The organism is Roseobacter sinensis (genome assembly GCF_025755255.1).
GTDB lineage: Bacteria > Pseudomonadota > Alphaproteobacteria > Rhodobacterales > Rhodobacteraceae > Roseobacter > Roseobacter sinensis.
The window spans coordinates 55,039-506,695 of record NZ_JALIEB010000001.1 but is presented as its reverse complement, the minus strand read 5'-3'; the positions used below and the strand labels follow the sequence as shown (position 1 = coordinate 506,695).

General features: G+C 63.1%; 443 protein-coding genes, 1 tRNA gene and 4 pseudogenes (2 of these 448 running past the window's edge). 237 read left to right on the top strand and 211 right to left on the bottom strand.

The annotated features are described in order from the left end of the window. Together MUB52_RS02525 and MUB52_RS02520 are read right to left on the bottom strand one after the other, a co-directional pair. Window positions 1–1,115 carry the 5' portion of an IlvD/Edd family dehydratase gene (locus MUB52_RS02525; protein ID WP_263842608.1) on the bottom strand. 697 nt of this gene lie to the left of the window's left edge, so the window shows 1,115 of its 1,812 coding nt (coding positions 1–1,115); its start codon is at window positions 1,113–1,115; its stop codon lies off the left edge, out of view. Next, window positions 1,112–1,873 carry an SDR family oxidoreductase gene (locus MUB52_RS02520; protein WP_263842607.1) on the bottom strand — a complete coding sequence of 254 codons (762 nt, stop codon included), beginning with the start codon at window positions 1,871–1,873 and terminating at the stop codon, window positions 1,112–1,114. Before MUB52_RS02520 ends, MUB52_RS02525 begins: the two co-directional genes overlap by 4 nt. Before the next feature lie 198 nt (window positions 1,874–2,071). On the opposite strand from MUB52_RS02520, the gene MUB52_RS02515 reads away from it, so the two are divergent. Then, the gene (locus MUB52_RS02515; protein ID WP_263842606.1) at window positions 2,072–2,959 is read left to right on the top strand and encodes an NAD(P)-dependent oxidoreductase; all 888 of its coding nucleotides are present in this window, start codon (window positions 2,072–2,074) and stop codon (window positions 2,957–2,959) included. Beyond that, complete coding sequence (gene denD, locus MUB52_RS02510; protein WP_263842605.1) at window positions 2,956–3,930, top strand: D-erythronate dehydrogenase; 975 nt, start codon at window positions 2,956–2,958, stop codon at window positions 3,928–3,930. The genes MUB52_RS02515 and denD overlap by 4 nt, the downstream gene beginning before the upstream one ends. On the opposite strand, the gene MUB52_RS02505 is transcribed toward denD, so the two are convergent. Next, on the bottom strand, window positions 3,903–4,583 hold the full coding sequence (locus tag MUB52_RS02505) for a GntR family transcriptional regulator (protein WP_263842604.1): 681 nt from the start codon (window positions 4,581–4,583) through the stop codon (window positions 3,903–3,905). The genes denD and MUB52_RS02505 overlap by 28 nt on opposite strands. Window positions 4,584–4,773: 190 nt before the next feature. Between MUB52_RS02505 and MUB52_RS02500 the strand changes: the two genes are divergently transcribed. The 8 genes from MUB52_RS02500 to MUB52_RS02465 all read left to right on the top strand — a co-directional run bounded on the left by MUB52_RS02500 (window position 4,774) and on the right by MUB52_RS02465 (window position 13,886). Then, window positions 4,774–5,796, top strand: coding sequence for a TRAP transporter substrate-binding protein (locus MUB52_RS02500; RefSeq protein WP_263842603.1), 1,023 nt, complete (start codon window positions 4,774–4,776; stop codon window positions 5,794–5,796). Window positions 5,797–5,890: 94 nt separating this feature from the next. After that, window positions 5,891–6,796, top strand: a complete 906-nt coding sequence (locus MUB52_RS02495) for a TRAP transporter small permease subunit (protein ID WP_263842602.1) — start codon at window positions 5,891–5,893, stop codon at window positions 6,794–6,796. Then, window positions 6,796–8,421: a TRAP transporter large permease gene (locus tag MUB52_RS02490; protein WP_263842601.1), complete on the top strand. Its 1,626-nt coding sequence runs from the start codon at window positions 6,796–6,798 to the stop codon at window positions 8,419–8,421. The genes MUB52_RS02495 and MUB52_RS02490 overlap by 1 nt, the downstream gene beginning before the upstream one ends. Before the next feature lie 126 nt (window positions 8,422–8,547). Then, complete coding sequence (locus MUB52_RS02485; protein ID WP_263842600.1) at window positions 8,548–10,059, top strand: UxaA family hydrolase; 1,512 nt, start codon at window positions 8,548–8,550, stop codon at window positions 10,057–10,059. Continuing rightward, window positions 10,056–11,057: a Gfo/Idh/MocA family protein gene (locus MUB52_RS02480; RefSeq protein WP_263842599.1), complete on the top strand. Its 1,002-nt coding sequence runs from the start codon at window positions 10,056–10,058 to the stop codon at window positions 11,055–11,057. Before MUB52_RS02485 ends, MUB52_RS02480 begins: the two co-directional genes overlap by 4 nt. A 12-nt stretch (window positions 11,058–11,069) precedes the next feature. Then, window positions 11,070–11,957, top strand: coding sequence for an NAD(P)-dependent oxidoreductase (locus tag MUB52_RS02475; RefSeq protein ID WP_263842598.1), 888 nt, complete (start codon window positions 11,070–11,072; stop codon window positions 11,955–11,957). A 1-nt stretch (window position 11,958) separates the two neighbouring features. Next, window positions 11,959–12,840 (top strand): DMT family transporter, encoded by an 882-nt coding sequence (locus tag MUB52_RS02470; protein WP_263842597.1) that lies wholly within the window; start codon window positions 11,959–11,961, stop codon window positions 12,838–12,840. After that, entirely contained in the window at window positions 12,837–13,886 is a 1,050-nt protein-coding gene (locus MUB52_RS02465; RefSeq protein WP_263842596.1) for a sugar kinase, read from the top strand. The genes MUB52_RS02470 and MUB52_RS02465 overlap by 4 nt, the downstream gene beginning before the upstream one ends. Here the strand turns inward: MUB52_RS02465 and MUB52_RS02460 are convergent. Together MUB52_RS02460 and uxaC are read right to left on the bottom strand one after the other, a co-directional pair. Next, the gene (locus MUB52_RS02460) at window positions 13,873–15,084 is read right to left on the bottom strand and encodes a mannitol dehydrogenase family protein (RefSeq protein ID WP_263842595.1); all 1,212 of its coding nucleotides are present in this window, start codon (window positions 15,082–15,084) and stop codon (window positions 13,873–13,875) included. The two genes, MUB52_RS02465 and MUB52_RS02460, sit on opposite strands and share 14 nt — an antisense overlap. After that, entirely contained in the window at window positions 15,081–16,442 is a 1,362-nt protein-coding gene (gene uxaC / locus MUB52_RS02455) for a glucuronate isomerase (protein WP_263842594.1), read from the bottom strand. The genes MUB52_RS02460 and uxaC overlap by 4 nt, the downstream gene beginning before the upstream one ends. Window positions 16,443–16,509: 67 nt before the next feature. Between uxaC and MUB52_RS02450 the strand changes: the two genes are divergently transcribed. The 4 genes from MUB52_RS02450 to uxuA are packed head-to-tail and all read left to right on the top strand — an operon-like array spanning window position 16,510 to window position 20,769. Beyond that, a complete protein-coding gene (locus MUB52_RS02450; RefSeq protein ID WP_263842593.1) occupies window positions 16,510–17,544 on the top strand; it encodes a Gfo/Idh/MocA family protein in 1,035 nt (344 codons plus the stop codon). Beyond that, the gene (locus tag MUB52_RS02445) at window positions 17,541–18,545 is read left to right on the top strand and encodes a Gfo/Idh/MocA family protein (protein WP_263842592.1); all 1,005 of its coding nucleotides are present in this window, start codon (window positions 17,541–17,543) and stop codon (window positions 18,543–18,545) included. Before MUB52_RS02450 ends, MUB52_RS02445 begins: the two co-directional genes overlap by 4 nt. Further along, window positions 18,542–19,594, top strand: a complete 1,053-nt coding sequence (locus tag MUB52_RS02440) for a Gfo/Idh/MocA family protein (RefSeq protein ID WP_263842591.1) — start codon at window positions 18,542–18,544, stop codon at window positions 19,592–19,594. The genes MUB52_RS02445 and MUB52_RS02440 overlap by 4 nt, the downstream gene beginning before the upstream one ends. Continuing rightward, window positions 19,591–20,769, top strand: coding sequence for a mannonate dehydratase (gene uxuA, locus MUB52_RS02435; protein WP_263842590.1), 1,179 nt, complete (start codon window positions 19,591–19,593; stop codon window positions 20,767–20,769). Before MUB52_RS02440 ends, uxuA begins: the two co-directional genes overlap by 4 nt. Window positions 20,770–20,910: 141 nt before the next feature. Here uxuA and MUB52_RS02430 read toward each other — a convergent pair whose 3' ends face one another. The 7 genes from MUB52_RS02430 to puuE form a co-directional block, all read right to left on the bottom strand. After that, window positions 20,911–22,146, bottom strand: coding sequence for a DNA recombination protein RmuC (locus tag MUB52_RS02430; RefSeq protein WP_263842589.1), 1,236 nt, complete (start codon window positions 22,144–22,146; stop codon window positions 20,911–20,913). Further along, window positions 22,143–23,960: a DNA mismatch repair endonuclease MutL gene (gene mutL, locus MUB52_RS02425; protein WP_263842588.1), complete on the bottom strand. Its 1,818-nt coding sequence runs from the start codon at window positions 23,958–23,960 to the stop codon at window positions 22,143–22,145. Before mutL ends, MUB52_RS02430 begins: the two co-directional genes overlap by 4 nt. Before the next feature lie 133 nt (window positions 23,961–24,093). After that, window positions 24,094–25,317: a urate hydroxylase PuuD gene (locus MUB52_RS02420; RefSeq protein ID WP_263842587.1), complete on the bottom strand. Its 1,224-nt coding sequence runs from the start codon at window positions 25,315–25,317 to the stop codon at window positions 24,094–24,096. Window positions 25,318–25,406: 89 nt separating this feature from the next. Continuing rightward, window positions 25,407–26,726 carry a uracil-xanthine permease family protein gene (locus MUB52_RS02415; protein WP_263842586.1) on the bottom strand — a complete coding sequence of 440 codons (1,320 nt, stop codon included), beginning with the start codon at window positions 26,724–26,726 and terminating at the stop codon, window positions 25,407–25,409. Window positions 26,727–26,773: 47 nt separating this feature from the next. Continuing rightward, complete coding sequence (locus MUB52_RS02410) at window positions 26,774–27,262, bottom strand: ureidoglycolate lyase (protein ID WP_263842585.1); 489 nt, start codon at window positions 27,260–27,262, stop codon at window positions 26,774–26,776. Next, window positions 27,259–28,068: a bifunctional allantoicase/(S)-ureidoglycine aminohydrolase gene (locus tag MUB52_RS02405; RefSeq protein WP_263842584.1), complete on the bottom strand. Its 810-nt coding sequence runs from the start codon at window positions 28,066–28,068 to the stop codon at window positions 27,259–27,261. The genes MUB52_RS02410 and MUB52_RS02405 overlap by 4 nt, the downstream gene beginning before the upstream one ends. Further along, the gene (puuE, locus tag MUB52_RS02400) at window positions 28,065–29,480 is read right to left on the bottom strand and encodes an allantoinase PuuE (RefSeq protein WP_263842583.1); all 1,416 of its coding nucleotides are present in this window, start codon (window positions 29,478–29,480) and stop codon (window positions 28,065–28,067) included. Before puuE ends, MUB52_RS02405 begins: the two co-directional genes overlap by 4 nt. A gap of 106 nt (window positions 29,481–29,586) precedes the next feature. Between puuE and uraH the strand changes: the two genes are divergently transcribed. From uraH to MUB52_RS02385, 3 genes are all read left to right on the top strand, one after another. Continuing rightward, window positions 29,587–29,946: a hydroxyisourate hydrolase gene (gene uraH / locus MUB52_RS02395; RefSeq protein WP_263842582.1), complete on the top strand. Its 360-nt coding sequence runs from the start codon at window positions 29,587–29,589 to the stop codon at window positions 29,944–29,946. Between the two features lie 82 nt (window positions 29,947–30,028). Then, window positions 30,029–31,033, top strand: a complete 1,005-nt coding sequence (gene deoC / locus MUB52_RS02390; protein ID WP_263842581.1) for a deoxyribose-phosphate aldolase — start codon at window positions 30,029–30,031, stop codon at window positions 31,031–31,033. 42 nt (window positions 31,034–31,075) lie between these two features. Next, window positions 31,076–33,418 (top strand): aldehyde dehydrogenase family protein, encoded by a 2,343-nt coding sequence (locus MUB52_RS02385; protein ID WP_263842580.1) that lies wholly within the window; start codon window positions 31,076–31,078, stop codon window positions 33,416–33,418. Between the two features lie 189 nt (window positions 33,419–33,607). Here the strand turns inward: MUB52_RS02385 and MUB52_RS02380 are convergent, their stop codons facing one another. From MUB52_RS02380 to MUB52_RS02350, 7 genes are all read right to left on the bottom strand, one after another. Then, the gene (locus tag MUB52_RS02380; protein ID WP_263842579.1) at window positions 33,608–34,927 is read right to left on the bottom strand and encodes a M16 family metallopeptidase; all 1,320 of its coding nucleotides are present in this window, start codon (window positions 34,925–34,927) and stop codon (window positions 33,608–33,610) included. After that, window positions 34,924–36,258 carry a M16 family metallopeptidase gene (locus MUB52_RS02375; RefSeq protein ID WP_263842578.1) on the bottom strand — a complete coding sequence of 445 codons (1,335 nt, stop codon included), beginning with the start codon at window positions 36,256–36,258 and terminating at the stop codon, window positions 34,924–34,926. The genes MUB52_RS02380 and MUB52_RS02375 overlap by 4 nt, the downstream gene beginning before the upstream one ends. Before the next feature lie 109 nt (window positions 36,259–36,367). Further along, window positions 36,368–36,865, bottom strand: a complete 498-nt coding sequence (locus tag MUB52_RS02370; protein WP_263842577.1) for a DUF3035 domain-containing protein — start codon at window positions 36,863–36,865, stop codon at window positions 36,368–36,370. A 50-nt stretch (window positions 36,866–36,915) separates the two neighbouring features. Next, window positions 36,916–37,401 carry a signal peptidase II gene (lspA, locus tag MUB52_RS02365; protein WP_263842576.1) on the bottom strand — a complete coding sequence of 162 codons (486 nt, stop codon included), beginning with the start codon at window positions 37,399–37,401 and terminating at the stop codon, window positions 36,916–36,918. Window positions 37,402–37,409: 8 nt separating this feature from the next. After that, window positions 37,410–38,996 (bottom strand): bifunctional phosphoribosylaminoimidazolecarboxamide formyltransferase/IMP cyclohydrolase, encoded by a 1,587-nt coding sequence (purH, locus tag MUB52_RS02360; protein WP_263842575.1) that lies wholly within the window; start codon window positions 38,994–38,996, stop codon window positions 37,410–37,412. A gap of 13 nt (window positions 38,997–39,009) precedes the next feature. Continuing rightward, a complete protein-coding gene (locus tag MUB52_RS02355; RefSeq protein ID WP_263842574.1) occupies window positions 39,010–40,761 on the bottom strand; it encodes a heparinase II/III family protein in 1,752 nt (583 codons plus the stop codon). A gap of 90 nt (window positions 40,762–40,851) precedes the next feature. After that, window positions 40,852–42,123, bottom strand: coding sequence for an RsmB/NOP family class I SAM-dependent RNA methyltransferase (locus tag MUB52_RS02350; RefSeq protein ID WP_263842573.1), 1,272 nt, complete (start codon window positions 42,121–42,123; stop codon window positions 40,852–40,854). Between the two features lie 82 nt (window positions 42,124–42,205). On the opposite strand from MUB52_RS02350, the gene MUB52_RS02345 reads away from it, so the two are divergent. Then, window positions 42,206–42,400: a DUF1674 domain-containing protein gene (locus tag MUB52_RS02345; protein WP_263842572.1), complete on the top strand. Its 195-nt coding sequence runs from the start codon at window positions 42,206–42,208 to the stop codon at window positions 42,398–42,400. Window positions 42,401–42,471: 71 nt separating this feature from the next. On the opposite strand, the gene MUB52_RS02340 is transcribed toward MUB52_RS02345, so the two are convergent. Both MUB52_RS02340 and dapB read right to left on the bottom strand, forming a co-directional pair. Continuing rightward, a complete protein-coding gene (locus tag MUB52_RS02340; RefSeq protein ID WP_263842571.1) occupies window positions 42,472–42,828 on the bottom strand; it encodes a dihydrodipicolinate reductase in 357 nt (118 codons plus the stop codon). Between the two features lie 85 nt (window positions 42,829–42,913). Further along, complete coding sequence (gene dapB / locus MUB52_RS02335; RefSeq protein ID WP_263842570.1) at window positions 42,914–43,729, bottom strand: 4-hydroxy-tetrahydrodipicolinate reductase; 816 nt, start codon at window positions 43,727–43,729, stop codon at window positions 42,914–42,916. A gap of 88 nt (window positions 43,730–43,817) precedes the next feature. Between dapB and rbfA the strand changes: the two genes are divergently transcribed. The 13 genes from rbfA to MUB52_RS02270 all read left to right on the top strand — a co-directional run bounded on the left by rbfA (window position 43,818) and on the right by MUB52_RS02270 (window position 54,490). After that, entirely contained in the window at window positions 43,818–44,240 is a 423-nt protein-coding gene (gene rbfA / locus MUB52_RS02330) for a 30S ribosome-binding factor RbfA (protein ID WP_263842569.1), read from the top strand. After that, window positions 44,237–44,977, top strand: coding sequence for a phosphodiester glycosidase family protein (locus MUB52_RS02325; RefSeq protein ID WP_263842568.1), 741 nt, complete (start codon window positions 44,237–44,239; stop codon window positions 44,975–44,977). Before rbfA ends, MUB52_RS02325 begins: the two co-directional genes overlap by 4 nt. Window positions 44,978–45,085: 108 nt before the next feature. Beyond that, window positions 45,086–45,997: a tRNA pseudouridine(55) synthase TruB gene (gene truB, locus MUB52_RS02320; protein ID WP_263842567.1), complete on the top strand. Its 912-nt coding sequence runs from the start codon at window positions 45,086–45,088 to the stop codon at window positions 45,995–45,997. Between the two features lie 188 nt (window positions 45,998–46,185). After that, a complete protein-coding gene (locus MUB52_RS02315; RefSeq protein WP_263842566.1) occupies window positions 46,186–46,674 on the top strand; it encodes a hypothetical protein in 489 nt (162 codons plus the stop codon). A 91-nt stretch (window positions 46,675–46,765) separates the two neighbouring features. Then, window positions 46,766–47,287 (top strand): DUF1643 domain-containing protein, encoded by a 522-nt coding sequence (locus MUB52_RS02310; protein WP_263842565.1) that lies wholly within the window; start codon window positions 46,766–46,768, stop codon window positions 47,285–47,287. Between the two features lie 103 nt (window positions 47,288–47,390). Beyond that, window positions 47,391–48,050, top strand: coding sequence for a hypothetical protein (locus MUB52_RS02305; protein WP_263842564.1), 660 nt, complete (start codon window positions 47,391–47,393; stop codon window positions 48,048–48,050). A 161-nt stretch (window positions 48,051–48,211) separates the two neighbouring features. Continuing rightward, a complete protein-coding gene (gene rpsO / locus MUB52_RS02300; protein WP_263842563.1) occupies window positions 48,212–48,481 on the top strand; it encodes a 30S ribosomal protein S15 in 270 nt (89 codons plus the stop codon). A gap of 158 nt (window positions 48,482–48,639) precedes the next feature. Further along, window positions 48,640–49,230, top strand: coding sequence for a LysE family translocator (locus tag MUB52_RS02295; protein ID WP_263842562.1), 591 nt, complete (start codon window positions 48,640–48,642; stop codon window positions 49,228–49,230). 73 nt (window positions 49,231–49,303) lie between these two features. Then, complete coding sequence (locus MUB52_RS02290; protein WP_263842561.1) at window positions 49,304–49,732, top strand: potassium channel family protein; 429 nt, start codon at window positions 49,304–49,306, stop codon at window positions 49,730–49,732. Window positions 49,733–49,959: 227 nt separating this feature from the next. Then, on the top strand, window positions 49,960–50,478 hold the full coding sequence (locus MUB52_RS02285) for an ASCH domain-containing protein (RefSeq protein WP_263842560.1): 519 nt from the start codon (window positions 49,960–49,962) through the stop codon (window positions 50,476–50,478). A gap of 166 nt (window positions 50,479–50,644) precedes the next feature. Further along, a complete protein-coding gene (gene pnp, locus MUB52_RS02280) occupies window positions 50,645–52,783 on the top strand; it encodes a polyribonucleotide nucleotidyltransferase (protein WP_263842559.1) in 2,139 nt (712 codons plus the stop codon). Window positions 52,784–52,930: 147 nt separating this feature from the next. After that, complete coding sequence (locus MUB52_RS02275) at window positions 52,931–53,929, top strand: SGNH/GDSL hydrolase family protein (RefSeq protein ID WP_263842558.1); 999 nt, start codon at window positions 52,931–52,933, stop codon at window positions 53,927–53,929. A 102-nt stretch (window positions 53,930–54,031) separates the two neighbouring features. Then, a complete protein-coding gene (locus MUB52_RS02270) occupies window positions 54,032–54,490 on the top strand; it encodes an Lrp/AsnC family transcriptional regulator (RefSeq protein WP_263842557.1) in 459 nt (152 codons plus the stop codon). Between the two features lie 107 nt (window positions 54,491–54,597). Here the strand turns inward: MUB52_RS02270 and MUB52_RS02265 are convergent, their stop codons facing one another. After that, entirely contained in the window at window positions 54,598–55,251 is a 654-nt protein-coding gene (locus tag MUB52_RS02265; RefSeq protein WP_263842556.1) for a peroxiredoxin, read from the bottom strand. 138 nt (window positions 55,252–55,389) lie between these two features. Between MUB52_RS02265 and MUB52_RS02260 the strand changes: the two genes are divergently transcribed. Beyond that, window positions 55,390–56,817: an aldehyde dehydrogenase family protein gene (locus MUB52_RS02260; RefSeq protein WP_263842555.1), complete on the top strand. Its 1,428-nt coding sequence runs from the start codon at window positions 55,390–55,392 to the stop codon at window positions 56,815–56,817. A 138-nt stretch (window positions 56,818–56,955) separates the two neighbouring features. Next, window positions 56,956–58,866 (top strand): putative bifunctional diguanylate cyclase/phosphodiesterase, encoded by a 1,911-nt coding sequence (locus tag MUB52_RS02255; protein ID WP_263842554.1) that lies wholly within the window; start codon window positions 56,956–56,958, stop codon window positions 58,864–58,866. 110 nt (window positions 58,867–58,976) lie between these two features. Here MUB52_RS02255 and MUB52_RS02250 read toward each other — a convergent pair whose 3' ends face one another. The 11 genes and pseudogenes from MUB52_RS02250 to MUB52_RS02200 all read right to left on the bottom strand — a co-directional run bounded on the left by MUB52_RS02250 (window position 58,977) and on the right by MUB52_RS02200 (window position 70,026). Next, window positions 58,977–59,402 carry an SRPBCC family protein gene (locus MUB52_RS02250; protein WP_263842553.1) on the bottom strand — a complete coding sequence of 142 codons (426 nt, stop codon included), beginning with the start codon at window positions 59,400–59,402 and terminating at the stop codon, window positions 58,977–58,979. Then, complete coding sequence (locus MUB52_RS02245; protein ID WP_263842552.1) at window positions 59,399–59,716, bottom strand: metalloregulator ArsR/SmtB family transcription factor; 318 nt, start codon at window positions 59,714–59,716, stop codon at window positions 59,399–59,401. The genes MUB52_RS02250 and MUB52_RS02245 overlap by 4 nt, the downstream gene beginning before the upstream one ends. Before the next feature lie 242 nt (window positions 59,717–59,958). Further along, window positions 59,959–60,606, bottom strand: coding sequence for a pseudouridine synthase (locus tag MUB52_RS02240; RefSeq protein ID WP_263842551.1), 648 nt, complete (start codon window positions 60,604–60,606; stop codon window positions 59,959–59,961). Between the two features lie 236 nt (window positions 60,607–60,842). Beyond that, complete coding sequence (locus MUB52_RS02235; protein WP_263842550.1) at window positions 60,843–63,287, bottom strand: GcvT family protein; 2,445 nt, start codon at window positions 63,285–63,287, stop codon at window positions 60,843–60,845. 13 nt (window positions 63,288–63,300) lie between these two features. Then, entirely contained in the window at window positions 63,301–64,191 is an 891-nt protein-coding gene (locus MUB52_RS02230) for a homocysteine S-methyltransferase family protein (protein WP_263842549.1), read from the bottom strand. After that, window positions 64,188–66,641, bottom strand: coding sequence for a GcvT family protein (locus MUB52_RS02225; RefSeq protein WP_263842548.1), 2,454 nt, complete (start codon window positions 66,639–66,641; stop codon window positions 64,188–64,190). Before MUB52_RS02225 ends, MUB52_RS02230 begins: the two co-directional genes overlap by 4 nt. Before the next feature lie 2 nt (window positions 66,642–66,643). After that, window positions 66,644–67,018 carry a GFA family protein gene (locus MUB52_RS02220; RefSeq protein WP_263842547.1) on the bottom strand — a complete coding sequence of 125 codons (375 nt, stop codon included), beginning with the start codon at window positions 67,016–67,018 and terminating at the stop codon, window positions 66,644–66,646. Between the two features lies 1 nt (window position 67,019). Then, window positions 67,020–67,641 (bottom strand): annotated as a pseudogene (locus MUB52_RS02215) (LysE family translocator). Beyond that, window positions 67,641–68,213: a helix-turn-helix domain-containing protein gene (locus tag MUB52_RS02210; RefSeq protein ID WP_263842546.1), complete on the bottom strand. Its 573-nt coding sequence runs from the start codon at window positions 68,211–68,213 to the stop codon at window positions 67,641–67,643. The pseudogene MUB52_RS02215 and the gene MUB52_RS02210 overlap by 1 nt, the downstream one beginning before the upstream one ends. A 188-nt stretch (window positions 68,214–68,401) precedes the next feature. Next, the gene (locus tag MUB52_RS02205; RefSeq protein ID WP_263842545.1) at window positions 68,402–68,857 is read right to left on the bottom strand and encodes a GAF domain-containing protein; all 456 of its coding nucleotides are present in this window, start codon (window positions 68,855–68,857) and stop codon (window positions 68,402–68,404) included. Next, on the bottom strand, window positions 68,854–70,026 hold the full coding sequence (locus tag MUB52_RS02200) for a thiolase family protein (RefSeq protein WP_263842544.1): 1,173 nt from the start codon (window positions 70,024–70,026) through the stop codon (window positions 68,854–68,856). Before MUB52_RS02200 ends, MUB52_RS02205 begins: the two co-directional genes overlap by 4 nt. A 79-nt stretch (window positions 70,027–70,105) precedes the next feature. Here MUB52_RS02200 and MUB52_RS02195 point away from each other — a divergent pair, with 79 nt between their 5' ends. From MUB52_RS02195 to MUB52_RS02185, 3 genes are all read left to right on the top strand, one after another. Beyond that, window positions 70,106–70,444 carry an STAS domain-containing protein gene (locus MUB52_RS02195; protein WP_263842543.1) on the top strand — a complete coding sequence of 113 codons (339 nt, stop codon included), beginning with the start codon at window positions 70,106–70,108 and terminating at the stop codon, window positions 70,442–70,444. Window positions 70,445–70,475: 31 nt separating this feature from the next. After that, window positions 70,476–70,934, top strand: a complete 459-nt coding sequence (locus tag MUB52_RS02190; protein ID WP_263842542.1) for an ATP-binding protein — start codon at window positions 70,476–70,478, stop codon at window positions 70,932–70,934. A 251-nt stretch (window positions 70,935–71,185) separates the two neighbouring features. Beyond that, window positions 71,186–72,760 (top strand): gamma-glutamyltransferase family protein, encoded by a 1,575-nt coding sequence (locus tag MUB52_RS02185; RefSeq protein WP_263842541.1) that lies wholly within the window; start codon window positions 71,186–71,188, stop codon window positions 72,758–72,760. 39 nt (window positions 72,761–72,799) lie between these two features. Here the strand turns inward: MUB52_RS02185 and hspQ are convergent, their stop codons facing one another. Beyond that, on the bottom strand, window positions 72,800–73,126 hold the full coding sequence (gene hspQ / locus MUB52_RS02180) for a heat shock protein HspQ (protein ID WP_263842540.1): 327 nt from the start codon (window positions 73,124–73,126) through the stop codon (window positions 72,800–72,802). Window positions 73,127–73,375: 249 nt separating this feature from the next. Here hspQ and MUB52_RS02175 point away from each other — a divergent pair, with 249 nt between their 5' ends. Further along, a complete protein-coding gene (locus MUB52_RS02175; protein WP_263842539.1) occupies window positions 73,376–73,960 on the top strand; it encodes a transglycosylase SLT domain-containing protein in 585 nt (194 codons plus the stop codon). A 5-nt stretch (window positions 73,961–73,965) separates the two neighbouring features. Here MUB52_RS02175 and MUB52_RS02170 read toward each other — a convergent pair whose 3' ends face one another. From MUB52_RS02170 to MUB52_RS02155, 4 genes are all read right to left on the bottom strand, one after another. After that, window positions 73,966–74,571 carry a LolA family protein gene (locus MUB52_RS02170; protein WP_263842538.1) on the bottom strand — a complete coding sequence of 202 codons (606 nt, stop codon included), beginning with the start codon at window positions 74,569–74,571 and terminating at the stop codon, window positions 73,966–73,968. Between the two features lie 118 nt (window positions 74,572–74,689). Next, complete coding sequence (locus MUB52_RS02165; protein WP_263842537.1) at window positions 74,690–77,494, bottom strand: DNA translocase FtsK; 2,805 nt, start codon at window positions 77,492–77,494, stop codon at window positions 74,690–74,692. Between the two features lie 18 nt (window positions 77,495–77,512). Next, entirely contained in the window at window positions 77,513–78,694 is a 1,182-nt protein-coding gene (locus tag MUB52_RS02160; RefSeq protein WP_263842674.1) for an aminotransferase class I/II-fold pyridoxal phosphate-dependent enzyme, read from the bottom strand. A gap of 108 nt (window positions 78,695–78,802) precedes the next feature. Further along, window positions 78,803–80,131: an amidase gene (locus MUB52_RS02155; protein ID WP_263842536.1), complete on the bottom strand. Its 1,329-nt coding sequence runs from the start codon at window positions 80,129–80,131 to the stop codon at window positions 78,803–78,805. Window positions 80,132–80,214: 83 nt separating this feature from the next. On the opposite strand from MUB52_RS02155, the gene MUB52_RS02150 reads away from it, so the two are divergent. Beyond that, on the top strand, window positions 80,215–81,441 hold the full coding sequence (locus tag MUB52_RS02150; protein ID WP_263842535.1) for an FAD-dependent monooxygenase: 1,227 nt from the start codon (window positions 80,215–80,217) through the stop codon (window positions 81,439–81,441). Window positions 81,442–81,581: 140 nt separating this feature from the next. Here the strand turns inward: MUB52_RS02150 and MUB52_RS02145 are convergent, their stop codons facing one another. The 5 genes from MUB52_RS02145 to MUB52_RS02125 form a co-directional block, all read right to left on the bottom strand. Continuing rightward, on the bottom strand, window positions 81,582–81,767 hold the full coding sequence (locus MUB52_RS02145; protein ID WP_263842534.1) for a Trm112 family protein: 186 nt from the start codon (window positions 81,765–81,767) through the stop codon (window positions 81,582–81,584). Then, window positions 81,764–82,408 (bottom strand): LON peptidase substrate-binding domain-containing protein, encoded by a 645-nt coding sequence (locus tag MUB52_RS02140; RefSeq protein WP_263842533.1) that lies wholly within the window; start codon window positions 82,406–82,408, stop codon window positions 81,764–81,766. The genes MUB52_RS02145 and MUB52_RS02140 overlap by 4 nt, the downstream gene beginning before the upstream one ends. A 27-nt stretch (window positions 82,409–82,435) precedes the next feature. Further along, complete coding sequence (locus MUB52_RS02135) at window positions 82,436–83,350, bottom strand: thioredoxin family protein (RefSeq protein ID WP_263842532.1); 915 nt, start codon at window positions 83,348–83,350, stop codon at window positions 82,436–82,438. A gap of 55 nt (window positions 83,351–83,405) precedes the next feature. Next, window positions 83,406–84,194, bottom strand: coding sequence for an exodeoxyribonuclease III (locus MUB52_RS02130; protein WP_263842531.1), 789 nt, complete (start codon window positions 84,192–84,194; stop codon window positions 83,406–83,408). Window positions 84,195–84,443: 249 nt separating this feature from the next. Continuing rightward, the gene (locus MUB52_RS02125) at window positions 84,444–85,130 is read right to left on the bottom strand and encodes a response regulator transcription factor (protein WP_263842530.1); all 687 of its coding nucleotides are present in this window, start codon (window positions 85,128–85,130) and stop codon (window positions 84,444–84,446) included. A gap of 161 nt (window positions 85,131–85,291) precedes the next feature. On the opposite strand from MUB52_RS02125, the gene ribA reads away from it, so the two are divergent. Next, complete coding sequence (gene ribA / locus MUB52_RS02120) at window positions 85,292–86,380, top strand: GTP cyclohydrolase II (protein WP_263842529.1); 1,089 nt, start codon at window positions 85,292–85,294, stop codon at window positions 86,378–86,380. Then, a complete protein-coding gene (locus tag MUB52_RS02115; RefSeq protein ID WP_263842528.1) occupies window positions 86,377–86,886 on the top strand; it encodes a L,D-transpeptidase family protein in 510 nt (169 codons plus the stop codon). Before ribA ends, MUB52_RS02115 begins: the two co-directional genes overlap by 4 nt. Window positions 86,887–86,891: 5 nt before the next feature. Here MUB52_RS02115 and MUB52_RS02110 read toward each other — a convergent pair whose 3' ends face one another. Next, window positions 86,892–87,545 (bottom strand): YggS family pyridoxal phosphate-dependent enzyme, encoded by a 654-nt coding sequence (locus MUB52_RS02110; RefSeq protein ID WP_263842527.1) that lies wholly within the window; start codon window positions 87,543–87,545, stop codon window positions 86,892–86,894. 105 nt (window positions 87,546–87,650) lie between these two features. After that, window positions 87,651–88,616, bottom strand: coding sequence for a porin (locus MUB52_RS02105; protein WP_263842526.1), 966 nt, complete (start codon window positions 88,614–88,616; stop codon window positions 87,651–87,653). 283 nt (window positions 88,617–88,899) lie between these two features. On the opposite strand from MUB52_RS02105, the gene MUB52_RS02100 reads away from it, so the two are divergent. The 4 genes from MUB52_RS02100 (at window position 88,900) to holA (ending at window position 93,501) form a co-directional block, all read left to right on the top strand. Next, entirely contained in the window at window positions 88,900–89,397 is a 498-nt protein-coding gene (locus MUB52_RS02100) for a DUF3576 domain-containing protein (protein ID WP_263842525.1), read from the top strand. 87 nt (window positions 89,398–89,484) lie between these two features. Next, window positions 89,485–92,037, top strand: coding sequence for a leucine--tRNA ligase (leuS, locus tag MUB52_RS02095; protein ID WP_263842524.1), 2,553 nt, complete (start codon window positions 89,485–89,487; stop codon window positions 92,035–92,037). Next, complete coding sequence (gene lptE, locus MUB52_RS02090) at window positions 92,024–92,500, top strand: LPS assembly lipoprotein LptE (protein WP_263842523.1); 477 nt, start codon at window positions 92,024–92,026, stop codon at window positions 92,498–92,500. Before leuS ends, lptE begins: the two co-directional genes overlap by 14 nt. Then, a complete protein-coding gene (gene holA, locus MUB52_RS02085) occupies window positions 92,500–93,501 on the top strand; it encodes a DNA polymerase III subunit delta (protein ID WP_263842522.1) in 1,002 nt (333 codons plus the stop codon). The genes lptE and holA overlap by 1 nt, the downstream gene beginning before the upstream one ends. Window positions 93,502–93,504: 3 nt before the next feature. Here the strand turns inward: holA and MUB52_RS02080 are convergent, their stop codons facing one another. Further along, window positions 93,505–93,930: a GFA family protein gene (locus tag MUB52_RS02080; RefSeq protein ID WP_263842521.1), complete on the bottom strand. Its 426-nt coding sequence runs from the start codon at window positions 93,928–93,930 to the stop codon at window positions 93,505–93,507. Between the two features lie 138 nt (window positions 93,931–94,068). On the opposite strand from MUB52_RS02080, the gene MUB52_RS02075 reads away from it, so the two are divergent. Next, window positions 94,069–94,653, top strand: a complete 585-nt coding sequence (locus MUB52_RS02075) for a glutathione S-transferase family protein (RefSeq protein WP_263842520.1) — start codon at window positions 94,069–94,071, stop codon at window positions 94,651–94,653. Here the strand turns inward: MUB52_RS02075 and MUB52_RS02070 are convergent. Both MUB52_RS02070 and MUB52_RS02065 read right to left on the bottom strand, forming a co-directional pair. After that, on the bottom strand, window positions 94,632–95,816 hold the full coding sequence (locus tag MUB52_RS02070; protein ID WP_263842519.1) for a TIGR03862 family flavoprotein: 1,185 nt from the start codon (window positions 95,814–95,816) through the stop codon (window positions 94,632–94,634). The genes MUB52_RS02075 and MUB52_RS02070 overlap by 22 nt on opposite strands. After that, the gene (locus MUB52_RS02065; protein ID WP_263842518.1) at window positions 95,813–97,147 is read right to left on the bottom strand and encodes a mechanosensitive ion channel family protein; all 1,335 of its coding nucleotides are present in this window, start codon (window positions 97,145–97,147) and stop codon (window positions 95,813–95,815) included. The genes MUB52_RS02070 and MUB52_RS02065 overlap by 4 nt, the downstream gene beginning before the upstream one ends. 73 nt (window positions 97,148–97,220) lie before the next feature. Here MUB52_RS02065 and MUB52_RS02060 point away from each other — a divergent pair, with 73 nt between their 5' ends. Next, the gene (locus tag MUB52_RS02060; RefSeq protein ID WP_263842517.1) at window positions 97,221–97,514 is read left to right on the top strand and encodes an HNH endonuclease; all 294 of its coding nucleotides are present in this window, start codon (window positions 97,221–97,223) and stop codon (window positions 97,512–97,514) included. Here the strand turns inward: MUB52_RS02060 and MUB52_RS02055 are convergent. Both MUB52_RS02055 and MUB52_RS02050 read right to left on the bottom strand, forming a co-directional pair. Then, the gene (locus tag MUB52_RS02055; RefSeq protein ID WP_263842516.1) at window positions 97,482–98,126 is read right to left on the bottom strand and encodes an enoyl-CoA hydratase/isomerase family protein; all 645 of its coding nucleotides are present in this window, start codon (window positions 98,124–98,126) and stop codon (window positions 97,482–97,484) included. The genes MUB52_RS02060 and MUB52_RS02055 overlap by 33 nt on opposite strands. Continuing rightward, window positions 98,123–98,872 (bottom strand): SDR family oxidoreductase, encoded by a 750-nt coding sequence (locus tag MUB52_RS02050; protein ID WP_263842515.1) that lies wholly within the window; start codon window positions 98,870–98,872, stop codon window positions 98,123–98,125. Before MUB52_RS02050 ends, MUB52_RS02055 begins: the two co-directional genes overlap by 4 nt. A gap of 231 nt (window positions 98,873–99,103) precedes the next feature. Here MUB52_RS02050 and MUB52_RS02045 point away from each other — a divergent pair, with 231 nt between their 5' ends. The 6 genes from MUB52_RS02045 to lpxK all read left to right on the top strand — a co-directional run bounded on the left by MUB52_RS02045 (window position 99,104) and on the right by lpxK (window position 105,400). Next, entirely contained in the window at window positions 99,104–100,627 is a 1,524-nt protein-coding gene (locus tag MUB52_RS02045) for a DUF2125 domain-containing protein (RefSeq protein WP_263842514.1), read from the top strand. A 121-nt stretch (window positions 100,628–100,748) separates the two neighbouring features. Then, a complete protein-coding gene (locus tag MUB52_RS02040) occupies window positions 100,749–102,095 on the top strand; it encodes a TldD/PmbA family protein (RefSeq protein WP_263842513.1) in 1,347 nt (448 codons plus the stop codon). Then, a complete protein-coding gene (locus MUB52_RS02035; protein ID WP_263842512.1) occupies window positions 102,082–102,867 on the top strand; it encodes an inositol monophosphatase family protein in 786 nt (261 codons plus the stop codon). Before MUB52_RS02040 ends, MUB52_RS02035 begins: the two co-directional genes overlap by 14 nt. A gap of 57 nt (window positions 102,868–102,924) precedes the next feature. Further along, window positions 102,925–103,167 carry a DUF4170 domain-containing protein gene (locus MUB52_RS02030; protein ID WP_263842511.1) on the top strand — a complete coding sequence of 81 codons (243 nt, stop codon included), beginning with the start codon at window positions 102,925–102,927 and terminating at the stop codon, window positions 103,165–103,167. 6 nt (window positions 103,168–103,173) lie between these two features. After that, the gene (locus MUB52_RS02025) at window positions 103,174–104,421 is read left to right on the top strand and encodes a 3-deoxy-D-manno-octulosonic acid transferase (protein WP_263842510.1); all 1,248 of its coding nucleotides are present in this window, start codon (window positions 103,174–103,176) and stop codon (window positions 104,419–104,421) included. Next, window positions 104,408–105,400 carry a tetraacyldisaccharide 4'-kinase gene (gene lpxK, locus MUB52_RS02020; protein ID WP_263842509.1) on the top strand — a complete coding sequence of 331 codons (993 nt, stop codon included), beginning with the start codon at window positions 104,408–104,410 and terminating at the stop codon, window positions 105,398–105,400. Before MUB52_RS02025 ends, lpxK begins: the two co-directional genes overlap by 14 nt. Window positions 105,401–105,581: 181 nt before the next feature. Here lpxK and MUB52_RS02015 read toward each other — a convergent pair whose 3' ends face one another. Both MUB52_RS02015 and MUB52_RS02010 read right to left on the bottom strand, forming a co-directional pair. After that, window positions 105,582–106,259 (bottom strand): DsbA family protein, encoded by a 678-nt coding sequence (locus MUB52_RS02015; RefSeq protein WP_263842508.1) that lies wholly within the window; start codon window positions 106,257–106,259, stop codon window positions 105,582–105,584. Window positions 106,260–106,272: 13 nt separating this feature from the next. Next, entirely contained in the window at window positions 106,273–106,782 is a 510-nt protein-coding gene (locus MUB52_RS02010; RefSeq protein ID WP_263842507.1) for a DUF721 domain-containing protein, read from the bottom strand. An 84-nt stretch (window positions 106,783–106,866) separates the two neighbouring features. Between MUB52_RS02010 and mutY the strand changes: the two genes are divergently transcribed. The 3 genes from mutY (at window position 106,867) to MUB52_RS01995 (ending at window position 109,674) form a co-directional block, all read left to right on the top strand. Further along, window positions 106,867–107,943: an A/G-specific adenine glycosylase gene (mutY, locus tag MUB52_RS02005; RefSeq protein WP_263842506.1), complete on the top strand. Its 1,077-nt coding sequence runs from the start codon at window positions 106,867–106,869 to the stop codon at window positions 107,941–107,943. An 87-nt stretch (window positions 107,944–108,030) separates the two neighbouring features. Then, window positions 108,031–109,179, top strand: a complete 1,149-nt coding sequence (locus MUB52_RS02000; RefSeq protein ID WP_263842505.1) for an alkane 1-monooxygenase — start codon at window positions 108,031–108,033, stop codon at window positions 109,177–109,179. Between the two features lie 96 nt (window positions 109,180–109,275). Next, entirely contained in the window at window positions 109,276–109,674 is a 399-nt protein-coding gene (locus MUB52_RS01995) for a response regulator (RefSeq protein WP_263842504.1), read from the top strand. Between the two features lie 40 nt (window positions 109,675–109,714). Here the strand turns inward: MUB52_RS01995 and MUB52_RS01990 are convergent, their stop codons facing one another. The 5 genes from MUB52_RS01990 to MUB52_RS01970 form a co-directional block, all read right to left on the bottom strand. Continuing rightward, a complete protein-coding gene (locus tag MUB52_RS01990) occupies window positions 109,715–110,467 on the bottom strand; it encodes an SDR family NAD(P)-dependent oxidoreductase (protein ID WP_263842503.1) in 753 nt (250 codons plus the stop codon). Between the two features lie 43 nt (window positions 110,468–110,510). Continuing rightward, window positions 110,511–111,071 carry a TetR/AcrR family transcriptional regulator gene (locus MUB52_RS01985; protein WP_263842502.1) on the bottom strand — a complete coding sequence of 187 codons (561 nt, stop codon included), beginning with the start codon at window positions 111,069–111,071 and terminating at the stop codon, window positions 110,511–110,513. A 139-nt stretch (window positions 111,072–111,210) separates the two neighbouring features. After that, the gene (locus MUB52_RS01980) at window positions 111,211–112,305 is read right to left on the bottom strand and encodes a site-specific DNA-methyltransferase (RefSeq protein ID WP_263842501.1); all 1,095 of its coding nucleotides are present in this window, start codon (window positions 112,303–112,305) and stop codon (window positions 111,211–111,213) included. 90 nt (window positions 112,306–112,395) lie between these two features. Beyond that, window positions 112,396–113,025 carry a ribonuclease HII gene (locus tag MUB52_RS01975; protein ID WP_263842500.1) on the bottom strand — a complete coding sequence of 210 codons (630 nt, stop codon included), beginning with the start codon at window positions 113,023–113,025 and terminating at the stop codon, window positions 112,396–112,398. A 203-nt stretch (window positions 113,026–113,228) separates the two neighbouring features. Further along, a complete protein-coding gene (locus MUB52_RS01970; protein ID WP_263842499.1) occupies window positions 113,229–113,705 on the bottom strand; it encodes a hypothetical protein in 477 nt (158 codons plus the stop codon). A 188-nt stretch (window positions 113,706–113,893) separates the two neighbouring features. Here MUB52_RS01970 and MUB52_RS01965 point away from each other — a divergent pair, with 188 nt between their 5' ends. The 5 genes from MUB52_RS01965 to MUB52_RS01945 all read left to right on the top strand — a co-directional run bounded on the left by MUB52_RS01965 (window position 113,894) and on the right by MUB52_RS01945 (window position 117,413). Continuing rightward, the gene (locus tag MUB52_RS01965; protein ID WP_263842498.1) at window positions 113,894–114,181 is read left to right on the top strand and encodes a hypothetical protein; all 288 of its coding nucleotides are present in this window, start codon (window positions 113,894–113,896) and stop codon (window positions 114,179–114,181) included. A 1-nt stretch (window position 114,182) separates the two neighbouring features. Continuing rightward, entirely contained in the window at window positions 114,183–114,857 is a 675-nt protein-coding gene (locus tag MUB52_RS01960) for a winged helix-turn-helix domain-containing protein (protein ID WP_404818174.1), read from the top strand. A gap of 39 nt (window positions 114,858–114,896) precedes the next feature. Further along, entirely contained in the window at window positions 114,897–115,520 is a 624-nt protein-coding gene (gene bluB / locus MUB52_RS01955; protein ID WP_263842496.1) for a 5,6-dimethylbenzimidazole synthase, read from the top strand. Between the two features lie 25 nt (window positions 115,521–115,545). Then, window positions 115,546–116,322, top strand: coding sequence for an HpcH/HpaI aldolase family protein (locus MUB52_RS01950; RefSeq protein ID WP_263842495.1), 777 nt, complete (start codon window positions 115,546–115,548; stop codon window positions 116,320–116,322). A gap of 68 nt (window positions 116,323–116,390) precedes the next feature. Next, window positions 116,391–117,413, top strand: a complete 1,023-nt coding sequence (locus MUB52_RS01945) for an aspartate-semialdehyde dehydrogenase (RefSeq protein WP_263842494.1) — start codon at window positions 116,391–116,393, stop codon at window positions 117,411–117,413. A gap of 156 nt (window positions 117,414–117,569) precedes the next feature. Here MUB52_RS01945 and MUB52_RS01940 read toward each other — a convergent pair whose 3' ends face one another. From MUB52_RS01940 to MUB52_RS01920, 5 genes are all read right to left on the bottom strand, one after another. After that, complete coding sequence (locus MUB52_RS01940; RefSeq protein WP_263842493.1) at window positions 117,570–118,325, bottom strand: isocitrate lyase/PEP mutase family protein; 756 nt, start codon at window positions 118,323–118,325, stop codon at window positions 117,570–117,572. Beyond that, complete coding sequence (locus MUB52_RS01935; RefSeq protein WP_263842492.1) at window positions 118,312–119,397, bottom strand: bifunctional transcriptional activator/DNA repair enzyme AdaA; 1,086 nt, start codon at window positions 119,395–119,397, stop codon at window positions 118,312–118,314. The genes MUB52_RS01940 and MUB52_RS01935 overlap by 14 nt, the downstream gene beginning before the upstream one ends. 383 nt (window positions 119,398–119,780) lie before the next feature. Further along, window positions 119,781–120,695: a YghX family hydrolase gene (yghX, locus tag MUB52_RS01930; RefSeq protein WP_263842491.1), complete on the bottom strand. Its 915-nt coding sequence runs from the start codon at window positions 120,693–120,695 to the stop codon at window positions 119,781–119,783. A 73-nt stretch (window positions 120,696–120,768) separates the two neighbouring features. After that, window positions 120,769–121,458, bottom strand: a complete 690-nt coding sequence (locus tag MUB52_RS01925; protein ID WP_263842490.1) for a PEBP family protein — start codon at window positions 121,456–121,458, stop codon at window positions 120,769–120,771. Beyond that, complete coding sequence (locus tag MUB52_RS01920; RefSeq protein WP_263842489.1) at window positions 121,455–121,976, bottom strand: RICIN domain-containing protein; 522 nt, start codon at window positions 121,974–121,976, stop codon at window positions 121,455–121,457. The genes MUB52_RS01925 and MUB52_RS01920 overlap by 4 nt, the downstream gene beginning before the upstream one ends. 315 nt (window positions 121,977–122,291) lie before the next feature. Here MUB52_RS01920 and MUB52_RS01915 point away from each other — a divergent pair, with 315 nt between their 5' ends. The 14 genes and pseudogenes from MUB52_RS01915 (at window position 122,292) to MUB52_RS01855 (ending at window position 131,400) form a co-directional block, all read left to right on the top strand. Next, the gene (locus tag MUB52_RS01915; RefSeq protein WP_263842488.1) at window positions 122,292–122,777 is read left to right on the top strand and encodes a MarR family winged helix-turn-helix transcriptional regulator; all 486 of its coding nucleotides are present in this window, start codon (window positions 122,292–122,294) and stop codon (window positions 122,775–122,777) included. 275 nt (window positions 122,778–123,052) lie between these two features. Beyond that, complete coding sequence (locus MUB52_RS01910) at window positions 123,053–124,027, top strand: LysR family transcriptional regulator (RefSeq protein ID WP_263842487.1); 975 nt, start codon at window positions 123,053–123,055, stop codon at window positions 124,025–124,027. Between the two features lie 107 nt (window positions 124,028–124,134). Then, entirely contained in the window at window positions 124,135–126,570 is a 2,436-nt protein-coding gene (locus tag MUB52_RS01905) for a GcvT family protein (RefSeq protein WP_263842486.1), read from the top strand. A gap of 314 nt (window positions 126,571–126,884) precedes the next feature. Further along, window positions 126,885–127,487, top strand: coding sequence for an FAD-dependent oxidoreductase (locus tag MUB52_RS01900; protein ID WP_263842485.1), 603 nt, complete (start codon window positions 126,885–126,887; stop codon window positions 127,485–127,487). Window positions 127,488–127,498: 11 nt separating this feature from the next. After that, window positions 127,499–127,642, top strand: coding sequence for a hypothetical protein (locus MUB52_RS01895; protein ID WP_263842484.1), 144 nt, complete (start codon window positions 127,499–127,501; stop codon window positions 127,640–127,642). Continuing rightward, window positions 127,609–127,992, top strand: coding sequence for an NAD(P)/FAD-dependent oxidoreductase (locus MUB52_RS01890; RefSeq protein ID WP_263842483.1), 384 nt, complete (start codon window positions 127,609–127,611; stop codon window positions 127,990–127,992). Before MUB52_RS01895 ends, MUB52_RS01890 begins: the two co-directional genes overlap by 34 nt. A 21-nt stretch (window positions 127,993–128,013) precedes the next feature. Continuing rightward, window positions 128,014–128,289 carry a DUF5368 domain-containing protein gene (locus MUB52_RS01885; RefSeq protein ID WP_263842482.1) on the top strand — a complete coding sequence of 92 codons (276 nt, stop codon included), beginning with the start codon at window positions 128,014–128,016 and terminating at the stop codon, window positions 128,287–128,289. Further along, window positions 128,187–128,645: a DUF5368 family protein gene (locus MUB52_RS24050; RefSeq protein ID WP_404818173.1), complete on the top strand. Its 459-nt coding sequence runs from the start codon at window positions 128,187–128,189 to the stop codon at window positions 128,643–128,645. Before MUB52_RS01885 ends, MUB52_RS24050 begins: the two co-directional genes overlap by 103 nt. Beyond that, window positions 128,563–128,988, top strand: coding sequence for a hypothetical protein (locus MUB52_RS01880; protein ID WP_318527400.1), 426 nt, complete (start codon window positions 128,563–128,565; stop codon window positions 128,986–128,988). The genes MUB52_RS24050 and MUB52_RS01880 overlap by 83 nt, the downstream gene beginning before the upstream one ends. A 156-nt stretch (window positions 128,989–129,144) precedes the next feature. After that, window positions 129,145–130,017, top strand: coding sequence for a sulfurtransferase (locus MUB52_RS01875; protein WP_263842481.1), 873 nt, complete (start codon window positions 129,145–129,147; stop codon window positions 130,015–130,017). A gap of 277 nt (window positions 130,018–130,294) precedes the next feature. Continuing rightward, window positions 130,295–130,576: pseudogene (locus MUB52_RS24185) on the top strand (redoxin domain-containing protein); the annotation flags it as partial. 18 nt (window positions 130,577–130,594) lie between these two features. Beyond that, entirely contained in the window at window positions 130,595–130,819 is a 225-nt protein-coding gene (locus tag MUB52_RS24180) for a hypothetical protein (RefSeq protein WP_318527401.1), read from the top strand. An 18-nt stretch (window positions 130,820–130,837) separates the two neighbouring features. Continuing rightward, window positions 130,838–131,170, top strand: a pseudogene (locus MUB52_RS01860) (cytochrome ubiquinol oxidase subunit I); the annotation flags it as partial. A 38-nt stretch (window positions 131,171–131,208) separates the two neighbouring features. Continuing rightward, window positions 131,209–131,400, top strand: coding sequence for a hypothetical protein (locus MUB52_RS01855; RefSeq protein ID WP_263842480.1), 192 nt, complete (start codon window positions 131,209–131,211; stop codon window positions 131,398–131,400). 128 nt (window positions 131,401–131,528) lie between these two features. Here the strand turns inward: MUB52_RS01855 and MUB52_RS01850 are convergent, their stop codons facing one another. From MUB52_RS01850 to MUB52_RS01830, 5 genes are all read right to left on the bottom strand, one after another. Continuing rightward, window positions 131,529–132,167: an outer membrane protein gene (locus MUB52_RS01850; RefSeq protein WP_263842479.1), complete on the bottom strand. Its 639-nt coding sequence runs from the start codon at window positions 132,165–132,167 to the stop codon at window positions 131,529–131,531. Window positions 132,168–132,450: 283 nt separating this feature from the next. Further along, window positions 132,451–132,861 (bottom strand): hypothetical protein, encoded by a 411-nt coding sequence (locus tag MUB52_RS01845; RefSeq protein ID WP_263842478.1) that lies wholly within the window; start codon window positions 132,859–132,861, stop codon window positions 132,451–132,453. Between the two features lie 36 nt (window positions 132,862–132,897). Further along, on the bottom strand, window positions 132,898–133,209 hold the full coding sequence (locus MUB52_RS01840) for a P-II family nitrogen regulator (protein WP_263842477.1): 312 nt from the start codon (window positions 133,207–133,209) through the stop codon (window positions 132,898–132,900). A gap of 3 nt (window positions 133,210–133,212) precedes the next feature. Then, a complete protein-coding gene (locus MUB52_RS01835) occupies window positions 133,213–134,190 on the bottom strand; it encodes a sodium-dependent bicarbonate transport family permease (RefSeq protein ID WP_263842476.1) in 978 nt (325 codons plus the stop codon). 34 nt (window positions 134,191–134,224) lie between these two features. Further along, a complete protein-coding gene (locus MUB52_RS01830) occupies window positions 134,225–134,875 on the bottom strand; it encodes a carbonic anhydrase (protein ID WP_263842475.1) in 651 nt (216 codons plus the stop codon). A 144-nt stretch (window positions 134,876–135,019) separates the two neighbouring features. Here MUB52_RS01830 and MUB52_RS01825 point away from each other — a divergent pair, with 144 nt between their 5' ends. The 3 genes from MUB52_RS01825 to MUB52_RS01815 all read left to right on the top strand — a co-directional run bounded on the left by MUB52_RS01825 (window position 135,020) and on the right by MUB52_RS01815 (window position 137,643). After that, the gene (locus MUB52_RS01825; RefSeq protein WP_263842474.1) at window positions 135,020–135,400 is read left to right on the top strand and encodes a hypothetical protein; all 381 of its coding nucleotides are present in this window, start codon (window positions 135,020–135,022) and stop codon (window positions 135,398–135,400) included. A gap of 63 nt (window positions 135,401–135,463) precedes the next feature. Beyond that, window positions 135,464–136,849 (top strand): leucyl aminopeptidase family protein, encoded by a 1,386-nt coding sequence (locus MUB52_RS01820; RefSeq protein WP_263842473.1) that lies wholly within the window; start codon window positions 135,464–135,466, stop codon window positions 136,847–136,849. Further along, complete coding sequence (locus tag MUB52_RS01815; RefSeq protein WP_263842472.1) at window positions 136,846–137,643, top strand: C40 family peptidase; 798 nt, start codon at window positions 136,846–136,848, stop codon at window positions 137,641–137,643. Before MUB52_RS01820 ends, MUB52_RS01815 begins: the two co-directional genes overlap by 4 nt. Window positions 137,644–137,719: 76 nt before the next feature. On the opposite strand, the gene MUB52_RS01810 is transcribed toward MUB52_RS01815, so the two are convergent. Together MUB52_RS01810 and MUB52_RS01805 are read right to left on the bottom strand one after the other, a co-directional pair. After that, window positions 137,720–138,067 (bottom strand): DUF2794 domain-containing protein, encoded by a 348-nt coding sequence (locus MUB52_RS01810; RefSeq protein WP_263842471.1) that lies wholly within the window; start codon window positions 138,065–138,067, stop codon window positions 137,720–137,722. Window positions 138,068–138,163: 96 nt separating this feature from the next. Beyond that, window positions 138,164–138,781: a TetR/AcrR family transcriptional regulator gene (locus tag MUB52_RS01805; RefSeq protein WP_263842470.1), complete on the bottom strand. Its 618-nt coding sequence runs from the start codon at window positions 138,779–138,781 to the stop codon at window positions 138,164–138,166. Window positions 138,782–138,920: 139 nt separating this feature from the next. On the opposite strand from MUB52_RS01805, the gene mbfA reads away from it, so the two are divergent. The 7 genes from mbfA (at window position 138,921) to MUB52_RS01770 (ending at window position 144,684) form a co-directional block, all read left to right on the top strand. Beyond that, a complete protein-coding gene (gene mbfA, locus MUB52_RS01800; protein WP_263842469.1) occupies window positions 138,921–139,895 on the top strand; it encodes an iron exporter MbfA in 975 nt (324 codons plus the stop codon). Window positions 139,896–139,931: 36 nt separating this feature from the next. Then, window positions 139,932–140,861 (top strand): AEC family transporter, encoded by a 930-nt coding sequence (locus MUB52_RS01795; RefSeq protein WP_263842468.1) that lies wholly within the window; start codon window positions 139,932–139,934, stop codon window positions 140,859–140,861. A gap of 64 nt (window positions 140,862–140,925) precedes the next feature. Then, window positions 140,926–141,756 (top strand): S-formylglutathione hydrolase, encoded by an 831-nt coding sequence (gene fghA / locus MUB52_RS01790; RefSeq protein WP_263842467.1) that lies wholly within the window; start codon window positions 140,926–140,928, stop codon window positions 141,754–141,756. Further along, a complete protein-coding gene (locus MUB52_RS01785) occupies window positions 141,753–142,208 on the top strand; it encodes a YaiI/YqxD family protein (RefSeq protein ID WP_263842466.1) in 456 nt (151 codons plus the stop codon). Before fghA ends, MUB52_RS01785 begins: the two co-directional genes overlap by 4 nt. Before the next feature lie 27 nt (window positions 142,209–142,235). Beyond that, on the top strand, window positions 142,236–142,856 hold the full coding sequence (locus MUB52_RS01780) for an HAD family hydrolase (RefSeq protein ID WP_263842465.1): 621 nt from the start codon (window positions 142,236–142,238) through the stop codon (window positions 142,854–142,856). After that, window positions 142,853–143,770 (top strand): ornithine cyclodeaminase family protein, encoded by a 918-nt coding sequence (locus tag MUB52_RS01775; protein WP_263842464.1) that lies wholly within the window; start codon window positions 142,853–142,855, stop codon window positions 143,768–143,770. The genes MUB52_RS01780 and MUB52_RS01775 overlap by 4 nt, the downstream gene beginning before the upstream one ends. After that, complete coding sequence (locus tag MUB52_RS01770) at window positions 143,752–144,684, top strand: alpha/beta fold hydrolase (protein ID WP_263842463.1); 933 nt, start codon at window positions 143,752–143,754, stop codon at window positions 144,682–144,684. The genes MUB52_RS01775 and MUB52_RS01770 overlap by 19 nt, the downstream gene beginning before the upstream one ends. On the opposite strand, the gene MUB52_RS01765 is transcribed toward MUB52_RS01770, so the two are convergent. Then, complete coding sequence (locus MUB52_RS01765; protein ID WP_263842462.1) at window positions 144,681–145,922, bottom strand: MFS transporter; 1,242 nt, start codon at window positions 145,920–145,922, stop codon at window positions 144,681–144,683. The genes MUB52_RS01770 and MUB52_RS01765 overlap by 4 nt on opposite strands. 132 nt (window positions 145,923–146,054) lie before the next feature. Here MUB52_RS01765 and zapE point away from each other — a divergent pair, with 132 nt between their 5' ends. The 7 genes from zapE to MUB52_RS01730 all read left to right on the top strand — a co-directional run bounded on the left by zapE (window position 146,055) and on the right by MUB52_RS01730 (window position 153,373). Beyond that, window positions 146,055–147,113, top strand: a complete 1,059-nt coding sequence (gene zapE, locus MUB52_RS01760; protein ID WP_263842461.1) for a cell division protein ZapE — start codon at window positions 146,055–146,057, stop codon at window positions 147,111–147,113. A gap of 296 nt (window positions 147,114–147,409) precedes the next feature. Then, on the top strand, window positions 147,410–148,471 hold the full coding sequence (locus MUB52_RS01755) for an ABC transporter ATP-binding protein (RefSeq protein WP_263842460.1): 1,062 nt from the start codon (window positions 147,410–147,412) through the stop codon (window positions 148,469–148,471). A gap of 1 nt (window position 148,472) precedes the next feature. Next, window positions 148,473–149,372 (top strand): ABC transporter permease, encoded by a 900-nt coding sequence (locus MUB52_RS01750; RefSeq protein ID WP_263842459.1) that lies wholly within the window; start codon window positions 148,473–148,475, stop codon window positions 149,370–149,372. After that, complete coding sequence (locus MUB52_RS01745) at window positions 149,365–150,168, top strand: ABC transporter permease (protein ID WP_263842458.1); 804 nt, start codon at window positions 149,365–149,367, stop codon at window positions 150,166–150,168. The genes MUB52_RS01750 and MUB52_RS01745 overlap by 8 nt, the downstream gene beginning before the upstream one ends. Window positions 150,169–150,203: 35 nt before the next feature. After that, window positions 150,204–151,229, top strand: a complete 1,026-nt coding sequence (locus tag MUB52_RS01740; RefSeq protein WP_263842457.1) for an extracellular solute-binding protein — start codon at window positions 150,204–150,206, stop codon at window positions 151,227–151,229. A gap of 61 nt (window positions 151,230–151,290) precedes the next feature. Further along, complete coding sequence (locus tag MUB52_RS01735) at window positions 151,291–152,331, top strand: histone deacetylase family protein (protein ID WP_263842456.1); 1,041 nt, start codon at window positions 151,291–151,293, stop codon at window positions 152,329–152,331. A gap of 79 nt (window positions 152,332–152,410) precedes the next feature. Next, window positions 152,411–153,373, top strand: coding sequence for an adenosine deaminase (locus tag MUB52_RS01730; protein ID WP_263842455.1), 963 nt, complete (start codon window positions 152,411–152,413; stop codon window positions 153,371–153,373). A gap of 77 nt (window positions 153,374–153,450) precedes the next feature. Here the strand turns inward: MUB52_RS01730 and MUB52_RS01725 are convergent, their stop codons facing one another. Next, the gene (locus MUB52_RS01725) at window positions 153,451–154,353 is read right to left on the bottom strand and encodes a LysR family transcriptional regulator (protein ID WP_263842454.1); all 903 of its coding nucleotides are present in this window, start codon (window positions 154,351–154,353) and stop codon (window positions 153,451–153,453) included. A 102-nt stretch (window positions 154,354–154,455) separates the two neighbouring features. Between MUB52_RS01725 and MUB52_RS01720 the strand changes: the two genes are divergently transcribed. Both MUB52_RS01720 and MUB52_RS01715 read left to right on the top strand, forming a co-directional pair. After that, window positions 154,456–155,163, top strand: a complete 708-nt coding sequence (locus tag MUB52_RS01720; protein ID WP_263842453.1) for a type 1 glutamine amidotransferase domain-containing protein — start codon at window positions 154,456–154,458, stop codon at window positions 155,161–155,163. Window positions 155,164–155,177: 14 nt separating this feature from the next. Continuing rightward, window positions 155,178–155,879 carry an SDR family oxidoreductase gene (locus MUB52_RS01715; protein WP_263842452.1) on the top strand — a complete coding sequence of 234 codons (702 nt, stop codon included), beginning with the start codon at window positions 155,178–155,180 and terminating at the stop codon, window positions 155,877–155,879. A gap of 58 nt (window positions 155,880–155,937) precedes the next feature. Here MUB52_RS01715 and MUB52_RS01710 read toward each other — a convergent pair whose 3' ends face one another. The 4 genes from MUB52_RS01710 to MUB52_RS01695 are packed head-to-tail and all read right to left on the bottom strand — an operon-like array spanning window position 155,938 to window position 162,215. Next, window positions 155,938–157,212 (bottom strand): bifunctional folylpolyglutamate synthase/dihydrofolate synthase, encoded by a 1,275-nt coding sequence (locus MUB52_RS01710; protein WP_263842451.1) that lies wholly within the window; start codon window positions 157,210–157,212, stop codon window positions 155,938–155,940. Next, window positions 157,209–158,156 (bottom strand): acetyl-CoA carboxylase, carboxyltransferase subunit beta, encoded by a 948-nt coding sequence (gene accD / locus MUB52_RS01705; protein ID WP_263842450.1) that lies wholly within the window; start codon window positions 158,154–158,156, stop codon window positions 157,209–157,211. The genes MUB52_RS01710 and accD overlap by 4 nt, the downstream gene beginning before the upstream one ends. A 56-nt stretch (window positions 158,157–158,212) precedes the next feature. Continuing rightward, window positions 158,213–159,112: a CPBP family intramembrane glutamic endopeptidase gene (locus MUB52_RS01700; RefSeq protein ID WP_263842449.1), complete on the bottom strand. Its 900-nt coding sequence runs from the start codon at window positions 159,110–159,112 to the stop codon at window positions 158,213–158,215. Between the two features lie 13 nt (window positions 159,113–159,125). Further along, window positions 159,126–162,215 carry an ABC transporter transmembrane domain-containing protein gene (locus tag MUB52_RS01695; RefSeq protein ID WP_263842448.1) on the bottom strand — a complete coding sequence of 1,030 codons (3,090 nt, stop codon included), beginning with the start codon at window positions 162,213–162,215 and terminating at the stop codon, window positions 159,126–159,128. 207 nt (window positions 162,216–162,422) lie between these two features. On the opposite strand from MUB52_RS01695, the gene ilvD reads away from it, so the two are divergent. Then, a complete protein-coding gene (gene ilvD, locus MUB52_RS01690) occupies window positions 162,423–164,186 on the top strand; it encodes a dihydroxy-acid dehydratase (RefSeq protein ID WP_263842447.1) in 1,764 nt (587 codons plus the stop codon). A gap of 94 nt (window positions 164,187–164,280) precedes the next feature. Beyond that, window positions 164,281–164,940, top strand: a complete 660-nt coding sequence (locus tag MUB52_RS01685; protein ID WP_263842446.1) for a DUF6478 family protein — start codon at window positions 164,281–164,283, stop codon at window positions 164,938–164,940. A gap of 72 nt (window positions 164,941–165,012) precedes the next feature. Here the strand turns inward: MUB52_RS01685 and MUB52_RS01680 are convergent, their stop codons facing one another. The 4 genes from MUB52_RS01680 to MUB52_RS01665 form a co-directional block, all read right to left on the bottom strand. Further along, entirely contained in the window at window positions 165,013–166,353 is a 1,341-nt protein-coding gene (locus MUB52_RS01680; RefSeq protein WP_263842445.1) for a S41 family peptidase, read from the bottom strand. A gap of 6 nt (window positions 166,354–166,359) precedes the next feature. After that, entirely contained in the window at window positions 166,360–167,490 is a 1,131-nt protein-coding gene (locus tag MUB52_RS01675; protein WP_263842444.1) for a murein hydrolase activator EnvC family protein, read from the bottom strand. Beyond that, a complete protein-coding gene (gene gpmI, locus MUB52_RS01670; RefSeq protein ID WP_263842443.1) occupies window positions 167,487–169,004 on the bottom strand; it encodes a 2,3-bisphosphoglycerate-independent phosphoglycerate mutase in 1,518 nt (505 codons plus the stop codon). The genes MUB52_RS01675 and gpmI overlap by 4 nt, the downstream gene beginning before the upstream one ends. A gap of 84 nt (window positions 169,005–169,088) precedes the next feature. Then, window positions 169,089–169,499 (bottom strand): hypothetical protein, encoded by a 411-nt coding sequence (locus MUB52_RS01665; protein ID WP_263842442.1) that lies wholly within the window; start codon window positions 169,497–169,499, stop codon window positions 169,089–169,091. 264 nt (window positions 169,500–169,763) lie between these two features. Here MUB52_RS01665 and MUB52_RS01660 point away from each other — a divergent pair, with 264 nt between their 5' ends. Further along, on the top strand, window positions 169,764–169,940 hold the full coding sequence (locus MUB52_RS01660; RefSeq protein ID WP_263842441.1) for a zinc-finger domain-containing protein: 177 nt from the start codon (window positions 169,764–169,766) through the stop codon (window positions 169,938–169,940). Between the two features lie 19 nt (window positions 169,941–169,959). Here the strand turns inward: MUB52_RS01660 and MUB52_RS01655 are convergent, their stop codons facing one another. After that, a complete protein-coding gene (locus tag MUB52_RS01655) occupies window positions 169,960–170,436 on the bottom strand; it encodes a hypothetical protein (protein WP_263842440.1) in 477 nt (158 codons plus the stop codon). A 39-nt stretch (window positions 170,437–170,475) separates the two neighbouring features. Here MUB52_RS01655 and polA point away from each other — a divergent pair, with 39 nt between their 5' ends. Then, on the top strand, window positions 170,476–173,277 hold the full coding sequence (polA, locus tag MUB52_RS01650) for a DNA polymerase I (protein WP_263842439.1): 2,802 nt from the start codon (window positions 170,476–170,478) through the stop codon (window positions 173,275–173,277). Here polA and MUB52_RS01645 read toward each other — a convergent pair. The 3 genes from MUB52_RS01645 to MUB52_RS01635 form a co-directional block, all read right to left on the bottom strand. Then, window positions 173,274–173,516 (bottom strand): DUF2798 domain-containing protein, encoded by a 243-nt coding sequence (locus tag MUB52_RS01645; RefSeq protein WP_263842438.1) that lies wholly within the window; start codon window positions 173,514–173,516, stop codon window positions 173,274–173,276. The genes polA and MUB52_RS01645 overlap by 4 nt on opposite strands. 79 nt (window positions 173,517–173,595) lie before the next feature. Beyond that, window positions 173,596–174,339, bottom strand: coding sequence for a TIM barrel protein (locus MUB52_RS01640; protein WP_263842437.1), 744 nt, complete (start codon window positions 174,337–174,339; stop codon window positions 173,596–173,598). 74 nt (window positions 174,340–174,413) lie between these two features. Then, window positions 174,414–174,989, bottom strand: a complete 576-nt coding sequence (locus MUB52_RS01635) for a DUF1285 domain-containing protein (protein WP_263842436.1) — start codon at window positions 174,987–174,989, stop codon at window positions 174,414–174,416. 67 nt (window positions 174,990–175,056) lie between these two features. Here MUB52_RS01635 and MUB52_RS01630 point away from each other — a divergent pair, with 67 nt between their 5' ends. The 5 genes from MUB52_RS01630 (at window position 175,057) to MUB52_RS01610 (ending at window position 184,177) form a co-directional block, all read left to right on the top strand. Next, the gene (locus MUB52_RS01630) at window positions 175,057–176,064 is read left to right on the top strand and encodes an AAA family ATPase (RefSeq protein ID WP_263842435.1); all 1,008 of its coding nucleotides are present in this window, start codon (window positions 175,057–175,059) and stop codon (window positions 176,062–176,064) included. A 41-nt stretch (window positions 176,065–176,105) separates the two neighbouring features. Beyond that, window positions 176,106–176,966 carry a DUF58 domain-containing protein gene (locus tag MUB52_RS01625; RefSeq protein WP_404818172.1) on the top strand — a complete coding sequence of 287 codons (861 nt, stop codon included), beginning with the start codon at window positions 176,106–176,108 and terminating at the stop codon, window positions 176,964–176,966. Next, window positions 176,963–179,740, top strand: coding sequence for a DUF4159 domain-containing protein (locus MUB52_RS01620; protein ID WP_263842433.1), 2,778 nt, complete (start codon window positions 176,963–176,965; stop codon window positions 179,738–179,740). Before MUB52_RS01625 ends, MUB52_RS01620 begins: the two co-directional genes overlap by 4 nt. Then, entirely contained in the window at window positions 179,737–181,779 is a 2,043-nt protein-coding gene (locus MUB52_RS01615) for a hypothetical protein (RefSeq protein ID WP_263842432.1), read from the top strand. Before MUB52_RS01620 ends, MUB52_RS01615 begins: the two co-directional genes overlap by 4 nt. A gap of 109 nt (window positions 181,780–181,888) precedes the next feature. Further along, entirely contained in the window at window positions 181,889–184,177 is a 2,289-nt protein-coding gene (locus MUB52_RS01610; RefSeq protein ID WP_263842431.1) for a response regulator, read from the top strand. On the opposite strand, the gene yaaA is transcribed toward MUB52_RS01610, so the two are convergent. The 3 genes from yaaA to MUB52_RS01595 form a co-directional block, all read right to left on the bottom strand. After that, window positions 184,162–184,941, bottom strand: a complete 780-nt coding sequence (yaaA, locus tag MUB52_RS01605; protein WP_263842430.1) for a peroxide stress protein YaaA — start codon at window positions 184,939–184,941, stop codon at window positions 184,162–184,164. The two genes, MUB52_RS01610 and yaaA, sit on opposite strands and share 16 nt — an antisense overlap. Window positions 184,942–184,980: 39 nt before the next feature. Continuing rightward, on the bottom strand, window positions 184,981–187,020 hold the full coding sequence (recQ, locus tag MUB52_RS01600; protein ID WP_263842429.1) for a DNA helicase RecQ: 2,040 nt from the start codon (window positions 187,018–187,020) through the stop codon (window positions 184,981–184,983). Between the two features lie 112 nt (window positions 187,021–187,132). Beyond that, window positions 187,133–187,420, bottom strand: a complete 288-nt coding sequence (locus MUB52_RS01595) for a YggT family protein (protein WP_263842428.1) — start codon at window positions 187,418–187,420, stop codon at window positions 187,133–187,135. A 154-nt stretch (window positions 187,421–187,574) separates the two neighbouring features. Between MUB52_RS01595 and MUB52_RS01590 the strand changes: the two genes are divergently transcribed. The 25 genes from MUB52_RS01590 (at window position 187,575) to MUB52_RS01470 (ending at window position 209,432) form a co-directional block, all read left to right on the top strand. After that, on the top strand, window positions 187,575–188,906 hold the full coding sequence (locus MUB52_RS01590) for an MFS transporter (RefSeq protein WP_263842427.1): 1,332 nt from the start codon (window positions 187,575–187,577) through the stop codon (window positions 188,904–188,906). Further along, on the top strand, window positions 188,903–189,832 hold the full coding sequence (mepA, locus tag MUB52_RS01585; protein WP_263842426.1) for a penicillin-insensitive murein endopeptidase: 930 nt from the start codon (window positions 188,903–188,905) through the stop codon (window positions 189,830–189,832). Before MUB52_RS01590 ends, mepA begins: the two co-directional genes overlap by 4 nt. Further along, window positions 189,811–190,728 (top strand): esterase-like activity of phytase family protein, encoded by a 918-nt coding sequence (locus MUB52_RS01580; RefSeq protein ID WP_263842425.1) that lies wholly within the window; start codon window positions 189,811–189,813, stop codon window positions 190,726–190,728. Before mepA ends, MUB52_RS01580 begins: the two co-directional genes overlap by 22 nt. A 90-nt stretch (window positions 190,729–190,818) precedes the next feature. Then, on the top strand, window positions 190,819–191,439 hold the full coding sequence (locus MUB52_RS01575) for a queuosine precursor transporter (protein WP_263842424.1): 621 nt from the start codon (window positions 190,819–190,821) through the stop codon (window positions 191,437–191,439). A 336-nt stretch (window positions 191,440–191,775) separates the two neighbouring features. Then, entirely contained in the window at window positions 191,776–192,198 is a 423-nt protein-coding gene (gene arfB, locus MUB52_RS01570; RefSeq protein ID WP_263842423.1) for an alternative ribosome rescue aminoacyl-tRNA hydrolase ArfB, read from the top strand. A 275-nt stretch (window positions 192,199–192,473) separates the two neighbouring features. Further along, complete coding sequence (locus MUB52_RS01565; protein WP_263842422.1) at window positions 192,474–193,793, top strand: ABC transporter substrate-binding protein; 1,320 nt, start codon at window positions 192,474–192,476, stop codon at window positions 193,791–193,793. A 178-nt stretch (window positions 193,794–193,971) separates the two neighbouring features. Continuing rightward, on the top strand, window positions 193,972–194,919 hold the full coding sequence (locus MUB52_RS01560; protein WP_263842421.1) for a carbohydrate ABC transporter permease: 948 nt from the start codon (window positions 193,972–193,974) through the stop codon (window positions 194,917–194,919). Next, window positions 194,919–195,101, top strand: coding sequence for a hypothetical protein (locus tag MUB52_RS01555; RefSeq protein ID WP_263842420.1), 183 nt, complete (start codon window positions 194,919–194,921; stop codon window positions 195,099–195,101). Before MUB52_RS01560 ends, MUB52_RS01555 begins: the two co-directional genes overlap by 1 nt. Then, window positions 195,098–196,036, top strand: coding sequence for a carbohydrate ABC transporter permease (locus MUB52_RS01550; protein WP_263842419.1), 939 nt, complete (start codon window positions 195,098–195,100; stop codon window positions 196,034–196,036). The genes MUB52_RS01555 and MUB52_RS01550 overlap by 4 nt, the downstream gene beginning before the upstream one ends. Further along, window positions 196,033–196,227: a hypothetical protein gene (locus MUB52_RS01545; RefSeq protein ID WP_263842418.1), complete on the top strand. Its 195-nt coding sequence runs from the start codon at window positions 196,033–196,035 to the stop codon at window positions 196,225–196,227. Before MUB52_RS01550 ends, MUB52_RS01545 begins: the two co-directional genes overlap by 4 nt. After that, on the top strand, window positions 196,227–196,598 hold the full coding sequence (locus tag MUB52_RS01540) for a bleomycin resistance protein (RefSeq protein ID WP_263842417.1): 372 nt from the start codon (window positions 196,227–196,229) through the stop codon (window positions 196,596–196,598). Before MUB52_RS01545 ends, MUB52_RS01540 begins: the two co-directional genes overlap by 1 nt. After that, on the top strand, window positions 196,591–197,688 hold the full coding sequence (locus MUB52_RS01535) for an ABC transporter ATP-binding protein (protein ID WP_263842416.1): 1,098 nt from the start codon (window positions 196,591–196,593) through the stop codon (window positions 197,686–197,688). The genes MUB52_RS01540 and MUB52_RS01535 overlap by 8 nt, the downstream gene beginning before the upstream one ends. Next, window positions 197,681–198,676 carry an ABC transporter ATP-binding protein gene (locus MUB52_RS01530; RefSeq protein ID WP_263842415.1) on the top strand — a complete coding sequence of 332 codons (996 nt, stop codon included), beginning with the start codon at window positions 197,681–197,683 and terminating at the stop codon, window positions 198,674–198,676. The genes MUB52_RS01535 and MUB52_RS01530 overlap by 8 nt, the downstream gene beginning before the upstream one ends. 14 nt (window positions 198,677–198,690) lie before the next feature. Then, window positions 198,691–200,322, top strand: coding sequence for a dihydroxyacetone kinase subunit DhaK (locus MUB52_RS01525; RefSeq protein ID WP_263842414.1), 1,632 nt, complete (start codon window positions 198,691–198,693; stop codon window positions 200,320–200,322). A gap of 9 nt (window positions 200,323–200,331) precedes the next feature. Further along, window positions 200,332–201,396 carry a LacI family DNA-binding transcriptional regulator gene (locus MUB52_RS01520; RefSeq protein WP_263842413.1) on the top strand — a complete coding sequence of 355 codons (1,065 nt, stop codon included), beginning with the start codon at window positions 200,332–200,334 and terminating at the stop codon, window positions 201,394–201,396. Between the two features lie 66 nt (window positions 201,397–201,462). Next, window positions 201,463–202,515, top strand: coding sequence for a sugar phosphate isomerase/epimerase family protein (locus MUB52_RS01515; RefSeq protein WP_263842412.1), 1,053 nt, complete (start codon window positions 201,463–201,465; stop codon window positions 202,513–202,515). Window positions 202,516–202,517: 2 nt separating this feature from the next. Continuing rightward, window positions 202,518–203,651 (top strand): Gfo/Idh/MocA family protein, encoded by a 1,134-nt coding sequence (locus tag MUB52_RS01510; protein ID WP_263842411.1) that lies wholly within the window; start codon window positions 202,518–202,520, stop codon window positions 203,649–203,651. Between the two features lie 239 nt (window positions 203,652–203,890). Continuing rightward, on the top strand, window positions 203,891–204,574 hold the full coding sequence (locus MUB52_RS01505) for a PAS domain-containing protein (RefSeq protein WP_318527399.1): 684 nt from the start codon (window positions 203,891–203,893) through the stop codon (window positions 204,572–204,574). Window positions 204,575–204,659: 85 nt separating this feature from the next. Then, on the top strand, window positions 204,660–205,274 hold the full coding sequence (locus tag MUB52_RS01500) for a ribonuclease D (protein ID WP_263842410.1): 615 nt from the start codon (window positions 204,660–204,662) through the stop codon (window positions 205,272–205,274). Beyond that, window positions 205,271–206,236, top strand: coding sequence for a KpsF/GutQ family sugar-phosphate isomerase (locus tag MUB52_RS01495; protein WP_263842409.1), 966 nt, complete (start codon window positions 205,271–205,273; stop codon window positions 206,234–206,236). Before MUB52_RS01500 ends, MUB52_RS01495 begins: the two co-directional genes overlap by 4 nt. A 6-nt stretch (window positions 206,237–206,242) precedes the next feature. Beyond that, window positions 206,243–206,851 (top strand): LPS export ABC transporter periplasmic protein LptC, encoded by a 609-nt coding sequence (lptC, locus tag MUB52_RS01490; RefSeq protein WP_263842408.1) that lies wholly within the window; start codon window positions 206,243–206,245, stop codon window positions 206,849–206,851. Between the two features lie 3 nt (window positions 206,852–206,854). After that, a complete protein-coding gene (locus tag MUB52_RS01485; RefSeq protein ID WP_263842407.1) occupies window positions 206,855–207,346 on the top strand; it encodes an LptA/OstA family protein in 492 nt (163 codons plus the stop codon). Continuing rightward, window positions 207,346–208,104 (top strand): LPS export ABC transporter ATP-binding protein, encoded by a 759-nt coding sequence (lptB, locus tag MUB52_RS01480; RefSeq protein ID WP_263842406.1) that lies wholly within the window; start codon window positions 207,346–207,348, stop codon window positions 208,102–208,104. The genes MUB52_RS01485 and lptB overlap by 1 nt, the downstream gene beginning before the upstream one ends. A gap of 252 nt (window positions 208,105–208,356) precedes the next feature. Then, window positions 208,357–208,923, top strand: a complete 567-nt coding sequence (hpf, locus tag MUB52_RS01475; RefSeq protein ID WP_263842405.1) for a ribosome hibernation-promoting factor, HPF/YfiA family — start codon at window positions 208,357–208,359, stop codon at window positions 208,921–208,923. Between the two features lie 44 nt (window positions 208,924–208,967). Then, window positions 208,968–209,432, top strand: a complete 465-nt coding sequence (locus MUB52_RS01470) for a PTS sugar transporter subunit IIA (protein WP_263842404.1) — start codon at window positions 208,968–208,970, stop codon at window positions 209,430–209,432. Window positions 209,433–209,556: 124 nt separating this feature from the next. Here MUB52_RS01470 and MUB52_RS01465 read toward each other — a convergent pair whose 3' ends face one another. The 6 genes from MUB52_RS01465 to cysQ all read right to left on the bottom strand — a co-directional run bounded on the left by MUB52_RS01465 (window position 209,557) and on the right by cysQ (window position 216,352). After that, on the bottom strand, window positions 209,557–211,257 hold the full coding sequence (locus tag MUB52_RS01465) for a beta-1,6-N-acetylglucosaminyltransferase (RefSeq protein ID WP_263842403.1): 1,701 nt from the start codon (window positions 211,255–211,257) through the stop codon (window positions 209,557–209,559). Further along, on the bottom strand, window positions 211,254–212,240 hold the full coding sequence (locus tag MUB52_RS01460) for a glycosyltransferase family 2 protein (RefSeq protein ID WP_263842402.1): 987 nt from the start codon (window positions 212,238–212,240) through the stop codon (window positions 211,254–211,256). The genes MUB52_RS01465 and MUB52_RS01460 overlap by 4 nt, the downstream gene beginning before the upstream one ends. A 205-nt stretch (window positions 212,241–212,445) precedes the next feature. Next, on the bottom strand, window positions 212,446–213,462 hold the full coding sequence (locus tag MUB52_RS01455; RefSeq protein ID WP_263842401.1) for a glycosyltransferase family 2 protein: 1,017 nt from the start codon (window positions 213,460–213,462) through the stop codon (window positions 212,446–212,448). 139 nt (window positions 213,463–213,601) lie between these two features. Next, entirely contained in the window at window positions 213,602–214,495 is an 894-nt protein-coding gene (gene galU / locus MUB52_RS01450; protein WP_263842400.1) for a UTP--glucose-1-phosphate uridylyltransferase GalU, read from the bottom strand. Window positions 214,496–214,748: 253 nt separating this feature from the next. Continuing rightward, complete coding sequence (locus MUB52_RS01445) at window positions 214,749–215,549, bottom strand: 3-deoxy-manno-octulosonate cytidylyltransferase (RefSeq protein ID WP_263842399.1); 801 nt, start codon at window positions 215,547–215,549, stop codon at window positions 214,749–214,751. Next, complete coding sequence (gene cysQ / locus MUB52_RS01440; RefSeq protein ID WP_263842398.1) at window positions 215,549–216,352, bottom strand: 3'(2'),5'-bisphosphate nucleotidase CysQ; 804 nt, start codon at window positions 216,350–216,352, stop codon at window positions 215,549–215,551. Before cysQ ends, MUB52_RS01445 begins: the two co-directional genes overlap by 1 nt. A gap of 111 nt (window positions 216,353–216,463) precedes the next feature. Between cysQ and MUB52_RS01435 the strand changes: the two genes are divergently transcribed. Beyond that, window positions 216,464–217,288, top strand: a complete 825-nt coding sequence (locus MUB52_RS01435) for an ABC transporter permease (protein WP_263842397.1) — start codon at window positions 216,464–216,466, stop codon at window positions 217,286–217,288. Window positions 217,289–217,551: 263 nt separating this feature from the next. On the opposite strand, the gene MUB52_RS01430 is transcribed toward MUB52_RS01435, so the two are convergent. From MUB52_RS01430 to MUB52_RS01400, 7 genes are all read right to left on the bottom strand, one after another. After that, window positions 217,552–218,286 carry an anti-sigma factor gene (locus tag MUB52_RS01430; RefSeq protein WP_263842396.1) on the bottom strand — a complete coding sequence of 245 codons (735 nt, stop codon included), beginning with the start codon at window positions 218,284–218,286 and terminating at the stop codon, window positions 217,552–217,554. Beyond that, a complete protein-coding gene (locus MUB52_RS01425) occupies window positions 218,267–218,758 on the bottom strand; it encodes an RNA polymerase sigma factor (protein ID WP_263842395.1) in 492 nt (163 codons plus the stop codon). Before MUB52_RS01425 ends, MUB52_RS01430 begins: the two co-directional genes overlap by 20 nt. A 64-nt stretch (window positions 218,759–218,822) precedes the next feature. Further along, window positions 218,823–219,182, bottom strand: coding sequence for a c-type cytochrome (locus tag MUB52_RS01420; protein ID WP_263842394.1), 360 nt, complete (start codon window positions 219,180–219,182; stop codon window positions 218,823–218,825). 55 nt (window positions 219,183–219,237) lie between these two features. Then, window positions 219,238–220,353 carry a PQQ-dependent sugar dehydrogenase gene (locus tag MUB52_RS01415; RefSeq protein ID WP_263842393.1) on the bottom strand — a complete coding sequence of 372 codons (1,116 nt, stop codon included), beginning with the start codon at window positions 220,351–220,353 and terminating at the stop codon, window positions 219,238–219,240. Window positions 220,354–220,709: 356 nt separating this feature from the next. Further along, window positions 220,710–221,945: an MFS transporter gene (locus MUB52_RS01410; RefSeq protein WP_263842392.1), complete on the bottom strand. Its 1,236-nt coding sequence runs from the start codon at window positions 221,943–221,945 to the stop codon at window positions 220,710–220,712. Between the two features lie 1,265 nt (window positions 221,946–223,210). Beyond that, complete coding sequence (locus tag MUB52_RS01405; protein WP_263842391.1) at window positions 223,211–224,092, bottom strand: bile acid:sodium symporter family protein; 882 nt, start codon at window positions 224,090–224,092, stop codon at window positions 223,211–223,213. Between the two features lie 4 nt (window positions 224,093–224,096). After that, window positions 224,097–225,818 carry an AMP-binding protein gene (locus tag MUB52_RS01400; RefSeq protein WP_263842390.1) on the bottom strand — a complete coding sequence of 574 codons (1,722 nt, stop codon included), beginning with the start codon at window positions 225,816–225,818 and terminating at the stop codon, window positions 224,097–224,099. A gap of 835 nt (window positions 225,819–226,653) precedes the next feature. Here MUB52_RS01400 and MUB52_RS24040 point away from each other — a divergent pair. The 3 genes and pseudogenes from MUB52_RS24040 (at window position 226,654) to MUB52_RS01385 (ending at window position 228,871) form a co-directional block, all read left to right on the top strand. After that, entirely contained in the window at window positions 226,654–226,974 is a 321-nt protein-coding gene (locus MUB52_RS24040; RefSeq protein ID WP_404818171.1) for an ATP-binding cassette domain-containing protein, read from the top strand. Between the two features lie 15 nt (window positions 226,975–226,989). Further along, a pseudogene (locus tag MUB52_RS01390) lies at window positions 226,990–227,839 on the top strand (ABC transporter substrate-binding protein). 6 nt (window positions 227,840–227,845) lie between these two features. Beyond that, on the top strand, window positions 227,846–228,871 hold the full coding sequence (locus MUB52_RS01385) for a FecCD family ABC transporter permease (RefSeq protein WP_404818165.1): 1,026 nt from the start codon (window positions 227,846–227,848) through the stop codon (window positions 228,869–228,871). Here the strand turns inward: MUB52_RS01385 and MUB52_RS01380 are convergent. From MUB52_RS01380 to MUB52_RS01360, 5 genes are all read right to left on the bottom strand, one after another. Beyond that, window positions 228,868–229,776: a hypothetical protein gene (locus MUB52_RS01380; RefSeq protein WP_263842388.1), complete on the bottom strand. Its 909-nt coding sequence runs from the start codon at window positions 229,774–229,776 to the stop codon at window positions 228,868–228,870. The genes MUB52_RS01385 and MUB52_RS01380 overlap by 4 nt on opposite strands. Then, a complete protein-coding gene (locus tag MUB52_RS01375; protein WP_263842387.1) occupies window positions 229,773–230,180 on the bottom strand; it encodes a hypothetical protein in 408 nt (135 codons plus the stop codon). The genes MUB52_RS01380 and MUB52_RS01375 overlap by 4 nt, the downstream gene beginning before the upstream one ends. A gap of 38 nt (window positions 230,181–230,218) precedes the next feature. Beyond that, window positions 230,219–231,172, bottom strand: a complete 954-nt coding sequence (locus tag MUB52_RS01370; protein ID WP_263842386.1) for a haloalkane dehalogenase — start codon at window positions 231,170–231,172, stop codon at window positions 230,219–230,221. A 110-nt stretch (window positions 231,173–231,282) separates the two neighbouring features. Continuing rightward, entirely contained in the window at window positions 231,283–231,900 is a 618-nt protein-coding gene (locus MUB52_RS01365) for a TetR/AcrR family transcriptional regulator (protein ID WP_263842385.1), read from the bottom strand. A 232-nt stretch (window positions 231,901–232,132) separates the two neighbouring features. After that, window positions 232,133–232,735: an alpha-ketoglutarate-dependent dioxygenase AlkB family protein gene (locus MUB52_RS01360; RefSeq protein WP_263842384.1), complete on the bottom strand. Its 603-nt coding sequence runs from the start codon at window positions 232,733–232,735 to the stop codon at window positions 232,133–232,135. 211 nt (window positions 232,736–232,946) lie between these two features. Here MUB52_RS01360 and dnaK point away from each other — a divergent pair, with 211 nt between their 5' ends. The 3 genes from dnaK to radC all read left to right on the top strand — a co-directional run bounded on the left by dnaK (window position 232,947) and on the right by radC (window position 237,157). Next, window positions 232,947–234,857, top strand: a complete 1,911-nt coding sequence (dnaK, locus tag MUB52_RS01355) for a molecular chaperone DnaK (RefSeq protein WP_263842383.1) — start codon at window positions 232,947–232,949, stop codon at window positions 234,855–234,857. Window positions 234,858–234,933: 76 nt separating this feature from the next. Next, entirely contained in the window at window positions 234,934–236,085 is a 1,152-nt protein-coding gene (dnaJ, locus tag MUB52_RS01350; RefSeq protein WP_263842382.1) for a molecular chaperone DnaJ, read from the top strand. A gap of 310 nt (window positions 236,086–236,395) precedes the next feature. After that, the gene (gene radC, locus MUB52_RS01345) at window positions 236,396–237,157 is read left to right on the top strand and encodes a RadC family protein (protein ID WP_263842381.1); all 762 of its coding nucleotides are present in this window, start codon (window positions 236,396–236,398) and stop codon (window positions 237,155–237,157) included. 3 nt (window positions 237,158–237,160) lie between these two features. Here radC and MUB52_RS01340 read toward each other — a convergent pair whose 3' ends face one another. Next, the gene (locus MUB52_RS01340; RefSeq protein WP_263842380.1) at window positions 237,161–238,720 is read right to left on the bottom strand and encodes a phosphate ABC transporter substrate-binding/OmpA family protein; all 1,560 of its coding nucleotides are present in this window, start codon (window positions 238,718–238,720) and stop codon (window positions 237,161–237,163) included. Between the two features lie 123 nt (window positions 238,721–238,843). Next, the gene (gene secA, locus MUB52_RS01335; protein WP_263842379.1) at window positions 238,844–241,552 is read right to left on the bottom strand and encodes a preprotein translocase subunit SecA; all 2,709 of its coding nucleotides are present in this window, start codon (window positions 241,550–241,552) and stop codon (window positions 238,844–238,846) included. Between the two features lie 172 nt (window positions 241,553–241,724). Between secA and MUB52_RS01330 the strand changes: the two genes are divergently transcribed. From MUB52_RS01330 to MUB52_RS01315, 4 genes are all read left to right on the top strand, one after another. Beyond that, the gene (locus tag MUB52_RS01330) at window positions 241,725–242,588 is read left to right on the top strand and encodes a peptidylprolyl isomerase (RefSeq protein WP_263842378.1); all 864 of its coding nucleotides are present in this window, start codon (window positions 241,725–241,727) and stop codon (window positions 242,586–242,588) included. 6 nt (window positions 242,589–242,594) lie between these two features. Beyond that, window positions 242,595–243,821: a bifunctional glutamate N-acetyltransferase/amino-acid acetyltransferase ArgJ gene (argJ, locus tag MUB52_RS01325; RefSeq protein WP_263842377.1), complete on the top strand. Its 1,227-nt coding sequence runs from the start codon at window positions 242,595–242,597 to the stop codon at window positions 243,819–243,821. A 4-nt stretch (window positions 243,822–243,825) separates the two neighbouring features. After that, a complete protein-coding gene (locus MUB52_RS01320) occupies window positions 243,826–244,224 on the top strand; it encodes a (deoxy)nucleoside triphosphate pyrophosphohydrolase (RefSeq protein WP_263842376.1) in 399 nt (132 codons plus the stop codon). 130 nt (window positions 244,225–244,354) lie between these two features. Further along, entirely contained in the window at window positions 244,355–244,489 is a 135-nt protein-coding gene (locus MUB52_RS01315; protein WP_263842375.1) for a hypothetical protein, read from the top strand. A gap of 75 nt (window positions 244,490–244,564) precedes the next feature. On the opposite strand, the gene infB is transcribed toward MUB52_RS01315, so the two are convergent. The 6 genes from infB to pip form a co-directional block, all read right to left on the bottom strand. Continuing rightward, window positions 244,565–247,039, bottom strand: coding sequence for a translation initiation factor IF-2 (gene infB, locus MUB52_RS01310; protein ID WP_263842374.1), 2,475 nt, complete (start codon window positions 247,037–247,039; stop codon window positions 244,565–244,567). A 9-nt stretch (window positions 247,040–247,048) separates the two neighbouring features. After that, window positions 247,049–247,669, bottom strand: a complete 621-nt coding sequence (locus tag MUB52_RS01305; RefSeq protein ID WP_263842670.1) for an RNA-binding protein — start codon at window positions 247,667–247,669, stop codon at window positions 247,049–247,051. A 22-nt stretch (window positions 247,670–247,691) separates the two neighbouring features. Next, a complete protein-coding gene (gene nusA, locus MUB52_RS01300; protein WP_263842373.1) occupies window positions 247,692–249,311 on the bottom strand; it encodes a transcription termination factor NusA in 1,620 nt (539 codons plus the stop codon). Beyond that, the gene (gene rimP, locus MUB52_RS01295) at window positions 249,312–249,890 is read right to left on the bottom strand and encodes a ribosome maturation factor RimP (protein ID WP_263842372.1); all 579 of its coding nucleotides are present in this window, start codon (window positions 249,888–249,890) and stop codon (window positions 249,312–249,314) included. A 133-nt stretch (window positions 249,891–250,023) separates the two neighbouring features. Continuing rightward, a complete protein-coding gene (locus tag MUB52_RS01290) occupies window positions 250,024–250,911 on the bottom strand; it encodes an ABC transporter substrate-binding protein (protein ID WP_263842371.1) in 888 nt (295 codons plus the stop codon). A 5-nt stretch (window positions 250,912–250,916) separates the two neighbouring features. Next, complete coding sequence (pip, locus tag MUB52_RS01285) at window positions 250,917–251,888, bottom strand: prolyl aminopeptidase (protein WP_263842370.1); 972 nt, start codon at window positions 251,886–251,888, stop codon at window positions 250,917–250,919. 48 nt (window positions 251,889–251,936) lie between these two features. Here pip and ubiG point away from each other — a divergent pair, with 48 nt between their 5' ends. Further along, a complete protein-coding gene (ubiG, locus tag MUB52_RS01280; protein WP_263842369.1) occupies window positions 251,937–252,683 on the top strand; it encodes a bifunctional 2-polyprenyl-6-hydroxyphenol methylase/3-demethylubiquinol 3-O-methyltransferase UbiG in 747 nt (248 codons plus the stop codon). A gap of 141 nt (window positions 252,684–252,824) precedes the next feature. Here the strand turns inward: ubiG and MUB52_RS01275 are convergent, their stop codons facing one another. Genes MUB52_RS01275 through MUB52_RS01260 form a run of 4 tightly spaced genes read right to left on the bottom strand, consistent with a single transcriptional unit; the run spans window position 252,825 to window position 255,123 of the window. After that, a complete protein-coding gene (locus tag MUB52_RS01275) occupies window positions 252,825–253,268 on the bottom strand; it encodes a MarR family winged helix-turn-helix transcriptional regulator (RefSeq protein ID WP_263842368.1) in 444 nt (147 codons plus the stop codon). After that, window positions 253,268–254,098, bottom strand: coding sequence for a carbon-nitrogen hydrolase family protein (locus MUB52_RS01270; RefSeq protein WP_263842367.1), 831 nt, complete (start codon window positions 254,096–254,098; stop codon window positions 253,268–253,270). The genes MUB52_RS01275 and MUB52_RS01270 overlap by 1 nt, the downstream gene beginning before the upstream one ends. Then, the gene (gene grxC, locus MUB52_RS01265) at window positions 254,098–254,355 is read right to left on the bottom strand and encodes a glutaredoxin 3 (protein ID WP_263842366.1); all 258 of its coding nucleotides are present in this window, start codon (window positions 254,353–254,355) and stop codon (window positions 254,098–254,100) included. Before grxC ends, MUB52_RS01270 begins: the two co-directional genes overlap by 1 nt. Before the next feature lie 36 nt (window positions 254,356–254,391). After that, entirely contained in the window at window positions 254,392–255,123 is a 732-nt protein-coding gene (locus MUB52_RS01260) for a ComF family protein (protein ID WP_263842669.1), read from the bottom strand. Window positions 255,124–255,138: 15 nt separating this feature from the next. Here MUB52_RS01260 and MUB52_RS01255 point away from each other — a divergent pair, with 15 nt between their 5' ends. Both MUB52_RS01255 and hemH read left to right on the top strand, forming a co-directional pair. Next, window positions 255,139–255,951 (top strand): methyltransferase domain-containing protein, encoded by an 813-nt coding sequence (locus MUB52_RS01255; protein ID WP_263842365.1) that lies wholly within the window; start codon window positions 255,139–255,141, stop codon window positions 255,949–255,951. Between the two features lie 55 nt (window positions 255,952–256,006). Next, complete coding sequence (gene hemH / locus MUB52_RS01250; protein WP_263842364.1) at window positions 256,007–257,077, top strand: ferrochelatase; 1,071 nt, start codon at window positions 256,007–256,009, stop codon at window positions 257,075–257,077. A gap of 118 nt (window positions 257,078–257,195) precedes the next feature. Here hemH and MUB52_RS01245 read toward each other — a convergent pair whose 3' ends face one another. Together MUB52_RS01245 and MUB52_RS01240 are read right to left on the bottom strand one after the other, a co-directional pair. Further along, the gene (locus MUB52_RS01245) at window positions 257,196–257,372 is read right to left on the bottom strand and encodes a hypothetical protein (protein WP_263842363.1); all 177 of its coding nucleotides are present in this window, start codon (window positions 257,370–257,372) and stop codon (window positions 257,196–257,198) included. Window positions 257,373–257,512: 140 nt separating this feature from the next. Then, window positions 257,513–258,124, bottom strand: coding sequence for a L,D-transpeptidase (locus MUB52_RS01240; protein ID WP_263842362.1), 612 nt, complete (start codon window positions 258,122–258,124; stop codon window positions 257,513–257,515). 167 nt (window positions 258,125–258,291) lie between these two features. Between MUB52_RS01240 and MUB52_RS01235 the strand changes: the two genes are divergently transcribed. Then, window positions 258,292–258,819: a CAP domain-containing protein gene (locus tag MUB52_RS01235; protein ID WP_263842361.1), complete on the top strand. Its 528-nt coding sequence runs from the start codon at window positions 258,292–258,294 to the stop codon at window positions 258,817–258,819. A gap of 3 nt (window positions 258,820–258,822) precedes the next feature. Here MUB52_RS01235 and MUB52_RS01230 read toward each other — a convergent pair whose 3' ends face one another. The 8 genes from MUB52_RS01230 to hslO form a co-directional block, all read right to left on the bottom strand. Further along, on the bottom strand, window positions 258,823–259,323 hold the full coding sequence (locus MUB52_RS01230; RefSeq protein ID WP_263842360.1) for a L,D-transpeptidase family protein: 501 nt from the start codon (window positions 259,321–259,323) through the stop codon (window positions 258,823–258,825). 85 nt (window positions 259,324–259,408) lie between these two features. After that, window positions 259,409–260,188, bottom strand: a complete 780-nt coding sequence (locus MUB52_RS01225) for an ion transporter (RefSeq protein WP_263842359.1) — start codon at window positions 260,186–260,188, stop codon at window positions 259,409–259,411. 17 nt (window positions 260,189–260,205) lie between these two features. Beyond that, window positions 260,206–261,435, bottom strand: coding sequence for a class I SAM-dependent RNA methyltransferase (locus tag MUB52_RS01220; protein ID WP_263842358.1), 1,230 nt, complete (start codon window positions 261,433–261,435; stop codon window positions 260,206–260,208). Window positions 261,436–261,474: 39 nt separating this feature from the next. Beyond that, a complete protein-coding gene (locus MUB52_RS01215) occupies window positions 261,475–263,307 on the bottom strand; it encodes an ABC transporter ATP-binding protein (protein ID WP_263842357.1) in 1,833 nt (610 codons plus the stop codon). After that, window positions 263,304–265,148, bottom strand: coding sequence for an ABC transporter ATP-binding protein (locus tag MUB52_RS01210; RefSeq protein WP_263842356.1), 1,845 nt, complete (start codon window positions 265,146–265,148; stop codon window positions 263,304–263,306). Before MUB52_RS01210 ends, MUB52_RS01215 begins: the two co-directional genes overlap by 4 nt. Window positions 265,149–265,313: 165 nt before the next feature. Next, window positions 265,314–266,471 (bottom strand): CCA tRNA nucleotidyltransferase, encoded by a 1,158-nt coding sequence (locus MUB52_RS01205; protein ID WP_263842355.1) that lies wholly within the window; start codon window positions 266,469–266,471, stop codon window positions 265,314–265,316. Continuing rightward, window positions 266,468–267,064, bottom strand: coding sequence for a CoA pyrophosphatase (locus MUB52_RS01200; RefSeq protein WP_263842354.1), 597 nt, complete (start codon window positions 267,062–267,064; stop codon window positions 266,468–266,470). Before MUB52_RS01200 ends, MUB52_RS01205 begins: the two co-directional genes overlap by 4 nt. Beyond that, window positions 267,054–268,043: an Hsp33 family molecular chaperone HslO gene (hslO, locus tag MUB52_RS01195; protein ID WP_263842353.1), complete on the bottom strand. Its 990-nt coding sequence runs from the start codon at window positions 268,041–268,043 to the stop codon at window positions 267,054–267,056. The genes MUB52_RS01200 and hslO overlap by 11 nt, the downstream gene beginning before the upstream one ends. Window positions 268,044–268,124: 81 nt before the next feature. Between hslO and MUB52_RS01190 the strand changes: the two genes are divergently transcribed. Continuing rightward, window positions 268,125–268,562 (top strand): NUDIX hydrolase, encoded by a 438-nt coding sequence (locus MUB52_RS01190; RefSeq protein WP_263842352.1) that lies wholly within the window; start codon window positions 268,125–268,127, stop codon window positions 268,560–268,562. Here the strand turns inward: MUB52_RS01190 and MUB52_RS01185 are convergent. Beyond that, window positions 268,550–269,830 (bottom strand): PP2C family protein-serine/threonine phosphatase, encoded by a 1,281-nt coding sequence (locus MUB52_RS01185; RefSeq protein ID WP_263842351.1) that lies wholly within the window; start codon window positions 269,828–269,830, stop codon window positions 268,550–268,552. The two genes, MUB52_RS01190 and MUB52_RS01185, sit on opposite strands and share 13 nt — an antisense overlap. Before the next feature lie 152 nt (window positions 269,831–269,982). On the opposite strand from MUB52_RS01185, the gene MUB52_RS01180 reads away from it, so the two are divergent. Then, window positions 269,983–270,315: an Hpt domain-containing protein gene (locus MUB52_RS01180; protein WP_263842350.1), complete on the top strand. Its 333-nt coding sequence runs from the start codon at window positions 269,983–269,985 to the stop codon at window positions 270,313–270,315. Window positions 270,316–270,391: 76 nt separating this feature from the next. On the opposite strand, the gene ilvA is transcribed toward MUB52_RS01180, so the two are convergent. Beyond that, entirely contained in the window at window positions 270,392–271,627 is a 1,236-nt protein-coding gene (gene ilvA, locus MUB52_RS01175; RefSeq protein WP_404818161.1) for a threonine ammonia-lyase IlvA, read from the bottom strand. A gap of 132 nt (window positions 271,628–271,759) precedes the next feature. Between ilvA and MUB52_RS01170 the strand changes: the two genes are divergently transcribed. Continuing rightward, window positions 271,760–272,977, top strand: a complete 1,218-nt coding sequence (locus MUB52_RS01170; protein ID WP_263842348.1) for an argininosuccinate synthase — start codon at window positions 271,760–271,762, stop codon at window positions 272,975–272,977. A 4-nt stretch (window positions 272,978–272,981) separates the two neighbouring features. Here MUB52_RS01170 and MUB52_RS01165 read toward each other — a convergent pair whose 3' ends face one another. Next, a complete protein-coding gene (locus MUB52_RS01165; protein ID WP_263842347.1) occupies window positions 272,982–273,677 on the bottom strand; it encodes a sulfotransferase in 696 nt (231 codons plus the stop codon). 184 nt (window positions 273,678–273,861) lie between these two features. Here MUB52_RS01165 and msrA point away from each other — a divergent pair, with 184 nt between their 5' ends. Then, window positions 273,862–274,524 carry a peptide-methionine (S)-S-oxide reductase MsrA gene (gene msrA / locus MUB52_RS01160; RefSeq protein WP_263842346.1) on the top strand — a complete coding sequence of 221 codons (663 nt, stop codon included), beginning with the start codon at window positions 273,862–273,864 and terminating at the stop codon, window positions 274,522–274,524. Here the strand turns inward: msrA and MUB52_RS01155 are convergent, their stop codons facing one another. Continuing rightward, a complete protein-coding gene (locus MUB52_RS01155) occupies window positions 274,525–276,780 on the bottom strand; it encodes an NADP-dependent malic enzyme (RefSeq protein WP_263842345.1) in 2,256 nt (751 codons plus the stop codon). It lies immediately after the preceding gene. A gap of 135 nt (window positions 276,781–276,915) precedes the next feature. On the opposite strand from MUB52_RS01155, the gene mutS reads away from it, so the two are divergent. After that, the gene (gene mutS, locus MUB52_RS01150) at window positions 276,916–279,552 is read left to right on the top strand and encodes a DNA mismatch repair protein MutS (RefSeq protein ID WP_263842344.1); all 2,637 of its coding nucleotides are present in this window, start codon (window positions 276,916–276,918) and stop codon (window positions 279,550–279,552) included. A gap of 52 nt (window positions 279,553–279,604) precedes the next feature. On the opposite strand, the gene MUB52_RS01145 is transcribed toward mutS, so the two are convergent. Beyond that, entirely contained in the window at window positions 279,605–280,168 is a 564-nt protein-coding gene (locus MUB52_RS01145; RefSeq protein WP_263842343.1) for a nucleotide exchange factor GrpE, read from the bottom strand. Window positions 280,169–280,177: 9 nt separating this feature from the next. Continuing rightward, the gene (hrcA, locus tag MUB52_RS01140; RefSeq protein WP_263842342.1) at window positions 280,178–281,242 is read right to left on the bottom strand and encodes a heat-inducible transcriptional repressor HrcA; all 1,065 of its coding nucleotides are present in this window, start codon (window positions 281,240–281,242) and stop codon (window positions 280,178–280,180) included. Window positions 281,243–281,355: 113 nt separating this feature from the next. On the opposite strand from hrcA, the gene rph reads away from it, so the two are divergent. The 3 genes from rph to hemW are packed head-to-tail and all read left to right on the top strand — an operon-like array spanning window position 281,356 to window position 283,827. Continuing rightward, complete coding sequence (rph, locus tag MUB52_RS01135) at window positions 281,356–282,069, top strand: ribonuclease PH (RefSeq protein WP_263842341.1); 714 nt, start codon at window positions 281,356–281,358, stop codon at window positions 282,067–282,069. Then, complete coding sequence (gene rdgB / locus MUB52_RS01130; RefSeq protein ID WP_263842340.1) at window positions 282,066–282,677, top strand: RdgB/HAM1 family non-canonical purine NTP pyrophosphatase; 612 nt, start codon at window positions 282,066–282,068, stop codon at window positions 282,675–282,677. The genes rph and rdgB overlap by 4 nt, the downstream gene beginning before the upstream one ends. Next, window positions 282,670–283,827: a radical SAM family heme chaperone HemW gene (gene hemW, locus MUB52_RS01125; protein ID WP_263842339.1), complete on the top strand. Its 1,158-nt coding sequence runs from the start codon at window positions 282,670–282,672 to the stop codon at window positions 283,825–283,827. Before rdgB ends, hemW begins: the two co-directional genes overlap by 8 nt. Here hemW and MUB52_RS01120 read toward each other — a convergent pair. The 7 genes from MUB52_RS01120 to hemJ form a co-directional block, all read right to left on the bottom strand. Beyond that, window positions 283,824–284,720: a ParB/RepB/Spo0J family partition protein gene (locus MUB52_RS01120; RefSeq protein WP_263842338.1), complete on the bottom strand. Its 897-nt coding sequence runs from the start codon at window positions 284,718–284,720 to the stop codon at window positions 283,824–283,826. The two genes, hemW and MUB52_RS01120, sit on opposite strands and share 4 nt — an antisense overlap. Window positions 284,721–284,730: 10 nt before the next feature. Continuing rightward, entirely contained in the window at window positions 284,731–285,540 is an 810-nt protein-coding gene (locus MUB52_RS01115) for a ParA family protein (protein ID WP_263842337.1), read from the bottom strand. Continuing rightward, the gene (gene rsmG, locus MUB52_RS01110; protein WP_263842336.1) at window positions 285,533–286,138 is read right to left on the bottom strand and encodes a 16S rRNA (guanine(527)-N(7))-methyltransferase RsmG; all 606 of its coding nucleotides are present in this window, start codon (window positions 286,136–286,138) and stop codon (window positions 285,533–285,535) included. Before rsmG ends, MUB52_RS01115 begins: the two co-directional genes overlap by 8 nt. After that, a complete protein-coding gene (gene mnmG, locus MUB52_RS01105) occupies window positions 286,135–288,045 on the bottom strand; it encodes a tRNA uridine-5-carboxymethylaminomethyl(34) synthesis enzyme MnmG (RefSeq protein ID WP_263842668.1) in 1,911 nt (636 codons plus the stop codon). Before mnmG ends, rsmG begins: the two co-directional genes overlap by 4 nt. Further along, window positions 288,011–289,297 carry a tRNA uridine-5-carboxymethylaminomethyl(34) synthesis GTPase MnmE gene (gene mnmE, locus MUB52_RS01100; protein ID WP_263842335.1) on the bottom strand — a complete coding sequence of 429 codons (1,287 nt, stop codon included), beginning with the start codon at window positions 289,295–289,297 and terminating at the stop codon, window positions 288,011–288,013. Before mnmE ends, mnmG begins: the two co-directional genes overlap by 35 nt. A gap of 29 nt (window positions 289,298–289,326) precedes the next feature. Further along, window positions 289,327–290,634 (bottom strand): transcription termination factor Rho, encoded by a 1,308-nt coding sequence (gene rho / locus MUB52_RS01095; RefSeq protein WP_263842334.1) that lies wholly within the window; start codon window positions 290,632–290,634, stop codon window positions 289,327–289,329. Between the two features lie 125 nt (window positions 290,635–290,759). Continuing rightward, a complete protein-coding gene (gene hemJ, locus MUB52_RS01090; RefSeq protein WP_263842333.1) occupies window positions 290,760–291,209 on the bottom strand; it encodes a protoporphyrinogen oxidase HemJ in 450 nt (149 codons plus the stop codon). 404 nt (window positions 291,210–291,613) lie between these two features. Here hemJ and MUB52_RS01085 point away from each other — a divergent pair, with 404 nt between their 5' ends. Genes MUB52_RS01085 through dnaQ form a run of 4 tightly spaced genes read left to right on the top strand, consistent with a single transcriptional unit; the run spans window position 291,614 to window position 294,327 of the window. Continuing rightward, on the top strand, window positions 291,614–292,213 hold the full coding sequence (locus MUB52_RS01085) for a Maf family protein (RefSeq protein WP_263842332.1): 600 nt from the start codon (window positions 291,614–291,616) through the stop codon (window positions 292,211–292,213). 11 nt (window positions 292,214–292,224) lie between these two features. Then, complete coding sequence (locus MUB52_RS01080) at window positions 292,225–293,058, top strand: shikimate dehydrogenase (RefSeq protein WP_263842667.1); 834 nt, start codon at window positions 292,225–292,227, stop codon at window positions 293,056–293,058. Beyond that, window positions 293,058–293,648, top strand: a complete 591-nt coding sequence (gene coaE, locus MUB52_RS01075; RefSeq protein ID WP_404818160.1) for a dephospho-CoA kinase — start codon at window positions 293,058–293,060, stop codon at window positions 293,646–293,648. Before MUB52_RS01080 ends, coaE begins: the two co-directional genes overlap by 1 nt. Next, a complete protein-coding gene (gene dnaQ, locus MUB52_RS01070) occupies window positions 293,641–294,327 on the top strand; it encodes a DNA polymerase III subunit epsilon (RefSeq protein WP_263842331.1) in 687 nt (228 codons plus the stop codon). The genes coaE and dnaQ overlap by 8 nt, the downstream gene beginning before the upstream one ends. Window positions 294,328–294,330: 3 nt before the next feature. Here dnaQ and secB read toward each other — a convergent pair whose 3' ends face one another. Together secB and MUB52_RS01060 are read right to left on the bottom strand one after the other, a co-directional pair. Then, window positions 294,331–294,810 carry a protein-export chaperone SecB gene (secB, locus tag MUB52_RS01065; RefSeq protein WP_263842330.1) on the bottom strand — a complete coding sequence of 160 codons (480 nt, stop codon included), beginning with the start codon at window positions 294,808–294,810 and terminating at the stop codon, window positions 294,331–294,333. A gap of 59 nt (window positions 294,811–294,869) precedes the next feature. After that, complete coding sequence (locus MUB52_RS01060) at window positions 294,870–295,346, bottom strand: FxsA family protein (RefSeq protein ID WP_263842329.1); 477 nt, start codon at window positions 295,344–295,346, stop codon at window positions 294,870–294,872. Window positions 295,347–295,451: 105 nt separating this feature from the next. Here MUB52_RS01060 and MUB52_RS01055 point away from each other — a divergent pair, with 105 nt between their 5' ends. Genes MUB52_RS01055 through MUB52_RS01045 form a run of 3 tightly spaced genes read left to right on the top strand, consistent with a single transcriptional unit; the run spans window position 295,452 to window position 297,738 of the window. Next, on the top strand, window positions 295,452–296,111 hold the full coding sequence (locus MUB52_RS01055; protein WP_263842328.1) for a Tim44/TimA family putative adaptor protein: 660 nt from the start codon (window positions 295,452–295,454) through the stop codon (window positions 296,109–296,111). Window positions 296,112–296,152: 41 nt separating this feature from the next. Continuing rightward, window positions 296,153–297,145, top strand: coding sequence for a murein transglycosylase A (mltA, locus tag MUB52_RS01050; protein WP_263842665.1), 993 nt, complete (start codon window positions 296,153–296,155; stop codon window positions 297,143–297,145). After that, complete coding sequence (locus MUB52_RS01045) at window positions 297,142–297,738, top strand: Smr/MutS family protein (RefSeq protein WP_263842327.1); 597 nt, start codon at window positions 297,142–297,144, stop codon at window positions 297,736–297,738. The genes mltA and MUB52_RS01045 overlap by 4 nt, the downstream gene beginning before the upstream one ends. Here MUB52_RS01045 and MUB52_RS01040 read toward each other — a convergent pair. The 12 genes from MUB52_RS01040 to regB form a co-directional block, all read right to left on the bottom strand. After that, a complete protein-coding gene (locus MUB52_RS01040) occupies window positions 297,722–298,948 on the bottom strand; it encodes an MFS transporter (RefSeq protein WP_263842326.1) in 1,227 nt (408 codons plus the stop codon). The two genes, MUB52_RS01045 and MUB52_RS01040, sit on opposite strands and share 17 nt — an antisense overlap. A 38-nt stretch (window positions 298,949–298,986) precedes the next feature. After that, a complete protein-coding gene (hslU, locus tag MUB52_RS01035) occupies window positions 298,987–300,291 on the bottom strand; it encodes an ATP-dependent protease ATPase subunit HslU (RefSeq protein ID WP_263842325.1) in 1,305 nt (434 codons plus the stop codon). Between the two features lie 3 nt (window positions 300,292–300,294). Beyond that, window positions 300,295–301,371, bottom strand: a complete 1,077-nt coding sequence (locus tag MUB52_RS01030; RefSeq protein ID WP_263842324.1) for a DUF2339 domain-containing protein — start codon at window positions 301,369–301,371, stop codon at window positions 300,295–300,297. Continuing rightward, window positions 301,368–301,925 (bottom strand): ATP-dependent protease subunit HslV, encoded by a 558-nt coding sequence (hslV, locus tag MUB52_RS01025; protein ID WP_263842323.1) that lies wholly within the window; start codon window positions 301,923–301,925, stop codon window positions 301,368–301,370. The genes MUB52_RS01030 and hslV overlap by 4 nt, the downstream gene beginning before the upstream one ends. A gap of 237 nt (window positions 301,926–302,162) precedes the next feature. After that, on the bottom strand, window positions 302,163–302,483 hold the full coding sequence (trxA, locus tag MUB52_RS01020) for a thioredoxin (protein ID WP_263842322.1): 321 nt from the start codon (window positions 302,481–302,483) through the stop codon (window positions 302,163–302,165). A gap of 36 nt (window positions 302,484–302,519) precedes the next feature. Beyond that, window positions 302,520–305,900, bottom strand: coding sequence for a double-strand break repair helicase AddA (gene addA, locus MUB52_RS01015; RefSeq protein ID WP_263842321.1), 3,381 nt, complete (start codon window positions 305,898–305,900; stop codon window positions 302,520–302,522). Then, window positions 305,897–308,854 (bottom strand): double-strand break repair protein AddB, encoded by a 2,958-nt coding sequence (gene addB, locus MUB52_RS01010; protein ID WP_263842320.1) that lies wholly within the window; start codon window positions 308,852–308,854, stop codon window positions 305,897–305,899. Before addB ends, addA begins: the two co-directional genes overlap by 4 nt. Then, window positions 308,847–309,539, bottom strand: coding sequence for a nucleotidyltransferase family protein (locus MUB52_RS01005; RefSeq protein ID WP_263842319.1), 693 nt, complete (start codon window positions 309,537–309,539; stop codon window positions 308,847–308,849). Before MUB52_RS01005 ends, addB begins: the two co-directional genes overlap by 8 nt. Beyond that, window positions 309,515–310,537 carry an aminoglycoside phosphotransferase family protein gene (locus MUB52_RS01000; protein ID WP_263842318.1) on the bottom strand — a complete coding sequence of 341 codons (1,023 nt, stop codon included), beginning with the start codon at window positions 310,535–310,537 and terminating at the stop codon, window positions 309,515–309,517. Before MUB52_RS01000 ends, MUB52_RS01005 begins: the two co-directional genes overlap by 25 nt. Then, a complete protein-coding gene (gene tsaE / locus MUB52_RS00995) occupies window positions 310,534–310,989 on the bottom strand; it encodes a tRNA (adenosine(37)-N6)-threonylcarbamoyltransferase complex ATPase subunit type 1 TsaE (RefSeq protein WP_263842317.1) in 456 nt (151 codons plus the stop codon). Before tsaE ends, MUB52_RS01000 begins: the two co-directional genes overlap by 4 nt. 62 nt (window positions 310,990–311,051) lie before the next feature. Further along, complete coding sequence (locus MUB52_RS00990; RefSeq protein WP_263842316.1) at window positions 311,052–312,602, bottom strand: PAS-domain containing protein; 1,551 nt, start codon at window positions 312,600–312,602, stop codon at window positions 311,052–311,054. Between the two features lie 83 nt (window positions 312,603–312,685). Further along, window positions 312,686–314,074, bottom strand: a complete 1,389-nt coding sequence (gene regB, locus MUB52_RS00985; RefSeq protein WP_263842315.1) for a sensor histidine kinase RegB — start codon at window positions 314,072–314,074, stop codon at window positions 312,686–312,688. Window positions 314,075–314,169: 95 nt separating this feature from the next. On the opposite strand from regB, the gene MUB52_RS00980 reads away from it, so the two are divergent. Beyond that, window positions 314,170–314,787, top strand: a complete 618-nt coding sequence (locus MUB52_RS00980) for an SCO family protein (protein ID WP_263842314.1) — start codon at window positions 314,170–314,172, stop codon at window positions 314,785–314,787. 85 nt (window positions 314,788–314,872) lie between these two features. Further along, window positions 314,873–315,427, top strand: a complete 555-nt coding sequence (locus MUB52_RS00975) for an ActR/PrrA/RegA family redox response regulator transcription factor (RefSeq protein ID WP_263842313.1) — start codon at window positions 314,873–314,875, stop codon at window positions 315,425–315,427. 95 nt (window positions 315,428–315,522) lie between these two features. Here the strand turns inward: MUB52_RS00975 and MUB52_RS00970 are convergent, their stop codons facing one another. The 3 genes from MUB52_RS00970 to MUB52_RS00960 form a co-directional block, all read right to left on the bottom strand. Then, a complete protein-coding gene (locus MUB52_RS00970; protein WP_263842312.1) occupies window positions 315,523–316,008 on the bottom strand; it encodes a GNAT family N-acetyltransferase in 486 nt (161 codons plus the stop codon). Further along, window positions 316,005–316,610, bottom strand: a complete 606-nt coding sequence (locus tag MUB52_RS00965) for an HD family hydrolase (RefSeq protein ID WP_263842664.1) — start codon at window positions 316,608–316,610, stop codon at window positions 316,005–316,007. The genes MUB52_RS00970 and MUB52_RS00965 overlap by 4 nt, the downstream gene beginning before the upstream one ends. A 97-nt stretch (window positions 316,611–316,707) precedes the next feature. Further along, on the bottom strand, window positions 316,708–317,352 hold the full coding sequence (locus MUB52_RS00960) for a hypothetical protein (RefSeq protein WP_263842311.1): 645 nt from the start codon (window positions 317,350–317,352) through the stop codon (window positions 316,708–316,710). Between the two features lie 179 nt (window positions 317,353–317,531). On the opposite strand from MUB52_RS00960, the gene ahcY reads away from it, so the two are divergent. From ahcY to MUB52_RS00945, 3 genes are all read left to right on the top strand, one after another. Then, complete coding sequence (ahcY, locus tag MUB52_RS00955; RefSeq protein ID WP_263842310.1) at window positions 317,532–318,920, top strand: adenosylhomocysteinase; 1,389 nt, start codon at window positions 317,532–317,534, stop codon at window positions 318,918–318,920. A 164-nt stretch (window positions 318,921–319,084) separates the two neighbouring features. Then, window positions 319,085–319,708 (top strand): PRC-barrel domain-containing protein, encoded by a 624-nt coding sequence (locus MUB52_RS00950; protein WP_263842309.1) that lies wholly within the window; start codon window positions 319,085–319,087, stop codon window positions 319,706–319,708. Between the two features lie 213 nt (window positions 319,709–319,921). Further along, window positions 319,922–320,263: a DUF2853 family protein gene (locus MUB52_RS00945; protein WP_263842308.1), complete on the top strand. Its 342-nt coding sequence runs from the start codon at window positions 319,922–319,924 to the stop codon at window positions 320,261–320,263. A 248-nt stretch (window positions 320,264–320,511) separates the two neighbouring features. On the opposite strand, the gene MUB52_RS00940 is transcribed toward MUB52_RS00945, so the two are convergent. From MUB52_RS00940 to tsaD, 5 genes are read right to left on the bottom strand one after another with little or no spacing between them, the layout of a single operon-like run. Continuing rightward, on the bottom strand, window positions 320,512–320,907 hold the full coding sequence (locus MUB52_RS00940) for a DUF1761 domain-containing protein (RefSeq protein ID WP_263842307.1): 396 nt from the start codon (window positions 320,905–320,907) through the stop codon (window positions 320,512–320,514). 50 nt (window positions 320,908–320,957) lie between these two features. Next, window positions 320,958–321,377 (bottom strand): EVE domain-containing protein, encoded by a 420-nt coding sequence (locus MUB52_RS00935; RefSeq protein ID WP_263842306.1) that lies wholly within the window; start codon window positions 321,375–321,377, stop codon window positions 320,958–320,960. Continuing rightward, a complete protein-coding gene (locus MUB52_RS00930) occupies window positions 321,377–321,649 on the bottom strand; it encodes a YciI family protein (RefSeq protein ID WP_263842305.1) in 273 nt (90 codons plus the stop codon). The genes MUB52_RS00935 and MUB52_RS00930 overlap by 1 nt, the downstream gene beginning before the upstream one ends. Beyond that, window positions 321,650–322,612, bottom strand: a complete 963-nt coding sequence (locus MUB52_RS00925) for an NAD(P)H-dependent glycerol-3-phosphate dehydrogenase (protein WP_263842304.1) — start codon at window positions 322,610–322,612, stop codon at window positions 321,650–321,652. Then, the gene (gene tsaD / locus MUB52_RS00920) at window positions 322,609–323,706 is read right to left on the bottom strand and encodes a tRNA (adenosine(37)-N6)-threonylcarbamoyltransferase complex transferase subunit TsaD (protein WP_263842303.1); all 1,098 of its coding nucleotides are present in this window, start codon (window positions 323,704–323,706) and stop codon (window positions 322,609–322,611) included. The genes MUB52_RS00925 and tsaD overlap by 4 nt, the downstream gene beginning before the upstream one ends. A gap of 73 nt (window positions 323,707–323,779) precedes the next feature. On the opposite strand from tsaD, the gene MUB52_RS00915 reads away from it, so the two are divergent. The 6 genes from MUB52_RS00915 to MUB52_RS00890 all read left to right on the top strand — a co-directional run bounded on the left by MUB52_RS00915 (window position 323,780) and on the right by MUB52_RS00890 (window position 330,662). Further along, the gene (locus tag MUB52_RS00915; protein WP_263842302.1) at window positions 323,780–324,490 is read left to right on the top strand and encodes a uroporphyrinogen-III synthase; all 711 of its coding nucleotides are present in this window, start codon (window positions 323,780–323,782) and stop codon (window positions 324,488–324,490) included. A 67-nt stretch (window positions 324,491–324,557) separates the two neighbouring features. Beyond that, window positions 324,558–325,946, top strand: a complete 1,389-nt coding sequence (locus MUB52_RS00910) for a COG4223 family protein (RefSeq protein WP_263842301.1) — start codon at window positions 324,558–324,560, stop codon at window positions 325,944–325,946. 13 nt (window positions 325,947–325,959) lie between these two features. After that, entirely contained in the window at window positions 325,960–327,465 is a 1,506-nt protein-coding gene (locus MUB52_RS00905) for a heme biosynthesis protein HemY (RefSeq protein ID WP_263842300.1), read from the top strand. Window positions 327,466–327,551: 86 nt separating this feature from the next. After that, the gene (locus MUB52_RS00900; RefSeq protein ID WP_263842299.1) at window positions 327,552–329,807 is read left to right on the top strand and encodes a heavy metal translocating P-type ATPase; all 2,256 of its coding nucleotides are present in this window, start codon (window positions 327,552–327,554) and stop codon (window positions 329,805–329,807) included. After that, a complete protein-coding gene (gene cueR, locus MUB52_RS00895) occupies window positions 329,804–330,202 on the top strand; it encodes a Cu(I)-responsive transcriptional regulator (protein ID WP_263842298.1) in 399 nt (132 codons plus the stop codon). The genes MUB52_RS00900 and cueR overlap by 4 nt, the downstream gene beginning before the upstream one ends. Window positions 330,203–330,239: 37 nt before the next feature. Further along, entirely contained in the window at window positions 330,240–330,662 is a 423-nt protein-coding gene (locus tag MUB52_RS00890; RefSeq protein WP_263842297.1) for an acyl-CoA thioesterase, read from the top strand. A gap of 275 nt (window positions 330,663–330,937) precedes the next feature. Here MUB52_RS00890 and MUB52_RS00885 read toward each other — a convergent pair whose 3' ends face one another. Continuing rightward, on the bottom strand, window positions 330,938–331,771 hold the full coding sequence (locus MUB52_RS00885) for a helix-turn-helix domain-containing protein (RefSeq protein ID WP_263842296.1): 834 nt from the start codon (window positions 331,769–331,771) through the stop codon (window positions 330,938–330,940). 146 nt (window positions 331,772–331,917) lie between these two features. On the opposite strand from MUB52_RS00885, the gene MUB52_RS00880 reads away from it, so the two are divergent. Further along, window positions 331,918–332,859, top strand: a complete 942-nt coding sequence (locus tag MUB52_RS00880) for a fatty acid desaturase (RefSeq protein WP_263842295.1) — start codon at window positions 331,918–331,920, stop codon at window positions 332,857–332,859. 66 nt (window positions 332,860–332,925) lie between these two features. Next, window positions 332,926–333,729 (top strand): enoyl-CoA hydratase, encoded by an 804-nt coding sequence (locus MUB52_RS00875; RefSeq protein WP_263842294.1) that lies wholly within the window; start codon window positions 332,926–332,928, stop codon window positions 333,727–333,729. Between the two features lie 225 nt (window positions 333,730–333,954). Here MUB52_RS00875 and gyrB read toward each other — a convergent pair whose 3' ends face one another. The 9 genes from gyrB to mutM form a co-directional block, all read right to left on the bottom strand. Then, the gene (gene gyrB / locus MUB52_RS00870; protein ID WP_263842293.1) at window positions 333,955–336,369 is read right to left on the bottom strand and encodes a DNA topoisomerase (ATP-hydrolyzing) subunit B; all 2,415 of its coding nucleotides are present in this window, start codon (window positions 336,367–336,369) and stop codon (window positions 333,955–333,957) included. Window positions 336,370–336,447: 78 nt separating this feature from the next. After that, a complete protein-coding gene (locus MUB52_RS00865) occupies window positions 336,448–337,068 on the bottom strand; it encodes a LysE family translocator (RefSeq protein WP_263842292.1) in 621 nt (206 codons plus the stop codon). Further along, window positions 337,065–338,168, bottom strand: a complete 1,104-nt coding sequence (gene recF / locus MUB52_RS00860) for a DNA replication/repair protein RecF (protein ID WP_263842291.1) — start codon at window positions 338,166–338,168, stop codon at window positions 337,065–337,067. The genes MUB52_RS00865 and recF overlap by 4 nt, the downstream gene beginning before the upstream one ends. Window positions 338,169–338,219: 51 nt before the next feature. Next, the gene (gene dnaN / locus MUB52_RS00855) at window positions 338,220–339,338 is read right to left on the bottom strand and encodes a DNA polymerase III subunit beta (protein WP_263842290.1); all 1,119 of its coding nucleotides are present in this window, start codon (window positions 339,336–339,338) and stop codon (window positions 338,220–338,222) included. Between the two features lie 142 nt (window positions 339,339–339,480). Next, window positions 339,481–340,848, bottom strand: a complete 1,368-nt coding sequence (gene dnaA / locus MUB52_RS00850; protein ID WP_263842289.1) for a chromosomal replication initiator protein DnaA — start codon at window positions 340,846–340,848, stop codon at window positions 339,481–339,483. 547 nt (window positions 340,849–341,395) lie between these two features. Next, entirely contained in the window at window positions 341,396–341,659 is a 264-nt protein-coding gene (rpsT, locus tag MUB52_RS00845) for a 30S ribosomal protein S20 (protein ID WP_263842288.1), read from the bottom strand. A 191-nt stretch (window positions 341,660–341,850) separates the two neighbouring features. Further along, window positions 341,851–342,444 carry a histidine phosphatase family protein gene (locus MUB52_RS00840; RefSeq protein ID WP_263842287.1) on the bottom strand — a complete coding sequence of 198 codons (594 nt, stop codon included), beginning with the start codon at window positions 342,442–342,444 and terminating at the stop codon, window positions 341,851–341,853. Window positions 342,445–342,505: 61 nt separating this feature from the next. Continuing rightward, window positions 342,506–343,282: an enoyl-CoA hydratase gene (locus MUB52_RS00835; protein WP_263842286.1), complete on the bottom strand. Its 777-nt coding sequence runs from the start codon at window positions 343,280–343,282 to the stop codon at window positions 342,506–342,508. Between the two features lie 63 nt (window positions 343,283–343,345). Continuing rightward, window positions 343,346–344,197: a bifunctional DNA-formamidopyrimidine glycosylase/DNA-(apurinic or apyrimidinic site) lyase gene (gene mutM, locus MUB52_RS00830; protein WP_263842285.1), complete on the bottom strand. Its 852-nt coding sequence runs from the start codon at window positions 344,195–344,197 to the stop codon at window positions 343,346–343,348. Between the two features lie 87 nt (window positions 344,198–344,284). Here mutM and ubiE point away from each other — a divergent pair, with 87 nt between their 5' ends. From ubiE to MUB52_RS00815, 3 genes are all read left to right on the top strand, one after another. Then, on the top strand, window positions 344,285–345,037 hold the full coding sequence (gene ubiE / locus MUB52_RS00825) for a bifunctional demethylmenaquinone methyltransferase/2-methoxy-6-polyprenyl-1,4-benzoquinol methylase UbiE (protein ID WP_263842284.1): 753 nt from the start codon (window positions 344,285–344,287) through the stop codon (window positions 345,035–345,037). A gap of 98 nt (window positions 345,038–345,135) precedes the next feature. Beyond that, window positions 345,136–346,683, top strand: a complete 1,548-nt coding sequence (gene ubiB, locus MUB52_RS00820; protein ID WP_263842283.1) for a 2-polyprenylphenol 6-hydroxylase — start codon at window positions 345,136–345,138, stop codon at window positions 346,681–346,683. Window positions 346,684–346,986: 303 nt separating this feature from the next. After that, window positions 346,987–347,922, top strand: a complete 936-nt coding sequence (locus MUB52_RS00815) for an IS110 family RNA-guided transposase (RefSeq protein WP_263842282.1) — start codon at window positions 346,987–346,989, stop codon at window positions 347,920–347,922. Window positions 347,923–348,064: 142 nt separating this feature from the next. On the opposite strand, the gene MUB52_RS00810 is transcribed toward MUB52_RS00815, so the two are convergent. Further along, window positions 348,065–349,243, bottom strand: a complete 1,179-nt coding sequence (locus MUB52_RS00810; protein ID WP_263842280.1) for an acetyl-CoA C-acyltransferase family protein — start codon at window positions 349,241–349,243, stop codon at window positions 348,065–348,067. 194 nt (window positions 349,244–349,437) lie between these two features. Here MUB52_RS00810 and MUB52_RS00805 point away from each other — a divergent pair, with 194 nt between their 5' ends. The 3 genes from MUB52_RS00805 to tdh all read left to right on the top strand — a co-directional run bounded on the left by MUB52_RS00805 (window position 349,438) and on the right by tdh (window position 352,337). Beyond that, window positions 349,438–350,001 carry a helix-turn-helix domain-containing protein gene (locus MUB52_RS00805; RefSeq protein ID WP_263842663.1) on the top strand — a complete coding sequence of 188 codons (564 nt, stop codon included), beginning with the start codon at window positions 349,438–349,440 and terminating at the stop codon, window positions 349,999–350,001. Window positions 350,002–350,109: 108 nt separating this feature from the next. Further along, window positions 350,110–351,297, top strand: a complete 1,188-nt coding sequence (locus tag MUB52_RS00800; protein ID WP_263842279.1) for a glycine C-acetyltransferase — start codon at window positions 350,110–350,112, stop codon at window positions 351,295–351,297. An 8-nt stretch (window positions 351,298–351,305) separates the two neighbouring features. Continuing rightward, on the top strand, window positions 351,306–352,337 hold the full coding sequence (tdh, locus tag MUB52_RS00795) for an L-threonine 3-dehydrogenase (protein WP_263842662.1): 1,032 nt from the start codon (window positions 351,306–351,308) through the stop codon (window positions 352,335–352,337). Here tdh and MUB52_RS00790 read toward each other — a convergent pair. The 3 genes from MUB52_RS00790 to MUB52_RS00780 form a co-directional block, all read right to left on the bottom strand. Further along, complete coding sequence (locus tag MUB52_RS00790) at window positions 352,334–353,095, bottom strand: metallophosphoesterase family protein (protein ID WP_263842278.1); 762 nt, start codon at window positions 353,093–353,095, stop codon at window positions 352,334–352,336. The genes tdh and MUB52_RS00790 overlap by 4 nt on opposite strands. Window positions 353,096–353,155: 60 nt before the next feature. Beyond that, window positions 353,156–354,751 (bottom strand): phosphoglycerate dehydrogenase, encoded by a 1,596-nt coding sequence (serA, locus tag MUB52_RS00785; RefSeq protein ID WP_263842277.1) that lies wholly within the window; start codon window positions 354,749–354,751, stop codon window positions 353,156–353,158. Window positions 354,752–354,843: 92 nt separating this feature from the next. Continuing rightward, a complete protein-coding gene (locus tag MUB52_RS00780) occupies window positions 354,844–356,037 on the bottom strand; it encodes a phosphoserine transaminase (protein WP_263842276.1) in 1,194 nt (397 codons plus the stop codon). Window positions 356,038–356,195: 158 nt separating this feature from the next. On the opposite strand from MUB52_RS00780, the gene serB reads away from it, so the two are divergent. Then, on the top strand, window positions 356,196–357,074 hold the full coding sequence (serB, locus tag MUB52_RS00775) for a phosphoserine phosphatase SerB (protein WP_263842275.1): 879 nt from the start codon (window positions 356,196–356,198) through the stop codon (window positions 357,072–357,074). 61 nt (window positions 357,075–357,135) lie between these two features. Further along, a complete protein-coding gene (locus MUB52_RS00770) occupies window positions 357,136–357,450 on the top strand; it encodes a YciI family protein (RefSeq protein WP_263842274.1) in 315 nt (104 codons plus the stop codon). Here MUB52_RS00770 and MUB52_RS00765 read toward each other — a convergent pair whose 3' ends face one another. Next, window positions 357,451–358,431, bottom strand: a complete 981-nt coding sequence (locus tag MUB52_RS00765) for an asparaginase (protein WP_263842273.1) — start codon at window positions 358,429–358,431, stop codon at window positions 357,451–357,453. It lies immediately after the preceding gene. 177 nt (window positions 358,432–358,608) lie between these two features. Between MUB52_RS00765 and MUB52_RS00760 the strand changes: the two genes are divergently transcribed. The 3 genes from MUB52_RS00760 to MUB52_RS00750 all read left to right on the top strand — a co-directional run bounded on the left by MUB52_RS00760 (window position 358,609) and on the right by MUB52_RS00750 (window position 361,147). Continuing rightward, complete coding sequence (locus tag MUB52_RS00760; protein WP_263842272.1) at window positions 358,609–359,142, top strand: invasion associated locus B family protein; 534 nt, start codon at window positions 358,609–358,611, stop codon at window positions 359,140–359,142. Window positions 359,143–359,225: 83 nt separating this feature from the next. Continuing rightward, the gene (rlmN, locus tag MUB52_RS00755; protein WP_263842271.1) at window positions 359,226–360,410 is read left to right on the top strand and encodes a 23S rRNA (adenine(2503)-C(2))-methyltransferase RlmN; all 1,185 of its coding nucleotides are present in this window, start codon (window positions 359,226–359,228) and stop codon (window positions 360,408–360,410) included. Continuing rightward, complete coding sequence (locus MUB52_RS00750) at window positions 360,410–361,147, top strand: DsbA family protein (protein ID WP_263842270.1); 738 nt, start codon at window positions 360,410–360,412, stop codon at window positions 361,145–361,147. Before rlmN ends, MUB52_RS00750 begins: the two co-directional genes overlap by 1 nt. Before the next feature lie 33 nt (window positions 361,148–361,180). Here MUB52_RS00750 and MUB52_RS00745 read toward each other — a convergent pair whose 3' ends face one another. The 3 genes from MUB52_RS00745 to MUB52_RS00735 form a co-directional block, all read right to left on the bottom strand. Next, window positions 361,181–361,522 (bottom strand): hypothetical protein, encoded by a 342-nt coding sequence (locus tag MUB52_RS00745; protein ID WP_263842269.1) that lies wholly within the window; start codon window positions 361,520–361,522, stop codon window positions 361,181–361,183. A 1-nt stretch (window position 361,523) separates the two neighbouring features. Beyond that, window positions 361,524–361,880, bottom strand: coding sequence for a DUF883 family protein (locus MUB52_RS00740; RefSeq protein ID WP_263842268.1), 357 nt, complete (start codon window positions 361,878–361,880; stop codon window positions 361,524–361,526). Between the two features lie 140 nt (window positions 361,881–362,020). Next, window positions 362,021–362,917 carry a LysR substrate-binding domain-containing protein gene (locus tag MUB52_RS00735; RefSeq protein WP_263842267.1) on the bottom strand — a complete coding sequence of 299 codons (897 nt, stop codon included), beginning with the start codon at window positions 362,915–362,917 and terminating at the stop codon, window positions 362,021–362,023. A 315-nt stretch (window positions 362,918–363,232) separates the two neighbouring features. Here MUB52_RS00735 and MUB52_RS00730 point away from each other — a divergent pair, with 315 nt between their 5' ends. Then, window positions 363,233–363,628, top strand: coding sequence for a nuclear transport factor 2 family protein (locus tag MUB52_RS00730; protein ID WP_263842266.1), 396 nt, complete (start codon window positions 363,233–363,235; stop codon window positions 363,626–363,628). Between the two features lie 46 nt (window positions 363,629–363,674). On the opposite strand, the gene MUB52_RS00725 is transcribed toward MUB52_RS00730, so the two are convergent. From MUB52_RS00725 to MUB52_RS00695, 7 genes are read right to left on the bottom strand one after another with little or no spacing between them, the layout of a single operon-like run. Further along, on the bottom strand, window positions 363,675–364,112 hold the full coding sequence (locus tag MUB52_RS00725; RefSeq protein WP_404818156.1) for a RidA family protein: 438 nt from the start codon (window positions 364,110–364,112) through the stop codon (window positions 363,675–363,677). A gap of 12 nt (window positions 364,113–364,124) precedes the next feature. Next, window positions 364,125–365,744 carry an AMP-binding protein gene (locus tag MUB52_RS00720; RefSeq protein WP_263842265.1) on the bottom strand — a complete coding sequence of 540 codons (1,620 nt, stop codon included), beginning with the start codon at window positions 365,742–365,744 and terminating at the stop codon, window positions 364,125–364,127. Between the two features lie 3 nt (window positions 365,745–365,747). Next, window positions 365,748–366,911, bottom strand: a complete 1,164-nt coding sequence (locus MUB52_RS00715) for an acyl-CoA dehydrogenase family protein (protein ID WP_263842264.1) — start codon at window positions 366,909–366,911, stop codon at window positions 365,748–365,750. Further along, window positions 366,911–367,708 carry an enoyl-CoA hydratase family protein gene (locus tag MUB52_RS00710; RefSeq protein ID WP_263842263.1) on the bottom strand — a complete coding sequence of 266 codons (798 nt, stop codon included), beginning with the start codon at window positions 367,706–367,708 and terminating at the stop codon, window positions 366,911–366,913. Before MUB52_RS00710 ends, MUB52_RS00715 begins: the two co-directional genes overlap by 1 nt. Beyond that, window positions 367,701–368,180: a MarR family winged helix-turn-helix transcriptional regulator gene (locus MUB52_RS00705; protein WP_263842262.1), complete on the bottom strand. Its 480-nt coding sequence runs from the start codon at window positions 368,178–368,180 to the stop codon at window positions 367,701–367,703. Before MUB52_RS00705 ends, MUB52_RS00710 begins: the two co-directional genes overlap by 8 nt. Continuing rightward, window positions 368,177–368,896, bottom strand: a complete 720-nt coding sequence (locus MUB52_RS00700) for an SDR family NAD(P)-dependent oxidoreductase (RefSeq protein WP_263842261.1) — start codon at window positions 368,894–368,896, stop codon at window positions 368,177–368,179. The genes MUB52_RS00705 and MUB52_RS00700 overlap by 4 nt, the downstream gene beginning before the upstream one ends. Continuing rightward, complete coding sequence (locus MUB52_RS00695; protein ID WP_263842260.1) at window positions 368,893–371,184, bottom strand: bifunctional salicylyl-CoA 5-hydroxylase/oxidoreductase; 2,292 nt, start codon at window positions 371,182–371,184, stop codon at window positions 368,893–368,895. Before MUB52_RS00695 ends, MUB52_RS00700 begins: the two co-directional genes overlap by 4 nt. 132 nt (window positions 371,185–371,316) lie before the next feature. Between MUB52_RS00695 and MUB52_RS00690 the strand changes: the two genes are divergently transcribed. The 4 genes from MUB52_RS00690 to MUB52_RS00675 all read left to right on the top strand — a co-directional run bounded on the left by MUB52_RS00690 (window position 371,317) and on the right by MUB52_RS00675 (window position 376,657). Then, window positions 371,317–372,150, top strand: a complete 834-nt coding sequence (locus tag MUB52_RS00690; protein ID WP_263842259.1) for a tryptophan 2,3-dioxygenase — start codon at window positions 371,317–371,319, stop codon at window positions 372,148–372,150. Continuing rightward, a complete protein-coding gene (gene kynU / locus MUB52_RS00685; RefSeq protein WP_263842258.1) occupies window positions 372,150–373,337 on the top strand; it encodes a kynureninase in 1,188 nt (395 codons plus the stop codon). The genes MUB52_RS00690 and kynU overlap by 1 nt, the downstream gene beginning before the upstream one ends. Before the next feature lie 282 nt (window positions 373,338–373,619). Continuing rightward, window positions 373,620–375,356: a type I secretion system permease/ATPase gene (locus tag MUB52_RS00680; protein ID WP_263842257.1), complete on the top strand. Its 1,737-nt coding sequence runs from the start codon at window positions 373,620–373,622 to the stop codon at window positions 375,354–375,356. Further along, on the top strand, window positions 375,353–376,657 hold the full coding sequence (locus tag MUB52_RS00675; RefSeq protein ID WP_263842256.1) for an HlyD family type I secretion periplasmic adaptor subunit: 1,305 nt from the start codon (window positions 375,353–375,355) through the stop codon (window positions 376,655–376,657). Before MUB52_RS00680 ends, MUB52_RS00675 begins: the two co-directional genes overlap by 4 nt. Before the next feature lie 14 nt (window positions 376,658–376,671). On the opposite strand, the gene MUB52_RS00670 is transcribed toward MUB52_RS00675, so the two are convergent. Beyond that, on the bottom strand, window positions 376,672–377,514 hold the full coding sequence (locus MUB52_RS00670) for an LOG family protein (RefSeq protein ID WP_263842255.1): 843 nt from the start codon (window positions 377,512–377,514) through the stop codon (window positions 376,672–376,674). 141 nt (window positions 377,515–377,655) lie between these two features. Between MUB52_RS00670 and dapD the strand changes: the two genes are divergently transcribed. From dapD to rnr, 6 genes are all read left to right on the top strand, one after another. Continuing rightward, window positions 377,656–378,483: a 2,3,4,5-tetrahydropyridine-2,6-dicarboxylate N-succinyltransferase gene (gene dapD / locus MUB52_RS00665; protein ID WP_263842254.1), complete on the top strand. Its 828-nt coding sequence runs from the start codon at window positions 377,656–377,658 to the stop codon at window positions 378,481–378,483. A 99-nt stretch (window positions 378,484–378,582) separates the two neighbouring features. After that, window positions 378,583–379,494 carry a hypothetical protein gene (locus MUB52_RS00660; protein ID WP_263842253.1) on the top strand — a complete coding sequence of 304 codons (912 nt, stop codon included), beginning with the start codon at window positions 378,583–378,585 and terminating at the stop codon, window positions 379,492–379,494. Between the two features lie 10 nt (window positions 379,495–379,504). Continuing rightward, a complete protein-coding gene (locus MUB52_RS00655) occupies window positions 379,505–379,858 on the top strand; it encodes a hypothetical protein (protein WP_263842252.1) in 354 nt (117 codons plus the stop codon). 142 nt (window positions 379,859–380,000) lie between these two features. After that, complete coding sequence (gene dapE / locus MUB52_RS00650) at window positions 380,001–381,146, top strand: succinyl-diaminopimelate desuccinylase (RefSeq protein ID WP_263842251.1); 1,146 nt, start codon at window positions 380,001–380,003, stop codon at window positions 381,144–381,146. Next, window positions 381,143–381,742, top strand: coding sequence for a TIGR04282 family arsenosugar biosynthesis glycosyltransferase (locus MUB52_RS00645; RefSeq protein WP_263842250.1), 600 nt, complete (start codon window positions 381,143–381,145; stop codon window positions 381,740–381,742). The genes dapE and MUB52_RS00645 overlap by 4 nt, the downstream gene beginning before the upstream one ends. 6 nt (window positions 381,743–381,748) lie before the next feature. Continuing rightward, the gene (rnr, locus tag MUB52_RS00640) at window positions 381,749–384,004 is read left to right on the top strand and encodes a ribonuclease R (RefSeq protein WP_263842249.1); all 2,256 of its coding nucleotides are present in this window, start codon (window positions 381,749–381,751) and stop codon (window positions 384,002–384,004) included. A 99-nt stretch (window positions 384,005–384,103) separates the two neighbouring features. Here rnr and MUB52_RS00635 read toward each other — a convergent pair whose 3' ends face one another. After that, entirely contained in the window at window positions 384,104–384,796 is a 693-nt protein-coding gene (locus MUB52_RS00635) for a glutathione S-transferase family protein (RefSeq protein ID WP_263842248.1), read from the bottom strand. Window positions 384,797–384,875: 79 nt separating this feature from the next. Between MUB52_RS00635 and MUB52_RS00630 the strand changes: the two genes are divergently transcribed. Together MUB52_RS00630 and MUB52_RS00625 are read left to right on the top strand one after the other, a co-directional pair. Further along, complete coding sequence (locus MUB52_RS00630; RefSeq protein ID WP_263842247.1) at window positions 384,876–385,595, top strand: helix-turn-helix transcriptional regulator; 720 nt, start codon at window positions 384,876–384,878, stop codon at window positions 385,593–385,595. Between the two features lie 70 nt (window positions 385,596–385,665). Beyond that, the gene (locus MUB52_RS00625) at window positions 385,666–387,006 is read left to right on the top strand and encodes a lytic murein transglycosylase (RefSeq protein WP_404818155.1); all 1,341 of its coding nucleotides are present in this window, start codon (window positions 385,666–385,668) and stop codon (window positions 387,004–387,006) included. 78 nt (window positions 387,007–387,084) lie between these two features. Here the strand turns inward: MUB52_RS00625 and MUB52_RS00620 are convergent, their stop codons facing one another. The 7 genes from MUB52_RS00620 to MUB52_RS00590 all read right to left on the bottom strand — a co-directional run bounded on the left by MUB52_RS00620 (window position 387,085) and on the right by MUB52_RS00590 (window position 394,989). Then, window positions 387,085–388,263 (bottom strand): ABC transporter permease, encoded by a 1,179-nt coding sequence (locus MUB52_RS00620; RefSeq protein ID WP_263842245.1) that lies wholly within the window; start codon window positions 388,261–388,263, stop codon window positions 387,085–387,087. Between the two features lie 3 nt (window positions 388,264–388,266). Next, complete coding sequence (locus tag MUB52_RS00615) at window positions 388,267–389,907, bottom strand: ABC transporter permease (protein ID WP_263842244.1); 1,641 nt, start codon at window positions 389,905–389,907, stop codon at window positions 388,267–388,269. Next, window positions 389,908–390,195: a DUF1330 domain-containing protein gene (locus MUB52_RS00610; protein WP_263842243.1), complete on the bottom strand. Its 288-nt coding sequence runs from the start codon at window positions 390,193–390,195 to the stop codon at window positions 389,908–389,910. A 72-nt stretch (window positions 390,196–390,267) separates the two neighbouring features. Next, window positions 390,268–391,380 carry an extracellular solute-binding protein gene (locus MUB52_RS00605; RefSeq protein ID WP_263842242.1) on the bottom strand — a complete coding sequence of 371 codons (1,113 nt, stop codon included), beginning with the start codon at window positions 391,378–391,380 and terminating at the stop codon, window positions 390,268–390,270. A gap of 118 nt (window positions 391,381–391,498) precedes the next feature. Further along, entirely contained in the window at window positions 391,499–392,599 is a 1,101-nt protein-coding gene (locus MUB52_RS00600) for an ABC transporter ATP-binding protein (RefSeq protein ID WP_263842241.1), read from the bottom strand. Between the two features lie 218 nt (window positions 392,600–392,817). Beyond that, a complete protein-coding gene (locus MUB52_RS00595; RefSeq protein WP_263842240.1) occupies window positions 392,818–394,215 on the bottom strand; it encodes an aspartate aminotransferase family protein in 1,398 nt (465 codons plus the stop codon). Window positions 394,216–394,284: 69 nt separating this feature from the next. Beyond that, on the bottom strand, window positions 394,285–394,989 hold the full coding sequence (locus MUB52_RS00590) for a GntR family transcriptional regulator (RefSeq protein ID WP_263842239.1): 705 nt from the start codon (window positions 394,987–394,989) through the stop codon (window positions 394,285–394,287). Between the two features lie 154 nt (window positions 394,990–395,143). Here MUB52_RS00590 and MUB52_RS00585 point away from each other — a divergent pair, with 154 nt between their 5' ends. The 5 genes from MUB52_RS00585 to MUB52_RS00565 all read left to right on the top strand — a co-directional run bounded on the left by MUB52_RS00585 (window position 395,144) and on the right by MUB52_RS00565 (window position 400,481). Further along, window positions 395,144–396,226 (top strand): polyamine ABC transporter substrate-binding protein, encoded by a 1,083-nt coding sequence (locus tag MUB52_RS00585; RefSeq protein ID WP_263842238.1) that lies wholly within the window; start codon window positions 395,144–395,146, stop codon window positions 396,224–396,226. An 80-nt stretch (window positions 396,227–396,306) separates the two neighbouring features. Beyond that, the gene (locus tag MUB52_RS00580) at window positions 396,307–397,434 is read left to right on the top strand and encodes an ABC transporter ATP-binding protein (RefSeq protein WP_263842237.1); all 1,128 of its coding nucleotides are present in this window, start codon (window positions 396,307–396,309) and stop codon (window positions 397,432–397,434) included. 31 nt (window positions 397,435–397,465) lie between these two features. Continuing rightward, window positions 397,466–398,341: an ABC transporter permease subunit gene (locus MUB52_RS00575; RefSeq protein WP_263842236.1), complete on the top strand. Its 876-nt coding sequence runs from the start codon at window positions 397,466–397,468 to the stop codon at window positions 398,339–398,341. After that, a complete protein-coding gene (locus MUB52_RS00570; protein WP_263842235.1) occupies window positions 398,338–399,156 on the top strand; it encodes an ABC transporter permease in 819 nt (272 codons plus the stop codon). Before MUB52_RS00575 ends, MUB52_RS00570 begins: the two co-directional genes overlap by 4 nt. Then, window positions 399,153–400,481 carry an NAD(P)/FAD-dependent oxidoreductase gene (locus MUB52_RS00565; RefSeq protein ID WP_263842234.1) on the top strand — a complete coding sequence of 443 codons (1,329 nt, stop codon included), beginning with the start codon at window positions 399,153–399,155 and terminating at the stop codon, window positions 400,479–400,481. The genes MUB52_RS00570 and MUB52_RS00565 overlap by 4 nt, the downstream gene beginning before the upstream one ends. A 3-nt stretch (window positions 400,482–400,484) precedes the next feature. Here MUB52_RS00565 and MUB52_RS00560 read toward each other — a convergent pair whose 3' ends face one another. Beyond that, window positions 400,485–401,150: a flagellar hook capping FlgD N-terminal domain-containing protein gene (locus MUB52_RS00560; RefSeq protein WP_263842233.1), complete on the bottom strand. Its 666-nt coding sequence runs from the start codon at window positions 401,148–401,150 to the stop codon at window positions 400,485–400,487. 11 nt (window positions 401,151–401,161) lie between these two features. Next, window positions 401,162–402,496, bottom strand: a complete 1,335-nt coding sequence (fliK, locus tag MUB52_RS00555) for a flagellar hook-length control protein FliK (protein ID WP_263842232.1) — start codon at window positions 402,494–402,496, stop codon at window positions 401,162–401,164. Window positions 402,497–402,610: 114 nt separating this feature from the next. Here fliK and MUB52_RS00550 point away from each other — a divergent pair, with 114 nt between their 5' ends. From MUB52_RS00550 to MUB52_RS00525, 6 genes are all read left to right on the top strand, one after another. Next, entirely contained in the window at window positions 402,611–402,907 is a 297-nt protein-coding gene (locus MUB52_RS00550) for a rod-binding protein (RefSeq protein ID WP_404818170.1), read from the top strand. Continuing rightward, window positions 402,897–403,256: a flagellar protein FlgN gene (locus tag MUB52_RS00545; RefSeq protein ID WP_263842231.1), complete on the top strand. Its 360-nt coding sequence runs from the start codon at window positions 402,897–402,899 to the stop codon at window positions 403,254–403,256. Before MUB52_RS00550 ends, MUB52_RS00545 begins: the two co-directional genes overlap by 11 nt. 209 nt (window positions 403,257–403,465) lie before the next feature. Continuing rightward, complete coding sequence (locus MUB52_RS00540) at window positions 403,466–404,794, top strand: flagellin (protein ID WP_263842230.1); 1,329 nt, start codon at window positions 403,466–403,468, stop codon at window positions 404,792–404,794. 69 nt (window positions 404,795–404,863) lie between these two features. Continuing rightward, a complete protein-coding gene (gene flaF, locus MUB52_RS00535) occupies window positions 404,864–405,235 on the top strand; it encodes a flagellar biosynthesis regulator FlaF (protein ID WP_263842229.1) in 372 nt (123 codons plus the stop codon). Beyond that, entirely contained in the window at window positions 405,232–405,636 is a 405-nt protein-coding gene (gene flbT / locus MUB52_RS00530) for a flagellar biosynthesis repressor FlbT (protein ID WP_263842228.1), read from the top strand. Before flaF ends, flbT begins: the two co-directional genes overlap by 4 nt. Continuing rightward, complete coding sequence (locus MUB52_RS00525; protein WP_263842227.1) at window positions 405,636–406,934, top strand: DUF1217 domain-containing protein; 1,299 nt, start codon at window positions 405,636–405,638, stop codon at window positions 406,932–406,934. The genes flbT and MUB52_RS00525 overlap by 1 nt, the downstream gene beginning before the upstream one ends. Before the next feature lie 8 nt (window positions 406,935–406,942). On the opposite strand, the gene MUB52_RS00520 is transcribed toward MUB52_RS00525, so the two are convergent. Continuing rightward, window positions 406,943–408,319: a FliI/YscN family ATPase gene (locus MUB52_RS00520; RefSeq protein ID WP_263842659.1), complete on the bottom strand. Its 1,377-nt coding sequence runs from the start codon at window positions 408,317–408,319 to the stop codon at window positions 406,943–406,945. Between the two features lie 81 nt (window positions 408,320–408,400). Between MUB52_RS00520 and MUB52_RS00515 the strand changes: the two genes are divergently transcribed. Genes MUB52_RS00515 through MUB52_RS00475 form a run of 9 tightly spaced genes read left to right on the top strand, consistent with a single transcriptional unit; the run spans window position 408,401 to window position 413,066 of the window. Further along, window positions 408,401–408,799 (top strand): FlgB family protein, encoded by a 399-nt coding sequence (locus MUB52_RS00515; RefSeq protein WP_263842226.1) that lies wholly within the window; start codon window positions 408,401–408,403, stop codon window positions 408,797–408,799. Between the two features lie 13 nt (window positions 408,800–408,812). Next, complete coding sequence (flgC, locus tag MUB52_RS00510; RefSeq protein WP_263842225.1) at window positions 408,813–409,205, top strand: flagellar basal body rod protein FlgC; 393 nt, start codon at window positions 408,813–408,815, stop codon at window positions 409,203–409,205. Window positions 409,206–409,254: 49 nt separating this feature from the next. Continuing rightward, entirely contained in the window at window positions 409,255–409,581 is a 327-nt protein-coding gene (fliE, locus tag MUB52_RS00505; RefSeq protein ID WP_263842224.1) for a flagellar hook-basal body complex protein FliE, read from the top strand. Between the two features lies 1 nt (window position 409,582). Then, window positions 409,583–409,852 carry a flagellar biosynthetic protein FliQ gene (locus MUB52_RS00500; protein WP_263842223.1) on the top strand — a complete coding sequence of 90 codons (270 nt, stop codon included), beginning with the start codon at window positions 409,583–409,585 and terminating at the stop codon, window positions 409,850–409,852. A 1-nt stretch (window position 409,853) separates the two neighbouring features. After that, the gene (locus MUB52_RS00495) at window positions 409,854–410,567 is read left to right on the top strand and encodes a flagellar hook-basal body complex protein (protein ID WP_263842222.1); all 714 of its coding nucleotides are present in this window, start codon (window positions 409,854–409,856) and stop codon (window positions 410,565–410,567) included. 24 nt (window positions 410,568–410,591) lie between these two features. Then, the gene (flgG, locus tag MUB52_RS00490) at window positions 410,592–411,377 is read left to right on the top strand and encodes a flagellar basal-body rod protein FlgG (protein WP_263842221.1); all 786 of its coding nucleotides are present in this window, start codon (window positions 410,592–410,594) and stop codon (window positions 411,375–411,377) included. Beyond that, entirely contained in the window at window positions 411,374–411,796 is a 423-nt protein-coding gene (gene flgA, locus MUB52_RS00485; protein WP_263842220.1) for a flagellar basal body P-ring formation chaperone FlgA, read from the top strand. The genes flgG and flgA overlap by 4 nt, the downstream gene beginning before the upstream one ends. Before the next feature lie 9 nt (window positions 411,797–411,805). After that, entirely contained in the window at window positions 411,806–412,537 is a 732-nt protein-coding gene (gene flgH / locus MUB52_RS00480) for a flagellar basal body L-ring protein FlgH (protein WP_263842219.1), read from the top strand. Window positions 412,538–412,547: 10 nt separating this feature from the next. Beyond that, complete coding sequence (locus tag MUB52_RS00475; protein ID WP_263842218.1) at window positions 412,548–413,066, top strand: flagellar basal body-associated protein FliL; 519 nt, start codon at window positions 412,548–412,550, stop codon at window positions 413,064–413,066. A gap of 716 nt (window positions 413,067–413,782) precedes the next feature. On the opposite strand, the gene fliP is transcribed toward MUB52_RS00475, so the two are convergent. The 4 genes from fliP to fliF are packed head-to-tail and all read right to left on the bottom strand — an operon-like array spanning window position 413,783 to window position 417,034. Continuing rightward, on the bottom strand, window positions 413,783–414,520 hold the full coding sequence (fliP, locus tag MUB52_RS00470; RefSeq protein ID WP_263842217.1) for a flagellar type III secretion system pore protein FliP: 738 nt from the start codon (window positions 414,518–414,520) through the stop codon (window positions 413,783–413,785). 6 nt (window positions 414,521–414,526) lie between these two features. Then, window positions 414,527–414,820 carry a FliM/FliN family flagellar motor C-terminal domain-containing protein gene (locus MUB52_RS00465; RefSeq protein WP_263842216.1) on the bottom strand — a complete coding sequence of 98 codons (294 nt, stop codon included), beginning with the start codon at window positions 414,818–414,820 and terminating at the stop codon, window positions 414,527–414,529. Beyond that, window positions 414,813–415,412 carry a FliH/SctL family protein gene (locus MUB52_RS00460; protein WP_263842215.1) on the bottom strand — a complete coding sequence of 200 codons (600 nt, stop codon included), beginning with the start codon at window positions 415,410–415,412 and terminating at the stop codon, window positions 414,813–414,815. The genes MUB52_RS00465 and MUB52_RS00460 overlap by 8 nt, the downstream gene beginning before the upstream one ends. Then, window positions 415,412–417,034 carry a flagellar basal-body MS-ring/collar protein FliF gene (gene fliF, locus MUB52_RS00455; protein WP_263842214.1) on the bottom strand — a complete coding sequence of 541 codons (1,623 nt, stop codon included), beginning with the start codon at window positions 417,032–417,034 and terminating at the stop codon, window positions 415,412–415,414. Before fliF ends, MUB52_RS00460 begins: the two co-directional genes overlap by 1 nt. Before the next feature lie 122 nt (window positions 417,035–417,156). Between fliF and MUB52_RS00450 the strand changes: the two genes are divergently transcribed. The 10 genes from MUB52_RS00450 to MUB52_RS00405 all read left to right on the top strand — a co-directional run bounded on the left by MUB52_RS00450 (window position 417,157) and on the right by MUB52_RS00405 (window position 427,014). After that, window positions 417,157–417,642, top strand: coding sequence for a flagellar basal body-associated FliL family protein (locus MUB52_RS00450; protein WP_263842213.1), 486 nt, complete (start codon window positions 417,157–417,159; stop codon window positions 417,640–417,642). A gap of 10 nt (window positions 417,643–417,652) precedes the next feature. Continuing rightward, window positions 417,653–418,042, top strand: a complete 390-nt coding sequence (locus tag MUB52_RS00445; protein ID WP_263842212.1) for a hypothetical protein — start codon at window positions 417,653–417,655, stop codon at window positions 418,040–418,042. After that, window positions 418,039–418,647, top strand: coding sequence for a MotE family protein (locus MUB52_RS00440; protein ID WP_404818154.1), 609 nt, complete (start codon window positions 418,039–418,041; stop codon window positions 418,645–418,647). Before MUB52_RS00445 ends, MUB52_RS00440 begins: the two co-directional genes overlap by 4 nt. Before the next feature lie 64 nt (window positions 418,648–418,711). Continuing rightward, complete coding sequence (gene motA / locus MUB52_RS00435) at window positions 418,712–419,581, top strand: flagellar motor stator protein MotA (protein WP_263842211.1); 870 nt, start codon at window positions 418,712–418,714, stop codon at window positions 419,579–419,581. Further along, a complete protein-coding gene (locus tag MUB52_RS00430; RefSeq protein ID WP_263842210.1) occupies window positions 419,578–421,836 on the top strand; it encodes a tetratricopeptide repeat protein in 2,259 nt (752 codons plus the stop codon). Before motA ends, MUB52_RS00430 begins: the two co-directional genes overlap by 4 nt. A gap of 106 nt (window positions 421,837–421,942) precedes the next feature. Next, entirely contained in the window at window positions 421,943–422,656 is a 714-nt protein-coding gene (locus MUB52_RS00425) for a transglycosylase SLT domain-containing protein (protein ID WP_263842209.1), read from the top strand. A gap of 62 nt (window positions 422,657–422,718) precedes the next feature. Beyond that, window positions 422,719–424,743 (top strand): flagellar biosynthesis protein FlhA, encoded by a 2,025-nt coding sequence (gene flhA, locus MUB52_RS00420; RefSeq protein ID WP_404818153.1) that lies wholly within the window; start codon window positions 422,719–422,721, stop codon window positions 424,741–424,743. Next, a complete protein-coding gene (locus tag MUB52_RS00415; protein ID WP_263842207.1) occupies window positions 424,740–425,510 on the top strand; it encodes a flagellar biosynthetic protein FliR in 771 nt (256 codons plus the stop codon). Before flhA ends, MUB52_RS00415 begins: the two co-directional genes overlap by 4 nt. After that, complete coding sequence (flhB, locus tag MUB52_RS00410; RefSeq protein WP_263842206.1) at window positions 425,507–426,592, top strand: flagellar type III secretion system protein FlhB; 1,086 nt, start codon at window positions 425,507–425,509, stop codon at window positions 426,590–426,592. The genes MUB52_RS00415 and flhB overlap by 4 nt, the downstream gene beginning before the upstream one ends. Then, window positions 426,592–427,014, top strand: a complete 423-nt coding sequence (locus MUB52_RS00405) for a hypothetical protein (RefSeq protein WP_263842205.1) — start codon at window positions 426,592–426,594, stop codon at window positions 427,012–427,014. The genes flhB and MUB52_RS00405 overlap by 1 nt, the downstream gene beginning before the upstream one ends. A gap of 953 nt (window positions 427,015–427,967) precedes the next feature. Here MUB52_RS00405 and MUB52_RS00400 read toward each other — a convergent pair. The 5 genes from MUB52_RS00400 to MUB52_RS00380 all read right to left on the bottom strand — a co-directional run bounded on the left by MUB52_RS00400 (window position 427,968) and on the right by MUB52_RS00380 (window position 433,835). Beyond that, window positions 427,968–429,071 (bottom strand): flagellar basal body P-ring protein FlgI, encoded by a 1,104-nt coding sequence (locus MUB52_RS00400; RefSeq protein ID WP_263842204.1) that lies wholly within the window; start codon window positions 429,069–429,071, stop codon window positions 427,968–427,970. Then, window positions 429,068–430,072 (bottom strand): flagellin, encoded by a 1,005-nt coding sequence (locus MUB52_RS00395; RefSeq protein WP_263842203.1) that lies wholly within the window; start codon window positions 430,070–430,072, stop codon window positions 429,068–429,070. The genes MUB52_RS00400 and MUB52_RS00395 overlap by 4 nt, the downstream gene beginning before the upstream one ends. 3 nt (window positions 430,073–430,075) lie before the next feature. Continuing rightward, on the bottom strand, window positions 430,076–431,521 hold the full coding sequence (flgK, locus tag MUB52_RS00390) for a flagellar hook-associated protein FlgK (protein WP_263842202.1): 1,446 nt from the start codon (window positions 431,519–431,521) through the stop codon (window positions 430,076–430,078). A gap of 42 nt (window positions 431,522–431,563) precedes the next feature. Further along, entirely contained in the window at window positions 431,564–432,901 is a 1,338-nt protein-coding gene (locus MUB52_RS00385) for a flagellar hook protein FlgE (RefSeq protein ID WP_263842201.1), read from the bottom strand. A gap of 100 nt (window positions 432,902–433,001) precedes the next feature. Beyond that, a complete protein-coding gene (locus tag MUB52_RS00380) occupies window positions 433,002–433,835 on the bottom strand; it encodes a flagellar motor protein MotB (RefSeq protein WP_263842200.1) in 834 nt (277 codons plus the stop codon). A gap of 133 nt (window positions 433,836–433,968) precedes the next feature. On the opposite strand from MUB52_RS00380, the gene MUB52_RS00375 reads away from it, so the two are divergent. After that, on the top strand, window positions 433,969–435,186 hold the full coding sequence (locus MUB52_RS00375) for an MFS transporter (RefSeq protein WP_263842199.1): 1,218 nt from the start codon (window positions 433,969–433,971) through the stop codon (window positions 435,184–435,186). Here the strand turns inward: MUB52_RS00375 and trhO are convergent. After that, a complete protein-coding gene (gene trhO, locus MUB52_RS00370) occupies window positions 435,183–436,079 on the bottom strand; it encodes an oxygen-dependent tRNA uridine(34) hydroxylase TrhO (RefSeq protein WP_263842198.1) in 897 nt (298 codons plus the stop codon). The two genes, MUB52_RS00375 and trhO, sit on opposite strands and share 4 nt — an antisense overlap. A 135-nt stretch (window positions 436,080–436,214) precedes the next feature. On the opposite strand from trhO, the gene pncA reads away from it, so the two are divergent. The 3 genes from pncA (at window position 436,215) to MUB52_RS00355 (ending at window position 438,905) form a co-directional block, all read left to right on the top strand. Then, entirely contained in the window at window positions 436,215–436,823 is a 609-nt protein-coding gene (pncA, locus tag MUB52_RS00365; protein WP_263842197.1) for a bifunctional nicotinamidase/pyrazinamidase, read from the top strand. Next, a complete protein-coding gene (gene pncB, locus MUB52_RS00360; RefSeq protein ID WP_263842196.1) occupies window positions 436,816–438,108 on the top strand; it encodes a nicotinate phosphoribosyltransferase in 1,293 nt (430 codons plus the stop codon). The genes pncA and pncB overlap by 8 nt, the downstream gene beginning before the upstream one ends. Window positions 438,109–438,212: 104 nt before the next feature. Further along, window positions 438,213–438,905, top strand: a complete 693-nt coding sequence (locus MUB52_RS00355; protein WP_263842195.1) for a DNA alkylation repair protein — start codon at window positions 438,213–438,215, stop codon at window positions 438,903–438,905. 39 nt (window positions 438,906–438,944) lie between these two features. Here MUB52_RS00355 and MUB52_RS00350 read toward each other — a convergent pair whose 3' ends face one another. Both MUB52_RS00350 and MUB52_RS00345 read right to left on the bottom strand, forming a co-directional pair. Further along, window positions 438,945–439,424 carry a hypothetical protein gene (locus MUB52_RS00350; protein WP_263842194.1) on the bottom strand — a complete coding sequence of 160 codons (480 nt, stop codon included), beginning with the start codon at window positions 439,422–439,424 and terminating at the stop codon, window positions 438,945–438,947. A gap of 447 nt (window positions 439,425–439,871) precedes the next feature. Beyond that, window positions 439,872–439,957 (bottom strand) — tRNA-Leu (locus MUB52_RS00345). A gap of 176 nt (window positions 439,958–440,133) precedes the next feature. On the opposite strand from MUB52_RS00345, the gene MUB52_RS00340 reads away from it, so the two are divergent. Next, complete coding sequence (locus tag MUB52_RS00340; protein ID WP_263842193.1) at window positions 440,134–441,117, top strand: complex I NDUFA9 subunit family protein; 984 nt, start codon at window positions 440,134–440,136, stop codon at window positions 441,115–441,117. Here the strand turns inward: MUB52_RS00340 and MUB52_RS00335 are convergent. Continuing rightward, on the bottom strand, window positions 441,114–441,917 hold the full coding sequence (locus MUB52_RS00335) for an undecaprenyl-diphosphate phosphatase (protein WP_263842192.1): 804 nt from the start codon (window positions 441,915–441,917) through the stop codon (window positions 441,114–441,116). The genes MUB52_RS00340 and MUB52_RS00335 overlap by 4 nt on opposite strands. 223 nt (window positions 441,918–442,140) lie before the next feature. Here MUB52_RS00335 and MUB52_RS00330 point away from each other — a divergent pair, with 223 nt between their 5' ends. The 8 genes from MUB52_RS00330 to queG form a co-directional block, all read left to right on the top strand. Then, a complete protein-coding gene (locus MUB52_RS00330; RefSeq protein ID WP_263842191.1) occupies window positions 442,141–443,574 on the top strand; it encodes an NAD(P)-dependent oxidoreductase in 1,434 nt (477 codons plus the stop codon). A 100-nt stretch (window positions 443,575–443,674) separates the two neighbouring features. Continuing rightward, entirely contained in the window at window positions 443,675–444,220 is a 546-nt protein-coding gene (locus MUB52_RS00325) for a hypothetical protein (RefSeq protein WP_263842190.1), read from the top strand. Beyond that, window positions 444,213–444,635 carry a GFA family protein gene (locus MUB52_RS00320; protein ID WP_263842189.1) on the top strand — a complete coding sequence of 141 codons (423 nt, stop codon included), beginning with the start codon at window positions 444,213–444,215 and terminating at the stop codon, window positions 444,633–444,635. Before MUB52_RS00325 ends, MUB52_RS00320 begins: the two co-directional genes overlap by 8 nt. Beyond that, window positions 444,632–445,111: a GFA family protein gene (locus MUB52_RS00315; RefSeq protein WP_263842188.1), complete on the top strand. Its 480-nt coding sequence runs from the start codon at window positions 444,632–444,634 to the stop codon at window positions 445,109–445,111. Before MUB52_RS00320 ends, MUB52_RS00315 begins: the two co-directional genes overlap by 4 nt. Then, entirely contained in the window at window positions 445,111–449,643 is a 4,533-nt protein-coding gene (gene gltB, locus MUB52_RS00310; protein WP_263842187.1) for a glutamate synthase large subunit, read from the top strand. The genes MUB52_RS00315 and gltB overlap by 1 nt, the downstream gene beginning before the upstream one ends. A 51-nt stretch (window positions 449,644–449,694) precedes the next feature. Beyond that, the gene (gene mtgA, locus MUB52_RS00305; protein WP_263842186.1) at window positions 449,695–450,423 is read left to right on the top strand and encodes a monofunctional biosynthetic peptidoglycan transglycosylase; all 729 of its coding nucleotides are present in this window, start codon (window positions 449,695–449,697) and stop codon (window positions 450,421–450,423) included. A gap of 55 nt (window positions 450,424–450,478) precedes the next feature. Continuing rightward, the gene (gene fzlA / locus MUB52_RS00300) at window positions 450,479–451,144 is read left to right on the top strand and encodes an FtsZ-binding protein FzlA (protein ID WP_263842185.1); all 666 of its coding nucleotides are present in this window, start codon (window positions 450,479–450,481) and stop codon (window positions 451,142–451,144) included. A gap of 40 nt (window positions 451,145–451,184) precedes the next feature. Beyond that, window positions 451,185–451,657, top strand: partial view of a tRNA epoxyqueuosine(34) reductase QueG gene (queG, locus tag MUB52_RS00295; RefSeq protein ID WP_263842184.1) — the 5' portion only. Its footprint extends 583 nt past the window's final position; 473 of the gene's 1,056 nt are visible here — the first part of the coding sequence; its start codon is at window positions 451,185–451,187; its stop codon lies off the right edge, out of view.

Here is a 451,657-nt window from a genome sequence, read left to right as displayed (position 1 = left end):
TCCGCGCTGCGCAGATCTCCACAGTTCTCGAACATGGTCTTGCCATTGGCAGTGATCACCTCCGGATGCGGCAAGAGCCCGCCCGCGATCAGCTCACCCACCACCGCAGGCACCCCGCCCGCGTGGCAGTAGTCCTCACCCAGATACTCGCCCGCCGGCTGCAGGTTCACCAGCAGCGGGACGTGATGCCCGATGCTCTGCCAATCGTTGTTTTCGAGCGGCACACCCAGATGCCGCGCAATCCCGTTCAGATGGATCGGCGCATTGGTTGATCCCCCAATCGCCGAGTTGATCACGATGGCATTCTCGAAGGCCTCGCGCGTCATGATGTCGGAGGGGCGCAGGTCCTCCCAGACCATCTCGACGATCCGCCGGCCGGTCTCATAGCTGATCTGCCCGCGTTCGCGATAGGGCGCGGGGATCGCCGCAGAGCCCGGCAGCTGCATGCCCAGCGCCTCGGCCAACGAATTCATCGTCGTGGCCGTCCCCATTGTGTTGCAATAGCCAACCGACGGCGCCGAGGACGCCACAAGCTCCATGAAGCCTTCATCGTCGATCTCGCCTGCCGCGTGCATCTCGCGCGCCTTCCAGACGATTGTGCCCGAGCCCGTCCGCTCGCCCCGGAACCAACCGTTCAGCATCGGCCCCACGCTCAGCGCAATCGCCGGAATGTTCACGGTTGCGGCGGCCATCAACAGCGCGGGCGTGGTCTTGTCGCAGCCGATGGTCAGCACCACGCCGTCGAGCGGATAGCCATAAAGCGTCTCGACCAGGGACAGATACGCCAGGTTCCGGTCCAGCATTGCGGTGGGCCGCTTGCCCGTCTCCTGGATCGGATGCACCGGCACCTCGATGCAGGTCCCCCCGGCGGCGATGATCCCGTCGCGCACCCGCTTCGCAAGCTCCAGATGGTGTCGGTTGCACGGGCTGAGGTCACTGCCAGTCTGCGCAATCCCGATGATCGGCTTGCCCGCCTGTAGCTCCTGACGCGTCAGCCCGTAATTGAGATACCGCTCCAGATAGAGCGCCGTCATCTCCGGGTTGTCCGGGTTCATGAACCACTTACGCGACCGCAGGTCTTCGATGCCGATTTTCTTTGTCCCAGACTCTGTCATTGCCCCGACCAGCCTCCGTCAATGATATGGGGGTGCCCCGTTGTGAATGCGCTCTCGTCGCTGGCGAGGTATACCACAAGGGCCGCGATTTCCTCCGCCGTGGCCACGCGCCCCATTGGCTGGCGGGCAACGAACTGTTCCATCGCCTTGTCCTTGCTGCCAAGCTGCTCACCCAGCGCATCGACCCGATCATGCCAGCTCGGGCTCTCCACCGTGCCGGGGCAGATCGCGTTGCAGCGGATGCCCTTGGCCACGTAATCCACAGCCACCGATTTCGTCAGCCCGATCACCGCCGCCTTCGTCGTGCCATAGATAAAGCGGTTCGGCGCACCAATCACCGAAGAACACGCCGACGACATGTTGATGATCGACCCGCCCCCGCGCTCCAGCATCCCCGGCAGCGCCGCGCGGATCGTCCGCAGCATCGAGCGCACGTTGAGATCGAAGGCGAAGTCCCAGTCGTCGTCCGTGGCATCGAGCACAGTCCCGTGGTGAACGAAGCCCGCGCAGTTGAACAAAACGTCCGGCTGGGCGCGCGAAATCCCGGCAGATACACTCTCATCACTACGCACATCAAGTTCGAAAATTTCGATATTTTCGTGATTCGCCTCCCGAATCGTGGAAAGCGCCTCCATGTTGATGTCCGTCGCGAAGACCTCCGCCCCCTCTGCCGCCATCGCCAAAGCACTCGCGCGGCCAATACCCTGACCGGCCGCCGTCACCAGCGCGCGCTTACCTTCAAGCCGTTGCCCCGACATGATATTCTCTCCCCCGTTGCGCCTGCTGCCGACCCTCCACACCGGGTGCTCCACCCATGGCCGCGACACAATTCTTGCAGTCTTCATCAAAAAACCACCGGACGGGCTGGTCCAATGGCTCGTTTTCGTTAGCGTATGACAAGCGCGCCAGTTTGGCTACCGCTTTGCAAAAGGGATCGAGGGGGGACATCCAGCATCATGAGCACATCGCGAAAAATCACGCTGATCGGAACCGGGCTGATGGGTGTGCCCATGAGCCGCAACCTGCTCAAGGCCGGGCACGATCTGACGGTCTGGAATCGGACCCTCGCCCGCGCCGAACCGCTGGCCCGGGACGGCGCCAGGGTGGCCCCCGACGCCATGACCGCGATCCGGGGGGCGGAGTTCGTCATCACCATGCTCTCTGATGGCTTCGCCTCCGGCGCGGTGATCGAAGAGGCGCTCGCCGCGAAAGCACTCAGCCTGGATGCTGTCTGGATCGACATGTCGAGCGCCAAGCCCGAACACGCCCGCGCCCAGGCCAAACTGCTGGAAAGCCTCGGCCACGGGCATCTCGACGCGCCCGTCTCCGGCGGGACCAAGGGCGCCGAGGCCGCAAGCCTCGCCATCATGGTCGGCGGCAAGCCCGACATCTTCGACGCCGCCCGCAGTGTCTTCGAAGCCATGGGCCGCCCGGTGCATGTGGGCCCCTCTGGCGCGGGGCAACTCTCGAAACTCGCCAACCAGACCATCGTCGCCGTGACCATAAGCGCCGTTGCCGAGGCGATGCTGCTCGCCGAACAGGGCGGTGCGGATCCTGCCGCCGTCCGCGCAGCCCTCAAAGGCGGCTTTGCCGACAGCGTGATCCTGCAACAGCACGGGCAACGCATGACGGACGGTAACTTCGAGCCCGGCGGACTGACGAAATTCCAGGTCAAGGACCTCAACAACACGCTGGAGGAGGCGGCGAGCCTTAACCTCACCCTGCCCGCGACCGAGAGCGTCCGCGACCGATTCCAGCATTTCATCGACGCAATGGACGGTGGCGAGAAAGACCACTCCGGCCTTTACCTCGAACTGAAAGCGCGCAACGGGCTGCTCGCATGACCAAGGTTCTCATCATCGGCGGTGGCGGCATGGTCGGTCAGAAGCTGCTCTCCCGCCTGCTGGCCGAGGGGCTGCCGGGGCACGAGACGCTCGAGATCACGCTTTTCGACATCGGCTTTCCGACGAGCTGCCCGGAGGAGCCTGCGCGGATCGCCGGCAACCTGACCGATCCGGCGAAGATCGCGCAGCTGGCCGGGCTCCGCGCCGATCTGATCTACCACCTCGCCGCCATCGTCTCCGGCGAGTCGGAAACGGATTTCGACAAGGGCTGGGCCACCAACATGATGGCCATGTGGCATCTGCTGGAAGCGTTGCGCAGCGAGCATGACGCGAGCGGGGGAACTTACGTGCCGCGCGTGGTCTTCACCTCCTCCATTGCGGTCTTCGGTGCGCCCTACCCGGACAAGATCGGCGACGAATTCCTGTGTTCGCCGCAGACCAGCTATGGCGCGCAAAAGGCCATCTCCGAGCTGATGCTGCAGGACTTCAGCCGCAAGGGGTTCATGGACGGCATGTCGCTCCGCCTGCCCACGATCTGCGTGCGCCCCGGCAAGGCAAACCTCGCCGCCTCGTCGTTTTTTTCCGGCATCATCCGCGAACCGCTGAACGGGCAGGAGGCGGTGCTGCCGGTGCCCGACACAGTGCGGCACTGGCACGCCTCACCGAAATCGGCCGCCGGGTTCCTGATCCATGCCGCGACGCTCGACACCGCGCGGCTGGAAGGCCGCCGCGCGCTCAGCCTGCCGGGGCTCAGCTGCACCGTGGCCGAGCAGATCGAGGCGCTGCGCCGCGCCGCCGGGCAAAAGGCGGTCGACCTGATCAAACCGCAACCCGACGCGGCGATCATGACAATTGTCGCCGGCTGGCCGCGCGACTTCGACCCGGCCCGCGCCACAGCGCTCGGCTTCAAGGCGGAAACCAGCTTCGACGAGATCGTGCAGACCTATATCGCCGAGGATCTTTCGGGCTGAGCCTTGCGCGGCAGCGGCCGCGTCAGATTACGCGCCAGATGGTCGTTCACGCAGACGCGCATCAGGTCTTCGTTGCGCTGCAAAGCCGCATCCAGAATCGCCTGATGCTCGCGAATATTCTCCGGAAAATAGCCGTAATTCGTCTCGGCGGAGACGAGTTGCTGGCGAAACTGTTCGTAAATTACCGCGTGCGTACGCTTCAGAAGTCCCGATCCGCACGCGTCGATCAGCGTCTCGTGAAACTCCTGCTCGGCGCGGCTCCAGAGCCCCAACAGGGGAATCAGATCGCCGGAGGAGCGCACCCGCGTTTCGATGTGGGACAACTTATGGTGGGCCGCGGTCAGCCGCGACTCCCACTCCACACCCCCCATGCGGATCGACAGGCAGGCGCCCTCCGTCTCCAGCAGAATCCGCATGTGCGTCAGCTCATGCTGCCGCTCAACCGATTGAACAGGCGCACGAAATCCGCGCTGCTCCTGAAATTCGACCAACCCGACGGTGGAGAGCCTAAACAACACCTCGCGCACCGTGCTGGCCGAACAATTGTAATCTTGGCGTAGCTTTTCCGCGCGCAGTTTGGTACCATACCCGAACTCGCCGGTGATCAGCCGGTGACGCATATCGTCGAAGATGTCGGCATCCTGCGCGGCCATATTGCCCCTCCCAATACAACCTCAGCGTTACGCGCAAAATTTCGAAAATCAAAGAAAATATCGAAATTCGGGAAAAATAAAATATTTTCTTGCTTGGCGGACCTCCCTCAGCCTAACGTTTCTTCAGCGTAAGGAAGACCGGGCTTCACTGCCCCGACCACATTGTGCGCTCAACGTCTGGGAGGACAACATGAAACTCATCAAAAAGGCGGCGACCGTTGCCGCCGTGGCAGCGTTGGCTGCGTCGACTGCGTTCACCGCATCGGCCCAAACCACCAAGCTGCGCATTCAAACACATTACGCCCCTGAAACCGTCTCCGGCAAGCTGGCCGCGCAATACATGCAGGACATTCAGGACATGTCGAACGGCGAGATCGAGGTGGAGATGTTCTACTCCTCCTCCGTCGTGAAGTCGGTCGAGACCTTCGATGCGGCCGCCACCGGCATTCTCGACTGCGACATGACCGGCGGCGGCTATCAGACCGGCAAGAACTCCGCCTTCCAGTTCGTGGGCGACATCATGGGCGGCTATGACACGCCGTATCAACAGCTGAGCTGGCTGTATTTCGGCGGCGGCAAGGAAGCCGCAGCGCCACTTTACAACAAATACGGCATGGAGCTGATCGGCTGGTGGGTCTACGGGCAGGAAAGCTTTGCCTCCTCCAAGCCCATCGCGAAAGTGGAAGACTTCAAGGACTGGAAGTTCCGCTCGCCCCCCGGCATGCAAACCATCATCTTCGAAAAGCTGGGCGCCTCGCCCATCGTGATGGACTTCACCGAAATCTTCACAGCGCTTGAAACCGGCATCATCGACGGCGCGGACGCCTCTGGTCTGGCCAACAACGTGGGTCTGGGTCTCTATGATATCGTCAAGCACGCGAACTTCCCCGGCTTCCACTCGATGCCGTCCGATCACCTCGCCTGCAACAAGGCCGTCTTCGACGCGATGCCCGCGCATCACCAGAAGATCATGAAGGTGGCGATGGAAGCGCTGGCGCTGCGCACGGCGCTGACCTTCGAGAAGGCAAACGCCGAAGCGGCCGCACAGTTGCGCGAGCAGGGCGTGACCCTGTCGCAGTGGTCCACCGAGGAGCTGAACAAGTTCCGCGCGGCGGCACAATCCGCCTGGGCCGAGTTCGCGGATACGCCGGAGGCCAAGGCGCTGGTGGAATCGCACCTCGCCTACCTCGATCAGCTGGGCCTCAAACAGTAAGCCGACCCGACACGAGACCCCGCCCGCACCGGGCGGGGTCTTTTTTCTGGCCCGGGGCGCCACCGATACCGTTCCGCAGGGGTGAGGGAGTGACATGCAGGAAAAATCCGGCGGCCTGATCGAATGGCTGGTCCCTATGGCCTTCATCGCCTGTGCAGGCTGGGTGACCTGGCACATGCCCGCCTTCACCCTCACCTGGGCAAAGCCCGAGGATCCCTCGCAATACGACAAGCTCTCGGCGCTCTTTGCGCGCGCCGATATCACACCTGGCCTGGGGGGGCTGTTCGGCGGCTATGCCGATATCGTCGACTGGGCGGCGCTTCTGCTGATCCCGGTGCTGGCCTATATCGGCATGCGCACCGTGCGCCGCGCAGCCATGGAGTTCGAGAGCTGGCGCGCCATCGACCGTCTCGCCGTTTTCATCGGGCGGGTGACCATGATGCTGGTGGTCGTGCTCTGCTCCGTAATGATCTACGAGGTGATCCTGCGCTATGTCTTCGAACGCCCGACCCTCTGGGCCAACGAACTGTCGCTCTGGCTGGCGGGCTTCGTCTTCCTCTGCGCCGGGCTCTACGCCATGCAACAGCGCAGCCATATTCGCATTTTCCTGCTCTACGACATGCTGCCCCGCGCGCTGCAGCGCACCTGCGACTGTATCTCCACGGCGATGATCGTGATCTTCGCCTTCTTCCTCTTCTACGGCGGCTATGGCGAAGCCTTCGACAAGTTCTACCGCTGGGAGACCTTCGGCACCGTCTTCGACCCGCCCATCCCCGCGACGCTCAAGCCCATGGTGCTGATCGTGGTGGCGCTTGTGGCGGTGCAGGCGATCATCAACCTCATCTCCGACTGGAACGCCGAGCCGGTCATCCACACCGCCGCCGACGACATCGACCAGGACGAGCTCGAAAAGATCAAGGCCGCCGTCGGCAGCGACGGCACCGCCGGGCTCGATGTGACCCGCGGCGCGATCCAATCCAATAAGTACAGGGCCGACTGATGGACATCGGAACGATCTCACTGGTCCTCATGCTGGGCCTGATCCTGCTGCTCGCCATCGGCATGCCGCTGGGTTTTGCCTCCGCCATTCTCGCCGTGGGCGTGCTGGTCATGAAGTTCGAACCACAACTTCTCACCGCCCCCTGGACCTTCGGCGAGGGTATCCTCACGGGCCGACCGGGCTCGGGCCCGCTCAATATCCTCGCGCAACGAATATACGGGCTCTTAACGGACTACGTCCTCATATCCATTCCGCTGTTCATCTTCATGGCGGCGCTGCTGGAACGCTCAGGCATCGCCAAGGACATGTATTCCTCGCTGAACGTCTGGCTGAACCGGACCCGCGGCGGCATCGCCATCGTCACCTCCATCATGGCGGTGATCATGGCGGCGATGTCCGGCATCATCGGCGGTGAGGTGGTGCTCCTCGGCCTCATTGCCCTGCCGCAGATGCTGCGCCTCGGCTATAACCAGAACCTCGCCATCGGCACCATCTGTGCGAGCGGTTCACTCGGCACAATGATCCCGCCTTCGATCGTGCTGATCATCTACGGGCTGATCACCGAGACCTCGATCAAGGCCCTTTTCACCGCCTCCTTCCTGCCGGGCTTCATGCTGGCGAGCTTCATCATCATCTACATCATCATCCGCACCCAGCTGCGCCCCGAAGACGCGCCGCTGCCCGAACCGGTCGAGGGCGAGCCCTACGGTCTGGAAAAAGCAAAGCTCTTCGGTGCCTTCCTCTGCGTGCTGCTTGCGGGCTTTGCCACGGCGCTGTTCCTGCGCGCGCTCTTCTTCGAGCTCAGTGGCCAGAACGCCGCCAACACCGGCGAGGCCTTCGCCTATGGCACCGCAGACTGGTTGCCGTGGTTCGGCGGTATGGTGGTCTTTGCCTTTGTCATGATGTTCGGCGTGCTGGGCCGGGCCCGCACGGCGCTTGGATGGAAACTGGGCAAAGGCCTTGTCGCGCCCATCGTCGTGATCGGCGTCGTCATGGGTTCGATCTACGGCGGTATCACTGGCATCACCGAGGCCGCCGGCATGGGCGCGCTCGCGGTGCTGATCATCGCGATCTTCCGCGGCGAGGCCAGTTTCGAGCTGGTGTGGGACAGCCTGATGCGCACGCTGAAATCCACCGGCACGATCATCTGGGTGACCATCGGCGCCACGGCACTGGCAGGCGCCTACACCATCGCGGGCGGGCCGACGTATGTGGCCGACTTCATCGTCGGCTCCGAGCTGCCGACCATGGGCATCATCCTGATGATGATGCTGATCCTCCTCTTCATGGGCGCCTTCATGGATTGGGTCGGGATCGTGCTGCTGATCATCCCGGTCTTCCTGCCCATCGTGCAGCGCCTGCCCATCGAGGAAATCGGCCTGCTGGGCGAATTGAACCCGCGCCACGTGGCGATCTGGTTCGGTGTGGTCTTCTGTATGAACATGCAGGTGAGCTTCCTGTCGCCGCCCTTTGGGCCTGCCGCCTTCTACCTGAAATCCGTGGCGCCGCCGCACATCAGCCTCACTGACATCTTCAAGGGCTTCCTGCCCTTCATCGGCATCCAGCTCTGCGCGCTTTCCGTGCTGCTGATCTGGCCGCCCATCGTCTCCCTGCTGCTCCCATGACCCGGCTGGGGCGCCAGGCCCCCGCCCCTTCACCCGTCCAGAAATACTCAAATCCCGCGCCCAGCACCCGACCCCAACGCCGCCCCGCTCTTGTGACCGCCCTCCCCCTGTGCCACCGTTTCGGACATGCCTGACACCATCCGCCTCGATCCCTCCGACAACGTCGTGACCGCCACCCGCGCGCTCGAAGCGGGCGTGGCGGTTGAGGCCGTCACCACCCAAAGCCTCATCCCGTCCGGCCACAAGATCGCGACGCAAGCGATCCGAAAGGGCGAGGCCATCCGCAAATACGCGCAGGTGATCGGCTATGCCGCCGAAGACATCGCCCCCGGCACTCATGTGCACACGCAAAACGTCGAGTTCCGCAACACCGACGCCGACTACGAGTTCTCGACTGACCTGCGCCCGATCACCCCGGTACCCGAGGCCGAACGCGACACCTTCCTGGGCTACCGCCGCGCAAACGGGCAGGTGGGCACGCGCAACTACGTGGCCATCGTCACCTCGGTGAATTGCTCGGCCACCGCCGCGCGCATGATCGCCGCGCATTTCACGCCGGAGGTCCTCAGCCACTACCCCAACGTCGACGGCGTCGCGGCCTTTGTGCATGGGACGGGGTGCGGCATGGCCGGTGACGGCGACGGTTTCGAGGCGCTGCAGCGGGTGATGTGGGGCTATGCCCGCCACCCCAACCACGCCGCCGTGCTGATGGTGGGCCTGGGCTGCGAGATGAACCAGATCGATTGGCTGCTTGACGCCTACGGTCTGAAACAGGGGCCCACGTTCCAGGTGATGAACATCCAGACCGTCGCAGGTCTGCGCAAAACGATCGAGCTTGGCATCCAGAAGATCGACGCGATGCTGCCCATCGCCAATGAGGCCACGCGCACCCCATGCCCCGCCTCCGAGCTGAAAGTCGCCCTGCAATGCGGCGGCTCCGACGCCTGGTCCGGCATCACCGCCAACCCGGCCTTGGGCTACGCCTGCGACCTGCTCGCCGCCCAAGGCGGCACCGGCGTGTTGGCCGAAACGCCCGAGATCTACGGCGCGGAACACCTGCTCACCCGCCGCGCCATTAACCAAGCCACCGGCGACAAGCTCGTGGGTCTCATCAAGTGGTGGGAAGATTACACCGCCCGCAACAAAGGTTCGATGGACAACAACCCAAGCCCCGGCAACAAGGCGGGCGGGCTGACCACCATCCTCGAAAAATCCCTCGGCGCGGCGGCCAAAGGCGGCACCTCCCCCCTCATGGGTGTCTACAAATACGCCGAACCGGTCACGGCGCGCGGCTTCACCTTCATGGACAGCCCCGGCTACGACCCCGCCTCGGTTACGGGCCAGATCGCAGGCGGCTGCAATCTCGTCTGCTTCACCACCGGGCGCGGCTCCGCCTTCGGCTCCAAGCCGGCGCCCACCATCAAGGTCGCCACCAACTCCGCCATGGCCAAGCGCATGCACGAGGATATGGACATCAACGCCGGCACCATCCTGACCCAAGGCACGACGGTCGAGGAAAAAGGCCGCGAGATCTACGACATGTTCCTGCGCGTGGCCTCCGGCGAAGCCACGAAATCCGAAGCCCAGGGCCTCGGCGATTATGAATTCGTCCCCTGGCAGATCGGGGCAGTGATGTGACCCGCATCCTCGTGGTCGGCGGCGGGCTCATCGGCATCCGCCATCTGGAGGCCGTCGCCGCACACCCCCGTTGCAGCCTCGTGGGCCTCGTCGACCCGAACCCGGAGATCACCGCCGATTGCCCCCGCTTTGCCGATATGGCGGAGGTCCGGGACCCGGTGGATGCGGTGATCCTCGCGACACCCACGCATCTGCATGGCGAGCACGGCCGCTATGCCGCCTGGCGTGGCTGGCCCATGCTGATCGAAAAGCCGGTGACGGAAGACCTCGCCCAGGCCCGCAGCCTGCGCAAAGCGATCCACGCCGCCAATGTCGGCTCGCTCGTCGGCCACCACCGGCGCTACCACGCATCCGTGCAACAGCTGAAATCGCTCATCGCCAATGGCGCGATCGGCCGGCCCGTCACCGCCAGCCTCATCTGGGCCATGCGCAAGCCCGATGCCTATTTCAAAGACAACTGGCGCAGCGCGCACGGCAGCCCAGTGCTGATCAACCTCGTGCATGACATCGACCTTTTGCGCTTCACCCTGGGCGAGATCACCGGCACCGCCGCCCTGCGCGGACGCGGCCTGCGCGACGAGACCCGCGTCGAAAGCGGCGCCGTGGCCCTCAGCTTCGAGAGCGGTGCCACGGGCACCATCAGCTTTGCCGACACGACGCCCTCCCCCTGGGGCTTCGAGGCCGCCACCGGCGAGAACCCCAACATCGGCACCACCCATCAGGACATGCTCTGGGTCACCGGCACGCGCGGTGCGATCAGTTTTCCATCGATGACCCTTTGGTCCGGGCAGGACTGGTCCCGCCCCGCCGACCCCGTGCCCTGCACCAAGGCAGAAAACACGCGAACCCCGCTCGACGCCCAGCTCGACCACTTCTTGGACGTGATCAACGGAGCCGACCCGCTCATCGACGTGGCGGACGCCACGCGGACGCTCGACATCGCCCTGCAGATCGAAGACCAACTGCAGCGCACCCCAGCCCTCATCCCACACCCATAAAGGAGACCTGAGATGGCACAGCAGACAATCGGATTTATCGGGCTCGGCCTCATGGGCTCCGCCATGGTCGACCGGCTGATCGACAAGGGTTATGCAATGACAATCACAGCCAACCGCTCGCGCCCGCGCATCGACGCCGCCGTCGCACGCGGCGCCACCGAGGTCGCCACCGCCCGCGATGTGGCCGCCGCGAGCGACATCGTGATGCTCTGCATGGACACCAGCGACAGCGTGGAAAGCCGGATGCGCGGCGCAGACGGCGTGATCGCGGGGCTGAAAGAGGGCGCGGTGGTCATCGACTTCGGCACCTCGCTGCCCGGCAGCACCCGCGCGCTCGGAGACGAGGTCGCCGCCGCAGGCGGCACTTACCTCGACGCGCCTCTGGGCCGCACGCCCACCCACGCCAAGGATGGCTTGCTGAACATCATGGCCGCGGGGGACAAGACGGCTTTCGACAAAGTGAAACCCGTGCTCGATGACCTTGGTGAAAACGTCTTCCACCTCGGTGCGCTCGGCTCCGGCCATACCATCAAGCTGATCAACAATTTCTTCGGCATGACCGTCGCCAATGCCATGGCCGAGGCCTTCGCAATGGCTGATGTGGCGGGCATCGACCGCCAGCAGCTCTACGATGTGATGTCCGCGGGGCCGCTGCACTCCGGCATGATGGATTTCGTCTCGGGCTACGGGCTCAAGGGCGACCCGAACCAGCTCGCCTTCGCGATCAAGAACGCTGCAAAGGACGTGGGCTACTACGCCCGCATGGCCGAGCAGGCGGGCGTGGACAGCCTCATGTCCAAATGCGCTCTGGGGGCCTTGCGCGAGGCGACCGAAACGGGCCACGGCGAGAATATGGTCAGCCAGATGATCGACTTCTACGCGCAGAAAATGAAACCCTGACATGGCGGTCGCCGCCGGACTGATCGAGGATCGCCCGCGCTTCGGCATCCTGCTCATGCTCGGCGCGTGGCTGCTCTTTTCCATCGTGGACACCAGCGCCAAATGGCTGGCGCTGGTAGGCTTTGCAGCGTTCCAGCTCGCCTTCATGCGCTACTTCGGCCATTTCGTGATCTCCGTCGCGGTGATCGCCCGCGGCGGGCTCACCCGCGACCGGCTGCACACCGGGCATCCGGGTCAGGTCATCACCCGCGCGCTGTTGTTGATCACCGCCACCGTGTCGAATTTCTACGCCCTGAATTTCCTGCCGCTCACAGTGATCTCGGCCATCATGTTCTCCAGCCCGGTGATCGTCTGTTTTCTCTCACAGCATTTCCTGAACGAGCAGATCGGCCCCTGGCGCTGGTTCGCGATCCTGATGGGGTTCGCCGGGGTTCTGGTCGTCATCCGCCCCTTCGGCGCCGAGTTCCACTGGGCCATGCTGCTGGCGCTCTTCAACGCTTTCAGCCTCGCGCTCTATTCCATCATGACGCGCAGGCTGGCGGGCGTGGTCGCCACCGAGACGATGCAGGTTTACCTGGGCGCGCTCGGCACCGCGATCCTCCTGCCGCTCGCGATCTGGAGCTGGCAGTGGCCCGCGAACCCGCTGCAGTGGGCGCTGCTCATCGGCCTCGGCGTCTTCGGCTGGGGCGGGCACCAGCTGCTCACCAACGCACATCGCTTCGGCTCGGCCAACACGCTGATGCCCTACACCTACTCCTTCATGATCTACCTCACGATCCTGAGCTACCTGGTCTTCGACCACCTGCCCGATCTCGGCACAGTTCTCGGTGCGCTGATCATTGTGGTCTCGGGCCTCATCATCTGGAAAAGGGAACAGCGATGACCCTCCGCGTGGCCTGCATCGGCGAAGCCATGATCGAACTCTCCATGCAAGGCGACACGGCCAAGGTCGGGGTGGCAGGCGACACGCTGAACACCGCAATTTATCTGAAGCGCTGCGCAACGGAGACAGAACATCGGTTCAAAAATCTGGCGCATACCGCAGAGATGTCTCGCCCGGTGAGCACCGCCGGGCAGCGCCCGTCCGCTTCCCGTCAAACCGAAGGTTTGCCTGCGGCAAAACGCGGGCGGACGCAGCCCTCAGCGCAAGGTACAAACGTTGGGGGCGAGCCGCCCGGCGCTCTCCAAGTCGACTATGTCACCTGCCTCGGCGATGATCCCTTTTCGGGCCAGATCCGCGACTTCATCGCCGCGCAAGGCATCGGCACCGGCGCCATCCGCACGATCCCCGGCAAATCCCCCGGCCTCTACGCGATCACCACAACCGAAGACGGCGAGCGCTCCTTCACCTACTGGCGCAGCGCCGCCGCCGCGCGGGACCTTTTCCAGGTCGGGTGCGGCTTCGACTTCTCCGTGCTGGAGCCCTACGACGTCCTCTACCTCTCCGGCATCTCGATGGCGATCCTGTCGCAGCCCGTACGCCTTGCCCTGATCGACTGGCTGAAGGACGCGCCGCAGACGCTGGTCTATGACAGCAACTACCGCCCCCGGCTCTGGGAAGACCAAGCCACCGCGCAGGATATCACCCGCGCTCTCTGGGCCCGCGCCGACATCGCCCTGCCCTCCGTCGACGATGAAATGGCGCTCTTCAATGAAACCGAGGCACAAGTCGTCGCTCGCGTGCAGGCCTACGCCGGCATCGGCGCGCTGAAACGGGGGGCCGCCGGGCCGCTCTCGCTGGGTGAGCCGGTCGATCAGACCTATCCGCCTGCGGCAACGGTCGTCGACACCACCGCCGCCGGAGACAGCTTCAACGGCGGCTACCTTGCTGCGTTGCTCACCGGCCAGTCGCAGGCCGAGGCCCTCATGGCGGGCCACGCCTGTGCCGCCCGTGTCGTCCAACACCGGGGCGCGATCATTCCAGAATAGAGCGCGCGAGGTCCTCTGCCCCGATCAGCGAGAGCAGCTGTGCCTCGGTCCCGCCCGCGTCCACGATCTGCACAATCGCTTCGGCCTTCGGATCCTCCGGCGGGCGGCCCGCGGCAACCTCAGCCCGGCAGAACGCAAGCCACGCGCGGATGCCGGCCGCCAAAGCGGGCGCCTCGCCAAGCAACGCGCGCAGGCTGTCGACCATGCGATAAGGCAGCTTCTGGGTGCCATCCATCGCGATCTGGCGCAGGCTGTGGTTGATGTGCGGGTTATCGAACCGCGCCACCAGCGCATCCGCGTAGGACGGCGCGATCTTTTGCATGTCGGGCGAGAGGGTTCGCGCCACTTCATCCATCAGCGCCCGCGCCTGCGCGCGCAACGCGGGATCGGCCATCGCCTCATGCACATATGTGTGCCCCGCTAGTGTTCCTGCATAGGCCAACATCGAATGCGCCCCGTTCAGCATCCGCAGTTTGCGCATCTCATGCGGCGCCACCTCATCCGTGAACACCACATCCGGCCAGTCGGGCCGCGGCCCGGCAAAGTGATCCTCGATCACCCACTCCCGGAAAGGCTCGGTCGGGACCACCATCGCATCTCCCGTCTCCGCCCGCAGCGCATCGGTTGTGGCGGGTGTGATCCGATCGACCATGCAGTTGGGAAAGCGCGCCTGCACCTGGCCCATGTCCAGCCGGGCCTCGGCTGAAAAGGTCACCACCGCAGCCTTCAGCACGTCGCCGTTGTTCGCCCTGTTGTCGCAGCTCAGCACAGTCACAGGTGTTTGACGGGCCGCCAGCCCATGCGCGAGGAAGCCGATCACCGTGCGCGGCCCCACAGCCGCGAGATCCTGGGCGATCAGGGGGTCGTCCAGATCGAGCGTGTTCTCCGACGTCAGGTGATAGCCCTTCTCGGTCACAGTGACAGAGATGATATGCACATCCGGATCGGCGATCTGCGCCAGCACTGCGCCCGGCGCCTCCGGGGCCACCAGCACCTCATCCAATACATCGATCTGCTTGATACCTTGGCCCTGCACCGCGAGCCCGTAGCTATAGCCTTGCGCGCGCAGCCCGTCGCGCACCTTGCCCGACCGCAGGCTCACACCGGTGATGCGCCAGCCGCCTGCATCCTGCGTGTAATCCGCCAGATGCGCCCGCGCGAAGTTGCCTACGCCAATATGGAGGATGCGCGGTGTCACGCGCCGAGCCTGTAGGCATCGCGCGCCAGATCGACCGCAAGAAGCGGTGCTACAATCTCCGCGTCTCGCATGTCGAAGAAACCGCGGCCCACCTGCGCCTCCAAGTGCAGTGCCACCCCGCGCCGCCACAGATCGTGTCGCGCGGGAATCGACAGGAACGCGCGCGTGTCATCGTTGAACCCGGCCAGGTTCCAGTAGCCTGCCGTCTCGACAACCTGATCGAAGTATCGCGCGATGCCGGCCGCGCTGTCGTGAAACCACCAGGGCGGCCCGATCCGCAGGCACGGCCAGTGCCCCGCCATGGGCGCAAGCTCGCGCGCGTAGGTGGTCTCGTCGAGGGTGAAGAGGATTAGTCCGAAACCGGGCGCATTGCCCACCCGGTTCAACAAAGCGTCGAGCCCGCGCACCCAATCGACGGCGATGGGGATGTCCGCCCCCTTGTCGCGCCCGAAGCGTGCGAAGACATCGGCATTCGTATTGCGCCGGCTGCCACCGTGGATCTGCATGACCAGCCCGTCTTCGACGGACATCTGCGCCATCTCGATCAGCATATGCCCGTAGAAGGCGCGGCCCTCCCCCTCCGCGGCCTCCCCGCACCGCAGCTTCTGATAGAGCGCCTCCGGGTCGTCGAGCCAGACCGTCTCGATCACCTCGATCGCATGGTCGGTCGCCGTGGCGCCACGCGCCTTGAAGAAGCCCCGCCGCGCCCGCAGGGCGGCCAGATAACCCGCGAATGTCGCGACATCCTCGCCGGTCGACCGACCGAGTTCATCGATGTTACTCAGAAAACTCTCGTGCGACGGGTCCAGCACCGCGTCGGGCCGGAAGGTGGGGATCACGCGGCCGGGCCAGTCGCTCTCTGACACCGCGGCGTGATGGGCGAGATCGTCGAGCGCCGCGTCGGTTGTCGCCAAGACCTCGATCCCGAAGCGGTCAAAGAGCGCTCGGGGCCGAAAGCCAGGCTCTGCCAGCCGCGCGGCAATCTGGTCGTAAACCGCATCGGCCGTCTCCGCCGACAGCGGCGTTTCGATCCCCAGCGTCTGCCTGAGCACATAGGCCATCCAGAACCGCGAGGGCGTACCCAGAAACAGGTGCCAGTTCTGCGCGAAAAGCCGAAAGACGGCGCGCGGATCCGCCCCGCGCCCGGGCTCCGGCACGCCCAGTGCCTCCAGCGAGACACCCTGGGAATAGAGCATTCGGAAGACGTAGTGATCCGGCACCACGAGCAGGGCCGCCGGATCCGGGAAGGGCGCGTCCTCGGCGAACCAGCGCGGCTCGCAATGCCCGTGCGGCGAGACAATTGGCAAGTCGCGGATCGCCTCATAGAGCGCGCCTGCTGTGCCGGTCAGCTGATGCATGCATCCCCCATCTTTGGCATGGCCTTCCCCCGCCATTGGTGCAACTCTGCCCGAAACGGGAGGGGATATGAAGACGGTATTGATCGGCCTGGGTATGGTGGCAGACACGCATCTGGCCGCCATCCGCGACGCGGCGGGGATCGAGCTCGCCGCGGTCATGGGTCGAGATCCCGCGCGGGCTGCGGCTTTTTCTGCGAAAGCCGCGGCTGAGCTTGGGTATCCGGTGCCGGTGTGCCGCGCCATCAAGGAGATTGCGGCGGATGAGACCATCGACTTCGCTGTCATCGCCACGCCGCCAGATGCGCGACACGACCTGGTCGAGGTGCTGAGTGCGGCGGGCAAACCGATCCTGATGGAAAAGCCCATCGAACGCACGCTTGCCGCTGCGGAAGCCATCGTGAGGCGGTGCGAGACGGCTCGCGTCCCGCTCGGCCTCGTCTTGCAGCACCGGGCGCGCGCAGCGTCCCAGAAGCTGAAACAGCTTCTGGACGGGCGCGCGTTTGGCCAGGTCGCAACCGTCGAGATCCGGGTCCCCTGGTGGCGCGACCAAGCGTACTACGATGCACCCGGACGCGGGACCTATGCCCGTGACGGCGGGGGCGTGATGATCAACCAGGCGATCCATACGCTCGATCTCGCGCTGTGGCTGCTGGGTCCGATGCAGACAGTGCAGGCGATGATGCGCACCACGCCGCTGCATGCGCTGGAGGCCGAAGACTGGGCGGGCGCGCTCTTTTCGCTGGAGAGCGGCGCCTGCGGGTGCCTTGTGGCCACCACCGCCGCTTATCCAGGTGAGGCCGAGAGCATTTCAATCCAGGGCAGCGAGGCCGCAGCACGCCTCGCCTCGGGCGTGCTGACGGTCACCCATCTGGACGGACGGGTTGAGAGTTTCGGCGCGGAAGCCAGCACCGGCGGCGGCGCAGACCCGATGGCCTTCACCCATGCCTGGCACCAGAGCGTTCTGGAGGATTTCGCCGCCTGCCTGTCGACTGGCGCAGAGCCCCTTGCCTCGGGGCGCAGTGCGCTCGAGGCGCACCGCGTCATCGATGCGATGGAGCGCGCGAGCGGCAACGGCCAAACCACGGAGATCCCCCGCCCATGAGCCCGCCCTTCATCGCCCTTGGTCTCGATCACCGCCATATCTACGGCATGACCGAAAACATGCTGCGGACCGGGTCACGCTGTCTGGGTTACTGGACCGAGGGCGCGCCTCAGACGCTTGCCGGTTTCACCAGGCGCTTCCCGGATCTGCACCGCTTTGCCACACTCGACGAGGCGCTCGGCGCAGGTGCTGCGCTCGCACTCATCTCCGCCGTCCCTGCCGACCGGGCCGATCTGGCCGTCCGCGCCATGCGCAAAGGTATGGACGTGATGACCGACAAGCCCGGCTGCACGACCTTCGACCAGCTTGAGCAGATCAAGGCCTGCGTCGCGGAGACGGGGCGGATCTGGTCGATCAATTTCTCAGAGCGCTTCGAGGTGCCGGCGGTGACGCGCGCCACAGAGCTGGTTGAGCAGGGCGCGATTGGCCGGGTCGTGCATACGGCGGGCCTCGGCCCGCACCGGCTCAACCGCGCCACCCGGCCGGCCTGGTTCTTCGAGCGCGAGCGCTACGGCGGCATCCTGACCGACATTGCCTCACACCAGATCGACCAGTTCCTGCATTTCACCGGATCAAGCACAGCCGAGGTGACCCACGCCATGGTCGCCAACCATGCCAACCCCAAGGACCCAGGCTTGCAGGACTTCGGCGAGATCGGACTGCGGAGCGCACAGGCGTCCGGCACAATCCGCGTGGATTGGTATACGCCCGACGCCCTACCCACCTGGGGCGACGGGCGGCTTACGATCCTGGGAACCGAGGGCTACATCGAGCTGCGCAAATACGTCGATGTGGGCGGCGCCGAGAGCACCGATCACCTGATCCTCGTCAACGGCAAGACCTGCCAGAAAGTCGACGCGCGCGATGCCGGTCTGCCTTATTTCCGGCGCCTTTCCGATGACATCGCCCACCGAACGGAAACCGCGATGACGCAAGAGCACTGCTTCACGGTGATGGAGCTGGCGCTCACCGCGCAGGCCCGTGCAGAGGCCGCCACATGACACGGATTGCGATCCTCGGCGCGGGGATCGGGGCGGAGCATCTCACCGCCTACCGCCGACTTGCAAGCCACTTCACCGTCGCGATGATCGTCGATCGGGACGAGGCGCGTGCAGAGACGTTGCGTGCAGACGACAGCTTCGCTGTCTCCGCCAATGTTGCCACGGCGTTGGAGGACCCGGCGATCGACCTCATCGACATCTGCCTGCCGCCGCATCTGCATGTGCCGGTGACGCTGCAGGCCTTGGCTGCGGGCAAACATGTGATCTGCGAAAAGCCGCTCGCCACCTCGCTGGCCGATGTTGAGCGGATCAGGGAGGCCGCCAAAACCGCGCAGCGCACTGTCTACCCGGTCTTTCAATACCGGTGGGGTCCGTCCCTGGCGCAACTGCGAGCGCTGATCGAGGCGGGGCTTGTGGGCCGACCCCAGATGGCCGCAATCGAAACCCATTGGTCGCGCGGTGCGGATTACTACGCAGTGCCCTGGCGCGGCACCTGGGCGGGCGAGCAGGGCGGCGCGGTGCTGGGTCATGCCATCCACAATCACGATCTGCTGACGCATCTCATGGGGCCGGTCGCGGCGCTTTCGGCTGCGACGACGACGCGGGTAAATCCGATCGAGACGGAGGACTGCGCGGCGATCACCTTCGAGATGGCGGGCGGCGCGCTTGCGACCAGCAGCATTACCTTGGGTGCCGCCGGCGATGAGACCCGGCTGCGCTTCGTGTTCGAGCATCTCACCGCCACCTCCGGGACCACGCCCTACGCTCCGGGAGCCGACCCCTGGACCTTCACCGCAAGAGACCCTGCGCGGCAGTCGGACATCGATGCGGCGCTGGCCAAAACGCCCGCCGAGCCACCCGGCTTCGACGGATTTCTGACCGCGGTGGCGGACGATCTGGCGGGCCGGCCGAGTGCTGCGGTCACGCTGGACGACGGAGCCGCCTCGGTGGCGCTTGTCACCGCGATCTACCACGCTGCGCGCACCGGCACCCGGGTGACACTCCCAATCACCCCCGATCACCCGCTTTACGGAGGATGGCAACCATGAAGCAATGCTGGCGCTGGTTTGGGCCGCAGGACACCGTGGCCCTGCAGGATCTGCACATGGTCGGGGTCGAAGGCATCGTCACTGCCCTGCACCATATCGCCCCCGGAACAGCCTGGCCGGACGCAGAAATCGCCAAGCGGCAGGACATGCTGGCACAGGCGGGGTTCGCTTGGGATGTGGTCGAAAGCCTGCCCGTCTCGGAGGCCATCAAGACGCAATCGCCCGACGCCGCCGCGCATATCGCCGCCTACAAGGAAAGCCTCGCGGCCCTCGCCCGGCGCGGCGTCGAGACCATCTGCTACAATTTCATGCCGATCCTCGACTGGACGCGCACGACCCTGCGCGCACCGCAGCCGCATGGCGGAACCGCGATGCAGTTCAACCTTCAGGACTTCAGCGTTTTCGATCTGCATATCCTCGCACGGCAAGGCGCCGCCGAGGATTATTCCGAAGACCAGCGCACAGCGGCCGCCGCGCAGTTTGCCGGCATGTCCGATGCGGAGCGCAAGGCACTGCAGGACAACATTGTTGCCGGCTTGCCGGGGGCCAACGATACTTGGACGGTCGAGGATGTGCGTGCCCAACTGCGAAGCTATGCGCGGATCACACCGGAGAGGTTGCGCCAGAACCTCATAGACTTTCTTGCAGAGGTCGTGCCGCTGGCCGAACGGCTTGGCCTGCGCCTGTGTTGCCATCCGGATGATCCCCCTTTCGGTCTGCTCGGCCTGCCGCGCGTGATGTCGACGACGGGGGACTACGCAACGGTGCTCGATGCGGTGGCGAGCCCCTCCAATGGCGCCACACTCTGCACCGGCTCACTCGGCGTGCGCGCCGATTTCGATGCCCCGGAGTTCGTGCGAAGGCTGGGCGACCGCATCCACTTCGCGCATCTGCGGAACACCAAACGGCTGAGCGCGGATCCAGAGCGCCCCGATTTCTTCGAAGCGGCACATCTGGAAGGAGATACGGATATGGTCGGCACGATCCGTGCGCTGATGGCGGAGGAGCGACGGCGGATGGCAGAAGGCCGGCGCGACTGGCAGATTCCGATGCGCCCCGACCACGGGCAGGAACTGCTCAACGACCGGCAGGCGAAGAGCATGCCCGGCTACCCCCTGATAGGACGGATGCGCGGTTTGGCGGAGTTGCGCGGGATCATGGCAGCCCTCGGCTGACGCGAGGTGCGGCGCTACGGGACCGAGCGCCCTTCCCCCATCGAAGAGGGCGGGCGCTGCCCGGCTTTGCCGGGCGGCACCAGATCGACGCTGTTTGCGGATAGCCCTGGCGTGGCTTCCGGTTGTGCGGAAGAAGAAGCCTCAGGGCTTGGGGCGGCTCAGTGTGACGGCGGCTTCTTCCTCGGGCGACAGCTCCGCAAAATCGAAGCTATCCAGCCGGGCCGCCCTCTTCCCTGCCCGCTCGGCGGCAGTTCCAATGCCGTCGAGATCGGCCCGCGCCTGCGCGAAGTGAGTGTCAAGCTTGCCGACCCGCTCCACCACCAGCTCCACGTCCCGGTGCAGCTGCCGCAGCGTCTTGCGGATGGCCCCCGCCTGCTCACGCATCCGCGCATCCTTCAGGATCGCGCGCATGGTGTTCAGCGTCGCCATGCAGGTGGTCGGGCTGACGATCCAGACCCGTGCGTCAAAGCCCTTGCGCACGAGATCGGGGAAGTTTGCGTGCAGTTCGGCATAAACCGCCTCGGACGGCAGAAACATGAGCGCACCATCGGCCGTTTCGCCGTCGATGATGTATTTCTCCGCAATATCGGTGATGTGCTTGGTTACCGCCGTCTTCATCTTCGCCACCGCCTCTTTCAAGGCCTGGTCGGTCTCTGCGACCCGCAGGGCCTCATAGGCCTCCAACGGGAACTTGCTATCAATTACAATGGATCCCGGCGGATTGGGCAGGTGAATGAGGCAGTCAGCGCGCTTGCCATTGCTCAAGGTCGGCTGCCAAGCGTAGCTGTCTGCGGGCAGCGCTTTCGAGAGGATGTCGCGCAGCTGGATCTCGCCGAAGGCACCCCGCGTTTGCTTGTTGCTGAGGATGTCCTGCAGGCTCAGCACATCGCCGGACAGCTTGGTGATATTGTCCTGCGCCTTGTCGATTGCCGCCAACCGCTCCTGCAGCTGCGTGAGGCTCGTGGTGGTCTGTTTCGACGAGCCGTGCAGCGTCTCTTTCATGCGTTCCTGCATCTCGGCCAGCGACCGGGCCGAGCGCAGCGCGTTGTCGGCCAGCCGGTCTTGCATCTGTTGCTGAACGGTGGCGAGGCGCGCCTCGACCGTCTGGATGACCTGCGCCTGCGCCGTCGCCTGGGTGTCCGAAACTGTCTGTAGACCGCCGCGCAGCTGCTCCTGCCCGGCGCCGAGTTGCTGGACATGTTGCCCCAAAGCGCCGATCTGCTGGGCCAGGGGTGCTGCCAGCGCGGCACTGCGTCCCGCCGCACGGACAGCCATGATCAGGAGCAGAAGCATGAGCAGGATCACCGCCCCACCCAACAGCGCCGCGATCACCACCGGATCGCTCAAAACGTAGGTTTGTCCCGCAATTTCAATCATGTGCGCCCAAACAACCGTTCGATATCACTGAGCTTGAGCTCGACATAGGTCGGCCGCCCGTGGTTGCATTGGCCCGAATGCGGCGTCGCCTCCATCTCGCGCAGAAGCGCGTTCATCTCCTCGGCCCGCATCCGCCGGCCGGAGCGGACAGATCCATGACAGGCGACCCGGCTGAGGATCGCCTCGACACGCGCCTGAACGGTGTTCGAACTGTCCCCATCCGCCAGCTCATCCAGGATGTCGAGAACGAGTGCGCGCGCGTCCACAGCGCCCAGAATGGCCGGGGTTTCACGCACTGCGATGGCGCCAGCACCGAATGGTTCAACGATTAAACCAAACCTCTCAAGGTCCTCGGCCGCGTCCAGCAACCGGGCGCAGTCCCCCTCGGAGAGCTCCACCACTTCGGGGATCAGCAGGGCCTGACGTGCGACACCGGTTTCGGCCATCTGCCGTTTGAGCTTCTCATAGACCAGTCGCTCATGTGCCGCGTGCTGGTCGACGATCACCATGCCCGCCGCCGTCTGCGCAATGATGTAATTCTCGTGCAGCTGCCCCCGCGCGGCACCCAACGGCTGATCGGCATCGGACGCCTCTGCCGGGACCTCAGCCATTGGCTCATCGACCCGCGCCCAGACCGGTGCTGTTTCGGCAAATCCGGGCGAGGCTGGCCGCACTTGCGGTCTGTCCATCTGGTAGATCCGCGCGCCGGTGGGCTCGGGCGTCATCGCGCCCAGCGTGGCATCGGCGACCGTGGTCGAGGCGCGATGCCCGGCCTGCGCCAGGGCGTGGCGCAGCGCCGAGACGATGAGCCCGCGTGCGATGCCCGGGTCGCGGAAGCGCACCTCGGATTTGGCCGGGTGCACGTTCACATCGACGAGCTTGGGGTCACAATCGATGAAGAGCGCTGCTGCGGCATGCCGATCACGGCTGAGAAAGTCGAAGTACGCCGCTCGTAGCGCGCCGATAAGCAGCTTGTCCCGGACCGGCCGCCCGTTCACAAAGAGGTACTGGGCCACAGCAGAGCCGCGCGAATAGGTGGGCAGGGCGGCGAAACCGGTCAGATGCAGGCCCTCGCGTTCAGCGTCTATGGCCAGGGCATTCTCGGCGAAGTCCCGGCCCAGAACCCGCGCCAACCGCCCGTGCAGGGCCCCAAAGAGATCGCCGTGCTCCGCCTCGACCCGGAAGACCTCTCGGCCCTCACCGTCGCCCGACACATCGCGGAGGACAAACTGCACGAAGGGCTCGGCCATGGCGAGCCGCCTGACCACGTCGGCGATCGCCTGGCTTTCGGCCCGGTCGGTCCGCAGGAACTTGAGCCGTGCAGGCGTGGCATAGAAGAGATCGCGCAGTGTGACGGTGGTGCCGGTGTTGAGTGCGGCCGGCTTCGGCGCGCACAGCTGGCCGCCCGAGACGGACAGCTCCGCACCTGCAGCGCCTTCAGTGCGGCTTGCGATGGTCAGACGCCCGACAGCCCCGAGCGAGGGCAAGGCCTCGCCGCGAAACCCGAAGGTGTGGATGTCGAGCAGGTCAGATCCGTCTATCTTGGAGGTCGCATGTCGCGACAGCGCCAGCGGCAGCTCTGCTTCGGTCATGCCGCAGCCGTCGTCTTGAACCCGGATCAAGGTCTTGCCGCCATCGGCGTAATCAATGGCGATCCGACGCGCTCCGGCATCGAGTGCGTTTTCCACCAACTCCTTGACTGCAGAGGCCGGGCGTTCAACGACCTCGCCTGCTGCGATCCGGTTGATCGCAGCCTCGTCAAGCTGCCGAATGACGGGGCGTTCACCGCCTATATTGGGGTTGAGAAAGGCCATACCCCAAGGTGTAGCATGTCTCGCGCCGATTCTGAAACCAGATTTCGACGACGCGGTGGCCTGAAAGCCCACCGCACCTGCCGGTCCCGACGGTCGTTTTGGCAGGTAGGGTGGGCTTTCAGGCCACCCTTGGTCACCCGCCCGTGGCTGCGCGGTACCAAGCGACGATACGGGCGCGCTCGTCCTCCTCCATGTAAGAAAGATTGGCGGGCGGCATGGCGTGGCTGATGCCGGATTGCAGGTAGATGGATTGGGCCTGACGGGCGATCTGGTGTTCGGTTTCGAGCCGCACGCCCTTGGGCGGCCAGAGCAAACCCTCCCAGACCGGCTCGTCCGCGTGGCACATCGAGCAGCGTCCCAGCACGATGTCTTGTACCTCGTCGAAACCGGGCGCTTGCGCAAAGCGAAGGGCCGCACCCTCTGCGGTCTCGGGCTCATGCGCGCGGAACATCGGCGCGGTCGACAACCACATGATGCCGATGAAGATCAGCGTGGTCGCCGCCCAGGTCCAATGCGGATGGCCTTGGCGCGCGTGCATGGAATTGAAATAGTGCCGGATCGTGACCCCCATCAGGAAGACGAGGCTGGCGATCAGCCACGTATACTCCGTCGCGAAGGCCAGCGGATAGTGGTTGCTCAGCATCAGGAAGATCACCGGCAGCGTCAGGTAGTTGTTGTGGGTGCTGCGTTGCTTGGCGATCTTGCCGTACTTCGCATCCGGCGTGCGACCCGCGATCAGATCGTCCACCACGATCTTCTGGTTCGGGATGATGATCATGAAGACATTGGCGCTCATGATCGTGGCGGTGAAGGCACCCAGATGCAGCATCGCGGCGCGGCCGGAAAACACCGAGGCGTAGAAGTAGGACATGGCCATGAGAACAACGAAGAGCGCGAGCATGAGCACCGTCTGATCCGCCTCGACGAAGACCCGGCAGAGCGTATTGTAGACGACCCAGCCGAACGCCAACGAGGCGAGCGAGAGGCCGATGGCCTGCCATGCCGCGAGGTCTGCGACGGCGGGATCTATCAGGTAGAACTCCGCACCCAGATAGTAGACCAGCACGAGCAGGATGAACCCGCTGATCCAGGTCCAATAGCTCTGCCATTTGTGCCAGATCAGCCCGTCGGGCATGTTCTCGGGCGCCACGAGGTACTTTTGGATGTGGTAGAACCCGCCACCGTGCACCTGCCATTCTTCACCATCGGCGCCACTGGCGAGGGTGCGGTCGCGATGCAGGCCCAGATCCAGCGCGATGAAGTAGAAGGACGACCCGATCCAGGCGATGGCCGTGATCACATGCAGCCAACGTACCGCGAACTCGATCCAGGCGGCCATGGCGGCGAGGTCGTACATGGGTTGGGTCCTTTGCTGTCACGCCTGCGCTTGCTTGTCCCGAGGGCGCCTCCGGCGGGAGTATTTGCCGACGGGTGAAGGGCGCGCCGCTAGATCTCCTCGGGCAGCACGAGGTTCAGAACGATGGCCACAAGCGCCGTGGGCGCGACTGCGGACGTGGCCAGCGTCTTCACCACGCCCGGCAGATACTGCACTGCGGTGGGCACGAGGTTCAACCCCAGACCGGCGGCAAGTGAGACGGCGATGATCACCATGTTGCGGCGGTTCATCTCGACCTCGCTCAGCACGTTGAGGCCGGCGGCGACGACCATGCCGAACATGACGATCACGCCGCCGCCCAGCACCGGCAGTGGCATGGAGGCGATGACGGCGCCGATCTTGGGCAGCAGCCCGCAGACGATCAGGATCAGCGCGCCGATGGTGACCACATGGCGGCTCATGATGCCGGTCATGCCGACGATGCCGACGTTCTGGCTGAAGGAGGTGTTGGGCAGCCCGCCGAAGACGCCCGCGACTGCGGTGCCGAGGCCATCCGCGTAGGTGGCCCCGGAGATTTCGGCATCGGTCGCTTCGCGGCCCGCGCCGGCCTTGGTGGTGGCGGAGGCGTCGCCGACCGTCTCGATGGCTGACACAATCGAGACGAGCGTCACCGCGATCACCGCGCCCAGCGAGAATTCGAACCCGTAGGGCAGCGGGGTGATCGTCGTGATCCAGCTGGCATTCGCCACGGCGCTGAAGTTCACCATGCCCAGAACCAGCGCAAGCAGGTAACCGACAATCAGCCCGACGAGAATGGCTGCATTCGACAAGGTGCCCTTTGTGAAGAACTTGAGCACAAGCGCCACGATGACGACGCTGAGGGCCACCGACCAGTGCATCAGCGAGCCAAAGCTTTCCGCCTCCATCTGGAAAGTGGCCGCGCCGCCCGCGGCGTATTTGATCGCCACGGGGATCAGATAGAGGCCGATCGCGAGGATCACGAGGCCTGTCACCAGCGGCGGGAAGAGCCAGCGCAGGTGTTTGATGAAGGCGCCCAGCACGAAATGCACGCAGCCGCCGATGATACAGGCGCTGAGTGCCACGTTCAGCCCTTGGGTGGCCGCGACACCAGCGAGCACGCCCACAAAGGCGAAGCTGGTGCCCTGCATGATCGGCAGCCGCGCGCCGATAGGTCCGACCCCTACCGTCTGGAACAGGGTCGCCACACCCGCGAACAGCATTGCCATCTGGATGAGATAGACCTGCTCGGGCCCGCCAAAGGCCAGCCCTGCGGCCCCCGCCACGATGATCGAGGGCGTCACGTTGGAGGCGAACATCGCCAGCACGTGCTGCAGCCCGAGCGGCACGGCCTGCGCCAGCGGGGGTGTCGTGTCGGGGTCGCGGTAGATGCCTGCGCTGATGTCTGTCATGTGGGGTCCCTGTCGCTGATCCACCGTTCTGAGACGGCCTTTCGCGGTTATGGAACCACCAGATATGGCGGATCAAGCAAAACCTCCCGCAGATTGGGCGTTTCGCCAATTCGATCGATCACTGCAAAAATTCCGGGCGCCGCGAGCGGCGTCAGGACCCCGTGCCAGGTGCCGCGATGCAGGTTGATACCCTGGTACGGGGCGGTCAAAAAGGCCAGAGGACCCCCCGGCTCTCCCCTCTCGTCGGGGGCGACAGTGACGAGGAAGGGCTCCGGGGTCATCGGGATGAACGCCTGGCTGCCCTCGGGGTGCTGCTCCAGCAGATCGAGCGTGTAAGGCAGGCTTCGCGGCTCGGCGTTGAACAGGCTGAGACCGGCGCGGCCTGCGGGCCCGAAGTCCAACCGCGCCCTGTCATGAAACCGCCCGCAAAGCCCCGCGTTGATCATCCGATCCGGCGCACCCGCGCAGTCCAGCACGTCACCGAAGGGCGCGAAGGCCTCGGCCGTCAGCGGCGCGCATCGAACCTCTCGGCTCACAGCGGCATATGACGGTTCACGTCCTTGTAGAGCAGATAGCGAAAGGGCTCGGTGCCCGTCGCGATGCAGGCCTGCGGACAGAACGCGCGCATCCAGATGAAGTCGCCCGGCCCGACGCTCACCCAATCGGTGTTGAGCAGATACTCCGCCGTGCCCTGCAGCACATAGAGCCCATGTTCCATCACATGGGTCTCGGCGAAGGGAATGCGCGCGCCGGGCTCGAAATTGACGATATTCACGTGGAAATCATAGCTGAGATCGAACGGATCGAAGAACCGCTGCGTCGCCCAGGTGCCGTTGCAGCCGGGCATGGACGCCTTCTCGACCTCGCTTTCATGCGTGATCAGCGCGTCGGGTACCTTCAGACCCGGCGACGGCCGGAACCGCTTGCGGATCCAGTGGAACTGGCAGGGGTCTTCGTGGATATTGTACATCGTCCAGACCGCACTCGGCGGCAGGTAGACATAGCTGCCGGGGATCAGATCGAAGGTGTCATGCCCCAGCGTGAGCCGCGCTTGCCCCTTGGCGAGAAAGATCACCGCCTGGGCGTCCCTGTCGGGTTCCGGCTCGGCGCTGCCGCCCTCTTCATCGAGCTCGACCGCATAGTAGGAAAACGTCTCGGCAAAGCCGCTCAAGGGCCGCGCCAGGACCCAGACGCGGGCATTCTGCCAGCCGGGCAGGAAGCTCGTGACGATGTCACGCTGCGTGACGGCAGGGATGACCGCATAGGCTTGCGTGAAGATCGCCGTGCTTTCCGGGTTCTGCGACTGGTCCGGCAGGCCGCCCGGCGGGAAGGCGTAGCTCACAGCAGCGCCTCCAGCCGAAGCTCGGCGATGCGCTCGACCTGGCGGCAGGCCTCGTCGAACTCAGCGTCGGTCTCGTGATCAAGCCGCCTCTCGAAGGCGCGCAGGATGCCCGCCTTGTCGTGATCCTTGACCGCAATGATGAAGGGAAAGCCGTGTTTCTTGGTGTATGCGGTGTTCAGCTTCTCGAAGGCCTTCCGCTCTTTGTCGGTCAGCGCGTCGAGACCGGCGCTCGCCTGCTCCTCGGTGCTTTCGGCGGTCAGGCGTTTCGCGGCGGCCAGCTTGCCCGCGAGGTCCGGGTGGGCACGCAATACCGCCATGCGCTCGTCGACACTGGCACTGCGGAACATCCGGGCGAGCGCCGAATGCAGGCCCACCGCCGTGTCATGCGCCGCGCCAAGCTCCAGATCGTAAGCGCGTTCTGCGATCCACTCGGAATGCTCGAAGATGCCTCCGAACCTCTCCAGAAAATCCACCTTCTTCATCGCCGAAGGCCGCGCCGGGCCGCGCGCGGGCGGGTGTGCCTTGCGCCAATGCTCGGCGATCTCGATCCGGCGGGGGCACCAGACGCCCTCGAAGCCTTGGATATGCTCGATGAAGCGCTTGAGCGCCTGCGCCCGTCCGGGCCGGCCCACCAGGCGGCAGTGCAGGCCCACCGACATCATCTTGGCCGCGCCCGCCGCTCCTTCGGCATAAAGCGCATCGAAGGTGTCACGCAGGTAGGCGAAGAACTGATCGCCCGAGTTGAACCCCTGCGGTGTGGCAAAGCGCATGTCGTTGCAGTCGAGCGTATAGGGGATGATCAGCTGATTGCGCCGCCCGATCCTGGCCCAATAGGGCAGATCGTCGTCGTAGGCATCGGAGATGTATTCGAACTGCCCCGTCTTGGCGGCGAGCGCCACCGTGTTCTCCGAACAGCGTCCGGTGTACCAACCGCGCGGGCTCTCGCCGGTGACCTCGCCATGCAGGCGGATCGCCTCCATCATGTCGGCCATCTCATCCGCTTCGGAATGGTCCTTGTAGTCGATCCACTTCAGCCCATGGCTGGCGATCTCCCAGCCCGCGTCCTGCATCGCGCGCACCTGCTCCGGAGCCCGCGCCAGCGCCGAGGCCACACCGTACACGGTCACCGGGATGCCCGTGCCCGTAAACAGCCGGTGCAACCGCCAGAACCCGGCCCGCGCGCCATAGTCGTAGATCGATTCCATGTTCCAGTGCCGCTGCCCCGGCCAGGGCTGCGCGCCTACGATCTCGGAGAGGAAGGCCTCGGAGGCCGCGTCCCCGTGCAACAGGCAATTCTCACCGCCCTCCTCGTAGTTCAGCACGAATTGCACGGCGATGCGCGCCCCGCCCGGCCACGCCGCATCCGGTGGGGTTGATCCGTAGCCTGAAAAGTCGCGGGGGTAGCGGTTCACGAAGGGTCTCCTTGCTGGACCGCGCCATTGAATACCGAGTTGCGGGCGCGTTGCAATTCGTATCTGGGGCGGGCAGGCTGCGCACAATAGGGTCAAGGAGAGACGGATGCCGCAAGGATATCTGACCACACACGTGCTGGACACCGCACGCGGCTGCCCGGCGGCCGGGGTCGTAATCACGCTCTACCGGATCACCCAGAATGGCCCCTTGAAGCTTGCAGAGACCGTGACGAATGCGGACGGGCGCACGGATGCACCGATCCTCGACAAGGCAAGGTTCGAGACCGGAACCTACGAGCTGGTCTTCGAGGCAGGCCCCTATCTGACGGCGAGCGGCGTCGCCCCGGAGCACCCGAGGTTCCTCGACAGCATCCCGATCCGCTTCGGCATCTCGGAGCCCGACAGCCACTACCACGTGCCGCTGCTGCTGTCGCCTTTTGGGTATTCGACATATCGCGGCAGCTGAGGCTGCTCACGTCACAGCGGTCGTCTTGCCAAGGGGCGCGCCCCATGCGATTTTGCACGCCTGACCGACCCGGAGGATCGCGATGCTCAGCCCCGCCGACCAGACCGCCACAGCCACGGCCAGCCATCAGCTGCCGCAGGTGACCGAACCGCGCAATCCTGGCATGGCGCTGGATATGGACTGGGTGCGCGCGGTGCAGGCGAACACTTCTGCCATCGAACGGCGCGCCGCCACGCTGCCCGCCCGCCGCTCGGTCAAGAAGACACATCAGGCGGCGTGGTTGTTGCGTGCTGTCACTTGTATCGATCTGACCACGCTGTCGGGAGACGACACCGAGAACCGGGTACGGCGCCTCTGCGCCAAGGCCCGCCAGCCGGTGGCGCAAAGCCTGCTCGACGCGCTTGAGATGGGGCCGATCACCACCGGTGCGGTCTGCGTCTACCACGAGATGATCCCAGCGGCTGTGCGCGCGCTGGAAGGCTCAGGCATCCCGGTCGCCGCCGTCAGCACGGGCTTTCCGGCGGGGCTGTCGCCGCTGCATCTGCGCATCGCCGAGATCGAAGAGAGCGTGGCGGCGGGGGCTGCGGAGATCGACATCGTGATCTCGCGCCGCCATGTTCTCTCGGGCAACTGGCAGGCACTCTACGACGAGATGCGCGCCTTCCGCGCCGCCTGCGGCGAGGCGCATGTAAAGGCGATCCTCGCGACGGGAGAGTTGGGGTCTTTGCGCAATGTGGCCCGCGCCTCGCTGATCTGCATGATGGCGGGCGCCGATTTCATCAAGACCTCCACTGGCAAAGAGAGCGTGAACGCCACGCTGCCCGTGTCGCTGGTGATGATCCGCTCGATCCGGGACTTTTACGCGCGCACGGGCTATCGCGTCGGCTACAAACCCGCGGGCGGCATTTCGAAAGCGAAGGACGCGATCACCTATCTTGCGCTGATGAAGGAAGAGCTCGGCGACCGCTGGCTGCAACCGGATCTCTTCCGCTTTGGCGCCTCGTCGCTGCTCAACGACATCGAGCGGCAGCTGGAGCATCACGTGACGGGCCGCTATTCCGCGAGCTATCGCCACCCGACGAGCTGACGGCATGCGTCAGGATTTGAGTATTTTTGGAAGGGTGAAGGCATGAATGTGAAAGACGTCTTCGAGACCATGGCGTACGGCCCGGCACCGGAGAGTGCAGCCGAAGCGCTGGCCTGGATTGCCGAGCGGGGCGGTACGTTCGGCCACTTTATTGACGGGGTCTTCACCAAGCCCGGCAAGGGTTTCGAGAGCCGCAATCCGGCGACCGGTGAGCTGCTGGCAAAGCTGACACAAGCGCGCCAGGCGGACGTCGATGCCGCAGTCAAAGCCGCCCGTACCGCGCAGGGCGGATGGGCGCGCCTGGGCGGTGCGGGTCGAGCGCGCACCCTTTATGCCCTGGCCCGCCTGCTACAGAAGCATAGTCGGCTGTTTGCGGTGCTGGAGAGCCTCGACAACGGCAAGCCGATTCGCGAGAGCCGCGACATCGACGTGCCTTTGGCGCAGCGGCATTTCTATTTCCACGCGGGCATGGCGCAGCTGATGGAGGACGAACTGCCCGACCGCGCGCCGCTGGGCGTCTGTGGACAGGTGATCCCCTGGAACTTCCCGCTGCTGATGCTCGCCTGGAAGATCGCGCCGGCCTTGGCCATGGGCAACACGGTGGTGCTGAAACCGGCCGAGTACACCTCGCTGACAGCTCTGCTCTTTGCCGAGATCTGCCAGCAGGCGGGTCTGCCCAAGGGGGTTGTGAACATCGTCACGGGCGATGGGGCGGTGGGCGAGATGGTCGTGGCGGCGGAGGTCGACAAGGTGGCCTTCACCGGCTCCACCGCCGTCGGCCGCCGCATCCGCGACGCCACGGCGGGCTCCGGCAAGGTGCTGACGCTCGAACTGGGCGGCAAGTCGCCCTACATCGTCTTTGACGACGCCGATCTCGATTCGGCGGTCGAGGGTCTGGTCGATGCGATCTGGTTCAATCAGGGCCAGGTCTGCTGCGCGGGCTCGCGCCTTCTGGTGCATGAGCCGGTGGCCGAGCTTTTCTACGCCAAGCTGCGTGCTCGCATGGACAAGCTGCGCGTGGGCGACCCGCTGGACAAGAGCATCGACATCGGCGCCATTGTCGATCCGGTACAACTCAAGACGATCACGGATCTTGTCGCGGCGAACACCGCGGGCGAAACTCATGTGGCCACCACCGATCTGCCTGCGATGGGGTCGTTCTACCCGCCTACGCTGATCACCGGCCTTAACCCGGCGGACACACTGATGCAGGAGGAGATCTTCGGCCCCGTGCTCGTCTCCACCACCTTCCGCACACCAGAAGAGGCGGTGGCGCTCGCCAACAACAGCCGCTATGGCCTCGCCGCGACGGTGTGGAGCGAGAATATCAATCTCGCGCTCGACATCGCGCCGAAGCTGGCGACCGGCATAGTTTGGGTGAACGGCACCAACCTGATGGACGCCGCCGCGGGCTTCGGCGGCGTGCGCGAGAGCGGCTTCGGCCGCGAAGGCGGCTGGGAGGGGCTGGCCGCCTACACCCGTCCGAAAGGCACAGCCAAACCACTCAAAGAGATCGCCGCATTTGCCGGTGCGGGCGCACCGACAGACCCCATCGACCGTACCGCAAAGCTCTACATCGGCGGCAAGCAAGCCCGCCCGGACAGCGGCTATTCCGCACCGGTCTGGGGCAAATCCGGCGCGCTGCTGGGCCATGTGTCGCTCGCCAACCGCAAGGACTTGCGCAATGCCGTCGAGGCCGCGCAGGCCGCCAAAGGCTGGTCGAAGACCACCGGCCACCTGCGTGCGCAAATCCTCTATTACATCGGCGAAAACCTCGCCGCCCGCGCCGCGGAGTTTGCTGGGCGCCTCGATGCCATGCAGGGCGGCAAGCATGGCGCCAAGGAGGTCGAGGCCGCAATCAACCGCCTCTTCACCTACGCCGCCTGGGCTGACAAATACGACGGGCAGGTGCATGGCGTCCCGATCCGCGGGGTGGCGTTGGCGATGAAAGAGCCCGTGGGCGTGATCGGGGCCATCTGCCCGAACCAGGCCCCGCTGGTCGGCCTCATGTCCTGCATGGCGCCGGCGATCGCGATGGGGAACCGCGTGATCCTGAGCGCGTCCGAACCCTTCCCGCTCGCCGCGACGGACTTCATTCAAGTCCTCGAGACCTCCGACGTGCCGGCAGGCGTCGTGAATATCCTCACCGGTTCCCACAGCGAGATCGCTTCGCATATGGCCGGGCATATGGACATCGACGCGGTCTGGTGCTTTGGAGCCGCTCCCCTCTCCGGCGAGGTTGAAAGGGCAAGCGCCTCAAACCTCAAGCGCACCTGGGTCAACAACGGACAAGCGCGTGACTGGATGGGTGCGGCCGGACAGGGCCATGAGTTCCTCCGCGCTGCAACGGAAGTAAAGAACATCTGGGTGCCCTACGGAGAGTGACGCGGGCATCCCGCGCCGACACTCGGCCCGCCCGAGGGCCGAGGACATGGCGTGGCGCGTCAGCGCCTCCTTTCAAGAAGGCCGCCTTAAGCAGTTCGCCACAAACTTGGAATCACCTGTCGCTACCTGATTTCAATGAAATCAACGCAAGAGGTGATACATCTTGTCTCAGGCCAAAGGCGAAACGCTCTAGTTGCCAGCGGTCGTCTCGAGCCCCAGGGGCTGGCCCACGACCACAAAATGTAGCCCCTCCGGATCGAGCAGGTCCCCGGCCACCCGTCTGACATCCGCCAGCGTAACCGCTTCGACTCGCTCGTTGCGCGTGGCGATGTAATCGATGGGCAGGCCCAGCATCTGCATTCCCACCATAATCCGCGCAATCGGCCCGTTGCCGTCGAACCGCAAGGGGTAGGCGCCGGTCATGTAGGTCTTGGCATCATCGAGCTCCTCTTGGGTGATGCCCTCTGCCGCGGCCTTGGCCCATTCCTCCCGAATGACCGCGATGGCCTCCGCGATCCGGTCATTGGCAGAGCGCACCGACCCCAGATAGACCTCACCGAAGTCTTTTGGCGCGAGATAGGAGTAGACACCATAGGTCAGTCCGCGCTTCTCGCGCACCTCGCTCATCAGGCGGCTCTCGAAGCCGCCACCGCCGAGTACCTGGTTCAACACGATGGCGGTAAAGTAGTCGGGGTGATCCTGCGCCAGACCGGGCTGGCCAAACAGGGCAACCGATTGCGGCGTGTCAAAGGGCACGACCGTCATCCCGCCCGGAATGGCCACCTCCACGCGGTCCGGCATCGGTGCGCCCTCGGCCGGCAGATCCGCCAGAAGCTCATCCATAAGCGTCGAAAGCTGCTCCGGCGTGATGTCGCCGACCGCGCTGATGTAGATCCGGTCTCGTGCCAGTACCGCGCGATGAGCGGCCAGCAGATCGTCGCGCGTCAACGCAGCCACGCTCTCTTCGGTTCCGTTAAGCGACGAGGCGTACGGATGATCTCCAAAGGCGATGCGGTCGAAGGTGCGCGCAGCGATGCTGTCAGGGTCTTTCGCATCGGCGCGGATCCCTGTCAGCACCTGCCCGCGCACGCGTTCGATGGCATCCGGATCGAAGCGTGGCTCCAACAGGGCGGCCCGCAACAGCGCCATCGACTCCGCCTTGTTCTCCGTGAGGAACCGCGCGGAGACCGAGAGCGCGTCGTCGCTCACATCGAAGCCGAAGCCAGTCGCCAGCGCTTCGGTCTCGCGCGCAAAGCCGCGCGCGTCCAAATCGCCTGCCCCGTCGTCCAGAAGCGCGGTCATCAGGTTGATCGCCCCGCGCTTGCCGGGCGCGTCGAGCGAGGCACCGCCGCGAAAGCGGATTTCGAGCGCGACAAAGGGAATGGCATGGTCTTCGACCAGCCAGGCGGTCAGCCCCCGGTCGGAGGTGACCTCCTGTATCTCCACTTCGGCCCGCACCGACAGCGGCAGGCTCAGCAGTACGACGACGGTCAGGACAAAGCGGATCATTGGATCGCCTCCTCGCGCATCAGCCACCCCGTGACCGACGCGCGCCGGTCGAGCACATCGCGGGCGGCCTGCAGGATGTCCTCCTCCGTCACCGCGTCGAGGATCTCCGGCCAGGCTTGTACGTCCTCCACCGTCAGGCCGGAGGCCAGCGCCTGCCCGTACCGATTGGCGATGCGGTCGACGTCGTCGCGCGCATAGATCTGATCGGCGCGGATTTGCAGCTTGATCCGCTCAAGCTGCGCCAGATCGACACCATCGGTCATGAACTGCGCCAAAGCCGCGTCCAGCGCATCTTCAGCCTCCTGCAAGCTTACATCGGGGCGCGGCACCACAACCAGATCGAAGGTCGTGTCATCCAGCGACACACCACGGTAAAACGCGGCGGAATAGGTCGCGATCTGGCTGTCGAACTGGAGCGCATCCGCGAGGTAGGAGGTTGTGCCGCCTCCGAGGATCTCGGCCAGGAACGTCAGCGCCGCCGCCGCCTCCTGCGCGCCCGGGTCGCGTTCGGGTGCGAGATAGGATCGCCGCACATAGGGCTGCGCCACGCGTGCATCGCGATAGATCAGCCGCCGCTCGGCCGTTTGCGGCGGCTCCTCGGTCCGGATCCGCGCGGGCAGGTCCGGATTGGCGGGGATCACGCCATAGTATTGCTCCGCCAAGCGGCGTACCTCCTCCGGCGTCACATCACCGGACACAACGAGGATGGCGTTATTGGGAGCGTAGTATGTCTCATAAAACCCCAGCGCATCATCCATATCCAGCGTCTGCATCTCATGCATCCAGCCTATGATCGGCGCGCCATACCGATGATTGAGGTATTGGGCCGCGGCCACCTGTTCGCCAAAGAGCGCGCTCGGATTGCTCTCGGTGCGCTGGTTGCGCTCTTCGATGATCACCTGACGCTCGGTTTCGATGTCGTTTTCGGTGAGGCGAATGTTGCGCATCCGGTCCGCTTCCATCCGCATCATGATCTCCAGCCGGTCCGCCGCGACCCGCTGGAAATAGGCGGTGTAGTCATAAGAGGTAAAGGCGTTGTCGCGCCCGCCATTGCGCGCCACGGTAGCCGAGAGTTCGCCCGACTCCAGAGTATCGGTCGCCTTGAATAGCAGGTGCTCAAGGAAATGCGCCACACCGGACGAGCCCTTGGGCTCGTCGGCAGAGCCCGCGCGGTACCAGACCATATGCTGCACAACCGGCGCGCGGTGATCTTCCACCACGACAACCTGCATGCCGTTGTCCAGCAGGAAGGTGCTCACCGCCTCGTCACTGGCGGGAGCAAGGCCGGGCAAAAGCGCAAGACATGCAGCGAACACGGGGAGACGGAGCATTGGATATCCTTCGGACGGGGGGCACACTGATCTCGGCAAGAGATACGCCCCGCGCCCGCCGGTTCAAGTCATGCTGTCACGAATGTGAGGTTGCGCCGCGGCGCCAAGCTCAGTTTGGCGGGAAGCTGGGCGTGCGCGCGCCGGCTCGACGCCATTGCTCTGCGGCAGCCGCGGCGTCGAGGCGCTCGCGCTGATAGGCTTGCAGATATCGATCCTCGCGGAAGAGGCGGAACTGTGTGAATCGTGCCTGACGCTTGCGGAACCTTTCATCGGCCTCGGCGAGATCCTCGCGGATGTTCGGCGTCACGCCAAAGCGGCTCGCCGCGGTGACAAGGGCGCCGTCCGAAGCCGGGATGCCCGCGCCGCTCGACGGGCGCCCGCCAAGCGCCACCACGGCGTCGACCAGCGGATCGTTGTCCGTCAGGTTGCCCTGCCCGGGCGTCGGCGCCGGCAGCGCGGTCAGATCATCCGGGGTCTGCAAGGGCGCGCGCGGCTCGATGATGAACTCGTCAGGCCCGCGGCTGTTGGACCGCAGATCGCGCAGCCCCGTGTTGGCGCAGGCGCCGACACAAGCGGTGATCAGAATGAGGGCCACGATACGGCGCATGAAGGTCTCCTTGTGCACACCCCGTTGATACGCCAGCCCGGGAGGGAATGTCACTGGCCTTTTTTGGCCTTCTCCTTGGGGTCCGGCGCCAAAAAGATCAGCAGGATCGCGCCGCCAAAGATGAACACATCCGCGATGTTGAAGACAAAGGGGTTGTTGATCCCGCAGCAGGACATGTTCAGGAAGTCGAGCACGTACCCATAGATCAGCCGGTCGAGAACATTGGCCAGCGCACCACCTATGAGCAGCCCCGCGCCGACGTGTGGCCAGAGGCCGAGGTCATGCCGACGCACCCAGATCAGCACGGCGATGCAGATCACGACAGCCAGCCCGATCAGCACCCATCGGCTCGCATCGGGCGCATCGCTGAAGAGCCCGAAGTTGATGCCGCGGTTCTCGCCATAGCGGAAGTTGAGCACCGGCGGCAGCACATCCACCGCGCGAATACGCCACAGCTCCATCTGGTGAATCACAAGATACTTGCTCAGCTGGTCGATCAGAAAGGCCGCCAGAGCAGACCAGGCCAATGTACGCATGAGTCCCCCTAGTGCCGGAAGTGGCGCATGGAGGTGAAGACCATCGCCAGCCCCGCCTCATCCGCGGCGGCGATCACCTCGTCATCGCGCATCGAACCACCCGGTTGAATGAGCGCTGTCGCCCCCGCCTCGGCAGCTGTGACGAGCCCGTCGGCAAAGGGGAAGAAGGCATCCGACGCCACAACGGAGCCTTGGGTCAATGGTGCAGCCAGCCCCATCGCTTCCGCCATATCCTGCGCCTTGCGCGCGGCGATCCGCGTGCTGTCGACCCGGCTCATCTGGCCCGCGCCCACGCCGACGGTGGCACCGTCCTTTACATAGATGATCGCGTTGGATTTCACGTGTTTGGCAACGGTCCAGGCGAAGAGCAGATCGGCCAGCTCCTGCGCCGTCGGCGCGCGTTTCGTGACGACCTTCAGATCATCCGCGCCGACATGCCCGACGTCCTTGTCCTGCACCAAGTAACCGCCCGAAACCTGCCGCACCGCCAGCCCCGCCGCGCGTGGGTCGGCCAGCCCGCCCGTGGTGAGCAGCCGCAGGTTCTTCTTCTGGCCAAAAATATCCATGGCCCCGGCGTCGGCCCCGGGCGCAATCACCACCTCGGTGAAGATCCCGGTGATCTCTTGCGCCGTCGCCGCGTCGAGCGGCTGGTTCAGCGCGATGATCCCCCCGAAAGCCGAGGTCCGGTCGCAATCGAAGGCCCGCACATAGGCCTCTTTCAGCGTCGCCCCGCGCGCGACACCGCAGGGGTTCGCATGTTTGATGATCGCGCAGGCCGGGCCATCCGAGGGGTCAAATTCGCTCACAAGCTCGAACGCCGCGTCGGTGTCGTTGATGTTGTTGTAGCTCAGCGCCTTGCCCTGGTGCTGGGTCGCCGTTGCAACCCCGGCCCCGCCGGAGCCATCGACATAGAAGGCCGCCTGCTGATGCGGGTTCTCGCCGTACCGCAGGCTCTGCGCCAGCCTACCGCCGAAGGTCCGCCGCCGGGGCGTCTCGCCCACCTCAGCCGCCATCCATGTGCTGACGGCCGTATCGTAGGCCGCTGTCCGTGCGTAGGCCGTCTGCGCCAGCCGCTGGCGCAGCGCATAGCGCGTCTGGCCGCCATTCGCGTCCAACTCCGCCACGACCGCGTCGTAGTCCTCGACATCCACCACCACCGTCACGAACCCATGGTTCTTCGCCGCTGAGCGGATCATCGCGGGCCCGCCGATGTCGATATTCTCGATCACTTCGGCGTATTCGGCGCCCTTCGCCACCGTCTCCTCGAACGGGTAGAGGTTCACCACCACCAGATCGATGGGCCCGATGCCGTGGGTCTCCATCGCCGCCACGTGGTCGTCGTTGTCGCGCAATGCCAGTAAGCCGCCGTGCACCACCGGGTGCAGCGTCTTCACGCGCCCGTCCATCATCTCCGGAAAGCCCGTGACCTCCGCCACATCGCGCACCTCCAGCCCCGCGTCGCGCAGGGCCTTGGCCGTGCCGCCGGTCGACAGCAGCTCGACCCCCTTCGCGGCCAGCGCGCGTCCAAACGCCACCAGTCCGGTCTTGTCGGATACGGAAAGCAGCGCGCGGCGCAGCGGGGCAAGATCGGTCATCGGCAGGGGTCCTTCAGGGCTCGTCAGTCAGGTTGGCCGTGTCCTGGCTGAGATCCCGCACCCCAATGGCAGTTTCCTGCGCCTTGGCGAGAGACCAGCGGACACGGGTGGCGTATGACATAGCCCGGCCCGAAAGCACAATCTGATTTGAACTCCGCGGCTTCAGCCGCCCGCTTTCCAGATAGACGGACGGTTGCAGCGCAAGTGTCTGCGCCCCATCGTGCCGGAAGACCCAGATCTCGCCGCTCTTCAGCGCCATGGACACCGCCGCTCCGCCCAGATCAAGCGTCGCATCGACCTCGGGGTGCAGATGAAAGCGAATGTCGAAGGCGATGCCTTGCAGCCCGGTGGCATCGAGCGCCAGATCAAAGCGTTTCTTCTCGGCATCGGTCAGGGCGAGCAACATATCCTCGCCTGCCATCCCGCGCCCGTCGAAGGTCATCTCGAGGGTGCGGGCATGGATCAGCCCGTGGGTGCCCGAGAACCCGTCGTGCCCGCCCTGAAACCGCAGCCCGTCGCTCACATGGCCGATCTCGATCGGCACCTTGATTGGCCCCTCGATCAGCTCCTCGCGCCCGGTACCCCGCTCCGCCTCTCCCAGGCGTGCGCTGGAATAGCCATCAAGCGAGAGCGTCGAATGCGACGGCGTCGCCCGACCCGCCCGCCGCCAATCCGGTCCGAAGGACCGCCCAGAGCCGCAATTGACCACCAGCGGACGCCGCCCCGAGGTCAGCTCCAGCGCCAGCGTCGAGGCATGGGCATTGTAGGAGGCGCGGCCCGTGGGCGGTTTGCTCGCGTCGACGATGACGCTCGTGCGCCCCGCCGAGAGCCGGGCAAAGCCCATGGACAGCCCGTCCGGCTGCCGGGTCTTGGCCTTGGCCTGTGCCAGCGCATGATCAAGCCAGCCTTCTGGGCCCCGGCCGCCGCCGTGGAACCGCGCCAACCCGCCATCGGCATGGCGTAGGGTCCGCAGCGTCGGTGCGATCCGCTCGATCGCCTCCAAATGCGCATCGCTCGCCGCCTGCCCCGCATCCGACAAGGCCGCCGCGGCCCAGGTCAGCAGTGTGAAGACATCAAGCAACTCTTCGGGGTTGCGCGTCGGCAACCCTCCTTGTGCGTCGATCTGGCTGCGGCATTCGCGCGCCAGCGCCTTCACGGCGGGTGCGGCCATCGCGTCCATACCCTCGAGCGCGAGGCTGGCGTAGATCAATCCGGTGAGGGCCTCGAAGCGTGGCAGACCGCTCGCTGCCCCCTGCCAGCGCCGCGCGAGGAAATGAGTCTGTCGGTTCAGCGAACGGTAGAACGCATCGCTGTCTGGCGCATCATTGCCCTGCAACATGAAAAGCGCATGGTTGATCCAGCGAATGAGCCGCCGCCCGGTTAGATCCGGCGTCCAGCCCGGACCGCGCCCGCGGCCGTAGCGATCCATCCAGCTCCAGACCCAACGCTGTGCTGCCGCGCGCGCCGCGTGGTCCCCCACCGCGGCGAGGTCGTCGAGCCAGGCGAACCCATGGATCTCCTGTTCATACTCCGCATTCGGCGCCGGCAGATCCCAAAGATCGGTGTCCGGGTGCTCAAGCAGATGCCCTGCAAAGAGGAAATTGCCAGCCAGCAGCTGCCGCCCCCGGGCAAAGCTGCCAATGGTGCGCGGCTCCGGCGCCGAGACAAAGCCGACGGCCCGCGCCCGCATCCGTCCTGCCCGCGCGGCGTGCCAACGGTTCAGGAACTGCGCTTTGCGGGCTGCAAAACTTCGGGCTTCGGACATCTGGCTACCTGCCTGTCGGACGCTCTGACGGCGCTTCGCCGCAGTCTACCCCGAGTGGTGAATCAAGTCATCGACTATCTTCGCGCCAGCTCAGCCGGATTTGCGCAAGCAGGCGATATAGAATCCGTCCATCCCACCCAGATCGGGCCAATAGTCGGGCCGCAGCCGGAGACCACCCTCTGCGCTGCGCCACTCGGCCGCGACGCCCGGCTGCTCCCTCGCGCCGGGAACCACCTGCATATCGCTGTGCCGGGCCAGTGCCTCCTCCACCTGCACTTCGCCCTCGTCCGGCAGCAGTGAGCAGGTGCAAAACACCATCCGCCCGCCGGGCTTCAGCACCGACCAGGCATGGTCGATCAGCTCCGCCTGCAAAGCGATCAGCGCGCCGAATTCGGAACCGTCCTTGGCATAGGGCAAATCCGGATGCCGCCGGATCGTGCCCGTGGCGGAACAGGGCGCATCCAGCAGGATTGCGTCGTAGGCCCCTTGATGGCGTCGCGCATCCTCGATCACCAGCCGTGCCTGCAAGCCGGTCCGGGCGAGGTTCTCCGACAGCCGGGCCATGCGCGGCTCCGAAGCGTCCACTGCGGTCACGTCGGCACCGGCGGCGGCCAACTGCATCGTCTTGCCGCCCGGAGCCGCACAGAGGTCCAGCACCTGTTCACCCGGTCGCGGCGCAAGCATGCGCACCGGCAGCGCGGCAGCGGCATCTTGCACCCACCAGTCTCCGGACGCATAGCCGGGCATCGTCGACACCTGGCCAGCATCCCGAACCCGAACGGAGCCAGTCGGCAGCAGCACACCGCCTGTCATCTCGGCAACTGCGGCGGCATCCGTCTTCGCAGTCAAGTCCAGCGGAGCCCCGGCAAACTGCGCGGCCTCGATCGCCGCGATGGCCTCTGCACCCCAGGCCTCGCTCAGCGGGCGACGCAGCCACTTCGGCAATCTCGGGACGCGCAGCATCGCCCAGCGCGCTGGTCCTTCATCAGCAATCTTGCGCAAAACCGCATTGGTCAGCCCCTTCAGATGACCGAACCGCTTGTGCCGGGCGACCAACTCGACCATCGCGTTCACCACACCGTGCGCCGCCGCCTCCTGACAGAGCTCGACCGTGCCGACCCGCAGTGCATTGCGCACGGTCAGGGGGGGATACTTCTTCAGATGCCGCTGCAAGAGCCGGTCGGCCCGCTCAAGCCCTCGCAATGTATCCATTGCCAGCCGCTGCGCCCGCGCGCGGTCCTCAGCGGCCAGCCGGTCGAGCGCCCCGGCGCCGACAAGCTCCGACATCAGCCGCCCCTCACCCAGGATCTGATCAAGCAGGTAGACTGCGCTTCTCCGCGCGGGAACGCCGGTGTCGGACATCGAGAGAGGCTCCATTCAGTGCTGGCGGGTTGTCTGCGTCAATCTCCGGCGTATATCAAGCGCTGAGCGACGAGAGACCCGCATGACAGACGACACCACACCCGAACAGCCCGCACGCAAGCTACCCCCTGCCGCCGAACGCGCACTTGCGGAGGCCGAAGAGCGGCGGCGCAACGCCAAGGATCTGGAGCTGCCGACCGAGCTTGGCGGGCGGGACGGGCCAGAACCTGTCCGCTACGGAGATTGGGAAAAGAAGGGGCTCGCCATCGATTTCTGAGCACCGTCGGCGCCACCCGCACATCGAGAATGGCGTACGCGCGCAGCGCGTTCCTTTGGATCAGGGTCCGACTATCTCAGCCGGAACTCCGCCGAGTCGCCCGTTCCGCGGTCCGAGGTGAAGATGATGCGGTTCTCATGCGCCCGCACTTCCTGACAGTTGTATCCCAGAGGGTCGCCATCCCAAAACAGATCACGGCAGAAGTAGCCCTCTTGCCAGGTCCAGCTTCCTGTGACCGGCCAAGCCGCACCCATGCCCGAGATCTGCCCTTCGCTCGACACTTCAAGCCGGACGAAGGGACGCCGCAGTTCCTTGCCCTGGATCAGCGAGATGAACTCGTCCTGGCTGTCGACTTTGGCAAATTCAGCCGCGGCAGAGCTCGCCATCATCACCGCGGCAGCGGTCATCACACGCATCACAATCCGCATCGATCCAAGCTCCCGTTTGATGCTATAAAAAATTATACGCAGCATCGCGGAGTTTGGTTTTCTCAAACCGTGACCAACCGGCGAATTATTGCTCAGAGAGCCCGAGAACATCGAGCATGTCATAAGCGCCTGGCGCCTTGCCACGGGTCCAAAGGGCCGCTTTCAGGGCACCGCGAGCGAAAACCGACCTGTCGGAGGCCACGTGGCGCAGAATGATCCGCTCGCCTGCCGCGGCAAACATGACGTCATGCTCACCCACGATGTCGCCGCCCCGGATCGCCGTGAAGCCGATCCGGCCCGGCTCGCGGGCGCCGGTGATCCCGTCGCGCGCCCGGTCAGACATCTCGGCCAGTGTCACACCTCGGCCTTCGGCAGCGGCCTCGCCCAGCATCAGCGCGGTGCCCGAGGGCGCGTCGACCTTCTGATTGTGATGTGCCTCGATGATCTCGATGTCGTAATCCGCATCGAGCGCGGCCGCGACGCGTTTGGTCAATTGCACCAGCAGGTTCACACCCAAGCTCATGTTGCCCGCCCGGACGATCACGGTCTGCCGCGCGGGGCTGTCGAGCTGCGCAATCTCCTCGGCCGTCATGCCCGTGGTGCCGATCACATGCGCGACGCGCGCCTTGGCCGCGGCCCTTGCAAAGCGGAGGGTGGCCGCAGGAGCCGTGAAATCAATCACCGCGTCGGCATCCGCAAATACCGCTAAATCGTCGCTGACGATCACACCGCTGTCGGCGCCCCCCATGGCCGCGCCGAGATCGCGCCCGATCCAGTCATGGCCGCTCCGCTCGAGCGCACCGGTCAGCACCGCGCGGTCCGAGCCAGCAATGGTCTCGACCAGCATGCGGCCCATCCGGCCCGACACACCCGTCACCACAAGTCTCATCTGCTCGCCCATCCCGCTCTCCCTCGCGCAAACTCCGGGCCTCTGCTTATCGCGCCACCCCGCGCTTGGCAAAGCCTCTGCGACCGCTTAGATGGGGCGCATGGGCAAGAACAAGTTTCACGATGGGCCGGGGCCCTCGCAGCGGCAACTCCGCGTGGGCGAGCTCATTCGCCGCGCGCTTTCGGATGTTCTGGCACGCGGCGATGTGCATGACCCCGATCTGAATCGGATGTCGATCACCGTGGGTGAAGTGCGCACCTCGCCCGATCTCAAGATCGCCACCGCCTATGTCTTGCCCTTGGGCGGGCGCGGCCAGGACGAGGTGATCGCACTGCTGGCACGGAACAAGGGCGAGCTGCGGCGAATCATTTCCAAGAAGCTCGCTCTGAAGTTTGCGCCGGACCTGCGCTTTCAGCTGGATGACACGTTCGATCGGATGGACGAAACCCGCGAAATGCTGGGCCGCGAAGAGGTGCGCCGGGATACGCAGAAAACCGACGCGGAGGAGCGCGGAGCCGAATGATCCGCACGGGCGTCATCGCGGCCGGGCTGGCGCTGCTGGCGCAGAGCGCGACGGCTGTCGACTGCCGGACCGAGCCCTTCGAGGGTGCGCGCTACACAATCTGTGAAGTCGATGCGGCCACCGAGACATTGGAGCTGTTCCTCTACGGCGAGGATGGTGCACCGCTGGGCCAGTTCTCCAACATCAACCGCGCGCTGGCCTCCAAAAACCTGCAGCTCGTCTTTGCGATGAATGCCGGCATGTATCACGACAACCGCGCACCCGTGGGCCATTATGTGGAGGACGGGCGTGAGGTCATGCGGGTGATCGAAAGCGCAGGGCCCGGCAACTTCGGGCTTTTGCCCAACGGTGTCTTCTGCCTGCGCGAGGGGCGCGCCGATGTGTTCGAGACCTCGGCTTTTGTCGCCAGCGCCCCGGACTGCGAGGATGCCACGCAGTCCGGCCCGATGCTTGTGATCGACGGCGCGCTGCATCCGCGGTTTCTCGAAGACGGCACCTCGAAGTTCATCCGCAACGGGGTGGGCACCTCCGACGACGGGCGGCGCGTGGTCTTCGCGATCTCGGATGAACCGGTGAATTTTTACGATTTCGGGCGGCTCTTCCGCGATCATCTGGCATTGCCCAACGCGCTCTACTTCGATGGCAAGATCTCGCGGCTCTATGCGCCAGCCTTGGGGCGCAGCGATTTCGGGTTCAGCCTCGGCCCTATCGTCGGGGTGGTGGCACCGTCGGAGTAGAGGTTCATGCCTCCGGCGGGGATATTTTCAGCCAGAAGAAGGCAGCGCCCTCTGGCCGTCCGCCTGTGAAGCCGCTATGAGGAGCGTTCTCACATCACGCGAGGCATCATGGGGCGCAGACGTCAAGGCAGAGACATCTCCGGTTGGCTGGTGGTGGACAAGCCCGCGGGGCTGACCTCGACCGCCGTGGTGAACAAGGTCCGCTGGGCGCTGAATGCCAAGAAGGCGGGGCACGCGGGCACGCTCGACCCGGAGGCCACCGGCGTTCTGGCCGTCGCTCTGGGCGAGGCGACCAAGACCGTGCCTTACGTGACCGACGCGCTGAAGGCCTATGAGTTTACCGTGCGGCTGGGTCAGGCCACCAATACCGACGATGCCGAGGGTGAGGTGATCGCCGAAAGCGCCCTGCGCCCCAGCGAAGAGGAGATCAAGGCAGCACTCAGCGACTTTGTCGGTGACATCGAGCAGGTGCCGCCACAGTTCTCCGCCGTCAAGATCGACGGCGCGCGGGCCTACAAGCGCGCCCGTGACGGCGAGACGATGGAGATCGCGGCCCGGCCGCTATATGTCGAGAGCCATTTGCTTATCGACATGCCGGACGCCGACCATGTCACGCTGGAGCTGATCTGCGGCAAGGGCGGCTATGTGCGCGCCATCGCGCGGGATCTGGGCCAGGCGCTTGGCTGTTACGGTCATGTCCGCGACTTGCGCCGGATCTGGTCGGGTCCCTTCGATGCGGAAGAGGGGCTCAGCCTCGAACAGATCGACGAGATGGCCCGCACCCCCGCGCTGGACGACCACCTGCGCCCGGTCGAGATGGCGCTTGCCGATCTGCCCGAGGTGAAGGCGACCGCCGAGGGGGCTGCACGGCTGCGCAACGGCAATCCCGGCATGGTCTTGGCCAGCGATGTGGACTACGGCGAAGAGGCCTGGGCCTCCTTTGAGGGCCGTGCCGTGGCTATCGGGCGCTACAAATCGGGCGAGCTGCACCCGAGTCGCGTCTTGAACATTCGGAACTAACCAGTCCCGAATATTACAAACGGTTGTAATTCTCGCGCGGATGTCAGCGAAAACGTCGGGTTATTACAAAGAATGTTACGAAAATCGTTTCGACGATAAGCCTTGTGTGAGGCCCCTGCACAGGCCCGCCCAGGCTTGTCATATTCGGGTCAGACGACACAAACCGACCCAACCCGGAGACACTCGACATGACACGCACGATCTTCACCGTCCTGACCGCCGGCGCCTTCGCCACCATCGCCTTTGATACTTTCGGCCAGGCGCTCAGCCCGCTCTTTGGCTATGCCAAACTTGCACCCGTCGGACTCGCCGGTGCGACACTCAAATCTGTTTTTGGTGCAGCGCCCTCCGGTGCCGCCTACCTGCTTCACACCGTGACCGGCCTTCTGTTCTACGTGATCGGCTACTATGCGATCGCGCGTCCCGTGCAGCGCGCTGTGCTGCCGCAGCTGCACTGGGGCATCACCGCTGTGGTCTACGGTGTCGCCCTCTGGGCCTTCGCGCTTTATGGCATGGCGCACCTCGTGGCGGGCATGAAGCCCTTTCTCGGCTTTACCGGCATCACCTGGGTCGCGCTCTGGGGGCATGTGGTCTACGCCGTTGTCGCCGCGGCGACGCTGGAACTGCGCGGCGAGGTCATGGAGTTGCCGCTGAAGCGCGCTGCCGCAATGGGCTGATATCGCAAGGATAATCCAACCAAGGCCGCCGACCCGGGCGGCCTTTTTCGATGCCCCTTGCCCAAGTCGTGATCGACTGGCAAGACACGTCATGCACACCCGAACCCATCATGCGGACGGCATCTTCTCCACCGCCCTCTACTCCGACTGCGGCTGCTATCGTTACAGTCTCACCCGCGTCTGGGATGGTACAAGGCCGCGGGTCAACTTCGTGATGCTGAACCCATCGACCGCCGACGAGCGGCGCAACGACCCCACGGTCGAACGCTGCGAACGCCGTGCCCGGCAGCTGGGCTTCGGAGCCTTCGAGGTCACGAATATCTTCGCCTGGCGCGAGACCGATCCGCGGGCCCTGCGCAAAGCCGCCGATCCCGTCGGGCCGGAGAACGACGCGATCCTGGTTGAGGCGGCGAAACGGGCAGACCAGGTGATCGCGGCCTGGGGCGTGCACGGGGTCCATCTGGCGCGTGGCGCCGCTGTCGCCGAGCTTCTGTCCGGGGCGGACTGCGTCCTGCACCACCTGGGCACATCCAAGGCCGGCCACCCGCGCCATCCGCTCTACCTGCCATATGCGCAGGCGCCCGAGCGCTGGGATTTGCCGGTTGAGCGTTAACATATTGGTTAGAAATTGGCCCTAAGCCGCTTTTTGGGGCGCGTCTATCCGGCACCTTGTCGGAAGGCGCGGTTCGGTAAGAGGTGAACGAGGTCGGGATCACATGCTCTGGTTGGCAGGTTTGGTAGGTATGGCCGGTGTCGGGGCCGCGGCGTTTGTCGGCGTCAAGCCGGACACGGTGGACGAAGAGAGCGGCGTGCCGGAGGATGAAAACATCCACTTGGGATCGGGCGATCTCCTGCTCGATCAGATCAGGGAGCACAGCACCGAGGACGGGCTTTTGCAGTCTGGCACCAACGTCGACGTCAACGCAGCACCGATTGCGCCGACCGGGCCGGGGTGGGGTGACGCTGTTTTGAACGAGGTGATGGCCGACATTGAGAGCGCTGCAGAACACCAGCCAGAGATGGCGCCCTTCGTCACCGGCACTGACCTGCTTGATACACCGGAGGCGCAGATGGACGATGCTGCGGCACCACTCGATCAGCTGCTCAGCGATTGGATTGCCGAACGCGTGGGCGCCGACATCCTCGACTACGAGGCCGACAACGACAGCCTGATGGTCGTCTGGGACGACACCGACCCAATGACGGCAGAGCCGCATGTGGACGTCCTGTCCGATCCGGAACACCCGGACGTCATGTATGTCTCCATGAACGGCGAGACCGTGGCGGAGGTCTATGGCGACAGCGGCCTGAGCGTCGCGGATCTGACCCTGATACCGCTCAGCTCGGCCATGGCGGTGGGCCTCGAAGCAGCCTGAGCGCGCGGCGCGGTCAATTCAACGATTGCTATTTTGTGATCGGGCGCTTATACGCCCGCAGTCCCACGCAGAATCTCTCTCGCGCGGGTTACTCCATGGGCCTGCGCTGGACGACATCCCGGCCTGTGCCTTGACCGCAACTTTTGATACAGGAGCCCCCGATGTCGATCACTGCAGAAGAAAAAGCCCGCGTCATGAAGGACTTCGCAACCAAGGACGGCGACACCGGCTCGCCGGAAGTTCAGGTTGCCATCTTGTCGTCGCGCATCGCGACGCTGACCGAGCACTTCAAGACCCACAAGAAAGACAACCATGGCCGCCGTGGTCTGCTGAAGATGGTGGCCACGCGCCGCAAGCTTCTCGACTACGTCAAAGGCAAGGATGAGGCGCGCTACCAGGACCTGATCAAACGCCTCGGCCTCCGGAGATAACTCCGGAAACACATCGCAAGGCGATCTACTCCGCGTGCGGATATGTCGGCGTGCTCTGCATGCCAACGGTCCATCACCCGGTTCAGTTCGAGAACAAACCGCGCCTCATCCGGCGCGGTTTTTCTTTACCCCCGGCCCCGGCTGCATAGAGTGCGCTCATGCTCACCTTCGCCGCCGCCGTCTTCTTCCTGATCATCACCCCCGGGCCCGGCGTACTGTCGACGGCGGGGGTGGGGGCCGCCTTCGGCGCTCGGGCCGGCAGCCGCTATGTTTTGGGCCTTTTCATCGGCACCAACCTCGTCTCACTCGCCGTGGTCTCGGGCGTGACGGCGGCCATTCTCGCCGATGATCGTCTGCGCACCCTGCTCTTCTTCGCTTCGGTCGCCTATCTGGCGTATCTCGCGCTGCGCATCGCGCTGGCGGGCAGCAAGGTCGCCTTCATCGAACGCGCCAAGCCACCCGGCGTCGGCGGAGGGATCCTGTTGCAAGCGATCAACCCGAAAGCCTATGCGGTCAACACCGCACTCTTCAGCGGCTTTGGCTTCTGGCCACAAAGCTTCGCCGTCGAGATCGCCCTCAAGTTTCTGATCGTGAACGCCATTTGGATCCCGATCCACTTCGCGTGGCTGTGGCTCGGCATCACCTTGCAGCGCATGAACCTGCCGCACCACATCCAGCGCACGATCAATATCGCCATGGCGGCCTCGATGATGGCGGTGGTTCTGCTTGCGGCGCTGTCACAAGCGTGACGCGCGTTGGACATCGTCTGCCGCTCCGCGTACACCCCTGAAAATCTGCGAAACGGCCCTTTGGTGGAAAGATATGCCCGTCCTTCTCCAGATCGTCTTCGGCAGCGCGCTGCTGCTGGTCTGTGCCATGCTGCACATTCTGGTGATCGGCCGCATGGTCCGCCACCTGCGGCACCACGATCACTTCGACGCCAGCCGCAGCACGCGGCATCAGATGATCGTGACTGGCGCGCTGTTTCTGGTGCTTTTGGGCTCGCACACCGTCCAGATCTATATCTCGGCCTTTACGCTCTGGATCTCAGGCGCGCTGCCGGGATACGAGGCGCCGATCTATTACTCGCTGGTGACCTACACGACCGTGGGGTACGGCGATGTGGTGCTTGATCCCGAACACCGGATCATGGGGGCGATGATCTCGGTGACGGGCATTCTGATGTTCGGCATGACAACCGCTGTCGTGGTGGGCCTCTTCACCCGCATCCTGGGCGAAAAGGATCTCTGACAGCCAAGGGACGATCCCAGAGCGTGGAGGGCGTTTGGAACGGCCGCGCGGTTTCCGACATCTCAAAAAGGCGTTGACCTCCTGTTCATTTCAAACGTCGAAATCGCCCTCCGGGGGGAGGTCGGGCGATGCCCGGCCGGTCAGCCGGGCGGGACGTGACAAGGCGGTGCGCACAAATCAAAACGAGATGCGATGGCGCGCGCCACATCCCGACCTACCTCCGCCCCATGCATGATCTCCCCCGCCTCGCCCTCTCGGTCCGCCAGCCCTCGGCCTGGGCCATCATCCATGGGCCGAAGATCATCGAGAATCGCAGCCTCGGCGCGATCCGCGCGGGTGACATGGCCCCCGGCCCCATCTGCATCCATGCCGCCACCGGCATGAAGGAGGACGAGTACCGCTACCTGCACTGGCGCTTTGCCCAGCACGGCACCACCTGCCCACGCCCCGAGGCGCTGATCCGCGGCGCCATCATCGGCACTGTGGACGTCGTCGAGATCATAACGACAAGCGACAGTCCCTGGTTCGGCGGCGAGGCCGGTCTTCTGCTGGAGAACCCCCAGCCCATCGAGCCGATCCCCGCCAGCGGCGCGCTGGGGTATTTCGAATGGGCCCCGGGCGGGGAGATCGCCGCACCCAAACCCTGGATGCTGCGCTTTGGTCGCGGTGCCGACAGCGCGACGGGCGATCTCTTCCCGGAGGCTCCACCGGCCTACAAAACCCCGCCGAAAAAGCCTTGGAGCTAGGGCTTACCGTCGCGGAATGCGTCTCTTTCCAACGCCCGCAATCTCGTGTACGTACGCGCAATCTGAAAGCCGGCGCCCGGACCTCAGCGCCTGACAAAGAAGATACCGAGGTCAGGGGGAATTCGCCCCCTATGCAATGGCCAATGGGCCAACTTGAGGAACCTAGATGTTCAACGAAACGAAAAAATCGATGCAGTGGGGCGAGGAAACGCTCACACTGGAAACCGGAAAAGTGGCCCGTCAGGCGGATGGGTCGGTGATTGCGACGCTGGGCGAGACCAGCGTGATGGCGAACGTCACCTTCGCAAAGAAAGCCAAGGAAGGTCAGGACTTCTTTCCCCTGACCGTGCACTACCAAGAGAAATACTACGCCGCCGGCAAGGTGCCGGGCGGCTTTTTCAAGCGCGAGGCGCGCCCAACCGAGAAAGAGACGCTGACCGCGCGTCTGATCGACCGTCCGATCCGTCCGCTCTTCGTGCCGGGCTTCAAGAACGAAGTGCTGGTGATGTGCACCGTGCTCTCCCACGATCTGGTCAATGACCCCGACATCGTGGCGATGATCGCGGCATCTGCGGCGCTGACCATCTCGGGCGCGCCCTTCATGGGCCCGATCGCCGGTGCGCGCGTCGGCTTCGAGGATGGCGAATACGTGTTGAACCCCACCGTGGACGACATGCAGGACCTGCGCCTGAACCCCGAGCAGCGGCTTGATCTGGTGGTCGCTGGCACCAAGGACGCGGTGATGATGGTGGAATCGGAAGCCTACGAGCTGACCGAAGCCGAGATGCTGGGCGCCGTCACCTTCGCGCATGAACAGATCCAGCCGGTGATCGATCTGATCATCGCCCTGGCGGAAGACGCGGCGAAAGAACCCTTCGACTTCAGCCCGCCGGATTACAGCGACCTCTACGCGGCGGTGAAATCCGCGGGCGAAGAGCAGATGCGCGCGGCCTTTGCGATCACCGACAAACAGGAGCGGACCACGGCCGTGGCCGCCGCCCGCGAGGCCATCGTCGCAGCGCTGACCGAGGAGCAGGCCGAAGACCCGAACTTGGGCTCCGCGCTGAAAAAGCTCGAAGCCTCGATCCTGCGCGGCGATGTGGTGAAGACCGGCAAACGGATCGACGGGCGGAAGACGGACGAGATCCGCGACATCGTCTGTGAAACCGGCCTCTTGCCACGCACCCATGGCTCGGCGCTCTTCACCCGCGGCGAAACACAAGGCCTCGTGATCACCACGCTCGGCACCGGTGACGATGAGCAGTTCATCGACGCGCTGCATGGCAACTTCAAATCCAACTTCCTGCTGCACTACAACTTCCCGCCCTATTCGGTCGGCGAAGCAGGCCGCGTGGGCCCTCCGGGACGGCGCGAAATCGGCCACGGCAAGCTCGCCTGGCGCGCGCTGCAAGCGGTGCTGCCAGCGGCGACGGACTTCCCTTACACAATCCGCGTGGTCTCTGAGATCACCGAATCCAACGGCTCCTCCTCCATGGCATCGGTCTGTGGCGGGTCGCTGTCGATGATGGACGCGGGCGTGCCGCTGAAATCGGCCGTTGCCGGTGTTGCCATGGGTCTGATCCTCGAAGAGGACGGCTCCTACGCGATTCTCAGCGATATCCTTGGGGATGAGGACCACCTGGGCGATATGGACTTCAAGGTCGCAGGCACCGAGAACGGCATCACCTCGCTGCAGATGGACATCAAGGTCGCCGGCATCACGCCGGAAATCATGGAGAAGGCCCTCGCGCAGGCCAAGGACGGCCGGATGCACATCCTCGGCGAGATGAACAAGGCCATCACCGGGGCTGCGGACTTCTCCGTGCACGCCCCACGCATCGAGACCATGCAGATCCCGACCGACAAGATCCGCGAAGTCATCGGCTCCGGCGGCAAGGTCATCCGTGAGATCGTGGAAGTCTCCGGCGCGAAGGTGGACATCAACGACGAAGGCACCATCAAGATCGCCTCGCCCAACGGCGAAGCCATCAAGAAGGCCTACGACATGATCCACTCCATCGTGGCCGAGCCCGAGGAGGGCCAGATCTACACCGGGACAGTCGTGAAGATCGTCGACTTCGGCGCCTTCGTGAACTTCTTCGGCAAGCGCGACGGCCTCGTGCACGTCAGCCAGATCGAGAACCGCCGCCTGAACCATCCCAGCGACGTGCTGAAGGAAGGTCAGGAAGTGAAAGTGAAGCTTCTGGGCTTTGACGATCGCGGCAAGGTGCGCCTGTCGATGAAGGTCGTAGACCAGGAGACCGGCGAAGAACTCAAGAAAGAGGCGGCGCCCGCAGAGGAATAACTCTGCTGGTCAACGCAAGATCGGGCCCTGGCGGAAACGCTGGGGCCTTTTTCTTGACGCAGCGTCGTGTGCGCCCTTGCGCAAGGTAAGGCTAGGCGTGTCACAAAACGGTGTTACCCTTCCCGCCAGAGGCTTGGGAGGGCTTTCATGAGACATCATATTCTTTCGCTGGGATTGGCCCTCGGGCTCACGACGGTCGCGCAGGCCAGCACATTCGATGTGGATTTCACAAGCTATTACGCCTTTGGCGACAGTCTGACCGACGACGGCAAGGCCGGTACGCTGCCGGCGCCCAGCCTGGACGGCCGCTTTTCCAACGGGCCGGTCTATGCCGAATACATTGCCGATCTTTTTGAACAATCTGGCCTGCCCAACTTCAATTTCGCATTGGGTGGCGCAACGGCCGGAGATGTGAACGACAACGACGCCATCACGCCACCCGCAGCCTCTGCCGCCTTCGGCACCTTCGCCCGACAGGCCAGCACCCTGCAGTCCAGCGGTGCGGCCCTACTCTCGGGCGACACCCCGCTTGTCACGGCGCTCTTCGGCGCAAACGACTTCTTCCAACGCGGCGATGAGCCGGGGTTTGACCCGATCGCGCTGGCGGGCAAGGTCGTCGACACGGTCAAAGACATTTCGACCGTGGACAACTTCGACAATTTTATTGTCTTCAACCTGCCGGACCTCAGCCGCATCCCGGGATCCGCCGGTCTCACCGATCTCGAACGGACCCTGCTCAGCGGAGGCGTTCAGCTTTTCAATGCGACACTGGAGGCCGAGCTCGCCTTCCATGCGACCTTCGAGGATACGAGCTTCAACTACGAAGTCTTCGATCTCTTCACGCAGTTCGACACCCTGCTCGGGCAAGCCGATGCGCTCGGCCTGCGACTGGATGCGGTCTGCACGCCCAGCCTTGCCAACCCGGCCGACCCGAACATCTGCCCGACCCCTGCGTCGGCAGATCAGTTTTTCTTCGTCGATGGCGTGCATCCCAGCGCGCTGCCGCACGAACTGATTGCTCAGGGGGCCATCGCGCAAACCGACGGGCTGCCAGGACTCACACCGGTACCGCTGCCGGCCGGATTACCGCTCCTGCTGGCCGGTCTTGGCGTCTTTGGGGTCATTGCGCGTCGGCGCCAAGCTTAAATCCGCGCATCGACGCTGATCGAGACTCCCTGCTTCGCGTCGGGGGTTCTTTTGTTCAAGAATGGTTCTATGCTTGGGAGATATCTCGGCAATGGAGCCAGAATGAAGCTTTCGCCCACAGATCAGCGACTTTTGCGGGAAATTCAACGCGATGCGAGCCTCTCACTGGCCCAGCTGGCGGAGCGCTGCGGCATGGCGCAAAGCACCGTCTGGCGGCGCATGCAGGACTTCGAGCGCGCGGGGCTGATTATCGCACGTGTGGCGCTGCTCGATCCCTCGAAAGTCGACTGCAAGCTCTGCGTTCTGGCCGCGATCACCTTGCGCGATCACGCGGAAAAGACGGTGGCGGGGTTTGCGCAGCTGATCGAGGGCCATCCCGAGATCGTGGAGTGCTATGCCACCTCGGGCAGCGCCGACTACCAGTTGAAGATCCGCGTTGCAGATGTGGAAGCCTATGAAAGCTTTATGACCCACACGCTGCTGCGCAACGAGATCGTGCGCGGTGTGCATTCGAGCTTCGTTCTGAAAGAGCTCAAGTCGACCACCGAACTTCCGATTTGAAGGCCGCTTCGAAGCGCTCTCGCAATGTGCTTTTTTTGAACGCCGCGCTTAGATGTCCCGCCCGGCCGACCGGCCGGGCAAAGAAAAGAGGCTGGAGCCCAGTAAACCTACTCCGGCGCTTTCGTCGTCCGCAGATAGGGCAGCACGGTCGTGAACTCGCCGAACTTCGCCTTCGCGTCCTCATCCGAGACCGTCGCCGGGATGATAACATCGTCGCCTACGTTCCAGTTGGCAGGCGTCGCCACCCCTTTGCCGACGCTGGTCTGCAAGCCGTCGAGCGCCCGCAGCACCTCGGCGAAGTTGCGCCCGACGGTCATCGGATAGGTCATGCTCAGCTTCAGCTGCTTGTCCGGCCCGATGATGAAGACCGAGCGCACGGTCGCGCTGTCGGCTGGTGTGCGTCCGTCGGGCAGGTACGCTTCGGCCGGCAGCATGTCGAAGGCCTTTGACACCTCCAGCCCGTCATCCGCGATGATCGGAAAGCCCGCCTTGGCGCCGCCGACTTTCTCGATGTCTTCCTTCCACTTCTTGTGGTCCTCCACACCGTCGACGGAGACGCCGATCACTTTGGTGCCACGCTTTTCCCACTCGTCGGCAAGCTGCGCGACCGCGCCGAACTCCGTGGTGCAAACAGGGGTAAAATCCTTGGGGTGCGAGAAGAGGATCGCCCAGCTGTCGCCGATCCAGTCATGCAACTGAAGGGTGCCATGGTCGGTTTCGACGGTCAGGTTCGGTATGGTGTCGTTGATGCGCAAGCCCATGGTGTCCTCCGGTGCAATGCTCTTGATGACTCGTGGCGTTAACTTAATCACATCACAGGCGGGTTTCATCCCCTCTCTTGCAGCCCCATGTTGCGGGTGACAGAGTGCCGCCAACCTTAGACTCGAAGGACCATCACCATGCTGGAAAAGCGCGATTTTTACATAAACGGTCAATGGGTTGCACCGAGTGCGCCCAATGACTTCGCTGTCATCGACCCCTCCACCGAAGAGCAATGCGCGGTGATCTCGCTCGGCGGGCAGGCCGACACCGATGCTGCCGTGGCTGCGGCCCGCATCGCCTTCGACAGCTGGTCTCAGACCACCAAGGACGAGCGCACTGCCCTGCTGAAAAAGCTGCTCGAGATCTACAATGCCCGCGCCGAAGAGATGGCGCAGGCCATGTCGATGGAGATGGGCGCGCCCATCGATCTCGCCCGCGCGCAGCAGGTCGGTGCGGGCAGCTGGCATCTTGAGGGCTTCCTCAAGGCCTTCGACGATTTCAGTTTCGAGCGGGACTTCACAGCCACCGAGAAAACCCTGCTCGAGCCTGTTGGCGTCTGCGCCCTGATCACGCCTTGGAACTGGCCGATGAACCAGATCGTGCTCAAGGCGGTTCCGGCGATGGCCACCGGCTGCACCATGGTGCTCAAACCCTCTGAAATCGCGCCTCTTTCCGGCCTGCTCTTTGCGGAATTCGTGCATGACGCAGGGGTGCCGCCCGGCGTTTTCAATCTGGTGAACGGCGACGGCGCGGGCGTGGGGAGCCAGCTCTCCGCGCATCCCGACGTCGACATGGTGAGCTTTACCGGATCGACCCGCGCCGGGATTGCCATCTCGAAGGCGGCCGCAGACACCCTGAAACGCGTCAGCCTCGAGCTTGGCGGCAAGGGGGCGAACATCATCTTCGAGGACGCCCACCCCAAAGCCGCCAAGCAGGGCGCCATCCGCTGCTTCCGCAACACCGGCCAGTCCTGCAACGCGCCGACGCGGATGCTGGTGCACAGCTCGCGCTATGACGAAGCGGTCGAGATGGCGGCCGAGACCGCAAACGCGACGCGCGTGGGTCCGGCATCGGATGAGGGCAAGCATATCGGCCCGCTCGTCTCCAAGGCGCAATACGACAAGGTGCAGGCGCTGATCGAAACAGGCATGTCCGAGGCGCGGCTTGTTGCCGGTGGCCTGGGCCGTCCAGATGGGCTGAACCGCGGCTACTACGCCAAACCCACGGTCTTTGCTGATGTCACCAACGACATGACCATCGCCCGCGAGGAAATTTTTGGCCCCGTGCTCTCGATCATCCGCTTCGAGACGGAGGAGGAGGCCATCGCCATCGCCAATGACACGCCCTACGGCCTCACAAACTACGTCCAGACCGAGGATGACGAACGCCGCCGCCGGGTGGCACGCCGCCTGCGCTCGGGCATGGTCGAGACCAACGGTCAGGGCTTCGCGCAAGGCTCGCCCTTCGGCGGCTACAAGCAATCCGGCAACGGGCGAGAAGGCGGGGCCTACGGGCTGGAGGAATTCCTGGAGGTCAAGGCCGTCTCGGGCTGGGCTGCGGAGTAGCACATTCGCCGACAAAGCCATCTTTGCCAATCATTTACCCATTTCACCACGCATCCCTGCGACACACTGTCCGCAGGGATGTTTACGAGATCGCAACGGCTGTGTGTCACAGGTTTGCCGTTTCCGGGAGACCAGTTCATGGTGCGTTTTCTCGCTGCCGCCGTTGTCGGTACAGCCGTCCTCGTTTGGACCTTGATCGACGTGCTGGCTGTCGCCAGTGTCCAGCAGGCGGTGAGCCGCGACGCCGTCAACAAGGCGCTCCACTGGGGTGGATACATGTCTGCCCGTGTGCCGGATCTGCAGCGGCTCATAGCAACGGGCGTTCCCACCGACGAACAGATGAACGCGATCCGGCAGATACGCCAAGTGGGAGATGTCTTCCGGTTCAAGCTCTTCGATGCGCAAGGCCGGCTGGTTCTGATTTCGGACGAAAGCTTCATTTCGGATCCCAAGGGTATCGCCACGGAGTTCGATCCAGAACCGCGGCAGGTCGTCGACACCCGCATCGCCATGGTCGACGTCTATGATGGAACCGAAAAACCGGATCGGCCCGATCTCTATGCTGAAGCCTATGTTCCGCTGATCGACGAGGAGGGAAGCGTATACGGTGTGGTCGAGGTTTACGTCGATGAGACGATGACCCGTCAGTACTTTACCGACAGCTTCCAGTCCTTTGGTGTGATCGTCTCGATGCTCAGCGCGATCCTGTTTCTGGTGCCGGCCGCCGGCTATGGTATGCAGCGGTCGCTGACCCAACGCTCCCGGTCTGAAGCAGAGTATCTCGCGAAATTCGATGCGCTGACCGGGCTGCTCAACCGGGCGGAGTTTACGCCCCGCGCCAAGGCAATGATTGTCGAGAAAGAGTTGAGCGCGCTGCTGTTTCTGGATGCAGATAAATTCAAGTCGATCAACGACACGCACGGTCATGCGGTCGGCGACAGCTATCTCGAACAGATTGGCCGGAACCTCACGGCGGCCACCGAACCGACCGATCTGATCGCACGCTTCGGTGGAGATGAATTCGTCGTGGCCCTTCGTGCCACCGACACGGAGACGGTTGTCAGGCGAGTCCGCAAGATTCTCACCCTTTGCTCCGAACCGCTTCAGATCGACAACCGCACGCTCGCAAGCTCGGTCAGTATCGGTGTATCACTGCCGGAACCTGGCACCGATCTGGACGAAGCCCTGGCGCAGGCCGATGCGGCGCTCTATCACGCGAAATCCGCCGGGCGGAACCAATATGCGCTCTATGACGATGACATGGGCAGGGTCATTCGCCGCCGAAACCTGATCGAGCGCCGCCTCAAAGGCGCCAGCAAACGGAACGAATTCACGCTCGAATATCAGCCTCTGGTCAGCGGAGAGGATCTTGAGCTGGTCGGTTACGAAGCCTTGATGCGGCTGCGGCTGCGGGACGGCACCCCGATCTCGCCGGGCGAGTTCATCCCAATTGCCGAAGAGATCGGGTTGATCGATGACATCGGCGCTTGGGTGCTGCAAGAAGCGACGCGGACAGTCGCGGATCTGCCCGGCACGCCCAAGGTCGCGATCAATCTGTCCGTGGCGCAGTTCCGCAGCGGGCGGTTGCCCGAGTTGGTCGCAGACGCGCTGTCGGCATCGGGTCTTCCGGCAGACCGGCTCGAGCTCGAGATCACGGAGTCACTTCTGCTGGACGATGACACCACCATCGGATTTCAGATCGACGCGCTGCAGGACATGGGCGTGTGGATCGCCATGGATGACTTCGGAACCGGTTTCTCAAGCCTTGGCTACCTGTGGAAATACGGCTTCGACCGAATCAAGATCGACCGGTCGTTCGTGGCGGGCCTGTCCGACAATCCGGAGCGGTCGTTGGAAATCATCGAGACCGTGATCATGCTCGGACGCCGGCTGGGGATAGAGGTGACCGCAGAAGGCGTCGAAACCAAGGCGCAGTGCGAGATGCTCTCAAAGCTCGGTTGCGACGTTCTGCAGGGGTTCCTCTTCGGAGCGCCGGCGCCGATCGCCGACCCAACGGAGAGCCCGGACGGCGAAGCGACAAGCGCCTGAAGAGGAAGATCATAACCAGGAGAGAGCTACGCACGGGGAGTGATTTGCTGCCGAGCGGCCCGAGCCCCGAAGACTTTGGCGCGCGCCGGCCGCTCGCTTTCCGGTTTCAACTATGCAGGAACCGCGTCGTGCAGCGCTTCGCGCATCTGACCGAAGTGCTCGTCCCAACCTTTGTCCAGTGATAGCACCAGGCCGAACCCATCGACCGTGGCCGGTAGACCGGAGTGCTCCAGCGACAGTTGCGTACCGCCCGCCACCTCTGTCAGGGTCCACTTCACGATGCTCACCGCATCCCCCATGGGTTTCACCGTGAACGTATGCTCCAGATACTCAGGCGGACGTGCCACTTTCACCTCGCCCCAAATCAACAGATCGCCGCTGGTCGCTCCGTAGAGTTCCAGCTTTTGCCCTTCGGCCAGCGTCTGTTTTGGGGCGTGGAACCACTTGGCGAGATGCTCGGGTTCGGTCAGGAACGCCCAGACCTCCGCACGGGAGGCTTTCAAAAAGATCGTCTTGCGCAGGATGGGGCTGGTCATGTCTTGTCCTTTTCAATTTCGGATTTGAGTTTGGCGAGGCGGTCGTCCCAGAACATGTCGAAGTACTTCAGCCAGTCCATCACGGGTCCGATGCCGGTGGGGTTGAGCGTGTTGAGGCGCGCTCGCCCGCGGGTGCGGGTGGTGATCAGCCCACCGTCGCTCAGCACTGTGAGGTGCTTCTTGACGGCGGCGCGGGTCATCTCGAAGTTCTCGGCGACCTCAGCGATGGTGAGATCGCGATCGCGCAGCATCACGAGGATGTCGCGTCGGGTCGGATCCGCAAGCGCGCGGAAAGCGGATTGAACGGGGGGCATGGGCGCTCCTGAACGTGATACCATTTGGTATCCCTTTTATGATACCGAATAGTATCATGTCAAGCGCCCTGACCTTGGCGTGCAAATAAAGCGTTTCGCCTTCGAACTGAGACAGGGTTTGTCACCTATTGAGTCGATTTCACGCAACTCAGGCAGCGGTAGGTGATGCAAGCTTAAGGTGAATTGCCTCGGGCATCGTCAACAGGCGTCAGCCATACGGCAGACGGCCCACGGCGATCAGGTCAGAACGGTGCCTTGCTCCGGATCTTCATGGACCGGCCGCCCTGCGGATGCTTGAACCGCAGTTCCTCGCTGTGCAGCATCAGCCGGGGGAAGTCGCGGGCGAGCCCGCTCGCGTAAAACGCATCACCCAAGATCGGGTGCCCGAGAGCCATCATGTGCACCCTCAACTGATGGCTGCGCCCGGTCCGCGGCATAAGCCTCATCCGCGCCGTCTCGCCCTCGTCCTTCAGCACTCGCCAGTCGGTCTGCGCGGGCTTGCCGGTCTCGTGATCCACCTTCTGCCGCGGGCGGTTCGGCCAGTCGACGATCAGCGGCAGATCGATGGTGCCGGTCTTTCTCATCGGCACACCCCAGACCCGTGCGACGTAAGTCTTCTGCGTCATGCGTTTTTCGAACTGCAACCCCAGATGCCGCTGCGCATGTGGGGTAAGCGCAAAGATCATCACACCCGATGTGTCACGGTCGAGCCGGTGCACGAGCAACGCATCGGGGAAGGCGGCCTGGACCCGGCACAGCAGACAGTCGGCCAGCTCCGGGCCTTTGCCGGGCACCGAAAGAAGACCAGCCGGCTTGTCGACCAGCAGCACTTCGGCATCCTCATGCAGAATGGCCAGCGGGTCCTGAGGCGGGGCGTAGATGTCGCTCATGCCGCCTGCTCGCAGATGGGGCACAAATGTTCAAGCCCAGCCACCCGGGGCGAAGGCAGCGACCTCGGGCCTTTCGGCGTCTTGTCGAGACAAGTGCATCGCTTTTCGTGTTCGAGCTCCGGGCGGGAGACAGCAAAAAACGATGTAGTTCAAAGTCGAAATGCAAAAGCCCGCAGGACCTGCCAGCACTACGATCAGAGCAGGCAGGTGCGGTGGGCTTTCAGGCCGTCGCGGGGTCAGGCTTTCACGCGTTCGGACTTGGGGTCGTACATCGGCTTCAGCGACACTTCGGCCTTCACACGCGTGCCGGCGACGTCGATGTGGTACTCCGACGCCAGCACCTCCGCGGCTGTCTCGCCCGCACAGGGCACGTAACCGAGGCCCATTGCTGCCCCCAGACTGTGCCCATAGGCCCCGGAGGCAAGATAGCCCACGATCTCCCCATTCCGCAGGATTGGCTCATGGTGATAGAGCAGCGGCTCCGCCTCGGTCAGCTTGAACTGCAGCAGACGGGTCTTGAGACCTTCTTCCTTCTTGCGCAGCACCGCGTCACGGCCGATGAAGTCGGGCTTGTCGGTCTTCACTGCAAAGCCCAGACCCGCTTCCAGCACGTGATCCTCGCAGGTGATATCATGCCCGAAGTGACGGAAGCCCTTCTCCATCCGGCAGCTGTCCATCATATGCATTCCGCAGAGCTTGAGGTTCAGCTCCGCGCCCGCCTCGATCAGCGTTTCGCAGACATGCGCGGCCATGTCGGAGGAGATATAGACCTCCCAGCCGAGCTCGCCCACATAGGTCACCCGGTGGACCCGCGCCAGCCCCATGCCGATCTCGATCTCCTGCGCGGTGCCGAAAGGATTGACTTCATTGGAAAAATCATTGGGCGAGACCAGGTTCAGCAGCTCGCGCGAATTCGGCCCCATCACCGCCAACACCGCCTCGCCCGCAGTCACATCGGTGATGACCACGTTGAAGTCGCCCACATGGCGGCGCATCCAGGTCTCATCGGCGAGCCGTGTCGCGGCCGGGGTAACCACCAGATAGGCAGTGTCGGACAGGCGCGTCACGGTCACATCCGCCTCGATCCCGCCACGTCGGTTCAGGAACTGGGTGTAGACGATCTTGCCCACCGGCACGTCGTACTGCCCGCCACCCACGTAGTTCATGAAGGCGGTCGCGTCCTTGCCCTCCACCCGGATCTTGCCGAAGGAGGACATGTCATACATGCCCACATTGTTGCGGATCGCCGTGTGCTCTTCGGCCACGTTATCAAAGAAGTTCTGACGCTTCCAGCTGTACTCATACTCCGGCGTCTGCGTCGGTTTGGCGATCCAGTTGGGCCTCTCCCACCCCGCAAATTCCCCCATCACCGCGCCGCGGTCGAGGAACTGCCAATAGACCGGCGAGCGGCGGATCTTGCGCGCGGTTTCCTTCTGCCGGAACGGGAAATGGTCCTGATAGAGCAGGCCCAGCGTCTCGGTCGAGCGTTCAAAGAGGTAGGTCCTGTTGCCCTGGAACGGCTGCATGCGGCTGATGTCCACATCGCCCAGATCGAAGGGTTTGTCGCCATCCTGCATCCACTGCGCCAACGCCATACCCGCGCCGCCCGCAGACTGGATGCCAATGGAGTTGAACCCGGCCGCGACCCAGAAGTTGTCCAACTCGGGCGCCAGACCGAGGTGGTAGGCGTCATCCGGCGTGAAGCTCTCGGGCCCGTTGAAGAAGGTATGGATGCCCGCTTCCGCCAGCATCGGCAGGCGCTCGACGGCCGCTTCCAGAATGGGCTCGAAGTGGTCGAAATCCTCAGGCAGCTGGTCGAACTCGAAGTCCGCCGGAATGCCCTCCATCCCCCAGGGCTTGGCGTTGGGCTCAAACGCGCCCAGCAGCATTTTGCCTGCGTCTTCCTTGTAATAGGCACATTCATCCGGCACCCGCAGCACCGGCAGCTGCGTCAGCCCCGCGATGGCCTCGGTCACGATGTAGAAGTGCTCGCACGCATGAAGCGGCACGTTCACGCCCGCCATGCGACCCACCTCATGGGCCCACATGCCGCCGCAGTTCACGACCATATCGGCGGTGATATGGCCGCTCTCGCCACCTTGCTCCCAGTCGACACCGGTGACCCGCTTACCCTCACGCGCGATCCGTGTGGCCCGCGTGCGTTCCAGGATCTGCGCACCGCGCTGCCGCGCGCCCTTGGCCAAGGCCAGCGCAATGTTCGCGGGATCGCCCTGTCCGTCCTTGTCGAGATAGACCGCCCCGGTCACACCCTTGATGTTGAGATGCTCATAGCGCTCCTTGACCTGCGACGGCGAGATTTCCTCAACCTCCACACCGAAAGCCCGCGCCATCGCCGCCTGGCGGTAGATCTCTTCGCGACGCTCCTCGGTCAGCGCGACGGTGATCGATCCGCAACGCTTGAAGCCGGTGGCGACGCCGGTTTCCTCTTCGAGGCTGCCGTAAAGCTCCTGGCTGTACTTTGCAAGCTTGGTCATATTCGCCGTCGCACGCAGCTGCGCGATCAGCCCGGCGGCGTGCCAGGTGGTGCCGGAGGTCAGCTGCTTGCGCTCCAGCAGCACCACATCTGTCCACCCCAGTTTCGTCAGGTGATACGCGACGGAGCAGCCGATCACCCCTCCCCCAATGATGACAACGCGCGCGTGAGACGGTGGCAGAGCCATGAGCAGTGTTCCTTTAAACGATGGTATGACCGACGGCCCGCAGCCGTCTTGCAATTTCAGCGATATGCGCGGGGCTGACCTCACAGCAGCCGCCGACGATGGTGGCCCCAAGGCCGACCCATTGCAGGACGTATCCCGCGTAAGCGCGCGGCCCCATGTCGCGCCGCGCCGTCAGGGCCTCGACCGTGGGCTTGGCCTTGAGGAAATCTTCGGTGATCTGCTCAAACGCATTGGCATAGCCGCCGAAGGGTTTGCCCAGCGGAGCAATGATCGGCAGCGCCTCGGTCACGGCTTCAGGGGCCGCGCAGTTGATCAGCACCGCATCCGCCCCGGCGGCCACCTCCAGCGCATCGGCGAGCGGTTCACCTGACCGAAGTTGCGTGCCATCGGTGTCAGACACGGTCAGCGAGAGCCAGACCGGCAGATCGGTCGTCCGCGCGCCTGCCAGCGCGTCGCGCGCATGGGCGACGGAGGCGCAGGTCTCCAGGATCAGCAGGTCACACTCCGGCGCCAGCAGCCCGGCGACCTCGGCGAAGAGCGGCACGGCCACCTCCGGCTCGGGATGCAGATCCGGGCGATAACTGGCTCGGAGCGGGCCGATCCCTCCCGCGATCCGGCCCGCCCCATGTGCCGCGCGTGCGGCCTTGGCCTCTGCAAGTGCTGTCGCGTGCAGGGCCTCGAAACGCCCTTCCAAGGCTGTGTCTTCCAGACGGTCGCGATGGATCGCGTAGGTATTGGTCGTGGCAATCGTGGCACCTGCGGCAAAGAAATCCGCGTGCACGCCTTGGACCATGCCGGGGTGTTCCGCCATAACCTGCGTCGACCACAAGGGCGTCGGCCGATCCCCTGCGCGGTGGATCAGTTCCTGCCCCATGCCTCCGTCCAGAAGCGTGATCTGTGTCACGCACGGATCCTTTCGTTCTGAGGATCCCAGAGCGGCTGGTCGATCTGCACGATCGCCTTGCAGCGCTTGCCATAGATCTCGACCTCGACTTCGGTGCCCGGCTCCGTCAGATCCTTGCGCAGCATGCCAAGTGCTATGGATTTGTTGACGCGATACCCCCAGTCACCAGAGGTGGTCTCGCCGACGACTTCGTTCCCGACAAAAAGCGGCGACATATAGGGCGCGTCTTGGTCGCCCGCGTCGACCACAAGTGTAACGAACTGCTTCTTCACGCCCTGCTGTTTTTCATTCAGCAGTGCGGCCTTGCCGATGAAATCCTGAGGCTTGTCGAAGCGGATGAAGCGCTCCATCCCGCCTTCGAGCAGGGAGTAATCGGTCGAAAGATCGCCCTTCCAGCTCCGATACCCCTTCTCGATCCGCATGGAGTTGAGCGCATACATACCAAAGGGCGCCGCCCCCGCATCGCGGATGGCCTCGTAGACAGGTGCACTGTCGTCAAAGGCGGAATGCACCTCCCAGCCGAGTTCGCCCGCAAAGGACACCCGGAAGAGCTTCACCGGCTTGCCCGCGACGGTCGCCTCCTGAATGGAGAGCCAGCCCAGCGCGAGATCCGCATCCTCGGTCAGCCCCGACAGCAGGTCGCGCGACTTGGGCCCGGTGAGCAGCAGCGTGCTCCAGTTGCGGGTGATGTCGGTCAGCTTGATGTCGCTGTTCGCGGGCAGCCGGCTTTTGAGGAACTCCATGTCATGCCACTGCGCGACCGCGGCCGTCATCAGCCAGAAGTCATCCTCGCCCCAACGGATGATGGTCACCTCGGTCACGATCTTGCCGCGGCTGTCGGTGAAGTATCCCAGGTTCATGCGGCCGGCCTTGGGCAGCGCACCCGCAACCTGGCCGCGCAGCCACTCGGCAGCCCCTTCGCCCGAGAGCGTGTAGCGGGAGAAGCCCGGCATATCGAGCACGCCGACACCGTCCCGCACCGCCTCGACTTCTTCTTTGACGCGCACCGCCCAGGGGCCGTTGCGGTCCCAGGTGAGGGTCGCTTCTTCTGAGGTGTCATCGCCGTCTTTGGCGAACCAGTTCGCCCGCTCCCAGCCGTTGTAGGCGCCCATCTGCGCGCCGTCGGCCAGCAGACGCGCGTGGTTGGGCGACAGCTTCTTGTCGCGCCCGGCGGGCCATTCGTGATGCGGGTAGTGCATCGCGTATTCGTGGCCATAGGTCTCCAGCGCCTTCGCGAGGCAATAGTCGTGGTCCGCGTAATCGGTGTAGCGCCGCGGATCGACGGCCCACATGTCGAGCTCGGTCTCGCCATGCATGATCCACTCGGACAGAACCTTGCCCGCGCCGCCGCCCTGCGCGATCCCGAAGGTGAAGCTGTGCCCCTCAAAGGCGTTCTTCACCCCCGGCATCGGCCCGATCATCGGCAACCCGTCGGGGGCGTATGGGATGGGGCCATTGATGTTGCGACCCACTCCGGCAGTGCCCAGCGCCGGCACCCGCTCCATCGCATCCTCGATGTAGAACTCCAGCCGCTCCAGATCGTCCGGGTAAAGCTGGAAGGAGAAGTCCTCCGGCATCGGATCGTCCGGCGTGACCCAATGCGCCTTGCAGTTGCGCTCATAGGGCCCGAGGTTCAGCCCGTTCTTGTCCTGCCGCAGGTAATAGCTGATGTCCACGTCGCGGATCATCGGCATCTTGTGGCCCTTCTCCTTGGTCCACGCGGCCAGCTCCGGGATCTCATCGGTCAGGAAGTACTGGTGGCTCATCACCACCATCGGCACCGTGCGCCCGCCAAACGGCTTGAACATCTCGCCCACGCGCTGCGCGTAGTATCCGGCGCAGTTGGCCACATATTCACAGCGGATCTCGCCCTTCTCGGTCTTCACGATCCACTCGTCTCCATCGCGGTCGATGCCGATGACCGGGCAGAAGCGTTCGATCCGCCCGCCCGCGTCGCGCGCGCCCTTGGCCAGCGCCTGCGTCAGCTGTGCCGGGTCGATGTCGCCATCGAGCGGATCCCAAAGCCCCCCGGCCAGATCGTGCGTTTCCATGAACGGGTTAAACTCTTTCAGCTCCTCCGGCGTGCAGATGTCCATCTGCAGCCCCTGATAGCGGCCCATGGAGGCGACCTTCTCGAACTCCATCATCCGGTCTTTGGAATGCGCCAGCCGCAGCGCCCCGGTGACGTGGTAGTTCATCGGATAGTCCACATCTTCCGCCAGCGTGCGGTACATGGACAGCGAATAGCGCTGCATGTTCATCACCGCCCAACTGCCGGCAAAGTTCGGGCAGTTGCCCGCCGCGTGCCAGGTCGATCCGGCGGTCAGCTCGTTCTTCTCCAGCAGCACGCAATCGGTCCAGCCCGCCTTGGCGAGGTGATAGAGCGTCGAGGTGCCGACCACCCCGCCGCCGATGATGACCACGCGGGCCGTTGTTGGAAAATCTGCCATGATTAGGTCTCCCTTTGCGGCTCATCCGCCGCGATGCTGTAGTAGTCGCCCTTTGCGGCGGTATGGATATGGCCGCGCAGTCGCAGCCCCGTCGGCCCGTCGATCGAGCCGGTCGAAAAACAGATGAAATCGTCGTCGTCGTGGCTCCAAAACAGAGCCGAGCCGCAGGTCGGGCAGAACCCACGCTTGGCTTTCTCGGACGACTGGAACCAGCGCACGTCGCCTGTGATCTCAAGCGTGCCGTCTTCCACGTAAGACGACGCCCAGACATGCCCCGACTGCTTGCGGCATTGCGTGCAGTGACAGGCGGCAGGCGCGCCAATCGTGCCCCTGGCCGTGTAGGTGACCGCGCCGCAGAGACAGCTGCCCTTGATCATGTCAGGCCCTCCCCGGTGTGGCGGAGGTGCCCAGAAGCACGCCGTAGACGACGAAACACGCCGCCAGCACGCGCCGCACCCAGGTGTTGAACATCGCGCCGAGCGCTGCGCGGCCCAGCCCTGCGCCCAGCAGCGTGAACCCCGTGTAGCTCAACGGCCGTGATGGTGAGTGCCGTGGGCACGATCACCACCATCTGCTCCCAGATCGGCACATCGAGCTGGACGAATTGCGAGAACGCCGCGAGGTAGCCGGCGACGCTCTTGGGGTTAATCGTCGCCACCGCCAGCGCGTGCAGATAGACGGATCTTGCTGGCCGGTCGCCAATGACGACGGGCCGCTTCGCCAGGATCCAGGCGCGCACGCCGAGGTAAATCAAGAAGCCTGCGCCTACTAGTTTGGCGATGAAGAAGCCGGTTGGTGAGGCTGCGATCAGCGCCGTGATTCCCAGCGCCGACAGCACCAGAAAGAGCGTCGCCTGCGTCAGGATCGCCAGCACGCCCACCATCGCGCGCGGAAGGCTGAGGTGCATCCCGTTGGTGATACAGTTGACCGCGTTCGGCCCCGGCGTGGTCACGAAGAGCACCCAGAACAGCGCGAATATGGTCCAGGCCTCGAAACTCATCAGTACACCGGCGGCGCGATGACCCAGATGGCCACGGCGGGTTTGTCGTAAGGATTGGACCAGCGAAACGCCTCTCCGCGGATGCGGAAGCTGTCGCCTGGGGTGATCGTGTGGGTGGTGCCGCCGATCTCCAGATCGAGCCGGCCCGAAACCAGATAGCCCACCTCTTGCGTCGGGCGTGTTACGGGTTCGGTGATCCGGCTGTTCGGCTCAAAGGTCGAATGCACCATCTCAAAGTCATCGGTCAGATCCGGCGACAGCAGTTCCTCCACCAAGCCGGCCACGGTGTTGCCGATCTTGCGCCGCGCGGCTTTGCGCACCACGTAGCCCGCTTCGTGAGCGGGAGCCGCCGCGTGACGAAAGAGTATCGAGACAGAAACGTCCAGCGCCTCGGCGATGTGCCGCAGATCGGTGATCGACGGCTCGGATTTGTCCCGCTCCACCTGGCTCAGCCACCCGACGGATCGGCCAAGCGTCTCCGCCATGTCACTCAGCGTGAGCCCCCGCGCCTTTCGCAGCGCGCGTAGGTCGGCACCGAGCGTATCCGGATGTGTTGGCAGGTCGTGGCGCATCTGTTTCGTGAAAAAAATTCGTATTTCTTCACGTTAACGATTCCTGTGAAAAAATCCAGAGTATTTTCACGTGATCGGCTGCGGTCGGCGACCCGCCGCGCGCTCTACCATAATGCCAGGCACCAACGCCCCGGTGTCGTCAGATTTGCACTGAAAATAGGGACAATCGGGCGGTTCGCGGGCCTGCGCTAAAGACGCCCGAACACAGAGGCCAGAATCCCGCTCAACGCCTGAGCATCCGTCTCCCGGAAGGCATCCGTCTGATCGCTGTCGATGTCAAAGACGGCGATGACCTCGCCTGATCCGTTCCGCACCGGCAGCACCAGCTCTGAGCGGGTTGAGCTGGCACAGGCAATGTGGCCCTCGAAAGCCTCTACATCGGGGACCAACTGCACCTCACCGGTGCGCGCGGCGGCCCCGCAGACCCCGCGCGAGAACGGGATGACAAGGCACCCGTGCCCGCCCTGATAGGGCCCGATCTTCAGAAGCTGCGGCTCGGTCACGCGGTAGAAGCCGGTCCAGTCGAAGCGGTCGTCCGCGTGATGCACCTCGCAAGCCACGGTGGCCATCAGCGCGATGCCATCCGTCTCACCCTCGGTCAGCGCCTGAATTGTCTTTTGCAGGTGGTCGTAATCCGCCGTCATGCCCGTTCGATCGCGATGGCCGTGCCTTCGCCACCGCCGATGCAGATCGCGGCGACACCGCGTTTGAGGCCGCGCTTTTCCAAGGCGTTCAGAAGGGTCACCATGATTCGGGCGCCCGAGGCACCGATCGGATGACCCAGCGCGCAGGCACCGCCGTTCACGTTGACGATCTCGTGATCGAGACCCATTTCGCGCATGAACGCGAGGGGAACGACGGCGAAGGCCTCGTTCACCTCCCAGAGATCGACGCTAGAAAGCTCCCAGCCGATTCGGTCGAGCAGCTTTTGCGCCGCCGGCACCGGCGCCGTGGTGAAGAGCCCCGGCGCTTGCGCGTGGCTTGCATGGCCAACGATCCGTGCCCGAATCCTGAGGTTTTGCGCCTCGGCGGCGGCCTCTGATGCCAGCACCAGCGCGGCGGCGCCATCCGAAATCGACGAGGCGTTCGCGGCCGTAACCGTGCCGCCGTCGCGAAAGGCGGGCTTCAGATGGGGGATCTTGTCCGGCCGTGCCGACCCCGGCTGCTCATCCGCAGAGACGGTTGCACGGCCCTTCCGCGACTGGACTTCAACGGGTGCGACCTCACCCTCGAAGGCACCGGTCTTCTGGGCCTCGAGCGCGCGCGACAAGGAGGCAAGAGCATAGGTGTCCTGAGTATCGCGGGTAAACTGGTAGGTCTCGGCGCAATCCTCGGCAAAGGTGCCCATGAGACGCCCCTTGTCATAGGCATCTTCCAAACCGTCGAGAAACATGTGGTCGATCACCTGCCCGTGGCCGATCCGCGCCCCCGACCGCATCTTGGGCAAGAGGTAAGGCGCGTTCGTCATGCTTTCCATGCCGCCGGCGACCATCACATCTGTCTGCCTCAGTGCGATTTGGTCAAACGCGATCATCGCCGCTTTCATACCGGAGCCGCACATCTTGTTGAGCGTCGTCGCCGGCACGTTGTTCTGAAGACCTGCCTTGAAACCCGCCTGCCGCGCAGGCGCCTGCCCCTGTCCGGCAGGGAGGACGCACCCCATCACCAGCTCCTGAATATCAGGCGATCCCGCATCCTCGATCGCCGCCTTGATCGCCACACCGCCGAGATCCGATGCGTCGAGCGCGGCAAAGTCCCCTTGAAAGCCGCCCATGGGCGTCCGCGCCGCCCCTGCGATCACGACATTTTGCATCATCTCATCCTTTCGATGCCTAACAGATTCGTAAGACTTGCAGATTAGAGAAACCAAGAAAGACTAGTGAGGCCATTTAATGCAACTCTCAGCCAAAACAGAAGAGCAGTTGCGCATCGTTTCGGTGCTAGGAAGCCGAATCGATGCCGCGGTTGCGCTCGAATTCAAAGACGCCATGCGGATCCAGACCGAAGATGGGCCGGACACGGTGGTGCTTGATCTGAGCGAGGTGCAGTTCATCGACTCCAGTGGGCTTGGGGCCATCGTCGCCTCGATGAAAACGCTGGGTGCCAACCGCAAGATGGCGTTGGCCGGGCTGACGCCGACCGTCGAGCGGGTCTTCCAACTCACCCGGATGGACTCGGTCTTCAGCGTGTTTTCCACACTCGACAGCGCGCTCGCGGAACTTCGCCACTAGCCTGACAACTTCGCTCGAAAAGGCCGGACTGATGCCGATCTTGCCCCCCTTCACCGTTTCCATCCCCAGCAGCGAGATGGCCGTGCGCGATGCGCTCAAGCAGGTGCTGGCCGCGCTCGGGCCGCTTGAGCTCGGAACGGAAGAGGCGGGAACGGTTGAACTGGTGCTGGCCGAGGTGCTCAACAACGTGGTCGAGCACGCCTATCCTGATCCCGACACCGCGGGACCAATCTCGATTGCCTGCGCGCATCGGATCGACGGGCTGCATCTGCAAATCGTCGATCAAGGCGAGGCCATGCCGGATGGCACCACGCCTTTGGGTCAGCCGGTCTCGCTCGATGTCGACTTCGAGGACCTGCCGGAGGGTGGGTTCGGGTGGTTTCTCATCCGCGATCTCGCAAAGGATGTGCTCTACGAACGGGTGGGATCCAAAAACCAGCTGTCCATGCGGTTGGCCGTCGCCCTGCAACCTGGAGAGACGCGTCACTGATGCGATAACCCGGGCCTTAATTCCTCCGCATTCTTCCCTCAAAGCGCCCCGTTGCAATCATATTGCCGCCTTGATCGTTTTGCATACAGAGAGGGTAGCTGCATATAGCTTCCCTCGGCGCCGTGCGTAATAGCCCCCACCCAGTGCGCGGCGTCGAGGACTTTACCCTCCCACATCTGATCGACACCGCGCCATGGACATCGGCGCGCGCATGGCTAGGTTGCTTCGGAACCGACTGTCGAGGATCACCCATGCGCGATTTCCATTTCCCCGGGCGTTCGCCCGTATTGGCCACCAACGGCATGTGTGCCACCTCGCACCCGCTGGGGGCCAAGACTGCCATCGACATCCTCGAGCGTGGCGGCAATGCGATGGATGCAGCCATCGCCGGCGCGCTGGTTCTTGGGATTTGCGAGCCGCAAATGACCGGTATCGGCGGCGATTGCTTCGTCCTCTGGCAGCAGGGTGACGGTGACGTGCAGGCGCTCAACGGGTCCGGGCGCGCGCCCGCCGCGCTCGACGCCGCCGACCTGCGCGCAACCGGCGCGCGCACTGTGGACATTCAAAGCCCGCACTCCGTGACCATACCGGGCGCCATTGATGCGTTCTGCCACCTGTCGCAGACGGTTGGGCGGCTGGGGCTCGACACCCTGCTCGCGCCAGCCATCGCGGCGGCGGAACAGGGCGTGCCGGTCGCCCCGCGCGCGGCTTTCGACTGGGGCACCGATGCGGACGTGCTGCAGGGTGCCGGGCGCGACTACTATCTGATCGACGGCAAGGTGCCCCGGGTGGGGCAGCTCTTTCGCGCGCCGCAGCAGGCGGAGGTTCTGCGCCGCGTCGCCAAATCCGGCCGCGACGGGTTCTACGCCGGTGAGGTGGCCGAAGACATGGTGCAGACGCTGGCCGCCCTTGGCGGTCGTCACACGCTGGCCGACTTTGCCGAGGCCGCCTGCACGCCGACAACACCGATCGTGGGGACGTACAAGGATGTTGAGATCGTCGAACATCCGCCCAACGGGCATGGGGCGACGGCGCTTCTGATGCTCAACATCCTTGCCGAGTTCGACATCGCCGGCATGGATCCGCTCGGCACGGCGCGCACCCATATCGAGGCTGAGGCGGCCAAGCTCGCCTACGACGCCCGCAATCGTTTTCTCGCTGATGCGGACTACACGACCCGGCTCGACCACATGCTCAGCTTGGACACAGCAAAAGCGCTCGCGAATCTGATCGACCCGAAACGTGCCATGCCGGATGCGACGCAAATTTCGGAAAACATTCACAAGGACACGATCTATATCACCACCGTTGACCGCGACGGCATGTCCGTCTCGCTCATTTACTCGATCTTCAACGGCTTCGGCTCCGGGATCGCATCCGAGAAATTCGGCATCCTGCTTCAAAACCGCGGGTCGGGCTTCACGCTGGAGGAAGGTCACCCGAATGAACTGAAGGGCGGCAAACGCCCGATGCACACCATCATTCCGGGCATGCTGCGCCGCAATGGGACGGTGGTGATGCCGTTCGGCGTGATGGGCGGGGCGTACCAGCCCAACGGACACGCGCGCGTTGTCTCGAATGTCGAAGATTTCGGAATGGACCCGCAGGCTGCCATCGACTTGCCGCGGGCCTTCTCCGACCGCGGTGACATGAAGGTCGAGCGGGGGTATTCGGACAATGTCCGGCAAGAGCTTGCGGACATGGGCCACGACGTCAGCATCCCCGAGACGCCGATCGGCGGCGCACAGGCGATCCTGATCCGCGAAGATGGTGTGCTGGAAGGCGCCAGCGACCCCCGCAAGGACGGCTGCGCGCTCGGCTATTGACCGGCAGATGGGATGCGCGTCTGGCCGCCCCTCTTCAGCTCAATTCAGCTGGAAGTGAAGCGGGTAGGTGCCGTCCTGGAACGGCCCGAAGAGATCGGGAATATCCGGGTGATCCACGGGTTCGCCGGAATAATCCGCGATCAGGTTCTGCTCGGAGACATAGGCCACATAGTAGCTCTGCTCATTCTCCGCCAGAAGATGATAGTAGGGCTGCTCCTTCGCGGGACGGCTGTCTTCGGGGATCGCCTCGTACCATTCCTCGGTATTGGCAAACTCCGGATCAACGTCAAAGATCACCCCGCGAAAGGGGTGCTTCTTGTGTCGGACAACCTGTCCGAGGTGGTATTTCGCACGCGTACTTAACATCACAAACAAGCCCCTTACCGATCGAGCCTAAACGGTTCAAGTGCGATTTGTCCAATCACAGCATGCGAATCTTGCGAAACAGTTTGTGATGCTACCGCTGACAGTCTCGGCGACGGCCCGCTGATCGTGCCGTTCGGCAAGAAGTGACTAAAAACATGGCGTTCCGGGTCAAGACACGTAAAACGTGATTCCCCAAGCGGTCATTTTCAGCTAAGCTGTGGAAAAACATATAAGAGAAGCGAGAGGCAGATGAGCAGAACTCTTCGCGCTTTGGCACTGGTTGTTTTGGTGGCCTCCTGCGGGGGCGGCCAGGGCACGGCACCGCGGCATCTGGATGACGCGTGCAGAATCGCCGACGAGCGCCCCGAATATCTCAAGGCATTCCAGCGCACCGAGCGGAAATGGGGCGTTCCGGTGCATGTCCAGATGGCGACCATGCATCAGGAAAGCAAGTTCATTTCCAACGCGCGCACACCCTACCGCTACGCGCTTGGCGTGATTCCCATGGGGCGCGTCTCCAGTGCCTATGGCTATGCACAGGCGCTCGATGGCACGTGGGATGACTACAAGAAGTCCACCGGCAAGCGATTTGCCCGCCGCGACCGGATCCGCGACGCCTCGGACTTCATGGGGTGGTACATGGTCACCAGCCGCTCGAAAAACGGAATTCCGCTCACGGACGCGCGCAACCAGTACCTCGCCTATCATGAAGGCCACACCGGCTATGCCCGCGGCAGCTACAATCGCAAGTCCTGGTTGCTGGATGTGGCCAACAAGGTCGACGCCCGCGCCGATGTCTACCAGGCACAACTCGCCACCTGCGGTCTGCGCTGAACCGCTCAGCGTTCCTGTTCACGCAGCGCGACACCCGGATCAAAGAGGGTGTTGCGCAGGCTCACGCCCGTCTCGAACGCCCCCAGGACCACGGTGGTCTGACCGCCATTGGCATCGTTGATCACCCATTGCCGCAGTTGCACCGGGTTGTCGGTAAAGCTCATCTGGATGGTGCCGTATTCGGCGTTGTTCGGGTCCTGCGCCGTCACGATCGTCGCCGTTCCGTCATAGTCATGCCCGATCACCATTCGCGCCTGGCCCAGGTTGACCTGGCGCGCCAGGATGAGCGACAGCGGCGTGCGGCTGAGCGGATAGGTCTCGGGCGGCTGGTTTGACTTCTTGTCAATAATCACGACCGCATTGGCGCTGGCCAGCACCAGCGCCTGTTCCGGCGGATCATATTCGAACCGCATCTTCCCAGGGCGGCTGATGTAGAGCGTGCCCGTGCTGATCGACCCGTCATCGTTGATCTGAGTGAAGGCACCTTGCGCCGTCTTCAGACTGTTCAGATAGGCGGAGATCTCATTGAGCGGCAGCTTCTCGGCCACAGCCGAGCCCGCCGCCGCGATACTCATCAAAAAGGCCGCAATGGCCGGGACCAGACGTGTCATCAAGGGCTCCTCGCGCATCCGATGTCCCCTCCGACATAGGTCGGCAGGGGATGATATGCGATAGCAGCGGTCCTGCGCCGCCGCAATTCGCTGTGAGTTCGGAGGTAACGCGCGAGGCTCAGCCTTGTTCCGGCACCAGAATCTCGCGCTTGCCCACGTGGTTGGCCGCCGAGACCAGACCCTGCTCTTCCATCTGCTCCACAAGGCGCGCGGCCTTGTTGTAGCCGATGGCGAGTTTGCGCTGGATGTAGCTGGTCGAGCACTTGCGATCCTTGATCACAACCTGCACCGCCTGGTCATAAAGCGCATCTTCGCCGTCGGTGTTGCCGCCCAGACCCAGCACAAGGTCGATGTCGCTCTCCTTGTCCTCGGACGGCCCTTCGACCACGCCCGACACATAATCCGGCTCGCCGTAGGCTTTCAGGTGGTTCACGATCTCCTCGACCTCCTCATCCGACACGAAGGGCCCGTGGCAGCGGGTGATCTTCGCGCCCCCGGCCATGTAGAGCATGTCGCCCATGCCCAGAAGCTGCTCGGCCCCCATCTCGCCCAAGATGGTGCGGCTGTCGATCTTCGAGGTCACCTGGAAGGAGATCCGCGTGGGGAAATTCGCCTTGATCGTGCCGGTGATCACGTCGACCGACGGGCGCTGCGTCGCCATGATCAGGTGGATGCCGCTCGCCCGCGCCATCTGCGCCAGGCGCTGGATGCAGGCCTCGATCTCCTTGCCCGCCACCATCATCAGGTCGGCCATTTCATCGACGATCACGACGATGTAGGGCAGGGCCTCGGGCGTGTTCTCTTCGGTCTCGAAGACGGGCTCCCCCGTCTCATCGTCAAAGCCGGTCTGGACCGTGCGCGTGAACATCTCGCCCTTGTCCAGCGCCTCGCGCACCCGGCCGTTGAAGCCTTCGATGTTGCGCACACCCATCTTGGACATCTTGCGATAGCGCTCTTCCATCTCGCCTACGACCCATTTCAGCGCCACCACCGCCTTCTTCGGATCGGTCACCACGGGGCTCAGCAGGTGCGGAATACCGTCATAGACGCTCAGTTCCAGCATCTTGGGGTCGATCATGATCATCCGGCATTCTTCCGGCGTCAGCTTGTAAAGCAGGCTGAGGATCATGGTGTTGATCGCAACGGACTTGCCCGAGCCGGTTGTCCCCGCGATCAGAAGGTGGGGCATCTTGGCGAGGTTGGCGACCACCGGGTCACCACCGATGTCCTTGCCCAAAGCCAGTGGCAGGCGCATGTTGCTGTCGCCGAAATCACGGGCCGAGAGAATCTCGCGCAGCACGACTTTCTCTCGGCTGTCGTTGGGCAGTTCGATCCCGATCACGGAGCGCCCCGGCACGGTCGAGACCCGCGCCGAAAGTGCGGCCATGGAGCGTGCGATGTCATCGGCCAGACCAATCACCCGGCTCGCCTTGAGGCCCGGCGCCGGTTCCAGCTCGTACATGGTCACAACGGGCCCGGGACGCACGGCAACGATTTCGCCCTTCACGCCGTAGTCATCGAGCACCGATTCCAGCATGCGGGCGTTCTCTTCCAGTGCCTCGTCGCTGAGCTGCAACCGCGGCACGTTGATCGGGTTTTCCAGAAGGCTCAAGGGGGGCAGCTCAAAACCCGGATGGGTGTCCTCGAACGACAGCTTGGGCTGCGCCTCGGCCTGCGCGCGGGTCGAGGGCTGGACCGGCTTGCGCGCGGGCTGTTGCACCACCCGGCGCGGTTCTGGCGCGGCGGGCAATTCCACGAGGGGGTCGACCGCCTGCGGCTCCCCGTAGTCCATCTCGTCGGGCGCCGGTGGGATCGCGGGCGCCTGCCCCGCCGTAAGTGGAGGCTCGGCCCGCGCGCCGCTTGTTTCGAGCAGCAAGGCGTCCGGCCCACGGCCCCGGCCACGGGTCAGCGGTGCCGTCACCGGCGTCTGGACCGCCTTGCTGGTGCGGGCGCGCGACTTGATGACATCCGCGATACGCGCCTTGATCCGGTCCTCCCCAGGCACATCGTCCACATCCGCAGCCATCTCGGCCTCAACGAGTTCGGGTTCGGGCATGGCCTCGGGGCGCTTGATCAGCCCCGGCATGCGCGAGAAGATGCCGACCCGCGGCTCGGCGCGCAGCTCCTGGAACGCGGGTGCGCCATCTGCGGGCGCCACCTCGGTGTGAACGGCCTCTTCCGCGATCGCCGCAGCCCGGGCCTCGCGCGCCTCGGCGCGGCGTTCCGCATGCCGTGCCGAGATCGACTGTGCCGTGGCCAGGGCCCCGCTCGCCCCTCGCCCGAGCAGCGCCATCAGCCCCGCGTAGAGCATGACGATGCCAACCAGAAGAAAGCGGGCGACGCGGATCAGCTCCGGCTTGGTGAAGCCCGTCACAAAGGCGCCAAAGGCCAGGATCCCCAACGCCATCAACACTGACATCAGCTTGACCGTGAAGGTCGAGCCGATGGGCAGAAGCGTCAGCATGAAGCCCATGACCGTATCACCGAAGAGGCCGCCCAAACCAAAGCTGTGGGTGTCGAGCCAATTGCCATCCGGCGAGAGTGTGGCCGCGTAAATAGAACCCAGCGCAATCGCGATGGGCGCAAAGATCAGCCGCCCGATCGCCCGCTCCGAGCCCTGATGCAGCGCAAACCGCAGCCCCCAGGCCACCAGCACCAGGCCCATGCCCCAGGCGCCCCAGCCCACGATCATGAAGAGCGGTGCGGCCAGCGAGGCACCGGGGCGCCCCATCCAGTTCTGCACTGGCGCATCGGTAGAGACCATCCAGTTCGGATCGTCCGGCGTGTAGGAGGCGATCATCGCGCAAGCCATGCACCCCAGCGTGATCAGGACCAGCCCCAGCAGTTCCTTTCCCCGTTTCTCGACCGCTTCCGCCATGGAGCTGTCAAGGAGTGGGTCGCGCCCGCGTGTCTGATATGCCATGCTCTGATCCCTCGTTATCTACGACCGGTAGAGGCAGTCGCGGATCAGTTCGATCCCGCGCTCCGTCTCCGCCTTTGGGGCCACCATCGCGGCCCTGATGTATCCTTGCCCCGGGTTGCTGCCGTCCCAATCCTGCGCGAGATAGCCGCCCGGCAGCACCCGCACGCCGGTTTCGCGCCAGAGCTTCACCGCGGCTGCCTCGTCATTCTCCACCGGCAGCCACAGGAAAAACCCGGCTTCGGGGCTCGCATAGCCCGGCACATTGCCAAGAATGCGATCCGCCAGCTCGTATTTCTCGACGTAAAGCGCGCGGTTCTCTTCCACATGCGCCTCGTCATTCCAGACGGCCGCAGCGGCGGCCTGCAAGGGCTGCGGCAGCGGCGTGCCTGCGAAATTCCGCAGCTGCTGGATCTCGCGCATGTTCTCTGCACCGCTCGCCACGAAGCCCGAACGCAGGCCTGGCAGGTTAGAGCGTTTCGACAGCGAGTGGAAAATCACCACGCGGTTGAGGTCCGCCCCCTGCTCATGTGCCACTTGCAGAGCGCCAACGGGCGGGCTGTCCCGGTAGATCTCGGAATAGCACTCATCCGCGAAGATCTTGAAATCATACTGCTCGGCCAGCGCGATCAGCTCCTGCCAGTATTCCCGCGAGGCCACGGCCCCCTGCGGGTTCGCGGGTGAACAGATGTAGACCGCCGTGGTGCGGTTCAGCACGTCCTTGGAAACGCTGGAAAAATCAGGCAGGTGGCCGTTTTCCCGCGTTGCCGGCACCATGATCGGGTCGGCATCGACCGAAAGGGCTGCAATCATATAGACCTGATAGAAGGGGTTCGGCATCAGGATCGCCGGGCGTTTGCCGCCCTTGGCCTCCGGGCAGAGCGCCATGACCGCGTTGTAGAGCCCCTCGCGCGTGCCGTTCAGCGTCATGACGTTGCGGTCCGGGTCCAGCGGCACGCCATAGCGGCGCTGCACGAAGCCAGCGATCGCCGCACGCAACTCGGGTGTGCCATCGTTCGGCGGGTAATTGTTGAATCCGCCCGCGTTCTCGGAAATCACGTCCATAACCCAGGCAGGAAAGGCGTGTTTGGGCTCGCCAATGGTCATGTGAATGGTCGGCCCGCCGCCCTCATGGACGTCGAGCAACGCGCGCAAGCGCGGCCACGCATGTGCCGGAAGGTTCGAAAACCGCTCAGGATACACCATCAAACTGCCTCAGATCGGGATCATGTACGCCCCGTTTGCCTCAACCTACCCAAGCGCACCGGCTGCGTCCAGAAAAACGCGCAGTTTTGTGCTGGTTTGTGGCTTTTAGGCCAAGGCGGTCTCGGCTGCCACGCCAAGCCGCAAAAGAGCCTCTTCGCTGTTTGGCGGCACCATCATCATGACCCCAGAGCTGGGCACACCCGTGGGCAGTGTCAGCGCGCAAAGCCCCATCAGATTGCCGATCCGCGTGTTGCGCAGGGTCAGCAGGTTTTCCCGCACATAGTAATCGTGATCCGTGTTCAGACGCGCCAGCTTGGGCGGCAGGATCGCCGCGGTCGGCAGCAGGACGGCGTCATAGGCGCAGGTCGCCCGATCATAGGCAGCTCGCGCGGCGTCGAGGGCTGCCCAGGCCGCGACGTAGTCGGGCCCGGAATAGGTCTTCCCCAGCCTGAAGCGGTCGAGAATCTCTTGGAACATGGCGTCCGGGTTGGCCTCGATCACATCACGCCAGAGACCGTAAGCCTCTGACGTATAGAGACAACTTGCCTGCTCCATCGCCGTTTGGATCTCGGGCACCTCGATGTGCTCGACCGATGCGCCGGCGGTGGTGAATTTCAGAAGCGCTGTCTGGAACGCCTCCATCGGATCTTCGCGCAGATCGTCAAGCGCGACGGTCTTGAGCACCGCAAAGCGCCGCCCCTGAAGGGTTGCCCCGGTCAAATCAGGCGGCTGACGCCCCTCCAGCGCGGCCATCAGAAGGGCGGCATCCTCGACAGAGCGGCAGAGCGGGCCGACGGTATCGAACTTCAGCGCCAGCGGCACCACACCTTCGAGACTCAGGCGCCCGGAGGTGGTCTTGAGCCCCACGAGATCGTTCCATACGGACGGAACACGCACCGATCCCCCGGTATCGGAGCCAATGCCCGCCGCCGCGAGCCCAAAGGCCACCGAGGCCGCGGCCCCCGACGATGACCCGCCCGGCACCGCGTCGGGATCGTTCACGCAGGGCGGCGTACCGGTGTTCGGATTGTAGCCAAGCCCGGAGAAGGCAAGCTCGGACATATGGGTTTTGCCCAGACAGACGAGCCCCGCAGCCGTCGCATTGGCCAGCACCCGCGCGTCCGCCACCGGCACGCGGCCCTCCAACAGCTTGGAACCCGCCTCGGTGGGAATTCCGGCGGTGTCGAAGAGGTCCTTCCAGCTGATAGGCACGCCATCGAGCAGGGACAACCGTTGGCCGGAGGCCGCACGGGCGCCGGCGGCGGCGGCTTCGGCCAGTGCACGCTCTGGCGTCACACGCGCGTAGATGTCGTCTTTCAGGGCGTGGCCTTCGATGGCGTCGAGATAGGCCCGGGTCAGCGCGACCGGCTCGATCTCGCCCGCGGCGATCCCCCGTCCGAGATCCGCCGCCGTCATCTCCAGCCATCCTTGCATGTTCTGCTCCTGCTCTGCCCCGCGCGACGGTAGCGACGCAAGCGCGCATGGACAATCCCCCGCCCCGCACCCTATTGAGACCTATGAACTTCGACAGCTACATCATCATCGTCGGCGGAGGCTTGAATGGCCCGGCCCTCGCGCTTGCGCTCGCCAGCGCCGGGCAGAGCGTCACACTGATTGACGCGCTGCCGCTCAAGACCCGCAAGAGTGCCGGCTTTGACGGCCGCTCCTATGCGATGGCGCTGACATCCACGCGTCTTTTCAAGGCCTTGGGCCTTTGGGATACCCTCGAGGAGGTGGCGCAGCCGATCCTCGAGATCAAGGTCACCGATGGGCGCGCGGGGGACGGACCGTCACCCTTCTTCATGCACTTCGATCATGCGGAGATCGAAGAAGGCCCGATGGGTCACATGGTCGAAGATCGGCACCTGCGGCCCGCGCTTCTCGATGCGGTCAAGGCGCAAAAGGCGATCCGCCAGATCAACGGGGACGAGGTCGTGGCCCAGACGGTCGAGGCGACCGGCGTGCGCGTTGAACTGGCCTCGGGCAAGATGGTCAGCGCGCGGCTTCTGATCGGCTGTGACGGGCGCGGCTCGGGCACCGCCGAACGCGCCGGGATCGGACGAACCGGTTGGGGATACGGCCAAACGGCACTGGTCTGTGCCGTGAAACATGCGCTGCCCCACCATGGGGTTGCGCATCAGTTCTTCATGCCGCCCGGGCCGCTGGCGATCCTGCCGCTCACCGGTGACCGCTCGTCCATCGTCTGGAGCGAGACCGACGAGACCGCCCGGGCCATCAACGCCCTGCCAGAGGCCGAGTATCTGGATGTGCTCCGCCCCCGCTTCGGCAGCTTCCTGGGAGAGATCTCGCTGGCCGGAGCGCGGTTCACCTATCCGCTGTCTCTGTCGCTCGCCAATGCGCTGATCGCGCCGCGGGTGGCGCTGGTGGGCGATGCGGCACACGGCATACACCCGATTGCAGGCCAAGGGCTGAATGCCGGCATCCGCGACATCGCGGCCCTTGCGGATGTGATTTGTGACGCCGCGCGTCGGGGCGAAGACGTTGGTGCGGCATCGGTGCTCGGCAGGTACCAACAGTGGCGACGGTTCGACAATGCGAGCCTGGCGCTTGCCACAGATACTTTCAACCGGCTGTTTTCAAACGACAGTTCCGTCGTGCGCGGCCTGCGCGATCTGGGCATGGGGCTGGTCTCAAGCATCCCCGCGCTGCGACGCGGCTTCATCCGCGAGGCCGCCGGGCTGACCGGGGATCTCCCCCGACTTCTGCAAGGCAAGCCGCTCTGACGCGTCCGGTTTCGACTGGCCCGACACCGGACGCGTTCTAGAGCGTTTCGCCTTTGACCCGAGACAGGATATGTCACCTATTGCGGTGATTTCATTGAAATCAGACAGCGATAGGTGGTTCAAGTTCAAGGCGAATTGCTTTAGTCGAGCACCCGCGCCTCATCGACCAGCATGACCGGAATGCCGTTGCGGATTGGATAGGCGAGATTGGCGGTGGTGGAGATCAGTTCCTGCCGCTCCGCGTCGTATTTCAAGGTGGTCTGGCTGCGCGGACAGATGAGCGCCTCCAGCATCCGGCGGTCGAACCCGGTGGTGTTTTCCGTCATTGAATCATCTCGGTCTCGCTGCCGCCCCTCAGCTGATATTCAATCAGCGTGATCAGCGTCTCGCGGCGCGTCGGCAGGGATGGTGCTTCGAGCAGCGCCTGTTTGTCCTCGGGGTCGAAATCCAGCATCATCGACAGGGAGTTGATCAGCAGCTCGTCGTCAGCTTCCTTCAGCGTATCCCAATCCGCCGAGAGCTGCCGGGCATCGAAATAGCGGCCCAGCAGCGTCATGAACTCGGACCTGTTAAAGCCCGTGTCCTGCTCTTCCGGGCCCAGATCGCGGTCAAAGCCGTCCCACTTCACATCGCAGCGGCGATAGGGCGTGAACCCCTGAATTTCCTGGACAACCCGGAACCGCGAGATCCCCCCAAGCGTGATCAGGTATCGCCCGTCTTCCGTTTCGGAGAACTGCATGATCCGGCCCGCACAACCGATAGAGTGCAGCCCGCTTCCGCTTCGCCCGGGCACTTCATTGGGCTGGATCATTCCGATCAGCCGGGTGGAGGTCTTGAGCGCGTCTTCGAGCATCTGCAGGTAGCGCGGCTCGAAAATATGTAGCGGCAGCCGTGCCCGCGGCAGGAGCAAAGCGCCGGGAAGCGGAAAAATCGCAATTGTATCGGGAAGCTCTGCTGCCTTTACCATGAGGGAGCACCTAGCCCGCGGGCAGCCTCAGGCAAATATCATCGAACTCAGCTTACGGCGCCCGTTCAAAACCACGGGATCGTTCGGTTTCAGCGCCTCGAAGATCGTGAAGAGCTGGGTTTTGGCAGCGCCCTCGTTCCACTCGCGGTCCCGGCGAAAGAGCTCCAGAAGCTCCGCCACAGCGGCTTCCACATCACCGGCCGCGTGCAGCGCCAGCGCCAGGTCGAACCGCGCCTGGTGATCGTCCGGGCGCGCGTCGACGGCCGCCCGGAGCTCGTCGAGCGGGCCGGCGTCCTCGGCCTGACGCGCCAGTTCAAGTTGCGCATGGGCCGCCTCCAGCTCGGGTGCCGAAGAGATGTCCGCCGGCGCGCCGTTCAGGATCGCCTCGGCCTGATCGAGCTGGCCCATCACGATATGCGCGCGCACCATACCGGCGTAAGCGCCCGCATGGTTCGGATCTTCCGCGAGGATCGCTGCAAAGGTTTGTGCCGCATCCGCCGCCGCACCTTCCGCCAACATCTCATCCGCAGCGGCCACCGCCTCGTCGAGGCTCTCGCCCGGTGCTTCCCCGCCCGCGGCCTTCACCACCCGATCGATGAAGGCCTTGATCTCGGATTGCGGCACGGCGCCCTGAAACCCGTCGATCGGCTGACCCTTGAAGAAGGCATAGACGGTCGGGATGGACTGGATCTGCAGCTGCCCCGCGATCATCTGCGCTTCGTCCACGTTGACCTTGACCATCTTGACGGCGCCCTTGGCAGCGCGCACGGCATCTTCCAGCTGCGGGCCAAGGGTCTTGCACGGCCCACACCATGGCGCCCAGAAGTCGACAATGACCGGTACCGTGCGGGATGTCTCCACCACGTCCGCCATGAAGGTCGCTTCCGTCGAATCCTTGATCAGATCCGCATCTGCCGGGGCGGTGTTCAGGTTCAGGTCCATCGTCTTTTGTCCTTCCGGGTTGCGTCACGGGTTATATGGGAGACGCTGCGCCAATTCAAAGGTCAAAACTGGCGAAGACGGGGGCGTGATCGCTCGGTTTCTCCCAACCGCGGGCCGCGCGCATGATCCGGCTGGAATGCGCAGCAGCAGCGATGTCCGGGCTCGCCCAGACATGGTCGAGCCGCCGCCCCTTGTCCGCGGCATCCCAGTCACGGGCGCGGTAGGACCACCAGCTGTAGAGCCGGCCCTCGGGAATGTCGCCCCGGGTGACATCGACCCAGCCCCCGGCCTCCTGTGTCTGGCCCAGATGATCAACCTCGATGGGCGTGTGGCTGACCACCTTCAAGAGCTTCTTGTGATCCCAGACATCATCCTCGCGCGGGGCGATGTTGAGATCGCCCACGAGGATCGATTTCTCCGGCCGATTGTCGCGAAACCAGTCGCGCATCTCGGTGAGGTAATCGAGCTTCTGGCCAAACTTCTCGTTCACGTCGCGATCCGGAACATCGCCGCCTGCAGGGACATAGAAGTTGTGCACGGTCACGCCGTTTTCGAGCTGTCCCGCAATATGCCGCGCGTGCCCCAGCGCTGCGAAGTCATGCGAGCCAACCTCCTGCATCGGCAACTTCGACAGGATCGCAACCCCGTTGTAGCCCTTCTGTCCGCGCGCGACGACGTACCCGTAGCCTGCGGCCGCGAAGGTCTCGAGCGGCATCTTGTCGACCGGGCTCTTGCATTCCTGCAAACACAGCACGTCCGGGCCTTCTTCCGACATCAGCTTGAGAACCAGATCGGACCGGAGCCGCACCGAATTGATGTTCCAGGTCGCCAGAGTAAAGGTCATATGCACGCTCCCACCAGATGTGGCGGCACCCTAGCCTGTCGCCACCGGCTCCGCCATGCCGAAACAGGCGCATTTCGCCCGCGGCGCGCGCTGGTCGCAGGACAAAAAAAGACCGGGCACAGGGCCCGGCCAAGTCCAACAGGGAGGTTGCATGTCATTACCCGGACATGCACGGGATTCCTGAAGAGGCGTGAATGACCAACGCCTGTTTATATATAATCGTAAAATGGTTAACAAAAAGCCAACGCCTTACGCCATGAGACGATATCCGCCTGATTCGGTCACAAGAAGCCGGGCATTCGAGGGATCGGGTTCGATTTTCTGACGCAGCCGGTAGATATGGGTCTCCAGCGTGTGGGTGGTCACGCCCGCATTGTAGCCCCAGACCTCGTGCAACAGAACGTCCCGCGGCACCACCCCATCGGTCGAGCGATAAAGGAACTTCAGAATGTTCGTCTCTTTTTCGGTCAGACGGACCTTTTTGTCGTCCTCCGTCACGAGCATCTTCATCGACGGCTTGAACGTATAGTGCCCAAGCTGGAAGACCGCATCTTCAGACTGTTCGTGCTGCCGCAACTGCGCGCGGATCCGCGCCAGCAGCACCGGGAACTTGAACGGCTTGCTGACATAGTCGTTCGCACCGGCGTCGAGCCCGAGGATCGTATCGGCATCGCTGTCATGCCCGGTCAGCATCAGGATCGGGCTCTTGACCCCCTGTTTGCGCATCAGGCGACAGAGTTCACGGCCATCGGTATCCGGAAGGCCAACGTCGAGGATAACCAGATCGTAGAGCGCCTCTTTGGCGCGCACCATCGCATCGGCACCGTTGGCGGCCTCGAATACGTCAAAGTCTTCGGTCATGATCAGCTGCTCGCTCAGCGCCTCGCGCAGATCGTCATCGTCATCGACCAGCAAAATCTTCTTCAGTTGCGGCATGTGGTCTCTCCCTTAGGTGCCCAAGACATGTGTCCTGGCAGGCGGTCTCGCAAGTTTGCGGCAAATGCTCTCACGCGCTCGTGTTACAGGCCCCGTGAAATGTTTCAATTCCGTTCGAATTGGCGTAGATCAGCCGCCGAAACATCAGGCATTGTAACATCATGAGCATCGGCCCCGACATCACGGAACAGCTCGCGCGGGCGCGCGCCGACCTTCGCATGGGTGTTCCGGTCATCCTCGATGGGGAGGATGCCGTGCTGATCTTGGCCGCCGAAACGCTGAATGCCGAACGGCTTGCAGCCGTGCACCAGATGCCGGGGGATAGCGTCATAGCGATCACCGCGCGGCGGGCCGAGACGCTGAAAGCCCGGGCCTATGACGGCGATCTCGCGCGCGTTCAGCTGCCTGCAGATGCCACGCTGGACTGGGTGCGCGGCATCGCGGACCCGGCCGGTGATCTGATGACGCCGATGAAGGGCCCGCTCGCTTGCGCACGCGGCGGCAGCGCGGATGCACATCGCGCAGCCCTTCAACTGGCAAAATCCGCGCGGTTGCTTCCGGCGGCTCTGGTGACATCGCTCGACGACCCCGAGGGGTTCGCCCGGGCCAACGGGCTGACCCGGATCGCACGCGCCGACGCTGAGGCGCATCTCGCGGAACGCAGCCCACTGCACCGGGTGGTGAGTGCGCGCCTGCCGCTGGAAGTGTCAGAAGCGGGTCGGCTGCATGTGTTCCGGCCGGAAGATGGGGGCGAGGAGCATTACGCCATTGAAATCGGCCGCCCGGATCGCGCCCAGCCGGTTCTGGCACGGCTGCATTCCGCCTGTTTTACGGGCGATCTCATGGGTTCGCTGAAATGCGACTGTGGCCCGCAACTGCGGGCGGCCCTGGCGCAGATGGGTGCGGCGGGCCAAGGCGTGCTGCTCTATCTCAACCAAGAGGGCCGCGGGATCGGCCTGGCCAACAAAATGCGCGCCTATGCGTTGCAGGATCAGGGGTTCGACACGGTCGAGGCCAATCATCGCCTGGGCTTCGAAGATGATGAGCGTGACTTTCGTCTCGGCTCCGACATTCTGACCGCCTTGGGGTTTTCGAGTGTGCGGCTGCTGACGAACAATCCGCGCAAGGTCGAGATGATGCAGGCCAGCGGGATCCGGGTGGCAGAGCGCGTGGCCCTCGCCGTGGGCGAGAACAGGCACAACGCCGCCTATCTGGCAACGAAAGCCGCGAAATCGGGCCATCTTCTGTGAGACCGGACGATCTGGTCCTGACCCCACGCGGGCTGCGGTTTCAGGGGCGTCTTTATCCGTGCACCATCGGAAAGACAGGTTGTACCGCGCGCAAACGCGAAGGCGATGGGGCAACACCGATCGGTGTGCACCGGATCGTCGGCATGCTGTACCGGCCCGACCGGATGGCCCGGCCGGCAGATTGGGCGCTGCCCATCGGACCGCGCGATCTGTGGTCTGACGATGTCGAGGCGGAGGACTACAATATGATGGTCCGGGCGCCCTATGCCGCCAGTCATGAGCGACTGCGGCGGGCCGATCCCCTCTACGATCTGATCCTGCTGACCGATTGGAACTGGCCCTATGCGGTCAAGCGGCGCGGATCGGCGATCTTCATCCACCAGTACCGTCGGGCCGGGTTTCCGACCGAAGGCTGCATCGCGCTCGCCCGTGCAAATCTGCGCAAGATTGCAGCCAGGATCACGTTTGAAACGCGCCTCATCGTTCCTGAGGCTTGCGCCCGGTAATCGCGCTATCCCGGTGTCCGCTCCCCGAAGATCGCCGAGCCGACGCGGACATGCGTGGCGCCCAGAGCGATCGCCTTCTCGAAATCCGCACTCATGCCCATGCTCAGCCCATCCAGACCGTTGCGCCTCGCGATCTTTGCCAGAAGTGCGAAATGCAGCGAGGCTTCCTCATCGACAGGCGGGATGCACATGAGCCCGCAAATGGGCAGATCGAGCGCCTTGCAGTCGCTGACAAAGGCATCCGCCTCCGACGGCAGAACACCCGCCTTCTGCGGCTCCTCGCCGGTATTGACCTGAACGAAGAGGTCCGGGCAGCCGCCCGTCTCCTGCGCAAGGCGCGCAAACGTCTTGGCGAGTTTGGGCCGGTCCAGTGAGTGGATCGCCTGGAAGAGCTCGAACGCCTGTCGCGCCTTGTTCGTCTGAAGCGGTCCGATCAGATGCAGGTCGATCCCATCGAAGCGGGCCCGAAAGTCGGGCCACTTGCTGGCGGCCTCCTGGACACGGTTCTCACCGAAACACCTATGACCTTCGGTCAGGACGGCGTTGATGCGGGCGTTGGGCTGGACCTTCGAGACCGCGATCAGCTTGATCGCATCGCTATCGCGACCCGATGCACGCGCCGCCTGGGCAACCCTGTCCGAAATCTCCTGCAATCCCATGTCTCGCCCCGCGTTGGTCGTCCGGCCACAAGATAACAGCCCGGCGCAAAAGAAAAGGGGCAGACCCACGGCCTGCCCCCAAACTTGTCAGATGTTCAGATCGACTTAGAAGTCGAAGCGAACACCCAGGTCGGCAATGGTGTTGCCGTCTTCGTTCGAGCCGACCATACCGTCGAGGCGCACACCGCCGCCGAGCGAGTGGCGGAAGCCGATGCCGTAGGAGGTATCGTTGCCGTCGGCGCCGCCGTCAGAGACGGATGCCAGGATGTTCGTTGCCGCGCCAACCGGGATGGAGGCAGATGCACCGAACACGGCGTCGTCGTCACCTTCGAAGTCGGAGATCAGGAACGAAACATCTGCGATACCGATCGTGCCGGACAGGGTTGCGACAATCCAGTCCTGCTCAGGCGAGTCGCCGATCGCGGCTGCTTCGAACTCGCCATAGACGATGCCGAAGGTCCACGCGCTGAAGGTGTAGGACGCGCCGATTTCAAAGGAATCGCCGGCCGAAGCGGTGTCGGTTGTCGCACCGAGGTTGTCCTGATGGTCGTCTGTGTACGACGCCATGACTGCGAAGTCACCCATTTCGTACTTGACGTTGATGCCGTTGGCACCGGCGCCGGTGCTGTCGAACGCGGGCAGGGACACACCGGAGTTGGCGTACTGGCCGGTCTGACCAACGAGGCCCGGCTCGAAGCCGAAGTAGTCGACAACTTCTGCCGCGTCTGTCACGCCGGAGATGTTACCGACGCGAACGCGCAGGCCGCCGGAGGACACCTGGAACCGTGCGCCCGAGAATGTACCTGCGTCAACGGAGTTGTCTGCGTTCTCGTTGGCTTCAACACGGATCCGTGCAGCGAAGCGAACGCCGCCGTCGGTTTCTGTCGACGAGTCGATGTTCAGACGGTAGCGGCTCTCAATCCGAGTTTCCTCTTCGGTACCACCCGCACGATCTTCTTCGTAGAGGATACCGAACCGGCCGTAACCGTTGAAGTTAAAGTTTGCTGTGTCAGCTGCTACGACACCGGCTGTTCCGACCAGCGCTGTTGTAGCGATGAGAAGTTTTTTCATGAACTTGTCCTCGGTTTCATTCGTTGTCCAATGGGAGAATCCCTTTTGAACCTGCGCTGTTCTTCGCTCCTAAAGCCCCCCTTTTGCAAGAACTTGGACGAGGGCGGGACGAGAGCCGGGAAAAATGGTGCAGCTTTGCCACACTCCAAGGCGGCGCCCAATCTGGCCGGGAATCCATGGGGGCAAAGACCGCCGATCCAAAGGGGCAATTGACGATAACGCCCTTGTCCCTCCTCACCCTGTTGGATTAACGTGCAGCACGAAGTGAGCAGCGGACAGCGTTATGACACAGACCAGTTTTTTCAGGCTTCTTGCCACCCTCAGCATCGCCGTCGCGCTGTCTGCCTGTAGCCAGGGTGACAGCTCTGGTGGCAACCCCCGTCCGTTTGACGACCCCGATGTCGACAGCGACATCGCCCGGGTCTCAGATGGCCGTGGTGCCGAGACAATCTGGGATGCCTTCGGCCGTCGCAATGTCGAGACCAACGTTGCCGTCAACAAGTACATCTGGAGCGCCTCGCTCGAAGTGCTGAACTTTCTGCCTGTGCAGTCGGTTGACCCCTTTACCGGTGTGATCATTACGGGCTTCGGCCGGCCCCCGGGCGGCGGTCGGTCGTACCGGGCGACCGTCTTGATCAACGACCCGGCGCTTGACGCGCGCTCGCTCAACGTTTCGCTGCAAACACAAGGCGGCCCGGCGAGCGCGGCCACCGTGCGTGCCGTCGAAGACGCGATCCTAAGCCGGGCCCGTCAGCTGCGTATCGCCGATAACAGGCTCTAAAGTCAGAACTTTTCAGACCCAAGGATACCAGCGCCGGGCCCCGTAGACAAAACGGCTCCCGGCGCTCTTACGTGAGAAGGACGCATCATGACGCGTTACACACCCGCCGAGATCGAGGCCCGCTGGCAAGCGGCCTGGGCGCGCGACGAGATCTTCAAGGCCGTGCGCTCCGCTGACAAACCGAAATACTATGTGCTTGAGATGTTCCCCTACCCCTCGGGTCGCATCCACATGGGGCATGTGCGCAACTACACCATGGGCGACGTGATCGCGCGCTACAAGCTCGCAACGGGCCACAATGTGCTGCACCCGATGGGCTGGGACGCCTTCGGCATGCCGGCCGAGAATGCGGCGATGGCCATTGGTGGCCATCCGAAGGACTGGACCTATGGCAACATCGAGGACATGCGCGACCAGATGAAGCCCTTGGGCCTCTCCATCGACTGGTCCCGCGAGTTCGCCACCTGCGACCCGGAGTATTACGGCCAGCAGCAGGCGCTGTTCCTCGACTTCCTCGAAGCGGGGCTCGTCTATCGCAAGAATGCCCAGGTGAACTGGGACCCGGTCGATATGACCGTGCTCGCCAACGAGCAGGTGATCGACGGCAAGGGCTGGCGCTCGGGTGCCGAGGTGGAGCGGCGCGAGCTCACGCAATGGTTCTTCAAGATCAGCGATATGGCAGGCGAATTGAAAGACGCGCTGGAAGGCTTGGAGAACTGGCCCGCCAAGGTGCGGCTGATGCAGGAGAACTGGATCGGCGAGAGCCGCGGCATCGAGATCCCTTTTGAACGCACCGATGGCGGAGGCACGATCCTCTGCTACTCGACCCGGCCCGACACCATGCGCGGTGCCTCCTTCATAGCCGTCTCGCCGGACCACCCGGTCTCCAAGGCGCTGGAAGGCAGCAACCCGGAGCTCACTGCCTTCATCGAAGACTGCCGCAAGATGGATACGACCGAAGCGGCCATGGAGAAGGCCGAGAAGAAGGGCATCGACACAGGCTTGCGGGTGAAACACCCGGTCTATGAGAGCGTCGAGTTGCCCGTGTGGATCGGCAACTTCGTTCTCATGGACTATGGCACGGGCGCCGTTTTCGGCTGCCCGGCCCATGACCAGCGGGATCTGGATTTCGCCCGCAAATACGATCTGCCGGTGCGGAATGCGTTCTACATGCCGGGGGGTGAGACCGAGGTGGGGACCGAGGCGCTTGTCCCCGCGAAAACCGAAAAGGTCGTCTACATCGACCATTTCGCGGGGCTTGGTGAGACAACAAGCCAAGACGGCATCGACGCAACCATCGATTACTTCGAGGCCAACGACCTTGGCAAAGGTCAAACCAAATACCGCCTGCGGGACTGGGGCCTCAGCCGCCAGCGGTATTGGGGCTGCCCGATCCCGGTGGTGCATTGCGATGACTGCGGCGTGGTGCCGGAGAAGAAAGAGAACCTGCCCATCGAGCTGCCCTATGACGTGAGCTTCGATGTACCGGGCAACCCGCTCGACCGGCACCCGACCTGGCGCGACACCGCCTGCCCCACCTGCGGCAAGCCCGCCAAACGCGAGACCGACACGATGGACACCTTTGTCGATTCATCGTGGTACTTCGCCCGCTTCACCGCCCCGGATGCCGAGACGCCCACCTCGATGGAGGACGCTGCCTATTGGATGAACGTCGATCAATATATCGGCGGCATCGAGCATGCGATCCTGCACCTGCTCTATTCGCGGTTCTTCGCACGGGCCATGCGGATCACCGGGCATTTGCCGCAAGGCACCGAAGAGCCCTTCGATGCGCTTTTCACCCAAGGCATGGTGACGCATGAGATCTACATGACCCGTGACGAGAGAGGACGGCCCGTCTATCACCTTCCGGACGACATTCACTGGACCGAGTCCGGCGCCCGGCTCGGCGCCGACGGTCCGATGGTCGAGGTCGTGCCTTCGGCGAAGATGTCGAAGTCGAAGAAAAACGTGGTGGACCCGGTCAATATCATCTCGGCCTACGGGGCCGACACCGCACGCTGGTTCGTGCTGAGCGACAGCCCACCCGAGCGCGACGTGGAGTGGACCGCCGCCGGAGCCGAGGCCGCCTTCAAGCATCTGACCCGGGTCTGGAATCTCTGCGACCGCATCGGCGCGATGGGCAAGGATGCGAAAGGCGAAGGCGACGAGGATCTGCTGCGTGCCATGCACAGCTGCATCCACGATGTGACCATGGGCATCGAGAGCTTTGGCTTCAACGCCGCCATCGCCAAGCTCTATGCCTTCACCGCCACCTTGCAGAAATCCAAGGCGAGCCATGCCGCGCAGCGCGAGGCAGTCATGACCCTGGCGCAACTCATGTCGCCGATGACACCGCATCTGGCCGAGGATATCTGGGCGCATCAGGGCGGCCAGGGGCTGATCGCCACGGCCCCCTGGCCCAAGGCGGATCAGGCGATGCTGGTCTCCGACACCGTCACCCTGCCCGTTCAGGTCAACGGCAAACGCCGCGCGGAAATCACCGTGCCCACCGACCTACCGAAAGAAGAGGTTGAAAAGGCGGCCCTCGCAGATCAGGCTGTGATCCGAACGCTGGACGGCGCAAGCCCCAAGAAGATCATCGTTGTACCCGGACGGATCGTGAATGTCGTTGTTTGACCGCCGATCGCTGTTGATGCTGCCGCTGGCGCTTGCCGCCTGCGGCTTCACGCCGGTCTATGCGCCGGGCGGCAGCGCGACGAAGCTGCAAAACAACGTCACTGTCTCCGAGCCCGACACGCGCAACGGCTTCCTCGTGACCCAGCGGATCGAGGAGCGACTCGGGCGCGCGGCCGATCCCACCTATCGGCTCGCGCTGAGTGTGAGCTCCAGCCAGCAAAGCCTTGCGGTGGACCGCGAAGGCAACATCACGCGCTACAACATCCTCGGACGCGCGGACTATTCCCTTGTCGAAGCGAATACCGGCCGGGTCATCACCTCTGGTCAGGTGGACAACTTCACCGGGTATTCGGCAGCGGGCACGACCGTTGCCACGCTTGCGGCCGAGCGCGATGCGGAGCGGCGGCTGATGGTCCTTCTCGCCGATCAGATCGTCACCCGCGTCCTTGTCGCCGACCTCTGATGAAGCTCTCGACCCGCGACGCCAACGCGTACTTCGCAAAGCCGGATGAAACCAAGGCCGGCCTTCTGATCTACGGCGCTGACGGCATGCGCGTGGCGCTCAAACGCCAGCAGATGCTCTCGGCGCTTCTGGGCGAGAGCGCCGAGGAGGAGATGCGCCTCAGCCGGATGAGTGGGACCGATATCCGCAAGGATCCCGCGCTGCTGATGGATGCGGTCAAGGCGGTTGGGTTCTTCCCCGGCCCGCGCGCCGTCTTCGTCGAGGAGGTAAACGATACGGCGGCACCCGCAGTGCTCGCCGCATTGGAAGACTGGCGGCCGGGAGATGCACAGATCGTGGTGACCGCAGGCGCGCTCAAACCCACGTCGAAAATCCGCAAGGCCTTCGAGGCGCACCCGCAGGCCTATGCCGCCGCGATCTATGACAATCCGCCCACGCGCGACGAGATCGAGGGTACTCTGCGCGATGCTGGGCTAACCGACATCCCGCCGGACGCCATGGCGGCGCTGACCGATCTGGCGCAGCTCATCGACCCGGGCGACTTTCGCCAGACCATCGAAAAGCTCGCGCTTTACAAGATGGGCGACGCGGCACCGGTCTCGCTAGCGGATATCACGGCCTGCGCCCCCACGTCGACCGAAGCGGATGTGGATGACATCCTGATGGTCGTCGCCGAAGCGCGCCCGCAGGAGATCGGACCGGTGATGCAGAAGCTGGCCGCACAGGGCGCCACGCCGGTGGGGCTCTGCATCGGCGCGATGCGCCATTTCCGCGCCCTGCACCGCGCGGCCAGCGACACGTCGGGGCGGCCCGCGATCTTCGGCCCGAACCGCGACCGCATGATCGCACAGTCGCGTCAATGGGGTGCTGCCAAGCTGGAGACGGCCATCACACTCCTGACCGACACCGATCTTCAGCTCCGCTCGGCGGGTCAGAATGCGCCGGGCATGGCGCTGGTCGAACGTGCCTTCATCCGTTTGGCCATGCTGGGCGGGCGCTAAGCCTCACTCGGGCGCAAACAGCGCCATCACCTCGTCCGTGGTCATCTGATGCGTCTTCTCCGCAAAGCTGTAGCCCTTCGGCTTGTTGTCGATGAAGAGCTCGCCCGTCATTTTCGCGTCACCCAGATCGTCCACTGTACCCGCGCCGAAATGGTAGGTCCCCGCGTGCGGGCCTGGCGCGGTCACGCGGTAGTACAGGCTGCTGCCGCAGGTCTTGCAGAACGCCCGCTCCGCCCATTCCGATGAGGCATAGGTTGTCAGATTGTCCGCGCCTTTGATCTCGACCGCATCCGGCTTGGCCTCGAGACCGATGTAGATGCCCCCGCTCCACTTGCGGCACATGTTGCAGTGGCACGCGCCGATCTCTGCCGGTTCGTCTTTCAGGGTGTAGGTCACGGCGCCGCAGAGGCACCCTCCGGTCTTGGACATCTCATCACTCCACTTGTTTGAACTCTGGTCGTGTTCATTGGTCGCACAGGCCCCTGACAGTTTATGGCAACAGTTGTCAGCATCTGTCTCGCGTGGAAGTGTAGACCGAGGCCATTTCTTCTGGGGAGACTTTCGAACATGTACAAGGTCATCGGTGCCACCAAGTCGCGTGCCCTCCGTGTGTTGTGGATGCTGGAGGAATTGGGCCAGCCGTATGAGCACATCAACGCCGGCGCGCGCAGCCCCGAGGCCTTGGCCTACAACCCGCTTGGCAAGATCCCCGCGCTGGTCGACGGGGACGCGGTGCTGACCGATTCGGTTGCGATCATGACCTATCTGGCTGACAAGCACGGCAGGCTCACGGCACCTGCGGGCAGCGTGGCCCGGGCGCATCAGGACGCGCTGACCTTCTGGCTGATCGACGAATTCGACGCGATTCTCTGGGCGGCGGCCAAGCACAGCTTTGCCCTGCCCGAAGAGCGGCGCGTGCCCGCCGTGAAAGACGCGCTCAAATTCGAATTCGAGCGCTCGGCGGCGATCCTCTCAGACCGGCTCGACGGCCCGTTCCTGATGGGGGACGAGATCACAGTGCCGGATATTCTCGCCTGCCACTGCCTGAACTGGGCGATTGGTGCCAGATTTCCGCGCACGGACGACAAGCTCTTTCACTACGGCAAGGCCCTGCGCGACCGGCCGGCGTTTCAAGCCGCCTCGGCGGCATAGGCGGCCGCGCCGCGCCCGGCCCAGCGCCCGGTGGCGAGGCACGCGGTGATGAGATAGCCGCCCGTGGGCGCTTCCCAATCGATCATCTCCCCCGCGCAGAAGACGCCCGGCACCTGTTTCAGCATCAGACCGGGTGTGAGCGCGTCGAAGCGCACACCGCCTGCGACGGAAATCGCCTGGTCCATCGGGCGCAGGCCCTGATGCTCCAGCCGCAGGTGCTTCAGCACCCGCGCCAGTGCCTCGGGGTCCTGCGGGAGGGGGCGGGCCATCTCCTGCGCAAGCGCGAGCTTCACCGGATCGAGCCGCAGCGCTTTGCGCAGGTGGGTGGAGAGGCTTGCCTTGCCGCGCGGCCGGGAGAGTCGGGCCGCGACCGTGCTCTGATCCAGGTCCGGCAGAAAATCGACCGACAGGCGGTGCTGCAGGCGGACAGCACGGCTGACCTCGTAAATACCACCTCCCTCGATCCCGGTCTCGCTGATCACGGCTTCGCCGCGCGAAGACATCGGACCGGCTTTGAACCGCACGCCTTTCAGCGCATGACCAAGATGTTTGCCCATGTGATCGGACCAGCCGATCTGCAACCCGACGTTGGCAGGTTCAAAACGGCTGAGCGCCACGCCGCGGGTGGCGAGATGTCCGGTCCAAGCGCCGTCCGAACCAAGCCGGGCCCAGCTTGCGCCGCCCAGCGCCAGAACGGTGACGTCCGCGACAATCGCTTCGCGCCCCTGCGGCCCGTCGAAGACGGTCATGCCACCCTCCCAGCCCTGCCAGCCCATGTTGGTGCGAAACGCCACACCTGCCGAGCCCAGCCGCTGTAACCACGCACGCAGCAGCGGCGAGGCTTTCATTGCGCGCGGGAAGACCCGGCCCGTCGAACCGGTGAAGATCTCCTGTCCCAGACCCCGCGCCCAGTCCTGCACGGCCTGTGCGTCGAAGCTCTCGAGGATTGGACGCAAGGGACGTGCCGCTTCGAAGTAGCGCGGCAGCATCGCCTCAAACGGTTCATCCTTGGCCAGGTTGAGACCCGACTTTCCCGCCATGAGAAACTTGCGCGCAACTGATGGTTTGGCCTCGCAGACCATCACTGCATGGCCGGCGCGGGCCAGTTCTTCGGCGGCCATCAACCCTGCGGGTCCGGCCCCGATCACCAGCGCGTGGCTCACCCAGAGACCTGTGGTGCGTCGCCTTTGAACTCCACCACCCTGTGCGGATAGGGGATTTCGATGTCGTTGTCCTTCAGCGCGTTCCAGATCAGGAAGAGCACGTCCGAGGTGTATTTGTTCGGCCCGTCGTCGAGCCCGTTCACCCAGAACTCCACGGCGAAGTCGATGCCGCTGTCACCGAAGCCGCGCAGCTCGCAATCGGGCGGATAGGGCGCGTCGAGCACATCCGGATGCGTCGCCACCGCCGCTTCGATGATTGGCGGCACGCGGTTGATGTCGGTGTCGTAGCTGACGGAGAACGGCGCCTCATAGCGGTTGGCCGAGCCGCTGTCGGAATAATTCACCACGCGTGTCGTGATGAAATCCTCGTTCGGCACCACGATCCATCGGCCATCGAACGTCTCGAGAATCGCGGCGCGCGCGGTCATCTTCACGATCTGGCCTGCTTCGCCGCCGTCAAGCTCCACATAATCGCCCACCGTCGCCTGCCCTTCGATCAGCAGGATCACACCGGAGATGAAGTTCGACGCGATCTTCTGCAGCCCGAAGCCGAGGCCAACACCGATCGCCCCACCGATCACAGCCAGAGCGCTGAGGTTGATGCCCATGATGTTCAGCAGCAGCAGGAAAGCGACTGCGAAAATGGTGAACTCGATGGCCTTCGCCGTGAGCTGCCGCAACGAAGGCCGCATGTCCTGCTGCGCCTCGATGAACTGCGAAGTCTGGCGCGTGGACCAGCCGCCCAGCCAGAAGAGCACGCCTCCCGCGATCACCCCGCGCACCAGCGACATCACCGAAAAGGAGATGTTGCCCAGCGTCACGGTCATCTCGTTCAGCTGCGCCACCAGCGGGTCGAGCAGCCCCACGGTGTAGAGCGCGGCGATGGGCAGCAGCAGATAGCGTCCGAGCAACTTCAGGAACGGGTCAGCGATGATCTCTCGCACCAGCGTGCGTATGGCGAGGAACAGAAAGAGCCGCTTGCCAAAGGCGATCACCGCGCCGCTGTCGAAGAGCGAGCGCACGACGCTCTCACCAATGGCCGTGAAGACATAGGCCAGCAGCGGCAGGAGCAGCGGCAAGCCGAGCAGCAGCGCCTGCCGCGCCTGCGACAGCAAAGTCTCGGACCCGTCAGGCGGGGTCAGCACGCGGGTCAGAACGCCGCGCAGCCGCCGTGCGACCAGCAGCGCAAGCAGATACGCCACGATCAGCAACGCAAACTGCGACCATGCCTCGGGGCTCAGGACCCAGGACCGGGCAAGATCCAGGACCATGACCGCATACTCCGCCGCCTGTTGCACGATCTCCGGCTGTGCGGCGAGGTCGAAGTCCACTCGAATGCCCCCTTTTCATCCCCCAAGTGACACCTAAAGTCTTGCCCGTCACCGTCTGCCGGAGCAAGCCCAGATGTCCGATCCGATCTGCCCGCTCTGCACGCGTCCGATCCCTCCGGACGTCAAGCAGAGCCTGCACCACCTGATCCCGAAGCTGAAAGGCGGCAAGGGCGGGCCGACGGTGCTGCTGCATCACATCTGTCACCGCGAGATTCACGCCACGCTGACCGAGGCAGAGCTGGCGCGGGACTTCTCGACCATCGAGGCGTTGCGCGATCATCCGCGATTGCAGAAATTCATTTCCTGGGTTCGGAAACGCCCGCCCGGGTTCCTGTCAAAAGTGCCCGGCGGGCGGCGAAAGCGATAGGGACGCGTGGCACATATCCTTGATCTGGCGCGCCAGCTCGCGCTCGGCCGCCACAGTGTCGGCGGCCAGCGCCCGCGCCTGGGCCAGCAGGTCCTCGGGCGGCACGATCCGGTCGATCAGCCCGAAGCGCAGCGCTTCCTCGGCGTCGATCTTCTGTCCGCCCATCAGGATCAGCTTCGTGCGCGCCGCTCCGATCAGCGCCGCCATGCGTGGCGGATCACTGGGCTGCGGCAGGAACCCCAGTTTCATCACCGGGTAGAAGAATCGTGCCGCTGGCACCGCGATGCGGATGTCGCAGGCCAGCGCCATGCCCATGGCCCCGCCCGCCAACGTCCCGTTCAGCGCCGCGACCGTCAGCCCCGGCAAGCTGGCCACCGCCCCGGATAGCTCTTCCCAAAGAGGTGATGTCGCCAGCCCGGCCCGCGCCGCCTCAAGATCGGCGCCCGCGCTGAAGACCTTGCCCGCGCCGGTCAGGATCACGGCGGGTGCCTCCTGTGCGGCGCGCATGGCATCCCTCAGATCCCGCAACATGTCCTCGGTCAGCGCGTTGGCCTTGTCGGGCCGGTTGAGGGTGACCGTCCAGACATCGCCTGCGCGGTCAACCTCGATCATATGAGACCCGCCTTGCGGCGGATGTCTTCATCGCGAAGGGAAATCTCCTGTCCGCACCACGCATCCGCCTCCGGGCTGCACATCCACAAGAGCGCGCGCGCCGGCCAGTCCGCGGGGATATGCACATCCCAGTCGAGCTGGCTCACCGGGTTGATGCCGCTCGCTTTGATCTCGCGCTGCATCTGTGTGGCAACCGTGCCGGGCGAAAGGCCCATGGCGCGGATGCCGTGCGACGCTTCTTCATTGTCGAGGCAGCGTGTCAGCATGTTCACCGCCGCCTTGGAGGCGCAATAGTGGCTCCAGGCTTCCACCGGCCCGTGCGCAGCACCTGAGCTGATCGTCAGCACCGAACCGCCACCTGCGGCCTTCATCACCGGCACCGCGGCGCGCATCCCGTAGTAGACGCCCTTGAGGTTGATATCGATCACGTCCCCCCAGGCCTGCACGTCCGAGGTGCTGAGATGCGAAATCGGCTCGATGACACCTGCATTGTTGATCAATACGTCGAGCCCCCCGAAGGTATCGACCGTCGTTTCGACCGCGGCGCTGACCTCGCGGTTGCTCGCCACGTTGCAGGGGATGGCGATGGCCTGTTGGCCGATCTCGCCCGCCAGATCCGCGATCTCGGTCTGTCCGCGGGCCACCAGCGCCACATTGGCGCCGGCCCGCGCAAAGACGCGTGCCGTCTCTGCTCCGATGCCACGGCTTGCGCCGGTGATCAGAACCGTCTTTCCCGTCATATCCATCAGCAGCCCTCCGTCTCTGTGTCCGAGTCGTAGAGGGCGAAGGGCAGAGGGTCCAGAGCCACTTCCCCTTGACCATCTCCAAGCCATCGCAGACCATGCGCGCGATAAAGCACTTCGGCTTTGTGCTGGATCACTTCTGGCAGCCTTTCGCCTGCGGTTCGACCGCCAGACGCGATGGTCTATGGTTCAACGAACAGCCGAAGCGATAGAGTTGGTGATAAGGACAAAAGCATGACTTTTCTTGGTATCCGCACAGCCTCCGGCGGAACGATGGCACTGCTGCTGGCAGGTGCTGCACAGGCCGATGTGACGGCGCAGGACGTCTGGGCGGACTGGCAGGACTACATGACCGCCGTTGGCTACGAGATGACGGCAACCGAGACCCAATCGGGCGACACGCTGACCGTCGAGGCGATCGAGATGACGGCGCCGGATCTGGGCGACGGCAGCTCCATGGTGATGCGCTTGGGCCAGTTGGAGTTCCGCGAGAACGGGGACGGTTCGGTCAACGTGATCTATCCCGACACGACGGCCTTGGAGATCGAACTGAGGGATCCGTCGGCCTCTGACGTCGATCTCGATATGGAGGTGCGCACAACCGGCATGGACATGGTCGTGACCGGTGTGCCCACAGACATGACGAACACCTATGCCGCCGAGCGCATCGAGATGGTGCTGACCGGCCTGACCGTCGATGGCGAAGAGATCAGCGCCGAGGACGCAGCGGGGCGCCTTGTGCTCGACGGGCTCTCGGGCACCACCCAGTCGACCGTTGGCGGCAAGCGGGTTTACGACCAGCGCGCTCTGGCCGATACGGTATCCTACGACGTGCGCTTCAAGGACCCTGACGGTACCGGCGATCTCGATCTGAGCAGCAGCATCGACGGGCTGAATTTTGCCGGCAGCAGTGCCCTGCCTTTGGCGGTTGTGCGGGCCACCGACATGTCGGCTCTGATCGCGGCGGGAATGACTGCAAACGGCACCTTTGGCTATACCGGCGGCAGCTCCGAGATCAGCGTTGTCGAAAACGGCGCGCCGGCGTTCACCGCTCAGACCTCCTCGACCGGCGGTACGCTCAACGTGACCATGGGCGCCGATGGACTTGAATACTCGGGCGATCAGAACGACTTGAAACTGGCGATGTCCGGCAGCCAGCTGCCACTGCCGCTGGAACTCGATATGGAGACTGCGCGCTTCAACCTCGCCATGCCCCTGCAGACGTCGGAGGAGGTGCAGGACTTCGCCCTGGGGTTTGCCTTCAACGAGTTTTCCATCTCCGAAGCGCTCTGGTCGATCTTCGATCCCGGCCAACAGCTGCCGCGCGACCCTGCGACCGTCGTGCTCGACCTGGCGGGCAAGGCGCGGCTGCTCTTCGATTTCCTGGACCCCTCCGCTGCAGACGCCGTCACGGGGCCTGACTTTGTCATGGGAGAAGTCGATTCGGTTGACATCAATCGGTTGCAGGTCAGCGTCGCTGGCGCGGAATTGACGGGCGAAGGGGCCTTTACCCTCGACAACTCCGCAGAGTTCGGCCCACCGAAAGCTGTCGGGGCGGCCGACCTCAAGCTGGTTGGTGGCAACATGCTGATCGACACGCTGGTCAATATCGGGCTGCTGCCCGAAGATCAGGCGATGGGGGCCCGCATGATGATGGGCCTCCTGGCGGTGCCGGGTGATGCGCCGGACACGTTGACCTCGAAGATCGAGATCAACAAGGAAGGGCATATCATGGCCAACGGTCAGCGCATCCAGTAGCCGGCCAACTCCATGCAGATTGGCACGATAAGGGGCGCCGCTGCGCCCCTTTTTGCGCTGGCGCCTTGCAGGAGGCCCATGACCCCGCTACCTCACGGGGAACTGAATTGGAGCGACCTGCATGACACTCTCCCTCGCGGACCTGACCGAACAGATGCTCGATGCGGCCCGCAGCGCCGGAGCTGACGCCGCAGATGCGGTGGCGGTCGAGGGCACATCCCTCGACATCGACGTGCGTGCCGGCGTTTTGGAACAGGCTGAACGGGCCGAAGCCATCGACCTTGGCCTGCGCGTCTTCGTGGGCCAGCGCAGCGCGACTGTTTCGGCCTCCGACACACGGGGCTCGACCCTGGCGGAGATGGCCGTCCGCGCCGTGGCCATGGCGAAGGAGGCGCCGGAGGATCCGCACGCCGGTCTCGCCGCGCCCGAGCAACTCGCTAAGGACCTCGATTCGAGCGCACTTGAGTTATACGACCCCAGCGCCGAACCCTCGCCGGAAGAGCTGCAGGAGGACGCGCAGGCGGCGGAAGCCGCCGCCTTGGAGAACGGGGAGATCACCCAGGTGCAATCGGCCTCCGCGGGGTATTCTGCGCAGCACATGCACCTTGCGGCCACAAACGGGTTCTCCGCGGGCTACCGGCGGACCCGGCGCGCGCTGTCCTGCGTGGCCATCGCCGGAAGCGGCAGCGCGATGGAGCGGGATGTCGATGGGGACAGCCGGACTTTCCAATCCGATCTGCGCGACCCGCACGAGATCGGCACCCGGGCAGCCGAACGCGCCGTCGAGCGGCTCGGCGCGCGCAAACCGCCCACGGGCAGCTACCCGGTGCTCTTCGACGAACGCGTGGCCGCGACCCTGATCGGTCACCTTCTGGTCGCGGCGAACGGCGCCTCTATCGCGCGCGGCGCGTCCTGGCTGCGCGATGCCAAGGGCGAAGCCGTGCTGCCCGCACATCTGTCTCTGCTGGAAGACCCGCACCGCCCGCGGGTTGCCGCGTCGCGCCTCTTTGATGCAGAAGGGTTACCGACCCAACCGCGCCGTATCGTGGACATGGGCGTGCTCACCGGCTGGACGCTGGATCTTGCCACTGGCCGCAAGCTTGGGATGGCGTCCACCGCAAACGCCGGGCGTGGCACGTCATCCGGCCCCTCGCCCACCACCTGGAACGTCACGCTGACCGAAGGAGAGGCGTCCCGCGACGATCTGATCCGCGATATGGGCACCGGGCTTCTGGTGACCTCGATGATCGGCTCGACAATCAACCCGAACACGGGCGATTATTCCCGCGGGGCGGCGGGCCATTGGGTCGAGAATGGCGAGATCACCCATGCGATCAACGAATGCACCATCGCTGGCAACCTGCGCGACATGCTGCGCAGTATCGTGCCCGCGAATGATGCGCGCCCGCACCTCAGCCGCGTGGTGCCGTCGCTGCTGGTCTCGGGAATGACCCTTGCAGGAAACTGACCTTGCCCTGATCACCGATGCGATCCGGCTGGCGGGCCGCGTGGCGACGGGCTTCGCCGGCAAGACCGCCCAGAGCTGGGACAAGCCCGGCAACGCCGGACCGGTGACCGAGGCGGATCTCGCCGTGAACCGCGCTCTTGAGACCGCCCTGCGCAGTGCCCGGCCCGACTACGGCTGGCTGTCGGAGGAAAGCGAAGACGGACCGGACCGTCTTGATCAGGAGACTCTGTTTATCGTCGATCCCATCGACGGGACTCGCAGCTTCGTCGAAGGCTCGCGCACATGGGCGCATTCGGTCGCCGTTTCGCATGGCGGCCGGATCACGGCGGCGGCCGTCTATCTGCCACTGCGCGACAAACTCTATACTGCCGCGTTGGGTGAGGGCGCGTTCTGCAACGGCGCGCGGCTGACAGCCTCGGATGTGGCGCATCTGCCCACGGCCGATGTGCTGGCCGCGAAGCCGGTCATGGAGCCGCGCCACTGGGCCGCGGGCGAGCCCGGGTTTCGACGGGCGCATCGCCCATCGCTTGCTTATCGGTTGGGCCTGGTGGCCGAGGCGCGGTTCGACGCGATGCTGACCTTCCGGCCCAGCTGGGAGTGGGACATCGCCGCCGGTGCGCTGATCGTGACAGAGGCAGGCGGTGTCTGTACCGACAAGTCCGGCGCGCCGCTGCGCTTCAACAATGCGACACCGCAGCTCAATGGCGTGATTGCTGCAGGACCGAAACTGCATGCTGAGGTGCTTGCAGCGCTCGCCCCCGACGCGGCTTGACCCCGGCTGCGAGACACGCGACATTCCGCCAACTCTCCGCATCAAAGGACAAGACCCATGACGCAACGGCTGCATCTCGTCTTCGGAGGCGAATTGGTCGACCCAACCCGCAATACGTTCAAGAATGTGGACGATATCCACATCGTGGGCATCTTCCCGAACTATGACGCGGCGTTCAACGCATGGAAATCCGAGGCGCAGCGGACGGTGGACAACGCCCATATGCGCTATTTCATAGCGCATCTGCACCGCTTGCGGGATGAGGAGACAGAGGCATCGGCGACCGAAGAGCTGGGCTAAGAGGCCATGGGCCGCTCCTTCAGCATGGCGGCGTATCGTGCGTTGTCGCGCCGATCGGCGGACCGGGCCTTCACCCCCTCGGGTCCGCGCCCGCAGGCCGAACTGGTCTGGCTGCACGCCGCCGAGGCAAGCAACCTGCTGGCCCTGCAGGATCTGGCCCAAAGGCTCTGCGTGGCGCGGGACGGGCTGCGGGTGCTGATCACCCTGCCGGATCGCAACAGCCTTGACGCAGCCAGGACCGCGAGCCCGGCGCGCGAGCCGCTGCATCTGGATGAGCTGCCCTCGGAACACCCTGCGGCGGTGGATCGGTTTCTGGATCATTGGGCGCCCGACATGTGTATCTGGGCCTGGGGCGGGCTGCGTCCGATCCTCGTGCAGGAAACACAGCGCAAGGGCTGCCCGATGGTGCTCATCGACGCGGACACCGGCGGGTTTGACGGCCGGAGGGACCGCTGGCTGCCGGATCTGACCCGCGAACTCCTGTCCGAGTTCGTCGCGCTCATGGCCCGGTCGACCCAGGCCGCGTCCCGGCTGCAACAGCTCGGGCTGCGGCGGTCCGAGATCGAGGTCACACCGCCCTTACAGGCGGGCGGACAGGCGTTGCCCTGCGACGACACCGATCTCGCCGAGATGACCAAGACGCTGGGGGGGCGTCCCGTCTGGCTGGCGACTGCTGTGCGCGCGGAAGAAACGGATATGATCTTTGCCGCCCATCGCCATGCGCTGCGCTTTTCGCACAGGCTGTTGCTGATCCTCCAGCCCGCCGTGCGCGACCAGGCCGGGGTGATGTCGGAGAAGGCCGCGCTTGAAGGGTTTCGGGTCAGCGACTGGTCCGCGCCCGGCGAGCCGAACGAGACCACGCAAGTGATGGTGGCCGAGGATGCGGATGATCTTGGCCTCTTCTACCGCCTCGCGCCCGTGTCGTTTCTCGGCAGTTCACTGGTGCCCGGCCACGGTGGCGGCAACCCCTTCGAAGCGGCAGCACTGGGATCGGCGGTGCTTTATGGCCCGAACGTTCGCCGGTACCTGCCGTTTTACAGCCGGCTGGCCAATGCCGGCGCCGCACGGATCGTGAAAGACGCCCAGACGCTGGGCTCGGCCGTGACCCGGCTCATCGCGCCGGACCAAGCCGCCGCGATGGCTCACGCGGGGTGGGACGTGATCAGCCAGGGCGCAGAGCTGACCGACCGGGTGATCGAGCTCGTCGAAGAGACGCTGGACACCCGGTTGGAGCAGAAGAATGCGCGCGCCTGACTTCTGGTTCAAGTCACCGCAACGCCCCGGGGTGATGGCGCGGCTGCTTGCGCCGCTCGGCTGGCTTTATGCCCGCGCGACCGCCCGCCGCCTCGCGAGCACGCAACCGGACAGGCTTGGGGTGCCGGTCATCTGCGTGGGCAACATCAACGCGGGTGGCACCGGCAAGACACCCACCGTCATGGCAGTGGTCGAGCGGCTCTCTGGGGCCTTTCACAGGCCACATGTGGTCACGCGCGGCTATGGCGGGCGCCTGACCGGGCCGGTTCAGGTCGACCCCGCGCGCCACAGCGCTGCGGATGTGGGCGACGAGCCGCTGTTGCTCGCCGCCTTCGCCGAGGTCTGGGTGGCCGAGGACCGCGCAGCAGGGGGGCGGGCCGCCGAGGCCGCGGGGGCGAGCGTGGTGGTTCTGGACGACGGGTTTCAAAACCCTGCGCTGCACAAGGATCTCAGCATCGTGGTCGTGGATGCGGAACGCGGCTTCGGCAACGGGCGCTGCCTGCCCGCGGGCCCGCTGCGCGAGCCGGTCTCGGTGGGTCTTGCCCGCGCGGATGTGCTGCTCACGCTGGGCGATGCCGCGACCCAGGCGCAATTCCAGGCACCGACGGCACTGCAAGTCCCGCGTGTCGCGGCCAGGTTGAGCCCGCTTCAGACCGGCATGGACTGGGCCGACACACGGGTTGTCGCCTTCGCGGGCATCGGCCATCCGGAGAAGTTCTTTGCCACGCTGCGGTCGCTCGGCGCCGATCTCGTACATGCCGAAGCGCTTGAGGATCACCAGCCGCTCACCCCCGCACTGATGGCCCGGCTGGATGCGGATGCGAAGGCACGCGGGGCGCAGCTTGTCACCACCGAAAAGGATGCGGTGCGGCTGCCCGCCACCTACCGCACCAAGGTGATCACCCTGCCCGTACGGCTCACCTTTGAGGACACGCCGAACGCCCTGTTCGACACGCTCGATGCCCTGCCCACGCCCTAAAGCAGTGCGCCATACACCTTAGTCACCCAATGGTGCCTGATTTCCATGAAATCAACGCAATAGGTGAATCACCCTGTTTCAGGTGAAAGACGAAAAGCTCCAGTTTCGTCCTTTCGGCCACGAGCTGGATTCTCCAGACTCGACTGTCAACCGCAGGGTTTGGCAGCCCGTTCGCAGGACCTCACTCGGCGGCCGCGTCGATCAGCTCGGCCATCTCGGCATAGGACATGTTCGAGTACTTCTGGCCGTTGATCACGAAGCTGGGCGTGCTATCGATGCCATGCTCCTCGGCATTTTCCTGATACCACGCGACCAGGGTCCGGGCGTTGTCGCCATCCTGCAGGCAGGCTTCCATCTTCTCGGCATCCAGCCCCGCCAGCGCACCGATCTTGCGCAGCTCGCCGACAATCTCGGTCGGATCGCCCGCACGGGCCCAGGTCGATTGCTGCTGATAGATCAGATCGGTCATCCCGAAGAAGCTCTGGGGCGTGCCTGCGCAGCGCGCGATCATCGACGCCCAGAGACCATAACGGTCGAAGTAGACCTCGCGGTAGACGAAGTTGATCTTGCCGGTATCGATGTAATCGGCCTTGAGCTGCTTGTAAGGCCCGGAGTGGAACGTCGCACAATGCGGGCAGGTGAAGGACGCATATTCGATCACTGTAACCGGCGCATCTGGGTTGCCAAGGCGCATCTCGGCAATCGTGGAGGTGTCGATCTCGGCCTCGGTGCCCTGCGCATGGGCAGCGCCCAGCGGATCTGCAGGCGACACCGATGTGGATGACCCCGGCGAGGTGACAAAATACGCCCCCACCCCGAGCACGGCCACAGCGGCGGAGATGATCATCAGTCGTGACATCAGAGTTTCCCTTTCAGCGGTTTGTTCTGGTCAGTATGTTTTCGGCCAGGCGCGTCAGCGCGTCGCGCAGCCCTGCGTCCTGCACCGGTTCTGCGGTCTGTTGCGCCTTGCGGCGAATGTCGGGATGGACCGCAGCGTCGTCCTTGACTGGCTTTGCGGGTGCGAAGGCGACCTGACCTTCGGCAAATCCGGTTGCGGCCGTCTGCGTGATCCGGATGCGCGCGATCGCATTGTAGCCGTAAACGGCGTTGACCTTCGCGCGCAGCTTTTCCTTCTGCATCTCCAGCATCGGAGCCTGCGGGCCGGTGGTCAGCAGTGTGAGCGTCGCCCCCATGCCGGCGCGTCCGTAGCTCACATCAACCGGGCGGGCGACGGCCGCCACATCTTCGCCGATGACCTCGGCCCAGTGGGTCAGAAGACGGCTTTGCGCGAATCCCCGGCGTTCCGACGCGGCCTTGATCCGGCCCGTCAGCAGGCTGCCGGTGCGGGTAAATCCTTTTGTACTGGCGCGTCTTGGCGGCATCGCTATCATTCCGTGAACCCGTTGCGACAGCATAGCCTGTCCAACAGCCGCCAACCAGCCAAAGCAGAAGGGGACCCATAAACATTGCGTGACCTGACCGATGCTCCCAAGGATTTGAACGCCGCGCTCCTGGATTGGTACGATGTGCATGCCCGCAAAATGCCGTGGCGCGTCTCGCCCGAGGCCCGAAAGGCGGGCGAGAGGCCCGATCCCTACCGCGTCTGGATGTCCGAAGTCATGCTCCAGCAGACGACGGTCGCCGCAGTCAGGGACTACTTTCACCGGTTCACCTCGCGTTGGCCGACGGTGCGCGATCTCGCGGCGGCGGAGGACGCGGAGGTCATGGGCGAGTGGGCTGGATTGGGTTACTACGCGCGCGCCCGCAACCTTCTGAAGTGCGCACGCACCGTGGTGGCGGACCATGACGGCCGGTTCCCGGCCGATCACGCAGCACTACTCAAACTGCCGGGCATCGGCCCTTACACGGCGGCGGCCATTGCCTCCATCGCCTTCGATCTCCGCCATACCGTACTTGACGGGAATGTCGAACGGGTCATGGCGCGCCTGCATGATGTTCATGCGCCGCTTCCTGCGGTCAAACCCGATCTCATGGCGCTGGCAGAGATACTCACGCCCACCGAACGACCGGGCGACTATGCGCAGGCGGTGATGGACCTGGGCGCCACCATCTGCACGCCGAAGTCGCCTGCCTGCGGGATCTGTCCGTGGCGGGCGCCGTGTCGCGCGCGCGCGCGCGGCACGGCGCCCGACCTGCCGCGGAAAACGCCCAAGAAAGCCAAGCCGACGCGACAAGGCATCGTCTTCATCGGGCAACGCACGGACGGCGCCTGGCTGCTCGAAACCCGCCCCGAGACCGGCCTTCTGGGCGGGATGCTCGGCTGGCCCGGCTCAGAGTGGGTCGACAGCGGCTCGGCCCTCTCCGAGACGGGTGCGCCTGCCGAAGCCCCCTGGGACGCGCTGCCGGCCGAGGTGCGCCACACCTTCACCCACTTCCACCTGATCCTCGAAGTCCGCGTGGCGCGGCTCGACAGCGCGGTGACTCCGACCCGCGGCACCTTCGTGCCCGCCCAGGGCTTTCGCCCAAGCGACCTGCCGACCGTCATGCGCAAGGCCTTTGATCTGGCGCGGGCGCACTTCTAGTGCCAAGATCCGACCGCGCGCTCCTCGCCTGCGCAGCGCGCAACGTCACACTTGGCCGAAACCGATGTGCTGCGATATGACGGGCCCATGGCACAACAGCCCACAGTCCCCCTCGCCGATCTGGTCCGCCCGACGCGGGCCGCGCCTTTCTGGGTGTCGCTGCTTCTGGTACCCGTGGCCTGGGTCGGCGCGACCCAAGGCGGCTGGACGGTGGCTCTGCTCCCTGTGCTCACCTGGTTTCTCTTCTCCGCGCTCGATGCGCTGTTCGGCCATGACACCAGCAACGCCGATCCGCAGACCGACGCGCAGCACCTCTTCTGGTATCGTGCCATCACGCTGATCTGGGCGCCGGTGCAGTTCTGCCTGCTCTTCAGCCTGATCTGGTACGTCCCGCAGGCCGAGCATCTGGGCACCGCAGAGCGCATCGGCCTTTTCTTCGGTGTCGGCGTGATCACCGGCACCATCGGCATCAACTACAGCCACGAGCTGATGCACCAGAAAAACAAGACCGAGCGCTGGATGGCGGACATCCTGCTCGCCATGGTGCTCTATTCACATTTCCGGTCCGAGCATCTGCTCGTGCATCACCGGTATGTCGGCACGCCCAAGGACGCGGTGACCGCGCGCTACAACGAAGGCTTTCACCGGTTCTACCCGCGCGTGCTGTGGCAATCGCTGCGCTCGGCCTTCATGGCCGAGAAACAGATGCTCGCGCGCAAGGGCTTGCCTTGGCACCACCGCTCCAACCCCTTTGTCCGGTACTGGGCGCTGCAAGGGGGGATGCTGGCCCTGGCGCTCATGCTCGGCGGCTGGTCGGGGCTCGTGCTCTTCCTGATCCAGGCCGGCACAGCGATCTGGCAGCTCGAGCTCGTGAACTACATCGAGCACTACGGCCTGACCCGCGCACACCTAGGCGACGGAAAATACGAACACGTCAAACCCCGGCATTCCTGGAACGCGGATCACCGCGTCTCGAACTGGCTGCTGATCAACCTGCAGCGCCACTCGGATCACCACTTCAAACCCGATCGGCGCTTCCCCGTGCTTCAGACCTATTCAGAGGATGATGCCCCCCAGCTGCCCTACGGCTACCCGGTCATGACGATGGCGGCGATGATGCCGCCGCTCTGGCGCCGCATCATGAATCCGCGTGTGCGGCGCTGGCGCAAGACGTACTACCCAGAGATCACCGACTGGAGCGCCTACAACCGTGCCGAAAACCCGATGCCGCGCTGAAGCGATCACGATATCTTAAGCATTATCTGACTAAAATGCCGCTCAGGTGGAGCTAGGTGAGAGCAGAGAATGCCGCAGCAAAATGCAGCACATCCCATGGGCGCCAAAACGCAGACCTGCCTGATCGTCGAAGACAGCAAGTTCGATCAGGAACGGATCAGGCGGATCATGGACAAGAGTTTCAAGAATGTCTTTGTGGCGGTCGCCGCAACGATCGAAGAAGCGCGCGAACATATGGCGCGCTATCAGACCAGCATCATCCTGCTCGACAACAATCTTCCTGACGGCACGGGCGCCAATTTCGCCCTGGAGCTTTCGGAAAATCCGGAGTTCTCGAAGATTCCGATCGTCATGGTCAGCGATTGGCCGACGCCCTTTATGTTCGACAAGGCCCAATCTGCCGGGGTGATCCATGTGGTGAACAAGTCGGATTTCGGCGCGCGCTACATCCACGCGGCGCTCAATCACAACGCACGGCCCAAACGGGTGAGCTGAGCCGCGGGGCCCGCACGGCTGCGAGGACCCCGCCGCCGCATCAGTTCCGACCCGCCATTACGCCACCATCAACCGGCAGGACCGTTCCGGTGATCCAGGCGGCTTTGTCCGAGGCCAGGAAGAGGATCGCGTCCGCGACATCGCCCGGCTGCCCGTTCCGGCCGAGCGGATGAAAGGCGTTGAACCCTGGCAGGGTCGCGGCAACCTCCTCCTCGGACATGAAGGTGCTGTAGACGGGTGTTTCGACAACCGCTGGCGCCACCGCGTTGATCCGAATGCTGTGATCGGCCAGCTCGAGCGCGAGGTTACGCACCATCTGATGCACGCCGGCGTTGGCCGCAGAGTAAGCCGCCGACGGTGTGGCGCCGATCGCCTGCAAGGCCCACATCGAGCCTGTTTGCACAATCGCCCCGCCGCCGCGCCGGATCATCGACCTGGCCGCCGCCTGCGCCATGAAGAACTTGCCCTTCAGGATCGTGTCGACAAAGGCATCATACTCTGCCTCTGTCTGATCGAGGAAGGGTTTGGGCGCGAAGATGCCTGCATTGTTGATCAGGATGTCGACACCGCCAAAGGCCGCCTCGGCCTGGGCCACGATCCGCACGGCGGTCGACACATCGGCGATGTCACCGGCCACCGCCCTGGCCCCGATCTCTGCCGCTACGCGGTCGAGCTTCACGGCATCGCGCCCGTTGATGACCACATTAGAGCCCGCCTGCGCAAAACGCGCGGCCACCTCCTTGCCGATGCCAGAGGCACCTCCGGTCACAATCACTGTCTTGTTTTCGAACATATGTATCTTCCTACTAGTTGGTTGGTTTAGAGATGAAAATTTTTTACACGACGCGCCGCACCGTCGTTCGGATCGCGGCATCAAAGTCGGCGAGGTCGCCGCTGGCCCGCGCGACCAGCTGCGCGCCTTCCACAACAGCCAGGCAGGCCTGCGCGTCTTCCGCCGGATCGACGACCCCTACGATAGATCCGTCCCTCTGCGCCAATTCGAACAGCCGTTCGAGCCAAGCGAGGCTCTCTGCGTGAAAGCGGTTGATCTGTCGAACCACAGGCGCATCGAAACTGCTGACGCTCACACTGAAGGAGACGCAGAGGCAGACCTGCGCGCCGCCATTCATCGCCGCCTTGTAGCGGGCGAAATATGCAGTCAATTGCGCGCCCGCCGTCGGCTCTGTCCGAGCGATGTCGTCGAGGGACGCCATAAAGCTCTCGCGGTAGCGTATCATCAACTCTGCCGCCAGATCGGCCTTGGTCGGGAAATGGTGATGGATGCTGGCCTTGCGGATACCCACCTCCTTGGAGAGATCCGCATAGCTGAAGGCATCGAACCCACGCTGACGTGCGAGCCGTTCGGCCGACTCGAGAAGGGCGGTCTTCGTATCCATGTCTACCAAGTAGTAGGTAGCCCCCTTAAGATCAAGAAAAAAAACCTCGCCACGATGGGCGAGGTTCAGGTGTGTGCCTTCCAAAGGCAGCCTCGTTCAAAAGGCCACAGGCACCGGCGGTGTTCGGTAAGTCTGTGAGTTAATTCGCCATTTCTGACCGTATCTGCTGACGCAGCACGTCGATGGGGATTTTCTTTCCCTCTTTCTTGAAAGTCCAGTAGGTCCAGCCGTTACAGCTCGGCGCCCCTTCCAGATGTGCCCCCACCTGGTGGATCGACCCCTTCACGTCAGTGCCGATCAGGGTTCCGTCGGCGCGCACCTTGGCGACCTGGCCGCGCGGAGAGTAGAGTTCTTCCCCCGGACGCAGCATCCCGCGCTCGACCAGCTGGCCGAAGGGCACGCGCGGTTCGGACCGTTTCGACGTCGTTACCTGCAAGGCTTCGCGGTCGAACTTACGCACCTTGGCGATCCGCTTCTCCGCCACCTTGCGATAGGCCGCCTCACGTTCGATCCCGATGAACTCACGCCCGAGCATCTTCGCCACGGCGCCCGTCGTGCCGGTTCCGAAGAACGGGTCCAGCACCACATCGCCTGGGTTGGTCGAGCCAACGAGCACCCGGTGCAGCAGCCCTTCCGGTTTCTGCGTCGGGTGGGCCTTCTCGCCCCTCTCATCCTTCAGCCGCTCGTGCCCGTTGCAGATCGGCAGCACCCAGTCCGAGCGCATCTGAATGCCCTCGTTCAGCGCCTTCAGCGCCTCGTAGTTGAACGTGTACTTGCTGTCCTCGGACTTGCCCGCCCAGATCATCGTCTCATGGGCATTGGTGAACCGCTTGCCGCGGAAATTCGGCATCGGGTTCGACTTGCGCCAGACCACGTCATTCAGGATCCAGAAGCCTGCATCCTGAAGCGCGGCGCCGACGCGGAAGATATTGTGATAGCTGCCGATCACCCAGATCGCGCCATCCGGCTTCAGCAGCCGTCGCGCGGCGGCCAGCCAAGCGCGCGTGAACCCGTCATAGGCCTGAAAACTCGAGAACTGGTCCCAGGCGTCATCCACCGCATCGACGCGCGAGTTGTCCGGCCGATGCAGCTCGCCCTTGAGCTGCAGGTTATAGGGCGGATCGGCAAAAATCAGGTCGACGGAGGCCTCGGGCAGAGAGTTCATCGCCGCGACGCAATCGCCGTCCAGAATCGTGTTGAGTGGAAGCGCCGCGGCGCCTTTCGTCTTCGTCATCGGTATCTGCCTCTGTCCCGGTGCGTTCTGCACTCATTGGTTGAGGCCAGAATGAGTCAAAGCCGATTCGCGGTCAAATTCTTTTTTGAATCAAGGCTTTACGATTTTCTCTTGATACAACATATTGTGGACGGGCTTGAACGTACGTCTATGGTGTGGGGTTGGCCCAAGGTTTTGAAGCGCCGAGATGTGGCTTTTCGATCCATAACCCATGTTGGTCTCCCAGCCATAGCCGGGATGCTGTTGCGCCAAATCCACCATCAGCTTGTCGCGCGCGATCTTGGCGACGATCGACGCCGCCGAAATCGACAGACACCGCGTATCTCCTTTCGGGACGGGCAGAGCAGAGATGTTCAGACCATGCGGCACCATGGACCCATCGATCAGCACGTGATCGGCCGCATCGCGCAGCCCGGCAAGCGCACGGCGCATCGCGATATGGCTGGCCCGCAGGATATTGTGCTGTTCGATTTCCTCGACCGACGCATGCGCCACCGAGACTTCGGCGCAGGCCATCAGTTGCTGGGCCAGAAGCTCGCGCTTCTTGATCGACAGCTGCTTGGAATCGTTCAAGCCTTCGGGAATGCAGGTAGGGTCCAGGACCACCGCCGCCGCGGTCACCGGCCCGGCCAGGGGCCCGCGCCCAACCTCATCGACACCGGCGACCCGGTGGAAACCCTGCGCGTAGGCTGCACGTTCGAATTCGAAATTCGGCTCCATCCTTCCGTGATCCGACGAACTGTCCGGGCATACAAGACCAATGTTTCTTCTGGCCAAAAATATCCCCGCCGGAGGCAAGAAAACACGCGCTCCCGTCAGGGAGCGCGCAGCACTGATTAAGAAAAAAGAAGGGAGCGCCCGAACACCCCCTTCGAGGTCAAGACCGGTTCAGGGGAGCCCACCGGTCTTGCATCGGCCCATTTTCAGTTACGGGCCAATTTATATCCCGAGCGGCTGAGGCAGCGCGCCTCATACCCCCGGCGAGTCCAGTCCTCGCCACGGAAGCGCACGGCGCATTTCTGCGGCAGGCGGTTGACGTCGCGGTAGCTGCGCTCGAGGCATCGTTGCGAGAAGTACCGCACGCGCCCGTCCCAGGTCTGGACGGAGCGGAGGCAGTCCCCCGGCAGCAATCTGCGATTGGCGCGTTGCGGCAGCGGGCGGGGTTTCAGATCGATGACCCGCCCATTGGGATACCGGTAGCCATCATTCAGATGCCGGGTGACGGTCTGCTGCTCATTCTTGCGCTTGTTGCGGTCGTGAATCACCTTGCCGACGATGGCGATCCCGGCGATGGCGGCCAGAGCTCGAAGTGCATCGTTGTCCGCGCGGGCCGGCGCGCTGCCGATGGCGGTCACCGCAAGCGCGGCTGCGACGATTGTGGCAATGAACTTGCGATGCATGGGTCGGTCCTTTTCTGTTCGGCGGGCCGCCTTTGCAAACCAAGTCATGCGGTCCGGGCGGCCTTGTCCTGATCAACCTGGGGCCACCCCCGCCGGACAGGCAATATCAGCCGGTGGTTATCGGATAACACGCGCGCCAAACCCCTTTTGTTATTGAATATCTCGGCCCTCGCGCGCAGGATCGTATCATGAAACAGACAGCCCTCATCCTCGGCCTGATCTTCGCTCTGGCGCTCCCTCACGGAGCGGACGCCGCTGGATGTTACGCCGATTACAAGGCCAAGCAGGACAACCCGCTGCGGCTGCATTATGGTGTCGCGGAGATCTCGCAGTGCTCCATGGGCGCCGCCAAGACCGAGCTCGCCGCACGTCTCGCCGCACGGGGCTGGACCCTGCTGAACATCGTCTCGGTCTTCGACGAAAGCGGGCTGGAAGAAAGGAAACAGAGTGCAGGAGCAAACTTCCTCCGCTTCTGACATGCGACGCTCGGGCGGGCGGATCGTGATTTTCGGCATCACAGCCATTGTGCTCATCCTGCTCATCGCGGCGGTGATGCTGTTCTGGACCCTGCCCGACGGCAACGCGTTCAACGCGCGGGTGGAGCAGCTGTTCGTCGAAAACGACGACCTGACGGCCCAGGCCGAGGTCAAGCTGCTGGAAATCCTCGCCCAGTCCGGCACCGCCTTCTCCGACACGCTGATGAGCTACCGGCTGGTGATCTTCGTGCTGCTCGTTTTTGCCACCGCGATGCTGGCCGCGGCTCTGGTCTTTCTGGTGATGCTCGTGAACATGAACCGCCGGGTGGCGCAGATCGAACGGGCAGGCATCCAGGTGAACTCGCTGCTGATCAGCCGCGAGGAGAACACCGTCTATCTCAACAACCTCGGCTTCAAGCTGACGGACGCGGCAATGGAGACCATGTCGGTCCTGGCCGAAGCGCGCATGGATGACGATGTGCTCTCCGGCTCCGAGATCGAAGGGATGATCTCGGGCCGCAGCCCGTCGGATTGCGAGGAGGCAGCAGGGGCCACACGCATCAAGCGCCTGCGCGATACGCTGGGCAATCAGATGGTGGCGGAGCTGCTGGTCAAGAACATCGCGCGGCGCGGTTACATGCTGGCCATCGACAAGGATGTCATCAAGGTGATTTAAGGCCTGTGCGGGCGGCCGCCCGAGACAGGGACAGACGACTTGGAATTGACGCGCATACATCGGGATGCCTTCGACGAGCTGCTCACCTGGCGGCGCGACGTGCGGCACTTCCGCAGCGACCCGGTGCCGGAGGCGGTGCTGGACCGGCTGCGCGTGCGGATGGAGCTGTCGCCCTCGGTCGGCAATGCCCGCCCCTGGCGTGTGATCCGCGTGGACAGCACCGAAAAGCGCGCAGCTGTCATCGAAAGCTTCGAGCTGTGCAACCGGGCCGCCGCCGACGCTTATGACCTGGCCGAGCGGCAGAAATACCTCGCCCTCAAGCTGGCCGGTTTGCGGGAGGCACCCGTGCATCTCGCCGTCTTCACCGATCTGGCGGTAGACGAGGGCAAAGGCCTCGGGCGGCAAACCATGCCCGAGATGCTCAGCTATTCCACAGTGATGGCAATCCATACGCTCTGGCTCGCCGCGCGGGTCGAGAACATCGGCGTCGGCTGGGTGTCCATCCTGGACCCCGATGCTGTCGCCAAGGCGCTGGAAGTTCCGCCCGATTGGTCGCTCACCGGCTATCTCTGTCTGGGATATGCCGAGACCACCTCTGACACCCCGCTTCTGCATGAAACCGGATGGCAGGAGAACACCGCCACGCATTGGCAGATGCGCTGACCCCAATCTCAAAGAAGGAAGACCCATGCCCGCGCCCCTCAATACGTTCAAGAAAGCCCTCGCGGACGGCGAGACGCTCTTTGGCTGCTGGATGAGTCTGGCCGAAGGCATCACCGCGGAAATACTCGGTGGCGCGGGATACGACTGGCTGTTGATCGACGGAGAGCATTCGCCCAACGATATCCGCTCGATCCGCGACCAGCTGGTCGCCCTCAAAGGCAGCCCCAGCCACCCGGTCGTGCGCGTGCCCATCGGCGAGACCTGGATCATCAAGCAGGTGCTGGATGCGGGCGCGCAGACCATTCTGGTCCCGATTGTCGAAACCGCCGAGCAGGCGCGCGACCTTGTACGTGCCTGCCACTACCCGCCCAACGGCACCCGTGGCGTCGGCTATGCGGTGGGCCGCGTCTCGAACTTTGGGCAGATGGATAATTATGGCCCCACCGCCGACGCTCAGATCTGCCTGCTGGTGCAGGTGGAAACCAAGACGGGCCTCGACAATCTGGACGACATCCTTGCTGTAGAAGGCGTCGATGGCGTCTTCATCGGCCCCGCCGACCTTTCCGCCAGCATGGGCTATCTCGGACAGACCGGACATCCGGACATGCAGGCCACGATCCTCAAAGCGCTCAAGACCATAAGCGACAGCGGCAAGGCGGCGGGAATTCTCACACCCGATGATGACATGATCCGGGCCTCGCTCGACGCTGGCGCCCGCTTCGTGGCCGTCGCCATGGACATCGCGCTGCTGCTGAACTCCGCCAAGGCCATTTCAGCGAAATGGAAGGCCAGGACCGGCTGAGACCCTTTCCCTTAACCGCCCATGCGTATAAGAGGCGCGGACCATCACCTGAATCGGAGTAAATGAAGATGGGTTACCGCGTCGTTGTTGCGGGCGCCACTGGCAATGTGGGCCGCGAAATGCTGAACATTCTGTCCGAACGCCACTTCCCGGTGGACGAGATCACGGTGCTTGCCTCGCGCAAGTCGCTGGGCACGGAAGTGAGCTTTGGCGACACGACGCTCAAGACGAAGGATCTCGATACGTTCGATTTCAGTGGCTGGGATATCGCGCTCTTCGCTGTGGGCTCCGAAGCGACCAAGACATACGCGCCCAAGGCGGCCAAGGCGGGCTGTGTCGTAATCGACAACTCCTCGCTTTATCGCTATGACCCGGATGTGCCGCTGATCGTGCCGGAGGTGAATGCCGACGCCATCGAGGGTTACGCCAAGAAGAACATCATCGCCAATCCCAACTGCTCGACCGCGCAGATGGTCGTGGCGCTGAAGCCCCTGCACGACCGCGCGACGATCAAGCGTGTCGTGGTTTCGACCTATCAGTCGGTGTCGGGCGCGGGCAAAGAGGGCATTGATGAGCTTTGGGATCAGACCAAGGCGATCTACAACCCCGTGGATGAGAAGCCTGCGAAGAAGTTCACCAAGCAGATCGCCTTCAACGTGATTCCGCATATCGACGTCTTCATGGAGGACGGCTCCACCAAGGAAGAGTGGAAGATGGTCGCCGAGACGAAGAAGATCGTCGACCCCAAGATCAAGGTCACGGCCACCTGCGTCCGGGTGCCTGTCTTCGTGGGGCACTCCGAAGCGGTGAACATCGAATTCGAGGAGTTCCTCGATGAAGATGAAGCCCGCGAGATCCTGCGCGAAGCACCGGGCATCATGGTGATCGACAAGCGCGAAGACGGCGGCTACGTCTCGCCCGTCGAATGTGTCGGCGACTTCGCCACCTTCATCAGCCGCATCCGACAGGACAGCACAATCGAAAACGGCCTGAACCTCTGGTGCGTCTCCGACAACCTCCGCAAAGGTGCCGCGCTCAACGCCGTGCAAATCGCGGAGCTTCTCGGAAACCGAGTGCTGAAAAAGGGCTGAGCCGTTCGATCACCTGCCTCAAGGCCCGGTCGAGTTGACGCCGAGCGGGCCTTGACCCCGTCGAAGCGTGGCCACGGATGTCAAGCCGTGCCGCATAAACGGGACAGAGCGGTCATGTGCGATCACCCATCCGAACACCGTAGTACGATCGCAGGATCACGTCTCTTCGAACCGCCGTTTAAGATCGGACAGCGCCGTCCGGAAAGGTGCCGGGCCATAGCTCAGCCGGGAGACGCCAAGGGCGGAGAGTTCGGCGACTGACCGCAAGGGCCCCATCATCATCACGTTCACTGGCAAGGTCGCGGTCTCTACCACCTGAGAGATGAGCGCAGCATCGGTCAAACCCGGCACGAAGAAGCAGCCTGCGCCAGCCTCGGCATAGGCCGCTTCACGCTCCTGCGCTTCACCCATGAAATCCTTGTGACTGTCCGGATCCGTTCCCAGGAACAGATCGGTGCGGGCGTTGAGCACGAGCGGCACGCCTTCTTCCTCGGCCATCGCCGTAATGGCCTCGATGCGTTCGACCTGAGCCGGGATCGGGTGCAGCCCCTCGCCCCCAACGACCCTGTCCTCGAAATTGATACCGATTGCCCCGGCCCGAATGACCCGCCTGACGTTCTCGGCAACGTCGGATGGATCAACCGCGTAGCCACCTTCGAAATCGACGGTGACGGGCACATCTACCGTTGCGCAGATTCGCTCAACGATCATCAATGAGAAGTCGAGGGGCATCCTCTCGCCATCGTCAAACCCGTGCGCAGCCGCGACCGACCAGCTCCCCGTCGCAATCGCGGGCGCTCCGGCGCTTGCCAAGGTCTTGGCCCCGCCGGCGTCCCAGATGTTGTAGAGGACGACCGGGTCGCCCTTTTTGTGCAGATCAGCGAAGTGCCGCGCTTTTTCAGCCTGTGACATGGGTGCTGTGGTCCTTCTTTGACGGCAGGTATTGCCGTTCGATCTCCAAAAGTTTCTGCTTCCGCCACAGCCCGCCGCCGTAGCCGGTCAGCGACCCGTCCGCGCCGATCACGCGGTGGCAGGGGATGACAAGCGCAATCTGGTTGGCGCCATTCGCCCGCGCAACAGCCCGGACGGCATTGGGACGCCCGATCCAGACGGCGATGTCAGAGTAACTGCGGGTTTGACCTGCGGGGATGTGGCGCAACGCAGTCCAGACGGCCCTCGCAAACTCCGATCCATGATAGGCCAGCGGAGTTTGGAACTCCGCCGACCTGCCCTTGAAAAACATCCCCAGCTCGGTCTTCAACCGTTCGGATGGATCCGTGCGTCCAAGGCCGATGTGGCCCTTGGCGGACTGCGCGAGCCGTCTCAGTTCGGTGCGGAGCGCCTTTCGGTCGAAGAATTCCAGAAGGTGCAGCTGCGATCTGCTGCTCACCGCGATCATGTCGCCGAGCGGTGTCGGAACCCAGTCGGCAAAGAGCAAAGGATCGGCGGACAGATTGCCCGGCGCTGTCCCGATCAACTTCAGGAAGGCGGCCCGGAAGGCGCTGGCAGACTCAAAGCCGGCATCCAACTGCCCCGCGATCACCGCACCGCCATCGGCAATCGTTTCGAACCCGTCTCTGAGCCGCCTCTGCCGTGCCATCTCCAGGAACGTCATGCCGAACTGGCGCTTGAAGCTGCGCCGGACGGTCGAAAGATCGAATCCCATGCGCTCGATGTCACCTTCACGCCAGCGAAAGTCCGGCCGCTCATCGAGGGCCGCAAGCAGCGCCGCAATGGCCGGATCGGCCATCGCCATGGGTTGAAGCGGATGACACCGCTTGCAGGCGCGATAACCGGCATCGATGCACTCGCCGACGGTGCCAAAGAAGGTGCAGTTTTCGGGCTTCGGCTTGCGGGCCGGACAGGTCAAGCGACAGAAAACGCCTGTGGAGGAGACGCAGACATAGGCTTGCCCATCGTAGGCCGTGTCTCGGACCAAGAGCGCCTGATAGAGGGTGTTGTGATCTGGAAGGTCGAACAGCATGATCCCAGCAATACCATATGCACCGGATCATGCCGCCGGAGATCAGGCGTGTATTCAGCTTTCGAGCCACTGTTCAGCGGATTCTCGCAGCGCGCTTCGCCGCCGTGCCACAGCTTCCCCTGGAAAGTGGTTCATGATCATTGGTGCCAGGCGGACGCGCCATGGGCGGCAGTCGAGAAGAAGGCCTCTTACCAAATGGACGGTGGGCCTCGAGCAAGACCAGCGATGTACAGCGTCGCAAAGCCGGGTCGGGCCCTTTCGCTCCCGCCGGGGCTCACGCTCGAGACAAGCCGCAGAGCCCGACCAGTCCAAAACCCGTGCTGACCGGGAAGGCGTCCTCGCTCGCCCTCACGCCGAGAGAGTTCACCCTCTGTCGAGCGACGTTACGCCGCGAGATATGTCCTGAACCAGGCCACCATGCGCTGCTCGGCCAGTGCGGCTGCGGCTTCGTCGTAGCGCGGGGTGGTGTCGTTGTGAAATCCGTGGTTCACGCCGGGATAGATATGCGCCTCGTACCGCTTGTCGTTGTCTTCCAAGGCTTTCTGAAAGTCGGGCCACATGGCGTTGATTCGTTGATCGAGGGCGGCAAGTTGGATCATCAGAGGCGCCTCGATCTGCGCAACCTGAGCATTGTCCGGCGATGCGCCATAGAACGGAACGCCCGCCGCCATCTCGGGGTAAGCGACAGCGAGCTTGTTCACGACGCCACCGCCGTAGCAGAAGCCGGTTGCGCCGATTTTGCCGTTGGTGCCGTCGAGCGCGTGCAGGTATTCGAAGCCCGCGAAGAAGTCATTGAGCAGCGCGTCCCGGTCGAGGCTGCGCTGCATCTCACGCCCTTCGTCATCGCTGCCGGGATAGCCGCCCAGCGACGACAGACCATCCGGCCCCATCGCGACAAAACCTGCCTTGGCAAGGCGCCGCACGACGTCACGAATGTAAGGGTTCAGGCCGCGGTTTTCGTGAACCACGAGCACGGCAGCGGGCGGGCGCTCTGGGTCTGTCTCCGCGGGGCGGACGAGATAGGCGGTGATGTCGCCGGTTCCTTCGGGACTCGGGTAGATGATGTCCTCGCCGACGATATCGGGGTCGTCCTCGGCAACCTGTTGGGCCAGCGCGTAATTCGGCGCCAGCGTGCCAAGAATGGCAGCCGCCGTCAGCCCGCCAACCGCCCATTTTCCGGCGCGGTCGAGAAACTCACGTTTCGAAATCTTGCCGTGGACGTAGTAGTCGTAAAGGTCGAGAAGCTCCTGATCGAAGTCTGCGGCCGTCAAGCGCCGCTGCGGGGTTTGGTCATTCATCGTCGATCTCCCTTCATTTTAAGTGTAATACGCCAGGCTGCCCGTGCATCTGGCACCGCCCGTAGATCCGCCCTCACTCGATCCGTGGCAGACGGCAGAGCAGCGCATTGTCCAGCAGTAGACTGTCGCTCCAGATCAAGGCCGCAGGTTCAGTCCACACGATGTCCCTGTACCCCCGCCGCGGGCTGACCTCGTCCTCGCTGTAAGTTATCGCAGAAGGCCAGCCTTCGTCTTCAAAGTCCAGTGACGCCCAGCCTTCTGGCTCCGCAAGTTCCGAAAACGTGCAGCTGCCTTCCCCTGCAATGGGCGCGCGTTCCGTTGCGCAGGCCGGATCCAGCGGTGCACGATGCACAACGAAGCATCGCGTGTTAGCGTCGGTGGCGGCAAGCACGTCGCCGGATGCCGCGTCGGTGACCTGCGCAATCAGGCCGCCATCCCCCATCTGCTGCCGAGGCGTTCCGATGTATTCGAGGCCGGTGTCGTTCTCGGTGAAATCTCTGGCCTTGATGCTGACTTGCGCTGGTACATCGATCGACAGCGTCAGGCTTTCCGCATTGAAAGACCGCTCGGTCGTGATCGGGACAGGGTCCGTCAGGACGAGTTCGCCGTTGACGAAGACCTCAAACCAGTTGTCAGCCCAGACCTCGATCACGACGACACGCTCATTCGCCTGCGCGACCGCGACCGGCGCGATTGCTCCAAGCCCAGCGATTGCCGCGCGACACAAGAGAAGGCCAAACGCCTGCGTGCGGAGTTGCGTCATTCCCGAATGACCCCTTGCTTGAATTGTGCCTTCACATCGCCGCAGGGCTTCACCAGCAGGTCGCGGGACATGAATGGCCCAGCTGACCGGCGTGTCTCGGAGACCACGACACATTGGGACGGATCACCGGCAAGCCGAAACTCCATTGAAGCTTCGTCGAAGGCGAAGGCCTGGTTGTCCGCGCCAGGATCGCAGTCGAGTAGTCCGAACGGGACGTTTGCATGGTCCGGGGCACGCAGCGCCACGCATTTGCCGTCGAACGCGACCGGCTGGATCGCTCCGGTGGCCTCATCGAAACGGAACTGCGTGTCCCCGCCCTGCGGCTTGCAGGAATGTGACTGGATTTGTTCAGACCACCCACGGCCCAGGGTGTCGATGCACCAGCCCAGAGCGTCGGTTTCGTCCAGGGTGTCGGCGAGGTGGATGACCGGGGCTGGCGACTGGATCGTGGGCTCATCCGCTATTGCAGCTGTGCCGAAGAGCGTCACGAGCGCAGCCGTGAAGTCCGTCATCTTCATTTGCGAAAATCCCCCTGATCCAAAGATGGTGGCCGGTGCTCTCGCGATGCCGTGCTGGGCCTTGGGTCATGCGGCGCAGCGTCATGTCTTCGGACATGTCCTCCAGCAGGCACCGGCCCAGACATGATCTGGGCATCCGCAAGAAACCTCTCGATGTCTTGCAGCATGGCCTGCGCCTTTACTGCTGTCGAAAGGCCAACGGCTGCGCACGCTAGAACGGAACGTTGCCGTCGTCTGGAGCCGTACGACGTCACGGACGGAAGCTCCCATACTGAAGGTTGATCATGATTCGTTGTTAGGATACGAACTGTTCATATGTTACGTAAAGGTCATAAACTTCATGCTCTGCTGCATTCTGCCGATCTTATCGAGCAGCACCTGCGGATCGAACTCGAGCCGCTGGGGCTGCGGCCACGGCAAGCGCGTGTTCTCAATGCGCTCGGTCACGCGGGGACCAGCAGCCAGATCGAACTCGCACGTGCCTTCAACGTCTCCCCGGCGAGCATGAGCACAATGACACAGAGGCTTGTAGAGGGCGGCTACATCCTCCGATCAGAGGATCCGAAGGAGCGGCGAACGAATACGCTGGAATTGACCGAGAAGGGGCGCGCGCTTTTGTCGGACGTGCGCAAGGCCTGGGCGAACGTGGACAAGATCATCGAGACTGCGATCGGCAAGGACAAGGCGGAGGCGCTGGCAGAACGTGCCTTTGAGCTTCGAAATGCCTTGGGTGGACATCCCCCCGCCAAGGCGTTGGCGCGACGGTCTGCGGGCGCAGACAAGGCGCCCCGCAAGACATAACCTTGAAACTGATGCGATGTGTCGCTTTCGTTTTGCCGCGTAGACAGCAGCGCGGCGACGGTTTGTGACTCATCCTGGCCAGTCACGACCACACGCGAGGTCATGCCTGGACAGCACGCTTGACCCACCGAAAGACGAGATTCGGTGGTATCTCCGGCCGTTTACGACCCAGTGCCGGTGCGATGTCTTGATCAACGCCGCAGGTCGACGTCGGTTGACAGTCTTGTCAGACCTTCCGACAGTTCTAGAGAAACTGGAACTGTTGGATCAGGCCCATGCCCCTTCCGAAGCTGTCTTTGCACGTCCTCGAAGCCTTCGAGCATGTCGCACGCTCAGGCTCGATCCAGATCGCTGCGGGCGAATTGGGGGCGTCGATCTCGACCGTCTCCGGTCATGTCGCCAAGCTTGAGGCCGAGCTGGGCGTTCCCCTGTTCGATCGTAGCACCCGACCTTTCGTCTTGACGCGGGAAGGCCGCCGCGTGCTTGAGCATCTGTCCGGAGGGTTGCGTCATCTGCGGCAGGCAACAAGCGAGATCGCCATGGGCGGTCTGTTGAGGGCACAGTCGCTTCGGGTCGGCATTGTCGAGGACTTTGAAAGCAATCTCGCCCCCGACCTCGCGGTTGCACTCGCGGGCCGTATGCCGCGCGCTTCATTGTCGATTTGCAATATTCTCAGTCACGAGGCACCGGGCCTTGTGCAGCGCGGCAAGCTCGATGTGGCCATAGCTGCGCACTCTGAAGACCAAGAAGGTGCTATTGTTTTCAGAGACTTTCTTCGTGACCCGTTCCTGTTGGCCACTCCAAGGGGCTGCGCGTTTGAACCAGAGGCGTTGTTGAACGGATCCGCTGCGCTTCCGTTTCTCCGCTTCAATCCGACCCACCTGATCGGGAAGCAGATCGACGCGCATCTCGCAAGAAACCGCATCGCACTGCCGCAGCGGTTTGCCTTCGACAGCGCTCAGTCGATCATGGCGGTGATCGCGAATGGAGATGGCTGGTCACTCATCACGCCCGCCGGATTTGTCCGCGCGCAGCGCTACGCGCCTCATGTCATGCTCCGGCCGCTGCCCATGCCCGCGTTCGCCAGAACCCTGTCGGTCATGACGCGCGACGATTTCGATGCGCCTGTGTTGGACGCGATTGCCCTTCTCGTCCGGGAGAGCGTCAAGCAGCACGCAGTCGATCCGGTGGTCGATGCCTATCCGTGGGTTCGAGAGACCTTCGCTCTCCTGCCCAGGAAGCGTGGGTGAGACACGAACATAGTTCCGAAAATCTCGAAACTAAGACATTTCACTTGACCCCTTGCGACCCGCCGCTGTGATACCCGCACGACCCAGAAAGCGAGTGGATTTGCAGGATGCGTGATCAAGCAAGAGTGGTGGTCATTGGCGGCGGCATTGCGGGATGCTCGACGCTCTATCACCTGACGCAGGAAGGCTGGGGCGATGTCATGCTGATCGAGCGTGATGAATTGACCTCCGGCACGACCTGGCACTCGGCCGCGCAGGTGACCAATTTCGGCCAGACGCAGACGATGGTCGGCCTGAAAAGCCACTCCATCGCGCTGTATCAGGAGTTGCGGGACGATCCCGATTACCCGGTGGGCTACAATCACGGCGATGGTGGGATTCGGCTCGCGAATTCCGAGGCACAGATGGATGGCTACCGCCATTTTGCCTCCATGGCCGCCGGGATGGGCGTGACCTTCGAAGTGATCGACGCCGCAGAATGCGCGCGCCGGCATCCGCTGATCTCCACGGAGAATCTGCTCGGCGGGCTCTGGGACCCGACGGATGGGCACATCGACCCCGCGCAGCTCTGTCAGGCCCTCGCGCGGCGCGCGCGCCTTGCGGGCGCGGAGGTCAACCGGCACACCCCCGTGACCGGGCTGACCCAGCATCCCGACCACAGCTGGACGGTTCACACGGAGAAAGGGAACGTCAACGCCGCGATCGTGGTGAATGCGGGCGGGTACCGCTGCAATGAAATCGGCGCAATGATGGGGGTCAGCCATCCCGTCGCCGCGATGGAACATCAGTATTTTCTGACCGAAGATATCCCCGCCATCGCCGAGGCGGGGCATCGGATGCCGCTCTTGCGATGCCCGATGAGCGACTACTATTGCCGGCAGGAAAAAGGCGGGCTCCTGCTCGGGTTTTACGAGCAGGACTGCCGCACGTGGGGGTTGGACGGGATCGATCCCAAGTTTTCCAACGATCTCTGCCCCGATGATCTGGACCGCGTGACCGACGTGCTCGAAGGGGCCTTTGCACGGATGCCCGCCTTGATGGAGACCGGCATCCGAAGTGTCGTCAACGGCCCGATCACCTACACCATGGATGGCGCGCCTCTCGTCGGCCCAATCCCCGGCAAGCGCAACGCGTTCTGCATCGTCGGGCTCAGGGCCGGCCTGGGCGAAGGCGGCGGGCACGGCTGGCTCCTCGCCCAGCAGATCGTGCATGGTGAAGCGCAGTATGACACCTGGGTCATCGACCCCCGCCGCTTCACCGATCATGCGACCGTGGAGCTGACCGCTCTGAAAGCGGTCGAGGACTATCAGAACGAGTTCCGCTTCCACTTCCCGCATGAACACCGACCCGCCGGGCGTCCCATGAAGACAACGCCATTGACCCCCGTTCTCGGCGCGGAAGGCGCCGCCTTCGAACCGGTGAATGGGTGGGAGCGGATCGACTATATCAAGCCATCACCGGAGTTTGCCGAGACCCCGGGCTTCACGTTCAATGAGGTCCATGATGTCGTGGCCGAGGAGGTGCAGGCGGTCGCCGCCTCCGTCGGGCTGACCGAGGTTTCGGGATTCAACCGCTTTGAAATCACCGGCCCGGGCGCGCATGCGTTTCTCGACAGGATGATTTGCGGCACGGTGCCACGACACCCCGGCAGAGTGGGGCTTGGCTATCTGCTCAATCATCACGGCACGCTGAAGGGCGAGGCGACGATTGCCACTCTCCCGGCCTCGAACCGGGGCCCGGACCGCATCTGGTACGGGTCAGCCGCCGCATCCGAGTATCACGACATGGACTGGCTGACCGCCCATCTCCGCCCCGACGAAGAGGTTTCCATTCGCTCGCTGACGAACGCGCAGACGATCCTCGTGCTGGCTGGCCCGAAGGCGCGGAAGGTGCTGTCAGCCGCATCTCGGGGGGATTGGTCACGCCACGCCTTTCCGTGGCTGTCCGTCCGCGAAGCCTACATCGGCATTGCCCCGGTCACGGTCCTCGGCGTCAGCTTCTCTGGCGAGCTGGCCTATGAAATCCACGTCCCGAACGAGAGCCTTCATGCCGCTTACCTTGCGCTGCGACGGGCGGGTGAGGCTTTCGATCTGCGGCTCTTCGGGTCGCGCGCTGTCGAGTCGATGCGGCTCGAGAAGGGCTTTCTGCATTGGAAGTCGGAGATCCTGACCGAGTTTGACCCCTTCGAGACCGGGCTTGACCGCTTCGTGAAGCTGTCGAAACCCGGTTTCATTGGTAGGGAGGCCCTGATCAGGCGGCAGGCTAAAGGCCCCAGAAGAAAGCTTGCCACCTTGTCGATCGACGCCGATGACGCGCCCGCGCACAGCGGCGCCTCGGTGCGACGGCACGGAAAGATCGTCGGAACCGTAACATCAGGCGCCTGGGGTCACCGAACGGGGCTCAACCTCGCCTGCGCATTCGTGCAGCCCTCTGAAGCGCGGGAGGCCAACACCCTCACCGTCGATATTGTCGGCGCGGCACGCCCCGCGCGCGTTGTGGCCGCTGGACCCTACGATCCAGATCACACGCGCATGCGCAGCTAGGGCCGTTTGGTTTCGAACGAGGGCTGTTTGTACCTTGAACATTGGGCGGTGTTTCGCAGCGGAACACAGTGCACAGACGTGCAGGTCTTCCCCCGCTCATCGGATTTGAACATGCCTCAATACGTCAGACCCACTACCGTCCTCGCCAGCCGGACCGGCACGCTTCTTTCGGGTCCGCAGCCACGATCTTTCCTGGTTCGGTGATGTTGTCACCGCAGATCCTATCACGGGACGTTTAACCCATAGCGCTAACGATGAAACTTCTGGTGCGTGGTCGGCCGACAGGCGAGCGATCAGAGTTCGAAAGTGGACGTATGGACAGACGACAGTTCCTCAAGGTTGCGCTGGCTGGAAGTGGCGCGCTTGGGCTTCACGCCAGGGAAACACAGACAAACCCCTCACCGCTCACCACCCCGGCACGCATTGTCATCATCGGTGCGGGAGCCGCCGGGACGGCCCTGGCGAACCGGTTGGTCAAGCGACTGGACGGCGTGCAGATCACTCTGATCGATCCACGGTGCGAACACCTCGACCAACCCGGGCTGACGCTTGTTGCGACGAGCCTGAAACCCGCGCACTACCTCCAATCCCAGACAGCCAGATGGCTGCCGAACGGTATCGAATGGTTGCCGGAGCGAGTCGCGGCCATCGATGCCGAGAGGAAGGCAGTGGCGACGGAAAGCGGCACAACTCTGGAGTACGACTGGCTGGTCGTCGCCCCCGGTCTCGTTCTTGATCACGACGCCATCGACAGGTTCAGCCTCGATATGGTCGGGCAAAACGGGATCGGCGCCCCATACGCGGGGCCGGACTATGCCACACGCACCCGGAAGGCCGCCGAACGCTTCACGCAGGAAGGCGGCACCGGCCTGTTCACGCGCCCGGCCACCGAAATGAAATGTGCCGCGCACCCTTGAAGCATACATTCTTGATCGATGACATCGCGCGCAAGGCTGGCAACGCGAATCGCGTCAACATGATCTACGCCGCGCCGCAGTCGTCGCTCTTTTCAGTGCCGATTGTCGCAGAAAAGGTCGGATGCCGTTGCAAGAGCGCGGTGTCGAGACGCTGATGAACCGCACCCTGACAGCAATCGACGCGGATCGGAAGACGGCAACCTTCGTCTCCGAAGGTGGCTCCGAGACGCTCGGCTACGACTATCTGCACGTCATCCCGCCACAACGCGCGCCCGCGTTCGTCCGCCAATCCGGTTTGTCCTGGGCGGACAAATGGACCGATCAGGGCCGGGTCGAGGTCGACATGCAGACGCTTCGCCACAGGCGCTACGCCGACATCTTCGCTCTGGGCGACGTGGCCGGCGTGCCGAAGGGGAAAACCGCGGGCTCGGTGAAATGGCAGGTCCCCCTCGTCGAAGATCACCTGGTCGCCGCCATCTCCGGGCAGGACGGCACCAAGCGCTAGGATGGCTATACCTCCTGCCCGATGACCACACGGGTCGGGCGGGCGCTGGCTGATCTCTTCGCCGTGGCGCAGGAGATCTTTGGTCAAGGGGTGCTGTGGCTGATGATCGCCGCTGCCATTGTCGTGACTCTGGGTTATCTCTTTGTCCTGATCCGCGACCGGTCGGTGAGCTGGAAGAAGTTCCACTACGTACAATTTTCCATGCCGGCCGGGGCGATCCTCGCGGTCTGGTTCATGCTGGCAATGACGGGTCCGCTCCGTCCGATCTTGCCGGACCCATCGATGTTCCGCTGCTGACCGGCATTGCGCTCGTCGGCGCAGTCGGTCTGGCGATCCCCGTCTACACGCTGGACTCTCTCGTGGGTCCAGACGCACGACCGACCGGCCCGATGCCTGAGCCGGCAGCGACGCGGTTGGTCGCATCCGACCACCAAACCACCTGGGGCGGTGTCTCCGCCCTGTCCTGCCAACCCCAAACTCACCGGAGAGATCACATAACACGTTTTCCTCGCCGCGGCCGTCAGCCTTGCCACAACCACCGCTGCGCTCGCGGGCGGGCCGTCCAGGGTTGTGACCGTCGTCACATCGCCCGATCCCCAGATGCAGCTGATGTCGATGGTGCTGACCATGCAGACCGCGCAGCAGGGGGCTGACGCGCATATCCTGCTCTGCGGGCCAGCCGGTGACATCGCGCTGCATAACGCGCCGGCCAGCGCGATAGCCGGACAGCCGCCGCGCGAGATGAGCCCCCGGGGTCTGATGCAGATGATCCGCGAAAAGACCGGCGCGACCGTTGAAGTCTGTGCGATCTACTTGCCTGGTCGCGGCGAGGATGCGTCGATCCTGCTGGATGGGATCGGTGTTGCCAAACCCGACCAGATGGCCGCCAAACTGATGGCGCCCGACGCCCGCCTCAAGGGGGTGCTGGCGCTTGGCTCGATCGCAGGGCGACGCCCAATCGTCGCATGTACCGCTTTCTCCACGACTTCTCTATGATCATTCAAAGGTCAGAGTTGCGAGGCAGAGGCGTAGGTGCACGAAACCCTCAAGCAGAGAGAAGATACGCATCATGTTCTCAACGTCTGAAAAATTGCTCGTTCGAGTGGCGCCCTCCTCAGGCGCGCCACGCTTGGTATGGAGGAGGCTAACAATATGACTGCTGCAGGACACTGGCGAAGCGTGATAGACGGCGCGTCCCCCCTGATTTCGGCCGACGAGCTGGTCAGCTGTCTGAACGACCCGACCGTCAAGGTCTTCGACGTACGCGGAACGTGGTCGACACCGGCGCGTGCCCTGCCGGGGGACTACGCAGAGGGCCACATTGATGGCGCGGTCTTCCTCGATTGGACGAAGCACTTCAACGCGCAGGACGTTGCGATCGGCCTCGCGCCGATTGCGGATGAGGCTTCGGCGCACGGATCCTTTGCGGCTCTCGGTATCGACGCCGATGATCTGGTGGTGCTCTATGATGCCTCGTCCCATATGCTGGCCGGTCGCATGTGGCTGGCCATGCGGCACTGGGGCTTTGCCAACGTGCGCGTTCTGAATGGCGGGTGGCCTCATTGGAAGGCGCGAAACCTGCCCATGTCACGCACCACCGCGCAGCCGGGTGAAGGCACCTTCGAGCCGCGGTTGGCCGATGGGCTGAAAGTCGACCTGGGCGGGTTCATGACCTTGCAGGCCAGCGCCTGCGTGATCGATGCCCGTGGCCCTGTCAGTTACAACGGCACCGCAGACGATCTGCGGTCGGGCCACATTCCGGGCTCGATCAACGTGCCCTATAGCGCGGTTCTCGACCCTGAGACGGGGCTGTTCCTTGACCCGGCCGCAGTGCACGACACGCTCGACAGGCTGGCGCCCGATTGGCGCTCGAAACCGGTAATCGCGACCTGCGGTTCCGGCTATGCGGCGACGGTCATCCTCCTCGCATTGGCGCAGATCGGTGCGCCGGGAACGCTTTTCGACGGATCATTTGCCGTCTGGAAGCAAGACCCAGCCCGACCGGTTGCCCAATCCTCTGCCTAGCTGAGCGGGTTGGCAGAGCGCGCAGCCGCTGGTCTCACCGGCGTTGCGCCCCTGCAAGACAAGTTTCAGGGCCAGAATTCGAAATTCGAGCAGGCAGGGTGATCCTATCACCGATGACCTCCGGCAAGCCGCGCTACTGCTTGCGAAACCATCGCAAAGGACTGACATCATGCCACTTCTTCTGGGCGACACCGTTCCCGAATTCACCGCCGATACCACGCTCGGGCCGATCTCCCTCCAAGACTGGATTGGCGACGACTGAGCGTTTTTCTTCAGCCATCCCGCCGATTTCACACCGGTTTGTACAACCGAGATGGGCCGGACGTCGCACCTGAGCGCGGCCTTCACCGAGCGTGGGGTGAAACCCATCGAGCTGAGCACCGACACGGTCGATGAGCACCTGAAATGGATCGACGACGTCAACGACACGCAAAACACCACATTGCGCTTTACAATTGTCGCAGACCCGCATCTGCGGATCGCGACGCTCTACGAGATGATCCATCCCGCGCAGTCCGAGACAGCTGCGGTGCGGTCGGTCCTTGTTGTCGACAATGCCAAGGCACTGCGGCTCACGATGACCTACCCCATGAGTGTCGGGCGCAATTTCGACGAAATCCTGCGCGTGATCGACGCGCTGACGACCGCAGGCCGGGCGGGTGTGGCCCTGCCCGCCAATTGGCGGCCGGGTGATCACGCCATCATCCCGCCAAGGGTTTCCGACGCGGATGCGCAGATCAGGTTCCCGCAGGGCTTCGAAACGATTCCCCCGTATCCGCGCACGGTCGACATTTCCGGATAAACAAAAGGCAGCGTCGCACTGAAAGGGTTCAGCGGTGGAACGCGCGCGCGTGTGCAGTTTGCGTTCACGGTTTCGTTGCACATCGTTTTTCCGGTAGTCTCGATCGTTTTGGCAAGCTAGCTCGCCATTCTCAACGCACTTTGACTGCGGACAGGCGATGAGACTTTTCTGACACTCTTCACCCAATGGAAGGAAATCTTCGCGGTCGCCTTCGGCATGAGCGTCGCCTCGGGCATCGTGATGTCCTCTCAGTTTGGGACGAACTGATCCGTTCTTTCCGACAATGTGGGCCCGATCATCAGACCGCGGATGACCAATGAAGTGCTGGCGGCCTTCTTCCTCTCGGGCGGTGGGCACTTTGCCGCTTTCTGTTGGCTTATGCGATCGCGATGCCCGCGCTCTACGCCCTGATCACGTTCACGCTGCCGGCGCCGGTCTTCCGCGGCGTCTCCTTAGAATACCGCTGGCGGGTCAAGACCGAACGCGTCTGGGACCCTGGGTTGGCCGGTGCCGTGTCCGTGCACCAGTCCTGGACCTTCGAGGGGATGTCGGGCGGCCCGGCTGGTACAATCCGAACCTAGGCCTTCGGCTTTGCAAGGCGCCAATTGCGGCCCGCCGCCAAACTCGAAGGAGCCCGGCCACGCAAAAGCGTCGCCGGGCTCCTTGTATTCAGCCTGCTGGGAGGCGGTCCGGGAGGACCGGCCTGGCATCAGAAGCGGTATGTCGCCTTCACGTGAAGCGTGTTCACATCGACGTCACCACCCGACGCGCCCACACCGTTGAACGCGTGGTACATATACTCGCCACCGAGCGTCCAATTCTCGCCGAGGCGGTGATCGTAGCCGAAGCCGAGAACGTAGTTCGTGTCGCTGCCGTCGAACCCGTCAAAAATCGTACCCACATCGTCGAAGGAGGCATAGGCAATGCCAGCGCTGCCGTAGACGAGGCCTTGGCCAACTTCGCGACCGACGATCAGCTTCAGACGGGCGATCTCGTCGAAGGATGCGGTGTCGCCGGTGCCTGCATCGGCAACGGAGACGTCTGCGAAGTCATACTGGAACTCCGGGCCGATGTGCCAGCCGTTGTTGAGCTCCCAAAGATAGCCGAAGTTGAACCCGCCGATGACGCTGTCATCGTCGAAATCGTCGGGGCTCGTCGCGCTGCCGAGGTCGAATTCGCTGTAGACGTAGCCAAGCTGAACGCCGGCGTAACCGCCAGCCCAGAACGGCGCGGCGACGGCTGCCGGTTCGAAGACGACGGGCTCGGCGGGTGCCGGCTCGAGGTTTCCAGCATAGGCCAGAGCGGCTGAGGAGATCATGAGGGCGGAAAGGGTGGTGGTCTTGATCATGGTTGTGTCCTTTGGACAGGAGATCGCTGTCCTTCCCACGAAGGCAGGATCTGGCTGAAAACTGGGTATTCTGTTTTTTGGTAGGGGTAGAGCGTCTTGTCTTCGCGGGCGGCGCTTCCGGTCTCGGTGCTCATCGCCTCGTATGGCGCACATAGGCTCTTCCCGGCCAGATACAAGCCGCCGGGGGAAGGTATGTAGCGATGATGTCACGATGTTGCATACCTGCGACACTATGATCGGCGCGTGCCTATCACGTGGCAGGCCGCAGGAGGGCGGATAGGGCTCAGGTCTCGCGTGGGTCCTTCGGTTTTCCAGGTCCGAAGCGACGCAGGAAAGTGACGTAGGAAAAGCCCAAATCGGAGGTGTTGCAGAGCTTCTGTCCACTCGTCTCGGTGTGCAGCGACAGCCCGCCCCAGGCAATCTTCAGAAAATAGCCGTGACGGCTGAGCCGCGCATCCAGATCTTCCCAGCTCTTGGCCTCGGCCATATCCCGGAACAGCAGTCTTTGCAGGGCGAAGGCCAGCCTCGGATCGACGATCTCGGACTTCTTCTTCTGACGCCTGTGCGCGGCAAGATGCGCAACCAGAACCTCTTCCACGAGCTTTGCAACGGTCCCCTCGCGTTCGGTCGCGAGGTCATGCACGGCGAGGGCCAGATCGGCGGGCAATTGAATCGAAACGGTACGGCTGGTCATGCGACCGACATTTCCTTAATTCTGGTTTACAAAGTGTTAAAAACGCTCGGCCCGAAGCACTTCGCAATCAACTATTGTGACCACGCCGATGTGACGCTCGACCACGTCGAAGGCCGCGTCGAGCAACTTGTCGAGACGCTCGGGGCGAATGATGCAGATGACCTGCACCATGCCGCTCGCCCGTCCGATCTCGCCCGCCCTCGTCCATGCTCCGGATCGCCCGGACCCGCCCAGGACGGGCAGCACGGTAAAGCCGGTCACATCGGCCGAAAGCAGCGCCTCCGTGAGGCGCGACTGCATGATCGCTTCGATGGTGATTTCGACCCGTTTGGCCTGATGCGTCTGCATGGGTCAGCCTCCTGTCATGGTTGTGGCAACCGCAACATACAGCGGAATGCCCAGAGTGAGGTTGAAAGGAAAGGTCACGCCGAGCGACAGCGTGAGATAGATCGACGGATTGGCCTCGGGCAGCGCCACGCGCATGGCCGCCGGCACCGCGATGTAGGACGCCGAGGCCGAGAGCACCATCATCAGCGCCACGCCACCGGAGGAGAGCCCCAGCAAGAGGCCTGCACCGAGCCCGCAAAGACTGCCAATCACCGGCATCAGAAGACCGAAGGCAAGCACGCCAGGGCGCAGCACGTCGCTGCGCGTGCGCAACCCGCGCCCGGCCACAAGCCCCATGTCCAGAAGGAAAAGACACAGCACGCCCTTGAACGGCGCCACGATGAAGCTGGAGATCTCCGTCAGCCCGTCCTCTCCGGTCGCCCAGCCGATGAAGAACGACCCGACAAGCAGCACAATCGAGCCATTGAGCAGGATTTCACGCCAGAGGTCGCTGTCCATCCGCTGGCCGGTCCCGTTGCGCGAGATGAGCCAGAGTGCAGAGAGGATGGCAGGCGCCTCCATCGCCGCGGCGACGGCCACCATATAGCCTTCCGAGGTGATACCGCTGCTTTCCAGCACCGAGGTCGCGGCCACGAAGGTGACGATCGAGATCGAGCCATAGTGGGCTGCAACCGCGGCGGCATCCAACCGGCTGAGCCGTGTCATCACCTGCAAAAGTGCGAAAGCGATGAGTGGAAGTGCGGCGGACAACACCACGCCAGCCACCAGTGTCAGCCCCAGTTTCGCATCGATGCCGTGAGAGGAGACGCTCACACCACCTTTGAACCCGATCGCGAAGAGCAGATAGATGGACAAGGCCTTGGCAGCCGCTTCCGGCACACTCAGATCCGAGCGCGCGAGCGCGGCCGTCACCCCCAGGGCGAAGGACAGGATGATGGGCGACAACAGGTTCGTCGCCGCCAATGAGAGGATCTGTTCCATGGGCTACTCCTGGACCCGCCGCGGGCGCGTGTTGCTAGACGATCTGAAACGCCTTCGTGTGGGGGTTGAAGAACTCGAGCCCCCCGTCGCCAATATCCGTCCATAGGCCATGCAGGGTCAGCCCGCCACCCTTGACCTTCTCGCTGACGAACGGGAAGGTCAGAAGGTTCTCAAGGCTGACGAGAACCGCTTGTTTTTCAAGCTGTTGAGCCTGCAGCGCAGCATCTTTTTCGTCAGCCACCAGCGCGTACTTCGGACGCAGAATATCCATCCAGCGCCCGACGAAGCTGGTCTCTTCCTCCAGATCAGGCGCGTTCCCGCGGCACATCTCGATGCACCCCTTCACACCGCCGCAGTTGGAATGGCCCAGCACAATCAGATGCGCAACATGCAACACATCGACGGCGTATTCCACCGCTGCTGAGGTCCCGTGATAGTCGCCATCCGGCCGAAACGGTGGCACCAGATTGGCGATGTTGCGGTGGATGAAGAACTCGCCCTGATCGGCCCCGAAGATGGAAATGGCATTGACGCGGCTGTCACAGCAGGAAATCACCATCGCCCGCGGATGCTGGCCTTCTGTTGCAAGATGGCGATACCAGGCCTTGTTGTCCGCATAGCCGGTTGCTTTCCAGCCATGATATCGCTGCACCAGATAGCTCGGCAGCGGCTTTACGTCATCCATAACTGTCCCGTTCGTCTTTTTGTGCGCTGGGTTATACCGAATTCACATAGAATTCGAGGGAAAAGCGCCCGTGCTCTCAACACTTTGGATAGGTTTGCGCGGCATAACGCTCGCGTGCCGTGGGGGCATCGAAGGGTGAGTACAATGGATCAAGTCCTGAAAATCGGGCTGAAGGAAACCGTGCACGTCGATCAGGATCGGCTGGCCGCACTCTATGCGGAACTGGGTCACGCCGGCGCCGAAGACGTCGTGTGCCGGGCCATGGAAGAAATGGCCTTGCGCCTGTCACATTGCAGCCGCCTCCACTCTGCACGAAACCTGGATGAATTGCGCAAATGCGCCCGCTCTCTCATCGCCATCGGGGATCAGATCGGGATGCACGCGCTGACCCGCGTGGCCGGCGACGTGATCTGCGCCATCGATGCAGGCGACGGTCCTGCCGTGGCTGCGACCCTCGCACGGCTCATTCGGATTGGCGAGCAATCGCTGACCGCGATCTGGGACTTGCAGGACATCACCATCTGACGTCTTGCGCGGCGGGCATGACAGGCTAGGCTGAGCACATCGCTCCCAACAAGGCCCGCGCCCATGCCGCTTCCGCTCTTCGCCGACCCCACTGACACGGCACGCCCCCTCCACATCGTCGATCAGGACAGCTTCGAGACCTGGCGCGAGGCGCAACCCGCCGAAATCGGCGCCTGGATCGACGCGCTCGACTTCAAGGGAGCGCTGGGACAGGCGATTTCCGTGCCCGGAGCCGATGGCACGCCTGCGGGGGCTATCGTTGGCTTCGGCACCGACAAGAGCAGGGCACGCGCGCGCTTTCACTTGGCCGCCGCAGCGGCAAAGCTTCCAAAGGGAACCTACCAGATCGCCTCGGGTCTGCCCGAGGAGATGGCCGAAGTCGAAGCTCTGGGCTGGCTGCTCGCAGGCTACCGCTTCGACCGCTACAAGGACCAGTCCCCGATGGCTGCGGCGCTCGTCGCGCCTGGCGGAATAGATGCTAATGCCGTCGCCGCCATCGCCATGGGCGAAGCGCTGACGCGCGATCTCATCAATACGCCGGCCTCCGATATGGGGCCAGACGCGCTGGAAGAGGCGGCGCAGGATCTGGCCGCGCGGCACGATGCCCGGATCCGGGTGATCCTGGGCGAGGATCTGCTGGCGGACAACTTTCCGCTGATCCACACGGTCGGGCGCGCCGCGCATCGCGAGCCGCGCCTGATCGACCTGCGCTGGGGCGACGCCGGGCCACGCATCACCCTGGTCGGCAAAGGCGTCTGCTTCGACACCGGCGGTCTGAACCTGAAACCCGGCGCGTCCATGGCGTTGATGAAGAAGGACATGGGGGGCGCTGCAGCCGTTCTGGGCCTGGCGCAGATGATCATGGCGAGCGGCTTGCCCCTGCAGTTGCGCGTGCTGATCCCCGCCGTGGAGAACGCCGTCTCGGGCAACGCTTTTCGGCCCGGCGACATCCTGACTTCGCGCAAAGGGCTGACGGTCGAGATCAACAACACCGATGCCGAGGGCCGCCTCGTTCTGGCCGATGCGCTGGCCCTGGCGCAAGAGGACGATCCGGATCTGATTGTGTCAATGGCCACGCTGACCGGGGCCGCGCGGGTGGCTGTCGGGCCCGACCTCGCGCCATACTATTGCGATGATGCGGACTTCGTGACCCGGCTCGAGAATGCGGCAGAAACACAGGCCGATCCGGTCTGGCGCATGCCATTCCATACGCCGTACGAGCCGCTGATCGAACCCGGCATCGCCGATCTCGACAACGCGCCGAAGGGGGGCTTCGCAGGCTCGATCACTGCGGCACTCTTCCTGCGGCGATTTGTCGAACAGACGCCCTATGCGCATTTCGACATCTACGGCTGGCAGCCTTCGGATGCGCCCGGGCGACCAAAAGGCGGTGTCGGTCAGGCCACCCGGGCCTTATTGCGGGTGTTCGCCGAGATGAGCAGCCCGTGACCGACCCACGCGTCAGCCCCGATCCCGCCCTCGCGGTCCTGTCCGAGCCGAAGCGGGTCACTGCACCCCTCGTCGACCTTCGGCGCCAGCCAGATGGTTCGCGCGACCGGCAGTTGCTCTACGGCGATGAGGTGACCGTCCTGCATCACGCGGACGGCTGGAGCCTCGTATGCGCCGCGAAAGACGGCTATTGCGGCTACTTGCCAAGTGACAGCCTCGGGTCGGTCACGCCGGCCACGCATAAGGTGACGGCCCGCGCCACACATGCTTACACAGAACCAGACCTGAAGTCGCCCGAGCAGCACAGCCTCTCCTTCGGCAGCCAGATCACCGCCCTGTCGGAAACCGCGACCTTCATCGAAACCGAGTTGGGCCACATCCCCCGCCAGCATCTGCATCGCACCAGCGATGTGGCGACCGATCCGGCTGCGGTGGCCGGGCTTTTCCTCAGTACGCCCTATCTTTGGGGCGGCAACAGCGCCTGGGGTATCGACTGTTCCGGTCTGGTCCAGATCGCCTGCCTCGCCTGCGGGCTGTCCTGCCCAGGCGACAGCGATCAGCAGGCCAAAGAGCTGGGCAGATCGCTACCGCCGGGCACGCCCTACGAACGCAACGACCTTCTGTTCTGGGATGGCCATGTCGCCTGGGTCCAGACCTCCGAGACGCTTCTGCACGCCAACGCCGGGCATATGTCCGTCGCGGAGGAGCCCATCGACCAGGCGATCGATCGCATCGCCGCCCAAGGCGACGGGCCGGTCACACTGCATAAGCGCCTGTCTTTGCCCGACGGTTGACGAATGCGCCCAACGCAAGCGCCGGAGGCGCTTGCAAACATCATGTGGCCCGGCACGGGCCTCCGTTTGAGAAACGCTAGTCTACCGCGCGGATCAGCTTGCGTTCGAGGACACGCAGCACCGTCTTCAGGTCATGGCCCCGCCGCAGGATCTGCCCGTCCATACCGACGACCGCATACATCCCCTGCTTATCCCGCATCCGTGGGCGTTTTTCGATCCGGTAGATCGGATTTTCCGCCGTGCGCCGAAATACCGAGAACACGGCCACGTCCCGTAGACAGGAGATCCCATAGTCGCGCCACTCTCCCGCAGCGACGAATCGACCGTAAAGCGAGAGGATCACCGAAAGTTCCGTACGATGGAAAGCGACCTGCTGCGGCGGAAACTGATGCAGGGTGTTGGACGGTGGCACCGGGATGTTCATGGCATCAGCTTTGCCCCGATACGCGCACAAATCAAGCCCTCTCGGCGCACAGCCAACCGCCCCTGCCGCACACCGGTCCGGTCCAACCGGCGGGCCTCAAACACCGTAGCGTGCCATGAAAGTCTTCACCGCCCCATCGACCACGCGTTCGATCTCTTCGGGCGTGACCGTTTTCGTCATGCCGAAGATCAGTCGCGGCCACACATCGGCCTTGCACAGCTCGCCGAACTGGTCTGCCGCAAGGGCGCGGTCTTCGATCCGCAATTCCCCCCGGGCCTCCGCCTGCTCGAAGTAGGCGGCCATCTCGGCGCGCATCACGGCAGGACCGGAGTTGTAGAACTTCTGACCCAACTCAGGAAACCGGTCCGATTCCGCGACGCAGATGCGGAAGATCTGCTGCCCGAACTTCGAGGTGATGAAGCGCAGGAAGTGCCGCCCGGTCTGCTGCAACACCTGTTCCGGTGCCGCGCTCACGTCGATCCGGCTCAGCGCATCGTCCGCCTGCCGCTGGCACTCGCTCGTGGCCACCTCCATGAACAGCAACCGCTTGTCCGGGAAATAGCTGTAGAGCGTCGCCTTTGAGACGTTGGCCACACGGGCGATCTCGTCCACGCTGGCTCCTTCGAATCCGTCCGCCATGAAGACCTGCCGCGCACCCTCAAGGACCTGATCGAACTTGCGACCCTTGCGGATGATTTCGGCTGTTGATGTCATAGACCCCCCGGGTTCAGCTGTCCCACAGTATAAACCGAACGGTTCAGTTCCAAGCAAAATTCGGTCTGACCTGGCGCAAAGGCGGTTGCCCGATCTTTTCACCAACATTAGAATGGTTCTAAGATATAGGGTGCACATCATGCGGTTTTCCTTTTCGAACAAGCGCTTCCAAGATCTGAGCGAGCAACAAATGCTGGCTTTGGCAATCTCGTCCGAGGAAGACGACGCGCGCATCTATCGCGGCTATGCAGAGCATCTGCGCCCCGATTTTCCCGATTCTGCCGCGGTGTTCGACGGTATGGCGACGGAGGAGGACGAGCATCGGCAGCGGCTGATCGACCGGCACAAGGCCCGGTTCGGGGATGTTATTCCGCTGATCCGGCGCGAGCATATCGCGGGCTATTACCACCGCCGACCGATCTGGCTGGTTGAAAACCTGGGGCTTGACCGCATCCGTGCGGAGGCCGAGGCGATGGAGCGCGACGCGCAAGCCTTCTATCTCGCGGCCGCCGCGAAAACGACCGACGCCGAGACGCGCAGGCTTCTGGGCGATCTTGCCGCCGCCGAGGCGGGACATCAGGCCGCGGCAAGCGACCTCGAAGCCCGCCATCTGGGTGGTGAAGCGCGCGAGACCGAGGACCGGACGGCCCGCAGGCAGTTCCTGCTGACCTGGGTCCAGCCGGGGCTTGCGGGGCTGATGGATGGCTCGGTCTCGACGCTCGCGCCGATTTTCGCCACCGCCTTTGCCACCCAGGACACCTGGACGACCTTCCTTGTCGGGCTGGCCGCGTCGGTGGGGGCCGGCATCTCCATGGGGTTCACCGAAGCCGCATCGGATGATGGGCAACTGTCCGGGCGCGGATCGCCGATCAAGCGCGGCTTCGCCTCGGGCATCATGACCACCGTGGGCGGTCTGGGCCACGCGCTGCCCTATCTCATCACCGATTTCTGGACCGCAACCGTGATCGCCATCGCAGTAGTGTTTGTCGAGCTCTGGGCCATTGCCTGGATCCAGAACCGCTACATGGAAACACCCTTCTGGCGCGCCACGCTCCAGGTCGTGTGCGGCGGCGCACTGGTCTTCGGTGCCGGCGTTCTGATCGGATCGGGCTAGCTTGCGGAGTGCTGCGGCAGGCTCTAACAACCTTCCATGGTTGACATCTTTCTCAAGACCGTTCCCTTCTTTGCGCTGATCGGTCTGGGATATTGGGCGGGCTACACTCGGTTCTTCACCGAAGAGGCCACGGCTTACCTCACCAAATTCGTGTTCTACTTCGCGCTGACGGCGATGCTGTTTCGCTTCGCGGCCAATCTGTCGTTCGACGACGTCTGGGACCCCAATCTCGTGGCCGGTTACCTTGCCGGTACCCTCGCCGTCTATCTGGTCGCCACGCTGTTGGGGTACCTGCGCAAGCTCGACGTCGCCACCACGGCCGTCGAAGCGCAATGCGCCGCGATCGGCAATGTGGGCTTCCTTGGCGTGCCGATGCTGACGCTGCTGATGGGCGAGGCCGCGATTGGGCCGATCATGATGGCGCTGGCGGTGGACCTTATCGTCTTCTCCAGCCTGATCGTGATCCTGATCACCGGGTCGCGCGACGGGCGGCTGAGCTTCGGCATCCTGCGCACCGTGGGGCTGGGGCTGATCAGGAACCCGATGATCGTCTCGATCGTGGCGGGGCTGATCTGGTCGGTCTACGACTTGCCTATCCCCGTGCCCGCGAATGAGTTTCTGGCCATCCTTGGCGCAGCTGCAACGCCCGGCGCGCTCTTCGCCATTGGTGCCTCGCTCGCCAGCAAATCGGCCGAGCGGTTGCAGATCGCAGGCTGGCTCAGCTTTTGCAAGCTGGGGCTGCATCCGCTCTTCGTGGCCATCGGGGTGCTTTATCTCTTCCCCGCCGATCCCTACTTCGCTGCTGTGATCATCGCCGCCGCGGCTCTGCCGGTCGCGGGCAATGTCTATATCCTCGCGCAACACTACGGCGTCGCCCCGCATCGCGTGTCGGCGGCGATCCTCGTCTCGACAATGATCAGCATCGTGACTGTCAGCGGAATTATTGCTGCGGTTGCCCCAGCCTAAGGTGGCTATTGCCCGCAGGTTGCACGCGGGTTAGCCATCCATCACGTCAAAAAGGAGCCCGCCCATGCAAACCATCTCGGAAAACGCCTGCTTCGGCGGCACCCAGGGGGTTTACACCCATGCCTCCAAGGTCTGCGCCTGTGACATGACCTTCGGGCTCTTTCTGCCGCAGGAGGCGGCCGACGGGCCGGTGCCGCTGCTGTGGTATCTTTCCGGGCTGACCTGCACACATGAGAACGCGATGACCAAGGCAGGCGCGCAGGCCTGGGCCGCAGAGCAGGGTATCGCACTTGTCTTCCCCGACACCTCGCCACGCGGTGAGGTCGTGGCCGATGACGAAGCCTATGACCTCGGGCAAGGCGCTGGGTTCTACGTCAACGCAACCGAAGCACCCTGGGCTGCGCATTTCCAGATGTGGGACTATGTCACAGAAGAGTTGACCAGGGTGCTGGACCATTCCTTTGCGCTGGATATGGAGCGGCAGGCGATCACCGGGCACTCCATGGGCGGGCATGGCGCCTTGACCATGGCGATGTCGCTGCCGGGGCGCTTTCGCTCGGTCTCGGCTTTTGCCCCGATCTCCAACCCCACCGCGAGTGATTGGGGCCGCAAGCAGCTCTCTGCATATCTGGGGACCAATGAAGAGACCTGGGCGGCGCATGACGCCACCTTGTTGATGCGAGAGAAGGGGTTCGACGGGCCGATCCTGATCGACACTGGCACAAACGATCAGTTCATCGACCTATTGAAGCCCGAGGCGCTGGCCGAAGCCACAGCGGCCCGTCGCCAGCAGGCCACATTGCGGATGCAGCCAGGCTATGACCACAGCTATTTCTTCGTCTCGACCTTCATGGAGGAACATGTGGCCTTCCACGCCGACGCGCTCTACGCATGACGGCGCTGTACATCGACGCGGATGCCTGCCCGGTGAAGGCCGAGGCGGAGAGGGTCGCGACGCGGCATCGCGTTAAGATGTATGTGGTCTCCAACGGCGGGCTCCGCCCTTCGCAAAACCCGCTGGTCGAGACGGTGATTGTGCCGGACGGCCCCGACGTGGCGGACATGTGGATCGCCGAGCGCTGCGGCGCGGGGGATGTTGTGGTCACTGGAGACATTCCGCTTGCGGCGAAGTGCATCGAGGCCGGCGCGCAGGTTCTCAAGCACACTGGCGAGGCGCTGACGCAAGCGAATATCGGCAATGTGCTGGCCACGCGGGACCTGATGGCAGACCTGCGCGCCGCTGATCCCTTCCGGCAAGGCGGCGGCAAGGGCTTTACAAAGGCCGACCGCTCGCGTTTTCTGGATGCACTGGAGCGCACCCTACGCGCCGCAAAGACAACCAATTGATTCAAAACGACTTTTGACGAGGCATGCATGCAGCCGAAGGCCGTGGTTTTTGATATCGGGAACGTGTTGATCGAATGGCAGCCCGAGCGGTTCTACGATGCGGTCATCGGAGAAGATCGCCGCCGCGCCATGTTCGCCTCCGTAGACCTGAAAGGTATGAACGAGCGTGTGGACCGGGGCGCGCATTTCACCGACACGATCTATGCACAGGCCGAGGCCACGCCCGAGTGGCGCGAGGAAATCCGCATGTGGCACGACCGCTGGATCGAGATGGCCTCGCCCGCCATCGACCATTCCGTGCGGCTGATGAAGGCGTTGCAGCGCAATGGCGTGCCCGTCTTCTCGCTCACCAATTTCGGCGTCGAAAGCTATGATTTCGCCGCCACACACTACCCGTTTCTGCACGAGTTCGACCGCGATTTCATCTCGGGCCACATGCGGGTGACGAAGCCCAGCCCGAACATCTATGCGCAGCTTGAAGACAGCTCCGGCCTCAGCGGGGCTGATCTGGTGTTCACCGACGACCGGGCCGAGAACATCGCCGTGGCCGCATCGCGGGGCTGGCAGACGCATCTCTTCGAAGGGCCGGAGGGATGGGCGGCGCGGCTGGTGCAGGCAGGCCTGTTGACGGAGGCCGAGGCGGCATGACCGCCCCGGTGATCCCTTTCGCCGAGGGCGACGCGCTGCTCGACTGGGTCGCCTTGACCGACGCGCTGGCCGACGGCCACAGGCTGCCAAAGGCGGAGATTGCCGACACGTTTCTTTATCGCGATCCCGACACGCTGCTGAACCGATCCGCCTGGATCGACGGGCTGGGGCTGGCGGTGAAATGCGCCACTGTCTTTCCCGGGAACACGGCGCGCAGCGCCTCTTCGATCAACGGCGGGGTGATGCTGTTCTCCGATCAGGACGGCACGCTTGACGCGATCATCGACTTTCATCTGGTCACCAAGTGGAAAACAGCCGGAGACAGCCTGCTGGCCGCGCGGCGTCTTGCGCGGCCAGACAGCGAACGCATCCTGATCATAGGCGCGGGCACACAGGCGCGTGGGCTGCACGCCGCCTATGGTGCGGCCTTTCCGCAAGCCCGGTTCACCGTCTGGAACCGGACGCAGGCGAACGCCGAGGCGCTCGCCGCCGAAATCCCCCGCCTGGAGGTCGCGTCCTCTCTGGAGGACGCGATCGCCCGGGCGGACATCATCACCTGCGCCACCATGTCGACCGAGCCGCTCATTCGCGGCGACTGGCTGCAGCCCGGCCAGCATATCGATCTGATCGGCGCCTACCGCCCGGATATGCGTGAGGTCGACGACACGGCCCTGCAGCGCGCGCGCCTCTTCGTCGACAGCCGTGACACCACCATCGGGCATATCGGAGAGCTCAAGATCCCGCTGGCAAGCGGCGTGATCACCGAAGACGACATCGTCGCCGACTATTATGCGCTTGACGCCTTCAGACGACACACGCCTGACGAGATCACGCTCTTCAAGAATGGCGGCGGCGCGCATCTCGACCTGATGACCAGCCGCTACATCCTCGATCAATGGACAGCGCGACAGTGATCTGGGCCGCGGTGGCGGTCGTCGTTGCCCTTCCGTTCGCAGTCGAAGCGCTCCGCAAACCGATGACCGCCAAGGCCCGCGCCGAGGCGCCGGGCGCTTTCACAGAGCTGTCGCAAGGTCTGACGCACTATCGCTGGCACGGCGGCGGCAGCGGGCCCGTGGTGGTCTGCGTGCATGGCCTGACGACACCCAGTTTTGTCTGGGGCGGCCTGGCCAAAGGCTTGACCGGTATGGGGTTTCGGGTGCTGGTCTACGATCTCTACGGGCGCGGGTACTCCGACCGGCCGCCCGGCGCGCAGGACCACGGGTTCTTCCAGACCCAGCTGAACGACCTTCTCGCAGATCAGGGTGTCGAGGGCGAGATCACCCTGATCGGGTATTCCATGGGTGGGGCCATCGCGGCAAGGTTTGCGGCAGAGCAGCCAGAGCGTCTGCGCAGGCTGATCCTTCTGGCGCCAGCGGGGATGGAGCCTGTCGTCACCGGTCTGATCGCCTTCGCGGCCCGCACGCCGGTGATTGGCGCGTGGCTGATGCTTGCGCGCTATCCCGCGATCCTGCGCCGCGGTCTCCGGGCCGAGGCCGGTCAACCCAGCAGCGTCGAGGAGATCGGAAAGCTGCAGGCGGCCGAACTGACCTGGCGCGGATTTATCCCCGCCGTGCGCGCGAGCCTGCGCGGGATCCTGTCGCAGGTCATGCAGGCCGAGCACCGACAGCTGAAAGCGGCGAAGGTGCCGGTGCTTGCGGTCTGGGGTGCGGAGGACGCCGTGATCTCACTTCAGGCGGCCGAGCGGCTGCGTGACTGGAACGACCGGGTTCGCACCGTCGTGATCCCCGGCGCGGGCCATGGCTTGCCCTACACCCACACAGCCGATGTGTTGGCGCAGGTTGAGGCCTTTTCTCGCGACACTGCCTAGGCGGTGCGCAGCCCTTCCAGCCGGCGCTCCCGGATCGGCAGGTGAATGATTGCGCTGAAGGCGCCCACACCCACGCCGATCCACCAGACCAGGGTGTAATCGCCATAGACGTCGTACATCCGCCCGCCCAGCCAGGCACCCATGAAGCTGCCCAGCTGGTGACTGAAGAAGATGATCCCGTAAAGCGTGCCCATGTACCGCAGACCGTAGATATGCGCGATGAGCCCGGAGGTCAGCGGGATGGTGGCGAGCCACAGGCTGCCCATGACGATGGCGAAGAGGATGACGCTGGTGGGCGTGATCGGGAAGATGATGAAGAGCGCCGCGGCCACCGTGCGGCCCAGATAGATGCCCGCCAGCAGATACTTCTTCGAGTAATACTTGCCCAGCCAGCCGGCCAGCAGCGTGCCGCCGATATTGGCCACGCCGATCAGCGATAGGGCCACCGCGCCCAGCGCCGAGGTGGTGCTGACCCCCATGCTGTCGAGCATCCCGCCCGGCGCAATCGGGCCGCAGAGCTCTTCGACGAAAGCGGGGAAATGCGCCGTGATGAAGGCCAGCTGATAGCCGCAGGAGAAAAAGCCCAGGAAAATGAAGGTGTAGGTTGGGTCCCGGAACGCCTTGACCAGGATCTCGCCCATGCTCTCTTCCAGCTCGCTCTTGCTGGCAAGCTCGGGCGCGCGCATCAGCGGCAAAAGCAGCAGGACGAGGACGATCGACAGCGCAAAGATCAGAAAGATGCTCTGCCACGGCATGAAGCCCAGCATCCACTGCGCAAGGGGTGGGCCGAAGATCTGCCCGCCGCTACCCGCCGCCGAGACAATCGCCAGCGACATCGACCGGTTCTCGTCCGAAGCGGCGCGCCCAACCACGGCCAGGATCACGCCAAAGCCTGTCCCGGCGATGCCGAAGCCCACGAGCCAGGCGTAAAGCTGATGCTCGATGGGGGTGACGGAATAGGCCGACAGCACCAGCCCCAGCGCATAGATCACCGCCCCGAGGATGATCGCCTTGCGGTCGCCGATCTTCTCTGCCAGCGCGCCAAAGAGCGGCTGCCCGACACCCCAGGCGAGGTTCTGAATGGCGATGGCCAGCGAGAACTCGGCCCGCAGCCAGCCGAACTCCTCGGCAATCGGGATCTGGAAGACTCCAAAGGCCGACCGGATCGCGAAACTCACGACGATGATCACACAGCCGACAATCAGAACCGGCGTAAACAGGGGAGCGCGCGTTTGCATGGATCAGCCTCCGATGCTGCGAGACTACGCCGCCACCCGCGCCGGTCAATTCAGCATTTTTTGCTCTGACATAACAAATTCTGATGCCAAAGCGGCCTTTTCAGCGCCACATCCGCGCGCTAAGGCGAAGGGATGCAAACGCTGGGCGACATCTATGATGGCTTGATCGAAGCGGGCTCTCTGCAGCCCGACGACGCCCAATTGACGGTTCTGCCCGAATTCGACCGAATCAGAACCGCGCTGCAGACACCGGTGAAAAAGGGGCTGTTCCGCAAGGCGCAAGAGCCGCCCAAGGGGCTCTACCTCTGGGGCGGTGTGGGGCGTGGCAAGTCGATGCTGATGGATCTCTTTGTCGAACACCTCGAGAGGATCCCATCGCGCCGCGTGCATTTCCATGCCTTCATGCAGGAAATCCACAGCGCGATGCATGAGGTGCGCAAGACCGGGGTCGAAGACGCGATCGCCCCGGTGGCCGCGGATGTCGCGGCTTCCGTCCGGCTGCTGGCCTTCGACGAGATGCAGATCACCGATATCACCGATGCGATGATCGTCGGGCGGCTCTTCGAGGCGCTCTTTGCCGATGGTGTCGTCGTGGTGACGACGTCCAACAGGGTGCCGGACGATCTCTATCGCAACGGGCTCAACCGCGACCTCTTCCTGCCCTTCATTGCGCTGATCAAGGAGAAGATGAACGTGGTCGAGCTGGCCAGCCCCACCGACTACCGGCAGGACCGCCTCGGTGGGCAACCGGTCTATTTCACGCCGCTGAACGCCGAGGCGCGGGCCGAGATGGACGCGGTCTGGCGTGATCTCGCCGGCGGTCCGGGCGAGCCGCTGGTTCTCAAGGTCAAGGGCCGCGAGGTTGAACTGCCCGCGTTTCGAAACGGTGTGGCCCGCGCGGGCTTCCACGATCTCTGTAGCCGGGCCTTGGGGGCTGCGGACTATCTGGCGCTCGCGGATGCGGTCAAGGTGCTGATGCTGGACAACATCCCCACCCTGTCACGCGATAACTTCAACGAGGCGAAGCGCTTCGTGACGCTGATCGACGCGCTTTACGAGGCGCAGGTGCGGCTGATCTGCTCGGCAGCCGCCAAGCCCGAGATGTTGTATCTGGAGGGCGAAGGCACCTTCGAGTTCGAACGGACCGCGTCACGCTTGCGCGAAATGCAGTCCGACGGTTGGGGCCAGTAAGCGGAACCACGCAGCCTCAGACCTGAACCGGTGGACAAGCCTCATAGCAGGTTGCTCATCGTCCAGTGAGTGTTCGACGCGGTTGCCGCCCGCTCCGCTCTTGCTGAACGAAAGGATCGCATCCACCAGCTGGATGACCGCGGGACCAACCTCCGACCAGAGCATCCAGCAGACGCGATGCAAACGCAGCCATCGATGCCTGGTCCAACGATAAATCTGCTCGCCTGTGCACAGCAGCAGTTGAAATCGGCGCGCTTTGTTCCTCTGATAGGGCAAAAAACCGTCGGGGGACCGGATTGGACGACCAACCAGCCATTCGCATAGCAGATGCGCGCAAGCTTTACGGCAGCGGCGAAGCGGCGGTGCGGGCGTTGGATGGGGTGTCTCTTGATATTCTGAACGGGGAATTCTTTACGCTGCTTGGACCATCCGGGTGTGGCAAGACGACGCTTCTGCGGCTCATCGCGGGTTTCGAGACACCCACGGAGGGGCGAATCCACATCGCGGGGGCCGACGTCTCGGACGATCCGCCGAACCGGCGGCCGGTCAACACCGTGTTCCAGTCCTACGCGCTCTTTCCGCATATGAGCGTGCGCCGGAACATCGCGTTCGGTCTTGAGATGTTGGGCCGCCAACGGGGTGAGATCGCGGAGACCGTCGAGCGCATGATCGCGCTTGTGCAACTGAGCGACATGGCCGAGCGCACGCCGACGCAGCTCTCGGGCGGCCAGCAGCAACGGGTGGCGCTTGCGCGGGCGCTGGCACCGAAACCCAAGGTGCTGCTGCTCGACGAGCCCCTCTCCGCGCTCGATCTGAAGCTCCGCAAAGAGATGCAACTGGAGCTCAAACGCCTTCAGCACGAAACCGGCATCACCTTCGTCTTCGTGACCCACGATCAGGAAGAGGCATTGACCATGTCGGACCGGATCGGCGTCATGCGCGGCGGCCGGCTGCTGCAAGTCGGCAGCCCGCGCGAGATCTACAACCACCCGGCCGACCGTTTCGTCGCCGATTTCATCGGCGAGACGAACTTTCTCTCCGCGCGCGTGGAGGCCGAAGCGGTCGTCCTGCAAAATGGCGCGCGAGTGCCCTTGGCTTCCACCCGCACGCCCGGGAGCATGGTGACGCTGGCGGTTCGGCCCGAGCAGGTGCAGCTGCGCCCGGACGGCCCCATTGCGGCCACGGTCCGGCAGGTGGTTTATTCCGGCACCGACACCCATTGCTACGCCGCCCTTTCGGATGGCACGCAAATCGTCGCGCGGCTGCAAAACCCGCCCTCCGGCGAGGTCGGACTCCAGGCCGGTGAAGCGATCCGGATCGGCTTTGCGGAGGACGCCGTGCAGATGCTGGACGACTGAGATGGCCGCACCCCCCCGATCGCCCGCGCGCACAAGCTGGCTTCTGTCGACGCCTGCGCTGCTGCTGCTGATCTTCGGCGCCGCGGGTCCCCTGCTGATCGTCCTGGTCTATGCCTTTCTGGAGCCGGGCGAATACTCCGGCGTTGTCTGGCAGTTCACGACCGAAGCCTGGTTTCGGGTGTTCTTCGAACGCGACATCTTCGACGGCACCGTCTCGCCCGCCGATGCGCATCTGACGATCTTCTGGCGGTCGCTCGAATTGTCGGTGCTGACGACGTTGACGACCTTCGTCATCGGCCTGCCCATGGCCTGGTTCATCGCCACGCGACCGGCCAACCAGCGGGCGATCTGGCTGTTTCTCATCACCATCCCGTTCTGGACCAACCTTCTGATCCGCACCTTTGCGATCATGGAGGTGATCCGCAATCAGGGGATCCTGAACTCGCTGCTGATCCGTCTGGGGGTGATCAGCGACCCGATCCAGATCCTTTACACCGAGACAGCGGTGCTGATCGGCATGGCTTACGTGTATCTGCCGCTGATGGTGCTGCCGCTCTTTGCGGCCATCGACCGGTTCGACTTTCGCCTGCTCGAGGCCGGCTATGACCTCTACGCCTCCCGCTGGCAGGTTCTGCGCCGGATCGTTCTGCCCATCGTGCGGCCGGGTATCGTTGCAGGCTCCATTCTGGTCTTCGTGCCGTCGCTCGGAGCTTATGTCACGCCGCGTATCCTGGGTGGCGGCAAGAACATGATGATCGGCAACTTCATCGAGCTTCAGTTCGGTCAGGGCCGCAACTGGCCGCTGGGCGCCGCGCTGTCGCTGATCCTTCTTGCCATCGTTCTGATCGCACTTCTGATCTATGTCCGGGTCACGACGCGGGAGGACAGCCGCCATGGCTAGACGCCGCTTTTCCGTCACCCGTTTTCCGGGCTTTGCACCGATTGCGCTCACCGCCTTCGTGCTGCTCTATGCCCCGATCATCATCATCGTGATCTATTCGTTCAACGCCTCGGATTCGGTGGCCCTCTGGGGTGGGTTTTCACTCAAGTGGTACGTGGCGGCCTGGGGCAACGAAGCGGTGCAGGATGCCACACTGCGCTCGCTCGTCATCGCGAGCGTCGCGGCATGCGTCTCGACCATCGTTGCCACCATGGCCGCGATTGCCACGACCCGGCGCAGCCGCTTCCGCGGGCAGACCTTTATCTATGTCATGATCAACCAGCCGCTGATGGTCCCCGAAATCGTGACCGCCGTGGCGCTCCTGATCTTTTTCGCCGCCATTCGGGTGGCGACCGGATACCAGGGTCTGGGCTATCTGATCCTCGCCCATTCGGCCTTCTGCATCCCCTTCGCCTACCTGCCGATCCGGGCACGGCTGGAAGGGATGGACCTGTCGCTCGAGACCGCGGCCGCCGACCTCTACGCCACGCCGTGGATGACATTCCGCCGGATCACCCTGCCGCTTCTTGCGCCGGGCATTGCCGCAGGGGCGATGCTGGCCTTCGTCATCTCGCTCGATACGGTCGTGATCACCGAATTCATCAAATCCGCCGGCCAGGACACGCTGCCCACCTACATGTTGGGGCAGTTGCGGCGCGCCATCACGCCCGAGGTCAACGCCATTGCAACCGCGCTTTTGGCGTTGACAGTCTTGCTGCTCACGGCATTCTTTCTTCTGACGAGACGACGGGGATGAACCCGCATGCCGTCCTTCCAACAAGGGATACTCCAATGACCAGACTGACGACATCGACGCTCGCACTGATCGTAATGGCCGGGGCGGCCCAGGCCGAAGGCCAGTTGAACATCTACAACTGGGGCAACTACACGAACCCCGAATTGATTGAGAAATTCGAGGCCGAAACCGGCATCGAGGTGACCATTACGGATTACGACAGCAACACCACGGCGCTCGCCAAGATCGAAGCGGGGGGCCACGGCTTCGACATTGTCGTGCCCACCCACAGCTACATCCCGATCTATGCGGAAAAGGGTCTTCTGATGAAACCCGGCATTCCCGAAATGGAGAATTACGGCAACATCGCTGCGGAGTGGCGGGACGTCGAATGGGACCCGAACCGCGAATACTCGGTGCCCTGGCAATGGGGCACGACCGGCGTCGCGGTGAACCAGTCCGCCTACTCCGGTGACATCAACACGTCGTCGATCTGGCTCGACCCGCCGGAAGAGCTCGTGGGCAAGGTCAACGTCGTGCCCGAAATGCAGGACGTGATCTCCATGGCGCTGATGTATGTCGGCGGCGAGCCCTGCACGACGGACACCGAAATGCTCAAGAAAGCGCGTGACGTGCTGGTGGCGGCCAAGCCCAACTGGATGAGCATGGACTACGGGATGACAGAGAAGCTGTCGAATTCCGATGTCATGGCGACGGTCAACTGGAACGGCTCGACCTTCCGCGCGCGGGTCAACAACCCCGACGTCGCCTATGGCTACCCGAAAGAGGGCTACATCATCTGGATGGACAACGCCGCCATCCTCGCCGATGCCCAGAACGTGGACGAGGCCAAGACGTTTCTCAATTTCATCATGGACCCGGAGAACGCCGCGCTGATCTCATCCTTTGCGCGCTATGCCAATGGCATCACCGGCTCGGACGCGTTCATGCCCGATGACATGAAGACCGCGCCTGAAATCGTCGTCCCGGCCGATCTTGTCGCCGCAGGCAAGTTCACAGCCACCTGCCCTGCCGAAGCGCAGGAGTTCTACACCGCCATCTGGACCGAGCTTCAGAAGTAAACCTCTCGCGCGGCGCCGCGCATGTCGTCGTGCCGCGCGTGCTCTGGGGTCTGACCGACTTATGCGCATCTACTACTCCGAGGCGCACCGCGCCCATTTCCCGCAGGGCGAACTGCACGGCGGCGAACTCGTCACCCCCTTCGAGCGGCCCAGCCGGATCGAGTACATCCTGGCGCGGCTCCGGGCACGTGGCATGGACGATCTGCACGATCCCGGCGAGGTGGATCTCGCCCCGATCCGCGCGCTTTGCGATGCGGGATATCTGCAGTTTCTGGAAACGGCATGGGCCGAATGGACGGCCGAGGGGTTCGCGGGCGAGATCATTGCGGCCTCCTTTCCGGCGCGCCGCATGCAATCCGCCCGGCCGCCGCGCAACATCGATGGAAAGGTCGGCTACTACGCGCTGGCCTCCGAGACCGCGATCACGGCGGGCACCTGGCAGGCCGCCTGCGCGTCTGCCGCCTGTGCCCAGGGCGCCACCGCGCATGTGATCGCAGGCGCCCGCTGCGCCTTTGCGCTCTGCCGCCCGCCCGGGCATCACGCCACGGCGGATATGTATGGCGGATACTGCTTCCTGAACAACGCCGCCCTCTCCGCCGAGGCGATGCGGGCGGGCGGTGCCGCGCGCGTGGCCGTGCTTGACATCGACTTTCACCACGGCAACGGGACGCAGGACATCTTCTACGATCGGGAAGACGTATTCTTTGCGTCTCTGCACGGGGCTCCGGAGGACGCCTTCCCGTATTATCTCGGCTATGCCGATGAAACCGGCACCGGTGCGGGTGTCGGCGCGACCGCGAACTTTCCCATGCCGCCCGGGACCGATTATCCCGAGTGGAGCCTGGCGTTGGACGACGCCCTCGCCCGCATCCGCGGCTTCGGCGCTGACGGCCTCGTCGTTTCGCTCGGCGTTGACGCCTACAAGGAAGACCCGATCAGCTTTTTCAAGCTCGACAGCCCGGATTTCTTCGATGCGGGCCGAAGGATCGGCGCTTTCGGTCTTCCAACCGTCTTCTGCATGGAAGGGGGATACAGCATCGAAAATGTCGGGATCAACACGGTGAATGTGCTCGAAGGCTTTCTGGCGGGGTGCGCCGACTGATCCAAGGCTGTGCCGCAACCGAACCCCGGCGTCTGCAATGACGCTGCCCACCGACCTCATGCTCCGAGAATGATCCTCCATGGTCCCAAAGGCTGAAATCCACTGTCACATCGAAGGCGCGGCGAGCCCCGCCCTTGTCCAGACGCAGGCGCAGATCTACGGCGTCGACGTCTCGGGGATCGTCCAGGACGGACGGTTTGTCTGGGACGACTTCACCGGATTTCTTCAATGCTACGACCGCGCGGCCGCCCTGTTTCGTACAGCCGAAGACTATGCCCTCCTCGCCGAGACCTATCTGACCGAATTGGCACAGTCCGGATGCATCTACTCTGAGATCTTCATTTCGACGGATCATGCCCGCATGATCGGCCTGTCAGAGCGCGACTATATCGACGGGCTGGCGCAAGGCATGACCGAGGCGAAACGGAAGACCGGAATCGAGGCGCGCATGATCGCAACCGGGCTGCGCCACGAAGGGCCCGCCTCGGTCTTACGGGCCGCGACACACATCGCCGAAAACCCGCATCCGCTTGTCACCGGCTTTGGCATGGGCGGGGACGAGCGGCTGTACCATCCCAAGGATCTCGCGCCCGGGTTCGATGTGGCGCGGGAGGCTGGTCTTGGCATAACGACCCATGCCGGCGAATTCGCAGGGCCGGAGTCGGTGCGGGCGTCTCTGACCCACCTGAAACCAAGCCGGATCGGCCATGGCGTGCGATCCATCGAGGACCCAGAACTTGTACAGGAACTGGCCGAGAAACAGATCGTGCTGGAATGCTGCCCCGGCTCCAACATCGCCCTGTCTGTCTATGACAGTTTCGAGCAGCACCCCTTCCTTGCCCTGCGCGCCGCCGGTGTGCCTGTGACGCTGAATTCGGACGACCCGCCTCACTTCCACACATCGCTGGAGCGTGAATACGACATCGGCGCACAGGACTTCGGGCTGTCGGACGCCGAGCTGCGTGACATCACCCGAACCGCCATCGAGGCCGCTTTTGTGGACGAGACAACGCGGGCGCAGTTGCTCAGACGACTGGGCTGAGAACCGAGACCGCGCTGCGCAGAAACGTCTCTCTTTCATCGCGTCGGTGGCGTTGGCTCAGCGTGGCAGCCCTCAGCTCAACACGCCGTCTGGCCTTGGTCGGTCCAGGCCTGCAAAAGCACATCTCGCGCATGCGCGACCCTTGGGTGCCGAAGGCCAGACTTCGACCAGACGAGATGGAAGGGGTTCGTGGGGTCCGAAACAGGTGCTGGGATTGCCGCGACGCGCCGGGCCTGCACGGCTGCCACGACCAGATAGTCGGGGATCACCGACCAGCCTGCGCCGCATTCCACAAGAGCCCGCAGCATGCGCAGATCGGGCGCGGTAATGGCAGGCACGAAACCTGCAAGAGGCAGGCGGTTTTGCTCCAGCCAGCCCCGCACGAGCGGCCGATCCATATCATAGGACAGCAAGCGCTCCGCCGTGAGCGCGGCAAGCAGATCGGGTGCGCTCGATATCCGGTCTGCGATATCAGGCGCGGCGACGGCGATCAGCCGCTCGGATCCGACGACCGCGAAGGCAAGCTGCGGATGATCCGGTGTCGAGGCTGTAAAGGCGAGATCGACCTCGCCTGCGATCAGCTGCCGATAGATCGAAGTCTTGCCGCCAAGCTGGAGCCTGATGTCCAGCCCGGCATCCTGCAAGGACTTCAGCGCCGGGGCCACCCGTTCCGCCATCAGCTCTGCCGGCCCCGCAACATGGACGACACCCGATATATGCGCCGACCTCGCCCGCGCTCTGGCCAGCGCCTCCTCGGCCCTGTCCAGGCTATCGCCGATCTGCAGGGCAAGATCCTCGGCAAAGGGGGTCGGGCTGACGCCGCGCGGCTGGCGCACGAAGAGCGCGCGCCCGACCTGTCCTTCCAGCGACGCGATATGCCCCGAGACGGCAGGTTGCGTGAGGCCAAGGGCGCGGGCCGCCGCGCTGATCGACCGGCTGCGAAAGACTTCCATGAAGGATCGAAGGTTAAGTAGTGACATAGGCGATATATAAATCTTCTTATGACTGCACGAAACAAACCTTTGGTTTTTTGATGGAAGAGCGGTGTTATCTCTGCCGCATCCGAACCTCAGGAGGCAATCATGACACAACCAAACATCCTTATCGTAGCGACCTCGGCAGATACGATGCACAACGGCGAGCCAACGGGCATCTGGCTCGAAGAGCTCACAACCCCGTTCTATGCCTTCGTCGATGGGGGCGCGAAGGTCACCGTGGCGTCGATCAAAGGGGGCGCGATACCCGTCGATCAGCGCAGCGTGGCCGCGAAAGGCGACAACGACGCCTCGGTCGAGCGGTATCTGGAGGACGCCGAGACACAAGGGCTTGTCGAGGCAAGCGCGCCGATAACCGCCGTGCTCGACACGATCAGCGCCTTCGATGCGATCTTTCTGCCCGGTGGGCACGGCACCATGTTCGATTACCCCCAGAGCGCCGAGTTGGCGCAGCTGATCGAGACCTTCGACAGGGCGGGCAAAGTCGTGGCTGCGGTCTGCCATGGGCCGGCGGGTCTGGTCTCTGCCCGGACACCCGACGGCGCACCGCTGGTTTCTGGTCGGACGATCGCGGCTTTCACCGACAGCGAGGAACGCGCCGTGGGTCTGCAGGACGCCGTTCCCTTTCTCCTGGAGACGAAGCTTCGCGAACTCGGCGCAACCGTTTCGACCGCTCCGGACTTCCAGGCGCATGCCGTGCGCGACGGGCAGCTCGTCACGGGACAGAACCCGGCGTCTGCCAAGATGACCGCGGCGCTCGTCCTGGAGGCGCTGGCCGAGCGGGCGGCGGCTTGAACGGAGCAGGGTCGGTGGAGAAGATCATTCTGATCACCGGGGCCTCGTCCGGCATTGGCGAAATCTGCGCACGCTACGCGGTCGAGGCCGGTCACAAGGTCGTTGTGGCCGCGCGCAGGGCAGAGAAGTTGCACGCCCTCGTCGAAGAGCTAGGGACCAGCAATGCGCTGGCCCTGACCTGCGATGTGACCAGTGCCGAAGACCAGGAACAGATGATGACCGACGCTCTGGCTCATTTCGGGCGGCTCGACGTGGCGATGGCCAATGCCGGGATCGGCGCGTCGCAGCGCGGCACGGAGGCGGGCGACCCCGAACGCTTTCGGGAGATGATCGCGGTGAACTGCCTTGGCGTGACCTATACGGCGAAATACGCGCTGCCGCATCTGAAGGCGACTGGCGGACATCTGGTGCTCGTCGGCTCGCTTGCGGCGCAAGGAACGGTCTGGGGCTCGGTCTATTCGGCGACCAAGTGGTTCGTCCGGGGCTATGCGAACAATCTGGGCGCCGAGCTTGGCGATGCCGGGGGCCGCGTGACCTGCCTGCATCCGGGCATGACCGATACACCCTTCTTCGACACCCCCAAAACCGAGGCCCTGCGCCCGGAGTATATTGCGAAAGCGTTCCTCTATGTCGTTGAGCAGCCGGAGACCGTGTGGATCCCGCATTTTCCGATATACCCGCCACCTCGCAAACCCTTCGCCGATCAGCATGACTGACCGCGGCACCCGGCATCCGGTCGGCCTGCTGCCGCGCAAGCGAGCGCAGAGCCGGGTGTCAGCCGTTTTCCCGCAGGACCGCACCCGCAAGGTAGAGCGAGCCGCAGATCAGCACCCGCGCTTGCGGGGTCCGGGCGGCAATCTCCGCGAGGGCCTGCCGCGCGGTGGGCGCGGTTTCGGCCGCAAGCCCGGCCGCACGGGCGGCCTCGGCCGTCTCCTCGGCCGGCAAAGTGTTGGCCTCGCCGGGGATCGAGATTGCCGTCAGCCCATCGGCCACCGCTGCGAGGGGGGTTAGATAGCCACCGATGTCCTTGGTGTTCAGCATGCCGCAAATGAGATGGGTGGGCCGTCTGGGCAGGCCCGCCAGATGCCGGGCCAGGGCTTCGCCCGCGGCCGGGTTGTGCCCGCCATCGAGCCAGAGTTCGACGTCGGGGGCGGCCTCGATCAATGGGCCTTGCCGCAGCCGCTGCATCCGGGCGGACCACTCCGCTCGGGTCACCGCCGCTTCGCACGCGGTCTCGCCGAGCCCGAGCGCCCGCAGCACCGCGAGCGCCGTGCCCGCGTTCATCATCTGGTGATCGCCCGGTAGGTTCGGGCGCGGCAGATCCAGCAGGCCCTGTTCGTCCTGATAGATCATCCCGTCCCGCTCGGGCCCCACGTGCCAATGCTGGCCATGCGCCAGAAGCGGAGCGCCCATTCGGGCCGCAACCTCTTCGATCACCTCAAGGCCCGCCTCCTCCTGCCGTGCCACGACGCAGGGGACGCTGCGCTTGATGATCCCGGCCTTCTCGAAGGCGATCTTCTCTACGGTGTCGCCAAGGTACTGCTGATGGTCCAGCGATACCGGCGTGATCGCGGTGATGGCTGGCCGGTCGATCACGTTCGTCGCATCGAGCCGACCGCCGAGACCGACCTCGAGCAAGGTGTACTCCGCCCGGCTGCGCGCAAAGGCCAGAAGGGCGGCGCAGGTGGTGATCTCGAAATAGGTGATGTCCGCGCTATCGTTCGCGGCCTCGCATTCGTCCAGAACCGCTGTCAGGTCGTCTTCGGATATCAGCTGGCCGGCCACGCGGATCCGTTCGTGAAACCGCGCCAGATGCGGGCTGGTGTAGACATGCACCGTCTTGCCTGCCGCTTCGAGGCCCGCGCGGATCATCGCCAGGGTCGAGCCTTTGCCGTTGGTCCCTGCAACATGGATCACCGGCGGCAACTCGTCCTGCGGATTTCCCAGCGCCTCCAGCAGGCGCCAGACCCGATCGAGTGTCAGATCGATGATCTTGGGATGCAACGACATCATCCGGGCGAGGATGACGTCCGAGGAGGCGGAGCTCATTTCTGAGTCGGCTCGGCGGGTGTTTTCTCTTCCGAAAGCGCGTGCGGCAGGTCAGCGGGTGGCTCCGGCGGCGGCAGATCGCCCCGCACGGCGGGCGGCAGCCCCAGCAGCATCCGGGTGATCGAAATCAGCTCATCGCGCATCTGCCCGCGCGGCGTGACCCGGTCGAGCATCCCGTGATCCAGCAGGTATTCGGCCCGCTGGAACCCCTCGGGCAGCTTCTCGCGGATCGTCTGCTCGATCACGCGCGGCCCGGCAAAACAGATGAGCGCGTTGGGCTCGGCGATATGCACATCCCCCAGCATCGCGTAGCTGGCCGTCACACCCCCGGTGGTGGGATGCGTCAGCACGACGATATAGGGCAGCCCCGCCTCCTTCAGCATCTGCACCGCCACGGTGGTGCGCGGCATCTGCATCAGGCTGAGGATCCCTTCCTGCATCCGCGCGCCGCCTGCGGCAGAAAAGAGGATCAGCGGGCGCTTCAGCTTCACCGCCTCTTCGGCGGCGGCAAGGATCGCATTGCCCACATACATGCCCATGGACCCGGCCATGAATGAGAAATCCTGCGCGGCCGCCACAATGGGCGTGCGCCCGATCTCTCCGCTGGCCACCAGCATGGCCTCGGCCTCGCCGGTTTCCTTCTGCGCCGCCTTCAGGCGGTCGGGGTAACGCTTCTGATCACGGAAATGCAGTGGGTCGGCCTTCGGCGCCTTGACCTGCACCTCGGTGAAAATGCCGCCGTCAAACAGCGCCGTGAACCGGGCGCGCGGCGTGATGTGCATGTGGTGATTGCAGTTCGTGCAGACGTTCAGATTGTCCGACACTTCGCGATGAAACAGCATGGTCCCGCATTCAGGGCACTTGGTCCACAGATTGTCCGGCGTCTCGCGGCGCGAGAAGATCGAATTGATCCGCGGCCGGACGTAGTTCGTGATCCAGTTCATGGCGGTTCCTTTGGCGTCCCTCGTCCCTAGTTAATCCTGTCCCCGGGAAAGTGCAATCAACGGCGAATGGCCAGACGGGCGGCCAGCCAGCTCACCACCATGAAGGCGAAATCGACCGGCAGCCAGGCCTGCACCGCATCGGTGTCGGCCATGGAAAAGGGGCTGAGATAGAGCGCGAGGCCCGAGAGAGTGTCGGGCATCGAGATGATCAGGATGGCCGTCACATTGTTGACGAGATGCACCGCGATGGCCGGCCCCAACGTGCCCGCGCGCGCGGTCAGATCGGCCATCAAGAGGCCGAAGACCGTGGCCCAGATCGCGATGGCCTGCGCGTTCGAACCCGCTTCTTCGGGCAGGTAGTGCCCCATACCGAAGAGAACCGACGGGATCAGCATCCACACCACGGGAGACCGGAAGCGAGCGGCCAGTTGCTGCTGGATGTAGCCGCGGAACAGCACCTCTTCGGCGCTCACCTGGATCAGGACGGACAGCAGCGACATCGGCAGAAGCAGCAGCCAGACGCCCAGGCTCAGGTTGGAAACCAAAGGCGCGCCCATATCCCAGGGCGGCAGGATCCAGACCACCGCATTGACCAGGATCAGCATCGTGAGCACTGCGCGCATCTGCGCAAAACACAAGGGCAGATCCCCCAGCGTGCCTCCGAAGCCGCGCTTGTGGACCACGCGCATGGCGACGACAACGCCGACGATCATGAAGGCGAAACTGAAGAGCAGCAGGAACATCGCCACCGGCGTATCGCCCCGGTCGAGCGCTGCGGCAAAGCTCGGGGCGTTGCGGCCCTGCCAGGTGAAAAGGGTCTGGAAGAAGATCTGGTTGCACAGCAGATAGACGCCGGCCGCGATGATCAGCCCCATCACCAGCCGCCAGATCTGTGCGGTCTCCCGCGCCGGCGCGATGAGCGCCTCATGCGCGCGGTAGGCGGTGCGCCAGAACATAGCTCGGTCTCCCTCAGGCGTCGGTGCGCGCGTATTCCTGATCGTCTTGCGGGATGCTCACCCGCGCCTCACGCAGCAGCTCGGCGGCCCCGGTCAGGTGGCCTGCAACGGTCTGCAGCAGGCTCATCAGCACCTTCGGGTCGGTCTCGATCACCGCCCGGAACTCAGGCGCGCCGATCCTGAGAAATTTCGTCTCCTCCTGGGCCACGAGATCAAGCTGCCGCGGCTCATCCAGAATGATGGCCAGATCACCGATCAGCCGCCCGGGCCCCACTGTGGTCACGTCATGCCACGCGTCGTCGTCATCGCGGTAGCCCATCATGGCGTGGCCGGACAGACACAGATAAGCCGCATCGGGCTTCTCGCCCATCGAGAAGATGCGCGTGCCCTTCTTCGCCTTGTACCATTGCGCCGAGAAGGCCAGCAGGCGCTGCGAGCGCGAGTCGAGGTTCTCGAAGAGAGGCGTGCGCGAAATCACCCGGATTTTCCGGCGCAGATCGTCCGAGCCGCTGTCCACCGCCTCGAGGGTTTCGGTGTGGTCCTCTCCGTCGATGCGCCCGTTCTTGATCTCGACAAACATGTCGTAGGCCGTCGGATTCTCGAATTTGTCTTCGAGGAAGATCATCGTGGTATTGGGCAGCAGATCCTGAAGCTTGGCGCGCGCCCGCTTGCGGCTGGCGGCATCGTGGCTGGCCAGTACCGTGTCGAGGATCAGGACGTCGGGGCGTTTGATCCCGGCGCGGCTGAAGGCGGCCCGCTCCTGGAATATACCGGCGAGATTGGTGCCACCGAGCCCGGTCTTGACGTCGAGAACAGTCTCGGCCACCTGGCGCTTCAACCCGTGCTCCGACAGAACCTCGGCCACAAGATCCTCGATCAACTCGCCCTGCACGCCGGCGATTGCCGAGATACGTCCATAAAGCGCATTCTCCATGAGGCTGAGACGTGGCAGGTAATTCTCCGGCGCGATCGGCACGAAGAGCCCGCGCATCCGCTCGCGCATCTCTTCGCCCTTGGCCGCGCGGATCTCGAGGATTTCCGTCTTGAAGCTCTCCGGGAACCCCGGGCCGATCTGCTCGGCGGTGAAGGCGAAGGGGACTGTCAGCAGAAGCGTGAACTCTTCCTCGCTCAGCGCACCGTCACCCTTTTCCTGACGTCGCGTGGCAATATCGACGAGGCGCTCATAGAGTTCTTCTTCGATGTCGAGCGCGGTGAAAAGCGGGTGGCTCGTCCCATCCATGCCAAAGGTCTGGTGCAACGTCTCGATCAGGGTCTGGGAAATCGCAATCGCCTGTTCCGCCAGTCCAAGCTCGCTGATCAGCTCAACCAGTCCGCTCTCCGCCGCAAGCCCGCGCTGCGAGATCTGGCGTTTGGGGGCAGCGAACATCAGGTTGCCGCCCAAGGGGATCGACGGGTTGAATTCGTCCGGATGGAAGCGGTTCACATAGCCATCGAGGCCGCGCGCGACCAGCTTCTCATAGATCTCGTCGCGCAGCGACACGATGGAAGCTGCGAGCTGCGTGTGCAGCTCGGCGTCCATGAGCGACATCAGCATGCGGCGGAACATCAGCTCGTCAATGCCCATCGCCTCAACCAGTTGGAACCACCAGCCGCGGATCTCTTCGGTCGTGTTCAACCCCGCCAGGCCCGGATCGACCCAATCGGCCTTGATGCTGTCGAGACTGTTGCCCGCACGTTTGGCCTCGAGCGTCGTGCGGTCCTTGCGGTCCGGATCCCAGAGCACGGTCTTGGGGCTGGACTTCAGCGGCATCAGGAGATTGTCGCCAAGGGTCCCGTCGAAGAGATAGGGCCGCGAATGCGCGTAGCCGATGCGCGCCGCGATCACCGCCTGATGCAGACCGGCGATGTCATGCCCCGCGATCGTCACGCTGCCCCGTGTTGGCAGCACCTCCCGGGTCAGAAGCTCGGCAAGCGCAGTGCGTTCCACCTGGCTCGTACTTTGGACGGCGACGCGCGCGCCGGCCGGGATCTCCAGATTGATGTCTTCCAGCACCGCGTTGCCATCAGAGTTGCGCACGGTCACGTTCCGGATCGATATCGCGCCGTCGAGGCGTGGTACCTCGGCAGGCTCGCCCTCGAAGAGGCTCTCGTCGATCATGCCCTTGGGATCGAACCGCTCGGTCACGATCTCCCAGCGCAGAGACATGTCCTGCACCTGGTTGTAATAGGTCAGAAGCTCTTTCCATGGCGAGCTGAGATCCTTGTAGGCGGCCAGTGCGGCAACCAGCGCGCCCACCGTGATATCGCCCTTGATCGCCAGATAGCCGCCGACGGAATAGAAGAAGAACGGTGTGAGCTGCGTGATGAAGTTGTTGAGGAACTTCATGAAGAACTTCTTCTGGTAGATCTGGAAGCGGATCTCGAAGAGCCGCCCCAGCCGGTCGGTGAAAGCCGCCAGCCGGTAGCGCAGCCCACCGTTGGTCCGCAGATCGCCGATGCCCGCTGCCGTCTCTCCGATCTCGGAGGAGAAGCTGCGCACCTCCACGATGCGTTTCTTGTTCAGCTGATTGATCTGCCGCTGCAGCATCGGGATGAGCCAGGCCTGCAGCGGGATAAGCGCGACGCCCGCCAGCCCGAACCAGACACTCTGGGCAAAGAGGAAGATCACGATGATCAGCATCTGCCCCGCCTGGAAGACGGGCTGCGCCACCGCATCGCCCATCAGCCCGCCCATGGGCTCGGCCTCGGAGGTAACCATCGAGACCAGCTCGCCTTGGCTGGTGTTGCGGAAATAGCTGCGCGGAAAGCGCGTCATGCGGTTGATCAGCCTGTACCGGAACCGGCGCAGCATGCGCTCGGCCAGAACACCCTTCATCGTGTTCAGCCGCATCTTCAGCAACCCGTGCACCAGCACCGCGCCCAGATAGGCAAAGCACAGCGCCATCAGGAACTGCGTCTGCGTCATGCTGATCCCGATCACGGTCACCGTCTCGGTGGCGGCCCCGATGGCATCGTTGATGATCCGCTTGGGCAGCTCCAGCGTGGCGTAGAGAAACGGGAAGGTAAAGAGCGTGAAGAACAGCAGAAACAGCTGCTCCCGTTTGGAAAACTTCCAAATGAACGCAAAGAGTGACTTTTCCATGCAATGGCTTTCGGTATCGGGCCGACGATGCACAGGGTGCAGTTTGTCAGGCGCACACTCGCGGGTGTTTCAAGTACTTAGGGCCCCCGATATGCCAATACAAGCGCACATATGGTCATGCTGTGTGCGCGGATGAACGCTTGTGCCTTGCAGGCCATAAGGGGGTTGGCTATTCGGATTGGGATACTTTTGAGGGGGAGACAGCCCATGACCAGCCAGCGTTTCGACAAATCGAAACTGCCCAGCCGCCACGTGACCGAAGGCCCTGCGCGCGCGCCGCACCGCTCCTACTACTACGCCATGGGCATGACCGAAGAGGAGATCCACCAGCCGCTGGTGGGGGTGGCCACCTGCTGGAACGAGGCCGCACCCTGCAACATCGCGCTGAACCGTCAGGCGCAGGCGGTGAAGATGGGCGTCAAGCGCGAGCGCGGCACGCCGCGCGAGTTCACCACCATCACCGTGACGGACGGCATCGCGATGGGGCATGAGGGCATGCGCTCGTCTTTGGCCTCGCGCGAGGCCATCGCGGATACGGTCGAGCTGACGATGCGCGGCCATTGCTACGATGCACTCGTGGGCTTGGCGGGCTGCGACAAGTCCCTGCCCGGCATGATGATGGCGATGATCCGTCTGAACGTGCCATCGGTCTTCCTCTATGGCGGGTCGATCCTGCCCGGCCGCGCGCCGACGGGCTCCAAGGTGCCCGAGGATTTCGCCAACCGCGACCTCACCGTGCAGGACATGTTCGAAGCCGTCGGACGGCAGCAGAACGGCAGCCTCACCGAAGCTGAGCTTGAAATCCTCGAGCGGGTCGCCTGCCCCTCCGCCGGTGCCTGCGGCGGGCAATTCACCGCGAACACCATGGCCTGCGTGTCGGAAGCCATCGGTCTTGCACTTCCGAATTCCGCCGGAGCGCCAGCCCCTTACGAGAGCCGCGACGCCTATGCCGAGGCCTCCGGTGCTGCCGTGATGACCCTGATCGAGAAGAACATCCGCGCGCGGGATATCTGTACGCGCGAAGCCTTCGAGAACGCCGCGCGCATCGTCGCCTGCACTGGTGGCTCGACCAACGCGGGCCTTCACCTGCCCGCCATGGCGCATGAGGCCGGCATAGACTTTTTCCTCGAAGACGTCTGCGAGATCTTCCGCGACACACCCTATTTCGTCGATCTCAAACCGGGCGGGCAGTATGTGGCCAAGGACCTCTACGAAGTGGGCGGCGTTCCCGTGGTGATGAAAGAGCTGCGCAAGGCGGGGCTGATCCATGAGGATTGCATGACCGTGACGGGTTATTCGATCGGCGAGGAACTCGACAAGGTCTCGCTGGAGGCCGATGGCAAGGTCATCTACCCGGTCGAAACACCGCTGAGCAAGACCGGCGGCGTGGTCGGTCTCAAGGGCAACCTCGCCCCGGAAGGTGCCATCGTGAAGATCGCCGGGATGGAGCCGCAGCACCTGCTTTTCACCGGCCCTGCGCGGGTCTTCGAATGCGAGCAGGACGCCTTCGAGGCGGTGCAGAACCGCACCTATGAGGAAGGCGATGTCTTCGTGATCCGCAACGAGGGGCCCGCGGGCGGGCCAGGCATGCGCGAGATGCTGGCCACGACCGCAGCGCTGTCGGGCCAGGGCATGGGCAAGAAGGTCGCGCTGATCACCGATGGCCGCTTCTCGGGTGCCACGCGCGGGTTCTGCGTCGGCCACGTGGGCCCCGAGGCCGCCCACGGCGGCCCCATCGCACTTTTGAAGGACGGCGACATGATCACGCTCAATGCCATCGAAGGCACGATCACCGTCGATATCTCGGAAGACGAGATGGCCGAGCGCAAGGCCGCCTGGACCGGTCCGCGTCAGACGATCTATGGAGCAGGCGCGCTTTGGAAATACGCCAAACTCGTCGGCCCGACCTATCTGGGCGCGGTCACGCACCCCGGCGCCAAGGAGGAGGGTCATGCCTACATGGAGCTCTGAGCGCCAGATCCATGCCAACCAGCCCGGGACATAGGATAGCCCCGCGCCACGGTTCAACATGCGGCGCGCTCCGGTGGGGCCGGGGCGCCGAGACATGACAGGCCGGCGGCGATCCGCGCTGATCGGGCGGCTTTTTGGCGCCAAACCGGATACCCCGGTGAACGGCCCGGACAGGTCAGACGGATCGGACAGCCTCCCCAAACCTCTCAACGCCGATTGGGCGTGGCGGCCCGATTTATGGTGCAAGCCATTGTCCGTGCCGCAATCGTCGGTGGTGTCAGAACAGACACGACTCGACGATCGAATTTCGCTCTTTCATGATGGTCAACGGGCCGAGATTGTCGTGCGGCAGAACCGCTCGCCCCGCGCGGATGGCGCCGCCTATGGGTTGCAGGTGAAGGTCGCGGGGTTTGACGGCTCGTTCGTGTCAGTGGTCGTCGATCTGCCTGATGCCGCTGTCACCGGACTGACCAAATCTCATGTGCTTGGCCTGCACAGCGCAATCGAGCCGAGCCGCGAGATCAAGGCTTTCGGGCGGCTCAACGTGCGTCACGGTCCAAACACCGAGCAGATTGTCTGCGATCTGGAGATGCAGACCGGGCCGGTCGCGGCCGACTTCGACCTCGCCTACACCAAGCTGAATGAGAAGCGGGTCGAAAGCGCCTGGATCGACCTGATCTTCGACGCGCCCGCTGACACCACGCTGGTCCTCGCCGATCTGACTGTCTCACGTCGCAGGCGCGCACAATTCTGAGCGCCCCCGCGACCGCGATTTCCGTCAGACCTGCGCACCGCTCTTCGGAACGCGCGAAGGTCTGTTGACGATCTACTCGACCGGGACCAGCGCGTTCAGTCCCTTCAGGATGTCGATGGCGTAGGCCAGTTGATAGTCCTCTTCACGCAGCGCGGCTGCGGCTTCCGCCTTCGCGCGGTCGGCTTCGATCTGCTTGATCTCGTCCTCGGAGAGGCTGTCGTTGTTCAGGCTGCCGCGCAGATCCGCCTCCGACCGCAGGCTCCGCGGTGTCGCATCATCCTCTTCGTCTTCGGTCTCGGGCCGATTGCGCGGCTGTTGCACGACGATATCAGGCGAGACGCCCAGCGACTGGATAGACCGGCCCGACGGCGTGTAATAGCGCGCCGTGGTCAGGCGCATCGCACCCTCGCCACGCAGCGGCATCACCGTCTGCACCGACCCTTTGCCGAAGCTCTTGGTGCCCACGACGATGGCGCGGCGATGGTCTTGCAGCGCGCCCGCGACGATCTCCGAGGCCGAGGCCGACCCGCCGTTGATCAGAACGACGATCGGCTTGCCCTGCGCGAGATCGCCCGCCGTGGCGTTGAACCGCTCGCCATCCTGGACTTCGCGGCCGCGGGTGCTGACGATCTCACCCTTTTCAAGGAAGGCGTCCGACACCTCGATCGCCTGGTTCAGCAAGCCTCCGGGATTGTTGCGTAAGTCGATGACGATGCCGTTGATCTTGTCGATCCCGCCGACTTCCTCGATCTGTTCTTCCAGCCCGGACTTGAGATTGGCGTAGGTCTGGTCATTGAAGGTGGTGACCCGCAGCACCACGGTATTGCCTTCGGTGCGCGTGCGAACTGCTGTCAGCTTGATGGTGTCGCGGATGATCGAGACGTCGAAGGGTTCCGCCTCACCTTCGCGCACGACGGTGATCAGGATCTCAGATCCCACGGGGCCGCGCATCATCTCGACCGCTTCATCGAGGGTCAGGCCGAGTACGGATTCGCCATTGACGTGAGTGATGAAGTCGCCCGCTTCGACGCCGGCCTCATCTGCCGGCGTGCCGTCGATGGGCGAGACCACCTTCACAAAACCTTCTTCCTGCGTGACCTCGATCCCGAGGCCGCCGAATTCGCCGCGCGTCTGTACCCGCATGGCAGCGGCGTCATCCGGCGAGAGATAGCTCGAATGCGGGTCGAGCGAGGTCAGCATCCCGTCGATGGCCGCCTCGATAAGTTCCTTGGAATCAACCTCTTCGACATATTGGGCCCGAATGCGCTCGAATATGTCACCAAAGAGATCCAGCTGTTCATAGACGTTGCTCGATTTCTCGCTTTCCTGGGCCAGAAGGGGCCCGACCACCTGCGTCGTCGCGATGACGCCTGCGAGGGTGCCGCCCAATGCCGCCATGGCAAACTTTTTCATTGTTCTCTATCCATCCTTATCGGTTCGGAACCAGAGGCCGGGGTCCTCGGGCACGTTCTGATATCTTACCTCTATATAGAGCGTTTCTGACCGCAGGGCGCCAGTGTCATCACCATCTGTTGACAATTCCCGCCGGTTTTCCGCCGCAGAGTCCCCCATAAGCCCCAAGGGAGCGCCTGCGTCAATAACCTCTCCGGCGCGTCCGTAAACGACATCTAAACCCGCAAGGACAAAGAGCACATCCGCCTGCGGTTCGAGAATCACCACCTGTCCGAGGTCGAGCAGGGGGCCGGTGTAGCGGATTGTTGCCGCGACCGGGCTCGTGACGATGGCCTCGGGGCGGGTCGCCACGATGATACCGGGGCGGACAACGCCTGCTGCATCCGCGGCTCCGGCCTCGCGCAGGATCACGCCCTGCACCGGCAGGCGCAGATCACCCTTGGTTCCGTCCAATGCCGCCGGTGCAGCGGCCGTCTCATCCACCGTGACGCGCTGCAAGCCACGAGCGAAGCTGTCCAGAGTTTCGGCAGAGGCCAACAGAATCGCCTCGCGCACGGGATCCTGCGTGAAGCGGGTCGGCAGCGCAGAGCGCTCCGCAATCGCTTGGTTGAGCGCCGTTCGTGCCGCCTGAACTTCGTTGAGCCCGAGGGTCAGCTGGTCCGCCGCATCGGTCTGCATCGACCGCAGCACCTGCAAACTCTCCAGATCGCGGCGCAGATCGGCCGCGCGCGCGTTCAGCGCCGGGGTCATGTCGGCCAGCAGCATGCCTGACCGTGCCGTCCCAGTCGGTCCGCCCGGATGCAGCAGAGCCACGGGTGTCGATTGCGCACCGATCCGTTGCAACACCGCGAGGAGGGTCGCGACCTCCTCGTCACGTGCCTGGAGTTGCGCGGCAAGCTGGGCTTCGCGCACAGCCGCCTGCCGCAACCCGCTGCGCAGCGCAGCGAGGCCTTCCTCGAAGGCCTGGATTGTCTGGGTCAGGGCGCGGACCCGGTCGCGCGCGCTGTCTGCGGCCTCGAGCCGCGCCGAGGCCTCCTGCAACATCGTCATGGCGGCGCGGGCCCGCTCTGCGTTGTCCGACTGGGCCATGGCCCAGACCGGGACAAGAAGTGCCGCACTCAGCGCAAGCCACCTCATGAGAGCAGGCACCGCCCCGTCATCTCGGGCGGGGGTGCGATGCCCATCAGATGCAGGACCGTGGGCGCGAGATCTGCCAACCGCCCGTCCACCATCGTTGCCCCATCCGGCGCACCAACTGCGACAACCGGCACCGGGTTCAGCGTATGCGCCGTATGCGGCCCGCCGCTCTCCGGATCGATCATCACATCGCAATTGCCGTGATCTGCGGTCACGATCATCGCCCCGCCCGCGGCCTCAAGCGCCTCGAGCGCAGCCCCAAGGCCTTGGTCGACCGCTTCACAGGCCCGGATCGCAGCATCGAGATCGCCGGTGTGCCCGACCATATCGGGGTTGGCGTAATTCACGACGATGAGGTCATAGCGCGCTTCGATTGCGTTGACCAAGGCATCCGTCACCTCGCCCGCTGACATCTCGGGCTGCAGATCGTAGGTCGCCACATCGGGCGATTTCGGCATCTTGCGGTCTTCACCGTCGAAGGAGACCTCCTCGCCGCCGTTCAGGAAGAAGGTGACATGCGGGTACTTCTCGGTTTCGGCCAGCCGGAACTGCCGCAGCCCCTTTTGCGCCACCCAGTCGCCGAGGGTATTGGCGATCTCCGGTTTCGGATACATCACCGACATATATTCGGAATGGGCTTCGGAATACTGCGCCATACCCATCAGCGCCGCCCAGTTGGGCCGCGGGCCGGTCGGAAAGGCATCGAAGGCCGGATCACCTATGGCGGCCATGATCTCGCGCGCACGGTCGGCGCGGAAGTTCAGGCAGAACACCGCATCGCCATTCCGCGCGCCGGAATATCCACCAAGCACGGTGGGTTGAATGAACTCATCGGTTTCATCGCGGGCATAGGCACCTTCCACCGCTGTCTGCGCATCTGTCGCGGCATGGCCTTCGCCCTTGACGATCGCTGCGAAGGCCTTCGACACGCGGTCCCACCGGGTGTCGCGGTCCATCGCATAGTAGCGCCCCGTGACCGTCGCGATCTTCACCCCCCGGGGCAGCGCGTCCTCAAGCGTCTCGAAGTACGTCTTGGCGGTCTTCGGGCCCACATCGCGCCCGTCGGTCAGCGCGTGGATCACGACCGGCACATCCGCGTCATGAAGCGCCTTGGCGGCCGCGATCATGTGGTTGAGGTGGCCGTGCACCCCCCCGTCCGAGACAACGCCGATCAGATGCGCCGTGCCACCAGTGCCGTGCAGCCGGGTGATGAAGGCCCGCAGCCTCGTATTCTGCGCAAAGCTGCCCTCCTCAATGGCCAGGTCAATCTGCCCCAGATCCATCGCCACCACACGCCCCGCGCCGATATTGGTGTGCCCGACCTCCGAGTTGCCCATCTGCCCTTTCGGCAGTCCGACATCCGGGCCAAAGGTCGTCAGTGTCGCGTTTGGGCAGCTTGCCATGATCCGGTCCATATTCGGCGTGTCCGCCAGTAGCGGTGCATTGCCCTCGCGGCGGTCGCTGATCCCCCAGCCATCGAGAATGCAGAGGACGACGGGCTTCTTTCCAGACATGGATTCAGGCTTCCGGTTTGGATGGTTCGCCTCCTTCTAGCGGCTGTGACGCTGGGGGTGAACCCGTTTCCCGGGATCCCGGGTTCAGTGCGTGTAAACCGTTCCGCTCTCATCCGCGAACTGCTCACCCCGGTTGAGCCGCGGGGGGTAACTGCCGCGCTCCAACCCGTACTCTATCAGCGTCTTGACCGGCGCATCCGCGCAGCCCATCTCTTCGAGATACTCGATGCAGTCGGCATAGCCCGAGAGCCCACGATAGTTCGCCTTGAGTTCTTCATAGGCCCGTTGCAGACGCGGCTGATTCATATTGGTGCCAAAGTCGATCCGGCTGCCCTTGTCCTTGCCGTATTTGAAATGCGGCTTGCTGATCTCGACGTGCAGATGGCATGCGGCCTGGTCCCCGATGAACCAGCCGCCGTCGTCCGCACGGGTTTTCGTGTAGAGCTGCAAGGGTGTCTGATCGGCCTTGCGCTGCAACAGCTGCAATGCCTGCACGGTGCCGCTTTGGTCGGCGCGCGCGGACAGTCGAGAGGTCTTCTGATCGGATCGAGGCCGGCCGCCCGCGACGCGACCCGCTGAAGACGGTTTGGGGGGTGATGTAATCTGACGCATGACAGCCCTTTCCCATAGCGGTCTGCCACTCCCGCGCTCAGCCTAGGCCCGCGCGCCCGGCCGGTCAATCGGCCCGGCACGCAGAGGCTTGCGACCGGCAAGCGCTTTGGTCATAACAGCAGCGCAGAGCCGAAGGACCAGCCACACATGCAGCAGCCGCCCGAAACCAAGATCGTCGAGAGTTTCCGCATCGCCTGTGACGGCGGCGAAGGCGCTCTGGGCCACCCGCGTGTCTGGTTGCAGATCCCGCGGGACACCGGATGGGTCGAATGCGGCTATTGCGACTGCAAATACATCCACAAGGATTTCGCCGAGAAGGCATAGCCCGGCGCGCCAGGGCGGACTAGCTGATCGGCACAACCACCTCGCCGCAGGTCAGCGCGGCGTCGACGTCGCCCGATTTATTTGCGATGAACTGCCGAATGTTGCGGCCGGACCAGACGCGCAGCCTTGATCCATCGGACATCAGGCCTTGCCCCGTCGCGGTTCCGGTCAGGCTGTCCTGATAGGTGAAGAAGGCCACGCCCGAAGTGCCGTTGTCGCATTCGAACACGGCCTGGCCAAGCCCGAGACTGTTTTGCGACGTCCATGCGCCCGAACAGGACGGGCCCGCCTGCGTGTCACCGGCGAACGTACCCTCGTTCCAGCCCATGGCACGCCCGGTGAAGTAGTTCCCCTCGCCACCGATGCAGGCGATCAGGGGCACGCAGTTCTCCGGTGTGCCGATGTCGTCCTGACAGCTCATGTCCACTTTCGGCCCAGCGGACGCCAGCGCAGGACAAAGGGCGATTGCAGCCACCGGCGCGATACGGGATAACATGGAAACGCTCCCTGACTGTACGACAAGAGGCACATTACAATGAGCACGGCTTTCGGCAAAGGGCACCATCTGCATCTCATCGACGGATCGGCATTTATTTTCCGAGCATACCATGCCTTGCCGCCGCTCACGCGCAAATCGGACGGGCTGCCCATCGGCGCGGTGTCGGGCTTTTGCAACATGCTGCAGCGCTACGTCGAGACAAACACAGGCGATGATGCGCCGACCCATGTGGCCGTGATCTTCGACAAGGGCAGCCACACCTTCCGCAACGAGATCTACGACCAGTACAAGGCCAACCGGGACGAGATGCCCGAGGATCTGCGACCGCAGATCCCGCTGACCCGCCGCGCGACCGAGGCGTTCAACATCGCCTGCAAGGAGCTGGAGGGCTACGAGGCCGACGACATCATCGCCACGCTGGCCGTGCAGGCGCGCGAGCTGGGCGGGCGGTGCACCATCATCAGCTCCGACAAGGACCTGATGCAGCTGGTGGGCGACGGGGTCGAAATGCTGGACGCGATGAAGAACAAGCGTATCGACCGCGACGGTGTGTTCGAGAAGTTCGGGGTCTACCCCGACCGCGTGGTCGATGTGCAGGCGCTCGCGGGGGACAGCGTCGACAACGTGCCGGGCGCGCCCGGCATCGGGATCAAGACGGCGGCCCTGCTGATCAATGAATACGGTGATCTCGACGCGCTTCTGGAGCGCGCTGAGGAGATCAAGCAACCGAAGCGCCGGCAGACCCTGATCGATCATGCCGAGCAGATCAGGCTCTCCCGGAAACTGGTCCTGCTCGACGAGAACACCCCGCTCGAATTCACGCTGGATGATCTGGAAGTGCGCACGCCCGATCCCGACCAGCTGATGCCGTTCCTCGCCGAAATGGAGTTCCGGACGCTGACCAAGCGGATTGCCGAGAAACTCGATGTCGAACCACCCGAGATCGACGACACCCCTGCCTCCGCCCCAGAGGCGCCCGAGATCGAGGAGGTGCCGTTTGATCGCGCGGGGTATTCCAAGGTCGGCACCATCGACGAGTTGCAAGCCTGGATCGACCGGATCTACGAGCGTGGCTATGTGGCGGTGGACACCGAAACCACGGGCCTCAATGAAATGACCGCCGATCTGGTTGGCATCTCGCTCAGCGTCGAGCCAGGGCAGGCCTGCTACATCCCGCTCATTCACAAGAAAAGCAGCAGCGACGATCTCTTCGGCTCCGACGATCTGGCCGAGGGGCAGATGCCGCTTGATGAAGCGCTGGAGATGCTGAAACCGGTGTTGGAGGATCCATCGATCCTCAAGATCGGGCAGAATATGAAGTACGATCTGAAGATCTTCGCGCGCGGCGGCATCACGGTCAGCCCCATCGACGACACGATGCTGATGTCCTACGCGATGCACGGGGGCTTGCACGGCCACGGGATGGATCAGCTCGCCGAGCGCTACCTCGGCCACACGCCGATCCCGATCAAACCGCTGCTGGGGTCGGGCAAATCCGCCATCACCTTCGACAAGGTGCCGCTGGACGATGCCGTGCCCTATGCCGCCGAAGACGCCGACATCACCCTGCGTCTCTGGCAGCAGTTCAAACCCTCGCTGCACCGCGCCCAGGTCACCCGGGTCTATGAAACGCTGGAGCGCCCGATGGTGCCGGTGCTGGCCCAGATGGAGCGCACCGGCATCAAGGTCGACCGCGACACGCTGAGCCGCATGTCCAACGCTTTTAGCCAGAGCATGGCAGGGCTGGAGGCGGAGATCCACGAGCTCGCTGGGCGCAGCTTCAACGTCGGCTCACCCAAGCAGCTTGGCGAAATCCTTTTTGACGAGATGAGCCTGCCCGGTGGCAAGAAGGGCAAGACGGGCGCCTACGCCACCGGTGCCGACGTGCTCGAAGATCTGGCGACCGAGCACGAGCTGCCCGCCCGCGTGCTCGACTGGCGCCAGATCAGCAAGCTGAAATCGACCTACACCGATGCGCTGCAGGACCATATCAACGCCGAGACGGGCCGGGTGCATACGTCCTACTCGATTGCCGGGGCGTCCACCGGCCGCCTCGCCTCCACAGATCCGAACCTGCAAAACATTCCCGTCCGCACCGAGGAAGGCCGCCGCATCCGCGAGGCCTTTGTCGCCGAAGAGGGCAAGACACTGGTGGCGCTCGACTACAGCCAGATCGAGCTGCGCATCCTGGCGCATATCGCCGACATCCCCGCACTCAAAGAGGCGTTCAGGCGTGGCGACGACATCCACGCCATGACCGCCTCCGAGATGTTCGACGTGCCGATGGAGGAGATGACCCCCGAGATCCGCCGCCGCGCGAAGGCCATCAACTTCGGCGTGATCTACGGCATCTCCGGCTTTGGCCTCGCGCGCAATCTGCGCATCCCGCGCAGCGAGGCGCAGGGTTTCATCGACCGTTACTTCGAGCGCTTCCCGGGCATCCGGGCCTACATGGACGACACCAAGGCCTTCGCTAAAGACCACGGCTATGTGCAGACGCTCTTTGGCCGCCGCATCCACACGCCCAACATTGGCGCCAAGGGCCCGCACGCAGGCTTCGCCGCCCGCGCCGCCATCAACGCGCCGATCCAGGGCACGGCGGCCGATGTGATCCGCCGCGCCATGGTGCGCATGCCCGCCGCCATCGAACGGCTCCCCGCGAAGATGCTGCTGCAGGTCCACGACGAACTGTTGTTCGAGGTGGAGCAGGGCGCCGAGGACGACCTGATTGCTGCTGCCCGTACGGTCATGGAAGCGGCCTGCGACCCGGTCGTCAAACTCGACGTTCAACTGAGCGTGGATGCCGGTCAGGGGGAGAATTGGGCCGTGGCCCACTAACCCTGTGCTTGCGGATCCGGCCGGACCATGCGCGCCACGATGCGCCGCGTGATCGGCGCGACCACCAGAACCGTCGGGAACGCCACGGCCCAACTGGGCAGCCAGTTGGTCATCCACAAAAGCAGGAAGCCGTCGATCCCACCCACGGTCCGGAAGGTCGCGATGCCCGAGACGATGAACGACATCAGGCCCGACAGAATCAAACCGAACAGAACGTGCTGGTAGCGGGCGGGAATCATTGGCGCTCTCCTTCTCGAATGTAGCCAACATAAGACCCAAGGCCCCGATTGACACCTGCGGACGCGCGCAGAGCGCCCGCTATCTGCGCAGCCTCTGGCAGGCCTCTCGATGGGTCTCGGGCGGCGCAGAGGGGTCGTAGCCCACGCTGACCCAGCTGCCATAGTCGATATCCATCAGCCCCGTGGCCAGGGCATCAAGATCCGCCGCACCATCAGGTGGGTCAGAGACCTGCACGTGCCGGATCAACGCCGCGTGGGTTTCGAGAACGCGGACCGGATCGCCGTGCATCACCTCCGCTTGGCAGCTGTCGAATTGCAGCCCGACGTTTGGCGCGTTCACTTCTTCGAGGATCTCCGCGGCAAGGTCGTAGCAGCTCAGAAAAGATCCGGGCAGATCCGCGACCGAGACGGGGCTGATCGTAACCAGAAGACCTTCGGGGGCTTCGGACGCGGCAAACGCCAAGTTTTCGACCAGCGTCCGGCGCGCCGCATCCCCCTCGGCCGCGCCGGCCAGAAGCTGCAACACCGGGGCGCGCAGCGCCATGCAATACCGCATCGCCCGCCGCAGATCGTATCTGAACCGCTCGGCCGCCTCTGGAACCGCAGCAAAACCGCGGGCGCCGCCGGTGTAATTGGGCGGCGGTGCTGCGATCAGCACCATCTGAATCCCCGCGCGCATCAGCGCTCGCTGCGTGTCTTTCGCAGGCATCTCATAAGGGAACATCACCTCGACCCCATCGAAGCCGGCCTCCGCCGCTGCATCGAAGCGATCGAGATACGGCAACTCCGGCCAGAGAAGGCTCAGGTTGGCGGCGAATTTCATAATGTGGTCCGGCTGAGGTCTGTCGTCGGCATCAGGTTAGGATGCCTCCCCGACCGCCGCAAACCGCTTTCCGGTCAGGGCAGCTCGGCGCTCGGAATTATGGGGAAGAAGGTGCCTTTTGACCACACCCCGAACCAGCCGTCGTGATGCACACCGAGATCGACCAGCCGATAGAAACTCTTGCGGTCAATCAGCGCCTCGAGATTGGCCCGGACCCGCACGTAAGGCGATGGCTCGCCGGTCTCGCCATCCCGCGCCACGCGGAGTGGCAGATCGGCACTGGCCACCACCTCGTCCTCGACCTGCGTCACGAACGTCAGTGTTTGGTCCGTGCCCTCGCCTGTGGCCTCGAAGTCGACGGCAACGAAGGGGGCATCATCGACCGTGATCCCCACCTTCTCGACCGGCGTCACGAGAAAGTAGCTCTCGCCCTCTTTCTTGAGAATCGACGAGAAGAGTCTGACCAGGCCGGGCCGCCCGATCGGGGTGCCCTGGTAGAACCACGTGCCGTCGCGGGCGATCCGCATATCCAGGTCGCCGCAGAACGGCGGATTCCAGAGGTGGACGGGCGGCAATCCGCGTGTTTTTGCGGCAGTTATAGAAGCCGCAAGACTTTCTGCCGACGGTGTCACGGTTTTTTGTCCACTCATTGCTTTTGCCATTCCCGTTTGGCGCGATAGGTTACACCATGACTATAGGCCATTGGAGTAGGTTGTCATGAGCGAAGCAGAAGACTTGGTCGCGGACATCGAGACCCTCGGTACGCGGCTGGGCGAGGCGAAGGCGTCGATCACCAAGCGCTTCATCGGACAGGAGCGGGTCGTTGAACTCACGCTGGCCGCCCTGCTTTGCGGCGGCCATGGGCTGCTGATCGGCTTGCCGGGTTTGGGCAAGACGCGGTTGGTGGAAACACTCTCGACGGTCATGGGCCTGCACGGCAACCGCGTTCAGTTCACGCCGGACCTGATGCCCGCCGATATCCTGGGCTCCGAAGTGCTCGACACGGCTGCCGACGGCACCCGGGCGTTCCGTTTCATCCAGGGCCCGATCTTCTGCCAGCTCCTGATGGCGGACGAGATCAACCGTGCCTCGCCCCGGACCCAATCGGCGCTTCTGCAGGCGATGCAGGAGAAGACCGTCACCGTCGCGGGTGAGAACCGCCCTCTCGGCATGCCCTTCCATGTGCTGGCGACGCAGAACCCGATCGAGCAGGAAGGTACCTACCCGCTGCCCGAAGCCCAGCTTGACCGTTTCCTCGTGCAGATCGACGTCGCCTACCCTGACCGCGACACCGAGCGTGACATCCTTCTGGCCACAACCGGGGACAGCGAGGACCAATCCACCGAGGTGTTCACCGCCGCCGACCTGATTGCAGCGCAGCAACTGCTGCGGCGGATGCCGGTGGGCGACAGCGTGGTCGAGATGATTCTCGACCTCGTGCGCGCCTTCCGCCCCGAAGAGGACGGCGCCTCGCAACAGGTCCGCGAGACCGTGGCCTGGGGCCCCGGACCACGGGCGGCACAGGCGCTGATGCTCACGGTGCGTGCCCGCGCGCTGTTGCACGGGCGGCTGGCGCCCTCGGCCGAGGATGTGCTCGACATGGCGCGCCCGGTGCTCAGTCACCGCATGGCGCTGAATTTCGCAGCGCGCGCGCGCGGCGACAGCCTGGCCGATCTCATCGACAGCACCGCCGCCGATCTTGCCGGATCGAAAGCCGCCGCGTGACCGCATCCGCCCCCCTTCCGCTCTCCGATCAGCCAAAAGCCCTGCGGGCCGAGGCGGAGCACCAGGCCGCGCGTCTGCCTGACTTGCTGGCCCGCGCCGAGCATCTCGCTGGCGCCGTGCTGCTGGGCGATCACGGGCGCCGGCGAGCGGGCATGGGCGACGATTTCTGGCAGTACCGCCCCGCCCAGACGGGCGACAGCCGACGGCTGATCGATCACCGGCGCTCGGCCCGCGGCGATCAGGAGTTCGTGCGCGAGCGTGAATGGCAGATCGCGCAGTCCGTGATGCTCTGGATCGACCAGGGCGCATCAATGCGCTTCGCCAGCGAGACAGCACTGCCGCTCAAGGCCGACCGGGCAAGGCTTCTGGGCCTCGCCTGCGCCATCCTTCTGGTGCGCGGAGGAGAACGTGTCGGGCTCACCGGCACGACGCTGCCGCCGCGGCGGGGCAACACCCAGATCCTGCGGCTGGCCGAAGCCTTCACCACCGATGCCGACGCGGATTATGCCCCGCCCGAACACCGCGCCATGATCCCGTCTGCCCGTGCGCTGTTCATCTCGGACTTCATGGGCGACGTCGAAGAGGTGAAACTGGCGCTCACCAAGGCGGCGGATCGCGGTGTGCGCGGTGTGCTCTTGCACGTGCTCGACCCGTCCGAGGAAGCTTTCCCGTTCCGAGGCCGGACGATCTTTGAAAGCGTGGGCGGCAGCCTTAGCCATGAGACCCTGAAAGCCAACGACCTGAAGGACCGCTATCTCGACCGGCTCGCGGCGCGCAAGGATGAACTGCGCAACCTCTGCGCGCTCACCAGTTGGCAATACGGCATCCACCACACCGATCATTCCGCCCAATCCGCATTGCTGTGGCTCTATCGGGCGCTCGACACCGGAGGCCGCGCGTGACGGTTCTGGGCGGCATCGGCTTCACGGCCCCCTGGCTGCTTCTGGCGTTGCTGGCGCTGCCGATCCTCTGGATCATCCTGCGCGCCGTGCCGCCTGCGCCGATGCGGCGACGCTTTCCCGGCGTCGCACTGCTGCTCGGGCTGAAGGACGACGAATCGGTCTCCGACCGCACGCCATGGTGGCTCTTGCTGCTGCGGATGCTGGCTGCCGCCGCCATCATCATCGGCCTCGCGGGCCCGGTGCTGAACCCCGATGAGGATCAGGCGCAGGGCAGCGGGCCGTTGCTCATCGTGCTCGATGGCAGCTGGGCGGGCGCGACCCGCTGGGCCGAGCAGGAAGACGCCATCGCCGCCCAGCTCACGCGTGCCAGCCGCGCGGGCCGCACTGTAGCCTTCCTCGATCTGGCACGCCCGCAGCCACCGGTCTTCCAGACCGCCGATGCCTGGCGCAGCCGCCTGCCGGGCTTCCGGCCCGCGCCCTGGCAGCCGGATCAGGCACGCACGACACTGGCACTCTCTTTCCTCACCGAGATCGCCGATTTCGACACGCTCTGGTTCAGCGACGGGCTGGACTACCCGGGACGGGAGGCCGCTCTGGCAAGCTTTGAGAGCAAGGGCAGTGTTGACGTCTATCAGACCGCTGCCAACGTGCTGGCCATGACGCCCGCGAGCTTTGAAGATGGCGCGGTTCAACTGACCGCGATGCGCGCCGCGGCAGGCCCCGAGCGCGAGATCACCGTACAGGCCCTGGGCCGTGACCCCGCGGGCAACGCGAGCATTCTCGCGACAGCCTCTGCGACCTTCGCGGCCGGCGAGACCACCGCTGAAACAGCCCTCTCCCTGCCGTCCGAGCTGCGCGCCCGCATCACCCGCTTCGATATCCAGGGCCAACGCTCCGCCGGCAGCACCACGCTGGCCGACGACGGGCTGCGTCGCCGCGAGGTTGCGCTGATCGCTGGGCGCGAAAGTCGCGAGGGGCTCGAGCTACTCTCGCCGCTGCACTACATCGAACAGGCGCTCGCACCCAACGCCGACCTCATCCGCGGCGCGTTGGACGAGATCCTGCCCGCCAACCCGGATGTGATCATTCTGGCCGATGTGGCCACGCTCTCGCCCGGAGAGGAAGAGAGCCTGGGCGCCTGGATCGACGAGGGCGGGATGCTGGTGCGCTTCGCCGGGCCGCGCGTGGCCGCCAGTGACGTCAGCCGCGCCGACGAAGACCCGATGATGCCCGTGCGCCTGCGTTCGGGCGGGCGGACGGTCGGCGGGGCCATGAGTTGGGGCGAACCCAAGGCTCTGGCGCCCTTCCGCGAAAACTCGCCCTTCTTCGGTCTGGAAATCCCGCCCGATGTCCAGGTCACCAGCCAGGTCATGGCGCAGCCCGATCCGACGCTGGCCGAACGCGTGATTGCAGAGCTCACCGACGGCACGCCGCTGGTGACCCGCAAGGCGCGCGAACAGGGTCAGATTGTCCTGTTCCACGTCACTGCGACGGCAGACTGGTCGACGCTGCCGCTCTCGGGTCTCTTTGTGCAGATGCTGGAACGACTGGCGATCTCCAGTTCCACCTCGCGTCCCGACGCGGGCCAACTGGAGGGCACCACCTGGACACCGCAGCAGGTGATGGACGGTTTCGGCACCTTGAGCGATGCGGGCACCCTACCGGGTGTTCCGGGCGCGGACCTGCTGACCGCGCCTCCGGGACCGGATATGCAGCCGGGCATCTACGCCTCGGGTGACCGCCGTCTGGCGCGTAACGTGATCGAGACGGAGGATACGCTGACGGCTGTCAGCTGGCCACCGCGCATTCCGGTGAAAGGCTTCGCCGTGCCGCCTGAGCAGCCCGTCGCCGGCTGGCTGCTGAGCCTTGCGATCCTGCTGTTGCTGGCCGATGTGATCGCGTCGCTCGCACTGTCGGGCCGTCTGGTGAGCGCCGCCAGCCGCACCGCCGCCATCGGCCTTGCGGCATTGCTGATGCTTGGCGTCCCCCAAGGTGCGCAAGCCCAGAACGCCGAGGACGATGCCTTTGCGCTCAACGCCACGGCCGAACTTGTTCTGGCCTATGTGCTGACCGGCAACCGTCAGGTCGACGAGATGTCTGATGCCGGATTGCGCGGGCTTTCCGATACGCTCTTCTTCCGCACCTCGGTCGAACCCGCCGCGCCCGTGGGCGTCGATCTCGAGATGGACGAGCTCGCCTTCTTCCCGGTGCTTTACTGGCCCATTACACCCGACCAGCCGCGTCCGTCCTCGGAAGCCTACGTCAAGCTCAACGCCTATCTGCGCTCCGGCGGGCTTATCCTCTTCGACACGCGCGACGCGGATGTGGCCCGCTTCGGCAACGCCAGCCCCAACGGGCGGAAACTGCAGGACCTTGCCGCGCCGCTGGACATTCCGCCGCTGGAGCCGCTGCCCGCCGACCACGTGCTGACCCGCACCTTCTATCTGCTTCAGGACTTCCCCGGGCGCCACAGCAGCCGCGATGTCTGGGTCGAAGCCGCCCCGCCCGATGCCGAGCAGGTCGAGGGCATGCCCTTCCGCAACCTCAACGACGGGGTGACCCCGGTGGTGATCGGCGGCAACGATTGGGCCGCAGCCTGGGCAATCAGCAACACCGGCACGCCCCTGGTGCCGATCGGACGCGGCTTCACCGGTGAGCGCCAGCGCGAGCTGGCCTTCCGCTTCGGCGTGAACCTCATCATGCATGTGCTGACCGGCAACTATAAATCCGACCAAGTCCATGTGCCCGCGCTGCTCGACAGGTTGGGCCAATGACCGGGAGTGTGATCTTCGACCCGCTGATCCCGTGGCCGCTGCTGACCGTTGTCACGGTGATTGCGGCGACCAGCGTGCTGCTCGCCGTGGTGCGCGGGCTCAACGGCTGGGCGTTGCGCGCGCTCGCGGCGCTGGTGGTGGTGGCTGCCCTGACAGGTCCGTCCTACCAACAGGAGGACCGCGCGCCGCTGACCGATATCGTCATGCTGCTTGAGGACGAGAGTGCCAGCCAACAGCTTTCTGATCGGCCCGATCAGACCGGCTCTGCCGCGGATGAACTGGCTGCCACCATTGCCGCGCGGCCCAACACCGAGGTTCGGCGCATGACCGTTGCCGACGGCGACGGCGATGCGGGCACCCAGCTCATGACAGCGCTGTCGACGGCACTGGCAGAAGAACCGCGTGCCCGGATCGCCGGCGTGCTCGCCATCAGTGACGGGCAGATCCACGATGCGGACCTGCCGCTCGAGCTGCCGGCGCCGATGCACCTGCTGATGACGGGCAAAGAAACCGACTGGGACCGCCGACTCGAGATCCGCAACGCCCCGGCCTTCGCGATCATCGACGAACCGGTTACGCTTACCCTGCGCATCGAAGACATGGGGGCCGCGCCGGAAGGGTCGGGCCTCGCGCCGCTGGATATCTCCGTGGACGGTGCCCCGGCGCAGAGCTTCCAGGTGCCCATCGGCGAGGATATCGAACTGCCGATCACCCTGCCGCACGGCGGGCGTAACGTGATCCAATTCACGGTGCCCGAAGCGGACGGCGAGCTGACCGACCGCAACAACACCGCGCTCATCCAGATGAACGGCGTGCGCGACCGCCTCCGCGTGCTGCTCGTCTCGGGCGAGCCGCATCCGGGCGGACGGACCTGGCGCAACCTGTTGAAATCCGACAGCTCTGTCGATCTGGTGCATTTCACCATCCTGCGCCCACCCGAAAAGCAGGACGGCGTGCCTGTGAGCGAGTTGAGCCTCATCGCCTTCCCCACACGCGAGCTGTTTCTGGAGCGGATTGATGACTTCGACCTGATCATCTTCGACCGCTACAAGCGCCGCGGCATCCTGCCCGCGCTCTATCTCGACAATGTGGCCAATTACATCCGGCAGGGCGGTGCCGTGCTGGTGGCTGCAGGTGCCGATTTTGCAAGCGCCGACAGCCTTTATCGTTCGCCGCTCGGCTCGGTTCTGCCCGCGTCGCCGACCGCGCGCGTCCTGGACGAACCTTATCTGCCCAGCGTCACGGATCTGGGCGCACGGCACCCGGTCACGGCGGATCTGCCCGACGGGGGCGATTGGGGCCGCTGGCTGCGTCAGATCGATCTTTCGCAATCGAGCGGTCACGCGGTCATGTCCGGTATCGACGACCGCCCGCTTCTCGTGCTCGACCGGGTGGAGGAAGGCCGGGTTGCGCTGCTGGCCTCCGATCATGCCTGGCTCTGGAACCGCGGCTACGAAGGTGGCGGACCGCAGCTGGAGCTTCTACGCCGCCTCGCGCACTGGATGATGAAGGAGCCGGAGCTGGAAGAAGAGACACTGACAGCCGAAGCGACGGGGCAAACCATGCGGATCAAGCGCCGCACTTTGTCGAATGACGTCCCGCCCGTCACGATCACCGACCCCTCGGGCAACACGACCGAGCTTGAGCTGACCGAAACCGCCCCCGGCGTTTTCGAAGGCACGTTCGAAGGGCCTGAGATCGGCCTCTACCGGCTGGTCAACGGGGACAAGACGGCGGTGATCGGCCTCGGCCCCGCAGCCCCGCGCGAGTTTGAGCAGACCATTGCGACCGCCGAGGTGCTCGAGCCCGTCATCGCAGGCCTGCGCGGCGGGTCGGTGCGGCTTGAAGACGGGCTGCCGCGGCTGCGCAATGTGCGCCCGGGCCGCCCCGCCGCCGGGCGCGGCTGGATCGGGCTGACGCCGCGCGATGCCTTCGAAACCCGCGATGTGCGCCAGACCAACCTCTTGCCCGGCTGGCTTGTGCTGCTTCTGTCGCTGGGCCTGTTGACGGCCGCCTGGCTGCGCGAGGGCCGCCGCTAGGCCCGCCCGATCTTCAGCTTTCTTGCCGGGCTCCAGCCAGGGTTAAGCAGTTGTTCACCTCACATGGCGCAATATGCGGCCCTAAGATCTTAGGAATCCCGGTGGTCGGATGAGTCTCGCCAATAGATTGGCCGAAGAACGCCGCGGCCGATTGGCTGCTGAACGCCTGCTTGAACTCAAGCAGGCGGAACTTTTTGCCGCCAACCGCAAACTGGGTGAGCACGCCAAGCAGCTGTCGCACGAAATCGTCGAGACCCGGGCCGAGGTGGCGACGGTGCGCGACGAGAATCAGCGCGTGAAGTCCGACCTGTCCGCCGCGCATGAAAAGATCGAGATCGTCGAACGGCGCCTCTGGCATTCGATCGAAACGATCAACGACGGCTTTGCCTTCTTCAGCCCTGATCTTGAGATGATCATGGCGAACAAGGCCTACCTCGCCGTCTTCGACGGTCTTGAGGAGATCAAACCCGGCGTGAATTACGTCACGATCCTTCAGGTGCTGACAGAAGAAGGCATCGTCGACATCGGGGATCAAAGCCCGGCGGCCTGGCGCCAGCGCATGATCGACCGCGTGCAGCAAGACGTGCCGGTGCCCGAGATCATCCGGCTTTGGAACGGCGAATACATCAAGGTGATCGACCGGCGCGGCCCCGATGGCGACATCATCTCGCTCGGGCTCAACATCACCGCCACCGTAAAGTATGAAAAGAAGCTGAAAGCGGCCCGCGAGAGTGCCGAGGCCGCGAACCGCGCCAAATCCGCCTTCCTCGCCAATATGAGCCATGAGATCCGCACGCCGATGAACGGAGTTGTCGGCATGGCCGAGGTGCTGATCGACACGCCGCTGAGCGAAGAGCAGCGGCTCTATGTCGATACGATCAAGAATTCCGGCGAAGCTCTTCTGGTGATCATCAACGACGTACTTGATTACTCCAAGATCGAGGCGGAGCGGCTGCAACTGCACCCCGAACCCTTCGATCTGGAGCAGTGCATCCTCGAGATCATGATGCTGCTGCAGTCCTCCGCCCACGACAAAGGGCTCGGTCTGACGTTGGACTACGATCTGTTCCTGCCCTCTACCTTCGTGGGCGATCCCGGCCGAATGCGGCAGATCCTAACCAACCTCATGGGCAACGCGGTGAAATTCACCTCTGAAGGCCATGTGCTTGTGAAGGTCCGTGGCACCAGAAACGAAGAGACGGGCGATGTGACCCTCGCCATAACGGTCGAGGATACCGGGATCGGCATCGCGGCTGACATGATTGAGCACGTGTTTGGCGAGTTCAATCAGGTGGAGAACGAACGCAATCGCCAGTTCGATGGGACCGGTCTGGGCCTGGCGATCTCCAAACATCTGGTCGCGATGATGGACGGCCGCATCTGGCTGACCTCGGAAGAGGGGGTCGGCTCCTGCTTCGGGTTCGAAGTCACCTTCCCGGCACCCGATGGGCTGCAGGCCGACTACCCTGCGCTGCCCGAGCATCTGCGCCACGTCATGGTGATCGACGATTTCGAACCCAACCTGCAGATCCTGACGCACCAGCTGGAGCAGCTCGGCCTCAAGGTGACCAGCTGCAAGGATGCGGCCTCGGCACTCGCAATGCTTGATCGCAGCGTCGACCTGATCCTGGTCGACCACATCATGCCCAAGGTGAACGGGCTCAATTTCGCCAAGACAGCCCGTGCGTCTGGTCACAAGATGCAAATGATCCTGCTCAGCTCGAATGTCGGCTACGCCAGCGCCGATGCTGCCAAGGACTGTGTCGACTCGATCTTCCAGCGCCCGTTTCCGCGAAGGGACATGCTGCAGTGGCTTGCCGACTGGACAAGTCAGCCCCCGGTGGAAACCAGCCCTGCAAACGAGGACGACGTGACAGACGTGCCCACCTTCTCGCACCGGCAGTCGACCCCCGTGGTTGTCGAAGAGGTTGAGCCGGCTGCCGCCCCGCCTGATGAGGCCGCACCGCCGATCGTCCTGCGCCGCATGCGGGTTCTGGCTGCGGAAGACAACAAGACCAACCAGCTTGTCTTGCGCAAGATGCTCAAGGAGGTCGATGTCGACTTGAAGTTCGCCAACAACGGGCTCGAAGCGGTGGACGCCTACACGGATTTCGAGCCGGATCTGATCTTCATGGATATTTCCATGCCGAAAATGGACGGCAAGGAGGCCACGAAGACCATCCGCGAGATCGAGAGCGAGACCGGCCGCCACGTGCCGATCATCGCCCTGACGGCCCATGCGATGGAAGGCGACAATGTGGACATCCTCGCCGTGGGCCTGGATCACTACATGTCGAAACCCGTGCGCAAAGCCGAGATGCTTGGCCATATCCGCGACTACTGCCCGAAAGACGCGCTGCCACCGGCAGACGAGTTGCCCGATCAGGCCGTGGGATAATCCCGCACAAAGACCGGCGCCCCGGGTGTTGAGCGCGCGGCGTCGAACGCATAGCCACCGGTGGTGAACCCTTCGATCGCTTCTGGATCGGTGATCCGGTTTTGCACAACGTAGCGGGCCATTGCCCCACGCGCGGTCTTGGCGAAAAAGCTGACCACGCGCGGCCCCTTGCCGTCATGCTTGTCTTCCAGGAAGGCTGGCGTGATCACGTTCAGGCTCAACGCCTTGGGCGCGACAGCGCCAAAGTACTCTTGGCTGGCGCAGTTGATCAGCACATCCGTACCGACCGCCTCGGCCTGCGCGTTCAACGCCTTTGACAGCCCATCGCGCCAGTACTCATAAAGGTTTGCGCCGCGCCGCGTCTTCAGGCGGCTGCCCATTTCCAGACGGTAAGGTTGAATTGCGTCGAGCGGCCGCAACAGGCCGTAGAGCCCCGAGAGGATGCGCAGGTGATCCTGCGCCCAGGCCAGATCTTCGGCGGTCAGGCTATCGGCCTGGAGCCCCTGATAGGTGTCGCCTGCAAAGGCCAGCGCCGCGGGCCGGGTGACCTGCTCTGCCGGCTCGGCCTCGAAGGCCGCAAACCGGTCGCGGTTCAGCCGCGCCAGATCATCAGAGAGGTCCATCAGCCCCTTCAGGTTGCCCAAGCTGAGGTTGCGCGCGGTCTTGACCAGCCGAACCGCGTCTTCCTGAAAGGCTGGCGCGGTTGTCTCAACATCCCGCTCCGCCCAATCCAGCCGCTTGGCTGGCGAAATCACCACCAACATACCCGCTTCCCCATCATCTGATCTCTCTTGACAGGCGACTTAGCCCGCCTCCCGCAGGACGTCCAGAAAGGCCGGACCGAAGCGTTCGGCCCGCCGGTCGCCCAGCAGCCGTTGCAGGGCCGTGGCATCCGCCTCGCGCATCTGCGCCACCTTCGCCAGCTGCGAGGCTGAGCAGCTCAGAGGCTTGTCGACCCCATCCGTCCCCCGCGCCAGATCGGCCTGCACCGCGAGCAGCCGGTCGTAGACCGAGCCCGCCGACCGCCCCGCGAGCTTGCGCCGCGAGGGGTGCATCTGCTGCGCCTCGCCGACGACCACCTCCAGAAAGGCGGCGCCGTACCGCTCCAGCTTCTTGGCCCCCACGCCGCTGATACGCGCCATGTCGTCCAGCGTCTGCGGACGGTCCTGCGCCATCTCAATCAGGGTGCGGTCGTTGAAAATCACATAGGCTGGCACCTTGGCGGCCTCGGCAAAGGCGCGCCGCTTGGCCTTCAGCGCGGAAAGGAGCGGCGCATCTTCCTCTGACACCATCGCCTTCACCGCCGGGCGCCGCGAGGCCGCCGCCGCACGGATCGTATCGCGGCGCAGTGCGATCTCCGCCTCGCCTCGCAGGATCGGCAGCGCCGCGTCGGTCAAGCGCAGCGCCCCGTGCCGTTCCGGATCGGGCCGCACCAGATCATGCCCCATCATCTGCCGAAAAATCGCCTGCCACGCCCGGCGATCGTACTCCTTGCCCACCGCGAAGGTCGGCAGCTGGTCATGACCGCGCTGGCGCACCTTATCCGTCTCATGTCCGAGCAGAATGTCGATCAGATGGCCTGCGCCAAACCACTCCTCGGTGCGCAGAATAGCCGAGAGCGCCTTGCGCACCGCGGTCGTGCCATCGAAAACCTCCGCCGGACGGTCACAGAGGTCACAGTTGCCGCAGCCGACCTCGCTCTCATCGAAATAGGCCAAGAGCGTCTTGCGGCGACACTCCAGCGCTTCCGCCAGCCCCAAGAGCGCATTGAGCCGCGCATGATCCGCCGCGCGACGTTCGGGCGGGGCGAGCCCCTCGTCGATCTGGGCCCGGCGCAGGCGAATGTCATCCGGACCAAAGAGCGTCAGCGTCTCGGCTGGCGCGCCGTCGCGCCCCGCGCGCCCGATCTCCTGATAATAGGCCTCGATGGATTTCGGCAGATCCGCATGGGCCACCCAGCGGATATCGGGCTTGTCGACCCCCATGCCAAAGGCCACGGTCGCCACCACGATCAGCCCGTCCTCGCGCTGAAATCGGGTCTCGGCAATGCGCCGGTCCTCCGCCTCCATACCGCCGTGATAATGCAGCGCCGCGTGCCCCGCCTCGCGCAGTGCTGCCGCCAAGCCTTCGGTCTTCGACCGCGTCCCGCAATAGACGATCCCGGACTGCCCCTTGCGCGCCGCTGCAAATTCGAGGATCTGCCGCCTCGGTCCGTCTTTCGCAGCAAAGGCCAGGTGAATATTTGGGCGGTCAAACCCGCGCAGAAAGGTCCGCGGCACCTCTCCATTGAACAACTTCTCGACGATCTCTGCACGTGTCTCCGCATCAGCGGTGGCTGTGAAGGCTGCGAGCGGCACGCGCAGATCGCGCCGCAGCGCACCAATGCGCAGATAGTCGGGCCGGAAATCATGACCCCACTGGCTCACGCAATGAGCCTCATCGACGGCTATCATCGCAACACCCACCCGCCGCAGAAACCCAGACCCCGCGGCGAGCCGCTCGGGCGCCATGTAAAGAAGCTTCAGCCGCCCCGCCGACAGCGCCTCGAAGACCGCGTCGGTCTCCTCGGACGTATTGCCAGAGGTCAGCGCGCCCGCTGCGACCCCCGCCTCCTGAAGTGCGCGCACCTGATCACGCATCAAGGCGATCAGTGGCGAGATCACCACCGTGACCCCCTCTCGCAACAGCGCAGGCAATTGAAAACAAAGTGACTTCCCGCCACCCGTCGGCATGATGGCCAGCACGTTCTCGCCCGCCGTGACCGCCTCGACGATCTCGCCCTGCCCGGGACGAAATCCGTCGAAACCAAAGACGTCCTTCAACACCGCGGCGGTGTCCGTCATCTCACAATTCCTGTTGCGACCTGCTCGTCTCTTGCAGAGTCACACACTAAGGAATCGTGAACAAGCCCCGATGCTTCACCCGTCGCAAAATACTCCCGCCGGAGGCGGAAAATCAGACAAAGAGGCCGTAGTTGTTGACGAGAACAATCCGCAGAATCGCGACGCCCAGAAGCACGGCCAAAGGTGCGAGATCGATCCCGCCCATGGGCGGCAGCACCCGGCGCACCGGCGCATAGATCGGCTCGAGAATGCGGTTCAGCCCGTACCAGATTTGAGCAACCAGCTGCTGGCGCGTGTTCAGCACCTGAAAGTTGATCAGCCAGCTCATGATCACATGCGCGATGATGAAGAACCACAGCACGTTCAGCAGCAGCATGATGATTTCGAACAGCGATTGCATCGGCAGACCTCTTCTTGCGTGCGCCTCAATTAAGCAAGTGGCACCCGTTTCGCAAGTCCGCGCGCCAGTCTTGGTTGACCGGGCCCAAAGCGGCTCTTGCCTGATGCGGGCCCGCCTGCTCTACCTCGGGCAGCGGCAACAGGCAGGCGGGACCATGAGCAGCGCACGCAAACGCATCTGGGGGTGGTACGCCTTCGACTGGGCCAGCCAACCCTACAACACGCTGCTCATCACTTTCATCTTCGCGCCTTACGTGGGTGAGCTCATGCAGGACGGCGCGCGCGCGCAGGCCGCCTGGGGCTTCGGGATCGGTGCGGCCGGCATCACCATCGCCATCCTCGCGCCCGTGCTCGGCGCCATCGCCGACACGTCGGGCAACCGAATGCGGTTCATCTGGCTCTTCTCCGCGCTCTACATCCTCGGCAGCGCGGGGCTCTGGGCCGCAAGCCCGGACAGCTTCAACCTGCCGCTCACCCTCTTCCTCTTCGCCCTCGGCCTCATCGGCATGGAGTTCGCGACAATCTTCGTGAACGCCATGCTGCCCGATCTCGGCCCGCGTGAAGAGATCGGGCGGATCTCCGGCACCGGCTGGGCCATCGGATACGTAGGCGGGCTGGTCACGCTGGTGATCATGCTGTTCTTTTTCGCCGAAAGCGCCACCACCGGCAAAACCTTCATCGGCCTCGACCCAGCTTTGGGACTGGACGCTGAGGCCCGCGAGGGCACCCGCTTCGTCGGCCCGCTCACCGCGCTCTGGTACGCGCTTTTCATGATCCCCTTCTTCCTCTGGGTGCGTGAGCCGAAGCCGGTAAAAGCCGCGAATGGAGCGGTACGGGCAGCTCTCGAGGGGTTGCGCCGGACCGTGATGCGCCTGCCGGACACGCCCTCGCTCTTTTCCTACCTCGGTGCCTCGATGTTCTACCGCGACGCGCTCAACGGCATGTACGCCTTCGGCGGCATCTATGCGCAAGGCGTGCTCGGCTGGACGGTGGTCGACGTGGGCGTCTTCGGCATCATCGCCATCATCACCGGCGCACTCTTTGCCTGGCTCGGAGGCAAGGCCGACGTGCGCTTCGGTCCCGGCGCGGTGATCAAGGTGTCCATCGGCGTGCTCACTGCCGTTGCCATCACAATCGTCTTCGTCTCGCGCGACAGTCTCTTCTGGATTGCCCTGCCCGAAGGCAGCCGCGCCCCCGACATCGCGTTCTACATCCTCGGCGCCCTCATCGGCGCCGCAGGCGGGACGCTGCAATCGGCCAGCCGGTCGATGATGGTGCGCCAGGGTGATCCGGCGCGTATGACCGAAGCCTTCGGGCTTTACGCCCTTTCCGGCAAGGCCACGAGTTTTCTGGCGCCCTTGCTGATCGGAATTGTGACAGCGGCAAGCGGGTCTCAGCAAATCGGTGTCACCCCGATTATCGGGCTGTTCATTCTCGGGTTGATCCTGTTAGCGTGGGTCAAGCCGAATGGAGATTTCAGCAGATGACCCTCCGCGCTATCGCAGTTCTCGCCGTCCTGAGCCTCGCGCTCGCCGCCTGTTCCGACGGCACACCGCAATCGGAGGCCCAGTCCTCCGCGATCCTGCCCACCATCGGCACCTCGGGCCATAGCAAGAGCACCACGCCCGCAAAGCAGGTCTTCGGCGCCGAACAGGTGGCCTCGAGGGGTGCTCCGGCTCCCTTCGGCAGCTACTCCAAGGGCTGCATGGCGGGTGGCGCGCAATTGGCCGAGACCGGCCCGACGTGGCAGGCCATGCGCCTGTCACGCAACCGCAACTGGGCGCATCCTGCAACGGTGGACTACGTGATGGACCTCAGCCGCGAGGCCGCGCAACAACCCGGCTGGAATGGGCTCTACGTGGGCGATCTCAGCCAGCCGCGCGGCGGGCCGATGCTCACCGGCCATGCCAGCCATCAGATTGGCCTCGACGCGGACATCTGGCTGCGGCCGGCGGACAACCTCAGCCTGTCCGTCGCCGAGCGGGAAAGCATCTCGTCGATTTCTCTGCGCCGTGACCGCGGCGCCTTTGTGAACGACAACTGGACGCGCCAGCACCATGAAATCCTGAAGGCGGCTGCCTCGGACCCACGCGTGGCGCGCATCTTCATCTTCCCGGGCGCCAAGGTGCAGATGTGCAAGGATGCGCGTGGCGACCGCTCCTGGCTACGCAAGATCCGGCCGTGGTATGGACACCACTATCACTTCCATGTGCGCCTGGCCTGCCCCGCAGGCACGGAGGGTTGTGTCAACCAGGCCCCGCCGCCGCCCGGTGATGGCTGCGCCGACGCGCAGGCCTGGGTGGAGACGATCCTCAATCCACCACCGCCAGACCCGAATGCGCCGCCACCAAGACCGCGACGGCAGCTTCTGCTCGCCGATCTGCCCCAGCAATGCGCTACCGTCTTGCAGTAGCCGGTCTTGGCCTGCTGGCCACCGCGCTGCTCTTCTACCTCTTCCCGATGCCGGCGCCGCTCGCCATGCCGCCCGCCGACCAGCCTGCTCAGCATGTCTCGACCTATCGCTGGCAGCACGATGCGGCGTGGTTCGGCGGTTTTTCCGGTTTTGAGGTCACACCCGACGGCGAGGGGTTCTTTGCGGTCACCGATCGGGCCCATCTGGTGCGCGGTAGGCTGCATCGCACCGGGGGCAAGATCACCGGCGCGACGCTGGAGGCGCAGCAGCGCCTTGTCGACAAGAACGGGAAGGTCGAACGCTACCCGCATGATGACGCCGAAGGCTTGGCACTCGATGCGGACGGACGGCTCTTCGTCTCCTTCGAAGGCGCGCAGCGCATCTTGCGCTATGACACCTGGGAGAGCCATGCCACATGGCCGTCCTACACCCGCGCCTGGCGGGCGCTTGGCTCCAACATCGGGCTTGAAGCCGTGGCGGTGGATGCGGCGGGAACACTCTTTACCGTGCCCGAAGGCGTGCTGCGCGGCGCCTATGAAGCGTTGGTCTACCGCCGCCATCCGCAGGGGAAATGGCAACAGCCCTTCACCCTGCCGCTTGATGGCGCATACCGTCCGGTAGGCGCGGATTTCGGTCCCGACGGTCGGCTCTACCTGCTGGAACGAGAGTTCCACTGGCTGGGGTTTCGCAACCGCGTGCGCGCCATGACGGTCACCGACACCGCGCTGCGGGACATCGAGACCTTGCTGGAAACCCCGCAAAGGCGGCATGGCAACCTTGAGGGCCTCTCGGTGTGGGCTGACGACAGCGGCCAGATCCACCTGACGATGGTCTCCGATGACAACTTCCTGCCGGTTCTGCGAACCGAGATCATCGAATACGTGCTGACGGATTGACTTGCGCGCCGCCGCGCAACCGCCTAAAGACCGCGCGTCGGCCGGTTGGTCCGACCAAGTGCCGCACCCTTGCCAAAACGGATTGATCACATGACACGCGCTCACCTTCCCGGCATTCTTGCCATGGCCACCATTGTTGTGGCCTCGAACATTCTCGTTCAGTTTCTCTTCGGCCAATGGCTGACCTGGGGGGCCTTCACTTATCCGCTGGCCTTTCTGGTCACGGATGTGATGAACCGCGTCTACGGCGCCGGTCCGGCGCGGCGCGTGGTCTTTGTTGGCTTCTTGGTCGGCGTTGCCTGCTCGCTCATCGGCACGCAGATCATGGGTGAATTCGGCCCGCTGGTGACACTGCGCATCGCGATCGGCTCGGGCCTTGCCTTTCTGACGGCACAGCTTCTCGATGTGGCGATCTTTTCCGCGCTGCGCGACGGGCGGTGGTGGCGTGCCCCACTGGCCTCGACGTTGATCGGCAGCACGGTGGACACGGCGCTATTCTTCACCATCGCCTTCTCGGCCAGCCTGACCTTCCTCGAGCCCGCCAATGACGTGAGTTGGGCCGGCGAGGTGCTGCCGATCCTTGGCCTCGGGCCGGCTGCCCCGCTGTGGGTATCGCTCGCGGTGGCGGACTGGATGGTGAAGCTCTCTTTGGCGCTGATTGCGCTGATCCCGTTCCGCGTGATCACCGCACGGCTCGCACCTGCTGCCTAGGAGCGTGCTTATTTTTGCAACAATGAAGGATGGACGTGCCAGAGACAGGCCGGCGGGGCTGCGCCGTTAACGAAAAAACGCTTGGCGATTTCCAAAACCTGTGCGACGATTCTTGCAATGTCAACAGATAGGTAAAGGAGGTGATCCAGTGTCGAGAACGGTATTGGAGCGAGGTGTCGGAACAGCTTTGGAGGTCGCCTGCTGAGGCAGCCCTTGACGGGCAGAACTCCTGAGTGGACATCGGTCTAACCGATCCCCCTCCTGAAACCATTCGATTGGGCCGCACCACGTCGTGCGGCCCTTTTTCGTGGGCGGATTTCGTGGCAGAAGGCAAGGATGCTGCGGATCAACGATCAGATCGAAATCCAGGACTGGGAGCTGACCGAGAACTTCATACGGTCTTCGGGTCCCGGTGGGCAGAATGTGAACAAGGTTGCGACGGCAGTGGAGCTGCGCTTCGAAGCGGCGCGCTCGCCCTCGCTGCCCGGGCCGGTGAAGACGCGGCTGAAACGGCTCGCCGGGCGCCGCTGGACCGGCGAAGGCGCGCTGGTGATCCAATGCGACGAGACCCGCAGCCAAGCCCGGAACCGCGACATCGCACGCGACCGGCTCGTCGCGTTGATCCGAAAGGCGTTGGTCGCCCCGAAACGGCGCATCGCCACCAGGCCGACTCTGGGGTCGAAAAAACGTCGTCTGAAGGCAAAGAAAGTCCGCGGAGAGGTGAAGGCGCTGCGCGGTCCGGTGCGCGACGCCGACTGATTTCAGCGAGCGATTCCAAGAGTGTGTTCTGCACCGGCCAGCCCTTCGGAAGCAGTCTGTGATTTTGCTAGACCGCGCGTGTTCTTGGGTTCGGATCTGCATCCCGACACACGCGTCGTCAAAGTTAATATCCACATTTATCAGAGACTTGAGTTCTTTTTGAGGTACGCCCCTCAGAAATGTATCGACATGAGGTACGTTCCTCATTTAGCGTGAAGAGGTCCGGAACCGACTCGGCGGGGACCGAGCGGACAGGACCGTTAGGGAGGTACCACATGACATATTCGAAACTGACGGCCGTCAGTGCACTCAGCCTTGCAGTGGCAGGCTTTGGCGCATCTGCGCAGGCCGAAGACCTCACACTCTGCTGGGCGGCCTGGGATCCGGCCAACGCGCTCGTGGAACTCAGCAAGGAGTTCGAGGAACAATCCGGCCACACGATGAACTTCGAGTTCATCCCCTGGCCCAACTTCGCCGACCGGATGCTGAACGAGCTCAACTCGGGCGGCAATCTTTGCGATCTGCTGATCGGTGACAGCCAGTGGATCGGCGGCGGCGCCGAGAACGGCCACTACGTGAAGCTGAATGACTTCTTCGACGCCGAAGGCATCTCGATGGACGACTTCGCCGATGCAACCGTCTATGCCTATTCCACCTGGCCCAAGGGCACGCCGAACTACTACGCGCTGCCCGCCATGGGCGACGCTAACGGCTGGTTCTACCGCAAGGACTGGTTCGAGCGGGAAGACATCCGCGCCGCCTTCCAGGAAGCCACCGGCCGTGAGTTGGGCGAGCCCCAGACGCAGAAAGAGCTGCTTGAGATCGCGCAGTTCTTCCAGGAGCGCGAGATCGACGGCCAGACCGTCTATGGCGCCGCCATCTTCACCGAGCGCGGCTCGGAAGGCATTACCATGGGTGTGACCGGCGCGCTTTACCCTTGGGGTTTCAAATATGAGAACACTCCGGGTTCCTACGACATGGAAGGGGCTGTGAATTCGCCCGAGGCCGTCGAGGCGCTGGAATTCTACAAGGAATTCTACGAGACCGCGACACCGCCGGGTTACACCAACTCCTACATGGGCGAGAGCCTTGATGCCTTCAAATCCGGGCAGGTGGCGATGGCGATGAACTGGTTTGCCTTCTTCCCGGGCCTCTACGCGGATCCCAATACCGGCGGCGACAAGATCGACTTCTTCGTGAACCCGCCGCAGAACCAGGCGGGCTCCACGCTCGGCGGTCAGGGGATTTCAGTTGTCGCCTACTCCGACAAGCAGGACGCGGCGCTTGAATACATCAAATGGTTCGCGCAGCCCGACGTCCAGCAGAAGTGGTGGGATCTGGGCGGCTATTCCGCGCATAAGGCGGTGCTCGAAAGCCCCGATTTCGTCGACAGCGCGCCCTTTGCCGGGGACTTTCTTGAGGCCATGAACGATGTGCAGGACTTCTGGCAGGAGCCGGCCTATGCCGAACTGCTGCTGGCCATGCAGAAGCGCATCCATGACTATGTGGTGGCCGATCAGGGCACCGCGAAGGAAGCGCTCGACAAGCTGATCGAGGATTGGACCGAGACCTTCGAAGATGAAGGCAAGCTGTGATTGCCGCATGCGCAATCGCACCCCGGACTTGATCCGGGGTCTCCTGAACCCGGGAGCGGCGGGTCTGCCCCGCCCTTCCGATCCCCCGGCAAGGGCGGCCTGAAAGCCCGCCCGACCTGCCTGTCCACACCGCGGGGTTGGCCCCTTGGGTCGCCCCGTGACGGGAAAGTTGTGCCAGATGACCCAAGCTCCGATGACCCGCGCCGCTGAGGCCACACCGCCCACTGTGGCGCGCAAGATCCGCGGGCTCAGCGACCGGGCGATCGCCTGGATCTTCGTGGGGCCCACGATCTTCCTGCTGCTGGCGATCAACATCTTTCCGCTGATCTGGACGATCAACCTCAGCTTCACCAACTACCGCGCCAACCGGCCCAACCGCGAGGTTGATTACGTGGGCCTGCGCAATTACGAGCGCATCCTCACCGATTCCGACATCTGGCTCAACATGCAGGCCACCGCGCATTTCCTCTTCTGGACGATCCTGCTGCAGGTGCTGATCGGCTTTACCCTCGCCTATCTCATCAACAAGAAGTTCAAGGGCAACGATCTCTGGACGACGATTATCGTGCTGCCGATGATGCTATCTCCGGCGGTGGTCGGGAATTTCTGGAAGTTCCTGTATCAGCCGCAGATCGGGCTCTTCAACTACATCGTCGCCTTCTTCACCGGGCGCGACCCCTCCAGCTTCGAGATGCTGGGGCAGGTGAACCTGGCGCCCTGGTCCATCGTGATCGTCGACACCTGGATGTGGACGCCGTTCGTGATGTTGATCTGCCTCGCCGGGCTGCGCTCGATACCTGACTATATCTATGAAGCCGCCGAGATCGACCGCGCCTCGAAATGGCGGCAGTTCTGGACGATCACCGTGCCCATGGTGATGCCCTTCCTGATGCTTGCCGTGCTGTTTCGGGGCATCGAGAACTTCAAGATGTTCGACCTCGTCGTGCAGCTCACCGGCGGCGGCCCCGGCTCCACCACCGAGCTCACCTCGATCAACCTCAAGCGCGAGGCCTTCGAGAAATGGCGCACCGGCTACGCAAGTGCCTATGCGATCATCCTCTTCGTGACCGTCTTCGGGCTTGCCTCGATCTACGTGAAAGCACTCAACAAGGTGAAGGAACGCTGATGGCCTTCTGTGACATCCGCCTGCCGAAAGACGCGCATCTCTCCAGTTGGGCGGCGCCGCTGACACCGCTGGCGCTGGCCTTCGCGGCGCTGGCCGAGCACGCGAACACAGACGCGGCCCCGGCCCGCATCGAAAGCATGCGCATCGAAGAACCATCCGACCCGTCGGAGAGCCCGACATGAGCAGCTTCTCCGTCACCGAGCCAAGCGCACGATCCAAATGGTTTGCCGGCAGCCTGGTGATCCTCTACGCGCTGATCACCATGGTCCCGCTCGCCTGGATCATGCTCACCGGGTTCAAATCGCCCGCGGATGCCATTAGCTATCCGCCGAAGGTGATCTTCGATCCGACGCTCGAGGGTTATGTGAACCTCTTCACCACGCGCACGCGGCAAACGGATGAGTTCCTTGCCGCCAACCCGCCGCAGACCTGGTACGAGGAAATCGTGCGCCAATACGACATGGTCATCGCCGGCCCCTCGAAATTCGGCGAGCGGTTCCTCAACTCCGTGATTATCGGCTTCGGCTCAACCTTTCTCAGCGTCTTTCTGGGCACGCTTGCGGCCTATGCCTTCAGCCGCTTCCGCATCCCCTTGGCCGATGACCTGCTGTTCTTCATCCTCTCGACACGGATGATGCCTCCCATCGCCGTGGCCATCCCGATCTTTCTGATGTACCGCGAGCTGGGTCTCAGCGATACGCATCTGGGCATGATCCTGCTCTACACGGCGGTGAACATCAGCCTCGCGGTCTGGCTGCTGAAAAGCTTCATCGACGGGATCCCCACCGAATACGAGGAAGCCGCCCTCATCGACGGCTACACCCGGTTCCAGGCCTTCTACAAGGTCGTGCTGCCCCAGGCCGCCACGGGCATCGCCTCCACCGCGATCTTCTGCCTGATCTTTGCGTGGAACGAATACGCCTTTGCGGTGCTGCTGACCTCCGGCACCGCCCAAACCGCCCCGCCCTTCATCCCGACGATCATCGGCGTGGGTGGCCTCGACTGGCCCGCCGTCGCTGCAGGCGCCACCATCTTCCTGCTGCCGGTGATGATCTTCACCGTGGCACTGCGCAAGCACTTGCTGCGCGGCATAACATTCGGAGCCGTACGGAAATGAGCAATTTCATCTCGGGCCTTCTCCGTCTGCGCCGCGGTCCTTGGGAGATGCTGGCAACAATCATCATCGCCGTGGGTGTCTTCATGCTGATGCAACCCTTCGTGATGTGGGCCTTCACCTATTCCTTCATCACAACCCTGATCGGCACGGTGATGTTCATCATCGTCAGCCATTTCCCGGAGGACACCTGATGCTGCTGTCGACCTGCGCCATCCTGCCGTGCGCTGACATGGACCGGACCGTGGCCTTTTACGAAAAGCTGGGCTTCGATCTGCAAGGCCGCTGGGAGGACTTCGGCGGTTATCTGATCTTTGTGAACGATCGGATCGAGTTGCATTTCGCGCACGACCCCACTCACAGGGCCGATACCTCGGATCACGCGGTCTATATCCGCACCGATGATGTGAACGCCGTCGGCGAGATGATCGCTAAGATGGATCTCCCAGACGAGGGCTTTCCGCGTGCGGATGGGCCTTCAGACCGGCCGTGGGGCATGCGAGAGCTGCACATCCTAGACCCGGACGGACATCTCTTGCGCATCGGGCAGTATCTCGATGGCTGAAATCCGGATCCAAAACGTGCGCAAGGAGTTCGGCGATTTCGTCGCGGTGAAGGAGTCGAGCTTCACCATCGAGGATGGCGAGTTTTTCATGCTGCTCGGCCCCTCGGGTTGCGGCAAGACGACCACGCTGCGCATGATTGCGGGGCTGGAACTGCCGACCTCTGGTGAGATTTACCTCGACGGCGAAGAGATCAGCCAGCGCCCGCCCAGCCAGCGCGACATCGCCTTCGTGTTCCAGATGTTCGCGCTCTACCCGCATATGAACGTCTACCGCAACCTGAGTTATCCGCTGGTCAGCCAGGGGATGCCGCGCGCCGCCGTGCGCGAGAAGGTTGACGAGGTCGCGCGCATCCTCGGCATCGAAAACATCCTCAAGAAACCGGTCGGCGGCCTCTCGGGCGGTGACCGCCAGCGCGTGGCGCTCGGACGCGCCATCGTGCGGGACCCCAAGGCCTTCATGATGGACGAACCCTTGGGCGCGCTCGACGCCGAGTTCCGCGAGCGTATGGCGGAAGAGCTGCGCGCCCTGCACGACCGCATGGGCGCAACAACGGTCTATGTGACGCACGATCAGCTCGAAGCCATGCAGATGGGCGACAAGATCGTCGTCATGAACAATGCGGTGGTCGAGCAGTTCGGCACCCCGCAAGAGATCTACGACAAACCCGCGACGATGTTCGTGGCCGACTTTATCGGCTCACCCTCGATGAACTTCCTACGCTTCGACGGGTCCGTGCCGGAAGGCGCGCACAGCATCGAGATGCAGGGGCAATCCATCTCGGTCCCGCGTCAGATGCAGGGGGCATCCGACAAGCTGGTCTTCGGCGTCCGCCCAGAACACGTGACGCTAAGTGATGCAGGGGCGTACCGCGGCGAAGTGCTGGCGACGGAGTATCTCGGCACGACGCAGATCATCACGCTCGACACGCCCAACGGCGAATTGAAGGCCCGGGTCCCGGCAGGGCAGGTCGCCACGGTCGGAGAGACAGTCGGACTTGGTTTCAAGGGCGAAGCGGTCACGCTCTTCGACGAAAGCACCGGACGAGCCCTGCGCTCCGAGCTCAACGAGGGGATTGTGACCCATGGCTGACGTCATCCTCAAAGGCGTGTCGAAAGCCTTCGGCGACACCATCGGCGTCGCAGACATCGACATGACCATCCCCGATGGCGCCTTCGTGGTGCTGCTCGGGCCAACGGGCGCCGGGAAGACGACAACGCTGCGCTTGATTTCCGGGTTGGAGAAACTCGACGCGGGCGAAATCCGTATCGGCGGGCGCAATGTGGCAAACGAGACGCCCGCGCAACGCGACATTGCGATGGTGTTCCAGCAATACTCGCTCTACCCACATCTGACGGTGCGCGAAAACCTCGAATTTCCGCTGAAGTCTCCGATCCTGAACACCCCCCGCGCCGAGATTGATCGCAAAGTCGCCGAGGTCGCGCAGGTGCTGCAGATCTCGCACAAGCTCGACAACAAGGCGACCGCGCTCTCGGGCGGTGAGATGCAGCGCGTCTCCATCGGGCGGGCCCTGGTGCGCGAACCGCAAGTCTATCTGATGGACGAACCGCTGAGCTCGCTCGACGCGAAGCTGCGCACTGACTTGCGGATCGAGCTCAAGCGCATTCAGGCCAGCCTGGGTGCTACAATCCTCTATGTCACCCACGACCAGGTCGAGGCGATGACCATGGCGACCCATGTGGGTGTGCTGAACGAAGGGCGGCTGGTGCAGTTCGGCAGCCCGCGCGAGATCTATGAGAACCCGAACTCGGTATATGTCGCTTCGCGTCTTGGTCAGCCGCGCATCAACATCCTGCCCGGCGATCTTTTCGGCACGCCGCCCAACGGCGCCCATCGCATCGGGCTGCGGCCCGAGCATGTGACGCAAGGCGAGGGCCGCGCAGCGCGCGTCGACCGGCTCGAGCATCTTGGCGACCACACGCGTCTGCACCTGCATCTCGACGGGCACGACATCATCACGCTGGCAGACCCGCATGCCGACTACGCGCCAGGCACCACGCTGCATATCGCACCGCAGGACCCGTTGTGTTTCGACGCCCAGGGTGACCGGATTTACTGAAGAAGGAGACGACCATGGCCCAGTTCATCAACGACAAGGACACGCTGGTCACGGATGCCATCGACGGTCTCCTCGCGGCCTCGGGTGGGCGACTCTACCGGCTCGACGGCTATCCGCATATCAAGGTTGTCTGCCGCAGCAACTGGGACAAATCGAAAGTCGCGCTGATCTCCGGCGGAGGCTCGGGGCACGAGCCTGCGCACGCAGGATTCGTGGGCGAAGGCATGCTCACCGCCGCCGTGTGCGGCGAGGTCTTCGCCTCGCCTTCGGTCGATGCCGTGCTCGCCGGGATCCTCGCCGTCACCGGCGAGGCGGGCTGCCTTCTGATCGTGAAGAACTACACTGGCGACCGGCTGAACTTTGGCCTCGCCGCAGAGCGTGCGCGTGCGTATGGTTTGAAGGTGTCGATGGTTGTGGTCGATGATGATATCGCGCTTCCCGATCTGCCCCAGGCGCGCGGCGTTGCCGGCACGCTCTTTGTTCACAAGATCGCAGGTGCGCTCGCAGAAGACGGGGCCGATCTCGAGACGGTGACCAAGGTCGCCGAAGGTGTGGTAGTCCAGATGGCCTCCATCGGCAAATCACTCGACACCTGCACTGTCCCCGGCTCGGCCAAGGAGGACCGCATCGCGCCCGGCAAGGCAGAGCTTGGCCTTGGCATCCATGGCGAAGCCGGCGTCGAGCAGGTGGATTTCACGGGTGCCACCCGGGCGATGGAGATGGTGCTCGACAAGCTGGCCCCGCATATGTGCGACCAGCCGCACGTCGCCCTGCTCAACAACCTGGGCAGCACGACGCCGCTTGAAATGTCAGTCCTCGCGCATGCTCTTGCGACATCCGACAAGGCCGGGTCGATCAAAGCCTTGATCGGGCCGGCTCCGCTCATGACCTCGCTTGATATGCACGGGTTTTCGGTGTCCATCCTGCCGCTGACACCCGAGAACGAGGCAGGGCTTTCTCGCGCAGTGCCACTGGCGGATTGGCCCGGCCTGGCGTCGCTGGCACCGGTCGCCGTAAAGCCTTTGCCAGACGGTCTGAGCCCGATCCAACCGATCCCTTCAGAACACCCGGCAACCCGCAGGTTGATAGAGACCTGCTGCGATCTGCTCATCGCCGCGGAGGCCGACCTCAACGCGCTCGACGCCAAGTCTGGCGATGGCGACACCGGCAGTACGCTCGCGACAGCTGCGCGCGCCCTCAAGAACGCGCTCGACCGGATGCCGTTGGCCGATCTCACCCAGCTGTTCCGTGCGGTTGGAAACGAGCTGAGCCAGACCATGGGTGGGTCTTCCGGCGTGATCCTTGCCATCTTCTTCGGTGCGACCGGCGACGCCTGCGCCAATGGGAAGTCTACCGCCGACGCCCTGCAAGCAGGACTCGAGCGGATCAGCCAGGTGGGCGGCGCGCAAAAAGGCGACCGGACGATGATCGACGCGCTTCAACCAGCGCTGGAGGCGTTTTCGGAAGGGTTCGCCGCAGCAGCCGCTGCTGCACGTACGGGCGCGGATGGTACAGCGCGGATGACACGCGCCAAGGCGGGCCGCGCCTCCTATGTGCCGGAAGAGAACCTGATCGGCCACAATGACCCCGGCGCCGAGGCTGTCGCCCGGCTCTTCGAGGGGCTCGCCGCTGCATCGGAAGGCTAGAAAGACGACATGAAGCCTGTCCGAGAGACGCCTCTGAACCCAACCGTGAACGACATCGCCCGCGTCGCACAAGTGAGCCTTGCCACCGTGGACCGCGTGTTGAACGAGCGTCCCGGCGTGCGCAAGGTCACGGTCGAGAAGGTCAATCGGGCCATTGCCGATCTGGGATATGTCCGCGACACGGCCGCCGCCAATCTCGCGCGCGGCCGGGTCTATCGCTTCCTGTTCATTCTGCCTGCGGCCAACAATGAATTCATCGACCTGATCGAGCGGCAAATCGGCGACCTTTCCGCGGGCCTGAAGCGGGAGCGCACACAGATCACCTGCACGCGCGTGCCAGCGTTCGATCCGATGGCCCTGGCCGAGGCGATCAATGCGTTGGACCCCACCGCTATCGATGGTGTGGCGATCTTCGGGCCTGAGACGCCTTCCGTACGGGACAGTATCTCGCGCCTGCACGCGCATGGCGTATCGGTGGTCTCCCTGGTGTCCGATATCCCAAGCTCGGAACGCAACGCCTATGTCGGAATCGACAACATCGCCGCGGGCCGCACTGCGGCTCAACTGATGGGCCGGTTTCTCGGCCCGGTGAGCGGGGACGTGCTGGTCGTCACCGGCTCCATGCTGGCCCGCGACCACCTCGAACGTCGACTGGGGTTCGACGAGGTGATGGCGCGCGATTTTCCGCACCTGAATGTGCTCGCCTCGCTGGAGGGGCGCGACGACCCCGACCTGATCGAGCGGCTGATGCCGCAGGCGCTCTCGCCCGCGCGCAACATCGTCGGCATCTATTCGTCGGCTGCGGGCAACGCTGGGCTGATCCGCCACTTCGACGCAACCGCCCCCGCGCCGCATCCGGTGGTGGTCGCCCATGAGCTGACACCGCTGTCTCGCGCGGCACTTGGACGCGGGCTTTTCGACGCGGTGATCAGTCAGGATTCCGGCCATCTGGTGCGCAGCGCCGTGCGGATCATGCGCGCCAACAGCGACAACGCGCCTATCAACATGGCGCAGGAGCGCATCCGTATCGATGTCTATCTGAAAGAAAACCTGCCGCCCGAACCGGGCGACTGAAACACGACGCCCGCTCCGGGCAGCTAAAGTCAGGCGCCCGTTCCGGGCACACAACGGGAGGATGAGATGAAGACGATCAAGGGACCGGCGCTGTTTCTGGCGCAATTCGCGGGGGACGAGGCGCCCTTCAATTCCTGGGACGCGATCACGAAATGGGCCGCAGACTGCGGCTACAAAGGCGTGCAAGTGCCAAGCTGGGACGGGCGGCTGTTCGACCTTGCGCAGGCCGCTGAGAGCAAGGCCTACTGCGACGAATTCAAAGGAAAAGCCGCGGAGAACGGCGTCGAGGTGACCGAGCTGTCGACCCATTTGCAAGGCCAGCTTGTGGCGGTCCATCCAGCCTACGACAGCGCCTTTGACGGCTTTGCCGATTCCTCGGTGCACGGCAACCCGCAAGCCCGGCAGGAGTGGGCCGTGGATCAGGTCATGAAGGCAATCAGCGCCTCGGCCAACCTCGGGATCCAGAACCACGTCTCTTTTTCAGGCGCCCTGGCCTGGCCCTACATCTACCCCTGGCCGCAGCGCCCTGCCGGTCTGGTTGAAACGGCCTTTGACGAGTTGGCCAAGCGCTGGCGTCCGATCCTCGATCACGCTGACGCAAACGACGTCAACATCTGCTACGAAATCCACCCCGGCGAAGATCTGCACGACGGCGTAACCTTCGAGATGTTCCTCGAACGGGTGGGCAACCACCCGCGCTGCAACATGCTCTACGATCCCTCGCACTTCGTGCTGCAGTGCCTCGACTATCTCGACCATATCGACATCTACGCCGACCGGATCAAGATGTTCCACGTCAAGGATGCCGAGTTCAATCCGACCGGGCGGCAAGGCGTCTATGGTGGCTATCAGTCCTGGGTGGACCGCGCCGGCCGGTTCCGCAGTCTGGGTGACGGGCAGGTCGACTTCGCGGCAATCTTCTCGAAGATGGCGGCCAATGATTTCGACGGCTGGGCCGTGGTCGAATGGGAGTGCTGTCTGAAGCATCCGGAGGATGGCGCCAGAGAAGGCGCGCAATTCGTTAAAGATCACATCATCCGGGTGACCGAGCGTGCCTTCGATGACTTTGCCGACGGCGGCACGGATGAGGCCGCGAACCGCAAGATGCTGGGGATATGATCATGAGCAATCGCATACGCTTAGGTATGGTTGGCGGCGGAAATGACGCCTTTATCGGCGCCGTGCACCGCATTGCCGCGCGGCTCGACGACCGGTACGAGCTGGTGGCCGGCGCCCTCTCCTCGACGCCCGAGAAAGCACGCGCCTCCGGAGAAGCACTCGGCCTGCCGCGCATCTACGACGACTTCAAGCAGATGGCGATCCGTGAGGCGCGGCTGAAGACGGGCATCGAAGCAGTCGCCATCGTCACGCCAAACCACATGCATTTCGCCGCAGCGCGCGAGTTCCTCAAGCGCGACATCCACGTGATCTGCGACAAGCCGCTGACCTCGACCCTCGCGGATGCGCGCAAGATGGTCAAAGCGGTGGAAGCATCGAACGCACTCTTCATTCTGACCCACAATTACACCGGCTACCCCATGGTGCGTCACGCCCGCGAGATGGTCGCCAAGGGCGCCATCGGCAAGATCCGCGTGGTGCAGGTGGAATACCCGCAGGACTGGCTCACGGTGGAGCAGGATTTCAAACAGGCCAATTGGCGCACGGATCCGGCGCGGTCCGGGGCAGGCGGCTCTACCGGCGATATCGGGACGCATGCCCACAACCTCGCGCGCTTCATCACCGGGCTGGAGGTCGAAAGCCTCGCTGCTGATCTTGATGCCTTCGTGGCCGGCCGCCAGGTGGACGACAACGGCCATGTCATGCTGCGCTTCAAGGGCGGCGCCAAGGGCATGCTCTGGTGCAGTCAGGTCGCCCCTGGCAACGAGAACGCCCTGCGCATCCGCGTCTACGGCGAGACCGGTGGGCTCGAATGGGCGCAAGAGGATCCAAACTATCTCTGGCACACCCCATTTGGTGAGCCGAAACGGCTGATCACCCGCAATGGTGCCGGCGCCGGAGACGCCGCGGCACGTGTCAGCCGCGTCCCGCCTGGCCATCCCGAGGGCTATCTGGAAGGGTTTGCCAATATCTACCGGGAAGCGGCCGACGCCATCGTCGCGCATCGCGAGGGCTCGCAGCCTGACGCCGATGTGCTCTACCCGACGATCACCGACGGCTGGCGTGGCATGCAGTTCATCGACGCCTGCGTCCGATCCTCGGCCCGCAATGCGGCCTGGATAACGCTCGCCGATTGACGGCCACGAAAGGCCCGGCGCTTTCGTGCACACTCCGTTCACGAATCGGAAACTGGACCCCGCTGCGCCGTCGCGCTGCGGGTATCCAATTGGATTCTCTCGCCTTTCAGCAGCCGTCCGATGGCGACAGATTTCGCGCGTGCAGCATAGGTAAGAGTCGTCTCAAATCCGCGCTGCTTCCGTAAGGACTTGGCAAGACTGATGCTCCACCCTCCTGATTTTAAGGAGTGTGAGGGCATATGTTGAACACAGCTTCCGCAGAAAAACTTGCGGCCATACTTGATCAATTTTCAGTTCCGATGTTCGCCGCCGAGCGTGCATCGAAAAAAGGTGATTTCCAACTCGTCTGCATGAACCGGGCCCGTGCGGAAGCGACGGGTTTCGAACCCGGAGCTGCCCGCGGCAGAGCACTGCGCGACCTGCTTCCAGCGCATCAGGCGGATATCGTCATCGGCCGATATGCCGAATGCACGCGCACCCAGAGCCCGCAGCGGTATCTTGAAACCCTGACCCTGCCCGGCGGAGTTCAGACCTGGGACACCACCATCCAGCCGATCCGCCTGGCCTCTGGCGCTGACCGTGTCATCGGAACCGCGATCCAGGTCGCGGACAACGTCCCACCGTCCGGATCGCAAATCGTCTATGACGATATCCGCTACTTCTCGGCGTTGGCGGACATGCAGCTTCAGAACCTGCTGTCGATGTTCGAAGCGGCCCGCGACCAGGGTCTCTTCAACGACGACAGCGCCAGCCGGATCAACCGTCTGTGCTGCGTTTGCCGCTCGGTGCAGCGGTCGGTCGAGGACATTCGCGAGACCGTGCGCCGCGCCAACTCCGAGCTCAAGGGCACGCCCGACGGATCGGAGGACAGCTGCGGCAACATTCTGCGGGTGCTCAACGAGACAACCTGCGCCGACAGCTGACCGGCGCGGGCTCTGCTAACGTCGGTCAGTCTTTCCCCCCAAAGCGGCGCTTTCCCACCAGCGAAAGGCAAGCTATAGGGGGCGCATGACACATAGCGTTTACAAGAATGACCTGCCCGATGGGCTCGATCTCGGGCCCGTCGTCGCCATCGACTGCGAGACCATGGGGCTGAACCCACACCGCGACCGGCTCTGTGTCGTACAGCTCTCGGGCGGCGATGGCAGGGCGCATCTGGTGCAGATCATGCAGGGCCAGAGCGAGGCGCCGAACCTCTGCGCCTTGCTGGCCGACCCGGCGGTGCTCAAACTGTTTCACTTCGGACGTTTCGACATCGCGGCCCTGTACCACCGTTTTGGCACCCTTACCGCCCCCGTGTATTGCACCAAGATCGCCAGCCGCCTGGTCCGCACCTATACCGACAGGCACGGGCTTGCGAAGCTGCTGCAGGAGATGCTGAACATCGACATCTCCAAGCAGCAGCAGTCAAGCGACTGGGGCGCGGAGGCGCTGACGGACGCGCAGGTGGAGTATGCCGCCTCGGACGTGTTGTACCTGCATCAGCTGCGCGACGCATTGAACGCGATGCTGGAGCGCGAAGACAGAATGGAGTTGGCACAGACCTGCTTTGACTTTCTGCCCACCCGCGCGCGGCTCGATCTGTACGGCTGGGCCGATACGGACATTTTCGCCCATTCATGAGCACGCCGTTTCTCGATACGGCCCGTCGGGTGATCCGCAGCGAGGCCGAGGCGCTCGGCACGCTGGCCGAGACGCTCGATGGCCGCTTCCGGGATGCCGTCGACTTGCTTTTGAACGCGAAGGGCCGGGTGATCGTGACCGGCATCGGCAAGTCGGGTCATATCGCGCGCAAGATTGCAGCCACCTTGGCCAGCACCGGCACGCCCGCGCAATTCGTCCACCCGGCCGAGGCGAGCCACGGCGATCTTGGCATGATCACCTCAGCGGATGTGGTGCTTGCGATTTCGAATTCCGGCGAAGCGCCGGAGCTTGCCAATCTGATTGCCTATTCCCGCCGCTTCGGCATTCCGCTTCTGGGCATCACCAGCGTCGAAGCCTCCAGCCTGGGGCGCGAGTGCGATGTGGTTTTGCTGCTGCCCCGTCTTGGCGAGGCCTGTGGGACGGGGGTCGTGCCCTCCAGCTCAACCACGATGACGCTGGCGCTCGGCGATGCGCTGGCCATTGCGCTGATGGAACACCGTGCCTTCACGCCTGAAAACTTCCGGGAGTTCCACCCCGGCGGCAACCTTGGCGCACAGTTGAGCCGGGTCTCTGACCTGATGCACAGAGGCGAGGCGCTGCCGCTGATCACGCTGGATACGCCTATGTCGGAGGCCCTGATCGAGATCAGCCAGAAAGGGTTTGGCGTCGTCGGTGTGCAGGACGCAGAGGGCCAACTCGCAGGCATCATCACCGACGGCGACTTGCGGCGTCACATGGACGGGCTTCTGAGCCAGCACGCCCGGGACGTGATGACCCCGCATCCCACCACGATCCGGCCCGATGCGCTCGCCCAACAGGCTGTCGCTGTTATGAATGCGGGCAACAACGGGCGTGGGATCACCTGCCTCTTCGTGGTCGAAGGGCCCAGACCGGTAGGGCTCATTCACATTCACGACTGCCTGCGCGTCGGCCTCGGATAAGCCGCGATGAAGGGAGACCGGTACTCGCGCACGGTGGCCTGGCTGAAGGTGGTGTTGCCGCTCGCGGCGCTTGCTCTGCTCTCCACCCTGTTCCTGCTCTCCCGTGTCATCGACCCGACTGAGGCGATCCCCTTCGCGGATACCGAAGTCCAGGACCGTCTTCTGAACCAGCAGATCTCGGGGCCGTACTACTCGGGCACCTCCGCCGATGGCGACCAGATCGCCTTTGTGGCCGAGAAAGTGACCAGCCCCAACGGTCTCACGGGCGCAAGCCAGGCCGAAGATGTCTTTGTCAAAATCGATATGGCGAATGGCACGACGGTGAACGTCACGTCAGATCATGCGTCGGTGAACATCGCAAGCGACCTCGCGAACTTGACCGGGAACGTGGTGATCACCACCTCACAGGGGTACGTGATGACCAGCCAGTCGCTCTCTGCCCGAGTGACAATTTTGAACCTGCGCTCACCCGGCACAGTGTTCGCCACCACACCGGGCGGCGACCTCGTCGCGGGTGAGATGGAGCTTTCGGCAGAAGAATCCGGGGGGCCTGCCCAATTGGTTTTCACAAACGGTGTGAAACTGGTATATCAGCCGAAACAGGTGGAAGACTGATCCGTGACATTGTTGAGACTTTTCCTCTTGCCCCTGGTCCTGGTGGCCACAGCACAGGTTTTGGCTGCACAGGGCACGCAAGTGGCCTTCGGCGCGATCAAACAGGATACAGATCTCCCGGTCGAGGTCACCGCTGACAATCTGGCCGTCGATCAGGAGACGGGCGAGGCGGTCTTCACCGGCAACGTCGTCGTCGGGCAGGGCGAGATGCGACTTTCCGCCAAGCGGCTGCTGGTCGTTTACCGCGAAGACACCCAAGGCATCGAACGCATGGAAGCGACGGGCGGTGTCACGCTGGTCTCTGGTCCGGACGCCGCCGAATCCGAACGGGCGGATTATAGCATCGCCGACGGGGTGATCGTGATGACCGGCAACGTGCTGCTGACCCAAGGCCCTTCGGCGCTCACGGCCGACCGGATGACGGTGCAGCTGGAAGATGGTACGGCCCAGATGAGCGGATCGGTCAAAACCATTCTGCAGACAGGCGACAACTGATGGCCCGGCCAAAGCTGACCGTTGCCCAAGGCTCCGCCGGGCTGCACGTCAAACACCTGCGCAAGTCGTACCGCAAGAAGACCGTGATCCGGGACTTCTCGATGTATCTCGAGCGCGGCGAGGTGGTTGCGCTTCTTGGGCCAAATGGATCGGGCAAGACGACGACCTTCTACGCCGTGGCGGGGCTCGTGACGCCCGAAGGCGGCACGGTCACGATTGACGGGCAGGATGTGACCGCCCTGCCGATGTACCGGCGCGCCCGGCTCGGCATCGGGTACCTGCCGCAGGAGATGAGCATCTTCCGCGGGCTCTCCGTTCAGGACAACATCAGCGCCATCCTCGACATCACCGAAGCCGACCGCCACAAACGGCGCGAACGGCTGGAAGAGCTGCTGAGCGAATTCTCCATCGAACACCTGCGCCGCGCGCCCGCGCTGGCACTCTCGGGTGGCGAACGCCGGCGGGTGGAGATTGCCCGCTGCCTTGCTGCCAACCCCAAGTATCTTTTGCTCGACGAACCCTTCGCCGGGGTCGATCCGATCTCGGTGGGTGACATCCGGCATCTCGTGGCCGATCTGAAGAAACGGGGTATTGGCGTGCTGATCACGGATCACAACGTACGCGAAACGCTCGAAATCGTGGACCGCGCCTACATCCTGCACGAAGGCCGAGTGCTCATGTCCGGCACCCCCGAAGATGTGGTCCAGAACGAGAACGTCCGCCGCGTGTATCTCGGCGAAAACTTCAAAATCTCCTGATCAGAAGCGGTCGGCGTGAAAACACTTTTTACGCGAATCCACGCCGCTTTTGTTTGACTCCCAGACAGATTTTCGGGCTCAATGATGGCATGGCATGTACTCGGTCCTGTCTGACTCCGCATCGTCCTTTCTGCCAGGGCCCCGATGTCAGGCATCGGGCCGCGCGCCGTTTTCCGTGACCGTGAAACGCTGCCTCCCGGCGCCCCTGCGCCCGGAGCATGAAGATACGGTCCGCCATACGAAGGAGTGACTATGCGGTATCAAATCAGCGGCAAGCAGATCGACATCGGTGAAGCGCTGCAAACCCACGTGAAAGACGAGTTGGGTGATGTGGTGAAGAAATACGCCGAACGTCCGACCGAGGCGGTCGTGGTGTTTTCGAAGTCGGCACATGAGTTTGTCTGCGAGGCGACCGTACATCTCTCCACCGGCCTGACCGCGCAGGCCAAGGCGCATCAGACGGAGATCTATGCCGCTTTCGACGCCTGTTGCGATAAGATGGAGAAGCAGCTGCGCCGGTACAAGCGCAGGTTGAAGGACCATCACAAAGTTCGAGCCGAGCCGGTTGAAATCTATGGCGCATCCTCATATATCCTCGCAGCAGATGCTGACCCTGAGTCGCAGGAACCCGAGACCCTGCAACCGATCATCGTCGCGGAGATGGAAACCAAGATACCATCGCTGTCCGTCGGCGAGGCGGTAATGCAGATGGAACTGGCCGGAGCGCCGGTTCTGGTCTTTAGAAATGAAGGCAAAGAGGGCTTGAATGTCGTCTATCGTCGCGACGACGGTAACATCGGCTGGATAGACCCGCAGTAGGATTTCTCCCGGGGCTTAAGGGCCTCCCAACTAGTGCGAGCAGAATGGATTTTAACAAACTCCTCAAGCCTGAGGCCGTGAAGGTATTGACCTCCGCTTCGAGCAAGAAGCGGCTCATGCAGGATCTGGGCGATCTCGCGGAACAGGCCTATGGGCTGCCATCGGGCGATGTGCTTGATGCGCTTCTGGCGCGCGAAGCCTTGGGCCCCACAGGTGTCGGGCACGGGATAGCACTGCCTCATGCGCGGCTGGACGGTCTCGATGACGTGGTCGGCGCCTTTGTGCTTCTCGACAAGCCGATCGATTTCAACGCGGTCGACCGTCAACCCGTCGACATTGCCTTTGCGCTCTTTGCACCGGAAGATGCGGGTGTCGAACACCTCAAGGCACTGGCACTTGTGTCACGCACACTGCGGGATCAGAGCATCTGCTCGAAGCTGCGGGCGAACCCGAACCCGGCCACGCTGCATACCATTCTGACATCAGCCGAATCCGAACAGGCGGCCTGACCCAGAGCGTTTCGCCTTCAACCTGAGACAGGATAGATCACCTATTGCGTTGATTTCATGGAAATCAGGCAGCGATAGGTGCTGCATGTTTAAGGCGAATTGCCTTCACAGACAGCGTCGTGACTTACCGCACCAGATAAGGTTTGCGCGGTGCATCCCGGTCTTGCACAACCGTGCCCTGATCGACCGGGAAGTCTCCCATGAGATAGGGGTGCATCCCCTGGTTCTTGAGGTTCTGCAGGAACTGGCCAAATCCGGTCAGATCGGCCATGCGCGGCGCCTCGGCCAAGCGGTGCTGCGGTCGTGGGTCAATCTCATCGAGGATGGTCTGCAACGGCTCCATCGGCGCTTCGATAAACTCCGCCATGGTCCAGATACGCACCCTTGCCTTCGTCTCCGTTGCGCGCAAGGTGTCCAGATACGCGCTTTCGACTTTCTGCATCTCGGCGGCAGCTTTTCGTAAATCGACGAAATCCGCGTTGGAGCGGAAGAGCGGAACCGCCCAGGCGCCGCTGATCACGGAGATCTGGGCATTCGGATCCTTCGCCAGGCGCGGGCTGATCGCCTGGGTATCCCCGGGCCCGAACTGAAAACACTGGCGCTCGCCGCGGGTGTTCCAGATCAGGTTGGTCAGAAAGGCATCCGGGTTGTAGTCCCGCAGCGAGGCGCTGTCGCTCAGCGCACCGTTCATGACGGTCATCTTGTCAGCGAACTGGGCGCGGTCCGGCGCAAAGAGGTGGCCGTGCACCCGCGCGCCCGTGGCTTTCGCCAGCCAGTCTTCGAAATTCTCGAAAAGCTCCGCAAACCCCTGGAAGACCGAGTAGGGGGCCGCTGTCAGCCCGTATTCTCGGCCCTTCCGCGGATAACGGCTGTGCATGTAAAGGCCGGGGCGGCCGCGCGTCCGCCGGGTCACGGCCTTGGCAAAGATACGGTCGATCTTGCCCGGGTTGGGCTCGGTCTTTTTCATTGCGCGCGCTGGATCGGTGAGAAAGGCGTCGTAAAGACGGTGCGCGTGCGGCCAGATCTTCCGGGCCACGAAACAGTCGGACCGCCGCAACAACTGCAGATGATCGTCGTAGAACACATGCGGCTTGCCCTGGAAGTCGAACTTCGACAGGGTCAGCGACCGGCTCTCGATGTTGATTGCATACTGCCGGACCAGGGTCTGGAAATAGCTCTCATCCGGGATCCAGACACGGCGGAAGTACCGCTCGAACAGTTGGCGCTGCGGGTCCTGGAGAATGGCCGAAAGGGTCTGCCGCGTCAGGCACCACCACTGCGATCCGATGTGCGGCACCAGCCCGCCGGGCACCTTGCGCTCGACCCGCAAGAGCCGTTGCAGGGCCACATAACGGTCAAACAGGAACCGATGCCGTTTCCACGGGAAGGGAAACCGCAGGGTGAACCGCTCCGCCTCCAGCCCGCCAACCGTCCAGGGCACTTCGGAGGTCGTGGCGCTTTCGATGAAGTCCGTCTGGGGCCTGTCTGCCAGATAGTCGATCAGCTCGCTAACCGGGCGCAGGGGTAGGCAGGCCCCCGACGTCAGGTAGACATGCCGAACCTCGGGGAAACTGGCCAACACCTGCTCTGATGTCGCCTGGGTCGCCGCCACAAGCCCCCAGGTGCCCCATTCGCATCTGAAGCGCCTGGAAAAGGACAGCTGCGGCACGTCCGCCAAGGCCCGCTCGAAGGCCGCGAAAGCGGCGCGGGGGACCTGCTTGTCCACATGGATCACCACCGGGCAGCCCGCCGCGGCCCAGTGCCGGGCGACTTGCTCGGCCCGGTCGAACGCCGTGTGCACCAGCATCACCACCCCGACGCTCACGCCCAGTTGCCCTTCGACATCAGGCCGAGAATCTCGAGCTGCCGCCAGTTGATGTATTTTTCAGACCACTTGCACCAGAGCTGCTGCCCACCCTCCAGGGCATCGACATAGCCAAGGTACTCACGACTGTCGTCGTAGTGCTCGCGACGCTCGGATTCCTCAGCAGCCTTTGCCGAGAAGGTGTCGAGAAACTTCGCGTGCAACAACACGCCCGAGGCCTTTTCGCCGCCCCGTTCGTCATAGGCCAGGTTGAGCCCCCGCGGCAGCAGCATATGTGTCGAGCTCACGTAGGCGTAGCGCCGGCTCCATTTGACCAGCGGGATCTTGTTCAGGGCCGGGGCGCGCTCCGGTGTCTCGGAAAAGAACAGCCGGCTGCGTGGCCCGCCCTGGACCCAGAGGTTCCAGTACAGCGGATTGCGTGACATCGTGTAGTTGCCGCTGTCGAACCAGCAGGCGATGTCGATGGGGTTCTGACCCGGAAGATAGGGCTGTGCATCAATCGGGCCCTTTGGATACATATCCAGCATCATCGCGGAAAATGCCCGGATCGAGCAGGTGTCGAGCCAGTCCGTCAGCGCGCGGAGCGGGCGTGTGTCGCAAAACGGGTAGACCAGAAACTCGTCCGCATCGACAACGAGGCACCAGTGGTCATGGCCATACCGACCTTGCAGATGGTTCAGCCAATCGACCCCGTAGCGCGCGTTCTTGTAACTGCCTTTCGTCTGCCACAGCGACACGTCCGCCTGTGCGGCAAGATAATCGAGCGATCCATCGGTGCTGCCGTTGTCGACCATCAGAAAGTGCGACACACCCATGTCACGATAGTATTCGAGGAAGTAAGACAGCCGCGGCATCTCGTTCCGCTGGGTCGAGAACAGGAGGATGTCGTCGGGCCGGATCTCTTTGGTCCGGTCCGCCACCCGGCGCAACTGGAAACTCTTTCGGTAGGCCCGAGCACGCAAGCGCTTGCGCGCCCAACGCATCCGGTAGGATCCCAGAACACCCAAGCTTCAGACCTTCTCCGCCTCCTGCATCGTCGGTTCGAAAAGACCTCTTGCCCCAGGGTCCGCCGACGATCGAATTGTATCGCGATTGGTTAATCGCGACTTATTGATATTTTATTGCTCAATAAACGAATTTTCACAATAATTTTGAAAGCCCGGCTGCATTTGGGCGGATTTCGTAACGTCACCAGTCACCGCGCGTCATCAGCCCCAACTCGACCAACTGCCGCCAGCCGGTGAACCTGACCGAGTCCGGCGTCCAGAGATCCGGTGCCTGCGCCAAAGCATCGTAGTAGGCCCCATGCGCCGGTCCGCGCGTGTACTGCTGGCCCCGCGCTTTCTCGGCTTTCGCCCGCGCCCCGGTTCCGGGCAGAAACTTCGTATGCAGCAACACGCCCGTCAGCCGTTCCTGCCCTGCAAGATCGTGGTGGGCGTTCAACACCGGCGGCAGAGCGACATGCGTCGAACTGAAATAGACATATGACCGGTGCCAGCGCACCAGCGGCACCTTGCTGAGGACCGGTGCGAATGCAGGATCGCTTTGAAAGAACTTGCGCGCGCGCACCCCCCCGAGAACCGAGACCGATTTGTGCTGACCTCTGCGTTCACACCAGTAGCCGTGGCTATCGAACCAGGGCAGGGTGTCGGTTGGGTTGGCGCCCGGCCGGTAAGACTGCTGATCGGGCGATCCTTTCGGGTAGAGATCCAGCATCAACGCCCCGAGGCTGGGATGACCCCGCCCCGCGAGGTGCTGGGTGAGGGCGATCAGATCCTTCGTGTCCCACTGCGGATAGATGAGCAGCTCGTCCGCATCCACCGTCACTGTCCAGTGACCGTGCCCGTAGCGACGCAAGAGCCAAGTGAGCCAGTCCATGCCGAACCGCGCCGTCTTGTAGCTCGCCTGCGTCTGCCACAGCGACACGTCGTCCTGTGCCTGCAGAATTGCAGCGGTCTCGTCGGTGCTGCCATTGTCGACGATCAGAAAATGACGCACGCCGAGTTGGCGGTAGTGCGCGAGGAAGTGGGGCAGCCGCAGCGCTTCATTGCGCATGGTGGAGAAGAGCAGAATATCCCCCGATGCAATCCGCCGCGTCCGGTTCTGGCGAACCGTCAGCTGGTGACGGCTGCGGAATGCACGCCACAGCAGGCGCTTGCGCCGCAGCCGCAGCTTGTATCGGGACCAGGGCGAGTGAAGCGCCAAAGAACGGCCTTTCGGAGCGCGGCGTGATGTCCCGGTATCGCGCGAACGGCACGCGCCACCAAACAAAAACTGACCGTCCAACGAAAAGCGGCGCAAAGGGTGCCCTTTGCGCCGCGCCTATCGGAGGTCTTTGGTTGGCCTACTCGGCCGCTTTGCCCATGTTGACCACGTCATGCAGGTAGGCGGACAGATCATCGCGCAGGTCGTCCCGGTCGAGGCCGAATGCGACGGTCGCCTGCAGGAAGCCGGATTTCGATCCGCAGTCGAACCGCTGACCGCGGAAGCGGTATCCGTAGACATTGTTCTTCTTCATGATGTCCTGGGCGATGGCGTCGGTAAGCTGGATCTCACCGCCCGCACCGGACTTCATCTTGTTCAGGTTGTTCAGGACGGAGGGCGACAGGATGTACCGTCCGATCACCGCGAGGTTCGACGGTGCTTCATCCGCCTTGGGCTTCTCGACCATACCTTTGACCTTGACCATGGACCCCATGTCATCGGCCACGTCGAGCACGCCATAGGCCGAGGCTTTCTCGGGCGCCACTTCCATCGCCGCCACCATGTTGCCGCCGGTCTCCGCATAGGCGTCGACCATCTGCTGCAGGCAGGGTTTATCTGCGGCGATCACATCATCGGGGAGGATGACCGCAAAGGGCTCATCCGCGATCAGCCGGCGGGCACACCACACCGCATGGCCGAGGCCCAGGGCTTTGTGTTGGCGGATGTAGGCAATCGCGCCGCTGTCCATGTTTGTCGTTTCGAGAATTTCCAGAAGGTCGGTCTTGCCTTTCTTGCGCAATTCTTCTTCGAGGGCGGGTGCGTGGTCGAAGTAGTCCTCAAGCGCGCCCTTGCCGCGTGAGGTTACAAAAATGAACTCCTTGATCCCGGCGGCGCGGGCCTCGTCGATCGCATATTGGATCAGCGGGCGGTCAACCAGCGTCATGATTTCTTTCGGAACCGATTTTGTAGCGGGTAGAAAGCGCGTACCCATCCCGGCTACGGGAAAGATCGCCTTGGTCACTTTGCGTTTCATACTGTTGCCCTCACACATAAATAAGTAATCGCACCCCGCGAGCGTTAGTTAGCGCTCAAATGCGTCAAAAACACGACTTGCGCTCCAATTAAAGCGATTTTTGAGCGCAATCAGGCCGAGACTACGAAATATAGCGGAGTCCTGCCAGTACACTCGCAATACGTGTATAATTTTAGGCATTTTCTGAACAATGCCGGTCGGACCAAATCCGCGGGCAAGAAGCTAAGCCCTTAAAAAATGGCGCTGTTTAGCGTCATTCCACACCCATCGCTGCCATCATCTTCTCGAGCTTCGGCACATCATACGGGTTGTTGAGCTCCCAGAAGTGGCGGCCCTTCGCCGCCACTTCGACGCAGAGGACGGCACGGCCGTTCTCCATAAAGCGGAGCTGCTCCAGGCCCTCCAGCCGCTCCAGCGGACCCGCCGGCCAGGTCGGATACGCCGCCAAAGCCTGGGGCCTGTAGGCATAGACGCCCACGTGGTGGAAGACCGGTGTCTCCTCGGTATCGGCGTAGCTTGCAGAGGTGAAGGGGATCACCTCTTTGGAGAAATAGAGGGCTTGACCCCTGCTATCGAAGACCGCGGTCGTGCCGCCGACACGGCCCGCCTTGCGGTCCTCCAGAAACCCGTTGAGCGTGGCACCATCGCAGCGCAGCACCGGCGTGGCGATTTCGGCCCGCGGCGCGGCGCGCAACCCGGTGACAAGGTCTTCGACGAACCAATGCGGCGTGAGCGGCGCATCCCCTTGCAGGTTCACCACGATCTCGTACCCGCCTCCCAGATGCGCATGCGCCTCGGCGCAGCGCTCCGTTCCATTCACCCAATCAGAGGAGGTCATGACCACCTCGGCACCAAAGGCCTCGGACGCCTCCCTGATCCGGTCGTCATCCGTCGCCACGACAACCCGGTCCACCCCGGCGACCGCAGAGGCCGCATGCCAGCTGCGCTCGATCAGGCTGCGGGTGACGCCCGTTGCGCCTTTGAGCCCGACCAGCGGCTTGCCGGGATAGCGTGTTGAGGCATAGCGCGCCGGGATCACGACCAGGACAGACATCAGCCGCCTTTCAGCGCAACCGACGGCGCATGGGCGATGAAGAAAGGGTTGGTATACCCGTCCTTGCCGTAGGCCAGCGGTGTCAGATCGTCGAACCGCACAACTGCACCGCCTGCGCCTGCCAGCACGGCATGGCCTGCGGCCGTGTCCCACTCCATCGTGCGGCCAAGGCGCGGGTAGAGGTCCGCCTCACCGGTCGCCACCAGACAGAACTTGAGCGACGAGCCGGCGCTTTTCATGTCCTTCACGCTGTACTTGCTGATGTAGTCATCCGTCGCCTGATCGCGATGCGACTTGGAAGCCACGACCATCAACGCCGCGTTGTCGGCCTCCGAAACCGAAAGCGGCCGGGTCTCGCCGATCTGGTCGAGCGCGAGATCGCCGGTCTCCTCGACCGAGCGGCCGTCAGCCTCGGTATAGAACATCCGGCCCTTGGCAGGGGCATAGACCACCCCGCGCGTCGGGCGGCCAGCCTCGACAAGCGCGATGTTCACTGTGAAATCACCGCGGCGATGGATGAATTCCTTGGTGCCGTCCAAGGGATCGACGATCAGGAAGGTATCGCCCGACGTATCATGCGTGGCCGATTGTTCCTCGGTGACCAGCATCGCGTCCGGAAACGCCTGGCGCAGCCCGGCCGCGATCAGCGCATCTGCCGCTTCGTCCGCCGCCGTCACAGGGCTGTCGTCCGACTTGGTCTTCACGTCGAAATCATCGGCGTTGTAGATCTCCATGATCTTCTCGCCTGCCTCGATTGACAGCCGGCGCATCACTTCGACCAGTTTCACGTAGTCCCAATCCATCCGTCCACATCTCGATGATTGATGTTGAAAACGATGCCCCTTATGGTGAACCTCTAACGGAACAGCAAGAATTCCGTGCAAAGGTTGCGATCATCACAAGGCAGGGCGGCCATGTTTCAGGCAACCAGACGCAAATCGACCGGGCTCGTGTCGGCGCTCACGCTGCTTGAGTTGATCTATCACGCCACCGTGCGCTCGATCCGCAAGACCCACAACAACGCCTTCGCCGCGATCTTCATCAACGTGCTGCAAATGCTGATCTTCGTGTTTGTCTTCTACGTGATGTTCTCGCTGCTGGGCCTGCGCGGCTCTGCCATTCGGGGCGACTTTCTGCTGTACCTGATGTCGGGCATCTTCCTGTTCCTGACCCACACCAAATCCATGAGCGCGATCGTCGGCTCCGAAGGGCCTGCCAGCCCGATGATGCAGCACGCACCGATGAACACGATCATCGCCATCGCATCCGCCGCGGTTGGTGCACTCTATGTCCAGGTGCTCTCGCTGGGCATCATCCTTTTGGGCTATCACGTGGCCTTTACCCCCGTGGTCATTGAACAGCCCGCTGCCGCCTTCGGTATGCTGATGGTTGCCTGGTTCACCGGTGTCTCGCTCGGCCTCGTCCTGCTCGCGATCAAGCCCTGGTTTCCCCAGATGGTCAGCATCTTCTCGACCGTCTACCAGCGGGCCAATATGATTGCCTCGGGCAAGATGTTCGTGGCCAACAGCCTCCCCGGCTTCATGCTCGCGATGTTCGACTGGAATCCGCTGTTCCACGCCATCGACCAGGCCCGTGGCTTCACCTTCATCAATTACAACCCGCGCTACACGGACTGGCACTATGCCATGTGGGTCGGCGTGGTGCTGCTGATGATCGGACTGATGGGCGAGTTCTACACGCGCCGTCACGCCTCTCTGAGTTGGAGCGCGCGGCGCTAGGGACAGCATGATCCTTGCGCATGTCTGCAAACCTCAGACGGAACCCACCTCCGCCTCTCCCAACCGAATGGCCGCCTTATCACGGGAAACGTCAATTCTCTGGATCTGCTCCAATCGCGAATTCCCGGACGATGTCGTCAAAGCAGAACCCATGCGGTGCAGAAAGCGGGGTGTCACTTGCCCCGTTTTCCGGCCTTACTGCCGCTCCGAACTTAGCGAGAGGGTTCTTCGGGATGGGACGACCTGTCCCATAGCACCACCGCCTAGACGCCAGTTTCGACCAGCGCCTCGGCCAATCGCTCAATCAAGGCGTCGTCCTGACCGCCGATGAGCAGGTAGTCGTAGCCATCAAGAGACCAGACCGCACTGGCCATGCCTTCCATGCGCGTCATTACGAGCGGTTGACCGTCTGTGTCAGACGATCGCGTGATACACAGTGCAATGGGGATGCCCGTGTCCGACAGGAAGGACAATTGCAGCAGTGCTTGGCCTTCAAAGCTCAGAACTTGGGCCCGGCGGTACGCGATATCGGACAAAACCGATAGGGCATCGACCGAAAGCGATTTCCCGACAGAGGCTGTCACCCGGTCAAGTTCAAGGTCCTTTCCCGCCCTCGATTGCTCAAAATGAGCCAGAGTTTCCGTGGAGTAGAGCGCGTGATAGGCAGCGGCATATTCCATCCATCCATTCAGACCGGTGTCTCTGAGCGCGCCAACAAAGACGCCGAGTGCAAAGACGGCCGCGACGGCCACCGTGCTCAGCGCGACGAACAGGCGTCGTGGCCGCGCACGGACGAAGGCCGGGATCGAAATCGTGTCGGGCGCAAGCTCCTCGACGGCCTCGCGGAGCGCTGATCGATCAACGGTCAGCGCCTCCATGCGGGCTTGCAGGGCCGGGTCGTTTTGCAGGGCCAGTCTTATCTGCGCTGCGGGTGCGAAGTCGAACTCGCCATCAAGGTAAGCGGTCAGCTCTTCATCGCTAAAGTACCGATCTTGCACGGTGCCCCCCTTTCCGACCACCCATCTGGCGCGCCAGGTTGGTCCGCGCGGCTGCCAATCGGCTCATTACCGTGCCGATGGGAATGCCCAGGATCATGGACGCTTCTCGGTAGCTGTAGCCTTCGACATAAACGATCATCGCAGCTTGCCGCTGCGCTTCCGGCAAGTCGAGAATGGCTTGCAGCAGCTCGCGGCGCTCCATCTGGTGATCTGCGCTCGGCCCGGGATCGACGATGTCGACCACATCGATGCTCACAAGGCCCTGACCCATCCGCACCTTGTGCCGCCGCCGATCAGACATCCACAAGTTGTGGATGATCCTGAACACCCACTTGTCCAACGACGTAGACGGATCAAATTGCGTCGACCGCTCCAAGGCGCGCAAGCAGGCGGACTGCGTGAGCTCATCAGCTTCCGCCCGGGAGCCCGACAACGCCAGGGCATAGCGCCAGAGGCGCGGAAAGATCTGCACAAGACCTTCTCCGATATCGCGCGCATCGGGTTTTCGGGGCCGGAATAGCATCGCTGCAAAAAACCTAGTTCGAGCGCTCCAGAATGTAGGTGATCACAGCATCGATGTCGTCCTGGTCATCCATACCGCGATAACTCATCCGGTTGCCGGGAATGGTTCCCCGTGGGTCCATCAAGAAGGCCGACAACGTCTCCGGGTCCCACGTCAGCCCGGACGCCCGCAGCGCCGGCGAGTAGCGGAACCCCTCAACGGCACCCGCCGGCGCGCCGACGATCCCGTGGAGCGACGGCCCCACGCGATGACGCCCCTCTTCAAGCAGATGGCACGATGCGCATTGCTGTCTGAATATGGCTTCGCCGTCTTGTGCGAAAGTGGCGGCCGTGCTGGCTACGACGATCGCGCAACCCAAACCGAGTCTCAGCATAGTCTTGGCCTCCCTGGACCGCGGAGCCGGCGGCTCCGGGGTCGTCTGTTGTTGGTCATTCGGGAACGATGCGGTAGATCCCGCCTTCGAAATCGTCGTTAAGCACGTAGAGCGTGCCATCGGGGGCCTCGCGCACCTCGCGCACGCGGCCGAGTACCCCATCGATCACATATTCAGTGCCGATGACCTCGCCGTCCTCGCCGAGCATAATACGGATCAGTGCCTGTTGGACGAGCGAGCCTGTGAAGAGATCGCCCTGCCAGTTCGGGAACAGGTCGCCTTCGTAAATCTCCAAACCGGAAAGCGCCACGGTTGGCGCGATACCCCATGTAAATGTCGGCTCTTTGAACTCCGATGGGGTTTCAGCGCCCGGTGCATCCGCCCCGCCAAATTGTCGCGCGGGCCAGCCGTAATTCGCACCCATCTCAATGCGATTCAGTTCATCCCCGCCGACGCCCCCGTGGTCGATCGCCCAGATCGTACCATCCTCGGCAATCGCGATACCATGGGAGTTCTTGAAGCCCCAAGCGTAGATCGCAGGATGCAGGTCACCACCTGGATTGCCGTCGACCGGCGTTCCATCGGTTGTGATACGAATGATCGAGCCCAGTGTGTTTGTGCCGTCCTGCGCGGTCGGTGGGTCAGCGTGATCGCCGAAGGTGATCATGAGATGGCCGTCGGCGTCGAAACGGATGCGCGCGCCATAGCCCTCGTTGCTTTCGACACGCAGATCTGACTCAAAGATCGGTGTGAGGTTCTCCACGGCGCCATCGCCGATCTGCGCGGACATGATCTTCAACCAACGCGCACCATCTTCCAGATCGGAATAGGCGAAATAGACAGTGCGATCCTCGGCGAAGGCGGGGCTTGCCGTGACATCCAGCAGCCCGTCACGGAATTCACTGACGATATCCGGCATACCACCAAGGGGCGCACCAAGCGTGCCATCTGCCTCAACGATCCGCAATCGACCCGGCCGCTCGGTCACGATGATCCGGCCGTCAGGCAAAAAGTCGAGGCCCCAGGGATGTTCCAGCCCCTCGGCGACTGTTTCAAGAACGAAGCTATGCTCTGCGGTGACAAAAGATGTCCCATCAACCTCTGCCCAAGCTATGCTCGCAGCGCCGACCACCAGGGCGCCAAACACTCCCCCTGCTAACGATGTTTTCATCCAGCAAAGTCCTCCTCTTGCGTCGAGCCCAGCAATGGCCTCCTTTTGCAAACGCGCGAGCACCGAAATCTATACGAATTTTTTTTGGTACTGTTGGCGGCCAATGCTTTCCAAAACCCAGCCTTCGGGAATCTCCAAGTACCTGCGTCCTCGTCTCTGACACGACGGCGGACATTTATGCGGTGTGTCGCATTCGCCACTTTGAGCCAGAGGCTGCCATCTGACAGCTCGGCCGGTTGATCGGAATAGCACGAACCCGACGTTCGACCTTTGGTCATCTAGCGGCCGTGAGGACAATGCGCCATTTCGATCCAACTGCGCCAATGAGCGTTCTTGCTGCCACGGGTCCTAGCAGATCAGTCGATCTTTAGGCGATTTACGCCCCAAAGGAACAGCAGCCCGGTTCCCGCAGCGGCAAGAACGAATGGGAGCGATAGTGCCAAATCACGGCCAAGAAATGGCTCGCCGAACGACACGACCGCACCGCCCAAAAGCGCGCCCAGCGACATCGTTCCCCATCCAAAGAACCGGTACACGCTGTTGACCCGCCCAAGCAAATCATCCGGTATCGAACGCTGTCGATAAGATACCGTCACAACGTTCCAAAGCGCTGCAACGAGTGTTTGGAAAAACAGAGCGACTGCGACAGTAAGCGGGTCCGCGAACAAGCCTATGATCAGGAATGGAATGGGTATGAGACCCAAGGCCAATGTGAGGCTGCGCTGTGCGCCGATCTGTGACACGATTGCGGGGCACAGAAAGCCACCGAGCACGCCGCCTACTGCACCCGCCGTCAGCAGCAGGCCATAGCCGGAAGCCGAAAGTCCGAGCCGCTCTTGTGAAACAAGCACCAGAACAACAAGTGCGAGCATGGACAGCCCGTTGATAATGCCAAGCGACACAGCAAGGCGTCGCAGCACCGGGCGCGTCCAGAGCCATCGCAGACCTTCCAGTGTTTCGTCGCGCCAAGACCGTTTTGGAGGTGCAATGCGCGGGGGCAAAACAACGAACCAAATCATCAGGGCAGCAAGCGCGAAGGCGACGGCGTTCATGAAGAACGGTGTTAGCAAAGAGAAGCCTATCAACAGACCGGCAAGCGGCGGCCCTACAAAGCGACCTAGAATTGTTTCCACGCTCCAGAGCTGCCCGTTGGCTTTTTCCAAATCGTCCTTCTGGACAAGGGCGGGCATGAGTGTTTGGGCAGCGTTGTCGCGCACCACTTCAGCGCATCCCAAAAGGAACGCCAGTGCGGAGAGTGCGAGGATGTACGGCAGCACCGCCTCAGGTGCAGGGGCGGTCGGCAAGGACAAGATCAAACCGACAACACCAAGCGCCAAAACAAGTCTGAAACAGTCGGCTTGCACGATCAGACGTCGCCTGTCGGCACGGTCGGTCAACACACCAGCAGGCACTGCAAGAAGCAGCCATGGCAGTCGCCCGGCGAAGGCGACAAGTCCGATCAGAAGTGGATCACGGGTCAGAAGTGTCGCGAGCCAGGGGAAAGCCACACCTGCAATGCCGTCGGCCAGATTGGTCGCACCAGATGCGGTGATGAGCTTGAGGTAGTTTCTGTCTTGAACAAGCGCTGCCATCTGCCGATCACACGCTCTTTGAGCATTGGCGTCAAATGGGAATCATGGAAGATGACGTTCGCGCGTCGCCCCGCATCGATCATTTTAGGCCGGTCCGCAGAACTCTGAGGCAGTGCAGAATCCATAGGTCCAATGGACGGCCAGCGACCTACGTGAGGCCCTAATGTGTGTACTCACCGTTGTTCGCAAATGCTTTCTGGCATGGTCTCGGACGTCGCTCATATGTGTCCGGCCTGTTAATGGGCACGCGCCGTCATCTTATTGCGGGCAAGGTCTATGATGACGATCCGGGCCGTCAGACTCTTGCGGCGCAACTGTTCTGTTTCATGCTTTCTGTCAGTCACGAATTCCTTTTGATCGACCCGGCTTAAGCACCGATGGCGACCACGTCTCGTGGTGTATCAAACGCGGTTTTGCGTCTCGGGATACTCGGGAGCCGTCCTTGCGAGATTGCTGGCTGGCGCGACTGCCAGCCTGTTTCTTTTCATCCGCTCACCCGCTCTCGTCAGCCAGTCTCAAAAACCAAGGTCTGACCATCTGTTGATGCGCAACGGGACGACTTGAGCCGCCTGAACGAATGGTGTCCGCAGGAGCGGCTCGCGCGTCTGGTGATGCGTCCCAGGACCGTTCGGCAGCCTGTGCTCTACTGTCGGGGCATAGGACCGACCCAAGCCGCAAGGTCTCGACCGCGCTCATGTGCTTCACCTGTCCCAATAGCGGCAACCCTTGCCGCCGCGATGATGTGGCCGATCACCCCAACCATAACCGATCGCAATTGCGACCAATCAGGACCGCGCGCATGCGTGGCGATATCTGGTATTCGCAGTCTTCCAGGATCGTCTCTAATAGGTTCATCAGAGCACGCAGCCCTTACGCACCGAAATGTTCTGTTGGATCAGAAGGCGGATCGTCACCGTTCTGTGCGACACCGGTCGCGAACGAACGCGATGCAGCGCTTGCAGGTCCAGTTGGTCCAAGCTCTACTCGGGACGGTCGGTAGATTGGGGCGAGGCCGGACCTGCAGGCTGAAGCAGCCGGTACATCCGATTGGCCGACCTCCACGACGGGGTGCGCATGTTGCTACTTCTGCCCCCTAGTCTAGATCGCCATCACTGCGTTGCGGGCCGCCGAATGTGATATTCGCCGCAACTCTACAGTGTTGGCGACGCAAGACTAAGGCAACCGGGACACAGCCAACGTTCGACCCGAACGATTGGGCATCTTCAGGCGCATCGTCTCGAGACTGCGGCCGTCCCAAAGGTGCTCTACAGCAAACTGTCTGGCATCTTCTGCTCGGCTGCGGTATTGGCGCGCCGAAACGCCAGCGTAAACGCCGTCGAGGTCATGACGATGAACATCGAATAAAGCGCGCCGACTGCTATGATGGATTGCTGTTCCTCGCCGGGAAACGTCAGGACGATGATCGCGACGGCGAGCGGTGCGTTTTGAATGCCCGTCTCCAGCGCGACGGTGCGGGCGTTTCTGGGATGCAGACGCAGAAGCTTGGCAAAGCCGTAGCCGATCAGGATGCCGAAGACACCCAGCATGATCGCCGCGAAATAGGTTGAAGGCTCAGTCGTCATCAGGAACTGCCAGTTGCGCGGCACCCATGAGATCGCGATGAAGGCGATAAAGACGATCGCGAGCACCGAGCCAAAGAATTCGGTCACGGCGCCCACATTGGCGCTGATCTTGCGCAGCACCATGCCGATGACCACGGGAACCAGGAGGATGACCAACGTGGCAATGATGTTGTCGCGCGGAATCTCCAGATCCAGCGCCGAAGCGTAGACCAGAAGGACCAACGGGATGAGAAACACTCCGAACACGGTCGACGTCACCGTCATGAGCACCGACAGCGCCAGGTTCCCTTTTGAGAAATAGGTGAAGATGTTTGACGTCGTGCCCCCGGGCATACAGGAGACAATCAGAAGCCCAAGGGCGATCGCCTCGGGCAGGTCCAGTGTCACGGCCATGACAAAGCCGATGAACGGCATGAAGCCGTATTGCGAGACAACGCCGATCGCCAGCCCATAGGGTCGGCGTAAGGCGAACCAGAAATCCCTGGGCGTGAGCGAGGCGCCCATCCCCAGCATGATGACAAAGATCATTGCCGCCAGAAGCGCCTGTTCCAAAGGTCCGACCATCGATCTACTCCGACGCCTGGTCCTGCGACTCTTGCGCGCGCAGGTCTTTGCGGAGGATCTTGCCGACATTGGACTTTGGCAATGTGTCACGGAACTCAACGAGCCTTGGCACCTTGTAGGCGGTCAGATGCGCCTTGCAGTGGCTGCGGATATCCTCGACCGACAAGCCGGGGTCCTTGGGCACGACGAAGGCCTTGACGGCCTCGCCCGTTGACTCGTTCGGCACACCGATCACCGCTGATTCAAGGATGCCGGGGTGCTGTGACAAGCAGTCTTCGACTTCGTTCGGGTAAACGTTGAAGCCCGAGACGACAACCATGTCCTTCTTGCGATCCACGATGTAGAAATAGCCGTCAGCATCCATCACGCCGATGTCACCGGTCAGGAACCAGCCGCCCTTCAGCACCTCCTCGGTCGCATCGGGCCTTTGCCAGTAGCCTTTCATCACTTGAGGACCCTTGGCGGCAATCTCGCCCCGCTCACCTTGGGCTACTGGTATGCCGTTGTCGTCCACACAGGCCATGCGCGTCGACGGCACCGGCACGCCAATGGAGCCGTCCCGCGTCTTCCCCACCGGATTGAAGCTCAGGACAGGCGATGTCTCCGTCAGCCCGTAGCCCTGCAGCAATGGCTTGCCTGTGATCTCTTGCCACCGCGTCGCGACGGCCACCTGCAGCGCCATCCCCCCGGCCGAGGCCAGCTTCAGGTGCTTCGGCGGACTGTCGAGAAACCAAATCTCTCTCGAAAGGCCATTGAACAGCGTGTTCACCCCACTCATCCAGGTGATTTTGTAGTTCTCGAAGGCCCGCTTCAGGTTTGTGAGCGGCCGGGGGCTGGGGATCAGGATGTTCCGTGCGCCCAGCCGGTAAAGGCCGAGAAGATTCACCGTAAATGCGAAGATGTGGTACAGCGGCAGAGCTGTCAGGCCAACCTCCTTGCCGCGCTCCAAGGCCGGTATCATTTCAAGCGTTTGCTCCATGTTCAGGATCAGATTGGCGTGCGTCAGCATCGCGCCCTTGGCCACCCCCGTGGTTCCGCCAGTGTACTGAAGGCAGGCGATATCGTCCGGCGCGACGTCCTTGTCATAAAGGGCCACCTCGATCCGATCCCGGTCCCGATGCGCACGCCCGGCCCGAATGGCCTGCGAAAAGCGAATGTGCGGGACCTCGATGGGTTTGACCGATCGGTCCCAGTGCTTCTGTACGAGGCCGATGATCCCACGGGGCAGAGATGGCAGAAACTCTGCAACCCGGGTCACGATGATGTTCGGGATCGGGTGGCCGCGGGTCGCTTCGGCAATCTTGTCAGCGAACATGTCGACGATCACCAGCGCATGTGGCTCTGCATCCTGGAACTGGCGTGCCATTTCTTCGGCCGTGTAAAGCGGATTGACGTTCACCAGAACGCAACCCGCCTTCAGGATACCGAAGGCGGCAACTGGAAAGCTCAGACCATTGGGCATCTGAACAGCGACGCGATCGCCCTTTTGCAAGCCTGCCACTTCGCGGAGGTATACGGCGAAGGCATCCGAGAGTTCGTCAACCTGGGCAAAGCTGAGCGTCCCATTCATGCCGTTGGGCATGCATGCGGTGAACGCCGGAGCGGATCCATAGGTATCTGCGACGGAGCGTATAAGATCGCCCAACGTGCGGTATGCTGCGGTTTCGATCTCGGCGCGGATGTCCGGGCCGTAAAACGCAACCCAGGGCCTGTCGTTCTCCGTCATCGAACTTCTCCCTACCTGCCGCAGACTGGCGGGTTGTCGTACACCGTTTCTCTACGTCAGTAGAGTGGCCGCCACATGATGAACGTCAAGTGCGTTCCAAGGAGTTCGAGGCAGAGACACGGCACATCGAGCTCGACCTGTGTTTGCTGTCATTCGGAGAGGCACTGTTTGGGCTGGGCCGCCTTGGGCTCATTGCCAAAGTCGGAGCGAATGCAGAATTTGCCAACGGATCTGTCTCACTCACGTGAGAACGGCCCATGCCTTCTGTTTAGGACCCATTCCCATCGCGACAGCGCTGCCAGTCGGAACGCCCGTTCGCCACAGACCCGAAACATGGTGTTGTTCGCATGTCGACGCATTGCAACGGTTTCGCGCATGGAAAGGGATTTCGCAAAGGCCGCTATCTCCTCCCGCGCCGGCATCGTAGTGAACAATCGCGCTCGGCACCCACAGCCAACACACAGCGATCAGTCGGATTTCTTCGAAAAAGCTGAAGATACGTCAGGTTGATCGGTTTCCCGCAGCGGCGTGTGAATCTTCCACGTCTGTCGCACACCGTCAGCGGCATGCACCGTCAGAACGGTTGCCACAGGTGGACAGGGCGCGTTCTTGGCGTTGTTTGACCCAAGAGTGCCGCGAAATTCATGCTCCTGGGGCTGCTCTCCCGCCATCATTGTTCCACAACAGGATCGGTTGAGATCGATGAGGCTGATGTCTGGTTGATCTCGGCCCGAGAGCACCGATCTCGTGGACGGCGCGCTCAGCCTTCTTGGCTTGTACGGGTTTCGGAGATCGGCATCTTGGCATACTGTCGGGCGGCGAACGCCAGCGCGTGATGATCGCCCGCGCCCTCGCGCAAGAGCCGCGGCTTTTGGCCCCAGATGAACCCACCAATCACCTCGATATCCGTCATCAATTGGAACTGTTGGCGCTGGTCAGAGATCTGCCTCTGACAATTGTCACATCCCTATATGATTTGAACATGGCAGCCCAGATCTGCGGCGGCGTCTTGCTGTTGCAGGCTGGTCAGCCTCTCGGCTTTGGGCGGCCGGACAGCGCATTTGCCACAGCTGTCGTCTCGGACGCCTTTCGCGCTGCAGCCAGACAAGAACACCTCGCGCCAAGCGGCACCAAGCAGCCGACATTCCACCTCTAAGAACGGAAACATGACATGAAAAACCTTGCAGTCACCGCGATTGCTCTGAGCCTGACACCTGGTTCGGCTTTCGCAGGAACGACGGTGCAAAGCTGCAATCGCACGGTGACCCTCGACGCCCCACGGGAGCGAGCGATCTCCGACGACGTAAATCTGACCGAGATGATGCCTGTCCTGGGCCTCGCGGATCGCATGGTTCGCTATACCGGCATCTCCGGCCGGAAAACGCTGGATGAGGAGATGCGGACGGGCGTCGAAGAGCTCCCCAAGCTATCGGCAAAGTATCCCCCAAAGGAAGTCATCGTCGGTGCGGATGCGGATTTCTTCTTTGCGGGGCGGAACTACGGCATGAAAGTCGGCGGTGCAGTTACACCAGAGACCTTGGCGCCCTGCGGCATCCAGGTCTGTGAGCTGACCGGGTCTTGCACTCGTATCATGGACAAGGATCGGGCGAGCATCGAGGACATGTTCTCCGACCTCATCAACCTTGTGAAGATCTTCGGCGTCGAAGACAGGGCTGAAGACCTGGTGAGTGCCTAAAAGGCCGACCTCGCCGCGGTCACCAACGCTCTCGCAACCGGCGATCCCTTGCGCGTCTTTGTCTGCAACAGCGGCGAGGATCCACCGTTCACGGCAGGGCTTTCTGCCATTCCCACTGCGCTGACTGAGGCTGCGGGGGCGCCAATGCCATGGACGGCTTTGAGAAAAGTTGGGGCACCTTGCCATGGGAAGAGGATGTGGAACAAATCCGGCCTTTGCGAATATCGACGCCGTGAGGCAGGATCGCTTTGTAACCCTGGACTACGTTGAGGCCAGGCCGAGGCCACGCAACATCCAAGCCATCAAGACACCGGCTCTGGGCTGAGTAGCCATGACAGAAGCAGCAGCGCAGTCCCGCGCGATCCGAATGGGCAAGCCTTCGGTCCTTGCCTGCGGGGGCTTGGCTGTCCTGCTGCTTTCAAGATCCATTGCTGTCTCTGTAGGCGCGGTCTCAGTCCCGACAAACACGGTTCGGGCAGTTCTCACCGACAAACTCTGGCCGGGGCTTGTTGAACAAAGCCAGAGCCATCGACGCGAGGCGATCGTCTGTGACATTCGGTTTCCCAGGACACTTTTGGTTGTGATGGTCGGGGCTGGCCTCGCGATGGTCGGAGCGAGCCTGCAAGCCGTCGCGCGCAATCCTCTGGCAGATCCTCACCTTCTTGGCATCTCGTCTGGTGGTGCCTTCGGCGCCATCTCGGCGTTCTTGCATTCAGGTCCGTTTCTCGGGCTGCTGACCGTTCCCCTCAAGACGTTCGCAGCTGCGCGCTTGGCAACCTTCATTGTGCTCGGCGTGTCCCGACTGGCTGACGCCACACGCGCAGACCGGCTTGTTCTGGCTGGTGTTGCGGTGTCCTTCATCATTGGGGCTGGCGCGAATGGATTGATTTCTTTCGGCGACCCACGCGCGTCTCGCACGGTTGTATTCTGGATGCCTGACGGGCTTGGCCTCGCACAATGGGATTGGCTGATCATCCTGCTGGCCTGCGGGATCTGGCCTATGAGCCGCACGACCGAGCTCAACGCGATGGCTGTGGGTGATGAGACGGCCGCAACGCTTAGCATACCAGCTGTGCGGTCGGGGTGGAACAACATCGAACCGGACTGTCACACAGGCCGCAGCATTGACCAAGGAGGGCCCACTGCGGACTTTGGCTACAATAGGATCAAGGTCAGTTTTTGGGGAAAGTTTGATGGAAGCGGGGCTCTTGGGCTGCCGCCACTAAGGTCATCAGATGGTAGCGTTACGGCCCTCCTCCTCAAAACGGCGATCTCCCCTACTTTGGCTGGGGCTGCATCGGCGCGATCCTTTCGCCCTCGCGTCCGGGCGGGACCCGGCCAGCAAGGCGGATGTTAAAATGGAGGCAGGCCGACCACGAGGATCGGATCGGCGGTCCAGCAGAGCTGCGGACCGTTATCGGTTTCCACCTGCTCGCCGGACGAGGACAGGACGATGGTTTCGACTGTCTCGCCATCGGGGACCCCCAAATCGGCGAGGTCTAGAACGGTGGAATAGACCTTGAAGTAATCGATCGTGGCGAGGGCGCGCATGTCGAGGTTGACCAGTTGTTCGAGCGTTTCGATACGCACGTCGGCGCGTCCGATCTCCTCGGTCCCGTAGTTCACCTGCGGGCCCGCGGGGCCGACGTCGATGAAATCTTCCGGCATAAGCGTAACTTCGGACTGGTCCGGCAGTGATACGATGATGGCGTCTGCGCCCGAGGCAGGCACGCCGGGGCAGCCGCCCGAGACGCGGCCGGCGGGCAGGCTTGCTTCAGCGATCAGAAGCTCGGGACCTGGGCCGTTCTTGAGGCCACCATCGGGGAAGGTGAGCGTCATGCCATCAACGTCGTCGGCGATGTTGAGGAGCATCGAGTTGGCCAGGTCATCACTGACGAGCATGAGCCGGCGGGCGCCGGGGACCCGCGCGCTGGGTAAAGCATCTCGTCCTGGCCTGCCGCGGGTGATGGGTGTATCCGGACCGGCGGGGACGCCGAGACCAACGATGATCGGCGCGGCGGCCTGCGCGTAGCCCGCCAGTTCGGGCCGTAGCCACTCCGACGCCTCGATCCTTCGGGGTCCGTTCGGCCCGTCAATGACGACCGCCAAGAACCGGTTTTCGCGCGTCGCCGGATCGAGCCGCATCTCAAGGTCGAGCGGTGGCGCCGTCTGCGCAATCGCGGGGAAAGTCAGCATGACCGAGACGGCCAGTGCGAACAGGTTTGCGGTAGTACAAGTCGGGATCTTGTGAGGCACGGTCATGCCCTTACCCGAGCGACCGTGGTTGTCGCGACAGCGACGATCCAGAGCGTGGGGCCGATCCAGCCGCTGGGCCACCAAGGGAAGAGGCCCGGGAGCATGAAGAACAGGAACAGTCCGACCTCGGTCCAGCCAATGGTCAGAAGCTGCGCCCAATAGGATATCCGGTTGTTCCGGGCGATCCACCAGGCGACGACGATGGCGAAGACTGCGAAGAAGAGGATATGGAACGCGCCCTGGAAGATGCGGGCCTGAAGCGCAGGATCCTCCATCGCGGCCGCGGCCTGGAACATCCGGATAACGACGCGGATATGCCAGAGACCCCACAGGACGTACGCAACCGCGCCGATCTTGGCGAGCAGGGAGGTTGACACAAGATCGTCAGATTGCGCGCTGTTGTCGGTCATCAGATTTCGCCTTTCCGTCGAGGGGCATGGGCCGACACTCAATTGTCCAACGTGGCGAGCCAGTCGCCCAGGCCGTCGGCCACGGCTTGCGGGTCTTCCTCCTGCAGCGCGTGTCGGCCCGGACCGATGTTGGTGAGTGTCACGTTCTTTGCGTTGTCTTCGTTCCAGCGGGCAAGGTCTTCTGGGTAGAGCCGTCCCGGCTCGGCATAGAGGACGAGCTTGGGCAGGTCGGTCGTGGTCCACCATGTGACGGCTGCGGAATATGTGGCGACGACGTCGGCGGGTGCGCCGCCGATAGGCAGCGAGCGGGACATCTCAAGGATTGGCTGGCGGCTTTCGGGTTTGGGGAAGGGGCGGTTGTATTCAGCAACGACGGCCTCTGGCATCGGTTTCTCGGTCATCGTCGGCATGATCCTGTCGAGCCAGAGGTTGCCGTTGAGGACGTTCTCCTCGCCCAGGCCCGGGTCACGCATGGCGCGGAACAGGCCCGCGATGCGTTCTGGCATCTCGTCGTAGGTGGGGCGCGGATAGACCGGGGGCATGGCGCCTTCCATGGTGGCGAAGCCTGCGAAGTCTTCGGCGTTCTGAGCCGCCCAGACGAGCGCGATGCCCGCGCCCCAGTCATGCCCTACAGCGATGATATCCGAGAGGTCGAGCGCATCCGCGAAGCTGGCCAGATGCGCGGCCTGATCGGTCACGCCGTATCCGTCGCCGCTGCTGTCGCCGAAGCCAACCAGATCAACCGCGATGAGGCGAAAGATCTGCCGATCAAGGCCCGTCATGACATTGCGCCAGATGTAGGAAGAGAACGGCAGGCCGTGGACGAAGACCACCGGCTTACCTTCGGGATTGCCGATCTCGTAATAGGCGATCTCGGCGTTGGCCGTTTTGACAATCTGGATCTCCGCGGGTCGGTCGAGGCTCTGCTGGGCCAGAGTGGGACATGCCGTGAAGGCGGCGATCGCAGTAAGGGTGGGGATGGCGGAACGCATCTGATCCTCATTTTAAGATCCGTTGATCTCAAATTACTGGAGGATTAAAGAACGTCAAGTTCAAAATTATGGGAGTTGCTCACGCGGGCATACGGCCGCCGAGTTCGCGATCAGGTCTGCCGGATGGCGGATTGTGCCGTTGCGGCAACCGCGAGCAGAGCCGCTCGGTCGGCACCAGCCTTGGCAAGCAAGACCATTCCCGCGACAGTTGCAGAAAGAAAGAGACCCACTGCCTCGACCCGGTCGGTGGGCAGAGTGCCTTCTTCCGCCGCGCGTTGTGCAACCGCCGTCATGATTGAAGTGAAGCGGGCATTTGCATCATCGAGAGCGGCGTCGATTTCCGCATCCATGCCACCGATCTCCAACGTAGAATTACAGCGCAAACATCCCGCGGGCGCCTCGCCACCGGAAAGCCGCAGGGCGGAGGCTCTGAGAAGTCGGTGCAGAACGGCACCGGCGTCAGGTTCGCCCGCCATCGCTTCAGCCGCGCGGGCCTCAAACCGGTCGGCGTAGAGCTTCAGCGACGCGATGAAAATCGCCCGCTTGTCACCGAAGGTCTTGTAAAGAGAATTTCGGGAGGCCTTCGTTTCGCGAACCAGGTCACCAAGCGATGTCTGAGCATAGCCGTTGCGCCAAAAGGTAAGCATAGCCGCTTCGAGCGCATCATCGGTCCGGAAGTTCCGGGGGCGCCCGATCCGCCGGGGAGGTTTCGGAAAAGCCTTGGTCATAAGACGTATAATTTGGAACAGTTAGTCTATATTGTACAGCGGAACAATTTGTTCGAGTACCTGCGAACAGATGCATGCGGCACGAGATCGTTCTGCAAGTTTCCAAATGGCGTCATTGGCCAGACCGCACGATCGCGAGTGTCTGAACTGCTGGTTTACCAATCCACTCTAGCGGCCATTGGTCTACTTTGCTGCATCGGCCACTTTGCACGCAACGCCGAGGTTGTTTCGTCTATGTCACTACGCGCAGCGTCAGGTTGACCCGGCCGCCCTTCGGAAACAGCGTGCTCGATCCGAACCGGATCCGATCCACGCCGTGATGCGCCAGTCGTGCGGCACCGCCCATCACCACCACATCGCCGGACTGCAACCAGATGGATTGGGTTTTTCCGCCGCGCTCCGGCCCACCCATCCGGAACAGCCCCGCATCTCCCAGCGAGATCGAGACGACCGGCCAGTCATAGCTCACCTCATCCTTGTCCTGGTGCATACCAAGGCGCGCGCCCTCGCCATAGTAATTGATCAGGCAGCACTCGGGCCGGCGCGCAACCCCGGCCAGCGCGTCCCAGACATCGAGAACTTGCTGCGGGATCGCCGGCCACGGCGTGCCCTGCGGATGCTCCGGCGCATAGCGATAGCCTTGCCGGTCCGTGATCCAGCCGAAAGCACCCGCCGCTGTCATGCGGACCGACATCGGCTTGCCCCGCGGTGTCACCGGCACCACGAAAGGGGCCTGCCGCACCATCTCGCGCAGCGCCGCGACCATTGTCTCCTGCGCGGGCACATCGAGGTAAGATTTGTAAATGTCGAAGCCTGCAACCGTCAGATGTGACACGCTGTTTCGCCTCTCTCCGAAAAATGCAAGGTTTTTGCCGCAAGAATCCTCGCAGACCCTGATCCTAAAGGTTGCAGCGCCCCGGACCCCTCCTTATATACGCTGCGAACCGCACGAAGCGACCCGCTTCATGTGTTACCAGATCGGGGCAGCGGCGCCATAACGGGCCATTCGCTCCGTGTCATCGCCTTTAAGTAAGAGGGATCAAAACATGACCAAAGTCATTGGTATCGACCTGGGAACCACGAACAGCTGCATCTCCATCATGGACGGCAGCCAACCCCGCGTCATCGAAAACTCCGAAGGGGCCCGGACGACCCCCTCCATCGTCGCCTTCACGGATGACGAGCGACTCGTAGGCCAGCCCGCGAAACGGCAAGCCGTCACCAACCCCGAGAACACCATCTTCGGCGTCAAGCGCCTGATCGGTCGTCGGTTCGACGACGCAGATCTCGCCAAGGACAAAAAGAACATGCCGTTCAACGTCATCGACGGTGGCAACGGCGATGCCTGGGTGGAAGCCAAGGGTGAAAAATACTCCCCGTCCCAAATCTCCGCCTTCATCCTCGGCAAGATGAAAGAGACAGCCGAGAGCTATCTCGGCGAAGAGGTGACCCAAGCGGTCATCACCGTGCCCGCCTATTTCAACGACGCCCAGCGTCAGGCCACCAAGGACGCCGGCAAGATCGCGGGCCTCGAGGTCCTGCGCATCATCAACGAACCGACAGCTGCCGCACTGGCCTACGGCCTCGACAAGGAGAACAGCCAGACCATCGCGGTCTATGACCTCGGCGGCGGGACCTTCGACGTGACCATTCTGGAGATCGACGATGGGCTTTTCGAAGTGAAATCCACCAACGGCGATACGTTCCTCGGGGGTGAAGACTTCGACATGCGCATCGTGAACTACCTCGCGGATGAGTTCAAAAAGGAGCATCAGGTCGACCTGACGCAGGACAAGATGGCCCTGCAGCGCCTCAAAGAGGCCGCCGAGAAAGCCAAGATCGAGCTGTCGTCTTCCAGCCAGACCGAGATCAACCAGCCGTTCATCTCGATGGGTGCCAATGGCCAGCCGCTGCACATGGTCATGAAGCTGACCCGCTCCAAGCTGGAAAGCCTGGTGAGCGACCTGATCAAGAATTCGATCAAACCCTGCCAGGCAGCGCTGAAAGATGCGGGCCTCTCCGCGTCCGACATCGACGAAGTTGTGCTCGTGGGTGGTATGACCCGCATGCCGAAAGTGGTCGAGGAAGTGACCAAATTCTTCGGCAAGGAGCCGCACAAGGGTGTGAACCCCGACGAGGTCGTCGCCATGGGTGCCGCCATTCAGGCCGGCGTTCTGCAAGGCGATGTGAAGGATGTGGTCCTGCTCGACGTGACCCCGCTGAGCTTGGGCATCGAAACCCTGGGTGGTGTCTTCACCCGCCTGATCGACCGCAACACCACGATCCCGACGAAGAAATCGCAGATCTTCTCCACTGCCGAAGACAACCAGAACGCGGTGACCATCCGGGTCTTCCAGGGGGAGCGTGAGATGGCCTCCGACAACAAGATCCTCGGTGCCTTCAACCTCGAAAACATCCCGCCCGCCCCGCGCGGCATGCCTCAGATTGAGGTGACCTTCGACATCGACGCCAACGGCATCGTGTCGGTGGGTGCGATGGACAAGGGCACCGGCAAGGAGCAGAAGATCACGATCCAGGCCTCGGGCGGTCTCTCCGACGAGGACATCGAAAAGATGGTCAAGGACGCTGAGGAGAACGCGGAAGCGGACAAGGCCCGCCGCGAGCTGATCGAGGCGAAAAACCAGGCGGAGAGCCTCATCCACTCGACCGAGAAATCGATGGAAGAGCATTCCGACAAGGTCGACCCGACCACCATCGAAGCCATCGAGCTGGCGATCGCAGCCCTCAAGGACGAGCTGGAAACCGACAACGTCGACAAGATCAAGTCGGGTATCCAGAACGTGACCGAGGCCGCGATGAAGCTGGGCGAGGCGATCTACAAGGCCGCACAGGAAGACGGTGAAGATGTGGCGGAAGCCACAGACGCACCGCGCGGCGACGACGATGATATCGTCGATGCCGAGTTCGAAGATCTCGACGACGACAAGCGCGCGTAAGCGGCGCGTAACCCGGAACCACTGCATAGGCCGACCTCCGGGTCGGCCTGTCACGTTCCAGTAAGGGGACTTTCGAATGGCAAAACGTGACTACTACGACGTGCTGGGTGTCGCCAAAGGTGCGTCGGCGGACGAGATCAAGAAAGGCTACCGCCAGAAGGCGAAAGAGCTGCATCCCGACCGCAACAAGGACAACCCAAACGCCGAGGCGCAATTCAAGGAGGCCAACGAGGCCTACGAGGTTCTGAAGGACGCCGAGAAGAAAGCAGCCTATGACCGCTTCGGCCATGCGGCCTTCGAAGGCGGCATGGGCGCCGGTGGCCGTCCGGGTGGCGGCTTCGGCGGCGGCCAAGGCGATTTCAGCTCAGCCTTCTCTGACGTCTTCGACGATCTCTTCGGCGACTTCATGGGCGGCGGACGCGGCGGCGGCAGGCAACGCGCCGCGCGCGGGTCGGACTTGCGCTACAACCTGCGCGTCACACTCGAAGAAGCCTTCAGCGGCTTGCAGAAGACCATCAATGTCCCCACCTCGGTCAGCTGCGACAGCTGCAAGGGCTCCGGCGCCGAAGGTGGGGCCGAGCCGACGTCCTGCCCCACGTGTTCGGGCATGGGCAAGGTGCGCGCGCAGCAGGGCTTCTTCACGGTGGAGCGCACCTGCCCGACCTGCTCCGGCCTTGGCCAGATCATCAAGAACCCCTGTACCACCTGCAAGGGCGCGGGCCGGGTGGAGAAAGATCGCGCGCTCAGCGTGAATATCCCGGCGGGGGTCGAGACCGGAACGCGCATTCGCCTCGCCGGTGAAGGCGAAGCCGGCATGCGGGGCGGGCCCTCGGGCGATCTCTACATCTTCATCGACGTGACCGAACATGCGCTCTTTTCGCGGGAAGGCAGCAACCTCTTCTGCCGGGTGCCGGTGTCCATGGCCAAGGCGGCTCTGGGTGGATCGATCGAAGTGCCGACCATCGACGGCGGGCGCGGGCGCGTCCAGATCCCGGGCGGCAGCCAGTCGGGCCGCCAGATGCGGCTGCGTGGCAAGGGCATGCCAGCCCTGCGGGGCGCGGGCTCGGGTGATATGTTCATCGAACTTGCCGTGGAGACGCCGGTGAACCTGACAGCCCGTCAGAAAGAGCTGCTGGCCGAGTTCGAAGAGCTGTCGGAGAACAACAACCCCGAGACCTCGAGCTTCTTTTCCTCCGTCAAGAGCTTCTGGGATTCCATGAAGGGGTGATCTGGCTCCCTGGAAGCGCTCCAGTGGAGCGTTTCGCCAGATCACGGGCGGAGCCTCGATACGTCGTCCGCCCACCCTCATCTCTAACCATCGACCAAAGGTGGCCTGAAAGCCCACCTCACCTGCCGGTCCACAGGTCCGTGCTGGCAGGTGGGGTGGGCTTTCAGGCCACCCCTGGTGTTGTGCCTCCCCCAGATTTGACCGTGCGTGCGCACCGATGTGATGCCGACGTTCGACAGACGGCCCGCCGACGACCGTTTGGCGGTCGCGGTTAACCAAACAGAAACCATGAGTCCGCACAGTCCGAGCCATGAGTCGTGATCCCCACACCTTTGCCGAATCGACACTTCCGTTCCTTCTCGACGAAGCCGAACCGGTGCCTCTGCCAAATGGGACCACACCGTCCTACATCGCCGATCACCGCCAGCGGCTGCGCCATCGGTTCATGCAGGGTGGCGCGGCGGCCATGCCCGACTACGAGTTGCTGGAGCTGGTCCTGTTCCGTGCCATCCCTCGCCGCGATGTCAAACCGCTGGCCCGGGCGCTGATGGACCGCTTCGGCGATTTCAACCGCGTCATTACGGCGCCGCCCGAGCGGCTGCGCGATATCTCGGGTGTCGGGGACGCAGTCATCACAGAACTGAAAATCGTCGAAGCGGCGGCCCAACGCATGGCCCGCGCCCGCGTGATCCAGCAAAATGTGGTCAGCAGCTGGGACGCGCTGCTCGATTACTGTCACACCACCATGGCGCATCGGGAGACGGAGCAATTCCGCGTGCTCTATCTCGACCGCAAGAATGTGGTCATCGCGGATGAGGAACAGGCCAAGGGCACCGTCGATCACGTGCCGGTCTACCCCCGCGAGGTCGCAAAGCGCGCGCTGGAGCTCAATGCCAGTGCGTTGATTCTGGTGCACAATCATCCTTCGGGAGATCCGACGCCCTCACAGGCAGATATCGCCATGACCGATCAGATCAACACCGCCTGTCTCGCGCTCGGGCTGACCCTGCACGACCATCTGATCATCGGGAAATCGCGCGAACTCAGCTTTCGCAGCGAAGGCTACATCTGAGGCTTAGCGCACCCAGACCTCGACGCGGCGGTTCGTCAGCCGACCCCAGGCACTGCCATCGCAGGCCATCGGCATCGCTTCACCAAAGGCGTCGATCTCGAGCTGCACCTGATTGATGTCCGCCGTTTCCGCGGCCTCGACAACCGCACGGCGCACCGCTTCGGCCCGCTGCAGGGCGATGCTCTTATTGGCGATGGCCGGTCCCTCTCCATCGCTGAACCCGACGAAGAGCAGCTTGCGCGCATCATAGCCCCCCTGTTCCAGCTCGCGCGCCAACTGCTGCACGTTCGAGCGCGACTGCGCATCCAGACGCGCCGACCCGGTCTCGAACCGAAACGATGTTGTGAGCCGCTTCATCGGTGAGAGCACGCCAACCATGCGCTGCAGCTCGGTCAAGGGTACCTCACCGCCCGCGGCCGCGATGGCATTCGCCAGCCGGTTGCCCTGATCGTCGACCGGCACCTCCTCGGGCGCCTGATCGACAAATCCCGCCCGCCGGATCACGATCTGCGCCGATGGCCCACGGGTATAGGCGAGAAACTCGCGCGCGATCTTAGGCAGGCGTCGCGCGGGCAGATAAAGGAACATCGGCGCCGTGAGCGGGTAGTCTTCCGTCTTGATGGTCCGCCGGGTCGCGCGCAGGGCTCGCCCGCATGGGCCGGTAAGCGTCAGGGCCTGGGCATCGCCCACCTCCGCGAAACTGACGACGCCCAGCGCAAACGCATCCTCCGCGACCCGTTGCGACAGCTCGATGCCGCGGGCATGACGGGTGATGTTGGGCGACATCTGAAACCCCGCCGGGATGATGATCTTGTCTTCGATGGCCTGCCCCAGCCCGGTTTTCTGAACCGGGGCATGCAGGCTGATCGGGGCGTCCGGTCCGCCCAGCTCGGACCAGTTGGTGATCTGCCCCGCGTAGATCCGCGCCAGCTCCAGCGGCGAGATCTGCCGCACCGGATTGTTCGGTGCAACGATCGGTACAATGCCGTCGAGTGCCACGACACGGCTGCGATTGTCGCCGGTCAGATCGCCCAGGCCCGCCTCCTCGGCCCGCACCTGTTCCTGGGCCCGGATCTCGCGCAGGGCCATTACGATATCCGCCTCATTCGCGAGGAGGTCGGCAAAGCCTTCATCCGTATTGGTCACCCGAAAGGAGAAGACCGCCGCGCGTTTCCCGGTTGCCTCATCGGACAGATGATAGCTGAAATGGGTCTTGTCCTCGACGACGCGGCGGGCCCTGTATCCATTGCGGAGGGCGAAACCTTCGACCAGCGCGGGCATCAGAATCGCGCCCATGGCTGCGGAGCCCGAGATGCTCAGTTCGGCCACGAAGTCCTGAAGGTTGGGGCAACCCGGTCCATCGCAGAGCACGCCCGACCCATCCACCGTCAACTCGCCATAGACCGTGTCGAGGCGATAGAACTCGCCATCAAAGCCCAGAAGCGTGCCCGTCAGCTCGATGCTGCCATCACGAGAGGTGAGGGTGACATCCTGCGCCTGGGCCGGATGCAGCAGAACAGACAAACACAGTGCGGCACAGGTCGCCGCACGCCGCAATTGCATGTAGAGCCCCTCGATGCCAGATCACGTCGCCCGTGACTTTCGGGTCTTGTGACGAAGAATTCAACACCAGAACGCCGCCGCTTGCGCCTGGCCGGATCATCCAGGTCATCGGGCGGTAAATCCCTAGATCAGTCGCCCGTGGCAATGCTTGAATTTCTTGCCCGACCCGCAGGGGCATTGCTCGTTTCGTCCGGGATTTCCCCAGGTCGACGGATCGCCTTCCACGAAGCCTTCGGCAGCGCCGGCTTGCGCGTCGGAAGGGGCGGTGGCACCCGCGGCGACAGCGGCAGCCGTCGCTTGCGCAGCTTGCTGGGCGCGGATCTGTTCGAGCATCTGGCGCTGCTCTTCTTCGGACAGCGGGCGGATCTGGGCGAGTTTCTGGGTTACATCGGCACGCAGGCTGTCCAGCATGCCTTCGAACAATTGGAACGACTCGTTCTTGTACTCGTTCAACGGATCGCGCTGCGCATAGCCTCGGAACCCGACGACCGAGCGCAGATGCTCGAGCGTCAGAAGATGCTCGCGCCATTTCGTATCGATCACCTGAAGCAGCAACTGCTTCTCGATGTTGCGCATGTTCTCCGAGCCGAATTGCTCGGCCTTCTCCGACATGAACTGATCCGTGGCCTGGACCAGCCGCTCGCGGATAGCCTCGTCGTCGACCCCTTCCTCCTCGACCCAATCCATCACCGGAACGTCGACGCTGAGCTGCTCCCTGACCGCGGTGTTCAGCCCTTCGGCATCCCATTGATCCGCGTAGGTGTTGGGCGGCAGGTACTGGTCGATCATGTCATCGATCACCTGGTGCCGCATGTCGGTCGTGATTTCGCTGAGGTCCGCGGCCTCCATGATGTCGCGGCGCTGGGTGAAGACCACCTTGCGCTGCTCGTTCATCACGTCGTCGAATTTCAGCAGCTGCTTGCGAATGTCGAAGTTGCGGCCTTCGACCTTGGCCTGCGCCCGCTCCAACGACTTGTTCACCCATGGGTGCACAATGGCTTCACCCTCTTTGAGACCAAGCGTGGTGAGCACTTTTTCAAGCCGCTCGGATCCGAAAATCCGCATCAGATCGTCCTCGAGGCTGAGATAGAAGGACGAGCGCCCCGGGTCACCTTGCCGGCCCGACCGGCCGCGCAGCTGGTTGTCGATGCGGCGGCTTTCGTGCCGTTCGGACGCCAGAACATAGAGCCCCCCCGCGTCGAGCACCTTGGCCTTCTCACCGGCATGCTCGGCCTCGACCTTCGCGCGGATCGCTTCGGGGTCGGCCTCAGGGTCTGCGGCGATGGCGTTCATCACCTGCATATCGACGTTGCCGCCCAGCTGAATGTCGGTCCCGCGACCGGCCATGTTCGTCGCAATCGTGACAGCTCCGAACTTGCCCGCATCCGCAACAATCTGCGCCTCCTGCTCGTGCTGACGCGCGTTCAGAACGTTGTGCGGGATACCGGCGTCCTTCAGCATCTTGCTGAGCACTTCGGATTTCTCGATCGAGGTGGTGCCGACGAGCACGGGCTGCCCCTTGGCGTTGCTCTCCTTGATCTGTTCGAGCATGGCAGCGTATTTCTCGCGCACCGTGCGATAGACCTGATCGTCATCATCGACCCGTGCAATGGGCTTGTTGGTCGGCACTTCGATCACGCCAAGGCCGTAGATCTCTTGGAATTCCTCGGCTTCCGTGAGCGCGGTCCCGGTCATGCCCGCCAGCTTGTCGTACAGCCGGAAGTAGTTTTGGAAAGTTACAGAGGCCAACGTGACGTTCTCGGGCTTGATCGACACGCCTTCCTTGGCCTCGATGGCCTGATGCAACCCATCCGACAGACGCCGCCCGGCCATCATGCGGCCGGTGAATTCGTCGATCAGCACCACATCGTCATCACGCACGATGTAGTCCTTGTCGCGCTGAAAGAGCTTATGGGCGCGCAGACCCTGGTTGATGTGGTGCACCACGGTGGTGCTTTCCGGATCATAGAGCGTCTGACCCTCTTCCAGCAGACCGCGTTGGCGCAACAGGTCTTCGAGGAATTCGTTGCCCTCATCCGTGAAGGTGACGTTGCGGGTCTTTTCGTCGAGCTCAAAGTGCTCATCTGCCAGCTCGGGGATGACGGTGTCGATGACCTTGTACATGTCCGACCGGTCCTGGGACGGGCCGGAGATGATCAGCGGAGTCCGCGCCTCGTCGATCAGGATCGAATCGACCTCGTCCACAATCGCGAAATTGTGGTGCTTCTGGAAAATCTGGCTGAGCTCGGACTTCATGTTGTCGCGCAGATAATCGAAGCCAAGCTCATTGTTGGTCGCATAGGTAATGTCGCTGCCATAGGCCGTGCGCTTGGCCTCTTCGGTCATATCCGCATGCGCGACACCGGTGGTCAGCCCCAAGGCGCCGAAGACCTGACCCATCCAGGCCGCGTCGCGCTTGGCGAGGTATTCGTTGACCGTCACGATATGCACGCCCTTGCCAGTCAGCGCATTGAGATAGGCCGCGAAGGTCGCGGTCAGGGTCTTGCCTTCACCTGTCTTCTGCTCGGCGATATTGCCCTGATGCAGGAACACTGCCGCCATGAGCTGGGTGTCGAAGGCCCGCAGACCCAACGCCCGGCGCGCCGCCTCGCGGCAGTTGGCGAAGGCGTCCGGGAGCAGGCTGTCGAGGCTCTCGCCATCCAGCGCGCGCTTGCGCAGCTCTTCCGTCTTCTCCTTGATCCCGTCGTCGCTGAGCGTTTCGAAGTCCGGTTCGAGGGCGTTGATCTTGTCAATCAGGGGGCGGGTCGCTTTGACTTTCCGGTCATTCGGAGTCCCGAAGACCTTTTTCGCGAGTGTTCCGATGCCCAGCATGCGTTCTCCAGCCGAAGTTCAAGTATTGGCGCTGATCTGCTTGCTCGTCTGCGACACAGCCCATAGATAGAGGTGAACGCAACACCCTGGCCGCGTCCATACGGCGATGTAAGGGTCACGCGAAACCGTGTCAATGTCGCGCTCAGGAGCGACGCAGCCCAAGGACAAATCCATGCAACACACCCTCGGACTTCTGGCGAGCGCCGCGCTCGTGGCGTGCCTCGCCTCGGTATCCTTGGCGCAGGACACAAGCGAGACCGAAGAGCCGAACGCGGATACGGTCGTGGCGACAGTCAACGGTGTCGAGATCACCCTCGGCCATATGATTGCGGCCCGCGCAACCTTGCCCGCGCAGTATCAGCAGCTCGATGACAAGGTGCTCTACGACGGAATTCTCGAACAGCTCGTGCAGCAAAGCGCGCTGGCGCAGACCTATGAGGGAGAGACGCCGCTGCGCATCACCAAGGCGCTGGAGAATGAAGAGCGGTCGCTGGTCGCGGGTGAGGTCGTGGAAGGCGTGCTTCAGGATGCGATCACCGACGAGGCCTTGCAAGACCTCTATGACCGGCAGTTCGGCGATGTCGATCCCGAAGAGGAGTACAACGCCTCGCATATTCTCGTTGAAACCGAGGAAGAGGCCATAGCCGTCAAGGAAACCGTGGATGGGGGCGCCGACTTTGCGGCGACCGCGCGCGAAAAGTCCATTGGCCCGTCGGGTCCCAATGGCGGCGAGCTTGGCTGGTTCAGCTCGGGCATGATGGTGCCCGCGTTCGAGGCGGCGACAATCGCGCTCGGCGTCGGCGAAGTGTCGGACCCGGTGCAGACGCAATTCGGCTGGCACATCATCAAGCTGAACGAGACGCGCCAGGCCGAGATCCCCACGCTTGAGGATGTTCGCGCCGAGCTGACCCAGGAGCTGAGCCAGATCAAGGCGCAGGAGGCGATCCGCTCGGCAACCGAGTCCGCCGATGTTCAGGTGCGCGCGGATGTCGAGATCGACCCCACGATCCTGAAACAGACCGATCTTCTGGACTGACTTCCAATGGCGAAGATCACGGCTGTGTCGCCGCTGGCCCCGGAGAGCTTTCCGTCCTTGCCAGTGATCGACGGTGTGCAATTTGCAACGATTGCTGCGGGCGTACGGTACCAGGGCCGCGAAGACGTGATGCTGGCCAAGCTGGCACCGGGCACTGCGATTGCAGGGGTGTTCACGACATCGGCCACCCGGGCTGCGCCGGTGCTCGACTGTCAGGCCAAACTGGGTGGTCCGTCTGAGGCGGGCGCTGCGATCCTCGTCAACTCCGGCAATGCAAACGCCTTTACCGGGCGCAACGGCACAGACGCCGTGCAGGCGATTGCCACTGCGACAGCATCCGCATGCGGCGTGCCGGCGGCGCGCGTTTTCACCTGCTCGACCGGCGTGATTGGAGAGCCGCTGCCGTTCGACAGGATCACAGCGCATCTGCAACGGCTCTCCGAAAGCGCGGCAGCCGACGGCATCGTGGCTGCAGCCCGCGCGATCATGACAACCGATACCTTCCCGAAAGGCGCCACCGCGGTGGTGGAGACCCCTCGGGGCCGGGTGAAGATCGCCGGGATCGCAAAGGGCTCGGGCATGATCGCGCCCGACATGGCGACCATGCTGGCCTACATCTTCACCGATGCCCAAATCGGCCAGGCCGACCTGCAGGGGCTGGTCTCGTCGTATAATACAGAGACCTTCAACTGCATCACCGTAGACAGCGACACTTCGACCTCCGATACCCTGCTGGTCGCAGCAACCGGAGCCTCTGGCGTCGATGTCACAAACGATCCCGCCTTTGCGGCCGCGCTGAGATCCGTGATGCTGGAGCTTGCGCATCTGATCATCCGCGACGGTGAAGGCGCAACGAAATTCGTCGAAATCACGGTCAGCGGGGCCGCCAGCCCCTCGGACGCGAAGATCCATGCCTTGTCGATCGCGAATTCACCACTGGTGAAGACCGCAATCGCCGGAGAGGATCCCAACTGGGGCCGGATCGTCATGGCCGTCGGCAAGTCCGGCGCTGCGGCAGATCGCGATCTGTTGTCGATTCGCTTTGGGGATGTGGTGGTGGCCGAAAAGGGCTGGGTCAGCGCGGGATACGACGAGGCCGCCGCAGCCGCCCATATGAAGGGCCAGAACCTGTCGATCGCCGTCGATCTGGGCCTCGGTGCCGGCGAAGCCACGGTTTGGACCTGCGACCTCACGCATGGCTATATCGATATCAACGCTGACTACCGATCCTGATCTCATGAAGACTGTTCTCGTTTCCGCCGTAGCGCTCATCGATATCGACGGCCGTGTCCTGATTGCGCAGCGGCCAGAAGGGAAATCCATGGCCGGTTTGTGGGAATTTCCAGGTGGCAAGATTGAGCCGGGCGAGACGCCCGAGTCGGCGTTGATCCGCGAATTGCATGAAGAGCTGGGGATTGACACCTGGCGCTCATGTCTCGCGCCGTTAACCTTTGCAAGCCACAGCTATGACGATTTTCATTTGCTCATGCCACTCTTTGCTTGCCGGAAGTGGGAAGGCACACCAATTTCCAAAGAAAATCAGAGCCTTAAGTGGGTCCGGCCGAACGAGCTGCGGGATTATCCAATGCCTGCGGCAGACCTGCCGCTGATCCCGATTTTGCGCGACTGGGTGTAAGTGCTAACGCGGAAGGCGGCACTGTTCGCGATTTTTCGCCTATAGGACGAATTCGCGTAATTTGTTTATGGTAATTTAACAAAATCGCGATAATTTTGACATAGTCATGATCCTGGGGAGGAGAACGACAATGTTACGCACGATCACTCTGGGGAGTGCTGTGTCGATTCAAGGGCTTTACGTTCGGGCGCTGCCGGATGGACGTATTGTCGTGAAAGTGGACGACACCAACTACGCTGGCGCACCGGTCACCAAAGCCGCCTAACGCACAAGCACTCGAACACTAAAAAAGGGGCGCAGCAATTACGCTGCACCCTTTTTTCGTTTTCAGAGTACCCGATCAGGTGAGTGTGCGCGTGATCTCTTCCCGCTCGAAGATCTCGATAACATCTTCGGCACGAATATCATCGTAGTTCTCGAACGCCATGCCGCACTCCTGTCCGGACTGCACCTCGGCCACTTCATCCTTGAAGCGCTTGAGCGTTTTCAACGTCCCTTCGTGAATCACGACGTTGTCGCGCAGCAGGCGCACACCGGCTGAGCGGCGCGCGACACCCTCGGTCACGAGGCAACCGGCAACTTTGCCAACACCAGTGACCTTGAAGACCTCCTTGATCGTCGCGTAACCGATGAAATTCTCGCGAATCTCGGCACTGAGCAGACCCGAGGCCGCTGCTTTCACATCGTCAACCAGGTCGTAGATCACCGAATAATAACGGATCTCGACGCCCTTCTGGTTCGCCGTGTTGCGGGCCGATGCGTTGGCGCGCACGTTGAAGCCCATGATCGGCGCACTGCTGGCCTCAGCCAGACCCACATCGGTTTCCGTAATGGCGCCCACGCCCGAGTGCAGCACGCGCACGCGCACCTCCTCGTTTCCGATCTTCTCCATCGCCTGAACGATGGCCTCGGCAGAGCCCTGCACATCGGCTTTGACGAGGATCGGCAGCTCGCTGACGTTCTCATCGGCCTTCGCGTTGGCCATGAGCTGCTCCAGCGTCGTCGCCGCACCAGCCGCCGCGCGTTTGTCCTTGGCCGCCTGTTCGCGGTAGGCGGCAATCTCACGCGCTTGCGCTTCGGTTTCGGTCACATTGAGGACGTCACCCGCTTCGGGCGTCCCGTTCAGACCCAGCACCTCGACCGGCACCGACGGCCCGGCTTCTTTCACGCGGTCACCCTTGTCGTTGATGAGCGCACGGACCTTACCGTATTGCTCCCCCACCACGAAGATGTCGCCTTGGCGCAACGTCCCGTTCTGCACCAGAACGGTGGCCACGGGGCCTCGGCCCACGTCAAGCTGCGCCTCGATCACCGCGCCAACAGCGGCGCGATCCGGGTTCGCCTTGAGCTCGAGGATCTCCGCTTGCAGCGCTATGGCTTCGAGCAGGTCATCGAGGCCCTGGCCGGAAATCGCAGAGACTTCGACGTCCTGCACGTCACCAGACATTTTCTCGACAATCACTTCGTGTTGCAGCAGATCGGTGCGCACCTTGTCCGGGTTGGCCTCGGGCTTGTCGATCTTGTTGATCGCCACGATCATCGGCACTTCAGCCGCCTTTGCGTGGTTGATCGCCTCAATGGTCTGCGGCATCACCGCGTCATCGGCAGCAACGACAAGCACAACGATATCCGTCACCTGCGCGCCGCGCGAGCGCATCGACGTAAAGGCGGCGTGGCCGGGTGTGTCCAGGAAGCTGAGCACCTGACCGCTGTCGGTTTTCACCTGATAGGCGCCGATGTGCTGCGTGATCCCGCCCGCTTCGCCCGCCACGACCTTGGCGTTGCGGATCGCGTCCAGAAGCGAGGTTTTGCCGTGGTCGACGTGGCCCATGATGGTGATGACTGGCGGACGCGGCTTGAGATCGTCCTCGGTGTCTTCGACCTCCTTGATCACATCCTCAACGTCAGCGTCAGAGACGCGAACCACCTTGTGGCCGAATTCCTCGACGATCAGTTCGGCAGTGTCCTGGTCGATGGTCTGGTTCTGCGTAACCATCATGCCGTTCTGCATCAGCGCCTTCACAACAGCGCCGACCTTTTCCGACATCCGGTTCGCCAGTTCCGAGACGATGATCGCTTCGGGCACCTGCACGTCACGCACGACCTTTTCGCGCTCGACCGGGCCCCCCATCGCCTTCTGGCGCGCCCGTTCCTGCTTGCGTTTCATCGCGGCCATCGAGCGTTGGCGCCCGCCTTCACCCCCGGCCAGCGCCTGGTTCAGCGTCAGCTTGCCCGAGCGGCGATTGTCGTCGCCGCCCTTGCCGCCGCGGCGGTTGTTGTCGCGCTCGCGGTCCTGCTGCTTGCGCGGCGCGCTGTCCGGCGCCTTGCTGCTCGGCTGGCGCGCGACCACCGGCTCTTCGACAGGCGCTGTCGCCGCCTTGGCGGCGGCTTCGGCTTCCTCTTTGCGGCGGGCATCTTCCTCCGCCTTTGCCTTCAGGCTTTCCTCGCGCTCGCGCTCGGCGCGCTCCTTCTCTTCCTGCTCAGCCCGGCGGCGCTCACGCTCCTCGGCGCGGGCCTTCTCTTCGGCCTGGCGTTCCGCAGCTTCCTCGGCTTCACGCGCCTTGGCGGCCTGAACCGCCTTCAGCCGGCGTTCCATCTCCGCATCGGAAATGCCCGCGGGCCGCTTCGACGGATCGCCCACCGTAGCGTTGCCGGATGTAGATTTCGCGGCACCAGGCTTCGGCACCACGACGCGCTTGCGCTTGGTCTCCACCACGACGTTCTTGGTCCGCCCGTGGCTAAAGCTTTGCTTTACGTTGCCCGGACGTGCGCCCCCGCGCAGACCCAATGTTTTCTTGCCGTCAGTATCGCTCATGAAGCTCGTCTATCCTTTCGAGTGGCCGCTGCCACCCTCCTTTACGCGCACGCCTTTTAACCGGTTGGCTTCCTCTACAACACGTTGCGTGAGTCCACCAGAGGCGAGCGCCCCATGTATCACAGTTTGACGTCCGAATGCCAAACCCAATTCATCCGCCGTGAGCCACCCGATGTAATGCCCATAGTGCGGTGTGCTCAATTTCGATTTCCCACGCCCCGATCCATCCACCGCCTGGATCAGAACCTGCGCCTCTTCCGTCTGCAGCCAGCTCTTGACCTTCTCATATCCCGCCACGGCCTTGCCCGCCTTGCGCTGCAGCGAAATCAGATCCACCACGCGCCGCGCCAGCTGCGTCTCAACCTCGTCAATCAGACCATCCGGCACGGTCACCGGCTGTTTCGCCCCGCGCGCAAAGAGCTTCTTGTCAACGGCCCTTTTCAGCGCCGACCGGTCGGCAGCCACATAAAACCCCCGCCCGGGCAGCTTGCCCAGAATATCGGGCACCACGCGGTCGTCCGGCCCCGCCACAAAGCGGATCAGCCCGTATTTGGGCTGCACCTCACCCGTGGCAATACACTTGCGGTCCGGGCCGTCACCGCGATTTTTTGGAACGCCCCCGCGACCCATCAGGCTCATCCGAGGCCTGAAATCAGGCCTCGGCCTCCTCTGTCTCGGCGTCGGCAAGCTCGTCTTCAGCCTCAGCTTCCAGATCCGCCGGATCGACCCAGCCGAGCATGATGCGCGCGGTCATGATCAGATCCTGCGCTTCTTCCAGCGAGACATCGAATGGCTCCAGAACGCCATCGTCCTTGACGCGCTCGCCATCAACGGTTGTCCAGCCGCCTGCCAGTTCCCAATCGGCGCAGGTGGCGAAATCTTCGAGCGTTTTCACGTCATCTTTAGCCAGCGCTTCAATCATTTGGGGTGTGAGCCCTTCGAATTCAACCAGGCTGTCCTCAACACCCAACGCCCGCGCATTGTCGAGAGCTGCCTTGTTCTGCGCATCGAGCACGTCCCGCGCCCGGGCCTGCAACTCGTTCGCAGTATCTTCGTCCACGCCGTCGATCACCAGCAATTCGTCAAGCTCCACATAGGCCACCTCTTCGAGATTGGTGAAGCCTTCCGAGACCAGAAGCTGCGCGAAGAACTCGTCAAGGTCGAGGTTGTCGACAAAGAGCTTGGTCCGCATCTCGAATTCGGCCTGACGGCGCTGGCTTTCCTGTTCTTCGGTCATGATGTCGATGTCGAGGCCGGTCAGTTGGCTGGCCAGCCGCACGTTCTGACCGCGGCGGCCGATGGCCAGGCTCAGTTGCTCCTCGGGCACGACCACTTCGATCTTGCCCGCTTCCTCGTCCAAAACCACCTTGCTGACCTCGGCGGGTTGCAGCGCGTTCACCAGGAACGTGGGCTGGTCTTCATTCCATGGAATAATGTCGATCTTCTCGCCCTGAAGCTCGTTCACAACCGCCTGCACGCGGGAGCCGCGCATACCAACGCAGGCGCCCACCGGGTCAATCGATCCGTCATAGGAGATCACGGCGATCTTTGCACGCGAGCCCGGGTCGCGGGCCACCGCCTTGATCTCGATGATACCGTCGTAGATCTCCGGCACTTCCATCTTGAAGAGCTCGGCCATGAACTCCGGCGCCGTGCGGCTGAGGAAGATCTGCGGACCGCGCTGCTCGCGCCGCACGTCCTTGATATAGACGCGGATGCGGTCGTTCGGGCGGTAGCTCTCGCGTCCGATTTTCTCGTTGCGACGGAGGATCGCCTCACCGGCGCCCACATCGACAATGACGTTGCCATATTCTTCGCGCTTGACGAGGCCGTTTATGATGGTGCCCGCGCGGTCCTTGAATTCCTCGTACTGACGATCCCGTTCGGCCTCGCGCACTTTCTGCAGGATTACCTGCTTGGCGGATTGCGCCGCGATCCGACCCATCTCCACCGGGGGCACTTCTTCCACATAGGTGTCGCCCACCTTCGGGTCGTCCAGATACTGCTTGGCCTGCTCCACCGTGAATTCAGCCTGGTAGTTCTCCAGCTCTTCGTCCTCGACCACGGTGCGCACACGGGTGAATGTCGCCTTGCCGGTCTTGCGGTCAATGGACACGCGGATGTCCATCTCGGCGCCATAGCGGGACTTGGCCGCGCGGGCGAGCGATTCCTCCATCGCCTCGACCACCAGACCGGGGTCGATCATCTTCTCGCGGGCCACGGCCTCGGCGGTTTGCAACAGCTCCAGCTGGTTTGCAGATGTGATTGCCATTTACAGGTCTCCCTCAGCAGACTGATCCGTCTGGATCTCGTCGAATTTCGTCTCGTCGATAGCGCCGCTTGCCTTACGCTGGCGCAGCATCTCCTTGATCAGGTCATCGGTGAGCACGAGTTTCGCGTCCGACAACCAGTCGAATTTCAGCCCGATCGTGCCCTCGGCCACATTGATCAGCACCTCGTCGCCCTCAACACCCGCCAACTCGCCCTTGAAGCGGCGGCGCCCGTCGATCATCTCGCCCGTCTCGATCTTGGCCTCATAGCCTTCGAACATCTCGAAGTCCTTCAGCCGGGTGAGCGGGCGGTCGATGCCGGGGCTGGACACTTCAAGCGTATATTCATCGAGGATCGGGTCCTCGACGTCGAGGATCGCGCTCACCGCCTGGCTGATCTCGGCACAATCATCGACCTCGATGCCGCCCTCGGGCTTGTCCGCCATGATTTGCAAGGTGGTCGATTTGCCCGACATCAGGCGCACGCGCACCAGTTCGAATCCCATGTCCTCGATCACCGGGGTGATGATCTCGGCCATGCGGCGGTCGATGGCGGCTTTTGCAATCAGGTCGTTGGTCATGTCGCTTTCAGGCACAAAAAAACGGGCGCGCGGCCCGTGTCGTGTTCCGGTGGAGCGTTTGGTGTGGACCCGAACGCACCGCTGTTATAGTGGATATACGCTCGGGGTAACGAGTCTGCAACCCCTGATCGCGTCAGCCCATCCACCACCGCTCGGCCGCCCGCAGATTGTCGAGCGGTGCATGCATGCCCACCGTGCTGGGCATCTGGACGTCTGTATGCACCGCGGCCGTGAGGTTCCGCGCATCGGGCAGCAGGGCGATGCGCGCCATCCCGTCCAGACCATGCCCTGCGGAAAGATCGGCGGCATCCACAAAGCCCTCGCGCAGGGCCTCGGCGCGGACCTCGTCCGCCGGGATCGAAACCAGTTCGACACTGTCGAACCAACCGGCCTCGCCGTCCTTGTAATGCGTCTCGACCCGCTCACCGATGACTTGCCGGCCGGGCAGAAAGCGGTGCAGGCGGTAAAGCCCGGTGCCGATCCCTTCGGCCATGGCTTGCGGCATACTGTCCGCCGGGTAGATCACCAGCTGCGGGGCAGAGAGGCGATAGGGAAAATCCGCGTCCGGTGCTGCCAGCGCAATCCGCACGCGCACCGGATCAATGGCTTCGATTCTTTCGATAGCCGCCAGACTCGTATTGCGATGCAACGCGAGCGAGGCAACAACATCCCCGGCGGTGAATGCCGCACCGTTGTGAAAGAGCACATCCGGGCGCAGGTCCAGCTCCCAGATGCGGGCATCCGCAGTGCCCCGCCACCCGGTCGCAAGCTCACCCCGCAGGGTGCCGTCCGCGCCAATCTGCGTGAGCGTGTCGAAGACCATGCCGGGCATCGCAACCTGCATGAAGAGCCCCTGGCGCAGGCGCGCGTCGAACCCATCGCTGCGCGTGGCACCCGAAAGCGCCAGACGCAACCGCCCGCCGCGCCGGGGCTGCGGGCCTGCGGAGACGCCGGTCGCCGCCAGCAGGGCGGCCGCCGCACCCGAGGCAAAGAGCGCCCGACGGTCGATATGCCGCGTCACCCGCTTCACTTGCCTGCAATCCCGTCCATGGTGCGCACCAGCTCGGCGCTGATTCCCGGCTCGGAGAGGGCGTGCCCGGCGTTTCGGACCATCTTCAGATCCGCATTCTCCCAGCGTTGCGCCAGCTCATAGGCGCTGTTGGGCGGGCAGATCATGTCGTAGCGTCCCTGTACGATCACGCCGGGGATATGCGCAATCCGCCCCATATGAGCGAGGATCTGTCCATCAAACTCCAGAAATCCGCCGTTCGAGAAGTAGTGATTCTCCAGCCGCGCGAAGGCGCGGGCATAGTCGCCGGGGCTTTCACCGGTCGAGCCCGACGAATGGATCGAGGCAAGCGCATTCTCCCAGGATGACCAGGCCTTGGCGTACCGTGTCTCGAGGCTGATATCGCCCGAGAAGAGCCGCCGGTGGTAGGCTTCGATCAGATCGCCCTGCTCGTCTTCGGGGATCAGCGCAGTGAAGCGCGCCCAGACCTCTGGCCAGAACTTGCCCGCGCCACCGCCATAGAACCAGTCGAGCTCGGCGCGGGTCATCAGGAAGACACCGCGCAGCACGATGTGCCGCACATGATCGGGATGCGCCTGGGCATAGATCAACGCGAGCGTCGCCCCCCAGCTGCCACCGAAGACGATCCAATGCTCGATCTCCAACTCGCGCCGGATCAGCTCGATATCATCGACCAGATGCCAGGTGGTGTTGTGCGTGACGCTCGCATGAGGTCGCGACCGGCCACAGCCACGCTGATCAAACAGGATCACACGGTACACCTCGGGATCGAAGTAACGCCGCATCGCCGGGCTGCACCCACCGCCCGGGCCGCCATGCAGGACGATCACGGGAATACCCTGGGGGTTGCCGCATTGCTCCAGATAGACCTTGTGGCCCTGGCCAACGTCGATCATCCGCTGATCGAAGGGGTCGATCGGCGGGTAGAGGTATTGGACTGCGCGCTTTTGGTCCGAGAATTTGTCCATTACGGGCCTATATAATACGAAAATGCACTTGAGCACATGGAGATCAGAATGCAAGCGCCACAGACCACTGTTGACCCCTCCGAGATCGCAAAATTCGAGGCGATGGCGGCGGAGTGGTGGGATGAGAACGGGAAGTTCAAACCGCTGCACATGCTGAACCCCTGCCGGCTGGACTATATCACGTCGCAGATCGCGGCCGAATTCGACCGCGATCTGAAATCCGATGCGCCATTCAAGGGGCTGCGCATCCTCGACATCGGCTGCGGCGGCGGGCTGCTGGCCGAGCCGATGGCGCGTCTTGGCGCGGATGTTGTTGGCGCCGATGCCGCCGCGCGGAACATCCCCGTGGCCCAGATCCATGCGGAGCAGTCGGGGTTGGCCATCGACTATCGTCACACCACCGCCGAAGACCTGGCCGAGGCGGGCGAGCAGTTCGACGTGGCGCTCAACATGGAGGTGGTCGAGCATGTGGCCTCGCCCATCGACTATCTGACCGCCTGCCAGAAGCTTCTGAAGCCCGGCGGTCTCCACATCTGCTCGACGCTGAACCGCAACCCGAAGTCCTATGTGATGGCGATCATCGGGGCCGAGCATGTGATGCGCTGGCTGCCCAAGGGAACGCATGAGTGGTCGAAGTTCATCACGCCGGATGAGCTCTATGGACTGCTCGGCAAAGCGGGGCTCGACCCGGTGGACCGCAAGGGGTTCGTCTTCAATCCGCTCTCGTGGTCATGGCGGCTGTCGGATCGAGACCTGAGCGTGAACTACGTGACCGCCAGTGTGAAGCCCGCCTGATCCACCGGCAATTGCAAGCACCAAACCTCTGATCCGGCGCGCCCAGCCAGCATCGCTGGCCAGCGCCCGCCCCCCTTCGATGGGGGGAAGGGCGCTTCCCCGCCGCCGGGCCGAACATCTGAACACAACGACAGACGGAGGTTAGGCCTCCTCACCCAGCTGACGGCGCATTTCGCGCAAAATGGGCAGCGCTTCTCGCACCTGTGAGTCGCCCAGTTTTTCGACCACCTGGTTGATCAGCGGGGTGATCGAGCCCACGGCATGATCCCGCGCCTGCCGTCCCGCCGGGCTGATCGCCACCATCTTGCGCCGCGCATCGTCCCAGTCGGGACGGATGTGCACATAACCTGCCCACTCCAGCTTGCTGAGCGTGTTGGTCATGGCGCCGCGGGTCACATGAAACGTCTCTGCCAATTGTGCCGGTGTGCGCTCATCCATCGTGTGCGCAAGATGGTTCAGCACCGAAAAATGCGAGATTTCCATACCCTTGGGCAATACCTTGCTCAGCCGCGCGCGGACCATCTGGTCCGCCGCCAGCACTTCGCTGAAAAGCGCGATGGCCAAGGCATTTCGGTCTTCGTTCATCAGGGTCCGTCGAAGGATCGTGCATTCGCAAGGCTGGGCACACGGCCCCGTGCCTTGGCCACTTCTCCCATATCGAGGTCTGTCATGTAAACGCCCGGGTCAGCGCCTGCGTCCATTTGGATCTCGCCCCAAGGGGCGACGACAAGCGAATGCCCATAGGTCTTGCGGGTCTTGTGGCTTTGGCTCGCGTGTTCACCGGTTTGCGCAGGAGCCAGGACAAAACACCCGGTCTCGATGGCGCGGGCGCGCAGCAGCGCGTGCCAATGTGCGGCACCAGTCACCGGCGAGAAGGCCGCCGGGACCGTCAGGATCTGCGCCCCTGCATTCGCAAGCGCGGCATGCAGCTTGGGAAACCGCAGGTCATAGCAGATCGTCAGGCCGATGGTCGCGAAGTCCGTCTGCGCGAGAACCGCCTGCCCGCCCGGACGATAGCCTTCGGATTCGCGCCAGGTCTCTTCCGGTGTCACATCCACATCGAACATGTGGATCTTGTCGTAGCGCGCAACCACGTCGCCCTGCGGATCGATCATGAAGGACCGGTTGGCAAACCGCCCGTCGGCGTCGCCCGTCTTCAGCGCCAGCGAGCCGATCAGCAGCCAGATGCCATGCGCCTTGGCCTCGGCGCGCAGGGCCGCCAGCGTGATGTCCTCCTCTTCGAACTGGAGAATAGCGTTCTGGTGCGACCGGCTCGTCGAGATGCAATTGGTGACTTCAGGGGTCAGAACGAACCGGGCGCCCTCGGCCGCTGCCTGTCGAACCAGCGCACGCGTCATCTCCAGATTGGCGGCGGGATCGTCCGAGACGTTCAACTGCAGGAGTGCGGTCTTCATCAGGCCGCCAGAAGCGCGTCGAGTTTTCCGGCCCGTTCCAGCGCGTAGAGGTCGTCACATCCGCCGACGTGGATATCGCCGACAAAGATCTGCGGCACGGTGCGCCCACCATTGGCGCGCTGGATCATCTCCGGCTTGCGGCTCGGGTTGGCCAGTACATCAACCTCGGAGAAGGTCACGCCCTTCTGGGTCAGCAAGCGCTTGGCTGCATGGCAAAAGCCGCAGAGCGGCGAGGTGTAGATTTCGACGGGCTTCATTGGTGGTCCTCATGGCACGACGCGTTTGTGAGGAATTTAGGCATCCTTCACCGTACGTGCCAGTGTCACCACGTATACCGGTCCTGATCCCGCTGCAATACAGGCATCAGCCGCAACGGCCAGCGTCGCCCCCGAGGTCAAAACATCGTCGACGATCAGGACGGGCCGCGCGACCAGACGGTGCCGCCGACGCGGATGCACCGCGATGGCCCCCTTGACCGAGGAAAACCGCACCTCGCGCGTCATGCCTTCCATCGGCGGCGTCCGCCGGGGCCGTTGCAAAAGGTCCGGGCAGACGGGCAGCCCAGTGTGTCGTGCAAGGGCCTGTGCCAGAAGGGCGGCCTGATTGTAGCGCCGTTTGACCATGCGCGTCCAATGCAGCGGCACGGGCGCGATGATCATGTTGTCCTTGGGGATATCCGCCATCGCCTGCGCCATCCATTGCGCGGCGGGCTTTGCGATCTCCTGCCGGTCACCGTGTTTCAGTGCCAGCACCAGCCGGCGACCGTTGTCCTTGTAAATCAGCGCCGAGCGGCCGCGGGTCCAGGGGCGCGGGCTGCGCATGCAATCGTCGCATGTCAGCGTCTCGGACCGATCCTCGCCCGGCAGAGGCAGCCCGCAGGCATCGCAGATCGACCCGCCAATGAACAGGGTGTCGCGCCAGCAGGCGCCACAGAGGCCAAAATCACTCATGACCTTGTCGCCGCACCCCAGGCAGCGGGGTGGGTAGATCGTCGAAACCGCCGTTTGAAAACTAAACGCCACCAGCCTATTTTCCCCTTCATGGAAGACCCGAAACCCCTGACCGATGTCACCGCGTTGCAGCAGCATCGTGACCGTGCCACGGCTCTGTTCCTGCAAGAGATGGCGGCGGACGAAATCCAAGATCGCCTCTCCATGGTTAACAGGTCGTTTACATCGCCCGCCGTGGTCACGCCTTTTCGCACAGTCTGGGAGATGTATTTGCCGCAGGCGGTGATCTGCCCTGAGGCGGATCACTTGGCACTGGAGACGGGCGCGCATGATCTCGTCGTGCATGCGATGGGGCTGCATTGGGCCAACGATCCGGTGGGCCAGCTGATCCAGTGCCGTCGCGCGCTCAAGCCCGACGGCATGCTGCTGGCCGCCACGCTGGGCGGGCAGACGCTTCAGGAACTGCGCAGCTGCCTTGCGCAGGCCGAGATCGCGCTGTGCGGTGGGCTGTCGCCGCGCATCGCGCCCATGGGCGAAATCCGCGATCTGGGTGCGCTGTTGCAGCGCGCCGGGCTTGCGTTGCCCGTGGCAGATAGTCTCACCCTCACGGTCGAGTATCGCGACACCGTGCACCTGATGCACGACCTGCGCGCGATGGGCGAGGGCAACGCGCTGGTGGCGCGCTCGCGAACGATCTCCAACCGGCAGCTTTTCGATGAGACCTCAAGGCTCTATATCGAGCATTTCGCGACCGGATCCGGCCGCTTGCCCGCCACCTTCGAGATAGTCTTCCTGACCGGCTGGGCACCGGACGAAAGCCAGCAAAAACCGCTCAGACCGGGCTCGGCGAAGCAGCGCCTCGCTGACGCCCTGTCGGTTCCGGAAACACCCCTGCCCGATTGACGCTCGTGTAAAACCGTCTATCTGAGGATCATATTCGTTGCACAAGGACTCCCCGATGCTGGACAGCAGCGCCTCGACGCCCGTGAAAGTTCGCCCGACACATGCCAAGGACGATCACCCCGAGATCGCGCTGCCCAAGATCGGTGTGCTGCTGGCGAACCTGGGCACGCCGGACAACTACGACTACTGGTCGATGCGCCGCTATCTCAACGAGTTTCTCTCCGACCGCCGCGTCATCGACTACAGCCCGTGGATCTGGCAACCGCTTCTGCAGTTGATCATCCTCTCGAAGCGTCCGTTTTCCAGCGGGGCGGCCTATAAGTCCATCTGGAACGAAGAGGCAGGCGAGAGCCCTCTCATGACCATCACCAAGGCGCAAACAGAGAAGATCAAGACCGAGATGCTCAAACGACACGGCAGCGAGGTCATGGTTGATTTCTGCATGCGCTACGGCAACCCGTCGACACGTTCAAAAGTGGCCGAAATGACGGCTGCGGGCTGCCGGAAGATTCTCTTCTTCCCGCTTTATCCGCATTATGCCGGTGCGACCTCGGCCACTGCGAACGATCAGTTCTTCCGGGCGCTGACCTATGAGAAATGGCAGCCTGTGACCCGCACGGTCGAGCCGTACTACGACCGGACCGACTATATCGAGGCCCTGGCCCAGTCGATCGAACGCAGCTATGCGACGATGGAGACGAAGCCCGACATCCTCGTCTGCTCCTATCATGGCGTCCCGATCCGATACCTGATGGAGGGCGACCCCTACCATTGCCAGTGCCAGAAGACGACGCGGCTGCTGAAGGAACGTCTGGGCTGGTCGGACACCGAGATCACCACCACTTTCCAGTCGAAGTTCGGCCCCGAAGAGTGGCTGCAACCCTATACGGTCGAGGAAGTCGCGCGGCTGGCCGAGGCCGGAAAGAAGAACATCGCCGTTTGCGCGCCTGCCTTCTCGGCGGACTGCATCGAGACGCTTGAAGAGATCAACGAAGAGATCAAGGAGAGTTTCGAGGAGGCGGGCGGCGAGACCTTCACCTATATCCCCTGCCTCAACGATGATGACGCGCACATCACGGCCCTGTCGAACGTGATCGACGACAATCTGAAGGGATGGCTGCGCTAGGCTGTCGAGCGAGACGGCTCAGACAACGCCAGGATCAGGCTTGGCTGGCACCAACGGCCAGACATGAAAAAAGGCGGCGCAGAACGCACCGCCTTTTCTATGCGATACTGTCGTCCGATTAGGAGACAGCTGCGGCGACGATGATCAGCAGCAGGATCGGCAGCAGCACGCCTGTGGACGAGCTTTCTGCTTCTTCGACGACCACCGGTGCTTCAACGACCGGCTCGGCCAGCGAACCGGCGTATGCTGTCGATGCGGCAGCTGTCAATGCAGCAGCGAGAACGAGTTTCTTCATGTCATAACCTCCAGAATCGGCGAACCACGCATAGCGATAGAACGCACCAAAGACTTACCTCGTGATTTTCGGTAAAGCATCATAACGTGATGTTTGCAAACTCGATTCTGGAATCGATCAGCAGATCGGGACCAATGTCGTCAAATAAGCAACACTTGTGTTCCGACCTTCGTAAGCGCGTAAAGCTCCGCGATATGCTCGTTGTAAAGCCCGATACAGCCGTTCGACGATTGCCGCCCGATTTTCCGCGTATCATGCGTGCCGTGAATACGATAATAGGTCCAGCTGAGATAAAGTGCGTGTGTTCCCATAGGGTTATCTGGCCCCGGGGGAATAAACTCGGGCCATTCCGGGTTGCGCTTCAGCATCGAGGGGGTCGGGCGCCAGCTGGGGCCTTCGACCTTACGCACCACCTTGGTCCGGCCGCGGCGCGTCAGCTCCTCAGTCAGTGGCACGCTCGAGGGATACAGCTTGTAGAAGCTTTCATCTTCCGACCAATAATGCAGCGCTCGGCTGTCGATATCGACCAAGACGGCACCGTTTCTCAGGTTCGAGAAATAAGGTCGCCAGTCCAGTGTCCGGAAGCTCGATATGTTGCGGCGGACCGACTCGCTGAGATCACGCTCGCCTTGCGTCGTTGCCGCAGAGTTCACCGCGGTTGCGTCCTGCGCAATCGCCGGTGTCGCCAGCATCGCCGCACCGCCTGCCAGAAACGCGCGGCGGCTCGGACCTTTAAAACCTTTCACAGACATCAAATGCCTCCAATATGCACGGACTCGTGTCCAGACCTGCGCATTTTATTGCGCGAAAGCCGCAGTCGCAAATCAAACACTTGTCATCAGAACTTCCTGGCTTGATGTGCGTTTGAATTGCAACGTGCCGCAGGGTATGCGGTAACCTAACGTTCTGGGAGTGCAAAATGATCCGTCTGATTTCGATTTTCATGGCGCTTGGGCTGACGCTCGCCGCCTGTGGGCAGGGCCCGGTGGCGTCGGATGGATCAAGCGGGGGCCAGATCTACCGAATCAGCCGTGGCGATACCGGCAAGATACAATTCCGTATGCTTGATTCCGTCAATGCACTGCGCAGTGCCTCCGGCCAAGCCCCGCTGGAGCTGGATCCGAAGCTGAACGCGGCCGCCGCGACACATGCCCGCGACATGTCGATTCAGAACCGACCCTGGCATTTCGGCTCCGATGGCTCCTCCCCGATCGACCGGGTGCAACGGGTCGGCTACGCTGGCAAACTCGTGGGCGAGAACATCTCGGAAACCTACGAATCCGAACTTGAGACCCTGGCGGCCTGGATGGAAAAACCCGATACGCGCCGGGTGATCCTGTCGCCGGACGCAACGCAGATGGGCTTTTCCTGGTTTCAGGAGAGCAACGGCAAGATCTGGTGGACACTCGTTACGGGCAGCAGCACTCTTGGGGCCGGCCCGGTCTGACCGTCAGGCGTTCAGAACGATCAGCGTGTCGTCCGGTACCATCGCATAGATCTCCTCGATCTCGTCGTTGGTGACCGCGATACAACCCCAGGTCCAGTCGCCTTTCCCCGTGCGGAACGCGCTCTTCTGTCCATGGATGAAGATGTCGCCGCCCGCGGATTTGCCCACGGCTTTGGCCGCGGCCACATCGTTCACGTTCGGATAGGAGATGCCGAGCGAGAGGTGAAACTCCGAGTTCGGATTGCGGCGGTCGATCCGGTACACGCCTTCCGGTGTCCGCCCGTCCCCTTCGAACTGCTTGTGCCCGACCGGTGCGAAGCCAAGCTGGATGTCATAGCTTTTCAGCAGCGACTCGTGATGCAGAAGATGCATCCGCCTCTGCGCCTTGTTCACCACCACATAGGTGACTTCCGGCCCGTCGTACCTGCGAAATTTCGAACTGCCTGCGCACCCGCCCAGCGCCAACGCGGCGGCGGTGGTCGTAATCAAGTCTCTGCGACGCATCTTTTACTGCCCCATGTGTCTTTTCGACGTTCTGCTCTTTTGACACGGCTACCATGGAAAAATGGTTAAATATCTCACAAATTTGTCATTTATCCGATTTTTCGTCCAGACGTTTCTCGATTGCAATGAGACGGGTCAGCACCTCGTCGCGGTAGGCATCCGTGACCGCGCCCGCTTCCTCCTGATGGGCGTCCTGCATCGAGTTCACGATCAGACCGACCAGAAGGTTCACCACCGCGAAGGTGGTGATCATGATGAAGGGCACAAAGAAGGCCCAGGCATAGGGATAGACCTCCATGACCGGCCGGACGATGCCCATCGACCAGCTTTCCAGCGTCATGATCTGGAAGAGCGTGTAGCCGCTCAAGGGAAGCGAGCCGAACCAGTCCGGAAAGCTCGCAGCAAAGAGCTTTGTCGCGATCACCGCGCCGATATAGAAGATGATCGCCATCAACAGGAACACACTGGCCATGCCCGGCAGCGCGGTCACGAAGCCTTCGACCACCCGGCGCAACCGCGGAGCAACCGAGATCACGCGCAGAACCCGAAGGATCCGCAGCGCCCGCAGCACCGACATGGTCTGCGAGCCGGGGATGAGCGCCGCCGTCACGATCGCCAGATCAAAGAGGTTCCAGCCGCTTTTGAAGAATCGGGTGCCGCGCGCGAAGATCTTCAGCAGAAGCTCGGCGATGAAGAACCCCAGACAGGCGGTATCGAGGGCGACAATCAAGGGGCCCGCCTGCGCCATGAGGGTCGGTGAGGTCTCCATACCCAGAAGAACGGCGTTGAAGATGATCACGGCTATGACCATGTTCACCACCCAGGTCTGATCCAGCCAGACATCCAGTCTCTGCCGCAGCGTCATCTGCCTCTCCTCATTCATCAACCGCGCATATGGGGCGATGTGAAGCAGGCGACAAGCTCCACATGTGCGGACCAGCGGAATTGGTCCACGACTTGTAGCCAATCGAGAGTAAAGCCCGCGTTGACCAGCGCGCGGGCGTCCCGCGCAAAACTCACCGGGTTGCACGAGACGTAGGAGATGCGCGGCACCTCAGCACGCGCCAGCTCGGCGACTTGTGCCTCGGCCCCGGCCCGCGGGGGATCGAGCACCACGGCCCCGACCCCGCGCAGCTCGTCCGGCAAAAGCGGCCTGCGAAAGAGATCGCGCACCTCGGTCGTCACCCGTTTCAGCCCTTCAGCGGTGCGCCAGCCCTGGTCGAGCGCCGCGATCATGTCGGCCTCGCCCTCCACCGCGTGCACATCCGCGTCGCGTGCGAGCGGCAGCGCAAAGGTGCCGCATCCGGCGAAGAGATCAATGATCCGGCCGGCCCCTTCGGTGATCTCCTGCACAGCCCGGCGCAAGGCGGCCTCGCCATGGGTGGTCGCTTGCAGGAAGGCGCCAGGCGGCGGGGTCACCAAGATCCCATCGAACCTGTGCACCGGCGGCTGTTGCATCGCGATCAGCTCTCCGTCCCAGGAGAGGCGGGCCAGATCCAGCTTTGCGCAGGCGGCCGCGAGTTGCTGGCGCAAAGGTCCGTCCAAGGGTTTGCCCTGGCTCACCGCCACGTCGAGCCCGGTCTCCGTCACCGTGACCAGGACCGAGAGCGCGGTCTTCCGGCTGGCGCCGATCGTCGCAAGGGTCTCGGCCACCTCCGGCCCCCGGCGCAGCGCCGGATCGATCAGCGTGCACCCAGGGATGGACACGATGGTGTCTGACGCCCGCCCGTGGAACCCGGCCAAGGCCCCTTTCTTCGTCCGCCGCGCTGCAAACCCGGCCCGCCGCCGCGATCCGGCCGGCGAGGTCTGGATCGGGCGAAAGGCCGCCTCGAGCCCCTGCGCCGCCAAGGCGCGGCGGACCACGTCGACCTTCCAGTCTGCCACGAAGCCATCATCCGCGTGCTGCAGCTGGCAGCCACCGCAGGCGCGAAAGTGGCGGCAGGGCGCAGACACGCGCCGGTCCGAGGGCTGCTGCACCTTGATGTCCATCAGCCGTTGGCCCTCAAGCGTGCCTGTCACCACCTCACCGGGCAGCGTGAGCGGCGCAAAGACGGGGCCGTCGGCAACACCGTCCCCCTGCAAGCCCAGATGTCTGATCGTGTAGTCCGTCATGGCACAGGCCTTACGGCAGGGTGTGGTGCGGAAAAAGCCCTATTCCGCCGCCTGTGTCCGGATGAATCCACCCGACTGACGCTCCCAGTACTGCGCGTAGAGCCCGCCTTTCGCCAGAAGCGTGTCGTGGCTGCCACTCTCGACGATCTGGCCGTCGTCCATCACCACGATCCGGTCCATCTCGGTCAGAGTCGAGAGCCGATGCGCGATGGCGAGCACGGTCTTGCCTTGCATGACCCGCTCCAACGCGGCTTGAATGGAGGCTTCGACCTCGCTGTCGAGCGCACTTGTGGCCTCGTCCAACACGAGGATTGGGGCATCTTTCAGGATCGCGCGCGCCAAAGCGATCCGCTGGCGCTGGCCGCCCGACAGCTTCACGCCGCGCTCGCCCAGATGCGCATCATAGCCCTCTCGGCCCGCGTGATCGAGCAGATCCACGATGAAGTCATGCGCTTCGGCCTTGCGCGCGGCCGCGACGATCTCGGCCTCCGACGCATCCGGCCTGCCGTAGAGGATGTTGTCGCGCGCCGAGCGGTTGAACATCGCGGTCTCCTGGGTGACCATGCCGATGCTTTGGCGCAGACTTTCCTGGGTGACCTTGGTGATGTCCTGCCCGTCGATCTCGATGGCACCCTCTTCGGCGTCATAGAGCCGGAGCAAAAGCGCAACCAGGGTCGACTTCCCGACACCCGAAGCGCCCACGATCCCCAGCTTCTCGCCCGGCCGGACGGTCAAGTCGATCCCGCGCACGCCCCCGGTGTCGCGCCCGTAGGCAAACCCTACAGTCCGAAGCGCGATCTCGCCCCGCGACACCGCAAGAGGCTGGGCGTCGGCGTCATCCTCGACGCGGTTGCGGGGTGTGAGCGTGCGGATGCCGTCTTCGATTTCCCCGATATTGGAGTAAATCGCCATCAGCGTGAAGCTGACCCAGCCGGTCATCTGCGCAATCCGGATCGCCACGGCGCCCGCGGCAACGATATCGCCCTGCGTGGCCTGCCCCGACTGCCACAGCAGGATCGTGCCGCCGAGCAGAACCACCGGCAGAATCCCTGCCATGGTCATGAGCGCGAAGCGGAACCCCGCAGACAGATAGCCGAATTCGACCGCGCGCTGCCGGAAGCTCTGCATGGCGCGCAGCGCCGCCTGATCCTCGTGCTCCGCATGCGCGAAGAGCTTCACCGTCTTGATGTTGGTGATCGTGTCCACCACCTGGCCCGAGACCATGGCCCGCGCGCCGGCCCGCCCGGCCGAGCGTTTCCGAACCCGCGGCAGGAACCAGTTGATCATCGCGAAATAGCCGATCAGCCAGACGCCAAAGCCCAGGGCGACACGCCAGTCGATGGCGAACAGCAGCAGCACCGAGCCCGCCAGAGAGGCCAGCGCGAAGGCGACCACGTTGATGACCTCTGAGACCACATCGGTGACGGCCCGCGCGCATTGCATCTGCTTCTGCGCGATACGGCCTGCGAAATCGTCATCGAAGAACCCGACAGTCTGCCCCAGCGTCCAGCGGTGCAGCCGGGACAGCACCAGCGGGTTCACGTTGGGCTGCACGATGATCGCGTTGGCAGAGGCCGACAGACCGAAGAGCAGCGGCCGCGCGATCATGAAGAAGGCCACGGCCGCGACCACAAGGCCAAGGTTCGATCCATCGAAGAACGCCTCGGGTCCTGCCGCGACGGTGGCGTCGATGACCATACCGAGGATCAGCGCTGTGCCCGCCTCCATCGCGCCCGCAGCAGCGGACAGAAAGGCCGCCAGCCACAGCGCGGGCCAGGCGCCCGTGAGACACCACCGCATGAAGGCCCCGAGGCTCTGTGGCGGTGGCCCTTCTGCCGGACGGAACGCCTTGATCCAATTCGATATGTTCAAGACGCCTCCTCGATATCCGCGGCCAGAAATCCGCCCGATTGTCGGGCCCAGAACTCTGCATATAGTCCGCCCCGCGCCAAAAGCGCGTCATGGCTGCCGTCTTCGACAATCCGCCCCTGATCCAGCACCAGAATGCGGTCCATCTGCGCGATGGTCGAGAGGCGATGCGCAATGGCAATCACCGTCTTGCCTTCCATCATGCCGTAGAGCGTGTCCTGAATGGCAGCCTCCACCTCACTGTCCAGGGCGCTGGTCGCCTCGTCCAGCAGCAGGATCGGCGCATCCTTCAGGATCACACGTGCCAGGGTGACCCGCTGCCGTTGACCGCCAGAGAGCTTCACGCCCCGCTCGCCCACCTGCGCCGCATAGCCGCGCCGGCCTTCCGGGTCTTCGAGATCGAGGATGAAGTCATGCGCCTGCGCCTGCCGGGCCGCGGCGTAAACCTCCTCCTCGGTCGCATCTGCACGGCCATAGCGGATATTATCCAGCACCGAGCGGTGCAACAGAGAGCTGTCCTGCTGCACCATGCCGATGGCCAGACGCAGGCTGTCCTGCTGCACCCGCGCGATGTCCTGCCCGTCGATCAGGATCTGACCGCGCTCGGCATCGTAGAACCGCAACAGAAGCTTGACGAGCGTGGATTTGCCCGCACCCGAGCGTCCGACAAGGCCGATCTTCTCGCCCCGCCGGATGGTCAGATCGACGTTGTCGAGCCCGCCGGAGCCGCGCCCATAGTGGTGCGACACGCCCTTGATCTCGATCTTGCCCTCGGTCAGTTTCAGCGGCTTGGCATCCGTGTCGTCCGTCAGCGTGATCGGCTGCGCGATGGTTTCCATGCCTTCGGAAACCACGCCAAGCTCACGGAAGAAGGTTGTCAGCGCCCACATGATCCACCCGGTCATGGCATTCAGCCGCAGGGTCAGCGCCGTCGCCGCGGCCACCACTCCGACACTGGCGCTCCCCTGCATCCAGAGCAGGATCGCCCAGCCCACGACACCGATGATCAGCACGCCGTTCAACAGAACCAGGGTGACATCCATGATGGTGAAGATGCGCATCTCGGCCTGGAAGGTCTTGCGGGTCTCCTCGATGGCTTCCTTGGCGTAGGCGAGTTCCTGGTCATGATGGGCGAACATCTTGACTGAATGGATGTTGGTATAGGCATCCACCACACGGCCCGTAACAACGGAGCGGGCATTCGAGGCCGCCTGCGACGCAGGCCCCACGCGCTTGATCGTCCACCGCATAAGCAGGCCATAGAGCACGAACCAGCCCAAAAGCGGGATCAGCAGGCGCGGATCGGACGAGGACAGCAATATCGCAGCCCCCAACAGATAGGCGAGGGAAAACGAGATCGCGTCGAAGACCTGAAACACGACTTCGCCTGCCGCAGAGGGTGTCTGCATAATGCGGTTGGCCACCCGCCCGGCAAAATCATTCTCGAACCAGCCGACCGACTGCCGCAGAACCTGCCGGTGCGCCCGCCAGCGGATCATGGTGCCGAAGTTCGGCAGGATCGTATTGTTCAGCAGGGCCACATCGATCGCCTGCAGCAGCGGCCGCATGATCAGAATGAACAGCGCCACGAGAATCAGCTCGGTGCCGTATTGCTGCCACATGGTCTGTGGCTCATCTCCCAGAAGGTCGACGACCCGCCCCATGTAATAGATCAGCCAGATCTCGATGGCGGCCACCACCACCGACATGATGCCGGTCAGCCAGAAGACGGTTTTGAACGGCCCTGCGTATTGCAGCAGGAAGCGCCAGAGGGTCTGGGGCGGTCGGTCGGTCTCGGTATAGGCGCAGTAGGGGTCAACAAGACCTTCGAAGAAACGGAGCATGGCGGGAAGTCTCAGGTAGAAATACGAAAAGATCAGGCGCTGCGGTACAGGCCATCCGGAGCATGGTTATGACAGGGTCAGTTAAACCAGATCCCGCGATACATTTCGTATTCCTCCGTCTTGGTAAGTGCTACTTACAAGAGAAGTCGCGCGCTGTCGACCACTTCAGGTCCCTGTCATCAACTCTTCACGCGTGAGGCGAAAATCGGAGGCGATCCATCGTGCTTCGAGCCTGGCGAGATGCGCGCCCAGCGCCTTGCCGCTGAGCCCCGGCATGAAGTCCTTCGCGCTCACGGGCAAACGCGCTGCGGCCGCGTCTTTCAAGGGGTCGAGCGCGTCCCGGTCGCAGCCTTCGCCGCTGAGCGCAGCGCGCAGGATCAGGATGCGCCGGGCCATCTCATAGCCGTATCGGTACGCCACTTCCCGCACCGGCATCATCTCGCCGAGCGCGCGCTGCATGTCCTCCAGCGCGGCTGCTTGCTTGCGGCTCAGCCGCAGTCGGCCAGCCGCCTCTGCATCGCCCAAAGCGGCCAGTCGCAACAGCCAGTCGGGCGTGAGCCCGAGCTCCGCCTCGAGATGCACAGCCGGCCCGATCAGGCGCAGATCCGCTCCCGGCAGAATGCGCTGCACCACACCCGCCTGCTGCATCGTGGCGAGGGCCGGCACCGGGTCCGGCGCGGCCAGCAAACGGCGCACCTCTTGCCCGACCCGCTCGGCCGAAAGCGTCTCGAGCCCGGATGCATTGGACGCGATCGCGTGCAGAGTATCGGCATCGAAGTCTTTCGCGGCATCCGCATACCAGGCGTGAAACCGGAAGAACCTCAGGATGCGCAGGTAATCCTCGCGAATCCGGTCGTCGGCGTTCTCGATGAACCGGATGCGCCGTGCCAGGCAGTCGGGCAGCCCGCCGAGCGGATCCACGATCTGGCCCTGCGGGGTCGCGTAGAGCGCGTTCAGCGTGAAATCCCGGCGGCGCGCGTCCTCGGCGATATCCTCCGAGAAGGCGACAACCGCGCGGCGACCATCGGTTTGCACATCCTTGCGGAAGGTCGTCACTTCGAAGCCGGTCCCGTCAACGACAACCGTCACGGTGCCATGATCAATACCCGTCGGCACAACCTTCAGCCCCGCAGCTTCGGCCAGCCGTGTCACCTCCTGCGGACGGGCGGGTGTGGCCATGTCGACATCAGAACCGCTCAGCCGCAGAACCGCATCACGCACGCAGCCGCCCACCATGTAGACTGGCGCGCCCTCCGCCGCGATGGCCCTGCACACGGTCTGGACCGACGCATCCGTCAGCCAGTCCGTTTCGGGCGGGATCATCTGGAGATCTGGTCGGTCCATGCCCGCAACATACGCGCAGTTGCACCCCAGATGTAATAGGGGCCATAGGGCACCGCGAAATAGGATCGCTGCTGCCCGCGCCACCAGCGCGACTGGATGATATAGTTCGGCTCGGACAGCACATGGCCGAGCGGGACAGAGAAGACCTCGTCGACCTCTCCCGCTTCCGGCACGATGTCGAACGGCCGCGTGACCCGGCCAATGACCGGCGTGACGATGAAGCCTGTGACCGTTTCATGCGCGGGCAGCGTGCCCAACACCTCGACCCGATCACGCGGCAAGCCGATTTCCTCGCTGGCCTCGCGCAGGGCGGCCGCCACCACATCGTCGTCGCCCTCGTCCTGCTTGCCGCCGGGGAATGCGATCTGGCCAGGATGGTGCTTCAGGGCCGAGGACCGCTTGGTGAGCAGCAAGTGAAGTGCGCCCTCGAGTTCGACAATCGGCGCCAGCACACCGGCCGGGCGCAGCTTGCGCCCTTCCGGCAGAACGGTTTCGGGGTTGAGATCGAAATCGGACGATGGCCGCCCCGGGCGCGCCAACGCGGCCCGGAGCGTCTCTATATCATGCGTCATGGCTGCCTTGATCGGCCTCGAACCCGACGGTCGCCGGATCGAGGTCGTAATGTGCCCCGCAGAACTGGCAATCTGCCGTCACCCGCCCTTCGTCCGTTGTCATCTTCTCGATGTCGCGGGCCGAATAGATCGACAGGCTCTGGCGCACCCGATCCTCCGAACAGGTACAGCCGAACCGAACCGTCTGGCTGTCGAACACCCGCGGCTGTTCCTCGTGGAAGAGACGCAACAGCAGGTCGTTCGGCGCCAGCGATGGCCCGATCAGCTCCATATCCTCCACGGTGTCGAGCAGGATGTTGGCGCGGTTCCAGTTCTCCGCTTCATCGTCCTGCACCAGATCCGCGGCCGAGAGGGTTTCGCCGTTGCCCTCACCGTCGGCCACGAAGGGCGACGCCTTGGGCATGTGCTGGAGCATCACCCCGCCGCCGCGCCAATGCTCGGCGACGCCCGGCTCGGTCGACTTGCCGAAACTCAGCGAGAAGCGCGTCGGCAGCTGCTCGGACTGGGCAAAATAGGTCTCGGCGCAGGCGGCCAGCGATCCGCCTTCCAGCGGCGTGATCCCCTGGTAGGGTGTCATGCCCTTGCCCTGGTCGATCATGATCGCGAAGTACCCCTCGCCCACCTGATCGAAAGGCGCCGTCTCGGTCAGCCGGTCCGCATCGTAGCTGGCATAGGCGCGGATCCGGGCCGGGTCGCCCTCGGTCTCCGGGCCGTAGTAGTCGGTGGCGATCATGCGCACGGCCCCTTTCGACTGGACCTGCAGCTGCAGCTTCCACCGCAGCTTGATGGTCTGTCCGATCAGCGCCGTCAGCAGCGCCATCTCGGCCACCAGCGCTTCGACCAGCGGCGGATAATCGTGCTGCTTGAGGATCCCGTTCAACGCACCATCGAGCCGCACAACACGGCCGCGGATATCACTGGCATCGAGTTGGAAAGGCAGGACAGTATCGTCCCACGCGATCTGGTGTCCGAGTGTCATTGGGGTTTCCTTATCGCCAAGGGGTTGGCATACCGGCTCCATATAACCGTCAGGGGTCTGTTGAAAAGAGGGCAAGCCAGAATGATCAGGCGCATCGGCCATGCACCCCGCACAGACCAGAGATACCGTCTGCGGCCCGGCGCCTATGCAATTCTGCCGCTGGGGCAGCGGGTTCTCCTCACCGCGCAGATCTCCCATATCGTGGATATTCAGCTTCCGGGCGGCGGCATCGACCCGGGCGAAAGTCCGATCCGGGCGCTGCATCGCGAGGTCATGGAGGAAACCGGCTGGCGGATCTCCAACCCCCGGCGGCTGGGCGCCTTTCGCAGGTTTGCCTTCATGCCGGAATACGACCTCTGGGCGGAGAAGCTTTGCCATGTCTACATCGCGCGCCCGGTCCGGCAGCTGGCCGAGCCGTCGGAGCCCGACCACGAGACGCTAGCCCTGACGCCCGAGGACGCCGTGGCGAGCATGGGCAACGACGGCGACCGGCTGTTTCTGGCGCGCTATTTTTCGTGAGCAGGTCCCGAAAACTCGAACAGAAGACCCGAGACATCGTCGGGGAACTCCGACAGACCCGAGAAATCCGTCATCGACTGCAGGATCGCGTCGAAAAGGGCGGCGCCTTGCACATCCCGGTGCATTGCCAAGAGCTGCTCAAGCCCATTTTCACCCAGCAGGTCGCCCTCGTGGTTGGGGCATTCGGTCACGCCATCCGACAGGATCAGGAGCCGATCACCCGGATGCAGCTGCATCTCGAACTGCGAGAAGGTGACGCCCGACATCAGCCCGACCGGAAAGCCGCCCGTGCCGTCCTGTTCGAGGCACCCGTTTGCGCGCTGGATAACGGGATGCGGGTGCCCGGCCTGTCCGATCACCACCGCGCCCGTGGCAAGATCGATATCCGCCAGCATCATCGTGAAGTAATGCTCCGTCTCCATCTCATCCAGAACCAGCTCGTTCAGCGTCTCGATCGCTTCCGCCGGGGGGCGCGAGCGATATCCCGTCTCGGTCCGTTCCAGCGCGATGTTCTGGTCCAGTGCGGTTGCCGACAGGTAGCCCGCAAGGCGCGCGGTCATGAGCGCGGAACTGATACCGTGCCCCGAGACGTCGATGGCGAACAGACCAAGATGGCCTTCGGCGGCGGGAAAGAAGCCGACAAGATCGCCACCTACGTGACCGCTTGACCGCAGCAGCAGCGACAGATCACCGCCCTCGAAGGACTTGCAGCGTTCCGGCACCAGCGACTGCTGCAGCTGTTTCGCCTCGATCAGATCGCTGTCCAGCGAATTGTAGAGCCGCTGCAATTCGTCCAACGTCTCGGTGATCACGTGGTTCTTCAGTGTCAGTTCGCGCTGCATCTCGAGGATGCGCTGACCCGCCGTCAGCCGCGCGCGCAGCTCGTTGCCGTCGACAGGTTTGGTCAGAAAGTCGTCCGCCCCCGCATCAAGACCAGCCGCCACATCGTTTTTCTCGCTCTTCGACGTGAGCAGGATGAAGTAGCTGTAACGTTCGCCGGACATCTCGCGGAAGGCCTTGCAGAACTCGATCCCGGACATGCCGGGCATCATCCAGTCACTGAGGATCAGTTCCGGAGCCCGGGCCTGGCAGGCTGCAAGGGCCGCCTCGCCCGACTCGGCCTCGATCACGTCGTAGCCCCAACGCTTCAGCGAGCTCGACAGGATCTTCCGTTGCAAACGGCTGTCATCGACGACAAGCACGAGCTTGCCGCCATCCGCGTGATCGGACGAGCCCGTTATCTCAGGTGCGCACGCTTCAATCTTCATAAACAGGCTCGGCCTTCTTTGTTCGGCGTTCTACGCGGGCAAATCTTAACGTCTGGTGAAATCTAAAATTCGCGAGAAAAAATCCCTTGGCGCATACGCCGCGTTAGGCCCCCTGTGCCAAAGTCTCGCAAATTGAGGCCGGAGAAACTGCGATGATTGACTGGGACAGGGTCGCGACACTGAAGGATGAGGTGGGCGCTGAAGATTTCGACGAAGTGGTTGATCTGTTCCTCGAAGAGGTCGATTCGGCCATCGACGCTCTAGCGGCGCAACAGCAGCACGACGACCTTGAAGCAAAGCTTCACTTCCTGAAAGGCAGCGCGCTCAGCTTGGGCTTTCGCTCCTTCTCCGATCTCTGCCAGGCTGGTGAAGCAGCAGCCGCCAGCACGCCCGATGCCGTGGTCGATTTGAATGAGATTCTGCAGTGTTATGCGCAGTCGCGCGCGGCATTTCTCTCGGACCTTCCGATCAGACTGGTAAGTTGATCCCGGCAGGCCAACACCCGAGCCGCCTTCCGCGGGTCACGACCACAGGGGACGTGGAACGCATCGGCCCAGGCTCTCAGATCACAAACTGAGCCAGCGTCTCGTCATTGGTAATGTCGGTGTAGGTGAACCCGGCCTGGTCCAGATGCCCGCGCAACCGGGTGAAGTTGTCTGGATGCGTCGTCTCGATCCCGATCAGAACCGAGCCGAAATTGCGTGCCGATTTCTTGAGGTACTCAAAGCGCGCGATGTCATCCTCCGGCCCGAGAATATTGAGAAACTCTTTCAGCGCCCCCGGACGCTGCGGCATGCGCAGGATAAAGTATTTCTTCACACCCGAGTAGCGCTGCGCCCGCTCCTTCACCTCCGGCAGTCGCTCGAAATCGAAGTTGCCGCCCGAGGCCACGCAGACAACCGTCTTGCCAGCGATCTCATCACGCAGATCGGCCAGTGCCTCGATGGCCAGCGCACCCGCGGGCTCGAGCACGATGCCTTCGACATTCAGCATGTCGATGATCGTGGTGCAGATCCGGTCTTCGGAAAGATGCCGTACGTCCGCGCGAGCCACATCGCGCAACCGCTCGAAGGTCCGCACGCCCAGCTTGGCCACCGCCGCCCCGTCGACAAAGCTGTTGATCGGCGAGACATCGACCGGTGCGCCCTCTTCGAGCGCGCGCCCAAGGCTCTGCGCTCCGGTCGGCTCGACAAAGGTATAGTCCACCTGATCGCCGAAGTAGCTGCGCACGCCGGCTGACAAGCCACCTCCACCTACCGGCAGAACGATGCGGTCGGGGGCGCGACCAAGCTGCGCTTCAATCTCCACCGCCACGGACGCCTGCCCTTCGATCACATCCTCATCGTCGAAAGGCGACAGGAAATGGCCCCCCTCGGCTGAACAAAACTCCTGTGCTGCGGCAAGCGTTGCATCGAAATAGTCGCCGATCAGCCGGATATCGACCTGATCGCCACCGAACATCCGGGTCTTTTGAACCTTTTGCTGCGGCGTCGTCACCGGCATGAAAACGACGCCCCGCACCCCGAAATGCCGGCACATGAACGCCACGCCCTGCGCGTGATTGCCCGCGCTCGCACAGACAAAGAGCGTCCGGTCGGGGATCACCTTGCGCATCGCATTGAATGCGCCACGCAGCTTGTAAGACCGCACCGGGCTCAGATCCTCGCGTTTCAGCCAGATATCGGCCCCGCACCGCTCTGACAGATGATCGTTGCGCAACAGCGGCGTCGGCGGAAACACCGCCCGCATGTCCCGCTCCGCCGCACGGGCAGCTTCTGCAAACGCCGAAGCGCGCATCGGTGTCATCCTCCTGCCATCCAGAGCTTCGATCAGTAGGCGCGTGCGGCGATCCGGTCAACGCGCATCTGCCTTGCTGCGCCTTGAAAAACCCGCTATCGCAGCCCCGATTTCGAGACGAAGGAACCGCTCATGTCTGCGCCCAAGAAAGTCGTGCTCGCCTATTCCGGCGGGCTGGATACCTCCATCATCCTGAAGTGGCTGCAAACGGAGTATGGCTGCGAGGTGGTCACCTTCACCGCCGACCTCGGCCAGGGCGAAGAGCTGGAACCGGCGCGCAAGAAGGCCGAGATGATGGGCGCGACAAGCATCTACATCGAGGATCTGCGCGAAGAGTTCGTGCGCGATTTCGTCTTCCCGATGTTCCGCGCCAATGCGGTCTATGAGGGGCTCTACCTGCTCGGCACCTCAATTGCGCGGCCCCTGATTTCCAAGCGTCTTGTCGAGATCGCCGAGGAAACCGGCGCGGATGCTGTCGCCCATGGTGCGACCGGCAAGGGCAACGATCAGGTGCGGTTCGAGCTGGCCGCCTATGCGCTGAACCCCGAGATCAAGGTCATTGCCCCCTGGCGCGAATGGGACCTGTCGAGCCGCACCAGGCTTATCGACTTCGCCGAGAAGAACCAGATCCCCATCGCCAAGGACAAACGCGGAGAAGCGCCCTTCAGCGTGGATGCGAACCTGCTGCACACGTCCTCGGAAGGCAAAGTGCTGGAAGATCCGGCCGTCGATGCGCCCGACTATGTCTATCAACGCACGGTGCATCCCGAGGACGCGCCAGATACGCCGGAATACGTCGAAATCGGGTTCGAGGGCGGCGATGCGGTCAGCATCAATGGCGAGGCGATGTCGCCCGCCACGCTGCTCACCAAGCTGAACGAGTTGGGTGGCAAGCATGGCTGCGGACGGCTTGATCTGGTCGAAGGCCGGTTCGTCGGGATGAAGTCGCGCGGCATCTACGAAACGCCCGGCGGCACGCTGCTGCTGGAGGCGCATCGGGCCATCGAATCCATCACACTCGACCGGGGCGCCATGCACCTCAAGGACGAGCTGATGCCGCGCTATGCGGAACTCATCTATAACGGTTTCTGGTTCTCGCCCGAACGCACCATGCTACAAGCAGCCATCGACGCGAGCCAGACCCATGTGACCGGCACTGTGCGCCTGAAACTCTACAAGGGCCACGCGCGCACCGTGGGCCGCTGGTCCGATCACAGCCTTTACTCCGAAGCGCATGTGACCTTCGAGGATGACGCCGGCGCCTACGACCAGAAGGACGCCGCAGGATTCATCCAACTGAACGCGCTGCGCCTGAAGCTGCTTGCGGCGCGGGACCGCCGGTTGAAGTAGACCGCTACTTCAGTTTTTCGGTTTGGAGCGCGGTGTAGTATCGCATCGCCTCAACCATAAGTGGCTGGAGATCAGGCTCTAACCGAGGCAAATCCCCCTCAGCTCCAGCGAAGCCCGTGCTTTGATGCACAGCCCCGTACCAATGCGCGGCCCAGACACCGTCTTCGGCGCGCGGGCCGGCTGGCCAGCGCAGCATGGCCGGGTCGAAGGGCAGATCGATGGCATCGCAGAGCCGGCGCAGCATCCGCTCCGGGTCGGCGCGAATGTCGGTGCTGTCGATGACCACCCCGCCCAGCGCCTCGTAGAGCCGGACCTGCTGGGCAAAGCCGATGTCATCCAGCGTCGGGCGTTCGCGCTTGGCGGCATAGCTGGCGATGACCCGGGCGGGGTGGCGGATCAGATGCACGTTCACGCAGCCCCGCGCCCAGTCCAGCGGGAAGCCACCCAACATGTGATGCGGCATGTGCTTCATGTAGAGATGCGGTGTCGGCGGATCGGCGGAACAGATCTCGGCAACCCGCGCGGGATCAGTCTCGTGCGCCGCCAGGATCTCGGCCCGCATCGGGTGGTCCACCCCGGACGTGGCCAGGTAAGCGGCATAGAACGGCTCATCCATCACCGAAAAGTCCGCGCGCGCCCCGAAGCTGTACATCATTGCGGTCGACAGGTTCCGCGGCCCGGACCACATGGCGATCCTCATCGCGTCGCACCGGTGATTGTTTCAAATGGCATGGAACCGCCCCCCGCATGTTTCAGTTGACGCTAGAAAAGACGGGCTTCGAAGCCAAGCCCGTAAACTCACCTCACCAGCTCGTGACATCGCAGGCTCGTGAATTGTCCGATGTGCCGAGACCCGACAGATTTACGGGCAAAGGAGATACGCTATGTCCAAATGGGAAACACTCAAATCCATCGCATTGGCCGGCATGATCGTGATCGGCTTCGTGGCGCAAAGCAAAACGGCCCATGCCGAGACTCTGCAGACACTCACCGTTGCCGGCGGATGCTTCTGGTGCGTCGAGGCGGATTTCGAAAAGGTGCGCGGCGTGAAGGAGGCTGTCTCCGGATTCACAGGCGGGACTGTCGCGAACCCGACCTACAAACAGGTAACCTCGGGTGGCACCGGGCACTATGAAGCGGTGCAGATCACCTTCGACGCCGATGTCGTGAGCCGCCGCGCGCTGCTCGATCTGTTCTTGCGGTCCGTTGATCCGACCGATGCGGGCGGGCAGTTCTGCGACCGGGGGGAAAGCTATCGCACCGCGATTTTCACCAGCGGTTCGGCAGAGGAAAGAACCGCGCAGGCCGCCAAGGCCAAGGCTGCGGCTGATCTGGGTCAGACGATCGTGACCCCGATCCTGGCCGCGTCGGAGTTCTACCCCGCGGATGAATATCACCAGGATTACTACAAGGGCCGTCAGCTGGTGATCACGCGCTTCGGGCCGAAACGCCAGGCCTCGGCCTACACTGCTTACCGCGAGGCCTGCGGGCGGGATGCGCGGGTCAAGGAGCTTTGGGGCAGCGACGCCCCCTTCGTGAACAGCTGATCAGCCGACCTTGCAGGCGGCCAGCACGGCCATGTTCAGAATGTCGTTGGCCGTCGACACGGTGGAGCAGATCTGGATCGATCCATCGACGCCTGCGAGGATCGGTCCGATCACCGTTGCCCCCGCCATCTCCTGCATCAGCTTGACCGAGATACTGGCCGAGTGGCGGGCCGGTACGATCAGGATGTTTGCGGGCCCGGTAAGCCGTGAGAACGGATAGGCCTCCTGCGCGCGACTGTTCAACGCCACGTCCACCGTCATTTCGCCTTCGTACTCGAAGGTGACCCCGCGCCGGTCCAGCACATCCGCAGCCTTCGCCATCTTCTCCGCCCGCTCGGACACGGGGTAGCCGAAGGTCGAGAAGCTCACGAAAGCGACCCGCGGCTCAAGCCCCATGTTCTGCGCCACCGTGGCGGCGCGTTCGGCGATGTTCGCAAGATCCTCCTCATCGGGCCATTCGTTCACGATGGTATCCGCGATGAAGACAATGCGGCCCTTGTGCAGCAGCGCCGTGATGCCTGCAACGCCATGATCCTTGTCCGCATCGAAGACGTGGTTGATGCGATCGAGAATATGTGCGGACTTGCGCGTCGCCCCGGTGACCAGCCCGTCGCCATGCCCATGCTGCAACATCAGCGCCGAGAACACGTGCCGGTCGCGCGCGGCGAGGCGATGGATGTCCTGCGCATCGAAACCACGCCGGTGCAGCCGGTCGTAGAGAAACTGCTTATACGTCTCCAGATGAAGCGTATTGGCCGCATTCACCACCTCGATCTCGCGGTCCGCGCCTTCGAGCCCGGCCTCCGCGAGTTTTGCTTTGACATCATCCGCCCGCCCGACAACCAACGCTTTGCCAAGGCCTGCACGCTGATACATGACGGCCGCGCGCAGCACCCGCGGATCGTCGCCTTCGGCAAAGATCATTCGGGCCTGATTGGCCCGTGCCCGTGCATTGATACCCCGCAGGATGCTGGCTGTGGGGTCCATCCGGGACTTGAGCGAGAGCTCATAGGCCTCCATGTCGATGATCGGTCGCCGCGCGGCGCCCGTGTTCATGCCCGCGCGCGCCACGGCAGGCGGGACCCGGTGAATCAGACGCGGATCAAAGGGCGTGGGAATGATATAGTCGCGCCCGAAACTGAGGTTCTTGCCATAGGCCAGCGCCACCTCATCCGGCACATCTTCCCGCGCGAGATTGGCCAGCGCATGGGCGCAGGCGATCTTCATCTCGTCATTGATCGCCCGCGCGTTGATGTCGAGCGCCCCGCGGAAGAGGTAGGGAAAGCCCAGCACATTGTTGACTTGGTTGGGGTAGTCACTGCGCCCGGTCGCCACAATCGCGTCGGGCCGGACCTCATGCGCGTCTTCCGGTGTAATTTCCGGGTCCGGGTTCGCCATCGCAAAGATCACCGGATCATCCGCCATGCTGGCCACCATATCCTGCGTCACGGCCCCTTTGACCGAGACGCCCAGAAAAACATCCGCATCTTTCATCGCCTCTTCAAGCGTGCGCAACTCGGTGGCCACCGCATGGGCCGACTTCCACTGGTTCATGCCCTCAGTGCGGCCCTGATAGATCACACCCTTGGTGTCGCACATGATGCAATTCTGGTGTTTGGCGCCCATCGCCTTCAACAGCTCCAGACAGGCAATGCCCGCCGCGCCTGCGCCGTTCAACACGATGCGCACATCCTCGATCTTCTTGTTCGAGAGCTTCAACGCATTCAGCAAACCCGCCGCGCAGATCACCGCCGTGCCGTGCTGGTCGTCATGGAAGACGGGAATGTCCATCTCTTCTTTCAGACGCTGCTCGATGATGAAGCACTCCGGCGCCTTGATGTCTTCGAGGTTGATACCGCCGAAGGTCGGACCCATCAGCTTGACCGCGTCGACAAACGCATCCGTATCTTCGGTGTCCAGCTCGATGTCGATGCTGTTCACATCCGCGAACCGCTTGAAGAGCACCGCCTTGCCCTCCATCACCGGTTTCGACGCCAGAGCGCCCAGATTCCCCAGGCCCAGAACGGCGGTGCCGTTGGAAATCACAGCGACCAGATTGCCCTTGTTGGTGTAGTCATAGGCGGTCTCTGGATCTTCCGAGATGGCCTCGCAGGGCACGGCAACACCGGGCGAATAGGCCAGACTCAGATCGCGCTGCGTCGTCATGGGGACCGTCGCCGTCACCTCGAACTTGCCGGGGGTCGGTTCCAGGTGGAAGGCCAGCGCCTCCTCGGGCGTCACACGGGTTTTCGACATGGGGTCTGGCCTTTTCTGACGGTCTGAGCGGGTAACCTCTAGCCCAGCAGGCACCCGGCCTCAAGCCATCGGCATTTGAGGGTTTCGCCCGATGGCGCGCATTTGTAAGGTCTGCGGAAACTGCCGGGAGGCTCCATGACCGTCACGCCCATGATGGCGCAATATCTCGATCTGAAAGCCGAATATGCGGACGCACTGCTGTTCTATCGCATGGGCGATTTCTACGAGATGTTCTTTGACGACGCGGTTGCCGCGGCCGAAGCGCTGGACATCGCGCTGACCAAACGCGGAAAGCACGATGGTGCCGATATCCCCATGTGTGGCGTGCCGGTGCATGCCGCCGAAGGGTATCTGCTCACGCTGATCCGCAAAGGCTTTCGCGTCGCGGTCTGCGAACAGATGGAAAGCCCGGCCGAAGCGAAGAAGCGCGGCTCCAAATCCGTGGTGAAGCGCGACGTCGTGCGGCTCGTCACCCCCGGCACGCTCACCGAAGACAGCCTTCTGGAAGCGCGGCGGCACAACTATCTCGCCGCCTTCGCCGAGGTGCGCGATTCGCAGGCGCTGGCCTGGGTCGATATCTCGACCGGCGCCTTCCATGTCATGCCGCTGAGCGATCTGCGTCTGGGGCCGGAACTCGCCCGACTGGCGCCCTCGGAGCTGATCGTGTCAGAGAGCAAGGAACCCGACCTGCGCGAGACCGCCGAGGATTTCGGCATCGCCCTGACCGGGCTGGCCCGCTCCGCCTTCGACAGCACCGGCGGCGAGGCGCGGCTTTGCACACTCTTTGCCGTCGAAACGCTCGACGCCTATGGCAGTTTCTCGCGTGCGGAGGTCTCGGCCATGGGCGCGATCCTGCAGTATCTGGAGATCACACAGAAAGGCAAACTGCCGCTCCTGCGCCCGCCGCAGAAGGAAGCCGAAGCGCGCACGGTTCAGATCGACGCCGCCACGCGCCGGAACCTGGAGCTAACGCAGGCGCTCTCTGGCGGGCGCGCCGGATCCCTCCTGTCGGTGATCGACCGGACGGTCACGGCAGGCGGTGCCCGGCTGCTCGAACGGCGGCTCTCCAGCCCGTCCCGCGTGCTCGATCTGGTACAGGCGCGGCTGGCCGCCGTGTTCTGGTGCGTCGAGCAAACCGCCCAGCGCGAGAGAATACGAGAGGCCTTGCGCAAGGTCCCCGACCTCGACCGCGCGATGTCGCGGCTTTCGATGGAGCGCGGCGGCCCCCGCGACCTGGCGGCCATCCGCAACGGGCTGACCCAGGCCGGTTTGATCCACGGTGCGCTTTCAGCTGCGGATCTGCCTGATCTTATCGCCGACGCGCTGTCGGATCTGAAAGGCCATGACACCCTCATCGACCATCTGGACGCCGCTTTGGTGGCGGAGCCACCGCTGCTTGCCCGCGACGGTGGTTTCATCGCACCTGATCACGACCCGGACCTCGACGAAGCGCGCCAGCTGCGCGATGAAGGTCGCGCCGTGATTGCCCGGATGCAGGCCGAATACGTCTCTAACACGGGCATTTCGTCTCTGAAGATCAAACACAACAACGTACTGGGCTACTTCATCGAAACCCCCGCGACCCATGCGGAGAAGATGCTGTCCGCTCCGTTGTCGGAGACCTTCATCCACCGCCAGACCACCGCCAATCAGGTGCGCTTCACGACGGTCGAGCTGTCGGAAATGGAGACTAAGATTCTCAACGCCGGGTCCCGCGCGCTGGAAATCGAAAAGCGGATCTTCGAAGAGCTCTGCAACACCGCCCTGACCGAGGCCGCCAGGATCGCCCAAGCCGCCAAGGCGCTGGCCGAGCTTGATCTGGCCAGCGCGCTGGGCACGCTCGCTGTCGCGGAAAACTGGGTCGCGCCCAGGGTCGACACCAGCCGCGCGTTCCACGTGACAAACGGCCGTCATCCTGTGGTGGAACACGCGCTCAAGACCGGTGCGGGTGAACCCTTCATCGCAAATGACTGTGACCTCAGCGCGGAAGGAGACGCCGCCAACATCTGGCTACTGACCGGGCCCAACATGGCGGGCAAATCAACCTTCCTGCGGCAGAATGCGCTCATCGCCCTGCTGGCCCAGATGGGCAGTTTCGTCCCAGCGGACGCCGCTCATATCGGGCTCATCAGCCAGCTTTTCAGCCGCGTGGGCGCCTCCGACGATCTCGCACGCGGGCGGTCCACCTTCATGGTCGAAATGGTGGAAACCGCCGCGATCCTCAATCAGGCAGATGATCGTGCGCTGGTCATCCTCGACGAAATCGGCCGGGGCACAGCTACTTACGATGGGCTCTCCATCGCCTGGGCGACGCTGGAACACCTGCATGACGTGAACAAGAGCCGCGCACTCTTCGCCACCCACTACCATGAGATGACGGCGCTGGCCGGGAAGCTGCCCGGCGTCGAGAATGCCACCGTGACCGTCAAGGAGTGGGAGGGCCAGGTGATCTTCCTGCACGAGGTGCGCAAAGGCGCCGCCGACCGGTCATACGGTGTTCAGGTGGCCCAACTCGCGGGGTTGCCTCCGCAGGTCATCGCCCGTGCGCGCGTCGTGCTTGAGGCGCTGGAGAAAGGCGAGCGTGAAGGCGGCGCCACGCAGAAAACCCTGATCGACGATCTGCCGCTCTTCTCCGCAGCGCCGGTTCCATCACCGGCCGCGCCACAAACCTCCGAACTAGAGACACTTCTGGCCGACATCCACCCCGATGAGCTGACCCCACGACAAGCGCTCGAGGCGCTCTACACACTGAAAGACGCGGCCAAATCCTGACTGCGTCTTCACCCGTCCAAAAATACTCATATTCCAACGGCGGAGAAAATCCTCAGCTGGCCGGTGTGGAGGACACCCCAACCTGCGCGGGGCGCAGCAACCGGTCATGCAGCATGAAGCCTTCGGCCGCGACCTGGATGATATCGCCGGCCTTGGTGCCGGGCACAGGCGCTTCGAACATGGCCTGATGCTGCTGCGGATCGAAGCGGTCGCCCACCTCAGGAGCAATCATCTCGATCCCGTGCTTCTTGAAGACGCTCAGAAGCTCCCGCATCGTCAGCTCGATCCCCTCGATGAGCGCGGAATTCGCGTCTTTCTGCTCGTCCGTGATCGTCTCAAGCGCGCGCTTCATATTGTCGTAGACAGAAAGCATATCGCGCGAGAGTTTCGCACCGCCATAGTTCTCGGCCTCGCGCCGGTCCCGTTCGGACCGTTTGCGTGCGTTCTCGGCATCGGCCAGCGCCCGCATGAAGCGGTCCTTCAGATCATCGCGCTCAGCCCGCAGCTGGTCGATCTCCAGTGCGTCGTCATCAATCTCTTCCATTTCGTCCGCGAAAGCCTCGGCTTCCGCGTCTTCGATATCGTCCAGAAACTCTTCGTTTTTGGGCTCTGCCATAGTTCACCTCTAGCTCCGGTCGGAGACCAGCTTTCCGACCAGCTGCGCCGTGTAGTTCACGATCGGCACAATGCGTCCATAATTCAGTCGTGTCGGACCAATGACGCCAACCGCGCCAATGATCTTTCGATCAGCGTTCATATATGGGGAAACCACCAGAGAGGAACCCGAAAGTGAAAAAAGTTTGTTCTCAGAGCCGATAAAAATGCGCACACCTTCGCCCTGCTCGGCAAGTTCCAGAAATTCGGCGATGTCCCGTTTGCGTTCCAGGTCGTCAAAGAGGCTGCGGATCCGCTCCAGATCCTCGCCTTCGCCGTCCGCGCTCAACAGATTGGCCCGGCCCCGCACGATCAATCGCTCGATCTGATCGCCTTCGCCTTCCCACACGGCAAGCCCGCTTTGCACCAGCTCCTGTGCAAGCGAATCGATCTCCTGCCGCCGCATGCTGATCTCGGCCTGGATCGTGGCATGCAGCTCGCTGAGGGTTTTGCCTTCAATCAGCGCATTCAGGAAGTTTGCAGCCTCCCGCATCGAGCTCGGCGTCTGCCCGGGCGGCGGGGTGAAGAGCCGGTTCTCCACGTGACCGTCCCCAAAGACCAGGACGACCAGCGCGCGGTCAGGCGAGAGCGATACGAATTCGATATGCTTGATGGGCGCCTCGTGTTTCGGGGTCAGCACAAGCGAGGCACCCTGCGTCACGCCGGACAGCACCGAGCCCACACGGTCGAGCAAGCCGCTCACATCTTGCTCATTCTCACCCAAGGTCGCGTCGATCTTCTCGCGGTCGGTTTCGTCCGGGCTCCCGATCTCGAGCAGGCTGTCCACGAACATGCGCAACCCCAGTTGCGTGGGCACGCGCCCGGCGCTCACATGCGGGCTGTCGAGCAGGCCGAGGTACTCCAGATCCTGCATCACGTTGCGGATCGTCGCCGCGCTGACCTTTTCGCTGAAATCGCGGGTCAGGGTGCGCGAACCGACAGGCGCGCCATCTTCCAGATAGCCTTCGACCACCCGCCGGAACACTTCCCGTGACCGGTCGTTCATTTCGGCAAGGATATGTGACGCGTCGCTCATGAAGATGATCCTAGCTGCGGCGGTATAAAAGCATGAAATGGTGAGAATTCAATCGGGCTTGCATCTCGCCGCCGCGGGACGGTATCCGGGAGTACACGAGGAAAGGATATCCCATGCGACCCTCCGGTCGAGCTCTGGACGAGATGCGCCCCGTTTCCATCGAGACGGATTTCACGAAACATGCCGAAGGCTCGGCCCTGATCCGGATGGGTGATACGCATGTGCTGTGCACGGCGACGGTCGAAGACCGGGTTCCTCCCTTCATCAAGGGATCGGGCCTCGGTTGGGTGACGGCGGAGTACGGCATGCTGCCCCGCGCGACGAACACGCGGATGCGTCGCGAGGCCAGCGCCGGCAAGCAAGGCGGCCGGACCATCGAGATCCAGCGGCTGATCGGGCGGTCCCTGCGGGCCGGTGTCGACCGCGTGGCGCTCGGCGAACGGCAGATCACCGTCGATTGCGACGTGCTGCAGGCCGACGGCGGGACCCGCTGTGCCTCGATCACAGGGGGTTGGGTGGCGCTGCGCCTAGCGGTGAACAAGCTGATGAAATCCGGTGACGTGATCAGCGACCCGATGCTCGATCCGGTTGCGGCGATCAGCTGCGGCATCTACGCGGGCCAGCCGGTGCTGGATCTCGACTATCCGGAAGATTCCGAGGCCGGCGTGGACGGCAATTTCATCATGACTGGCTCGCGCCAGCTCATTGAAGTGCAGATGAGTGCCGAGGGGGCGACCTACTCGCGCGACCAGATGAACACGCTGATGGATCTGGCCGAGAAAGGCGTGGCCGAACTCATCGCTGCCCAGACAGCGGCAACCGCGTGAGCCGGCGGTTCGACGGTCAGCGCATCCTGATTGCCACGCATAACGCGGGCAAGCTGGACGAGATGCGTCAGCTGTTCGAACCCCATGGCGTCGCCGTGGTGGGCGCGGCCGAGTTGGCGTTGCCCGAGCCAGAGGAGACCGAAACCAGTTTTATCGGAAACGCCCGGATCAAGGCGCATGCCGCCGTCGCTGCAACCGGCCTGCCGGCGCTCGCCGATGACTCCGGGATTGAGGTCGACGCCCTTGACGGTCAGCCGGGCGTCTACACGGCGGATTGGGCCGAAACGCCGAATGGCCGGGATTTTGTGATGGCCATGACCAAGACCCACGAGATGTTGGAGCAGCGCGGGGCCCGCGAGCCACGCTCCGCACGGTTCTGCGCCACGCTGGTCCTCGCCTGGCCCGACGGGCATGAAGAGATTTTCGAAGGCACGGTCTCCGGCCGCCTCGTCTGGCCCATACGGGGGCGTACGGGACATGGCTATGACCCGATGTTCCAGCCCGACGGCTATGACATCACCTTCGCAGAGATGGATCCCGCCGAAAAGAACCGGATCAGCCATCGGGCCGATGCCTTCAAGAAGCTGATCGCAGGTTGTTTTGGCTGAGGATTGGCAAGCCGGCGGTTTCGGCCTCTACCTGCACTGGCCATTCTGCGAGGCGAAGTGCCCCTATTGCGATTTCAACAGCCATGTCAGCCGGCAGATCGACCAGGCCGCCTGGTGCGAGGCCTACCTTAGCGAGCTTGACCGCGCCGCGGCCGAAACGCCGGGCCGAGTCTTGCACGCGGTCTTTTTCGGCGGCGGCACCCCCAGCCTGATGGTGCCCGCGACGGTGGCCCGTATCATCGAAAAGATCCGTGCGCTCTGGCCCTGCGCCAACGATCTGGAGATCACGCTCGAAGCAAACCCCGGCTCGGTCGAAGCCGGGCGGTTCCGCGCGTTTCGCGCCGCCGGGGTCAATCGGATCTCGATGGGGGTGCAAGCGCTGAACGATGCCGACCTGAAACGGCTCGGACGGCTGCATACCGCGAAGGAGGCCATGGCCGCCTTCGACATCGCGCGCGCCTGCTTCGACCGGGTGAGTTTTGATCTGATCTATGCGCGGCAAGGCCAGTCGATTGCGGACTGGCGCACCGAACTTGAACGCGCGCTTGCCATGGCTGTCGATCACCTGTCGCTCTACCAGCTCACGATCGAAGAGGGCACCGCCTTCGGCGATCGGTACAAGGCCGGCAAGCTGCGCGGCCTGCCCAACGAAGACCTCAGCGCCGATCTCTTCACCATGACCCAGGAGCTGTGCGGCGCGCACGGCCTGCCCGCCTACGAAGTGTCCAACCACGCCCGCGACGGCGCGCAGTCTCGGCACAATCTGATCTATTGGCGATACGGAGATTACCTCGGCATCGGCCCCGGCGCACATGGGCGGCTGACCCTCGCGGGCCAACGGTGGGCCACGGAATGCCACGCCAACCCGGCGCGATGGCTGTCCTCCATCGCCGAAACTGACAGCGAAAAGCCCCGTGTTCTGCTCTCACCACAGGATCAGGCCAGCGAATTCCTGTTGATGGGCCTGCGTCTGAAGGAGGGGGTCGATCTGCACCGGTTCGAAGCGCTCAACGGCGCGCCGCTTGCGCCGCAGGCTGTCGATCACCTCAGCGAACTGGGGCTGATCACTGTTCTGGAAAGCAGATTAAGTGTTTCAGATCAGGGTATTATGGTCTTGAACGCGGTCATTGAAGAGCTGTTGCGGCACTAGCGTCCGCTCAAGACCCGGCAGAGCTCGTCGAGATCGTCGAGCGATTTGTAATGCACCGTCATCTGACCCGACTCACCGCCCGGCTTGTGGCTGAGCACCACTTTCATACCCAGCGCGGCCGACAGATCGCCCTCCAACGCCTTCGTGTCCGCGTCCTTCGCCTCGGTCATCGGTCGGCTCGTCTGCACCGGCGCCTCGTCGTCCGACGCCGCCTGTTTCTTGACCAGCGCTTCTGTCGCACGCACCGACAACCCGCCTTTCACGATCATCTGCGCCAGCTTCAGCGGATCGTCGGCGGGGATCAGCGCCCGCGCGTGCCCCGAACTCAGATCGCCCTTGCGCACCATCTCCAGAACGCTTTCCGGCAGATTCAGCAGCCGCAGCAGGTTTGCGATATGGCTCCGGCTCTTGCCCAAGGCTTCGGCCATCTTCTCCTGAGTGTGCCCAAAACGGTCCATCAACTGCCGATAGCCCGCCGCCTCTTCAACGGGGTTGAGATCGGCACGTTGGATATTCTCGATGATCGCCACTTCCAGCACTTCAACATCGGTGAAGCTACGGACAACCACCGGCAACTCATGCAGCTTTGCCGCCTGCGCTGCACGCCAGCGCCGCTCTCCCGCGACGATTTCGAACCGGTCTTCACCGATGGCGCGTACAATCAGAGGTTGAATTACCCCTTTCTCACGGATCGACGCCGTGAGATCGTCGAGGTCCCCTTCTGCGAACCGCTTCCGGGGTTGATCAGGGTTTGGCGAAATCTGTTCGATCGGGATCAGCCGCTCGGCTGCAGAAGGCCCCGCACGTACGACGCTCTCGGTCTCGGCCACGTCCGACATCAAGGCCGACAGACCTCGGCCCAAGCCGCGTTTCCGATCTGCTCCACCTGCCATATCTGCCACCCTATGCCGCCGTCTTCGTGTTTCTGTTCAGAACTTCCCGCGCAAGGTCCCGGTACGCCTGCGCGCCCTTCGATGCGGTGTCATATGACAGCACCGGCATCGCAAAAGACGGTGCCTCGCTGACCCGGACGTTCCGTGGAATACGGGTGCTGAACACCAGCTCTCCCAGATTGTCGCGCGCATCCTGTTCGACCTGCAAAGACAAGTTGTTGCGTCTGTCGAACATGGTCAACACAATACCTTCGATCCGCAAGTCCCTATTTCCGCTTTGCCGCACCTCGCGAATCGTCAGCATCAGCTGCGACAACCCTTCGAGCGCGAAGAATTCGCTCTGCAACGGGACAAGGACGGAATGCGCCGCGATCATCGCATTCACCGTCAGAAGATTGAGCGACGGCGGACAGTCGATCAGGATGTATTCAAAACCAAACGCATCCATCGCCGTCTGCCGCAGCGCATCATGCAGCAAAAAGCTGCGCTTTTCATTTGCGATCAACTCGATATCGGCCGAGCTCAGATCGACGGTGGCCGGCACGATCATCAGCCCAGGCGTCAGTGTTGGCCTGATCACCTCACTCAGATCGACATCTTCCAGAAGCAGATCATAGGTCGTATAGGCGCGGTCCTCGACGTCGATGCCAAGACCTGTCGACGCGTTGCCCTGAGGATCGAGGTCGATCACGAGGACCTTCCGCCCTGCTTCCGCAAGTGCTGCGGCCAGGTTTATCGCTGTTGTGGTCTTGCCGACGCCGCCTTTCTGGTTGGCAACTGCAATGATCTTGGGGCCTTCAGGGCGTGACAAGTCAGACACGTTCGATTTCTCTCACCTCAAGAATGGCGGCATTCGGGTTGGTTTTGCTTTTATGCGCCGCAAGCTCAAAAGACCACGATTCCCGGGCAGTTTCGACCTCTTTTTCCCAGGTTTCACCCTTCAAAAACAGCGCCTGCCCATCTGGGCTGAGATGACGCTGGGCGAAGGACAAAAGATCGGAAAGATCTGCCAGGGCCCGCGCAGTCAGCACTTGAGCGTCCAAAGGCGTTGCAGCCTCAATTCGGCTGACGATGACAGTTGCGTTCAAATCCAGCTCACGAATGACGGTTCTGAGGAAGGTCGCCTTCCGAACATCGCTCTCGACCAAGGTGAATGTTGTGTCAGGCGCGTTTTCTTTCGTCAAGATTGCCAGTACCACGCCCGGCAGGCCACCGCCGCTTCCGAGATCTGCCCAGCGCATCTTAGAGTCCGCCAGACGATACACTTGTGCCGAGTCCCATATATGGCGGTTCCAGACATCGAAGGTACTGGATTTTGATATCAGATTGATCCGAGACGACCATTTGAGCAGCAAGTCGTGGTACCGGCCCAACCTCTCCAGTGTTTCACGTGAAACATCCGAAGTCTGAACTGTCACGCGCGTCGTCTCCGCTCAGCCTGACGGAGCTTCGCCAAAATCAAGGTCAGAGCTGCCGGTGTGATCCCGTCGATCCGCGATGCTTGCGCGAGCGACGTCGGCCGGACCGCATCCAGCTTGGCTGTCAGCTCGTTCGATAGACCGTCAAGCCCGGCATAATCGAAATCTTCCGGGATCCGGTGCCCCTCATCCTTCTGCAACAGCGCGATATCTTTCTGCTGACGCTCAATATAGTTCGCGTAGAGCGCCTCTCTCTCCATCTGCGCCTGGATATCTCGTGAAATCGTCGAAAGAGCCGCATCCAAGGCGGTAATCTGCGCAAAGGAAACATCCGGAAAGGCCAAAAGCTGCATGGCTGTCCGCTTCGTACCGTCCTGGTTGACCTTGATTCCAGCCATCCCGGCCATTGTGGGGGTGAACTCTTGCGCGGTCAGCATCATGCGCGCGCTTTCCAGCTCCCGCGACTTCGCCTCGAAGCTCTCCCGGCGCTGTTCCCCAACGCAACCAATTGTGAGCCCCAATGGGGTCAAGCGTTGATCGGCGTTATCAGCCCGCAAAGACAGCCGAAACTCCGCTCGAGAGGTGAACATGCGGTAGGGCTCGCTGACACCCCGGGTGGTCAGATCGTCAATCATCACGCCGATGTAGCTTTCTGACCGGGAGAATATGACTGGCTCGCGGCCATGCACGGCCAAGGCCGCATTTAGCCCCGCGACAAGCCCCTGTGCCGCGGCCTCCTCATATCCTGTAGTTCCGTTGATCTGACCCGCAAGATATAGGCCCGGCACCCGAGGAAGCGCCAGCGTGGCGTCCAACGCCCGCGGATCGACATAGTCATATTCGATCGCATAACCCGGCTGGAGTATGACGGCCTCCTCAAGACCATAGATCGATCGCACGTACTCTTCCTGAACCGACTCCGGAAGTGAGGTCGAGATGCCGTTGGGATAGACGGTATCCGTCGTCAACCCCTCGGGCTCCAGGAAGATCTGATGCGAGGTCTTATCCGCGAAGCGGACGATCTTATCCTCGATGGATGGGCAGTATCGAGGGCCAATTCCTTCGATATGGCCGCCATACATGGCGGATCGGTCCAGGTTTTTGCGAATGATCTCGTGCGTCCGCTCATTTGTATGCGTGATCCCGCAGGAGACCTGCCGCGCAGAAACCCCCTCGGAGAGGAAGGAGAACAGGACCGGCTCCGCATCACCGGGCTGGGCGTCCAAATCGTTCCAGCGGATGCCTTTTCCGTCCAAGCGCGGGGGTGTTCCCGTTTTCAGCCGGCCCAGCGGCAATTCAAGGGAATCAATCCGTTCCGCCAGCTTGACCGAGGCCTTTTCGCCCATTCGTCCACCCGACCGGGCCACATCTCCGATATGAATAACGCCTCTCAAGAACGTCCCGGTCGTCAGAACCACGCATTTCGCTGAAATCTCACTGCCATCATGCAAGACAACGCCAGCTACCCGATCGCCGCTCATGCGGAAGTCAATGACCTCACCCGAAATGATCGTCAGGTGCTCCTGCGATCTCATCTCAGACAGCATCTCGGTGCGGTAAATCTGGCGGTCAGACTGGGCCCGTGGGCCTTGGACTGCGGGGCCCTTGCGCCGATTGAGAAGGCGAAACTGAATACCTGCCTTGTCGGCAACACGACCCATGACGCCATCAAGTGCGTCAATCTCCCGTACCAGATGGCCCTTGCCGAGCCCGCCGATGGCCGGGTTGCAGGACATGACGCCGATTCCCGCCTCTGTCAGTGTGACGAGCGCTGTCTGCACACCCATCCGCGCTGACGCATGCGCCGCCTCGACGCCCGCATGTCCACCACCAATGACAATCACATCAAAATGTTTCACGTGAAACACTCCGCTATTTCCCCAAGCAGAAGCTTGCAAAGATCTCATCCAGAAGATTTTCGACATCCACCCGACCCACGAGCGATTCCAACGCTCGAATCGCGTGCCGCAACTCCTCTGCAGCTATATCATACTGCTCGGGTCCATGTGCAACGATCTGGCGTGCGGCGAGCAGTCCGGTCTGCGCCTTTTCCATCGCCGAGCGATGCCGCTCGTGCGTGGCCACACCAGCATGCGACGCCCGCCTCGCGAGGATGTCCTGAATACGCTCAACTAGTGTTGATACACCATATCCGGTGGTTCCTGAAATACCTCCTACAGTATTTCGATGAAGATCGGCCTTCGGCTGAACGACGATGTCATCAGGTTGCGGTGTCATCAGCAACTGCTCGCCCGGATATGCCAGGAACACCCGCAGATCCGCTGTCTCGGCCCGCGCTATGCCCCGCGACACGCCAATCGCCTCAATGGCATCCTTGCTCTCTCGCAACCCGGCGGTATCCAGAAATGTCACCGGCAAGCCATCCAGGTCCATGCGGACCTCGATGATATCCCGCGTCGTTCCCGCAATCTCCGAGGTGATTGCCGCTTCCCGGCCAGCCAGTCGGTTCAGCAGCGTCGACTTTCCGGCATTCGGCGGGCCGACAATCGCCACCTCGAACCCGGTGCGAATCCGCTCGGAAACGAAACTGCCGGAAATCTCCTCCGCCAATTCAGCCTCAACGCTGCGGAGTAGCTCCCCCACTTCGGGGCTGACATCGACGGGCACCTCTTCATCCGCAAAATCTATGGTGGCTTCCAGCAGTGCGGCAGCGCGGATGAGGCTCGACCGCCAGCGCTCCACCCGGTCTCCCAGCGCACCCGAGAACACCTGCACGGCCTGCTTGCGCTGCGCCTCCGTTTCGGCATCGATCAGATCCGCCAGACCTTCGACCTGCGCCAGATCGACCTTGCCGTTTTCCATCGCCCTTCGCGTGAACTCGCCTGGTTCTGCAAGCCGCGCACGCGCCGACACGCGCAGCTCCTCCAGCACGGCCCGGACGACAGCCACACTGCCGTGCAGATGGAATTCAACCACATCTTCACCCGTGAAGCTCTGCGGCCCCTGGAACCTCAGGACCAGCGCGCGGTCCAGCACCTGGCCCGCTGCGTCGCGCAAAACACGCGTCGCGCATTGGCGTGGAGGAGGCATTGACCCCGCGAGGATACGACCTGTCTGGACCGCATCAGGGCCCGAGATCCGCACGACCGCCACACCGGCCCGACCTTGGGCCGTTGCCAGCGCAAAAATCGTATCCATAGTCTAACCCACTGTTATATAACAATAAGTTATGTGTTCATCGAATCGAAGAAGTCTGAGTTGGTCTTTGTCTGCTTCAGCTTGGAAATCAGGAACTCGATGGCGTCCGTCGTCCCCATCGGATTCAGAATCCGTCGCAGAACGAATGTCTTTTGCAGATCGACCTTGTCCACCAGCAGGTCTTCTTTTCTTGTGCCGGATTTGAGGATGTCCATCGCCGGGAAGACCCGCTTGTCCGCGATCTTGCGGTCGAGCACGATCTCGGAATTACCGGTGCCTTTGAATTCTTCGAAGATCACCTCATCCATCCGGCTGCCGGTATCGATCAGGGCGGTTGCGATGATCGTGAGCGAGCCGCCCTCCTCGATATTCCGCGCGGCCCCGAAGAAGCGCTTGGGCCGCTGCAAGGCGTTCGCATCGACACCGCCGGTCAGGACCTTGCCCGACGACGGCACCACAGTGTTGAAGGCGCGGCCCAGACGCGTGATCGAATCGAGCAGGATCACCACGTCACGTTTGTGCTCGACGAGCCGCTTGGCCTTTTCGATCACCATGTCAGACACGGCGACGTGCCGGGTGGCCGGTTCGTCAAAGGTCGATGACACCACCTCGCCCTTGACCGAGCGCTGCATGTCCGTCACCTCTTCGGGCCGCTCGTCGATCAGAAGCACGATCAGATAGCATTCCGGGTGATTGCGCTCGATGGAGTTGGCGATGTTCTGCAGCAGAACGGTCTTGCCGGTCCGCGGCGGTGCAACGATGAGCGAGCGCTGGCCTTTCCCGATGGGCGCCACCAGATCAATGATCCGCGCTGAGCGATCCTTCGCCGTGGGATCGTCCGTTTCCATCGTCAGACGTTCATCCGGATAAAGCGGCGTCAGGTTCTCGAAAGCCACCTTGTGGCGGGCTTTTTCCGGGTCCTCGAAGTTGATCTGCGTGACATCCAGCAAGCCGAAGTAACGCTCGTTGTCATCGGGCGCCTTGATCACACCTTCGATCGTATCGCCCGTGCGCAGCGAATACTTTCGGATCATCTCGGGCGAAACGTAGATGTCATCTGGGCCGGGCAGATAGTTTGCCTCGGGCGAGCGCAGAAAGCCGAATCCGTCCTGAAGAACTTCGAGCACGCCGTCGCCGGAGATCTCCCAGCCTTCATCCGCGCGCTCGCGCAGGATCTGGAACATCATCTCGCCCTTGCGCATGGTCGAGGCGTTCTCGATCTCCAGATCTTCGGCCATCGACAGAAGATCCTTCGGGCTTTTCCGCTTCAGGTCGGCGAGGTTCAACGTCTCCAGCGTATCGGGGACTGTCGGCGTGTCGGTCATATCTGTGGTCATGGAAATACCCGTGATCAGCCGCGGCTGTCCGTGGCTGTCTTGCAAATGGTGATGTCAGGTCTGCGCCATCCCCGGACGGGGCGGTGCGCCGTACATAAGCAGGTGCCTCACGCAAGTCAATTGATTCAGAAGCGCACGACCACGGATAGAACGATCAGCACCATGAGCAGCGTCGGCACCTCGTTCATTAAGCGATAGTGTCGGCCCGACCGCGCGTTCGTGGCGGCGACGAAATCCTTGCGCCGCAGCCCCAGCCAATGGTGAAACCAGGTCATTCCCAGAACACCGGCCGCTTTCGTCCAGGGCCAGATCTCGGCCCAGCTCACAATGCCTGGCGTGAAGACCAGACAAAGCCCAAAAACCCATGTCGCGATCATGGCGGGGTTCATGATCACGCGAAGCAGCTTGAGCTCCATGGTTTGAAAGAGCGCATGCGTCTCGCCGCTTTGTCCGACCTGCTCTGCGTGATAAACGAAGAGCCGTGGCAGGTAGAACAATCCGGCCATCCAGGCAATCACCGCCATGATGTGAAACGCCTTGATCCAGGGATATGCCACGATGAGCAGGTCTGACATTGAAACGCTCCGATCCGTCGGCCTCTCTTATTCATTAATAAAGAAAGAGAAAAGGATGATGATATTGTAGGGGCAGCGCTTTCTGTGGATTAGGCGTTTGTACCTCGGCTTATCCGCTTGGGGAAAACCGCCAGACCGGAAACGGATATCTTTTCACGTCGGGAGAAACGCCTTGATTATCAGATGGGTCGGTGCGCGTTGACCAATTTCGCTCCGGGATAACCTTGTGTGCAGATCTCATCAATGGGCCTTATGCACAGGCCTCGGGTTATCCTTCCTCCCAGGGGGGAAGCGCAGGCGGGGCCGAGACTTGCCCATGAGATTTGTTCCTCTTGCGCGATCCGGCCAATTTCCCCAGAAGAACATATTAAGAAATCCTTAACCGTATTCACAGGCTTACCCACATGGCCCAGCCGATCATTCTGGCGTCGTCCTCCGAGATCCGTGCGCAGCTTTTGCGTCAGGCGGCGGTCGATTTCACGGTTGCGCCGGCGCGTGTCGACGAAGAGATGGTCCGCGACGCCATGCTGGCCGAAGTGGCCCCGCCCCGTGATATTGCTGACGCGCTTGCCGAATTGAAAGCCCGGAAGGTGAGTGAAAAGCATCCGGAGGCGCTCGTTCTGGGCTGTGATCAGGTGCTCGATCATCGGGGTGCGCTGCTCTCCAAGCCTAGCTCTCCCGAAGAGGCGGAGACACAACTGAAAGCCTTGCGCAACGATCGGCACATGCTGCTTTCCGCCGCCGTGATCTGCGAGGCCGGAAAGCCCATCTGGCGGCATGTGGGGCAGGTTCGTCTGCACATGCGGAACGCGTCCGACAGTTACATCGCAAGCTACGTTGCGCGGAACTGGGCGGGGATCCAACATGCGGTTGGCGCCTACAAGCTGGAGGAGGAAGGCGTGCGGCTGTTCACCCGCATCGAAGGGGATTACTTCAACGTGCTGGGCCTGCCGCTGCTGGAGCTTCTGGCCTATCTGACCTTACGGGGAGATCTGGAACAATGAGTGCGCCCGAGCTGTCGCCGGAAAAAATCCCGCTTGCAGGGGTGATCGGATCGCCCATCGCGCATTCGAAATCGCCCCTCCTGCATCGGCATTGGCTGGTGAGATATGGCGTACAGGGCTTTTATGTTCCGATGGACGTCAATGCGCGCGATCTGCGTGACGTGCTGATGACCCTGCCCAAGGCGGGGTTCGTCGGAGTCAACATCACGATACCCCATAAGGAGGCGGTGCTGGAAATTGCCGATCTCGTGACCGACCGGGCCACCTTGATCGGCGCGGCAAACACGTTGATTTTCCGGGCTGATGGCAAGATCCATGCGGACAATACGGATGGGTATGGTTTTGTCGAGAACCTGAAGTCGGGCGCCCCGGACTGGACACCGCAGAGCGGTCCTGCCGCGGTCATTGGTGCAGGCGGCGCCGCCCGCGCTGTGCTGGCCTCGCTTCTCGAAGCTGGTGTGCCCGAAATCATGGTGGCGAACCGGACCCGCGTGCGGGCCGAGAAGCTCCAGGCGGATTTCGGCAACCGGATCACCGTGGTCGACTGGGTGCAGGCCGGCAACATGCTGGAAGACGCGCAGCTGGTCGTAAACACCTCTTCGCTCGGGATGGTGGGCAAGCCTGAGATGCGCGTGCCGCTCGACGGGCTTCAGAAGACCGCGGTGGTGACCGACCTGGTCTATACGCCCTTGAAAACAAGGCTTCTGGAGGTGGCGGAAGAGCGTGGCTGCGTGACTGTCGATGGTTTGGGCATGCTGTTGCACCAGGCCGTGCCCGGATTCGAACGGTGGTTCGGGCCCCGGCCGGATGTCGATGCCGAAACCCGCGCCGCGGTGCTGCGCTGATGTTCCGACTGGGTCTGACCGGGTCGATTGGCATGGGCAAATCGACCACGGCGCAGATGTTCGTCGACGAAGGCTGCGCGCTTTGGGATGCAGACGCGGCGGTGCATCGGCTCTATAGCAAGGGCGGGCTGGCGGTGACCCCGCTCGGCGCCGTATTCCCCGAAGCGGTCGAAGAGGGAGCGATTTCGCGGGCCGCTCTGCGCGAACGCATCGCCGCAGACGACACTGCTCTGAAGACCATCGAGCAAATCGTGCATCCCCTCGTCGTTCAGGACCGCGGTACATTCACCGATCAGACGCAGGCGGAGATCATTGTCTTCGACATCCCGCTGCTCTTCGAGACAGGGGGCGAGCGCGAGATGGATGCAGTGGTCTGTGTGTCGGTGCCGCCCGAGATCCAGGAGCAGAGGGTTCTGGCACGCGGCACGATGACCCGCGCCGAGTTTGACAAGATCCGGGCCAACCAGATGCCCAATGACGAGAAATGCGCACGGTCCGATTTCGTGATCGTCACGGATACGGTTGAACATGCCCGTGCGCAGGTTCAGGATGTGGTCAGGCAGATCAGGGAGAAGCTGAGCCATGCGTGAAGTCGTGCTCGACACCGAAACGACAGGATTCGACCCCGAGACAGGCGACCGGATCGTCGAGATCGGCGCGGTGGAGCTGTTGCGTCACGTGGCGACGGGCAAGACCTATCATCAGTACATCAATCCCGAACGCAGCATGCCGGAAGAGGCATTCCAGGTGCACGGTCTCGGCGATGACTTCCTGAAGGACAAACCGAAGTTTGCCGAAATCGGCAACGCGTTTCTTGAGTTCATCGGGGATGCGAAGCTGGTGATCCATAACGCGGCCTTCGACATCAAGTTCCTGAATGCCGAACTGAAATGGATGGGTCTGCCGCAAATCCCCTGGGAGCAGGCCATCGATACATTGGAGATTGCCCGCAAGCGGTTTCCGGGCTCGCCTGCCTCGCTTGATGCGCTCTGCCGACGGTTTGGCATCGACAATTCAGAGCGGACGCTGCACGGCGCCCTGCTCGACAGCGAAATCCTCGCCGAGGTCTATCTGGAGCTGATCGGCGGTCGTCAGCCGGACTTCGGCCTGTCGACCACGGTGCAGGATGGCACCGACGGCAGCGGCGAGGCCTGGGTGCCGCGCCCGCGGCCCACCCCGCTGAAATCCAGGCTGTCCGAGAAGGAAGCCGCCGCCCATGCTGCCTTTGTGGCGACACTGGGCGACGATGCGCTTTGGCTCAAGTCCTGACGCTCAGGCGTCCATCTTGGGCGCGTCTTCCGCCTGACGGCGTGCGATCTCGTTGCGATAGAGCGCAAGGAAGTCGATATTTTCGAGGTTCAGCGGCGGGAAGCCGCCGTCGCGGGTGACGTCGCTGACGATCCGCCGCAGGAAGGGGAAGATCATCCGCGGGCATTCGATCAACAGGAAGGGATGCAGCTGCTCTTCCGGAACGTTGTCGATGTGGAAGATCCCCGCATAGTCAATCTCGAGCACGAAGAGCGTCGCATCCCCGTCCTTGGCCTTGGAGGTGACGTTCAGCTTGATCGAGGTTTCATACTGCCCCTCGGTGCTACGCTTCTTCGCGTCCAGATTGACCTGCACCTGAACGTCAGGTGTCACATCGGCCGGCGCACCCTTTTGCGCCATGATGTTTTCGAACGACATGTCTCGAATGAACTGGCCAAGGACCCGCATTTGCGGTCCTTGTTGTTGTGCTTCGGCGTCTGCCATCGGTGTCTCCTACCGTCAATATGAAATCGGGCGAGCCTTACCAGCTTGGCTTGGGGTTCTCAATGGTCGGTCCACTTGGAGGGGCGCCTGATGCGGTCGCGCTCGGGCGGAACCTCGGTGTAGTCTCCGTCGATGATATCATCGCGCGGATGGGGTCTCCGCGGGGGCGGCCCGCTCTGGAAGGTCTGGACGGTGACGCGCGCCCGCACGGCCTTGAACACCGCAATCCGCACCGCCGGGATCAGCAGCAGAAACCCGATTGCATCGGTGAAGAACCCAGGCGTCAGAAGCAAGGCCCCCGAAAACAGGATCATCGCGCCGTGGACCAGCGGCTCGGTTGGATCGCGCAGATCGGAAAAGGACGACTTCAGCTCGCTCATCGCCAGAAGGCCCTGGTTGCGGACCAGCCAGGTGCCCGCGATGGCCGTCAGAACGACGGTCACCAGCGTCCATCCAAGCCCGATTGCACCGCCGATCTGGATGAAGAGGGCGATCTCGATCAGTGGCACAGCCAGAAATGCAATGAACAGCCACATTTTGAAGCTTCCTTTCCGAGGCCGCAGAGTGGACTTGCGCAGACCCTCCCCCTACATAAGAGAGATGAACGCCTGTTTCCATGACTCACCCGGCATGAGGTTCCTATGAATTCGCCCCTGATACAGCTTTTGGTGCTGGCTGGCATCGCTGTTTTCCTGATCCTGCGCCTTAAGAACGTGCTCGGGACGCGGGATGGATTCGAGCAGCCACCACTGCCCAAACCACAGGCGCGTGGCCGTTCCGGCCCCGAGTTCGAGGTGATCGACGGTGGCCCCGATCTCGATATCGTGGATCACGTGGACGAAGGCAGCAGCGCCGCCGAGGCGCTTGCCGCGATGAAGCGGGTGGAGCCGTCGTTCAATGTGACCGAATTCCTGGGCGGTGCGCGCAGCGCTTATGAGATGATCGTGATGGGCTATGAGAAGGGCGAGTTGTCCGACATCCAGCCCTTCCTCGCCGAAGATATCTACGAATCTTTCGTCGATGGCATTGCCGCGCGGGAAGATCAGGGCCTGACGGTGGAATCGAACTTCATCGGCGTGCGCGAGTTGAAGCTGGTCGAGGCCACCTTCGATGACGATACGCAAGAGGCCGAGCTGACGATCCGCTTCGTGGCTGAGCTGACCTCGGTGGTGCGCAATGCCGACGGCGAAGTGATCGACGGCAGCGCCAAAGAGATCAAGCGCCAGAAGGACACCTGGTCGTTTGCCCGGACAATGGGATCGGACGATCCGAATTGGCTGCTTGTTTCGACAGACGCGTGAGGCCAACCGTTACGGCGGCCCTTCTGGCCGGATTTCTGAACTTGCCCGGCCCCGCTGAGAGCGAGACGCAAATCAGCGTCCTGTCCTTCGACGATCTCGACGGATGGGCGCAGGACGATCACGCTGCCGCCTTCGAGACCTTTCGCAACACCTGTCTCGATATGGACGATCCGGATTGGCAGACGATGTGCGCCTATGCCACTTCCGAGCCCGATCCCAAGGCCTTTTTCGAGCTGTTCTTCCGGCCCGTGCTGATCGAGGACGGAACGCCCGCGCTCTTCACCGGGTACTTCGAGCCGGAACTCGATGGTGCGCGCCAGCGCAGTGCCCGCTTCCGCTACCCGCTCTACGCGATGCCGCCCGAGGCGAAAGGGACCGATCTGTGGTATTCGCGGCGGCAGATCGTCGACGGCGGCGTGCTGGAAGGCCGCGGGCTTGAGATTGCATGGGTCGATGACCCGGTCGAGCTGTTCTTTCTTCAGGTGCAGGGCTCTGGTCGGGTCAACCTCGCCGATGGCGACAAGCTGCGGGTCGGGTATGCCGGCGCAAACGGCCACACCTATCGGTCCATCGGGATGGAGCTGGTCCGCCGCGGCACCTATGAGCCGCATCAGGTCAGCGCCGACGTGATCAAGAACTGGGTGCGTCGCAACCCGGCCGCAGGGCGCGAGCTGCTGTTTCACAACCCGTCATATGTGTTTTTCCGTGAGGTCAGCGACGTGCCGGCCGACAAGGGGCCGCTCGGGGCGATGAATCGGTCGGTCACGCCGATGCGGACCATTGCGGTGGATCCGGCCCATGTGCCGCTCGGCGCTCCGGTCTGGATCGAGAAGGACGGCGAGGACCCGCTGCGCCGCCTGATGATCGCGCAGGACACCGGCTCGGCCATCAAGGGGGCGCAACGGGCAGATGTCTTCTTCGGGACGGGCGACGCCGCGGGGCGTGCCGCGGGCCGGCTGAAGGATCCGGGCCGCATGATTGTTCTGCTACCGATCCAACGGGCCTATGCAATGGCGCCGGACAGCCCGCTGTGACACGTCGCAAACTGTCGGCGGAGGAAAAGGCGCTCTGGCAGAAGGTGGCCGAGCGGACCACGGCGCTGGACCGGCGTGACACCTTCGATCCCAATGCCTTTGCGCCGCAGCCCAAATCGGCGGCAGATCGCCGTGCGTCTCCGGAGTTCGGAAAGCTTCGCAAGAGCTTTCCCGCAAAGCCCGAACCGCGGAAGACGAGCTTCGATCTGGCGCCGTCGCTGCCCGACCGGCTGCAAGCGGCACCGGTGCAGATGGATCGCAAAGCCTTCGGGAAGATGAAACGGGGCAAGCTGAAGCCCGAGGCGCGGATCGACCTGCACGGCATGACGCTCGACCGCGCCCATGGCGTTCTGATGAAATTCATCTTGTCCGCGCATGGGTCCGGCAAACGGCTGGTGCTGGTGATCACCGGCAAGGGCAAGAACCGGGATGAGGGCGGGCCGATCCCGGTGCGGCACGGGGTGCTGCGCCATCAGGTGCCGCAATGGCTCTCCGCTCCGCCGCTTGCCTCGGTCGTGATGCAGGTGAGCGAAGCGCATATCAGCCACGGTGGTGGCGGCGCCTATTACGTCTATCTCAGGCGGCAGCGTTAGGCAGGTCGCGCTGATAGCGCAGTATGCCAAGCGTCACCAGCCCAGCGCCGAGAAGATAGAAAGCGGCGTAGGGGATCATCTGCTGCGGAAAGATGATGCCATAGTCGATCAGCGCACCGCTGATCCCCGGCCCGATCGCGGAGCCAAAGACCGCAAAGGCCGCGACCACCGCCTTGATCGCCCCGAGGTGTCGAGTGCCGTAAAACACCGGCCAGAACGCTGTGATCGCCGTGCCGTGCATGCCCTGGCCGATCCCAAAGATCACAAGGCCGATACCGGCGGCCAAGAGGGTGTCGGCAAGACCGAGCACCACGAAGGCTAAAGCGAAGGGCAGCAGCTGGAAGGGCAGAACGCGTGTGACCCCGAAGCGATCCACCGCCCAGCCCGTGACGAAGGTGAAGGCGATCATCGACAGCGTCAGGAGCGGCATAAGCGAAACGAAGGCGACCAGGCTCCAGCCCTTCACTTCGGTCAAATGAACCAGCTGAAAGAAAAGCGCGGTCCCCCAGGCCGGCGGGCCGACCATCAGCGGGATGAGCAGGTAAAAGAGCGGATGCCTCAGCACGTCGACCCGCGTCCAGTGCAGCCCTGCCATACCGAGGCTGGTGCTGCTCTCCGCGAGAGACTGCGGGGTCCGCTCCTGCCGCAACAACGACTGAATCACGGGGATCGTCATCAGCACCAGAACCGCAGCCAGGATCCACAATGTGCGCCAGCTGACCACCGCCAGCAAGGCGACAAAGAGGATCGGCAACACGGCCTGCCCTGCGGCGAACCCCATGGACGCGATGGAAATCGCCCGCCCGCGTGCTGCCACAAACCAGCGCGCCATGGCGATATACGCAAGTTCCGACATCATGCCCTGCCCAAGCAGCCGCAGCGCGTAGATGGTGAGCATTAACACGACCCACCCATGGCTCAGCGTCATCGCAAGGCACGCCAGCGCCAACAGCAGCATCACCAATAAGGACAGGTTTCGGATGCGGAAGCGGTCGGTCAGCACGCCCGCCCAGATCATCGTTACCGCAGACAGCGTTGTGCCGAGCGTGTATAGCCCGCCCCATTGCCCGTCGGTCAGGCCGAAGTCGCGCATCACATCACCGGCAAAAAGCGCGATGAAGAAGGTCTGGCCGTAGGATGACGTGAACGACAGCAAGAAGCCGGCGAGGAGAAAGAGCCGGTTGTCGATCAGGAAACGGATGTAGCCCATCCGCCTGATGTCGCAGGCAAAAGCGTGGAAGGGAAGCGCTAAAGCACGTAGCGGCTGAGATCGGTGGATTTCGTCAGCTCGCCGAGGTTTTTCTCGACAAACTCGGCGTTCACCGTGACGGTCTCGCCCGCCTGGTCCGGCGCGTTGAAGGACAGCTCTTCGAAGACCCGTTCCATCACCGTGTAAAGCCTCCGCGCGCCGATGTTCTCGATGGATTGGTTCACGTCTGCGGCGATCTTGGCCAGAGCTGCGATGCCTTCGGGCTCGAAGGTCACGGTCACCTCTTCCGTGCCCATGAGCGCGGTATATTGCAGCGTCAGCGCGTTGTCCGTCTCGGTCAGGATGCGCACGAAGTCCTCTTCGGTGAGCGCGCGCAGTTCCACCCGGATCGGCAGCCGGCCCTGCAGCTCCGGCAGCAGGTCGGAGGGTTTGGCGATGTGGAACGCGCCGGAGGCGATGAAGAGCACATGGTCCGTCTTCACGGCCCCGTGCTTGGTGCTGACGGTGGTGCCTTCGATCAGGGGCAGCAGATCGCGCTGCACGCCCTCGCGGCTCACATCGCCCCCGCGCGCGTCCGTGCGGGCGCACACCTTGTCAATCTCGTCCAGGAAGACGATGCCGTTCTGCTCCACCGCTTCGATGGCGGCTTTGGTCACGGTTTCATCGTCGAGCAGCTTGTCCGCCTCCTCGCCGATCAGAATGTCATAGCTTTCCGCCACCGAGAGCCGTTTGCGCGTGGTTCGCCCCCCCAGCGCTTTGCCGAAGATGTCACCGAGGTTCAGCATGTTCATACCCCCCGGCTGGCCCGGAATGTCCATCATCGGGAAGGGGTTCGAGGTGTCGGCAACTTCCAGGTCGATCATCTGGTCGTCGAGATCACCCGCCTTGAGTTTCTTGCGGAACATCTCGCGCGTGCCTTCGCGTGCGTCCGTACCTGCAATCGCGTCGATCACGCGTTCTTCCGCTGCACGGTGCGCATTTGCCTTCACGTCCTCGCGCATATGCTCGCGCGTCATGACAATGGCGCTGTCCACCAGATCGCGGATGATCTGCTCCACATCGCGGCCCACATAGCCGACTTCGGTGAACTTCGTCGCCTCCACCTTGAGGAAGGGCGCGCGGGCCAGCTTGGCCAGGCGGCGGCTGATCTCGGTCTTGCCGACGCCGGTGGGCCCGATCATCAGGATGTTCTTGGGGTAGACTTCCTCGCGCAGGTCATCGCCCAGCTGCTTGCGCCGCCAGCGGTTGCGCAGCGCTACGGCAACCGCGCGCTTGGCGTCCTTCTGCCCGATGATGAAACGGTCGAGTTCCGAGACGATCTCGCGGGGGGTCAGGTCGGTCATGGATCAGGCCTTTGTCATATGAGAGGGCGGCAGCCGGTGCAGCGGGACAAAGCCCGGCAGCAGCGCCAGCAGGCGCGCGCGGATCTTCTCCCACCGCGCGCCGAGAAAGAGCAACACGACACCGAGGAAGAACACGGTGAAGACAGCGCCATCGCCTTCGAAAATCGTGGCGGTCAGGATCACGGTGTAGCCGATGGCGGCAATGAGGAAGGATCGGCGGTCGATGATGATCGCCACAAGCGCAAAGAGGGTCAGCACAGCGATCAAAGCGGTGTTGGACCAGCTCTCCTCGCGGTCGAGCAACGTGAGTGCGATGGTGTTCACAAGCGCCGGGGCTGCAACCACGTGCAGCCAGAAGCCATTGGCTGCGCGGCGCGTCACGCGGTGCGGATCGGACATATCGAATGCCATCGCGACGCCGAAGACCACAAGGCCAAGCGCCAGCGTGATCCAGGCGAAGGGGCCGCCGGCGGAGAGCAGGAACAGCTCGTCAAGCGACTGTGGCGACCCGCTGCTGTTGCCCGCGATCAGGATCGCGACTCCGAACGCGCCGAGCGCGATCAGCGCCAGCGCAAAGGGGACGCGAAACCGAAACCAGAAGAGCAGCAGCGCGAAGGTGGCGAGCGCGAAGGGCAAGGGCAGGCTGCTGTTGTCACCTTGCGCCACCATGAAAACCTCGGAGAAGGCGCCCGCCAGGCCATAGGCGGCGTTCACGGCGAAAAGCACGGCGAGCGCGATGGCGGGTGCGACCATGCGGCGGCGGCGAATGAAATACTCCGACAACCCCCAGAGCACGACGGCCCCTGCAAGACTCGCGTAGATCAGGATATCGCGCAGGCGGATGGGATCTTCCGCAATCCAGTAGGTCACGATGCCGATCCAGCCCATGGCCAGAATGGCCATGCCCACAACGATGAAGATCTCGTTGAATCCGCGGAAGAGCTCGAAGGGCTCGTCGCCGGGTGCGAGGTTTTCGCGGGCGCCGCTGCGGCTGTGCGCGAGGCTGACAAGTGCTGCCGCCTGCGCTTCGGTCAGAATACCGGCGCTGACGGAGGCGCGAAGATCGTCGCGCTCGATCATGCGGAGATCGTCTCCACCGTCAGGTTTCCATTGGTGTAGACGCAGATGTCGGCGGCAATGGCCATGGCATCCCGCGCCACCTGCTCGGCGGAGCGGTCGCTCTCCATCATGCCGCGGGCCGCGGCCAGCGCATAGTTCCCGCCGGAGCCGATGGCCGCCACATTGTGCTCGGGTTCCAGCACATCACCTGCCCCGGTGATCACCAGAAGGTCTTTCCCGTCTGACACGATCAGCATCGCTTCGAGCTTTTGCAGGTATTTGTCGGTGCGCCAGTCCTTGGCCAGCTCGACACTGGCGCGGGCCAGTTGTCCGGGTGTGGCTTCGAGCTTGGCTTCCAGCCGTTCCAGCAGCGTGAAGGCATCGGCGGTCGAGCCGGCAAAGCCCGCCACCACGTCAAACCCGCCGGGGCTGAGGCGGCGCACCTTGCGGGCAGTTCCCTTGATGACGGTCTGGCCGAGCGAGACCTGCCCGTCGCCTGCGATCACAATCTCACCGGCCTTCTTCACGCCTATGATCGTGGTCCCGTGCCATCCGGGGAAGTCATCCTGCGCCATATCGCTCTCCTCGTGTCGTGCTGCTCTAGAGCAGGTTGCGTTCGTCCGGAACCCAAAAACGCTGCCTCTCGCTCCGCTCGAACGCGTGTTTGGGTCATTTTTGATCTGCGCAAAACGCAACATGCTCTATATGGCGCGGTGTTTTGGGGCCTACAAGGGTCGCTGGTCAGCCCCATGCGCCAAACGACAAAGGGCGCCCACAGCAGGCGCCCTCCCGATTTCGATGTCAGTCCGAGGTCAGATGGAATCTTCGATCCAGCTCTGCAGCGCGGCCTTGGGCTTGGCGCCCGCCATATTCGAGACAACCTGCCCATCCTTGAAGATGAAGAGCGCTGGAATGCCGCGCACGCCCATTTGTGCGGGCGAATTCGGGTTCTCGTCGACATTCACCTTCACGATCTTGACCTTGCCGTTCATCTCGTCCGACAGCTCTTCGAGCGAGGGACCGATCTGCTTACAGGGACCACACCACTCCGCCCAGAAATCAACGACAACCGGGATGTCGGAATTTTTGACTTCAGCGTCGAATGTTGCGTCGGTGACGGCGAGGGTGGCCATGATGCTCTCCTGACAGGCAATGCTTGGGCGATGAACCTAGGTAGGCCTTGGTCCGGCGTCAAGATGTTGCGCGCTTTCTAACGCCTGCGTCACGATTTCGTGCGGAAGCATCATCAGCGCTTGCGTGCGGGTCCAGAGGATCCCGGTCTCGATCCGGTGGTTCGGGTAAATCAGCGACAGCGCGTGGGCATAGGCCCCCATCTGGCGCAGCAGACCCACCGGACAGGTCTCGACAGAGGGCGGCACGGCGCGATTGGTCTTGAAATCGACGGCGAGGATGCGGCCCTCCGACACGATCAGACGGTCGATCACACCGGACAGGCGCTTGGGTCCCCAGGGCGCGGAGATGGGGACCTCGGCCAAGGTATCCTTCGCGAAGAGCATCGCGAGCCGCGACTCCTTCAGAACAGCGGTCGCTTCGGCGAAAGCCTCCACATGATCGGGCGCGTCTGGGTCTGAGGTGCGCACGACGGCTGCGATGTCGGGCCAGTTGGCCCGTACTGCGGTGCTGAGGACTTCCAGATAGCGATGCACGAGCGTGCCATAGGCTTTCGCCGCCTCTTCATCGCGACCGGTCTCGCCGGGCAGCGCCTTGGTGCCGCCAAGATCGGAGGGTGAAAGCGTTTCAACCGGCTGGGCCGGTGCCGGCGCTGTGCGCGCGAACAGCGGGTCGAGCGGCGGTGACGGGATGTCCCGGGCGGCCACGTGAGCATCGGGCAGCGCGTCCCAGTCTTCATGAGAATGGCGGCGGATACTCAACCCCTGAAACGCAAGCTCGACGGTCGGCAGACGGTCCATCGCTGCGGCGACGATCTGGTAGAGGCTGTCGTCACGCGGTGACAAGGCACCTGCCGCCGCGACGATCAACCACTTTTCCGCCCGTGTTAGAGCCACATAGAGCAGGCGCATCCGTTCCTCGAACTGTGCCTCCTTCATCTCGTCCACGCGGCGCGCCATTGCCTGGGGCATCTCTACCGCGGCGGTCTTCCAAAGCGGGTGAGGCCCCACTGTGACGATCTCATCCTTGATCTGGATGTCGCGCTTGCCCATGTCTGGCAGGATGACGATGGGCGCCTCCAGACCCTTCGCGCCGTGGATGGTCATCACCCGGACCTGGTCGGAGGCATTGTCGACCTGCCGTTTGATCTCGAGATCGTCCGTCTCCATCCAGACCAGAAAGCCAGTCAGGCTGGGCACCGCGTTGCGCTCGTAGGCCAGCGCCTGGGACAGCAGCGCATTGATGCCATCTTCGGCCTCGCGGCCCAGCCGGGCCAACAGCCGTTTGCGCCCGCCGTGCCGGGTCAGAATCCGCTCGATCAGATCATAGGGTCGAAGGAAGTCCACATTGGCCCGCAGATCGTTCAGCACGGCGAGCGTTTCGCCGTGGGCCTCGGACTGTGCCCGCAGGGTTTGCCACAGGTGCTCCTCCTGCCGACCATGCGCGAGGTCGAAAAGCTGCTTCTCGCTCCATCCGAAGAGCGGCGAGCGCAGGGCCGTGGCAAGCGAGAGGCTGTCCTCAGCGACGGCCAGAAAGGACAGCAGCGCGGCCAGATCCCGCACCGCCAGTTCGCCGCCCACCTTCAGCCGATCCGCCCCGGCAATAGGCAGATCGCGGGTCTTGCAGGCGCGGATGATCTCGGCAAAGAGCTGCGAGCGGCGCTGCACAAGGATGAGAAAGTCGCCCGGAGTGACCGGCCGCTTGGCATGGCCGCCATCGGCATCTGTGGGGATGGTCGCTCCGCCGTCGATCATCTGCCGGATCTGATCCGCGACCTGCTCGGCGAGGATGACAGTGTGATGTCGCGCGCCGCGCCGGTCGAGGGGCTCGAACCATTTTCGGTCGTCGCTGTCCTCCTGGGGTTCGATCACGGGCCAGAGGTCCACCCGTCCTGGCAAGGCGGCCTTGAAGGCCTTGTGCGCCGCCTCATCGTCAAAGCCCGCTTCGGGTTTTTCGGCCAGCGCGGCGTCCACCACGTCCAGGACCGCGGGCGAGGATCGGAACGAATAGGCCAGTGTTAGGCTCTGGAATCGCTGGCCTGCGGCTTGCATCTTGGTCTTGAACTCGGCGTGCATCCTGTCGAATTCGCGCGGGTCGGCACCCTGAAAGGAGTAGATCGACTGCTTCTTGTCCCCGACGACAAAGAGCGTGCGCAGCACCTCCTTCCGCGCGCCTTCGCCGCTGGAAAACTCGGCGGCGAGCTTGCGGATCACATCCCACTGCGCCGGGCTTGTGTCCTGCGCCTCGTCGACGAGGATGTGGTCGATCCCGCCGTCGATCCGGAAGAGCACCCAGGCGGCGACGGCGGGATCGGTCAGCAGGTCGCGCGCCTTGAAGATCAGATCGTCGAAGTCGAGCCAGCCGCGCAGGAGTTTCTGTTCTTCATAAAGCGCGATGAACCGCCCGGCGAACTGGTGCAAGGCGAGGCTCTTGCGGGCAGCGCCGAGGGCGAGCCGGGCGTCGCGCGCGTCCTCGACGCGCTGCATCAGGGCTTCGAGGGCGGGCATCTGTGCGCTCAAAGCCTCCTGTGTCGCCTTTGTCGGGAACCGACCCACTTTGGCCGTGAAGGGCTCTTTCGCGGAAGCTCCGGTCAGGAAGATATTCTCCAGCGCGGGCAATTGGTCGTATCCGAGGGGACCAAGCAGCGCGAGCCTCTCTGCCGCCTTGCCGTCGTTGCCACCCTTGTCCCGCATGGCGGGCAGGATCGACGCGATCAGATCGTCTTCGCCGCCATGGAACACGTTACGTGCAATCTGCGCCTCGCTCAGATCGGCAGGCTGATCGAAGAGCGCGAGAAGATCGGCCCTCGTCATCGGTTGTGCAAACCCCTCGCGGTGCTGCACGACCATTCGGGTGAGCTTGCTGAAGTCTTCGCCTGTATAGTGCCGCGCCAGCCCCTCGATCAGCGCAGCGTCAGCACCGTCGGCCATCTGGTCGACAACCTCGGCACGCAGCAGGTCGGCGGCCCGGTCTTCAATCTCGGTGAACTGGGGGCTCACCCGTGATTCGAGCGGGAATCGCCTTAATAGAGCCGCACAAAAGGAGTGAATCGTCTGGATCTTCAGCCCGCCCGGCGTCTCGATGGCACGGGCGAAGAGGGTCCGCGCGCCCATCAGCCGAGCACTGTCGATATCGCCCTCGACACCAAGTTCGCGGAGCGATTGCTGAAGCTGCGCCTCCGGCAGCATCGCCCAGGCGCCGAGACGGCGGAACAGACGGTTCTGCATTTCGGAGGCGGCAGCCTTGGTGTAGGTGAGGCAGAGGATGTGCTGCGGCTCGACGCCATCGAGCAACAGCCGCGCCACCCGGTCGGTCAGCACCCTCGTCTTGCCGGACCCGGCATTTGCTGCGAGCCAGGTCGAGGCATCGGGCCGGGCCGCGCGCACCTGCGCTGTGGTCGCCTCATCGCGCCGGGTCACGACAGATCCTCCGGCTGCGGATCGTCCGTTACATCCCATTCGCCGAAGCGGGCGAGCTGATCGTAGTCGCCCGCATTGGCGTCCTGCTGCATCATCCGCCGCGAGGTGAAGCCCTGACCGGGATCGAGATAGGCCTCGATCAGCGCGCGCAGGTTGCTCAGAACGCGGGCGGGCGGCTCGGCGTCGAGCGGCGCATCGACTTCTGTCGGATCCGCGCCCAGCCCGATGAACCGCGCGAGGGCAACCGGCCCCGCTCCGATCTCGGTGAAGGCGCCCTCTTCGATCATCGCCGCTTCGATCAGCAGCTGCTTGTCAAAGGTCGCCTGCTGCCGGGCCGTGGGCGGCTTGCCTGTCTTGTAGTCGTAAATCAGGAATTCGCCCGTGGCGTTTCGGTCGATCCGGTCCGCGCGTGCGTTCAGGGTGAAGCCGATATCGGGCCAGACCAACCGCCCCTTGGCCTGATCTTCGAAGGCCACGGGGGTTGCCGTGCGCTGCCGCCCCTGTTCGTGCGCCACGAACCACTGTGCGATCCGCTCGATCCGCGCCAGCCACATCGCGCGCGCGGCCGGCCACGGAACGTGGTCCAGCATGACCGCCCGTGCCACCTGCATCAGGTGATCGGCGGTGAGCGTTCCGGGGTCGCTTTGCGTGTTCCGGACAAACCGTTCGAGAATGTCATGCGCCAGGGTGCCACGCATCAGCGCATCGGGGCTTTGCACCAGCGGGCCCAAGTCCTTCAGCCGCAGGACATGGCGCGCGTAGATCGCGTAAGGGTCCCGGATGAGCCGCTTGATGTCGGTCACGGACAGGGTGCTCGGCCGGGCGGCTTTGGGCGGTTTGGGCGAGGGACGGTGCGCCGGGGCTACGGGCGCAACAGCCTCGAAGGCGCGCACCCGCCCCAGCCAGTCGTCGCCGCGGGCCAGCATCCCGGCCAGTGCCTCGGGCCCGCCCTGCGCGTGCAGACCGTCCAGCAGATTGCGCAGCCGGTTGAGCCAACGCGATACCACGGTTTCGGCGTCATCGGAGCGGATGGATCGGGTGAGCCAGACCTCCTTTGCGCCAATGGCCTGCTGGTAATCGTGGGCCGAGAGGCCAATCCGCCGTTCCGGCAACAGCAGACCGGCCTGGTGGCGCAGCGCCCGGTTGAGCCAGGGGTCGGGGGCGGGCGCCTCGGGCCAGGTGCCTTCGTTGAGCCCGGCCAGGATCACCAGATCGGCCCCCTGCACCCGCGCCTCCAGCGTGCCCCAGATCATGATGTCGGGGTGCGGCGCGTCACGGTCGCGGACCTCACCGTCAGAGAGGAGTGCGCCGATGAGATCGGCATAGTCAGAGGCGGTCATGGGCGCTCCGAAAGCGGCCTGATCGGCCAGCGTGGTCATGGCCTGCTGCGCGCCTTGCCCGGCCTTCTTTTGCCATAGTTCGCCCGCGTCCGTGCTGTCGGGTCCACCGGCGATGCGTTCGGCCAGCGCGATGTGATCGGAGACCCAATGCTCAAGCGGCCGCGCGCCGCTGTGGTCCAAACCCGTGAACGTCTGGCCGACCCAATCGGCCCAGGCGAGCAGGCTGTCCTGCTCGGCCGGCGTGCGGACGGCGTTTTGCAACAGGCGTCGCAGCCCGTCCTGATCCGGGTAGGGCAGCCCGCGTTGGCGGATGCTCAATTCGAGCCGCTGGGTGTTCAGCACATGCGGCCCGCGCGCAGCACCACTATGGGTCAGCGGATGCTTGAGCAGCGTCAGCAGCGCCTCGGCATCGAGTCGCCGGACGAAAAGCTGGGCCACATGCCGCAGGAACCGCCCCGGGGGCGTGAGGTGCAGCGGCGTGCCTGCGGAATCGTCGGGCAGGATGTCCCACTGATCGAGGGCGGCGGTGACCTGGCGGGTCAGCACCCGGTCAGGGGTGATCAGCGCCGCGGTCTCGCCCCGCTCGGCAGCCAGACGCAGGCGCAGGGCGATGGCCAGCGCCTCGTCGCGCGGGCTCGGGGCATCGAGCAGGGTGACATCGGCCGTGGCCTCGGCAATGCCGGTGAGCCGCGCGCCTTCGGTCAGCCAGGCATCGGTCACCGGCGCGGGGCGCAGCGAAAGCGAGACGAGCGCATTGCGCGCGGCCGACGGCGGCGGCTGGCTGTCCCAGAGGCGCACATCCGATGAGGCGCGGCCCATCGCACACAGAAGCTTGTGAAATCGGTACTGCGGGTGATCTTCGGACAGGAGCGCGTCGCCGAGCCTCGCCCAGACCGTGGCGGGCATGTCGAAGTCAAACCCCGGCAGGATCAGCGCCCCTTGCGGCAGGGCGGCCACAGCCTGCATCAGCACCGCGGTCGTCCCGCGCGATCCGGTGGAGCCTGCGATCAGGACCGGATCCGCAGGCGGATGGGCGGCCCATGTCTCGGCCAGTGCCATCACGAGCAGGCGTTGCCGGGCTTCCTGATCGGGAGCCGTCCCGCTTTGGTCGAGATAGGCCTGCGCGATCCGGATGAACTGAAGCGCACGCTGCCAGTGACCCGACTGATCGGTCACGTCGAGCGCCGCGATACGCTCGGCACTGACCCCCTCGCCCTGCATCTCGTCGATCAAAGCCGCGAGGCTGTCCGTCAGGTCATAGAGCGAGGTGTGCGGCGCGAGATCCTTTTCGCGCTCCAGCAGGCGCGAGACAAGGGCAATGAGCTCCAGCCGCCGTCGCAAGGGCGGCAGCGGTGGCGGGATAGCCAGCCCCGGATCAAGCGCATCGAGCTCGGTGATCAGCCGCAGACGCGGCAGCAGCATCGCGCCCTGCGTCTCGAAGAGGGCCCGCAGCCGCCGCTGCATGCGCCGGGTGTTGACGATCAGCTGCACGCGCGCCATGGCCTCGGGCGGCTGGCCCGACATGCGCGCCATCAGCCCGTTGACCAGGGCTTTCGGAAAATCCACCCCGGGTGCGACGCCGAAGACCCGCGGATGCGCGTCGTCGTCAAACATGCGGGTCCGCCAGCAGCGCCTCGGCGGCGGCGATCCCCGCAGGATGGCCGACATCGCACCACCGCCCCGGATAGCGGACACCGAAGAGTCGGCCCTCGGCGTGCATCAGGTCCCAGATGCGATTGAGCGAAAAGGCCGCCTCGGGGATCTCGGCCAGCCGGTCCGTCCGGATGATCTGGGCCCCGCCATAGACGTGCCCCGCCCCCCGTCCGAGCCGGTTCTCCGCATCCAGAACGAAGTCGCCCTGCCCGGCATACGCATGCGTCTGGGCCAGCGGCACACAGATCAGCAGCGCATCCATGATGTCCGGCTGCCAGGCAGCGCGCAGCACATCAAGCGGGCTTGGGCCTTTCCAGATCGTGTCGGTGTTGAGGGTGAAGACGGGGCCTGCGCCAAGCTGCGGAAGGGCGTTGCGCAGGCCGCCGCCTGTGTCGAGAATCTCGGGGTGCTCCAGCACGGTCTGTACCCCGCGCTCGGCCAGATGCCGGGCCAGTTGGTCGGGCCGGTAGTGCAGATTGGCGACGATGCGTTCCGGTGGAATGCCGGTGATCTGATCGAGCGCGTGGTCGATCAGCGGTCGCCCCGCCACGTCGACCAGCGGCTTGGGCCGGTCGTCGGTCAGCGGGCGCATTCGCGCCCCGAAGCCCGCTGCAAAGAGCATCACCGATCCGGGCAGGTCGCGCATTTTGTCCTCAGTGCGGTCAGAACGTCCGGTGTCGGTTTTGGCAGCGCCTCGCGAAGGATGGCGGCGACGGGGGCCAGCGCCGGATGGGCGAGATTGGTTTCGATATGCGCCCAGACGCGGGGAATCAGATCGACGTAGTGCGCCTTTCCATCCCGCAGGCAGAGCCGCGCGAAGACGCCAAGAATGCGCAGATTGCGCTGGGCGCCCAGTATCGCGTAGGCTTCTCGGAAGCTGCTGTCCTGCTGCGGGGTCTGCGCGAGAAAGCGCGCGATCATCCGCGCTTCGGTTTCGGGCTGAAGATCCCGGCGCGCGTCTTGCAGCACCGAGACCAGATCATAGGCCGGATGGCCCAGCATCGCGTCCTGAAAGTCGAGCAGCCCGACCCGGGCAACTCCTGTCCGATCCGGCAGCCACAGCAGGTTCTCCGCGTGATAGTCTCGCTGGATCAGCACGCGTGGCTGTTCGTCGAGCCTCGACAAAAGCGGCGTGATGGCGGCGAGAAACTGCTCCCGCGCGGCTTCGTCCACTGCGCCCGTGATGCCGAACTGATACCAGTCAAAGGCAAGCGCAGCGAGCGGCGCCATGGTCGCCGCATCGTAGGGTGCCAGCGCAAGCGGTTCGGCGCGATGCAGGTGCAGCAGCGCGTCGGTAGCTGCCTCGTAGAGCGGGGTTTCAAGCTCGGGCTTTGTCTCAAGCACCCGCGCAAAGAGCGCATCTCCAAGATCTTCGAGAAGCAGAAAGCCGCGCGCCGGGTCCTGGGCGAAGATCTCCGGGGCGCTCAGCGCGAGACCGGTAAGATAGGTGGCAATCTGCACGAAGGGCCGCACGTCTTCGCCTTTGTCCGGAGGGGCGTCCATCAGGACAGCGCGCGTACCATTCGGCAGGCAGAGCCGCTCGTAGCGGCGGTTCGAGGCATCGCCCGCCAATGGCGCCCGCTCCGCCGCAGACCAGCCCGCTTGGGCTATGAACTGTGCCAGATCCGCTGCGCGCGCCGTCATGCCGCTGTCTTCAGCCTCTCTTGCCACTGCGGCGCCTGCCAGAGGGCGCGCAGAATGCGGTCGTTGTCTGATGCGCCAGCGTCGAGCCAGATCTCGAGCGCGCCGTCAGGCCGCAGGGCGCCGAGCCGATCCGGCCATTCCACGAGGCAGATCGCGGTCTCGAAGGCATCGGCCAGGCCCAGCTCCTCGACCTCGTCCACGGTTCCGATGCGGTAGAGATCGGCATGCCAGAGCGGCCCGCGGGTGGTCTCGTAGGTCTGTACGATGGTGAAGGTCGGCGAGGGGATATCCTCGGGGTGCGGCAGGATCGACTGGATCAGATGCCGGGCAAGATGGGTCTTGCCCGCGCCCACCGGGCCGTTCAGCAGCACGGTGTCCCCGGGATGCAGCTGCGCGCCGAGCGCCGCCGCAAAACGGGCGGTTGCGTCGCTGCCATCAATGTTGAGAGTCATACTGCCCGCACCCATGCCCCATGCTTACCGCGCCCGAGAGCCGCCGCAAGAGGCAAAGGGCGTCAGGCGCTGCGTTGGATGTGTCCGGAGAGCCTCGAGCGGCTCTTTTCGGTGTCGTCGCTGATGAACCGGATTACCGTGGCACCCGATGCGATCCGCGAGACGGTGCAGGCCAGAACCGGCCCCTTGACGAGGGTCGCCGGCATGTCCCAGCTGGTCCGCTCGCCATAGCCGCGGACGAAGTCGGTCAACGCTGCCCAGCGTGCGCCGGGCTTGCACTGCCGCTTCCACTCCTGCACCGAATCCGCAATGGTGACGTCGGCGAAGGAGTTGTCCGGGTCCAGCCCCCAAAGCTCGCGATAGGCGCGGTTGCAGAACGTCAGCACTCCGGTGGACGAGAAGACAACGAGTGCCTCCTCGAATGTATCCATGAGGGACTGCCCCAATTCAAGCTCGGCCCGGAAGTTGCGGGTCAGCGACACCTCGGCGCTGATATCCTCGATCAGAAAGGCAATCGCCCCGTCGGGGTGCGGGCGGCCGCGGACGCGATACGTCTGGCCGGTCTCCAGCGTCCAGGTCTCCTGATAGCGCCCGTCGGTGGCCGCGGCGATCACCTCGGAGATCTCCTGCCGCCAGGAGTGGTAGTTCTTGGGTTCGGGCATTCGCCGGTTCTCGCGCATCCGGTCGAAGAACGACAGCAGCGTGGGCCGACCGCTCAGGAAGTCTGCCGGCAGGTCCGTCAGATCGATCAGCGCGGGGTTGAAGAGGGCCAGCTGGCCGTTGCGGTCGAAGATCGCAAGGCCGATCGACAGCTGCGCGAAGGTCTTGGCCAGGGTCTGCACGAAATTGCGCTGAGCCACCTCGGATTTCACCACCGCGTTTACGTCGACCGCGTGGAAGATGGTGATGTCACCGACCGTCACCGCATTGACGTCATACCAATCCTTCTTGCCGTCGATCGCGGATTTCGTCGACACCCGCTGCCGTCCGGTCTTTTCGTTCAGAGCGTCGGCCACATCAAAGACAGGCGCCGTCGGTTGCGGCGCCGTGTTGTGCAGCCGAGTGTAGAGATCTTCGTAGGCTGCATTGTGCCAGGTTACCTTGCCCGCTGTGTCCACCTGCCAGACCGCGTGCGGGGTCGTATCGCTCGCGCGGCGCAAGTCGGCCAGTTCGCGGTGCAGCGCACGCAGTTTCTGGGACTGGGCCGCGTTGATCATGCGGTCGTCATCCATGTGGATCTGCGTGAACTGACCGCGGCTGGTCAGTTTCAGTGTTGCGGTGTCCTCTGCATGTCGCGCCGCAATGGTGAGATCGCCCGGCTGATTGGGCAAGGGACGTTCCGGAAGCCCCGGAAAGCGGTTCAGCATGCGTTCGCGCCATGTCTCCCAGTCGTCCTGGCCCGGGACCAGCCGATAGAGCTGCTGCGCGGTTTCCGAGGCGTGATGCAGATTCTCTTTGTCAAACAGAAAGGAGATGCCGTCAGGGCGGCTTTCGCCCCCGGTTCCGGGCCCTGCGGGCGGCGCGGCCTGGATGGACCGCACTATCCAGAACAGTGCGGCGCCCGTGCTGAGCGCAGCAGCAGCAATCACGGCTGCAATGTCCCAAATCGGCATGAGCCTGCGGATCCTTACGTGAAGTGAAGACCCGCTCAATATCTGCGTACGCTGGTTAATGGCTGGTTAACGGGCCGGGCGACTCACGCTGTGATGGGGCGATTCTCGCCCAGCACACGGCTCTGATCGACAGCTTTGACATCAATCCGGTCGCGTGCCCAAGTCACCTCGACAATCGCACCGAGGTCGGAGTGTGACCCTTCGGACGGCACCGCCGGGTCGCGACCGTTGGCAAAGCGCAACTCGGCGCCCGAGCGTTCCAGTAGGGTCTTCGCGATGAAAAGACCGAGGCCCATGCCTTCGTAACCGGGGCGCAGACGCCGTTCCGGATTGCCGGGGCGGCGGCGCATGAAGGGATCGCCGATGCGCCCCAGCAGGTGAGGCGGAAAGCCGCGGCCGTCGTCCATGATCCGCAGCGACACTTCGGTTTCGGTCCAGCCCGCTTCGATCCAGACGTCCAGTTCGGCAAAGTCGACGGCGTTCTGGATGAGATTGCGCAGCCCGTGAATGATCTCGGGCTTGCGCAGGATATCGGGTTGCTGCTTGGGGTTTTCCAGATGGTGGAAATGAACGGTCTTGCCGCGCGCCATATGCGGCTCGGCAGCCTCTTCCACGACGGCCATCAGCGGCGCCTGGCGCATGTGCAGATCGTCTTTGCCGGCCCGGCCCATGTTGCGCAGGATGTCGCGGCAGCGATCTGCCTGCTCGCGGATGAGCACGGCGTCTTCGCGCAGCTCTGGTCGGTCGGCCAGCTCTTCGATCAGCTCGCCGCTGGCCAGCTTGATGGTCGCGAGCGGCGTGCCCAGCTCATGCGCGGCTGCGGCCACCACGCCGCCGAGGTCGGTCAGTTTCTGCTCGCGCGCCAGAGCCATCTGGGTGGCGGCGAGTGCGTCGGACATGGAGTTGATCTCGGATGTGACCCGGACGGAATAGGCACTGATAAAGACAATCGCGATGATCAGCGCGATCCAGTTGCCAAAGACGAAAAGCTGCGGGAACTCCAGAATCAGCCCGGCCTCGGTGCGCAGCGGCAGGTGGAACTGTGACAGGATCGATACCATCAGGATCGCCGTGCTGCCCAGAAGAACTGTCGATCTGAGCGTGAGCACTGCCGCCGAGATCGTCACCGGCCCCAACATGAGCAGCGCAAAGGGATTGTGCAGTCCGCCGGTCAGAAACAGCAGAACGCTGAGCTGAAGCAGGTCGAACAGCACCATGAGCATGTTCTCGACCTCGCTCAGCCGTTTGTTCTCGGGGAAGACGAAAATCGCGACGAGGTTGGCGATCACCGATGCGCCAATGGCGAGGTAGCACAACCCCAGCTCCAGCTGCAGGCCATACCAGTGCTGCGCCACGGTGATCGCCGTCAGTTGGCCGGCGATCGCAAACCACCGCAGCAGGATCATGGTGCGCAGCCGGATCCAGTTGGCGCGCGTACGACCGCTGAAGGGGCTGACGGTGCTCTCGGGCATCGGCTCACCACATGTTGAGTTGCACAGATGTCGCAGGACGGTAGGACTGCGAAGTGATAAAACCACCCTATAACAAATCAGGAGACGCGACACCCATGCGCAACATCGCAGCCCTTGCCGCCATCGCCATTGTGGGTCTTCTCGGGGGCATCTGGTTCGCCACCCAGCCGCGCGATGGGGGTGACAGCTTCGCGCAGTGCCGCGCGAGCCAGATCGCCGGGGGTGCGGCAAGCATTGGCGGGCCATTCGAGCTGGTCAATGCCGCAGGCGAGACGGTGACGGACCAGGATGTCATCACCGAACCCACGCTGATCTATTTCGGCTACACCTTCTGTCCCGATGTCTGCCCGATCGATGCCGCGCGGAACGCAGTTGCGGTCGATATGCTCGCGGAGCGCAACATCTCGACAACGCCGGTTTTCATCTCCGTCGATCCCAAGCGGGACACGCCGGATGTTGTCGGAGACTTCGCAGCAAACCTGCACGAGCGGATGATCGGGCTCACTGGCTCTCCCGAGCAGGTCAAGGCGGCAAGTGAAGCCTACCGGACCTATTACAAGGCGCATGACAGCGGGGACGATTTCTATCTCGTCGATCACTCGACCTTCAGCTACCTCGTGCTGCCCGAGCACGGGTTTGTCGAGTTCTTCCGCCGCGAAGCAACCGCACAGGACATCGCGGACACGGTCGCCTGTTTTGCCGAAAACGCCTGAGGCGCAAACTGTCGCAGCGTTTGACGACGGTACCGGACTGCCACATATAGGTGGGGCAAAGGACACGTTCTAAGAAAGACGCCCCATGCAAGATGCTGTGCAGCTGAACCCGGACGACGACAACAGTTTGTTGCTGGTCGATGACGACGAGCCCTTCCTGCGGCGCCTAGCGAAGGCCATGGAAAAACGGGGTTTTGCCGTCGAGATGGCGGATTCGGTAGCGGCCGGCACGGCGATTGCAACGGCGCGGCCGCCGGCCTATGCGGTGGTCGATCTGCGCCTTGAGGACGGCAATGGTCTGGATGTGGTTGAGGTGCTGCGCGAGAAACGCTCCGACGTCCGCGTCGTGGTGTTGACGGGATATGGTGCCATTGCAACTGCTGTGGCTGCGGTGAAGATCGGAGCGACCGACTATCTTTCAAAGCCAGCTGACGCGGCGGATATCGTGAACGCGCTGCTTGCGCGGGGGGACGACCTGCCGCCGCCGCCCGAAAACCCGATGAGCGCGGACCGCGTGCGCTGGGAACACATCCAGCGGGTCTTCGAGCTTTGCGATCGAAATGTCAGCGAAACGGCGCGGCGGCTGAACATGCATCGGCGCACACTCCAGCGTATCCTCGCGAAACGCTCGCCGCGATAGACAGTTTGGCAAGGGGTGGCCTGAAAGCCCACCCCACCCGCCGGATCCGACCGGTCGTGCTGGCAGGTGGGGTGGGCTTTCAGGCCACCCCTGTCTCAAAGATCATAGCGCTTGCTGATCTTGTCGACACGCTGCCCGCTTTCGAGGGTCACATCTTCGTCGAACCGCCAATCGCGGAAACCGCGGCTCTGATAATAGGTCAGGCCGCCTGTGTTGTCGGCGCGGATGGTTGCGTTGATCCATCTGTAGCCCAGCAGTTTTGCGGCCTTCGCCGTGGCGGCAAAGAGCGCCGAGCCGATGCCCAGGCCGGTCTGCCCCACCTGCACGAATGTGGCGATATCCGCCGCACCCTCCGGAAGGCTCGCGTTCGGCGCGATCCACTGAAAGCCGACCACCGCTTCTTCCGCGTTCACCGCCACATGCCAGGCGGACCGATCCGGCTCATCCTGCATCCATTCGGCAAGGTCGGTGCCGGTGACGGGCCGGGTCAGAGCCGTTGTGCCGCCGATCTGGATGATCTCGTTGAGAAGCTGCGCCATGGAAGCGCAATCGAGCGTCATGGCGGGGCGGACCTGGATCATCCCATCTCCTTCAGAAGTGCTGCGTGGCGCTGGGTGAAGGCGCGCCTCGTCTCCAGCGGCGGGCGCAGCACGATCTGCAGGGTTTCGGTCACCTGCGGGTCCGGTGTGCCAAAGAACCTGCTGGCCTCTGTCTCGGAGAAGCCGGCAATCTGCGTGGCCTCCATCCAGGCGCTGATCTTGTCGGCTTTCTTGATCTGCCGCTTGATCTGCTGCGGGATCGCGGCGGGCAGTCCGAACCGCAGATGCACCGCAGCGGCCAGCCGTTCGTCCAGCGCCTCATAGCCCGGCCCGACGGCTGCCTTCACGGGTGAGATCATATCGCCGATCACATACTCGGGCGCATCGTGCAGAAGCGCGGCGAGGCGCCATCTGGCGGGGGCCTTTGGCGCGATCCGCCCGAACAACGTCTCGACCAGCAGCGAGTGCTCGGCGACGGAATAGGCATGCTCTCCCCGTGTCTGCCCGTTCCAGCGCGCCACGAAGGCGAGCCCATGGGCAATGTCTTCGATCTCGATATCCACCGGCGTTGGGTCGAGCAGATCGAGGCGCCGTCCCGACAGCATCCGCTGCCACGCACGGCGAGATTTCTGGGTTCGGGCCATCCTCGTGTTGTGCCGCCCCATCGCCGGATCGGCAAGAGCGCGCATGAAAAAACCGGGCCACCCGGGGCTCGGTCCCTGTCGTGTGACCGTTCCGGTCTCAGCCGGTCTTGCGGCGCCGTGCGATGGCGCCAAGCCCAAGGCCCGCGAGCGCCAGCATCGGCAGTGTCGCAGGCAGCGGAACCGGCGCCACACGCTCGATGTCGACCGACAGGCTGTAGGTCATCGGCTGGCTGTTGAAGATCGGGCTCATGACATCGCCCACATAGCCCGAGAAACTCTCGGTGAAGCCGCCCGGTTGCGGGATCGGCCCCGTGCTCGAAAAGGAGGAGAAGATCCCGCCGCCAACCGGCGTGATGGCACCCGTGTTGGCAGAGACAACGGCCAGGATGCCGGGCACCGCCGGGACGAAGCTGGGCTCCAGCGAGACCACCCCTGCAAAAATCAGCGGCCGCAGTTCGAAAATCGTGCTGTTCTGGGCGGTCTCGACGCCCGAGAACACCGTCACGCTGTTCACGGTCAGTGTCGCATTCAGGCGGTAATTGTCCTTGGCAAACGGATTCAGCCCCGGATCGAGGAACTGACCCGTGAAGGTGCCTTGCGCGGCATAGCCCGTGCCATTGGTCGCCGAGGTGACGGTCCCGCCTGAGCTGAACGTTGCCACAGTGGCCGCCTGCGAGGCTGTTGCGGCCAGCGCAAGGCCGGCGGAAAACGCGATGGTTTTGAGTAATGAAACGACTCTCATCTATGTACCCTTCTAAAAAATCCCCAAAGGAGACTACCATTTGACAAACAGATTTCAAAAGTAAACAGAGTGTTTTCCAACGAAAATACAGGGGATTGCTGGCCTTCCGGTGGAGTGCTATGCCCCCGGTCAAACTATGAGTTGAACACACCGAACCCCCGGTTGAAGAGGACATGCAGATGGCCACCGACTACATCGTGAAAGACATCTCGCTTGCGGACTATGGCCGCAAGGAGCTCGACATCGCCGAAACCGAAATGCCAGGGCTGATGGCGCTGCGCGACGAATACGGCGAGAGCAAGCCGCTCAAGGGTGCGCGGATCGTCGGTTCGCTGCACATGACGATCCAGACCGCGGTGTTGATCGAGACACTGGTGGCGCTGGGCGCGGAGGTGCGCTGGGCGTCGTGCAACATCTTTTCCACCCAGGACCATGCGGCCGCCGCGATCGCCGCAGGCGGCACACCTGTCTTTGCGGTCAAGGGCCAGTCGCTCGAAGAGCACTGGGACTACCTCGACAAATCCTTCCTGTTCGAGGACGGCCCCAACCTGATCCTCGATGATGGTGGCGACGCGACGCTTTACGTGCTGCTCGGCGCGCGCGCGGAGGCCGGGGAAGAGATCATCCCTGTCCCCAGCTCCGAAGAAGAAACCGTGATCAAGGCTCAGATCCAGAAACGCATGGCCGAGTCGCCTGGCTGGTTCACCAAGACCCGCGATCAGATCATCGGTGTCTCGGAGGAGACAACGACCGGCGTGCATCGCCTCTATGATCTGGTGAAGCAGGGCCAGCTGCCCTTCCCCGCGATCAACGTGAACGACTCGGTCACCAAGTCGAAGTTCGACAACAAGTATGGCTGCAAGGAATCGCTGGTCGACGGGATCCGCCGCGCGACCGATACGATGATGGCCGGCAAGGTTGCCGTCGTTATGGGCTACGGCGATGTGGGCAAAGGCTCCGCCGCCTCGCTGCGCGGCGCCGGTGCGCGGGTGAAGATCACCGAGATTGACCCGATCTGCGCGCTGCAGGCGGCCATGGACGGCTTCGAGGTCGTGCTGCTCGAAGATGTGGTTTCCACCGCCGATATCTTCATCACGACGACCGGCAACAAGGACGTGATCCGCATCGAGCACATGCGCGAGATGAAGGACATGGCCATCGTCGGCAACATCGGCCACTTCGACAACGAAATTCAGGTCGCCGCCCTCAAGAACCACAAGTGGACCAATATCAAAGAGCAGGTGGACATGATCGAGATGCCGAACGGCAACCGTCTGATCCTGCTCTCCGAAGGTCGTTTGCTGAACCTCGGGAACGCGACGGGCCACCCGTCCTTCGTGATGTCCGCCTCTTTCACGAACCAGGTGCTGGCGCAGATCGAACTCTGGACCAAGGGCGATCAATACAAGAACGAGGTCTACATCCTGCCGAAGCACCTCGATGAGAAAGTGGCCCGCCTGCACCTCGACCGAATCGGCGTGAAGCTGAGCACGCTGAACCCGGAGCAGGCGGCCTATATCGGTGTGGCGCCTGAAGGCCCGTTCAAGTCCGAGCATTATCGCTACTGAGCCGCAACTGGCGAAAACGCCTGACGCGCCGTCTCCGTTCCCGCGGAGGCGGCGTTTTTGTTCAATTCACTAAATTTTTGGTTTTACGTCCTTTTTCGGACTGGCGGGTGGAACGATTTGCGGCCCGAGGGTGTTGCCTGCACGTAACCCAAATGGAGGTAACCATGACCCATCTGAAAGCTACAGTCGCCATTCTCGCCCTTACTGCAGGGACCGCTCTTGCCGGGACATCCGTTTCGCCCGAGGCAGAGATCACGGCCGAGACGGCCGTCGAAAACGCCGCTCAGGAGACGCAGGAGCTGGCAGGTGATGCAGCCGAGGCGACCGAAGACGCTATCGACGCCACGACCGAGGCCGCATCGGATGCAGCGCAGGCGGTTGAAGATACTGCCGAAGGCGCCGTGGCCGCGACGACCGACGCGGTGGAGGAGGCAACCGATTACGCCACGGACACACCGGATCCAAATGCCGAAGCCGAGATGTCCGGCATGGTCGTCGGTGATCTGATCGGCATGGATGTGGCCGAAGCCAACGGCGACGTCATCGGTGAGATCGACTATGTCGTTCGTGAGGGTGATGCGCTGGCGGCCGTGATCGGTATCGGCGGGTTTCTCGGCTTTGGTGAGTATACGGTGGCGATTCCGCTGAGCGAGTTCAGCATGGCCGGCGAGGACGGCACGCTGAAGCTGGCATCCTGGACTGAGGCAGAGCTTGAAGCCCAGCCCGAGTTCGATGAAACCGGTATCCAGAGCGTGCCGGAAGACATGGTGATCGACCAGATCTCCTGACGCGCTGGGCTCACGACCACGCGACAGCAGGGCCCTGCATCGACGGGGCCCTCGTCCGGTTCACGCGACCGCACTCGTGCAGGATCGCCGCAGCAAGACGCCGCGCCGGGGAACTGGCGCTACAAAAACTCCTTTTGTGAACAGCAATATAGTGGTTAACCTGTGGCACGAAGGCCGGAGGAACTGGTCAAACTTGCCAACTGGGAGAGATTTATGGGCAAAAGGGACGATTTGATCGCGCAATATGCAGATGATCTGAAGAACAAATGTGGCATGTCGCCGGACATGGACCTGCTCACGAAAGTGACCATCGGCTGCGGGCCCTCGATCTATGATGCCGATGCGGCCACAGTGGCCTCCAGCCAGGCGGGCGAGATCGAGACCGTGAAGAACAATTTCCTGATCAAGAAGCTGGGCCTCTCCGATGGACCAGAGCTTGACGCCGCGATCAACTCGGTGATCGAAACCTACGGAAAATCCGAGCGGAACAAGTATCGCGCGGTGGTCTATTACATGCTGACCAAGCATTTCGGAAAGGAAGCTGTCTACAGCTGATCCGGATCCGAGAGACCGACCGGACGCCTCCTTTTCTTAAGGGGGCGTTTCTTTTTTGGACCGCATTTAAAACACTGAAAATTTGCAATTTTCGGCTGTGGCCTGTATCTCTTGGACATCCGGCTAGCAAGGCCAGGACCAGTTTCAGACACGTGCGGTGGGAATAGGAAGCACGTGGGGTGAAGAAGGGTTCTGGCTTGGCGCCAGAACCCTTCATGGACTTCTGAAATCCCCCAATTCAGAACAACTCAGAACAACGTCAAGACCGTTCCGATCACGGTGCAGCCGAACGTCGCGTATCCGCCGTCGATCAGGATGAGGCGGCGCGGTTTGGCGCCGAAGCTGTAGAATGTCGCGATCCACGGGCTGACGAGGAAGAGCCCGATCCCAAGACCCGACAGCAGCCCCTTGCCCACCGTATCGATCCCGCTCAGCTCGAAGGTGTGCCGCATCATGCCCGCAACCAGGATCGCCCCCAGAAGGCTGGTGACATAGGGGACCGGATCCGCGCGGTTGGCCGGTTGCCCGCTGTCATCGAGCGGCACGCCCGAGGCCTTCATCCATGACTGCGCCAGCACCGTGTACCAGACCGCACCAAACATGAAGCCGGCGACACCGGCAACCAAAACGCTCACATATTCCATGACGTCCTCCCACTTTCTGGCGGGAGACTGCCACCAAGTCCGGCATCGGGCTAGACAGAAACGCCGGCCATCTCGCAGATAATCCGCCACTCATCGGCAGTGACCGGCTGCACCGAGAGGCGCGAGTTGCGCACCAGCACCATCTCCGATAGCCGCGGGTCGGCCTTGATCTCATCCAGCGTGACGGGGGTCTTCACCGGCTTGATCGCCTTGATATCGACGCAGTCCCAACGCGCATCATCGGTGGTGCTGTCGGGATGGGATTCGGCGATTACCTCGACAATCCCGACAATCGCGCGTTCTTTCTGCGAGTGATAGAAAAAGCCCTGATCGCCGACTTTCATCTGGCGCATGAAGTTGCGCGCCTGGTAGTTGCGCACGCCGTCCCACTCTTCGCCCGCGTCGCCCTTGGCCACCTGCTGGTCCCAGCTCCAGGTGCTCGTTTCGGATTTGAAGAGCCAGTACTGCATCAGCCGATCACCCTGTTCCAAGGTATCAGATCGACGGAGGCAAAGAGCCCCGCCTGCCCATAGGGATCCGCAGCGGCCCACGCCCGCGCTTCGGCCATATCCGCGACGTCGAGAATGATCAGCGACCCGGTCATCTCGCCAGCATCATCGAGCAGCGGCCCCGCCTGCTGCACGGCACCACTCTCTTTCAGATAGGCCACATGCGCCGGGCGGTTCTCCTGCCGGACCGGCAGCGCGCCGGGTTTGTCATGCGCGATCAGAGCAACCAGCATCTATTCTTCCTTCAATGTGCGCGACAGCAACGCATCCATCGCCTGGGCCACATCCAACCGTTTTTCCACCAGCCCCGCAACCGCCGAAGTGATGGGCAGGTCGATCCCTTCCCGTTGGGCAAGACGGGCGGCGGCCTGCGCCGTTGCAGCGCCTTCGACCGTCATCGAGGCATCGAAGGCCTCATCCCTGCCGATGGCGAGTCCGAAGCGATAATTGCGGGATTGCTCCGAGGTGCAGGTCAGTACCAGATCCCCGAAGCCAGACAGCCCGGCGAGCGTTTGGGGTACGGCACCTTTCAGCAGGGCGAGGCGCTGCATCTCGGCAAAGCCACGGGTCAGGATGCTCGCCCGCGCGCTTTCGCCGAGACCGGCTCCGATCGTCGCACCGCAGGCGATCGCCATCACGTTTTTCAAAGCGCCGCCGAGTGTTGCCCCGATCACATCGGTGGTCCGGTAGAGCCGCAGAGCCGGCGTCGCCAGCTGGTGTTGCAGTGTTTCTCCAAGGCCGGCGTCGGCGCAGGCGAGGGTCAGGCCGGTAGGCAGGCCCCGCGCGATGTCGCGCGCAAAGCTGGGCCCGGTCAGCAGTGCAACGCGGGCCGTCGGACAGTGTTGCGCGAGGGTCTCCACCGGCCCCGCGCCGCTGCGCAGGTCCATCCCCTTGCAGCAGGCCACCAGGATCTTGCCGTCGAGATGGCTGGCTTCATCCCTGGCGAAGCGTCCGAGCTGTTGCATCGGCACCGCCAGAAGTAAGATCTTTGCATCGGCCGCCGCAGTCAGATCGGCGGTGATCGTTAGGTCAGCCGGCAGGGTGCAGCCCGGCAGGTACCGTTCGTTCACGCGGCGGTTGGCCATATCATCTGCCTGTGCGGGCGCGCGGCACCAGAGGGTCACAGGCCCCCTCTGCGACAGGGCCACGGCCAGCGCGGTGCCGAAGGCGCCACCGCCCAGGACCGCGACGCTCACGCCTTGGCCCCTTTCTTGCCGCTGCCGAGCATGGCAGGGCTCGCCCGGTCCAGCGGCCAGCGCGGCCGCGCCGAGAGGGCAAAGCCGTCCGGCGGCCGTGTACTCATCTGCTCGATGGCGGCGAAGGCGATCATCGCTGCATTGTCGGTGCAGAGCGCCAGCGGTGGTGCGCAGAACCGGACACCCGCATCGGCGCAAAGCGTCTCTAACCCGCGCCGAATGGCCGTATTTGCAGCAACCCCACCCGCCACGCAAAAGCTGGGTTGGCCCGGTCCGGTGTCGCGATAGAGGTCGAGCGCGCGGTGCGACTTTTCGACCAACACGTCCACAATAGCGGCCTGAAAGCTGGCGCAAAGATCTGCGCGGGCCGCCTCTGGCAGGCCGCCCTGTGCCGCGACCACCGCGTCGCGCGCCCGCAGAACGGCGGTCTTCAGGCCGGAAAACGACAGATCGCAGCCGGGTCGGTCGAGCAGCGGCCGCGGCAAGGCGAAGCCATCAGCTGCCCCTTGCGCCGCGGTCGCTTCGACAGCAGGCCCCCCCGGCTGAGGCAGGCCCAACAACCGCGCGACCTTGTCAAAGGCTTCGCCCGGCGCGTCATCGATGGTTCCGCCCAGCCGGACAAAGCTGTCCGGGCCTTCGACCATCAGGAACTGGCAGTGACCGCCAGAGACCAGCAGCATCAGATACGGGTAGGGCACATCATCGGTCAGCCGCGGGGTCAGCGCATGGCCGGCGAGATGATTGATCCCGTAGAGCGGCAGGCCCGTCGCCGCCGCCAATCCCTTGGCGCACATCACGCCAGAGACCACGCCGCCGATGAGGCCGGGGCCTGCGGTGACTGCAATCGCCTCGATCTCGCCAAGGCCGCACTCCGCCTGTGTCAGAGCCTGTTCGACGCAGTGATCCAGTGCCTCTGCGTGGGCGCGCGCGGCAATCTCGGGCACGACCCCGCCAAAGTCGGCGTGCAGGTCGGTCTGGCCGTAGACAACAGACGACAAGATCTCTGTCTCACCTCCGGCATAACGGCGCAGGACCGCCGCCGCGGTATCGTCGCAGCTGCTCTCCAGGCCCAGAACTGTCAGCGATCCCGACACAGGTGATCCCGTTGCAAGATATCTGGCTCGCAGGTAACACCGGAGAGGGCCGCAAACAATGCTGAGGGTTCGAATGGGTACGCCCCCCCTGTCGCTGATCTTGACGCGCCCTACCCGGGCGAACCAGCGGTTTGCCGATCAGCTGCCCGGTGCGCTGCGTGACCGCGTCCGGATCATCCTGAGCCCTCTGATCGAGATTGTCCCGGTTGAGGCCGCGCTGACCATTGCGCCCGAGGACGCCGTGATCTTCACCTCGGCAAATGCGGTCCGCTTTGCGCCCCGAGGTGCGGGCCGGCGGGCCTTCTGCGTCGGGGCGGCCACCACCGAGGCCGCGCGGAGTGCTGGCTGGCAGGCGACATTCTCAGGCCAGACAGCTGACGCGTTGGTCGCGTCTCTCGGTTCTGAGCTTCCGACGTCACCTCTCTGGCATCTCGCGGGGCGCTACACGCGTGGGCAGGTCGCCGAACGGCTCAGTGCCCAAGGTCTCAGCGTGCAGCGGCGCACGGTCTACGATCAGGCGCTTCTGTCTCTGACCGCCGAGGCGCGTGCGTGTCTGGCCGGGTCCGATCCGGTGATAGTTGCCGTGTTTTCCCCGCGCACGGCTATGGGCTTTGCCCGGGACTGCCCGGTAACTGCGCACCCCTCCGTGGCGGCCTTGAGCGTTGCGGTGGCTGAGCCACTTGCACATTTGCCGCTGAAAGCGCTTGAAATCGCGGAGGAACCGACGGCTGAGGCGATGGTGCGCTGCCTTGAAAAGCTGGTTGCCCGCGTCAGCTTGGGTTGAGAGGTGCGATGCGCGCGAGTAAGGTTCCTGAGTGCGCCGCTGGGGAAGATTCGAAAAGGTGGATGTCGTGGCCAAACCAAAAAAACCAACCAAGGACCAGCCACCGAAGGTGACCGAGGACGAGGCGCTGGGCGATTTGCCCGAACTGTCCAAGGGTGACGATCAGCCGACTGCGGCGTCTGAGACCACGGAAAGTACCCCAAAGGACCCCGACCCCACCCTGTCGGACGCCGCGGACAAGGCACAACCCTCACAGGAGGCAGAAACGGTTGTTGCGCCCGAACCGCTTGACGAGCGCGCAGAGGGGTTCGTCTGGGTCGACAGCGACGAAAAGGACGCCACCCAAGAAGGCCGTATGGGTGAGGACTCTATCGAGGGCCAGGATGTCGCGGACCCCGATACGGTTGTGGCCGAGACCGATGCAGGGACGGTCGAAGCCGTCGAAGATACCGACCCGGAGCCCAAGGAAAGTGACGAGGTGAAGCCCGAGGAGCTCCCGCCGCCACCGCCTGCTGCCCCGCAGCGGACCACCAGCTTCTGGCCCGCCGTCTTCGGCGGTATCGTGGCGGCGCTTTTAGGCTTCATTGCTGGGCGCGGTGACATGCTGGATGCCTATCTGCCCGGCGCGGCTGCGCCCGAACCGGTCGATCTCGCGCCGCTGAACAGTGAGTTGGCGGCATTGTCAGAGCGGCTCGGCGCGCTCGAGACCGCTGAAACACCCGAGATGCCCGAGATCCCCGATCTGTCGGCCGACCTGGGAGGTCTTTCGCAATCGTTGGCGTCGGTTGAGACGGCACTGCAATCCGTGACCACGCGGCTGGAGGAGCTCGAGGCGCGGCCGGTGGCCGATCCGGTGGCTCCTCCGCCGGACAACAGCGAAGAGCTTGCCGCCTTGCAATCCTCGATCGAGGAGCTTGAGGCGCGACTTGCGGAAGAAGATGCCCGCGCCAGCGCCGAAGCCGAGCGGATCCTGGCCCGTGCCGCGCTGACCCGCGTGATCACGGCTGTCGAGACAGGCGAGGCGTTCGAGCCGGCGCTGGGCGCGCTCGAAGAGGTAACACCGGTCGAGGTGCCTGAAGCCCTGCGCACCGCGGCGCTCGAGGGCGTTCCGACCGTCTCTGCCCTGCGCGAGTCCTTCCCGGAGGCTGCCCGCGCGGCTCTGGCCGCGGCCCGTGCCGAGGTGCCGGAATCCGAAGTGGACGGTTTGGGCGGCTTTCTTCGGCGGCAGTTGAGTGCGCGTTCTGTGACGCCACGGGAAGGCTCTGACCCCGATGCGGTGCTGTCTCGTGCCGAGGCCGCGCTGCGGGCGGGCGATCTTGACGCTGCGCTGGCGGAAACGGAAGCGCTGCCCGATGCTGCGAAGACGGCCATGCAGGATTGGCTGGCTGGTGCTACGGCACGCAAGGCGGCGGGTGACGCCGCCAAGGCCCTCTCCGACAGTCTGACGGTTAACTGAGAAAGTCGATTTTATGCTCTGGTCCCTTATCAAGATCATCCTCTTCGTCGGGGTCGTTGCCGCACTTGCGCTGGGCGCGGGTTACCTGCTGGAAAGCCAGGGCGGTGTTCAGGTGACCGTCATGGGCAGCGAGTACACCTTCGGGCCGCTGCAATCGGTGATCGCCGTTGTCGTCCTTGTGGTTGCGGTCTGGATCCTGCTCAAGCTGCTGTCGTTGCTGCTGGCCACCTGGCACTTTCTCAACGGCGACGAGACGGCACTGTCGCGCTATTTCGATCGGAACCGTGAACGCAAAGGCTTTGATGCGCTCTCTGAAGGCATGATGGCGCTGGCGAGCGGTGAAGGCCGCGTGGCCATGGCCAAAGCAGCCAAGGCCGACCGCTACCTCAAAAAGCCGGAGCTGACCAACCTGCTGACCGCACAGGCGGCCGAAATGGCAGGCGACCGGCGCAAGGCGGAAGAGACCTATAAGAAGCTGGTCACCAACGATGCCACGCGCTTCGTCGGGGTGCGCGGGATCCTCAAGCAGAAGCTTGCGGATGGCGACACCGAGACCGCCCTGAAACTCGCCGAGAAAGCCTTCGCGATCAAACCCAAGCATGAAGAGGTCCAGGATCTTCTGTTGCGTCTTCAGGCCAAGAAAGAGGATTGGGCGGGCGCTCGGCAGACGTTGAGTGCCAAGCTCAAGTACGGGAGCCTGCCGCGCGACGTGCACAAGCGCCGCGACGCGGTGCTCGCGCTGTCCGAGGCCAAGGACATCCTCAATGCCGACACCTCGATCGACACCAAGGAGAAGGCGATCGAGGCGAACAAGCTGTCGCCCGATCTGATCCCGGCCGCGGTGATGGCAGCGCAAAGTTACATCGAGAAAGGCAAGCCGCGCTATGCCACGCGCATCATCAAGAAGGCCTGGGAGACGATGCCGCACCCTGACCTCGCCGCGGCCTTCGCCGAGATCGAGCCGGAGGAGACACCTGGCCAGCGGATCAAGCGCTTTGCGCTGCTGACCCGCATCAACCCGCAGGATCCGGAGACACGGATGCTCCTGGCCGAGCTGCATATCGCAAATGAGGATTTCCCCGAAGCGCGCCGCGCGCTCGGCGATCTGGTCGAGACGGATCCGACGGCGCGCTCGGTCACGCTGATGGCGGCGATCGAACGGGGTGAAGGGGCCGATGACGCAGTTGTGCGCGGCTGGCTGGCGCGGGCGCTCACCGTGTCGCGCGGCCCGCAGTGGATTTGCGACAACTGCCAGCACATTCATGCGGAATGGGCGCCGACGTGTGAGAACTGCGAGAGCTTCGATACGCTCACATGGAAGACCCCGCCGATGTCCGAGGTTGCGATGCCCGGCGGCGTGCAAATGCTGCCGCTGATCGTCGGCGCGATCGAAGACCAGACAAAAACGGCATCCGATCCGGCCCCAGAGGCCGAGGAAACGGTCGAAGACGCCGAACTGCTGGATGCCGAAGAGGTCCCGCCGGAGGAGACCCCGGCAGAGGAAGAGAAACGGGCCTAGGGTTCATCACTTCGGGCTTGGGGGCTTGACCTTCCAGTGACTGGAGACCTTATCTCTCCTGTAAGTGGTTACGGGAGCCTGAGGTTGTGCTCGATTCGCACAAGATCACACTGACAGTCGGAAACATGTCCTGCGCCTCCTGTGTGGCGCGGGTGGATCGGGCCTTGGCCGGCGTCCCCGGCGTGCGGGAGGTGGCGGTCAACCTTGCCACCGAGGAAGCGACCATCGAGGTCGATGGCGCAGAACCGACCGCCGAGGCGCTCGCCCGGACGGCGACCGAAGCAGGATACCCGGCCACGGTGCTGCAGGTGCGCGTGCCCGAGGCCGCGGAGGACCGCAGAACCGAAGAGGCCGAAGGTCTCGCGCGGCAGACCTGGGTGGCGGGGTTGCTGGCGCTGCCGGTCGTGGTGCTCGAGATGGGCAGTCACATGGTGCCTGCGTTTCACCACTTCGTCATGCAGACAATCGGAACGCAGCAGAGCTGGTGGATACAGGCTCTGTTGACCGCGGCCATCCTGGTGGGGCCGGGCCGGGCATTCTACACGCGGGGCGTGGCCGCGCTGCTGCACCGGGCACCGGACATGAACAGCCTCGTGGCGGTTGGCACATCGGCGGCCTACGGCTATTCGCTCTGCGTCCTTCTGGCACCGGGCCTGCTGCCTGCGGCCGCACAGGTGGTCTATTTCGAAGCGGCGGCCGTCATCGTGTTTTTCATCCTGCTCGGGCGGTCGCTGGAGGCGCGGGCGAAGGGCCGCACGGGGACGGCCATCCGGGCGCTGCTCCAACTGCAACCGAAGACGGCGCAGGTCGTCCGTGACGGGCGCGCGCAGACGGTTCCCGTGGCTGAGATCGAGCCGGGAGATGTGATCCTGCTGCGTCCGGGCGAGCGTGTGCCTGTCGATGCGGTGGTGACCGAAGGCCAAAGCCACCTTGACGAGAGCATGATCACGGGAGAGCCCATTCCGGTCGAAAAGCAGGCGGGCGATCCGGTCACGGGCGGTACGATCAACGGCCCAGGCAGCCTGACGCTGCAGGCCACCCGTGTGGGCGCCGATACGCTGCTTGCCGGGATCGTCCGCATGGTTCAGGACGCGCAAGGTGCCAAGCTGCCCATCCAGGCGCTGGTCGATCGGGTGACGCTTTGGTTCGTCCCCACGGTTCTGGGCATTGCCGGTGCCACGGTGCTGATCTGGCTCGCTGTCGGGCCCGCGCCGGTGATCTCTTATGCGCTCGTGGCCGGTGTGGCGGTTCTGATCATCGCCTGCCCCTGCGCCATGGGGCTGGCCACGCCCACCTCGATCATGGTGGCCACGGGCCGGGCCGCGGAATTGGGCGTGCTCTTCCGCAAGGGCGATGCCCTGCAGGCGCTTGCGGACGTGGACGTCATCGCCTTCGACAAGACCGGCACGCTGACTGAAGGTGCACCGGTTCTGAGCGTTTTCGAGCCATTGGGCGAGTTCGATGCCGACACTGCCCTGTCCTACGTCGCTGCCGTTGAGGCGCGGGTGGAACACCCCGTCGCCCATGCGGTCGTGCAGGCGGCGCGCACCGCCGGTCTGACGGTGCCGCAGGCGCACGCGATCAAGGCGCTGAGCGGGCACGGTGCGATTGGGGAGGTGGAGGGCCAACGCGTCCTCGTCGGTTCGGAGGCGCTGATGGCGGAGAACGGGATCGCACTGGGCGACGCCCTTGATGCCGCCAACGCCCGTGCCGCATCGGGCGAGACGGTGTTCTTCGCGGCCATCGGAGACGTGCCCGCAGCCCTTATCTCCGTCACCGATCAGATCAAACCGAACGCGGCTGAGGTGATTGCGCGGTTGCATGCACAGGGTTTGCGTGTCGCGATGATCACGGGCGACAAACAGGAGACGGCAGATGCGGTTGCGCATCAGATCGGCATCGACGATCTGATCGCCCGGGTGCTGCCTGAAGGCAAAACCGCCGCGCTGGAGACGATCCAGCAGGGCGGAGCCAAGGTGGCTTTCGTCGGCGACGGCATCAACGACGCGCCAGCGCTGGCCAAGGCGGATGTGGGCATCGCGATTGGCAGCGGAACCGATATCGCCATCGGGGCGGCAGATGTGGTCCTGATGTCGGGCGATCTGCGAGGCGTTGAAACCGCGCTTGGCGTGTCGCGCGCGGCGATGCGGAACATCCGTCAGAACCTCTTCTGGGCCTTCGCCTACAACGCGGCGCTGATCCCCGTCGCGGCGGGGGCGCTCTATGCCAGCCTTGGGTTGCTGTTGTCACCGCAACTGGCCGCAGCGGCCATGGCGCTGTCGAGCCTCTTCGTGCTCAGCAACGCGCTGCGTCTACGTGGATTGAAACGGGAGGCGGCATGAACATCTCCGACGTGGCCAGAAGCACGGGCCTGCCTGTAAAGACCATTCGCTACTACGAAGACATCGGGCTCATTGCGCCCGCGCGCAGCGACAACGGCTATCGCGACTTCTCGGACAGTGATCTGCACAAGCTCGCCTTCATCGGCCGGGCCCGCTCTCTCGGCTTCGGGATCGAAGCCTGCCGCGATCTGCTGCGGCTCTACAACGATCAGACGCGCGCGAGCGCGGATGTGAAACGGCTCGCCCAGGCGCATCTCGACGAGATCGACCGCAAGATCGCCGAGCTGGGCCAGATGCGCGACACGCTTTCGCATCTGATCGACGCCTGCGCAGGCAACGACCGCCCCGATTGTCCGATCCTCGCCGATCTCGCTGCTGCGCCGGATCACGCTTGACCCTTGACGCCGCGACCAGACCGGTCACCTTGAACGCATGAGCGAGATTTTCCAACACCAGATCAAGGTGCTCTTCCAGCACTGCGATCCCGCCGGCATCGTCTTCTATCCCCGCTATTTCGAGATGGTGAACCAGACCGTGGAGGAATGGCACGATGCCGGCCTGGGCCACTCCTTTTCGCAGATGCACATGGAGTCCGGTTACGGCGTGCCCACCGTGTCCATCGGTGCCGAGTTCTCTGCACCGAGCCACATGGGCGATTTGCTCACCTGGTCGCTCTCGGTCTTGCGGCTGGGACGCACGTCGGCCCACCTGCGGATCACCGCGAAATGCGGTGATCAGCTGCGCATGACCGCGACTCCGGTGCTGGTCTATGTCCATATGGAAAGCGGTCGCCCAGTGCCCTGGTCCGACGGTCTGCGCGCCGAGATGCAGCGCTATCTCAGCGGGGATTTGTAAGCGGTTTGCGGCAAGCGAACCTGTCATCGACTTTTCAGGGCAAACGTCGCAAAGATGTTCCGCCCGGCTGATAGGTCGGGTATCGGCCGACATTGACGCGCCGTCGCCAATGGCGACACCGCCCCGTCAAACCGGAGGTCTGCCTTTGGTGAAATGAGGGCGATTTTCCATCGTTTCAAGCAGCGGGATGTCAGTTAACTCTTTGCTATCGCGCGCAACTGCCAGATCGCAAACGCCCTCCAGCTCGGGCGATATCCTGTGCACCTAGAGCCGCCCTACCGCACCTGCGCCGCCAGCTCCTCCAGCATCTCGTGCACCACATCCGCGCCGATGATCGCGCGCCGCACCAACCGGTCGAACTGCTTGGCAAAGCCGCGGATCTGATCGGGGCTGCTGATCACCAGATACGCGTCCCCGATGTAAAGCGCGACCCGCTGCTTGCCGAAGACCGTGAACGGCGCCGAGAAGGTCTGCGTGCCGTCGTAGAGGTGCAGCCGCAGCGCCGGGTAGTTCTTGCGGCAGACCCCGGCCATATAGGTCAGTTGTTCGCGGCATTGCTCCGGATCCGCTCCGCGCCACAGCCCGCTGCGCGCCGAGAGGTCCTGAAGCGTCTGCACCGGCATGGCGATCTCCACATCCATGTCGTCGAGCGAGACCTGGCCCAGCACGTTCTCCACCCCGCCGCCCCGTGCATCAGGCACGTTGTCCGGCGAGAAGCTTACGATGTCAGGCAGGGTCGAGGGCACATAGCGCAGTTTGAACCCTGAGGCAGCACTGCGCCATTGATCCAATGGCGTTGAGCCATCCGCCTGCACCGCCTTCTCGATCTGCACGCTTTCAGCCACTTCCTGCCGGCCCTCAGGCGCGTTCTCGAGGCACAGAAGCCAATCGACCGAGACGCCGCTCACCCGGGCGATCTGCCGCAGGGTCTCGGCGCGGGGCAGCCGGTCGCTCTCGGGGTTGAGGAATTGGCTCAATGCGGAGCGATCCATGCCCACATCCTTCAGGAATCGCCCTTTTCCGGTGGGATGCGAGGCAAGCACCTGTGCCAGTCGTTCCTTGAACCCTGCCGAGAGATCACGCCTGTCCATGACCTGAAAATACAGCAAAAATGTGCTCTCGCAACAAAATCATGAGATCGTGACATATGTAATGCAGCCAACGCAGATTCACGCTCTTGCGGCAACCCTCGATCGGGCGACACTTCTCCTTGCAGATTTGGAATACGAAAAACCCATTGAAAGGACAGGATAAGTTGACTGCCCCAGGCGGAGAGAGCACCCAAGCGATCGAGTGGCCAACCTTGATGATCTGCTGCCTCTGCTATGCGGGTTTCGCCCTCTCCACCACCACCTTCGAGCTGGTTGGCCCATGGGTCGCCGGCCTCGCCCTTACCCTGTCGCTGACGCTCTATTCCTCGTTCAGCCACGAAGTGCTGCATGGTCACCCGTTCCGCAGTGCGCGGTTGAACACAACGCTGGTCTTTCCCGCACTTGGGCTACTGATCCCCTATCATCGCTTCCGCGACACGCATCTGGCGCATCACCATGACCCTGCGCTGACGGATCCTTACGACGACCCCGAGAGCAATTTTGTCGACCCCGCAGCCTGGGCGCGGTGGGGCACACTGCGGCGCCTGCTTTACACCTGGAACAACACGCTTCTGGGGCGGATGCTCGTAGGCCCGCTGATCGGACTCGCCGTGTTCTACAAGGCGGATTGGTATGCGAGTCGTCACGGAAACAGCCCTGTTAGAGACGCATACATCTTCCACGCCCTCGGTCTTGTTCCGGTCGCGCTCTGGTGGGTGGCCGTGGCGGATATGCCTTTCTGGCTGTATCTCGCGTCCGCCTATGCGAGCCATTCGGTCCTGAAGATCCGGACGTTTCTCGAACACCGCGCGCATGAACGGGCCCGCTGTCGCAGCGTGATCATCGAGGACCGGGGGCCGCTGGCGTTCCTCTTCCTGCAGAACAACCTGCATGCGGTGCACCACGCGCACCCGCGCATGCCGTGGTACCAACTCAGAGCCCATTACATGGCCCGGCGGGCCGCGTTTCTGTCACGCAATGGCGGCTACGCCTATCGGTCCTATGCCCAGATCGCGCGGCTCTTCCTGTTCCGGACCAAGGATCCGGTGCCGCACCTTCTCTGGCAGGCGCCCGAGTTTCGGGCGGAGCGCGCGGCGGATCCCTGACATTTCCCTTGCGGTCTGACCCCGCTTCCCGCTTTGATGCGGCCAGACGACATGGAGGGGGCGCTGATGACAGAGCAAGACGCACCGGTTCTGCTGGATCGGACCGAGGGAATCGCGACGATCACCCTGAACCGGCCGAAGTCGCTCAATGCGCTGTCCGAGGAGATGCTTGCCGCGCTTCAGGCGGTTTTGGATGAGATTGCCGCCGACCGCGGCACCCGGGTGGTGATCCTGCGCGGGGCAGGCAATCATTTCTGTGCGGGTCACAACCTCAAAGAGATGACCGCGCGGCGGTCCGATGCCGATGGCGGCAAAGCCTATTTCAACGCGCTCTTCGCCACCTGCTCCAAGATGATGCTGTCCATTGTGAACCTGCCCCAACCGGTGATCGCCGAGGTCCAGGGCATCGCCACCGCCGCCGGCTGCCAGCTGGTCGCGACCTGCGATCTGGCTGTGGCCTCCGACACGGCGACATTTGCGACCTCCGGCGTGAACATCGGCCTGTTCTGTTCCACGCCCATGGTGGCGCTGTCCCGCAACATTTCGCGCAAGCAGGCGATGGAAATGCTGCTGCTGGGCGAGTTCCAGAGTGCCACGCGCGCCGCTGAGATGGGGCTGATCAACCAGGTGGTCTCGCAGGCTCAGCTGTCCGCTGCGACCCGCGCCATGGCGGCCAAGATCGTCTCCAAGGCGCCGGTTGCGGTGAAGATCGGCAAGCAGGCGTTTTACGAGCAGGCCGACATGGGACTGACCGAGGCCTACGCCTACACGGGCGCTGCGATGGCCCAGAACATGCTCGCGCGCGATACCGAACGCGGGATCGACGCCTTCATCGCCAAGACACCGATGCCCGAATGGCTGGATGATTGAGATGAGGGCGGCGTGAGAGCATCTACGCTATTCGCATCTCTAGGCAATTATCTCACAAGTCTCCCGCCCGGCTGATAGGCCGGGCATCGCCCGACCTCCCCCCGGAGGGCGATTTTGCAAAGTAACCAGAAGCAAGAAAGTCGCAAGTCTGGCGATGCTGCACACCGCGCAGCCAGCGCCAACGCCCTCCAGGCCGGGCGATGCCCTCGTCTTCATGCGGATCAACTAGAAATCGAGGTTCTCGACGCTCAGCGCGTTCTGCTGGATGAACTCCCGCCGCGGCTCGACCACGTCGCCCATAAGCTTGGTGAAGAGGTCATCCGCCTCGGCCATGTCGTCGACTTTCACCTGCAAGAGCGTGCGCGCATCCGGGTCGAGCGTGGTTTCCCAGAGCTGGTCGGGGTTCATCTCGCCCAGCCCCTTGTAGCGTTGCAATGACAGACCCTTCTCACCTTCTTGCAGGATTGCATCCAGCAGATCGAGCGGCCCGAGGATCGTCTGCATCCGGTCCTTGCGGACGAGCGTCGCGGGCAGGTTGTAGACCTCCTGCAGATCGCGCGTGAAGCTGCCCGTGCGCTTTGCCTCGCCGCCGCGCAGGATCCGCCCGTCGAGCGTGCGCACCTCTTCCACGCCGCGCAGGATGCGCGCGAGCCGGATGCCGTGATCCTGCGTGATCCGCCCTTGCCAGCCGCGCTCGTATTCCTCGGCGATCAGGTTCAGCCGTGCGGCGACCTTGTCCGCCGTGCCCTGCAAATCGGCGTCGACCACGCCGGGTGCGAAGGCCCCGGCAATCGCCGCCTGCTCCAGAATGTGCCGCGGATAATGTGTCGGGAAAGCGTCGAGCACACGGCGCATCTGCCGCGCCAGTTCCACCACGCGCATGAGGTCCGCGCCTGCGATTTCCTGGCCATTGCCCTGCCGCAGCATCGCCCCCTCGACGCCCTGGTTGATCAGGTATTCCTCCATTGCCGCCTCGTCCTTGAGGTAGACCTCGGACTTGCCGCGCGTCACCTTGTAGAGCGGCGGCTGCGCGATGTAGAGGTGCCCCTGCTCGATCAGCTCCGGCATCTGGCGGTAGAAGAAGGTGAGCAGCAGCGTCCGGATATGCGCGCCGTCCACATCCGCATCCGTCATGATGACGATCTTGTGGTAACGCAGCTTCGAGATGTCGAACTCGTCGCGCCCGATGCCCGTCCCCAGCGCCATCACGAGGTTCCCGATCTCCTGACTGCTGAGCATCCGGTCGAACCGTGCGCGCTCGACGTTCAGGATCTTGCCTTTCAGCGGCAGGATCGCCTGGGTCTGCCGGTCGCGGCCCGTCTGGGCTGAGCCACCCGCGGAGTCCCCCTCGACAAGAAAGACTTCGGTCTTCGACGGGTCTTTCTCCGAACAATCCTTCAGCTTGCCGGCGAGGAAGTTCACATCCATCGCCGTCTTGCGCCGTGTGAGCTCCCGTGCCTTCCGCGCCGCCTCACGGGCCTGAGCGGCTTCGATGATCTTGCTGACGACGATGCGCGCCTCGTTCGGGTTCTCCTCGAACCACTCGGCCAGCTTCTCGTTCATCAACCCTTCGACCGCCGGGCGCACCTCGGAACTGACCAGCTTGTCCTTGGTCTGGCTGGAGAACTTCGGGTCCGGCACCTTCACCGACAACACGCAGGTCAGCCCTTCGCGCGCATCGTCCCCGGTGAAGCTCACCTTCTCCTTCTTGGCAATGCCCGAGGACTGCGCGTAATTGTTGATCGTCCGCGTCAGTGCCCCGCGAAAGCCCGCCAGATGGGTCCCGCCATCTCGCTGCGGGATGTTGTTGGTGAAGGGAAGGACGTTCTCGTGGTAGCTGTCGTTCCACCACATGGCGATTTCCACGCCGATCTCATCGCGCTCACCCTGGATGAAAATCGGCTCCGGCATCATCGAGGTTTTGGAGCGGTCAAGATACTTGACGAACTCCTTCACGCCGCCCTCGTAGTAGAGCTCCGAGCGCAGCGTTTCCGCGGGCCGTTCGTCGACCAGAATGATCCGCACACCGGAGTTCAAAAAGGCCAACTCGCGCAGCCGCTTTTCCAGCACATCGAAAGAATACTCGAGGTTCGAAAACGTGGCCGTCGAGGCCATGAAGCGCACCTCGGTACCGGTGCGGTCCGTCTCGCCGACCACTTCCAGGTGCTTGACGGTAAAGCCGCCCTCAAAGCGGGCCACATGCTCCTTGCCTTCACGCCAGATGCGCAGTTCCAGCCAGTCGCTGAGCGCGTTCACAACCGACACGCCCACGCCGTGCAGACCGCCCGACACCTTGTAGGAGTTGCTGTCGAACTTCCCGCCTGCGTGCAACTGGGTCATGATGACCTCTGCCGCCGACACGCCCTCTTCCTCGTGAATTCCAACCGGGATCCCACGCCCGTTGTCGGCCACGGAGACCGAGGAATCCTCGTGAATGGTAACGGTAACGGCGTCCGCATGCCCGGCCAGTGCCTCGTCGATGCCGTTGTCGACCACCTCATAGACCATATGGTGCAGCCCAGAGCCATCGTCGGTGTCGCCGATGTACATGCCAGGCCGTTTACGAACAGCCTCTAAGCCCTTGAGAACCTTGATAGAACTGGCGCCGTATTCTTCTGGCGTTTGTGCGTCGTCGGACAAGCCGTTAATCCTTCGTATTTTTCATGTTTTATAAGGTTTCCAGGGCGGAATGTCACGCGAATGGCACAATATTTTGTGTCAGGTAAGGGGGATAACCACACCAACCAAGATCAGCAAACCGCCCGAGACGACATTGATCCGCGCCAGTGTCCGAGGGGCCGTGATCAGAGCCCTTACATGGCCCACGCAGGCGGCCAGCACAAGGTTCCCGACGAGCGGAATGGCGACCGAGGCGGCAATGATCGCGGCAACGTCGCCGGCCGTGACGCTGCGCAGGTCGAAGAAGCCGGGAAGAACCCCGATGTAGAAGAGCACCGCCTTGGGGTTCCCGAGGATCGCAACCACACCCGCCAGGAAGCCGGGCCAGATGCCAGGGCGCGTCAGCCGGCTGTCGGTGCTGATCTTCTGATCCGCATGAGCAATCAGCAACACCCCCATCCCGATAAAGACGCCGCAAGCCACCCAGCGCAGCAGGGCCATGACCACATCGAACACCGACAGCATCCAGGAGATGCCCAGCACCGCCACCAGCGGCCAGAGGATGTCGCCTACCGCGACACCCATCGCCAGCGGCCAGGCCGCGCTGAACCCGCCGGAGAGCGCACGTGCCATGAGGGCCAGCCACACCGGCCCCGGCGTGAGGAACAGGATCACCAACGCGCCCGCGTAGAGCAGGAGGTCGCCCCCGCCGATGGTCACGGGTGCGTCACGAGCTCTGACAGGCCATTGTTGTCGCGCACTTCGACATATTGCGCGCGGTCGCCCAGGGCCGCGAAAAGCTCTGCTTCGGTGCCGGTCATCCAGGCTTGGGCCCCGAGCGCCGCGATCTCGTCGTAGAGCGCTGCGCGCCGGTCCGGATCGAGATGGGCGGCCACCTCATCCAGCAGCAAGAGCGGTGGCGCGCCAAAGTCCCGCGCCAGCGCCCGGGCATTGGCGAGGATGAGCGAGACCAACAGCGCTTTCTGCTCCCCCGTGGAACAGTCCTTCGCCGGCACACCCTTGGCCGCATAAACGCCGGAGATATCCGCCCGATGCGGCCCGATCAGGCTGCGCCCTGCCGCGACATCCCGCGGGCGGCTGTCGGCCAGCGCCGCGCGCACGTCCTCCACCGTCTTGGGAAGGTCGCCGTCGGCATGGGTCAAGGTCAACTCCGCGGCGGGAAAGGCCGTCTGCGCGCCCTCCTGCGCCTCGGCCAGCTGGGTCAGCGCCGTCCGCCGGTTGGCGTCGATGACCACACCAGCCTCCGCCATCTGCGTCTCCAGTGCGGCATACCAGGCCGGATCGCGCACCATATCCTTCAAAAGCCGGTTGCGCTCCCGCATCGCCCGCTCATAGGCCAGCGTGACCTCCGCATGGCCGGGTTCAAAGCTCAGCGTCATCCGATCAAGGAACCGCCGCCGCCCCTCTGCGCCTTCGATCCATAACCGGTCCATCGCCGGGATCAGCCAGAGCACCCGCGCGATCCGCCCCAGCGCCACCTGCGGCGCGGCCTTCTCGTCGATCCGGACCTGCCGGGCCGCGCCCGCTTCCGACCAAATCTCGATTTCGTGTAACTGGTTCAGCGACTGAAGCACGCCGGCTATCTTCCAGCCCAGGGCCTCGGGCCGTCGCGTCATATCCTCGGCGCTAGACCGCCGCAGCCCCCGCCCCGGCGAGAACAGCGACACGGCCTCCAGCACATTGGTCTTGCCCGCGCCATTTGCGCCATAGAGCGCCACGGGCCGCCCATCGAGCGCCAGCCGTCCAACCTTGTGCGACCGAAAATGCGACAGGGTCAGTGCCGAGAGGTACAGCGCCATCCCGCGCCCTTTCTCTTGGCCGAAAATATCCTCGCCGAAGGCAAGAAACTCTTAAACGCGCATCGGCATGACCACATAGACCGCTGATTGGTCATTGCCTTCACGCATCAGTGTCGGATCGCCGGACGAGTTGAACAGGAACACCGCATTCTCACGATCGACCTGACTGGCGATCTCCAGTAAATATTTGGCATTAAATCCAATTTCCAGCTTCTCATCACCGTAAGCGACGGCCAACTCTTCCTCGGCGGCGCCTGAATCCGGCGCATTCACCGACAGCACAAGCCGGTCTTCGTCGAGCTGCAGCTTCACGGCGCGCGAGCGTTCCGAGCTCACGGTCGCGACCCGGTCCACGGCCTGCGCGAAGTCGGAGGCATCCACCTCCAGCTTGCGGGCGTTGTTCTGCGGGATCACACGGGTGTAATCCGGGAAGGTTCCGTCGATCACCTTCGAGGTGAGCGTGATGTCCGGCGTTGCAAAGCGTATCTTGGTTTCGCTCACCGACACCGCGATCTTCATGTCATCGTCATCCAGCAGCTTGCGCATCTCCCCCACCGTCTTGCGCGGCACGATCACGCCCGGCATGTCTGCGGCACCTTCGGGCAGCTCCGCATCGATGCGGGCCAACCGGTGGCCGTCGGTGGCCACACAGCGCAGGGTCTGCCCGCCGTCGGCATCCGCCACGTGCATATAGACGCCGTTGAGATAGTAGCGCGTCTCCTCGGTGGAGATCGCGAATTTCGACTTGTCGAAGAGCCGCCGCAACACTGGCGCCGGCGCCGAGAAGTTCGAGGCATATTCCGACGACGCCATGACCGGGAAGTCTTCCTTCGGCAGCGTCGCGAGCGAGAAGTTCGACCGCCCCGCCTCGACCGTCAGACGCCCGGTCGCGCCATCTGCGGTCAGTGTGACCAGCGCGCCATCGGGCAGCTTGCGCACGATTTCATGAAGGGTGGTGGCGGCGACTGTTGTGGCGCCAGCACGCTCCACTTGTGCGGGCGCCTTGTCGACGATCTCGATATCGAGGTCCGTTGCGCGGAAGGTGACGTCACTGCCTTCCGCTTCGATAAGGACATTGGCGAGGATCGGGATCGTGTTGCGCCGTTCGACGACCGACTGCGCTTGGCTCACGGCCTTGAGCAGAGACGCGCGTTCGATGCTGATCTTCATGTGCCTAGTCCTCCCACCAGTCGGGAGGATCAAGGTACCTTCTTCCACCGACTTCACAAGCGTTTTATTGGTTTGTGTGGTGGAAAGCGCAGGGCGTCAAGACCCGTCGCCGCATTGCCGCACGACGGGTCGAGCAGTGTGACTATTCTTCCAGCGCGCGGCGCAGAAGTTCCAGATCTTCAGCGATCTGACCGTCTTGAGCTTTCAACTCTTCGATGCGTTTCACCCCATGCATGACGGTGGTGTGATCGCGCCCGCCAAAGCGCCGCCCGATCTCGGGCAGAGACCGGCTGGTCATCTTCTTGCACAGATACATCGCCACCTGGCGCGGCCGCGCATAGCTCCGCAACCGCTTGGGCCCGATCATGTCCGACAGACGGATGTTGTAGTGGTCCGACACCTTGCGCTGGATTTCTTCGACCGTGATCTTGCGCTCGGAGGCGCGCAGCACGTCCGACAGGCAATCCTGCGTCAGCTCCATGTTGATCTCGCGCCCGACAAGCGAGGCAAAGGCAAAGAGCCGCGTCAGGGCACCTTCGAGCACCCGCACGTTGGTCGAGATCCGATGGGCGAGGAACTCCAGCACACCGGTCTCGACCTCCAGATCGGGGTAATTCACCCGCTGCTGCTCGACCTTGCTTTGCAGGATGCCGAGCCGCAGCTCGTAATCGGTCGGGTGCAGGTCCACCACCAGGCCGCATTGCAGGCGCGACTTCACGCGATCTTCCAGATCCTTGATCTCTCCAGGCGCGCGGTCAGCCGAGATGATGATCTGCTTGTTCTGATCCACAAGCGCATTGAACGTGTGAAAGAACTCCTCCTGTGTGGAGTCCTTGCCGGCGATGAACTGCACGTCATCCACCATCAGCACATCGACAGAGCGGAAGATCTCCTTGAAGTCCATCATCTTGCGGTCGCGCAGGGCCTGGACGAAGCGGTACATGAACTGTTCGGCAGAAAGGTAGAGGACATTCATCTCGGGGCGGCGCTCACGCAACTCATGGGCAATTGCGTGCATCAGGTGGGTCTTGCCGAGGCCAACACCGCCGTAGAGGAACAGGGGGTTGAAGGTGACCGGCCCACCTTCGGCCACACGGCGCGCGGCCGCATGGGCCAGCTCGTTGGGTTTGCCGACAACGAAGGTATCGAAGGTAAAGCGCTTGTCGAGCGGTGCGGTGGTCAGCACGTTGTTCGCAGCCTGTTTCGATGTCCGGGGGGCCTCTGGCCGCTGCTCTGCGGCCGGGGCCGCTTCGGCGCCTGCACCGACATGGGCCGGCACTGCAAAGCGCAGGCGCTGCAAGCTTGGATCCTCCGTTTTCAGCTCGTGCAGGATCAGATCCGCGTAGTTCTGGCTGACGTAGTTCCCCAGAAACGTCGTCGGCACATCGAATGTGGCGATCCCGTCATTTGCGGCCCGAAACTCGATCGGTTCGATCCAGTTGGTATAGTTGTTTTGCCCTACCGTTTTCAGCAGCCGCTGCCTCAACTGCCCCCACTTCTCTTTAGTCATGTTTGACCTGTTTTCCTATTTTCGCGTTCCCAGTTATAGCGCTGCACCCGGCTCGGTGTGCCGCACCGCCTCTACGATCTTCGTCACGAACACACCTTCCCTGTCCTGATCCCGCACGAAACCAGGTCAACGTCCAACGGACATTTACAGATTAGGCAATGCCTGACCGGAGCGAGCCCCCAACACGCGGAAGCAAAACTCGATCAGACGACACCGTCCGCTCTTTTTTGACAGGGCAAAACGCTGTTGCGCAGCTTTTGCAGACTGAAGGCGTCCCCATCTGGTGACACCCAGCCCCTGATCCGATACTGCCCGCCGTACAGCGAACGAACCGTCCAGGGCCTGTCCCCCCATGGCGAAATGAATCGCTGAATATTGGTAGCAACTTCGTGAGCGCGACGGCAACTGATCTTCATTCTTGACTCAGGATTTTCAAAAAAGAATCTCCGGACGCGCAAAAAGAGTCTCATAAATGCGAAAAAGCGCCGACGCGCGGCGCTTTTTTTCCCCTGTTTGGGTGATTTCGGATCACATCTCAGGGTTGTTTTCAGCCCAGAGCTTTCACCCGGGAGGACAAGCGCGAAATTTTTCGCGAAGCGGTGTTTTTATGAAACACTCCCTTGGTCACGCCGCGCATCAGCTCTGGCTGAGCCGCCTTCAGAGCGGCTGCTGCCGCATCCTTGTCGCCGGAGGCAATGGCCTCTTCGACCTTGCGCAGAAAGGTCCGGATGCGCGAGCGACGCGCTTTGTTGATCTGAAACCGCGCTTCGTTCTGACGCGCGCGTTTTTTTGCTTGGGGCGAATTTGCCATGTGTCTGTCACCTTCTTGGGCTTCAATCGTGTCTCAAATGCACAACGCCCCCGATCCGGTCTCGGACCTCGTTCGGTGATTCTAGCCAGAAGCGGGCTGCACGCGCATGTCTGCCGGGCTCTATAAGGGCCTTCGCCTCCGATTGCAAAGCCGAAAAATTTGGCGCCCGGTGGCGCTCCGGCTGCCGACGTTCAGCCCGCTCCGTAGAGGCGTTCCATGGGCAGCCATCCGCGTTCAGGAATCCGCCGCTCGGCGTCGAAGGCGAAGTAGCATCCGCCGCCGCCAGGCCCTTGGTCATGCTCGCGGCTGATCGGCAGATCCGCCAGGTGACAATATAGCAGTGTACCGACACCGCCGTGTCCCACCAGCAGCAGGTCGCCCGCGCCATGGCTGGACAAAGCGGTCTCAAAGGCCCGCACGATGCGGGTCTGCGCCTGCGCGGCGGTTTCCCAGCCTCGCACGCTGACCTCTGGCGCGGCAAAGAACGCATCCGCCACCTGTTCGAATTCGTCTGGCGGCAGGAACCCGGTGGCGCTGCGGTCGTTCTCGTGCATCGCGGCATCGATCTGCATATCGCAGCCCAAGGCCTTGGCGAGTGGCTCCGCGGTTTCCATCGCCTTGGTCTCGTCGCTGCTTATGATCCGCGTGGTTCCGCCGAGTGCGCCCGATGCCGCCAGCGCTGCGACCCGCGCCCGGCCGACCTCGTTCAGCGGCCAGCGGGGAATGTCGATCTGCGGGTCGATCCGGACCTGCGGATGGGTGAGGTAGCGCACAACTCTGCTCATCGCAGATCTCCCATGACAAACGGGTTTTGAATTCAGAGGGTGGGGGGCGGACCAGCGCCGGTTACTTGTCGCGAAACTGTGCTTCGCGCTTTTCGACGAAGGCGCTCATGCCTTCGGACTGGTCCTCGGTCGCAAAGAGCGCGTGGAACATGCGCCGCTCGAACAGAAGCCCTTCGCGGAGCGGCACCTCATAGGCGCGGTTCACCGCTTCTTTCACCACCATCACCGTGATCATGGATTTCTCGGCGATCTTCTGGGCTGCGCTATGCGCTTCTTCCAGCAGTTTCTTGCAGGGTACCACGCGGCTGACGAGGCCGGACCGTTCGGCTTCTTCGGCGTCCATGAAACGCCCGGTCAGATGCATATCCATCGCTTTTGACTTTCCGACGATCCGCGTCAGCCGCTGGGTGCCCCCGATACCGGCCACCACGCCGAGGTTGATCTCGGGCTGGCCGAACTTCGCTGTGTCCGAGCAGATGATGAAATCGCACATCATCGCCAGCTCGCAGCCACCGCCCAGCGCATAGCCCGAGACCGCGGCAATGATCGGCTTGCGCACGGCCATGATCTGCTCTGTCTCCGGGGTGAAGAGATCGCCCGAGAACGCCTCGACAAAGCTCTTGTCCTTCATCATGGCGATATCCGCACCGGCGGCGAAGGCCTTCTCCGAGCCGGTGACGATAATGCACCGCACCTTCTCGTTGGCCTGCGCATCGCGCAGTGCATCTGCAAGCTCGGTCAGCAACTCGTCGTTCAAGGCGTTCAGGGCATCGGGCCGGTTCAGCGTGATCTGGGCTACATGGTTCTCTATCTCAACGATGATCGTCTCGTAGGCCATCCGCAAAGCTCTCGTTTGGTGACTGAGACTTCGACTCAATACCAAGCATTGGCGAGGTTCAAGCTATCTTTGGCATTGCGCGCAGAAGAAAGATGAGCGACCCGATTGCACGATTCGCCGGATCATGCCGGGGCAGTCCGGGGTGCGGCACGGCCGGCCCTCGCGGCCATAGACGTCAAATCGGTGCTGGAAATATCCAAGCTCGCCATCGGCTTGGCGGAAATCACGCAGCGATGAGCCGCCCGCTTCGATGGCCTCTGCCAGGACGGCACGGATGATCGGCACCAGCGCCGCGACGCGCGCCGCGGAAATCCGCCCGGCCTTCCGCGTCGGCCTGATTTTTGCGCGGTAGAGCGCCTCGCAGACATAGATATTCCCCAATCCGGCAACAATCCTCTGGTCGAGCAGGGCTGATTTCACCGGTGTCATCTTGCCCTTGAAGGCTGCAATCAGGTGATCCTCGTGGAACTCATTGGCCAAGGGCTCGGGCCCCAGCGCGGCGAGCAGCTTGTGCTCCGCTGCTGTTGCGGTCTGCATCAGGTCCATCGCACCAAACCGCCGCGGGTCGTTGAACGTGATGCGCGCGCCGTTCTCCATATGGAAGACCACATGGTCATGCTTTTCCGGGGCAGGGTGGTCATGCACGAAGTGGCCGAGCGGATCGCCGGAGACCATCATCCGCCCCGACATGCCCAGATGAATGAGCAGCGTCTCGCCCGAGCTCAAATCGGCGAGGATGTATTTCGACCGCCGCCGTAACCGTTCCACACGGCACCCGGTCAGCCGCGCCGCCATGGCGTCGGGAAACGGCCAGCGCAGATCGGGCCGGTTCACATCCGCCTGCGCAATCACCGCGCCAGCCATAGCAGGCTCCAGCCCGCGGCGCACGGTTTCGACCTCTGGCAATTCTGGCACGGCTCTCCCCGCGACAATCGGGCCGCATTGTGCATCTGCCCATGAAGCCTATAACAAAAGGCGAAGCGGCGAGGACCACAAGACCCCATGAGCGACGAGACCGATAAAACCACCCACTTCGGCTACGAGACCGTGCCCGAGGCCGAAAAAGCCGGGCGGGTGCGGGGGGTCTTCTCCTCCGTTGCCAGCAAATACGATATCATGAACGACGTGATGTCGGGTGGCATCCACCGCTTGTGGAAAGACGCGATGATGGACTGGTTGGCCCCGCGCCCGGGGCAAAAGCTGCTCGACGTGGCGGGCGGCACGGGAGACATTTCCTTTCGGTTCCTGAAGCGCGCGGGCTCCGGCCACGCCACGGTGCTGGACCTGACTGAGCCCATGCTGGTCGAGGGCCGCAAACGCGCCGAAGCCGCACAAATGCAGGACAGCCTCGACTGGGTCGTGGGCGACGCGATGGCGTTGCCTTTCGAGGACAACAGCTTCGACGTCTACACCATTTCCTTTGGCATAAGAAATGTGACCCGCCCCGAATATGCGCTGGCCGAGGCTTACCGTGTGCTGAAACCGGGTGGTCGGCTCATGGTGCTGGAGTTCAGCCAGCTGCCGAACCCTGCGCTTCAAAGGGCCTATGACCTTTACAGTTTCAATGTGATCCCGCGTTTGGGCCAGGTGATCGCCAACGATCGCGACAGCTACCAGTATCTGGTGGAATCCATCCGCAACTTCCCGGACCAGGAAACCTTCCTCGCGATGGTCCGGGCCGCCGGCTTCGAACAAGCCAAGTACCGCAACCTGACCATGGGCGTGGCCTGCCTGCACTCCGGATGGAAATTGTGAGCGCCCGAGTGCCGCTTCTTCTGGCTCAAAATATCCCGGGGGGCGCGGGCCGCTTGCGGCCCGACGCGGGGCAGAGCCCCAAAAAGGCCGTCTGAAGCATGCGTGGCCCGCACAATATCTGGCGGCTGATCCGCACAGGCGCCACGCTAGAGCGGACGGGTGCGATGAAGCTCGTGCTCGACGCCTTCGAAGCGCCGCCTGCCCTGCGGTTTGTCGCCCGCGCGCTGGGCCTGCCGTTCAAATGGCTGGGCTATCCGGGCGACCCCTCCATGCCACCCGCGACCCGTGCGCTCACGGCGCTGGGTCCGGCCTACATCAAGTTCGGTCAGATCCTCTCGACCCGACCGGATGTCGTGGGCGACGACCTCGCGATCCAGCTCCGCGTCCTGCAGGACAAGTTGCCACCCTTCTCCGTCGAAGAGGCCAAGGCCGAGGTGCAGCGCGAGCTGGGTGTCCCGGTCGACCAGATCTTCTCGGAGTTCAGCGAACCCGTTGCCGCCGCCTCCATCGCACAGGTGCACAAAGCGACACTCGCCTCCAACGGCGAGGCGGTTGCGGTCAAGGTCCTGCGACCGGGCATCGAGAAAGCCTTCCGCAAGGATGTGGATGCCTTCTATCTTGCTGCCCGGATGGTCGAGATCTTCTCGCCCGGCTCCCGCCGCCTGCGCCCGATGGAGGTGATCGAGCACTTCGACGGCGTGGTGCGTGGCGAGCTGGATCTGCGTCTGGAATCTTCCGCCGCCTCGGAGTTCGCGGCCAACACGAAGAACGACGACGGCTTCCAGCTTCCGCCGATGAAGTGGGAATACTCCGCCCGCCGCGTGATGACGCTCGGCTGGGCCGATGGGGTCCCGATGGGCGACAACGCCGCCATTGACGCAGCCGGCCACAACCGGATCGACCTCGGAGACCGGGTGCTGAAGCTCTTCCTCAACCACGCGTTACGCGACGGGTATTTCCACGCGGACATGCACCAGGGCAACCTCAAGGTCGCGCCCAATGGGGACATCATCGCCTATGACTTCGGCATCATGGGGCACATTGATGAATACACGCGCCGGGTCTATGCCGAGATCCTCTTCGGCTTCATCCGCAAGGACTACAAACGTGTGGCCGAAGTGCATTTCGAGGCGGGCTATGTGCCCGCCGACAAGGATGTAGACGAATTCGCTCGCGCCCTGCGGGCCGTGGGCGAGCCCATCTTCGGGATGGATGCCTCGAAGATTTCCATGGGGCGGCTGCTGAATTACCTCTTCGAGGTGACCGAACGGTTCGGCATGGAAACCCGCACGGAGCTCATCCTGCTCCAGCGCACCATGGTGGTGGTCGAAGGCGTGGCGCGCTCGCTCAATCCGCAGATCAACATCTGGCAGGTTGCCGCCCCGCTGGTGACCGACTACATCTCCAAATCCATCGGGCCGAGGGCGGCGCTGAAGGATCTTGCCAAGACCGCGCGGGTGGTCGCCCGCTTCGGCCCGCGCCTGCCCGGCATGGTCGAGACCGCGCTTGTGCGCCAGAGTAACCCGGAAGAGCCAGCCCCACCACGCGGACTGCTGGAACGCATGTTCCTTGCGATGATCTTCGGGGTGTCGATAGGTGTCGGCGGTGCTGCGACGCTGATCCTGATCGACATGACACTGTTCTAGAGCGCTTCGCCGTTCGCCTGATACAGCGTGCATCACCTATTGCGGTGATTTCATTGAAACCAGACAGCGATAGGTGATCCAAGTTTAACGCGAATTGCTTGTCTTATGACTTTGTCAGTCTCCATGCGAAGATGGAGCCTCTGCTCGCCACGCCATTTATGGCGGGCAGAGGCGGTGTGTGGATCGGGACGTGCTTGGTCGTAGCGGACCGTTCTAAAGTGTGATCGCACACCGTCTTCTCATGAGGCCTGAAGGGATACCCGGGATTGCCGTCCCGGATGACAAGCATAGGACATGACGAAGATGATCGACGATAGCATTGGCGTAGACATTTCCAAAGACAAACTCGATTGCCATCGATTGAGCGACGGGGCTTTCGAGCAGTTCTCTAATACCAAGTCTGGTTTCCAGAAGTTGCGCCGCTGGATCGGGCCCGACCTGCCAGCCCGCGTGGTTTATGAGCCAACAGGCCCGTATCACGGCGCCTTCGAAGCGGCATTGGCTGACCACTTGCCACTGATCAAGGTGAATCCAAAGCACGCCCGCCGCTTTACGGAGAGCAAGGGGCAGTTGGCCAAGACGGACCGAGCTGACGCGTGTGCTCTGGCGCAGATGGGGGCAGCGCATGCGTTGGAGCCTGACGCGCCGGTCGCCAAAGACCGTCCTATTCTCAGAGAGTTACAGGCCGCCCGCGCCGCACTGATCAAAGACAAGGTGCGGCTCCGGAACCAGCTGGACCGGCAGCAGCAAAGGCTAACGACAAAGCTGACTCGTCGCCGTTTGCGCCAGGTGGTTGCCGATATCGCTGAACTGGACCAAGCGATCCGTAGGCAGTTGGAAACCTGTCCAGCCCGCAAACGTGCACTTCGTCTGATCCAGAGCATCAAAGGCATCGGCGCAGTCGCGGCGACAATGATCTTGGTCGAGATGCCAGAGATTGGGCGCCTCCGCAAAAAGGCTGTCGCTTCACTGGCCGGCATCGCGCCGATCACAAGACAGTCTGGCAAATGGCGGGGGAAGTCCTTCATCCAGGGTGGCAGAAAGCCTCTGCGCGATGCGCTCTACCTGCCTGCCATCGTCGCAACCCAATACAACCCAGATCTCAAGGCCCAATACGAGCGCATGAAAGCCGCAGGAAAACCCTCGAAAGTCGCCCTCACAGCCATCATGCGTAAACTCCTTATTCTCGCAAACACACTCGTCAAAGAAGATCGAGAATGGCTCGAAATCAGAGCTTGATCAAAAGGGATACTTTAGAAGGCGTGCACTTCTGCCGGAGCGCGGCCACAAAGACAGGTACGGGCGGCCTGAAGCCCGCCCGGACCTGTCTGGCCCGTATGTCCGGTCGTTTGCCGAGGGTGCGCGCGGCCCGCTGGTGGTCTCACATGCGCTCGATGGCCAGTGCGATGCCCTGCCCGCCGCCGATGCACATGGTGATCAGCGCTTTTGAGCCCTGGGTACGCTCCAACTCGTAAAGCGCCTTTACGGTGATGATCGCTCCGGTCGCGCCGACCGGATGACCCAGCGCGATCGCCCCGCCGTTGGGATTCACCTTCGCTGCGTCAAAGCCCAGGCTTTTGCTCACGGCAAGCGCCTGCGCCGCGAAGGCCTCGTTGCTTTCGATGACGTCGAAATCGTCCGCCGACAGACCGGTTTTCTCGAGCAGCGTCTGCACCGCCGGCACTGGGCCGATGCCCATCACCTCGGGGCGCACGCCGGCGTGGGCGTAACCGAGGATCCGGGCCTTGGGTTTCAGTCCCGCAGCCTCGGCCGCCTCGGCGGTCGCGAGCACCACGGCACCGGCGCCATCGTTGATGCCGCTTGCATTCCCGGCCGTGACGCTGCCGTCCTTCTGGAACACGGGCCGCAGCCCGGCGAGCGCGTCGAGGGTGGTGGCCTTGGGGTGTTCGTCGACCTCGAAGGGTACCATGTCGCGTTTCACGCGGACCTCGACAGGGGCGATCTGGCTGGCGAAATGGCCCGCCTCGATGGCGGCAGCGGCGCGAGTCTGGCTTTGCAGCGCGAAGGCGTCCTGATCTGCGCGGCTGATCTGGTGTTCGGCGGCCACATTCTCGGCTGTCACCCCCATGTGGCCGGTGCCGAAGGGGCAGTTCAGCGCGCCCAGCATCATATCGAGTGCGCGGATGTCGCCCATCTTCGCACCCCAGCGCTGCTCGGGCACGATAAAGGGGGAGCGCGACATGTTCTCGGCGCCACCGGCGAGGCCGAACTCGGCATCCCCCAACGCCAGAGATTGCATGACGGAAACAATGGCTTGGACGCCCGAGCCACAGAGCCGGTTGACGTTCATCGCCGGCACCGTGTCAGGCACGCCGGCCTGCATGGCGGCCACGCGGGAGAGGTACATGTCGCGCGGTTCGGTGTTGATCACATGGCCGAAGGCGACATGGCCGATCTGCGCGCCGTCGACGCCGGCCCGCCCGAGCGCGGCCTTGGCTGCCGCCGTTCCGAGATCGATGGGCGGGGTACCGGCGAGCGCGCCGCCGAAGGTGCCGATGGCGGTGCGCGCACCGTCCAGAATCACGATGTCACGGGTCATGCAAGCTCTCCATTATGGGATGTCGGGACGAGTATGCGCAGCCGTGCCCGACTTGTCAGCCCTGACGTGACGGCCGCCGAAATCCCCCGTCGGTCGCCTGTCGGTATCACGTCGGTACTACGTCGGTGCGCGGCGCACGGTCCGGTCACAGTTGGTCATTGACAAATCCGCGCCGCCCCGGCCCACTCTCCGTCATGACGGAGAACGCCGACGCTATCCTGACGCAACTGCCCGCCCGCCTGAAGGAGGCGCGGCGCACGCAGGGGCTGTCGCTCGATGCGGTGGCGAAGCTCTCGGGCGTGTCGCGCTCGATGGTGAGCCAGATCGAACGCGGTGAGTCGAGCCCGACCATCGCCACCTTGTGGAATCTCACTCGTGCGCTGCAGGTGGATTTCGCGGGGTTGCTCGACGGCGCGCCGGAGGCCGCCCGGATCGAGGTGCTGCGCGCCGGCGCGGTGCCGACCATCGACAACCTCGGATCGGGCTGCCGCATTCGCATCCTGTCGCCGCCCGAGGAGGCGGGGCGGCACGAGGTCTATGAACTGGTCATCGCCGAAGGCGGGATGCTCGACAGCCAGCCGCACACCCGCGGCGCGCGCGAGCACCTCACGGTGATCGACGGCGCGCTGGAGGTGACCAGCGGCGAGGAGAGGCAGGTGCTGCAGGCGGGCGACACGGCGCGCTATGCCGCGGACGTGCCGCACCGGATCGCGGCGCAGGGGGCAGTGCGCGCCTTCCTGGTGGTGCAGGACGCTTGACATAGGGCGGATATCCGCCATCACGGAAAATTTCCGTAATGCTGTAATTCCGCTATTTCGGAATCGCGACCGATATGCTAGAGGCGGGATCAACAGAGGAGCCCCGACATGACGCAAGCCTATCTCGACCATATCGCCGCAACGCTGGAGCAGATCGCGGCGGACGGGATGATGAAGCACGAGCGGCTGATCACCTCGCCGCAGGGGGGCGAGATCACGGTGGGCGACCGGACGGTCATCAACCTCTGCGCCAACAACTATCTGGGCCTTGCCAATCATCCCGAGCTGATCGCGGCGGCGGCGGGCGCGATGGGGCCGAAGGGCTTCGGCATGGCATCGGTGCGGTTCATCTGCGGCACGCAGGATATCCACCGCGCGTTGGAACAGCGGCTGGCCGCGTTTCTCGGTATGGACGATGCAATCCTCTTCGCCGCCTGTTTCGATGCCAATGGCGGGCTCTTCGAACCGCTTTTGGGCCCGGAGGATGCGGTGGTCTCGGACGCGCTGAACCACGCGTCGATCATCGATGGCATCCGGCTCTGCAAGGCGAAGCGGTACCGCTATGCCAATTCCGACATGACCGATCTGGAAGGGCAGTTGCAGCTGGCGCGCGACGAGGGCGCGCGGTTCATCCTGATCGCCACCGATGGGGTCTTCAGCATGGACGGGTATCTGGCGAAGCTGCCCGAGATCAAGGCGCTAGCGGAGAGATACGATGCCATGGTCATGGTGGACGATTGCCACGCCACCGGTTTCATGGGGCCGAAAGGCGCCGGCACCCCGGCCCACGCGGGCGTCAAGGTGGATATCCTGACCGGCACGCTGGGCAAGGCCCTGGGCGGGGCCATCGGTGGCTACATCGCGGGGCCGCAAGTGGTGATCGATCTGTTACGCCAGCGCGCGCGGCCTTATCTCTTTTCCAACTCGCTGCCGCCTAGCATTGTCGCGGCGGGTCTCAAGGCGCTGGAGCTGGTGGAGCAGGGCGACGCGTTGCGGACCCGCCTTTTCGAGAATGCGGCATATTGGCGGGCGGGGCTGGAGGCGCTGGGGTTTGACCTTCTGCCGGGGGAGCATCCGATCGTGCCGGTGATGCTGGGCGAGGCGCAGCTGGCGCAGGACATGGCGGCGCGGCTCTTTGACGAGGGCGTCTATGTCTCGGGGTTTTTCTTTCCGGTGGTGCCGCGCGGGCAGGCGCGGATCCGCACCCAGATGAATGCGGCCCTGACGCGGGACGAGCTGGACCGGGCGCTTGGCGCCTTTGAGGTGGCGGGCAAGGCCTGCGGGGTGATCACGTGACCAATGAAATGAAAGCACTGGCCAAGCTGCACCCGCGCGAGGGGCTGTGGATGACCCGTGCCCCGGTGCCCGAGATCGGGCCGGATGACGTGCTGATCCGGGTGAAGAAGACCGGTATTTGCGGGACGGACGTGCATATCTGGAACTGGGACGACTGGGCGGCAAAGACCGTGCCGGTGGGGCTGATCACCGGGCATGAGTTCGCGGGCGAGATCGTCGAGATCGGCGCCAATGTGGAGGATCTGGCCATCGGCCAGCGCTGCTCGGGCGAGGGGCATCTCATTGGCAAGACCTCGCGGCAGAGCCGGGCGGGGAAGTTTCACCTCGATCCCGCGACGCGCGGCATCGGCGTGAACGAGCAGGGGGCTTTCGCCCAGTATCTGCGGCTGCCCGCCTTCAACGTGGTGCCCCTGCCGGATGAGATTTCCGACGACATCGGCGCCATTCTCGACCCGTTGGGCAATGCGGTGCATACGGCGTTGAGCTTCGATCTGGTGGGGGAGGATGTGCTGATCACCGGGGCCGGGCCCATCGGGATCATGGCCGCGGCGGTGGCGCGGCATGTGGGCGCGCGGCATGTGGTGATCACGGATGTGAACGCAGACCGGCTGGCGCTGGCCGCCGCGGTGGCCGATGTCGTGCCCGTGAACGTGGCCGAGGCCGATCTGGCCGAGACCGTCGCTGATCTGAAGATGAAGCAGGGCTTCGATGTGGGTCTGGAGATGTCGGGCAATCAGGCCGCGCTCGACCAGATGGTGGAGGCGATGACCATGGGCGGGCGCATCGCGATGCTGGGCATCCCGCCGGGCAAGAGCCCGGTCGATTGGAGCCGGATCGTCTTCAAGGCGATCACCATCAAGGGGGTCTACGGGCGCGAGATCTTCGAGACCTGGTACAAGATGATCGCGATGCTGCAGAACGGGCTGGATGTGAGTCGGGTGATTACCCATCGCTTTGAGATCGATGACTTCGAGGCGGGGTTTGCGGCCATGCGCTCGGGCCGGTCGGGCAAGGTGGTGCTCGACTGGACGGGGGCCTAGCCGAAAGGCCAGCGTCTGCGGGCAGTGGGGACCTTGGGGATCTCCTGCCGGCCCCGCTCGGACAGCAGCCAACCCTGCCGTCCTTCGAAAACGGCGGCGTGCAGCGGCCGGAAGAAGCCTGCACCGCCGTCGAGGTTGACCCGGTTGCCAGCGTGCTCGGGCCAATCGACGGAGGTGTGGCCATGCACCACAAGGCGGCCGTGATCGGTCCTGTCGTCGATGAAATCCCGGCGGATCCAGATGAGATCGTCCTCGACCTGCTGGTCCAGAGGCACGCCGGGGCGGATGCCCGCATGCGCGAAGACCAGATCGTCCGTGACATGTATCACCGGCAGGTCGGCAAGAAAGTCGCGATGCGCTTGCGGCACGGCGTTGCGGGCAGCGTCAAGAACAGGCTCTAACGGGGAGGTTTCAGAAGCGTCTACCCCGTAAGAGGCCATCGTCTTGTCCCCGCCGAGGCGCGGGTTGAACCACGTCAGCCCGGCCGGAACAGCCGGGTCTGAAACGGCCATGTCGTCGAGAAACCGCGTGAGATAACGGTCGTGGTTGCCCTTGAGCGTGATCCAGTTGCGCCCCGCCCGCTGCGCATCGACCAGGAATTGCACAACGCCCCGGCTGTCCGGGCCGCGATCGATGTAATCGCCCAGCAGCACAACCTGCGCATCCGGTCCGCCATCGGTCTCGATGAGCGCCAGGACACGTTGCAGCTCGTCCAGCCGCCCGTGTACGTCGCCAATGGCATAGATCGGATCGCTCATCACCGCCTCCAGCGGACCGCGCAGCGACAGGAGCCGCACGGTCCGGCTAAAACAGAGATGTCAGGCGACGTCAAACTCCAAAGGCTTGATCTGAGTGAAGAGCCCGGTCTCGGCAAGCTTAGCGCGCGCCTCGGCGGGCACCGGCTCGTCCACATAGAGAAGCGCGATGGCCTCGCCCCCCGCCGCCGCGCGGCCCAGGGTGAAGTTCGCGATGTTGACACCGTTGTCACCCATGGTCTGCCCTAACGCACCGATGATCCCCGGCACATCCTCGTTGGTGGTGTAGAGCATATGCGCGCCCACCTCCGCGTCGATGTTGATACCCTTGATCTGGATGAACCGAGGTTTGCCGTCGGAGAAGACGGTGCCCGCGACCGAGCGCTCCCGCTTGGCGGTGACCACGGTCACCTTGATGTAGCCCTCGAAGGCACCGGACTTGTCCTGATTGGTCGTCGAGATCTGGATGCCGCGCTCCTTCGCGATCACCGGGGCGGAGACCATGTTCACATCCGGGTTCACCCGCTTCATGATGCCCGCGATCACGCCGCAATTGAGCGCGTCGAGGTTCATGCTGGCGACCACCCCGTCATAGAGGATGTTGATCGCGCGAATGGGCTCGTCCGTCATCTGGCCGATGAAACTGCCCAGATGCCCTGCGAGCTTGACCCAGGGACCCATGACCTTGGCCTCTTCGGCGGTGATCGACGGCATGTTGAGCGCGTTCTCCACCGCACCCGTGAGCAGGTAGTTCGACATCTGCTCGGCCACCTGCAGGGCGACATTTTCCTGCGCCTCGCTGGTGGCGGCCCCCAGATGCGGGGTGCAGACGACGTTCGGCAGGTGAAAGAGCGGGTTTTCGGTGGCTGGCTCCGTCTTGAAGACGTCGAAGGCCGCCCCTGCAACATGGCCGGATTTCAACGCCTCGGCCAGCGCCTCCTCATCCACCAGACCGCCGCGGGCGCAGTTGATGATGCGCACGCCCTTCTTGGTCTTGGCGATGTTTTCGCGGCTGAGAATGTTGGCGGTCTGCTCGGTGTAGGGGACGTGCAGGGTGATGAAGTCGGCGCGCGCCAGAAGGTCGTCAAGCTCGACCTTCTCGACACCCATCTTCGCTGCCTTGTCGGAGCTCAGGAAGGGGTCGTAGGCCAACACCTTCATCTTCAGTGCGCGGGCGCGGTCGCAGACGATGCCGCCGATATTGCCCGCGCCGATCACGCCAAGCGTCTTGCCGGTGAGCTCGACACCCATGAACTTGGACTTCTCCCATTTGCCGTCATGGGTCGAGGCGCTGGCCTCTGGGATCTGCCGGGCCACGGCGAACATCATCGCGATCGCATGCTCGGCGGTGGTGATCATATTGCCGAAGGGGGTGTTCATCACGATCACGCCGCGTTTGGAGGCCGCCTCCTTGTCGATGTTGTCGGTGCCGATCCCGGCGCGGCCGATCACCTTGAGGTTCGTGGCCTGTTCGAGGATCTTTTCCGTCACCTTGGTGGCGGAGCGGATCGCAAGCCCGTCATAGTCGCCAATGACGGCGGCGAGTTTTTCCTTGTCCTTGCCCAGATCGGGCTGGAAGTCGACCTCGATCCCGCGGTCGCGGAAGATCTGCACGGCAGCGTCGGAGAGCTTGTCGGAAATGAGAACTTTGGGAGCCATAGGGTGGGTCCTTGTGAGCTAAGTGCGGAGCGGTGGCCCAAGGCCCACCGTACCCGCAGGCAGGTGGGGTGGGCTTTCAGGCCACCCGTGGTTCAGGTGGAGATTTCAGTGTCGAAGGCCCAGGCCAGCCAGGGCAGCATTGCCTCGATGTCGGCGGTCTCGACGGTGGCACCGCACCAGATGCGCAGGCCCGGAGGGGCATCGCGATAGGCACCGATGTCCAGCGCCACACCTTCATCGGCCAACCGCTTGGCGATGGCCTTGGCGAAAGCCGCACCGTCGGTGATCCGCGCATCGGTGAACTTCAGACAGACCGAGGTGTTGGACCGCGTCGCGGGGTCACGGGCGAGGAAGTCGATCCAGTCATGCGCCTCGACAAAGGCCGATACGGCGGTGGTGTTGGCATCCGCGCGCGCGATCAGGCCCTTGAGCCCGCCGACGGACTCGGCCCAGTCGAGCGCGAGGAGATAGTCTTCGACGCACAGCATCGACGGCGTGTTGATCGTAGCACCGGTGAAGATGCCCTCGATCAGCTTGCCGCCCTTGTTCAGGCGGAAGATCTTGGGCAGCGGCCAGGGCGGGGTGTAGCTTTCGAGCCGCTCCACGGCGCGGGGGGATAGGATCAGCATCCCGTGCGCTGCCTCGCCGCCCAGCACCTTCTGCCAGCTATAGGTGGTCACATCGAGCTTGTCCCAGGGCAGATCGACCGCAAAGGCGGCGGAGGTCGCGTCGCAGAGCGTGAGACCTGCGCGATCTGCGGGGATCACATCGCCCGAGGGCACGCGCACGCCGGAGGTGGTGCCGTTCCAGGTAAAGCAGACGTCATTGTCGTAGTTCAGCGCGGCCATATCGACGATCTCGCCATAGTCCGCGGTGTGCACCCTGTGCTCGATCTTCAGCTGCTTGGCCACATCCGTGACCCAGCCTGCGCCGAAGCTTTCCCAGGCCACCATCTCGGCAGGGCGCGCGCCCAGCATCGACCACATCGCCATCTCGAAGGCGCCGGTGTCCGAGGCGGGCACGATCCCGATGCGGTACTCGGCGGGCACGCCGAGGATCTCGCGGGTCCGCTCGATCGCGGCCAGCAGCTTGGCCTTGCCTTCGGCGGCGCGGTGCGAGCGGCCGAGCGGCGCGTCGGCCAGCGCAGCAAGATCGAATGTGGGGGGTTTGGCACAGGGGCCGGAGGAGAAACGCGGGTTCGCCGGTTTTGCAACGGGTCGACCATCCGCCGGCCGCGTTTCAGAGGTGCGCACGTCATCGTGCGACACCGGATCATGAGTAGCCATCAATGCTATCCTTCCAGATATGCGCCCTTCGTTGGGGAAGGGTGTCCCACGGGCGGGTCTATGGCGCGCGCGACTCTGGCGCAACGCAAAAAACGGCGCTAGAACGCCGCAGCTTCGCTTTTTTGCGTCACACCCCGCGCCAATCGGAAACTTCTGTCATGTACACAGCCACGCTTTTGACCGCGCCCGCCGCGCGCTCGCTGGACCCCGCGCTTGTCGAGGCGCTGCGCAACGCCTGGGGCGGCGGCGCCGTGCAGTGGCTGGCGCCGGACGAGGCGGCGGAATTCGAGGTGAGCCAGATGCCGGGCAACCGCTGGGATGTCTGGGCGGAGGTGCAGGCGCAGGGCGTCGATCTGGTGGTGCAGCCCAGTGCGGAGCGGCGCAAGCGCATGCTTCTGGCGGATATGGACAGTACGATGATCCGGCAGGAATGCATCGACGAGCTCGCTGACGAGGCAGGCGTGGGCCCGCACGTAAAGGAGATCACGGCGCGGGCCATGAACGGCGAGCTCGACTTCGAAGAGGCGCTGCAGGCCCGGGTGGGTCTGCTGAAGGATCTGCCCGTGACCACCATTGCAAAGGTGCTGGACGAGCGGATCGAGCCCATGCCGGGCGGCAAGGTGCTGCTGGCCACGATGAAAGCCCATGGGGGTCACGCGGCGCTGGTCTCGGGCGGGTTCACGGATTTCACGCAGGCCATCGCGGCGGAGCTGGGGTTCCACGAGCACCGCGCCAATACCCTGTTGTCCAAAGGAGGGCGGCTCACCGGCGACGTGGCCGCCCCGATCCTCGGCAAGCAGGCGAAGGTGGATGCGCTGGCGGAGATCACGGCCCGTCTGGGGATCGCCGAAAAGGATGTGATCGCGGTGGGCGACGGTGCGAACGATCTGGGCATGTTGCACCGGGCCGGCACGGGCGTCGCGCTGCACGCGAAACCGGCCGTGGCCGCGCAATGTGACGTGCGGATCAATCACGGTGACCTGACCGCGCTCCTTTACCTTCAAGGCTACGCCGTGACCGAATTCGCCACGGCCTGATCGGCGACGACTCAGTTTGAGACGTGGTAACGTGCTCTCCGACCGAGGAGGGAGAACCGCTATGCCGGACTATGTATTTGCCTATCACGGTGGGGAGACGCCGACGACTCAGGAAGAAGGGGAGAAAGCCATGGCCGCCTGGACCGCCTGGTTCGATGGCATGGGCGATGCCGTTGTGAACCCCGGAAATCCCGTCGGCCTATCGAAAACCGTCACGGCTCAGGGTGTCGAGGACGACGGCGGAGCCAATCCATTGACGGGTTTCAGCGTCGTTGCGGCGGACACAATCGAAGCCGCTGTCGAGATGGCCAAGGGATGCCCCATCGTCACAGACGGATCGGGCTCTGTCGAAGTGGCCGAGATTCACGAGATCTGATCAGGCAAGCGCTGCCGTCGGCCGGATCCAGCCGGTCTGGATCTTCCGGCGGTTCAGGATCGGTGCATTCATCCGTTTGCACGTGGCCGGGTGGTCTGCTGCCAGAACCCCGAGTTTGACGAGAATGGCAGCTATCACGCATTCGGACGCCCGGGTGCTGCCATCGACGATCTTGAGCGCGATGCCCAGTTTTTGCTCGGGTAGGATGGCGGTGAAAAAGGCCTCGGCCCCGGTTTTGATGGCGACTTTTCCGTCCATGGCGCGCATCAGTTCAGTGCAGGCGCGGCCCTCTCCGGCCACCAGATCGGGATGCAGCCGCATGGCTTCGTGCAACCGCGCCTCGGCGCTGTCCGGGGGTGCGGCGGCGAACTGCGCCATCGCGCGCGCCATGCCGTGCAGGCTGCACGCGAAGTTGGGGGCGGAGCAGCCGTCGATGCCGAAGCCAGGGGAGGTTTCGCCTGTCGCCGCCTCGAAGGCGTCGCGCACCGCCACCTGGACCGGGTGAGCCGCGTCGATGTACTCGGGCCCGGCACCGAGATGCTTGGCCAGCGTCAGAAACCCGGTGTGCTTGCCCGAGCAGTTGTTGTGCATCTGGCAGGGCGCAATATGCGCACGGATCAGACCTTCCCGCGCGTCGCGGTTGTCGGGCATCTGCGGCCCGCAGCGTAGCGCATCATCGTCCAGATCGAGCGTCTTCAGCCAGTCGGCCACGCGGTCGGTGTGAATGGCCGCACCATTGTGCGAGGCGCAGGCCAGCGCCAGGTGCGCAGGCGTGAGCCCGGCTGCATCGGCAGCGCCCGAGGTGATCAGCGGCACCGCCTGGATCATCTTGGCCGAGCTGCGCGGCAGCACCACCGCGTCCGCATCGCCCCAGGCGTCGACGATCTGGCCCGACGCGTCGCAAACGACCGCGTGACCGGCATGGGCGCTCTCCAGAAAGTCGCCGCGCCAGACCTCGACCATGGGTGCCGCCTGCGTCATCTTTAACCCTCAAGTATTTGGCAAAAACCTGCTAATCAGCCGTTCCTGTCTCGCGGATTTTGCGCTAGTGTGACACTTGTCGAGAAGATTGTCGGGTCTTGCAAGAGAGCGGGTCGAAAAAGGCGCGCCAGGCAGATCGCGAGGCATTGAGGTTAAAGACGGCTGGAGGCTGTAGACATGCGAATTTTCAACGGGTTTGCCGGTTTGGTTTCGGCACTGGCATTGGCCGCCGCAAGCGCACAGGCGCAGGATCAGAGCAGCAGCAACCTGGTGGCGGAAAAGACCGACTGGGGTGTCTATGAGGATACCGATCCAAAGGAATGCTGGGGCGTCTCGGTGCCCAAGGAGGTGGTCAACACCCGCGATGGACGCGTGGTTGCCGCCAACCGGGGGCAGATCCTGCTGATGGTCTTCTACCGTCCGGGCGCAGATGCCAATGGCGTTGTGACCTTCACCGGCGGTTATCCGTTTGCAGATGGCTCGAAGGTCAACCTCGAGATCGGCGGCACCAACTTCTCGCTGTTCACCTCCGGTGAATGGGCCTGGTCCGAAAACGCGCAGGAAGATACCAAGATCGTGGAGGCAATGAAACGGGGTGCGAACGCTGTGGTGACCGGGCTGTCGAGCCGCGGCACCACGACCCAGGATACGTTCTCGCTTCTCGGCTTCACCGCCGCGTTGGAAGAGGCCCAGAAGCGCTGCGCGAGCTGAGCGCGCGAATTCGTGGCGAATTCCTTTTGATCCGGGCGCAAACCTCTATATAGAGGCGCATCTTGGTCACGTCAGGAAAGCCCATGTCTGCCACCGCGCCGATCACTCAGGATGTTCACACCATTCCGCGCAAGCTGCCGGACGGGCCCGTCAACCTCGTCGGGCTGACGCGTGAGGCCATGCGCGCCGCGCTGGTCGAAGCGGGTGTGCCCGAAAAGCAGTCGAAGATGCGCGTGCGCCAGATCTGGCAGTGGATCTACCAATGGGGCGTGCGCGACTTGGACGCGATGACGAACCTGGCCAAGGGGCTGCGCGCTGACCTCAAAGAGCGTTTCGTGATCGAGATCCCCGAGGTGGTGTCGAAACAGGTGAGCGAAGACGGCACGCGCAAGTATCTGGTGCGTATCGCCGGCGGGCATGAGGTCGAGGTTGTTTATATCCCCGAGGAGGGGCGCGGCACGCTCTGTGTCTCGTCCCAGGTGGGCTGCACGCTGACCTGCTCCTTCTGTCACACCGGTACGCAGAAGCTGGTGCGCAACCTGACAGCGGGCGAAATCATCGGGCAGGTGATGATGGCGCGCGACGATCTGGGCGAATGGCCGAAGATCGGTGCGCCCAAGGACGAAACGCGTCTGCTGTCGAACATCGTGCTGATGGGCATGGGCGAGCCGCTCTACAACTTCGAGAACGTACGCGACGCGATGAAGATCGCAATGGACGCCGAGGGCATTCAGCTCAGCCGCCGCCGCATCACGCTGTCGACCAGCGGTGTCGTTCCAGAAATCGCGCGCACTGCGGAAGAGATCGGCTGTCAGCTGGCGGTGAGTTTCCATGCCACCACCGACGAGACCCGCGACAAGCTGGTTCCGATCAACAAGCGCTGGAACATTGCCGAGCTTCTGGACGCGCTGCGGAGCTATCCGAAAGTGTCGAACTCCGAGCGGATCACCTTTGAGTATGTGATGCTCGACGGCGTGAATGACACGGATGAGGACGCGCGGCGCCTGATCGAGCTGATTGATGGGATCCCGGCCAAGATCAACCTCATTCCGTTCAACGAATGGCCCGGTGCGCCCTACAAGCGCTCGTCCAACAACCGCATCCGGGCCTTTGCCGATATCATCTACAAGGCGGGCTATGCGTCGCCCATCCGCACGCCTCGGGGCGAGGACATCATGGCCGCCTGCGGTCAGTTGAAATCGGCGACGGAGCGCGCGCGCAAATCGCGCCGTCAGATCGAGGCCGAAGCGGGGATCGCAGGCGCGTGATGCGCAGGCGCGACCTCCTGATCATCGGCGGCGCCTGTGCGGTCGCGCTCGCGATCCCTCCGATCCTGCGCCGCCGTAACAGTCCGTTTGAGTTCAGCGAGATGCCGGGTCTGCCAGGTTTCCGCCGGCTGGAGCGGGGCGCGCTGTCGGGGGGTGTCGATGTCCTCGCGGGGTTGCAGACGCCGGAGGAAGCGGCAGCGCGCGGCCGGCTGACAGGCGACCTTTGTGCCGCGATCTTTCCGCAGGCACCGGCCGCGGGCCTGCTCCCGGTTGCCGTATTCAGTGACTACTACTGTCCTTACTGCGCTGTGCTCGACCGGCGACTGGCGGATCTCGAGGCTGCGGACGCCGGTATATCGCTCATCTTTCACGAGCTTCCGCTGCTGGGCGAGAGGTCGGTCCGGGCGGCGAAGGTTGCACTCGCCGCGGCCCAGCAGGCGCCACATACCGAGATCCACCTCGCGATGATGCAGAATGTTCTGCGGCCAGGGCTGGTGGGTCTGCGCGACGTCGCTGCGCGCCATGGCCTCGATGCGGATCGACTTGCGCGTGACGCCGCAAGCCCGGCAATTGAAGAGCAGGTGCAGGATGCACTGGCTTTGGGCCGGGCGCTCGACATGCCCGGCACGCCCGGTCTGGTTGTCGGGCGCACCGTTGTGGTCGGTGCACTTTCGGAGGACGAATTGTCGGTCCTGATCGCGTTGGAGAAAGAGCGCGGCGCTTTCGGCTGCGTCTGATTAAGGAAGGGCCGCGGATCCGCGGCCCCTGTCTCAGTGTCGTCGTTGCTGTTGTGCCATGCCCTGCGCCACCCCTTGCAGGAAGGCTGCCGCGAGCGGTGGCATGTCCTGCGTCTGCGCGTCCGTCTGCGGTCGGCTCTGAGAGCTCTCCTCGCGATTGGATGTTCCGGCGATGGCCATCATGAGCAATCCGATGCCCAGAAAGCTCCCGCCCATGATTGCGCAGGCGGTGATCGGGTCGGTCATCGTGAGTAGAAGCATCAGCGCTGCGGCGCTCAGAAACCCAAGACCGGCCAAGCCCATTAGCGCGCCGAAGCTGCCCAACGCAAAGCGTTGAGCAGTGTGACGCAGCGTCTTGCGAATACGCGCAATCATCTTACGACCGGCGCGCCATCATAGTGCCGACGAGGAAGCCGATGCCGGCGGCGATGCCAACCGCCATTGCGGGTTGCTGTCGCACCGTCTCTTCGGCTTTGGAGTAGGCCACTTCCGCGTCCGACCGAACCCGTTCGCCTGCTGCGCGGGCCTTCTCCTGCGCATCGGCAATGGTGTCGGCCGCGGAGGATTTGAAGGCTGCGGCTTGTGCGGCAGCGTGCTCGCGCGCCTCGTCCTTCTTGTCGGTTGCGACGTCGGTCACCAGCGCTGTCAGGGCTGCGATGTCCTGCTTGATCGTGTCGATCTGCGCCGTCACGTCGTTGATGTCGGCTTTGCCATTTGTACGTGCCTGTGCCATTTGGCCCTCCTGAAGTTAAAAGGGGGCCGATGCGGCCCCGTGCTGTGGTGTTCGGCAATAAAACGCCGAGATCTGCGGAAAAGTTCCAAGATCTTTTCGAACGCGCTTCGTCACGCCGGGTGCTGCAGGCCTACCATCGGTCAGCTGTTGAAGCGCTCCATCTCGGCATCCAGCCACTTGCGGAACGTCCTGATCTTGGGCGAAGTTCGTCGGCTTTCCGGGTAGGTCAGCCAGTAGGCGCTGCCGTTGTCGCAGGCGAGCTCGAATGGCTGCACCAGCAACCCAAGCTCGATCTCCTCGCGGAAGAAATCGGGCGTGAGCATCGCAACCCCATGTCCGGCCATGGCCGCATTTGCTTCGATCACCATCGGGCCGAAATTGCCTGCTGCACCTTTGTCGAACTCCGCCATTGAGGCACCAGCGGCTTCGAACCAGAACCGCCACCATGGATCGGCTGGGGCGAGGATCGGCAGTTTGGCAAGGTCTTCAGGCGTCTTGACCCCTCCGACCGTCTCGGCCAGTGCGGGGCTGAGCATCGGGGTGAAGGCGGTTTTCATGATCAGGTGACTGGTCAGCCCCGGCCAGTCTCCCTTGCCGCCACGGATTGCCACATCAAAGCCGGTCGCATTGAAGTCGATGAGCGTCTCGCTCACCTCGATGCGGACCGCGATATCCGGGTTTGCCATCTGGAACCGGCCGAGCCTCCGCGCGAGAAAGTTGGTCGCGAAGGTCGGGATGGCGCTGATCGAGAGCAGGCCCTGAGACGTGCCCCTGGCCTCGGCATAGGCATCCGCGATCATGTCAAACGAAGCCGTCATCCGGTCGGCCAACCGCGCGCCGACCGCAGTGACCCGTACGCCGCGCGGTTGGCGGTGAAACAGGGGCGCGCCGACGCGCTCTTCCAGGACCTTGATCTGATAGCTTACCGCCGCCTGTGTCATCCCCAGTTCCGATGCGGCCGCGGTGAAGTTGCCGTGGCGCGCCGCTGCCTCGAAGACACGCGCGGCCGCAAGCGGGGGAAGCGGAGAGCGGCTCATACATAAACCTCACTTATACCTTGTATCTCGGCTTTTGTTGGGAACGCTCGCGGCGTTCGGCGATACTTCGACGGCGGCAGAGGCCGTTCCTGATCGAGGTTCACACCATGAAACCATATCATAATGTTTTGAAAAAGATAATATCTTTCAAGCTGTCTGGTGCGTCTGCCCGGTCCGCTCCCGTACGGCTCTCGCGAGGTATGACCGGTCTGGAGCTGTCTGCGCATATGCGGAGAGATATTGGCTTGATTGATTGCCAAACACCACCGCACCGGCGCCCCCTCGGTCATCACTGGCTGTGATCTCAGGCGCCTGATGACACTGCCGGCCGAGATCCGACGATATCTGGCAGCCTACAACCGGCGCGACGTCCCGGGCATGCTCCGGCTGGTTTCGCATGACGTTCGCTTCCAGAACTTGGTTGACGGCGCTGTCACGGCAGAGGCGAGAGGCTTGGAAGCGTTCCGGTCGTTGGCCGAGACGGGCGCGCGGGCGTTTGCGCGGCGCTGTCAGGTGGTCGAGCAAGCCATGACCGTTTCCGATACCACGCTGGCTGAGATTACCTTCACCGCCGTTGTGGCGGTGGATTTGCCAAATGGATGGCGCGCCGGGCAGCAGGTCCGCATCGCGGGGCGGAGCCTGTTTCAGATCAGGCTGGGCACCCTGATCCGGATCGTGGATCAGAGCGAATCTGGTTCTGACAACCGGTGACCGGACCCGCAGGGCGCGATTTGGCCTGCAAGATGCTTCGGCGGGTTCAGGCCCGTGCGGCAGATTTGATGACCGCGGTGGCTTCGATTTCCAGCAGCGCGTCATCTTCGATCAGACCGGAGACTACCACAACCGACATGGCCGGAAAATGCCGGCCCAGCACGCTGCGGTAGGCGGCGCCGATCTCGCCCTGCCTTGCGAGGTATTCCTTCTTGTCGATGATGTACCAGGTCAGCCGTGTGATGTCGGATGCCGTCCCACCTGCGGATTCGATCACCTCGCGGATGTTCTTCAGTGCCTGCGTCATCTGCCCGATGAAATCATGCTCTTCGAAGCGCTGGTCTGCTGTCCAGCCGATCTGCCCGCCGACAAAGAGGACACCGTCCTCGGTCAGAACGCCGTTGGCATAGCCTTTGGCCGGCGCCCAGCCGTCAGGGTCGATGATGCGATGTGCCACGCGCTGTCCAATCTTGCAAAGTGCCATGTGAAAAATTCCTCACGCCTCGCCGCGCAGGCGGAAGCGCTGGATCTTGCCCGTCTGAGTCTTGGGCAACTCCGTGATGAAACGGATCGAGCGAGGGTACTTGTAGGGCGCGATCGTTGCCTTGACATGATCCTGCAACATCTTGACGGTCTTATCGTCCGCTGCGATGCCCTCGGCGAGGACCACATGCGCCTCGACGATATGCCCGCGTTCGTCGTCGGGCACGCCGATCACGCCGCATTCGACCACGGCGTCATGGCCCAGCAGGGCAGCTTCGACCTCGGGGCCGGCGATGTTGTACCCGGAGGAGACGATCATATCGTCGTTTCGGGCGGCGAAATGCAGATAGCCTTCGGTATCGCGCACGAAGGTGTCGCCGGTGATGTTCCAGCCGTCTTTGACGTAACTCCCCTGCCGGTGGTCCGCGAGATAGCGGCAGCCGGTGGGGCCGCGCACGGCCAGCCGCCCAGGCGTACCGTCCGGGACCTCTGCGCCCTGCGCGTCGATCAGCCGCGCCTCGTAGCCCGTCACCGGCTTGCCGGTGCAGGCGGGTTTGTGATCGTCGAAGCGGTTGGAGATGAAGATGTGCAGCATCTCGGTGGCACCGATGCCGTCGAGCATCGGCTTGCCGGTCTTGGCCATCCACTCGTCATAGACGGGGCCCGGAAGCGTCTCGCCTGCCGAGACAGCCGCGCGCAGGCTGGAGAGGTCCGCGCCCTCGTCCATCGCCCGCATCATTGCGCGATAGGCGGTGGGGGCGGTAAAGCAGACTGTGGCGCGGTACTTCTCGATGATCTCGATCATGTTGGGCGGCGAGGCGGTCTCCAGCAGCGTCGCCGCCGCGCCGAAGCGCAGCGGGAAGATCGCCAGCCCCCCGAGCCCAAAGGTGAAGGCGAGCGGCGGCGAGCCGACGAAGATATCTTCCGGTGTGACACCCAAGACCTCGCGCGCGTAGCCGTCGGCGATGATCAGCAAATCACGGTGGAAGTGCATCGTCGCTTTCGGATCGCCGGTGGTGCCGGAGGTGAAGCCGAGCAGGGCCACATCGTCGCGGCCTGTCGGCACCGCGTCGAACTGTACGGGCTTCTCCAGCGCGAGGCGATCCAGCTCGGCGTCGTGGTTCGAGGTGCCGTCGAAGCCCACGACCGATGTCAGGACGCTCGACCTCTTTGCGCAGGCCACCATCTCGTCCATCAATCGGGTATCGCAGAGCGCGTGGGTGATCTGCGCCTTTTCGACGATCTTGGCGAGCTCGCCCGCGCGCAGCATCGGCATGGTGTTCACGACGACAGCACCCGCCTTGGTGGCCGCAAGCCAACAGGCGACCATCGCGGGGTTGTTGGCCGAGCGGATCAGCACCCGGTTGCCCGGTTTGACCTTCAGATCCTCCACCACCGCGTGGGCGAGGCGGTTGGTCCAGTCGGAGAGCTCCTTGTAGGTGCGCCGGCGCCCGTTGCCGATGAGCGCGGTGTTGTCGCCGAAGCCCTTCGCGACCATTGCGTCGGTCAGCTCGACGGCGGCATTGAGCCGCTCAGGGTAATCGAAATTGTCGAGCAGGAAGTCGGGCAGCACCTCGGGCGGCGGCAGGTTGTCCCGCGTGAAGGTGTCCACATGTGCGCTTGGTCCCAGCATGGCCTACCTCCCCTGATGCTCCGCCATGATCTGCCGCGCGATGATCACGCGCTGGACGTCGGAGGCACCCTCATAGATGCGCAAGGCTCTGATATCGCGATATAACTCCTCAACCTTCTGGCCCTTGCGCACGCCGTCGCCACCGTGCAGCTGGACCGCACGGTCGATCACCTGCTGCGCCTGATCGGTGGAAAAGAGCTTGGCCATCGCGGCCTCGCGGGTCACCCGGGGCGCGCCCGTATCCTTGGCCCAGGCGGCGCGGTAGACCAGCAGGGCGCTGGCGTCGATGTCGAGGGCCATATCGGCCAGGTGCCCCTGCACCATCTGCAAATCACTGAGCGGCGCGCCCTGGACTTGCCGGGTGGCGGTGCGGTCGAGCGCCTCATCCAGCGCGCGGCGGGCAAAGCCGAGTGCTGCAGCAGCCACGGTCGAGCGGAAGACATCAAGCACCGACATGGCGATCTTGAAGCCCGCGCCGCTCTCGCCGATGCGGGCTGTCGCGGGGAGGCACACCTCTTCGAAACGCAGAGTGGCGAGCGGGTGCGGGGCCATCACCTCCAACCGCTCGGTCACCTCAAAGCCGGGCAGCCCGGCGGGCACCAGGAACGCCGACAGACCGCGCGCGCCGGGGGCGTCGCCGGTGCGGGCAAAGACGGTGTAGAGATCGGCGATACCGCCGTTGGAGATCCAGGTCTTTTCACCCGTCAACAAATACTCATTGCCCTCACGCGTGGCCGTCATGCTGACGTTGGCCACATCAGAGCCGGACGCGGGTTCGGTCAGCGCGAAGGCCGAGAGCGCCTCGCCGCGACGGACCTTGGGCAGCCATTCACCTTGCTGCTCCGGCGTGCCGAAGAGCGAGATCGCGCCGGTGCCGAGGCCCTGCATGGCGAAGGCGAAATCGGCAAGCCCGTCGTGGCGGGCCAGCGTCTCACGGATCAGGCAGAGGCTGCGCACGTCGAGCGGGGCGTCGCCCTCGGGGTCGACGGTCGCATGTCTGAGCCAGCCCGCCTCGCCGAGGGCGGCCACCAGCACGCGGCAGGCGGCATCGGTGTCGCTGTGGTCCACCCCGGCCAGCGCGTCACCGGCCCAGGCCTCGAGCTCCGCCGCCAGCGCGCGGTGACGGTCATCGAAGAAGGGCCAGGTGAGGAAGCTTCGGTCCGCCATCAGTTGCCCTCGAACACCGGTTTGTCCTTGGCCACGAAGGCCGTGTAGGCGCGTTCGAAATCGCCGGTCTGCATGCAGATGGCCTGGGCCTGCGCTTCGGCCTCAATGGCCTGTTCGATCGACATCGACCATTCCTGCGCCAGCATCGTTTTGGTCATCATATGGGCGAAGTTGGGGCCCGCGACGAGCCGCTCGGCGAGGCTGCGCGCTTCAGAGGCGAGGTCTTCGGCGGGCACGATGCGGTTGTGAAAGCCCCAGGCGTGGCCTTCCTCGGCGCTCATGCTGCGCCCGGTATAGAGCAGTTCGGCCGCGCGGCCCTGCCCGATGATCCGCGGCAGGATCGCGCAGGCGCCCATGTCGCAGCCTGCGAGGCCTACGCGCGTGAAGAGAAAGGCGGTCTTGGCCTCGGGCGTTGCGATGCGCAGGTCCGATGCCATGGCGATGATTGCGCCCGCGCCCACGCAGATGCCGTCGATGGCCGCGATCACGGGCTTGCCGCAATTCACCATCGCTTTCACCAGATCGCCGGTCATGCGGGTGAAGGCCAGCAGCTCCTTCATGTTCATCTGGGTGAGGGGGCCGATGATATCATGCACATCACCGCCCGAGCTGAAATTGCCTCCGTTCGACGCGAAGACGACCGCATCGATATCCTCGGAGTATGCCAAATCGCGGAACCAGTCGCGCAGTTCGGCGTAGCTCTCGAAGGTGAGCGGGTTCTTCCGCTCTGGCCGGTCGAGGGTGATTGTGGCAATGCGGTCGGCGATCTCGCATCTGAAGTGCTGTGGATCACGCATCGTCCCGCTCCGCATTTGGCAGGGTCAGGGCGGTGCCCAGATCGTCGGCCAGCCGCTGCGTGTCCTCGGGCCCGAGCCCGCCCAGAAGCTCGCTCACCCAGGTCTCGTGCGCTGCGGCCTGTCGCTCGAACTCGGCGATACCGCGTTGGGTCAGGCGCACACGGGCAGCGCGGCGGTCACCCGGCACCGCCTCGCGCAGCATGAAGCCATCTTCGGTGAGCCGGTCGACGATGCCCGTGACGTTGCCATTCGACACCATCAGCATGCGTGAGAGCTCGCTCATCTTCATGCCCTTTGGATTGCGGTAGAGCGCCGACATCACGTCGAACCGGGGCAGCGTCGTGCCGAACTCCAGACGCAGCCGCTCGCGCAGCTCGGCCTCAACGGAGCGGTTGACCTTCAGAAGCCGCAGCCAGAGCCGCAGGTGGGCCTTCGAGGTGCGATCGGTGCGGGCGTGTGTCCTGGCCGTCATATCTCTCCTCCCGAGACCGAAAGCGCATGACCGTTGACCATCGCAGCCCCCGGCGACGCGAGATAGAGCGCGGCGGAGGCGACCTCCTCGGGGCTGATCAGCCGGCCGATCGGATTGTTCGAGACGATCATATCACGGGCCGCGTCCGCGTCGATCCCGCGACCCGTCATGACGCTTTTGACCGCGGCCTCCGCCATCGGTGTGTCGACGAAGCCGGGACAGATGGCGTTGCAGGTGATCCCCTTGCGCGCGATCTCATGCGCAACCGAGCGGACGAGGCCGAGGACGCCGTGTTTCGACGCCGCATAGGCCGCAATCCGGCCCCCGCCCTTGAGCGCCTGTGTCGAGGCGATCGCGATGAGCCGCCCGCCGTCGGGCATGCCCCGCAGTGCGGCGCGGAAGGTCAGGAACGTGCCGGTGAGATTGATCGCAAGCGTGTTGTTCCATTCGTCAAGGCTGACCTCGGTCAGCGGGCTGGCGCGGCCTGTCCCGGCGTTGGCGATCACCACGTCAAAGGGATCCGCAAAGAGCGCATCGACGGCGGCTTCGTCCGTGACGTCGACGGTCGCGCAGGTCATGCCGCGGCCGGCGTCAGTCTCCTGCAACGTCTCGGCGCGGCGCCCGGCGATGGTGACGTGGTCGCCCTGATCCGCGAAGGCGCGGGCAATCGCGCGTCCGATGCCCGATCCGCCGCCTGTGACCAGAACGCGTCTCATACCGCACCTGCCGCTTCCGCGTCGCGATCCGCGAGGCGCCAGAGCTGGTCGCGCCCGGCCCCATAGGGCAGCGGCCACGCCTGCGTGCGGTCGCCGATCTCGGCGCCCGCGTGCAACGTCCAATAGGGGTTGGAGAGATGCGGCCGGGCGAGGCAGACCAGATCGGCGCGCCCGGCCATGAGGATCGAATTCACGTGGTCGGGCTCGTAGATATTGCCCACCGCCATGGTGGCGATGCCCGCCTCGTTGCGGATGCGGTCGGAGAAAGGCGTCTGGAACATGCGGCCGTAAACGGGTTTGGCCGCGGTCGAGGTTTGCCCGGCGGAGACATCGATGATATCCGCGCCCGCCTCCGCAAAAGCCTTGGCGATCCCGACCGCGTCTTCGGGAGTCACGCCGTCATTGCCGATCCAATCGTTGGCCGAGATGCGCACCGACATGGGCTTTTCGGCGGGCCAGGCGGCGCGCATGGCGGCAAAGACCTCCAGCGGATAGCGCAGGCGGTTTTCCAGGCTGCCGCCATAGGAATCCGTCCGCTGGTTCGAGACAGGCGAGATGAAGGACGAGATCAGATAGCCATGCGCTGCGTGCAGTTCGATCATGTCGAAGCCTGCGCGGTCGGTCATCTCGGTGGCGGCGACGAACTCGGCCGTGACCGCATCCATATCCCCGCGGGTCATCTCGCGCGGCGTGGCGTTCTGCGGCGACCACGGGAGGGCGGAGGCGGAGATCAGGTCCCAGTTCCCGTCCGCGAGCGGCCTGTCCATCCCCTCCCAGCCGAGGTTCGTGGAGCCCTTGCGGCCCGAATGTCCAATCTGGCAGCAGATCTTGGCCGCCGTCTCGCGGTGCACGAAATCGGTCAGCTTTGCCCAGGCGGCCTCGTGCTCGGGCGCGTAAAGGCCCGGGCAGCCGGGGGTGATGCGACCCGTGGGCGAGACGCAGGTCATCTCGGTGTAGACAAGCCCCGCCCCGCCTTTCGCGCGTTCGGCATAATGCACGAAGTGCCAATCGGTCGGGCAGCCGTCCACCGCCTTGTATTGCGCCATGGGTGAGACCACAACGCGGTTCTCGAGCGTCATCTCGCGCAGCTTGAAGGGCGCGAACATGGGCGCGCGGACGGGGTTCTCAGGCCCGCCCGCGCGGGTCTGGAACCAGCGCTCGGCGCTTGTCAGCCAGTCGGGGTCGCGCAAGCGCAGGTTCTCGTGGCTGATGCGCTGGCTGCGGGTGAGCAGGGAATAGTTGAACTGGACCGGGTCGAGACCGAGGTAGCGGTGCACCTCCTCGAACCATTCCAGCGAGTTGCGCGCCGCCGATTGCAGGCGCAGCACCTCAAGGCGCCGTTCGTCCTGATAGAGCGCGAAGGCTTCGGCCAGCGTGTCCTTGGTGGTCACGTAATCGGCGAGGGCAATCGCGCTTTCCAACGCAAGCTTGGTGCCCGAGCCGATGGAGAAATGCGCCGACGCCGAGGCATCGCCCATCAGCACGATGTTCTCATGGCTCCAGTTTTCACAGAGGAGACGCGGGAAGTTGATCCAGGCCGAGCCGCGGATGTGGTTGGCATTGGTCATCAGCGCATGGCCGCCGAGGTAGTCCTTGAAGATGTCCTCGCAGACCGCGGTGCTCTCCGCTTGGCTCATCTCGCCAAAGCCATAGGCCTCCCATGTGGCTGCATCGGTCTCGACGATGAAAGTCGCGGTGTCGGCGTCGAACTGATAGGCGTGCGCCCAGACCCAGCCCTTGTCGGTCTCTTCGAAAATGAAGGTGAAGGCGTCGTCGAACTTCTGATGGGTGCCGAGCCAGACGAACTTGCAGGCGCGCATGTCGATGTCGGGCTTGAAGTGCGCGGCGAATTCGGTCCGGGCGACGGAGTTCAGCCCATCGGACGCCACGACGAGGTCGTAGCCCTTGGCGAACGCGGCGACACTTTCGACCTGATGCTCGAAGACCAGCTCGACGCCTAGCTCCCGCGCCCGCTGCTGAAGCAAGAGCAGCAGCCGCTTGCGGCCGATGCCGCAGAATCCGTGGCCGGTGGAAAGCTGCTTGTCGCCCCGGTAATAGACCGCGATATCGTCCCAATAGGCGAAATGCGCGCGGATCGCCTTGGCGCTCTCGGTGTCATTCTGCATCAGATTGTCGAGCGTTTCGTCCGACAGGACCACGCCCCAGCCGAAGGTATCATCGGGTTTGTTGCGCTCAAACACCGTGACATCCGCGTCCGGTTGGCGCAGTTTCAGCGATATCGCAAAGTAGAGACCCGCCGGGCCACCGCCGAGACATGCGACGCGCATCACCTTCCCTTTCTGTTCGAGATCTTTTGAGGGAGGGTAGGCGCGCTGCTGGAATATTTCAAGTCTGAAATTTTAAGCTTGAAATAAAATCGACACGGACCTACCACCAAAGGGCAAAGGAAAGGCCGCAGCATGACCGACGCCTACAACCCCGAAGATGAGGGCGCGAAGATGTCCTTCTCGAAGGACATGAGCTATGGCGATTATCTGGGCATGGATGGGCTCTTGGCAGCGGCCAAGCCCCTGTCGAATGCCCATGACGAGATGCTCTTCATCGTGCAGCATCAGACCTCGGAGCTCTGGATGCGGCTGGTGCTGCACGAGCTCAGCTCGGCCCGAACCCTGATGCAGCAGGGCCGGACGCAGGAGGTCTTCAAGATGCTGTCGCGCGTGGCGCGCATCTTCGAGCAGCTCAACAGCGCCTGGGACGTGCTGCGCACGATGACGCCGAGCGACTACACCGCCTTCCGCGAGGATCTGGGCCAGTCCTCGGGCTTTCAATCGCATCAGTACCGGCTGATCGAGTTCATTCTCGGCAACAGAAACCGCGCGATGATGAAGATGCACGAACACCGCAAGGCGCTTCATGACATGCTGGAGTACGAGCTGACGCAGCCCTCGCTCTATCATGTGGCGCTGCGGCTGCTGGAGCAGGAGCTCGATCTGAGCTTCGACGCGGGCATCTTCCGCATGGACAGCCCGCATGTTGCGGACCAGGCCGTGATCGACGCCTGGACACGGGTCTACAATGATCCGTATGCGCATTGGACGCTCTATGATCTGGCCGAAAAGCTGGTGGATCTGGAGGATTACTTCCGGCGCTGGCGCTTCAATCATGTCACGACGGTCGAGCGGATCATCGGGTTCAAGCGCGGCACGGGCGGGACCAGCGGCGTGAAATACCTGCGGCGGATGCTCGAAGTGGAGCTTTTCCCCGAACTGTGGCACCTGCGCGGAGGATTGTGATGAGCCTGCCCAAGAAAGACCTCTTCGATCTGCCAGCCGGGCTCATCTATCTCGATGGCAATTCGCTGGGCCCGCTGCCGAAGGGTGTGCCTGAGAAGGTGCAGGCCGTGGTCGCTGAGGAATGGGGCGCGGCGCTGATCCGCGGCTGGAACGCCTGCGGCTGGATGGAGCAGCCTGCGCGCGTAGGCGATCGGGTGGCGCGGCTGATCGGGGCGCCGAAGGGCTCCGTCGTGATGGGCGATACGCTCTCGATCAAGGTGTTTCAGGCGCTCTCCGCCGCCTTGGCCATGCGCCCCGACCGCAAGGTGATTCTATCGGATACAGGCAACTTCCCTACCGATCTCTACATGGCCGAGGGGCTGATCCGCCTCAAGGACGCGGGCTACGAGCTGCGTACCGTTGCGCCCAACGAGGTCTCGGGTGCGATCACCGGAGAGGTGGCGGCGGTGCTGCTGACGGAAGTGGATTATCGCACCGGGCGCAAGCATGACATGGGCGCAATCACCCGGATTGCGCAGGATGCCGGCGCGGTCATGATCTGGGATCTGGCGCATAGCGCGGGCGCGCTGGAGGTTGATCTGGCGGGATCTGGCTGCGAATTCGCGGTGGGTTGCACATACAAATATCTCAACGGCGGGCCGGGCGCGCCTGCCTTCATCTATGTCCGCCCCGACCTCACGGATCAGGCCGAGCCGGCGCTTGCGGGTTGGCTGGGTCACAGCGCCCCCTTCGCCTTCGAGCCCAGCTATACCCCCGCGCCGTCCATCGAACGGATGCGGGTCGGCACCCCGCCGGTTCTGCAGATGTCAGCGCTGGAAGAAGCGCTCCGCCTCTGGGACGACGTGGACATGGCGGAGATTCGCGCCGCCTCGCTGGAACTCTCGGAGCTCTTTATCCGCGAGGTCGAGGCGCGCTGCCCCGAACTGACGCTGGTCAGCCCGCGTGAGGGCGCGCTCCGCGGCTCGCAGGTGTCGTTCGCCTTCGAGCATGGCTATGCGGCGATGCAGGCGCTGATCGAGCGCGGCGTGATCGGTGATTTCCGCGCACCGAATGTGATGCGCTTCGGTTTCACGCCGCTTTACCTCGACGCCACCGATGTCATGGCCGCCGTCGACATCCTGGCTCGGGTTCTGACTGACAGGCTCTGGGACGACCCGGCCTATCGCAAGACCAACCGTGTGACCTGATCGGCGGCAGTTGGGCCGCCCAAAGCGGCGGTGGAGCGCCGAACTGCGCGGGGTACTCTTGCCGCCCGGCAGGGCTTTGATATGAAGCCCGAATTGCGATAAGGATCAGAGCCTGAATCACAGATGTTTTCCATGTCGAATGACTTTTCTGGCCGCCCGGTGGCCGTGACCGGTCAACAGACACAGACGGACGGGGCTGCCTGAGACAGCGCAGCTTGAGCGGACCCCGCTGTTTGGAGCCGCGGCTGCAGCCACCGGACGAAAGAGAGACGGAAGAGAACGATGCAGACTTCTTACATGAAAACCGGGGCCAGGGAGTTGCGGCGCGTCCGCCGACGCAGCCGGTCTCTCTATTGGGCGGTGGCACTGTTCAGCCTCTTTGCCAACCTGCTCATGCTGACCGGGCCGCTCTATATGCTGCAGGTCTATGATCGGGTACTGGGATCGGGATCGGAAGAGACTCTGATCGCGCTGTCGATGATCGTGATCTTCATGTACGGCATAATGGGCCTGCTCGATTACACCCGCGGGCGGATCATGGCGCGGGTGGGCGCGCGGTTTCAGGCTGACCTCGACCGCCGGGTTTTTGATGCCGTCGTCCGCAAATCCGTCGTGGCGCCGGATGTGAAAACCCAGACCGGGCTGGCCGACCTTGAATCGGTGCAGCGGCTGATGACCTCGCCGGTGCTGATGGCGGCCTTCGACATGCCATGGACGCCGGTCTTCTTCGCCGGCATCTTCCTGTTTCACCCCATTCTGGGATATTTTGCTGTCTGCGGTGCGGCGGTGCTGATCCTCATCGCGCTGGCCAACCAGCTGCTCTCGCGTGAGCCACAGGCCAGCGCCACCCACGCAGGGCATATGGCCACGCTGATGTCGGACCAGATCCGCACCGAATCCGAGATGGTGCAGGCGATGGGCATGCGCGATGCGGCCTTCGCCCGCTGGCAGACCGCGCGCGGGCAATCGCTGGGGCGGCAGGTGCAGGCGACCGATGTGACGGGGTTGTTCTCCTCCATGACCAAGTCTCTGCGGCTGCTTCTGCAATCTGCGATGCTGGGCATCGGGGCCTATCTGGTGCTGCAGAACGAGATGACGGCCGGGGCGATGATCGCCGGGTCCATCCTTCTGGGCCGCGCACTGGCGCCGGTGGAGCTGGCGCTGAACCAATGGCCCGTCGTGCAGCGCGCCTTCAAAGGGTGGGAGAACCTCAGCGAGCTTCTCGGCGCCGTGCCCGAAGAAAAGGACCGCACGCCGCTTCCCAAGCCGAAAGCGAAGCTTGCAGTGAAGCTTCTCAGCGTCGTGCCACCCGGCGAACGGCAGGCGTCGTTGAAGTCTCTGACCTTCGACATCAAGCCCGGACAGGCCATCGGGGTGATCGGGCCGTCTGGTGCCGGCAAATCAACGCTGGCTCGGGCGCTGACCGGGGTCTGGGCGCCCACCGCGGGTTCGATCCGGCTCGATGGGGCGACGCTGGATCAATACGCGCCGCATGTGCTGGGCCAGCACATCGGCTATCTGCCGCAGCGGGTGCAATTGTTCGATGGTACCATCGCCGAGAACATCGCACGGCTGGAAGCGACGCCCGATCCCGAGCAGGTCGTGATCGCGGCCAAGAAGGCGGCGGCGCATCAGATGATCCTCGATCTGCCGAACGGCTATGACACCATCGTCAGCTCGGGCCAGTCGCGGTTGTCCGGCGGACAGATACAGCGCATCGGGCTTGCCCGTGCGCTCTATCGTGACCCGGTGATTGTCGTTCTGGACGAGCCCAACTCAAACCTCGACAACGATGGCAGCCAGGCCCTGAACGCAGCGATCCGGGCGTTGAAGAAGAACGGCAGCTCGGTGCTGATCATGGCCCACAGGCCCGCCGCCATTCAGGAATGCGACCTGTTGCTGGTGCTCGACAACGGCATGCGTCTTGCCTTCGGGCCGAAGGATGAGGTGCTGGCCGGAATGGTCAAGAATCACAAGCAGATCAAACGGGCGCCGGCCGACGCGGGAGGTGTGACATGAGCGAAGCCGGCAAATGGTCTGCGCGCAAGCCGCTGATCCTGGGCTTTGTCGGGCTGGTTGTGCTTCTGGGAGGGTTTGGCGCCTGGGCGGCGATGACGCAGATTTCGGGTGCCGTGGTCTCCTCCGGCCGCTTCGAGGTCGACCGCAACCGGCAGATCGTCCAGCACGAGACCGGCGGGACGGTCGCCGAAATCCTCGTGGACGAGGGCGACAGCGTGGATGCGGGTGATCTGCTCCTCAAGCTCGATGGCGCGCAGCTGCGCTCGCAGTTGGCCATCGTGGAAGACCAGCTTTTCGAGCTGATGGCGCGGCGCGGGCGGCTTGAGGCCGAGCGGGATGAGACGGATGCGATCGACTTCGAGCCGGAGGTCATGACCGCCGGCCAGACCGATGAAGATGTCCTCGAGCTGATCGAAGGTCAACGCAATCTCTTCAACGCGCGGCGGCTGTCGGTGGCGCAGGAAATCGAGCAGCTCTCGAAGCAGTCCGGGCAGATCCGCAGCCAGATCGTGGGGATCGAGGCACAGGAGGTCTCGCTGTCCGAGCAGCTCGCCCTGATCGAGGAAGAACTCGCGAACCAAACGTCGCTGCTGGAACGGCAGCTGACTCAGGCCGGCACAGTGCTCAGCCTGCAGCGCGAAGCCGCGCGGCTGAATGGTCAGCTTGGCGAGCTTGCCGCCTCAAAAGCGCAGGCCGAAGGGCGGATCACCGAGATCGACATCGAGCAGCTGAGGCTGTCGACCGGAACGCGCGAGGAGGCCATCACCCAGCTGCGCGATCTGCGGGCCCGCGAGCTGGAACTGATGGAGCAGCGCAATGCGCTGCGCGAAGAGATCGACCGGCTGAACATCCGCGCTCCGGTATCCGGTATTGTCTACGACATGCAGGTGCGCACGCCCCGCTCGGTCATCCGGGCTGCGGAGCCGGTGCTGTTTCTGGTGCCGCAGGATCGGCCCCTCGTCATCGCGGCGCGGGTCGATCTGATCCACATCGACCAGCTGGTCGCGGGGCAGGATGTGACGCTGCGCCTCTCCGCGCTCGATCAGCGTACGACGCCTGAACTCTATGGCAGCGTCGTGCAGATCTCGGCCGATGCCTTCGAGGATGAGGCGACCGGCCAGAGCTATTACCGGGCCGAAATCGTCCTGAATGAGGGCGAGATGGAGAAGCTGGCGGAAGGAACGATCCTTATCCCCGGCATGCCGGTCGAGGCCTATATCAAGACCGGGGACAGGACGCCCATCGCCTACCTTGTGAAGCCCATGGCCGATTACTTCGCGCGCGCGTTCCGCGAGAGCTGAGGCGCTGATCCGGCTCAGTTACGGCCGGGAATCTCGCTGCGGGCCGGCGCGTCCTTCCAGCTGTCGATCACCTGCATCGCTTCGGCCGCGCTGTCGACGAAACGGAAGAGCGACAGGTCTTCGTCCGAAATGGTACCCGCGTCGGCCAGCGCGTCCCAGTTCAGGATCCGCTCCCAGAAGCTGCGGCCGAAGAGCAGGACAGGCACCGGCTGCATCCGGCCCGTCTGGATCAGCGTGAGCGTCTCGAAAAGCTCGTCCATCGTGCCGAAGCCGCCGGGAAAGACGCAGATGGCCTTGGCGCGCATCAGGAAATGCATCTTGCGGATCGCGAAGTAGTGGAAGTTGAAGCAGAGCTCGGGCGTCACGTACTCGTTTGGCGCCTGCTCATGCGGCAGCACGATGTTGAGCCCGATGGAGTGGCCGCCCGCATCCTGCGCCCCGCGGTTCCCCGCCTCCATCACACCCGGCCCGCCGCCGGTGACGACCACATTCTCGCGACCGTTGCTCTCGAGACTTTTGAGCGTCATCAGCCGCGAAAACTCCCGCGCTTCGTCGTAGAAATGCGACAGCTCCGCCAGCGTCTTCGTGCGCGCCGTGCCCTTGTTCGCGGGGCTGGGGATCCGCGCGCCGCCGAAGAGCACGATGGTGCTGGTGATGTTATGGGCGTCGAGCATCATCTCGGGCTTCAATAGTTCGAGCTGAAGCCGCACCGGGCGCAGCTCCTCCCGGCAGAGAAAATCCTCATCCGCAAAGGCGAGGCGATAGGCCGGCGCCCGGGTCTGAGGCGTATCGGGCACCTCGCGGGTGGCGTCACGGTCCATATGCGCATCGCGCAGGGGGTGGCGGGGTCTGTTCATGTCGGTTTCTCCGATACCTCGTTTCCGGCTCAGGGGGGCATGTTGCGCGCCAAGATGCAATGGCTCGGCGGCAGATGGATTGCGCCTCTGTCACCGGACGAGTATAGGCGCTGCATCTTAATTCTTTCCTTGGGGGCCCTCATGTCCAACGCACAGCTTGAAACCGCCATCGAAGCCGCATGGGAGGCGCGCGACACGATCACCCCGGCAACGACCGGAGAGGCGCGCGAGGCCATCGAAGACACGCTGGCAGCCCTCGACAGTGGCGGCCTGCGCGTGGCGGAGAAACAGGCGAGCGGGGACTGGCACGTCAACCAATGGGCCAAGAAGGCGGTACTGCTGGGCTTCCGCATCAAGGACATGGAGATGCAGTCGGGCGGTCCGCAAGACGGCGGCTGGTGGGACAAGGTCGACAGCAAATTTGCCGGCTGGGGCGACAACCAGTGGAAGGCCGCAGGCTTCCGCGCGGTGCCCAACTGTGTGGTGCGCAAATCGGCGTATATCGCACCGGGCGTGGTGCTAATGCCTTCCTTCGTGAACCTGGGGGCCTACGTGGATGAGGGCACCATGGTCGACACCTGGGCCACCGTCGGATCCTGCGCGCAGATCGGCAAGAACGTGCACCTCTCGGGCGGCGTCGGCATCGGCGGCGTCCTCGAGCCGATGCAGGCGGGGCCCACGATCATCGAAGACAACTGCTTCATCGGGGCGCGATCCGAGGTGGTCGAGGGGTGCATCGTGCGCGAAGGCTCGGTTCTGGGCATGGGTGTCTTCATCGGCAAGTCAACGAAGATCGTCGACCGCGAGACCGGAGAGTTCACCTATGGCGAAGTCCCGGCAGGCTCTGTCGTGGTGGCCGGTTCGATGCCGTCGAAGAACGGGGTGAACCTCTATTGCGCGGTCATCGTCAAGAAGGTCGATGCGCAAACCCGCTCGAAGACGTCGATCAACGAGTTGCTGCGAGACTAAACCTTGCATTAACGTGTGAGGCAGGGCTGCCCCAGGAATACCCGGCAATGGTCAGGAGCCGGATACAATCCGGCCAGCATGATGGGTTAGAGAACGCGCATGCGTCACGCCTCTGTCCCCATATCGTTTCAGACCCTGCAGGTGGTGGCCGATCTGCAATCGGCCGCCGCGATCGGGTTCACCGGGATGGCAGAGCGCATGAAGCCGGCGCAGAAGCAGATCCTGCGGCGCGTGATCTTCGATCAGAAGTGCCTGCTGTCCAGCGCCGACGCCGATGCCATCCATGCCGATCTTCTGCTGGTTGCCGCCTTGCCGGACAAGGGGCGCGAGGCGTTCCTCTCGGCCACCGCGCTGCTCCTGGCCGATCGTATCCAGGGCGGTGCCGGCGCTGACGATCTCTTCTGGAACTGGGAGGCCTTTCGGGAGCACTATCGCGACGGGCCGTCGCCCGTGCGCGCCGCGGTGATGAACGGGTTCCGCTGGGCGCATACCACGCGGCGCGTCAACCTCGACAAGGTGCCCCAGGGCCGCGACTTGCAGACCTATGATCAGGATGATCTGCTGCGGGTCCTCAAGGTCGTCGCGCGCGGGATGCCGGAGGAGATCCGCGATCTGGCGTGTCAGGCCGCGCCGCGCGATACGCGGCTGGTGCACCGGCGCGCGCTCGACAACTGCCTGAGCGGCAGCTGCATCCTGTCCGAATACGGCGGCTGGTTCCCAAGCGAGGTGGTGGAGCTGGTTTCGCTCGATCCCGAACATGCCGCCTTCCCCTATTGCACCGCGATCCTTTTGCTCGACGCGATTGTCACGCGCGATGGGAAGGGGCGGATGTCGTTCCGCTGGGAAGAGCACGCGCCGCGCTACTTGCGGATGACGTCGAAGGCCCGGGGCGCCATCGTCGCGGGGGTGCGTCACCTTTACGAGATGTCTGCGGATTGGGGCCCCTACGCCGGATGGGCGCCGGATCGGCTGGTCGAAAAAGCCGTTGTGGTGCCCTTCGCCAAGCCCTAACACAAGGGGCATGGCATCCGGCAAGGCACCCTCTCGTCAGCAAGTCTATACGCTCGTCGTCCAGATCGGACGCAAGGCCGGCGATGGCCTGCCGAAGACGGCGACTGGCGCGGGCCTCGTGGTCTTTGCCAGCGGTGTCGACGAGGCCGAAGCGGTGCGCGAGACGGTGGCGGTGCTCAAGCAGGCGGAGACCGCACCGCTGGACGTCACGGGCTATGGCACTTTGGAGGAGCGTCTCGCCGAAGGGCATGAGATCGGCAGGGAAGAGCGGGCGCTGATGCAGCGGGCCCTTGATGAAAACGCAGTGATCATTGCCCAGATGGAGCCCTTCTACGGGACGCATCCCCAAGAAGAGGCGGACTAGGCCGGGCCGTGGCCTCGGATGACGGCGGCTCTCGCTCGGATGGCTCTGCCAAGTCTCAGATCCTCCCAGCCGATCGGCATTGCCTCTGCCGGCTGCAAAACCTAAGACTGGCATCGTTTCCCGCTGGAAAGGAGCCGCCCCTATGCCCGCCGTCGATCCCGTTGCGCTGACCGCCGAGCTGGTGCGCTGCCCCTCCGTGACACCGGCGGATGAGGGCGCGCTGGATGTGCTCTACACCCTGCTGGGCGGAGCGGGGTTCGACTGTAGCTGGGCCGACCGCGGCGGCATCCGGAACCTCTTTGCCCGCTGGGGTGAGAAGGGTCACCCCCGCACCTTCGGGTTCAACGGGCATACCGATGTCGTGCCGATTGGCGACAGCGAAGCCTGGACGCATCCGCCGTTCGGTGCCGAGATCGTCGAAGGTGTGCTTTTTGGCCGCGGCGCGACCGACATGAAATCGGGCGTCGCCGCCTTTGCCGCAGCGGCGGTGGATCTGGTGACCACCGCACCGCCGGATGGCGCGATCATCCTCGCCATCACGGGCGATGAGGAAGGCGATGCGACCGACGGCACGACCGCGCTCCTCGACCATATGCAGGCGGCAGGTGAGCGGATGGACGTCTGCCTCGTGGGCGAGCCGACTTGCCCTGACCGGATGGGCGAGATGATCAAGATCGGACGGCGCGGGTCGATGTCCGCCTGGATCACCGTCATCGGCAAGCAGGGACATTCTGCCTACCCGCACCGCGCGCTGAACCCTCTCCCCGCGATGATGCGTCTGATGGACCGCCTGGCCAGCCACGAGCTGGATCAGGGGACCGCGCATTTCGATCCCTCGACACTGGCGGTTGTCACCGTCGACACCGGAAACGCCGCGACCAACGTGATCCCGGCGGCCTGTTCCGCCGCGATCAATATCCGGTTCAACGACCGCCACAGCGGTGCCGGGCTAAGCGCCTGGATCAGAGAGGAAACTGCCCGCATAGAGACTGAATTTGGCGTGAAGGCAGAGGTGAAGATCAAGATCTCGGGCGAGAGCTTTCTGACCCCACCGGGCGCCCTTTCGGATCTGGTGGCCCGCGCAGTGGAGGCGGAAACCGGTGTTGCGCCGATCCTGTCGACCACGGGTGGCACCTCGGACGCCCGCTTCATCAAAGATCACTGTCCGGTGGTCGAATTCGGGCTTGTCGGCCAGTCTATGCATCAGGTCGACGAGCACGTGCGCCTGGATCATATCTTGCAGCTCAAGGCCGTCTACGCGCGCGTTCTTCGAGACTATTTCGGGTGAAACGCACCCTGATCGTCATGGTCAAGGAGCCGCGCCCGGGCCGAGTGAAAACTCGCCTGGGGCGCGGCATCGGGCTTGTCCCGGCCGCCTGGTGGTTCCGGCATCAGAGCCGCCGCCTGCTTCGCCGGATGCGCGACCCGCGGTGGCGCGTCGTGCTGGCGGTCAGCCCCGACGTGGAAGGGCGTATGAGCCGCGTCTGGCCTGCCGATCTGCCACGGACACCGCAGGGGCGAGGCGATCTCGGCGACCGGATGGCCCGGCTGTTCCGCCGTTTCCGGCGGGGTGACACCTGCATCATCGGGGCGGACATCCCCGGCATCGGACGGTCTCAGGTCGCCCGCGCCTTCGCGGGGCTGGGCGCATCGGACGCCGTATTCGGCCCGGCGCCGGATGGCGGATACTGGCTGATCGGGGTGAAGGCGACCGCGCCAATCCCGCCGGGGCTCTTCAACGGGGTCCGCTGGTCCAGCGCGCATGCGCTCTCCGACACAATTGCGACGCTGCCCGGTCTGCGTGTCCGTCTTGTGGATGAATTGCAGGACGTCGACAGTGCGAGAGATTTGCGCATGACGGCACCGGGTGCGCGTGCTACCTGACGAAGCATGAGCCGCATTCCCTCGAAATCCGAGATCCTGGACTGGATCAGCGAAAACCCGACCCTGACGGCCAAGCGGGATATTGCGAAGGCCTTTGGCGTCAAAGGTGCCGCGCGGATCGACCTCAAGCGCGTGCTGAAAGAGCTCGAGACGGACGGTCATCTGGAAAAGCGCAAGCGCAGCTATCAGGACCCCGACCGCCTGCCGCCGGTGAGCGTTCTTCAGGTGATCGGCCCTGATGCGCAGGGTGACCTGTTCGCCAAGCCGATGGAATGGCACGGCGAGGGGGTCGAACCGGCTGTTCTTATCGTTACGCGGGCGTCTGACCCGGCCCTCGGTGCGGGTGACCGCATCCTTGCGCGGCTCACGCTGGTCAAGGGCGAGGCGCACCACTACGAAGCGCGGCTGATCCGCCGCATCGGAACCAATCCGCTGCGCGTGCTCGGGATCTTTCGCAAGACTGCGGAGGGTGGTCGCATCCTCCCGGTCGACAAGGGCCAGGACCGCGAATGGACGGTTGCAGCCGGCGCCACCCATGGCGCGCAGGATGGCGAACTGGTCGAGGCGGAACAGGCCGGGCCGAAGGGACGGATGGGGCTGCCGCGGGCCCGGGTCGTTGCGCGTTTGGGCGATCCCTCGGCAGCCAAGGCCGTGTCGCTCATTGCGATCCATCAGCACGGGATCCCGGATGCCTTTCCCGATGCGGTCATCGCCGAGGCGGATCGGGCCAAGCCGGTTGGCCTGAAGGGGCGAGAGGACCTGCGCGACCTGCCGCTCATCACCATCGACCCATCGGATGCGCGGGATCATGACGATGCCTGCTATGCCCATGCGGATGAGGACCCGGCGAATGCGGGCGGGCATATCGTCTGGGTTGCCATTGCGGATGTCGCCGCCTATGTGACGCCGGGCTCGCCGCTCGATGCCGAGGCGCGCAAGCGTGGCAACTCGACCTATTTCCCGGATCGGGTTGTCCCGATGCTGCCCGATCGGCTCTCGGGGGATCTCTGTTCGCTGCACGAAGGCGTGCCGCGGGCCTGCATCGCCGTGCGCATGCAGCTCGACGCCGACGGCAACAAACTTTCGCACAGCTTCCACCGCGGGCTGATGCGCTCGCCGGCCTCCTTGAACTACGAAGAGGTGCAGGCCGCCATCGAGGGCGCGCCGAACGCGCGCTGTGGTCCCTTGTTAGAGCCTGTTTTAAAACCGCTTTACGCTGCTTACCGGGCGCTGGCTGCTGCGCGAGAGCGGCGTCAGCCGCTGGACCTCGACCTGCCCGAACGGCGGATCGAGCTGGACGAGGAGGGCCGTGTCACCTCGGTCAACTTCAAGGACCGGCTCGACGCGCATCGGCTGATCGAGGAGTTCATGGTTCTCGCCAATGTGGCCGCCGCCGAGACGCTGATTGCAAAGAAGATCCCGCTGCTCTTTCGCGTGCATGAGGAGCCGAGCCCGGAGAAGCTCGACGCGCTGCGCGAGACGGCCCGCGCCAGCGGGTACACTCTGGCCAAGGGGCAGGTGCTGAAGACCGCGCACCTCAATCGGCTGCTGCATGACGCGGCCGGGTCGGACGAGGCGGAGCTGATCAATATGTCAACGCTGCGGTCGATGACGCAGGCCTATTACGCGCCCACGAACCTGGGTCATTTTGGCCTCGCGTTGCCACGCTATGCGCATTTTACCTCACCGATCCGGCGGTATTCGGATCTGATCGTGCATCGCGCTCTGATTGCCGCGCATGGCTGGGGCAAGGACGGGCTGCGACCGGAGGACTACGACGCGCTGGAGACAATCGGCGCGCATATCTCCGAGACCGAGCGCCGCTCGATGATGGCCGAGAGGGATACGACGGATCGCTACATGGCAGCGTTCCTCAGCGAGCGGGTGGGCAATGAGTTCACCGGCCGGATCAGTGGCATTGCGCGGTTCGGCGTCTTTGTGAAACTGGATGAGACGGGTGCTGACGGGTTGATCCCCATGCGGTCCATTGGACGCGAGTACTTCCACTATGACGCCGAGGCTGCAACGCTGATGGGGGCCGACACGGGGCTGACGATCAGCCTGGGCCAACGGGTGACGGTGCGGCTGGCCGAGGCCGCTCCGGTCACCGGCGGCATCGCGCTGGAGCTTCTGGCGCTGGAGGGAGACGCCATTCCGCAGGGCCGGCGTGCCCCGGCCGGTCGCCCGCCACGTCGCGGGCGCATCAAAGCCAAGCGAAAGGCGGACAAGACCAAGCGCAAGGTCAAACGCAGCCGCCGCTGAAGCAATTCGCACCAAATCTGACGTACCTGTCGCGGCCTGACTTTGGTGACATCATCGCAACAGGTGACACATGCCATCCTTGGTCAAAGGCGAAACGCCCTAGTGCAGCATCTCCTCGACCCGTTCGATGTACCCCATCAGCACCGCGTTCTCGCGGATGCGGTTCGACAGCGCCGTTTCACCGGGGCTGGAGATCGCAGCGCTCAGCATCGGGCCCACCGAGGCGTCGGCGGCTGAGGGCCGCTCGCCGAAGAGGAACCGGTTCTGCCACAGGCGGGTCATGATCGCGTCGAAGTCAGGCTCTAACCGGGCCAAACGCTGCGCTGGCGTGAACCGGCCCAGACCCTGAACATACATCGCCGAGAGCAGCTTGCGGCGCACGCTGTTGGCCACCATCCGGCGGAAGATCCGGGGCACCGAAGCAAAGTAAGTCTCGCGGATTTCGGGCCAGGCCGCATCGTTGCCCCAGCGGTCGAGCACGATGTGGAAATAGAGATGCTCTTCGGCCATGCGGATGAAGGCGCGCGAGGTCGATTTGTCCATCTCGGTCAACCCGTCATCGAACTGCGCGCCTTGCGCTTCGAGATAGGCGCGGATCATATCGCTGTCGGCGATCAGCTGATCTTCGGCGCGGATCACAGGCAGTTTCTGGTGCGGCATCATGCGCGGATCGAGCGTGTTTTCACGCGTCCAGCGCTGGCCGGAAAGGTTCAGAAGATGCGCGGCCTTGATGCAGAACGGGCTGCCGGAGAATTGGCCGAAGGCGGGAGGGTAGGTGAGCAGTGTGATCATGGTACGCTCCTTTTCTGTCAGGCAAGAGTTATACGGAGCTGCTGTCAATTTCTGTCACCACTTGTGATAGTGTGACGGTATGAGCCGCACACATCGCCTTTTTCAAATGATGCAGACGCTGCGCCGTCTGCCGCCTCCGGTGACCGCCACGCAGCTGGCGGATGAGATGCAGATGTCGCCGCGCACGATCTACCGTGACATCGACGCGCTGCGCAGCATGGGGGCCGTCATCGATGGTGAGGCGGGCTTTGGCTATACGCTGATCGAAGATGCAGCATTGCCGCCGCTGGGGTTCGAGGACGACGAGCTTGAGGCGCTGGTGCTGGGCCTGCGGGACGTGGCGGTGATCGGCGATCCGGCGCTGGCCAAGGCGGCCCGGTCGGCGCTGGCCAAGATCAAGGCACGTGTGCCGCCACGCCAGGCACATCGGCTGCAGCACGCGGTGCTCGACGCCCATCGATTCGTCAGCCTTCCGAAGATCGAGATCGACGTGGCGGCGCTGCGGTCCGCCACCTGGGACGAGGTGAGCATCGCCTTCGACTATCGCGACCGAAATGGTGCCGAGACGGTGCGCCAGGTGGACCCGCTTGGCCTCGTGTATCTCGACAAGACCAATGTGCTTATGGCCTGGTGCCATCTGCGCAAGGATTTTCGCACCTTCCGGCTCGACCGGATGCGCAACCTGCAGCGCACCGAACAGAGCTTTCGCCCGCGCCGGGTGCCGATGCTGCGGGAGCATCTGGAGATCATTCGCTGCCAAGTCGAGGCGATGAACGGTGAGCGAATAACCTCCGATTGAATCCTTTTGAAATTGCCCGACTCGCGCTACACTGTCGCCAACAATAAAGAGCAGCAGTAAGGGCAATATCATGCGGTTGAGGTCGTTTTGGGCAGTTGCTGTGGCAACTGGAATGGTGGGCACCAGCGTTGGTGCCTTGGGCACCACACAGTCGTTGCGGCCGGTCTTGCGGCCGGCAGAGCAGATATCGCCGGCGCCTCAGCCGGTTGCGGTTGTCGCCTCGGCAGTGCGACCGAAGCTGCGACCCGAACAAGCCACCGGGCCTATCGTGCCCGCGACGCAAGTGGCGTCGAACAGCGGATTCGAGCGCTGGATCCGTGGTTTCGAGCAACGTGCCGGCGCGCAGGGCATTCGCGCCTCGACACTGCAGGCGGCGTTTCGCGGGGTGCGATACGATCCGGATGTGATCCGGCGCGACCGCAACCAGTCGGAGTTCACCAAGACGATCTGGGAGTATCTCGACAGCGCGGTCTCGGACACGCGAATCCGCAATGGCAAGGCCGCTCTGCGCCAGCACCGCCGGACGCTCGATGCCATCGAGGCACACTATGGTGTCGACAAGGAGGTTGTGGTGGCGGTCTGGGGGCTCGAAAGCGCCTATGGCGAATATCGTGGCACGAACGATATCATCCAGTCGCTGGCGACACTGGCCTATGACGGCCGGCGCGGGGCGTTCTTCGAGGAGCAGCTGATCGCCGCCCTGAAGATCCTGCAGAACGGGGACACCAGCCCGCGCAACATGACCGGAAGCTGGGCCGGTGCCATGGGGCACACGCAATTCATTCCGACATCCTATCTGGCCTATGCCGTGGATTTCACGGGCGACGGGCGGCGGGACATCTGGGCGGATGATCCGACAGACGCCCTGGCCTCGACCGCAGCCTACCTCAGGCGCTTCGGTTGGGTGAAGGGGCAGCCCTGGGGTGTGGAGGTGCAGCTGCCGCGTGGGTTCGATTATGCGCAGGCCAATCGCAAGATCACCCGATCCCCGGCGCAATGGGCGCAACTGGGTGTTGTCGGCATGGATGGGCGCGCGGTCCCGAACTATGGGCAGGGCTCCATCCTGCTGCCTGCGGGCGGGCAGGGTGCGGCCTTCATGATCTTCAAGAACTTCGCGGTGATCGAGCGTTACAACACGGCCGACGCCTATGTGATCGGCGTCGGGCATCTGAGCGATCGGATCAAGGGCGGGCCTGCGATCCAGGCAAGCTGGCCGCGTGGCGACCGGGCGCTGACCTTTGCGGAGCGCAAGGAGATGCAGCAGCGGCTGACGCAGGCCGGATTCAGCACCCAAGGTGTTGATGGGCGGATCGGGCCGAAGACGATCGCCGCCGTGCGCGCCTACCAGCGCAGCCAGGGGCTGGCGCCGGATGGCTATGCCTCGCTGAGCCTGTTGAAACGCTTGCGCTAGCGAGTCCTTTTTTGTCCGGTCTCGTCGAGACCGGACGGCCTCCGGCGGGGATATTTTTGGCCAGAAGAAGCCGTGGGGTCAGCCCGGCGACATGCCGCGCAGCCGTTCGGATCGGCGTCGGAGCATCTCGACCACTGTCAGCAGGGCGATGGAGAGGATCACGAGGATCGTTGCCACGGCGAGGATCGTGGGGCTGATTTGCTCGCGCAGCCCGGTGAACATCTGCCAGGGCAGGGTTTTCTGACCGGCGGAGCCGACGAAGAGCACGACGACGACCTCGTCAAAGCTGGTGATGAAGGCGAAGAGGCCACCCGAGATCACGCCCGGCAGGATCAGCGGCATCTGCACGCGGAAGAAGGTTGTCACGGGTCCCGCGCCCATGTTGGCGGCGGCACGGGTGAGCGAATTGTCGAAGCCAACGAGGGTTGCGGTGACGGTGATGATCACGAAGGGGATGCCGAGTGCCGCATGGGCGAGGACAACGCCGAGGTAGGTGCCTTGCAGCCCGATGCGGCTGTAGAAGAAGTACATGCCCGCGGCCGAAATGATCAGGGGCACGATCATGGGTGAAATCAGGATCGCCATGATCGCCCGACGGAAGGGCACATGCGCCTGGCTGAGCCCGATGGCCGCCAGCGTGCCGAAGGCCACCGAGAGGAGTGTCGCGGCAGGTGCGATCTTGACCGAGTTTGCCAGGGCGCCTTGCCAGTCGAGGTTGGTGAAGAAGTCTTCGTAGTGTTTGAGCGAGTAGCCCGCAGGGTCGAACCGGAGCATCTCGGGTGTGAAGGTGAAGAAGTCCTGCGCGTTGAAGCTGAGCGGCATGACCACGAGGATCGGCGTGATCAGGAAAACGAGGATCGCGCCGCAGATCACCCGGAAGCTATGGTGCCAGAGCACTTGTCCCGGCGTAAGATAGGGCGGCACGTAGGCCCGGTAGCGCCCCTCGAAGAGCCAGAAGGTGAACCAGCCGAAGAACGCGCCAAAGGCCGCTCCGATCAGAGCGGCGGCAAGCCCGCCGATCAGGAAACCCGCCCCGCCGAGAAGGACGACCATACCCCAGCGGCTGGGCGTCTCCGCCTTCACGATTTGCGTGGTCAGGAAGGCCAGTCCCGCCATGAGGATGGCACCGCCCAGGATCCCCAGAAGCGGGCTGCCCTGCGCAGTGCCGACCAGCAGGCCCGCAATGGCGCCCGCGAGTGCGACCACGGGCAGGTAGAATGAGATTGGCGTGCGCGAGACAGGGGTCAGTGCCGCCATGGGTCAGCCTCCCAGCTTCACGTTGTCGATGCCGACGATCTTGTCATAGGCCCAGTAAAGCGCGAGCACGAGCGCCAGTAGAATGGCCCCCAAGGCGGCGGCCAGGCCCCAGTTGAGTGAGCTGGAGATGTGATAGGCGATCCGGTTCGAGATGAAGGTCCCGGTGGTGCCGCCGACCAGTTCGGGCGTGATGTAGTAACCGATGGCAAGGATGAAGACGAGGATCGAGCCGGCGCCGATACCCGGTACGGACTGTGGAAAATAGACGCGCCAGAAGGCTGTCCAATTGGTGGCACCCAGTGACTTGGCCGCGCGCAGGTAGCTCGGCGGGATCGTTTTCATCACCGAATAGAGCGGCAGGATCATGAAGGGCAGCAGGATATGCGTCATCGCGATAATCGTGCCTGTCTGGTTGTTGATGAGCGCCAGGCGGCCGCCGTCCGCCACGATGCCAAGCCAGACCAGCGTGTCATTCACGACGCCCTGCTGCTGAAGCATCACCTTCCACGCCGAGGTCCGCACCAGAAGCGAGGTCCAGAACGGCAGCAGCACGAGGATCATCAGCAGGTTGGCGGTGCGCGCCGGCAGATTGGCCAGCAGCCAGGCCACCGGATAGCCTAGAAGAATGCAGCTGCCGGTGATCACCAGCGACATGAAGAGGGTGCGGATGAAGAGCTTGATGTAGATCTGCTCGTTCTCGGGCCGCATTTCCGGTCCGTCGGGGGATTTCTTCATGTCGACGGCATTGAGGAAGTAACCAGAGGTGAAATCGGGGCTGTAGGTCTGGATGGTCTGCCAGACCTCGATGTCGTGCCAGTCCTTGTCGATGTCTTGGAAGGCGGCGGTGTAGTCGACCGTCTCGAAGGTGCGGACGGCGGCCATGGCTTCGAGAAGCTCGGCAGAGCCCGGCCCGCCGTATCCGGAGATGTCGGGCTCCTGGATCAGATCGTCATAGAGCGCCGAATAGACCAGGGCCCAGGGGTCTTCCTTGGCCAGATTGTCCTCGTCCTCGTTTTGTACGAAATCGGCGAAGATCTCGAAGGTTTCGGCCGTCTGCGGCAGCAGGTTGATGATCTCTTCGCGCGGTTCGAACGCGGGTTGACGGGCGTCGGACTTATCGTCCCACGCGGCCTGCTCGGCCAGCCAGTCATCGCTGCCCATCAGTGCGTTCCAGGTTTCGCTGTCTTTCCAGAAGTCGTTCAGGTCCTCGAACTGGTCCTGATAGACCTCGCCCATGTCCTCGACCCTACGGCCGGATTTGCGAAACAGCGACGATACCCCCGTCAGCTCGTAATTCAGGCGCGAGCCGAGGCGGGTGTGCAGCTTGCGCTCTTGTGCGACGAAAATGTCGGTGTAGAGCGCCTTGAACACCTCGGGCGATGGGATCTCGCCGCTGTCACCTTCCCAGTCAGCCAGCAGCGTGGTCGTGCGCGGCAGCGTGTCCGAGACGATCTGGTTCTCGACCGAGCGGAAGAGCATATCCGCAATCGGCGCGATGAAGGTCACGAGGATGAAGATCAACAGCGGCGCGATCAGAGCCAGAGCCCGCAGCTTTTGCCGCCGGAGCGCGCGGTTCAGGCTGGTCTTCAGCGGCGTGCCATCGGCGGCCATCATCGGCCCGGTCTGATCGGTCGTGTCGCGCATCTAGGCCCCTTCCACCACGATGATGGTGCTGGTGGCGGTGCGGTGCCGGATCTTCATGACCTCCTGGTAATCGGGGTCGTTGTAAGCGTCGAGCGCGGCCTGATAGCTGGGGAATTCGATGACCACATGGCGGGCCTCGGCCCGCCCCTCCATGACCTGGGCGTTGCCACCTCGAACGATGAAGCGGCCACCGAGACCCTGCAGGATCGGCGTGTCGCGTTCGACGTATTCCTTGTAGGCTTCAGGGTCGTTCACGGTGATATGGCCGATGATATAGCCTTTGGGCATGGTCGTGTCCTTCCGCTTGGGTGGGAGGGGGCCGGTGCAGCCCCCTCCGATGTCATGCGCTTGTGGCCGGGCCTATTGGGTCAGCCACGCCTGGAACTTGGAATCCAGATCGTCGCGGTAGTCCGCCCACCAGTTGTAGTTGTTCACAAAGGTGTTCTCGGCATTGCTCGGCTCGGTCGGCATGTGCGGCGCCATGTCGATGCCCAGCTCGGCGTGCTGGCCGACCAGCGGGGCCGAGGAGGCGCGCGCCGGGCCGTAAGAGATATATTTCGCCTGATCCGCCAGGCGCTGCGTATCGGTGGCGAAATAGAGATAGTCCATCACCCGTGCGAGACGGTCTTCCGGCAGATCCGCCGGGACAACCCAACCGTCCAGATCGAACATCTGCCAATCCCAGGCCATGCCGATGGGCTGGCCCTGCTCCTCGATGGCCGAGAAGAGACGACCATTGTAGGTGGAGCTCATGAACACCTCGCCATCGGCCAGAAGCTGGATGGCTTCGGCGGCGGAGGACCAGAAGATCGTCTGATCCTTGATGGTATCGAGCTTGGCGAAGGCGCGGTCCTGGCCTTCTTCGGTCTCAAGCACGTCATAGACGTCTTCATATGCCACGCCGTCGCAGAGCAGCGCCCATTCGAGGTTGGCAATCGGCTGCTTGTTGAGCCCGCGTTTGCCTGGATAGGTCTCCAGGTCGAAGACGTCACAGGCACCTTTCGGCGGCTCCACCCCGTCCGGCACCTGATCGGTGCGATAGCCGAAGGTTGTCGAGAAGACGATCTGCGGGATGAAGCAATCGGACACGATCATGTCGCCGAAATCATCGGAGGCGGAGGTGCCGTCGGGGGCCGCGGCCAGCACCTCATCGTGGTCGATCTCCATCGCGAGGCCTTCATCGCAGACGCGGATGGCGTCCGCGGCTTCCAGGTCGACCAGATCCCAGGTGATGTTCCCGGCCTCGGCCTGAGCGCGCATCTTCGCCACGCCCTCGGGCGAGCTCTCATCGTTGATGATGGTGATGCCCGTCTTCTCCATGTAGGGGTCGTGATAGGCTTTCTGCTGTGAATTCGAGTAGGCCCCGCCCCAGCTGACGATTGTCATCTCGGATGCCATATGGCCATCGGCGAAGGCCATGCCGCTGGCGACAGTTAGCGCCGTGGAGGCCAAAAGCGTCTTGGTCAGTTTCATCGTAGTCTCCCAGTTATGTGCCCGTCGTTGGGTGGAAGGCAGGTGGCAACGGGCTTGGACACCGCCTCTGTCGGGTCGCGCCCTGCGTCCGGGCGCGACAGGTGCCGCCGTTGCGCCATCAGGCGTCGAGCGCGCGGCAATCTTGTGGCAGCCAGCCGATCTCCAGCTGTTCGCCTGGCTTCAATCGCGTCTGATCAGGCGCGTTGCGACATTTCATGATGAAATCCTCCCGGCCCGCGACGCGTAGACGGGTGCGGAAGATATCGCCCATGTAGATGAACTCCAGTACCTCGGCTTTCAGTGTATGGGCGTCGGGGCTGAGCCGTTCCTTCTTGTATTCAACCCGCTCCGGACGGATTGAGACCCGGGTCCGTTCGCCAGCCCTGGCGACATTCACAGGCTTGGCGTCGATCAGCTCACCATCGTCCAGCTCCACCAGCGCGGTCTCGCCCTTGATCTCCTTGACGACCCCTTCGAGCGTATTGTTCTCACCGATGAACTGCGCCACGAAGCTGTTTTCCGGCGCTTCGTAGAGCTGATCCGGTGGGGCCAGCTGCTGAATGCGCCCGTCGTCGAAAACGGCCACGCGGTCCGACATGGTCAGCGCTTCGGTCTGATCATGGGTCACGTAGACCACGGTGATGCCGAGGTCATGCGCCAGGTTTGTGATCTCGAATTGCAACGTCTCGCGCAGCTGCTTGTCGAGCGCGCCCAGGGGTTCGTCCATCAGCACCAGTTCCGGCTCGAAGACCAGCGCACGGGCCAGGGCGATCCGCTGCTGCTGACCACCCGACAGCTGCGAGGGCCGCCGGCCGGCAAACGCCCCCATCTGCACCATGTCGAGCGCGCGCTTGATCTTGGCCTCACGGTCGGATTTGCCCATCTTGCGGACTTCCAGCGGGAAGGAGAGGTTCTCGGCCACGGTCATATGCGGAAACAGCGCATAGTTCTGGAACACCATGCCGATGCCGCGCTTGTGGGGTGGGATGTTGTTGATCGATTGCCCGGCGAGCCTGATGTCGCCATGGGTGGCCGTCTCGAAGCCCGCGAGCATCATCAGGCAGGTGGTCTTGCCCGACCCGGATGGCCCCAGCATCGTGAGAAACTCGCCCTTCGGCATTGAGAGGTTGAGGTCCTTGACGACGAGCGTTTCGCCATCATAGCTCTTCTGAACGCGCTCGAATTCGACGAACGCGTCTCCGGTCGTTGTATCAGCCAAACGTGGCTCCCCGTTGTACCCGGCGGTTTTCCGCACTGATTGCCGTAATTCTAACACGAAGAAACTCACCGGGTGCAAGCGCTTAACTCCGGCAGAGGGTGCTGCGCCTCAATTCAAGGCGAATTCGCTGAAGGACGGGCAGATTTCGGGCGGGCGTCCTGAGAAGGGTCGCCATCCTGCGCGAATGTCCGGCCTCGAATCGAGCGCTGCGGTTGGGGTCACGCCGCGGCTTTCAGAAGATCCTGCCGCTTGAGTTCGGTGTAGGTTTCATCGAGCGCCCTGCGCGCTCGGGCGACCAAAACGTCGATATCCTCCGGCTCGATGACCAGCGGCGGCGAGACGATCATCCGGTCACCCACGTGCCGCATGACCAGATTGTTGGCAAAGCAGCGCTCGCGGCAGATGTAACCAACCGTCCCCGGCTCCGCCGCGAACTTCGCGCGGCTCTCCTTGTGCGGGGTGAGCGGCAGGGACGCCATCATCCCTTTGATCGACAGCCCGCCGACCAGCGGATGATCCACCAGTTGTTCCAGACCGGCCTTGAGGGCAGGCGCGCCGATGCTCCCGACCCGGTCGACAATCTTCTCTTCCTGCAGAATGCGCAGGTTCTCCATCGCGACCGCCGCCGCGACCGGGTGCCCGGAGTACGTATAGCCGTGGTTGAATTCGGTCGCGCCGATCACCTCGGCCACCTCGTCGCAGACAACCGATCCCCCGATCGGTTGATAGCCCGAGCTGAGCCCCTTCGCGATGGTCATGATGTGGGGCCGGACGCCCATGGTCTCGCTCCCGAACCAGGTGCCAGTCCGGCCGAACCCGCAGATGACCTCGTCGGCGATCAGCAGAATGTCGTAGGCGTCGCAGATGCGCTGGATCTCCGGCCAGTAGCTGTCGGGCGGCACGATCACGCCGCCGGCGCCCTGTACGGGTTCCGCGATGAAGGCAGCCACCTTGTCTTCGCCCAGCTCGAGGATCTTGTTCTCCAGTTCCCGGGCGCGGGCGATGCCGAAGTCCTGCGGGCTCATCTCGCCGCCTTCGCCCCACCAGTCGGGTTGATTGATGTGGTGAATGCCGGGGATCGGAAGTCCCCCCTGCGCGTGCATGAAGCTCATGCCGCCCAGAGAGCCCGACCCCACGGAAGAGCCGTGATACGCGTTCTTGCGGCTGATGATGTGGCTCTTGCCGGGGTGGCCCTTCTCTGCCCAATAGGTTCGGACCATGCGAATGTTGGTGTCATTCGCCTCGGAGCCCGAGCTTGCGAAGAACACGTGGTTCAGATCTCCCGGCGTGAGTTTGGCGATCTCCTGCGACAGTGCGATTGCCGGCACATGGGTCGTCATGAAGAAGGTGTTGTAGTAGGGCAGCTCCATCATCTGGCGTGCAGCAACCTCGGCCATCTCTTTGCGGCCATAGCCGATGTTCATGCACCACAGCCCCGCCATCCCGTCGAGGATGCTGTTCCCTTCGCTGTCGGTCAGATAAACCCCCTCGGCCCGCGTGATGACACGCGCGCCGCGCGTCTCCAATGCATCGTTGGTCGTGAACGGATGCATGTGGTGTGCGGCATCCAGCGCCTGCAACTCGGCCGTGGGCATGTGATTTGTGATCGCGGACATCGGACACCTGTCGTTTGGAGAATGTGCGGCAACTGCGGCCGCCTCAGAATATGATCAAATTAAGCTGTGTCAATCGAATCGCTGTTCGGCCGCGGCGTCTTCCAGAGAGGCGCGGATTTGCAGCATGCCCTGATGCACATCTTCCGCCATCGCCAGCGCAGCCGCCTCGGGATCTCGGGCTGCCAGCGCACGGATCAGATCGGCGTGTTTGTCGGGCAGATTGAGGGTGCCGTACCGGCCGCAGACGACGCGCAGCGAGGGTGCGAACCGAAGCCACAGGCGATCGACAGTCGCGCTCAGAATTGGGGCGCGGGCGATCCGGTATAGGGCCGCGTGGAAGCCGTGATTCTGCGTCAGATACCCGCGGATATCCCCCTGTTCGATGGCGCTGTTCAGCGCGTCGTCACGCAGCTTCAGATCTGAGAGGCCGTCGCCGTCAATATGCGAGGTCGCGCGCCGAGCCAGCTCAGGCTCAAGAGATTGTCTCATAAAATCAAGTTGTTCTACGCAGTCTTCCGTGAGCACCGGAACGATCACGCGCCGGTTTCCCTGCATGCTCAGTGCCCCGTCCGAGATCAGCCGGCGGATCGCCTCCCGCACTGGTGTCATCCCGGCCTCGAGACTCTCCACCAGCCCTTGGATCGTCACCGCCTGCCCCGGCGCGAGATCGCCGAAGAGAATGCGCGCGCGGAGTTCTTCATAGACATTCTGGTGGGCGGGTCGCTTCGCCGGTCGGGTCTCGGCGGGGGCTGCCGAATTTCTGAGCAGTTGCATAGCCGGTCCTTTGGAGGGGCGCGGGTTTGACGCTCTCTTCTCTTGCACAGCATTTGATCGCATGAAAGCATAATGCATCTTGCCGCAGGGCGCAAAACTTGATCAAAATCGCGGAAATCGGGGCGAACCCGGTCGATATCAACGGGAGTATGATATGAACAAGCTTATGCTGAGCTGCGCCACGCTGGCGCTCTGCACGACGGCTGCGTTTGCCGAGGAAGTGCGGGTTTACAACTGGTCCGACTACATCGATGAATCGCTGCTGGAGAAGTTCGAGGCCGAGACCGGTATCGACCTGATCTACGACGTCTTCGACAGCAATGAGGTGCTGGAGACCAAGATGCTAGCCGGTGGCTCCGGGTATGACGTGGTCGTGCCGACGGGGACCTTCCTGCAACGTCAAATCTCTGCCGGAGCCTTCCAGAAGCTCGACAAGTCGCAGCTGCCGAACATGGAAAACATGTGGGCGACGATCGAAGAGCGCACCGCCCAGTATGACCCTGGCAACGAGTATTCGATCAATTACATGTGGGGCACCACCGGCATCGGGGCGAATATCAACAAGGTGCAGGAGATCCTTGGAGCGGACGCGCCCGTTGGATCGCTGAACCTGATTTTCGACCCGGCGAGCATGGAAAAGCTGGCATCCTGCGGGGTGCATTTCCTCGATGCACCGACCGAGATGATCCCGGCCGCACTCAAGTACATTGGCGAAGATCCGGACAGTCACGACCCGGAGGTCATCGCCAAGGCCGAAGAGGTATTGATGGGTGTGCGCCCCTACGTGCAGAAGTTCCACAGCTCCGAATATATCAACGCGCTGGCCAACGGTGATATCTGCGTGGCCTTCGGGTGGTCCGGCGATATCCTGCAAGCCCGTGACCGCGCCGCCGAGGCCGACAATGGGGTCGAGATCGTCTACAACGCGCCGTCTGAAGGTGCGCTGATGTGGTTTGACCAAATGGCCATTCCGGCCGATGCGCCGAACCCCGAGGCGGCCCACAAGTTTCTGAACTTCATCATGGACGCCGAGAACATGGCCGCCGCGTCCAACTACGTCTACTACGCGAATGGCAACGAAGCGTCCAAGCCGTTTCTGGAAGAGGATGTCATCGGCGATACGGCGATCTACCCGGATGAGGCGACGCTGGAGAACCTCTACACCGTGACGCCCTACCCGGCGAAGGTGCAGCGGGTGGTCACCCGCCTCTGGACCAAGATCAAATCCGGCACCTGACACTTGAACGATTGGCGGGCGAGGGTCGAACCTTCGCCCGTTCTGCATGAGCCTGCGCTCAGGCACACGAAGGACATGACGTGACGCAAACCGTCTTCGCCCCTTGGGACGACCCGAACGAGAAACCGCTGATCCGGTTTCAGAACGTCACCAAACGTTTCGGCGCATTTACCGCGATTGACGATCTGACGCTCGACATTTTCGAACGCGAGTTCTTTGCGTTGCTGGGTCCGTCTGGCTGCGGCAAGACGACGATGATGCGGATGCTCGCGGGCTTTGAAACGCCGAGTGCTGGGACGATCGAGCTTGCCGGCCAGGATATCGCCGCGGTTCCGCCCAACAAGCGTGCGGTCAACATGATGTTCCAGTCGTATGCGCTCTTCCCGCACCTCAGCGTCTACGACAATATCGCCTTCGGGCTGCGCCGCGACAACATGCCGAAGGCGGACCTCGATGCCCGGGTCGCCGAGATGCTGAAACTCACGCGGCTTGAGAAGTTCGCGCGGCGCAAACCGCATCAGATCTCGGGCGGGCAGCGCCAGCGGGTCGCCTTGGCGCGCAGCCTCGCCAAAGCGCCGAAGCTTCTGCTGCTCGACGAACCTCTGGGTGCGCTCGACGCGAAACTGCGCCAAGCGACGCAGTTCGAGCTGATGGATATTCAGGAAAAAACCGGCACCACCTTCGTGATCGTAACCCACGATCAGGAGGAGGCGATGACTGTGGCCAGCCGGGTTGCCGTGATGGATGAAGGCCGGGTGATGCAGGTGGCCACGCCTGAGCGGATCTACGAAGCGCCCGACAGTGTCTATGTGGCTGATTTCATTGGTGATGTGAACATCGTTTCGGGCACGGCAAGGCCCGCGGGCGACGGGATGTTCCACGTGAGCTGGGCTGATGGCGCCGCGCCATTCGCGGCCGCGTCAGAGCGTGTTTTTTCCGATGGTCAAGCTTGTCATCTCGCAATCCGCCCCGAAAAGATCGCAATCAGCGAGGAACGCCCGCCGGGCGCGGACAATGCTGTGACGGGCAAGGTGCTCGACATTGCCTATCTGGGCAATCTCAGTACCTATCACGTCGAGCTTCCGGGGGGGCAGATCATCAAGGCTCAGACCGCGAACACGCGCCGCATTTCTCGCCGGAGTTTCACCTGGGAAGACCCTGTGTGGGTGTCCTGGACCGCGACCGCCGGCGTGCTGCTCGATCAATGAGCGCGGCGTCGGATAGGGAGGTACGCGCCTGATGCAACGGTTTGCGCTGATCGCCATCCCTTATGCCTGGCTGCTTGCGCTGTTCCTCATCCCCTTCGTCATCGTCTTCAAGATATCGCTGTCCGATATCGCGCTGTCGATTCCGCCCTATACGCCCACGCTGGACGACGGGATCGGGCCCTTCTTCGCAGCCCTCGATTTCGAGAATTTTGCCTTTCTGACGTCCGACGATCTCTATTGGCGTGCCTATGCGAGCTCTCTCAGGATCGCGGCGTTGTCCACGATCATGACGCTGATCGTCGGTTATCCGATTGCCTACGCCATGGCCCGCGCCCCGGAAGAATGGCGTCCGACGCTCATGATGCTGGTCATCCTGCCGTTCTGGACATCGTTTCTGATCCGCGTCTACGCCTGGATGGGGATCCTGAGCCAGGAAGGGTTCCTGAACCAGTTCCTGCTTGGGATCGGTATCGTCGACCAACCGCTGACCATTCTGAACACGACCACGGCGGTCTACATCGGTATCGTCTACACCTATCTGCCCTTCATGATCCTCCCGATCTTTGCAGCGCTCGACCGGCTGGACGGCTCGCTGATCGAGGCGGCCGAAGATCTCGGGTGTTCGCGTCTTCAGGCCTTCTGGCTGGTGACCATTCCGCTCTCGAAGAACGGCATCATCGCGGGCAGCTTCCTGGTCTTTATCCCCGCGCTTGGCGAGTTCGTGATCCCCTCCCTGTTGGGCGGATCCGAGACCCTGATGATCGGCAAGGTGCTCTGGGAGGAGTTCTTCAACAACCGCGACTGGCCGGTGGCCAGCGCCGTTGCGGTGATCCTGCTCTTGATCCTGATCATCCCGATCATCCTGTTCCAGCGGAACCAGCAGCGACAGGCGGAGGACTCGGCATGATGCGCCTGAGCTGGTTCAACGTCACCTCGTTGACCTTGGGATTTGCCTTTCTCTATCTGCCGATGGTCATCCTGATCATCTACTCCTTCAACGAAAGCAAGCTGGTGACCGTCTGGGCCGGGTTTTCGACCAAATGGTATGGCGAGCTCCTGCGGAACGAAGCGTTTCTCGATGCGGCCTGGGTCACGATCAAGGTCGCCGTTCTGTCATCGACCTTCGCAACCGTTCTGGGCACGATGGCGGCTTACGTGCTTGTGCGGGGTGGCCGGTTCCTTGGTCGCACAGTTTTCTCCGGCATGATCTATGCGCCTCTGGTCATGCCAGAGGTCATCACCGGGCTGTCGCTGCTGCTGTTGTTCATCGGGATCGGGCTGGACCGCGGCGTCATCACCATTGTCCTTGCGCATACGACCTTTTCGATGTGCTATGTCTCGGTGGTCGTCTCGTCGCGGCTGATGACCTTCGACCGCTCTTTGGAGGAAGCCGCGCTCGACCTGGGTTGCTCCAGCTTCGATGCCTTCCGGCTCGTGACGCTTCCGATCATCGCGCCGGCGGTCATCTCCGGCTGGTTGCTGGCCTTCACGCTGAGCCTTGATGACCTGGTGATTGCCTCCTTCACGGCAGGGCCGGCGGCGACCACCTTGCCCATCAAGATCTTCTCCGCGGTGCGGTTGGGTGTGTCTCCGGAAATCAATGCCTTGTCGACCATCATGATCGGCATCGTCACGATTGGTGTGATCAGCGCCTCTCTCGTCTCAAAGCGCAACAGTCTGCGGCAGCAGCGAGAAGAGCAGGCCGCCGCGCGGGCGGCATGAACCGCATCTTCGCTGATTATGCCTATGGCAATGGCCCGCGCGAAAGCTGCTGGTGGGATGAGACCTGCCGCCTCCCTGAGCGCTCGCCGCTCATGGGGTCCAGCGACGCGGACGTCGTGATCATCGGGGCCGGCTTCACCGGTCTGTCGGCGGCCTACCATCTCGCCCGTGCCGGGCTGAATCCCGTTGTACTCGACGCGCGGTTTCCCGGATGGGGCGCGTCCGGACGCAACGGGGGCTTTTGCTGTTTGGGTGGGGGCGTGCTCGGCGACGCTCAACTCGATGCCGGGTTTGGCAAGGCCGGCCGGTTGGAGTTTCGGGCAGCCGAGAAGGCGGCCGTCGCCCTTGTATCAGAGCTGGTCGATACGCTCTCGCTTGATGTTGACCAGCATTCCCACGGCGAGACCCAATTGGCGCATCATCCTCGTCAGATGGACATGTTGCGCAAGAAGGCGGAGACGGTCGAGGAAAACTACGGCGTCGCACCCGTGGTGATCGAGCGCGCGCACTTGCCTGACGCAGGCCTTGGCGGCCCGTTTTTCGGCGCGCTCACGGTACCCGTTGGGTTCGGTCTCAACCCGCTCAAGTATCTGCTGGGGCTTGCCGCGGCAGCTGAGCAGGCCGGCGCCGTCATCCACCACGACAGTGCGGTTGAGGCGCTTGGGTCGCAGGGAGACCGGCATCGTGTGAAAACAGCCTTGGGCGCGATTTCCTGTCGCCATGTCGTTGTCGCCACGAATGGATATTCGTCCGAGGACCTTCCGGGCTGGTTGCGGGGTCGCTACATGCCGTGCCAGTCGAACGTGCTGGTGACCCGCCCGCTGACGGAGGGGGACATCCTCAGGCAAGGCTGGTCCAGCGACCAGATGTGCTATGACACCCGGCACCTTCTGCACTACTTTCGCCTGATGCCAGACCGCAGGTTTCTGTTCGGGATGCGCGGTGGGCTGATAACCGGTGCCGCTGCCGAGACAAGGGCGCGGAGGCGGATCCGCCGTGACTTCGTTCGTCTGTTCCCGCAGTGGGCGCATGTAGAGACTGCGCATGTCTGGTCGGGTATGGTCTGTCTCGGCCGCATTGGTCTCCCCTTTGTCGGCGAGACCATGCCCGGATCCCGTCTCTGGGCCGGGCTCTGCTATCACGGGAACGGCATTGCGATGGGCACGTTGAGTGGAAAGATCCTTGCCGAATTGATTGAGGGACGGACGCCATCGATCTGGCCCGAGGCCATGCGCCGCCCACTCGCGAAATTTCCCTTCGGCCGGTGGCGGCGCATCGCGATGCCGCCGATCTACCTCGGGCTGATGCTGGCCGACCGAGGCTAGCCCTTAGACCGGTTCGCGCAGGGCGCTGACATCCTCGGTGGTCACGGTCGAGCCGCCGTCGAGCACGAAAACCGTCTCTGTACCCTGGCGTCTGGCTTCGGTAATCCGTGCATAGCTTTCCGCCGCCGTCACGCCGAGCGTTTGGCCAACGGCCCGATGCTCGACTTTGAAGCTGTAGAGACCTTCGGGCAGCGCGGTGTCGTCGGCTCTGCGCCCGGTCCACTCGACAGGCTCTCCCTCCGTGGAGATCTGTTGGCGGCTGACCTCGTCTCCGTCCGCATTGTAAGCGATCAGAATGGCTTGGTCCGAGCCTGCCTGGGTTGTGGGTATGACTGTCAGCGGTGACCCGTCGAATGGCACCGCTGCTGCGGTGCGCGCTTCCATGCCGATCCAACTTGCAACTTGGCCGATGTTGCCAGCGTTGAGCTGAGTGCTGAGCATCTCCAATAGGTCGTTCGACAGGACCTGCTGCTCCACCATCGAGAACTGCGCCAGCTGTGCGGCATATTCAGACGAATCGATCGGCTCCAGTGGATCCTGATATCGTGCCTGGGCCGTGAGCATCTTCAGGAAGGTTTCGAAATCCGAAGAGATCACAGCGGAAGATTGCTCGCTTGCCGCTGCGCTGCGCGCCGCAGTCTGCGCGGTTTGGGTATTGGTCACTTCCATCGTTTGCCTCCTTAAACCCGAATATCGACGCCGGTTGATGCGGTCATTGTGACCGGAATGGGGGCATCCGCCTCGACCCCGCTCAGCAGGTCGCCAGCCGAGGGCTGGCCGCCGTTTTCGCCGTGATCAGTGGTGCCCTGCTCGGACTGACCCTCATTGAACGCAAAGTTGATCGAATCGTACCCAAGAGCCTGGAACTCGCGCGCCAGCTGGTCGATATGCCTGCGCATGAGATCCAGGGTTTCCGGCCGCTCGGCCAGAACGTGAACGGTGATGCCACTTTCCGCCGCTGAGATACTCAGCCGGACCCGGCCAAGTTCTTCCGGGTTCAGCGACAGCTCCACCGGCCGGTCCGGGAATCTTTGCAGGATCTCTACCATCTGACGACCGATCATGCCCGGCGTCTCTGGGCGAGCAAGGGTTTGTGCAAGTGTCGTGGGTGCCGGACCGCGCGGATCCCAGCTCGATGGCGCGTCAAGATCACCGACCGGGGCGAGTTGAAGATCGACCGCCGGTTTCTCCGTTTGTGCCGTCAGCGCCACGTTTTGTTGAGCGGACGGGTTCACCGGCGGAGTGGGCACAGTTGTTTTGGGCCCTTGATTGGCGTTTGAGGGGGCCTCTCGCGCCATGGTCAGACGGCTCTCATCCTCACGTCTGGCGCGGTCCTTCGGCGCATTGGCGTTCGCAACATCCGGCAGCGGTTTGCCCGCTGGCATCAAAGCAGCTTTGGCCGGATCGGGAGCGGGTTTTTCCGTGGGCATGGCCGCCGTCTGCGCAGCCGCTTGCAGTAGCGTCTGAGGCGTTGTCGTAGCCTTGTCCGTCGCAGCGACCGCAACAGCTGCGGGCTTGGCGACAGCACCCTCAGTCGCCACGTCGGTCGGCCCCTTTTGTGCTTCCGTGATCTGCACTTTGCCAGTCGGAGCCTCCTGTGGCGCGGCGCCTTGTTCCACGCGCACGCGTTGCGCGAAGGCCAACTCACTCGTGTCCGAGCCGCGGGTCTTTTGGACCGGCAGATCTCCCGGCGCTTCTTCCGTCTGAGACGCGAGGTCGCTACCCGGCAAAGGCGCCTTTGTCACATCCGCTTCGGCATCGACGTCTACGATGCGCACATCGGCCTCGCCTTCGGCTGCGGCTGCATCGGAGAGCAGTTTGGGAGCCTTCGGAGGGCTATCCGGCACGTCGACCTTTTTTGCATCCTCCGAGGGCGCGTTCGCCTCGCCTTCGGAATCCGCCGAGTATGCGGTCTCGAAATCCGCGTCCGATCCCTCGGCCTCCGCCTTTTTTGACCCACCTTCACCCGAAGGCATTTTTTCATTTCGACCAGCCTTGGCTGCTGGTTGTGTCATAGAAATTTCGAGCACTGACATCTCCGGGATTTCTTCCTCGTCAGCTCCCTTATGACCGCAGTTGGTTACTGCATCTTTACCGATTGCCGTCATGCTCCCGGAAAATAGTTGCAATTGGAGATACTTGCGATGACAGCAACTTCCCCCATCCGGCCGCAGGCCACGGCGATGTCCCCGCAGGACAGGGCATTGCGCGAGGTGGCCGAGAAACTCGAGGCAAATTTCCTCGCAGAAATGTTGAAATCCGCGGGCTTAGGCAAGACCAGCGAGCATTTCGGCGGTGGCGCCGGGGAAGACCAATTCAGCTCCTTCATGTTGCAGGAACAGGCCATGCAAATGGTCAAAGCCGGCGGAATCGGGCTGAGCGAATCAATCTTCCACGCTTTGAAGGAGAAGCAGAATGACGAATGAAGAGTTTGAAGATGTCGTTGACGCATTGGACGATCTCCTGGAGGCCGAGCGCGCTGCGCTGCTGGCGGGAGATCTCGACGAAGTCGGGCGTCTGCTGGAGCGCAAGGAAGGTCTGATTGAGCGGTTTGCGACGCTGGATGACGCGGATCGCGATGCCCTGGCCGGCCTGCAGACCAAGCTGAAGCGCAACCAGGCCTTGCTGGATCAGGCGCTTGAAGGGATACGCTCGGTCTCTCGCCGCCTGGCTGCGTTGCGCCGTGTGCGCAGTTCGCTCGAAACATATGACGACAAGGGCGAGCGGCGGAGCATCGATATCGCGCTAGACGGCTCGGTGGAGAAGCGCGCCTAGGGAGGATTTGAATAAAAACGAAATGACACGGAAGGCGTGACTTAAACACTCGTTAGCCTTTCGAACGGCATGTTGGCGCTGCATCCGAGGTCGGGTGGCGCTTCGCCAGATGACGGCGACTGCATTGGTCAGAACGACAGTTTCGTCCCCGCGTGAAGGCGTTGGGGACATAATCCACGCAAAGCGTGAATGATCAAAGGAACATGCTTATGTCGAGCATTCTTACCAATAACAGCGCAATGGTTGCGCTGCAGACCCTGAAATCCATCAACATGAACCTGGGCAAGGTCCAGAGCGAAATCTCCACCGGTAAGACCGTGGAAAGCGCCAAGGACAATGCATCGGTCTGGGCCATCTCCAAAGTGATGTCGTCCGACGTGAAAGGCTTCGAAGCAATCTCTGATTCGCTGTCGCTGGGTCAGGCAACGGTTGGTGTCGCCCTGAACGCCTCGGAGAGCATCACGGACCTGTTGACCGAGATCAAAGCGAAAATCGTGAACTCGCAAGAGGAAAACGTTGATCGCAACAAGATCCAGGCTGACATTGAAGCGTTGACTAGCCAGATCGGGTCGATTTCGGCTGCTGCGCAGTTCAACGGTCTCAATGTCCTGTCCAATCAGGAAACCACGACAGCATACACCGCAGCAGGGACGGCTGCCGACGGAAGTGGAACCGTCAGCATTCTTTCCTCGCTTGACCGTAGTGCAACTGGTGTTGCGGCAAGCAACATCGATGTCTCAAAAGGTGACCTGACTACCCAGACAGGGGTTGCGGGGACTATCGGAGCTCTGAATGCGGCTGCATTCACTGTTGCTGGCACCGCGACCGCGAATGGCGCAGCGAATGCGACATATACGATTGTTGGCGAAACCACGACTGCTGGACGTACGCAAGCAGTCATGGCGGGTGACAGCTACGAATTCAACATGGAAATCTTCGATGCCGCGTTGACTGGAACTCCATTTGCGACAGCACAAGCCGCTAGCGCAGGTGACGGCCGCGCACTCTATGTCGCGAAGGACGGCGATACCGCTGCAGACATCGCCTCAAATCTTGTTGATGTTATGAACTTCCGCCTGGCGGAGCAAGGTTTCGGGGATGACTTCACAATCACAAGTTCTGGCGCCGCGATTACGGTCACAAACAACACCGCGACCGCCCTCGCCGCAGCAGCTGCGGGCAACATCACCACGAACGCTGGTGGAACCACCAGTGGCGGTCTTGCGCTTCTGAACGAAGTTGATGTGACCACCGAAAACGGTGCCGCGGCTGCCTTGTCTGCAATCGAAGGCTTGATCCAAACGTCGATTGATACAGCCGCTGACTTGGGTTCGAGCGCTCTACGGATCGAAACTCAGGCCGACTTCGTCAGCAAGCTGACCGATAGCCTGACATCGGGCATTGGTGCGCTTGTCGATGCGGATATGGAAGCGGCCTCGGCCAAGCTTCAGGCTCTGCAGACACAGCAGCAGCTGGGTGTACAGGCTCTGTCGATTGCCAACCAGGCACCGCAGACCATCCTGTCGCTCTTCCGGTAAGCGATATCTCAGGGGCGCGGTTCACCGCGCCCCTGAACCAGGTTTCAAGTTACCCATAAAGGTTACAACGTGAACGCATACGCACAGGCCCAAAGCGCTTACGCGCCTGCAACGGCCCCGACCAGAACGGCACGCAGTGCAGAATACGAAGTCATCGCGCGGATTTCGCACCGCTTGAAGAAGGCGATCAAGAACGATGACTTTCCGGCCCTTGCCGAGGCGTTGTACGAGAACAACAAGCTTTGGACAGCACTGGCTGTGGATGTCGCGGATGACGACAATCTTCTGCCGGATGAACTGCGGGCTCGGATCATCTATCTCGCAGAATTCACCCGTCTCCATACGCATAAAGTCTTGCGCAAACAGGACACGGCCATACCGCTCCTCGAAATCAACGCACTTATCCTGGGTGGTCTCAAACCGGCTGGAGAAACAAAATGAGCGGTCTCGTTCTGAAGCTCAGCCCGAAGGAGCGGGTGTTGATCAATGGCGTGGTCATCGAAAACGGAGATCGGCGTAGCCGCCTCTCCATCATGACGCCGGGGGCCAACATTCTGAGGCTCCGCGATGCAATTCACCCCGAAGATGCAAAAACGCCTGTGAAACGAGCATGCTTCGCAATGCAACTCGTTTTGTCCGGTGACAAAAGCCCGGACGAAGCCCATTTGCCCCTGCTCAGGCAGATTGAAGAGTTGAGCCAGGTGTTCACCGACGCCGACAGTCGAAACGTTCTGGCAGAGGCGACCCGAGGTTTGGTTGAAAAACAGCACTATCGTGCACTCAAGGCGCTGCGCGCGTTGCTCCCGCGGGAGGAACGCCTGCTTGCAGCCAGGGTCGACTGATGTTTACGCCGATCATCCCATCGTCTGGTCTGACCGGCTGGCGGTTCCTGCAAAGGACATATGACAGTCAGCTGGCCAACTTCTCCAATTCCGCACAGATTACGCGGAACACCGAGTACTTTCTGGAAAACATTGGAAAGGTGACGTCGGCTGAGGAGCTAACGTCTGACCGCCGTTTGCTCGAGGTCGCTTTGGGTGCCTTCGGCATTCAAGACGACATCGACAATCGCTTCTTCATACGAAAGATCCTTGAAGAGGGAACGACAGCGAACGATTCGCTGGCCAACAGGTTCTCGGACAATCGGTACAAAGAGTTTTCGGCCGCATTTGGCCTAGGTCCGGGCGAAACCCGGCAGATTGGCAGCGAAGGGTTCGCCGAGAACATGGTGGCGCGTTTCCAAGCGAACAGCTTTGAAGTTTCGACGGGTCAGCAGGACGAGACGATGCGGATTGCGCTTTATGCGCAGCGGGTGCTCGTCGATCTGGCAACTCCGCCGCAGAAGACTCAGGCACGGCTGGACGCAGAGGCTGTTGCGCAAGCCGTATCGGACTTCGCTGCTGAAGCCTCAGAAGACATTGAGTACTTCGAGCGTAACATCGGCTTGATCGCGACGCCGGAAGACCTGTTGAACGACGAAAGGCTGCTCAAGGTCGCGTTAGGTGCCTTTGGTCTTGAAGAGGACTATCAGGCAATCGTTGATTTCGAGCCATCCGGCGATGAAGCCGTCAGCCCGGAGTGGACGAAGATCAAGGAAGTCTTGGAAGAGGGTAGTATTTCAGTCGTCGCGCGAGCGAATGAACTCGACAACCCAGCCTACGCGGAGTTGTCTCGCGCGTTTGGTTTTGGCGTTGCAGAAGATTTCCGGGCGAACAACTTCGGTTTTGCTGATGAGATTACCGATCTTTACATCCAGCGGAGCTTCGAAGTTCCGGAGGGAATCACGCTTTCAGAGCCTGTCGTTGTCAAAAACGGGAGTGTTGAGCTTGAGCCATTCCGCTCCGATGACATGTCCAATGATGCGAAGTGGTTCACTGTGATGGGCGAGCCCCCTTTGCGGACATTGTTCGAAACCGCTCTGAATCTTCCGACGGAATTCGGGCAGGCGGATATCAACCAGCAGTTGGCTGTGTTCAAGGAACGGGCCCGCAAGACCTTCGGCAGCGATCAGGTAAACCAGTTTTCCGATCCGGAAAAACTGGATCAGTTGATCACTCAATTTGTGGTCCGGTCGCAGATATCTTCGTTCAATAGCGGTGCATCGTCTGCATCGATCGCGCTGACACTTCTGCAATCCTGAGTTTTGCGCTAGGCGGCAGACGTTGGTCTATTCGTAGCTCCATTTCGCCCCGCGCCTCCGACACCACGCGCCCGGCGCAGAATAAGTTCGAGTTGCGTGAAGCTGTTCTCAACGCCTTGTTTCTCGACTTTTGCTAAGAAGGCATCGAGGTCAGACCATATTTGTACCGCCGCATCCAGTTCCGGGTCGCTGCCTGCGGAGTAGAGGCCAGCGCGCACCATCATCGCGTTGCGATCGTAGACAGACAGAAGGTGGCGCGCCTGCGATATCAAGGCGTTTTGACTTTCGGTTGCAGCAGCTGGCAAACTTCGGGACACCGACCGCAAGACATCAATCGCAGGGTATCTTCCGCGTTCCGCGATCTCCCGATCCAGGATGATGTGACCGTCCAGGACGCCGCGCAGAATGTCAGCGATTGGTTCGTCCATATCCGAACCGGCGACAAGAACGCTAAACACGCCCGTGATGTCGCCCTGTTGATTTTGCCCCGGCCCCGCGCGTTCGCAGAGAGACATGATCAGGTGGGCCGTCGACGGAGGGAAGCCGCGGAGCACCGGTGACTCGCCGGCTGCGACGGCCACTTCTCTGTGGGCTTCCGCAAAGCGAGTGATGGAGTCCGCAAGGAGGAGCACAGAGCTGCCCTGATCCCGGAAATGCTCTGCCACCGACATCGCGGCCCATGCGCAGCGCCGCCGTATCAGGGGTGACTGATCGGACGTGGCGCAAACAATGACCGCCCGCTTCAGGCCTTCTTTCCCCAAGACGTCGTCTATGAAATGACGCAGCTCTCGGCCCCGCTCGCCGATCATCGCGATCACGACGACGTCGGCGGTCATGTTCTGAGCAAGATGCCCCAGCAGGCTCGACTTCCCGACACCAGAACCGGCAAAGAGGCCAACGCGCTGCCCACGCACGATCGGCAGCATTGTGTTGAGCCCAGCCATTCCGGTATTCAATCGGGCGCCCAGAGATCTGCGGGCGCCGGCGTCCGGAGGCGCACGGCGCAGAGCGCGGGCTGCAGCGCCCCGCAAGAGAGGTTTGCCATCGAGAGGGTTACCAAAGGGATCGATGATTCGTCCCACCCAGGCATTCGATGGCGCAATCCCCCGGGATTCGAGAAGGGCTGCACGGTCCCGCAAAGCAACACCGTCTGGAGCTTGATCCGGCAGCAGCACCAGCATGTCACCATCGAGCTGCAAGACTTCACCGGAAAGCGGCTCGCCTTGCCGGTAAATGACGACCAAATCACCGATTCTTGCTTTTCCGGCCAACCCGGAAACATGAACCACGCCCCGTTCGACACGAACCACGCGACCAATTGCCCGCACCGGATTCAATTCAGTGATCTGGGCGGTCAGCCCGTCGAAGGAAATTGGCTGGTTCATGGCAACCCTTTGGCTTTTGCACACTCTTTCTAAAGGAATCAGAGTTAAGCCTTGATGAAATCGTTCGAGGGAGAAGCCCGGATGTTCAAAAATTTGGAAGTCTTCAAGATTTCGCATGCGATGGCGGTCCACGCCGGCCAGAAGCAGGCCGTCGCGGCGGAAAACGTCGCCAACTCCGATACGCCAGAGTATAAGGCGCGGGATCTTGCGCCCTTCGCTGAAACTTATCGTACGCACACCTCGATGGGCGAGGCTGCCGGCCAGCGCGCGACGCGCGACCGCCACCTGCATGGCGCGACTGAGGGCCGCATGGCTGAGCCTCATACCGATGAGAACGCCATCGCATCTCCCAACGGAAACACCGTTTCACTGGAGGGCGAGATGCTGAAATCGCTCGATGCAAAGCGGCAGCATGATCGCGCCATCGCGATCTACAAATCATCCTTGGGTATTCTGCGCGCCACCTTGAGCCGCCAGTAGGAGAGAACGTATCATGAACGATTTTTCGAAAGCACTTGATGTCACCTCAAGCGGCCTGAAAGCTCAGGCAACCCGGCTCCGCCATCTGGCTGAGAATATCTCGAATGCGGATACACCCGGCTATCGCCGGAAACTCGTCCCGTTCGAGACGTCTTTCAATTCGGGAAGTGGCGTGTCGATGGTCGAGACGGGGTCGGTCCAACTGGATCGGTCCACTCTCGAGCGCGTATATGACCCCACCCATCCCATGGCGGATGAGAGCGGCTATTTCGACAGCTCGAACGTCGATCTGATGATCGAGTTGGCCGACGCAAGGGAAGCCCAACGGAGTTACGAGGCCAACCTCAAAGTCTTTGAGCAGACCCGCAAGATGTCCAGCGGACTGATGGACCTGTTGCGGAACTAACCCGTACTACCGCAGCCGGAAGGGCTGCGCGATCTGAAGGAGATCCAGAATGGATATGAAAGCAGTTTCGGCAATTCAGCGATTCACCGATGCCCGCTCGGCCTCGGCGATCCAAAGCTATCAGCAAGCGCGGCCGGCCACCGAGCCGATGCCTGAAGAACCGACAATGATCGAAGCGGCGAGCAAGGTCGCCGTCGACTTTGCCCAGACGCTGGCTGAAGGCGAAGAAACGGCCAAGGCCTCGATGATCGGTGACGCTGATCCGCATGCCCTGGTCCAGGCCCTTGCGCAGACCGAGCTTGCGGTCGAGGCCGCCGTCACCGTGCGGAACAAGGTCGTCGAAGCCTATCAGGAAATTCTCCGGATGCCGGTCTGACATGCTGGATGAAGTCCTCTTTTTCGACACGCTTCGCCAGGGCCTGTGGATCGCCGTGATCATATCGATCCCGATCCTGACGGCCGCGCTGATCACGGGTGTGTCGATTGGCCTGGTGCAGGCTTTGACATCGATCCAGGAAATGACGCTGACATTTGTCCCCAAGCTTGCGGCCATCGTCATCGTTTTCTGGCTGTCTATGGGCTTCATGACACAGACGCTCGTTGCGTTCTTTCAGAACCGCATCATCCCACTGATCATCGGAGGTTGAGATGGACAACGCTGGTTACACGACACTGACCCGGCAGTCGGGTCTGCTCCGGGAAATGCGCATTGTCGCAAACAACATCGCGAACGCTGCCACGACGGGGTATCGTCAGGAAGGCATGGTGTTCTCGGAATACGTGATGTCCGTCGATGGCGCCTCGAGCCTCTCGATGGGCCAGGGCAACGTGCGCAACACCTCGCTTCAGCAAGGAACGCTGACGCAAACCGGCGGCACCTTCGACTTCGCGATCGAGGGCGACGGGTTCTTCCTGATCGAAACGCCGGAGGGTGAGCGACTGTCCCGGTCGGGTGCCTTCTCGCCGAATGCGCAGGGTGACCTCGTCACCATGGACGGCTACAGGGTGCTTGACGCGGGTGGAGCGCCTGTCTTTGTGCCGCCGGGTGCGGCGGATATCGCGGTCTCTTCAGACGGGACGATTTCGAGCGAAGGAAATCCGATTGGTCAAATCGGCGTGGTCCAGCCGCTCAACCCGCGTGAAATGATCCGCGAGGATGGCGTGATGTTCCGCGCCGACGATGGTTACGAACCCGCCGAAGGTGCGCGGGTGCTTCAGCGGTTCGTAGAAAACTCGAATGTGAACCCGATCTTGCAGATCACGCGCATGATCGAAGTGCAACGCGCCTACGAGTTGGGCGCCAGCTTTCTGGAAGCCGAAGACGAACGTGTTCGTCAGGCGCTTCGCACAATGTCTCAGTAATTCGACCGACGCAGGAGATCCGTTATGCGTGCCTTGAAGATTGCAGCCACTGGTATGAGCGCTCAGCAGATGCGCGTTGAAACCATCTCGAACAACCTGTCGAACATGAGCACGACCGGCTACAACGCCCGGCGTGCGGAGTTTGCAGATCTGCACTATCAGCAGATGACCCGTCCGGGGACGATCAGCGCGACAGACGGCACTGTGATGCCAACCGGGGTGCAGCTGGGGCTCGGTGTGCGCCCGGCAGCGGTTTCGGTTCAGCTGCAGCAGGGATCGCTCAGCCTGACCGGCGGCGATCTCGATCTGGCTATCGAGGGCAAGGGCTATCTGGAAGTCACGCTGCCCTCCGGCTTGAGTGCGTACACGCGCGATGGCGGGCTGAAGCGGACCGGCGAGGGCCTGATCGTGAACTCCGACGGTTTTCCGATCGAGCCGCAAATCGTGATCCCCGACGACGCGCGCAGCATTTCGATCAATGCCTCTGGCGAGGTCTACGCCTATTTCGCGGACACGCCTGATGCCCAGTTGCTGGGGCAATTCAACATGGTTGGCTTTACCAATGCGAAGGGTCTGGAGGCCTTGGGCGGCAACCTCTTCGGTGAGACCGAGGCCTCTGGCCCGCCGCTCATCTCGACGCCGGGTGAGGATGGGCTGGGTACTGTCCGTCAAGGATACCTGGAGGACAGCTCCGTCGACGCCGTTCGAGAAATCACAGAGCTGATCGAAGCGCAGCGCGGCTATGAAATGAACGCCAAAGTCATTTCGGCTGCCGACCAGATGATGGGCGCGACGACGCAGATCCGATGACCAGACTGCTGAGCTTCGTTCTTCTTCTGAGCCTATCCACCGTGGCGTTCGCTGACACCGTGGTTCCGACTCGAACGATCCGGACGAACGCAATCATCACCGACATTGATGTGGCCATCAAACCCGGTGAGATCGCAAACGGTTTTGATCGCGTCGGCGATGTCATTGGACAAGAAGCGAGAACGACGCTTTACGCGGGCCGGCCGATCCGTGTTGATGAGATCGGCCCGCCAGCATTGGTGACGCGCAACCAGATTGTCTCGCTGAAGTTCGAGTCGGCCGGTCTGGTGATTACGACCGAGGGCCGGTCGCTCGAGCGTGGCGGTGTCGGGGACCGCGTCCGCATCATGAATTTGTCGTCTCGGGCCACACTGTTTGGTCAGATCCAACCGGATGGCTCGGTCGAAGTACAAAAATAGAGGTTTTCCATGTTCTTGCGAAACTGCACTGCCATTGCCAGCATCGTTCTGATTGCCGCTTGCGGTCGAATGGACCACATCGGGAAGCCGCCCACTTTTTCCTCGCCGCAAGAGACCAGAGAGCATAATGCGATGATGTCGCCTGGCTTGCCGCTTCGCACCGATGCCGAGGGTCCGACCGAACGGGCGTCCCTGTGGTCCGGTGCACGCCAATCGCTTCTGGGCGATCGGCGAGCTGTGCAGCAGGGCGACATTCTGACCGTCGTCATCGAGATCGACGACGAGGCCGAGATTTCGAACGCGACGGATCGGTCTCGCTCGGGATCGGAGAGCCTGGGTATCCCCGGACTGTTCGGTTTGCCGCAACGTATCGATGAGCGGCTGCCTGACGGCGCATCGACGTCCGAAGCGGTGTCGATCAACTCGTCCAGCAGTTCGTCTGGAGACGGATCGGTTCGGCGGAACGAAAAACTGACGCTCCGGATTGCGGCGACCGTCGTCGACGTCCTGCCCAACGGGGTCCTGTCCATTTCGGGGAGCCAGGAACTGCGCGTGAATTTCGAGATGCGGGAGCTTCTCGTTACCGGATACGTTCGCCCCGAAGACATCTCGCGACAAAACGAGATCACGTACGACAAGATCGCGACAGCACGCGTGTCTTACGGCGGTCGCGGTCAAATCACGGATGTCCAGCAGCCGCGGTTGGGCCAGCAAGTTCTCGACACTGTTCTACCTTTCTAGGGACGTTGACATGAAGAAACTCTTGCCAATCGTCATGCTGCTTGTCGGGTCCGGCGCCGGTGTCGGAGCCGGAATCTTCCTGCGGCCAGCTCCCGTCGAAGAAGAGATCGCTGCGGTCGAGGGCGAAAAGGAAGCGCCTGAAGAAGCACAGGATACGAAGGTCGAGAGCACTGACAAACCGAAAGACGCTGGCCCGTCTGAGGGTATGGAGTACGTGCGTCTTCCCAATCAGTTTGTCGTACCGCTTGTGGACAACGAACGTATATCGGCACTGGTGGTCATGTCGCTGAGCATCGAGGTTACGACTGGCAGCGCCGAAGAGGTGTTGGATCTCGAACCGAAATTGCGGGACGGCTTTCTGCGGGTCCTGTTCGATCACGCCAGTATCGGCGGCTTTGACGGTGCGTTCGTCAATAACGAAAACCTTGATGTGGTTCGGCGGAAGCTGCGCGACGTTGCGAAGGGCGTGATGGGGTCGGATGTTGCAAACGATGTTCTGATTTTTGAGGTTGCACGGCAAGACTACTGATCGAGCATGACGCTGATCGGAAAACGGCTTGGTTTGCAGGCGTCGCTTGAGATGGAGCCGGTGGTCATGCAAGAACACATGCTGCTATCAGACGCCGAACTGTACTGACGCAAAGCGATACTTGACCCGAACGGAATCTGTACCGTTCGTCAAAGAGCCTTGGTGCCCTCCCATTTCGACCTCTTGAGCAGGTGCCCAATGCGCCAGTAGCGCATGGTCTCATGGTGGCTCTGAGAAACACGTAAGCGAAGCGGCGTCCAATGGCGGGTCGTTAGCCAGTGAAGTGACTTTGCTTAGCTTGCATTCCCCAGCCACTTGCATTCGTGTTCGGCGCCGATGTCTATTCGTTGGGTCCAGAGGTCCCGAATTCTGACAAGGAAACGCAGTCTTGACGCAAGGCTCGACCAAAAATGAGCTATAGTTTGCGATGAGTTCGGGTTTGTCGGCGCGCGGGTGCCGTTGCGATGGAGCGAAGGGCGAGCTGACAGCGCATTCGAGAAGGCCCGTCAAGGGCTCTCAAGCCTCACAGATGACGAGCGCTGTGGTGCCGAAGAGGGCGACGAACCCAGCCATATGTCCGCAGTGGGTCCAGCAAAGAGTAATTCCAATCCGCAGTTCCATGCTGTTCGGCAGAGCTTCCGTCGCAACGAGGACTGGAACTTATCTGCCAATGCATGCTCGCGCACCGCAGGTAGCGCTCGTCATTTGGGATTTGGTCAGAAGTAACTCCTTACGAGGCTACCGGCGATGAGGCTCCAACCATCTGCGATCACAAAGAACGCCAGTTTGAAGGGCAGCGAAACGATGACCGGCGGAACCATCATCATCCCCATGGACATCAAAATGGCCGCGACCACGAGATCAATGATCAAGAAAGGAAGAAAAATCAGAAATCCGATCTGAAATGCACGCGAGATTTCTGACAGCAGAAAGCTGGGCACGAGGACAGAGAGAGGCGCATCCGGTGTGGGCGTCGCATTGATTGTTTCGGGCCTTAACTCTGCCATGGCAAAGAACGTGTCGGGGTCCAATCGACCGGCCATGAAAATCCGGAAGGGTTCCAAAGTGCGCACGAAAGCGGTTTCAACATCGATAAGATCGTCGTTCAACGGCACAATGCCGTTGGTCCAGGCATCGGTGAAGACCGGCTCCATGATGAAGTAAGTCAGGAACAACGCCAGGCTGACGATCAGCATATTCGGCGGGGACTGCTGAAGACCGATCGCCTGCCTCAGGATAGACAGCACGGTCACGAGAAATGGGAAGCAGGTCACCATGATCGCGAGACCAGGCGCCAAGCTCAACACCGTTATGATGGCAAAGAGCTGAATCGTCCGTGCGCTGATCGATCCCTCATCACCGAGAGACACAGAGAATTCCTGCGCCGCACCCGCGGCTGGCAGGAGCAACAGAACAAGAAGTGTGATGCTGAGAAGAAGATGCGGCGGTCGCATGCAGTGTCAGTGACCGGCCTGCAAGTCGACGACTTCGGTCAGTCTCACCACGAGTTGCCCGCTCGCTTCGCCTTCCTTCTCCTCCAGCATGCCGCGGGCGATGAGACGATCACCGACATAGAGCTCGACCGGATCTTCTACGGTCTTATCAAGCGGCAAGACAGCGTTTTCGCCTAAGGCGACAAGGTCGCGGATGAGGGGGCGGGCCTTCCCGACGCAAACGCTTACTTCGATCGGAACGGAGGTAAACGGGTTACTGGCCTCGGTGGCAGCGGTCCGGGCTGCGGGTGTCTCATCCATTGTCGGTCTCCTGCTCTGTTTCATGGAAGAACGCTGTCAAAGCCTCGCGCACACCCGACAGGATGGCTTCCAGATCGACACTGCGTTCGACCTCCCCGATACGAACGAAGGCCTGCCCATCGCCAAGCGATGGCTCCGTTACGATTTCAAAGGGCTCGCTTAGCTTGTCCTCCGCAAGGCTCTGGATCGTTTCGACATTCGACGGCGCGACGACGATTTCGATCGGTTGATGCGGTTGTTGTTTGATCATATCCATCAGCTGATCGACGATCTGCGGCCCAAGCGTGCGTTGCGCCATGTCTGGCAGAAGCTTGTCGACGATCTCGGTCAAAACGGGTTTCAAGGACAGCGTCAGCTTCGACAGCGCCTCGTTGTAGGTAAAAGACATGTCCTGCAGGTTCTGACCGAATTCCGCACTGATCTTTGTGACGGAATCGGCTTGAGCCTTCACGGCGTCGTCCCATCCGGCCTGATAGCCCTTTTCAAAGGCTTCGAGCTGCTGGTCCTCGCTCACGGCGACATTTGCGTCGCTTTCCTTCGCCTCAGGCGCTTTCGGTCCGCCAAAGTTACGATACCTGTGCGAGAGCGACATCAGGCGTTCTCCTCTTTGTCTTCAAGCCAACTGCGCAAAATCTCGACTGTTTCTTCCTGGCGTTCGCCGATCATCGATCTGAGGCGCTCCACCGGGTCGTCCGACATGCTGCCGCCCATCGGCAACTCCGGGAGCTCACCGGGCGCATCGCCACCAAACCCAGAAATCATGGGCAACTCGGGCAATTCGAAGTCGTCAGAGCCGAGTTCACCATCGAGGCCTGCCTCATTCGACGATGCGCCCTCGCCCGGCGGCAGTGCCGGCACGTCTTGTTCAGCGGGCAGAGCCGGCTTGCTCAACAGTGGGCGCACTACAAATAACCCCAGAATGAGCGTGACAAGGGCCAAGACCGCCATCTGTACAGCGGACATCACATCCAGATGCAGGCCATCGAAGAAGGATGTTGCAGCTGCCGTGCCCTGCGGGGACACGCTTTGGAGCGCCATGGATTTGATGGTTATGATGTCGCCGCGCGACTCATCGAAGCCGACCGCTGAGGCGACCAGATCCCGCAGAGCGTCGAGTTCAGCTTGATCGCGCGACACAAGCTCTTCCGCTCCGTCTTCGCCCGTGACGATCGTGTCGTTGACAAGGACGGCCACCGTCAACCGTTTGATCGCACCAGGGACCCGGACGATTTCGCGTTCCGTTTCAGAGACTTCATAGTTGATCCGTTCACGGGTCTCGCTGTTCTGCGACGAGGAGTTCTCGCCGTTCCCGCCTTCTTCGTCCGGCAGGTTCGAGGCCACGGTCACATTGCCTCCGCCCGCCTCGCTCGACGTATTGCTGCGCTCTTCGGTGTCCGTACTGATCGCAACGCGGCTCTCCGGGTCGAAGATTCTCTCGCGGATTGCTTCGCTTTCGGTGACGGTGTCTACACTGACCTCAACGACTGCGTTGCCAAAGCCAACGCGTGCTTCAAGCAATCGCTGTACCCGGTCGCGCAGAACCTGGGCCTTGTCGTCGGATCCCGCAGGCGCGGCTTCATCGGCGGTGCCGATCAACGCACCGTTTGCATCAATCACTGCGACATCTTCCGAGGCCAGACCAGCCACGGCAGATGAGACGAGAAAACGAATCGCCTTTGCCTGTTGCGGTGTGACGGCCGCGCCGGTTGGTGTGACGGAGACAGACGCCTTGGGTGTCACGCCCCGCTGGAACGGGTTGGAGCCGGTGCTCGCGATGTGCACGCGGGCCATCGCCACATGTGGACTGGACACGATTGTGCGCGCCAGCTCGCCTTCCTTGGCGCGCCAATAGGCTGCATCAAACATTTGCGACGTCGTGCCGAAACCGGACAGCGTATCGAGCAGCTCATAGCCGCGGTTCGAGTTCGCCGGAAGACCTTCGCTGGCCAAAGTCATGCGCAGCTCATCACGTTCTTTCGAGGAGACAAAGATGGAGCCGCCACGCACTTCAAACGCGGCACCGCGCTGTTCAAGCGCTCGGACAACATCACCAGCCGCCCCGTTTTCCAACCCCGCATAGAGCAATGTCATCGAAGGTGCAGACGCCATCCGGGACATGGCCAGGATTCCGAAGAACATGGCGACAGTCGCGACGATCACGATAATCTGACGGCGCAGATCCAAACCCGTCCACGCATTCAACAATTGCTGCACAATCACCTCCGTCCAGCCGAACGTTCTATTCAGCGATGCCAACAGCAATGAACGATCTGGCTTAACAATCGGTTAGTGCAATCGCGTCTATAACAAATTTCGTAACCTAAAATGGGATGGTCATGGCTGACGCAGCGATTGTTGAAGACGAGAGTGAACCAAAATCGTCAAAGATGCCTTTGATTATTGGCCTTGTCCTGCTGCTTCTGGGCGGCGGGGGTGGCTTTTATGCGACGTGGAGCGGTCTGCTCTTCGGCGCCGAATCAGAAGAGCCAAAGGCAGAAGAAACAAAAACGGTTGAAGGACCGGCCGTTGCCTTTGTTCCCATCGATCCGATCACGGTGTCCCTGCCTCCGGGCAGTCCGCAAAGTCATCTGAGGTTTCGCGCCGAACTCGAGGTTGCAAGCAAATATGCCTCTGATGTCGAAGCCGTTTTGCCACGCGTCGTGGATGTTCTGAACGGTTATCTGCGGGCTATCGACGCGCAGGACATCGCCAACCCGTCCGCTCTGACCCGTCTTCGGGCGCAAATGCTCAGACGGGTGCAGGTGGTGACGGGGCCGGAGCAGGTCAAGGACCTGCTGATCATGGAATTTGTACTGAATTAAGGAGGGTGACATGGAATTGATCGCAGATGTTTTGCTGGCGGCCGGCGCACTTGGGGCCGGATTTTATTGTCTCGTGCTTGGTCGGCGGCTCAATCGGTTCAACGACCTGGAAAAAGGTGTCGGTGGAGCTGTCGCCGTTTTGTCCGCTCAGGTCGATGACCTGACGAAGACCTTGTCGGCGGCGCAGTCAACCGCGGCAGCATCGGCGCAGACCCTGACGGACCTGACGAAGAGAGCCGAGGACATGTCGCGCAAACTCGAGTTGCAGATGGCGTCCCTGCATGATCTTCCCGAGGCTCCGCAGGTGCGTCAGCCCGCGCCACAGCCGACACCGGCTCCGGCCGCACAGGTCAGCGAACCGATGTTTGTACGTCATCGCAGCGCGGAGACTCACCAATGAAAAAGATGAAGCTTCTTTTGGGCCGGAACGGTCGTGGTTCGATCTTGCTGATCGCTGGCCTCCTTGTCGGCTCTGCGCTTCTTCGCATCGGCATCGGGGCCGGGCAGGCTGTCGCAACCGAAAACCCCTCTGCAGCTGTCGAGACCGCGGCCAAGAGTGCCACGACCTCCGACAAGCCCTTGGCGGCTGACGAACGCGAGCGCATGTCGAAGATGCTCGAGTCATTTCAGCAGCGCGAAGCCCGGCTTGCTGAACGTGAAGAGCAGATCGACATGAGGATGAAAGCCCTGTCGGTTGCGGATGAGGAGATCGAACGTCGGTTGACCAATCTGCAGCAAGCCGAAGAGTCCCTGAGAAATCTGCTCGCGCTTGCGAACACTGCGGCCGAAGATGATCTCGCGCGGCTGACGACAGTCTATGAAAACATGAAGCCGAAAGAGGCGGCCGCCTTGTTCGAGGAAATGGAGCCAGCTTTTGCAGCCGGTTTTCTCGGGCGTATGCGTCCGGATGCGGCGGCTGGGGTTATGGCGGGACTGTCTCCGCAAACGGCCTATTCCATCAGCGTCATTCTCGCGGGACGCAACGCGGACGTCCCCGAAAGCTGACCGCGCAGAGGCTTTTTTAACTTCCTTTTGCGACAATGGTGCTTGGTAATCATTGGGGTTCGAGATGATCGGAATCATTGGCGTTGTCTGCGTTTTTGCGATGGTCTTTGGCGGCTATCTGGCTGCCGGAGGCAAGATGGGCATCATCATCAAAGCTTTGCCGTTCGAGCTGACGATGATTGGCGGGGCCGCCGTTGGCGCGTTCCTCATCAGCAATGATTCGTCTGCAATCAAGCAGACGGCCCGCGACATGGGGAAGGTCTTCAAAGGTCCGAAGTGGGCGCATGAAGACTATAAGGATCTTCTATGCCTTCTGTTCGAACTCATTCGCCTCGCGCGGCAGAACCCGGTCGCGATCGAGGAGCATATCGAAGCACCGGACGACTCATCGATTTTTTCGAAATATCCCAAGATCTTGAAGGACAAGGAAGCCATTGCCCTGATTTGCGATACGATGCGTTCAGCGTCGATGAACTATGACGATCCGCATCAGGTTGAGGAGGTTCTGGAGAAGCGCATGGAGGCGAACATGCACCATGCGATGCACTCCAGCCACGCGTTGCAGACCGTCGCGGACGGGCTTCCCGCTCTCGGCATTGTGGCTGCGGTGTTGGGCATCATTAAGACAATGGGGTCAATCGATCAGCCGCCAGAAGTGCTCGGGAAACTGATTGGTGGTGCGCTTGTGGGAACCTTTCTCGGCGTATTTCTGGCCTATGGCTTTGTTGGACCATTCGCCGCGAAGGTCAAAACAATTACGGAAGAAGATGGCCACTTTTACCAGCTGATCCGTGAGGTGTTGGTTGCAAATTTGCACGCCCACGCCACCAATATCTGCATTGAAGTCGGTCGCCAGAATACGCCCTCTCATTGTCGACCCAGCTTTGCCGAGCTTGAAGAAGCGCTAAAATCGGTGAAACAAGGTGCTGCATGATCAGATTGGCGTCCCTCGCGGGTCTAATTGCTCTCTTGTTTGCGGGTGCCGCGCATTCGAATCCCATCGTCGTCCGATCCGGTGATCATGAGGGTTTCACCCGTCTGGTCTTGCGTTTGCCGGAAAATGTAACCTGGGAACTCATTGAAGAACCTGGGCTAAAGACGATCTCCTTTCGCGGGCATGACGCTGGTTTCAACGTCAGCCGGGTCTTTGATGTGATACCGCGCGATCAACTTCTCGAGGTCCGCCCCTATCCCTCCCGACTCGAACTGGACCTGTCATGCGTCTGTGACGTCAACACATTTGTCGAACGCCGAGAGTTCCTCGTCGTCGATATTCTGGATGGTCCGCCGTTGCCTCCCGAGAGCACAGCGTCTGCGCCACGCTTCATAACGGCCCGCCCTGCGTCCGGTTTCAATTTTGGCGATCTTCTTTGGTCCGACTTCGCATCCCCCGATGGTGAAGCGATTGCATCCAACAAGTCGCCGGCCGAGCAGCAACCGGATGCTATTGATCCGAGCGTCGAGGCGAGAGAGAGCGAAGCCGCCTTTGTTGAACAGACGCGCCAGCAATTGCTGGCCGGGCTCAGCAACGCGGCATCTCGGGGCATACTTGAACCCGCCACCCCAGACCTCAACGGAGTTATCGGCGAGGAGGAGATGCCACCAGCCGAAGAGATCTTTGACTCATCCGAAGAAGAAATTGTGGTGGTCGCTCCTGAAGGCGGCAACATCCGGATAACGAGCAGCCGTGACACCCCGCGTGGAGCGCTTGATGGGGATCTGATGACATCGGGTGCGGTTTGTGCGTCGCCAGATCGTGTCATGGTGCCGGAATGGGGCGGAGAGGACCCGTTCCATCTTCAGGTCGCTGGTATGAGGCGAGCGCTGTACTCAGAGGTTGACCGCCTCAATCCCGACCAGGCGATTGCGCTCGCCCGTCTCTACATCTTTTTCGGCTTTGGCGCGGAGGCCAAAGAGGTGCTGAGCTTGTCAGGTACCTTAGCTTCCGAGCATCCCGAGTTGATGGATTTGGCCGACATCATGGAGCATGGGTTCGCACGTAACCCACGGTTCGTCCATCGGTTTGCCGATTGCGAATCCGAGTTGGCGCTTTGGGCCGCAATGGCCGCCCAAGAGCTGCCGGCCGAGCAGATATTGAATGAAGCGGCAGCGTTGCGCGCTTTGGCAGCACTGCCTGACCATCTGAGGCGGTTCATTGCACCGGCACTGAGCAAGCGTCTTGCAGATAGCGGCAGTTTGGACTCCGCGTCGATTGCTTTGCGGAACACCGACTGGACCAAGACCGGCAATGAGAGCGATTCGGATCTCGCAGAAGCGACAATCGAGAAACAATCCGGGAACACCGAAAGGGCCGAGAATCTTCTGTCAGAGGTGATCGAAGACAATGCGGCCGAAACGCCTCAAGCCATGATCGCTTTGGTCAACAGCCGTCTTGACGAGGGGAAAGCGATCTCGGCTGATGTTGCGCTTCTGATCGAAACATATGCGTTCGAATGGCGCGACAGCCCGATTGCACAGGACCTCCAGCGTGCGCATGTGATTGCCTCAGCCTACTCCGATCAATTCGATAAGGCCTTCGAAGCGCTGGAAAACGAGCTTGTAACAGCGGATCCTGACCTTCTGAACGAACTGAGGTCGCTGATCTTTTCTGCTCTGTCGTCCAACGCCGATGACATTACCTTCCTGGATGCATTTTTTGCCGAGTTTCCAACGAATGCGTCTGCGCTCTCGATTGTATCGGTCGAGGCGACGGTCTCGCGACTGCTTGAATTGGGCTTTGCAGCCGAAGCGGAGGCGATCCTCGCCGATCTCCCCGCAGATCGGGCGAATGATGATCTCAGGCTTCTGCACGCCGAAGCTCTAATTGCAATGCGGCAGCCCGAAGCCGCACTCACTGTGCTCGGACTCGTACAGAGCGATCTGTCGGTCCCTTTGAAGGCAAGAGCGTTGTCGCAACTTGGCGACAACAAGGAAGCATTCAGCTTATTTGAAACCTTAGACGCGGAGCAAGATGCCGTTCGCGCAGCGTGGTTGGCGAATGAATGGACTGAATTGGTCGAGAGCGATGCTCCAGTGTTTGGGCAAGCTCGAGTTCTGTCCGAGGAAGCCATACCTCCGGTTGCCGCAGAGGACGGCATGTTGGAGATGATCGGCTCGGCCGTTGAGCAAAGCAGCTCGGCCCGAACGACTCTGGAAGAGATACTTGGTGGCTTGCCGGTCGACCCTTAGCCCCACTTCGGACCCCCGTTCGGATGACACATCATCCGGTTACGCAAAATAAACCTTGAATCGATATCTATGGACCGCTGCAGAGCGCCGCGCGAAAAGGGTCAGAATGGCACGACAGAATACGTTACTCGTTTCTTTTGCGGCCATGGCATCGACTGCCTTGGCCTGTACACTCCTTTTCGCAGCGCCGGCCCGCGCAAACACGCCGAACATTTGTGACCGGGCAGCTGCAGTTGTTTCCCAAGAGACAGGGGTTCCCTTCTCAATTCTGAAGGCGATTTCCCGGACGGAAACCGGGCGCACCCGTAATGGTGTTTTTGAACCCTGGCCCTGGGCCACGAATACAGGCGGCACAGGCCGATGGTTCGAGACCAAATCCGCAGCTGTTCAACATGCACAATCGCGTTTGAACCAGGGCCTGACCAACGTTGATATTGGGTGCTTCCAGTTGAACTACCGTTGGCATGGACATGCTTTTTCGAGCCTGGAGCACATGTTCGAGCCAATTGAAAATGCGCGCTATGCTGCTGCCTTCCTGACAGAGCTCTACGATGAGAAGGGAGAGTGGATGCGTGCCGTCGGAGCCTATCATTCGCGAACTCAAGAGCACGCAAACCGCTACAAGAGGCGCTTTTCGGAAATCCATGCAAGCCTCGGGGATGACCCCGTTGGCCACACGACGGGTAGCGTATCTCGAATTCGGGAAAATCGCTTTCCGCTGCTACAACGCTCCGACGCGCAGCCGCGGCTTGGATCCCTGGTGCCGCTGGGGCAATCAGCGCCGGGCGGTTCGCTCTTCTCGCAGACTGGAGAAATCTGACCGTGCAAAATTTGACGGCCAAAGCACTCTTCAACCCCACCGTTATGCTTGCAGTCGCATTGATGGCGGTCATCGTCATGATGATCCTGCCGATGCCCGCTTGGGTGCTCGATGTCGGCTTGGCGGCTTCCTTTGCCCTCGCCATTCTGATCTTCACAGTCACCTTGTTCATTGAGCGACCGCTCGACTTTTCTGCGTTCCCGACCATCCTGCTTGCATCTCTGATGTTAAGGCTGTCCCTCAACGTTTCATCGACCAAGCTGATCATCGGCGAAGGGCACACGGGAACGGACGCTGCCGGCGATGTGATCGAGGGGTTCGCCCAATTTGTGATGGGTGGCAGCGTCTTTCTCGGTCTTGTCGTTTTCTGCGTGTTGCTGATTGTCAACTTCATGGTGATCACCAAAGGCGCGACGCGCATGGCAGAGGTCGGTGCCCGCTTCGCCTTGGACGGCATGCCGGGTAAACAACTTGCCATTGACAGCGACATGTCCGCCGGCGCGATCACGCACGCCGAAGCACGTGAACGCCGCGAGAGAGAACAGCAAGAAACGACCTTCTTCGGTTCCCTCGATGGTGCCTCGAAGTTCGTCAAAGGTGACGCAATTGCAGGTCTGCTGATCACGCTGCTCAACCTCGTCGCCGGGCTGATCATGGGGATTGTGGTCCACGACATGCCGATCGGTCAGGCCTTCGAGACATATGCGATCCTGACCGTGGGCGACGGTTTGGTTTCGCAGATCCCCGCGGTGGTCATTTCCATCGCGTCCGCGCTCCTGTTGGCCCGTGGTGGCGCCCAAGGAGCAACGGATTTGGCGGTGTTCAGCCAACTTGGCAAGCACCCCCCGGCAATCGGAACTGTCGCCGGCTTGCTTGTGCTCTTCGCATTGTTTCCAGGCTTGCCCTTTGGCCCCTTCATTCTTGGTGGGGCGATGATGGGTGGCCTCGCTTATTGGCTGCACAAACGCGCCAAGGCGAAAGCGGACGAGGAGGACAAAGAGGACGTTCACGCCGAACTGCCCAAAGAAAAACCGCTCGGAGACATACTTGAACTGGACGATATTCACGTCGAGTTCGCGACCGATCTCGTGAATATGGTGCTGGATCCCGGAACGGGCCTGGATGCCCGTATCTCGAACATGCGCACCCATATTGCCTCGGTCTACGGGCTGATCCTGCCGGAAATCAGACTGACCGATAACGCGGCCCTGCCGGTGGGCACTTATATCTTGCGCATTCAAGGGGTCGAGCAAGCACGTGCCTCGGTGAGCCCCGATCAGATACTTGCTCTCATTCCCGAGGATGCAGCGAGCCTGCCTGATGGTCGCGATACCACGGAACCGGTCTACGGCGCGCCGGCCCGTTGGATCAAGACGCGGGATCAGGAGCAGGCCTCGCTCGATGGCCTGACACTTGTAACGCCAGCGGAGATCCTCGCGACGCATTTGCTGGAGACGGTCAAGCGGAACTTCAGCAGGTTGTTGTCTCTGAAGTCCCTGCGGCGTCTCCTGCATGAGATGACCAATGTGTCGGATGCGAAGCGCGCAGATGCAAACCGGAAGCTTCTCGACGAGATGATCCCGGATAAAGTTCCCATCGATGTACTGCATGCGGTCCTGCGGCTGCTTCTGGATGAGCAGGTTTCGATCAGAAACTTGCCGCTCATCTTGGAAGCGACCGCGGAAGCCCGCGCGCAAAACGCGCAGCCTGAGGCAATTTGTGAGCACGTCCGACAGCGGCTGGGCTTTCAATTGGTTGCCAGCATGAAACGCGATGACGGCACCCTGCCGCTGGTGCAGCTTGCCCCAGAATGGGAGGAGACGTTCAACACCTATCAGGTCGAAGCTGACCGCGGCCTGGACATTGCTCTGCCGCCCGACATCTTCAACCTTTTGGCTGAAAACATGTCGGAGAAACTAAAGGCCGCCAGCGAGAACGGGATCAACGCGGCTATCGTGACGAACACGCGCCGGCGCCGCTTCTTGCGCACCGTCATGCGCGCCAAGGGCATCAACAACCCGGTCTTGTCCTTCGAAGAAATCGGCCTTGATGCGCGGCCTTCGCTGGTCGGTGTCGTGGCAGCATGAACGGTCTGACGCAGCTCATACCGCTGCTCAACGAGACTTTGTGGCACGGGTTCGCCGTGTTTGTGCGTGTTGCCGCGATCACCTCGATGCTGCCAGCCTTCGGCGAACAGTCTGTTCCCGCACGTATCAAGCTTGTCCTCGCTTTGGCCTTTACCTTGATTGTCGCGCCTGCCATCCCAACGACACCGATCCCCGATCTGTTTGGAACAACCGCCTTCATCATCGTGACGGAGATCCTGTCCGGGCTTGCTCTCGGGATTGGCATCCGACTTTTCATTCTTGCTCTTCAGACGGCTGGATCAATCGCTGCGCACGCCACCTCTCTGTCACAAGTTCTAGGTGGAGCCGGCGTCGACCCGATGCCGGCCATGGGCTATGTGTTGATCGTGGGCGGCCTGGCGCTGGCTGTCATGACCGGCCTGCATGTCAAGGCGGCTGAGCTGATCATCCTGTCCTATGACGTCATGCCGATGGGGCGGTTGACCGAGGGCTCTGTTCTCTCAGACTGGGGTGTCGCGCAAGTCGCGCGCGCGTTCACCCTCGCATTTACCCTCGCCGCGCCCTTCGTCATTCTGTCTGTGCTCTATAATGTGGCACTCGGCGCGATCAACAAGGCCATGCCTCAGCTGATGGTGGCCTTCGTCGGCGCTCCCGTGATCACGGCGGGCGGCCTGTTCCTGCTGCTGATGTCGTCGCCTTTGATTCTCTCGGTCTGGATCCGGGCCATGGACAGCTTTCTCGGCAATCCGTTCGGTTCGACACAATGAGCGACCAGACGGAACAGGCCGACAAGAGTTTTGAGGCGACGCCTCAGAAGCTTCTTGAGGCACGCAAGAAAGGGGACATCGCACGATCCACCGAGATCCTGACCGCCTTTGCCTATGCCGGGCTGCTGGTTGCATTCTTGGCAACCGGCAGCGGCGGTCTGGTTCATCTGGGCACAACCATGATGGTCCTTATCGACCAGCCCGCGCAACTGGCGCCGCTCTTTTTCGACGGTGCGGCAGGTGCGCCGACGGGCGGTCTGATCCGAAGTGTGGCGTGGTCGATGTCTCCCTTCTTCGGCTTCCCGGCGCTTGCTGTTCTGCTTTGTCTCTTCGCGATGAGAGGTATTGTTTTTGCGCCCAACAAGGTTGCGCCGACGCTGTCGAATATCTCGGTCATCTCGAACGCGAAAAACAAATTTGGCCGCCGGGGCCTTTTCCAGTTTGCCGTAAGTTTCGCAAAGCTGCTGATTTATTCGGCCTGCCTGGCTGTGTTCATTCACGTCCGCCTCGATGAGATGGTCTCCATTCTCCAGACCAACCCGCGCCTGGTCGTCTCGCTTCTGGCGGAGATCTGCCTCTCCTTCCTTCTGGTTGTCGTGATCGTCTCTGCGGTTATCGGTGTCATTGACTCGATCTGGCAACATTTCGAACACCTGCGCAGAAACATGATGTCTCGCAAAGAGATCATGGACGAGACGAAAAATGCCGAAGGTGATCCACACATGAAACAGGAGCGCAGGCAGCGGGCGCAGGCGATTGCAGGGGCGCAGATGATGGCCGATGTGCCCAAAGCCGATGTGATTATCGTAAACCCAACCCATTACTCCGTCGCCCTCAAATGGGACCGCAAACCCGGCCAGGCCCCCGTCTGTGTGGCAAAAGGCGTCGATGAAATTGCCTTGCGCATACGTGAAATCGCTGAAGAAAACGACGTCCCTATCCGCAGCGATCCCCCGACGGCCCGCGCTCTGCACGCGACCACAGGGATCGGCGACGAAATCGCGCCAGATCATTACCGCGCGGTTGCTGCCGCTATCCGCTTTGCCGAGGCGATGCGTCAACGTGCGAAGGGTCGGATCTGATGCGTCTCGAAGAGGCCAAGACCTTGCATGCGTTGGCGGATGCCCGGTATCGCGCCCGACAGCAGCTCTTTCAAACGCTTCTGCAGCGGGAGAATGCGATCAGAGCTGATCTCGCAAAGCTCGAGGCACAGGCCAAATCGGCGGAGCAGTCTGCGAACCCTACGATGAAATCGATAGGAGCCGATGTGATCTGGAACGCGTGGCTGGGTAAAAGCAAAAGAGCTTTGAATATGAAGCTTGCGCTTATCCTCGCAGAGAAAGACCAGCACATCCGTCAGGTCAAACAAGCTTATGGCAAGGTCCTTGCCAGCGAAGAAATCGTGAAAACGATCTTACAACGACAGCTCGAGGGGGCTCGCAAGGTCGATCTCGAAACCGCAATCGACATGTCTTTGTTTGGGAATGAACTCAACAAGTCTTGACCAGAATCTGGCTTTTGGTCGCGCGAAGAAATCGATGCGGCAGGCTTGCCAAAGGGGCTTGCCCCATTGTTCCGGATCGACCGGGCGTGACATCGTCGTTGAGTAAGTCTCTTTCTGCGAACGAAAGAGGTCTGCAGGCCGCGACATGCGGCTTGTTTTCGGTCTCGCGGGCGTATCCTATCTTTTGGGATTGAAGATCAATCACCGGAGGCTCTTGAGAACGCCTTCGGCCGAATCTTCATTCCAGACTGAGGATTTCAGCACGACGGACTAGCGACGATCTGGCCATGAGAAGATAAGTTGCGTTTTGACGCACCCTGCGGGTCCGGCTTGTCGGTGTTATCCATGCCACCAGAGAAGCTCAGATGAGAAAAGTCAGGCGTGCTCGAGCCAGCATCCCAGCCCTCCGCGAGCAGGTCACTATGTTTCGACGTGGTCTTGGAGGAGGCCGACGACCCACGCTCCCTTGGCTCACACTGTAACGATTGAACAAACCAGTAGTTTCGGTGCCGGCCGCTGAGTGATCAAACTACTTCAGATCTTCACCTGGCTCCCATCATCGAAAAAGTCCTCATTTTTCGTTATGCGCTCACCATAGCCGCACAAAGAAAGACATGATTGCAAAGGTCACGACTTTAGGCCAAGCAGAGGTTTAAGCTGTGCCCACGGATCGAACTCTTACTCCGGCGATGCCGTTGTCGAGAGCGATGAGTGAAGTTGTCCAACCACAAATGGGTTAAGTCAAAGACTACGTCCAACGAAAACTTTCGAAAACCAGCGGCCGCTCCAGACCTCGCCGACGATACGATCAAGGTGGAACTTTGCAGCCAAATCTGGCTTCGCGCGGTAGGCACCGCCACCAGCAAAGATGCTCGATGAAACAGCTCCACTGCGTACCGTCATCTTTGCTTGTCACAGCGTATCTTGAGCGAAATGATCATAAATGGAGTTGATTAGCGGACAATAAACTCCGCATGCAGAGCGCCGGCAGCTTTTATGCTTTTCAAAATATCGATCATGTCTCGAGGCGCGACGCCCAGTGCATTGAGCCCTGCAATGACTTCGGAGAGGGACGTACCTGTCGGGATTTCCGCAAGACCTATACCAGGCTCCTCCTCGATCTCGGCATTTGTCCGCGGCACCACCACCGTCTCACCCTCGGAGAAGGGGTTTGGCTGCACCGCAATCGGCGCCTCTTGTATTCGAAGCGTCAGGTTCCCTTGCGATACTGCGACGCGAGATATCCGAACATCCTCGCCCATCACGATGGTTCCGGACCGCTGATCGACAACGACACGTGCCTTACGCTCAGGCAGAACTGGGATGTTTTCGATGCGACCAAGGGCATGCGCCACCGACGCCATTCTCGTCTGCGGAATATCCAACTGCACGGTCCCGGAGTCCAACATGAACGCCACAGGGCGACCGAAATCTAAGTTGATGGCCTCTTCGATCCGCGCCGCGGTGGTGAAATCAGCGTCCCGAAGTGCTAATCTCATGTTTGTCAGGCTCGAGAGATCAAACTCAATTTCCCGTTCAACGCGTGCGCCGGAAGGGATGACCCCAGCCGTTGGTACGCCTTGGGTGACATTCGCCCCGTCGCCTTCAGCCACCGCTCCGCCTGCAATGATTGTTCCTTGAGCGACAGCGTAAATCTGCCCGTCTGCCGCATTCAGTGGTGTCATGATCAAAGTTCCGCCCAGCAGGCTGTCTGCATCGCCGATGGCAGACACCGTAACGTCGATCTGGCTTCCGCCACGCGCGAAGGGCGGTAACGCCGCCGTTACCAGAACGGCAGCGACGTTTTGAGGTCGAAATTGCTCGCCCGTGACATTGACACCAAGGCGTTCGAGGATGTTCGACATGATATCTTCGGTGAACGGCGAGTTTCGCAAACCGTCCCCTGTACCGTTCAGACCGACCACAAGGCCGTACCCGACCAGATCGTTTCCGCGAACCCCATCGAACTCGACAAGATCTTTGATCCGCACTGGCCCTCCGCTCGCGACCGAAACGCTCAGGAGGACCGTGACAATAGCGGCAAGAAAAGATCTCATAGGAAGTTCACCAGATTGAGTTGCGAGCTGCGTACTGTGACCGAGTACAGGCTTTGCAGATGAAACTGCACGCTTTCCAGCTCTGTTGCGGTTTCGAACGGATCAGCAGCCAGCAGCGCATTGCGCGCAAACTCCATGCTTGTTTCCTCGGCCTGGTTTCTCGCTGCGATCATCTCGATCCGTTCTTGCACAAAACCGATACTGGCGCGCAGGCTGGTCAACTGGTCTTGATTGGATTGCAGACCGATCCCGGTGAGGCCATAGAGCTCAGCCTGCTCTTCCACATCAAAACCGAGTGCTGGATCATCGCCAAGTGCCGCAACCGTGACATGCTTCAGCAGATCCTTGAGCGCATCGTTGTCAGCTCTGATATCGAGCGAGACCCTTTCAGTATCAGAGAGCGCAAAGGGTGCGAGCGCTGTCGTCGAGCCCGAGTAAGCCAAGGCATCGAAGCCGGCAGGGTTATTGAACCAAGTTTCGGCCGCAGCGAGCGCGTCTGCCGGTGTGGGCTGTCCTGCGATGGCTGTGCGGACCAATCCGACCAAGGTCTGTGCGTCCGGCAGAGGAGCGCCGTCAGTCGCAGTGCCCGCAAAAAGGCTGCGGCCCGCGATATCGTCGTTCAGCGCGTTGATGATGCCCTCCAGTTGGCTCATCGCGTTTTCGGCTTGGTTCCCAGATACGACGCCCAAGGGCCCACCGCTTGCCAAGAGCAAGTCAATTCCCAATTGACTCCCGGAGTCCTGAACACGCTCCAACGAGTCCTGCATCGCACCGGTCAGATACTCGGCTTCGGTCGTTGCGACCGAATATCCTTGGAGCACTTCGAGCGAGCGCTCGAGGCCGGTCAGATAATTGTGGTTGCCTGAAAGAACCTGCCGAACATCGGCGACCTTTCCGCTGGAAAGCTCGTCAGTCAGGCGGGTCAAATCCTGCCGCAATGCAACGCTGCGGCGTTGAAGCATGAAGGATTGCGCAAGATCACCGAGGGATGTGGATTTCATGGCTTAGATCCTCAAAATCGTTTGCATCATTTCGTCGGCGGCCTGGATCATGCGAGCATTTGCAGCATAGGTTTGTTCCACCAAAAGCAGCTTCTGAAGCTCTTGATCCGTGTCGACGCCTTCGGCCAGGACCAACTGGGTCAGTTCTTTGAACTGGGTTGATGTGAACGTCTGGGTCTGTTCGGCCTGCGCCCGATCAGCGCCCAATTGCGACGTCAAGGTCGAGGCCAGATTGATCATCGAGAAGGCACCCGTGCCGAAATCACCGGACGCCGGGACCCGCTGTGCCGTGAGTGCACCGGACAGAGCCTGGAGCAGCCGAGAGTCCCCGACGTCCCCGGGTGCCACGGCATTCAGACCATCTCGCAAGCGCCAGGACTCTCCCCCTTGCCGATCATCTATGGCCGCGTTGATAGTCAGCCGCTCGGAGATGCCGACCTCATTCAACGGGTCGAATGCAATGCCGGTATCCGTGAAGATTCCCGGGTCACCTGGGGCCAGGGTCGGATCCACAGCGGGATCCTGGAACCGCTCGATCAAATCGCGCGCAAGCGCATCAAGTTGGGTCTGAGCCTCGACCCCCAATTCATCCCTGATCTCGAATTGAGCACCAAGAGATCCCCCACCCAGCGCGCCACGTCCGCTGCTGGTTTGGACCGGATAACCGTCCACTGTCAGGCCCGACAATTGCCCCCCTGCGAGGGTCATGTAAGGCGTGACCTGGTTGACTGGGCTGAATTCGATTTCCGCTACGCCGCCATCGAGGAGGATGGCGCCACCGGTCGAATAGAGCGCAATCTGGCCGTTCTCCCGGGCGATTTGGCGAACCGGGACGATGCCGCTGATTTCGTCGACCAGGGCCTGCCGGTTGTCCTGCAGCGCGGATGTGTCGCCACCCAAGGCCATCGTTTTCGTGATTTGACGATTGATTTCCTGAACGCTTGTCAGAGCGGTATTGAGCTGCTTGATCTGGAAGTCGATGCTCCGGTCAGCCTCGCTGCGGGCCTCTTGAATGTCTCGAGAGGCGGATGAGATCAGGGTGGCCAGATCGCGCGCCGCATTCACCGTGGCATCAAGCCGCTCGGGCGCATCCGGGCGGCTGGCCGCGGTGACCAAATCGCTTTCGAATTGGGCGATCCTTGCCGACAGTGAGTCGGGATCGTCCGGAATGCCGAGGAAGTCCTCATAGTTGGTGAGGAATTGGGTCCGATCACTTGCATTGTTGAACGCGGCCTCAGCAAGGCCGCGATCTACCAGGAGGGCAGGGTTGACGTTTCGGCTGATCCCATCGATTTTCACCCCGCCAATCTGCGATGACGACAGGTCGACGGAGCGTACCCCATAGCCCGGTGTCATCGCGTTGGCGATGTTGGCCGAAATTGTCTCGGAATTGCGCCCTGCTGCGCGCAAACCGGTCATGGCATTCGACAGTGCAGATGTGATCGTCATGTCAGGCCCTCACTTGTTAACTCAGGAGCAACGAGGCGCGTCCTATCGCTTGATGTTGGTTGTTTCCTGCAACATCTCATCCACGGTCTGGATCACCTTTGCACTCGACGAATAGGCCCGCTGAGTCTTGATCATGTCGGTCAACTCACCGGCCACGTCGGTTGTCGATTCCTCCCGGGCAAAGGATACGATGTCACCGGTTGGACCATCCCCGGCATCCCAGAGGAAGAAGGCGCCGCTCTCGCGGGACGGCAGATAGGTCTGGCTGTCGAACGCCTGAAGGCCGTTCGGGTTTGCAACATTGATCAGCGGGATCTGGTAGACCGTGCGGATCTCGCCGGTGTCAAAGCTGGCCCGAACAAAGCCGTTGGCATCAACATCAAGCCCGATGAAGTTGCCGATGGCGGAGCCGTCTTTGGTCACGGAAACAGGTGCGAAGCTGTAAGAGAGCTGCGACAGCCCCTCGGTGTCGCCGATCGCGCCGATATCAACAGAAATCGGCCCTGCGGCAACGTTCACGTCGATCAGGCCCGTCGTGGTGTTATAGGCCGGGCTGGGGCCTGCATTTGGGCCTGCAGGAATGGCCACGGGCGTGACCGTGGCCAAAGTGCCGCCGGCGGTGCGCGCGTCAGTGAAGGTCAGTGTGTAGCGACCGATTTCGGCTCCGGCTTGGGCGGAGTCGGTCATCACCATTGTCCATTCATTCGTGGCAGGGTCCGTGGCGGTCGCGGGAGCCGTCGGCGTGAACGTGATGCTGATGCTCTGCGATGTGCCCAGGTTGTCGAAGTATTCAACAGAGAGCTGCTCGGTCAGTGCTGCTGCACCGAACTCCGTCTCGGTCGCGGGGAGGTTGATCCCCAGGCTCATGTTCAGTGTCGGGTTGCCTGCAAGCTGACCGGTGTTGATCCGGATCGGTTCAAGCCCATCGGCAGTGTCCCGGGGAAACGGTGGGATCGTGCCGTCGGCGGCCGCGGGGATCCCCATCAACACCAGGCCGGAACGAGAAGTCAGATAGCCCTCGGCGTCGGTGCGGAACGATCCGGTCGTTGTCAGGAACATCGGCGCGTCAGCACCTGCGGTTTGAACCTGCGCGGCCTGCGCGACCGGCAGCATGCCCCGACCCCGAACCGCAAGATCGGTCGGGTTGGAGGTCGTGATCAATGTGCCGCGCTGATCAATCAGCCGCTGCGAACTGGCGCGCACGCCGCCAGCGGCATAGGAACCGCCGCCAGATGACAGGACCATGGATTCGAAATCTGTCTCCACCCGCTTGTAACCAAATGTCGACGCATTGGAGATGTTGTCCGAAATGGACGCCAACCGCTGAGCATTTGTTTGCAAGCCTGCAACACCTGCATTGAGCGACGATGAAATTGTCATGGGCACGCCTTTCTGATGTGATCATCCATTGACCACCCAGATAAAGGCCCCGGCTTAACACCGCGCTAACATATAAAATGCGCCCTATTTCGGCCACAATTCACCGCAGTAACACGATCTCCACCCTATTGTTGCGCGTTGCCATCGGATTGCGGTGCACCGGCTCGCGGTCGGCATGTCCGGTCACGCGCTGCATGCGCTCGGTTGCCAGCCCATTCTGCTCCAGCATGAGCCGCGTGCGTGTGGCGCGATCGGTTGACTTGTCCCAAACCGGATTGCTGGCCAGAACGATGGGGGCCGCGCGCACGTGCCCGCCAATGGCGATGTCATTGGTGACCGCCTGACTGACGCTCGCGACCATCTCTACCAGTGTCTCCATCAACTCGGTGGGCCGATCAGTGCCTTCGACAAAGAGCGGCAGCCCATCGAGAGCGAAGAGTTCGATCACCAGACCTTCATCGGTGATCCGGGTCACGATATGCTGCAACGCGTTTTTCATCACGGTGCTTTCGCCGCCAAGCGCGGTGAGCTCGGCAATGATCTCTTCAAGCTCTTCATTGGTCGCGTCCTGCGCACCATCATCCGTGGCCGTGCCGCTGTCGCCCCGTTGCTGTTGCTGTTGCGCGGCGTATTGCGTGGTCGCCCCAAGACCGTTCTGCGGGAGCGTTTCTTCCGAAAAGATGCTCTCGCCACCGAACGCGCCATCGCCGCCGCCCGAGACGCGATTCACCGGGATGGTCGGCGCGAAGTAATCCGCCAACCCCTGCCGTTGCTGTTCGGTCGTCGCATTCAACAGCCACATCATCATGAAGAAGGCCATCATCGCTGTCACGAAGTCCGCATATGCGACCTTCCAGGCGCCACCATGGTGGCCGCCGGCGATGACCTTCTTACGCTTGATGATGACTGGTGCCAGATTGCTCTGCGCAGCCATAACTCACCACTCTCGTATTCACCCAGGCAGAGTGATACCGCGAAAGGTCTTTCCACCTCCTTAATGGAGGCTTAGTTTTTCTGCCTTGTCACCAAGCCCCCGCTTTGCGCAGATACCGGCGCAGGAGGCTTGAATGTCCGCGACGATCACTGACAGCTCGTATTCTTGGGTCCGTCTCGTACTGACACTCGCGATCGCCGTGATCGTCAATGTCGGCATGTGGGCGATCATCGTGATCCTGCCGGCGGTCGAGGCGGAGTTCGGCACGAGCCGCGCCGACGCATCGATGCCCTACACGTTGACCATGATCGGGTTTGCCGTCGGCAACTTTGCCATCGGCAAGGCTGTCGACCGTTTTGGTGTGACCGTGTCGCTGATCGCCGCGGCCATAGGCGTCGCGGCGGGCTTCGGTCTGGCCACGCTCAGCCAGTCCATCGCGGCGCTGTCGCTGGCACAACTGCTTGTCGGCTTTGCCTCTGCGGTCGGCTTCGGGCCGCTGATCGCGGACATATCGCATTGGTTTGTGCGGCGGCGCGGCATCGCGGTGGCCCTGGTGGCCAGCGGCAACTACCTCTCCGGCGCCTTCTGGCCTTTGGTCCTTGCAGGGATGCTGGAGCAGGCAGGATGGCGCAGCGTCTATCTTTTCATGGCGGTCGTGACCCTGGTGGGCGTGATCCCTCTGTCCCTCGCCTTGCGCCGCCGCCTGCCGGAGGAGGCACAGGCGGCGGCGCAGACACTTTCGCTGCGCAAGGCCCGGAGCGCCGGGCTCTCACCGCGGGCGCTTCAGTATCTCCTCGGTCTCGCGGGGATCGGCTGCTGTGTCGCGATGTCGATGCCGCAGGTGCATATCGTCGCCTATTGCGTCGATCTCGGCTATGGCCCGGCAGTGGGTGCGGAGATGCTGGCCCTGATGCTGCTGGGCGGCGTTGCGTCGCGAATCGTCTCGGGGCTGCTTGCCGACCAGTTGGGCGGGGTCAGGACGCTGCTCATTGGCTCGGCGCTGCAATGTCTTGCGCTGTTTCTCTATCTGCCGTCTGACGCGCTGGTTTCGCTCTATGTGGTCAGCCTGATCTTCGGGCTCAGCCAGGGCGGCATCGTGCCGAGCTATGCGCTGATCGTGCGGGAGTATATGCCCGCGCGGGAGGCCGGTGCGCGTGTGGGCTTCGTGATGATGGCGACGATCATGGGCATGGCGCTCGGCGGCTGGATGTCGGGGTGGATCTATGACGTCAGCGGATCGTATCAGCTCGCCTTCGTGAACGGCATCCTCTGGAACGGGCTGAACATCGTGATCATGCTCTGGCTCCTGTCGCGCAGCGGCCCGCGGACACGCGAGGTGGTTCCGGCCTAACGCGCAGACGCTTCACGGACCCTTGCCAGGTTCATCTGCTTTTGCCGTTCGCGAAACCGCTCCTTGTCGGCCTCTGTTGTTTCCGCGATGCACCGATGGCAGCTGACGCCCGCCTCATACTCGGGGCGCTGGGTGTCCTCGGGCAGGATCGGGCGCCGACAGCCGTGGCAGAGCATGTGAGGGCCTTCGCGCAGCCCATGTTCGACGCTGACACGGTTGTCGAAGACAAAACAGGCGCCGTTCCACGTGCTCTCGGCCTCCGGCACCTCTTCGAGATACTTCAGAATGCCACCCTTGAGGTGGTAGACCTCCTGCACCCCCTGACCCAGCAGGTAGTTTGTGGATTTCTCGCAGCGGATGCCGCCGGTGCAGAACATCGCGACTTTCTTGCCCGCAAACCGGTCCTTGTTGGCCTCCCACCAGGCGGGGAACTCGCCAAAGCTCTCGGTCTGGGGATCAATGGCGCCTTCGAAGGTGCCGATGGCCACCTCATAGTCGTTGCGCGTATCGATGACCGCCACGTCCGGCGCCGAGATAAGGGCATTCCACTCTTTCGGCTCGACATAGTGTCCGACGCGCGCGCGGGGGTCGACATCCGGCTGGCCCATGGTCACGATCTCGCGCTTGAGCCGCACCTTCATCCTGCCGAAGGGCGGATGGTCGCTGACCGCCTCCTTCCACTCCAGATCGGCACACCCGGGCAGGGCCTTCAGATGCGCGATCACCGCATCGATGCCCGCACGCGGACCTGCAATCGTGCCGTTGATCCCTTCCTGGGCAAGCAACAGCGTGCCGCGCACTTCTTGCGCGGTGCAGAGCGCGAGCAGTGTGGGTTTGAGCGCGGCGGGGTCCGCAAGCCGGGTGAAATGATAGAGCGCTGCAATCGTGTACATGCGCGCTGCAATAGGCCGCTGCGGCCGCGCAGGCAAGAGCCGAGGCGGGCGGCGCATCTGCAGAGCACGGTTCGGTTGCCATTGACGCCCTGCGCGCCGCCCCTTACCCAAAGATGAGCGAAGAACGAGGCGCCCATGACCACAGCCCTGATCGTGATCGACCTGCAAAAGGACTTCTGCCCCGGCGGTGCGCTGGCCGTGCCGGACGGGGATGCCATCGTCGGCGGGGTCAACGCGCTGATGGCCGAGGCCGAGGCGGTGATCCTCACGCAGGACTGGCACCCGGCGGGCCATTCCTCTTTCGCCTCCTCGCATGAAGGCAAGTCTCCCTACGATTTGATCGATATGCCCTACGGGCCGCAGGTGCTCTGGCCCGATCATTGCATTCAGGGCAGCCTGGGCGCACAGTTCCACCCCGAACTGCAGGCCGACCGGGCCGATCTGATCATCCGCAAGGGCTACAACCCTGCGATCGACAGCTATTCGGCGTTTTTCGAGAACGACCACCTGACGCCCACGGGGCTGGAAGGCTACCTGCGGACCCGCAGCATCGACAGTCTGCTCATGGTCGGCCTGGCGCTGGACTTCTGTGTCAACTTCTCGGCTGTGGATGCGGCGAAGCTGGGGTTCGATGTGGAGGTGCGCGAAGACCTCTGCCGCGCGATTGATCTCGACGGCTCTCTGGCAGCGGCCCGCGACGGGATGCAGGCCGCGGGTGTCCGGTTGGAGACTGGCCATGGTTGATATCGCCAGACGGGTCTGGAACCACAAATGGAAGATCGACCCGATCGTCCGCTCTCTGATCGATACGGATTTCTACAAGCTGCTGATGTGCCAGTCCGTGTTCCGCAACAAACCCGGCACGCGCGTCACATTCAGCCTGATCAACCGATCCAAACACGTGCCGCTGGCCGAGCTCATCGACGAGGGCGAGCTGCGCGAACAGCTTGACCACATCCGGTCCCTGTCGCTGTCGCGCGGCGAGAGCACCTGGCTGCGCGGCAACACATTCTATGGCAAGCGCCAGATGTTCCGGCCCGACTTCATGGAATGGTTCGAGCATCTGCGCCTGCCGCCCTACCATCTGGAGCGCAAGGGCGATCAGTACGAGCTGACCTTCGAAGGCAACTGGCCCGAGGTCATGCTCTGGGAGATTCCAGCGCTGGCCGTGCTGATGGAGCTGCGCGGGCGCGCGGTGCTGAACCGCATGGGCAAGTTCGAGCTGCAGGTGCTCTATGCGCGTGCGATGACCCGCGTCTGGGAGAAGATCGAGGCCTTGCGCGATATTCCGGACCTGTCGATTGCCGATTTCGGCACGCGCCGACGGCACAGCTATCTCTGGCAGGACTGGTGCGTGCAGGCAATGCAGGAGGGCATGGAAGATGCCTTCACCGGCACATCGAATTGCAAGATCGCAATGAATCGCGAGTTGGAGGCGATCGGCACCAACGCCCACGAGTTACCCATGGTCTATGCGGCGCTTGCCAAGACCGATGCCGAACTGGCGCAGGCGCCCTACGACGTGCTGTCGGACTGGCATGAAGAGCACGAGGGCAACCTACGGATCATCCTGCCCGATACTTTTGGGACCAAAGGCTTTCTCGACAAGGCGCCCGACTGGTTGGCTGGCTGGACCGGTATCCGTATCGACAGCGGCGATCCGGCGAAGGCAGCGGAGATCGCCATCGACTGGTGGCATGCGCGCGGCGAAGATCCGGCGGAGAAGCGCATCATCTTCAGCGACGGGCTCGACGTGGACAAGATCCGCTCGCTGCACCGCAAGTTTGCGGGGCGCACGAATGTCTCTTTCGGTTGGGGCACGCTGCTCACCAACGACTTTCGCATGCTGGTCCCTGAAGACCGGCTGGCGCCCTTCTCCCTCGTCTGCAAGGCGGTTGCAGCGAACGGGGTGCCCACCGTGAAACTGTCGGACAATCCCAACAAGGCGATGGGCCCCGCCTCGGAAATCGCCCGTTACAAGAAGGTCTTCGGCGTGGGCGAGCAGGTGGCCCAAGACGTGATCGTCTAGGCTGCCCCGCATCGCGCCCGCTGCGGACCGGCGCGGGGCGCATGCGTGTCAGCGGTGTGATCCGGCGGCGCGCTCTGTCGTGCTGGCAGAAGAGGTCAAAAGGCATGGCAACGCCAGAGGCTGTCATCTCGGACCTGGAGAAGATGGCCGACCCCGGTGAGGTCGATCGGGTAAGTCGGTTTTTCAGAGGCGATGATCCCGACACCACCGTAATGGGCATTCAGATCGGACGGATTTTCCCCGTCGCCAAAGGCTACAGCACACTCGATCTGGGAGACGTCGAAAGCCTTCTGGCGGACAACCGCTATGAGGTGCGGATGGCGGCGATGGCGATCCTCGACTTCAAGGCGCAAAAAAGGGGCCTCGCGGACGATGAACGCAGGGCGCTGTTCGATCTCTATCTCCGCAGACACGACCGCATCAACAACTGGGACCTCGTGGACCCAGCTGCGGCGCGGGTCGTGGGCGATTACCTCATTGACAAGGACCAGTCCGTTCTGGACCGCCTGGCTGCGTCAGCGAATCCGCATGAGCGTCGCACAGCGATTGTCGCGACCCATGCGATGCTGAAACGGGGAGAGACGTCGGATACCTTCCGCATCGCCGGGCTTCTGGCCGGTGATCCGGACGATTACGTCCAGAAGGCGATTGCCTCATGGACGCGGGAGGCGGGCAAGACGGACCAGCACGCCTTGATCCGGTTTCTAGAGGACAACCTTGATGTGTTGCCACGGTCTACGGTCACGGCGGCCTCGAAACTCTTGCCCGAGCATGTCCGAACACGGTTGAGGCCGTAGCGCTGCGTCAGGCTCTTCCGGTAGCGTCCCGGCACCAGCTCAGAAGTCATGCTTTTCGGCCTCCGGACTACAGCCATTGAGGTATGCGCAAAGGGCGTAGGCGCTGCTCGCTGAACCGATCACAAACCCCACGACGCCAGGCCCAATCTTGATGCTTCGAACGTTTATGTTCGTTTTTCCCAACCGGCCTGATCGGTTCAGATCCAGCTTAACACCGCCGTCGATATCAACGTCGATGGTCCGTCGAGCTTGAGGCCGCACCCTACTATTCGGTTCGACCTCTCTCACCCAGACCGTATCCCCATCGAGGACAAACAGTTGTCGCGGCGCGTTCCAGCGTCCGCGGTCGATCGCATCAAGTGCCCGCCTGATCGTTTGCGTCTCACCCTGTGTCAGGCCGCTTCTTGCTGCGTCTCTTTCCAACAAGTAGGCAGGCGGTATCGGCTTTGTGGAGGTCTCCTGAGCAACGGCTGCGGGCCCAAGACACAAAAATGCAATTGGTAAAAAGAAACGCTTCATTGAATCGATCCTTATCCAAATACTGGCATCCTAGCACGGCGAGCGGCACGAACCAAACGACATGGTGAAAAATGTGTGCTGGCTTCGAGAGGACTCTCCGCCTGAGACAAGCCGCAGCACGTCCTGCGCAGTGATGGCCCAAACGCCAAACATCCGGTTTCTGACATGACCTGTACCGCGTTCACCCGGCAAGCTGAGCAACTCTCCGACTGTGTTGATGTCGTCCTTGGCCGGCGTCCGCTGCACGCGGGTCACTAGGGACTTGCTAGCTACGGCTTGGTCGTGGCCCACTGCACTGCTCATGTTTTGGTCCGATGTGTCTGGTGAGCCAGCGCCAGCCCATCAAACTCCGCTGATAAAACCAATGATGGTCAACGCGGGGCCGAAGAAGTCGGGTGGACCCAAAAGCAACCCCGGCGTCTAATCAATTGTCTTTAAGCGGATTTTTGGTGCCCAGGAGAGGACTCGAACCTCCACGTCCATACGGACACTAGCACCTGAAGCTAGCGCGTCTACCATTCCGCCACCTGGGCCGGTGTCGTGAAGCCTGCGTTTAAGCCCATGTCCAAAAGGTGTCAAACGGATTCTGACGGAATCCCACACAGCCTTCGGAACGGGCGCTGATACGCATGTGGCTGCGCCGATTTGCACCTTGTTTCGTGGGCAGGCCGGGGGTACATCCTGAGAAACGGGAAGCGATGAGGCGCATATGTCGAAACTGGTGACAATCTACGGCGGCTCCGGCTTTGTTGGGCGTTACATCGCGCGGCGCATGGCCAAGGCGGGATGGCGTGTCCGGGTCGCCGTTCGCCGCCCCAACGAAGCCATCTTCGTCAAGCCTTACGGGGTTGTCGGACAGGTGGAGCCGGTGCTGTGCAATATCCGCGACGACGCCTCGGTGCGCGCCGTGATGTCGGGTGCGGATGCGGTTGTGAACTGCGTGGGGATCCTTGCCGAGGTCGGCAAGAACCGCTTCGATACCGTTCAGGCCGAGGGTGCCGATCGGGTGGCGCGGATCGCTGCGGAAGAGCAGATCGGCGGGCTGGTCCATGTCTCCGCGATTGGCGCAGACGCCGCGTCCGACAGCGATTATGCGCGCACCAAGGCCGAAGGTGAGGCCGGCGTTCAGGCGCATATGCCGGGCGCCGTGATCCTGCGCCCCTCGATCATTTTTGGCCCGGAGGATCAGTTCTTCAACCGCTTTGCGTCGATGAGCCGCCTCGGCCCGGTGCTGCCGGTTGTGGGTGCCGAGACGCGGTTCCAGCCGGTCTATGTCGACGATGTGGCCAAGGCTGCCGAACGCGCGCTGACAGATGATGTGGCGCCAGGCATCTACGAGCTGGGCGGACCGGAGATCGCTACATTTCGCGAGCTCATGCAGCGGATGTTGCAGATCATCCATCGCCGCAGGCTGGTGCTGAACGTGCCGTTCTTTGCGGCGCGCATCATGGCATTTGGATTCGACATGCTGCAGGCGGTGACCTTCGGGCTCTTCACCAACGGGATGATCACGCGGGATCAGGTGCGCAACCTGGCGAAGGACAACGTCGTCAGCAGCGACGCGAAGGGCTTTGCGGATCTGGGCATCTCGCCCATGACGATGGGCTCGGTTCTGCCGGATTACCTGTGGCGCTTCCGCCCGTCCGGGCAATATGACGCGATCAAGGACTCCGCCAAGAACCTGCGCACTTAACTGTAGGCGTAGACCAGCAGGACCACCCCGAGAATCACCCGGTAAATCACATACGGCGTGAAGCTGACGCTGCGCAGCAGCCGCATCATGACGATCAGGGCCAGAAGCGCGGCCGCAAAGGCGAAGGTGGCGGCGATCAGCCCATCGCGTGCGAGCGCCCAATTGGCCTCCTGCACCACATCGACACTGAGCAGCAATCCCGAGGCAGCGATTGTCGGGATCGACATCAGCATGGCAAGTTTCGCCGCACCTTCACGCTCGTAGCCGAGCCGGCGCGCCGCGGTGATCGTGATGCCCGAACGTGATGTGCCGGGGATCAGAGCGAGCATCTGCGCCAGCCCCATGATCAGCGCGTCCTTGAGCCGCCACTCGGCTGCGGTGCGGTCATGCGCACCGGTCCTGTCGGCCCAGTAGAGCACCAGCCCGAAGCCCAGCATGGTCCAGCCGATCACGGCGACCGACCGCAGCATTTCGTCCAGGCCGGTCAGTTTGATGGCCGCCCCCGCAATAACCACCGGAACGGTTGCGATCACCAGACAGAGGGCGAGGAATGCGCCCCGGGTGTCGACCTTTCCTTGGATCAATCGCGCACTGCCGACCAATGCGATTCTCACATCGGCCCAGAAGTAGAGCACCACGGCGAAGAGCGTGCCCACATGCACGGCCACATCAATGGCGAGCCCCTGATCGGGGCCGCCTATCACCGCCGGGAGAAGCACCAGATGCCCGGAGGAACTGACCGGCAGGAACTCCGTCAGGCCCTGAATGGCGGCAACGAGAAACAGGTGGAAAAGCGTCATGAAAGCGCACCGGGCTGGAACTGCGTCTTTGTGGTATAAGGTCAGGGAATCAAATGAAAAGCCTCAAAATAGGACCGGATCGGAATCAATTTCGCTGATCCGAAAGCGTATTTGCGCTAGATCGTACCAAGATAAAGCTATATAGGTAAGCTTTACTGACTTTATTTCCGGTTTCAGTTCGCGTATGCGTGCGGCTCCGGGACTTTGGTGGAGGACGCAGGCCGTGGCTGAGCAACCTATGTTGAAATTCGTGACCGTGCCTCGGGATATGCCCGAGAAACGTGCCGCAGATGTGCGGCGCGAAGATTTCAACGAGATCTACGCCGAGTATGCAGAGGCCAAGGCGCAGGAGCAATCCGCGCGCTGCAGCCAGTGTGGCGTGCCCTATTGCCAGAGCCACTGCCCGTTGCACAACAATATCCCCGACTGGCTGAAGCTCACGGCCGAGGGCCGTTTGCAAGAGGCCTATGAGGTCAGCCAGGCGACGAACACCTTCCCCGAGATCTGTGGCCGCATCTGTCCGCAGGACCGGCTGTGCGAGGGCAACTGCGTGATCGAGCAGTCGGGCCACGGCACCGTGACCATCGGCGCGGTGGAAAAATACATCACCGATACAGCTTGGGAGAAAGGCTGGGTGCAGCCGATCACGCCGCTGGCCGAACGCAGCGAGAGCGTGGGCATCATCGGCGCGGGCCCCGGCGGGCTGGCCGCGGCGGATGTGCTGCGTCGCGCAGGCGTGCAGGTCACGATCTATGATCGCTATGACCGTGCGGGCGGGCTGCTGACCTATGGCATCCCGGGCTTCAAGCTGGAGAAGGATGTGGTGATGCGCCGCAACGACCAACTGGAGCAGGGTGGCGTCACTTTCGAGCTCAATACCAACGTGGGCGAAGATATCTCTTTCGAAGACCTCCGGTCGCGCCACGACGCGGTGATCATTGCCACAGGTGTTTATAAATCAAGGGAAATCGAGGCGCCGGGGGTCGGTGCACAAGGCCTCGTGCGGGCGATCGATTTCCTGACGGCGAGCAACCGCAAGAGCTTTGGCGATGCGGTGCCGGAATTCGATTCCGGGGCGCTGAATGCCGAAGGCAAGCGGGTCGTGGTGATCGGTGGTGGCGATACCGCGATGGACTGTGTGCGCACCTCGGTGCGGCAGGGCGCGACGAGCGTCAAGTGCCTCTACCGCCGCGACCGCGCCAACATGCCGGGCTCGCAGCGCGAGGTGCAGAACGCCGAGGAAGAAGGCGTGATCTTCGAGTGGCTCTCGGCCCCCAAAGGCTTCGTCGGCGATCCGGTGAGCGGTGTGATGGTGCAGAAGATGCGCCTCGGCGCGCCGGATGCGACCGGACGGCAGGCACCGGAGGTGATCGAAGGCGCAGATTATGTGGAAGACGCCGATCTGGTGATCATGGCGCTGGGATTCGAGCCGGAGGCGCTGCCCACGCTCTGGGACCAGCCTGAGCTGCCGGTCACGCGCTGGGGGACCATCAAGGCGGAGTTCACGACAGGGGCGACAGCGCTCGACGGGGTCTATGCGGTGGGCGACATCGTGCGCGGTGCAAGCCTCGTGGTCTGGGCCATCCGCGACGGCCGCGACTGTGCCCAGGCGATTCTGGAACGGATTGGCGACGGCGCTGTGATGGCCGCGGAATAGCACCGCTCGCGCCGCGTCGGTGCTGCGGCACGCGCAGTGTACCGTGAGACTTTGTTAAGGACAGAAGGGCTGACCAAAGCAGCCTGAAAGGAGAACGCAGATGACATCCGCCGTGAAGTGGAGCTTTGTTGCAGCATTGGTAGCGACCGGCCTTGTGGCGGACACCGCGCATGACGCGGCCCCATACGCCGGTCAGGACACGCGCGCCATTGCGACCCTCTCCGCCCAGGACGTAGATGATTTGCTGGCCGGCCGCGGGTGGGGTTTTGCACTGGCCGCCGAGCTCAATGGATACCCGGGTCCGACCCACGTGCTGGAATTGGCCGATGCGCTCGCTCTCACGGCTGAGCAGCGGGCAGCGGTGGAGGATATCTTCGCGCGCATGAATGCTGATGCACGCCGCCTGGGCGCCGAACTCGTGGCCGCTGAGGCGGCGCTCGGGGCAAGCTTCGCCGAAGACAAAGTCGATTCTGCGGTACTGACGGCACTGGTGGCGGAGGCGGGTCGCATCGAGGCGGATCTGCGCGCCGTGCATCTGGCCGCGCATCTGGAAACGAAGCCGCTGATGAGTCGCCATCAGGTGATGCTCTACAATCAGGCACGCGGCTATCGCGGCGGCGGACATGGCGGACATGACCATGACTGAGTCGCAGCTGAGCGGTCGATGCCTCTGCGGTGCGGTGACGCTGACCGTGCAAACCGACACCCCGCGCTTGCGGGCGTGCCACTGCAATATGTGCCGCCAACATACCTCCGGCATGTTCATCTCGGTTGATACGGTGCCGGGGACGCTGGAGGTGAGCGGGCCCGCGCAGAGTTTCCAGTCGTCAGAGTGGGCCGAGCGCGGGTTTTGCGGCACCTGCGGCTCGACGCTCTGGTACGGCACCATCGAGGATGGGGCGCGCCACCCGGCGGCGGGGCTGTTCGACGGCGCGGCACTTGGTGAGATGACGTTGGAGTTCTTTGCCGACGAGTGCCCGCAGGGGTATGCGCTGGCGGGCAATCACCGCAAGCTGAGCACTGCCGAAACCATCGCCATGTTTAGCGGGGGTGACGCATGACGGATGCGGCGGCAAGAGACGCGCTGGTCGCGCCACACAGACGCACCGGTCGGATGTCGGGCCGATGCCTCTGTGGTGAGGTGAAGATCGACATCGACGGCAATTACGTTGCGGCCGTTGGCGCCTGCCACTGCGTCATGTGTCAGCGGTGGGCGGGCATGCTGTTTGGCTCCTTTGTTGCCGAGACGAAGGCGGTCTCGGTCACGGGGCCGGTCAGAAGTTACGCGTCATCGTCCTTCTCGGAGCGGGGCTTCTGCGAGACATGCGGAAGTTCGGTCTGGCTCAGAGCTACCGACCCGGATGAGCCCGAGATCGAGCTGTTTCCGGGGCTTTTCAAGGAGGCGGCGGACTTCGTGCTGCTGTCAGAAATCTACACGGACCTGGCGCCGACGTATGCGTGCCTCAAGGGCGATCACCGCCGCAAGACACGGGCCGAGGTGCAGGCCGAACACCCATTCGTTGAAGGAGACAACTGATGACCATCTATGATGACGCCTGGGTGGCCCGCGAGGAGGCCAAGCGGGCCCATATGGCCGAGCATGGGCTCTATGACCCGAGCGAGGAGCATTCCTCCTGCGGGGTGGGTCTGGTCGTGTCCGTCGATGGGACCAAGAGCCGAAGCGTGGTCGAGAATGGCATCAAGGCGCTCAAGGCAATCTGGCATCGCGGCGCCGTGGATGCGGATGGCAAGACCGGTGACGGTGCGGGCATTCACGTGCAGATCCCCGCGAATTTCTTCTACGACCAGGTGCGTCGGACCGGGCATCACCCAAAGACCGATCTGATGATGGCGGTGGGTCAGGTGTTTCTGCCGCGCACGGATTTCGGCGCGCAGGAGACCTGCCGGACCATCGTCGAGACCGAGATCCTGCGCATGGGCTATTACATCTATGGCTGGCGCCATGTGCCGGTGAATATCGATGTGCTGGGCGAAAAGGCGAATGCGACCCGGCCCGAGATCGAGCAGATCTTGCTCAGCAATATCAAGGGTGTGGACGAGGAAACCTTTGAGCGTGAGCTTTACGTCATACGGCGGCGTATTGAAAAGGCCGCTGCGGCCGCGGGGATCAATGGGCTCTACATTGCGTCGTTGTCCTGCCGGTCGATCATCTACAAGGGGATGATGCTGGCCGAGCAGGTGGCGGAGTTCTACCCCGATCTGATGGATGAGCGCTTCGAGAGCGCCTTTGCGATCTATCACCAGCGCTATTCCACCAACACCTTCCCGCAGTGGTGGCTGGCGCAGCCGTTCCGCATGCTGGCGCATAACGGCGAGATCAACACGCTGAAGGGCAACCTCAACTGGATGAAGAGCCACGAGATCCGCATGGCCTCCGGTGCCTTCGGCGAGATGGCAGAGGATATCAAGCCGATTGTCGCTTCCGGGTCGTCTGATTCAGCGGCGCTGGACGCGGTGTTCGAGGTGCTGGTGCGCGCGGGCCGCAATGCGCCCATGGCCAAGACCATGCTGGTGCCTGAATCGTGGTCGAAGCAGGCGGTGGAGCTGCCTCAAAGCTGGCGCGATATGTATTCCTACTGCAACTCGGTGATGGAACCCTGGGATGGGCCTGCCGCCCTGGCGATGACGGACGGGCGCTGGGTGTGTGCGGGGCTCGACCGGAACGGGTTGCGGCCCATGCGCTACGTGGTCACGAATGACGGGATGGTGATCGCGGGGTCCGAGACCGGGATGGTGCCGCTCGACGAGGCCAATGTGGTCGAGAAGGGCGCGCTGGGGCCGGGTCAGCTGTTGGCTGTCGATATGGATGAGGGCAAGCTCTACCATGATCGAGCGATCAAGGATGCCCTGGCGTCCTCGCAACCCTTCGGCGACTGGGTCGGCAAGATCAACGACATCGAAGAGGCGCTCGACGATGTGGTCGAACAGCCGCTCTTTACCGGCGCGGAGCTGCGGCGCCGTCAGGTCGCGGCCGGCTATACCATTGAAGAACTGGAGCAGATCTTGGCACCCATGGCCGAGGACGCGAAGGAAACGCTGGCCTCAATGGGCGATGACACGCCCTCTGCCGTGCTCTCCGGCCAGTACCGGCCGCTCAGCCATTTCTTCCGGCAGAATTTCAGCCAGGTGACCAACCCGCCGATTGATTCATTGCGCGAATACCGGGTGATGAGCCTGAAGACGCGGTTCGGCAACCTCAAGAACGTGCTTGACGAAGACAGCAGCCAGACCGAGATCTTCACGCTCGACAGCCCCTTCCTCGGCAATGCGCAATTCGATGAGCTGATACGGCACTTCAATGCTGATGTGGTCAGCATCGATTGCACCTTCGCGCCGGGCCGCGGCAACCTGAGCGCGGGCCTCGCACGCATCCGGGCCGAGGCCGAAGATGCCGTGCGCTCGGGCGCGGGGCACATTATCCTGACCGATCAGGAGAGCGGGCCCGAGAAGGTCGGCATGCCGATGATTCTCGCCACCTCCGCCGTGCACAGCCATCTGGTGCGCAAAGGGTTGCGGACCTTCACCTCATTGAACATCCGGTCCGCCGAATGTGTCGACCCGCATTACTTCGCGGTGCTGATCGGCGCGGGCGCCACCACGGTAAACGCTTATCTCGCCGAGGACTCACTGGCTGACCGGATCGAGCGCGGGCTGCTCGACATGAGCCTCACCACCGCGATTGATCGTTACCGGATTGCCATTGACCAGGGACTCCTGAAGATCATGGCGAAAATGGGGATCTCGGTGATCTCGTCTTATCGCGGGGGGCTGAACTTCGAGGCGGTGGGGCTGTCGCGGGCCATGTGTGCGGAGTATTTCCCCGGCATGACCAGCCGGATTTCCGGCATCGGCATCAATGGCATCCAGCACAAGGCGGAAGAGGTGCACGCCAAGGCCTGGGGCGGTCCGGCCTCGGTGCTGCCCATCGGCGGCTTCTACAAGGCGCGCAAATCGGGCGAGACGCATGCCTGGGAAGCCAGTTCCATGCACATGATGCAGATGGCCTGCAACAAGGCGTCCTACGAGATGTGGAAGCAGTACTCGGCCAAGATGAAGTCGAACCCGCCGATCCACTTGCGCGATCTGCTCGACATCAAACCGCTGGGTAAGCCGGTCCCGATCGAGGAGGTCGAAAGCATCACCTCCATACGCAAGCGTTTTGTCACACCGGGCATGAGCCTCGGGGCGCTTTCGCCCGAGGCGCACAAAACCCTGAACGTGGCGATGAACCGGATTGGTGCGAAATCCGATTCCGGCGAGGGGGGCGAAGACCCGGCGCATTTCGTGCCGGAGCCCAATGGCGACAACCCCTCGGCGAAGATCAAGCAGGTGGCCTCTGGGCGCTTCGGCGTTACGGCGGAATACCTGAACCAGTGCGAAGAGCTGGAGATCAAGGTGGCGCAGGGCGCGAAACCCGGTGAGGGCGGGCAGCTGCCCGGCATGAAGGTCACCGACCTGATTGCGCGGTTGCGGCACTCGACCAAGGGGGTGACGCTGATCTCGCCGCCACCGCACCACGATATCTATTCCATCGAGGATCTGGCGCAGCTGATCTATGATCTGAAACAGATCAACCCTCGCTGCAAGGTGACGGTGAAGCTGGTAGCGTCCTCCGGTGTCGGCACGATTGCCGCCGGCGTGGCGAAGGCCAAGGCGGATATCATCCTGATCTCCGGGCACAATGGCGGCACCGGCGCCTCGCCCGCGACCTCGATCAAGTACGCAGGTTTGCCCTGGGAGATGGGGCTGACCGAGGCGCATCAGGTGCTGAGCATGAACAACCTGCGCGAGCGAGTGACGCTGCGTACAGATGGCGGTCTGCGCACGGGCCGTGATATCGTCATGGCGGCGATGCTGGGGGCCGAGGAATACGGCATCGGCACGGCGGCGTTGATCGCCATGGGCTGCATCATGGTGCGGCAGTGCCAGTCGAACACCTGCCCTGTCGGCGTCTGCACGCAGGATGAGCGGTTGCGCGAGAAGTTCACCGGCAATGCGGATAAGGTGGTCAACCTGATCACCTTCTACGCCACTGAAGTCCGGGAAATCCTGGCGTCTATCGGCGCGCGGTCGCTCGACGATGTGATCGGGCGGGCGGATCTGTTGGCACAGGTCTCGCGCGGGTCGGCGCATCTGGACGATCTGGATCTGAACCCGCTGCTGATCACCGTCGATGGCGCGGCGGATATCGTCTATGACCGCAGCCGCAAGCGCAACAAGGTGCCCGCGACGCTGGATGCGGAGATTGTACGCGATGCCAAGCGGTTCCTCGAGGATGGCGAGAAGATGCAGCTTTCTTACGCGGTGCAGAACACGCATCGGACGGTGGGCACACGCACCTCGAGCCACATTGTGCAGAAATTCGGCATGCGAAACACGCTGCAGCCGGACCATCTGACGGTGAAACTGTCGGGCTCCGCGGGGCAGTCGCTGGGTGCCTTCGCCGCACCCGGGCTGAAGCTGGAGGTCTCGGGGGACGCCAATGACTATGTGGGCAAGGGCCTCTCGGGCGGCATGATCGTCGTGCGCCCACCCATGGCCTCGCCCATCGAGGCCGCGAAGAACACGATCATCGGCAATACGGTTCTGTATGGCGCGACCGATGGGTATCTCTTTGCCGCGGGGCGCGCCGGTGAGCGGTTCGCGGTTCGGAACTCTGGCGCCAAAGTGGTGATCGAAGGCTGCGGGTCGAACGGTTGCGAGTATATGACAGGCGGTGTCGCCGTGATCCTCGGTGACATTGGCGCCAACTTTGGCGCCGGCATGACCGGTGGGATGGCCTACCTCTATGATCCCGAGGGCAAGGCACCGGCACTGATGAACATGGAAACGCTGGTGACCTGCCCGGTGACGGTTGATCACTGGCTAGGGCAGCTGGAGGAGCTGCTGGAGATGCATCTGCGAGAGACGGGAAGTCGCCGGACGGCGGACATCCTGCAGCATTGGGAGGCAGAGAAGGCAAACTTCCTGCAGGTCTGTCCGAAAGAGATGCTCGACAAGTTGCCCGCACCCTTGGGAATTGAAGACGAAGCCATACCAGCCGAGTAATCGAGACGCGCGGCGGTTCACAACACCGCCGCGCGGCCCTATAGCTGGGCCATGGCGAAACGGGCGACAAAAAAGAGCAGGCGCTCCCGCAAGACTTCGAGACGTCCCAACCCGCTGCGGCGGGCAGCGCGCTATGTGCTGCGCGCCGGGCTGCTCGTGGCGGGGATCGTGCTGGGGCTGATTGCCCTCGGGGCGGTGGTGAACCCGCCGACGACCCCGTATATGTTCGCGGAATCCCGGCGGCTCGGGGGCGTCACGCAGGATTGGGTCCGGCTCGATGATGTCGCGCCAGTGATGGCGCGTTCGGTCGTGGCGGCGGAGGATGCGAATTTCTGCCTGCATTGGGGGTTTGATCTGGCTGCGATCAAAGATGCAATTGCCGATGGTGGCAATCGGGGAGCCTCAACGCTCAGCCAGCAGACCGTAAAAAACGTGTACCTCTGGCATGGCCGCAACTACACGCGGAAAGCGCTGGAGGCGCTCCTGACCCCGGCGCTGGAGGCGATCTGGTCGAAAGAACGCATCGTCGAGGTCTATCTCAATGTGGCCGAGTTCGACGAAGGTGTCTTTGGCGTGAAGGCGGCCGCGCGGCATTACTTTGGGGTCGCGCCCGGCGATCTCTCGGCGGAGCAAGCCGCGCGGCTGGCTGCAATCCTGCCGAACCCGAAGGCGCGATCGGCGCGCAACCCGTCAGATTTCGTGTCCAAACGTGCCCGCGCAATACGGTCCGGGGCTGCAACAATCCGCAAAGATGGTCGCGCGGACTGTTTCGAGAGTTGAAACCGAAGGCCGCACGGGGCATTGAGGGCAGAGCATTTTCTGACCGGAAGATCCCATGGCCCGTCTCTTTCACGTCCCCCTCTCGCCCTTTTGCCGGAAGGTGCGCCTGAGTCTTGCGGAAAAGAAGATCGAGGTCGAGCTGGTCGAGGAGAAGTATTGGGAACAGGACCCGGACTTCATGCGGCGCAATCCCGCGGGGCAGGTGCCGGTGCTACGCCTCGACGGGATCATGATGGCCGAAAGCGGCGCGATCTGCGAGTACATCGAGGAGACCCGGCCCGATCCTGCTTTGATGCCGAAAGACCCCGTCGCCCGGCAGGAGGTGCGCCGCCTCGTGGGTTGGTTCGATGACAAGTTCCACCGCGAGGTCACCTCGAAACTGCTCTATGAGCGGGTGAACAAGAAGGTGATGAAACAGGGCTACCCCGACAGTTCGAACGTGAAGGCGGGCGCGAAGGCGATCAAGTATCACCTCGACTACATGACTTGGCTGCTCGATCACCGGCGCTGGCTGGCAGGCGACGTCATGACGCTGGCGGATTTTGCCGCTGCCGCCCATCTGAGTGCCCTGGACTACATATCGGATGTGGATTGGAACCGCTCGGATGCGGTCAAGGACTGGTATGCGAAGATCAAGTCACGGCCCGCGTTCCGGTCGATCCTCGCGGATCAGGTGCCCGGCTTCCCGCCGCCGCGCCACTACAATGACCTCGATTTTTGAGGCCGTTGTCGGACAGTGAGTATTTCTGGACGGGTGAAGCATGGCGTCTGCGCTAAGAGACCGTTTGGTTGCGCAAGCGCTGGAGGAGGGCTTTGTCAGCGCGCGGGTCTGCCGGCCAGACGCGGTGCCGGAAATGGCGGCGCGGCTGCGGGCTTATGTGGAGGCTGGCTATCACGGCCAGATGTCCTGGATGGCCGAGCGGATGCAGTGGCGGGGTAATCCTGCTGCGCTCTGGCCAGGGGCCCGGTCGGTGGTGATGCTGGCGGAGAGCTATACGCCGCCGTATGATCCCATGGAGGTTCTTGAAAAGCCCGAGCGCGGTGCGATTTCAGTATATGCGCAGGGGCGAGACTATCATGACGTGGTCAAGAAACGGCTCAAGCGGGTGGCGCGGTGGTTGTTGGCCGAGGCTGAGGTGCCCGCCGACGTGAAGGTGTTTGTGGATACAGCGCCGGTGCCGGAAAAGGCGCTGGCCGCGGCAGCCGGTCTTGGCTGGCAGGGCAAACACACGAA

Bases quoted from the DNA above. Each gene is read 5' to 3' on its own strand.
- MUB52_RS02520 (WP_263842607.1), bottom strand. From the start codon at position 1,873: ATGTCGGGGCAACGGCTTGAAGGTAAGCGCGCGCTGGTGACGGCGGCC.
- MUB52_RS02515 (WP_263842606.1), top strand. From the start codon at position 2,072: ATGAGCACATCGCGAAAAATCACGCTGATCGGAACCGGGCTGATGGGT.
- denD (WP_263842605.1), top strand. From the start codon at position 2,956: ATGACCAAGGTTCTCATCATCGGCGGTGGCGGCATGGTCGGTCAGAAG.
- MUB52_RS02505 (WP_263842604.1), bottom strand. From the start codon at position 4,583: ATGGCCGCGCAGGATGCCGACATCTTCGACGATATGCGTCACCGGCTG.
- MUB52_RS02500 (WP_263842603.1), top strand. From the start codon at position 4,774: ATGAAACTCATCAAAAAGGCGGCGACCGTTGCCGCCGTGGCAGCGTTG.
- MUB52_RS02495 (WP_263842602.1), top strand. From the start codon at position 5,891: ATGCAGGAAAAATCCGGCGGCCTGATCGAATGGCTGGTCCCTATGGCC.
- MUB52_RS02490 (WP_263842601.1), top strand. From the start codon at position 6,796: ATGGACATCGGAACGATCTCACTGGTCCTCATGCTGGGCCTGATCCTG.
- MUB52_RS02485 (WP_263842600.1), top strand. From the start codon at position 8,548: ATGCCTGACACCATCCGCCTCGATCCCTCCGACAACGTCGTGACCGCC.
- MUB52_RS02475 (WP_263842598.1), top strand. From the start codon at position 11,070: ATGGCACAGCAGACAATCGGATTTATCGGGCTCGGCCTCATGGGCTCC.
- MUB52_RS02470 (WP_263842597.1), top strand. From the start codon at position 11,959: ATGGCGGTCGCCGCCGGACTGATCGAGGATCGCCCGCGCTTCGGCATC.
- MUB52_RS02465 (WP_263842596.1), top strand. From the start codon at position 12,837: ATGACCCTCCGCGTGGCCTGCATCGGCGAAGCCATGATCGAACTCTCC.
- uxaC (WP_263842594.1), bottom strand. From the start codon at position 16,442: ATGCATCAGCTGACCGGCACAGCAGGCGCGCTCTATGAGGCGATCCGC.
- MUB52_RS02450 (WP_263842593.1), top strand. From the start codon at position 16,510: ATGAAGACGGTATTGATCGGCCTGGGTATGGTGGCAGACACGCATCTG.
- MUB52_RS02445 (WP_263842592.1), top strand. From the start codon at position 17,541: ATGAGCCCGCCCTTCATCGCCCTTGGTCTCGATCACCGCCATATCTAC.
- MUB52_RS02440 (WP_263842591.1), top strand. From the start codon at position 18,542: ATGACACGGATTGCGATCCTCGGCGCGGGGATCGGGGCGGAGCATCTC.
- uxuA (WP_263842590.1), top strand. From the start codon at position 19,591: ATGAAGCAATGCTGGCGCTGGTTTGGGCCGCAGGACACCGTGGCCCTG.
- MUB52_RS02430 (WP_263842589.1), bottom strand. From the start codon at position 22,146: ATGATTGAAATTGCGGGACAAACCTACGTTTTGAGCGATCCGGTGGTG.
- mutL (WP_263842588.1), bottom strand. From the start codon at position 23,960: ATGGCCTTTCTCAACCCCAATATAGGCGGTGAACGCCCCGTCATTCGG.
- MUB52_RS02420 (WP_263842587.1), bottom strand. From the start codon at position 25,317: ATGTACGACCTCGCCGCCATGGCCGCCTGGATCGAGTTCGCGGTACGT.
- MUB52_RS02415 (WP_263842586.1), bottom strand. From the start codon at position 26,726: ATGACAGACATCAGCGCAGGCATCTACCGCGACCCCGACACGACACCC.
- uraH (WP_263842582.1), top strand. From the start codon at position 29,587: ATGCCGCAAGGATATCTGACCACACACGTGCTGGACACCGCACGCGGC.
- deoC (WP_263842581.1), top strand. From the start codon at position 30,029: ATGCTCAGCCCCGCCGACCAGACCGCCACAGCCACGGCCAGCCATCAG.
- MUB52_RS02385 (WP_263842580.1), top strand. From the start codon at position 31,076: ATGAATGTGAAAGACGTCTTCGAGACCATGGCGTACGGCCCGGCACCG.
- MUB52_RS02380 (WP_263842579.1), bottom strand. From the start codon at position 34,927: ATGATCCGCTTTGTCCTGACCGTCGTCGTACTGCTGAGCCTGCCGCTG.
- MUB52_RS02375 (WP_263842578.1), bottom strand. From the start codon at position 36,258: ATGCTCCGTCTCCCCGTGTTCGCTGCATGTCTTGCGCTTTTGCCCGGC.
- MUB52_RS02370 (WP_263842577.1), bottom strand. From the start codon at position 36,865: ATGCGCCGTATCGTGGCCCTCATTCTGATCACCGCTTGTGTCGGCGCC.
- lspA (WP_263842576.1), bottom strand. From the start codon at position 37,401: ATGCGTACATTGGCCTGGTCTGCTCTGGCGGCCTTTCTGATCGACCAG.
- purH (WP_263842575.1), bottom strand. From the start codon at position 38,996: ATGACCGATCTTGCCCCGCTGCGCCGCGCGCTGCTTTCCGTATCCGAC.
- MUB52_RS02355 (WP_263842574.1), bottom strand. From the start codon at position 40,761: ATGTCCGAAGCCCGAAGTTTTGCAGCCCGCAAAGCGCAGTTCCTGAAC.
- MUB52_RS02350 (WP_263842573.1), bottom strand. From the start codon at position 42,123: ATGTCCGACACCGGCGTTCCCGCGCGGAGAAGCGCAGTCTACCTGCTT.
- MUB52_RS02345 (WP_263842572.1), top strand. From the start codon at position 42,206: ATGACAGACGACACCACACCCGAACAGCCCGCACGCAAGCTACCCCCT.
- MUB52_RS02340 (WP_263842571.1), bottom strand. From the start codon at position 42,828: ATGCGGATTGTGATGCGTGTGATGACCGCTGCCGCGGTGATGATGGCG.
- dapB (WP_263842570.1), bottom strand. From the start codon at position 43,729: ATGGGCGAGCAGATGAGACTTGTGGTGACGGGTGTGTCGGGCCGGATG.
- rbfA (WP_263842569.1), top strand. From the start codon at position 43,818: ATGGGCAAGAACAAGTTTCACGATGGGCCGGGGCCCTCGCAGCGGCAA.
- MUB52_RS02325 (WP_263842568.1), top strand. From the start codon at position 44,237: ATGATCCGCACGGGCGTCATCGCGGCCGGGCTGGCGCTGCTGGCGCAG.
- truB (WP_263842567.1), top strand. From the start codon at position 45,086: ATGGGGCGCAGACGTCAAGGCAGAGACATCTCCGGTTGGCTGGTGGTG.
- MUB52_RS02315 (WP_263842566.1), top strand. From the start codon at position 46,186: ATGACACGCACGATCTTCACCGTCCTGACCGCCGGCGCCTTCGCCACC.
- MUB52_RS02310 (WP_263842565.1), top strand. From the start codon at position 46,766: ATGCACACCCGAACCCATCATGCGGACGGCATCTTCTCCACCGCCCTC.
- MUB52_RS02305 (WP_263842564.1), top strand. From the start codon at position 47,391: ATGCTCTGGTTGGCAGGTTTGGTAGGTATGGCCGGTGTCGGGGCCGCG.
- rpsO (WP_263842563.1), top strand. From the start codon at position 48,212: ATGTCGATCACTGCAGAAGAAAAAGCCCGCGTCATGAAGGACTTCGCA.
- MUB52_RS02295 (WP_263842562.1), top strand. From the start codon at position 48,640: ATGCTCACCTTCGCCGCCGCCGTCTTCTTCCTGATCATCACCCCCGGG.
- MUB52_RS02290 (WP_263842561.1), top strand. From the start codon at position 49,304: ATGCCCGTCCTTCTCCAGATCGTCTTCGGCAGCGCGCTGCTGCTGGTC.
- MUB52_RS02285 (WP_263842560.1), top strand. From the start codon at position 49,960: ATGCATGATCTCCCCCGCCTCGCCCTCTCGGTCCGCCAGCCCTCGGCC.
- pnp (WP_263842559.1), top strand. From the start codon at position 50,645: ATGTTCAACGAAACGAAAAAATCGATGCAGTGGGGCGAGGAAACGCTC.
- MUB52_RS02275 (WP_263842558.1), top strand. From the start codon at position 52,931: ATGAGACATCATATTCTTTCGCTGGGATTGGCCCTCGGGCTCACGACG.
- MUB52_RS02270 (WP_263842557.1), top strand. From the start codon at position 54,032: ATGAAGCTTTCGCCCACAGATCAGCGACTTTTGCGGGAAATTCAACGC.
- MUB52_RS02265 (WP_263842556.1), bottom strand. From the start codon at position 55,251: ATGGGCTTGCGCATCAACGACACCATACCGAACCTGACCGTCGAAACC.
- MUB52_RS02260 (WP_263842555.1), top strand. From the start codon at position 55,390: ATGCTGGAAAAGCGCGATTTTTACATAAACGGTCAATGGGTTGCACCG.
- MUB52_RS02255 (WP_263842554.1), top strand. From the start codon at position 56,956: ATGGTGCGTTTTCTCGCTGCCGCCGTTGTCGGTACAGCCGTCCTCGTT.
- MUB52_RS02250 (WP_263842553.1), bottom strand. From the start codon at position 59,402: ATGACCAGCCCCATCCTGCGCAAGACGATCTTTTTGAAAGCCTCCCGT.
- MUB52_RS02245 (WP_263842552.1), bottom strand. From the start codon at position 59,716: ATGCCCCCCGTTCAATCCGCTTTCCGCGCGCTTGCGGATCCGACCCGA.
- MUB52_RS02240 (WP_263842551.1), bottom strand. From the start codon at position 60,606: ATGAGCGACATCTACGCCCCGCCTCAGGACCCGCTGGCCATTCTGCAT.
- MUB52_RS02235 (WP_263842550.1), bottom strand. From the start codon at position 63,287: ATGGCTCTGCCACCGTCTCACGCGCGCGTTGTCATCATTGGGGGAGGG.
- MUB52_RS02225 (WP_263842548.1), bottom strand. From the start codon at position 66,641: ATGGCAGATTTTCCAACAACGGCCCGCGTGGTCATCATCGGCGGCGGG.
- MUB52_RS02220 (WP_263842547.1), bottom strand. From the start codon at position 67,018: ATGATCAAGGGCAGCTGTCTCTGCGGCGCGGTCACCTACACGGCCAGG.
- MUB52_RS02210 (WP_263842546.1), bottom strand. From the start codon at position 68,213: ATGCGCCACGACCTGCCAACACATCCGGATACGCTCGGTGCCGACCTA.
- MUB52_RS02205 (WP_263842545.1), bottom strand. From the start codon at position 68,857: ATGACGGCGGATTACGACCACCTGCAAAAGACAATTCAGGCGCTGACC.
- MUB52_RS02200 (WP_263842544.1), bottom strand. From the start codon at position 70,026: ATGCAAAATGTCGTGATCGCAGGGGCGGCGCGGACGCCCATGGGCGGC.
- MUB52_RS02195 (WP_263842543.1), top strand. From the start codon at position 70,106: ATGCAACTCTCAGCCAAAACAGAAGAGCAGTTGCGCATCGTTTCGGTG.
- MUB52_RS02190 (WP_263842542.1), top strand. From the start codon at position 70,476: ATGCCGATCTTGCCCCCCTTCACCGTTTCCATCCCCAGCAGCGAGATG.
- MUB52_RS02185 (WP_263842541.1), top strand. From the start codon at position 71,186: ATGCGCGATTTCCATTTCCCCGGGCGTTCGCCCGTATTGGCCACCAAC.
- hspQ (WP_263842540.1), bottom strand. From the start codon at position 73,126: ATGTTAAGTACGCGTGCGAAATACCACCTCGGACAGGTTGTCCGACAC.
- MUB52_RS02175 (WP_263842539.1), top strand. From the start codon at position 73,376: ATGAGCAGAACTCTTCGCGCTTTGGCACTGGTTGTTTTGGTGGCCTCC.
- MUB52_RS02170 (WP_263842538.1), bottom strand. From the start codon at position 74,571: ATGACACGTCTGGTCCCGGCCATTGCGGCCTTTTTGATGAGTATCGCG.
- MUB52_RS02165 (WP_263842537.1), bottom strand. From the start codon at position 77,494: ATGGCATATCAGACACGCGGGCGCGACCCACTCCTTGACAGCTCCATG.
- MUB52_RS02155 (WP_263842536.1), bottom strand. From the start codon at position 80,131: ATGCAAGGATGGCTGGAGATGACGGCGGCGGATCTCGGACGGGGGATC.
- MUB52_RS02150 (WP_263842535.1), top strand. From the start codon at position 80,215: ATGAACTTCGACAGCTACATCATCATCGTCGGCGGAGGCTTGAATGGC.
- MUB52_RS02145 (WP_263842534.1), bottom strand. From the start codon at position 81,767: ATGACGGAAAACACCACCGGGTTCGACCGCCGGATGCTGGAGGCGCTC.
- MUB52_RS02140 (WP_263842533.1), bottom strand. From the start codon at position 82,408: ATGGTAAAGGCAGCAGAGCTTCCCGATACAATTGCGATTTTTCCGCTT.
- MUB52_RS02135 (WP_263842532.1), bottom strand. From the start codon at position 83,350: ATGGACCTGAACCTGAACACCGCCCCGGCAGATGCGGATCTGATCAAG.
- MUB52_RS02130 (WP_263842531.1), bottom strand. From the start codon at position 84,194: ATGACCTTTACTCTGGCGACCTGGAACATCAATTCGGTGCGGCTCCGG.
- MUB52_RS02125 (WP_263842530.1), bottom strand. From the start codon at position 85,130: ATGCCGCAACTGAAGAAGATTTTGCTGGTCGATGACGATGACGATCTG.
- ribA (WP_263842529.1), top strand. From the start codon at position 85,292: ATGAGCATCGGCCCCGACATCACGGAACAGCTCGCGCGGGCGCGCGCC.
- MUB52_RS02110 (WP_263842527.1), bottom strand. From the start codon at position 87,545: ATGGGATTGCAGGAGATTTCGGACAGGGTTGCCCAGGCGGCGCGTGCA.
- MUB52_RS02105 (WP_263842526.1), bottom strand. From the start codon at position 88,616: ATGAAAAAACTTCTCATCGCTACAACAGCGCTGGTCGGAACAGCCGGT.
- MUB52_RS02100 (WP_263842525.1), top strand. From the start codon at position 88,900: ATGACACAGACCAGTTTTTTCAGGCTTCTTGCCACCCTCAGCATCGCC.
- leuS (WP_263842524.1), top strand. From the start codon at position 89,485: ATGACGCGTTACACACCCGCCGAGATCGAGGCCCGCTGGCAAGCGGCC.
- lptE (WP_263842523.1), top strand. From the start codon at position 92,024: ATGTCGTTGTTTGACCGCCGATCGCTGTTGATGCTGCCGCTGGCGCTT.
- holA (WP_263842522.1), top strand. From the start codon at position 92,500: ATGAAGCTCTCGACCCGCGACGCCAACGCGTACTTCGCAAAGCCGGAT.
- MUB52_RS02080 (WP_263842521.1), bottom strand. From the start codon at position 93,930: ATGTCCAAGACCGGAGGGTGCCTCTGCGGCGCCGTGACCTACACCCTG.
- MUB52_RS02075 (WP_263842520.1), top strand. From the start codon at position 94,069: ATGTACAAGGTCATCGGTGCCACCAAGTCGCGTGCCCTCCGTGTGTTG.
- MUB52_RS02060 (WP_263842517.1), top strand. From the start codon at position 97,221: ATGTCCGATCCGATCTGCCCGCTCTGCACGCGTCCGATCCCTCCGGAC.
- MUB52_RS02055 (WP_263842516.1), bottom strand. From the start codon at position 98,126: ATGATCGAGGTTGACCGCGCAGGCGATGTCTGGACGGTCACCCTCAAC.
- MUB52_RS02050 (WP_263842515.1), bottom strand. From the start codon at position 98,872: ATGGATATGACGGGAAAGACGGTTCTGATCACCGGCGCAAGCCGTGGC.
- MUB52_RS02045 (WP_263842514.1), top strand. From the start codon at position 99,104: ATGACTTTTCTTGGTATCCGCACAGCCTCCGGCGGAACGATGGCACTG.
- MUB52_RS02040 (WP_263842513.1), top strand. From the start codon at position 100,749: ATGACACTCTCCCTCGCGGACCTGACCGAACAGATGCTCGATGCGGCC.
- MUB52_RS02030 (WP_263842511.1), top strand. From the start codon at position 102,925: ATGACGCAACGGCTGCATCTCGTCTTCGGAGGCGAATTGGTCGACCCA.
- MUB52_RS02025 (WP_263842510.1), top strand. From the start codon at position 103,174: ATGGGCCGCTCCTTCAGCATGGCGGCGTATCGTGCGTTGTCGCGCCGA.
- lpxK (WP_263842509.1), top strand. From the start codon at position 104,408: ATGCGCGCGCCTGACTTCTGGTTCAAGTCACCGCAACGCCCCGGGGTG.
- MUB52_RS02015 (WP_263842508.1), bottom strand. From the start codon at position 106,259: ATGTCACGACTGATGATCATCTCCGCCGCTGTGGCCGTGCTCGGGGTG.
- MUB52_RS02010 (WP_263842507.1), bottom strand. From the start codon at position 106,782: ATGCCGCCAAGACGCGCCAGTACAAAAGGATTTACCCGCACCGGCAGC.
- MUB52_RS02000 (WP_263842505.1), top strand. From the start codon at position 108,031: ATGGCACAACAGCCCACAGTCCCCCTCGCCGATCTGGTCCGCCCGACG.
- MUB52_RS01995 (WP_263842504.1), top strand. From the start codon at position 109,276: ATGGGCGCCAAAACGCAGACCTGCCTGATCGTCGAAGACAGCAAGTTC.
- MUB52_RS01990 (WP_263842503.1), bottom strand. From the start codon at position 110,467: ATGTTCGAAAACAAGACAGTGATTGTGACCGGAGGTGCCTCTGGCATC.
- MUB52_RS01985 (WP_263842502.1), bottom strand. From the start codon at position 111,071: ATGGATACGAAGACCGCCCTTCTCGAGTCGGCCGAACGGCTCGCACGT.
- MUB52_RS01980 (WP_263842501.1), bottom strand. From the start codon at position 112,305: ATGACGAAGACGAAAGGCGCCGCGGCGCTTCCACTCAACACGATTCTG.
- MUB52_RS01975 (WP_263842500.1), bottom strand. From the start codon at position 113,025: ATGGAGCCGAATTTCGAATTCGAACGTGCAGCCTACGCGCAGGGTTTC.
- MUB52_RS01970 (WP_263842499.1), bottom strand. From the start codon at position 113,705: ATGCATCGCAAGTTCATTGCCACAATCGTCGCAGCCGCGCTTGCGGTG.
- MUB52_RS01965 (WP_263842498.1), top strand. From the start codon at position 113,894: ATGAAACAGACAGCCCTCATCCTCGGCCTGATCTTCGCTCTGGCGCTC.
- MUB52_RS01960 (WP_404818174.1), top strand. From the start codon at position 114,183: ATGCGACGCTCGGGCGGGCGGATCGTGATTTTCGGCATCACAGCCATT.
- MUB52_RS01950 (WP_263842495.1), top strand. From the start codon at position 115,546: ATGCCCGCGCCCCTCAATACGTTCAAGAAAGCCCTCGCGGACGGCGAG.
- MUB52_RS01945 (WP_263842494.1), top strand. From the start codon at position 116,391: ATGGGTTACCGCGTCGTTGTTGCGGGCGCCACTGGCAATGTGGGCCGC.
- MUB52_RS01940 (WP_263842493.1), bottom strand. From the start codon at position 118,325: ATGTCACAGGCTGAAAAAGCGCGGCACTTCGCTGATCTGCACAAAAAG.
- MUB52_RS01935 (WP_263842492.1), bottom strand. From the start codon at position 119,397: ATGCTGTTCGACCTTCCAGATCACAACACCCTCTATCAGGCGCTCTTG.
- yghX (WP_263842491.1), bottom strand. From the start codon at position 120,695: ATGAATGACCAAACCCCGCAGCGGCGCTTGACGGCCGCAGACTTCGAT.
- MUB52_RS01925 (WP_263842490.1), bottom strand. From the start codon at position 121,458: ATGACGCAACTCCGCACGCAGGCGTTTGGCCTTCTCTTGTGTCGCGCG.
- MUB52_RS01920 (WP_263842489.1), bottom strand. From the start codon at position 121,976: ATGAAGATGACGGACTTCACGGCTGCGCTCGTGACGCTCTTCGGCACA.
- MUB52_RS01915 (WP_263842488.1), top strand. From the start codon at position 122,292: ATGTTACGTAAAGGTCATAAACTTCATGCTCTGCTGCATTCTGCCGAT.
- MUB52_RS01910 (WP_263842487.1), top strand. From the start codon at position 123,053: ATGCCCCTTCCGAAGCTGTCTTTGCACGTCCTCGAAGCCTTCGAGCAT.
- MUB52_RS01905 (WP_263842486.1), top strand. From the start codon at position 124,135: ATGCGTGATCAAGCAAGAGTGGTGGTCATTGGCGGCGGCATTGCGGGA.
- MUB52_RS01900 (WP_263842485.1), top strand. From the start codon at position 126,885: ATGGACAGACGACAGTTCCTCAAGGTTGCGCTGGCTGGAAGTGGCGCG.
- MUB52_RS01890 (WP_263842483.1), top strand. From the start codon at position 127,609: ATGCCGTTGCAAGAGCGCGGTGTCGAGACGCTGATGAACCGCACCCTG.
- MUB52_RS01885 (WP_263842482.1), top strand. From the start codon at position 128,014: ATGACCACACGGGTCGGGCGGGCGCTGGCTGATCTCTTCGCCGTGGCG.
- MUB52_RS01875 (WP_263842481.1), top strand. From the start codon at position 129,145: ATGACTGCTGCAGGACACTGGCGAAGCGTGATAGACGGCGCGTCCCCC.
- MUB52_RS24180 (WP_318527401.1), top strand. From the start codon at position 130,595: ATGACCTACCCCATGAGTGTCGGGCGCAATTTCGACGAAATCCTGCGC.
- MUB52_RS01855 (WP_263842480.1), top strand. From the start codon at position 131,209: ATGCCCGCGCTCTACGCCCTGATCACGTTCACGCTGCCGGCGCCGGTC.
- MUB52_RS01850 (WP_263842479.1), bottom strand. From the start codon at position 132,167: ATGATCAAGACCACCACCCTTTCCGCCCTCATGATCTCCTCAGCCGCT.
- MUB52_RS01845 (WP_263842478.1), bottom strand. From the start codon at position 132,861: ATGACCAGCCGTACCGTTTCGATTCAATTGCCCGCCGATCTGGCCCTC.
- MUB52_RS01840 (WP_263842477.1), bottom strand. From the start codon at position 133,209: ATGCAGACGCATCAGGCCAAACGGGTCGAAATCACCATCGAAGCGATC.
- MUB52_RS01835 (WP_263842476.1), bottom strand. From the start codon at position 134,190: ATGGAACAGATCCTCTCATTGGCGGCGACGAACCTGTTGTCGCCCATC.
- MUB52_RS01830 (WP_263842475.1), bottom strand. From the start codon at position 134,875: ATGGATGACGTAAAGCCGCTGCCGAGCTATCTGGTGCAGCGATATCAT.
- MUB52_RS01825 (WP_263842474.1), top strand. From the start codon at position 135,020: ATGGATCAAGTCCTGAAAATCGGGCTGAAGGAAACCGTGCACGTCGAT.
- MUB52_RS01820 (WP_263842473.1), top strand. From the start codon at position 135,464: ATGCCGCTTCCGCTCTTCGCCGACCCCACTGACACGGCACGCCCCCTC.
- MUB52_RS01810 (WP_263842471.1), bottom strand. From the start codon at position 138,067: ATGAACATCCCGGTGCCACCGTCCAACACCCTGCATCAGTTTCCGCCG.
- MUB52_RS01805 (WP_263842470.1), bottom strand. From the start codon at position 138,781: ATGACATCAACAGCCGAAATCATCCGCAAGGGTCGCAAGTTCGATCAG.
- mbfA (WP_263842469.1), top strand. From the start codon at position 138,921: ATGCGGTTTTCCTTTTCGAACAAGCGCTTCCAAGATCTGAGCGAGCAA.
- MUB52_RS01795 (WP_263842468.1), top strand. From the start codon at position 139,932: ATGGTTGACATCTTTCTCAAGACCGTTCCCTTCTTTGCGCTGATCGGT.
- fghA (WP_263842467.1), top strand. From the start codon at position 140,926: ATGCAAACCATCTCGGAAAACGCCTGCTTCGGCGGCACCCAGGGGGTT.
- MUB52_RS01785 (WP_263842466.1), top strand. From the start codon at position 141,753: ATGACGGCGCTGTACATCGACGCGGATGCCTGCCCGGTGAAGGCCGAG.
- MUB52_RS01780 (WP_263842465.1), top strand. From the start codon at position 142,236: ATGCAGCCGAAGGCCGTGGTTTTTGATATCGGGAACGTGTTGATCGAA.
- MUB52_RS01775 (WP_263842464.1), top strand. From the start codon at position 142,853: ATGACCGCCCCGGTGATCCCTTTCGCCGAGGGCGACGCGCTGCTCGAC.
- MUB52_RS01770 (WP_263842463.1), top strand. From the start codon at position 143,752: ATGGACAGCGCGACAGTGATCTGGGCCGCGGTGGCGGTCGTCGTTGCC.
- MUB52_RS01765 (WP_263842462.1), bottom strand. From the start codon at position 145,922: ATGCAAACGCGCGCTCCCCTGTTTACGCCGGTTCTGATTGTCGGCTGT.
- zapE (WP_263842461.1), top strand. From the start codon at position 146,055: ATGCAAACGCTGGGCGACATCTATGATGGCTTGATCGAAGCGGGCTCT.
- MUB52_RS01750 (WP_263842459.1), top strand. From the start codon at position 148,473: ATGGCCGCACCCCCCCGATCGCCCGCGCGCACAAGCTGGCTTCTGTCG.
- MUB52_RS01745 (WP_263842458.1), top strand. From the start codon at position 149,365: ATGGCTAGACGCCGCTTTTCCGTCACCCGTTTTCCGGGCTTTGCACCG.
- MUB52_RS01740 (WP_263842457.1), top strand. From the start codon at position 150,204: ATGACCAGACTGACGACATCGACGCTCGCACTGATCGTAATGGCCGGG.
- MUB52_RS01735 (WP_263842456.1), top strand. From the start codon at position 151,291: ATGCGCATCTACTACTCCGAGGCGCACCGCGCCCATTTCCCGCAGGGC.
- MUB52_RS01730 (WP_263842455.1), top strand. From the start codon at position 152,411: ATGGTCCCAAAGGCTGAAATCCACTGTCACATCGAAGGCGCGGCGAGC.
- MUB52_RS01725 (WP_263842454.1), bottom strand. From the start codon at position 154,353: ATGTCACTACTTAACCTTCGATCCTTCATGGAAGTCTTTCGCAGCCGG.
- MUB52_RS01720 (WP_263842453.1), top strand. From the start codon at position 154,456: ATGACACAACCAAACATCCTTATCGTAGCGACCTCGGCAGATACGATG.
- MUB52_RS01710 (WP_263842451.1), bottom strand. From the start codon at position 157,212: ATGAGCTCCGCCTCCTCGGACGTCATCCTCGCCCGGATGATGTCGTTG.
- accD (WP_263842450.1), bottom strand. From the start codon at position 158,156: ATGAACTGGATCACGAACTACGTCCGGCCGCGGATCAATTCGATCTTC.
- MUB52_RS01700 (WP_263842449.1), bottom strand. From the start codon at position 159,112: ATGTTCTGGCGCACCGCCTACCGCGCGCATGAGGCGCTCATCGCGCCG.
- MUB52_RS01695 (WP_263842448.1), bottom strand. From the start codon at position 162,215: ATGGAAAAGTCACTCTTTGCGTTCATTTGGAAGTTTTCCAAACGGGAG.
- ilvD (WP_263842447.1), top strand. From the start codon at position 162,423: ATGACCAGCCAGCGTTTCGACAAATCGAAACTGCCCAGCCGCCACGTG.
- MUB52_RS01685 (WP_263842446.1), top strand. From the start codon at position 164,281: ATGACAGGCCGGCGGCGATCCGCGCTGATCGGGCGGCTTTTTGGCGCC.
- MUB52_RS01680 (WP_263842445.1), bottom strand. From the start codon at position 166,353: ATGAAAAAGTTTGCCATGGCGGCATTGGGCGGCACCCTCGCAGGCGTC.
- MUB52_RS01675 (WP_263842444.1), bottom strand. From the start codon at position 167,490: ATGAGGTGGCTTGCGCTGAGTGCGGCACTTCTTGTCCCGGTCTGGGCC.
- gpmI (WP_263842443.1), bottom strand. From the start codon at position 169,004: ATGTCTGGAAAGAAGCCCGTCGTCCTCTGCATTCTCGATGGCTGGGGG.
- MUB52_RS01660 (WP_263842441.1), top strand. From the start codon at position 169,764: ATGCAGCAGCCGCCCGAAACCAAGATCGTCGAGAGTTTCCGCATCGCC.
- MUB52_RS01655 (WP_263842440.1), bottom strand. From the start codon at position 170,436: ATGTTATCCCGTATCGCGCCGGTGGCTGCAATCGCCCTTTGTCCTGCG.
- polA (WP_263842439.1), top strand. From the start codon at position 170,476: ATGAGCACGGCTTTCGGCAAAGGGCACCATCTGCATCTCATCGACGGA.
- MUB52_RS01645 (WP_263842438.1), bottom strand. From the start codon at position 173,516: ATGATTCCCGCCCGCTACCAGCACGTTCTGTTCGGTTTGATTCTGTCG.
- MUB52_RS01640 (WP_263842437.1), bottom strand. From the start codon at position 174,339: ATGAAATTCGCCGCCAACCTGAGCCTTCTCTGGCCGGAGTTGCCGTAT.
- MUB52_RS01635 (WP_263842436.1), bottom strand. From the start codon at position 174,989: ATGAGTGGACAAAAAACCGTGACACCGTCGGCAGAAAGTCTTGCGGCT.
- MUB52_RS01630 (WP_263842435.1), top strand. From the start codon at position 175,057: ATGAGCGAAGCAGAAGACTTGGTCGCGGACATCGAGACCCTCGGTACG.
- MUB52_RS01615 (WP_263842432.1), top strand. From the start codon at position 179,737: ATGACCGGGAGTGTGATCTTCGACCCGCTGATCCCGTGGCCGCTGCTG.
- MUB52_RS01610 (WP_263842431.1), top strand. From the start codon at position 181,889: ATGAGTCTCGCCAATAGATTGGCCGAAGAACGCCGCGGCCGATTGGCT.
- yaaA (WP_263842430.1), bottom strand. From the start codon at position 184,941: ATGTTGGTGGTGATTTCGCCAGCCAAGCGGCTGGATTGGGCGGAGCGG.
- recQ (WP_263842429.1), bottom strand. From the start codon at position 187,020: ATGACGGACACCGCCGCGGTGTTGAAGGACGTCTTTGGTTTCGACGGA.
- MUB52_RS01595 (WP_263842428.1), bottom strand. From the start codon at position 187,420: ATGCAATCGCTGTTCGAAATCATCATGCTGCTGCTGAACGTGCTGTGG.
- MUB52_RS01590 (WP_263842427.1), top strand. From the start codon at position 187,575: ATGAGCAGCGCACGCAAACGCATCTGGGGGTGGTACGCCTTCGACTGG.
- mepA (WP_263842426.1), top strand. From the start codon at position 188,903: ATGACCCTCCGCGCTATCGCAGTTCTCGCCGTCCTGAGCCTCGCGCTC.
- MUB52_RS01580 (WP_263842425.1), top strand. From the start codon at position 189,811: ATGCGCTACCGTCTTGCAGTAGCCGGTCTTGGCCTGCTGGCCACCGCG.
- MUB52_RS01575 (WP_263842424.1), top strand. From the start codon at position 190,819: ATGACACGCGCTCACCTTCCCGGCATTCTTGCCATGGCCACCATTGTT.
- arfB (WP_263842423.1), top strand. From the start codon at position 191,776: ATGCTGCGGATCAACGATCAGATCGAAATCCAGGACTGGGAGCTGACC.
- MUB52_RS01565 (WP_263842422.1), top strand. From the start codon at position 192,474: ATGACATATTCGAAACTGACGGCCGTCAGTGCACTCAGCCTTGCAGTG.
- MUB52_RS01560 (WP_263842421.1), top strand. From the start codon at position 193,972: ATGACCCAAGCTCCGATGACCCGCGCCGCTGAGGCCACACCGCCCACT.
- MUB52_RS01555 (WP_263842420.1), top strand. From the start codon at position 194,919: ATGGCCTTCTGTGACATCCGCCTGCCGAAAGACGCGCATCTCTCCAGT.
- MUB52_RS01550 (WP_263842419.1), top strand. From the start codon at position 195,098: ATGAGCAGCTTCTCCGTCACCGAGCCAAGCGCACGATCCAAATGGTTT.
- MUB52_RS01545 (WP_263842418.1), top strand. From the start codon at position 196,033: ATGAGCAATTTCATCTCGGGCCTTCTCCGTCTGCGCCGCGGTCCTTGG.
- MUB52_RS01540 (WP_263842417.1), top strand. From the start codon at position 196,227: ATGCTGCTGTCGACCTGCGCCATCCTGCCGTGCGCTGACATGGACCGG.
- MUB52_RS01535 (WP_263842416.1), top strand. From the start codon at position 196,591: ATGGCTGAAATCCGGATCCAAAACGTGCGCAAGGAGTTCGGCGATTTC.
- MUB52_RS01530 (WP_263842415.1), top strand. From the start codon at position 197,681: ATGGCTGACGTCATCCTCAAAGGCGTGTCGAAAGCCTTCGGCGACACC.
- MUB52_RS01525 (WP_263842414.1), top strand. From the start codon at position 198,691: ATGGCCCAGTTCATCAACGACAAGGACACGCTGGTCACGGATGCCATC.
- MUB52_RS01520 (WP_263842413.1), top strand. From the start codon at position 200,332: ATGAAGCCTGTCCGAGAGACGCCTCTGAACCCAACCGTGAACGACATC.
- MUB52_RS01515 (WP_263842412.1), top strand. From the start codon at position 201,463: ATGAAGACGATCAAGGGACCGGCGCTGTTTCTGGCGCAATTCGCGGGG.
- MUB52_RS01510 (WP_263842411.1), top strand. From the start codon at position 202,518: ATGAGCAATCGCATACGCTTAGGTATGGTTGGCGGCGGAAATGACGCC.
- MUB52_RS01505 (WP_318527399.1), top strand. From the start codon at position 203,891: ATGTTGAACACAGCTTCCGCAGAAAAACTTGCGGCCATACTTGATCAA.
- MUB52_RS01500 (WP_263842410.1), top strand. From the start codon at position 204,660: ATGACACATAGCGTTTACAAGAATGACCTGCCCGATGGGCTCGATCTC.
- MUB52_RS01495 (WP_263842409.1), top strand. From the start codon at position 205,271: ATGAGCACGCCGTTTCTCGATACGGCCCGTCGGGTGATCCGCAGCGAG.
- lptC (WP_263842408.1), top strand. From the start codon at position 206,243: ATGAAGGGAGACCGGTACTCGCGCACGGTGGCCTGGCTGAAGGTGGTG.
- lptB (WP_263842406.1), top strand. From the start codon at position 207,346: ATGGCCCGGCCAAAGCTGACCGTTGCCCAAGGCTCCGCCGGGCTGCAC.
- hpf (WP_263842405.1), top strand. From the start codon at position 208,357: ATGCGGTATCAAATCAGCGGCAAGCAGATCGACATCGGTGAAGCGCTG.
- MUB52_RS01470 (WP_263842404.1), top strand. From the start codon at position 208,968: ATGGATTTTAACAAACTCCTCAAGCCTGAGGCCGTGAAGGTATTGACC.
- MUB52_RS01460 (WP_263842402.1), bottom strand. From the start codon at position 212,240: ATGCGTTGGGCGCGCAAGCGCTTGCGTGCTCGGGCCTACCGAAAGAGT.
- galU (WP_263842400.1), bottom strand. From the start codon at position 214,495: ATGAAACGCAAAGTGACCAAGGCGATCTTTCCCGTAGCCGGGATGGGT.
- MUB52_RS01445 (WP_263842399.1), bottom strand. From the start codon at position 215,549: ATGTCTGTCCTGGTCGTGATCCCGGCGCGCTATGCCTCAACACGCTAT.
- cysQ (WP_263842398.1), bottom strand. From the start codon at position 216,352: ATGGATTGGGACTACGTGAAACTGGTCGAAGTGATGCGCCGGCTGTCA.
- MUB52_RS01435 (WP_263842397.1), top strand. From the start codon at position 216,464: ATGTTTCAGGCAACCAGACGCAAATCGACCGGGCTCGTGTCGGCGCTC.
- MUB52_RS01420 (WP_263842394.1), bottom strand. From the start codon at position 219,182: ATGCTGAGACTCGGTTTGGGTTGCGCGATCGTCGTAGCCAGCACGGCC.
- MUB52_RS01415 (WP_263842393.1), bottom strand. From the start codon at position 220,353: ATGAAAACATCGTTAGCAGGGGGAGTGTTTGGCGCCCTGGTGGTCGGC.
- MUB52_RS01410 (WP_263842392.1), bottom strand. From the start codon at position 221,945: ATGGCAGCGCTTGTTCAAGACAGAAACTACCTCAAGCTCATCACCGCA.
- MUB52_RS01405 (WP_263842391.1), bottom strand. From the start codon at position 224,092: ATGGTCGGACCTTTGGAACAGGCGCTTCTGGCGGCAATGATCTTTGTC.
- MUB52_RS01400 (WP_263842390.1), bottom strand. From the start codon at position 225,818: ATGACGGAGAACGACAGGCCCTGGGTTGCGTTTTACGGCCCGGACATC.
- MUB52_RS24040 (WP_404818171.1), top strand. From the start codon at position 226,654: ATGATCGCCCGCGCCCTCGCGCAAGAGCCGCGGCTTTTGGCCCCAGAT.
- MUB52_RS01385 (WP_404818165.1), top strand. From the start codon at position 227,846: ATGACAGAAGCAGCAGCGCAGTCCCGCGCGATCCGAATGGGCAAGCCT.
- MUB52_RS01380 (WP_263842388.1), bottom strand. From the start codon at position 229,776: ATGACCGTGCCTCACAAGATCCCGACTTGTACTACCGCAAACCTGTTC.
- MUB52_RS01375 (WP_263842387.1), bottom strand. From the start codon at position 230,180: ATGACCGACAACAGCGCGCAATCTGACGATCTTGTGTCAACCTCCCTG.
- MUB52_RS01370 (WP_263842386.1), bottom strand. From the start codon at position 231,172: ATGCGTTCCGCCATCCCCACCCTTACTGCGATCGCCGCCTTCACGGCA.
- MUB52_RS01365 (WP_263842385.1), bottom strand. From the start codon at position 231,900: ATGACCAAGGCTTTTCCGAAACCTCCCCGGCGGATCGGGCGCCCCCGG.
- dnaK (WP_263842383.1), top strand. From the start codon at position 232,947: ATGACCAAAGTCATTGGTATCGACCTGGGAACCACGAACAGCTGCATC.
- dnaJ (WP_263842382.1), top strand. From the start codon at position 234,934: ATGGCAAAACGTGACTACTACGACGTGCTGGGTGTCGCCAAAGGTGCG.
- radC (WP_263842381.1), top strand. From the start codon at position 236,396: ATGAGTCGTGATCCCCACACCTTTGCCGAATCGACACTTCCGTTCCTT.
- MUB52_RS01340 (WP_263842380.1), bottom strand. From the start codon at position 238,720: ATGCAATTGCGGCGTGCGGCGACCTGTGCCGCACTGTGTTTGTCTGTT.
- secA (WP_263842379.1), bottom strand. From the start codon at position 241,552: ATGCTGGGCATCGGAACACTCGCGAAAAAGGTCTTCGGGACTCCGAAT.
- MUB52_RS01330 (WP_263842378.1), top strand. From the start codon at position 241,725: ATGCAACACACCCTCGGACTTCTGGCGAGCGCCGCGCTCGTGGCGTGC.
- argJ (WP_263842377.1), top strand. From the start codon at position 242,595: ATGGCGAAGATCACGGCTGTGTCGCCGCTGGCCCCGGAGAGCTTTCCG.
- MUB52_RS01320 (WP_263842376.1), top strand. From the start codon at position 243,826: ATGAAGACTGTTCTCGTTTCCGCCGTAGCGCTCATCGATATCGACGGC.
- MUB52_RS01315 (WP_263842375.1), top strand. From the start codon at position 244,355: ATGTTACGCACGATCACTCTGGGGAGTGCTGTGTCGATTCAAGGGCTT.
- infB (WP_263842374.1), bottom strand. From the start codon at position 247,039: ATGAGCGATACTGACGGCAAGAAAACATTGGGTCTGCGCGGGGGCGCA.
- MUB52_RS01305 (WP_263842670.1), bottom strand. From the start codon at position 247,669: ATGGGTCGCGGGGGCGTTCCAAAAAATCGCGGTGACGGCCCGGACCGC.
- nusA (WP_263842373.1), bottom strand. From the start codon at position 249,311: ATGGCAATCACATCTGCAAACCAGCTGGAGCTGTTGCAAACCGCCGAG.
- rimP (WP_263842372.1), bottom strand. From the start codon at position 249,890: ATGACCAACGACCTGATTGCAAAAGCCGCCATCGACCGCCGCATGGCC.
- pip (WP_263842370.1), bottom strand. From the start codon at position 251,888: ATGGACAAATTCTCGGACCAAAAGCGCGCAGTCCAATACCTCTACCCG.
- ubiG (WP_263842369.1), top strand. From the start codon at position 251,937: ATGCAAGCGCCACAGACCACTGTTGACCCCTCCGAGATCGCAAAATTC.
- MUB52_RS01275 (WP_263842368.1), bottom strand. From the start codon at position 253,268: ATGAACGAAGACCGAAATGCCTTGGCCATCGCGCTTTTCAGCGAAGTG.
- MUB52_RS01270 (WP_263842367.1), bottom strand. From the start codon at position 254,098: ATGAAGACCGCACTCCTGCAGTTGAACGTCTCGGACGATCCCGCCGCC.
- grxC (WP_263842366.1), bottom strand. From the start codon at position 254,355: ATGAAGCCCGTCGAAATCTACACCTCGCCGCTCTGCGGCTTTTGCCAT.
- MUB52_RS01255 (WP_263842365.1), top strand. From the start codon at position 255,139: ATGGAAGACCCGAAACCCCTGACCGATGTCACCGCGTTGCAGCAGCAT.
- hemH (WP_263842364.1), top strand. From the start codon at position 256,007: ATGCTGGACAGCAGCGCCTCGACGCCCGTGAAAGTTCGCCCGACACAT.
- MUB52_RS01245 (WP_263842363.1), bottom strand. From the start codon at position 257,372: ATGAAGAAACTCGTTCTCGCTGCTGCATTGACAGCTGCCGCATCGACA.
- MUB52_RS01240 (WP_263842362.1), bottom strand. From the start codon at position 258,124: ATGTCTGTGAAAGGTTTTAAAGGTCCGAGCCGCCGCGCGTTTCTGGCA.
- MUB52_RS01235 (WP_263842361.1), top strand. From the start codon at position 258,292: ATGATCCGTCTGATTTCGATTTTCATGGCGCTTGGGCTGACGCTCGCC.
- MUB52_RS01230 (WP_263842360.1), bottom strand. From the start codon at position 259,323: ATGCGTCGCAGAGACTTGATTACGACCACCGCCGCCGCGTTGGCGCTG.
- MUB52_RS01225 (WP_263842359.1), bottom strand. From the start codon at position 260,188: ATGACGCTGCGGCAGAGACTGGATGTCTGGCTGGATCAGACCTGGGTG.
- MUB52_RS01220 (WP_263842358.1), bottom strand. From the start codon at position 261,435: ATGACGGACTACACGATCAGACATCTGGGCTTGCAGGGGGACGGTGTT.
- MUB52_RS01210 (WP_263842356.1), bottom strand. From the start codon at position 265,148: ATGCTCCGTTTCTTCGAAGGTCTTGTTGACCCCTACTGCGCCTATACC.
- MUB52_RS01205 (WP_263842355.1), bottom strand. From the start codon at position 266,471: ATGATCCCGCCCGAAACGGACTGGCTGACGGATGCGTCGGTCCAGACC.
- MUB52_RS01200 (WP_263842354.1), bottom strand. From the start codon at position 267,064: ATGACGCATGATATAGAGACGCTCCGGGCCGCGTTGGCGCGCCCGGGG.
- hslO (WP_263842353.1), bottom strand. From the start codon at position 268,043: ATGACACTCGGACACCAGATCGCGTGGGACGATACTGTCCTGCCTTTC.
- MUB52_RS01190 (WP_263842352.1), top strand. From the start codon at position 268,125: ATGATCAGGCGCATCGGCCATGCACCCCGCACAGACCAGAGATACCGT.
- MUB52_RS01185 (WP_263842351.1), bottom strand. From the start codon at position 269,830: ATGAAGATTGAAGCGTGCGCACCTGAGATAACGGGCTCGTCCGATCAC.
- MUB52_RS01180 (WP_263842350.1), top strand. From the start codon at position 269,983: ATGATTGACTGGGACAGGGTCGCGACACTGAAGGATGAGGTGGGCGCT.
- ilvA (WP_404818161.1), bottom strand. From the start codon at position 271,627: ATGCGCGCTTCGGCGTTTGCAGAAGCTGCCCGTGCGGCGGAGCGGGAC.
- MUB52_RS01170 (WP_263842348.1), top strand. From the start codon at position 271,760: ATGTCTGCGCCCAAGAAAGTCGTGCTCGCCTATTCCGGCGGGCTGGAT.
- MUB52_RS01165 (WP_263842347.1), bottom strand. From the start codon at position 273,677: ATGAGGATCGCCATGTGGTCCGGGCCGCGGAACCTGTCGACCGCAATG.
- msrA (WP_263842346.1), top strand. From the start codon at position 273,862: ATGTCCAAATGGGAAACACTCAAATCCATCGCATTGGCCGGCATGATC.
- MUB52_RS01155 (WP_263842345.1), bottom strand. From the start codon at position 276,780: ATGTCGAAAACCCGTGTGACGCCCGAGGAGGCGCTGGCCTTCCACCTG.
- mutS (WP_263842344.1), top strand. From the start codon at position 276,916: ATGACCGTCACGCCCATGATGGCGCAATATCTCGATCTGAAAGCCGAA.
- MUB52_RS01145 (WP_263842343.1), bottom strand. From the start codon at position 280,168: ATGGCAGAGCCCAAAAACGAAGAGTTTCTGGACGATATCGAAGACGCG.
- hrcA (WP_263842342.1), bottom strand. From the start codon at position 281,242: ATGAGCGACGCGTCACATATCCTTGCCGAAATGAACGACCGGTCACGG.
- rph (WP_263842341.1), top strand. From the start codon at position 281,356: ATGCGACCCTCCGGTCGAGCTCTGGACGAGATGCGCCCCGTTTCCATC.
- MUB52_RS01120 (WP_263842338.1), bottom strand. From the start codon at position 284,720: ATGGCAGGTGGAGCAGATCGGAAACGCGGCTTGGGCCGAGGTCTGTCG.
- mnmG (WP_263842668.1), bottom strand. From the start codon at position 288,045: ATGAGATCTTTGCAAGCTTCTGCTTGGGGAAATAGCGGAGTGTTTCAC.
- mnmE (WP_263842335.1), bottom strand. From the start codon at position 289,297: ATGGATACGATTTTTGCGCTGGCAACGGCCCAAGGTCGGGCCGGTGTG.
- rho (WP_263842334.1), bottom strand. From the start codon at position 290,634: ATGACCACAGATATGACCGACACGCCGACAGTCCCCGATACGCTGGAG.
- hemJ (WP_263842333.1), bottom strand. From the start codon at position 291,209: ATGTCAGACCTGCTCATCGTGGCATATCCCTGGATCAAGGCGTTTCAC.
- MUB52_RS01085 (WP_263842332.1), top strand. From the start codon at position 291,614: ATGGCCCAGCCGATCATTCTGGCGTCGTCCTCCGAGATCCGTGCGCAG.
- coaE (WP_404818160.1), top strand. From the start codon at position 293,058: ATGTTCCGACTGGGTCTGACCGGGTCGATTGGCATGGGCAAATCGACC.
- dnaQ (WP_263842331.1), top strand. From the start codon at position 293,641: ATGCGTGAAGTCGTGCTCGACACCGAAACGACAGGATTCGACCCCGAG.
- secB (WP_263842330.1), bottom strand. From the start codon at position 294,810: ATGGCAGACGCCGAAGCACAACAACAAGGACCGCAAATGCGGGTCCTT.
- MUB52_RS01060 (WP_263842329.1), bottom strand. From the start codon at position 295,346: ATGTGGCTGTTCATTGCATTTCTGGCTGTGCCACTGATCGAGATCGCC.
- MUB52_RS01055 (WP_263842328.1), top strand. From the start codon at position 295,452: ATGAATTCGCCCCTGATACAGCTTTTGGTGCTGGCTGGCATCGCTGTT.
- MUB52_RS01040 (WP_263842326.1), bottom strand. From the start codon at position 298,948: ATGGGCTACATCCGTTTCCTGATCGACAACCGGCTCTTTCTCCTCGCC.
- hslU (WP_263842325.1), bottom strand. From the start codon at position 300,291: ATGACCGACCTGACCCCCCGCGAGATCGTCTCGGAACTCGACCGTTTC.
- MUB52_RS01030 (WP_263842324.1), bottom strand. From the start codon at position 301,371: ATGATCGAGCGCGACGATCTTCGCGCCTCCGTCAGCGCCGGTATTCTG.
- hslV (WP_263842323.1), bottom strand. From the start codon at position 301,925: ATGGCGCAGGATGACTTCCCCGGATGGCACGGGACCACGATCATAGGC.
- trxA (WP_263842322.1), bottom strand. From the start codon at position 302,483: ATGGCCACCCTCGCCGTCACCGACGCAACATTCGACGCTGAAGTCAAA.
- addB (WP_263842320.1), bottom strand. From the start codon at position 308,854: ATGTTTGACGACGACGCGCATCCGCGGGTCTTCGGCGTCGCACCCGGG.
- MUB52_RS01005 (WP_263842319.1), bottom strand. From the start codon at position 309,539: ATGCGCGACCTGCCCGGATCGGTGATGCTCTTTGCAGCGGGCTTCGGG.
- MUB52_RS01000 (WP_263842318.1), bottom strand. From the start codon at position 310,537: ATGACGGCGCGCGCAGCGGATCTGGCACAGTTCATAGCCCAAGCGGGC.
- tsaE (WP_263842317.1), bottom strand. From the start codon at position 310,989: ATGACTCTCAACATTGATGGCAGCGACGCAACCGCCCGTTTTGCGGCG.
- MUB52_RS00990 (WP_263842316.1), bottom strand. From the start codon at position 312,602: ATGCCGATTTGGGACATTGCAGCCGTGATTGCTGCTGCTGCGCTCAGC.
- regB (WP_263842315.1), bottom strand. From the start codon at position 314,074: ATGCCCGAGAGCACCGTCAGCCCCTTCAGCGGTCGTACGCGCGCCAAC.
- MUB52_RS00980 (WP_263842314.1), top strand. From the start codon at position 314,170: ATGCGCAACATCGCAGCCCTTGCCGCCATCGCCATTGTGGGTCTTCTC.
- MUB52_RS00975 (WP_263842313.1), top strand. From the start codon at position 314,873: ATGCAAGATGCTGTGCAGCTGAACCCGGACGACGACAACAGTTTGTTG.
- MUB52_RS00970 (WP_263842312.1), bottom strand. From the start codon at position 316,008: ATGATCCAGGTCCGCCCCGCCATGACGCTCGATTGCGCTTCCATGGCG.
- MUB52_RS00965 (WP_263842664.1), bottom strand. From the start codon at position 316,610: ATGGCCCGAACCCAGAAATCTCGCCGTGCGTGGCAGCGGATGCTGTCG.
- MUB52_RS00960 (WP_263842311.1), bottom strand. From the start codon at position 317,352: ATGAGAGTCGTTTCATTACTCAAAACCATCGCGTTTTCCGCCGGCCTT.
- ahcY (WP_263842310.1), top strand. From the start codon at position 317,532: ATGGCCACCGACTACATCGTGAAAGACATCTCGCTTGCGGACTATGGC.
- MUB52_RS00950 (WP_263842309.1), top strand. From the start codon at position 319,085: ATGACCCATCTGAAAGCTACAGTCGCCATTCTCGCCCTTACTGCAGGG.
- MUB52_RS00945 (WP_263842308.1), top strand. From the start codon at position 319,922: ATGGGCAAAAGGGACGATTTGATCGCGCAATATGCAGATGATCTGAAG.
- MUB52_RS00940 (WP_263842307.1), bottom strand. From the start codon at position 320,907: ATGGAATATGTGAGCGTTTTGGTTGCCGGTGTCGCCGGCTTCATGTTT.
- MUB52_RS00935 (WP_263842306.1), bottom strand. From the start codon at position 321,377: ATGCAGTACTGGCTCTTCAAATCCGAAACGAGCACCTGGAGCTGGGAC.
- MUB52_RS00930 (WP_263842305.1), bottom strand. From the start codon at position 321,649: ATGCTGGTTGCTCTGATCGCGCATGACAAACCCGGCGCGCTGCCGGTC.
- MUB52_RS00915 (WP_263842302.1), top strand. From the start codon at position 323,780: ATGGGTACGCCCCCCCTGTCGCTGATCTTGACGCGCCCTACCCGGGCG.
- MUB52_RS00905 (WP_263842300.1), top strand. From the start codon at position 325,960: ATGCTCTGGTCCCTTATCAAGATCATCCTCTTCGTCGGGGTCGTTGCC.
- cueR (WP_263842298.1), top strand. From the start codon at position 329,804: ATGAACATCTCCGACGTGGCCAGAAGCACGGGCCTGCCTGTAAAGACC.
- MUB52_RS00890 (WP_263842297.1), top strand. From the start codon at position 330,240: ATGAGCGAGATTTTCCAACACCAGATCAAGGTGCTCTTCCAGCACTGC.
- MUB52_RS00875 (WP_263842294.1), top strand. From the start codon at position 332,926: ATGACAGAGCAAGACGCACCGGTTCTGCTGGATCGGACCGAGGGAATC.
- recF (WP_263842291.1), bottom strand. From the start codon at position 338,168: ATGGCGCTGTACCTCTCGGCACTGACCCTGTCGCATTTTCGGTCGCAC.
- dnaN (WP_263842290.1), bottom strand. From the start codon at position 339,338: ATGAAGATCAGCATCGAACGCGCGTCTCTGCTCAAGGCCGTGAGCCAA.
- dnaA (WP_263842289.1), bottom strand. From the start codon at position 340,848: ATGACTAAAGAGAAGTGGGGGCAGTTGAGGCAGCGGCTGCTGAAAACG.
- rpsT (WP_263842288.1), bottom strand. From the start codon at position 341,659: ATGGCAAATTCGCCCCAAGCAAAAAAACGCGCGCGTCAGAACGAAGCG.
- MUB52_RS00840 (WP_263842287.1), bottom strand. From the start codon at position 342,444: ATGAGCAGAGTTGTGCGCTACCTCACCCATCCGCAGGTCCGGATCGAC.
- MUB52_RS00835 (WP_263842286.1), bottom strand. From the start codon at position 343,282: ATGGCCTACGAGACGATCATCGTTGAGATAGAGAACCATGTAGCCCAG.
- ubiE (WP_263842284.1), top strand. From the start codon at position 344,285: ATGAGCGACGAGACCGATAAAACCACCCACTTCGGCTACGAGACCGTG.
- ubiB (WP_263842283.1), top strand. From the start codon at position 345,136: ATGCGTGGCCCGCACAATATCTGGCGGCTGATCCGCACAGGCGCCACG.
- MUB52_RS00815 (WP_263842282.1), top strand. From the start codon at position 346,987: ATGATCGACGATAGCATTGGCGTAGACATTTCCAAAGACAAACTCGAT.
- MUB52_RS00810 (WP_263842280.1), bottom strand. From the start codon at position 349,243: ATGACCCGTGACATCGTGATTCTGGACGGTGCGCGCACCGCCATCGGC.
- MUB52_RS00805 (WP_263842663.1), top strand. From the start codon at position 349,438: ATGACGGAGAACGCCGACGCTATCCTGACGCAACTGCCCGCCCGCCTG.
- MUB52_RS00800 (WP_263842279.1), top strand. From the start codon at position 350,110: ATGACGCAAGCCTATCTCGACCATATCGCCGCAACGCTGGAGCAGATC.
- tdh (WP_263842662.1), top strand. From the start codon at position 351,306: ATGAAAGCACTGGCCAAGCTGCACCCGCGCGAGGGGCTGTGGATGACC.
- MUB52_RS00790 (WP_263842278.1), bottom strand. From the start codon at position 353,095: ATGAGCGATCCGATCTATGCCATTGGCGACGTACACGGGCGGCTGGAC.
- serA (WP_263842277.1), bottom strand. From the start codon at position 354,751: ATGGCTCCCAAAGTTCTCATTTCCGACAAGCTCTCCGACGCTGCCGTG.
- MUB52_RS00780 (WP_263842276.1), bottom strand. From the start codon at position 356,037: ATGGCTACTCATGATCCGGTGTCGCACGATGACGTGCGCACCTCTGAA.
- serB (WP_263842275.1), top strand. From the start codon at position 356,196: ATGTACACAGCCACGCTTTTGACCGCGCCCGCCGCGCGCTCGCTGGAC.
- MUB52_RS00770 (WP_263842274.1), top strand. From the start codon at position 357,136: ATGCCGGACTATGTATTTGCCTATCACGGTGGGGAGACGCCGACGACT.
- MUB52_RS00765 (WP_263842273.1), bottom strand. From the start codon at position 358,431: ATGACGCAGGCGGCACCCATGGTCGAGGTCTGGCGCGGCGACTTTCTG.
- MUB52_RS00760 (WP_263842272.1), top strand. From the start codon at position 358,609: ATGCGAATTTTCAACGGGTTTGCCGGTTTGGTTTCGGCACTGGCATTG.
- rlmN (WP_263842271.1), top strand. From the start codon at position 359,226: ATGTCTGCCACCGCGCCGATCACTCAGGATGTTCACACCATTCCGCGC.
- MUB52_RS00750 (WP_263842270.1), top strand. From the start codon at position 360,410: ATGCGCAGGCGCGACCTCCTGATCATCGGCGGCGCCTGTGCGGTCGCG.
- MUB52_RS00745 (WP_263842269.1), bottom strand. From the start codon at position 361,522: ATGATTGCGCGTATTCGCAAGACGCTGCGTCACACTGCTCAACGCTTT.
- MUB52_RS00740 (WP_263842268.1), bottom strand. From the start codon at position 361,880: ATGGCACAGGCACGTACAAATGGCAAAGCCGACATCAACGACGTGACG.
- MUB52_RS00735 (WP_263842267.1), bottom strand. From the start codon at position 362,917: ATGAGCCGCTCTCCGCTTCCCCCGCTTGCGGCCGCGCGTGTCTTCGAG.
- MUB52_RS00730 (WP_263842266.1), top strand. From the start codon at position 363,233: ATGACACTGCCGGCCGAGATCCGACGATATCTGGCAGCCTACAACCGG.
- MUB52_RS00725 (WP_404818156.1), bottom strand. From the start codon at position 364,112: ATGGCACTTTGCAAGATTGGACAGCGCGTGGCACATCGCATCATCGAC.
- MUB52_RS00720 (WP_263842265.1), bottom strand. From the start codon at position 365,744: ATGCTGGGACCAAGCGCACATGTGGACACCTTCACGCGGGACAACCTG.
- MUB52_RS00715 (WP_263842264.1), bottom strand. From the start codon at position 366,911: ATGGCGGACCGAAGCTTCCTCACCTGGCCCTTCTTCGATGACCGTCAC.
- MUB52_RS00710 (WP_263842263.1), bottom strand. From the start codon at position 367,708: ATGCGTGATCCACAGCACTTCAGATGCGAGATCGCCGACCGCATTGCC.
- MUB52_RS00705 (WP_263842262.1), bottom strand. From the start codon at position 368,180: ATGACGGCCAGGACACACGCCCGCACCGATCGCACCTCGAAGGCCCAC.
- MUB52_RS00700 (WP_263842261.1), bottom strand. From the start codon at position 368,896: ATGAGACGCGTTCTGGTCACAGGCGGCGGATCGGGCATCGGACGCGCG.
- MUB52_RS00695 (WP_263842260.1), bottom strand. From the start codon at position 371,184: ATGCGCGTCGCATGTCTCGGCGGTGGCCCGGCGGGTCTCTACTTTGCG.
- MUB52_RS00690 (WP_263842259.1), top strand. From the start codon at position 371,317: ATGACCGACGCCTACAACCCCGAAGATGAGGGCGCGAAGATGTCCTTC.
- kynU (WP_263842258.1), top strand. From the start codon at position 372,150: ATGAGCCTGCCCAAGAAAGACCTCTTCGATCTGCCAGCCGGGCTCATC.
- MUB52_RS00680 (WP_263842257.1), top strand. From the start codon at position 373,620: ATGCAGACTTCTTACATGAAAACCGGGGCCAGGGAGTTGCGGCGCGTC.
- MUB52_RS00675 (WP_263842256.1), top strand. From the start codon at position 375,353: ATGAGCGAAGCCGGCAAATGGTCTGCGCGCAAGCCGCTGATCCTGGGC.
- MUB52_RS00670 (WP_263842255.1), bottom strand. From the start codon at position 377,514: ATGAACAGACCCCGCCACCCCCTGCGCGATGCGCATATGGACCGTGAC.
- dapD (WP_263842254.1), top strand. From the start codon at position 377,656: ATGTCCAACGCACAGCTTGAAACCGCCATCGAAGCCGCATGGGAGGCG.
- MUB52_RS00660 (WP_263842253.1), top strand. From the start codon at position 378,583: ATGCGTCACGCCTCTGTCCCCATATCGTTTCAGACCCTGCAGGTGGTG.
- MUB52_RS00655 (WP_263842252.1), top strand. From the start codon at position 379,505: ATGGCATCCGGCAAGGCACCCTCTCGTCAGCAAGTCTATACGCTCGTC.
- dapE (WP_263842251.1), top strand. From the start codon at position 380,001: ATGCCCGCCGTCGATCCCGTTGCGCTGACCGCCGAGCTGGTGCGCTGC.
- rnr (WP_263842249.1), top strand. From the start codon at position 381,749: ATGAGCCGCATTCCCTCGAAATCCGAGATCCTGGACTGGATCAGCGAA.
- MUB52_RS00635 (WP_263842248.1), bottom strand. From the start codon at position 384,796: ATGATCACACTGCTCACCTACCCTCCCGCCTTCGGCCAATTCTCCGGC.
- MUB52_RS00630 (WP_263842247.1), top strand. From the start codon at position 384,876: ATGAGCCGCACACATCGCCTTTTTCAAATGATGCAGACGCTGCGCCGT.
- MUB52_RS00625 (WP_404818155.1), top strand. From the start codon at position 385,666: ATGCGGTTGAGGTCGTTTTGGGCAGTTGCTGTGGCAACTGGAATGGTG.
- MUB52_RS00620 (WP_263842245.1), bottom strand. From the start codon at position 388,263: ATGGCGGCACTGACCCCTGTCTCGCGCACGCCAATCTCATTCTACCTG.
- MUB52_RS00615 (WP_263842244.1), bottom strand. From the start codon at position 389,907: ATGCGCGACACGACCGATCAGACCGGGCCGATGATGGCCGCCGATGGC.
- MUB52_RS00610 (WP_263842243.1), bottom strand. From the start codon at position 390,195: ATGCCCAAAGGCTATATCATCGGCCATATCACCGTGAACGACCCTGAA.
- MUB52_RS00605 (WP_263842242.1), bottom strand. From the start codon at position 391,380: ATGAAACTGACCAAGACGCTTTTGGCCTCCACGGCGCTAACTGTCGCC.
- MUB52_RS00595 (WP_263842240.1), bottom strand. From the start codon at position 394,215: ATGTCCGCGATCACAAATCACATGCCCACGGCCGAGTTGCAGGCGCTG.
- MUB52_RS00590 (WP_263842239.1), bottom strand. From the start codon at position 394,989: ATGCAACTGCTCAGAAATTCGGCAGCCCCCGCCGAGACCCGACCGGCG.
- MUB52_RS00585 (WP_263842238.1), top strand. From the start codon at position 395,144: ATGAACAAGCTTATGCTGAGCTGCGCCACGCTGGCGCTCTGCACGACG.
- MUB52_RS00575 (WP_263842236.1), top strand. From the start codon at position 397,466: ATGCAACGGTTTGCGCTGATCGCCATCCCTTATGCCTGGCTGCTTGCG.
- MUB52_RS00570 (WP_263842235.1), top strand. From the start codon at position 398,338: ATGATGCGCCTGAGCTGGTTCAACGTCACCTCGTTGACCTTGGGATTT.
- MUB52_RS00565 (WP_263842234.1), top strand. From the start codon at position 399,153: ATGAACCGCATCTTCGCTGATTATGCCTATGGCAATGGCCCGCGCGAA.
- MUB52_RS00560 (WP_263842233.1), bottom strand. From the start codon at position 401,150: ATGGAAGTGACCAATACCCAAACCGCGCAGACTGCGGCGCGCAGCGCA.
- fliK (WP_263842232.1), bottom strand. From the start codon at position 402,496: ATGACACAACCAGCAGCCAAGGCTGGTCGAAATGAAAAAATGCCTTCG.
- MUB52_RS00545 (WP_263842231.1), top strand. From the start codon at position 402,897: ATGACGAATGAAGAGTTTGAAGATGTCGTTGACGCATTGGACGATCTC.
- MUB52_RS00540 (WP_263842230.1), top strand. From the start codon at position 403,466: ATGTCGAGCATTCTTACCAATAACAGCGCAATGGTTGCGCTGCAGACC.
- flbT (WP_263842228.1), top strand. From the start codon at position 405,232: ATGAGCGGTCTCGTTCTGAAGCTCAGCCCGAAGGAGCGGGTGTTGATC.
- MUB52_RS00525 (WP_263842227.1), top strand. From the start codon at position 405,636: ATGTTTACGCCGATCATCCCATCGTCTGGTCTGACCGGCTGGCGGTTC.
- MUB52_RS00520 (WP_263842659.1), bottom strand. From the start codon at position 408,319: ATGAACCAGCCAATTTCCTTCGACGGGCTGACCGCCCAGATCACTGAA.
- MUB52_RS00515 (WP_263842226.1), top strand. From the start codon at position 408,401: ATGTTCAAAAATTTGGAAGTCTTCAAGATTTCGCATGCGATGGCGGTC.
- flgC (WP_263842225.1), top strand. From the start codon at position 408,813: ATGAACGATTTTTCGAAAGCACTTGATGTCACCTCAAGCGGCCTGAAA.
- fliE (WP_263842224.1), top strand. From the start codon at position 409,255: ATGGATATGAAAGCAGTTTCGGCAATTCAGCGATTCACCGATGCCCGC.
- MUB52_RS00500 (WP_263842223.1), top strand. From the start codon at position 409,583: ATGCTGGATGAAGTCCTCTTTTTCGACACGCTTCGCCAGGGCCTGTGG.
- MUB52_RS00495 (WP_263842222.1), top strand. From the start codon at position 409,854: ATGGACAACGCTGGTTACACGACACTGACCCGGCAGTCGGGTCTGCTC.
- flgG (WP_263842221.1), top strand. From the start codon at position 410,592: ATGCGTGCCTTGAAGATTGCAGCCACTGGTATGAGCGCTCAGCAGATG.
- flgA (WP_263842220.1), top strand. From the start codon at position 411,374: ATGACCAGACTGCTGAGCTTCGTTCTTCTTCTGAGCCTATCCACCGTG.
- flgH (WP_263842219.1), top strand. From the start codon at position 411,806: ATGTTCTTGCGAAACTGCACTGCCATTGCCAGCATCGTTCTGATTGCC.
- MUB52_RS00475 (WP_263842218.1), top strand. From the start codon at position 412,548: ATGAAGAAACTCTTGCCAATCGTCATGCTGCTTGTCGGGTCCGGCGCC.
- fliP (WP_263842217.1), bottom strand. From the start codon at position 414,520: ATGCGACCGCCGCATCTTCTTCTCAGCATCACACTTCTTGTTCTGTTG.
- MUB52_RS00465 (WP_263842216.1), bottom strand. From the start codon at position 414,820: ATGGATGAGACACCCGCAGCCCGGACCGCTGCCACCGAGGCCAGTAAC.
- MUB52_RS00460 (WP_263842215.1), bottom strand. From the start codon at position 415,412: ATGTCGCTCTCGCACAGGTATCGTAACTTTGGCGGACCGAAAGCGCCT.
- MUB52_RS00450 (WP_263842213.1), top strand. From the start codon at position 417,157: ATGGCTGACGCAGCGATTGTTGAAGACGAGAGTGAACCAAAATCGTCA.
- MUB52_RS00445 (WP_263842212.1), top strand. From the start codon at position 417,653: ATGGAATTGATCGCAGATGTTTTGCTGGCGGCCGGCGCACTTGGGGCC.
- MUB52_RS00440 (WP_404818154.1), top strand. From the start codon at position 418,039: ATGAAAAAGATGAAGCTTCTTTTGGGCCGGAACGGTCGTGGTTCGATC.
- motA (WP_263842211.1), top strand. From the start codon at position 418,712: ATGATCGGAATCATTGGCGTTGTCTGCGTTTTTGCGATGGTCTTTGGC.
- MUB52_RS00430 (WP_263842210.1), top strand. From the start codon at position 419,578: ATGATCAGATTGGCGTCCCTCGCGGGTCTAATTGCTCTCTTGTTTGCG.
- MUB52_RS00425 (WP_263842209.1), top strand. From the start codon at position 421,943: ATGGCACGACAGAATACGTTACTCGTTTCTTTTGCGGCCATGGCATCG.
- flhA (WP_404818153.1), top strand. From the start codon at position 422,719: ATGGCGGTCATCGTCATGATGATCCTGCCGATGCCCGCTTGGGTGCTC.
- MUB52_RS00415 (WP_263842207.1), top strand. From the start codon at position 424,740: ATGAACGGTCTGACGCAGCTCATACCGCTGCTCAACGAGACTTTGTGG.
- flhB (WP_263842206.1), top strand. From the start codon at position 425,507: ATGAGCGACCAGACGGAACAGGCCGACAAGAGTTTTGAGGCGACGCCT.
- MUB52_RS00405 (WP_263842205.1), top strand. From the start codon at position 426,592: ATGCGTCTCGAAGAGGCCAAGACCTTGCATGCGTTGGCGGATGCCCGG.
- MUB52_RS00400 (WP_263842204.1), bottom strand. From the start codon at position 429,071: ATGAGATCTTTTCTTGCCGCTATTGTCACGGTCCTCCTGAGCGTTTCG.
- MUB52_RS00395 (WP_263842203.1), bottom strand. From the start codon at position 430,072: ATGAAATCCACATCCCTCGGTGATCTTGCGCAATCCTTCATGCTTCAA.
- flgK (WP_263842202.1), bottom strand. From the start codon at position 431,521: ATGACGATCACATCTGCACTGTCGAATGCCATGACCGGTTTGCGCGCA.
- MUB52_RS00385 (WP_263842201.1), bottom strand. From the start codon at position 432,901: ATGACAATTTCATCGTCGCTCAATGCAGGTGTTGCAGGCTTGCAAACA.
- MUB52_RS00380 (WP_263842200.1), bottom strand. From the start codon at position 433,835: ATGGCTGCGCAGAGCAATCTGGCACCAGTCATCATCAAGCGTAAGAAG.
- MUB52_RS00375 (WP_263842199.1), top strand. From the start codon at position 433,969: ATGTCCGCGACGATCACTGACAGCTCGTATTCTTGGGTCCGTCTCGTA.
- trhO (WP_263842198.1), bottom strand. From the start codon at position 436,079: ATGTACACGATTGCAGCGCTCTATCATTTCACCCGGCTTGCGGACCCC.
- pncA (WP_263842197.1), top strand. From the start codon at position 436,215: ATGACCACAGCCCTGATCGTGATCGACCTGCAAAAGGACTTCTGCCCC.
- pncB (WP_263842196.1), top strand. From the start codon at position 436,816: ATGGTTGATATCGCCAGACGGGTCTGGAACCACAAATGGAAGATCGAC.
- MUB52_RS00355 (WP_263842195.1), top strand. From the start codon at position 438,213: ATGGCAACGCCAGAGGCTGTCATCTCGGACCTGGAGAAGATGGCCGAC.
- MUB52_RS00350 (WP_263842194.1), bottom strand. From the start codon at position 439,424: ATGAAGCGTTTCTTTTTACCAATTGCATTTTTGTGTCTTGGGCCCGCA.
- MUB52_RS00340 (WP_263842193.1), top strand. From the start codon at position 440,134: ATGTCGAAACTGGTGACAATCTACGGCGGCTCCGGCTTTGTTGGGCGT.
- MUB52_RS00335 (WP_263842192.1), bottom strand. From the start codon at position 441,917: ATGACGCTTTTCCACCTGTTTCTCGTTGCCGCCATTCAGGGCCTGACG.
- MUB52_RS00325 (WP_263842190.1), top strand. From the start codon at position 443,675: ATGACATCCGCCGTGAAGTGGAGCTTTGTTGCAGCATTGGTAGCGACC.
- MUB52_RS00320 (WP_263842189.1), top strand. From the start codon at position 444,213: ATGACTGAGTCGCAGCTGAGCGGTCGATGCCTCTGCGGTGCGGTGACG.
- MUB52_RS00315 (WP_263842188.1), top strand. From the start codon at position 444,632: ATGACGGATGCGGCGGCAAGAGACGCGCTGGTCGCGCCACACAGACGC.
- gltB (WP_263842187.1), top strand. From the start codon at position 445,111: ATGACCATCTATGATGACGCCTGGGTGGCCCGCGAGGAGGCCAAGCGG.
- mtgA (WP_263842186.1), top strand. From the start codon at position 449,695: ATGGCGAAACGGGCGACAAAAAAGAGCAGGCGCTCCCGCAAGACTTCG.
- fzlA (WP_263842185.1), top strand. From the start codon at position 450,479: ATGGCCCGTCTCTTTCACGTCCCCCTCTCGCCCTTTTGCCGGAAGGTG.